Genomic DNA, 454,183 nt, shown 5'->3' with positions numbered 1-454,183 from the left:
AGATTGCCGTGATCTGTGGCTCGACGGCTCGTTCGTTGGGGAGAAGCAGTCGCGTCTGACAGCTTTCTATGATGGCGGGTGCGATTGCACTGCCGTCGATGTCGGAGAGCGACTGCGTGGCGAAGATGACGCTCGCGTTCTTCTTCCTGAGCGTCTTCAGCCATTCGCGAAGCTGGTCGGCGAACCCTTCGTCGTCGAGCGCCAGCCAGCCTTCGTCGATGATGATGAGCGTCGGCGAGCCATCAAGGCGATGACCGATGCGATGGAAGAGGTAAGCGAGCACGGCCGCGGCGGCGCCCGTCCCTATCAAGCCCTCGGTCTCGAACGCTTGGACGGTGGCCGAGCCGAGATGCTCGCTCTCCGCGTCGAGCAAGCGGCCATAGGGACCGCCGACGCAATAGGGCTGGAGCGCCTGCTTGAGGTCGTTCGACTGGAGCAGGACGGTCAGGCCGGTGATGGTCCGTTCCTCGATGGGAGCGGACGCCAGCGAGGTCAGGGCCGACCAGAGATGTTCCTTAACCTCGGGGGTGATGGCGACGCCTTCGCGACCGAGGATCGCGACGATCCAGTCGGCCGCCCAGGCCCGTTCGGGCACGTCGTCGACGCGGGCGAGCGGCTGAAGCGAGACGGTCTCGCTCGATCCCTCGGTCAAGCCGCCGCCGAGATCGTGCCAGTCGCCGCGCATGGCGAGCGCCGCGGCCCGGATCGAGCCGCCGAAATCGAAGGCGAAGACCTGAGAGCGCGGATAACGTCGGAACTGGAGCGCCATGAGCGCGAGCAGCACTGACTTGCCGGCGCCCGTCGGGCCGACGACAAGGGTGTGACCGACATCGCCGACATGAAGGGAAAACCGGAACGGGGTGCTTCCCTCGGTCTTGCCATAAAGCAAGGGGGGCAACCCGAAGTGTTCATCCCGTTCCGGCCCCGCCCACACGGCGCTTAGGGGGATCATGTGGGCGAGATTCAACGTGCTGATCGGCGGCTGGCGGACGTTGGCATAGACATGCCCCGGTAGGCCGCCAAGCCAAGCGTCCACGGCGTTGAGGGTCTCGGCCATCGCGGTGAAATCGCGGCCCTGGACGATCTTCTCGACCAGCCGCAGCTTTTCGTCGGCGATGCGGGGATCGGCGTCCCACACCGTGACGGTGGCCGTGACATAGGCCATCCCGGCATAGTCGGCGCCCAGCTCCTGCAGAGCCAGATCCGCGTCGGCCGCTTTGTTGGCGGCGTCGGTGTCGACTAGCACCGACGCCTCGTTGGTCATCACCTCCTTCAGGATGGCGGCGATCGACTTGCGCTTAGCGAACCACTGGCGCCGGATCTTGGTCAGCAGCTTGGTGGCGTCGGTTTTGTCGAGCAGGATCGCGCGTGTCGACCAGCGATAGGGAAAGGCCAGCCGGTTCAGCTCGTCGAGCAGGCCCGGCGTGGTGGCGGTCGGAAATCCGACAATGGTGAGGACGCGCAGATGCGCCGACCCGAGGCGCGGCTCCAAGCCGCCAGTGAGCGGCCGATCGGCGAGCAGCGCATCGAGGTGCATTGGCGTCTCGGGCACGCGGACGCGATGGCGCTTGGTCGAGATGCAGCTATGGAGATAGGTGAGCGTCTCCGCGTCATCGAGCCAAGCGGACTCCGGCATGAAGGCTTCGACAAGACGCAGCAGGCGGTCGGTGCGGTCGACGAAGGCGTGTGTGATCTCGTGCGGATCGAGACCGCTCTTTTCGCGGCCTTCGTAGAGCCAGCTTTCCGCGCGGGCCGCGTCCTCGACCGGCGGCAGATAGGTGAAGGTGAGGAAGTAGCTGGACTCGAAATGCGCCCCTGCCTCCTCGAAATCCGCCTTGCGCTCGGCATCGACGAGGGCCGAGGCGGCGTCGGGAAAGCGGCTGTCGGGATAGCGATTGGACGGGTGGCGCTGCGCTTCCACGAAGATCGCCCAGCCGGAGCCAAGACGGCGGAAGGCGTTGTTCAACCGACCGGCGACCGCAATCAGCTCCGCCGGCACCGCCGAATCCAGGTCGGGACCGCGAAAGCGCGCGGTGCGTTGGAAGCTGCCGTCCTTGTTGAGGACGACGCCCTCGCTGAGCAGGGCTGCCCAGGGCAGGAAGTCAGCAAGCCGTGTGTTGCGGTTGCGGTATTCGGCCAGGTTCATCATCGCGCTCGCTCCCGCTCAGACCGTGAGATGCGCGGGGATGCGTAGATGCCGGCGCACCACGTCGGCGAACATCGGGTCGCGCTTGGCGGCCCAGACCGCCGTGAAATGACCGATCGCCCAGAGCGCGAGACCGACTAGCCATAGGCGCAGGCCCAGGCCGAGCGCGGCGGCGAGCGTCCCGTTGAGGATGGCGATCGAGCGCGGGGCGCCGCCGAGCAGAATCGGTTCGGTGAGTGCCCGATGGACCGGGACCATGTAGCCCGGCACGCCGACGGCGGTTTCAGTCATGTCCGTCATCAGACGAGCGCCCCGCCGCCGAACGAGAAGAAGGTCAGGAAGAAACTGGAGGCCGCGAACGCGATCGACAGGCCGAAGACGATCTGGATGAGCCGACGAAATCCGCCGCTCGTGTCGCCGAATGCCAGCGTGAGGCCGGTGACGATGATGATGATGACGGCGATGATCTTGGCGACGGGGCCTTCGATCGACTCGAGGATGGATTGCAGCGGTGCTTCCCACGGCATCGACGAACCGGCCGCGTAGGCGGGAGACGCGAGGAGTGGTGAGAGGATGATCAGGCCGGCGACCGTGATCCCGGCCGGCACCATCTTGTCGAGCATGGAGCCGGTCAGCAGTCTGCGCTTCAGAGTCATGGTTCATCTCCGGGTTCTGCGGGGGAAAGGCGGGTAAGCCGGTAGTCGCCGTCGGCTCCGAGCCCTTCGACGCCGGCGAGTTCGGCCAGGCGCCGCGATGAACCGCGGCCGGAGAGTACGGCTACGAGATCGATCGTCTCGGCGATCAGCGCGCGCGGGACGGTGACGACGGCTTCCTGGATGAGCTGTTCGAGCCGGCGCAGCGCGCCGATGGCGCTTCCGGCATGGATGGTGCCGATCCCGCCGGGGTGTCCCGTCCCCCACGCCTTCAGGAGGTCGAGCGCCTCAGCACCGCGGACCTCGCCAATGGGGATACGATCGGGGCGTAGCCGGAGCGAAGAGCGAACAAGATCGGAAAGCGACGCCACGCCGTCCTTGGTCCGCATGGCGACGAGATTTTCCGCGTTACATTGAAGTTCGCGGGTGTCCTCGATGATGACGACGCGATCCGTAGTCTTCGCGATTTCCGCCAACAGCGCGTTGGTCAGCGTGGTCTTGCCGGTGCTGGTGCCGCCCGCCACGAGGATGTTGGCGCGCGAGGCGACGCCCTTCTGGAGCGCCTCGGCCTGCTGCGCCGTCATGATCCCGGCGGCGACGTAATCGGCCAGGGTGAACACCGCGACGGCGGGCTTGCGGATCGCGAAGGCCGGCGCGGAGACGACCGGCGGGAGCAGGCCCTCGAAACGCTCCCCTGTTTCCGGCAGCTCGGCCGACACGCGCGGAGAGCCGGCGTGAACCTCGACGCCGACATGGTGTGCGACCAGGCGGACGATCCGTTCGCCGTCGGCGGGCGGGAGCAGCTCGCCCGTGTCGCACAGACCTTCGGATAGCCGGTCGATCCATAATCGGCCGTCCGGGTTCAGCATCACTTCCACGACGGCCGGGTCTTCGAGGAAACGAGTGATGGCGGGGCCGAGCGCGGTGCGCAGCATCCGCGCGCCTCGCGCCAAACCTTCAGAATTGTGGTGAGAAGCCACCATCTGTTCCCCGTTTTCGCGGGGCTTGAACAGACAGTCCCCGGATGGGGATGATTAAAAGAGCCCGATTTTTGGTCGCTTCAACAAGTATATCGCGTCGTAGTAGCGTAGCGTGCAAATACAGGAGAACGGCGGAGCTGTTGTTCTATCAGGTTTGAGCGAGTGGTGACTAACCCTCTCCCGCGTCTGACTGAGAGGCGGACGGCGCACTCGAATCGCCGATGTCTTCGGAGATTTCCTGCCGGAGCTTCGGTCCCTTGGCGAGACGCCGTCCCAGCGTGGTGACGAAGGCGTCGTAGCGTTCTCCCGCCTTGGCGCGAGCAGCCTGGGCGGCCGGCTCGGGGAGTGCCGGCGTCGTGACCAGCCAAAAGCGGATGAACACCGCCAGAGTCTCGACTGCGATCCCGACATCGCGCTCCAGCCGCGTCATGCGACGATCGAGCTGGTCGAGACGTTTGGCGAGCACGGCCTCGCGCCGCTCGGCCGTATCCGGCGAGAGGAACGAGGAGAGGGCCGCTTCCGTGATCAGCGAGAGAGACTGATCGCGGCGGGCAGCGTAGTCGGTGAGCGACGCCATCACCTCGGGGTCGAGGTAGGCGGAGAGCTGCACCTTCTTCTTGCGAGCGGACATGGGGGCTACAGCTCCATGCCGTCGCCGGGGTCGAGCGACACCTGCCGCGCCACGCCCTGCATCATACGGCTTATGCGACTGTTGCGGGCGGCGTCTTCCTCCGCGTCGTCCGCCGGCTCGATCTCAAACTCGTTCGGGATCGGCGTTTTCTTCTCGACCGGCTTCACGCGACTGAGTTCAGGCTGCCGGCGGCGCTCGGACTCGGTGGCGTCTTCTTCGGCTGCATCGGCCGATGGGTCGCCGGCGCTCACCTCCGGGCGCGGCGGCAACGGAAGGGTCGTCCAGTCGTCGGGCCGCTTGCGCCTCGGTGCGGACAACGCCGGCGGCGCGAGGATGCGCTCCTTGAAGCAGGCATCCTCGTAGTAGCGCGCCTTCTTCGCCCGGATCGGGGGTGTGGCGGCGACCATGACGATTTCATCGGTCGGCGGTAGCTGCATCACCTCCCCCGGCGTCAGCAAGGGGCGAGCCGTCTCGGAACGCGAGACCATCAGGTGTCCGAGCCAGGGGCTCAATCTGTGGCCGGCGTAGTTCCGCATCGCGCGCATCTCGGTCGCTGTGCCGAGGGCATCGCTGACCCTTTTCGCTGTCCTTTCGTCGTTTGTGGCGAAGCTGACGCGAACATGGCAATTGTCCAAGATCGAGTTGTTCGGCCCATACGCTTTTTCGATCTGGTTGAGGCTCTGGGCGATCAGAAAGGATTTCAGGCCATATCCCGCCATGAAGGCCAAGGCGGACTCGAAAAAGTCGAGCCTACCGAGGGCGGGGAATTCATCGAGCATGAGCAGCAGCCGGTGCCGGTGGCTTTTCGCCTGCAGATCCTCGGTGAGCCGCCGCCCCACCTGATTGAGGATCAGGCGAATGAGCGGCTTCGTCCGATTGATGTCCGAGGGTGGCACGACGAGATAGAGCGTCGTCGGGCTCTTGCCGCCTACGATGTCGGTGATCCGCCAATCGCACCGGCGCGTCACCTCGGCGACGACGGGATCGCGATACAAGCCAAGGAAGGACATGGCGGTGCTGAGCACGCCGCTTCGCTCGTTGTCCGATTTGTTGAGCAACTCGCGGGCGGCGCTGGCTACGACCGGGTGCGGGCCGGCGTCGCCGAGATGTGCCGTCTTCATCATGGCGGCGAGCGTCGTCTCGATCGGCCGTTTGGGATCGGAAAGGAAGGCGGCGACGCCGGCGAGGGTCTTATCCTCCTCGGCGTAGAGGACATGAAGGATCGCGCCAACGAGCAGCGCGTGGCTGGTTTTTTCCCAATGATTCCGCTTCTCCAGGCTGCCTTCAGGGTCGACTAGGATGTCCGCCACGTTCTGGACATCCCTGACCTCCCATTCGCCGCGGCGCACCTCGAGAAGCGGATTGTAGGCAGCCGACTTCGGGTTGGTCGGATCGAACAGCAGCACGGACCCATGTTTCGAGCGGAAGCCCGCTGTCAGGGTCCAATTCTCCCCTTTGATGTCGTGGACGATCGCCGAGCCCGGCCAAGTCAGGAGGGAGGGCACGACCAGGCCCACGCCTTTGCCGCTCCGGGTCGGCGCAAAGCACAGGACATGCTCGGGTCCGTCGTGGCGCAGATAGTCACGCTGAAATCGGCCGAGCACCACCCCGTCGGCACGAAGCAGACCCGCCGCCCGCACCTCTCCCTTCTCAGCCCACCGCGCCGAGCCATAGGTCACGACCTTCTTCGCCTCGCGCGCGCGCCAGACTGACATGGCGATGGCGACGGCGATGGAGATGAAACCGCCTGAGGCGGCGACGAAGGCGCCGCGCACGAAGACATGGGGTGCGTAGGCGTCGTAGAAATACCACCACCAGTAAAAGGCAGGCGGGTGATAGATCGGCCAGCCCGCGACCCGGAACCAGGGGGCGCCCAACTGCGCCTGAAAGCCAAGCTGCCACGCGACATATTCGGTCGCGCCCCAGGTGGTCAGGAGGACGATGAGGGAGACGACGAAGATCTGGCCCCAGAGGATTTTTGTCGCGGACATGGCGGCGTCCTTTCTTGGATGGAGTTAGAGACCAAGCCCCCGCTTGCGGCCGAAGCTCCAGTCGATGCCGCCGTCATTGCGGGCGATGCCGGAGACGTGGCGGCCGAGCTGCTTTTCGAGGGAGGGCGTCCAGGGCACGAGCTGGAAGCCGAGGCCGTCGTCGATCATGGCGAAGCGGCCGGTGGCCAGCTCGAAGCGTTGGCGGTAAGTGCCGGCGACATATTCGCCGCTGCCGGCGTGGTTGTAGGGGCGTCCGCTTTCGGCAGCGAGCTTCTCGCCCAGCGCGTCGAGTTCGCGGCGGCGCAGCGAGTCGATGAGATTGCGGTTGAAGACGATCCGCCGTCCTTGGCGCTCGGCGAAACCCTCTTCGATCAGATGCTCGGCGCGGCGCTCCATCATATTGCGCACCTCGGCGCCAAAGCCGCCGTCGGAGAGCGCTGTTGGATCGCGGGCGATGGCCTGCCGGTCGAGCCAGGTCGCGCCCGAAGCCGTTACCTGTCGCTCGATGTCGAGATCGGAGCGAACGGCGAGCGCGACGCGGCGCTGTCCCCGTGCGTCGTCGAATTTGCGTAGCTCGACGATCGAGCCTGGCGCGCTGTCCCCGGCCGCATCGAGGTCGGACAGCTTGAAGTGGTGGGTGCGGCCATCCACGCCATCGACCACGGCATAGGCCGTGCCCTTCAGCTCATCGACGAGACCGCGATCGACGAGCCGCCCGATGATAGGGGTGTCCAAGCTCTCGGCCGCCAGCACATAGCTCGCCGATCCGCGTTCGATGCCGCGTTCCGTCAGGGCGCGGTGCATCCGCTTGATGATGTCGCCGCGCTCGCCCAGCTCGCGCAAGGTCGCTTCGGCCTTGCCGTCTATCACCCATTGTCCGGGGCCGATCTGATCGGCGAGGCCCAGGGTCTCCAGCTTGCGGAGACGTCCGACCTTTATCGCATGGAACTCGTCGGGCTGCCGATCTGCATGGGGCGCGAGGTCGATGACGCCGCCGTCGCGCCCGTCGTGGACAAGCTGCCGGTCGAGCTGGGTCCAACGCTCGGCTTCGACCTGGCGCTCAATATGGCGGCGGATGTCGAGATCGGTGCGGGGTCCCAGCTCCTCGGTGACGAGGTTCCGGGCGGTGTCCCGCATCCCTTCCTTGATGTAGTCGCGCGAAATGACGAGATCCTGCCCGTCGTCCTGGCGGCCGCGCAGGATGATGTGGACGTGGGGATTGTCGGTGTTCCAGTGATCGACGCCGACCCAATCGAGTTTCGTGCCGAGGTCCTTCTCCATCTGCCCCATCAGGTCGCGGGCGAAGGATTTGAGGTCCGCCATGTCCACGGCGTCTTCCGGCGAGACGATGAAGCGGAAGTGGTGGCGGTCGTCCTCGCACCGCTCGGCAAAGGCCCGGCCGTCCGCGTCTTCGGTTTCCGGGCCGAACAGGCAAGCCTTCTCCCCATCGCGGGTCACGCCTTCGCGCCGCAGGTAGGTGAGATGGGCGGAGAGCGGAGCTGCCCGCGCGGTGTGACGGACCACTCGGGTCTTGATGACGACGAAGCGCGAGCGGTTGGTCAGCAGACGGTTGGCCCGGATGCTGGCCGTCCGGCCGCGCCCGAAGTGCGAGCGGTTGCCGGCGCTGATCCGGCCCGAGCGCGAGACCCGGCCGCCGGCCTTCTGGGCGGCGGCGAGCGCCTGCGCGATGAAAGGCCGCGCCCGCTGCGTGCCGATCGAGCGGATGCGGCCCGGCCGGATACGAAATTCGCGCTCATCGGCCATCGCCGACTCCGGCAATGTGCGAAAGTGAGAAGAAAATCAGGCTGTTGCGTGTCGAGCGCACATTGCGGTCAAGGCCGGCACATTGCGCGATAGACTGAAAAACCCAACGAAAACAAACAACCGACCGAGGCGCACCTTGCGCCTTTTTATCTCGCCATCGGTCGGTTGTGTGTCTGCACTCCCGCCTGCCCACTCGCTTTGATGCGCGGGAGCCCGAAAGGATGCGACAGAGCCCTCTCGCTGTCATTGCGGCCCTCCCGAGCTAGATCGGGCGACGAACAACCCGGCCGATTCCGGTTCGAGGGCGGACACGTCGCGCACGGGAGTTGCGGCTGGAGCCTTGGCCAATTGCGGCTGATCCGGCACGGGATCAGCGGCGGTCGTGCGGTTCGGCTGCACGACGAATAGCGGCGCGCGAGTCCAGGCGAGCGGATCGGCGGTCGCCACGACAATCGGCTCGGGCGAAGCGCCGCCGTCGATCAGAGGAGCAAGGACGGCGACATAGGCGCGCGTTGCCGAAGGCAGGGGACGGCCCTCAAGATAGTCCTCGTAGCGACCAGGGCCGGCGTTATAGGCCGCAAGGAAACCGGGGGAGCCGTAGCGGTCATGCAGCTCCCGCAGATAGGCCGCGCCCGCCAGAATGTTGTCGCGCGGATCGTAGGGATCGCGCCCGAGGTCAAGCCGGACGCGCAGATAGGCCCATGTCTCGGGCATAATCTGCATAAGGCCCATCGCGCCTTTGGGCGAAATGGCATGCGGATCGTTCGCGCTTTCCACGCGCATGACGGCCCTGATCCAAGCCGCTGGGATGCCGAAGCGCTGCGAAGCCTCGGCGACAGGCGCGGCATAGGGATCGGCCGGCATCGGACGCGAGACCGGCACGGTCTGCGCGACGGCAGGCCGCGCCAGCATCGCTGCGAGCGGCAGGCCGGAAAGGAGAAGGAAGACGAAACGGCGACATGCCGATCGCATGGCGTCAGTCCTTTCCGCTGCGCTTGGTGGGACGGTTCCAGTGCAGCGACCAGGACGCTCCATCGTCGTCGTCGCGGAACATATTGGCGCGGATCGGCTGCGAGAGCGCTGGATCGTCGATGACAAGCGAAATGTAGTCGCCCGCTCGTTCGCCGGTGCGCTTCCAGCCGGCGCCGATCTCGGGGCCTTCGGCGTTGCTCTGGTGGACGCGGTAGTCGGGCGCGTTTTCAGCGTCGGACGGCTCGGCCGGAACGAGGGCGACGTCGCGGTAAACCGTGAGCGTATGGATGCGTCCGATGAAGCCTGTGGCCTCGCGCGTGAATTGACCGATTTGCGGCATGGAAGTCTCCTGTTGCTGGGGGTGGAAGGAAGGGTGTCGCGCTGCGCATCTGCTGTTTTCCGAACAGTCAGCGTGTCGGTGCGCGCCACACGAAGCGGCCCTCGCCGTCCTCGTCGGTGTAGAGCGGCGTCGCGCGGCCAATGACGTTGCGCGCCGCGATCGGGCCGAAGTAACGGCCGTCAAGGCTGTCAGGGACGTCTGGGTTCATGAGGAACAGGTCGCCGTCGGCGAGGCGCTGACAGCCCTGCCAGACCGGCAGTTCGCGGCCCTTGCGGTCGCGGCCGAGCGCGTCGCCCAAGAGCACGCCATCGACCGTGATGCTGCGGCCGGTGCGGCAGACTTCCTGCCCCGGCAACGCCATGACGCGCTTCAGAAGCGGTACGCCTCGGCCGATATAACCGCGGCCGACGATGAAGTCGGCCAGGCGCTTCGGCGGCGTCACCGCCACAAGGTCGGTGACGGCGAGATGGCGGACGTGTTCGATCTCGTAGAGGCCGATGGGCGCGCTGGCCGAGAGGTTCCAGATCAGACGGATCGGGAAGGAAAAGAAGGACGCGACGACGATGGCTGCCGTCATGAGATACGTCAGCATGACGTAGCCGAAGCGGGTCATCCTTCGATCTCCCGCCGCTTGAGCCACGCCTGATGGCGCTCCGCCGTGTAGGGGCGCGGCTCGTAGCCGACGCTCATCCGGTTGTGGACGTGCCGCCAGTGATCGGGTGCGACGTCGCAGGCGTCGACGCCGGCAGCTTCCACGGCGTCGATGTGCCGGAGCACGCGCTCGACCTTCGGCCAGCCTTCGATCTTCAGCAGGATGTCGCCGCCGGGGCGCACGAAAGGCAGCGTCTGATAGGCTTCGCCCGGCTCTACGACGCGCACGATGTCGATGCGCGAGATGATGGTGCCGAAGTCGTTGGCCGCCCAACGGACGAAGGCGAAGATGCTGCCAGGACGAAAGGACAGCACGCGCCGCCGGCGATCGAGAATCTCGTCATGCGCCTCGCGGCCGAACCTGATCCAGTTCTCGATGCGCTTCTCGATCCAGGTCAGTTCGACATCGGCATAGTGCGCGACGGGCACGGAGCCGTCGCGCGCACGGAAGGTCGCTGCACCGCTCATGAAGACTCTCCATCGGTTGAAGGAAATTCGCGCGCGAGCAGCTCGCGCAGCATGTCGGCGACCGTGATCCCGCGCCGGAAGGCGGCGACTTTGATCCGGCCACGCAGCTCGGACGTCACGTCGATGGTCAGCCGAGCGGTGAAGCTCGACGCCGCATCGGCGCGCGGCGGCGTATCGGCAGCCTTGATCCAGTGCTCGGGATCAGTAGGCCGCGCCGCGAAGCCGCGTCGTGTCGGGCGCTCGCTCATGGCGCCGCCCTCTCGTCGAACGGGCCGAACGCCGGCATCAATTCGCGGCAATCGCCAGTCAGGATCGTCATAGGGCGATCCTCCCGACGCCGAGGCGCTCGATCGCGCTCGCCAGCGCGGCGATCTCGCGCGTGGCGAGATCCGCGTCATCAAGTTCGGAGACCAGGCGGCCCGATTGGGCTGTGGCGGCGAAGGCGACGCGCTGGCCGATGGCGCTGGTGAGCACCGGCGGGTCGTGGTCGGCCAGCGTCTCGGCTGTCTCCCGCGCGATGACGGTGCGCGCGCCGCAGCGGTTCAGCACGAAGCGAGCGATCAGCGCCGGCCGGTAGATGCGCGCCTCGGCAACGAGCGCCAGCATCTCGGCTGACGCCCACCCGTCGAACGGGGACGGCTGCACGGGGATCAACACCAGGTCGGCCGCGAGCAGCGCCGAGCGCATGAGCCCGGCGACACGCGGCGGCCCGTCGATGACGACATGATCGGCGTCGCGCGCCAGCTCGGGCGCTTCCCGGTGCAGCGTGTCGCGGGCCAGGCCGACGACACCGAAACGCCGAGGGACGCCCTCCCGCGCGCGCTGCTGCGACCAGTCGAGCGCCGAGCCTTGCGGATCGGCATCGACCAGCGTGACGCGCTTCCCCTTTGCGGCCCATTCTCCGGCGAGATTGAGCGCGAGCGTCGTCTTGCCGACACCGCCCTTCTGATTGAGGAAGGCCACGATCATCGCACACCTCTCGAAGTGTCGAGAGGAGGCTGCGGGGTGACGGTCGCATCCCGATCCGTAAAATCGCCTTTACGGAACGATGTGCTTTCGCTGCCGTCTTTCGGGGTTATTCGGGATGTGCTTGAAGTCCCCGAAGCGATGTTATCCACATCGCGCGCGCGCTCTTCAAAGTTAGATTCTTCGTTAGACTCTAAGTTAAGGGCGCGATTTTCGCTTTTGCTGCCGGGAGTTAGGAGCTGTTTGGGTTCCCGATAGCACGACAGTCGGGTTCCTGATGGCACGATATTGCCGGTTCCCGATAGCACGGGGCCGTCCCCAACTTTTCCACAGGGGGCCGCCGGCTCGAAGGCGAGCAGCGTCCGGCCGCCGATCTCGACCTCGATGAACAGCGTGTAGCCGGGCAGCGGCTGGCGACGGATGATGTCGCGCAGCTCGAAGGCGAAGCGTTTGAAGGGCGAGAGGCCGCCAGATTTCTGATGGAGGTGGCGGAAATCGAAACGCCAGCCGTCGCGTTGACGGCCGCCATGCTTGCGAACGAGCCGGTAGAGCCAGCGGTCGAGCCCGCCCGTCAGGTCGAAATAGGCGCGGTCGATGGTGAGGACGAGCGCGTCGTCGAGCACGGCCTGGTAGAACCAGTCGGGCACGATCAGCTCGATGCCGGCGGGCTTTCCGGCGCGGTCGGTGCGCTCTTGCCATTCGTTGATCCAGGAGAAGCGATGGCGGCGACCCTCGGTCGGCTGGCGGATCGAGGTGGACACCGTGGTCGACTGCAGCCGGTCCAGCGCCGCCTTGAGGCGCTGGTAGTCGCGAAGCGACGTGCCGCGGCCGATATAGTTCAGGATTTCATAGGGCGTGGCAGCCATCAGCCGTGAAGTGCGCAAGCCTGCGTCGCGCGCCTCGACGATCTGGCTCGCCGCCCAGATCAGAATGTCCGCGTCCCAAATCGTGGCCATGCCGTGGTCGGGCACGGCCTCGACCCGGATCGCGACGTTGCCGGCGGCGAAGTCGATCGGCGCGATGCGATGCGTTTTGGAGAGGGAGAAGAAGGGATAGGCCATGAGATCCTGTGCGTCTCGTGGCGCGAAGTCGCCGGGGAGCGCCCGAAACAGGTCGAGCTGTCCGCGCTCCGATAGGGGACGAGGCCGCGCCGCCATTCGGGAGTTGTCCGCGATCAGCGTGCGGCGCGGCGGGGCAGAGTGTCGGCCGTCGATTGCCGCTTCGCTGGCAGCACCTGTCCGCGCGGATCGGAGGTCGAGGTAACGGCGCCTCGGGCTGCCCAGGTTTCGAGATCGTCGACGGAATAGACGACGCGGCCGCCGAGCTTCCGATAGGCTGGCCCGGTCCCATAGGTCCGGTGCTTTTCGAGCGTGCGCGAGGAAAGGCTGAGAAACTCGGCGGCTTCTTTGGTGCGCAGGAAGCGCGGCGGCAAAACGGCGGTATCGGGTCGCATAGATCGGGCCTCCGTAGGGGTGCGGGCGGCCGCTGAAGATCAGCGGCGGACGGCGACCACGATGGCGGAGCGAAACCGGCGAGTTGTCGTGGGGAGTTGGGGGGACCCAAAATCCCACACCGCTGGGGCGCGGCGGGAATTAGCGGCGATGGCGGTGCCGGAGAAGTTTGCGGTAGCCGCCCGCGATCATGGCGCGGGCGTCGCGCAAGAGAGACATGACGGCGTGACGGGTGGAAGATGCCTGCCACTCGTCGCGGCTGATGGAGCCGATGCGGAAGATGACCTCTGCGATCTCTAGCTGGGTGGCGCCATCACGGGCGCCGTCGAAGGCCTGCAACATGCGGCGTGCTCTCGCTCGCTGCTGGCGAGTGAGGCGCGTGTCGGGCGGAATGACGCGGCCATGCAGCGCCGAAAGAAGGCGCATGACGGCCTCCAGGCGGTCGAAGCCCGTGATGCTGAGCGGCACGACGGCTGCGAGCGTCGTACTGCTCGGATCGAGGCGCAGAAGCTGGAGGGACTGCGCATTGCCGAGGTCGTAGAGGGCGTGTGCGCCGTCCTCGTCGGCCAGCGTGACCTGGCCGGCCGGAAAAGGGCGGGCGTCAGCAGCCGTAGCTAGAAGGGCTGGTGCCGACGAGAGAACGACGACGCTCGTATCCTCCTGCGGCGACCAAAGAACGGGTGCGTCCGGTGGGGCGTGGAGCGGGTCTATCGGGAAATCGTAGCCCCCAGCGTTGCCGGATGGTTTCTATGAGCAGCGGAGGATCAGCGTCAGCACGGGACAGCGCCTGGAAGTCCTGGTCGTAGGCGTCGTTACGACGGAGCCACTCCCAGGCCAGATTGGATGCGGTCAAATCCTCGACATGATCGTAGTTTGCCGAAGAGCGCCATCGGGATGCGTCTGGCGTCACGGACATCCTCCCCTTCGTCTCGTTCTATGGACTTGTGGGAGGGTTAGATTTCCCGGACAGGTTGTTGTTGGGAAGACCAGCTATCTGCAACAGGTGATGTCCTGGCGACATCATGCCGACTAAGGACGTTGGCTCTCCCGAACCAACTCCCGATAGCCGTGCGCGGTCATCCAATGAGCGCGCGCCAGATGGGTCTGATGGATATGTCGGCACCGCTCGGGATCGCACTCGGGATCGAGGCCGAACAGAATCTGGACAGCCTCCCGCCAGTCCGCGCCATCGCGCGCCGAATCGAGCAGGCGCAAGTAAAGCACCATATGCTCCCGGTCATAGGACGTTAGCGTTTGGCTCGATGGCGGTTCGTCCAGAAATTGTGGGGGCGCTTGTCCCATCACGGCACCGTATCCCTTTTGTTAACGGCTTGATGCTCGCCATTGCGCCGCAGCATGACGGAAACGAAAATAGTCGGGCGGGGTATATTGCGCCAGATGGACTTTACCGGCTCTTTCGCTCGGTTCGCTCATGCAGAAGAAGCACACCTTCGCCTTTGTCCGTGGACAAAAGGACGATGCCGGCTGCCTCGAACGCCCTGCGCACTTGATCGCGCGTCGACTCATAGACCTCGAAGCCGTTTTCCGATTCGAGGCGCTTGAGCGCGGTCAGTGATACTCGGGCCTCGTCAGCAAGCGTTTCCTGTGTCCAACCCAGCAAGGCTCGCGCGGCCCGCGACTGTCGGGCGGTGATCATCCATGATCACCTCCCACACGGACCTGCGCGCACGCCAAAACTACGACTATAATAGTCGCTCTTGGCTTCACTCACCAGCCTTGATGGCCTGCATTACCGGACAAGCTGGTCAAGCGGCGCGGGTGATTCGGCCCAGCGCAACGGCCCATGGGCGGCGTCATGGCGTTCGTGCGGGTTGCGGGCAAGCAGAAGGCCCCGGCCATTCGGCCGGGGCCTTGCTCGTCGCTTAGTCGCCCCGCCGACCGTTGGGGCGGGACCAGATCAGCGAGTAGCCCTCGCCCTCCTCGTCGTCGAAGAGGTTGGCGTAGATGGGAGCGTTGAAGCTCGGATCGTCGAGCTTGAGGCCCAGGTAGTCGCGGCCCTCGTTGGACCGCTTGGACCAGGCGGCGCCGATCTCGGCGCGGCCGACCAGCACGCGATGGCTAGGGGCGTTTTCGCCGGTGGCGCGGGTGTCGGGGACGATGCGCACGCCCTTGGCCTGGACGCTGAGGGTGACGATTTCGCCGGTGAACTCGTTCGAGCCGGTCTTCTTGAAGGTGCCGATGGTCGCCATTGTAAGTCTCCAGTTCCGTTTTCGAGCCCGCACCATTGCGGCCTCGATGGCGATCGACAGGCAGGAGGCGACCGACGGCGCACCCCGCAGGGGCTTGACAGCTAAGGAGGACTTTCTTGTTCCGCGAGGAATGGCGGCGCAGCCGGCAGGGGAAGAAAGTTGGACGCGGCTGTTGCGCCATAGGCGGTCGAGGCGCAGCCGACCTTCGGCCAGATCAAGCCATTTGAAGAGGCCGTTTGGAGCGGTCTGGAGACGGAAGAAATGGTGACGATGGCGACTTCCGAAACCGGCAGATGGACCCGGTCGATCCCAACCGGCGCAGTCTCCCCCGTCTTTTTCAGGCCTGCCTGCGCCTTTGTTCACGCCGATGCTATTGGTGAAAACGCCCTTTTCCCCGTGCTGATCGCCCGTCCACTCGACGGGTGACGTGGTTCAAGCGGTCCAGCGGATGCAGCGCGCGACGGGCCTTTGCATGATCCGGGTTCCACCGCCTCATACCAACAGGAAGACGATGTGGCGGCGTCAATATCGCAAGCTTGGTCCTTCCGGCGGACGTGGGAAAATCAGGCTCGTGCGAGGTTCTGGCCGGAGGAGCCAGCGGCCGCCATTCCCGCAACCCGCAGGAACGCCGTGACGCCAACTGCAACAGCGCCGATGACGGAGAACACGACCTGCCAGGTCTCCGACGGCATGGTGTGCTTCACGATGCCATGCGTGGCGTGATAGCCGGCGATGACGGCGGGCGCGACAAAGACCAGCGCTATCAGAAGCCTCGCCCAAAGCGGGCGCACGACCATGAGCAGGATCTGCCCGATACCGAGGGTCAGTCCTGCGCCGACAACGCCGATCACGATCGCCCCGAGCCAGCCCGCGCCGGTGTGATAGGCCCAGGTGCCTACCGTGACGCCGGCAAAAAAGGGCAGCGCGAAAACGGCGAGCGTGAACAGCAACCAGCAGAAAAAGCCTATGACGACGATGCTGAGGAGAATGCCGAGAAAGATCATGGTGGTGCTCCGCGAGAAAATTCCGACGGTTACGCCTTCCACCACCACCACGGCGCGGCTCGAAGTATAGCAAAAGATCAACGTCGACGGGAGTGGAAACCGTCAAGGTTCCCGCGTCCCGCGCGACGGTGTTTACGCCGTCAAGGGGCGAAGGGATCGACCTCGTGGACGATCTCCGAGACGTCACCGTCGTATTCTGCGGCGGGCATGACCGAGAGGCTGCCGTCACCGGCGCGGAAGATAACGATGGCGACCATCAGCGTGGTGGCGAGGCTGAAAGCGAAAGCGTGAGCGTCGTTGAGAGACATCTTGCCGGCTCCTGTTCGAGCGGAGGACCGCCCCCCGCTGACAGGCGCCCGATGTGTCCGGCCGAGGGCCGCAATCACCGCGCAGGCGAAGCCGGAGCGGCGGCACGCTTGCGTAGTCCGACCCTTTACGGGTTGATGGCGTCAGGCCCCCGGCCGGACCAAGGATCAGCGCGAAGAAGCGGGGAGGATCCCCGGTCGATGGGAGTTGGGTTGATGCCGAGTCGTTCGGGCCAAAGTCCTGAAAGCCGCGTCACCTGATCTCGGTCGCGGTGAAGTGCTTCAAGGCCAGTGCAGATGAATCACGAACGGCTTGGGATAAAGGCGGCGCTCACGCGCCGCCATGCTTCCAGACCTGGATGCCAAGCTTGCGGGCCTTGTCGGCGAGGTTGTCATTGATGCCGTTGCCGGGAAAGTGCATCACGCCCTTCGGCACGATTTCGAGCATATCGTCATTGCGTTTGAACGGTGCGGCCCGTCCATGTTTGGCCCAATCGGGCGCGAAGCCGATCTGCGGGACATTGCGGTTCTTCGCCCATAGCGACGCAATCTTCTCGGCGCCTTTCGGCGACTTGCCGTGGACCAGCACCATGTCGGGATACTTCTCGTGGACCTGATCGAGCTTGGTCCAGATCAAGCGGTGGTCGTTGAAGTCGAGGCCGCCCGTGACGACGATTTTCGGACCTGGAGGGAGCAGAACGCTCTGTTCGGCGTGCTTCTTCGCCATGAGGAAGTCGCGGCTGTCGATCATGGTCGCGGTGAGATTGCGATGATTGACCCGTGAGCCCGTGCGGGGGAGCCAGACTTTGCCGACGTGGCGCTCATAGTGTTCGGCGGCCTGGTCGCGCATCAGCTCGAACGTGGTCTGGCGTTCCACCAGGGTCTTGCCCTCCGCGATCAAGCGTTCCAGTTCGACCGACTTGACCTCGCTGCCGTCCTGCTCCCGCTGCGCGCGCTTCTGCGCCTGCTCGTTGTCGTCGAGTTCACGGTCGATCCGGCCGGTGGCGCGGTGAAAGACGTTGACAGTCGACCAGAGGAGATCGTCGAGATCGGGCTCGAGGCGGGTGTCCTGCAGTGCCACGATCAGCGCGTCGAAGATGTCGGCGATTGCGCCGGCGACCTGGTTGCCGTCGGGCAGCAGCCGTTGGTCGGGTTCGTCCTGGAAGGGACGCCAGCCGTAAAGCTGAAGCTCCTGGATGAGGTAGTCGGTTTGGGATGAGGCGTGATCGGGTTCGTGCTCGTCATGCTCGCTCATAGGATGCTCCGTCGGTTGGACCGCGACCGTCGCGGCCTTCATGGCGACGAAGCCCACGGGCGGGACGGGCCGGCAGCCCGAGCGGAGCGAGGGCCTCGATGGCTAAGGCCGACTATTTTGCCTCGCGATGGAAAGGCGGGCCTTGGCCCGCCGCCGGAAAATAGTCGGTCGCCGCCATTGCCGGGCTGGCCCGTTTGTGGGCCGATCGCCCTCTCGAAGGCCGAGGCGCGGTTCTCTCCGATGGTCACATGCATCCGGGCGGGTATGGCGGTCGCGGGCCGCCGCCAGCCTTTCCCTTCCGGGCTATGCCGCCAGGGCCAGGAAGCGGGCGACGTCCTGCGGGGCGAGCTGGACACGGACGCCTGCCCGAAGTGCGCCGGCACCGAACGTGCGGAGATCTTCGTTGAAGTCGCCGCGCGCCGGGGACAACGGAATGGCCTCGATCCCCTCGGCGTTCGCCCGTTCGATCAGGCTGTCCCGCGCACCGTCACCGGCCGGGTCGTTGTCGCGGACGATATAGAGTCGGCGCAGCGTCGGCGGGAACAGGACAGCGGCGAGATGTGCGGCCGAGAGTGCCGGGGCCATCGCCATGTCGGGTAGAACCTGTCGGAGCGACAGCATGGTCTCGATGCCTTCGCCAGCCGCCATCACGTCGCCAGGGATGCCGAAGCGAACTGCATGGCCGAGCAGGTCGCCCATCGCCTTGCGCTGCGTGTCGATCGGCGCCTTGCCGAGCGTAGCCTCGGTGAAGCCGTGCGGATCGAGCCAGGTGCGATGTGCGCCGGTGATCCGTCCGCTAAGATCGGTGACGGCGGCGATCATCGCCGGCCAGATTTCGGTCGGACTGTGCTCGTCGGGCCGATAATAGCAGCGGGGATGGAAGCGAAGGCTTGCTGTTCCGTGCAGAAGCGTAATGCCGCGATTGCGCAGATACGTCTCTACGAGCGTGCCTGCGATCGGATGCGACATGGCGAACAACCGTCGCGCTGCCTCGGCGGAGCCCGATGGCGCTGGAGCCATATGCCGCTTCTGCGGGCACGGTTCAGGATCGGGACGCGGCAGGCTGAGGAAGCTTCGCGCCTCTTCGGCGACATCGGCGAAGTCGCTGAGGCCGAGCGTTTCGCGGATCACGTCGAGCAGATCGCCATGCTCGCCGGTGGCGGCGTCGGTCCATTTGCCGGCCGGGCCTTTCGGGGAATCCCGCAGCCGGACGAACATGGACCGCCCCACTGAATTGCGAACATCGCCGACCTGCCAGTAATTACCCTGGCGTCGGCCGTTCGAGAGATAGCGACGGCACGCCGCCTCGGCCTGCCGGCCGAGACGATGTGCAAGATCGGAAGCATCGTGACGAGCCATCACGCGGCCTCCCGTTCGGAGATGCACGCCACCGGATAGGTGTCGAGCAGCTTGCCGAGGATGGCGGGACCGGAAGCCTCCACGGGGACGAAGAAGCGGAGCTTCCAACTGATGATCTCGCTGAACAGGCCATAAGCGCGCAGGCGTTCCCGCATCGCCTCGGTGAAGCCGGTCAGCTCGATGCGGTTGGCGCCCATGGCACGCACGCGGCGAAGCTGAAGCCCCTCGGCCAAGTCGAGGATCGTCTGGCCTTCCAACAATGCGGCATAGGCGCTTTCGGCTGTGAGCGTGGTCGCGCCGGCCTTCGTGGCGTTCGCGGCCCAGGCCGGGGAGACACGACGACCGATGATGCGCTCGCCGTTATCCGCCTGAAGGCGATAAACCCGCGTCGACTCGTCCGGCAGCCGCTTCCATACCGGCAGCAACAGGCCGGCGACGATATGAAGCGTGCTTTCGGCGAACGCCGGAACTTCGGAGACCTCGCGAGTCCAAACCGCAGCAAAGGAGTCAGGATCGGCCCGCTGCCAGTGGCTGTCCGCCATCATCTTGTGCGAGGCGTAGTGGTGCTCCATCGGCCGAACCAGCCGAACGCGGCGCTCGATCTCGCCGTCGTCGAGCATGATGCTCGGCGCGGGGATCTGCACGGCGGCGCGACCCGAGCGTTCGTTCACCAGCAAGACCGCGCCCAGATCGGAAAGATAGTCAAGCGCTTCGGCGAGCGTGACCGGCCGATTGCGTCGGCGCTCGGTGATGGTCAGCAGCCGGGTTTCCGTGCCGGTCGTCGGGTGGGTGTAGATGGTGCGCCGGTCGGTGACGACGAAGCTCTCCGCCGTCAGCGTCTCCAGTCCCATGTCATAGATGCCGCTGGCGATGGCGCCCGCGATCTTCGCCTCGAGAAGCTGCTCGAAGGCGGCGAACAGGATGCCCTGTAATTCGATGGTCAACGCCAGCAGCCGGTTAAGGAAGGTCGTGATCGGCGGCAGCTCGTCCCTGATGCCGTTTGAGTCCGTGAGCGAAAGCCCGGTGGCGGACTCGAAGCGGTCGAGCGAGCAGCCTTCGACCTTGCCCCGCACGAGCAGGAGATAGAGCTGGCGGAGCGCGTCGCGGGCATGGGGTGATTCCAGATTGTCCTCGGGCCGGAACAGGCCCTGGCCGCCGGTCTGGCGTTGCCCGCGCGTGATCGCGCCCAGCGTGTCGAGACGCCGGGCGATCGTGCTGAGGAAGCGCTTCTCGGCCTTCACGTCCGTTGCGATCGGACGGAAGAGCGGCGGCTGCGCCTGGTTGGTGCGGTTGGTGCGGCCGAGGCCCTGAATGGCGGCGTCGGCCTTCCACCCTGGCTCAAGCAGGTAGTGGACGCGCAGGCGCTGGTTCCGGGCCGAGAGTTCGGCATGGTAGCTCCGGCCCGTGCCGCCAGCGTCCGAAAACACCAGCACGCGCTTCACATCGTCCATGAAGGCGGCCGTCTCGGCGAGATTGGCAGAGGGCGCGCGGTTCTCGACGACGAAGCGTTCGCCCTTGCGGACGATACGACGCGAGCGCCCCGTTACCTCCGCCACCATGTCCGTGCCGAAGCGCTGGACGATCTGGTCGAGCGCACCAGGCACCGGGGGCAGCGAGGCGAGCCGTTCGATCAGCTCCTCACGCCGGGCGATGGCCTCCCGGCTCTCGACGGGTTGGCCGTCCCGATAGACCGGCCGCGAGGACAGATGCCCCTCGCCGTCGGTGAAAGGCTCGTAGAGCTGCACCGGGAAGGAATGGGCGAGATAGTCGAGCACGTATTCCCGGGGCGTGATGTCGACGCGCACGTCGTTCCATTCCTCGGTCGGAATCTCGGCCAGGCGGCGCTCCATCAGCGCCTCGCCAGTGGACACGATCTGCACCACGGCGGCGTGGCCGTCATCGAGATCGCGCTCGATCGAGCGGATCAGGGTCGGCGTCTTCATCGACGTCAACAGGTGCCCGAAGAAGCGCTGCTTGGCGGACTCGAAGGCCGAGCGCGCGGCGGACTTGGCCTGGCGGTTCAGCGTGCCGTCGGAGCCAGTGATGTTGGCAACCTCCATCGCGGCGTCGAGATGGTTGTGGATGACGCTGAACGCTTCGGCATAGGCGTCGTAGATGCGCCGCTGCTCGTCGGTGAGCGGGTGCTCGACCAGCTCGTATTCCACGCCGTCATAGGAGAGCGAGCGTGCGGTATAGAGACCGAGCGAGCGGAGATCGCGCGCCAGAACCTCCATCGCCGCGACGCCGCCGTCCTCGATGGCGGTGACGAACTCCGCGCGGTTGGCGAACGGGAAGTCCTCGCCGCCCCAGAGACCGAGCCGCTGCGCGTAGGCCAGGTTGTGAACGGTCGTGGCGCCCGTGGCGGAGACATAGACGACGCGGGCTTTCGCGAGCGCGTGCTGAAGGCGCAGGCCCGCGCGTCCCTGCTGCGAGGGGGCGACATCGCCCCGCTCTCCCTTGCCGCCGCCGGCGTTCTGCATCGCGTGGCTCTCGTCGAAAATGAGCACTCCGTCCCAATCGGAGCCCAACCATTCAACGATCTGTCGGACGCGCGAAACCTTCTCGCCACGGTCGTCGGAGCGTAGCGTGGCATAGGTCGTAAATAGGATGCCTTCCGCCAGCGTGATGGACTTGCCCTGCGGGTAGCGGGACAGCGGCGTGATGAGCAGACGCTCCATGCCGAGGGCCGACCAATCACGCTGGGCGTCCTCGATGAGCTTGTCGGACTTGCTGATCCAGACCGCCTTGCGGCGACCGCGCAGCCAGTTGTCGAGGATGATGCCGGCGGCCTGGCGACCCTTGCCCGCGCCGGTGCCATCGCCGAGCATGAAGCCGCGCCGGAAGCGGACGGCTCCCTCGGCGCCTTCGGCGGCGGCGGAAACGAGGTCGAAGGTCTCGTCCACCGTCCACGATCCGGCGAGGTAATCGTCATGGGCCTCGCCGGCATAGATCACCGTCTCGAGCTGGGCGTCGGAGAGCAGGCCATCGGAGACGATTTTCGCCGACAGCATGGGCCGGTAGCTGGGCTTGGGCGGCGCGACGCTCGCCATCGCTGCCGACTGCACCAGCTTGGTCGGGTGCGGCTGCGCGCCAGGGATGCGGATCGACTGAAGTGCATATTCCTCGTAGATCGCGTCGGTCAGCCGTGCGCCTTCCGGCGGCGTCCAGTCCACGGTCTCATAGGCGAGTTCGACGCCTTCGGGCTCGATCGAAGCCAGCGCCGCCGGTCGGCCGGTTGCGCTGCGCGCAAGATATCCGCGCACTGTGCGGGGGGGCGAAGACCCTGCCGGGACGACAGTCGACCGCTGCTGTGCGACCAAGCGGGCCGGCGCCTGCGCCTCGATCCAGCCGAGCAGCGTGGCGACGTCCGGCGCGGTGCCCGCCGATATCGGAAACACTGCCGGATCGACGGCGGGGCGCTTGTCGATGACGGTCAGCCGCGTGTCGATGGTCGTGCCGTGCTTGGCATAGACCGAGCCGTCGATCGTCGCGGTGAAGACGATCGTGCCGCGTTGCTGAAGCCGGACGAAGGCGTCACGCCAAGCCGGCAGGTCCGGGCCGAAACTGGCGCCGGTGATCGCCACCAGCCGCCCGCCGTCGGCAAGCCGGGCCAGCGCCGAGGCGATATGCCGATAGGCGGCGTCGGCGACCCGGCCGGAGACGTTCGCCATCGCCGAGAAGGGCGGGTTCATCAGCACGACGCTGGGGATCGCCGCAGGATCGAGCTGATCGTCGATCTGGGCCGCGTCGAAGCGCGTGACGGTGACGGCTGGAAAGAGGGTGGCGAGCAGATCGGCGCGGGTGTCAGCCAGCTCGTTGAGGAGGAGCGTGCCGCCGGTGATCTCGGCCAGGATGGCGAGCAGGCCTGTGCCGGCGGAGGGCTCCAGAACGATGTCGGCCGGCATGATTGCGGCCGCCGTCACGGCGGCGAGGCCGAGCGGAACGGGCGTCGAGAATTGCTGGAGCGCCTGGCTCTCTTCCGAGCGACGGGTATGCGTCGGCAGGAGGCCAGTGAGCTTCGACAAGGCGGAAAGCCGCGCAGCCGGAGACGCGGCTTTGCGGAAAAGCGCACGTCCGTATTTGCGGAGAAACAGGACGGTCGCGGCCTCGCAGGCGTCATAGGCCGCTTTCCAGGCCCAGGCGCCGGAGGCGTCGGAAGCTCCGAACGCGGCCTCCATCACGGCGCGCAGGATCGGGGCGTCAATGCGCTCGCCGCGTTCGAGATGGCCGAGAAGGTGATGGGCGGCCGCGAGGATAGCGGGCGCAGGGGCAGCGGGCGCGACCGGAGCGGTCACGGGCGACATGATGTTCATGAGCGGGACTTTCAGGAGAGCGGGAACGGGAAAGCCCGGACGGCGCTCTCTCTCGACCGGCCCGGACTCATTCCGTCCCGGCGGGCCTCTCACTCTCGGGGCACGGCGGTAGCCGGCACGAAAAAGCGCCCGGTCGCGAGGCCGGGCGCTATCCATCACGCCGGTTGATGTTCGTCGCCTTTGGGCAGGAAGCCGCCAGGATCGTCAGGGTCCGGCGGCAGATAGGCGTCATAGGGGTTGCCGTCGGCGAGATGGCCGAACGGGGTGAAGACGTAATCGCCGCTGTCGCGGCCGACCGCGCAGAGGACGTAACGCGGCTTGCCTGTTTCGGCGTCCGCGCACTCCATGAGCGCGAGGTTGCCGTCTGCCGCCGCGCGCAATAGCGTCTGGAAATTCGTCCGCGCATAGTCTGGGATGCTCATGTCGGGTCTCCCGCGCTGGAGAGCGCCTCGGCGAGCCAGCCATCCGTGTGGGTCCAGGCGACCGTTTCGCCGGTGGCGAGGTCGAGAACGTGCGCGCCGCCCCTGAAGGCGTTGACGCGAGGGCGTGAGCAGGTGTCGGCGTATTGGAAGCCCCAGCGACCCGTCAGGCCGAACTCTGCGGCGCAGAGCTTCACGAACTGTATCAGCCGTTCGGGATCGCCGGTCTCCTCGTCGCGCATCCAGAGTTGGGTTCCGCGATGCTCGGGCTGGATCGAGAGAAGGAAGCCCTCGGACGGCGGTTCCTCCGATGCGCCCTCCTCGGAGAGCTTGTTGTAGAGATCGAGCGCGCGGGCGGCGTTCTCGGGTGTGCCGACTTCGAGAAGGCACGAAAAGTGGGTAAAGTAGTTGGCCATGGCAGGCTCCTGAAACGAAAAAGCCCGGCGCGAAGCTGGGCTTGTGGTGGGGGTGAAGGGGGAAATGCGGTCAGTAGCCGAACTGCCAGGACGGCCACGGCTGACCGTCATCGGCGGCGGCGATGGCCTCCGTCAGGTAAGCCGCCTCGCCTTCGACGACGATCGGATCGCGCACCGGCGTTTCGTCGATGACGACGACGCGGCTGACCAAGCCGTCCTCGACCTCGACGTGAACGGGCACGAGGTATTGGAAGACGACGCGGCGAGAGGTGGGCGCGCGCTCTTCGATCATGGGATGTCTCCTTGAAAAATGGGGGAGCGACTTGCGCCGCTCCCCGCCCGTGCTCGTTATTCAGCCGCGACCGCCGCCAGCTCGTCGTCCTCGTCTTCGAGCGAGGTTTCCTCCCCGCCATCCTCGGTGAGGAAATCCGGCAGCGCCGCGTCGGCGCCAGTGTCGGCGTCGGCGGGCGTCTCCACGGCCTGGCCGCCGTCGAGATCGATGAGGCGCAGCGGCTCGGGCAGCCAGCCGGTGTCGGCGAGCAGCCGCTCGGCTTCCTTAGCCATGTCGCCCTTCTTGAGGTGGTCGATGAGCTGGGCGGCCCGTTCGCCGGCGCCTTCGCGGACGGCTTCGAGAATGCGCGCCTTGCTGACACGGTTGAGGTAGTTGCCGAACGTCGGCCGCCAGCCCACCTCGACCATATCGAGTCCGGTCGCGCGCGCGAGCCGGTCGGCCTGGGCGAGACGGACATTGAGCCCATGCTCGCTGACGCCGTTGCCGCTGTAAGGGTTCGGCCGCTCGTAGAGGGCGTTCACCCCGTAGCTCACGCAATGCGCGAGCAGCGCCATGCGGCTGGCGTCGTCGAGCGTCGTCAGCCAGTTCCAGAGCGCGTCGTCGTCGGCCGGGATGTCCTGCTTCCAGGCTTCCTGGCGCTCGGTGACGTTCTTCGCCGAGAGGCTGTCCTTCAGATCGTCAGCCTGCGCGGGGAAGAAGACGTGCCGCACATTGGCGTGCAGGCACCCCGGCGTGGAGTTGTGCAGGAAGGTCTCGGAGACGAGCTTGTGGAGCAGCATCGTCATGGCGACGTGCGGATTCTGCGCCACGGCGTCGCGCAACGCGAGGGTGCGGTGCGCGGTCAGCTCGATGACGAGGCGTTCGGGCAGCGGCTTGACGCCATCGTCCTCATCCTCCTCCGTCTCCGTGGGCTGGCCTCCGATGGTGATGACGGCGCGCTGGGCGGTCGGAACCACCGGATCGCCAGCGCTGTCGTCCGCGGCAGGGGCCTCGCCGCTTTTGGGCTCGACCGGAAGCTCGTCCTCGGGGCGGACATAGCCGCGATCGACTACGAGCGAGCCTTCGCCGTCGATGCTGACGAAGGCGCCGCCGATGGCGATGTCGGCTGGATCATAGAGCACGGGGCGCTGCTCGAAGGCGTCGAGCGCCTGCTCGAATTCCCCGAGCCGCTGGTCGATCTCGTCGGGCAATTCGTCGGCTTCGGCATATTTGGATTCGAGACGATCGTATTCGTCGCGAAGCGCCTCGCGGGTCGCCCGCTCCTCGTCGGTCATATCGACCGTGACGCCGGCCAACTCGCGCAAGCCGTGATCGTGACCATAGGGGAAGTTGACCGCCACCTCGATCCATTTCCAGCCCTCTCCGGCGACCTCCTCGGCCGCGGCCTTCAGCTTCTCGGAGACCAGACGATCAAGCAGCGCGGGATCTTGCAGCCAGCCGCCGTCGTCATCCTGAAAGAGGTCGCGCAGAACGCAGCCGCCGGCCGCCTCATAGACGTCGAGGCCGACGAACACCGCCCGCTTGTCGGACGCGCGCACGGTGGTCTCCGTCAGCATACGCTTGATCTGATAAGGCTCCTTCGACCACGAATTGCGGACGTTCTCCCAGACCTGTTCCTGGCGCGCGTGATCGTCCGTTACGGTGAACGCCATGAGCTGTTCCAGCGTCATACCATCGTCGGCATAGACATCGAGCAGCGTCGGCGAGACCGAGGCAAGCCGCAGGCGCTGCTTGACCACCTGCACCGGCACGAAAAAGGCTGCCGCGATGGCTTCCTCGGTCATGCCCTTTTCGCGCATGGCTTGGAAGGCGCGGAACTGATCGAGGGGATGAAGCGGTGCGCGCTCGATGTTTTCGGCCAGCGAAAGCTCGTCGATGAGGATGTCGCTGTCCGCACGCGACACGACGCACGGCACCGGCGCGGTCTTGGCCAAGCGCTTCTGCTTGACCAGCAGCTCGAGCGCACGATAGCGCCGCCCGCCGGCCGGCACCTCGAACATGGCGGTCTCCTGACCATCGACGTCAAGCACCGGCCGAACATGGAGGCTTTGGATGAGGCCGCGACGCGCGATCGAGGCCGCCAGGTCTTCGATCGAGACGCCGGCCTTCACACGCCGGACGTTCGCCTGGCTCAGCACCAGCTTGTTGAAGGGGATGTCGCGCGAGGACGACAGGGTGATCTTCTGAACGGCAGTAGCCATCGGGATTTACTCCGCGACGGGCGGCCGAGAGCCTCTCTCTCGACCTCCAACCCGTCACGGAGCGCAGCGCCGCCCTCTTCCTCTGAGGGCAGCGCCGCGAAACCATTGATCTGGAAGGTAGAGGAAACCGGTCACTACCAATCGGCGGGCCTTCGACTGCCAATCAGCCGAAGGGCGTGACCCGGGTTGAAAGCCGGAGATACGCAAAGCCGCATCTCCGGCTTTGCGGAAGTCAGGCGGCCCGGTCCATGAGCTTCTTTGCCTTGGCCTCCATGTCGAGGCGAACGTCCTGGTGAGGCTTGTCCCGCGCGACGGCGGTAATGCCCTGCACGAAATCGAAGATGCTTTCGGGCGGACGGCCTTCTTCGGCGAGCACCGCGTCGATGATCTTGCCGGTCTCGACCTTGGAGAAGCCTCGGCGGCGCAGGAAGTCGGTGCGGTCCTCGTCGTTCCTCGCCACGATCCGCTCGCGGGCAGCCTTGATGCCATTAACGAAGGGCATGGGCGAGGAGTTGGCGAAGTTGAGCAACGCTGGCGCCGCCTCATGGGCGAAGCGGTTGGCGGCGTATTTCGAGTGGCGGATGGTGATCTCCTCGAAATCCTCCACGCCCCAGAGGTTTCGATTCTGGCAGACCGCGCGGAGATAGAAGCTCGCCATGCCGAGCGTCTTCGCGCCGACCTCGGAATTCCAGCAATAGAAGCCGCGGAAATAGAGGTCGGGGGAGCCGTCGGGGAGCCGACCGGCCTCGATGGGGTTCAGGTCGTCCACGAGGAAGAGGAACACGTCGCGATCGGAGGCATAGAGCGTCGTCGTGTCCTTCGTGATGTCGACGCGGGGATTGTAGACGCCCGTCGACCAATCGAGCACGCCGGGTACTTTCCACCTCGTATCGCCGGCGCCGTTGCCGGCGATGCGCTGCACCGCCTCGACCAGCTCGTGGTCATAGATTCGGCCGTAGTCGGGGCCGGTGACGGCGCGCAGTTCGATGCGAGCGTTGTCGGTTTCGAGCGCCTTGATCTGCTCGGCCCGATGCGAGGTCAGACCGTATTGCAGATTGATGCCGGCCAGTGCGGCGGGGAGCTGACGGAGATAGGCGGCGGGCGCGCCGACCTGGCTGGCGAGCTGACCGAAGCTCCAGTGCGTCGGTGCGACGGGCGTGTCCGAACCCGGCAGTATGAGAGACAACCGCTCGGGATCGGTGCGGCTCGCCTCGACATGAATGAGCGCGGTTTCTACCACGCGGGTCCGGCTGCGCTCCGATCGGCTGCGCACAGAATCCGCCAGCTCCGACAGGGATAGATAACGCTCGTCATCAGGGCGAGAGAACCACTCCGACGAAACGCGGCCGATCCGCTCGCCGCGGCTGAAATCCACCTTGTAGCCACCGCTCATGTCGCGACGGGCGTCGAGAACCTGCATGTTCATGGGATCAAACTCCATGACGGGCGCCGAGAGCCTCTCTCTCGACACTCAACCCGTCATGGGTCTCCGATCCCCACTCTCACTCTTCGCGGGGCGTTGCGGGGGTGTCCCCGCAGAAGGGGTCGGCCGAGACCTTGGCTCGGCCGTAGGGGAAGGCATTCCCCTCCTGCCCCTCCAATTGCGGCATCCTCATTCCCAATTAGCGAGGCATTGATTCCCAAGTAGCCGGGTTCGGAGCCGGCGGCCCACTCGGCCGCGCGGTCTTTGAGGCCTTTCCCCTTCAGGAGGCACCCTGGTCCGGGCCATGTCGCAGCCTGGTTGAAAATTGTCAGAAAACTGCGTATATTTCTGACAGGAGATTGGCCGTGCAACGACTGACAGAACAGATTCTGGCGCATACAGAGGGCTTGCCCGAAGGCGCTCCGATCGCGGCGAAAAGCTTGCTCCATCTCGGCAATCGCGCCGCGGTGGACCAGGCATTATCGCGACTGGCTGAGCGCGGCCGGCTGATGCGTGCCGGGCGCGGCGTCTATCTGCGCCCGATTTCGAGCCGGTTCGGCATTCGCGCACCGTCCGTCGAAAAGGCCGTCGAAGCTCTCGCGGTCCAACGCGGTGAAGTGATCGTGCCGAACGGCGCCGCCGCCGCCAACGCGCTCGGCCTCACGACCCAGGTGCCAGTGCGGTCGGTCTACCTGACATCCGGTCGTAGCCGGACCATGAATCTGGGCCAGCAAATCGTCGAGCTACGGCATGCGCCGCGCTGGCAGTTGGCGCTGGCCGATCGGCCAGCCGGTCGGGCCGTGCGCGCGCTCGCCTGGCTGGGGCCGGAAAAGGCGGAAGCGGCCGTGAAGCAACTGAAGCACAAGCTGCCGTCGTCCGCGTTCGGCGAACTTGTCGCCGCCGCGCCCCAGCTCCCGAGCTGGCTCGCCAGAACGGTCGGCAAGGTCGCGCATGGCTGAAGCGTTTCTCACATTGTCGGCCGACGATCGGCGCGAGGCCTTGGCAGTCGCTGCCGATCGATCCGGCCGCCCACTCCATCTGCTGGAAAAGGACGTGTGGGTCGTCTGGACCCTGGCGACGCTGTTCGGATCCGACCTCGGCGAGCATCTCGTATTCAAGGGCGGTACATCGCTGTCGAAGGCGTATCACGTCATCCAGCGCTTCTCCGAGGATGTGGACCTCACCTATGACATTCGCGCCATCGCCCCCGACTTGGTGGGTGAGAATGGCGAGGCCCTGCCGAAAAATCGGAGCGAGGAGAAGCGCTGGTCGAAAGCCGTCCGGCATCGCCTGCCTGAATGGGTCGATGGAATGGTCCGACCTCTACTTGCCAGCGTGATCGACGCGCAATCGCTGCCCGCGACGCTCAGGGTCGAAGGCGACAAGCTGTTCGTCGACTATGAGGCGACCTCGGCGGGATCGGGTTATGTGGCGCCGAGCGTGATGCTGGAGTTCGGCGCCCGCTCGACGGGGGAGCCGGCGAGCCCGCGCGATGTCGTGTGCGACGCGGCCGGACTGATCGAAGGCGTCGAATTTCCAACAGCGCGCCCGCGGGTCATGCATGCCGAGCGGACCTTCTGGGAGAAGGCGACGGCGATGCACGTTTTCTGCCTGCAGGAACGGCTGCGTGGCGAGCGCTTCGCCCGCCACTGGCATGACGTTGTTCGACTCGATGATGCGGGGATCGCCACCGCCGCACTGGCCGACCGTGATCTCGCCGGCGCGGTCGCCCGCCATAAGAGCATGTTCTTCGCGGAGAAGGCTGCCGATGGCGAGGCCATCGACTACGACGACGCCATCGGCGGGAAGCTGCAGCTCGCACCGGCGGGTGAAGCGCGCGCGGCGCTGGCCACGGATTATGCGCGCATGGTCGACGACGGGCTACTGCTCGAAGACGCCGAGCCGTTCGAGGCGCTAATCGAGCGATGCGCAGAGCTCGCCGAACGGGCAAACCGCGCGGCAGAATAATGGGAGCTGGGGGAACTAGTGGGGCTGTATAAAGAGTGGTGCGACGCCACCAAGGAAAAGAATAAGCGCAAGCGCTACTGGACTTATGTCGAGAAGGACGGCGGTCGCGACGAGATTCGCGATGATCTCGCCGAGACAATCCGCTCGCATTACGACCGGCTCGAACGCATCGCCGAGGACGTGGATCGCCTCGGATACAAAGTCGCCGCGAAGATCCTCAGCGAGGCGATGCCGCAGACGTCCAAAGGTCGTTCCGGTGATCTCGGCGAGATTCTCGCGACCGAGCTGGTTGAGGAAGAGATCGGGCTCCGCGTCCCCGTGCGCCGCCTCCGCTACAAGGATGGGCGCAACATGGCTATGCGCGGCGACGACTTCATCGGCGCCGGATACGATGCGGCCGGCGAGAAGCTCTGGCTCCTAAAAGGCGAAGCGAAGAGCAACAAGGTGCTCGGCAAGGCCACGGTCACGAGCGCCCGCAAGGTGCTCAACCGCGACAATGGACGCTGCACGCCCGATTCCCTGCTGTTCGTCGCCAATCGCCTGTTGGAGAGCAACGACCCGGATGACAACGCGCTGGGCCGCAGCCTTCGTGACGAGGTAGGCCTGAAGTCTCTTCGCGCAGATCGCATCGACCACATGCTGTTCACCGTGTCCGGCAATGGCCCGCACGCTTCGTTGAAGGAGGACCTCGACGCCGCTGGGACCAACCGGGACCACTACGTGGTGAACATTCACATCGAAGATCACCAGGACTTCATCGCGGCCATGTACCAGGAGGCGGAAGACCTTGGAGACGATTGACGAGCTGACCGCGTTCCTTGCGACCGCGACCGTCGATGGCATCCTCGGGCGCTTGCTCTACCGGGGCGCCGCCTGGTCGCTGATGCGCGAAGAAGGCGTGCTGCCGGCGAATGCGCCGCCGCTCGGCGCGACGATCGAAACCGACCTCGCCGAGCATGGCTTTGCCCTGCTTCGGGGCGCGATGGCCCTGCGCGCTCAGGCCGGTTCGTCGGATTTGACCAGCAAGGCATTTGAGCGGGCCGCCAACGCCTTCGAAGCCCTGGTGCGCAACGGCGATCCGGAGTCCCCCGATCGTGGTTTCCGTCGCACGATCGCCGCAGCGGCCTATCACCTGGCCGGCTTCTCGGCCGTTGCCTATTCGCTCTTCAACGAGACGGCGGACGACCTCAATGCCTCGCCGGGCGAAACGGCGATCCGGCATCTGATCCTGCGCGATCTCGGCCAGTTGCGCGGCTTCGTTCGCGGGTGGCTCGACGACGAGGCGCACGACGACGAGCAAATCGCCGAAGCGTTGGCGGGCGAAGATCCCGACATCGACGAGGCGCTGTCGACCATCCTCAACACGACGATCTGCCGGGCTCTGGCGCATTTTGACTTCGCGCTCGAGACGGGCGAGCCCGAGCCGATCGAGACCGCGCGGGCATTGCTCGCCACCGCGGTCAGTCTGGCGGACAACGCCGAGAATGTTCCGCTGTGGTGGATATCGAACCTGTGCCGTCACCTGATCGATGACCTCTGGCAGCATTCGCTGCATGAGAACCTGCCGACCGAGCCGCCGGAGGGAACGGAGGAAAAATACCCGGACCTGCGCCGGCTGTTCATCTCGTCGCTCTACGCCCGCAAAACGTCCGAGGTGGAGCTGTGGCCGTCGCAGCGCGAAGCGGCCCGGCGCTCCACCGACGTCACCGACGATCTGGTCGTCGCCCTGCCGACCAGTGCCGGCAAGACCCGCGTGGCCGAGATCGCGGCGCTGATGACCCTGTCGTCGGCGCGCCGGGTGCTGATCGTCACGCCGCTGCGTGCTCTGTCGGCGCAGACCGAGCGATCCTTCAGAAAGACCTTCGCGCCGCTCGGCTTTAGCGTCTCCTCCCTTTACGGCGCCAGCGGCCTTTCGGCTGGCGATGAAGACGCGCTGCGCTCCCGCGAAATCATCATCGCGACGCCCGAGAAGCTCGATTTCGCGCTGAGAAGCGACCCCTCGCTGATCGACGATGTCGGCCTGATCGTCCTCGACGAAGGCCACATGATTGGCCCGAGCGAACGCGAGATCCGCTATGAAACCCTCGTGCAGCGCCTGCTTCGGCGCGCGGACGCAGGCGAACGCCGTATCGTTTGTCTGTCGGCGATCCTGCCCAGCGGCGACGAACTCGACGATCTCACCGCCTGGATACGCTCCGACGAACCCGGCGAGCCGGTGCGTTCGGATTGGCGCCCCACGCGCCAGCGGTTCGGCGCACTCACCTGGCGGGGCAAGGATGCGCTGCTCCGACTCGACCTCGACGACGATGGTCCGTTCCTCGACAAGTTCGTCGTGGAGAAGGCGGCTCTCGGGAAAGAGAAGAAGCCCTATCCGCGTAAGAACTCGCATCTCGCCCTGTTCGCGGCGTGGGAATTTGCCGGCCAGGGCAAGCGGACCCTGATCTTTTCCACCCAGGCGAATTGGGTCGAGAGCTATGGCAGACAGGTCGTGGACCTGTGCAAGCGGGGCTATCTGGACTCGCTCTTGGAGGACGAGGCGTCGATCGCCCGTGCTCTGGAAGTCGGCAAGGAATGGCTGGGCGAAGACCATCCAGCCGTGGCCTGCCTGAAGGCGGGCGTTGCCATTCACCACGGTCGGCTGCCGAGCCCGTTCCTGCGCGAGCTGGAGGCCCTGCTGTCCGAGGGCGTCCTGAAGGTCATTGTCGCGTCGCCGACGCTGTCGCAGGGTCTCAATCTCAACGCCGCCGTCTTGTTGGTACCAGCGCTGTATCGGGCGTCCGAGAAGATCAAGGGCGAGGAGTTCGCGAACGTCGCCGGCCGCGCCGGGCGCGCCTTCGTGGACGTCGAAGGCCTCATCGTCCACGTCATGTTCGACAAGATCGACTGGCGAAAGAAGGAGTGGCGAAAGCTCGTCGCTTCGGCCAAGGCGCGCACGTTGAAGAGCGGTCTCATCCAGATCGTTGCGGAGATCCTTGAGCGCCTTTCCCGCGAAGGTGTCCTGGATCGCGATGACGCTTGGGAATATCTCGCCAACGCCCGGGAGGCTTGGCGATCGCCCGAAGAGGAAGCCGCGGTCGCCGAGCGCCTGGCGGCCGGTGCGGAATATGACGCCGATGGCGATGACGACGAAGGCGGTGGCGATGACGAGGAAGAGACCATCGACGAGGAGCCGCTTTCGCAAATCGTTGAGCGCCTTGATGCGACCGTGTTCGGCCTGATCGAAGCACTTGATGCCGACCGCGCCGACCTGCCGAAGCTCTTGGACGAGGCGCTCACGGGATCGCTCTGGGCCCGGCAGATCGCCCGCGAGGATGAGGACGTCGCCCCGCTGCACAAGAAGGTCTTCGAGGCACGCGCTGATCTCATCTGGAAGACCACCACGGCGCAGGCGCGGCGCGGACATTTCGCCATGGGTGTTGGGCTCGAGGCTGGCCTATCGATCGACGCGATGGCCGACGAGCTGGCCGAACTCCTCGACCGAGCGGACGAGGCGGCACTGAGCGGCGACATCGACAAACTTGTCGATGCGCTGGGCGGTCTCGGCGAACGCCTGTTGTTCATACGGCCCTTTATTCCCGATAAGGCGAACGCGCTGCCGGCGAACTGGAAAGCGATCCTGCGAAGCTGGGTATCTGGTGAGGATGTCGCCAAGATTGGCCCGCAGAACATGCGGGCGGTTGAGGAGGCCTTCACCTATCGCCTGGTCTGGGCGCTGGAAGCCGTCCGCACCCGTCGCATGTCCCGCGGTTGGGTGCCTGAAACGGTGGCGGGCGGCGCCGCGGCGGCGGTGGAAACCGGCGTGCCCCAATTCATGATGTCCATGCTGATCCGCGCGGGCCTGCCGTCGAGGCGCGCAGCCATGGCCGCGATCGAAGATGCCAAGCCGGTCTTTGTCACGCCCCCCGAAATGCGGGCCTGGCTCGAATCCGACGAGATCACGGCCTACACTGACGCCGGCGACTGGCCGACGCCTGACACCGCCGCGCTGTGGGCGCGGTTCCGGACGGAAGCCCTCAGCGGTGGCATCCAGAAATGGTCGGTCGAAAACTACAAACGCCTGCTCGACACCGCCGCCGCTCCGCCTGCCGGCCTCTATCGCATCGTCACCGACGAGGGTGATGGGCGGACCTGGCTGACGACGCCTGACTACCAGCGGGTCGCCGCCTTCAAGAAGCCGGCGGTCGATCCCAAGCCCAGCCTCTTCTCGGGCCGATTGCCCGGCGGCACCAGGCTGGTTGAGGCCTTGCGCGTCGGCCGCGGGAAACTGCGCTGGCCGACAGCCGATGCGTAAAGGGGAACGGTAGTCATGCTTTATGCTTGGGTCGGCGACCAGAAACGTGCGCCCGCCGCGAAGGGAGAGCGCACGACCTGCCGCGACTGTGGCGGGCTGCTCACCGCCGTCATGCCGGTCGAGAACACGCCCCACTGGCGGCACAAGGCGGGCGACTGCGATCCCTGGAGCGAGCCCGAGGGGCCTTGGCACCTCGGCTGGAAAGAGCTTTTCGACATGTCGTGCCGGGAGATCGCTTTGCGCGATCCGGCGACCGGAGAATTGCATCGCGCGGATGTTCTAGTCGGCAGCGGCACGCCTATGGCCACCGTGCTGGAGCTACAGCATTCCTCAATCAGCGAGGAGGAGCGCAATGCGCGGGAGGCCTTCTATCGGCGCGGGCATCGGATGTTCTGGCTGGTCCACATCCATAGCGAAAGCTCGTTCCTAGGGACCTATTTCGGCATGTCGCTCGATTTCAAATCCCGCGTCGTCGATCTCGATGGCAAGGAGTTCGCGATCATGCGGTGGATGGGACCGAACAAGCAGTTCATTGAGAAATGGAAGCGCGCTGCCGCCCACGTCTTCTTCCATGCGGGCCCATACATCTTCTACCTCGCTGGTCCTGGCGTGGCCGCCCGCCTCGGCAGTCCATTGAAGCGTGGCGAGTTCGCCCTTTGCGCGCTGACACGCGATGAGTTTTTGCGGGCCGTCCGCTGGGAGGATGGTGCTGTTTGACGAGCTATTCATCTCGCTCCGCGCCGTCCCCACGAAGTCGAACCAAGGCCGACCGAAGCCAGCGATGTCCGTGCCAGTCAGGCCGGAACTACAAGCAGTGTCACGGCCGATGACCAACGACGGCAAACACCCATCATTGAGCATTCTGGTAGACCGCTATTTCCTCGACGAAAGCGGCCATGGCGGCGATCTCGCCTCGGCTAAGGCGCTCGATTTCGCAGGCCAACCGTTCTTCGCACTGGCCTGCGTCGGAACGGGTGATGCTGCGCTGTTGGCCGCGGAGTTGGATCGGCTACGTGTGCATTACGCCTGCGGTGAAGGCGAGTTGAAATCGACCAGGTTGGGAAAGAAGCTGACGCCGATCGCGGGTGAGCTGATCACCTTCCTTGGCCAACACCGATGGCCGCTCTTCGTGGAACTGGTGGACAAGCGGTTCTTCGTCGCGATCCACATCGTCAATCACCTGCTTTGCGGCCCCTACGGTCTCGGTAATGTCGATATGGCGAGCCGCAATATGATCGCAGAATTCCTCTCGGACGAGGATTCCGACGCAGTGCTGATGGCCTACATCAACGCCAGCGAGACACTCTCGGTGCCATCCGTAGCCGCCGTCATCGATCTGCTTTGGGACTGGCTGGATCGCTCTGACGCCGAGATCGCCCGAACAGCACAGGTGCTGACGATGTTCGCGCGGGACCGCGTGCGGAAATCGTCGGCGAAGGCCGAGGAATTTCTGCCGATCGCTGATGAGTCAGCCACCGGGAAAAAGGTCTGGATGCTGCCCAACCTCCAGTGCCTCACGAACATCTACGCTCGTCTCAACCAGTCCCGTCCTGCGAGCCTTGACGGGGCCCAGCTCGTTCACGACGGGCAGATGCAGTACGCAAAGGTACTCGATGACTCCAAGAGGCTCATGGAGCGACTCGCGACCGAGGCTGCTCTGCCGATCGTTCCGTTCGCCGACTATCGCCTGCGAGGGCGTGGCGATCTCATCTTCGCGACCGGGAAGATCGAACCATGCCTCCAGGCAGCCGACATCCTTGCGGGCTGCGCGATGCGTTTCGCGCGGGACGGCAAGGCGCGGAAGGGCCGCATCGAAAAGCCGCTCCGCGAGGTGTTCCACCGGATGAACGATGCCGGCGACCCGATGCAAGCGACTGGCATCAACCTGGTGATGACCACCCGCCTGCTCGAAACGCTGAGTGTTCCGCATATCCCGGGGGACTTCGCAGATCGTATATTCTCCTGCGCCTGACGACGCCCCGAGATACAGTTCTCAGGCAGCCAGACGACGCTCCTCGTCTTCGGCTTCGTTCGCCGACTCTCCCACCGCTTTGGTCAGGAAGAGGTCAAGTGCCGCTCGACGGGAATCTCGATCCAATGCGTAGGCCGTCTGCTTGAATTCGATTCCCTGGAGCAGCCCATTTATGTAGCCCGAGATTGTATCGGCGGCCATGATGAGCGCGGTATCGAGCGTGTGAATGTATTTGCTCGTCACCGAGCCTTTCGAGTGGCCGACGAGCGCCGCGATCGTCACCTCGGTGAAACCGAGATCGTTGGCTATGCTGGCGAAGCTATGGCGCAGAACGTGCGGCGTGATGTCGGCAAGCGGCGAGTCCTTGAAAATCTGCTTCCAATGATTGGGGAAACCGCCAAACGCGGCGTCCTCCGCTCGCGGGCCGGGGAACACATAGGTTCCCGCCTGATTCTTGCGCCGCTCCTCCAGATACTCGACGACGGGAAGCCCGATGGGACGGATGGATGCCCCCTCCTTGCTGTCGGCCAGACGGAGGCAACTGGTGCCCGTGTCCGCCTCGGCCCACATGAGACCGATCATCTCGCTTCGCCGGCACCCGGTGAGCGCGATCTGGCGGATGATGTCGACGGTCATGGCGTACTTCTCAGTCTCGGCGGCTTTGCGCAGGATTTCGCCCAGGGTGCGATATTCGGCCTCCGTGAGGCGACGGCCGCGCACATTGTCCTTGGGCTTGCGGACGCCGTGCGCCGGGTTCGCCGTGATGATGCCGGCTTCCATGGCGTAGGTTAGTATCCCGCCGAGCAGTCCGACGGTTCGCGTCGCGGTTCCGACGCCGCCGCGAACTATCGCCTTGCCGCGCAGCTTCTTCGTCTTGACCGACACTGCAGTCTTCCCGGCCATGATGTCCTTCAACACTTTGGCGATGTCGGCCCTGACGAGATCCTTGACCCGCCGGTTGCCGATGAGCGGGATGATGTGCCGGCGAATCCGTCCGATGTCGCTCACGATCGTGCCGGCCTTCTTCGGTCGGCCACCCTTTCCAAGGATGAGCCCGGCATCCAAATCCTTGAGATAGAGTTCGCAAAGCTCCTTGACCGTGATCGCCTGGTGGTCGAGCTGACGTTCCTCTGCGGGATTGTCGCCCTTGGCGATGCGGCCGAGCTGCACCTTCGCTTCTTGCCGGGCCGTCTCCGGCGTCCAAACCCCATGCAGACCGATGGTGTAGCGCCGTGTCCGTCCGGCGGCGCGATACTGGATGAGATAGCTGCGCTTGCCGGAAGCGAACACACGGAGGCCGAAGCCAGGTAGCTCGTCATCCCAAAGGAAGTAGTCCTTTTCTCGGACACTGGCCGCATCCACAATGCGCTTGGTCAGCTTTGCCATGTGGCATCTCCCCCGCTAACGAGGGGCTGTTTCCACGGAAGCACCACGGAAGCAGCCGAATGAATATCGGAGCGAATTTTCGGATAGACAATTCGGCGCGCAAAACCAAATAGTCCAGAGGTTTCAAGTGGTTGTCGAAGCATGGCGTGTCCTAGCGTGCATAAAGGATGGCTAGGTCAAATTGCTCCGAAGGCAAAGGTCACACGTTCGAATCGTGTCGGGTGCGCCATTCTGTTTACGTGCAGGATGTGCTCGCGACCTTCCAATTGCATGCCCGACGAACAAGTCGCCGCACGATAGGCACCGCCTTCGCGCGCATGAGCTGACGCGGGTAATAACCCCTAAGCCGCCCTGCTCTGCGCCTGATCGCCGATCAGGCTCACGCGATTCCGCCCTGCAGCTTTGGCTTGATACAGCGCGAGGTCGGCTTCGGCGAACAGGTCGGCGATCCGCCGCTGGTGAGGGCGGCCGATCAGGGCAGCGCCGATCGAGGCGCTGACTTTGATGCGATGGCCGTTCCAGAACAGCGGACGGCTCAACATTACGATGGTCCGCCGCAGCACGTCGGCAATCCGCTCGGCGCTAGTCGGCGTCCGCAGGATGATGGCGAACTCGTCGCCGCCGAGACGGCTGATCAGGCCGGCGCTATGGAAGGCGCGGCGCAGGCGCTGGGCTACTTCGCACAGGCACGCGTCGCCGGCGAGATGGCCGAGCGTGTCGTTGAGCTCCTTGAAGCCGTCGAGATCGATCAGCACCAGCGCCGAGGCGAAGCCATGATGCAGGCTGTCGCCCACCACCTCGCGATAGCGCGTCTGAAAGCAGGCGCGATTGGCGAGACCGGTGAGCGGATCGGTTTCGGCCTGCCGCCGGAGGCGCTCGATCGCGAGCCGGTCGGATGTGACGTCCTGTTTGCAGCCGAAGATCCGCACCGGGCGGCCGCCCTCGCGCAGCGCGTTGATCGACAGCCGCATCCAGCGCATCTCGCCGCGCCAGGTGCGGATCTCGGTCTCCAGCGTGACCGGACGTCCGCTCTGGATCACTTCGGCGCGCGCGAGCTCCATGTGGCGCCGGGATTCGTCGACATAGAGATCGACGATGCTGGCGCGCCGCAGCGGGTTGCCGATCGGATAGCCGAACAGATCATAGACCGCGGAGGTCCAGTTCAGGCGCTCGGTTGCGAGGTCGCATTCCCAGGCGCCGATCCCAGCGGCGGTCAGGGCCTGATCATAGAGACGTGCGCGAGCCTCGTCCGACAAAACCGAGGCGACAGAGTCTTCCCTCATCGTCGATCCGGCAGCGATCCATACGTCTAATTAAGACCTAAGGACTAGGGCTGCCGCGTTAATGATTCCTATATTCATTTGCCGCACGTGCGCGGGCCGTTCGTCTCAACCAACTCCACACCGCGGCTCGGCGATCTCGGAAATTCGGCTGAGGTCCAGGATCGTCAGGCGGTGGCGACCGCTTTTGACGAGACCTTGTTTCTGCCAGGCGCTCAGGGTGCGGCTGACGGTGAAGTAGGTCAGGCCTGCCATCGAGGCGAGGTCGATCCGGGTCACCGGGGATTCGATATGAATGCCGGCGGACGTCTGGACGCCTGCCTGGGCAGACAGCCGCAGCAGCGAGGCGGCGATCCGCTGCGCGATGCATTTGCCGGTCATCTCAGTGGCGCGCTGCAGCATCTCGCGTGTCCGGTCGCCGGCAATGCAGACGACGTTGTCGGCGAGCGCCGGGCTCTGCTGGGTCAACGCGATGAACGAACTCGTCCGCCACGCCAGCACCGAGGTGGCCTTGATCGCAGTGGCGGTAGCTGGATATGAGCGCTGGCGAAACGCCGCCACGCAGCACAGATCGCCCGGCCGCATGATCCGCAGCGTGATCTGCTCGCCCTCGCTGTTGAGTTGGGTGACGCGGACCAAGCCGCTGAGGATCTGAAACAGATACTCCGGCACGTCCCCCTGGTGAAACAGCGCCTGCCCGGCCGGGAATTGCCGCAGGCTCGACGCGTCCAACAGGCGCGACGTCTCCGCAGGCGGCAATTGCGAGAATAGCGCGCTGCGTGTGGCAGCGGCGCGTAGGACACCCTTTTCCATCATCAACCTTGCGACCCTGCGGGGTTTATCAGCGGGCGTTTCCTACGCATCCTTCCTATCAGCGGCGCTGGCCGCTGTGGTTTTGAAGGCCTCTAATCGGCACGTGAACAATTGTCACAGTCGCGAGCTTTTCAGGGGGCCGCCGCGCCCACGGCCGGCGTTGTTTGCTCGAAAGCAAAAAGCCGCGGCGATGCGCTCGCTATGGTCGGCGCTGATCGAGAAAGCCCGATTGCCATCGAGATCAGAACCGAAAGGTCGTGATCGCGGTCGCTGACGCGGGCCTGTGTGCCGGCTGTCGCGTCCCGCAAGGGCGCGATCTTTCATTCGCAAGGAGGGCGAGCCATCGCCGCGCCGCACGCCGAGAAGGCGGGCGATGATCGAATGGACGGGATCGAAGAATGAGAGCGGATGCGCATCCGGACACACGCAGCCTGATCGGCAAGACGCTTGCGGCGGCACCACGCCGGCCGCTGCGAACCATCACGCTGGCGGCCCTGCTGACCTCGAGCAGCCAGCTCTGCTTTGCGCAATCGGCAACGCCCGGCGCCACCATCACGCTCGACACCATCGTGGTCGAGCAGCCGCGCGAAGCGGTCCGCGCGCCGGCGCGGCCGCGCTCCGTGGTGCGCCGCGCCGCTCCTGCCGCGCCACCGAGCGCGGCGCCGGCAGCTTCCGCCGCTCAGACGGTGGACCTGGTGCGCGAGCGCTTCAACGTGCTGGCCGGCGGCGTCGCGCTGGTGTCGCAGAAGGACATGCCGAACGCGGGCAACCCGACGCTCGCCAACACGTTGTCCGGTGTTCCCGGACTGATCATCCAGAACTTTCTCGGCGCCAACGACCAGCCGCGGATTCAAATGCGCGGCTCGGCGCAGCAGAACCCGGCCGAGCGCGGCGTGCTGGTGCTGTATAACGGCCTGCCGATCAACCGCGCCGACGGCTCCTACATCGTCGGCTTCGCCAATCCGCGGCAGGCCGAAGCGATCGAAGTTTATCGCGGCTACATGGCCAACCGGCTCGGCGCCACGGTGCTGAGCGGCGCGATCAATTTCATCTCGCCGACCGGATCGAGCCAGCCCGGCGTACAGATGTCGGTGAGCGGCGGCAGCTTCGGCCAGATCAACAGCAGCGCCCAGATCGGCACCAAGAAGGACAACGTCGACGCCTTCCTGCAATTCGACACCACGCGCCGCGACGGCTTCCGCGACTACAATTCGTCGGACCGCAACAGCCTCAATGCTAACGTCGGCATCGCGCTGTCGGAGAACGTCAAGACCCGGTTCTTCCTCGGCTACACCGACCTCGGCTTCGACGTCGCAGGCCCGATCAACAAGGACGCGCTGTTCGCCAATCCGCGGCAGACCGCGACCGGACCGACCGTGGTCAACGGCGTCGCGATCAATCCGGGACCGAACGCGGTGCGCGACAAGCCGCGGCGCGACGCCAGCCAGTTCATGATCGGCAACCGCACCACCGCGACGTTCGATGCCCATCTGATCGATATCGCGCTCGGCTACACCTACACCGACGACACCTTCCGGTTTCCGATCTCTTCGGGGGTACGCAGTACCAAGGGCGGCGACTTCACCGGCCTCGTCCGTTACGCCTATAACCCGGCGGACGCGCTGCTGCCGTTGTTCGAAACCACCGCGCAGTACAGCGTCGGCTCGGCGGATCGCGACTACTATCTCAACCAGAGCGGCATGACCGGCGCTCAGTTCGGCAGCAACCGGCTCGACGCACAGACGCTGTCACTGTTTGCCGGCGCCAACGTGCCGGTCTGGCAGCAATGGACGGTGTCGCCGGCGATCTCCTATGCCTATGCGACGCGCGACAATGACGACCGCTACACCGCCGCGGCGCGGCCGACCATCGCGTACAATCCCGCGAAGCCCACGGTGCTGCTGCCGAACGGCTCGGTGCCGACCCAGGACAACGGCTACGCGCGATCCTACTCGGGCTGGAATCCGAGCCTGGCGCTGTCGTATCGACCCGACGCGACGCAGACCTTCTTCATCGCCGGCAGCCACAGCTTCGAGCCGCCGACCCATGACGACCTGATCGCGACCATCAACGGCACGCCGAATACCAGCCCCGGACGGCCGACACCGGCCAATCCTAAATTGGTCGCAGCGGCGTTCGCGACGCCGAACCTGTCGGCGCAGACCGCCGTGACGGTGGAAGGCGGCTGGCGCGGCCGCGCCGATCGGTTCTCCTGGGACGTCGTCACCTACTACTCGTGGATCGACAACGAGCTGCTCAACCTGCGGGATGTCACCGGCGCCTCGATCGGCGCGATCAATGCCGACCGCACCACGCATTTCGGCATCGAACTCGGCGCCGGCGTCAAGTTCACCGACAAGCTCTCCGGCCGGCTCGCCTACACCTATCAGGACTTCCGCTTCGTCAACGATCCGCTGCGCGGCAACAACAAGCTCGGCGGCGCGGTGCCGCATCTGATCTACGCGCAATTGCAGCTGCAGGCGACCGACGCCTGGATGGTGCAGGGCGCGGTGCGCTGGAGCCCGGCGTCGGTGCCGGTCGACAATATGAATACGCTGTACGCCGATCCCTACGCGGTGGTGGATCTGCGCAGCGAGTATCGGATCAACAAGACGTTCCGGGTGTTCGGCGAGATCACCAACCTGTTCAACAAGACCTACGCGGCGACTTCGCTGGTGGTGGATCAGGCGCGCCCCGATCAGGCGGCATTCCTGCCTGGCGACGGCCGCGGCTTCTACGCCGGCATCAAGGCGTCGTTCTGATCAACCAGCAAGGATACGATATGACCAAACGCCTTCTTCTGGCGGCCATCGCGGCTGCCAGCCTTGTCGCGCCGGCGATCGCCGCGGACTCAGTCAGCCTTTCCCACTTCCTGGAGCAGTGGGACGGCAACAATGACGGCATCGTCACGCTGGCCGAGATCAAGCAGGGACGCGAGCATCGTTTCTACGCCTTCGATGCCAATGCCGACGGCTATCTCGATCGCGACGAATATGCGCGCTTCGACAAGGTGCGCGACGCCGGCATCGCGCGGTTCTCGCCTGAGGAGCAGGTCAAGATCCGGCAGATCGCCGACGGCCTGACGCTGCCGCGTAATGACACTGACGGCGACGGCCGGGTGTCGCGCGCCGAATTCATCGACGGCAGCGCGGCGTGGATGAAGGCGATCGACAAGGACGGCGACGGCCAGCTGACGTCCCGCGACTTCCCGGACTAACACCAGCGCGATCGTCCCGGCATGCGAGTCTCGCCGGGACGATCACCGCAACGGCTCAGGCCGGCCTCCGCGCCACCACATAATGGGCGTGGCGATTGCTGCCGAAAGTGCGTGAGGCCTCGATCTCGAATCCGGCCTCCGCGATCGCGGCCCGCAACTGCTGCGACGTCAGCGATTTGATCGGCGGCACCCAGCCGATCCGCTGTAGCACCGGGATCACGCCCCAGCGCAGCGCCGGATTCATGTCGCCGATGCAATAGGTCTTGCTCAGCAGCAGGCCGCCGGGCTTGAGCCGGTCGCGAATGGCCGACAGCGTGGCGCGGATGTCGTCGACCAGGTGCAGGATCAGAAACGCGCAAACCGCATCGTATGGCGGCTCGCCGGTGGAGAGATCGGCATCGGCGACCACGAAGCTTAGATTTGGCGGCGCCGGCTTCGCGCTGGCGATCCGCACCATCTCGGGCGACAGGTCGGTCGCGGTCCACTGCGCCACCCCGGGCGCGAGGCGGATCGCGGTGCCGCCGGTGCCGCAACCGATCTCGAGCACTCGATCCGACGGCGACAGCCGCCCGGCCGCGTCCGCCAGCATCGCCTCATAGGCGGCGACGTCCTTGATCGGCCGCGCGGCGTAGCGCTCGGCCATCCGATCCCAGAATCCGCGTTGGCTGGTCATGCTCGCTCGTCCCCCGCGTCGCGATTGATGACGGGGGCAGGATAGAACCCGACGCGCCCGATGGGCACTCGCCGAACGGATGGTGGTGACGAGTGGTCGCACTGCGCTGGCGTGACGGCCAAATACCTCTTGCCGGCGCTGCTGCGTTGTCGCGCAGGACGCCCGCACCGCGCCACGAATAGGCACAGCTTGCATTGTTCTTAGGCGACACCATCGACGAGCGATAAGCTGGGCTTTGGCCAAGCGATAAGTTTGTGCAGCGGGCGACAAAAAAGGGCTGCGCACTTTCGTACGCAGCCCGTTTTGTGATCGCTTTTGTTGCGCTTGGTTACTGCAGCCCGATCGTGGTCAGGTCCTGAAACCAGTGCTGCGCCTGCACGAAGCTCTTCACCTTCGGCGACAGCGCGTGCGGATTGGTATCGTGCACCACCCACACCAGCGCTGCGTCGTCGACGATCAGCGAGTGCGCCTGCGCCAGCAGTTCGTCCTGCTTCTTTGGCTCGAACGTGGTCTTGGCCTCGTCGATCAGCGCATCGACCTTGGGATTTTTGTAGCCGCCCCAGTTGACGCCGACCGGCGCCACCTGCCCGGAATGGAAGAACCGCACGATCGCATACAGCGGATCGGAGGTAACGTAGGCGATGTTGTTGGCGGTGATGCCGGCGTTGGATTCATCGGCCGCGCCCTTGCGCCACGCGGTGTACAGCACTTCGAGTTCGACCACCTTGAACTCGACGTCGATGCCGATCTCCTTGAAGCTCTGCTGCAGGAACTCGTTCATCGGCAGCGACAGCATCTGGCCGGTGCCGCCATTGGCGATGATGAATGTGGTCTTCAGCGGCTTCTCCGGCGAATAGCCGGCTTCCTTCACCAGCTTCTTGGCTTCCGCCAGATCGTATTTGATCTTGAACGACGGGTTGCCGAACCACGGGCTCGACGGATCGACCTGACCGACAGCCGGCTTGGCGAGGCCGTTCATCAGCCCGACCACCGCCTCGCGATCGATCGCGAGATTGAGCGCCTTGCGCAGGCGGATGTCGGTCCAGGGCGAACCGGGCAGCACGCTGAGGTGATAGTTCCAGACGTGCGGCGTGACGTTGTCGACGATTTTCATGCCGGCGGCCTTGAGCTGCGGCACCGCGTCGGGCGCAGGCGTTTCGATCAGGTCGACCTGCCCGGCCAGCAGCGCATTGGTGCGGGTCAATGCTTCCGGCATCGGGATCAGCACCAGCTTGTCGGTCTTCGGCAGCCGCGACTTGTCCCAATACTCATCGTTCTTGGTGAGCTCGGCGAGCTCGCGCGGCACCAGCTTGGTGAGCTTGAAGGGACCGGTGCCGGATGGATTGGCGGCGAACTTGTCCCAGTCCTTGCCGACCTTCTCGTACTGCGCCGGACTGGATACCAGGAACCACAGCATCTGATAGGGAAAGAACGAGTCGACCGTCTTGGTGGTGATCTCGACGGTTGAATCGTCGATCTTGGCATAACTCTTCACCGACGGCAGCCGGGTCTTCACCTGCGCGCTCTGCCGCTTGTCGAATTGCGGCGCCTTGTCGTTAAGAACCTTGTCGAGATTCCAGATCACCGCATCGGCGTTGAAGTCGCTGCCGTCATGAAACTTCACGCCCTTGCGCAAAGTGAAGCGCCACTTGGTCTTGTCGGCGTCGTCGACCTTCCACTCGGTGGCGAGTCCCGGCACCAGCTTGCCGGGCCGGTCGCCAACGTTCATCTCCCACGCCACCAGCGGGTCGTAGATCGTGTAGCCGGTGAACTGATACGCGCCGGCGCCGCGATCCGGCTGCCCCGTGGTCAGCGGAATGTCGGCCATCGAGATCCCGTAACGCACCACTGTTTCCGCACGCGCCGCACCGATTGCGCTCGCCGCAGCAAACAACGCGCCCAGCACCCATGAACTCTTAAGTCGCATTGCAACTGATCTCCTGATGACGATGGGCGAACCACTTGCAACGGGCGCGCCACGACGGACCTGCAGTTTTGCATTGCGGGTCTGCGCGTCTCCGTCGAAGCCGGCGGCGTCGGACTGCCGCTTTGGCTGGCACATGCATTGCATTGACCAGCCTGCCAATTAGTCACTGCAAAGGGACTCTCGTCGAATGCGTAATTTTCGTCGTAACAACCGTCGCGCTGCGCTGCTCGCTCTGTCGATGGCAAGCGTCTTCATGGTGCCGTCGCTGGCGTCCGCCGAATCCGTGCTGCGCATCGGCATGACGGCCGCGGACATTCCGCGCACGCTCGGTCAGCCCGATCAGGGCTTCGAAGGTAACCGCTTCACCGGGCTGACGATGTACGACGCCCTGACGATGTGGGATCTGTCGTCGGCAACCAAAGCGAGCGTCGTCATTCCCGGTCTCGCCACCGAGTGGAAGGTCGAAGACGCTGATCATACAAAGTGGATTTTCAAACTTCGCCCCGGCGTGAAGTTTCACGACGGCAGCGACTTCAACGCCGACGCCGTGGTGTGGAACGTCGATAAGGTGCTCAACAAAGAAGCACCGCAATACGACCCCAGCCAGATCGGCGTGACTGCATCGCGGATGCCGACGCTGGTGTCGGCTAAGAAGATTGATGACCTGACCGTCGAGCTGACCACCAAGGAGCCCGACAGCTTCCTCCCGATCAACCTCACCAACCTGTTCATGGCGAGCCCGACCAAATGGCAGGCGCTGTACGACAAGGCCGAGGGCGCCGACGCCAAGGCCAAGTCGACCGCCGCCTGGGCCGCCTTCGCCAAGGACGCGTCGGGCACAGGACCGTGGAAGATGGCGAAGTTCACCCCGCGCGAACGGCTGGAGCTCACCAAGAATGACGGTTACTGGGACAAGAACCGCATCCCGCATGTCGACCGCATGGTGCTGCTGCCGATGCCGGAAGCCAATGCACGGACTGCAGCGCTGCTCTCCGGTCAGGTCGATTGGATCGAAGCGCCGGCGCCGGATGCAGTGAAGGAGATCGAAGGCCGCGGCTTCAAGATCGAGAAGAACGAACAGCCGCACGTCTGGCCGTGGCAGTTCTCGCGGATCGAAGGCTCGCCGTGGAACGACATCCGTGTCCGCCGCGCCGCCAATCTGTGTATCGACCGTGAAGGCATGCGCGACGGGCTGCTGTCGGGCCTGATGGTGCCGGCGACTGGCACGTTCGAGCCGGGTCACCCCTGGCGCGGCAAGCCGCAGTTCCAGATCAAGTACGATCTGCCCGCGGCGCAGAAGCTGATGAAGGAAGCCGGCTACGGCCCGACCAAGAAGCTGACCGTCAAGGTGCAGACCTCGGCGTCTGGCTCGGGCCAGATGCTGCCGCTGCCGATGAACGAGTATCTGCAGCAGGCCCTGGCGGAGTGTTACTTCGACGTCAAGCTCGACGTGATCGAATGGAACACGCTGTTCACCAACTGGCGCCGCGGCGTCAAGGATCCGTCGGCGAACGGCTCGGATGCGATCAACGTCACCTACGCGGCGATGGATCCGTTCTTCGCGCTGGTGCGCTTCCTGCAGTCGTCGATGGCGCCGCCGGTGTCGAACAACTGGGGCTACATCAACAACCCGAAGTTCGACGAGCTGGTGAAGAAGGCGCGCACCACCTTCACCGACAAAGAGCGTGACGAAGTGCTCGCCGAGCTCAACGCCGCCTCGATCGACGACGCCGCGTTCCTCTACGTCGCCCACGACGTCGGTCCGCGTGCACTGAGCCCGAAGATCAAGGGCTTCGTGCAGCCGAAGAGCTGGTTCGTCGACTTCTCCCCGGTGTCGATCGCGCCGTAGATCGACACTGCTGAACTCCACCCCGTCATTGCGAGGAGCGAAGCGACGAAGCAATCCAGCCCAGTGCACTGATCACTGGATTGCTTCGCTGCGCTCGCAATGACGGGGAAGACGCCTCGACCCGACTGACTGCATCCTCGTTCGAGTGAGAGTCCCGTGCTCGCCTATATCGCCCGCCGCATCGTCTATGTTGTTCCGATCGTCCTCAGCGTCGCGCTGGTGTGTTTCCTGCTGGTGCATATCACGCCCGGTGATCCGCTGGTCGCGGTGCTGCCGGCGGACGCGTCGCAGGAACTCGCGGCGCAGCTCCGCGCCGCCTACGGCTTCGACCGGCCGCTGCCGGCGCAGTTCGGGCTTTGGCTGTGGAAGGCAGTGCACGGCGACCTCGGCACCTCGATCGCCACCGGCCGGCCGGTGCTGGCCGAGGTGATGCGCGCCGTCAGCAACACAGTGATGCTGGCGATCGCGGCGGCGATCATCGGGTTCTCGTTCGGCCTACTGTTCGGCCTGATCGCAGGTTACTTCCGCGATACCTGGATCGACAAGCTGGCCACCGGCATCGCCATCGCCGGCGTCTCGGTGCCGCATTACTGGCTCGGCATGGTGCTGGTGATCGTGTTCTCGGTGCAGCTCAACTGGCTGCCCGCGGTGGGCGCCGGTCCCGGCGGCTCCGGACAATGGGCGTGGGACTGGGCGCACTTGCGCTATCTGATCCTGCCGGCGATCACCACCTCCGTCATTCCGATGGGCATCGTTACCCGCACGGTGCGGGCGCTGACCGGCGATATCCTGTCGCAGGACTTTGTCGAGGCGCTGCGGGCCAAGGGCCTGCGCGAAACCGGCGTGTTCGGCCACGTCATCAAGAACGCGGCGCCGACCGCGCTCGCGGTGATGGGCCTTCAGCTCGGCTACATGCTCGGCGGCTCGATCCTGGTCGAGACGGTGTTCTCCTGGCCGGGCTCCGGCCTGCTGCTCAACTCCGCGATCTTCCAGCGCGACCTGCCGCTGCTGCAGGGCACGATCCTGGTGCTGGCGCTGTTCTTCGTGCTGCTCAATCTCTCGGTCGACATCGCCCAGGCGCTGATCGATCCGCGGATCAAGCGGGCCTGATGTCATGGGAGCACCGACGATGAGTTTGACCGCTTCCGACGCCGCACCGCAGACCGCCCCCGCTGGCAAAGCCCGAGGTTATTGGGCCAATGTCGGCCGCCGCCTGATCCGCGACAAGATCGCGCTCGCCTGCGGCATCATCCTGTTGCTGATCGTCCTCGCCGCGGTGCTGGCGCCGTGGCTGCATCTCGCCGACCCGTATCAGGGCTCGATGATCCGGCGGCTGAAGCCGATCGGCACCGCCAACTATCCGCTCGGCACCGACGAGCTCGGCCGCGATATGCTGGCCCGGCTGGTCTATGGGGGCCGGCTGTCGTTGTTCATCGGCGTGCTGCCGGTGATCTTCGCGTTCCTGATCGGCACCTCGCTGGGCCTCGTTGCCGGCTACGTCGGCGGCAAGGTCAACACCGCGATCATGCGCACCGTCGACGTGTTCTACGCCTTCCCGTCGGTGCTGCTGGCGATCGCGATTTCCGGCGCGCTCGGCGCCGGCATCACCAATTCGATCGTGTCGCTCACCGTGGTGTTCGTGCCTCAGATCACCCGCGTCGCCGAGAGCGTCACCACCAGCGTCCGCAATATGGACTTCGTCGAAGCCGCACGCGCCTCCGGGGCCGGCGCCTTCACCATCATGCGGGTGCACATGCTCGGCAACGTGCTCGGACCGATCTTCGTCTACGCCACCGGCCTGATCTCGGTGTCGATGATCCTGGCCGCCGGCCTGTCGTTTCTCGGCCTCGGCACCAAGCCGCCGGAGCCGGAATGGGGCCTGATGCTGAACACGCTGCGCACCGCGATCTACGTCAACCCCTGGGTGGCGGCGCTGCCCGGCGTGATGATCTTCGCGGTGTCGATCTGCTTCAACCTGCTGAGCGACTCGATGCGCAGCGCCATGGACATCAGGAACTGACGCGATGAGCAAAGCTGTCTCCGCAATCGCAGAAGTCGAAAAGTTCGAGCCGATCGAAGACATCGGCGGCGCCGCCCAGCCGCTGTTGCAGGTCAACGGGCTCACCAAGCACTTCCCGGTGCGCGGCACCGGACTGTTCGGCGGCGCCAAAACGGTGCGGGCGGTCGACGACGTCACCTTCTCGATCGCCAAGGGCGAGACGCTGGGCATCGTCGGCGAGTCCGGCTGCGGCAAGTCGACCACCGCGCGGCTGCTGATGCACCTGATGCCAGTGACGGCCGGCGAAATCATCTTCGACGCGCGGCAAGTCGGGCGCGAGCTCAGCCTACGCGAGCTGCGCCGCGGCATGCAGATGGTGTTTCAGGACAGCTATGCGTCACTCAATCCGCGGCTGACGATCGAGGAATCGATTGCGTTCGGCCCGAAGGTCCACGGCATGAGCGATGCCAGCGCCCGTGCGCTGGCGCGCGAACTGCTCGGCAAGGTCGGGCTGCGGCCGGAAAATTTCGCCCACCGCTATCCGCACGAAGTGTCCGGCGGCCAGCGGCAGCGCGTCAACATCGCGCGTGCACTCGCACTGTCGCCGCGGCTGGTGATCCTCGACGAGTCGGTGTCCGCGCTCGACAAGTCGGTCGAGGCGCAGGTCCTGAACCTCCTGGCCGACTTGAAGCGCGAATTCGGCCTGACCTATCTGTTCATAAGCCACGATCTCAACGTGGTGCGCTATATCTCCGACCGCGTGCTGGTGATGTATCTCGGCGAAGTCGTCGAGCTCGGCCCGGTGGACGAAGTGTGGGACGCGCCCGCGCATCCGTACACGCGGGCGCTGCTGGCGGCGATGCCGTCGTCCGATCCGGATCGCCGCACCGAAGTTCCGCCGATCACCGGCGATCCGCCGAACCCGATTGATCCGCCGGCCGGCTGTCGTTTTCATCCGCGCTGTCCGTTCGCCGAGGCGCTATGCTCGCAGGCCAAGCCGAAGCTGTCGTCGATCGGCGACAGCGGTCATCAGGCCGCGTGCTTCATGTCGATCCCCGGCTCGGGACACAGCCGCGCCCCATAAGGAGAAATCAGCAATGATCAAACCCGACCCCGCCACGATCAAAACGATGGCGGCGATCGCAGGGCTTCCGGTCGATGACGAGGTGGCGGCGCGGATCGCCAATTCGATCGGCCCGGCATTCGACGGCTTCACCCCGGTCGCCGGTACGCTGCCGTTCGATCTCGAACCGTCCACCTACGTCGTGGCGCAAAACGAGGGCGCACGATGAGCCTGAGCGATCCGGCGCTGCTGACGCTGACCGAAGTTGCCCAGGCGATCGCCGCCAAGAAACTGTCGTCGCGTGACGTCACCCAGGCCTGTCTCGACCGCATCGCGCGGGCGCAGCCGAAGCTCAACGCCTTCATGGCGATCGAGCCTGAGAGCGCGCTCGCCGCAGCGGATGCGGCGGACGCCGCGCTGGCCAAGGGCGAGCGCAAGGGCCCGCTGCACGGCGTGCCGCTGGCGCACAAGGACATGTACTACGAGACCGGCTTCGTCGTGACCTGCGGCTCCAAGATCCGCCGCGACTTCGTCGCCACCACCACCTCGACCGCGCTGCAGCGGCTGAAGGATGCCGGCCAGGTTCGGCTCGGCAGCCTGCAGATGTCCGAGTTCGCCTATGGCCCGACCGGCCACAACGCGCATTATGGCGCGGTGCGTAATCCGTGGGGGCTCGACCACATCACCGGCGGTTCATCGTCCGGTTCCGGGTCGGCGGTCGCCGCGCGGCTGACGTTTGCGGCGCTCGGCTCCGACACCGGCGGTTCGATCCGGATGCCGGCGCATTTCTGCGGCGTCACCGGGCTGAAGACCACCGTCGGGCTGGTCAGCCGTGCCGGCGCGATGCCGCTGTCGCACTCGCTCGACACCGTCGGGCCGCTGGCCCGCACCGCCGAAGACTGCGCGCTGCTCACCGGGCTGATGGCCGGCGCTGATCCCGCCGATCCGACCGCGTCGCATCGTCCGGTGCCGGACTATCTGGCCGCCATCAGACAACCGCTGCAAGGTCTCAGCGTCGGCATTCCGAAATCGTTTTATGTCGACGATCTCGACCCCGAGGTCGCGCGCGTGCTCGACGACACCAAGGCGGCGCTGGTGCGCGAGGGCGTGCGTGTCATCGAAGTCGAACTGCCAGATCAGCGCCAGCTCAGCGCCGCCGCACAGCTCGTGCTCGCGGTCGAAGCCGCCGGCTTCCATGGCCAGTGGATGCGGGAGCGGCCGCAGGACTACGGCCCGCAGGTACTGATGCGGCTGCAGAACGCGCTGGCGATTCCGGCCGTCACCTACCTTGAAGCAATGCGCTGGCGCGGCGTCGCGCTCGCCGAGTTCGTCGCTGCCGTGGCCGGCGTCGACGCGGTGCTGGCGCCGGTGTCGCCGGTGCCGGCGCCGACGATCGCAGAGAGCGACGTCGGCAACAGCCTGAACGCCGAAGCCGTGATCCAACGGCTGACCCGCTTCACCCGGCCGATCAACTATCTCGGCCTGCCGTCGCTGGCGCTACCCTGCGGCTTCTCCAAGTCCGGCCTGCCGATCGGCTTGCAACTGATCGGCCGCCCGTTCGACGAAGCGACGCTGCTGCGGATCGGCGCAGGCTGGCAGCGCGCCACCGACTTCCATCGGCAATGCCCGGAGCTGTAGATGAGCAACCTGGTCGAAATCCGCGATCTCAACGTCCGCTTCACCGGCGAGCGGACCGTGTACGCCATCAACGATCTCAACCTCTCGCTCGGCCAGGGTGAAGTGCTGGGCCTGCTCGGTGAGTCCGGCTCGGGCAAGAGCGTCACGCTGCGTGCCCTGATGCGGCTGCTGCCGAAGAAGCGCACGGCGATCACCGGCAGCATCCGGGTCGCCGGCCAGGACGTGCTGGCGCTCGATGACGAAGCGCTGTCGACGTTCCGCGGCCAGACCGTATCGATGATCTTCCAGGAGCCGGCGCTGGCGCTCGATCCGGTCTACACGGTCGGCCAGCAGATCGCCGAGTCGGTGATGCGCCACGAAGGCAAGAGCAAGCGCGAGGCGATGGCCCGCGCGCTCGAGATGCTGGAGGTGGTCCGCATCCCGTCGGCGAAGCGGCGGCTCGACGCCTATCCGCACGAGATGAGCGGCGGCATGCGGCAGCGCGCGATGATCGCGCTGGCGCTCGCCTGCAAGCCGAAGATCCTGCTCGCCGACGAGCCGACCACAGCGCTCGACGCCACGGTGCAGATCCAGATCCTGCTGCTGCTGCGCGAACTGCAGCGCGAGTTCGGCATGTCGGTGATCTTCGTCACTCACGATATCGGCGTGGCGATCGAGATCTGCGACCGCGTCGCCGTGATGTATGCCGGTCAGACCATCGAGCAGGGTTCGTTGCGCGATATCGTACGCGAGCCGCAGCATCCTTACGCGCAGGGCCTGCTCGCCTCGACGGTGCATGGCGCTAAACGCGGCGCACGGCTGGAAACCATTCCGGGGGCGCCGCCATCGCTTGATACCAAGCCGCAGGCCTGCTCGTTCGCGCCGCGCTGCGCGCATGCGCAGCCGCGCTGCTCAGCCGGCCTGCCGCCCGAGGTGGCCCTCGGACCGGGCCGGATGGCGCGATGCGTCCTGGCCGAGCCGGCCGCAATGGTCGGCTAGTTCGCGGAACAAGTCGACGCCAATTACAAATGAGGTAGCGGGCGACCGCTAACTGGTGTTCATTGCGCGCGGGGTCTGGCCGCCGAATCCGGCCGCCGACATCCCCGTCCAATGGAACTCCGCGCCAGAATGAACCGACAATCCCGGCCTCTTTCGATTGCGCATCGTGACCATCACTTCGCTGCGATCGTCCAGCATTCGTTCGATGCCATCGTCTCCAAGGACATCGATGGAACCGTGCAGAGCTGGAACCCGGCGGCCGAGCGCATCTTCGGCTGGACCGCCGCCGAGATGATCGGACGATCGATCCGTGTCCTGATCCCGGCGGATCGTCAGCACGAGGAAGACGATATCTTGCGGCGGATCCGCGCCGGCGAGATGGTGCCGAAGTTTGAAACCGAACGGCTACACAAGAGCGGCCAACGAATCCATGTCGCGGTGACGGTGTCGCCGTTGCGGGACACCGATGGCCGCATCGTCGGCGCCTCGAAGATCGCCCACGACATCACCGAGACCATGGAGATCCGCCATCGGCTGATCGCCAGCGAGCATCAGTTCCGCACCCTTGCCAATTCGATTCCGCAGCTCGCCTGGATCGCCGGCAGCGACGGCACCGTGTTCTGGTACAACGACCGCTGGTTTGACTACACCGGCACCACGCTCGAGCAGATGCAAGGCGAGGGCTGGACCACGGTGCATCATCCCGATCATCTCGAACGGGTCACCAGCCGGCTGCAGCATAGCTGGGACACCGGCGAAGAGTGGGAGGACACGTTCCCGCTGCGCGGCAAAGACGGTGAGTATCGCTGGTTCCTGTCGCGTGCGATGCCGCTGCGCGACCACACCGGCCAGGTGTGGCGCTGGTTCGGCACCAACACCGACATCACCGTGCAGCGCCAGCACGAACAGCAGATCCAGATGCTGATGGGCGAGATCAATCACCGTGCCAAGAACATGCTCGCAGTGGTGCAGGCGATGGTGATGCGCACTGCGGACCGGAGCTTCGCCGAAAGCCTCGGCGCGCGGCTGCAGGCACTGAGCCGCAACCAGGATCTCCTGATCAAGCGCAACTGGTCGGGAACGCCGATCGGTGAACTGATCGAATCGCAGCTCGCCGCGGTGAACGACCTGATCAACACCCGGGTGTCGATCGAGGGCGAGCGCGAGTTGCTGCTGTCGCCGGTCGCCTCCGAAACGATCGGGCTTGCGATCCACGAGCTGACCACCAATGCGACCAAGTATGGCGCGCTCTCGAATGCGGACGGCAGCGTGCGGATTGCTTGCGACATCCGTGATACAGCCGAAGGCCGCAAGCTGGACCTGGTTTGGCATGAGCAAGGCGGCCCGCCGGTCGGCGAGCCGAACCGTGCCGGCTTCGGCACCGTGATGATCGACCGCAATCCCCGCGCCGCGCTCGGCGCCGAGGTCGAGATCAGTTACCCCGAATCCGGCCTGCGGTGGCGTCTGACCGCTCCGCTCGACCGGCTCGTCGCGGTGCCTTAGCCCGCGTCAGATATGCGCTGCGAGATCGGCGAGATCTTCGATCAGCACGTCGGTCTGCGCCAGCATGGTCTCGACCTGCGCCACCGCTTCGCTGACCGACAGGCCCGCGGTGTCGAGCACCAGTTCGCTGGTCGTCGGCGGCTGATAGTCGTTGCCGATGCCGGTGAAGTTCGGCAACCCGCCGGCGCGCGCCTTGGCGTAATGCCCCTTCGGATCGCGCTGTTCGCAGACGTCGGCCGAGGTCGCGACGTAAATCTCGCGGAAGCGATCACCGGCGATGCGCCGTGCCGCGGCGCGGTCGGCGAGCGCCGGCGATACTGCTGCGACGATGGCCACGTGGCCATTGGCGGCCAGATGCGCGGCGAGCTCGGCGAGGCGACGGATGTTCTCCGCGCGGTCCGCCGGCGAAAAGCCGAGGTCGCTGTTCAGCCCGGCGCGTAGCGTGTCGCCGTCGAGCAAAATCGGCGAGCCGCCGCGATCGAACAGCCGACGCTCGAGCGCCCGCGCGATCGTGGTCTTGCCGGAGCCCGGCAGCCCGGTGAACCACAACACCGCGCCGTTGTGGCGATAGCGCGCGGCGCGTTCGCCCGGCAGCAGCGCGGACTCCACCGGAACGATATCGGCGGTCGCGGCGCGCTGGCCGCTATCGACGCTGAGCACCAGACCGCCGCCCGCGATCCGGCCGTTGATTTCGATCACCAGCCGCCCGGTGCGCGGATTGCTATCGGCCGGATCGGCCGCGACCGGCTGCGACAGCGACAGATCGATTTCGCCGACATGATTGCGTTTGATCTCGGATGCCGCCTCGCTGGCGAGATCGCCGGGATCGACCGCCTTCTCGATCGCCACGACGTTCGCGCGAGTCTCGCGGGTGCCGAGCCGCACCAGCACCGAGGCGCCGGCGGTGAGCGGCTGATCGTGCAGCCAGAAAATCCGCGCGCGCAGCCGGCGGGTGTCCCGCGGAGCATTGCCGGCATGACCGATCACATCGCCGCGCTCGACGAACAGCTCACGGTCGAGCGTAATGCCGACCGAACGGCCGGCACCAAACGCCCCGGCGAGCGGCGTCACCGGCCAACCTTCGACGGTCTTGATCTTGGCAATCTTGCCGGCCGGCATGATGACGATGTCGTCGCCCGCCCGCAGATGCCCGGATTCGATACGGCCGGCGACGATACGGCGATCGTCGAACTTGTAGATCGCCTGCACGGCGAGCCGCAGCGGCAGCGCGTCGAGCGGCTGCGCCGGCGTCAGCTTGTCGATTGCCTCGACCACAGTCGGGCCGTCGTACCAGGCGATGTTGTCGGTGCGCGCCGCCACGCCATCGCCCTCACGGGCCGAGATCGGAATCACGGCGGTCGGCGTCACGCCGAGCGAGGTCAGATGCGCGGTGATCTCGTTGCTGATGTCGCCGAACCGCGCGGCCGAGAATTCGACCCGGTCCATCTTGTTGACCACCACGGCGACCTGCTTGATGCCGAGCAGCTGCAGCAGATAGCCGTGACGCCGCGTCTGATCGCGCACGCCTTCGAGCGCGTCGATGATCAGCACCGCGCCATCGGCCTGCGAGGCGCCGGTGATCATGTTGCGCAGGAATTCGGCGTGGCCGGGCGCGTCGATCAGCACCACGTCGCGCGACGGCGTGCGGAAGCGGATCTGGGTGGTGTCGATGGTGATGCCCTGGTCGCGCTCAGTCTGCAGCGCATCAAGCAGGAACGACCACTCGAACGGCATGCCGCGGCGGGCACTGACCGCCTTAAGCATCTCGAGCTTGCCTTCGGGCAGCGAGCCGGTTTCGTGCAGCAGGCGGCCGACCAGCGTCGACTTACCGTGGTCGACGTGGCCGACGATGACGATGCGCACCAGCGGACGAACGGCGTCGGCGGCGAGCGAGGCGGGCGGAACGGCGATGGTCATGGCGTCACTCACGGGTGCTGATCACAGATAGCCGGCGACACGAAGCCGCTCGAACGCGTCCTCGGTTTCGTGGTCGAGCGCACGGCCAGCGCGCTCCGGCACCTTGGTGGTCTCGAGTTCGAGCAGGATCTCGTCGATCGAGGCGGCGTTCGAGTCCACCGGGAAGGTGATGTCCTGGTCGCCGAGCGAGCGGTAGCGCTTGCCGTTTTGCGACAGATACAGCGGGATGATCGGGATGCCTTCGCGCTTGGTGTAGGCCCAGATGTCGGCCTCGGTCCAATGCAGGATCGGGTGGATGCGCAGATGCGCGCCGGGCGGCGGCGAGGCGTTGAACTGATCCCAGAATTCCGGCGGCTGGTCACGGACATCCCACCCGCCCTCGGTGCCGCGCGGCGAGAACACCCGCTCCTTGGCGCGAGTGGCTTCTTCGTCGCGGCGAATGCCGGCGATCAGTCCGTCGAAGCCGTATTTGGCCAGCGCGAGCTTGAGGCCTTCGGTCTTGCGCGCAGCGGAGCGTGCAGCCGGCGGCAACGTCGGATCGACGCTGTCGATCGGCGGGCATGGATCGACACGCAGATCGAGATCCCATTCCTTCGCGTAGGTATCGCGGAACGCGTACATCTCGGGAAATTTCTTGCCGGTATCGACGTGAAGCGCGGGAAACGGAACGCGGCCGAAGAACGCTTTCCGTGCCAGCCAGATCATCACGTTGGAGTCTTTGCCGAGCGACCACAGCAGCGCCAGCTTCTTCAGCCGGGCGAACGCCTCGCGCAGGATGTAGATGCTCTGCGCCTCCAGCGCGTCGAGGTGATCCATCGCGCGAAGCTGATCAGCAAGCGGCGGCTCAGGCACCAAACTCCGCTCAGGGACCGAAACCAGGGCGGCGGTTTCTCGCGCAGCGAGCGTCATGACAAGCTCCCGAATTGGCGGTCCGGATCAGCGCCGGGCCGGTCGTGGCTACGGGTCCGAAACGCCGTCCGAAGCAGCAGGAGAACGGGCATCTCTGGAACGCGTAAAACGGAGATGGAATTTCTCTTTCGAATGCCATCAACAGAAAGAATAATTTTCTATCGATGGCGCTTGTAAGATACATAGATAGAAAATATTTCTAGTCAATCCTCCTTCGTGGTCGGGCGAGATGCTGAGCACAATGGCGGAGTGATCGACCGTGATGATCAGCACGTTGTGACCTCAGGACGTAGTGACCGATGACCGAGCTGGCGCCATCTCTCCCCCTCTCCACTCCCGCCTCCACGGGCGTGGAGGCGCGCGCGCAGGCACTCGATGCCGCGCTGCGGACCGCCTCGCCGGCCGAAGTCATCGCCGCAGCGCTCCGCGAAATCGGCCGCGATAGACTGGCGCTGGTGTCGTCATTTGGCACCGAGTCCGCCGCGCTGTTGAAAGTGATGGCGGACGTCGATCCGGCAATCCCGGTAGTGTTTCTCGATACCGGCTGGCTGTTCGAAGAAACCCTCGCCTATCGCGACACGCTCACCGACATACTCGGCCTGCGCGACGTACGCTCGATCAAGCCGCTCGAGGCCGATCTCGATCGCGACGATGCGGCGCGCGAACTGTGGTTTTCCGATCCGGACAAATGCTGCCTGATCCGCAAGGTCGAACCGCTGAAGCGGGCGCTGGCGCCGTTCGACGGCTGGATCAACGGCCGCAAGCGCTTTCAGGGCGGCGTGCGTGCCGACATTCCGGTCGTCGAAGCCGACGGCAAGCGGCTGAAGTTCAATCCGTTCGCCAACGTCACGCCGACCGACATCGCGGCGATCTACGCCTCCGCCAAGCTGCCGCAGCATCCGCTGCTCGCTTCGGGCTTTCTCTCCGTCGGCTGCATGCCATGTACCAGCCGCGCTGAAGCGGGTGAGGATACGCGCGCCGGCCGCTGGCGCGGACGCGGCAAGACGGAATGCGGCATTCACACGATCAAGACTTCATAGGACATTGCTGTTGCAACTAAGCGAACATTGAAATGCCGTTTCGTTGACTTGGCCCGCTTTGTTCGTGACTTTCGCCCCTCCGCGCCGACGACACCGATGTCGTCAAGCACAATGGAGATCATCGATGCTTCGTCGTTTCTTCCCCATCCTCGCCGGCCTGATGGTGGCGACCGCCGCGAACGCGGCGGACGTATCGCTGCTGAACGTGTCGTACGATCCGACGCGCGAGCTGTATGCCGATTTCAACAAGTCGTTCGCCGCCGCGTACCAGAAGAAATCCGGCAACACCGTCACGATCAAGCAGTCGCATGGCGGCTCGGGCGCGCAGGCGCGCTCGGTGATCGACGGCCTGCAGGCGGACGTCGTCACGCTTGCGCTCGCCTACGACATCGATGCGATCGCCAATAAGGGCTTGCTGGCGAAGGACTGGCAGAAGCGCCTGCCGCAAAACTCCTCGCCCTATACGTCGACCATCGTGTTCCTGGTCCGCAAGGGCAATCCGAAGGGGATCAAGGACTGGGACGATTTGCTCAAGTCCGGCGTCAGCGTGATCACGCCGAACCCGAAAACCTCGGGCGGTGCGCGCTGGAACTATCTGGCGGCCTGGGGCTATGCGCTCAAGAAGTCGGGCTCGGCCGAAGGCGCGCGTGACTTCGTCGCCAAGCTCTACAAGCAGGTTCCGGTGCTCGACACCGGCGCGCGCGGCTCCACCGTCACCTTCGTCGAGCGTGGCGTCGGCGACGTGCTGCTGGCCTGGGAGAACGAAGCCTATCTCGCCGTGAAGGAATTCGGCGCCGACAAGTTCGAGATCGTGGCGCCGTCAGTGTCGATCCTTGCCGAGCCGCCGGTCGCGGTGGTCGATACCGTCGTCGACAAGAAGGGCACCCGCGCGACCGCCGAAGCCTATCTCAAGTACCTGTATTCCAAGGACGGCCAGGAAATCGCCGCACGGAACTTCTACCGTCCGCGCGATCCGGAGGTTGCCAAAAAGCACGAAGGCGCGTTCGCCAAGGTCGATCTGTTCACGATCGACGATGTGTTCGGCGGCTGGACCAAGGCGCAGACCGAGCACTTCGCCGATGGCGGCGTGTTCGATAAGATCTACAAGAACTGAGCGACGCGGGCGTCGCAGCGCGACCGCTCATTGGGGGTGACATGCTTCACGGCAACGGCAGCGCGCTCCCTCTCCCCGGTCGCGGGGAGAGGGGCGGAGTGAGGAGGCACTTCAACGAGCCAGAGCTCGCGTGCGCGATCTCCAGTGCTTCCGCCCGTCATTGCGAGCCGAAGGCGAAACAATCCAGCTCCGTGCACGACGCTGGATTGCTTCGTCGCTTCGCTCCTCGCAATGACGCCGATGTTGGGTTGGTGCATGTCGATCGACATGGAAGCTTCGCACAGGTGACGCCATGACTGCTGTTGCGCAACGTCGCTCGTTGCCCGGCTTCGGCCTCACAATGGGGCTGACGATCACCTGGCTGTCGCTGATGATCCTGATCCCGCTGGCGGGGCTGTTCGTCAAAACCGCCGAGCTGAGCTTCGCCGACTTTTGGTCGACGGTGACGGCGCCGCGCACCCTGCATGCGCTGAAAATCTCGTTCGGCCTGGCGTTCGCCGCAGCCTGCGTCAATCTGGTCGCCGGGCTGCTGATCGTCTGGGCGCTGGTGCGCTACCGTTTCCCGGGCCGCCGGATCTTCGATGCGATCGTCGACATTCCGTTTGCGCTGCCGACCGCGGTGGCCGGCATCGCGCTGACCACGCTGTTCGCGCAGAAGGGCTGGCTCGGCGCGCCGCTGGCCGCTCTCGGCATCAAGGTGGCGTTCACGCCGCTCGGCATTTTCCTGGCGATGATCTTCATCGGCATTCCGTTCGTGGTGCGCACCGTGCAGCCGGTGCTGCTCGATCTCGACACCGAACTCGAAGAGGCGGCCGAATGTCTCGGCGCTTCGCGCTGGCAGACGATCTGGCGCGTCATTCTTCCCTCACTGACGCCGGCGCTACTCACCGGCTTCGCCCTCGCCTTCGCGCGCGCGGTCGGCGAATACGGCTCGGTGATCTTCATCGCCGGCAACCTGCCCAACGTTTCGGAGATCGCTCCCTTGCTGATCGTGATCCGGCTATCGGAATTCCGTTATGCCGACGCTACCGCTATCGCCGTGGTGATGCTGATCTTCTCGTTCCTGATCATCTTCATCCTCAATCGGATCCAGCACTGGGCACAGTCCCGGTCGCTGGCCACGGCGTGATGCCATGACGATGGTTGCCACCAGCCAAGTCAGGCGTGCAGCGATCGCATCTGCAGACGCCGCCGCGCCCGCTGCCTCCGGGCGCCGGTCAGCCCACACCGAGCCGGCTTGGGTGCGGCTGCTGATCATCGGCTTCGCCCTCACCTTCCTCACCGTGTTCGTGGTCCTGCCGCTGATCCTGGTGTTTTCCGAGGCCCTGGCGAAAGGCGTCGCATTTTATCTGTCGGCGCTGGCCGACGAGGAGGCGCTGGCGGCGATCAAGCTGACGCTGATTGCAGCCGGCATTTCGGTCGGCCTCAATCTGGTGTTTGGTGTCATCGCCGCCTGGGCGATCGCGAAGTTCGACTTTCCCGGCAAGACTTTCCTGATCACGCTGATCGATCTGCCGTTCTCGGTCTCGCCCGTCATCTCCGGCCTCGTCTTCGTGCTGCTGTTCGGCGCGCAGGGCTGGTTCGGACCATGGCTGATGGCGCATGGCGTCCAGATCCTGTTCGCGGTGCCAGCGATCGTGCTGGCGACGACCTTCGTCACCTTCCCGTTCGTGGCGCGCGAACTGATCCCGCTGATGCAGGAGCAGGGCCAGCAGGAAGAAGAAGCCGCGATCTCGCTCGGCGCCAGCGGCTGGACCACGTTCTGGCGCGTCACGCTGCCGAACATCAAATGGGGCCTGCTTTACGGCGTGCTGCTGTGTAACGCCCGCGCCATGGGCGAGTTCGGCGCTGTGTCGGTTGTCTCCGGCCATATCCGCGGCGAGACCAACACCATGCCGCTGCTGGTCGAAATTCTCTACAACGAGTACCAGATGGCCGCCGCGTTCGCGGTCGCTTCGCTGCTGGCGCTGCTGGCGCTGGTGACGCTGATCGTCAAGACCGTGCTGGAAGGCCGCATCGAAGAGGGACTGCATCCCGATGACCATTGAAGTCCGCAACATCGTCAAGGAATTCGGCAGCTTCCGCGCACTCGACAATGTCGATCTGCGGGTCGAGACCGGCGAGCTGATGGCACTGCTCGGCCCGTCTGGCTCCGGCAAGACCACGCTGCTGCGGATCATCGCCGGCCTCGACTGGCCGGACTCCGGCGCGATTGCGTTCGACGGCGAGGACGCGCTGTCGCGGGCCGCCGCGGAGCGGCATGTCGGCTTCGTGTTCCAGCACTACGCGCTGTTCCGGCACATGAGCGTGTTCGAGAACGTCGCGTTCGGCCTGCGGGTGCAGCCGCGCAAGATCCGCAAGACCGAGACGGAGATCAAGAAGCGGGTCGGCGACCTGCTCGACCTCGTGCAACTCGGCTGGCTTGCCGATCGCTTTCCAAATCAACTGTCCGGCGGTCAGCGTCAGCGCATCGCGCTGGCGCGCGCGTTGGCGATCGAGCCGCGCATCCTGCTGCTCGACGAGCCGTTCGGCGCGCTCGACGCCAAGGTGCGCAAAGAACTGCGCGCCTGGCTGCGCAATCTGCACGAGGAGATTCACGTCACCTCGATCTTCGTGACCCACGATCAGGAAGAGGCGCTCGAAGTCGCCAACCGCGTGGTGGTGATGGACAAGGGCCGGATCGAACAGATCGGCTCGCCCGGCGATGTTTATGAGCGCCCGGCATCAGCCTTCGTGCACGGCTTCATCGGGGAGTCGATCGTGCTGCCGGTCGAGGTGCGTGACGGGCGGGTCCGGCTCGGCGACCGCGACCTCGATCTCACCGCCCAGGACACCGCCGCCGGCCCCTCCAAGCTGTTCGTCCGCCGCCACGACGTGACGGTCGGCCCGAGCGGCAGCGGCGTGTTTGAAGGTGCGGTGAAAGCCGTACGCGCGTTCGGCCCGATGCAGCGCGCCGATATCGTGCTGAGCGGCCTCGGTGGCGATACGCTGATCGAGATCGACGCCCCGAGAGATCACTCCCTCAAGGTCGGCGACCGGATCGGCCTGCAGCCCCAGCGCTACCGCATCTTCGCTGACCGTTAGGCCTTGGCTCTTCCGGTGGTGCAACGTGGCTCGCAGACCTGCGGGCCGCTAGAGTTCGGCTCGCCCGATTAGGCCGAAACCGCGCGCGCACTTACCAATCTACCGATCCCAACGATCGCGCGACCGTTCGACGAGCTCGCGGCCAAGCTCCTCTCCTCCACGGCACCTGATTACAGAGAAGCACCCAGCGCCGCCACTGAGCACCTTACGGTAGGTCGAAATCATCATTTTCTCGCCAATGATAATCATTTGATTATCCCAACCGCACGACTAGGAACGACGACAAGTAATATGTTGCCGTAGCGACTTGCGGATGAAGAGCGCTTCATACCCGTGTAGCGCCCAACACCTGCGACAGAACGCCACAACCTAGACCACTACGGAACACCATGATCCGTACCAACGCTGCATTGCGCACAGTGCAATTTGATTAGTTATCATCACGAGTTAGTCGCGACAACGACGACTACTCAACAACCGCCACCTAGCTCACTCGCTGCATATGCTAACAGATGTGAGTAATTGATCTCGATCAAATACGCGCTTTAGTACGGCATGTGAATTTTGATGACAGATTGTGACTAATTACTTCCCGGACAACTCCGGCAAGCGTCGTGATGCGGGCTGAACCTGCACCAACGGACTTTTTCAAACTGAAATGATCTTCGCTCGACGTCGCCCGCGACACGTGGACGGCGATCGATGGTGGCTGACAAAAATCATCGTGCTTTGAGCACTTGCGGGGGACGCAATGGGGGGCTCTCGGGGGGCGGCGGCTGCGCGCGACCAAAATCGGCGCGGCCGCCGGAGCTGGATCTCGTCGCTGTTCGTATCGATTGCGCTGGCCTGGGGGACCTGGCCAGCTGGCGCCGAGCCGGCGATGGTCGAACACACCGCTTTGCCGCATGACGGCCAGGTCGGCGCGGTCGATCCGTCGGTCAATGCGCTGGTCGACTACGTGCGCGGCCTGCAGAGCGTCGGCAAGACCGAACCGAACTTCACGCCGGTGCCCGCCCATGGCCTCGCGCTTGGTGACGGACGTGGCGGCGGGCATGGCGCCGTGTCGGGCCACGGTGCCTCCGCGCATGGTTCACCCCACGGTTCACCACACGGCGGTTCTGCAGCCGGTCCGCGCTTCGACACACGGTTTGCCGGGCACGGTTCGACCGAGGCCTTGCTGGCGCTTCCCCAGATCGACGGAGGCTCGCAGCTCGACCAGATCCTGCGGTTTGCGGCTTCGCTGCGCCTCGCCACTCTCAGTGAGAAGCGCATCCTGCGCTCTCACGCGACCCGCCATACGCTCGCCGCGCGGCTTGCCCGCGAGCCTGACTACGTGGCGGAGATGCCGGAGCCGGTCCGCGATGCCGCCACGGTGACCACCTGGGTCGCGCTGGAAAACTTCGACGATACGATCGAACAGCCGAAGCAGTTCGGCTTCATCGAGATCCTCGCCGCCAAGGCGGATGATTCTCGGCCGGTGCTGATGGTGGCGACGCGCGAGCCGAAGGCTGCGGCCGCCGGGCGTGCCCCAATGGTGGCGCCCGCACCGGGCGATCCCGATGGCCGTTACTTCGTCGGCTCCAAGCCATGCGAGACCTGCCACGCCGGCCTGTTCGACGAGTTCCAGCAGACCGTGATGGGCCGCAACATCAAGTCCGGCAAGGTCACGCCGCAGGGCAAGATGGAATGCGAGACCTGCCACGGCCCCGGCTCGGCGCACGTCAATGGCGGCGGCGGCCGCGAGAAGGGCGGCATCCGCTCGTTCCGGCCGACCGACAGCCGCGGCTTCGACGTCGCCGAGGCCAACAGCGTCTGCCTGAGCTGCCACGAGAAGGGCGACCAGACCTATTGGCAGGGTTCGCAGCACGAGACCCGCGGCCTCGCCTGCGTCAACTGCCACACCGTGATGCGCAAGGTGTCGCCGCGCAATCAGCTCAAGACCGTGCAGGTGATGGATACCTGCTTCCAGTGCCACAAGGATCGCAAGGCGCAGGTGCAGCGCAGCTCGCACATGCCGATCCGCGAAACCAAAATCACCTGCGTCAATTGCCACAACCCGCACGGCAGCGCGACCGAGAAGCTGCTTCGCGAGGCCACCGTCAACGACACCTGCTACACCTGCCACGCCGACAAGCGCGGACCGTTCCTGTTCGAACATCCGCCGGTGCGCGAGAACTGCTTGAATTGCCACGAACCGCACGGCTCCAACCACGAGTCGCTGCTGATCGTCGCGCGGCAGCGGCTGTGCCAGCAGTGCCATACCAACCCGCACAACCAGCCAGGTCTGCCGACGTCGGCGCGCTGGGCGGTCGGGAACGCCTGCCAGAATTGTCACAACAATATCCACGGCTCCAACGCGCCGTCCGGATCGCGCTGGCACCGATAGCTCGGGGCCAGGGACAGCGACGGCTGCGGCCGCCGTCGCTCGCCACACCAACAAGCCGCCAAGGGTGATGGAACGACTCGCGCGAAGGGGGGCCTTTGAAATGGCGTTTAGGCAATTCCTGCTAACGTCCGCCGCAATCTCCGTGGTGACCGCAATGCCGTTGACCGCGACCGCCGAAACGGCGGCCAAGGAGGAGCCGGCGCGCTTGATCCCCGATTTCGATGCGGCCCATGGTGGCTGGTCATATTCGGGCGAATTCGAAGCCGGCTGGCGTTCATTCATCCAGCGCCCGCCGAAATCGGCGACGCCCTGGGTATCGCCGACCAATCCGGCCGGCGGCGGCGATCGCAACAACCGTTCGAAGTTCGAAGAGTACGGCCGGATCGCGCCGGGACTCTACGCCGAATATCTGCGGATGACGCTGCAGACCAAGGACGGCACTTACTGGAACGAGCTCCGCGCCGACAACATCGGCAACAACAACCAGCGCTACGTCTTCGACTTCTCGAAAGCCGGCGAACACTACCTTACCCTGGGTTGGGACGAGATCCCGCATCTCTACAACACGAGCGCGCTGAGCATTTGGAACGGCGTCGGCACCACCACGCTGACCACGCCGGTCACCATCCCCGGCAACAGCCTGTCAATCGTTGCACCCGCGACTACCACCACGGCCGCGCAGCGCGCCGCGGTAACCAATGCGCTGGCCGGCAAGACCAACCTGATCGACGTCGGCATCGATCGCCGCAAGGGCAGCGCAGCCTATCGCTGGACCCCCGATCCGAATTGGGACGTCAAAGCCAGCTACTCGCACGAGACGCGCGAAGGCACGCAGATCGCGGGCTTTCCGATCGGCGGCCTCGCCGGCACCGGGCTGCAGCAGATGCAGGCGCCGAGGCCGATCGACGACACCACGCAGATCGGCAAGCTCAGCGGCCAGTACTTCGGTCCGACGCCGTGGGGCGGCCACTACAACGTCCAGGTCGGCGGCGGCTTCTCGCTCTACGACAACAGCTTCAATTCGTTCACGGTACAGAATCCGTTCTTCGACCCCGCCAATCCGCGGGTGTTCTCGCCGGCGGCGCGGATCAGCCTGATGCCGAGCAATCAGGCCTACAACACCGGCGTCACCACCGGCATCGATCTGCCGTTCAAGACGCGCTGGAACAGCACGTTCCAATACACCACGATGCGGCAGAACGAAGCCTTCATGCCGTTCACCGTCAATCCCAACATCACAACCTTCCTGCTGCCGGCTTCGAGCCTCAACGGCGAGGTCAACACCGCGCTCTACAACACCACTGCCACTACCCAGTGGACGCCGGAATTCCGAACCACCACGCGCTATCGCTACTACGACAACGACAATCAGACGCCGGAACTGCTGATGCCGAATTACGTGGTCGAGGATTCGTCCGCCATCGGCATCGCCGCCGGCATCCCGCGGCGGTCGCTGTCGATGTCCTACACCAAGCAGAATGCCAGCGGCGAAATGCAGTGGCGCCCCGCCAAATGGGTCACATTCGGCAGCACGTTTGGCTGGGAGCAATGGGATCGCTCCCGCCGCGACGCCAACGTCACCAACGAGTTCATCGGCAAACTGACCGCGGACTTCAAGGTCCACGATATCGCGACGCTGCGCACCAGCGGCCAGTACTCCGAACGACGCTACGACAATTACGACGGCCTGGCGATGGCGCGCGACACCTATTACAGCGCCACTGCCAACAACGGCACCAACTTGCTGATGCGCAAGTTCGATATGGCGAACCGCAACCAGACCAAGGCCAACGCCTTCCTCGACATTTCCGGCCCGGCCGGCAGCGTGTTTCGGGACTTCGTGATTTCACCGACCGCCGGCCTGCGGTTTGAGGACTACCCGGACGATCCGCTGTTCTTCGGCCTGAAGAAGAGCAACACCTGGAACGCCGGCATCGACGTCACCTACAGCTTCACGCCAGGCTCCTCGATCCAGGCATCATATCTGTACGAAACCTATGATCGCTTCCAGGTCGGCAGCGGCACGCTGACCAACTCCGCCACCGGCCTGCCAAACGCCACGCCGATCAATGCGTTCGGCAGCAACACGCTCGAGAAGGTGCAGACCATCCTGATCGCCAGCACGCTGGAGCTGATTCCCGGCGTGCTCGATTTCAAGCTCGGCTATGCGATTTCGTTCGCGCACGAGGATTGGGATTACGGCCCTTATAACGGCTACGCGATGCTGGCGAATGCCGGCGGCACTGTGTACCGGCCGTTCCCGACGGTGTCGACCAACTATCAACGGCTCGATGCGTCGCTGAAGCATACCATCGATCCGTCGATCGTGGCGAAGCTTGGCTGGACCGGTGAGGTCTACGTCAAGGCGCGTTACATCTGGGAGCGCAACAGCGTCGACAATTGGCAGCAGGATCTGATGTCGCCCTATCTGTATCTGGTCGATACCACGCTGGCGCGGATGATCGACATGGGCGCCACCAATCCGAATTACGACGCGCAATACTTCCAGGTCTCGCTCAACGCCAAATGGTGAGCGGCAGCGCCGCGATGCGGCGCCGCCTCGCGACAGGATCGGCTCGCATGCGAACGCGGTGAGCTTGCAGCCGGCGGCAAAGACGTGACCGCCGGCCGATACCAACCAACGTCAACAACAATGGGAGGACGACAGACGATGAACGACAAACGCAATGACCAGCCGCCGCTGTCGCGGCGCAAGCTGCTGAAGGCCGGCGTCGGAGCGGCGGGCATCGCCGCGATGCTCGGCGCCGGCGTGGCTGCGGCGAATGCCCAGGTCACCAAGAAAGCCTCGCACAAGGATGCCGGCTATCAGGAGTCGCCGAACGGTGCCAAGCGCTGCGGCACCTGCCGCCAGTTCCGACCGCCGAGCTCGTGCATCACGGTCGAAAGCCCGATCAGCGAGAACGGCTGGTGCCGCCTCTACGCCGGCAAGGCGTAACGCGCCGCCGATCACGTCATCTGCTGCGCAACGACGAGCGGCGCAGCGGTCGCAAGCTCCGGGTCCGATACAGTCGGAGCTGGAGCTTGCGTCATTGCGGGCGCCTGCCCGATCAGCTACGCCCTCGCCCGCGCATGGTCGATGAACTGCGTCCGCTTCAGCGGAGCGCGATCACGCGTCGGCGGTCTCGCGGACCAGGATGCGCTCGCGCAGCGTCGGCTTATGCACCTTGCCGGTGGCGTTGCGCGGCAATGCTTCGACGAAGCTGACGCGCTGCGGACATTTGAACCGCGCCAGCCGCTCGCGGCAATGCGCCAGCAGCTTCGCCTCGCTCAACTCTTGGCCGGGTTTGAGCGCGACCACCGCGACGCCGGTTTCGCCCCATTGCGGATCGGGCGCGCCGATCACCGCGGCCTCGGCGATCTCCGGCAATTGATACAGCACATCCTCGACCTCGGCCGGATACACGTTCTCGCCGCCCGAGATGTACATGTCCTTGGTGCGATCGACGATGTAGTAGAAGCCTTCGTCGTCGACCCGCGCGGCATCGCCGGTGTGCAGCCAGCCGTCGGTGAACGAGGTGCGGTTGGCGTCCGGCCTGTTCCAGTAGCCGGGGGTGATGTTCGGGCCCTTCACCCAGAGTTCGCCCATCTCGCCCGGCTTCACTGGCTCGCCATCGGGACCGACGATCTTCAGGTCGGCGTGCAGCACCGGCTTGCCAGCCGAACCGGCCTTGCGCGCGGCATCGTCGGCATCGAGCATCAGCACCGCCGGGCTGGTCTCGGTCATGCCGTAGCCCTGGACCAGGGCACAGCCGCGCTCCTGCCAGATCTTCAATAGCGGCACCGGCATCGGCGCGCCGCCGACACCGGCGATCTGCAGCCGCGACAGATCGGTGGTGGCGAACGCCGGGTGCTGGCACATGAACTGATAGATCGACGGCACGCCGAAGAAATGCGTCAGCCCGACCGCCGGATCTCCGATGATCGACAGCGCCGCGCCCGGATCGAACGCGCGCATCAACAGCGTGGTGCCGCCGGCATGCAGAACCGGATTGGTGTAGCAGTTCAGCCCGCCGGTGTGGAACAGCGGCAGCACGCAGAGAAACACCGTGCGCGGCGAGATGAACGCCGGGATGCCGAGATTGACCGCGTTGATGAAGGTCATGCCATGGGTGATCATGGCGCCCTTCGGCTTTCCGGTAGTGCCGGAGGTGTACATGATGGTCGAGACGTCATCGAGCGTTACCGGCTCGGCGGCGCCGAGACGCGGCGAGCTCGCCAGCGCGGCCTCATAGGCCGGACCGAACGCCAAGAGATGCGGCACGCCGCACGCAGCCTTCAACTCCGCCGCCATCGGCGCCAATTCGTCGTCGTGCGCCAGCACTCGCGGCGCGGCATCGCCGACGATGTAGGACAGTTCGTGGACGGTGAGACGGACGTTGAGCGGCACGAAGATCGCGCCGAGCCGGAAGCAGGCGAACTGCACCTCAAGCGTCTCGACCGCATTCAGCGCCAACACCGCGACGCGGTCGCCGCGGCCGACGCCGAGCGTTGCGAAATGCGCCGCCAGCCGGTCGACCCGCTCGTCCATTGCCCGGTAGCTGATGTTGCGGCTGGTGGCGAGATCGACCACCGCGATCCGCTCCGGGCGGACCTCGGCGTGATGGGCGATCCAGTCGAAGTCAGCGAAGCTCATCGGTTTTCTCCCTCGGAAGGTCGGCGGCTCTTGATGGCCGTCTCGACGAGGGAAGTGAAAGCGCGGGCCGGCGGGAAGTCAATCGCCGCATCTTGTGCGCCGCAACTAACTGCCGCGAAATTGAACCACGCGTGCAGCCGGTTGGCGCAAGACAGGCCGGCACCGTCCAGCGGCTACTGATAAGCCGCCACGATGTCCGAGACCGCGCGTTCGAGCTGCTTGGCGGTGGCGCATTGCCGGACCACGTTGCAGAACGGCGCGTAGCGGAACATTTCCGAATCGCCCCAGCCCCAGCCCATCCGGCCTTCGGGATTGAGCCAGACCACGCGCTTGGCGCGCTCCGAGATGGTGCGCAGGATGTCGGTGCGCGGATCGAGATTGTTGCTGCGGGCGTCCCCGAGCACGATCACCGTGGTCTTCGGCGTCACTGCGCGCAGCCAGCGCTTTTCGAAATCCGCCAGCGAGGCGCCGTAATCGGACGAGCCGAACCCGACCTTGGACATGATCTCGCGCATCGCCGCTTCCGGCTCCTGCTTGTCGAGGATGTCGCTGACCTCGATCAGGTGGCCGGAGAACGCAAACGAGCGAACGTCGTCGACGACCTCGTGCAGGCTGTGGATCAGCAGCAGGAAGAAATCGGACACCTGCGCCACCGAGCCGGAGACGTCGCACAGCGCCACGATCTGCGGCCGGTCGCGATGCCGCCGCTTCCAGGCGGTGAGGAACGGGATGTTGCCCCAGGCGGCGTTGCGGCGGATGGTGCGGCGGACGTCGAGATGGCCGCGGCGCTGCCGCTTGCGCGGCTTGCTGTAGCGCTCGCGCAGCCGCCGCGCGATGGCGCGGATCAGCTCCTTCATCTGCTCGACCTGGCGCCGCTCCAGCCGCATCATCGGCGCGTTGCGCAGCACCTCGTGGCGCAGATTCTCGGCCTCCTCGCGGCCGTACAGCAGCAGCGCCTGCGCCACCATCTCGCGCACGCTGTCGCGCAGGCCGTCGAGCGCGGCGGCGAGCCGTTCCGCCTGCGCCGGATCATCGGCCTTGAGCCGGTCGAGATCGTCGCGCAACTGGCCGATGCCGAGCGCTTCCATCATCCGGCTCTGAAACAGGCCGCGCTGGGTGAAGAACCGGATGTTGGAGAGAGATGCTTCGTTGGCAGCACCGGCGAGCGCGGCGGCAACCGCGCTGCGGTCCTGCGCCAGCAGCATCTGGGCCAGCTCGCCAAGTTCCGGCGGCGCCGAGCCTTCGCCGCCGCCCTGTCCCGGCGCGCTGTTGCCGTTCGGCTGCGAGGGTGATGTCGCGTTGTCTGCCTGCTGATCGGCGTCGTCGGCCGCATCCGTGTTGGTCTTCGGCTCGGGCCGGCTGAAGAACAGGTCGAAGCACTGCGCCAGCGCCTGCTTTTCGTCCTGGGTCTTGGCCAGGGTCACCAGCAGCGTGTCGCGCAGCAGGCCGCGATCGGCGAAGCCGACCTCCGACACCGCCCGCATCGCGTCGATACTCTCGGCCGGCGACACGCGCACGCCGGCGCCGCGCGCCGCCCGGAAGAAGCGGTGCAGCTCCTCGCGCATCAGCCGAACACGCCCTCGCGCCCGGCCTTGGCGACGAAGCCGGAGACCTGCGGCAGCGCGGTTTCAATGTCGGCTTCGTACTTCAACAGGACGTTGAGCGTGTCCTTGACCACCTGGTGGTCGAGCTCGCTCGCCTGCAGCAGCACCAGCACCCGCGCCCAGTCGATCGTTTCGCTGACCGACGGCAGCTTCTTCAGATCGAGCGCACGGATCTGATTGATGAACCCGACCATCTGCTTGCGCAGCGTCTCGCCGGCGCCGGGCACGCGGCTTTCGACGATGCGCTCCTCCAGCTTCTGTTCGGGGAAGCCGATGTGCAGATGCAGGCAGCGCCGCTTCAGCGCATCCGACAGGTCGCGCTCGCCGTTCGAGGTCAGCAGCACCAGCGGCTTCACCGTGGCGCTGATGGTACCAAGCTCGGGGATCGTCACCTGGTAGTCGGACAGGATTTCGAGCAGCAGCGACTCGAACTCAGCGTCGGACTTGTCGATCTCGTCGACCAGCAGCACGCAGCCCTGCGGCTGCTCCAGCGCCTTGAGCAGAGGCCGCGGCTCGACGAATTCCTTGGAGAAGAACACGTCGCCGAAATCGTGCAGCCGGCCGAGCGCATCGGTCAGCGTCTGCGCGCCGCCGAGCACTTCGCCGAGCTTGTCCTTGAGGATCTGGGTGTAGAGCAGCTGCTTGGCGTATTTCCACTCATAAAGGGCCTTGGCCTCGTCCAGTCCCTCGTAGCACTGCATCCGGATCATCTGCAGGCCGCGCCAGCTCGCCAGCGCTTTGGCCAGTTCGGTCTTGCCGACGCCGGCAGGGCCTTCGACCAGGATCGGCTTCTCGATCTTCTCGGCCAGATACACGGCGGTAGCGATCTGGCGGCTGGCGATATAGCCGACCGATGCCAAACCTGCGGTGACGGCCTCGATGGATTGCATCGGCAGATTCGCAGTCATAGCTATTGATTGCTCCAGAGAGATTGGCCGAGGGCGATCTGCCGCTGCTTGCGCGGCTCGCGCGCCACATTGGCCAGCACGTCGAATGCGGCCAGCGATCGGGTGAGTTGATCGTCGATCCGATCCGGCGGCAACAGCGCGCGCAACTCTTCGACGAACATGCGCGCCAGGCTGCGGACGCCGATCACGCGCGCGCCATTGGGCGGCTCACCGCTGTCCAGCGCCTGCACCGCGGCGGCGCTTCCTGCCTGCGCCAGCGACAGCAATCCAGCGAGGCGGCCGAGCGTCAGGGCGTGCTCTTCACTCGGCGTGATCCGCGCCGCGACCGTGTGCAGCAGCCAATCGAGGAAACCGACGGTGGTCGCGGCCGCGACCGTATCTTCGAGATCGCGGAACGGCAGCGCCATCGCCGGATAGGCATCCGGCATCGTGCCGATCCGCGCTGACGCCGGCACGACACAGTTCTCGAAGCTCAGCTCGCAATGCGACGCCGGCTTCAGCACGTCGAGCGACGGCATCGGAGTCAACGTCAACCCCGCGGTGCCGCGCGGCAGCAGAAACAGGCCGTAGCGCTTGCGGCCCTGCTCGACGCCGGTGATCGCCAGCACGAGAAACAGATCGGCGACCGGACCGTTGGTGATCCACGCCTTGCGGCCGTTGATGACGTAGCCGTCGGCCCGACGTTCGGCGGTCGTCTGGAGATGCTTCGGATGCGCACCGGCGCCGGGCTCGGAGATCGCCACCGCGGCCCAGCCGCGCCCCAAAGCGATCCGCGACACCAGCTCGTCGCGCTGCGCCGCGTCGGCGAAGCCGGCGATAAAGAACCGCGCGATCAACTGCCGCCCGGCGAACGCCGTGGCGAGACCGAGTTCGCCGGTCGACGCCGCAATCGCCCGTTCGGCCTGTGCGATCGCCCCGTAGCTGTCGAGCGCCGCGTCGCTGCCGGGAAGGCCGATCTCGAACAGACCGGCCTCGGCCATCGGTGAGAACGGATCGGCGCCGGATCGATCTGCGACTAGCGCCCGCCAACGCGCGATACGTGCGGCGACCGCCGCTGTCGCCGCCTCTGTCGTCCCGAGGGTCGCGCCTGACGCGCCCGGTTTTCGAAGCTCAATCATGGCTCCGTGTGTAGAACAAGCCCGCGGCGGCGGCGAGTGTTTGTTGTATTCCGGCAAATGGAATGCGACGCGCGGCGAAGCTGACTCCGCCGCGCGCCATCAATGTCGCCGAATAGCAAGCTTAGTTACACCGCGTGAACCTTCGGCTCGCGCTCCCAGAACCGCAGTTGCGAGCAAAGCTCCAGGAAACGCTCGGCGTCCTTCGGTCCGCCGAGACTCATCACGCCGCCGTCGGGTTCGACACCGGCCTTCTCCAGAAGTGGCGCCGCATCCTTGGTGACTGCAATAAACTTGGCGTGGGCGAAGGCGTCGGCGACGAAGTCGCGCGCGGTCGCCTCCTGTTGCAGTTGAAGGGCGCCGTCTTGCGAGAGCAGTACCGCGACCGCATCGTACAGCACCGACGGACCACCATTGACCTTCTGCTTCGCCGGCCGCTGCTTACCATCGGACGCGGTGAAGCCGCCGACCTTCGGGGCGATCAGTTCGACCATCGCACCTTGCTGTGTGGCGGCAGCCTCCAGCGCCGCCAGCAGCTTGGCATCGGCGCCGTCGCTGACCAGAATGCCGAGCTTGCGACCCTTGAAGCTGCCTGGCGCATTCTTGACGATGCTGAGCGCCGGCGACGGCGGCAGATCCGTGATCGGCTTGCGGGCCGGCTCGGCAGCCGCCGGCAGCTTGATGCCGAGACCGTCGGAGACCATCTGGGCGAGGGTCTTATCGACATTGACGAGATGCGACACCACGCGGGCACGGATCGCCGGCGTCTCGACCTTGCTGAGTTCGAACACGAACGCGTCCTTGATGTGCGTCTGCTCGATCTCGCTCTGGCTGACGTAGAACTGCCGCGCCTGGCTGTAGTGATCGGCGAATAGTTCGCCGCGGGCGCGCCGCCTCTCGCCGGTTTCCTCGGCCGGGAAGCTGCGGAAACCCTTCGGCGTCTCGCGCGGGCCGGTCCCCCAGCTGTTCGGCTCGTAGTTGACGCGGCCGCGCGGGTTGTTGAACGCCATGTGGCCGTCCTGGGTGAAGCTGTGGAACGGGCACTTCGGCGCGTTGATCGGCAGGTCGGTGAAATTAGTGGTGCCGAGCCGCTTCAGCTGAGTATCGAGATAGGAGAAGTTGCGGCCCTGCAGCAGCGGATCGTTGGTGAAGTCGACGCCCGGTACGATGTTGGCGGTGTGGAACGCAACCTGCTCGGTCTCGGCAAAGAAATTATCGACGGTGCGATCGAGCACCAGCCGGCCGACGCGGCGGATCGGTACGCGCTCTTCCGGAATGATTTTGGTGGCGTCGAGAATGTCGAACTCGAATTCGTCCGCGAAGGCGTCGTCGAACAGCTGCAGGCCGAGCTCCCACTCCGGATAGTCGCCGGCTTGGATCGCATCCCACAGATCGCGGCGGTGGAAGTCGGGATCTGCGCCGTTGATCTTCACCGCCTCGTTCCACACCACCGACTGCATCCCGAGCTTCGGCTTCCAATGAAACTTGACATAGGTCGATTTGCCCTCGGCATTGATCAGCCGGAAGGTGTGGACCCCGAACCCTTCCATGAACCGGAACGAGCGCGGGATCGTCCGATCGGACATGATCCACAGCGCCATGTTGATCGATTCCGGCATCAGCGAAATGAAGTCCCAGAAATTGTCGTGCGCGGTCTGCGCCTGTGGGAAGCCGCGATCCGGCTCCTGCTTGGCGGCATGGATCAGGTCGGGAAACTTGATCGCGTCCTGGATGAAGAACACCGGGATGTTGTTGCCGACGATGTCCCAGTTGCCTTCGCGCGTGTAGAGCTTGACGGCGAAGCCGCGGACGTCACGCGCCAGATCCGACGAGCCTTTGTTGCCGGCGACGGTCGAGAACCGCACGAAAGCCGGGGTGCGCTCGCCGGCACGCTGGAAGATGTCGGCGGCGGTGATGTCCGACAGCGACTCGTAGGTCTCGAAGAAGCCGTGGGCGCCGAAACCACGCGCATGCACGACGCGTTCCGGGATACGCTCGTGGTCGAAGTGGAAGATCTTCTCGCGGAACAGAAAGTCTTCCATCAGCGTCGGCCCGCGCCGGCCGATCTTCAGGCTGTTCTGATTGTCGCTGATCGGAATGCCCTGACGGCTGTTGAGGGCCGGCATATCGCCGCTGGCAACCTGATGGGTCTCGCCGCCAGGCCCGCGATGGATCGATGCGTCGGCCAGCTTGGCGGATTTCAGTTCGGGATGCTTGTCGGCCATGGAACCTCGCGCAGAAGGACAGAGTGACGGCGGCGCGGCTCTCGCGGCGATCGAAGCTATCGCTGCCGTGTTGATCTAACTGTGCGAGAGAGTCGTCCGCCGCTGGACTACGGCGTGAATGCGGATTGGTTCCTGGGATGAAACGAGGGTGCGGCACTAAGGGGAAGAACCCGCACCGTCATTGCGGGGCGCTCACGCCAGTGAGCGAACCTCCAGAGGTTATCGGGTGCCTGCCCGGTCAGACCGAGATTCCGGGTTCGCGCGTTTTCACGCGCGCCCCGGAATGACTCGTTGAAACGTAAAGCCCATCTTCCGCGCAATCGAGGAAACACCCTAATTCAAATGCGCCAGATAATGCGCCAGCGCGTAGATCTCTTCTTCGCTGAGCTGATAGGCGACGTCGGCCATCGCCGCCATTGCGCCGCCGGAGCGCTGGCCGGATTTGAATTCGTTCAGCGCCTTGATCAGATATTCTTCGCGCTGACCGGCGAGCCGAGCGGTCGCCTTGATGCCGGCGAAACTGTCGGTATGGCAGGATGCGCAGCGCCGCCCCACAGCGGCCTCGGCGCCCTTGCGCGACAGCTCGGGCTTTTCATCCGGCTTCAGATTCTTCATCGGCGGCAATGAGGCAAAATACGCACCGAGATTGCGGATGTCCTCGTTGCTGAGATCCTCGACCACCGAGCGCATATTGGCGTTCTCGCGGGTGCCGGCGCGGAAGAACACCAGCTGCCACTGAATATAGAGATCGGGCTGTCCGGCCAGTGACGGGGTGTACTCCATCTTGGAGATGCCGTTCTCGCCGTGGCAGATCGTGCAGACCCCGGCCTTGGCCTTGCCGGCCTCGATGTCGCCGGCGACGAGAGGGGAAGCAAGCAAACCAAAACAGAACGACAGCGACAGCGCAGCAAGCAGGCGAGTCATGCAAAGGGCCTCTGTTGGCTCAGAGCTTGTGGTTGGAGTTCGTCATTCCGGGATTCGTCGCGGTCGGCGCAGCCGGCCGGGGCGAAGGCCCGGAATCCACGATCACTGTGCTCGCGGTGAATCACGAAGGCGGTGGTCGTGCCTAACAAACGGCAAGGGGAGTATGGACTCCGGGTACGCCGCTGCGCGGCGCCCCGAAATGACGAACGAGGTGTGTGTACTCAGCTCGAACTCATTTGCTGTAGCTGATGCGATAGATCGCGCCGGCCCAGTCATCGGCCACCAGGATCGAACCGTCCTTGGCCAGCACTATATCGGCCGGACGGCCGAGATAGCCCTGGTCGCCTTCGATCCAGCCGGTGGCGAAGTCTTCCTGCTTGGCGTTCTTGCCGTCGGGATCGGCGATCACCCGCTTGATCAGGCCGCCCTGATATTTGTGCCGGTTCCACGAGCCGTGTTCGGCAATGAAGATGTTGTTCTTGTATTCGGCCGGGAACTGATCGCCGGTGTAGAATTTCATGCCGAGCGGCGCGACGTGGGCGCCGAGATTCAGCACCGGCGGAGTGAACTCCGAGCACTGATGCCCCATGGCGAATTTCGGATCCGGCATGTCGCCCTGATGGCAATACGGATAGCCGAAGTGCTCGCCGAGCTTGGCGATCATGTTGAGCTTGTCGCTCGGCATGTCGTCGCTGATCCAGTCGCGCGCATTTTCGGTGAACCAGTATTTGCCGGTGCGGGGATCAACGTCGCCGCCGACCGAATTGCGCACGCCGAGCGCGACGATCTCGGCATTGCCGGTCTTCGGATCAACCCGGCGGATTTGCGACACCGAGGTCGGCGGGATGCCGATGTTGAAGGGCGGGCCGAACGGCACGTAGAACCAGCCGTCCTTGTCGGCGGCGAGATACTTCCAGCCGTGCGCCACGTAGGACGGCATGTCGTCATAAACAACCTTGCCGGAGCCGAGATTGTCCAGGTTGGCTTCGGCATTGTCGTAGCGGATCAGCTTGTCGATATCGATGACGTACAAAGCGCCATCGCGATAGGCGAGGCCGGTCGGCATCTTCAAGCCCTTGAGGATGGTCTTGACCTGCTTCTTGCCGTCCTTGTCGGTGATCGCATAGACGTTGCCGAGTCCGAACGAGCCGACGAACAGCGTGCCGTTGTCGCCCCACGCCATCTGCCGTGCGGCGAGCACGCCCGAGGCATAGACCTCGATTTTGAAGCCCGGCGGCAGTTTGATCTTCTTCATCATCGCCGCGAGTTCGGCGTCGGACGACCCGGTCGGCGGACCGGCCGGCGGCGCGAGGCCCTTCTGCGCTTCGGTCTCGTCACCGAGGAACCAATCGGGCGGCGGGTTGGTCCAGAATTCCTTGGTGCCGGATTCGTATTTCTTCAGTCCCTGCGCGCCAGCCTGCGATATCGCAGCGGCCGCCAATGCAATGGCGCAGGCAACAGCGGATCGTGTGAAGACCGATGTCATCGCGTTCACTCCCTCGGCGGCCATTCCGGCCGCTTTGATTCTTATTAGTTGGAACGGTTCGCGTCGGATCGTCGCCGGCGGAGGACGCCGGTGGCGAGACGCTATCACATCCGTTTCGGGAGAGAAGAACGATTGCGAGTGAATCGCGATGAACATTCGCTGCGCCGCAATCGATGCAGTGCAATGAAGCGCGTAGTTGAAACCAAACGATAAATCAAAAGCGGGACGGCGGCGAACCGCCGTCCCGCGGCTTTGGCCAGGATCAGAAGATCTTCATGGCGTTCTGCAGCGTGATCCAAACGCCCCAGGCGAGCGGAACGCCGACGAACAGCCAGAACGCCGCGGCACGGGCATCGAGTCCACCCTTGCCAATGCCGTAGGATCCGCCGCCGACATTGGCGGCTGCGCCCTTGGCCTGTAGCGCGGCAACTTCCTCCGGCTTCATGAACCACTTGTCGGCGAGCGGCTTGACCATCGCGTTGCAGATCAGGCCGAGCACCAGCATGCCGGCGAGGATATACATCGTGAAGTCATATACCTGCGCGCGCGGCACGCCGGCGGCGATCTGCGCTTCGCGAATGTAATTGACCACCACCGGGCCGATGATGCCGGCGGTCGCCCAGGCGGTCAGCAGCCGGCCGTGGATGGCGCCGACGAACTGAGTGCCGAAGATGTCGGCCAGATACGCCGGCACGGTGGCGAAGCCGCCGCCATACATCGACAGGATGATGCCGAAGGCGAGCACGAACAGCGCCTTGCTGCCCATCGCGGCGAGCGTCGGCGCCAGCGCGTAGAGCACGATGCCGAGGAGAAAGAACACGTAATAGGTGTTCTTGCGGCCGATGTGATCGGACAGCGACGCCCAGAAAAACCGGCCGGCGATATTGAAGAGCGACAGCAGGCCGGCGAAGCCCGCCGCAATGCCGGCGATCACCGTTTTCTGCTCGGCGGAGAGCTGATTGAACGACAGGTCCGGCAGACCGATCAGCTTGCCGCCGAAGATTTCCTGCAGCATCGGCGAGGCCATGCCGATGACGCCGATGCCGGCAGAGACGTTGAGGCACAGCACCGCCCAGATCAGCCAGAACTGCCTGGTCTTGTGCGCGTTCTTGAGGTGCACTTGATGTGCGGTGATGTAGGCGTTGTTCTTCTCCGGCGGGGTCCAGCCGTCCGGCCTCCAGTTCGGCGGCGCCAGGCGATAGGAGAACGCCCCGATGGTCATGAACACGAAGTAGATCAGGCCCATCGCCAGGAAGGTCTGCCAGACGCCGACGTCGGTCGGGGTCTTGAAAGTGTTCATCAGCATGTTGGCCAGCGGGGCGCCGATCATCGCGCCGCCGCCGAAGCCCATGATCGCCATGCCGGTGGCCATGCCGCGGCGATCCGGGAACCACTTCACCAGCGTCGACACCGGCGAAATGTAGCCGAGGCCAAGACCGATGCCGCCGATCACGCCGGAGCCGAGCCACAGCAGCCAGAGCTGATGCAGATAGATGCCGAGCGCGCCCAGCACCAAGCCGCCGGCCCAGCACACCGCCGCGACGAAGCCGGCCTTGCGCGGACCGACCCGCTCCAGCCAGCCGCCCCACACCGCGGCCGAAGCCCCGAGCAGCACGAAGAACAGCGTGTACATCCACCCCATCGAGGCGACGCGCCAGTCGCAGGTGGTGGTGAACAGCTCCTGCATGATGGTCATGTCGGCACAGACTTTCGGCGCCGACAGCCCGACCGCGCGCGACAGCGGCAGCCAGAACACGCTGAAGCCGTACGCCATGCCGATGCAGAGGTGGATGCAAAGTGCCGCCGGCGGCACCAGCCAACGATTAAAACCGGCGGTAGCGATAATCCGTTCGCGATCAAAAATACCCGGCCGTGCGCCGGACAGCCGTCCGGCCCCATCCAATATGGTCATGTCGTTTCCTTCCCCTGTTGCGGCCGTCCGTTTTCGGACTGACCGTCGTCGCATGCGCCCTTGCTAAGTTGCCCCTTTCAACGCCTCCACTGCGGCCCGCACCTCGGGCGCGAGCCCATCACCCCCGGCCTCGAGATGCGCGATGATCGCCCGCCGCATCCGCGGCTCCCAGAACTTCTTCAAATGCTCGGTGATACCCGGCACCGCCTTGTCCGCCCCCTGGCTGCGGAAGAACGCGCCGATCTGATTGGCCATATACACCAGCCGGTCAGGCGACATCGGCAGCTCCCTTGTGATCGATGTCGGTGATGCGCTTCGGATGGCTGAACAGCTCAAAGCCATCGGCACGCGCAATCGCAGCGAGCGTAATGCCGGCAGCCTCGGCCATTCGCACCGCAAGTGCGGTCGGCGCCGAAACGGCGACCAGCACGGCTGCGCCGATCGCGGCGGTCTTCTGCACCATCTCGACCGAGACCCGGCTGGTCAGCAGCACGATGCCGTTCGATGCATCAATTTTATCTCGGGCGAGCGCGCCGGCGAGCTTGTCGAGCGCATTGTGGCGGCCGACATCCTCACGCACATGAACAATGCCGTGCTCCGGCGTGAAGTAAGCGGCGGCGTGCACCGCACGGGTTTCGACGTTGAGCTTCTGCAGCGGCGGCAGGGCCTCGATCGCGGCGATGATCTGCTGCGGCGAGAAGCTGCGGCCGGCACAGACGGTCGCCACCGGACGGACCGCCTCGGCAATCGAGTCCACTCCGCACAGCCCGCAACCGGTCGGCCCTGCGATATGCCGCCGGCGCTGCTGCAGGCGCGCGGCGACATCATCCGCGAGCCACATCCGCAGTTCGACGCCGTCGTCGTGCGGCACGATCTCCAGGCTGTCGATCTCGGCGGCTTGCCCGATCACGCCTTCGCTCAGGCTGAAGCCGATCGCGAAGTCTTCCAGATCGGCCGGCGTCGCCATCATCACCGCCTGGGAGGAGCCGTTGTAGCTGATCGCGACCGGCGTCTCGTCGGGGATTGCGCGCGTGCCGGCCTGCATCCGGCCGTGACGCCAGACCTTGGTCTTGCCGGTGTGGACAGTCGGCCGCGCCATCACTCCGCCGCCTCCGCGGGCACCGCGATCCGCCGCGCGGCCGTCGCCTGCTGCTCATAGGAGCGCTGCCATTCCGAAGGGCCGTTCGACGGCGCGACCTGCACGGCCGTCACCTTGTATTCCGGACAATTGGTGGCCCAGTCCGAGTACTCGGTGGTGACGACGTTGGCCTGGGTGTCGGGGTGATGGAACGTCGTATAGACAACGCCCGGCGCAACACGGTCGGTGATCAGCGCGCGCAGCGTGGTCTCGCCGGCTCGGCTGGCGAGCCGCACCCAATCTCCATCACGGACTCCGCGCTGCTCGGCATCGTGCGGATGGATTTCAAGCCGGTCCTCGTCGTGCCACACGGTATTGGCGGTGCGCCGGGTCTGCGCGCCGACATTGTACTGCGACAGGATCCGGCCGGTGGTCAGCAGCAGCGGGAATCTTGGCCCGGTGCGCTCGTCGGTCGCGACATACTCGGTAATGACGAACTTGCCCTTGCCGCGCACGAAATGATCGACATGCATCACCGGCGTGCCTTCGGGCGCACGCTCGTTGCACGGCCACTGGATCGAGCCGAGTTCTTCCAGCCGGTCGTAAGACACTCCGGTGAAGGTCGGGGTCAGCGCCGCGATCTCGTCCATGATCTGCGACGGGTGGGTGTAGTTCATCTTGTAACCGACCGCCTCGGCCAGCTTCAGCGTGACTTCCCAATCCTCCAGTCCATTCTTCGGCGACATCACCTTGCGGACGCGCTGGATGCGGCGTTCGGCATTGGTGAAGGTGCCGTTCTTCTCCAGGAAGGTCGAGCCCGGCAGGAATATGTGGGCGTAGTTGGCGGTCTCGTTCAGGAACAGGTCGTGGACGATGACGCATTCCATCGCTTCGAGACCGGCCGCGACGTGCTTGGTGTTGGGGTCTGACTGCAGAATGTCCTCGCCCTGCACATACAGCGCCTTGAACGAGCCCTCGACCGCTGCGTCGAGCATATTGGGAATGCGCAAGCCCGGCTCGTTGTCGAGCTTGACGTTCCACAGCGCCTCGAAACTCTCGCGCACCGAGTCGGTCGAGATGTGGCGATAGCCCGGCAGTTCGTGCGGGAACGAGCCCATGTCGCAACTGCCCTGCACGTTGTTCTGGCCGCGCAGCGGATTCACGCCGACGCCCGGCCGTCCGAGATTGCCGGTGGCCATCGCCAGATTGGCGATCGCCATCACGGTGGTCGAGCCTTGGCTGTGCTCGGTGACGCCGAGGCCGTAATAGATCGCGCCGTTGCCGCCGGTGGCGTAAAGACGCGCGGCTTCGCGCAGGCTCTGCGGATCGACGCCGGTGAAGGCGGCGGTCGCCTCCGGGCTGTGCTTCTCGTCGGACACGAACGCCGCCCAATGCTCGTATTCGCTCCAGTCGCAGCGCTCGCGCACGAACGCCTCGTTGGCGAGTCCTTCGGTGACGATGACGTGGGCCAGCGCGGTCAGCACCGCGACGTTGGTGCCGGGCTTCAGCGGCAGATGCTGCGCCGCCTCGATATGGGCCGAGCGAACGAGATCGATCCGGCGCGGATCGACCACGATCAGCTTGGCGCCCTGGCGCAGCCGCTTCTTCAGGCGCGAGCCGAACACCGGGTGGCCGTCGGTCGGGTTGGCGCCGATGATCATCACCACGTCGGCATGCTCGACCGAGTCGAAATCCTGGGTGCCAGCGGAGGTGCCGAACGCGGTCGACAGGCCGTAGCCGGTTGGCGAGTGGCAGACGCGCGCGCAGGTGTCGACATTGTTGTTGCCGAAGCCGGCGCGGATCAGCTTCTGCACCAGGAAGGTTTCTTCATTGGTGCAGCGCGACGAGGTGATGCCGCCGACCGAGTCGCGGCCGTACTTCGCCTGGATCCGCTTCAGCTCGGACGCCGCGTAGCTGAAGGCTTCGTCCCAGCTCACCTCGCGCCACGGCTCGGTGATCTTGGCGCGGATCATCGGCTTGAGGATGCGCTCCTTGTGGTTGGCGTAGCCCCAGGCGAACCGGCCCTTGACGCAGGAATGGCCGCGATTGGCCTTGCCGTTCTTATAGGGCACCATGCGGACCAGCTCTTCGCCCCGCATCTCGGCCTTGAAGGTGCAGCCGACGCCGCAATACGCGCAGGTGGTGACCACCGAGCGCTCCGGCGTGCCGATCTCGATCACACTCTTCTCGTTCAGCGTCGCGGTCGGGCAGGCCTGTACGCAGGCCCCGCAGGACACGCACTCCGAGCCGAGGAAGCTTTCCTGCATGCCGGGCGAAACCACGGAGTCGAAACCGCGCCCCGCGATCGTCAGCGCAAAAGTGCCTTGCACCTCCTCGCAGGCGCGGACGCAGCGCGAGCAGACGATGCACTTCGACGCATCGTAGGTGAAATACGGATTGGACTCGTCGAGCCCGGGATTGGGATGCTTCTCGCCGGAATATCCATAGCGCACGTCACGCAGGCCGACCGCGCCGGCCATGTCCTGCAGCTCGCAGTCGCCATTGGCCGAGCAGGTCAGGCAGTCGAGCGGGTGGTCGGAGATGTACAGCTCCATCACGCCCTTGCGGATCTGCTTGAGCCGCTCGGTCTGGGTATGGACGACAAGACCGTCGGCGACCGGCGTGGTGCACGAGGCCGGCGTTCCGCTGCGGCCGTCGATCTCGACCAGGCACAGCCGGCACGAGCCGAACGCATCGACCATGTCGGTGGCGCAGAGTTTCGGGATCGCGGTGCCGATTTCCATCGCGGCGCGCATGATCGAGGTGCCTTCGGGCACGCAGACGCTGCGGCCGTCGATCGTCAGCGTCACCATCGTCTCGGAGGGCGAGCGCGGCGTGCCGTAGTCGGTTTCGTGGACCAGAGCCATATTCGGTCGTCCTTTATTCCGCAGCCTGCAGGCGGCGCGGCGCGAGGCCGAAATCTTCCGGGAAGTGAGTCAGCGCGCTCAGCACCGGGATCGGCGTCAGGCCGCCCAGCGCGCACAGCGAGCCGAACTTCATGGTGTTGCAGAGGTCTTCCAGCACGGCGATGTTCGCCGCGGGCCGGTCGCCGGCGATGATTTTGTCGACGGTCTCGGCGCCGCGGGTCGAACCGATCCGGCACGGCGTGCACTTGCCGCAGGATTCGTGGGCGCAGAATGCAAGCGCAAACCGCGCCTGCTTGGCCATGTCGACGGTGTCGTCGAACACCACCACGCCGCCATGCCCGACCATGCCGCTGCGCGCGGCGAACGCCTCGTAGTCGAATGGCGTGTCGAACAGCTCGCGCGGGAAGTAAGCGCCGAGCGGGCCGCCGACCTGGACGGCGCGCACCGGCCGGCCGCTCAGCGTGCCGCCGCCGATGTCGTCGATCAGTTCGCCGAGCGTGATACCGAACGCCACCTCGAACAGCCCGCCATGCTTGATGTTGCCTCCGAGCTGGATCGGCTTGGTGCCGCGCGAACGGCCCATGCCGCAATCCGCATAAGCCTGGGCACCACCATCGAGGATGTAGGGCACCGCCGAGAAGGTCAGCACGTTGTTGATCACCGTCGGCCGGCCGAACAGGCCTTTATGCGCCGGCAGCGGCGGCTTCGCCCGCACCGTACCGCGCTTGCCCTCGAGGCTTTCCAGCATCGAGGTTTCTTCGCCGCAGATATAGGCGCCGGCGCCGACTCTCACTTCAATGTCGAACGAATCCGTCGAGTGGCAGATGTGCTCGCCGAGATAGCCGGTGCGCCGCGCCGCCTCGATCGCGGCGTTCATCGCCTCGACAGCATGCGGATACTCCGAGCGGATATAGATGTAGCCCTTGGTGGCCCCGACCGCGATGCCGGCGATCGTCATGCCCTCGATGATCATGAAGGGATCGCCCTCCATCAGCATCCGGTCGGCGAAGGTGCCGCTGTCGCCCTCGTCGGCATTGCAGCAGATGTATTTCTGGCCGCGCCCGGCCTGGGCCACGGTGCGCCACTTGGTGCCAGTCGGAAAGCCGGCGCCGCCGCGGCCGCGCAGGCCGGATTTGACGACGTCGTCGATGATCGCGTCCGAACTCATCTTCAGCGCGCGTTCGAGCCCGCGATAGCCGCCATGGGCGCGATAATCATCGATCGAGCGTGGATCGACGATGCCGCAGCGCGCGAAGGTCAGCCTGGTCTGCCGCTTCAGCCATGGAATCTGTTCAGTGAGCCCCTGCCGCAGCGGATGAGGCTCGCCCGCCACGATCGCATCGAGCAGCGCCGGCACGTCGGCCGGCGTCACCGGCCCATAGGCGACGCGGCCGTCCGGCGTATCGACTTCCAACATCGGTTCGAGCCAGTACAGCCCGCGCGAGCCGGGACGGACCAGATCGACCGGCAGCTCGCGCGCATGCGCCTGCGCCAGCAGCGCGGCCGCGACCTCGTCCGCGCCGACCGCGAGCGCGCCGGAATCGCGCGGAATGAAGATGCGCAAACTCATCGCTGCGCCTCCGCCAACAGAGCGTCGAGCTTGCCGGCATCAAGCCGGCCGACCACGCGCTCGTTGATCATCGCCGACGGCGCCGTGGCGCACAGACCGAGGCAATAGGCCGGCTCCAGCGTCACTGCGCCGTCCGCAGTGGTGGCCCCGAAGGTCACGCCGAGCCGGGTCTCCGCATGCGCCACTAGCGCGTCGCCGCCCGCGGCCTGGCAAGCCTCGGCGCGGCACAGCTTCAGCACGTGGCGGCCCGGCTGCTCACGGCGGAAGTCCGGATAAAAGGTGAGCACGCCATGAACTTCAGCGCGCGACAGGTTCAGCGCCTGCGCGATCATCGGCTCGGCGTCCTGCGGCACATAGCCGAACGCCTGCTGCAACGCGTGCAGCATCAGCAGCGTCGCGCCTTCCTTGTGCGTCAGCCCGGCGATGATTTCGCTCGCGCGGGCGGGTTCCCATGGTTCGTATTGCATCGGCGCTCTTCGTCGTCGTGGATCGCCGGATGAGAATAAGAATTGTTCAAAAGATCAATAAAGCAGTCCAATGCTGCGATAAGGAATCCGCAACGACAAGGGGCATTGACACCGTCATTCCGGGGCGCCGCGCAGCGGCGAGCCCGGAATCTCGCAGTTGTGAAGCCAGGAGATTCCGGGTTCGCGAGCTGTCGCTCGCGCCCCGGAATGACTCGTGGTGGCCTTTGCACGCCAAGCTGGCCCGGGGAGCGAGCCCCTGGATTGCTTCGTCGCTTCGCTCCTCGCAATGACGGACAGGCCCGCCCGCGATCAGCTCTGCAGCGTCGGGGCGACTTCGCGGGCCACCTGCATCAGGGCGGCGACCAGCGGCGTGTAGGGCTCGCGCGGCGGCACCACGAGGCCGATGCTGTAGGCGACCTTGGGCTCGACAATCGGAATGGTGCGGACTTCGTCGCCGAGCCCGAGCGTCTCGGCAAGCTTGGCCGGCATCACGCTCGCCCAGCGCCCGGTCTTGACGTGGGTGTAGAGCACGATGATCGAATTCGAGGTCAGGGTCGGCTGAGCAGTGGTACCGGCGGCGCGCAGCGCGCGGTCGATGATGCGGCGGTTCTGCATGTTTGGCGTCAGCAGGCACAGCGGAACCTGACCGACCTCACGCCAGGTCACCTGATCGCGATCCCCGAACATCCCGTCCGGCGAGGTGATCAGGCGGTAGCTTTCCTGATACAGCGGCACGCTGCGGACTTTGCCGACCGGCTCGTTCTCGGTGTAGGTCAGCCCAGCGTCGACTTCGAGGTTTTCGAGCAAGCCCAGCACTTCCGACGAGGTGCAGGACAGGATGCTGAAGCGGACATTGGGATGCCGCGCGCGGAACGGCGTGGTGAGCTGCGCCACCATGCCGAGCACGGTCGGAATCGCGGCGATCCGCAGTTCGCCGGACAGCTCGGCCTTCAGCGCACCGATATCCTGGCGCATGGCGCGGCTGTCGGCGACGATCCGGCGCGCCCATTCCAGCGCCCGCTCGCCCTCCGGGGTGAAGCCGAGAAACCGCGAGCCGCGCTGCACCAGCATCACGCCCAAGATCTCTTCGAGCTGCTTGATGCCGGTCGACATCGTCGGCTGAGTCACGCCGCAGGCCTCGGCGGCGCGGCCGAAATGCCGCTCCTTGGCGAGCGCGAGTAGCAGCTCGAGCTTGTCGATCAAACCGGCCTCTTGGAAATTCTGGTGATTTTCAAGAGTCTTGCCCGATCAGGACGCATTCGGCAAGGCGGCACAGGCGAGGCAGGCCTTGCGCCGCCGGACAACAATAACCCCGCCTCCCGGTTGCGCATCGGGAGCGCGGGGCCAGTCTGGGGAGAGACGCTGCCGGCGCGGGAAGCACGAACCATCCGCACCACGCTTCGTCATTGGCAAACTAACTGACAGCCGGAATCGCGGATTGAGATGGATCAAGCTGACACGATCGAGCTGCAATTCGCATAGGGCGTTCGGCTAAGCACTCAGTGATCGCCATTTCGCCCGACTACTTCGTCTCCTTGTGTGCAACTGCAGCAAAGTCGCGGCGGGCTAACACTCACGAAGACGGTCGTTAAGAAACCACCACTCCACAGCCGTCATCCGCGAGCTTGACCCGCGGATCCATCGCTCGCGCAGCGCGCAGCCAAAACGTTCTCACGGAGAACGACCTGCAATACCACCGCCCGACGCGGAACCTAGCTAACAATTCTTATACTGCAAATGCTGGAGACACGTGCACGTCGTCGTCGAAGTGGAGTACTTGACGTCATAATAGGCGGGTCCGCTCGAATTGGCCGGACTGTCGGTCGAGCAGCGCGGAAACATCCACACGGTATCGGTCAGATTGACGGTGCCGCTGATCGTGAACCCGAGATTGGGCGTATAGGCGTACGTGACCTCTCCCACGATGAACGACACCTGATCGTTCTGGTTGTTCGGATTGGCCGCGTTGCCGACGGTCCCGTTCAGCGACGTCGGAACCGTCAGGCCGGACAGACTGGTCCTTCCCGACCCGAAGGTGGCGCCGTTATACGACTGGCTCCATTGCAGGGTCAGATTGCCGTTTGCGTCACTGGAGACCTCCGACACGGTGACGGTCAGAAGCGACTTGCCGCCGCTGTCACTGATGGAATACGGGGCGATTGTTGCGCTCGCTCCGGTGAGGATATTCTGCATCGATGAGGTGCTGAGCGAGGTGTTCTGCGTCACCATGTCAGCCACGGAGTGAGCCGTCGCGCTGACTTTGACGCTGATCGCCATTCCGTTCGCGAGCTCGACTCCGCCGATGAACAGCGCCAGCAGAAATGGCACCACGATCGCGAACTCGGTTGCGGCGACGGCGTCAACGTCGGCCTGCAAACTCCTGACGGAAACTGATCGGCGGATCATGGACGGGACCTCTAGGGGTTGGCAGGCTCGTTCTGGAACGCTGCGGACGCCATGATCAGGCGGGATCCGTTCGGCTGATTTGCCAGATTGAAGGCGATCGGCCCGAAGAACATCGGCCAGAGATACATCACTCGGACGACGACGATGTCGCCGGCGTGGCCCGGGTTGAATTGCCAGCTGTTATTTACGTTGCCGTTGCTGTCGTAGGTCAGCGCCGGCATGGCTATATTCGCCGCCGACCAATCGTTGGCGACGTTGACGTCGACCATCAGCCCCGAGCAACTGAAGAGCACGTTGGCATTGGTGCAGACGGTCTGCTTGAAGGCAGCGGCCGAAGCCGCCGGCGTCAGGCTGACATTCTGCGCCTGAACCTGCCCGGTCAGGATCTGGCGGGCCGACTTCCGAACCGTGTTTTCGAGAACCGACTGCGCAAAGAACAACAGAAAAGTCTGGATCAACGCGACAATGATCGCGAAGAACGGCGTGGCGATCAGCGCGAATTCCACCGCGGTGGCGCCTGCGCGATCCTTGGCAAAGGCACCGATACGAACCCGGCCCTGTTTGATTGCTCTTAGTCCAAATCGGGCCATGACGGCTTTCTCATTGCGTGAGGCTGGCAGTGCTCGACGCGACCTTGAGGAACAAATCCGTCAAGGCTTGCGTGATATTGCCTCCGGTTTGGACGTTCGAGAAGAAGCCCGGGGAGGCGCAGGCTTGCAGATTCTGCGCGATGGCGCCGGTCGAAGACGTCGGTTCGTCGTAAGCATCGATCCAACTCATGTACCAACTGTCCGTCACCGGGACATTGGGGGTCTTGAGTTGCAGATACTCCGTATAGAGGATCGCGATCTTGATGCCCCGGTTCTTGATGGTCGTACAGATTGCGGTGTCGAGCGGCTGCTGGCAGCGGCTGTTCGAGGCATAGCTGCCGTTGGGGCAGGACGAGGTGATCTTGTCTTCCACACCATCGGTGACGAGAAAAACAACCTCTTGCGGCGTATCGCCCGAAGCATTGCTGCCAAGGCCCGGGCTCGGCATGATCCCGTTGAGGCTGGTGAGAGCCCCCGCGATATCCGTGCCGTTGTCGGTCTTGCAGTTGCTCGGTGAGACCACGCAGTTCTGATAGGCGACGGGCATCAGCGCAATGTTGGAAACCTGAGCGCCAGCCTTCGTCGGGGTGGTGAGCGACGCCAACGTGTTTAGGCCCAGGTCGAACGTGTAGAGAGCCGCTCGGTACGTGGTATTGTTTAGGGCCGACATGCACTGCATGACTCCCCCCGAGATTCCGGACTGCGGGCAGTTTGACCAGGTGTTGAGCAGCTGATTGACAGCGCTGGTCACGAGATCGATCCGCAACGTGATATTGTTGGCTCGCGCGATGGCGAGGTTATCCTTGGTCCCGCCGTCATGGGCGATATTGGTTTCATGACAGGCGAAGCCGCAGTTCTGCGAGGATGACGCCTTCTGGTACTTCGGAGCAGTGGCAGCAATCAGATTGCTGATGTCGGTCGCAGTCGCACCGATACCCATCGACGGCGAATCATCCATCAAAAGATAGAAGTTCATGTTTGGCGCGCTGGACGCCTGCGCCGTCGATGCCCCACTGATCGCCCATGACACATTGTTCATCAGCAGCTGGGGGAAGTTGTTCAGGGATGCGGCGTTGTAAGACACCTTGACGGTGCGCTGAAGCCCCACGTCAGTGATCGTAATGATCGGCGTCGGCACCGTCGCCAACCCGGAGGCCAGCCGGTTGGCGGTCGACATGAAGATCGCATAGGCAGTGTTTTGTGCCACCGCGTCGGTTTGCATCAGCATGGCCGGACGAACGGCCGCGATTGCGGCCGCGTCGGCGGCGGCGTCGAGTTGCTGCTTCTTGCGCAACGCCTGGGTGAAGTCGAGCGTCATACCGAGCAGAAAGATGATGGGAATCATCACGAGCGCCGTAATGACCGCGATGTTCGCTTTGCGATCTCGAACGAAGCGAGACAACAGGGCGTCAGACATGACTTCCATCCCAGTCGCTTTGGTCCAGCGGGCGTCTTTTCGATGGAGTGAAGGCCGAGAAGAGAAGAGCAACGAACGCTCTCTCTGCTACGTTTTGTAGCAGTGGATGTTGAAGAGGCACCGCTAAGCAATGCTTAAGCCGACCGCGTGAACGTCCGCACTTGAAAGTCGGTCGAAGCTGGTCCGAGCGGTTTGTTTAAGAAGCAGTAAACGCCGAATCCCGGAACGCCCCTTTCGGTTAGCGTCCCTCGACCTAGGACCTTGTCAGTCAAGTATTATTTGATCTGGACGGCGGCAGTCGCGCCCGCATTCGATCCGCCCCGAATGCCCCGTGTTCGGCTGCACAGCCTTCGATGAGTTCAGCAGCACCGGGGCTGATGTGCTCGCGTCTGCTGCGCCGTCCTCAGTCCGCAACCGGCGATGTACCTGTGCGGTGGGCTCAATGCAGCGTGATCGGCATGGAGTCGGCAGCCGCAAAAAGCGAAGCTTGCCATCAATGAGCCTGGACTCGTTCGGGCCGCCTCACCTCGGACGAACCCCATCAGTAGTCCTGCCTAGCTCCCCGCCCCCGACCGACGCGCATAGCAGTGGAAGCCGCCATAGATGCCGGAGCGGTCGCGGTCGAAGCCGATGGCGCTGCGTTCGGCGTCGCGTTGCCAGGTCTGCTGCAGGGGAGCCAGGGGCTCGGTCTCAAGCGGGGATTCGGCGCCGGCGGTGCGGAAGATCACCCGCACCTGCTCCTTGCCGGCGCGGTCGATCGCGTCCCACAGCGCGCGGATTTCGTCCGGCGCCATCCAGTCCTGCGAGTCCAGCAGCACCACGGCGTCGATCTGGCGGGCCGGCAGGCTCTCCAGAAACACCCGCAGATTTTCGTGCACAGGGATCACCAGCCCGGCGCCGGCGCGCATCTGCTGATAACGGCTCTCCTGCAGGTATAGCGGCAGGCAGCGGTCGCCAGGCCCCGGATAGCTCCGGCTCAGCGCCTGCCAGGCGAAGTAATTAGTCTCGTTGGGATAGACGTCGATCAGCCGGAGCAGGCGCTGATGCAGCACCTCGTTGAGCGGCTGGTCGCCGCCGAGCAGTTCGCGCTGCTGCGGCGGAATGCCGAGGCTGAACAGCAGCGCCGGGGTCTGGGTGAGCATGCGGGCGAACCGCGAGTGGAACAGCCGGTCGACGCGCTGCAGCGCCGCCTGCCGCTCCGGCGAGTCCGGCGCGCCCTTCAGCAGCACGTTGAGGTCGATCTTGGCGATCTTCGCCAGCAGATGCGCAAAGCCGATGAAGCGGCCGAGCGCACCGTGGCGATAGAACCCGTCGGTGAAGTAACGGTAGCGCGCCCGGCCGCGGAAGTCGCGCTCATCCCAAAAGCCGCGGGCATCGAGATCGAGCGCGGGGCGCAGCCGCCGGCGATACAGGTCGGCGTTACCGGCCGCGGTGCCCTCTCCGAAGAACTGCCAGAACGACGCGTAGTCCGGCAGCGCCCGCAGGCCGGCGAGCTTCAGCTTGAGCAGCGCCAGGTGTGCCTCGTTGAGATCGACCGCGAACACCTGCGCCGGCTTGGCGGTGAGGTAGGACAGCGCGTTGCAACCGCCCGACGAGATCGTCACGATGGTGGAGCCGATCGGCAATTGCAGAGCCGCGAGGTCAGCCTCGGGATCTTCCCAGATCTGGGTATAGACCAGGCGACGAAACCAGATCGAAAACAAAGCGTCCCACAGCGTCGACTCGCTGCGATCCTTGCTGTTGCGGACGGCGTCCGCGATCAGTTGCTGCGTGTTCATCAAATCCTCGACTCGGCAATCGATCCAAATTAGCTGCGCAACACTGCAGTTTTGCGACAGCAGGGAACTGATCAGTGCCGTCTCCCTTGTCATCACCCTGTCGCCTGAAATCGCGATGGAAGGCGGATGATGCCGAACCAGGGTGGCAGGCCATGACGACGCTCACTCGCACCGATCTTCCGCGCACCGAGCTGACGCACCACGAACTCACCGCCGATCCGGCGTGGCCGGTCGACGCGACCTCGCGGATGAATCGGATGTACCGCTATCAACGGCACATCTACGACCTGACCCGCCGGTACTATCTTCTCGGCCGCGATCAACTGATTACCGAGCTGCAGCCGAAGGCCGGCGAAACCGTGCTGGAAGTTGGCTGCGGCACCGGCCGCAACCTGATCCAGGCGGCGACGCGCTACCGCGAGGCGAAATTCTTCGGCCTCGACGTGTCGACCGAGATGCTGACCTCGGCGATCAGTTCGATCGAAGGCGCCGGGCTGATGTCGCGGGTCAAGGTTGCGCATGGCGACGCCACCGCCTTCACCGCCCAGGCGGTGTTCGGCCAGGCGGTCAGCTTCGACCACGTCATGATCTCCTACAGCCTGTCGATGATCCCGGACTGGACCGCGGTGATCGATCGCGCCGTCGCCAATCTGAAGCCCGGCGGCAAGCTGCACATCGTCGATTTCGGCGACCAGCGCGGCCTGCCTTCCGTGGCGCGCAACCTGCTGCGGCGCTGGCTGACGCTGTTCGACGTCACCCCGCGCGACAGCCTGGAGGCCGTGCTGATGCAGGTCGCGGCCCGCACCGGCGCCGGCCTGCGGTTCGAGCGGCCGTATCGCGGCTATGCGCAGCGCGCCGTGCTGACGCTGCCGCCGCGCAACAAGCCATGACCGGTTGGCTCGCGCTGTTTGCCGCGGGCCTGATGGAGATCGTCTGGGCGCTGGGGCTGAAGCATTCGGAAGGCTTCACCCGGTTCTGGCCCGCGGTCGTGACCTTGGCCGCGATCTTGGCCAGCTTCGGCCTGATGAGCATCGCGCTGAAATCGCTGCCGTTCGGCACCGTCTATGCGGTGTGGACCGGAATCGGCGCCGCCGGCAGCATCGTGGTCGGCATGGCGCTGTACGGTGAGCCGGCCAGCGGCGTGCGGGTGCTGTGCCTGTCGATGATCGTGGCCGGCATGATCGGGCTCAAGCTCAGCACGCCCGCCTGAACTGTCGGCCGCCCGACCAAGGCGGCGATTGACAAAGCAGGCCCGCTTCCATTTGATCGCGCCCGTTCAGGTGTGCCGGGAATCGTCCGGCACAGGGAAGCCGGTGCGGGCCCAAGCTTATGGCCGCAAACCCAAATCCGGCGCTGCGCCCGCAACTGTGAGCGGCGAGCGATCCTTCAATCAGCCACTGGGCGGCACTTGCCCGGGAAGGCGAAGGATCGCGACGACCCGTGAGCCAGGAGACCGGCCTGAGCACGTCATCTTCCACCGTGCGGCGCGCGCGGCTGGAGCGGTCCGCCGCACAGGTGACAGGATGCTGCTCACCGGCCGGAGACCGCCATGACCGATCTCGTTCTGCCCGCTTCTTCCGATGGATTCCGCTTCCGCCTGATCGCCGTGCTCGGCGGACTGGTGCTGGCCAATATCGCCGCCTGGGCCTGGGCGCTGACCGCCTTCGCGGGCGAGCCGGTGCTGATCGGCACCGCGGTGCTTGCCTATAGCCTCGGCCTCCGCCACGCCCTCGATGCCGACCATATCGCGGCGATCGACAACGTCACCCGTAAGCTGATGCAGGAGGGCAAGCGGCCGGTCGCGGTCGGGCTGTTCTTCGCACTCGGCCATTCCACCGTGGTGCTGGTGGCGTCGCTGGCAATCGCGATCGCGGCCAATTCGCTGACCGAGCGATTCTCGGGCTATCGGGAAATCGGCGGGGTGATCGGCACCTCGGCGTCGGCGCTGTTTCTGTTCGCGATCGCCATCGCCAATCTGTCGGTGCTGAGCGGCGTGTATCGCGCGTTCAAGAAGGCCAAGGCCGGCGAGATCGTGCACGACGACGATATCAACGAACTGCTGCAGCAGCGCGGCTGGCTGGCGCGGCTGTTCCGGCCGCTGTTCCGCTTCGTCTCCAAGAGCTGGCAGCTGTTTCCGATCGGGCTTTTGTTCGCGCTCGGCTTCGAGACCGCCAGCGAGATCAGCCTGTTCGGATTGGCCGCCAACGCCTCCGGCAACATTTCGCACTGGTCGATCCTGGTGTTCCCGGCGCTGTTCGCCGCCGGCATGACCCTGGTCGACACCCTCGACGGCGTGCTGATGCTCGGCGCCTATGGCTGGGCGTATCGCAACCCGATCCGCAAGCTGTACTACAACATGACCATCACCACCGTGTCGGTGCTGGTGGCGCTGCTGATCGGCGGCATCGAGACGCTCGGGCTGCTCGCCGGGCGCTTCCATCTCGAAGGCGCGTTCTGGGAGTGGATCGAAGAGCTCAACTCCAATTTCGGCGCGCTCGGCTACGGCATCGTGGCGCTGTTCGTGGCGAGCTGGATCGTCTCCACCATCATCTATCGCCTCAACGGCTATCACCGGCTCGACCAGGCCGCCGCGACCGTGCAGAAATGAGCGCGGTATGACCCGACGTTCCGGACCGAATTCGCGCGCAGCGGCCGTTACCGCTGCGCTCGCGGTGCTCGTGGCCCTGCTGGCGATCGGATCGCTCGCGGTGGGACCGGTCAAGCTGTCGCCGCTCACCGTGGTGCAGGCGCTGGTCGGGCTCGGCGGCGAGGTGCAGCAGATCATCGTGCAAGAGATCCGGCTGCCGCGCACCATCCTGGCGCTGGCGATCGGCGGCATTCTGGGCCTGTCCGGCGCGGCGCTGCAGGGCCTGCTGCGTAACCCGCTGGCGTCGCCGTCGCTGTTCGGCGCGCCGCAATCGGCCGCGTTCGGCGCGGTGCTGATCATCTCGCTCGGGCTCGCCGACGTCCGCTCGTTCGCGCTGCCGGTGGCGGCGATCACGATGGCGTTCGTCTCGGTGTTCGTGCTGCTGGCAATCGCCGGGCGCAACGCCAGCCTGTTGCTGCTGATCCTCGCTGGGCTGGCGATCTCCGCCCTCGCCGGCGCCGCCACCGCGCTGGTGATGAACCTGTCGGCCAATCCGTTCGCCAGCCTGGAAATCGCATTCTGGCTGCTCGGTTCGCTGGAAGATCGCAGCTTCCGCCACGTCGTCTTGGCGCTGCCGTTCATTGTCGCCGGCGGCGTACTGCTGTTCAGCCAGCGCGCCGCGTTCCGCGCCCTCAGTCTCGGCGAAGAGACCGCGCAGAGCCTCGGCATCAATGTCGGCCGGCTGCGACTGATCGTGATCGCCGGCACCGCGCTCGGCGTCGGTGGCGCCGTCTCGGTGTCGGGCACGATCGGATTCATCGGCCTTGTCGCGCCGCATCTGGTGCGCCCCTTGATCGGCCACGATCCCGCCCGCGTGCTGCTGCCGAGCGCGCTTGCCGGCGCGGCGCTGCTGCTCGCCGCCGACATCGCGGTGCGGCTGATCCCGGCCAGCACCGACATCAAGGTCGGGGTACTGACCTCGATCATCGGCGTGCCGTTCTTCCTGTATCTGATCGTGCGCGAACGCCGCGCGCTGGGTGGAGGCGTCGCATGAGTGCCGCCTTTCTCACCGCGCGCGACCTCGCCGTCTCGCTCTCCGGCCGCGAAGTGCTGCGTGGAGTGTCGCTGTCACTGACGCGCGGGCATCTGGTCGCACTGGTCGGCCCGAACGGCGCCGGCAAGACCACGCTGCTGCGCGCCCTCGCCGGCCTGGTCGAGGCGCAAGGCGAAATCACCATCGGCGGCGAGGCGCTGGCGACGATGCCGCTACGCGAGCGCGCCAAGCGTTTCGGCTATCTGCCGCAGGGCCATCTGGTGCATTGGCCGCTACCGGTGCGCGACGTCGTCGCGCTCGGCCGGTTTCCGCACGGCGCCACCGATCCGGCCTGGCTGTCGCCGCATGACGCCGAGGCGGTGGCGTGGGCGATGGCGGAGACCGACGTCATGCAGTTCGCGGACCGCATTGTCACCGAACTGTCCGGCGGCGAACGCAGCCGCGTCGCGCTCGCCCGGGTGCTGGCGGTCGAGGCGCCGGTGGTGCTCGCCGACGAGCCGACCGCCTCGCTCGACCCGCGCTATCAGCTCGACGTGATGCAGACCTTGCGAACCACCGCCGACGCCGGCACGCTGGTGATCGTCGTCACCCACGATCTCGGCCTCGCTGCGCGCTTTGCCGATACCGTGCTGGTGATGGCGAGCGGCCGGCTCGCCGCCCATGGCGCGCCGAGCGAAGCCTTGTCGGACGAGATCATGCAACAGGTGTTTCGCGTCAGCGCCTACCGGGCACAGTATCAGGACACTGGCGTGATCCTGCCGTGGTCCGGAACCTGACGGTGCCGCCGCTACAGCGGTGCGGCGAGCGCGGCAGCGAGCCGATCGAGCCCGGCGGTATCGGCGGGCAGGCCGAACCTGAGCAGATCGTCCGCCCAGTCGAACCTTCGACACCAGATCCGCTGCTTCGCCAAAACCTCATGCAACCGATGCGCCTCGGGGTGACGCGCCAGCCGGAACAGCGGCGTGCCGCCGACGGTGTCGAGGCCGGCGCCGCGCAGCACCTCGTCGAGCCGCGCCGCCTGTTCGCGCAACTCGTCGCGCGTCTCGATCGCCCAGGCCTGATCGCGCAGCGCCGCAGCGCCGATCCGCAGCGCCGGCCCGGAGCAATTCCACGGCCCGAGCGCGAGCGCAATCCGCCTCGCAATTACCTCACCCGCGATCGCAAACCCGAGACGCACGCCGGCAAGGCCGTAGAACTTGCCGAACGAGCGCAGCACAACGATCGGCAGCTCGGGCGTCAGCACGGCCGCAGTGAAAGACGGATCGACATCGGCAAAGGCTTCGTCGATCACCAGCCAACCGCCACGCCGGCGCAGCTGTGCGGCGGCACGGCGCAAGGTCTCGGGTTCGACGATGCGGCCGTCGGGATTGTTCGGACTCACCACCACCGCGTGGCGGGCCTGTTCGGGAATCTCATCGAGCGACGCGATGCCGACAAGCTCCCGTCCGGCATTCCGCCAAGCCAGCGCATGCTCCGCGTAAGTCGGTCCGACGATGGCGACACCGCCCGGCGCTGCGAGATACGGCAGCCATTGAATCAGTCCCTGCGTGCCGGCGGCAGCGACGATGCCGGACTCCTCCGGCACCTCGTAGGCTTGGCGCGCGGCATCGTACAGCGCAGTCTCGTCGGCCTGCGACGGCAGACGCTCCCAAGCATCCGCGGCAACGTCTGGGATAGGCCAGGGACGCGGATTGATGCCAGTGGAGAGATCGAGCCAGTCGGCAGCATCGCCGCCGTGCCGCGCTATCGCCGCCGTAAGATCGCCGCCGTGCTTCATCACCGTGTCTTGCCACCATCGCGACCAAAGCGCGAGAGGCTCGGAGGCTTTTTAGCCGGATTGATGATGCTGTTAGTTGCGAGTCTCGCAACTGACGCGAGCGCAACCGCTGCGCCCAAGGTGGTATCGATCAATGCCTGCACCGATCAGTTGCTGCTGACGCTCGCCGACCCCGATCAGATCCTCGGGCTGAGCCCCTATGCACGCGATGCCGATCGCTCCTTCCTTGCCGCACAAGCAGCGCGATTTCCGCAATTGTCCGGCGAAGCCGAAGACGTGCTGATGCTGAAGCCGGACTTCGTGGTCGGCGGCCGATACACCAAACGCGCGACGCGCGAACTCCTGAAGCAGATGGGCCAACGCATCGTCGAGTTCGATTCGGTGAAGACGATCGACGAGTCCAAAGCGCAGATCCGGCAGATGGCCGATCTTCTGGGCCATCCCGAGCGGGCCGACGCATCGATCGCTCGTATTGACGCTGCGGTGGCGCGCGCCAAACAGGCCGCGTCGCGAACGAAGCTCACTGTGCTGCCGCTGGCGCGGCGCGGTTGGGTATCGGGGCGCGACAGCCTGATCAGTACGCTGCTCGACACTGTCGGGCTGCGCAATGCTGCGAGCGGCCTCGGCCTGCAGCGCGGCGGCTTCGCGTCGCTGGAAGCGGTGGTGGCGTTACGGCCGGACTTTCTGCTGATCTCGGAAGACAGCGATTTCGCCGAGGACGAAGGCCGTGCCTTCGTGCTGCATCCGGCGCTGCAGCGCTTCTATCCGCAGTCGAAGCGCATTACGGTGCCGGAACGGCTGACGGTGTGCGGCGGGCCGATGCTCGCCGACGCGCTCGACCGGCTGACCGAGGAACTGATCCGCGTGGAGCGTTGACATGTTGGTGGATTTCCACGCGCTGCTGATCGTCGTGGTGGCGCTGGTGCTTGATGCGCTGATCGGCGATCCCGATTGGCTGTGGAAGCGGCTGGCGCATCCGGTGGTGCTGATCGGCACGATGATCGGCTGGCTCGACCGCACGCTCAACCGCGACGATTGGTCCGAAACGACCAAGAAAGTCGCCGGCATCGTCGCAGTCCTGTTCCTGATCGCGGTCGCCGGCCTGGTCGGGCTGCTGCTCGAAGCGCCGCTGCGCCAGTTGCCTGGCGGCTGGGTGATCGCGGCCGTGCTGGCCGCAACGCTGATCGCGCAGCGCAGCCTCTACGACCACGTCGCACGGGTGCGCGACGCCTTCGCGTCCGGCGGCCTGAAGGAAGCCCGCGAAAAAGTGTCGCTGATCGTCGGCCGCGATCCGCAGACGCTGGACAAAGCCGGTGTCTGCCGCGCCGCGATCGAATCCAGCGCCGAGAATTTCTCCGATGGCGTGGTCGCGCCGGTGTTCTGGCTGGCGCTGCTCGGGCTGCCGGGTCTGCTGATCTACAAGACCATCAACACCGCCGATTCGATGATCGGACATCTGACGCCGCTGCATCGTTCGTTCGGTTGGGCCGCGGCGCGACTTGATGACGTGCTGAATCTGATTCCGGCACGGCTGTCGGGTCTACTGATCGCGCTGGTGGCACCGATCGTCCGCGGTTCGGTCAAGCAAGCAATCGCCGTGATGCGGCGCGACGCCGGCAAGCATCGCTCGCCGAATGCCGGCTGGCCGGAATCGGCGATGGCCGCGGCGATCGGCGTCGCGCTGGCGGGCCCTCGCAGCTACGGTGGCAAGATCACCGACGATCCTTATCTCAACGCCGGAGCACGCAGCGAGGCGACGCCGGCCGACATCGGCCGCGCACTGCGGGTGATGATCGCAGCTTGCGCGCTGCAGGCCGTGATCTACGCGGCGCTGGCGTTCGTGCTCTGACGGCTCCGCGCCATCCTGATCATCCGGTCGACATCGAGATGCGCTTCGAGATGATCGGCTAGGGCCTCCAACGCGGCTTCGATTTGCGCCTCATAGGCGAGCTGCGAGGCGATGCCGAGATCAGCAAGCCAAGCACGGCGGAACTCGTCGTTCGTAAACAGGCCGTGCAGATAGGTGCCCTGCACCCGGCCGTCGCTTGAAATCGCACCGTCGGGCCGGCCGTCGATCGTCACCACCGGCCGCGCGCAATCCGGTCCCTCGGTGCGGCCAAGATGAATCTCGTAGCCGTCGACCGGTGCGCCGGTCGCAACATGGGCACCGTGGACCAATGTGGTCGACTTGTCGCCCTGCATGATCGTGACGGTGTCGAGCAGACCGAGCCCTTCGACCGTGCCGGGCGCGCCGTCGACACCATCCGGATCGGCGATGCTGCGCCCGAGCATCTGATAGCCACCGCACAGCCCGAGCAGATGACCGCCGCGGCGGACATGCGCGGCGATATCGATATCCCAGCCCTGTGCACGCAGAAACGCGAGATCACCGAGCGTCGACTTGCTGCCGGGAATGATCACCACGTCGGCTTCGGCCGGGATCGGCGTGCCCGGCGGCACGAACAACAGCTTGACGCCCGGCTCCATGCCAAGCGGATCGAGATCGTCGAAATTAGCAATCCGCGCCAGCATCGGCACGGCGATGATGCGCTTTGCCGCCGAGGCCTGCGCCCGGTCGAGATCGACCGCGTCCTCGGCCGGAAGTAACGCCGCGCTCGGCAGCCACGGCACCACGCCGAGCGACGGCCAGCCGGTCAGCTCGGTAATCGCCGTCAGCCCATGATCGAACAGCCGCGCGTCGCCTCGGAATTTGTTGATCAGATAGCCAGCTACCAGCGCCCGCTCGGCCTCGTCGAGCACCAGATGCGTGCCAGCGAGGCTTGCGATCACACCGCCACGCTCGATGTCGCCGGCAATCACCACCGGCACGTTTGCGGCCTGCGCGAAGCCCATATTGGCGATGTCGCCGGCGCGGAGATTGATCTCCGCCGGCGAGCCGGCGCCTTCGACCAGCACGATGTCGGCCTCGCGTGCGAGCCTCGCGAAGCTGTCGAGCACATGCGGCAGCAGCGCCGCTTTCTTGTCGAGGAAGTGCTGCGCGCCGAGCCGGCCGAACCGTTTGCCTTGTACGATCACTTGCGCGCCGGTGTCGGTCTCCGGCTTCAGCAGCACTGGATTCATATGCACCGTCGGCGGCAGTTTGGCCGCGCGCGCCTGCACCGCCTGCGCCCGGCCGATTTCACCGCCATCGACCGTCACCGCAGCATTGTTCGACATGTTCTGCGGCTTGAACGGCGCCACCTTGAGCCCCCGCCGCACCAACGACCGGCACAGCCCAGCCACCAGCGTCGACTTGCCGGCATTGGAGCAGGTACCCTGGATCATGAGGGCGGGGGTGATAGTCATCGCAGCTTTCTCATCACGTGGCCGTCATTCCGGGGCGCGCCGACAGGCGCGAACCCGGAATCTCGAGGAGTTCTGCACTTCTGGATTCCGGGTTCGCCGCTGCGCGGCGCCCCGGAATGACATATTTGGGGCTCTGCCGCGCGCTCAAAACTCCACGCCCTTCTGCGCCTTCACGCCGGTCCGGAACGGGTGCTTCACCAACGTCATATCAGTCACGAGGTCTGCGATCTGGATCAGCGCCGGGTGGGCGTTGCGGCCGGTGATCACCACGTGCTTGTCGGCCGGCTTCTCATCGAGCAGCACCGCGACGATTTCTTCGATCGGCAGATAATCATAGCGCAGCACGATGTTCAGTTCGTCGAGCAGCACCATGCGATGACGGTCGTCGCGGATCAATTCCTTGGCGCGCTCCCAGCCGGCGCGCGCCGCGGCGATGTCGCGTTCGCGGTCCTGTGTCTCCCAGGTGAAGCCCTCACCCATGATGTGCAACGTCGCAAGCTCCGGAAACTTCGCCAGCAGCTTGGCCTCGCCGGTGTTCCACTTCTCCGACTTGGTGAAGTGCACCACGCCGACCGGCATGCCGTGGCCGATATGGCGGAACACCATGCCGAGCGCGGCCGAGGTCTTGCCTTTGCCGGTGCCGGTGTGGACGATGATCAGCCCCTTGCTGTCGGTCATTCCCTCCAGCTTCTTGTCGTGCGCGGCTTTCCGCTTCTTCGCCTTTTCGGCGTGGCGGACGTTTTCGTCGCGGGCGGGCAGAGGATCGGTCATGCAGCTTCCTTGGGAGTGAGAATTTCGGCGAGCAGGTCGGCCGCTCGGTTGGAACGAGGCGTCCACAGCCCGCGGCGGATCGCCTCGTCGAACCGCGCCACGATATCGCGCAGCGCCGCCGGATTGGCGTCGCGGAGAAACTCGCGCACCGCGTCGTCTTCGAGATAAGCGGCGAACAGCAGGTCGAAATGACGGTTGCCGACGGCGTCGGTCGAAGCCGCAAAGCCAAACAGATAGTCCACGGTGGCGGCGATCTCGGAGGCGCCCTTGTAGCCGTGGCGCATCACGCCCTGAATCCACTTCGGGTTGGCGGCGCGGCCCCGCACCACGCGAGAGACCTCATGCGCAAGCGTCCGCGGCAGCGGCGCTTCGGGCCGCGACGTGTCGACATGGGCGATCCGGGGTGCCTGCCCGCGCAGACTTTCGACCGTTGCGGCGAGACCGCCGATGAACTGGTAGTAATCGTCGGAATCGAGAATGTCGTGCTCGCGATTGTCCTGCGCCTGCGCCACCAGATCGACCGCCTTCAGCCGTGCCGCGAACGCATCGGCGGCCTCGGCACCGTCCTGCCCCGCCCCATAGGCATAGCCGCCCCAGGCAAGATAAGCGCCCGCAAGATCATCGCGATTATTCCAGCCGCCGTCATCGATCATCGCCTGCAGCCCGGCTCCGTACGTGCCCGGCCGCGCGCCGAACACCCGCGCGCCGGCTTGCTTCTTCGCCAGCTCGGGATCGACACCCGTTCGAACTAATTGGTCGATGCGGAGGCGGACCTGCGCAGCGATCGGATTGGCGTCATCAGGTTCGTCGAGCGCCGCGACCGCTGCAATTGCGCTGGCAATCAGGTCCATCTGCACCGGGAAGGCGTCGCGGAACAGTCCGGAGACGCGGAAGGTGACATCGACGCGCGGCCGCCGCAGCTCCGACAGCGGTACGATCGCAAAACCGGTCACGCGGCCGGTGGCATCTTCCCAGGTCGGCCGCGCACCGATCAGCGCCAGCGCCTGCGCGACATCGTCGCCGCCGGTGCGCATATTGGCGGTGCCCCACGCCGACAGCGCGATCGAGCGCGGCCATTCGCCGGCCTCCTGCCAATAGGATTCGATGAGCCGCTCGGCGGCGAGCTGGCCGATCCGCCACGCCGACGGCGTCGGCACCGCGCGGACATCGACCGCGAAGAAATTACGCCCCGTCGGCAGCACATCGGGCCGGCCGCGGGTCGGCGCGCCGGAGGGCCCCGGCCGAATGAACCGCCCGTCGAGCCCGCGCAGCAGCGCGTCGCGCTCGGCATCGCCGGACGCCTCGATCGCTGGACGCAGCGATGTGGCGATCCAGTCGAGCACGGGCTGAGTGTGAGGCAGTCTCTCCTCATCGCCCGCAGGAGAGGGTGAAGCTTGATGAAGAGCCGACACCAACCGCAAGGCCAACGCTTCGACGCGCTCGACGGTGTCACCATGGGTCCGCCATGGCCGATCGCTCAGCTCGGCGAGGACTGTTGGGCGCGGTCCGGCATAGGGCACAGCCAGATCGCGGGTCAGCGGATCGAATTCGGTCCCGTCGGGGTTGGTGAGTCCGAGGTCCCGCGCCAGCACGCGATGCAGCGAGGCATCCTGCGGCTTCAGTTCGGAGCGCGGCAGACGCGCGATCGACACCAGAAGTTCGTCGCGCGGGGCGGCGAGCGGCGTGCGGCCGAACACGTGCAGGCCGTCGCGAATTTGCATCTCTTTCAGATCGCACAGATGCGCATCGATCGCGCGCAACGCATCGAGCGTCGCGGTGTCGCGATCGATCGCCACGTCTTCGTCGAGCCGCGTCGCCCGTGCCAGCGAAATGATGTCCTCGGCGATCGCGTCCGCGCGTGTCGGATCGAGATCGGCCGCCATCGCATATTCGTCGACCAGCGCTTCCAGCCGCGCCATCTCGTCATGCAGCTCGGCGCGTGTCATCGGCGGCGTCAGATGATCGACGATCACCGCAGCGCTGCGCCGCTTGGCCTGGATGCCCTCGCCGGGATCGTTGACGATGAACGGGTAGAGATGCGGCAGCGGCCCGAGCAGCGCAGTCGGGAAACAGTCGCGCGACAGCCCGGCGCTCTTGCCCGGCAGCCATTCGAGATTGCCGTGCTTGCCGAGGTGGATCGCCGCTTCGGCGCCGAACACCTGCCGCAGCCACAGATAGAACGCCACATAATGATGCGGCGGCGGCAGCTCGGGATCGTGGAAGCTGGACTTCGGATCGATTGCATAGCCACGGGCCGGCTGCACCCCGACCAGGATGTTGCCGAAGCGATGCAGGCCGAGACGGAAGGCCCCATCGGCCACATGCGGATCCTGCTCGGGCGCGCCCCACCGCGCGGTCACCGCATCGCGCACCGCCTGCGGCAACTCCGCGAACGCCGCCGCGTAGTTCGCCACCGGCCAGTTCACGCCGCCGTCCCGATCAGCGCGGCCCTTCAGTTCGTTGGTCGGGCCGCGCTGCAGCCGCTCCATCAGCGCCGCCGTGTCGGCCGGCAGCTCGCGGGTGAGATAGCCTTCCGTCCGCAGCGTGAACAGCAGGTCGTGCAGCGATTGCGGCGTGTCGAGGCCGACGCCGTTGCCGAGCCGGCCGTCGCGATTCGGATAGTTGGCGAGCACGATGGCGACGCGGCGTTGGTCGCGCGGCTGATGCCGCAGCCGCACCCAGGCCTGCGCCAGATCCGCGACCGCATCGATCCGGTCCTGCAGCGGCTGATACACGGTCGGGGCGAATTCGGCGTCGCCGCCGCGCTGCTTGAAGGCCACGGCGCCGGCGAAGACACGGCCGTCGACCTCCGGCAGCACGACATGCATGGCGAGGTCCCGCGGATTGAGACCGCGGCCGGATTGCTCCCAATGCTCGCGCGTCACCCCGGCCTGCGCCACCTGCAGGATCGGGCAATCCGCCGACGCCAGTACCCCGGAATCGTCCGTGGCGGTGGCGGTCGCAAACGCGGTGGCATTGATGATGACGTCCGGCGGCGTCGCGGCGAGCACGCTGCGCAGGAACGCGATCGAGCGCGCATCCTTCAAGCTGGTCACGAAGATGCAGGTTGGATCGAAATCGCGCGCAGCCAGGGCGTCACGCAGCGCCGCGATCGCCGCGGTGTCGCCGCTCGCCGCCAGCGCCCGATAAAAGATCACTAACGCGCGGCGGCGCTGCGATGGCAGGGGCTCGGCCGGCCAGACCCCTGCGGCCGGCATCGGCCGCGGCGGCGGCGGGCAGTCGTCGCGCAGGATCATCCAGGCGGCGTAGCGCAGCGCTAAGCGGATGTTCTCGGCGCCGCCCTCGCTGCAATAGCGCCACAGCGCGTGAGCATCGTCGAGATCGGCGGTGCTACGCGCAGCCAGCTCCGCATTCCACTCCATCTCGCCCGGAATACAGACGAACTGCGCGCCCCGCGCCAGCGCATCGCGCCGCAGGCTGTCGACGCCATGCGGCCAGTAGGCCTCGCCACCGAGCATCCGCAGGATGACGAGCTTGGCTTTCGCCAGCGTGCGCTCGACATAAAGATCGACCGAGGCCGGATGGCCGAGCGCCAGAAAATTGGTGAGCTGGAGCGTCGGATAGTCGTCCGGCATTCCGGCCCGCGCAGCACCGAACGCCGCAAGATCGCTGTCGGCCGCCGACAACACCACGATATCGGCCGTCGCCTGACCAAGATCGCGCGCGACATCGCCGTCGTCGATGCTGACGCTGGTGTCGAGCTTCAGGTGCATCTGGAGCACCGTTGCTGTGCGACCACCCTCTCTACGTCATTGCGAGCGAAGCGAAGCAATCCAGACTCGGGGCCGATGCCCCTGGATTGCTTCGTCGCTTCGCTCCTCGCAATGACGGGGAGAGGCATATGAACTACCCCGCCAGCGCGCGGCGGGCGGCGTCGGCGTCGAAGCCTTTGAGGCCGATTACCACCAGATGGTCGGGACGCTCGGCATCGGGACGGGCGAAGGCGAGATCGATGCGCGAGCCGACCGCCTGCACCACGACCGGGGCCGGCTTGCCGGCGACCCGAGCATGGCCCTTGACGCGCAGCACGCCCTCGAGCCCCAGCGCATCGCCGACGCGCGCCTTCATGGCGTCCAGCGTCTCCGCCGGCTGCGGCGTGATCACCAGCGAGTCGAAATCGTCGTGATCGTGCTCCTCGCCTTCGGCATGATGGCCGGCGCGGGATGCAAGATCATTCTCGGCTTCGGCATCGAGCCCGATCAGCACCGACGGCGCCAGCGTGCCATGCGAGCGGACGATGCGGACGTTCGGCCGCACCCGGCTCGCCAGCTTGGCTTCGAGCGCGGCAAGCTGGTCGGGCGCGACCAGATCGCTCTTCGACAACACCACCAGATCGGCGCAGGCGAGTTGGTCCTCGAACACTTCCTCGATCGGATCGTCATGCGTGGCGTCGCGCTGCGCCTTCACCGCATCGTCGTCGAGCGGCACCCGGCCTTCGCTCAGCGCCAGCGCGTCGACCACCGTGACGACGCCGTCGGCGGTGGCGCGCGTCTTCACCGCGGGCCAGGCGAACGCCTTCAGCAGCGGCTGCGGCAGCGCCAGCCCGGAGGTTTCGATCACGATCGCGTCGAGCGGCGTGTCGCGGTTCAGCAGCTTTTCCATCGTCGGGATGAAATCGTCGGCGACCGTGCAGCAGATGCAGCCGTTGGTGAGTTCGACGATGTCGCCCGGCGCGCACACCGACGCGCCGCAATCCTCGACCAGCGAGCCGTCGAAACCGGCATCGCCGAATTCATTGACGATCACCGCGATGCGGCGGCCGCTCGACTGATTGAGCAGCGCGCGCAGCAGCGTGGTCTTGCCGGCGCCGAGAAAGCCGGTGAGCACCGTGACGGGAACGCGGGCGGTCATGAACTACTCTCCTGATTGGCGTTTCAGCCACAGCGGCAGGCCGGCGGCGATGAAGGCGACGTGGGGCACGGCGGCAGCGATAGTCTGATTGAGGCGGCCTTGCGCGTCGCGGAAGGCGCGGCCGAGCGGTGTTTCCGGCACCAGGCCGAGGCCGACTTCGTTGGAGACGAGCACGATCGGACCGGCGGCGACGCCGAGATAGCGCGCCAGCCGCCTCGCCTCGACCTCGGGATCGCGGCCGGCTTCCATCAGGTTGAACAGCCACAGCGTCAGGCAATCGACCAGCACGGCGCGGCCGCGGCCGGCGTGCTGGGTCAGCGCATCGACCAGCCCGAGCGGCTCCTCTATCGTGGTCCAGCCGTCACCACGGCGGGCGCGGTGATGCGCGATGCGATCGGACATTTCGTCGTCGCTGGCGGTGGCAGTCGCGAGATAGATCCTGGCGAGACCGCTGCCTGTGACCAGCCGTTCGCCGAACACCGATTTGCCGGAGCGCGCGCCGCCGAGCACCAGGGTGGAGATCAGCGCGCTCATGCCGGCGCCCGCCCATCGTCGGGAGACCATTGCGGCGGCGGCAGGCGGACGACGGTGCCCTTGCGCAGGACTTCAGGTCGCTGCCGCCACGGCACCAAACCGTAGTGACTGTCCTGATAGGAGGCCACGAACGTCGCCACCGCGTCAGCGCCGCCGGCGCCATCGAGATCACCGAACACGAAGGTGTAGCCGCCTTCGCTCGACACCGCGACGGTGGCGGCACGCTTGCATGCGGACAGGCACTGCACGGCGCGCACCTGCACCGCGCCGGCGCCGGCCAGCGCGGCGCGGACGGCTTCCAGCATCGGTGCACCGACGGCGACGCCGTCGATCGTCTTGCAGGTGGTGCAGACGCTGACCATCACCGGCGCGCCAGGCAGCATGCGCGGCGGGTCGGCGCTCACATCGGCAGGGGGCTCGGAATCCATCGGGCTCGAATCATCGCGTCAGCTATCGAGCTTTGTCGGAACGCGCGGGAGAGGCCTTTGCCGTCCGCACTGCTTCCGTCCGGTGCACCCCGCCCCGACGACCCTTCAAAGCACAATACGCGATGGCAGGTCTCCTGGCTCGCGAGTCGCCGCCATTCGCCGCCTTCCCAGGAATTCCCAGTGGCCTCGGCGATGGCTCGTCGCTTACAGTTGCGGGGGCAGCTCCGGGATCGAGACGCACCGCGTCTCCCACCGGCTTCCCTTTTCACCTTCCTTGCGGAAGGACCATCGTCCGGCACGCTAGCTGCGACGCTGTTGCGGGTCAACAACGCGAAGGTGGTGTTGACCGGGCTTGCGCGTTTGCCTCAGTTGCGCGCCTTGCCGAACCAAAGGACCATCTGATGCCGACCGAAACCCTCGTCACCTGGCAGCCGCCGTCGATCACCCCGGTCGACCCGTCGCTGAAAGCAACCTTGCGGGCGCGGGTGGACGGCAAGGCCAAGCCGCTCGGCTCGCTCGGGCGGATCGAAGACCTCGCGATCGAACTCGCCATGATGCGGCACCCGCAACCGCCGCAACTCGACAACGCGGTGCTGATGGTGTTCGCCGGCGACCATGGCCTGACCGAAGAAGGCGTGTCGCAATATCCGTCCGCCGTGACGGTAGCGATGGTGATGACCTATCTGGCCGGTAAGGCCACCGCCAACGCATTCGCAGCCGCCAACCATGTCGACGTCCGGGTGATCGACGCCGGTGTCGCCGCCGAGTTGCCGAAGCATCCCGATCTGATCGACGCCAAGGTGCGGATGGGAACCGCCAACGCGGCGCGTCAGCCGGCGATGAGCGTCGCGGAGGCGTGCCAGGCACTCGATCGCGGCGCCGAACTGGCACGCGCCGAGATCGCCGCGGGCGCGGACGTGATCGCGCTGGGTGAGATGGGGATCGGCAACACGGCTTCGTCGTCGCTGCTGCTGCACCGCCTCGGCCCGGCGCCGCTCGATCAGAGCATCGGGATCGGCGCCGGCCAGGATGCTGACGGCATGGCCAAGAAGAAGGCGGCGATCGAAAAGGCGGCGATGCGCAGCCCCGCCACCGCACCGCTGGAGGTGCTGGCCGAGTTCGGCGGGCTGGAGATTGCCATGATGGCGGGCGCGGTGCTGGGCGCCGCCTCGCAGCGCCGGCCGGTGATCGTCGATGGCTTCATCGCCACGGCCGCGGCGCTGGTGGCGGTGCGGCTGGCGCCGGAAGCCCGCGATTATTGCGTATTCGCCCATCGCTCGGCCGAACGCGGCCATGATCTCGCGCTGCAGGCGATGGATGCCGCGCCGCTGCTCGATCTGCGGCTGCGGCTCGGCGAAGGCACCGGCGCGATCCTCGCCGTGCCGCTGGTGCGCGCCGCTTCGCGGCTGCTCACGGACGTCGCCGATCTCGCCGACGTGCTGGCGGGCAAGCTGTGAGTACGGTGCTGAACAAGATGGCGGCGATGACCGATCCGGCCGAGATCGCAGCCGCCAACGCCAACCCGCCGGTGTTCGACGAAGCGTTTCGGGAGAAGTTCGCCGAGCTGATCGCGTGGCGCCGCGACGTCCGCCGCTTCACGACCGATCCGGTCGCGCCGGAGCTGATCGATCAGCTGCTCGACCTCGCCCAGCTCGCCCCATCGGTTGGTAACAGCCAGCCGTGGCGCTGGATCAGCGTCGACTCGGCCGAGATGCGGGCGCGGATCCGCACCAACTTCCTGCGCTGCAACGAGGTGGCGGCGAGCGCGTATCAGGGCGAGCGTGCGGCGCTGTACGCCAAACTCAAGCTCGAAGGCATCGACGTGGCGCCGCGGCAGTTCGCGCTGTTCTGCGACCGCGAGACGGCGCAGGGCCTCGGCGTCGGGCGCCAGACCATGCCCGAAGCGCTCGATTACTCCGTCGTGGCGATGATCGAGACGTTCTGGCTCGCCGCGCGGACGCTCGGCCTCGGAGTCGGCTGGGTATCGATCCTTGATCCAGAGGCGATCACCACCGAGCTCGACGTGCCGGCGACCTGGAAGTTCATCGCCTATCTGTGCGTCGGCTGGCCGGTGGAACACCACGTCGACCCGGAACTGGTGCGCCATCACTGGCAGGACCGCACCACCGCAGGCCGCATTGTGCTGTCGCGCTGAGTTCCATCGGTGCGCGGGCGCACCGAGTGTCCGCGCTGTTTGTTGATCGTTAAGGCAAGATCGCGGCGAGAGCCGCAATTTGCAAGAAATCGTCACATTCGCGCGTCAGGACTCCGTCCGCGTTTCCGATAACGGAGGACCGGACATGCGAACTACCAACCTTTGGACGACCGCTTTGTTTGCCGGCGCGCTGGTCGCGTCGAGCCTCTCTGCCGCACCGGCGTTGGCGCGCGGCCAGCAAGATCAGCGCAACGCTGGCGAGGCCGCAGCGACGGCGTCGGGATGCAGCTCCTACGAACGCGCACCCGACGGATCATGGCGCCAGATTCCCTGCCTTTCGAGCGGACCGGCCGCCGCGATTACGCGCAGCTCGTCAAGCCGAAGCTCAGAAGCCAGCAATTGATCACAGCGCCTTCAAGACAACCGGCGCGGTCTCGGTCGTCCTGGCCTTTACGCTTCAGTCCCGTCGCTGCTGATGACCGGAGCAATCCGGCATCAGCAGCGAACGGGATGGCATCTGCTCGGACTTAACGCCCGAACAGTCCGGTGATCGTCGTCTTCGCCAGGGTGTGGAAGTTGAGATCGAAGCCGACCAGCGCTGGCATCGCGGTAGCGCCTGCGTTCGGCAGCTTTTCGACGTCGACCGCGAATACCGTGATCTGATAGCGGTGCGGCTTGTCGCCCGGCGGCGGGCACGGGCCGCCGTAACCGGGCACGCCGAAATCCGTCAGGCCCTGGATCGTGCCTTCGGGCATCAACCCCTTCGCGATATCGCCCGCGCCCTTCGGCAGCGACGTCGTCGTGGCCGGAATGTTGAACACCACCCAATGCCACCAGCCGCTGCCGGTCGGCGCATCGGGATCGTACATCGTCACCGCGAAGCTCTTGGTGCCGGCGGGCGCGTCGCTCCAGCTCAGCGCCGGCGAGACGTTGGCGCCGGTGCAGCCGAAGCTGTTGAACAATTGCTCGTGGGCGATCGTTGCGCCTTCGGCGATGTCGGGACTGGTGAGCTTCATGGCCTGCACTCCTGCCGCATGCGGGCGCGCACGCCGGCTGGCGCGCAGCGCACGTCATCGGGTCGCTGATGTCGTGGTCCCCGCCGGGCGGCGAGGCGGCGCGATGCTAGCAAGCCGAAACGGGGGACGGAAGCTCATGCGCGGCTCGAGGCCGGCGACAAATCCGCCGATTATTCCGGCTTGGCAGCCGGCGCCTTGCGGGACGGCCTCAGCAGCAGCGGAAAACCGGAAAAGAAGGTGTTGGAATTGATCAGCAGCGGAATGCCGAGCCATTCTGACACGGTCCGCGGACCGCTGCGCAGCTCCTCACGCCGGGCCTGAGGCGGGGCCGGCCGCGCCGGTGATGCCGCTGGCGCCGACTTGACCGCCTGCGCCGCAGGATCGGGGGCCGGCTGGACTTCAGTCTTCGCCGGCTGCGCGGGAGCCGGCGCCGCAGAGCCAGCGGTGCTCGTCGCGCCCGCCTCTTTGCCGCCGTGCCGTTCGAGAATGCCGCTGGCCACGAGTGCCGACCCGAACGGCGGCTCGACCCGAACCACGGCCCCGCCGCCGCTCGGACCGCGGCGATCGGGCACCTCGACCAGTTCGACCCGGTTGAAGCCGCGCTGCTTGAGTTCGGCGACTGCGGCCTTGGCCTGTGTGGCGCTGTCGAAGGTGCGGGTGATCTGCGTCATGTCTGGCATGCCTCGGAGGGTTGCTCGTCGGCGTGCAAACGACCTGAAGCGCAGGATCGTTCCTTTTCGGGCAGACACGGCGTCCCGAGTGGGGAGCCCCCGGCCGGCTAAGCGCAGACGTCCGGCATGCAACAGCCGCCGCAGCCACCCTTGCCGTCGCACATCGGAGCCTCCGGCCCGCCCTTGGCGGGCTTGGCGATCAGCGACAATTGCTGCTCGAGGCTGGTGCTCTCGCAGGACGGGCAGACTGCGGATTCACCGGAGAACAGCAGCGTCTCGAACTGGTGACCGCATTTGTTGCAGACGAAGCCGTAAATCGGCATGACGGACCTTCCGAAGCTGACTGGGAACCACTTGCGCCTAGCAAACAACCGGCGCGGCCTGCAACGCGTCGGATCAAATCGAAGCCAAGGAGCGACGCGATGGATCAGGGCGAGGCCTGCGTGGTGATGGTGACGGCGCCGAACAAGGAGGAAGCGGAACGCTTGGCAGTCGCAACACTCGAAGCCAGGCTCGCCGCCTGCGTCCAAATCCAGGCCATCACCAGCCATTATTGGTGGGACGGCAAGATCACCAGCGACGCCGAGCAACTGCTGCTGTTCAAGACGCTGCCGACGAAGTTCGCCGCCCTGCGCGACCTGATCACCTCGCTGCACTCCTACGATACCCCGGAGATCATCCAGCTCCCCGTGACCGCCGGCGCAGAGAAGTATCTCGGCTGGATCAGGCGCGAGACCGGGGCGTAGGGCTCACCCGCAGCCACACCGGCGGTTCGCCGCCCGCGGCCAGCGCAGCGCGAATGGTGCGGGCAGATACACGAGAGGGCCAGCGCAGCAGATGACTACGGCAGTGCGTGCAGTCGGTCGCGCCGAATCCGTCGATCGGTACCGGAAGAAATCCCAGCCGTTCCACCAGGTCGCATTCATTGCCGAGAGCGACGGCCCAGGCGCCTTTGACCTGGCCGGCCGTGGTCAATTGATCGACATGCCAGCGGATCGATTTGTCCTTGCGAAAATGCCGCGCCAGCCGGGCCTGCAGTCCGCCCGGACCATAGGCCGAACCGCAATACAGATAACGCCCAGGCCGAAGCCGCGCCGACAGGCCGCCGCCGAGCCGGACCGTGAGCGGCGCGGCGATCGCGATCGCCACCACATAGGCGCCGGGGCCTGCCGGACAGGCGGAGAGCGACACACTGGTCATCGGGTCGTTGTGAGCGCACCGGCGCCGGCCGGTCAACCGTGGGCTTACGCGGCCTGCGACTGCCCCTTGTCCCGCGCCCGGCGACGTTCGGGGCCGGTATAGCCGGCGTCGCGATTCTTGCGACGATCGAGCACGCCGGTGCGCAGGCTGTGAAAGAACTCGGTGACCTGATGAGACAGCCGACCAGCCTGCTCGGCGAGATCGCCGGTCGAATGCAGCACGCTGGCGGCGGACTGGCTGGCCTGCCCCACTGCGTCGCTGACGGTCGAAATGTTGTCGGCCAGCATCGAGTTGTCGCGCGCCGCACTTTGAGCGTTTTCAGAGATTTCGCGCGTCGCACTGCCCTGCTGCTCGATCGCCACCGCGATCGTCGCGGTCACCGCGCTGATCTCACGCATGGCGTTGCCGACGTCGCGGACCGCCTCGACCGCGCTCCGGGTCGAGGTCTGGATCGCAGTGACCTCGCTGGAGATATCGGCGGTCGCCTTGGAGGTCTGCTCCGCCAGCGCCTTCACTTCGGCGGCGACCACCGCAAATCCGCGACCAGCCTCGCCGGCTCGCGCCGCCTCGATCGTGGCATTGAGCGCCAGCAGATTGGTCTGCGCCGCGATCGCCTGGATCAGCCCAACCACCGCCCCGATCCGCTCGCTCATCGCCGCCAGCCCCTCAATCTCGTTGACTGAGCGCTCGGTCCGGCTGTCGGCGGTCCGCACCACATCGGTCGCCTTGGCGATCTGGCGTGCTATCTCGCCGATCGACGCCGATAGCTCCTCCGCCGCGGCCGCGACGGTCTGCACGCTTTCGGAAGCCTGCTGCGATGCACCGGCGGCAGCCGCCGCCTGCCCGGAGGCTTCGGCGGCGACGTCGTCGATCGACTGCGCGTTGTTGCGCATCGTCGCAGCGTTGTCGGTCACGGCGCGCAGCATGTCCTCGATCGATGACCGGAATGCCTCGACGGCTTCGTTGACCTTCGCCTTCTGAGCATCCTCGATCCGGGCGCGCTCGGCTTCCTGCGCCTCGGCGTCATGCTTGGCCTTTTCGACCGCCTTCTCTTTGAAGATCTCGACGGCGTGGGCAACTTCGCCGACCTCATCGCTGCGGCCGAGCCCCGGCGGCACCACCGTGAAATCGCCGTTGGCGAGCCGGTTCATTCCCTCGGTGAGCGAACGCAGCGGCCGCGAGATGCTGCGGCTGAGCAATGCGCCGGCACCGAGGGTCAGGACCAGGACCCCAAGACCGATGGCCAGCGCCCATTCGCGCGCCTCCTGCATCGCCTTGACAGAGGCGCTGCGGTCGACGCCGAGCACCGAGACGCCGATGGCTTCGCCGGCATAATCACGCACCGGGGCCAGCATAATCGTCTGATCCATCGAGCCGATATGCATCGCTTGCTGCGCCGACTTATCGCGCAACGCGGCCGCCATCTGCTCGGCGCCGATCACCGGGTCGGTCTCGAAGGTTGAGGCGTATCGCTGGAAGCCGTTGGGAGTCTTCAGATACAAGGCGACGTCAGCGCCGGTGCCGCTCTTGAAAGCATCGAAGAAGCGGCTGCCGAGCGTCATCCCGACCTCCACCGAACCGATCGGCTTGCCGTCCTTGAACACTGGCGAGACACCGCGGATACCGAGTCCCTCGACACCATTTTCCAGTCCGCTCACCGGCTTGCCGCTGGCGTTGACGGCCACGACAGTCTTGCGGATCGCCGACAGATCATCGCCGAACTTTTCCAGCTTGTGCAGCCGCACGAACGACGTCGCAGGCGCGGTATGAAATTGCATCTGGACGACGCCGTGTGTCGCCTGCAACTGCTGGAAGGTCGGCTGCAGCATGCGGATCAACCCATCGCGGTCGCGGCTTGCGAAGACGTCCTGGATCGCGGTGTTGCTCGCCAGCGAAGCCGCCAGCGCAGCGGCGCGCTGTTGTGAGGCCGCCATCTGCTGACCGAGCGAATCCTGCAGCCCATTTAGTTCGCGTGCAGCTGCTTGCTCGGTCATCCGCGCTGACAACACAATGTTACTGATCGTGGTTGCGGCGACAGCCGTCACCACACTGGCCGCCAGCGCGATCGAAAATCGCAAACCGATGGTGAAACGAAAGGGGCGGCGCTGGGCGTTACTCATTCTATGTACCTCGGCACTCACGACCCGCATCGCTGGATCGTCATTCCACAGCGGCGCTGTGAAGGCCGCTGATGACGCCCGTGGTAGGACCGCGATCTTTACACAACGATTAAAATAGTTCCGGTGCTTGGTGCTCAGGTCAGGCCGAACGAAGACTGGACGGCGACCTGATCACAGGCGCGATTTTGGGAGCTGTCTTGCGCTGAACGGCAAGCGCCTCGCCAACGAATTTGGCTTATGCGACCGTCCTTTTCTCGATTGCTAATCGATTCACCGGAATGACGACGCAACGATTCAATCGAAAACAATCTTTGGCACCGATCCCCGCGTCACAACTCACGTCATGAACGGGACGCTCGAATGACGAATGCAAATTCGAGGGGCGCGGCGCGCTAACGTCGACGAAAGTTCTAGATATTTGTCGCGCGCATAGCGGACGACATTACCTCACACAACGTCCGCCCCGATCAAACTGATCGAGCACACGATCCTAATGCTTGGTCGGGACCTGGCTGAGCAGGATGCGCTTCAGTTTGGCGCGCGCGTGCATCTCGGTGGCGGACTGCATCACCAGCCCCTTGGGCGCATCGCTGAGAGCTTCGGCCTGCGCCCATTCGGCGGCGGCGAGCCATTCCAACTCGTCGGGCGACAGGTTGCGGAAGGGAGCTGGGTCGGCGACCTTCATGGCGATTTCCTCATAGGGGCGATCCCGGCTGCTTCGGCTCCGATCGCTTGTCGTTATGGAGATCAGCTTAGGGCGATGCTGGCCCAACAACAACTGCGACATATCCGGCCGTCGCAAACGTTAGTTGCAAATGCAAAGCTAATGCGATGTTGACGCGCTCGGTTGCAGTGGCCACCATCGCGGTGGATAGCTGAGTCTCAGGTTCGTCCGACCTGTGTGTGTTTATCCCTCCTTCGATTCTGCTCGACATGACTGATCTGCGATCCTATCGCGCACCGTGGTGGTTGCCCGGCGGCCATCTGCAAACCATCTGGCCGACGCTGTTCGCGCAGCCACGGGCCTCGCAAGCCATCAAGCTCGTCCGCGAACGCTGGCGAGCGCCCGACGGCGACTTCATCGATATCGATCATCTGCCCGGGCCCGACCATGCGCCGTGGCTGGTGCTGTTTCACGGCCTCGAAGGATCGTCGGCGAGCCGCTACGCGATCGCATTTGCGCAGGGCGCGCTCGCGCGCGGCTGGCGGCTGTCGATTCCGCACTTTCGCGGCTGCTCGGGCGAACTCAATCTGGCGCCGCGCTCGTATCACTCCGGCGACTTCCAGGAAGTCGGCTGGCTGCTGGCGCGAATTCGCGACCGCGCCGATGCGCCGGTGCTCGCCGCCGGCGTCTCGCTCGGCGGCAACGCGCTGTTGCGCTGGGCGGAGGAAGCCGGAAGTGGTGCCGCAGAGATCGCGCGCGCAGTGGCGGCGGTCTCAGCCCCGCTGGATCTCGTGGCCGCCGGCGCCGCGATCGATAGCGGCGTCAACCGCCTGATCTATACCCGGCATTTCCTGCGCACGATGATTCCGAACGCGCTCGCGAAATGGCAGCAGCATCCGGGGCTGTTCGATCGCGACCGCGTGCAACGGGCAACGACTTTGCGTGAATTCGACGATGCCTTCACGGCGCCGCTGCACGGCTTTGCCGGTTTCGATGATTACTGGACCCGTGCCTCTTCCAAGCCGCATCTGCACAAGATCAAGATCCCGGCTTTGGTCGTGAACGCGCGCAACGATCCGTTCGTGCCGGCCGCCTCGCTTCCGACACCGGACGACGTCGGCACGATGGTGACGCTCTGGCAACCCGATGAAGGCGGACATGTCGGCTTCGCCACCGGTCCCTGGCCCGGCCGGGTCACCGCTATGCCCGAGGCAGTCAGCGACTGGCTCGGCTCTATCCTCAGTGGCTAGAAAGCTTCATTCATTGATTGAAGCGGACTGACCCTCGCTAAGGGGCCTGGAGTCCTCATCCTGAGGAGCCCGGCAAAGCCGGGCGTCTCGAAGGATGAGGGGCCCTTGGCTCGCGGCGCATGGTTCGAGACGGCGCTTCGCGCCTCCTCACCATGAGGTTCTGCTTGTCGTAATTAATCCGAAGCGATGTCCAGATTTTATCTAACGCGGAACTACTCTAATAGTCGGCGCTGCGCAGTTCGAATTGCGCGATGCTCTTGAACCGCGCACCTCGCGCATCCTGGCGCAGCACAGCGATCCGATCGATTGCAATCCGATCGATGCCGGTGGCCGCGAATTGTCTCCGCAGCAGCGCCAACAATTCATCGTGGCGAGCCGGATCGAGCGAACCGGTCAGCGTCATGTGAAACCGGAACTCGTCCATCACATAGGGGTAGCCCCAGCGATCGAGATAGCCGACCTGCTCGGGCGTCAGCCGTTCCGGCTTGCGCCGGGCGCGATCCTCCGCTGACAGCGGCGCCCGAAATTCATCGAAATCGCGAACGCAATCGGCCGCGAGCTGCTGCAGCGACTCGGAGGGCGTTTCCGGCACCAGCGCGATGAACCCACCGATCGGCCTGATCACCGGGCCGATCTGCGGAATCGCCCGCGGCGTTTCGGCGAAGGTCGCACAGGCCCACAACAGCTCGCTCTCGCTGCGACCGCCGATCAATCCGAACGGCGCCTTCAGGGTAGCGTGAAAGCCGTAGCCGCGCGGGTCGGCGGTGATGTCTCGCCAGTCCGCGATGGCCGCGGTCGGCGCAGCGAACGGCACGTCTTCGCCGCAGACGACATCGTAACCGAGCATCGTCGCCCCGAACTGCGCCAGAGCGCTGCCTGCGGCGGGCAGATAGTAAATCGCGTAGCGTGGAAAATTCGACATCGTCGGTGATGATAGCGTCAGATCAGGCGGCAACGCCAGCCGGGTGCGGCAGTTTGCGCGTGATCACGAAGCGCTCCGGATCGTCGACATGCACCAGCCGGCCGCCGGCGATCACCGCGACGATCCGCGGCCGCAACGCGACCCGATCATCGACCAGCAGAACGTCAGCGCGCTGCCCGCTCGCGATCGTGCCGCGCTCAGCGAGCCCGGCGGCGCGCGCAGGATTTTCCGAGATCAGCTTCCAGGCCTGCTCCAGCGGCAGGATGCCGTCATGCACCAGGCGGAACGCCGCGAGCAACGGCGCCGGATAGTAGTAGTCGGAGGCCAGTACCGAGCACAGTCCCTTGGCGATCATATCGGCCGCTTTGGTCCAGCCGGTGTGGCTACCGCCGCGCACTACGTTCGGCGAACCGAACACGATGAAATCGCCGTGCAGCGCCGCGTCGCGCGCGGTCTCCTCGGTGGTAGGGAACTCGGCGATGCCGACGCCGAGATCGCGATAACCCTGCCGCATCGCCGGGGTATCGTCGTCGTGCGACAGCATCGGCATCGACACCTCGCGGGCGATGGCGGCGAGGCGCCGGTTCGCCTGTGGCACTTCGTCGCCGCGCGCCGCGACGCGCTCGACCAGCCGATCGAATTCATCGTCGGATAGGCCAGTACGCTCGACCATCCGGTTGCGCTTCTGTGGCTTGGCGAGGTTCGCCAGCGTCGTGTCCATGTGATCGTTGAAGGCGAACAGATCGACGCGGCGATCACCGATCCACTGCGCGATCTCGTCGACCGCCTCGAGATTGAAGGTCTCGTGGCGCAGATGAATGCGGGTGTCGGCGGAAAGCCGCGGCTTGGTCAGATCGATCGCATCCAGCATCCGGCGGGCGTTGTCGGCGCTGCGCAGGCCGGGCTCCCACGACCAGGTGACGGCGTGAAAGACCGTGGTCAGGCCGTTGGCGATCGCCTGGCGGTCGCTGTCGATCAGCGCCACGTCGATCGGAAAGTCGACGCCGGGCCGCGGCATCATCTGCCGCTCGAAGGCGTCGCCGTGCAGATCGACGATGCCGGGCAGCACCAGCAGCCCGCGGGCATCGATCCGGATCGCCGCATTGCCGCTCGTGGAGCCGACCGCCGCGATGGCGCCGCCGGCAAGCTGCAACGATGCCTCGGCAATCTCGTCGCCGACCAGGGTCCGGCCGCCTTCGATCGCGATCTCGCTCATCCCATCACCTGCTGTTCTGCTGCCGGCTCTCGGTCCGATGGCTGCACTTCGGCCGCACCTTCATATCGGTCGAGGAATTCGTCCACTGACAATTTCCGGAAGTCGGGCAGCGCGGTGCGTAACGCTTCGTGGTCCCAATTCCACCACGCCAGCGCGACCAGACGCTCCGCCTGTTGCTCGGAGAAACGGCGGCGGATCGGCCGCGCCGGATTGCCGGCCACGATCGTGTAGGCCGGCACGTCCCGGGTGACGATCGCGCCTGCCGCAACCACCGCGCCGGTACCGATGTTACGGCCCGGCAGCACGATGGCGCCGTGACCGATCCAGACATCGTGGCCGATCTCGACATGATGCGAGCGGCGCCAGGCGAAGAACTCGGCGTCGTCGCTCTCGCCCTCGAAATAAGTACTGGCGCGGTAGGTGAAGTGCGCCTGGGTGGCGCGCTGCATCGGGTGATTGCCGGGGTTGATCCGGGTCATCGCCGCGATCGAGCAGAACTTGCCGATGCTGGTGTAGGTGATCTGCGAGTCGTTGACGACGTAAGAGTAATCGCCCATCGCCACTTCGTTCAGGATGGTGCGGGCGCCGACTTCGCAATAGGCGCCGAGGGTGACGTCGTGCAGCTTGGCGGTCGGATCGACGGTCGGCGCGACCGTCAGCAGTTTCGCAGCCATGGGAGTCTCGTGCGCGATGATTGGGGGTGAGCCTGTCATCGACGCCGCCTGTGACGCCGTCGTGACGCATCGATGACGCAGCGAAGACCCTGATATGTCGGCCGAACTATATCGACTGTCACACGGCTGCAAAACAACAGCGTTAGCGATTCCTCCCGAACCTGTTTCGGGAGCAGCGCATGCTGGTAGTTGAGGGTCTGACCTGCCGTTTCGGCAGCAAAGCCGCCGTAGATGGCGCATCGTTTTCGGTGGAGCGCGGCAGCTTCGTCGGGGTGATCGGCCGATCCGGCGCGGGCAAGTCGACCCTGCTACGCATGCTGAACCGGCTGGCGGAGCCGTCCGAGGGACGCATTCTGTTCGAAGGCGTCGATGTGACCGCGCTGCAGGGCCGCGAGCTGCGACAATGGCGCGCACGCTCGGCGATGATCTTTCAGCAATTCAACCTGATCGGCCGTCTCGACGTGCTGACCAATGTGCTGATGGGCCGGCTGTCCGAAGTGCCGTCGTGGCGCTCGCTGGTGCAAATGTGGCCGGAGCAGGATCGCGCCCTTGCGATCTCGGCGCTCGATCAGTTCGATATGGCGTCCTACGCGGCGCAGCGTGCCGACCAGCTCTCCGGCGGTCAGCAGCAGCGCGTCGCGATCGCCCGCGCGCTGGTGCAGCAGCCGGACATCGTGCTCGCCGACGAGCCGATCGCCTCGCTCGACCCGCGCAACACCAAGATCGTGATGGATGCGCTGCTGCGCATCAACAAGCACTTCGGCATCACCGTGCTGTGCAATCTGCACTCGCTCGATCTCGCCCGCAGTTACTGCGACCGGCTGATCGGCATGGCCTCGGGCCGCGTGGTGTTCGACGGCGCACCGGCCGCGCTCACCGACCAGATCGCGCGCGAACTTTACGATCTCGAAGCCGACGAAGTGCTCGGCGCTGCGCCGCACGTTCCGCACGGCCTTCCCGCCCCCGCATTGGCCGGCGTCGCCGTGGCCTGATCCCGGCGGCGAACGTTCGCCGTCTTCCCTATCCGGCACCGCCCGCGGCGCGTCCGCGTGCGGTCGCCGTGTTTCGACCATTCACCGACTGAAGAGACAGGAAACCTCATGATCAAGCTCCGTACTCTCGTCGCCGCCGCTGCCGCGCTGGCGTTCACCGCGCACGCCGCGCCGGCGCAGGACTGGAAGGCGAAATATCCCGAGCTGGTGTTCGGCAAGATCCCGGACGAGAACGCCTCGGGCACCACCACCCGTTGGACCCCGCTGACCGACTACCTCACCAAGCAGCTCGGCGTGCCGGTGAAGCTGCGCATCGCCAACGACTATGCGGCGGTGATCGAAGGCCAGCGCGCCGGCAACATTCACATCGGCATGTATGGCCCGGCGTCCTACGCCCGCGCCTATCTGGTCGGTGCCAAGGTCGAGCCGTTCGCCATCGAGGTCAACGGTGACGGCTCCAAGGGCTATCACTCGGTGCTGTACGTGAAGAAGGACTCGCCCTACCAGAAGATCGAGGATCTGAAGGGCAAGAACCTGTGCCTGGTCGATCCGAATTCGACCTCGGGCAACAACGTGCCGCGCTTCATGATGAACAAGATGTCGATCGATCCCGACAAGTTCTTCGCCAAGGTGATCTACGCCGGCAGCCATGAGAACGCGGTGATCGGCGTCGCTCAGGGCACTTGCGATGCGGCGTTCAATTGGTGGAACACCGAGGACGAATCCAACCTGCTGCGGATGGACCGCAAGGGCATGGTCAAGGCTGCGGACTTCCGCATCATCCTGAAGTCGGACCTGATCGTGAACTCGCCGATGGCCTATCTGTCGGACCTGCCGGAAGACCTCAAGGCGGCGATCCGCAAGGCGGTGCTCGACCTCGCCACCAACGATCCGGAAACCTTCAACAAGATCTATGAAGGCAAGGCCAAGCCCTACGCGGCGACCAGCCACAAGGACTACGAGCCGGTGGTCGAGCTGATCAAGTTCGTTGACAGCCTACGCAAGTCGAAGTCCTGACACATCCCAGCACATCATCGGACGTGGGCGGCCCACCGGTCGCCCGCGTCGTCATATCGGACAACCGAATGCAGGCAGCCGTCACAGAACTCCCCGAGCCGCAGCTCCGCGCCCTCGCCGATCACTACGACGCGGCGGTGGCGGCGAAGCGGCGACGGCTGGCTCTCGGCGGCGCGATCCTGATCGCCGCGATCGCCGCGGCCGCCTGGATGGGCGAAGTCAATCTGGTCAAGCTGGCCGATAATTTCTGGCGGTTTCCGTCCTACTTCATTTCGATCGCGCCGAAGCTCGCTCTCGCAACCTTGTGGACCGACCTCGCCGACTGGTTCTGGGGCATCAAGCGCTGGACCGGGTTGCTGCTCGATACGATTCTGATTGCCTATGTGGGCACGCTGCTCGGGGCGCTCGCCGGCTTCGCGCTGTGCTTTCTCGCCTCGGCCAATCTGGTGCGTTCGCGCGCGCTGGTCTTCGTCACCCGCCGCTTTCTTGAATTCTGCCGCACCGTGCCGGAGATCGTGTTCGCGCTGCTGTTCGTGCTGGCGTTCGGGCTCGGCCCGCTGCCGGGCGTGCTGGCGATCGCGATTCACACCGCCGGCGCGCTCGGCAAGCTGTTCGCCGAAGTCGTCGAGAACATCGACGACAAGCCGCTGGAGGGCGTGGTGTCGTCCGGCGGTGACTGGTTCGAGATGGTCCGGTTTGCGGTGGTGCCGCAGGTGCTGTCGAACTTCGTCAGCTACGCGCTGCTGCGGTTCGAGATCAATGTCCGCGGCGCGGCCGTGATGGGCTTCGTCGGTGCCGGCGGCATCGGGCAGGACCTGATCGAGGCGGTGCGCAAGTTCTATTACAGCGATGTCAGCGCCATCCTGTTGCTGATCATCGTCACCGTGATGGCGATCGACTACTTCACCGAAGGCGTGCGCCGTCGCCTGATCGGTCAGGAGCGACGATGAGCACCGCACGCCGCACCCTGAGCTTCGGCGACGAAGCCGGCATCGCCGCCCGCTTTCCCGAACACTTCCGTCCCAACTGGATCAACCGCGCCAAGCTGATCGGCGGCCTCACCTTGGCTGCAGCGATCTTCGTGTTCGGCCTGATCCGGCTCGAAATCCCGTTCGACAGGTTATTCAGCGGCATCGGCCGCCTGATCGAGTTTCTCGGCCTGATGCTGCCGCCCGATCCGGGATCATGGCAGCTCGCGCAAGTCTATCTGCACGCGATGGGCGAAACGCTGGCGATCGCATTTCTCGGCACGCTCGGCGGCGCATTGCTGGCGTTTCCGGTGTCGTTCCTGGCGGCGCGCAACGTGCTACGCATCCGCCCGCTGCAATTGCTGACACGGCGCCTGCTCGATGCGGTGCGCGGCGTCGACACGCTGATCTGGGCGCTGATCTGGGTCGGCGTCGTCGGGCTCGGCCCGTTCGCCGGCATTCTGGCGGTGATGTGCTCGGACTTCGGCAATTTCGGCAAGCTGTTCTCGGAGGCCTTCGAGGCCGCCGACGAAAAGGCGAGCGAAGGCGTCAAGGCGACCGGCGGCTCGCACGTTCACGGCGTCCGCTTCGGTCTGTTGCCGCAGGTCGTCCCGATCCTGGCCAGCCAGGTGCTGTACTTCTTTGAATCCAACACGCGCTCCGCCACCATCATCGGCATCGTCGGCGCTGGCGGCATCGGATTGCAGCTCGCCGAGCAGATCCGCGTGCTGGAGTGGCAGAAGGTGTCGTTCCTGATCCTGATGATCCTGGTCACCGTGGCAGCGATCGACTGGATCTCCAGCAAGCTGCGCTTCGCGATCATCGGGCGAAAGGCGGTTGGATAGCCACTGATGCGCGTGCGGATCGATCCCGACCCATTTCTTTATGTCGCCCTTATCAGAACGCAGTCGTCGGCCTCTCGATCCTTTATGCCGATCGGCCGATCTTTCCGTTGCGTTCGGCAAGTCCCGAACGACACGGAGGATCGAGCATGTACAGCCAGGGTGCGATTTATAGCGGGCGGAATCGCAGGGCCACCGTCCGGGCGCAGAAGGCGTGGCGCTCGAGCTTGCTGCTCGGCGCGCTGATGATCGTCAGCATCGCCATCAATGCCGCCATCGTGCTGGCCACCGGCAATGGCGGATAGTCATCGCGGCCTCAACGCCGGCTAATCCGGCTCGATCACGAACTCGACCCGCTCGGCGGCGAAACGGGCACGCGAGGTCAGCAGCGGTGTGCCGTCGGCAGCCACGTCGATGCTCTCCACCACCAGCACCGGCCGCCCGGCCGCGAGATCGAGCCGCGCCGCATCTGCGGCATCGACGACCGAGGCGGTGATCCGAGTCGACAGCCGGCGATAGTCGCTGATGCCGTAATGCGCCAGCACCTTGGTCATCGAGCGCTTCGCGGCGAACACCTTGGGCGCATCGGGAAATCGCGCCGCCGATAACCAGGTCGTGCCGCGGCTGATCGGCACGCCATCCGCCGATCGCAGCGCCTCGATCCGGAACAGTGGCGCGCCGATGTCGAGATCGAGCTGGCCGGCCAGCGCGCCGGTCGCCGGCTCGCGCTCCGCGGCGATCAATTGACCGCGCGGCTCGCGGCCGCCCGCATTGATGATTTCGGAAAATCGCGTCCGGGTGCGCAGCGGATAGGCGATCCGCCGGCTGCGGACGAAAGTGCCGCTGCCACGCTCGGCGCGCACCAATCCACGATCCGCCAGCGCCGCCAGCGCCCGCCGGACGGTGTGGCGGTTGACCCCGTAATTCTCGGCGATCTCGGTCTCCCCCGGCAGTTTGCCGCCGGGCAGATAGCGGCCGTCGGCGATCGCCAGCTCGATGCCGTCGGCGACCTGACGCCACAACGCGACGCCTGAAGTGAGTGCTTCGGCGGTCATGACAGGAACGCTTTCGTGATCATCGCCCCGGAATTCGTCGTCATCGAGTTTTCACATTGTGCTTCTATCAAGTTGTCTATTAACATAGACAACTTGAATTGGGCAATGGCGATGCACGCGGAGACACAAAACTCCCCCGAACAAGCCGCAATCGCGCGCCGGCGCGCCGCGATGGCGGTGCTGGCCGCATCCGAGACTGCCGCGATCGGCGCGCGCATCGACGCACTGGCTCCGCCGGCGTTCACGCTGCTGCGCGAGCCGGAACAGGGCTTGGTGATGCTGCGCGGCCGGATCGGCGGCGACGGCTCCGCCTTCAATGTCGGCGAGGCGACAGTGTCGCGCGCTGCGGTGCGGCTCGTCAGCGGCGAGGTCGGGTTCGGCTACACGCTGGGGCGAGATCGCACCAAGGCGAAGCTGATCGCGCTGTGCGACGCGCTGCTGCAATCGGCGAACTATTCGGCTGCGGTCGAGACCGAGGTGATCGCGCCGCTGCGGACTGAAGTCGAAGCCGCACGCGCCGAAAAGGCCGCCCGGACGGCTGCCACCAAGGTCGATTTCTACACGCTGGTGCGAGGCGAGGGCTGACCATGACCACCACCGAACTTGCCGCCGGCTTTGCCGACAAGGTGCTCGGCGCGCAATCGACCTTCCGCGCCGTGATGGAAGCGATGGCGCGGCCCGGTCGCATCCAACGCATCAGCGTCGAGGCCGGCACGCCGGCACCGCTGATGCACGCCAGCGCCGCGTTGGCGCTGACACTGTTCGACCACGACACGCCGATCTGGCTCGACGCCGCGATCGCGGCGGACGGCATGGCCGCGCGCTGGCTGAAGTTTCACACCGGGGCGCCGCTGACCGACAATCCTTCTACCGCGGCGTTCGCGCTGATCGGTGACGGCTCGGCCCTTCTGCCGCTCGAGCGGTTCGCGCTCGGCACGCCCGAATATCCGGACCGTTCGACCACACTCATTATTCAAGTGCAGGCGCTCGACTCCGGCGCCAGCTACCGGCTGCACGGTCCAGGCATCGACGGCGAGGCGCTGCTGCAGGCATCGCTGCAGCCGGCCGACCTGTTCGATCGCCTGAATATCAACGCAGCGCTGTTTCCGCGCGGCCTCGACGTGGTGCTGGTGAGCGGCGACCAGGTGGTGGCGATCCCGCGTACCACGCGCCTCAGCCAAGGGAGCTGACCGATGTATGTCGCAGTCAAAGGCGGCGAACGCGCCATCGACAATGCCCACCGGCTGCTCGCCGATGCCCGTCGCGGGAAACGTAACGTGCCGGAGCTGACGCTCGACCAGATCTCAGAACAGCTCGCGCTCGGCGTCGATCGGGTGATGAGCGAAGGCTCGCTCTACGACCGCGAGCTGGCGGCGCTGGCGATCAAGCAGGCGCGCGGCGATCTGATCGAAGCGATCTTCCTGGTGCGGGCATTCCGCGCCACGCTGCCGCGGTTCGGTTCGTCCGAGCCGGTCGACACCGGCGCAATGGCGGTGCGGCGGCGGATTTCCTCGACCTTCAAGGACATTCCGGGCGGCCAGATCCTCGGCCCGACCTTCGACTACACCCACCGGCTGCTCGATCCGCAGCTCGCCGAAGGCGGCGACCCAGCCGAGCCGGCGACGGCGGAAGCCAATGACGCACCGACGCCACGGGTGACCGACATCCTACGCCAGGACGGGCTAATTGAAGAATCGCCGATTGCGGATGACGACAGCGCGGTCGGAGACCTCACCCGCGAGCCGCTGAACTTTCCGGCCGGGCGCGACCTGCGGCTGCAGAACCTCGCCCGCGCCGACGAGGGCTTTCTGCTGGCACTCGGCTATTCCACCCAGCGCGGCTACGGCCGCAACCATCCGTTCGCCGGCGAGATCCGTTTCGGCGAAGTCGAGGTGTTCTTCGAGGCCGAAGACGCCGGCTTCGCGGTGCCGCTCGGCAGCGTGGCTCTGACCGAGTGCCAGATGGTCAATCAGTTCAAAGGCTCGGCAACCGAAGCACCGCGCTTCACCCGAGGCTATGGCCTCGCCTTCGGCCAGAGCGAGCGCAAGGCGATGTCGATGGCCCTGGTCGATCGCGCGCTGCGCGCGCAAGAACTCGGCGAGGACGTCAAGGCGCCGGCGCAGGACGAGGAGTTCGTACTGTCGCATTCGGACAACGTCCAGGCGACCGGCTTCGTCGAGCACCTGAAGCTGCCGCACTATGTCGATTTCCAGTCCGAGCTCGGCCTGCTGCGCAAGCTGCGCGCCGAATTTAACCAGGACCAACCCGAGCTGCGCGAGGCCGCGGAATGACCGAAGCGACTTACAACTTCGCTTATCTCGACGAGCAGACCAAGCGGATGATCCGCCGGGCGATCCTGAAAGCAATCGCGATCCCCGGCTATCAGGTGCCGTTCGCCAGTCGCGAGATGCCGATGCCGTATGGCTGGGGCACCGGCGGCGTGCAGGTGACGGCGTCGATCCTCGGTCCGGACGATACGCTCAAGGTGATCGACCAGGGCAGCGACGACACCACCAACGCGATCTCGATCCGCAAGTTCTTCGCCAAGACCGCCGGCGTCGCCACCACCACGTCGACGCCGGATGCGAGCGTGATCCAGACCCGGCACCGCATTCCCGAGACGCCGCTGCACGAGGGCCAGGTGCTGGTGTATCAGGTGCCGATCCCCGAGCCGCTGCGCTATCTCGAACCGCGCGAGACCGAGACCCGGCGCATGCATGCGCTCGCCGAATACGGGCTGATGCACGTCAAGCTGTATGAGGACATCGCCAAGTTCGGCCACATCGCCACCGCCTACGCCTACCCGGTGAAGGTCGCCGGCCGCTACGTGATGGATCCGTCACCGACGCCGAAGTTCGACAATCCGAAGATGGACAACTGCCCGGCGCTGCAGCTGTTCGGCGCCGGCCGCGAGAAGCGGATCTACGCGATCCCGCCCTACACCCAGGTGGTGTCGCTGGATTTCGAGGACCATCCGTTCACGCGCTATCGCCAGGATGGCTGCTGCGCGCTGTGCGGCGCCGACGATTCCTATCTCGACGAAATCGTCACCGATAACGCCGGCACCCGGATGTTCGTGTGCTCCGACACCGATTACTGCGAAGGTCGCCGCGCCGAGGGTCACACCGGTAGCGAAACCGCCCCGATGGAGAGCGCCCATGCTTGATCGCGTCTCATCCGCCGCACCGGACGCCTTCACCGCCGCCGATCAGCCGCTGCTGATCGCCGATGGCCTGTCGAAACGCTACGGCCGGATCGATGCGTGCCGCGGCGTGTCGTTCGAGCTCTTCCCCGGTGAAGTGCTGGCGATCGTCGGCGAATCCGGCTCCGGCAAATCGACCCTGCTGCAGATGCTGTCGGGACAGATGACGCCGAGCGCTGGCCGCGTGTCGTATCGGATGCGCGACGGCATCTTGCGCGATCTCGCCGAACTCGGCGAAGCCGAACGCCGGCTGCTACTGCGCACCGATTGGGGCTTCGTGCATCAGGATCCCGCACAGGGCCTGCGCATGGCGGTCTCGGCCGGCGCCAATGTCGGTGAACGGCTGATGGCGGTCGGCTGGGATCACTACGGCAAGATCCGCAGCGTCGCCAGCGACTGGCTGGAGCGCGTCGAAATCGACACCGGCCGCATCGACGACGCGCCGCGCACCTATTCGGGCGGCATGCGGCAGCGGCTGCAGATCGCCCGCAACCTCGTCACCGATCCGCGCCTCGTCTTCATGGACGAGCCGACCGGGGGACTGGACGTTTCGGTGCAGGCGCGGCTGCTTGATCTGGTCCGCAGCCTGGTGGCCGAACTTGGGCTCGCCGCGATCGTCGTCACCCACGATCTCGCGGTCGCGCGGCTGCTGTCGCATCGAATCCTGGTGATGAAATCCGGCCGCGTCATCGAGACCGGGCTGACCGACCAGGTGCTCGACGATCCACGCGAACCCTATACGCAACTGCTCGTCTCCTCGATCCTCCCGGCGTGATGACCATGACCCAAACTCCCGCTCTCGTCGTCGACAACGCCCAGAAGAGTTTCGTCATGCATCTGCAGGGCGGCGTGACGCTGCCGGTGGTGCGGGGCGTCAGCTTCCAGGTTCAGCCCGGCGAATGCGTCGTGCTGTCCGGCCCCTCCGGCGCGGGCAAATCGTCGATCCTGAAAATGATCTTCGGCAATTATCGTTGCGACTCCGGCGCGATCCGGATTGCCCATGAGGGTGATACGCTCGACATCGCCACCGCGCAGCCGCGGCAGATCCTCGCCGCGCGCCGCGGCAGCATCGGTTACGTCAGCCAGTTTTTGCGCGCCGTCCCCCGCGTCGCGGCGCTCGACGTCGTGGCCGAGCCGCTGATCGTGCAGGGCACGGCCCGGGAGGCGGCGCGCGAACAGGCCGGCGTGCTGCTGCGCCGGCTCAACATTCCGGAGCGGCTGTGGACGCTGCCGCCGGCGACGTTCTCGGGCGGCGAACAACAGCGCGTCAACATCGCCCGCGGCTTCATCTCGCACACGCCGATCCTGCTGCTCGACGAGCCGACCGCGTCGCTCGACGCCAAGAATCGCGCCGTGGTGGTCGAGCTGATCGCCGAGACAAAGGCGCAGGGCGCCGCGATCATCGCCATCGTGCACGACGACGAGATCCGTGAGATCATCGCGGACCGCATCGTCGACGTCACCTCGTTTGCCGCCGCCGCATGACCAATGGAATGAACGAGACCATGAACAATTCGCAGGAGATGGTGCTGGGCAATGCCCGGCTGGTGCTGGCCGACCGGGTGATCGAACACGGCTGGGTCGCGATCGCCGACGGGGTGATTGCGGAAATCGGCGAAGGCGACGCGCCGAACGGCGCCAAGGACATGCAAGGCGATCTGGTGATGCCCGGCCTCGTCGAGCTGCACACCGATCATCTCGAGGCGCACTACACGCCGCGGCCGAAAGTGCAGTGGAATCCGGTCGCCGCCGTGGTGTCCTACGACGGTCAGCTCGCAACCTGCGGCATCACCACGGTGCTCGACTCGCTCCGGGTGTGGCGCGAGGAAGGTGCCGAGGAGGTGGATGGCCAGGCGATCGTGCTGGCTGGCGCGATCTCGACGGCGCGCGACGCGCAGCTGCTGCGCGCCGATCACTTCCTGCATCTACGCTGTGAAATTCCGATGCCGAACGTGGTGGCGGAAGCCAAGGAGCTGATTGACCGCCCCGACATCCGGCTGATGTCGCTGATGGATCATACGCCGGGCCAACGCCAGTTCCGCGACGAGGAAAAGCTGCGCGATTACTACCGCGGCAAGGGTGCCGGCATGACCGATGCCGAGCTCGACGTGATGTTCGCACGCCGGGTGTACTGCAAGGAGAATTACGCCGACGCCAATATGCGGGCGATCGTCGAGCTGGCGCATCGCTACGAGATTCCGCTGGCGAGCCACGACGACACCACGCCGGAGAATGTCGCCGACGCGATCCGCGACCGGGTCGCGGTCGCCGAATTCCCGACCACGCTGGAAGCGGCACGCGAACTACACCAGGCCGGCATCGACATCCTGATGGGCGCGCCCAACGTGGTGCGCGGCGGCTCGCACTCCGGCAATATCGCGGCGATTGATCTGGCACACGAGGGACTGCTCGACATCTTGTCATCGGACTACATCCCGTCGAGCCTGTTGATCGCGGCGCTGCAATTGCCGATGCGCGCGCCGGCGATTGATCTTGCCGCCGCGATCCGCACTGTGACCAAGGCACCGGCCGAAGCGGTGGGCCTCAACGATCGCGGCGAGATCTCCACGGGCAAGCGCGCCGACCTGATCCGCGTTCACGTCGCGCATGACGTGCCGGCGGTGCGCAGCGTCTGGCGCGAAGGACAGCGCGTGGCATGACCGACATCGCGGTGGCAGAGCAGACGACGAAACTGATCGGCCCGGGCCGGCTGGTGCTGGTGGTCGGCCCCTCCGGCGCCGGCAAGGATACGCTGATCAATGCCGCCCGCTCGCTTTGCTCCGACGATCCGGCGATCGTGTTTGCGCGCCGCGTCGTCACCCGCGAAGCCTCTGCGGCCGAAGACAATCTGCAGGTCACGCCGGAGGACTTCAGCCGCCTCGAAGCCGCCGGCGATTTCGCGCTGTCTTGGCGCGCCCATGGCCATTCTTACGGTCTGCCGCGTAGCCTCGACGACGACATCCGCACCAGACGGACCGTGGTGGCAAACGTATCACGGATGGTGATTGACCCAGCACGCAGCGCTTATGCCAATGTCGTCGTCGTGCTGATTACGGCGCCGGCCGAGATGCTGGCCGCCCGGATCGCGGCGCGGGCCCGTGCCAGCGACGGCAGCATCACCGAGCGCGTCGGGCGCAGCGTTGCGGCGCATCCCGACGTCACCATCAGCAATGTCGGCGATCCGATCGCCCACGCCCAAGACTTGTTGGAGATCATCCGCCATGGACGCCCGCAGCCCTGACGACCGCCGCACCGCCTTCCCTGCGCTCGACACGGTCGAGGCGCTGGAGGCGATCTATGGCGTGCCGAACGACGCCTCCACCGAAAAGGTGGCGCACTGGATCACGCCGCCCTATCGCATGCTGATCGAGAAATCGCCGTTCGCAGCGCTCGCCACCGTCGGACCCGAAGGACTCGATTGCTCCCCGCGCGGCGACGTCCCTGGCTTCATTCGTGTCCACGACGACACCACGCTGCTGATCCCCGACCGCCGCGGCAACAATCGGATCGATTCGCTGCGCAACGTCGTGCGCGATCCGCGCATCGCGCTGATGCTGCTGATCCCCGGCTCGATCAACGCCCTGCGCATCAACGGCCGCGGCTATGTCACCGCCGACGAGGCCTTGCGGATGTCGTTCGACGTGGAAGGCAAGGCGCCGCGCACCGTGATCGTGATGACGGTCGAGGAAATCTACTTCCAATGCGGCCGCGCGCTGATCCGCTCCGGCCTGTGGGACCCGAGCAAGCAGGTCGCACAGGAATCGCTGCCGACGCCCGGCGAAATCCTCGCTTCAATGACCAAAAGCCGCGTCGGCGGCGAAGACTACGACCGCGCCTGGCCCGAACGCGCCAAGGCGTCGATGTGGTAGCTGCCGTCTGATTGGCACGAGCATCGGCCTTCCCACCGTCATTGCGAGGAGCGAAGCGACGAAGCAATCCAGCTCGGTGGGCAGCCTCTGGATTGCTTCGCTTCGCTCGCAATGACGGAGCAGACGTTTGTTCTACCGAACGAAGGTCAGGTTGCCCGATCGACCCCGCTGCCTACTCGCTGCCCTGATCGGCGATGATGTCGCCGAACCGCTCCCATTTCTCGCCATCGAACTTGGCCATTTGGAACTGCTTGTTGACGCGATAGTCGGTCGGCGTGGTGGTGACGGTGATGCCGGGCAGCAGCATGTCGAGTGGCACGTTGGTCAGGTGTGTCGCCTGATGCATCACGTTGTCGTGGGTGAGATTGTCGCCGCAGGCCTTCAGCACGTGAACCAAAAGCTGCGCGGTGATGTAGCCGTAGACGTTGAAGCTCGAATTGCGATCACCGTCCGGGTAATACTTCGCCATGAAATCGAGGTAGCGCTTGTTGCCGGGATCGTTCGCCCACTGCGGATCGTCCGGCTCCTTGACGTAGCCGACGCTGATCACGCCTTTGGACGCCTCCAACCCGGCCGGCTTCAGCACCGCGCCGATCGATCCGGCGTTGATGTCGATGATGTGCACCGGGTGCCAGCCGATTTCGTACAGCTTCTTGATCGCCTGAGCGGCCTGCTTCGGCGTCGCGGCGCTGAACAGCAGGTCGGCGCCTGAATCCCTGATCTTAAGCAGCTGCGAATCGATCGTCGGCTCGGACAATTCGTACGAGGCTTCGGCAACGATCATCTTGGCCGCTTTGTCGCCGAGCCCCGCTTTGATGCCGGCAAGATAGTCCTTGCCGAGGTCGTCGTTCTGATACAGCACGCCGACCTTGGCGTTCGGATGGTCCTTCAGGATATACTGACCGTAGATCCGCCCTTCGACGAAGTAGCTCGGGTTGAACCCCATCGTCCACGGGTAGTTCTTCGGATCGGTGAAGCGCGCGGCGCCGGTCGCCGCGAACAGCTGCGGCACCTTCTTGACGTTGAGATATTTCTGCACCGCCGCGTTCGGCGCGGTGCCGATGATCTGGAACGTCGCCAGCACCTCGTCGCCTTCGACCAGTTTGCGGACCTGCTCGACGGTCTTCGGCGGCGAATAGGCGTCGTCATATTGGATCAGGTTGATTTTACGGCCGCCGATGCCGCCCTGATCGTTCACCATCCGCATGTAAGCGGCCTGGGTCTTGCCGATCGACGAGTAAGCCGACGCGGGCCCGGAGAGCGGCACGGTCTGGCCGATCTTGATCTCGCTGTCACTGGCGCCGGGGTCGTAAGCCTTCTGTGCGGCGGCGAGCGATGCCGACACCGCCAACGCCACAATCGATGCGGCGAAGCTTGCTGCGACTTTCCTCATGTCGTTTCCTCGTGCTTGATTTTGTTGGAGCGGCCGGCGTTATCGCGCCGGTCCGGTCAGTTCTCTCGTAGTCCGGCCTCCTCGATCACGCGGCTCCACTTCGCGGTCTCGGCATCGATGAAGGCCGCGAACTCTGCGCCCTTCAGTCCGTGCGCTTCGAGGCCCTGAGCGATCAGCTTCTTCTTCACCTCGTCATCGCCGAGCGCCCGCAACACCGCGTCCTGCATCCGGTCGATAACGGCCCCGGGAGTCGCAGCCGGCGCCATGAAGCCGTACCAGCCGGCGGCGACGATCTGCGGAAAGCCCAGCTCGACCAGCGTGGGTGCGTCTGGATAGATCGCGCTGCGCTGGACCGAGCCGGCGCCAAGCACACGAAAGTTCCCGGCTTGAATGTGCGGCAGCGCCGAGCTGATCGCCGTGAAGGTGGCGTCAACGCGTCCCGCGAGGAGTTCGGTATAAGCCGCAGCATCGCCGCGTAGCGGCACGTTGAGGCCTTTGACGCCGGCGATCTTGAACAGCAATTCGGCCGCAAGATGCGGCTGCGAGCCGGGCCCTGGAGAGCCGAACGTCAACCCCTCGGGCTTCGACTTGCCGTAGGCGATCAGGTCCGGCAGCGTCTTGAAATCGGACTTGGCGTTGACGATCAGGAAGATCGGCGCGAATGCCGCCATCGCCACCGGCCGCAATTCGCTGCGCTGATAGTTCAGCTTGCCGAACAGCGCCTCCGCCGTGGCATACGGCGCCGCGGCGTACAGGAAGGTGTAGCCATCAGGTTGGCTGTGCGCGACCATCTCGTTGGCCAGGCGGGTGCCGGCGCCGGGCTTGTTCTCGACGATGAACTGCTGGTGCAGCTCGCGCTCGAGGAAATCGTTGATGATCCGCAGCGAGATGTCATTGGCGCCGCCGGCGCCATAAGGCGAAATCGTCTTGACGATGCGGGCGGGCCATTCGGGCGCAGCAAACGCGGGCCACGAAGGAGCCGCGAAGGCCGCGGCGGTGCCGGCAAGTAGCAGGCGGCGGGTGATCGGCATGGCGTCCCTCCCTGTGGTTCGACGTCGCTGGCGCGACGTCAGTCCAAGCATGAACGCGGCCGCAACTCCTGCACAGCGCGACGTTCGGGTGTCTCTCCCTGCAGGGCGATGTCCGACCACGCGCCTGCAGCTGCCCATGCAGCGGCGGGCGATCGTCGTCTCACCTCGTATTGGTCTTGGCCGACCGCTCGCGCGACGCAGCAGGCTCCGGATGCACGACGAGCGCGCGGATGCTCTCCGCCAGCGCACGCACGCGCGGTCCGATTTCGTGTTCGAGCTGGCCCGGCTGCAGTCGAAACGCCGGGACGCCGCAATTGATCGCAAACGCGCGGCCGCGCAGCCGGAACAGCGGCGCCGCGATGGCATGGATCGCCGGCAGGTATTCGCCGAAGCAGGTACAGAATTGCCGCTCGGCGCATTGCCGCAGCCCGTCGCGGTACAGATCGCGATAACTCGCCCACATCGCGCCATCAGCGGCTTCGAGCTGCCGTTCGAGCCCTGCGGCCTCCGTCTCCGGTAGGGTCGAAGCAGCCGCCCGGCCCATTGCCGTGCGGACCACCGGAATCGGCATCCCGATATCGGGCGTGTGCGGCCCGACATCGCCCGATCGTGCGGTTTCGACATAAACCATCGACGGCCCGTCGAGCAGGCCTATCGAGACGGTGCCGCGCACGCTGTAGGCGAGATCCTGCATCAGCGGCCGGGCCAGCTGGCGGAACGGCATACCAGCGAGTAGCGGATGCAGCATCCGCAGGGCGCGCGCGCCCACCGCGTATTTGGCAATACGCGCGTCGTAGTTCAGGTAACCGAGCTCGGCGAGCGTATGCGTCAGCCGGGCCACCGTCGGCCGCGGAATCCCGGTGCGGACCGAGATCTCCATATTGCCGAGCAGCCCACCGCCCTCGAACGCCTCAAGCACCACAAGTCCCTTCGCCAGCGTCGTAGCAAACGCCCCATCGCTCGCGCTTTCGGCGAGGATGGGTTGGGCGGAGGGGCTGGGCATGAATGTTGGGCGGATGCGCGTGGTGTCGGTCATATTCCAAGTATCGGGAAGAATTTTGGACTTGTCCAATTTATTGCGAATTGAATGCGATCGCGTCCATTATGTGGACAGAGCTGCTCACCTTCACACGCAACCGATTTCGGGCGTGGTGCGTTGAAGGACGGGAGGAACCCGCCATGAGCGAACGCAAGGAACTTGAGCCGCAGGATTTCCCGATCGAGACCGATCAGACCGCGCTGAAGACCAGCGACGGTCAGCCGATCGCCGAAGCCAAGAGCAAGAAGCTCGCCGACGATATCGCCGACCGCCTCAACGAGCAGGCGTATCGCGAAGAGCAGGACTGCTGGTCCGCCTGAGGCGACGTTAGTCCTGCGACGAGATGGTCTTGGCGAAGCGGATGCGGCAGATCGCGAGCGTGACAACGCCGATGACGAGCAACGCCAGAAGCTGTCGCCAGACCAGATCTAGGCCGGCACCACGGTACAGCACCGCCTGCGAGAACGAGACGAACTGCGTGTTCGGCGTGAACTGCATGACGAACTGCAGCCAAGGCGGCATCGTCTCGATCGGCGTACTGGCGCCGGACAGAAGATAAAGAATGACGATCACCGGGATCGCCAGCAGGCCGAACTGCGGCATCGTGCGAGCGTAAGTCGCCAGCAGCAGACCGAGCGCCGTCACCGAAAACATAAACAGCACCATACCGAAGGTGAACAGCGGCACCGAGCCGATGATCGGCACACTCAACACGCCTTTCACCATGAACTGCAGCGACAGCAGCGCGGCGATGATGATCACCGCGCCGTTGGCGATGATCTTCGACAGCATGATGTCGAGCGGCCTGACCGGCATCACCAGGAGATGCTCAATGGTGCCGCGCTCGCGTTCGCGGATCAGCGCGGCGCCTGTCAGAATGATCGACAGCGTCGCGATGTTGTTGATCACCTGCATCACCGAGGTGAACCAGGCTGAGTTCAGGTTCGGATTGAACTTGGCGTGCATCACGAGATTCACCGGCGCGTGGGATGAGCCGGAATCTTTGCGCAGGTAAGCTGCGGTTTCATTCAGCACGATGTTCTGGATATCGACCGCGCCATTGCCGGCGATCGCCATTGCGGTGGCGTCGACATCGATCTGCACGGTCGGGTTTTTGCCGGACAGCGCGTCGGATTCGAATTTCGGCGGGATCTCGACGACGAACACGTAGCGACCAGTGTCCATCGCCGAATCGATTTCGGATGGAGCAATGTGTTCAGCGGCGCGGAACAGCGGCGGAAGCATCGCCGCGGCGATCCGGCGCGAGAGTTCGGAGTGATCCTCGTCGACCACCGCAACTCGTGCGGCCTCGACTTCCAGCTTGGCGCCAGTGGCGATCGTGTAGATGGCGACGCTGAACACATAGACGATAAAGCCGAGCAGGATCGGGTCGGCCCACAGGCTGCGCAATTCCTTGCCGGTGAGGCGATAGATATGCCGTAGCATCGAGCCCATCGTCACGCCTCCTGCTTGAGCAGCGCAAGGATCGCACCAATCAGATAAACCAGGCCAAACCCGAACAGGATCAGCAGGTTCGGCGCCAGCATCCAGAAGGTCATGCCTTTGGTGAAGGCGCCGATACTGACCTCCTGAAACCAAGCGGCAGGGAACGCCTCACCGAACCACCGCCCGGTCTGCGACAGCGACGATACCGGGACCAGCAGGCCGGAGAAGTTGACGGCCGGGATGATCGAGATGATCGCGACGATGAAGATTGCGGCAATCTGCGTGCTCAGGAACGACGAGAACAGGACGCCGAGCGCCGTGGTGGCAAACACGTAGAGCAGCGCGCCGCCGACCAGTGCGACGACCGATCCTCGCACGGGAACGCCGAAGATCACAATCGCTCCGAGCAGCAACAGCACAAAACTGAAGAACGACAGCAGCGCGTAGGGGATCTGCTTGCCGAGCAGGAATTCCGTCGCGGTCACGGGCGTCGACCGGAAGTTTGTGATCGAGCCGACTTCCTTCTCGCGGACCACGCCGACGGCGGTCAGCATCGCCGGGATCAGCATCAGGATCAGCGTAATCACGCCGGGAATGATCGAGTACACGCTCTTGAACGCCTGATTGTAGCGGAACCGAGTCTCGATGTTGATCGGCGCTGTGGGTGACGCCATCGCATGCCGCCGATACTGCTCGGCCAGATAGGCCTGCGACAGTCCGGTGACGTAGGACCGAATGGTCTCGGCGCGGAACGGCATCGCGCCGTCGATCCACACTGCGACTTCCGGCGACTTGTTGGTCAACAGATCGCGTCCGAATCCGTGAGGCACTTCGATCACCAGCTTCAATTCACCGCTGGCGAGCCGCCGATCGATGTCTGCCGCGGATTTGATATCCGGCGCCTGCTGGAAGTATCGCGACCCGGAGAAACTCTCGAGAAGTTCGCGACTCTCCAGCGTATTGTCCTGGTCGTACACCGCGTAGGTGAGGTTCTCGACGTCGAACGAGATACCGAACCCGAAGGTCAGCATCAGCACCAAGGGGCCGAGGATCGCAAAAGCGAGCCGCAGCCGGTCGCGCAGAATCTCCATCGTCTCGCGGCGGGCGTAGGCCCAGAGCCGCGCCGGGTTGAACCAGTGCTGCTTGGTGGCCGCCTCGCGCGGGGCGGCGAAGCTGTCCTCTTCACCGTCATGTTGAACCCCAGTCGCCTCTTCCAGATAGGCGATGAAGGTCTGCTCGAGATCGGCCGCGCCGCGCCGCTCGACCAGTTCGTGCGGCGCGCCGACCGCCAGCACCTTGCCGGCGTGCATCAGCGAAATCCGATCGCAGCGCTCGGCCTCGTTCATGAAGTGGGTCGAGATGAAGATGGTGACGCCGTCCTGGCGCGACAGCCCGATCAGCATCCGCCAGAACGAATCCCGCGCCACCGGATCGACGCCGGAGGTCGGTTCGTCGAGAATCAGCACCTCGGGGCGATGGATCACCGCGACCGCAAGCTGCAGCCGCTGGCGCAGACCGAGCGGCAGGCTGTCGGGCCGGGAGTCGGCGACATCGGCAAGATCGAACCGCGCCAGCATCTCGGCGACGCGATCGGGAATTTGTGCGCTCGGCAGTTCGAACAATTGCGCGTGCAGCAGCAGGTTCTGCCGCACCGTCAATTCGGAATACAGCGAGAAGCTTTGCGACATGTAGCCGACGCGCTTGCGGGTCGCCATGTCGGAGGCGTCGAGCACTTCACCGAACAGGCGCGCCTCACCTTCGGTCGGCGTCAGCAGGCCGGTCAGCATCTTCATCGTGGTCGACTTGCCGCAGCCGTTGGAGCCGAGGAAGCCGAAGATCTCGCCGCGCTTGATCTGGAAGTTGACGTGGTCGACCGCGGTGAAGTCGCCGAACCGGCAGGTCAGGTTCTCGGCTTCAATCGCGTAGCCGTCTCCGCTGTTCGGCAACGGCGGCAGCACCACATCGGCATAGTTGGCGCGCATCTCGGCCGGCAGCAGCGCGATGAAGGCGGCATCCAGTGTCGGCTGCTTGGTTTGCGCCCGCAGTTCGGCCGGCGCACCGGCACCGATCACCTTGCCATCGTTGAGGGCCGCGAGCCAATCGAACCGCTCCGCCTCCTCCATATAGGCGGTGGCGACCAGCACGCTCATCTGCGGCCGCCGCTTGCGGATGCGATCGATCAGCTCCCAGAACTGCCGCCGCGACAGCGGATCGACGCCGGTCGTCGGCTCGTCGAGGATCAGCAGATCCGGATCGTGAATCAGCGCGCAGCACAGCGACAGTTTCTGCTTCATGCCGCCGGATAATTTGCCGGCAGGCCGATCGCCGAACGGCGACAGGCCGGTGGCGCGCAGCAATTCGGCGATACGTGCCTTGCGCTCGGCCGTGCCCTGGCCGAACAGCCGGCCGAAGAAATCCAGGTTTTCGAACACCGACAGCGTCGGATAGAGATTGCGGCCGAGGCCCTGCGGCATATAGGCGATCCGCGCCGCACTGGCGGCGCGATGACGCGCGTCGCGCATGTCGCCGTCCAGCGCCAGCACGTCGCCGCTCTGGATCCGGCGTACGCCGGCGATCAGCGCCAGCATCGTCGATTTGCCGACGCCATCGGGCCCGATCAGGCCGACCATCTTGCCTGCGGGTAATTCCAGCGTGACGTCGTCCAGAGCATGTATCGCGCCGTAGGCGTGAGTGACATGCGTGAGACGCGCGGCGAAGCCGGTCATTGCGGCAGCTTGACCTGCAGATTATCCGGCCATGGCTTGTCGCTGTCCGTGCGCAAGTACGCCATCCCGCGCACGCCGGTCTTCACCTCGCGCTCGTATTTGCGCAGCAGGTCCGGAGGCAGCGTCAGCTTGACGCGGAACATCAGCTTTTCGCGCTCGTCCTTGGTTTCGACCGCCTTCGGGGTGAACTGCGCTTCGCTGGCCACGAAGGTGACCTTCGCCGGCACCACATATTGCGGGATCGCGTCGAGGATCAGCCGGGCGTCGGAGCCGTAGGCCAACGCTGCGGCGACGCTCGCCGGCACGAACACTGTCATATAGACGTCGGTGAGGTCGACCAGCGTCAGCACGCGAGAGCCGGCACCGAGCACTTCACCGGCCTGCGCCAGCTTGTACTGAATGCGGCCGCGGCGCGGGGCCTTCAGCTGCATATCGTCCAGCACGGTCTTGATCCGCGCCACTTCGGCGCGGGCGGCATCGATCGCAGCCGTGGCGTCGCTGAGGCTCGCCTTCGCGGCGATCAGCGCCGCGTCCGCGACGTTCTGCGCGGCTTGGCGCTGGTCGCGGATTTCGGCGGTGGAGAAGCCTTTTTCGAACAGCGCTTCGGCGCGGCCGAGCTGCTGAGCGGCAAGCTTCTGTTCGCTTTCCCGCTGCAGCACCATCGCTTCAGCGACCGCCTTGCTCTGCACCGCGCGGCGCTCCTGCGCTTCGGCAGCAAGGAGCTGGGCCTGAATGTCGGAGACGTCCATCTTCACCAGAAGCTGGCCCTTCTCGACCTCGTCGCCCTCCTTCACCAGGACTTCGGCGATCCGGCCCGCCAGCTTGGTGGCGATCTCGACCTGTTCGGATTCGAGCCGGCCGTTGGCCGAGGCAAAGCCCGCGGGCAGCCGCTTCGGCATCAGCTTTTGGATCAGCTTGTCGAATTTATCGTCGGCGTGAGCGGGAAGCGGGCCGGCCAAAATGCCGGCTCCGAGACACAGGGCGCTGAACAGCCGGACACCACGGCGGGTCGGGTGGAAGATCGTCATCATACGGCTCCGGAATCACGGACTGAACAGTGAGCGCCCCCGCCTCAGCTATCCCTCCGCTTGTTAAAGGCCAATTCCGCTTTGAAACGGATTGCCCGCGAAGCTCGTTCGCGGTATTGAACACAATTGTTCAAATCAGATCAAGTGTGTCCAAGATCGTGTCCAGCCCGGCGCAGCGACAGATCTACCTGGCGGCGATGCAGTTATTCGCCGAGCGCGGCCTGACGCAGATCAGCGTAACCGATTTAGCCCAGGCGGCCGGTGTCGCGCGGGGCACAGTTTACAATAACCTTGGCGACCTCACCGGCCTGTTCGACCTGGTGGTTACCAATCTCGCCACCGAATTGAATCCCCGGCTGACCGTGGCGCTGGCGGAGTGTCATGAGCCGGTGCGGCGGCTCGCAACCTGGATGCGACTGCTGATCCGCCAGGCCCACGAAGAGCCCCGGCTCGGCCGCTTCGTCTGCCGGTTCGGCATGAGTTCGACGACGCTGCGGGTGGTCTGGGACGGACGTCCGCTCGACGACCTCGCCACCGGACTGTCGCAACGCGGCCACACCCTCGGTCCCGCGCAGATCGCCTCGGCTGCTAATTTCATCTCGGGCGCGATCCTTGGCGCCATCTTCACGATCCTCGATGGCCACCGCACGTGGGTCGACGCGGCTGCCGAGACCGTGGAATGGGTACTGGTCGGCCTCGGGGTGTCGCGCGAGGAAGCCCGGAACCTGGCCGTCGGCGATCTTCCGCCATTGCCGGAGTGATCACAGCGGCGAGACGGCACGCCCCTTGCCGTTGAACTTACCGTCCCCCGGTCTTATGCCTGGGCGATGCAGACATCCATTGATACGGCCCCGCCGCTGATGACCCGGTTCCGCCCCAGCGCGGCACCGCACAAGCCCGCGCCTTTCCTGCCGATGAGCCGGGCCGAGATGAATAAGCTCGGCTGGGATGCCTGCGACGTCGTGCTGGTGACTGGTGATGCCTATGTCGACCATCCGAGCTTCGGCATGGCGATCATCGGCCGGCTCCTCGAATCCCAGGGTTTCCGCGTCGGCATTATCTCGCAGCCGGATTGGCAGTCCGCCGAACCGTTCCGTGCGCTGGGCAAGCCGCGGGTGTTCTTCGGCGTCACCGGCGGCAACATGGACTCGATGGTCAACCGCTACACCGCGGACCGCCGGCTACGTCACGATGACGCCTACACGCCGAACGGAGAAGGCGGCAAACGGCCGGACCGCTGCACGCTGGTCTATGCGCAGCGCTGCCGCGAAGCCTTCAAGGACGTCCCGATCATTCTCGGCGGCATCGAGGCCTCACTGCGCCGGATCGCGCATTACGATTACTGGTCCGACAAGGTTCGGCGCTCGGTGCTGGCAGATGCCAAGGCCGATCTGCTGCTCTACGGCAACGCCGAGCGCGCGGTGGTCGAAGTCGCGCATCGATTAGCTGCCGGCGAAGCACCGCGCGAGCTTGACGAAATCCGGGGCGTCGCGCTGTTCCGCCGCGTGCCGGACAACTACACGGAACTGCACGCCGACGACCTCGACGCCGCCGACGAAGGCGCGCGGCAGGTGGGCGGCGACGTCGTCATCCGGCTGCCGAGCTGCGAGCAGGTCGAGCAGGACAAGGAAGCCTATGCCCGCGCCTCGCGCGTGCTGCATCGGGAAAGCAATCCCGGCAATGCGCGGCCGCTGGTCCAGCGTCATGGTGATCGCGACCTGTGGCTCAATCCGCCCCCGATCCCTCTGACCACCGAAGAGATGGACTCGGTCTACGACCTGCCCTACGCCCGCGCGCCGCATCCGTCCTACGGCAACGCCAAGATTCCGGCGTGGGACATGATCAAGAATTCGGTGACGATCATGCGCGGCTGCTTCGGCGGCTGCACCTTCTGCTCGATCACCGAGCACGAAGGCCGCATCATCCAGAGCCGGTCGGAAGCCTCGATCCTGCAGGAGATCGAGAAAATCCGCGACAAGACGCCCGGCTTCACCGGCGTGATCTCCGACATCGGCGGTCCTACCGCCAACATGTACCGAATGGCATGCAAGGACCCGACGATCGAGTCCTCGTGCCGTAAGCCGTCCTGCGTGTTCCCGGATATCTGCCCGAACCTCAACACCTCGCACGACGACCTGATCCGGCTGTACCGCAAGGTGCGCGAGGTGAAGGGCATCAAGAAGGTGATGGTGGCGTCGGGCGTACGCTACGATCTGGCGGTGAAGAGCCCAGCCTACATCAAGGAGCTGGTGAGCCATCACGTCGGCGGTTATTTGAAGATCGCGCCGGAGCACACCGAGCGCGGGCCGCTCGACAAAATGATGAAGCCGGGCATCGGCGCCTATCACCGTTTCAAGCAGATGTTCGAGGCCGCCGCCAAGCAGGCCGGCAAGCAGTACTATCTGATCCCGTATTTCATCGCGGCGCATCCCGGCACGCGAGATGAGGACATGATGAACCTCGCGCTGTGGCTGAAGCGCAATCGCTACCGCGCCGACCAGGTGCAGACCTTCCTGCCGTCGCCGATGGCGACTGCGACCGCGATGTATCACAGCGGCGTCAACCCGCTGCGCGGCGTCCGCCACGGCGCCAGCGAGCCGGTCGAGGCGATCAAGGGCCTGCGGCAGCGCAGGCTGCACAAGGCGTTCCTGCGCTATCACGATCCGGACAATTGGCCCGTGCTGCGCGAAGCGCTGAAAACGATGGGGCGCGCCGACCTGATCGGGTCACGGCCGGATCAGCTGGTGCCGGCGCACCAGCCTCCCGGCACCGGCAAGGCCGCCGGCACCCGTCGCCCGGTGCGCGGCGACGGACCAAAGCCACAGCGCTTCACCACCAAGGGCGTGCGGCTGGTGAAGTAACAGCCGTGACTCACTCAAGGCTAGAGTCCTCGAGAGCTCTCACAACAGCTACCGCCTCATGGTGAGGAGGCGCGAAGCGCCGTCTCGAACCATGCGCCGCAAGCCCTGCGGCTCCTCATCCTTCGAGACGCCCGGCTTTGCCGGGCTCCTCAGGATGAGGACTCAGTGCTTAGATGCAGCCTCTCTCTTCAAATCAAGGACGCTGTTTACGTCAGCAGCCCGCGCTTGCCTTCTTTCCAGCGCGCGAACTCGGTCTGCAGCACCGAGACGTGCTCGTCCTCTTCGGCGGCAAGTTCGCGATAGAGCTGGCGCTCGACCGAACCGTCCGGCGTCTCACCGACCCGTGTCTTGAAGAACGAAGCGGCGCGCCGCTCGAACTCGATTGCGGCTTCGAACAGCGTGGTCGGATCGCCGATCCGGCCTTTGACACCGGCCATGATCGCCGCGGTGCCGAGATGGAAGCCTTCTGTCGCCTGCGGAATCGCCACGTGATAGCGATTGGCCAGCGTGGTCATGTGCTCCTCTTCCATCGCGGCGAAGCTGAGGAACAGCTCCTGCAATGTCGGGTCGGAGGTTTCCTTGGCGGCGCGGGCATAGAATGCGCGGCCGCCGAGTTCGATCTCGAACGCGGTGCGGATCGCCGCAAGCCCGGCCTCGTCGTTGACACCGGCGCGGTCGAGCGGCTGCAGCTTGCCACCGCAATGCGGGCACATCCCGTAAGGGAACGCGAAGCCTTCGCTGACCTTGGCGCAGTCGTCGCAGCGCCATTGCAGCTCGGAACCGGCACAGCAGATGTACTCCTCGGAGCCTTCCAGCGGCTGGTGACACTTCGGGCAATGCGCCACGCCATCCTCCTCGATCGGCGATGCCAGCTTGCCGGCGACGAAATCGTCGGCATCCTGCGCGGTGATAGGCCACTTGGTTTTGTTCAGACGCAGCCAGGCGGCGATCGACTTGGCGGCGCGGCGGCCCGCGCTCATCGCCAGAATCACAGTGGCGCCACCCGTGACGATGTCGCCGCCGGCGAACACGCCCGGCATGTTGGTCGACTGGGTGTCGTCGTCGGCTGCGATGTTGCCCCATTTGTTGAGCGCGAGGCCGGGCGTCGCCTGGCCGATGATCGGATTCGGCTTGGTGCCGAGCGCATAGATCACCGTGTCGCATTCGAGTTCGATGAACTCGTCGAGCGGCACCGGCTTGCGGCGACCGCGCTCGTCGGCCTCGCCGAGCTCCATCTTCTGCAGCCGCACCGCACGGACGTCACCGCTCTCGGTGACGAGAATCTCCACCGGCGAATGCAGGAAGAAGAAGTCGACGCCTTCCTCCTTGGCGTGGCGGATCTCTTCGATGCGGGCCGGCGCCTCGGCTTCCGACCGGCGATAGACGCAGCGCACCGTCTCGGCGCCGACACGGCGGGCAACGCGCAAGCAATCCATCGCGGTGTTGCCGGCGCCGATTACGATCACGCTGTTACCGACGCTGACAGGCGTATCGAGATAGGGGAAGCGGTCGCCGCCCATCAGATTGATGCGAGTGAGGAATTCGTTGGCCGAATAGACCCGGCCGGCGAACTCGCCGGGAATGCCCAGGAAGGTCGGCGCACCGGCGCCGGCCGCGACGAACACCGCGTCGAAGCCGCGGTCGCGCATCAACTGTTCGATGGTGAAGGTCTTGCCGACGACCTTGTTGGTCTCGAACTTGACGCCGATATCCTTCAGCCGCTGAATTTCGCGATCGATGATGTCGCGCGGCAGCCGGAATGACGGAATGCCATATTGCAGCACGCCGCCGAGCACGTGCAGCGCCTCGTACACGGTGGTCTCGACGTTGTAGCGGGTGAGATCGGCCGCGGCGGCAAGGCCCGCCGGGCCGGAGCCGACGATCGCGACTTTGCCGATTGTCTTGGACAGATCGATCGGCTTGCTCTTCGGCGCCCGTGCGTTGTCACCGATGAAGCGCTCGAGGCGGCCGATCGCGACCGGCTCATGCTTCTTGTACTTGCGGATGATGCACTGCGCTTCGCACTGCGTTTCCTGCGGGCAGACGCGGCCGCAGATCGAGGGGAAGATGCTCGACTGATAGATAGTCTCCAGCGCCGCATCGAAGTCGCGGAACAGGATGTTGCGGATGAACACCGGAATGTCGATGCCGACCGGGCAGCCGGCCACACAAGTCGGCGTGATGCACTGAATGCAGCGCTCGGCTTCCTGCAGCGCTTCCTCGACCGAGTAGCCGAGATTGACTTCCTTGAAATTCGTGGCGCGCTCGTGGGCGTTGCGCTCGGGCATCGGGGTTTGATGCGGCGGCAGCGTCGCCAGCTTCTTGTAGTTGCGCTTGCCCTCGACGATCAGCTGCTTTTCGAGATTGCAGACGTGGGCGAAATGTTCGTTCGCCTTGTCTTCCTCGGTCTTGAACCGCTTCTGGCGGGCGTGCAGCTCGTGGAAGTCGACCTTGTGGCCGTCGAAATCCGGGCCGTCGACGCAGGCGAACTTCACTTCATTGCCGACCGTGACGCGGCACGAACCGCACATGCCGGTGCCGTCGACCATGATGGTGTTGAGCGACACCATGGTCTTGACGCCGTGCGGACGGGTGGTCTCGACGCAGGCGTGCATCATCGGCATCGGGCCGATCGCCACCACCTTGTCGGGCTTCTGCTGGGTGATGACGCGCTCCAGCGCCGCGGTGACGAGGCCGGGCTCGCCGTAGCTGCCGTCATCGGTGCAGATGATCAGTTCGTCGGCGAATTCGCGGAACTTGTCTTCCCAGAACACCAGATCTTTGGTGCGGAAGCCCATGATCGCGGTGGTGCGCGCGCCGGACTGTTTGAAGGCCCGGAGCTGCGGGAAGATCGGCGCGACGCCGAGGCCGCCGCCGACGAACACCACGTGGTCGACCTTGTCGATGTGTTGCGGCAGACCGAGCGGACCGACGAAGTCTTCGAACGCCTCGCCTTCCTTGAACTTGTCGCGCATCTCGCGCGTGGTCTTGCCGAGCGCCTGGACGACGACCGTCACCAGCCCCTTGTCGCGATCGAAATCGGCGACGGTGAGCGGAATGCGCTCGGCACCGTCGTAGAGACGAAGCATGACGAAATGGCCGGGCTCGGCAGAAGCCGCGATATCCGGTGCTTCGACGTCCCACAGGAAGGTCGCGTCCGAGAACTGCTCGCGTCGAACAATACGATACATGGTGACAGCACAGATTGGTCCGAGGCCGGCGAACGGCATCGAGAGGTGAGGGGAAAGCGGTTCAAAATAGCCAACGAGCGCCAAATTGATTTGACTTCGGTCATGTCCGGTCCGGCGCCGCACGGTTGCCAGCGGACGCAGTCCACTCGGTGACGATCGACAGATTGGGCTGATTTGTGCGCTATTGACCGGCGCTGACGGGCAGCGCGCGAGATCTGGCTCGACCTTCCGCATGCATGACCGGCATGCAAAAGGCCGCCCGACTTTCGGCGGGCGGCCTTAGACATAGGTCTAATGATTGGAGCGCTGCGGCTTCCGCGCGGCTCAGGTCTCGATCTTGACGTACTCGAAATCGCCGGGGCGATTGTCGATGCCGACCTTCGGCGGCGAGATCCACGGCGCGTACTGCCCGGCCTCCGACACCGGCACCATCAGCGAGGCGATGAACTCGCCATCATCATTCGACGGCAGCCATTCGTTGCGCCGCTTGGCCCAGGTCGCCGGATCGATCAGCACGCCGTCGGGCGTTGCTTCGACATCCTTGAACTCGCCGATCTGGCGGTGGAACGCGACGTGCGGTAGCTTGAGCTGGAAGTCGTAGCCGGCGGTGGTGATCACCTTGTTCCAGCGCAGCAGGCCCTTGACGCAGTCCTGCGAGTAATCGTCGCGTAGTCGCATGTTCAGCGCGGTCAGCGCCGGCTCGTCGACGCGCTTGATCTCGCCGTCCACCAGCTTCAGCACCGGATAGGTGTCGTGCTCGAGCTTGTGATCGTCCTGGATCTGAGTCTCGTGGAAGCGCCCCTTGATGCCGGCATTGAACGCATTGGCGGCGTTGGTCGAGACTTCCGATCCGAACAGATCAAGCGACAGCGAGTAGTGCAGATTGAGCTTCTTCTGTACCGTCGGCAGGTCGATCACGCCGAGCGCGCGGACCTTGTCGATGTCGGTCGGATCAGTGATCCCGGCGGCGCGCATCGCTTCGCAGGTCCGCTGCACCACCCGGCTGATGCCGGTCTCGCCGACGAACATATGGTGCGCTTCTTCGGTCAGCATGAAGCGGCAGGTGCGCGACAGCGGATCGAAGCCCGACTGCGCCAGGCTGTGAAGCTGCATCTTGCCGTCGCGGTCGGTGAAGTAGGTGAACATGAAGAACGACAGCCAGTCCGGCGTCGCCTCGTTGAACGCACCCAGCATCCGCGGCGCATCGTCCGAGCCAGAGCGGCGGCGCAGCAGGCCGTCGGCCTCCTCGCGGCCGTCGCGGCCGAAATATTTCTGCAGCAGATACACCATCGCCCACAGATGGCGGCCTTCTTCGACATTGACCTGGAACAGGTTGCGCATGTCGTAGAGCGACGGCGCGGTCTTGCCGAGGTGGCGCTGCTGTTCGACCGAGGCCGGCTCGGTGTCGCCCTGGATCACGATCAGCCGCCGCAGCATCGCGCGGTGTTCGCCCGGCACTTCTTGCCAGGCCGGCTCGCCGTAATGCTGGCCGAACGGCACGACGCGGCCTTCTTCCTTCGGCGCCAGCAGAATGCCCCAGCGATAGTCAGGCATCTTGACGTAGTCGAACTTCGCCCAGCCCCGCGGGTCGACCGAATACGCCGTGCGCAAATACACCAGCGACTCCTGGAAGCCCTCCGGCCCCATGTCGTTCCACCAGTCGATGTAGCCGGGATGCCATACCTCGAGCGCCTTCAGCACCTGGCGATCGGAGCCGAGATCGACGTTGTTGGGGATCTTGGTCGAGTAGTCGACGTGCATGATGTTCATATTCATGGGCGGCTCCCGGTTCGTTCGTGCATCCAAACTTTGTCGTCGTCATTGCGAGGAGCGAAGCGACGAAGCAATCCAGCGGCCTCGCGCGCGGTCCTGGATCGCTTCGCTTCGCTCGCAATGACGAAGCAGGGCTCTCGTTTCAGCGAGAGCGCACTACATCGAGCTGATCGCTCGCGTCAGACTCTCGTCATATCGAATTGCGGCTTCTGGCCGCTGCCGTAACGGCGCAGCGCGCCGACCTCTCCGACTGCGTTGGGGCGCTGGAAGATCCAGTTCTGCCAGGCCGTGAGGCGCGCGAAGATCTTCGACTCCATCGTCTCGGGGCCGACGAAGCGCAGGTTCGCTTCCATGCCGGTGAGACTGTCGGGCGAGAAAGATGCGCGCTCTTCCAGAAAGACGCGGACCTCATCATCCCAATCGATATCGTCGAGCGCGAACGTGACCAGACCGAGCATTTCTGCGGCCTCGGCATCGAGCGCTTCGCCGGCTTTGCCCTGCACCGCCGCGTGGTCGGCCGGATCGGCTTGGAAGCGCGACTGCAGCCGGGTGAGGCCGTGGCTCATCGGATAGGCACCGAAGTTGAGTTCTGACAGTGTCAGCATCGGCGGCGGACGATTATCGCCCTCACGGGAGCCGATCAGCATGTAGCTGCGGTCGGCGGCGAATACGAGCTCCGCCAGAGTGCCGGCGAAGCATGAGCCGGGCTCCACCAACGTCACCAGCGAGCGCGACGTGACATCGACGCGTTTCAGCACGCGCTTCCAGAAATGGCGGATCTCGTTGACCAGCCAGTGATCCTTGTGCGCTTCGAGCAGTGTGTCGTAAGCCAGCACTTGGGTTGCATCGCCGTGCGACTTGAACACCCAAAGTCCCAGCTCCGGCTCGTTCAGCCGCAGATGCAGAATGGCGTCGTCGAGTTCGCGGGCGAGCTGCAACAGCCAGAACGACGCGCCTTGCGCCTGCAGCGCCTCGACCGACGTCGGCGGCGCCGCGTCCGGTCCCGTCAGCGTGATGGTCGCGATCCGGGCGGCGCGATCGATCTCGACGCCGACCAAGCCGTAGCGCACGCTGGTGTCGTCGAACTGGCGCTGCAGCGGCGTCAGTTGCACGCCTGCGCCGCTTCCGTTGCGCGGCGAGGCAGCAGCAAGTTCGCGGGCGCGCTCGGCCACCTTGGCGTCGAGCTTGGTGGTCGCGACGATGTCGTCGACCAGTCGCCACTGCACCGCGCGCTTGCCCTTGATACCTTCCTCGATGGTGCAGAACACATCGGCATGATCGCGGCGAACCTTGCGCTTATCGATCACGCGCGTCAGACCGCCGGTGCCGGGCAGCACCGCGAGTAGAGGTACTTCCGGCAGCGCCACCGCGGCGGAGCCGTCGTCGGCCATAATGATGTGATCGGCGGCGAGCGCGAGTTCGTAGCCACCGCCGGCCGCGGTGCCGTTGATCACGGCGATGCTGCGCTGGCCGGAATGCTGCGACGAATCCTCGATGCCGTTGCGTGTCTCGTTGGTGAACTTGCAGAAGTTGACCTTGTGGACGTGGCTGGCGCCGGCCAGCATCCGGATATTGGCGCCGGCGCAGAACACCCGGTTCTTGGCGGAGCGTAGCAGGATCACCTTCACGGCGGGATATTCGAACCGCAGCCGCTGCATCGCGTCGGCGAGTTCGATGTCGACGCCGAGATCGTAGGAATTCAGCTTGAGCTGGTAGCCTTCGAACAGACCGCCATTCTCGTCGACGTCGAGGGTGAGCGTCGCGATCTCGCCATCAACCGTCAGCTTCCAATGCCGATAGCGGGACGGCTCGGTCTGAAAATCGACCCGCACAGCTCCGTTCGCGAGCGGGCGCGTGTCTGCGGCCTCGGCCATGGCGGCTCCCTGCGTTTCCTCTTGCTTCTAATATGCATTATAATTCATGTTTCGGCGGGGAGTCCAGCCGTAAATGCGACTTTGATGCATTTTAATGCGAGACAGCTTGGTTCGTTGTCGAGGGCTGATCAGGCTGCGCGACCGCCGGTCGCCTCGGCATGGCCGCTCAGAATGCGGTCCGCGAAGCCGGCGATCAGCCGCAGCGTCGCGTCGGCGGCTTCGCGATGCGGCGAATGCCCCGCTCCCGCGAGCAATTCGACTTCAAGCGGGCAATAGCATTCCGAACGCGCAATCTCGATCTGCCGCACCGTTCCGTATTGGTCGTTCTCGCCCTGCACGATCTGCAGCGGCACCCGGATGTAGGCAAGCGAGTCGGCGATGTCCCAGGCGCGAAACGCCGGATCGAGCCAGGCATCGTTCCAGCCGTAAAAAGCATTGTCGACGTCGCCGTGCCAGCGCGCCAGCTTGGCACGCAGCTCGGTCGCCTCGTACGTCGTCCGAATCGCCGCGATCGACGCCACCGAAATGTCTTCGACGATGAAGTGCGGCGCGATCAGCGAGACCCCGCGAACGCGGTGATCGGCGACACCACCCGCATACAGCGCCGCAATCGAAGCCCCGTCAGAGTGGCCAACCAGCAGCCCGCGGCGAAAGCCGATCTGGTCAAGCACCCGCGGCAGCACCTGCAAAGCCTCGCGATGCATGTAGTCGAGCGGGCGCGGCAACGCGGCACGCGTCGAGCGGCCATAGCCGGCGCGGGAATATGCGAACACGCCGGCACCGGTCGCGGCCGCGAGCTTGTCCGGAAGCTCGCCCCACAGCGCCGCCGAGCCCAAACCTTCGTGCAGCAACACAAGGGTCGGTGCGACGTCCGGCTGCGGACCGGTGAAGCGATATTCCAACTGGGCGCCGTCGATCGCCAGCGTGCCGGTCGGGCTCAAGCCTGCCATTGTTCTTCCTTTTGTCATCGGCCTTGCGCACTGACTTTAATCGATCAGCACTACGCCGCGCAGGTTTCGCCCGGCGTCGAGGTCGGCATAGCCTTGGTTGATCTCGTCGAGCCGATAGGTTCGGCTGATCAGCTCACCAAGCTTGAGATCGCCGCGGCGATACAGGCCCAGCAGTTCGGGGATCTGCACGCGCGGGCTGGCAAAGCCGTACACCGCGCCCATGATCGCCTTCTGAGTGGCGAACAGTTCCAGCGGCGGCACGTCGATCTGCTTGACGGTGTCGGGCGTGATCGCAGTGACCACGACGTTGCCGGCCTTGGCGGTGGCACGAAACGCCGGCAGCAACGTTTCGGCTGGGTTGATGCAGACGAAGGCGTGATCGACACCGACGCCTTCAGTCAACGCCTGCACGGTGCTGATCAGCTCGTCGCCTTGCGCCGTGGTGCCGTGGGTGGCGCCGAAGCTCCGCGCCCATTCCAGCTTCGGTGCGACGATGTCGGCAGCGATGATCATCGACGCGCCGCAGAGTTTTGCGCCCTGCACCACGTTCATGCCGTCGCCGCCGCAGCCGACCACCAACACCGTATCTCCCGGCTTGACGCGCGCGCGATGGCGCGCCGCGCCGACACCGGCCGGCACGCCGCAAGCGATCAGGCTGGCATGGTCGAGCGGAATATCCTTCTCGATCACCAGCACCGAGGCCTGATCGACGACGGTGGCTTCGGCAAACGCTCCGATCATGCAGAACGCGCCAACGCCGTGGCCGTCGGCGTCGCGCCGGCGAAAGCTGCCGTCGAGCTGCGGCCCATGCGTGATGCGCGGCCCCTCGGCGCATAGATGATGCAATCCGCGCTGGCACCAGCGACAACGGCCGCAGCCGGGAATGAAGGTGAGCACCACGTGATCGCCCGGCGCAACGCCCTGCACCTGATCGCCGATCGCCTCGACGACACCCGCGGCTTCATGCCCCAGCACCATCGGCTGCATCGCAACACGGCGCTCGCCACGCATCACGTGATAATCGGTGCGGCACAGGCCGATCGCGGCGAGCCGCACCAAGACCTCGGTCGGCTGCGGCGGATCCAGCACAATCCGCTCGACGCGGAGCGCCGCGCCGACCTCCCGAAACACCGCCGCCCGAATGTCCATGCCCGCACGTTAGCAGCGGCTCGCAGGTTTTCAACGCGCCTCCGCGGCACAGTACGGGTGATTGCTTTGCAACATGGCGCTGCAATGCAACATAATTTCGTACCGGAATGCACAAAATAGTTGATGGCGATCAAGGAACCGCGAAACCCGCATGGGGTGTAGTTCGCCTAATCAAACTTGGAAACGCTCTCGATGGCTTCGAAGCTGACCGGTGGTGATCTACAGGTCATCACCCGGATCGCCGTGTTTCGCGGACTGAAGGCGGAGACCGTCGCGCACATGATCGCGCCGGCCACCGCGATCAGCCTGCGGCCGCGCGAGTCGATCGTGCGCCAGGACGAGCCGGCGACCGCGTTCTTCATCGTCGTCGGCGGCTGGGTCAAGCTGTTTCGCAGCAATCTGGCCGGCGACGAGGCCGTGATCGAAATCATGAGCCGCGGCGGCAGTTTCGCCGAAGCCGCAGCGCTGACCGGCCACCGCTATCTGGCCAACGCCGAAGCCGTCACCGACGCGCGGGTCGCGCGAATCCCTGCTGATCATCTGGTCCGCTGCATCCGGGCCAACCCTGATATCTCGGTGCCGATGATCGCTTCGATCTGCCAGCACATGCACCATCTGGTGCAGCGGGTCGAACAGCTCAAGGCGCAGAGCGGGGTGCAGCGGCTCGCCGAATTCCTCGCCTCGCTGGCGATCGCCGAGCACGGCTCCTGCGCGCTGGTGCTGCCCTACGACAAGGCGCTGATCGCCGGTGAGTTGGGGTTGACGCCGGAATCACTGTCGCGGGCCTTCGCCAAGCTGCGCAGCATCGGTGTCACCGTCGAGGCGTCGCAGGTCGCCGTGCGCGACGTCGCAAGGTTGCGCAAGCTGGCGACGGACGGCCGCAGTGCGGTGCGCGGCAAGCTGCAGGCCGTGCGCTAAGCGCTCATTCGCGAATGGCCGCCTCAGCCCTGCGCCAGCGAGGCAAACAGCTCGGCCGTCACGCGGCTCGCCAGAGCCGCCGCGACGACGCGCCGGTAGTTGGCCGGCATCAGCGTCGTCCGCATCGGCTGCACTTGTTTCTGCACCAGCCGATCGATCTCGCGCAGTATCGCATCGTCGAGCGGTCGCTGCGAAAAGACGGCGGTCTCGGCGAGCAGGAACGGCCTTGAATTGGTCCCCGTCAGCGCGATGCGAAGCTGCGCGATCTTGGAGCCGGAACGCGTCAGCGCAACCGCTATGCCGGCCAGCGGGTAGTCGATTGCGCCGCGCTGCCGCACCTTGACGTAGCGCGACGCGGGCGAGTCGGGCGGCAACCGCACCGCAACAACAACCTCGCCCGGCCGCAGCGCGAGATGCGCCCGTCCGTCTTCAACATACAATTCACCGAGCGCGATGCGGCGCCGGCCGCCCGGCCCGGCGATCTCAACCTCGGCGCCGAGCACCAGCAGGGCCGGCGCGAGATCGCCGCTGAAGGCGGCGTGGCAGCGGTTGCCCTTCGGGGCGACGTGACAAGTGTCGCCGCGATTCTTCAGGCAGTACGCATTAGCCTCGCGCCACCATTCGGTCTGATTGTAGTAGATGCAGCGGGTGTCGAGGCAGAGATTGCCACCGACGGTGCCGAGCTTGCGATGACCGGGCCCCGCCACACTGCGAGCAGCTTGGCTCAGCGCCGGATAGCGGGCCGCGACCAAGCCGTCGGCGGCGAGGGTCGCCACGGTGACCCCGGCGCCGATGGTCACGCCGCTGCCATCTGCGACGAGCCGCTTGATCTCGGCAATGCCGGTGGTGTCGATCAGCGTCTCAGGCTGAGCGATGCCGCGCCGCATGTTGACGAGCAGATCCGTGCCGCCGCCGAGCAGCCGTCCTCCCGGATGCGCCAGCAGTGCGGCGATCGCCTCATCGACCGAGCCCGGACGAAGCAAATTCAACGCGTTCAGGCCCGTCATGAGGCGGCCCTCACCGCCACTGCGCGCTTCGCTTCGCGCCGCCGCCGCGCCAGAGCCTCGACGACGCGATCGGGCGTCGCCGGCAGATCATCGAGATCGATGCCGATCGCATTGGCGACGGCATTGACCATCGCCGGCGGAAAACCAGCGAGCGCACCTTCGCTGGCCTCCTTGGCGCCGAACGGCCCGAACGGATCGACGCTTTCGACGATCGCGACCTCGATCGGAGGCGATTCGATCATCGTCGGCATCCGGTATTCGAGAAAGCTGGCATGGGCAGGCAGCCCGTCGAGATAGCGCGTCTCCTCGCACATCGCCTGCCCCATCCCCATCCACACCGCGCCCTGCACCTGCCCGACCACCGCGAGCGGATTGATGGCGCGGCCGCAATCCAGCGCCGCCCAGACCTTGTCGACGGTGATCAGGCCGGTCGCGTCATCGACGCTGACCTCGACCACCTGCGCCGCGTAGCTGAATCCCATAGTCGAACCGACCGCGCCGCCGCGATGTTTGCCGCCCTGCGATTCCGGCGGGCAGGTGAAAGTGCCCTTGACCGTGATGGCGCCCTCGTCGACCAGCGCGGCTTTGGCCACTTCGGCGAAACCGAGCGCGGCCTGGGCACCGCTGCCGATGAAGAAGCTCTCGCCGGCACACTCGATCTGCTCCGGCGCGGCTTCGAGCTTGCGGGCTGCCGCCGCGATCAGGATCTGTTTCAACTTCGTCGCCGCATCGATGGCGGCGTTGCCGACCATGAAAGTGATGCGCGACGAATACGCGCCATTGTCCTTCGGAGTGATCGCGGAGTCTCCGGAGATCACCCGGACCCGGTTCAGCGCGATGCCCAGCGTTTCGGCGACCGTGATCGCCACCACGGTCGACGATCCCTGGCCGATGTCAGCGGCACCGGTCAGCGCGGTGACGCCGCCGTCGAAATCGAGCCGCAGCGCCACCACCGCGTGGGGCTCGCCGGTGAAATGGATCGGCTTGGCCGAGCCGCTGACATAGTGCGAGCAGGCCATGCCGAGGCCTTTGCCCGGCGGCAGCCGGCCGATCCGCTCGCGCCAGCCGCTGGCACGCTCGACCTTGTCGAGACACTCGGCGAGGCCGTAGCTGTTGACCATCAGATCGTTGAGCGTGCGCGTCGGCGCCGCCAGCAGATTGGCACGGCGCACCGCAAAAGCATCGAGGCCGAGTTCACGCGCCATCCGGTCGACCAAATTCTCGAAAGCGTGACGGACGTCGACCGAGCCGTGCCCGCGCATCGCGCCGCACGGCGGCAAGTTGGTATAGACGCGGTAGCCGTCGTATTTGACCGCCGGAATGTCGTACAAACCCTGCAGCAGCGCGCCGGCATACAGGATGGTGACGATGCCGTAACCCGCATAAGCACCGCCGCGCTGCACCACTTCGCATGAGCAGGCGGTGAGCCGGCCGTCGCGGCGCATGCCGATCGTCAAGGTGATGTCGGTCTGCGGCCGAGCGCGGTGGGTGATGAAGGTCTCTTCACGGCTCAGCCGCATCGACACTTTGCCGCCGGCCTTACGGGCGAGGAGCGCGGCGATCACCTCGAAGTTCAGCACTTCCACCCGCGCGCCGAAGCCGCCGCCGACGAACGGCTTGATCACCCGCACAAGCGACGGATCGATCTCGAGGCAGCGCGCCAGCATCAGGTGCAGATAATAGCCGACCTGTGACACGCTCTGGGCGGTCAGCCTCCCGGTGGCCGGATCGTAATCCATCAGGCAGGCATGCGGCTCGATCTGGGCGTGGTTGACCTCCGCACAATGGTGCGTGTGGGTACGGACCAGGTCGGCGGCTTCGAAGCCCGCGGCGAGATCGCCGAACTCGTTGTGAACTTCGCGTTCGATATTGCCCGGCTTGTTGTCGTGCAGCAGCCAGGCATCCGGGGCGCGCGCAGCCTCGGACTCATAGTAGGCCGGGCGCTTTCGGAATTCGCATTCGATCAGGTCGAGCGCGCGCTGTGCCGTCTCTTCGTCGACGGCTGCCACCGCGGCGATCGGTTCGCCTCGATACCGGACGCGATCACGGGCCATCGGATATTCGTTCATCGCGATCGGCAGCACACCGTAGGTGATGGCGCAGTCCTCCCCGGTGACGATCGCCGCGACGCCCTTCAGCGCGAGCGCCTTGCTGATATCCAGCCGGGCGATTTCGCCATGACTGATCGGACTGCGCAGAATGCGCGCGACCAGTGCGCCGGCATGATCGAGATCCGCGGTATAACGCGCTCGCCCGGTGACTTTATCGATGCCGTCGACCAGCGGAACGCCGGCACGGTCGAGGCCTCCCTGAAACGCGGAACCGCTCATGGCGCGATCTCCGCGGCGGCCTGCACCGATTCGACGATCTTGGCGTAGCCGGTGCAACGGCAGAGATTACCTGACAGAGCCGTCCTGATCTCGTCGTCGGTCGGGGACGGATGGCGGCGCAACAGACCTTCGGCCGCCATGATCATGCCGGGCGTGCAGAAGCCGCATTGGGCCCCGAGCCGCTCGTGAAATGTCTGCTGCAGCCGGTGCAGCCGCCCATTCGCCGCCAGGCCCTCGACCGTCTCGACGTGACGTCCCTCGCAGCGCACCGCCAGTACAAGGCACGACGGAGTTGCTTCGCCGTCGATTAGCACGGTGCAAGCACCGCACTCGCCGCCGTCGCATCCTATCTTGACGCCGGTGAGCCCGGCGATATCGCGCAAGTAATCGACTAGCAACATGTCGTCGGTAACCGCGTCCTCGCGCCATCGGCCATTGACGTTCAGGCCGAGCAGCCGCTTGCGGCGTCGCAGCATCGTTTCATCCATGGGTCGCTCCCTTGCCCCAAGACTGTCGGCGCGGGAGGACGGCATCCATGACCAAAGTCAAGCGATCGTCACGCCACAACAGTCGACTAAGCGCTTAGCAAAAATCAAGGAGATCACTCCGGGCGAACGCTTAGATCACTCCAATTCATAGACGTTGGAGGGAACCATGCCGCTACGCGACTACAACGCGGCGGTCGATTTCGTCGACCGCAACGTTGCGGAAGGCCGGGGCAGCAAAATCGCCTTCATCGATCCGCAGCGCAGCTTGAGATACGGTGAGCTGCGCGACGCCGTCGCACGCGTCGGCCCGATGCTGGCACGCCTCGGCGTCGAGCAGGAAAACCGCATTGCGCTGGTGCTCAAGGACACCGTCGACTTCCCGATCCTGTTCTGGGGCGCGATCCGCGCCGGGATCGTTCCGGTGCTGCTCAACACCCGGCTGAATGCGGATCAGTATCGCTATCTGCTGGAAGATTCGCGATCCAAGGTGGTGTTCGCGTCGTCGGAATTCCTGCCGGCAATTGAGGAGGCCGCGGCCGATCTGCCGCATCTGCGCACGGTGGTCACCGTCGATGACGCTTCCCCGTCAACCCTGCAACTGGCTGAGCTGCTCGCCGCCGAGGACGAAGGCGGCGCCCCCGCTGCGACTTGCGCGGACGACATCGCCTATTGGCAATATTCCTCGGGCACCACGGGGATGCCGAAAGGCGTGATGCACGTGCATTCGAGTCCGCGCGTCATGGCCGAAAATGCCGGCCGGCGGATCGGCTATCGCGAAGATGACGTGGTGTTCTCGGCAGCCAAGCTGTTTTTCGCCTATGGGCTCGGCAACGCGATGTTCTGCACCATGGGGATCGGCGCCACCTCGGTGCTGTACCCCGAGCGGCCGACTGCCGACTCGGTGTTCGATACTTTGCAGGCACATCAGCCGACGATGCTGTTCGCGGTGCCGACACTGTACGCGGCAATGCTGGCCGATCCGCGCTCCCGCACCGAGGCACTCCCGGACCGGCTGCGGCTGTGCGTCTCTGCCGGCGAACCGCTGCCGGCGCAGGTCGGGCTCAGCTGGCGCAATCGTTTCGGCCGCGACATCGTCAACGGTGTTGGCTCGACCGAGATGGGCCACCTGTTCCTGACCAACCTCCCACACGCCGTGGAATACGGAACGTCAGGTGTGCCGGTCGACGGCTACCGGCTACGGCTGGTCGACGAGAGCGGAGACGACGTGGCCGACGGCGAGATCGGCGAATTGCTGGTCAACGGCCGCTCGGCCGCCGCGGGCTATTGGAATCAGCGCGACAAGACACGCACTACATTCGTCGGTGAGTGGACCCGGACAGGCGACAAATATCACCGGCGCGCCGATGGCGTTTACACCTATTGCGGACGAACCGACGACATCTTCAAGGTCAGCGGCATCTGGGTGTCACCCTTCGAAATCGAACAGGCGCTGATGAGCCACCCCAAGGTGCTGGAAGCTGCGGTGATCCCCGCCGAGGACGTCGACGGGCTTGTCAAGCCAAAGGCGTTCGTCGTGCTGTCATGCTGCGCCGAGGTCGACCCCAACGCACTGTTCGAAGAGCTGAAAGACCACGTCAAGTCCGCGATCGGGCCGTGGAAATATCCGCGCTGGATTCAGATCATGGACGATCTGCCGAAGACATCGAGCGGCAAGCTGCAGCGCTATCTGCTGCGCGAGATGACACTCGGCGGAGTGGACGCGACGGAAAACACGCGCGCTGACCGCGTGGTGTATGGACGCGCCGCCGCCGGCAGCGGACGATGACAACCAAGTCGGCGCTTGCGGGTGCAGCGCAACATCAGCAAGACTGACGATGCGACCATCGGCCTCATTGGCGTCTCGCAAAATGATCTGGCCCGATGTAATAGTCGCAATAAAGTACCGAAAAAGCAAAATGACGAGCTGATCGCTCGCGAAGGGAAGACCGAGGGGAGGACTACCATGATCGATCGACGTCGTCTGTTGTCGCTCGGAGCGTCGGCTGGTGCCGCGCTGGCCTGCGGCCCGTTTATTCGCCCGTCCTACGCGCAAGCCGGCGCCCTGAAGGTCGGCCTGCTGCTGCCCTATAGCGGGACTTATGCACCGCTCGGCGAAGCCATCACCCGCGGCCTCGAGCTGTATGTGCAATCGCAGGGCGGCACGCTCGGCGGCAGGAGCATCAGCTTCGTCAAAGTCGACGATGAATCCGCACCGCCGAAGGCCACCGAACTCACCACCAAGTTGATCCAGAGCGAGAAGGCCGACGTGCTGATCGGCACGGTGCATTCCGGCGTGGCGATGGCGATGGTGAAGATCGCCCGCGAGGACGGCATTCCGACCATCGTGCCGAACGCCGGAGCTGACATCATCACCCGCGCGATGTGCGCCCCGAACGTATTCCGCACCTCGTTCGCCAACGGCCAAATCGGCCGCGCCACCGGCGATGCCATGATCAAGGCCGGCCTGAAAAAGGCTGTGACTGTCACCTGGAAGTATGCGGCAGGCGAAGAGATGGTGTCCGGCTTCAAGAAGTCGTTCACCGCCGGCAAGGGCGAAGTGGTCAAGGACATCACCATCGCGTTTCCCGACGTCGAATTCCAGTCGGCGCTGGCCGAGATCGCATCGCTGAAGCCGGATTGCGTCTATGCGTTCTTCTCCGGCGGCGGCGCGCTGAAGTTCATCAAGGACTATGCGGCAGCCAATCTCGGCATTCCGCTGTGGGGACCGGGCTTCCTCACGGATGGCGTCGAAGCCGCGGCCGGCCCGGCCGGCGACGGCATCAAGACCGTGCTGCACTACGTCAGCGACCTCGACAACGCCGAGAACCAGGCGTTCGTCAAATCGTTCGAGGCGGCCTACAAGATCCCGCCGGACGTCTTCGCGGTGCAGGGCTGGGACGCCGGGCAACTGCTCGACGCCGGCCTCAAGGCTGTCGGCGGCGACGTCGCTAAGCGCAAGGAGCTCAATGCCGCGATGGCGGCGGCGAGCTTCGCCAGCCCGCGTGGACCGTTCAAATTGTCGGCCGCGCATAACCCGGTGCAGAACTTCTATCTGCGCGAGCTGAAGGGCGGCAAGAGCGTCAATCTCGGCCTCGCCTCACCGGCGGTGGCCGACGAAGCGATCGGCTGCAAGCTGAGCTGACAACTGCCCGACTGAGGGTTCGGCAGCGGCCGGCGCATCGTCGCCGTCCGCGGCCCTGCCCGACCGATATCGGTGACAGGTTCCCATGAGTCTCATTCTGATCCAGGCGCTGAACGGCCTTCAGACCGGACTGGTGATCTTTCTGGCCGCCAGCGGCCTAACACTGGTGTTCGGCATTCTCGGCGTCATCAATCTCTCGCACGGCTCGTTCTACATGCTCGGCGCCTATCTGGCGCTGTCGCTGACCGGCATGTTCGGCGACGTCTTTCTGGCACTGGTTGTCGGCATCCCGCTCGCCTTCCTGCTCGGTCTGGCGATCGAGTGGCTGTTCATCCGCCACCTCTACGATCGCGATCACCTGCAGCAGGTGCTGCTGACTTTCGCGCTGATCCTGATCTTCAACGAATTCCAGCAGGTGGTGTGGGGTTCGTATCCGCACTCGATCCCGGCGCCTGGCTATCTGGCCCACAGCGTCCGGCTCACCGAAGGCCTCAGCTATCCGGTATATCGGCTGGCCTTGATGGCGATCTGCGTCGCGCTGGCCATCGCGATGGCGCTGGTGATTCAGAAGACCCGGATCGGCCGCCTGATCCGCGCCGCCGAATCCAACCGCGAGATGGTCGAGGCGCTCGGCTTCGACTCGCGGCTGATCTTCCGCATGGTGTTCGCCACCGGCGTCGCACTGGCCGCTACCGCCGGCATGCTGGCGGCCCCGATCGAAAGCGCCTATCCAGGCATCGGCGACCGCGTGCTGATCATCTCCTTCGTGGTCGTGGTGATTGGCGGCATTGGCTCGGTCCGCGGCGCATTCATCGGATCGCTGCTGATCGGCATGGCCGACGCGTTCGGCAAGGTGTTCCTGCCGCAATTCTCCAGCATCATCATCTACGCGCTGATGGCGCTGGTGCTGGTGATCCGCCCGGCCGGGCTATTCGGGCGGGCCTGACGATGCTGACCCGTCCCAACCTCGTTGTCATCCTATTCTTCACGGTGCTGCTCGGCTGCCTGCTGGCGCTGCCGTTCGTCGCCGGACCGTATCCCGTGAAGTTGATGACCCGGATCGTGATCATCGCGACCTTCGTGCTCAGCCTTGACCTGCTGATCGGGGTCACCGGCCTGGTCAGTTTCGGGCACGCCGCGTTCTTCGGCTGCGGCGCCTATGCGGTGTATTTCGTCTCGCCGGAAGCGGAAGCCGCCAACGTTATCGTCGCGCTCGGCGCCGGCTTAGTTGCCGGCGGGGTTGCCGCGCTGGTGGTGGGCGCGTTCGCGACGCTGACGCGCGGCTTCTATTTCATCATGGTAACGCTGGCCGCCGGCCAGATGCTGTTCGCGCTGTTCCACGACACCGACATCGCCAAGGGCTCGGACGGCGCCTACATCAACGTCAAACCCGAACTGACGCTGGGCGGCCTGACGCTGCTGGATTTCTCCGACCGCCGGCAATTCTATTACGTCTGCGTCATCGTGCTGATCGCCGCCTATGGCCTGCTGCTGGCGCTGGTGCGTTCGCCGTTCGGCCGGGTGCTGCAGGGCATCCGCGCCAACGAGGTGCGGATGAGCTCGCTCGGCTACGACACCTACCGCTACAAGCTCGCCGCCTTCACCATCGCCGGCATGGTGGCGGGGCTTGCCGGAGCGCTGTTCGCCTCGATCGACGGTTTCGTCACGCCCGACCTGCTGAACTGGCATCAGTCCGGTCTCGCCATCATGATGGTAGTGCTGGGCGGCGCCGGCACGCTGTTCGGCCCGATCCTCGGCGCGCTCGCCTACTCGTCGTTGGAAGAACTACTGAAGACCGCCAGCATCGTCGGCTCGCTGGTCGCCGACCATTGGCGGCTCGGCACCGGCGCGACGCTGATCGCCGCGGTGCTGATGTCGCCGGACGGCCTCGCCGGCCTGTTGAACTGGCGGCGCAAGCAGCCGCAGGCCACACCCGCGCGGCCTCCGGTGGACGAACCGCAGCGTCCGGCGAAGACCGCGAAGGCCCTGGCGACCAGCCATCTCAGCAAGAACTTCAACGGCATCGCGGCGGTCAGCGACGTCACCGTGACGTTCGAGCCCAACAAGGTCCACGCCATCATCGGCCCCAACGGCGCCGGCAAGACCACCTTCACCAACCTGTTGTCCGGCGCGCTGCCGGCAAGCGCCGGCAGTGTGCAGATCGACGAGCTCGACGTCACCGGCTGGCCGGCCTACCGGATCGCCCGCGCCGGCCTCGGCCGCTCCTATCAGCGCACCAACATCTTTCCGCGCTTCACCGTGCGCGAGAACTGCGTGCTCGCCGCACAACTCGACAAGGGCGCGTTGTGGCGGCTGCGCGATGCGCCATATCGGGCGCGCGAACACGCCGCGGTCGACCGCGCCCTGCGGGTCGCAGGACTCGCCGATCGCGGCGACAGCATTGCCGGACGGATGTCGAATGGCGAGCAGCGGCAGCTCGAAATCGCAATGCTGATCGCCAGCGGCGCCGATCTCTTGATCCTCGACGAGCCGCTGGCCGGGATGGGGCCGGAGGAAACCCAGCGGGTGGTGGCGCTGCTGCGCGACCTGGTGCGCGACCACACCGTGATCGTGATCGAACACGACATGGATGCGGTGTTCGCCGCTGCCGATACGCTGACGGTGCTGGTGCAGGGCAAGCTGTTCGCCCGCGGCCGGCCCGACGAGATCCGGCGCAACGAAGCCGTGCTCGAAGCCTATCTCGGCCATCATGCCAAGATGAAGGAGTCGGCATGACCGCATCGGCACAGGCGATGCTCGACGCGCGCGGCATCGACACCTTCTATGGGCCCAGCCACATCCTGCGCGGCGTGAACTTTCACGTCGGCCGCGGCGAGACGGTCAGCCTGCTCGGCCGCAACGGCATGGGCAAGACGACGCTGCTGCGGACTCTGATGGGCCTCTTGAAGCCGAAGCGCGGCGCGATCCTGCTCGACGGCCGCGACGTCACGGATGCGAGGGCCAATATCAAGGCACGCGCCGGCATGGGGTTCGTGCCGGAAGGCCGCGGCATCTTCCCCAACCTGTCGGTCGAGGAAAACCTGCTGTTTGCGGCGCGCCCAGGTCCCGACGGCCGGGTCGACTGGACCCAGGAAGCGATCTACCAGATGTTTCCGCGGCTATTCGAGCGGCGGCGGATCTGGGGCAATCAGCTGTCCGGCGGCGAGCAGCAGATGCTGACGATCGGCCGGGTGCTGCTCAGCAATCCCAGCATCCTGCTGATCGACGAAGCGACCGAGGGTCTTGCGCCCAAGATGCGCGACGCGATCTGGGAAACGCTCGGCATCATCGCCCGCAAGGGCATCTCGATCGTGATCGTCGACAAGAACCTCGACGATCTGGTCGACCTGGTCGACCGCCACGTCGTGCTGACCAAGGGACAGGTGGTGTTCGAAGGCACCTCGGCCGAGCTGCTCGCCGATCAGAAGATGGTCAGAACCATGCTGGGCGTCTGAACCGCCTCGTCTCAAAGATCAATCGACGCCCGGCGCCGTGGCTGCATAATCCGCATCAGGAGCCGGGATCACGCGGCACCACGAGGGAGGACAACGCGATGAGTGGCGCAAGCAGCATCACCGCGGCGGAGCCGTGCCGCGATGTGCAGATCCGGCCCGCTGCTGCGACTGACGTGGCGCGCGTGGTGGCGATCGACGAGGCTGCGACCGGCGAAGCCAAGCCGCGGTATTGGCAGAGCCTGTTTGAGAGCTTCTCGCAGAGCCGCACCGGCTGCCGCGCCTTCCTGGTCGCCGAGCTGAAGGGCGAGGTGGTCGGCTTCATCTGCGGCGAAGTGCGGGATTTCGAGTTCGGTGCGGAAAGCTGCGGCTGGGTGTTTGCGTTGACCGTCGATCCTGCGATAAGGGTGAACAGTATCGGCACGCAACTCTTTGAAGAGATTTGTCTAATTTTCACTCAGGCGGGGGTGAGGAAGGTTCGGACGATGATCGAGCACGACAATCAGCTCGTCATGGCGTTCTTCCGCAGCCAGGGCCTGATGGTCGGCCGGTTCATCGGAATGGAAAAGAATCTCGACTGATCACACCACCCCGACACGCTCGCGCGGTTTGTGGTCGAGACCAACACGAAGATTGACGCCGATGCGGCTGCAGAAATCGACGATGTGTGGACTGTACGCCGTGCTCGAACTCGCGGCGAATCCGGATCGTCAGGTTTCGGCCGGCGACATCGCCGACAAATACGACATCTCGCTCAATCATCTGGCCAAGGTTCTGCGCACCTTGGTGCGGGCGCGGCTGATCGAATCGGTGCGCGGCCCTGGCGGCGGCTATCGGTTCGCCGGCAATCCCAAGCGCGTCACCCTGCTCGATATCATCGCGCTGTTCGAAGACACCGGGCTCGATCTGCAGGAGGCCGCCTCGGACGAGCATGAAGAGAGCCGGGCGCTGCACAAGGTTCTGCGCGACATCGACGAAATCGCGATGACGACGCTGCGGTCGGTATCCATCACCTCGCTGCTCAAGGTGATCGACACCGAACGCCGCAAGGTTGAGCGCGGTCCGAACGGTGCCTCGACCCGGCATTCGTCGGCCGGACGGGCGTAGCCCTCAACCGGGCTTTCAGGCAGCGCCGTTTTGCGGCGCAGCCGATCTCACGAATGCAGCTGCTGGTACTTGTCCTGCAACTGCTCGGGCGTCTCGCGCCAATCCGGATTGGGCACGATGCAGTCGGCGGGGCAGACAAGCTGGCACTGCGGCTCGTCTTCGGCGCCGACACACTCGGTGCAGCGGAGCGCATCGACCGCGTAGATCGTGTCGCTGGCCGAGATCGCCTGGTTCGGACACACCGGCCGGCACGCGTCGCAGGCCGTGCAGTCCTCGTTGATCATCAGCGCCATGTCGTCCTCCCGGTTCAGCCCAACACGCCCTCGCGCAGCTTGAAGCGCTGGATCTTGCCGGTCGCCGTCTTCGGCAATTCGGCGACGAACACCGTGCTGCGCGGATATTTGTACGGCGCCAAGCGATCCTTGATGAAAGTCTTCAGTTCGGTCTCCGACAGAGTCTGACCTGGCCGGGCCACCACATAGGCCTTCGGCTTGGTCAGGCCGTGCTCGTCGGCGACACCGACCACGGCGGCTTCAAGCACGCCGGGATGCTGCACCAGCGTCGCTTCGATCTCGAACGGGCTCACATAGATGCCGCTGACCTTCAGCATGTCGTCAGTGCGGCCCGCATAGGTGTAGGAGCCGTCGTCGTTGCGGACGTATTTGTCGCCGCTCTTGGTCCAGCCGCCCTGAAAGGTGTCCCGGCTCTTGGCCCGGTTTCCCCAATACATCGTCGCCGACGACGGACCGTGAATGTAGAGATCACCCGGCTCACCGTCGGCGACAGGGCCACCGCCGTCGCCGCGCAGCTCGATCTGATAGCCCGGCACCGGCCATCCCGTAGTGCCGTAGCGCACCCGGTCCGGCAGGTTCGAGAGGAAGATGTGCAACATCTCGGTCGAGCCGATGCCGTCGACGATGTCGATGCCGAAATGACGCTGGAACCGCTGCCCGATCTCCGCCGGCAGCGCTTCGCCCGCCGAGGATGCGAGCCGCAACGCCACCTGGTCGCGCGACGGCAGGTTTGGCGCGGCCAGCATCCCGGCGTAACCGGTGGGCGCGCCGTAGAACACGGTCGGCTTCACTCCGCCAACACCGCCCAGCCAGCGCTTGAACACCGCGTCCGGGGTCGGCCGCTCGCCCATCAGCAGCGTGGTCGCGCCGACCGTCATCGGAAACGTCAGCGCGTTGCCGAGGCCGTAGGCGAAAAACAGTTTTGCCGCCGAGAAACAAACGTCGTCTTCGCGCAGATGCAGCGTGTGGCGGCCGTACAGCTCCGACGTCCAGTACGGATTGGCGTGGGTGTGCACCACACCTTTCGGCCGCCCGGTCGACCCCGACGAATACAGCCAGAACGCCGGATCGTCCGCCTGGGTGGCGGCGGGCTTCTCCAGCGGAGCCTGGGCGCCGACGAACGCGGCGAAATCGACCTCGCCCGGCTCCAGCGGCGCCGCGGGGTGCGAGACGATGACCCGCTGCACCTCGTGATCGCTCTTGTTCAGCGCCGCCTTGAGCACCGGGTGCAGCGCGCCGCTGACCAGCACCGCCTGGGCGCGCGAATGCTCCAGCATGTAGGCGTAGTCATCGGCAGTGAGCAGCGTGTTGACCGCGACCGGGACGATGCCTGCGTAAATTGCGCCGAGAAACGACACCGGCCAATCGGTGCCGTCGAGCATCAGCAGCAGCACGCGCTCTTCGCGTTTGACGCCGATCGCGCGCAAGGCAGCTGCGAGCTGACGCGCCTTTACTTCGAGCTGCGCAAAGCTCAGCGACGAGACGTCGTCGACGAACGCCGTCTTGTCCGGCCGCACGCGGTTGGTCTGCAGCAGATGTTCGGCGAAATTGAATTTCTCGGGTGGCGGCGGGACCGCTGCGGCATTCATGGTTTCCTCCTGATCGCCTTTATGGTTGTCCGGAAGCGATCTTGACGCCGCTTTCCGCTCGCCGGTTGTGAATGTCGATATCGGCATCCACCCGGCTTCAGGCTGATCGCAATTATCAGGCGGCGTGGGCCATGTCGGCAAGCCTCTTGTGACGGAAGGCTCCCCACAGCGCTGCGCCGATCGCCCCGGCATAAATCGCGTCCGGATGGCTCTCGATCGCGACGTCGACCTTGGCCTTGACCACGGCGTCTTTCATCGCCTCGACCAGCCCGGCGTCGAGTGCCAGACCGCCGGTCATCTGCACCGTGCCATCGAGGCTACCGAGGGTCTTAAGCAGCTTGGCCAGCCGGTCGGCCATCGATTCATGGATGCCGCGCAGAATGTTCGGCGACGAAATCCCACGCGACACCATGTTGATGACGTCGGTCTCGGCCAGCACGGCGCAGATGCCGGAGACTTTCTCCGGATTGTCGGCACGCTGCGACAGCGAACCGATCTCGTCCTGCGCGATGCCGAGATAGCGGGCGATGTTCTCCAGGAACTGCCCGGAGCCCGAGGCACATTGACTGGTCATCTTATAGGCCAGCACCTTGCCGCGATCGTCCATGCGGATCGCCCGGCCGTGCAGCGCGCCAGTGTCCAGCACCGCGCGGCTGCCCGGATTGAGATAGATCGCGCCGCGGGCATGCGTCGTCATCGAGTAGAAGTGGCCGGTGTGGAAGGTGAGCGCCTCGCCCTCGCCGGTGGTGGCACAATAGGCGACGTCGGCACGCGCCAGCCCCGTCTCTTTCAGCAGATCATCGTAGATGTCGCCGGCGAGCTTTAAGGGATCGCGCTGCCGCACCCGCTCGACCCGCTTACCGAGGCAACGCTCCTGGTCGCCCTCGACCGCGAACGCCACCACCTTGATGGCCCCGGTCCCGACATCGATTCCCGACGTGATGGTCATCGTTTCCTCCTCAATAGTCCGGCCGGACGTTCGATCAACCAAGCGCCCACCACTCACGCCGCGACGGCGCGGCGGGCGAATTCGGAGGCGCCGAGTGCGCCGGTGTAGATCGAATCCGGATTGATGTTGATCGTCACCTCGCCGTAGTTCTCCTGGATCAGCTTGCGCAGCTCGCGCACCGCCGCCTCGTTCTTGGCGACGCCGCCGGTGAAGGTGAACTGATCGGTGACGCCGCCCGAGCGCGAGATGATCGAGATCGCCCGCAGGATGATGGCGCGGTGCAGGCCGGCGAGAATGTCCTCGCGCTTCTCGCCGAGCGACAGCCGATCGCGCAGTTCGGCGCCGGCGAACACCGTGCAGGTCGAGTTGATCCGCGCCGGGCGATTAGACTGCATCGCCAGCGGGCCGAGCTCATGCAGCCCCATGTTCATCTCATCGGCGATGTAGCCGAGATAGCGGCCGCAGCCGGCAGCGCAGCGATCGTTCATCTGAAAATTCTCGACGATGCCGTGGCCGTCGATCTGAATGCCCTTGGTATCCTGCCCGCCGATGTCGAGCACGGTGCGCGTGCCGGGATACATCATGTGGGCGCCGAGGCCGTGGCACAGGATCTCGGAGCGAATATGCTCCTTGGAGAACGGCAGCGTCACCCGGCCGTAGCCGGTGCCGACCAGATAGGTCTCCTCCAGCTCGATCCCGAGCGCCGATTCGATCATCGCGGCGAAATCGCCTTCGCCATCAGCCGCGTGCGAATCCGCAGCCAGCATCCGCGCCACGGCACGGCGAAACTTGTCGCTGAGGTCGCCGCCCGGCGGCCGGTTCTCGACCTCGATGATCGACTTGTCGTAGGCGTTCAGCACCATGTCGAGGGCGATGCCCATCTCGCGGGCCACCGCTTCGGCGTGGACATGAAACCGCGAGCCGGCGATGTCGCGGAAGAAGTCCGACTTGCGCTTGGCGCCGGGGGCATAGAGCGAGGCCGCCTCCTCCCGCAGCCGGGCGAAGATGACGTGCAGCGCCTCCTGCAGCGGGCCGGCAATCGACTTGAAGCGATCCGCCTCGAGCTGGCGATGACACGTCTCCTCCAGATCGTCGAGCTGCTCGAGAAACTGAATTAGCCGGAAGTTGCGCTCCAGCGCCGCCAGAAACTCGGCGCTGTGGTCGTGGCCGGCCTCGCCGACATGCAGAGCCCGGCGGAACAATGTGAAGCGGGCGTCGATCCGCGCCTCTTCGGAGGCGACGCGCGCCGCGGTGGCGTAGTTCGAGCGAGAATTGGTGATGCCGCGCCCGATCACCTCCTTGTTGTCGTCCATCAGCACCGCCTTGGTGGTGGTGGAGCCGAGATCGATTCCAACGAAAGTCCGCATCGTTGTGCTCCTCAGGCGGCGCCGCGGAAGCCCGCGCGCTTCTGTTCGATCATCTGGAAATAGCTCTCCAGCCGGTTCTTGACGTTGGCGGCCGAGAAATAGCGCGGGTCGACCAGATCGGTCTCGATAAACGCCGCCGGCTTGCCGGTGCGCTTCTCGACCTCGCGCATCATCAGGAGCTGGCCGGCGGAGAACGAATTGCAGCTCTTGATCGAATTGATCAGAAGGCCGTCCGCTTGGTATTCGTTGATGTAGTTCTCCAGCATGTCCGCCCGCATCGGCAGATTGCGATTGGTGTAGACGTTGAGGCAGTATTCGGCGAGCGACTCCAGCGGCCGATCCGGATCGTGGCGGAAGCCGTAATCATAGGTGCCGCCGACCTTGGTGTAGCTCGAGGCGACGACGACCGCGCCTTCGTCGTAGAACATCTTCCAGAACTGGCGAAAGTTGGTGTAGTTCGGCGGCCCTTCCACCACCAGGCGGTAGCGCTCCTGCCCCATGTCGCCGTCGGGCGTCACCGGCCCCTTACCCTGCGCGATCCGCTGTTCGACCTCGGCGCGCAGGAACTTGTAGTACTCGATCGCGTCGTCGGTGCCGCGGAAGGCGCCGAAGATCGGCCCGATGTAATAGATCCCGCCGAAATAGGCGTCGATCGGCGACGGCCTATGCTTGGCCGATTGCAGCACCCAGACGTGATCGTCCTCGGCCTTGGCGGACTTGCGCAAATATTCGCGCAGCCGGTCGATGTCGAATTTGACACCTGAGATCCGCTCCAGCTTCGGGATCACGTCTTGCCGGAGCTGCTTGACCATATAGCTGATCATGTCCTTGGTGATCCGGCCGTCGGCCAGATACGGCGTCTGGAACATGATGGTCTCGCATTTGTACTGCCGGCGCAGCAGCTCAAACCATTTCATGAAGGTGAAGCAGCCGGTGTAGGACAGCAGCAGCACGTCCGGATCCGGCAGCGGCTTGCCGTTCGGGCCGATATTGCCCTTGGCCATCATGCCGATATCGGATTTGACGTAGGTGCAGACGTCCTCGGAATGACCGAGCTTTTCCGCCTCCATCACGTAGCCGCCGCTTTGCCGCCTCAGCCCGTTCTGGATCGCGTTGACCTCCGGCAGGTTGTTGACCATGTCGAAGCACATCAACAGCTCGTTGAGATTGCCCGGCACGAAGGTCGCGGCCACCTTCTCGCCGCGCTCCCTGGCGCTCGCGAGGCGATCGTAGTGGGCGTTGACCATCTGCTTCTGCCGCGCCATCGACGCGTCCTTGATGGCTTCCGGCGGCTTGGTCTTCGGTCCGACGATGACGGTCATGCTCCGCTCCACAATTTGATCGAATCGGCGAAGGTGCCGGCCTGCTCGCGGATCGGCTGCATCTGGCCGGAGTTCTCGGCGTATTTGAATGCGATCTGTGGGATGCCGTGGCTCTTCAGCACCGCTTGCAGCATCGGCCGCTCCAGCAGGCCGGGATCGCAGAACGACGTCATGGCGAAGATCACGCCTTCGGCGCGGTTCTTCCGCACGCTGTCGACCAGATACAGCCCCTTCTTGGCCTCGTCCGGCTCGTATTTCGGCGGCGTCGATTTGGAATCGTGCAGATAGGCGCGGGCGAGATTTCGCAACGGATCGCCGTCGAGCGCGACGTCGGAATTCTCCCAGCGCGTCACCAGAATGAAGTCGTCGTCGACAATGTAGCAGCCGGACAGCTCGATCGACTTGATCAGGTTCAGCGGCGGCTGCTCGCAGAACATGCCGCAGATCACAACGCGCGAATTATCCTTGATCGGCCGCTGCTGCAGCCGCACTGCCGCCAGGTAATCGGTGAGCATCTGGTTGTGCTCCTCGACCGGGATCACCATGCCGGCTCGCAGCAGCAAATAGAGTTCCGCCGACGGCACGTTCCACGGCTCGTCGGCGCGCAGTTGATACAGCGCACGGACCAGCCGGCGGTTGTCGTTGAACACCGCGATCGAGGCGCGGATCGCATCGGAGGTGATCGGCTTGCCGGTAAGGCTCGACAACCATTCGCAGGTTTCGCGCAACTCGCTGACATAGAAATCGCCGCCGAGATCGTCGTCGAAATTGTGCGGCAGGTCGATGTAGCGCGCGCCCTTGGACGGGAACATCAGCTTCCACATCCCCGACAGATTGCGGATCACGTCGCAGATCGAGGGGAACATCATGCCGTCGACGAAATCGAGCCGGCCGGAGACGCCGAGCTCGATGGTCGAACGCGGAATTCGGCAGATGTAGCTCTGATAGTAGGCGTCGCCGTGGATGACTTCGAGCTGGTCGCCGCCACCGAAGATCCCGAGCGGCAATCCGCCGGCGGCGTGCACCAGTTCGCGGGGAGCGTAGTAGGGCAGAAAGCCGACCACGATGCGGCCGGGCTCTGCGGCCTTCCATTCGCGGGCGGCAGTGAAGCTGAGGTCGGAGAACAGCGCCTCGCAACGGGCGATGATGTCCGCCGTGGTGTGATGCGGCCTGTCGAGCATGCCGGTCGTCCTCCCTGCCCGGCGGCTCTGCCGGGGTCGCGCTGCCGGCCAATTTTCGGTCCGGCGATTTAAACGTAATCTAGTATTGGAATGCGGAAATTAATTTGATGCGGATCAAATTTGGCGATGGAGAGCCGACATGCGACGGACGGCGCTCCGCCGCCGCGAGGCTCAGATGTCGATCGCGATCTTGCCGAATTGGCTACCGGATTCGAGATGATCGAATGCGGCGCGGATATCGCCGAGTGGATAGTGCAGATCGATCGGCGGCGTCAGCTTTCCGGCATCGCACCAGGCGATCAGCTCGGAAAGCTCACTCGGGTTGCCCAGGGTCGAGCCGAAGATCTGAAGCTGGCGGATGAATACCCGGCGCAAATCGGCCGGAGGCTGATCGCCGATCGTGGCACCGCAGGTCGCGACCCGCCCGCCGCGCACCAGCGATTTCAGCGCCGCGCTCCACATCGCGCCGCCGATATTCTCGATCACCACGTCGGCGCCGCGGCCGCCGGTCAAGTCCATCACCGCGGCGGGGATCTTGTCGGCCGGCGCATCGATCACCGCATCGGCGCCGAGCGCCCGGGCCCGCGCCAGCTTGTCGGCGCTGCGTGAGGTCGCCAACACACGGGCGCCGGCGGCCGCAGCAATCTGCATCGCCGCGAGCGACACGCCGCCACCAACCCCGAACACCAGCACGGTTTCGCCCGGCTGCAGCTTCGCCTTGGTGAACAGCATCCGCCACGCCGTGAGATAGTTCACGCCGAGCGCCGCGGCCTGGGCGAAATCGAGCCGGTCAGGGATCGGCAGTGCATTTCCGGCCGGCACGCAGACATACTCGGCCATGGTGCCGTCGCGATGCTCGCCGAGCAGGCTCATCTTGGCGCACAGCACCGGCTCGCCGCGGCGGCAGAATTCGCAAGAACCGCAGACAATGCCCGGATACAGCGTCACCCGCCGCCCGATCACCTCCGGCGTGTCCGCCTCCTCGATCACGCCGGCCCCATCCACCCCCATGATCTGCGGCAGGCTGTGGGTGATGCCGGCGCCGCTGTCGCGCATGTAGAGGTCGACGCGGTTGACGGTCGCGGCGCGCATCCGCACCAGCACTTCACCCGGGCGGCGCTGCGGCGTCGGGCGATCGTCGACCTCGATCACCTCGTTGCCGCCGTGACCGGTCATGAATGCCGCCTTCATCGCCTCCGCCCCCTGGTCTTGTTATCGCTTCCACCCGATAGACGTTGGATGACGCCCGCGCGCCTTGACCAAAGTCATTCCAGTTCCGTCGCCACAGCTTCGCCCGCAGCGCCATCGTCGAGACGCTTCATGTTGTCGAGGATCTTGAGCAGGTAGTGCAGCGTGTGGGTGACATCATTGATCGAAAAATCGCCGAGCACTTCGCCGTAATACGCCCGGATCTTCGGCTGCGCGAGCACCTCCCAGACGTGACGCCCGGACTTGGTCATCGTCACCAGCCGTGAGCGTCGGTCGCGCTCGTCTGGAACGACCGCGACATGACCGTCGCGCTCCATTCGTCCGATCAGACCAGTGAGGTTCTGCCGGCTGACCATCAGATAGCGAGCCAGATCGCCGATGCTCATGCCGTTCGCCACAGCGGGTCGCGACAGCGCTCCGAGCACCGCCCATTGCTGCGTCGTCAGCCCCTCGGCTTCGACCGCCCGCGTGCCGGTTTTATGCAACATATTTGCGCATTGATAGAGACGAAAGAACAGCCGGTTGGCCAACTCCATCTTCGCATCCGCAGCATTATCGGCACTCGTGCGCTTATTTGCCATCATCGACCATCTTGACGCATCCGCAAGGCTGACTAAATATAGCAATATATTGTCCTAGTTGCCAGCTTCGACCGCGGGCTTCCTGGGGAAAAAGAGATCAGAATCAAAGAGGAGCGAGCGAGGATGGCGCGGCTGCAGAACAAAACGGCGGTGATCACGGGTGGTGGCGGCGGCATCGGCGGGGCGACGTGTCGCCGGTTTGCGCAGGAGGGTGCCAAGGTCGCGGTGCTCGACCTCAATCTCGACGCCGCCGAGAAGATCGCCGGCGAGATCCGCGCCGCGGGTGGCGCGGCCGAAGCGATCCGCTGCGACATCGCCGACCGCAAAAGTGTCGACGCCGCGATCGCGACGACGGCGGACAAACTTGGGCCGGTGGACATTCTGGTCAACAACGCCGGTTGGGACATCTTCAAGCCGTTCACCAAGAGCGAGCCGGGCGAATGGGAGCGACTGATCGCCATCAACCTCACCGGCGCGCTGCACATGCATCACGCGGTGCTGCCCGGCATGGTCGAGCGGCGCTACGGCCGCATCGTCAACATCGCCTCTGACGCAGCGCGCGTCGGCTCGTCGGGCGAAGCGGTGTACGCCGCCTGCAAAGGCGGCCTCGTCGCATTCTCCAAGACCCTGGCACGCGAACACGCCCGCCACGGCATCACCGTCAACGTCGTCTGCCCGGGGCCGACCGACACCGCGCTGCTCGCCGGCGTGACCTCCGGCGCCGCCAATCCGGAGAAGCTGATCGAAGCCTTCACCAAGGCGATCCCGCTCGGTCGGCTCGGCAAGCCCGACGATCTGGCCGGCGCGATCGCGTTCTTCGGCAGCGATGACGCCGGCTTCATCACCGGCCAGGTGCTGAGCGTCTCCGGCGGCCTGACGATGAACGGCTGAGCCCAATCAACAATAACGGGAGGATTCCGATGCAGTTCGAAGACCTGATCTATGAAATCCGCAACGGCGTGGCGTGGATCATCATCAACCGTCCGGACAAGATGAATGCGTTCCGCGGCACCACCTGCGACGAGCTGATCAAAGCGCTGTACAAAGCCGGCTACGACAAGGACGTCGGGGCGATCGTACTGGCCGGCGCCGGCGACCGCGCCTTCTGCACCGGCGGCGATCAGTCCACCCACGACGGCAATTACGACGGTCGCGGCACCGTCGGGCTGCCGATGGAGGAACTGCACACAGCGATCCGCGACGTGCCCAAGCCGGTGATCGCCCGCGTCCAGGGCTATGCGATCGGCGGCGGCAATGTGCTGGCGACGATCTGCGACCTGACGATCTGCTCGGAGAAGGCGATCTTCGGCCAGGTCGGCCCGAAGATGGGCTCGGTCGATCCCGGCTACGGCACCGCGTTCCTGGCCCGCATCGTCGGAGAAAAGAAGGCCCGCGAGATCTGGTACATGTGCCGGCGCTACTCCGGCAAGGAAGCCGAGGCGATGGGGCTGGCCAATCTCTGCGTGCCGCACGAGGAGCTCGACGCAGAGGTGCAGAAGTGGGGCGAGGAACTGTGCGAGCGGTCACCGACCGCGCTCGCCATCGCCAAACGCAGCTTCAACATGGACACCGCGCATCAAGCCGGCATCGCCGGCATGGGGATGTACGCGCTGAAACTCTATTACGACACAGAGGAATCGCGCGAAGGCGTCAAGGCGCTGCAGGAGAAGCGTAAGCCCGAATTCCGCAAGTACATCAAATAACCGCTCTCCCGCCGACGACGGCGCCGGCAACACCGGCGCTCGAATTCTCAAGGAGGGCGAGGCATGAATCCATATTTGAATGAAGACTTCGTGGCGCTGGCCGCGCAGGCCCGGCGGTTCGCCGCCGACCGGATCGCGCCTGGATTTCAGGAGCGCGACCGGACGCGGGTGCTCGACCGCGGTTTGATGAAGGCGATGGGCGAAATGGGCTTCATCGCGCCCGAACTGCCGGAAGCTTGCGGCGGGCTCGGCATGGGCAGCCTCGCGGCCGGCGTGATCCACGAGGAGATCGCGCGCGCCGACCTCAGCATGTCCTACGTCAATCTGCTCGCCTCGCTGAACGGGCAGATCCTGTCGCAGCACGGCCAGCGCGAGATCGTGCAGCCGTGGCTGACGAGGCTGATCGCCGGCGACGCGCTGTTCGCAATCGCGCTGACCGAACCGCGCGGCGGCTCGGATGCGGCGAACCTGCGGCTGCGGATCGAGCGCGACGGCGACGACTACATCGTCAATGGCGAGAAGACCTCGATCTCCGCGGCCGATCAGGCCGACGCCGCGGTGGTGTTCGGCCGCACCGGCTCGATCGAGTCCGGCGCTCACGGCGTCACCGCGCTGCTGATCCCGATGGACCTGCCCGGCATCACCCGCAACAGGTTCGACTGCCACGGCCAGCGCGCGATCGGCCGCGGCTCGCTGTTCTTCGAGAACGTGCGCGTCCCGGCCGCGCATCGGCTTGGCGACGAGAACAAAGGCTTCGTCCAGGTGATGCAGGGCTTCGACTTCTCCCGCGCACTGATCGGCCTGCAAGTGCTCGCCGTCGCCCGCGCCGCGCTCGAGGAAACCTGGCCGCATGTCGCCGAGCGGCAGGCGTTCGGCAAACCGCTGTCGGCGTTTCAGGGCGTGTCGCATCCACTCGCCGATCTCGACACCCAGGTCGAGGCCGCGCGACTGCTCTGCCTGCAGGCGCTGTGGCTGAAGGACCACGGCGCCCCGCACAGCGCCGAGGCCGCAATGTGCAAATGGTGGGCGCCGAAACTCGCTTACGACGTGATCCATCAATGTCTGCTGATGCACGGCCACGGCGGCTATGACCGCGGCCCGATGGAGCAGCGGCTGCGCGACGTGCTCGGCTTTCAGATCGGCGACGGCACCGCGCAGATCATGAAGACGATCATCGCGCGCCACCGCGCCGGCCGCGCCGCAGTGCCGGCCTGAGCGGGGGGGCACCGCCAAGACATTCTGCGTCCATAACTAATAACTAGTCCGGGGGGAAACATGGAGTTCGACGCCGTTCTGCTGCCGCCACGCCGCGCCGCGAGCATTGCCGCCGGCCTGTGGCACGACCGCACCATCAACGACGACCTCGACGCCTGTGTGGCGCATTGCCCCGACAAGGTCGCACTGACAGCGGTCCGGCTCGACGGCGGCGCGGTGCGCCGCTTCAGCTACCGCGAGCTCGCGACGCTGGCCGATCGCGTCGCGGTTGGCCTCAGCCGGCTCGGCGTCGGCCGCGGCGACGTCGTCGCGATGCAACTGCCGAACTGGTGGCAGTTCACCGTGCTGTATCTCGCCTGCTCGCGGATCGGCGCGGTTCTCAACCCGCTGATGCCGATCTTCCGTGAGCGCGAGCTGTCGTTCATGCTGAAGCACGGCGAAGCCAAGGTGCTGGTGGTGCCGAAGAGCTTCCGTGGCTTCGATCATGAAGCCATGGCGCGCGGCCTGCAGCCTGATCTGCCGGCGCTTCGAACCATCGTAGTGGTCGATGGCGGCGGCGCGGACGATTTCGACACGCTGCTGACCACGCCGGAATGGGAGAAGCAGCCGGACGCCGCGGCAATCTTGCAAGGTAGCCGTCCTTCTCCTGACGACATCACACAACTGATCTACACCTCCGGCACCACCGGCGAGCCGAAAGGCGTGATGCACAGCGCCAACACGCTGATGGCCAATATCCTGCCCTACGCGCAGCGGCTCGCGCTTCGCGAGTCCGACGTGATCCTGATGGCATCGCCGATGGCACACCAGACCGGTTTCATGTACGGGCTGATGATGCCGATTATGCTGCGCGCCAGCGCGGTGCTGCAGGACATCTGGGATCCGGCGAAAGCCGCCGAACTGATCCGCGCCGAGCGCGTCACCTTCACCATGGCGTCGACGCCGTTCCTCACCGATCTGACGCGCGTGGTGAAGGAGAGCGGCGAGCCGGTGCCCAGTCTGAAGACTTTCCTGTGCGCAGGCGCGCCCATTCCCGGGCCGCTGGTCGAACAGGCTCAGGCAGGTCTCGGCGCCAAGATCGTCTCGGCCTGGGGCATGACCGAGAATGGCGCGGTGACGCTGATCAAGCTCGACGACGATGACAAGCTCGCCTCGACCACCGATGGCTGTCCGCTGCCCGGCGTCGAGGTCAAAGTCATCGACGGCGACGGCAAGACGCTGCCGCCGAACCAGATCGGCCGGCTGGTGGTGCGGTCGTGCTCGAATTTCGGCGGCTATCTGAAGCGGCCGCACTGGAACGGCACCGATGCCGATGGCTGGTTCGACACCGGTGACCTCGCCTACATGACGGCCGACGGCTACATCCGGATCAGCGGCCGCAGCAAGGACGTCATCATCCGCGGCGGCGAGAACATCCCGGTCGTCGAGATCGAGGCGCTGCTCTACAAGCACCCCGCCGTCGCCCAGGTCGCGATCGTGGCCTATCCGGACGAACGGCTCGGCGAACGCGCCTGCGCCGTGGTGGTGCCGAAGACCGGGGCGAGCATCGACTTCGCCGCCATGGTCGAGTTTCTCAAGGCGCAAAAGCTGGCGCTGCAATACATCCCCGAGCGCCTCGTGGTTCGCGACGCGATGCCGGCAACACCGGCCGGCAAGATCCAGAAATTCCGGCTGCGCGAGATGCTGCAGCAGGACGATCTTTAAAGCGCACACCGACCACGGAGCACGACCTTGTCGTCCAATCCCATTATCACCGAAACCCAAGGCCGGGTCGGCATCATCACGCTCAATCGGCCGGAAGTCCTCAACGCGCTGAACGACGCGCTGATGGATGCGCTCGGCGCTGCCCTTCTGACGTTCGACGCCGACGACGGCATCGGCGCGATCGTGATCGCCGGAAATGCCCGCGCGTTCGCGGCAGGCGCCGACATCGCCTCGATGGCGGCGTGGAGCTATAGCGACGTCTATGGCTCGAACTTCATCACTCGGAATTGGGAGACGATCCGCCAGGTGCGAAAGCCGGTGCTGGCCGCGGTGGCCGGCCTCGCCTATGGCGGCGGCTGCGAACTGGCGCTCGCCTGCGACATCGTGATCGCCGGCCGCAGTGCGAAATTCGCGCTGCCGGAAATCAAGCTCGGCCTGCTGCCCGGCGCGGGCGGCACGCAACGCTTGCCGCGCGCGATCGGCAAGGCAAAGGCGATGGACATGTGCCTGTCGGCACGGCCGCTCAACGCCGAAGAGGCCGATCGCTACGGCCTGGTGTCGCGCGTGGTCGATGACGACAGGCTGCGCGACGAGACCGTGGCACTGGCCACCACGATCGCGGCGTTCTCCGCCCCCGCCCTGATGGCGCTGAAGGAAAGCCTCAACCGCGCATTCGAAAGCACGCTCGCCGAAGGCATCCTGTTCGAGCGCCGCGAGCTGCATGCCCGCTTCGCCAGCGCCGACGCCCGCGAGGGCATTCAAGCCTTCCTCGAAAAACGCGCACCACAGTTCACCCACCGCTAGGCGGTGCGGCGCCGCCTCGTCATTTCAGATAGCTGGCAAGATTGAGGCTAAAGATCTTGCCGATCGCCGAATACGACGCGGTGAGTTGCGACTGGTAGGTCGATAGTTCGGCGGTGACCGCAGCGACGTCAACGCTGGTCAGGTCACTCGCCAGCGTCGAGGCGAAGCTCTTGTAGTCGCTCTGCCGAGCGCTGGCGTTCTCGATCGCGGACGCCGCGTTTCCAAGTCTCTCCTGCACCGAGGCTGTCGCATCAAGCGCGGAACTGGCCAGATCGAGCGCCGTCGCAATCTGGCTGGAGGACAACGACGAACTGTTGGCCACATAGCGCAGCACGCGCATCACCTGCTCGAACGCGGAGTTGTCGGCATTGACGCCGTAGGCCACCGACTGGTCGGCGCTGACCCGGACGGACGTGGTCGCGTCGTCGCCGACGTAATAGCTGGTGTCGGCAGTGGTGGTGCTGCCGGCACTCGAGGCAAAGCTGCTGAGATCGACCGGCGGCGTCGATGTCTTACTGCCGGCAAACACGTATTGGCCGTCGTACTGCGTATTCAGCAGCGACCCCACCTGCTGCAGCATCTGCTGCGCCGAGCTGATCGCCGAGGTCGCTTCAGTGGTGCTTCCAGTCGACGCCGCACTGAGCTGCGAGCGGAGCTGGGTCACGATGTCGGCGATCGAGCCGGCCGCCGAGTACATCACCTGGACTTTGCCACCGGCCAGCGTCGCCGCATCGATGTAAGACTGCGCGCGAGTGACCCCGACCTGCAGATTGACGACGTGCTGGGCGTCAGCGCCGTAGCCGGCGAAACTCTCCGACTTCACGCCCGAGGCTTCCTGGATCTGCAGCTCCGCCATCCGCGACTGCACCCGCAGCGCGTCTGCGATCATCTGCCCGGACTGCGCGAAGGTCGCGACCCGCATCACCGTCATGCGCCGGCTCCAGCGTCAGGTCGAGCTCACGGCGCTGACCAGCGCGGTGAACATCGCATTGATCGCCTGGATCAGTTGCGAGGCGGCGGTGTACTTATTCTGCAATTCGCTGAGCCGCGCCGACTCTTCATCGAGATTGACGCCGGACTGCGACGACAGCGAACTGGCGTAGGTCGATTGCGCAGCCTCCTTGGCGCTGTAGGTCGAGGACGCCTGCGACGCTTTCCCCGCGACGCTGGAAACGATGGTCGAGGCGAAGTCGGCAAACGAGCCGGTGACGGCCGCCAGCCCCCCCACCGCTTTGAAGCTGGTCGATCCGGTCAGCACATCGTACAGCGCATTGGCAGCGCTGGCGCCATCGGACGACAGCACCGAGCTGCCGATGGTGAGCGTTGCCGACGACGACAGTGTCGCCAGCGACAACGACGTCTTGCCGGACAGGATATCGCTGCGGACCGCGATGTCCGAGGCCCCGGTGGCGGTGACGAGATCGTTGAGGCCGAAATAGTCGGAGAAGCTTTCACCGGCGCTGCCGACCGAACTGGTGAGCCCTGCAATCGAAACGCCTGTGTTGGACGCGGTCGTGGCGATCTTCAGGTGCCCGCTGGAATCGATCGTGGCCGACAGCCCGGACACGCCGTTGATGGCGCTCACCAGATCACCCACACTCGAATAGGACGACAAATCGAGATCGCTATAGGAGATCAACTTGCCGCTGGAGTCGGTGATCGCGAGACGCACCGAGCCCGTCGCGGACAACGCGTCCGAACTGCCGGCCGTGGCGGGACCGGTCAGGCTCGCCGGCGGCGGCAGCGTGGTCTGGCTGTTGGACACGGCATTGAGGCTGGTCGCAAGCTGCTGAGCCAGTTCGTCGAGTTGCGATTGGGCGGCCGGTAGCGTCTGGTCGCGCAGCGTCACCAGTGCACCGATTTTGCCCGACGTGATCTGCGATGTGACATCGACGCCATTGAGCATGATGCCGCTGAAGCCGCCGCTGCTGTAGCTGGTCGCGGCGCTGACGCTCGCCGTCGTGGTGTAGCTCAAGGGATGCGCCGTGCTGTCGACCAACGCCTGACCGGTCGCGGTATAGACCTGCAGATCGCCGTTGGACGCGGTGTAGTAGCTGATGTTCATCTGAGACGACAGATCCTGCAGCGCGGTGTTGCGCTTGTCTTCGAGATCCGCCGTCGACTGACCCGCGGCCGCCGCCTGTTTGATCGCCGCATTCAGATCGGCGATCTTCTGCACATCGTCGTTCACCGAGCTGACCGCCGAAGCGATATCCTGGTCGGCGTTGGACCGCAATTTCTGGATGCCGCTGGAGGTCTCGCGCAATTGCGACGTCACGCTGTCGAGCGCATCGACCACATTGGACTGCAGCGCCGAGCTGGTCGGCGTGCTGGCGAGCGACGACAACGCCGATTCCAGCGATGCCAACGTATTGGCGAGCGAGGTTCCGGTCGAGGTACTCGTCGCACTGGTCGAAGATCCGTAGAGCTGCTGCAACGAGGTCAGGTAGCTGTTGGTGGTGTCGGCCGCGCCCAGGCCCGAATTCGCCGCGATCAGCGATTTCAGCAGCAGCTTGTCGACCGAACTGGTGATGCCCGTGACGGTGACGCCGGTGCCGACCCCGCCGGTGACGCTGCTGGCCTGACCGGCCGTCTTCTTGGTGTAGCCCGTCGTGTCGGCATTCGAGATGTTCGCCGAGGTCACTGAGATCTGGACCTGCGTCGCCGCGAGGCCGCTGAACGCGATGCTGCGGGCGATGTTAAGCGACACGCGAGCCTCCCTGGGCTTGGATCAGGCGCGAAGGCTGGTCCCGCACGACACCGCCCGGGCGGTGCGCGTCCCGGCGGCGCCATACGGCGCATTGCCGGCCAGTTGCTCGCGGATCGCCTGCATCACCGCCTCGATCCGGCGATTACTGGCTTCGATCGCCGCGCGCAGCCGCATCAAGTTTTCATCCATCGCGCCACGGAGCTGAAGAATCCGGTCGAGCAATCTGTCGCGCAGCTGGCGGTTCTGCACCTGGATCGCCCCATTGCCGCCAGTGCATTCAGCCACCCAGCGCTCGAACAGCTCGGCGAGCCGCGCCTTCTCGTCGACCTGCTTCAGCCGCGACGCGGGCAATCCTTTGGCGAGTTCGACATTCTCGTCGTCGATCACCAGGATCAGGTCATCGATCAGCGCGATCATCGCCAGCGCGCGCTCATCGCTCACCGGGGAAACCGTGGGGGTGCCAATCTGTGCCATCTTCATCATTCCCGTTGTTCGAATTCAGTGACGCCGCACGGGTGCGCCTGCCCTGCGCGCATAGGCCGTGATCGCCGTGGTCCGCGTCGTCGCGCGGGCCATCTCGCTGCCGACCCGCTCCCGGCCTCGGACGAGTTCACGCTTGATCTTCTCGACCTCGTCCAGCAGCGCGACCAGTTGGCCGCGATCGCCGCGGTCCACTGCCTGCGACAGCAGCTTGAGCCGTGCTAGCCGGCTGAGCAGCAATTCGAGATGCGTCTCATCGCTGACGGCAGTGACCATGGCGGCTACCTCATCGCGGAGATCAGGGTGTCGAACATCTTGTTCACCGTCGTGATCACCTGCGAGGCTGCCGAATAGGCTTGCTGCGCCGAGATCATGCTGGCGAACTGGCTCGAGGTGTCGGTGGTGCTGGATTCCAGTTCGCTGCCGTAGATTTTGCCTGCCCCGTTGCTGCCGGAGGTCTGAACCGATGCATCGCCAGACGCCGCAGTCGCCGAGTAGATACCGTAGCTGTTCACCGAGAGGCCGTCGGGATCCTTGAAGGTCGCGACTGCGATCTTGTAAATCGCGATGGTCTGTCCGTTCGAATAGGTCGCATTGACCGTGCCGTCATCGCCGACCGCGATGCTGCTCAATTTGCCGTAAGGCAGACCGTCGGATGAAATGCTGGTGACGTTGATGGTCGGCGTCGCTTCACCCGATGCATATTGGGTAAGGCCGTTGGTCTTACCGACCGTTCCCAGGTCGAGCGAGATCGTGCTGTCTGCGGCACCGTTGGTCCAGCCGGACACCGAGATCGTCGGCGGACTGGGGCTGGTGGACGCGAGCGAGCCATCGCTGTTGAACGTCAGCGACACCGAGCCGGAGGTGGTACCGGTGGTGGTGCTGGTGCTCGACGACAGCGTCGGATTGGCGAAGCTTGCCGTCCAGGCATTCGACGCCGTCTTGGTCCAAGTCACCTGGATCGAGTTGGCGGTGCCGAGCGAGTCGTACACCGTCATCGAGCTCGAATAAGTCGCGCCCGTCTCCGCATCCGCCGGCAGATTGGCCGCGAAGGTGGTCTTGGTGGTGGCGCTGCCGCTGGTCGCGGCCACGTTGGTGTTGATCGGCGACAGCGTCGCCGACGATGCGTCGCCGACGATCTTGCCGTCGGCATCGGTGCGCCAACCTTCCAGGTAATAGCCGCTATTGACCAGATAGCCGGCGTTGTCGATCGAGAACGCGCCGTTTCGGGTGTAAGACGTTGTGCCGCCCGAAGTCTGGTCCGACACGACGAAAAAGCCGGAGCCCTGGATGGCAACATCGGTCGCATTGCTGGTCGCAGCCAGAAGTCCCTGCTGGCTGATGTTGGCGCGCCCCGCCACGGTGACGCCGCCGGATGCGTAGGACGTCGCGCTGCTCGACGCCGTCACCAGCTGACTGAACATCGCCGAGGTGGTTTTGTAACCGGTGGTGTCGGAGTTGGCGATGTTGTCGGAGATCATCGACAACGATTGGCTTTGCGCGTTGAGCGCAGATATCGCCGAGGAAAGCGCGCCGGTGAGACTCATGATACTACTCCGGCGGCACTCAGGACGAAACGCCGATGATGTTGCTGGCGCTGACCGACACGCCGTTGACGAGCAGGGCCGGCGTGCTCGACGAGGTGTCGATGCCGGTCACGGTGCCGCTCACGGTGGAATATTTGTAGACGGAGTTGCCGGCTGAATCGGTCGCGGTGACCGAGATGGTGTATTGGCCGCCATCGGCGAGCTGGGTACCGCTCGAATTCTTGCCGTCCCAGGTGAAGCTGTTGGAGCCGGCGTTGCCGGAGCCGGTGCCGCTCCATACCGTGTTGCCGGATGAGTCCTTGATGCTGATCGACACATCGGAGGCCGCTGACGACAGCGTGTAGCCGAAAGTCGCCGAGCCGCCCGTCAGCGTCGCCGTGTCGGTCTTCGCCTCGACTGTGTGGCCGATGTAGTTGACGGAATTCAGCGTCACCAGGCTGGAGAACGAATTCGCCAGCGACGTCATGCTGGAGTTGATCTCCTGCTGCTGGCTGAAATTGGCATAGGAGGTGAGCTGATTGATGAAATCGGTCGTGCTGGTCGCGTTCAGCGGATCTTGGTTTTGCAGTTCGCTGACCAGCAGGCTGAGAAAATCGCTCGAGCTCAGCGACGAAGACGCCGAACTGGTCGAACTCGTCGTGCTGGTCGTGGTGGCGGCCGTCGATACGGCGCTGGAGATCGTGGTCATGGCGCAGCCATCCTGTCTTCGCCGGATGCGGCGGAGGACTCGGGTCGTGTGGTGATCGTCGTTGTGGTGATCGCGAGGTGGTCTGCTGATCAAACGGGCGAGGCGGCCAAATCAGGCGCGCGTTCGCGGCGGCAGAACGATTTGATTGCTCGGCAGAATTTGCCTGTAGCAGGACGTGACGGAGCTGCGCCGGCACGATCAGCATGCGTACGAGGCGGCAAATGACGATACGCGCCGCTGACGAAGCGGCGCAGCATCTGGATCAGTTCAAAGACGTTGGATGAATTGGAGCGCCGACTTCATCGCCGCGCTGGCTGATTCGGAGGCAGCTCATTGGAATGGTCGCGCCAGAATCAGGCGGAGCAACAGAGCGTGCTTAGCCGTGGGGAGTCGCGGGCTCGGAGGGAGCGCGATCGTCGGCAGGCTCGGTCTTGGCGGTTGTCTTGGCCGTTTCGGCGCGCATCGCAGCCGCAACGATCCGGTCGGCGAGGCCCGCCGGGGCCCGAACCGGCGGCGCGGACAGCGCCTCTCGGACGGCACGCGCCTGGGCCAGCAGAGCGCGCGCGGCGGCGGACTCCTGCAGCAATCTCTCCGCGGCGAGACGCCGATCATCGGGCCAGCGGGAAGGATCTTCCCCCAGCCGATCGATCAGGTCTTCGAGTTCCGCAACGTCCATGCTGTGCTCGCCGAGGGCTACCACCTCCCTCTTAAAGCAATTGCGTGCCGCCGGAAATCCGTTTTCGGTGGAGACGATTACGGGGATCATTGTCATCAACGCCGCGTCGTCACCGCGACATACTCCCATGCCTCACGCAACTCGGCGATGCTCGCGATGATCCGCCGCAGGTTGGCGGCGGCATGCGGCCTGCCATAGGACCGCAGCGCCGCCAGCACCAGCGCATTGTAGGTCTCATACAGCCGCTCGGCGACGGCGCCTCCACGGTTGCAATCGAGATGATGGCTCAGGCCGCGGAGAATTGCGGTCGCCCGCACCAGGCAATCGTGGCCATGCTCAAATCGGCGTGCCTCCTGCGCCTCGATCGCCTGATGCAGCAGCGTGATGGCGCCGCCGTGCAACATCACCACGGCCTTCAGCGGAGGAACGGTTACGGCGGTGCCGCGATAAGCCTGATTGGCGCGGTGCGCCATTGCATTCTGGGTCATCAATTACTCGAACTGGCGTTAAGCAGGGCCTTGAGATAGGTCATCGTGTTGTCGGCGCTCGCGATCGCCGCCTGGTATTTGGCGTATTGGGTCTGCAGCTGCGCCTTGAACGTGGCAGCCGCGGCCGTGATGTCGTCCACCCGCTGCTGCAGCTCGCTGTCGCGGCTCTGCAGATTGGTGATCAGCGTCTGCAGCGAGCCGGTGCTGGCCGAGGCCGTCTTGGCGATCTGGTACATTTGCGTGGCAATGCCCGATGTCGACGTGACGGTGATCGACTGCGAGGTGGTGCCGGTATAGGTGAATGCCATGCCGGCGTAGATGCTGCCGGACGCGCCGATGATCGTGTTGCCGCTGATCGTGAACAGCGAACTGTCGCCACCGACCGAAGCGCTGCTCAGCGTTCCGCTGGAATCAACGGTCAGATCCAGCGTGAACGACTGGGGGGACGTTCCGGTGTTGACGACGCTGAGCTGGCTGGACGACGTGGTGGTCTGCGCCGACAGCAGCTTGGTGACGCCGCTGAGATTGGTCGAGAGGATCGTCGACAGCGTGCTCGTATCGAGTTCGAGCTCGTTCTGATCGTTGAACGAAAGGCCGAGGTCGCTCATCGACAGCCCGCCTACCGTCGTGTTCAGTGCGGCTTCCAGCCGGGTCGTGATATCGCGCATGGTCCCGTCGCCGAACAGCACCGCGCTGTCCGATGCCGTGCCATCGGAGTTGGTCGCCTGCTGCGCGATCACCTCGTCCCGATACGTATTGTAATTGGTGACGAAGGTGGTCAGCGCCGACTGGATCTGGCTGGTGTCGGTTCCGATGCTGATGTTGATGGCCGAGCCGGTCGGCGTCGCCTGCAGCAAATTGAAGGTGACGCCTGCGAGCACGTCGGTAATGTCGTTGGTGTCCCGCGTCATCGAGATGCCGTCGAGCGAGAACTTCGCCGCTTGGGCGGTTTGCAGCACGTTCGCGAACGCACCGGAGCTGTCGGTGAAGCCGAGCGAATTCAGAATGTCTGTCCCGGAACTGCTCGAATAGGTGATATCGGCCGCGTCCTTGGTGCCGGTCAGCACCATTTCGTAGGCACCGGAGGACACCTGGACGATCGACGCCTCGACGTTCGTTGTCGAGGTCTGCGCGTTGACCGCATCGACGATATCCTGCAGCGACATCGTGCTGGTGACGGTGATGTCTGCGGTGGATCCGCCCGCGAGCCCGAGCGAAAACACGCCCGAATAGCCGAGATCGTCGGTCTGACTGGACTGCGTCGTGCCCATCACCTTGTGGGCGGTAGCGATCTGGCTGATCGTCAGCGTATGGTCGCCGGTCGCGGCACCGTTACTGACGCTCATCGACAGCGCCGAGGAGGCGCTGACATCGCCGGTCGACGACAGCGTTGCGGCACGCGTGGCGAACACGTTGGTGGCCAGCGAATTGACCACCGCGGTCGCCAGCGAGGACAATCCCGACGACAGCTTGGAGAGATCGGTCTGCAGCGTCTGATAGGCCGAGATCTTCGCCTCGTTGGCGGTGATCTTGGTCGAGATCGAAGTGGCCGCGGCGAGCTTGGCGTTCACCGCCGAGGCGATCAGCGAATCCCAGTCGACGCTGGTGGTGGTCGAGCTGCCCGAGGTCGTCACCGAGGCGCCAGATGACGACGTCAACGAACTCGTGCTGCTGGTCGTGGCGGTGCTCGACGTCGTGCTGCTGACCGAGGTCATGACCAAAGTCCGATCACAGGAGGAGGCCGGGCCGGCAGGTGCCGGCCCGGATAGACGTCATCAGCCGAGCAGCTTCAGCAGATATTGCGGCATCTGGTTCGCCGCGGCTTCGGCCGACACCGCCGCCTGGGTCTTCACTTCGGCGGACGACAGTTTCGCCTGCTCGGCCGCGATGTCGACGTCCTTGATGGCGGAATTCGCCGACTGCAAATTCTGCGTCTGGGTCGAGATCGAGTCGGCGCTGAAATTGAACCGCGACTCCTGCGCGCCGATGCTGGCGCGGGCCGACGATACGGTGTTGATCGCGGTATCGAGCGCGCTCAGCGCCGTGGTGGCGCCGGACAGGCTGCTGACGTCCAGCGTCGACACACCCAGCGTCGAAGCCTTCAGGTTCGACAGCGTAATTGTGATCGAGTCGCTGCTCTGCGTGCCGACCAGCACGGCGACGCCGGAGGCGAATACGCTGGTGCCGTCGAGCAGGCTCTGGCTCGAATAGCGGGTGCCGCTCGCGATCGAATCGATCTGGCTCGAGAGCTGAGAGAATTCCGAATTGATATAGGCGCGGCTGGAGTCGGTGGTGGTGCCGGAGGCCGATTCCGAAGCCAGCGACTTCATCCGGGCGAGAATGTCGCTGATGTTCGACGCACCGCCGTCGGCGGTCTGCAGGATCGCCACCGCCTGCGAGGCGTTGGTGGCGGCCTGCTGCAGCGTGGTAACGTCGGACGAGATCCGCGTCGAGATCGCAAGGCCGGCAGCGTCGTCGGACGCCGAGGTGATGCGCGAGCCGCTCGCCAGTTTCGACAGCGAGCTGGTCTCCTGGGCGGAGTTGATGTTGAGGTAGCGGACCGCAGAGTTGGCCGCCGTGTTGGTCGAGATCGCGGGCATATCAAGGCTCCTGTGCTGAACGGCATAACCCGCCGCATCGCGGCGATGACACCTGACGACGCGGGATCGTCCCCGTCTGAGTGCTCAAACGGAGGGACCGGCCGCGATCAGGCGACCAGCGCGGACGCAGCGAAAGTTATGGTCAAAAATCGGTAAACGCCGCCCGCAGCTCGGACTCGTCGCCGCTGAGCCGCGCGCGCAACTGCTGACGCCCGCGCTTAAGCAGCGACTCCACAGCGGCGATGGTGGTGTCCATCACCTCGGCGATCTCAGCGTTGCTCATGTTCTCGTGGTACGACAGAATCACCGCGATCCGCTGCTGTTCGGGCAGCCGCTGCATCGCGGCTTCGAGCAGATTGCTGAGCTCGTTGCGCTCGATCACGCGAACCGCATCCGGCTGAGTATCCGCCACTTCGGGGACAGCTTCGACGTTTTCGGTCCGCGGCTTGCGGCGCAGGTCGATGCAGCGATTGCTGACGACGCGATACAGCCAGGTTGAGAACTTGGCGCGGCCGTGCTGCCAGCGCCCGCGATGCGTCCACACCTTCAACATGGTGTCCTGCACCACGTCTTCGGCATCGGCTGCATTGCCGAGAATGCGGAGCGCGATCGAATAAGCGCGGTCGATGTGCCGCTCGACCAGCATCCTGAAGGCCGCTTCGTCGTCGGTCGCAAGCCGGTCGAGCAGATCGGCATCCTCGTCGAACACCATCTCGGCACTAACCGGCGGACTATCGAGCACGATCTCGACCGGCTGCATGTCCGACGCTTCGTTATCAGCCGGGGCAGTCGCGGCGACTATGACTTCGGCGGGGGCCAAAACATCGAGCGCGCCATTCATCTCGCATCCTCCAACTCGCAGCCCCGGCAAAACTCCGCCAACGCGGGCTCATCGAGTTGAACGCGCCACCGCTCCCGATCAGGCGCTAGATTTTGCAATTTTTTCAGATACTTAGATGGAATAATTTGCCCACCGCCGGGCAAAATTTGCCGCCCTGGTCGCGGCCACGAGCCGCAAACAGCCGCTCCGCGCGCCGCGCGCGGCCACGACGGCGTCAGGACAGCAGGACTGGTGGTAGGACGGAGAAGCGCAGAAAGTCGAAGCCGCCGCTGAGCGACCTTGGGGCGATCAATTCGCCGAAGAACTGTCGACAAAGGCGGCATCTCCGCCCGCAGAAATTTCCAACTCATCGATCCGACGATCACACATGTTCGAATCTGTCAGTTCTCGGTGAAAGCAATCAACTGATCGCACGACGACTTTCTGTATCGACGCGCCTGATTTGTACCATGCGTCCGTTGAACAAAGGCAAACAATTGAGTTTCGCCTTATGTCTTTTGTTTCTATCGCTCACACACCACGCGCCGAGAATCGTTTCGCCTGGTCGTTCGATGTTTTCGATACATTTCTGATCCGCGCCTGTACCACGCCGACCGGCGTGTTCGAGCGGACTTATCAGCTGTCGCGTGTTTCGACTCTGTGTCCGAACATGTCTGAACATTTCGTCCAGCATCGCATCCTGGCCGAGTCGCGTGTCCGCGAGGCCGCGCGTTCGCGGGGACAGGCGACAGAAATCAGCATCGACCAGATCTACGCGCGCTTTCCCTTCCGGCTGTTCGGGCTGAAGCGCGAAGATCTCGACCACCTGATCGAGGCCGAATTCAGCGCCGAACTCGAACTGTGCCGAATCAATCCGGACATGCTCGAGCAATATCGCGCGCGCCGCCGCACCGGGAATCGTGTCGGCTTTATCTCCGATACCTATTGGAATACGGAGCAGCTGGGCCGGCTGCTGCGCGCCTGCAGCCCGGGTCTGACGTGGGATTTTCTGTACGCGTCTTGCGACCATGGCAGCGGCAAGGCAGAAAATCTATTCGCGACCTATCTGCGCCAACAAGGTATCGACGCAAGCTCCGCGTGCCACATCGGCGACAATGAGCATGCCGACGTTCGCGGCGCGAAGCGGCACGGCATCCGCCCACGGCACTATCCGCAAGCTGGCCCGCGGCTCGCAACGCGGTTGCTGCGCGAAGATTCGTTGCAGCAGCTGATGTTCAAAGGACAGCCGACGCGGCTCGACCACGGTGCACGCACGCTGCGGCGGATGGTGGCGGCGCGCAGTGCCGAAAAATCTGCGGCACATCATCTCGGCGCCACGGTGGTCGGACCGGTGTTGACGGCATTCGACGAATTCGTGGCGACGCGCAGCGCCAAACTTGCAGCCGATGGCCGCCGTGTCGCGATCGGGTTTCTCGGCCGCGACGGCTTCTTGTCGCACCGCCTGTGGCAACAGACCCGCGGCGAGCCCGCCGCCTATCTGGAGATCAATCGCCGCGTCAGCCTGATTGCCTCGGCCGATACAATCGGGCCGATCTGCGAACTGATCCGCAAGATCCCAAGGATCGACGCGGCGAAGCTGCAGGACATGCTCAAAATCTTGCCGCTGGCGCTGGCGGACTATTTTGGACGCTGCGACGGCGGAATCGCCACCGGCATCGAGCTGGCCGACGCTCTGCCAAGCCTGATCGAGCCACACGAGATCGAAACGCTCGCAGCCGGCCTACGCGGCCGCCTGCTCGATTACATCCGGCAGCAAATTCCCGACCTCGACGATTGCACCGATCTGCTGCTGGTCGATCTCGGCTATTCGGCCAGCGTGCAGAAGGCGCTGAGCCGCGTATTCAAACTCGCTGGCCTCGAGCTGCGCGTTCACGGCTGCTATCTGCTCGCCCTCGGCGACGCGTGGGACGACCTCGCCGAGCAGGACACCGTTTCCGGGCTGATCGACGACCTCGTTCTGACGCCGCATCTCAATCGGACGCTGATCCGCAACGCGCCGATGTTCGAGCAGATCTGCTGCTCGGCGGACGGTTCGGTGCGCGACTATGCGGACGGTCACGTGCTGCGCGAACCCGATCCGCGGCCGCCCGCGCAGATCGAGGTGACATCCGAGATTCAAGCGGGGGTGCTGACCTACGCGTCGGCCGCACGCGGTGTCGCCCGCGATGTTGGGCTCGATCCCTATCAGGATCCCGGCGTCGCCGCGCGCGCCGCGGCGGCGACGCTCGGCCGCCTGCTGCTGCTGCCGGACGAAGAAGAACTGGCGCTGTTCGGCTCATTTCAGCACGACGTTAATCTCGGCACCGAGACGCTCGCGCCCATGATTCACAGCGCCGCGATCGGCGACCAGATCGTGCTGCGGGGCCTGCCGACAACCTGTGCGCTGTCGCCGCCGCCGATGTGGATGGCGGGCAGCTTCGCCGCACGCTCGCCGTCGCATGCCTATCTGTATGCGTTGTTCGGCGCTGGCCAGCTTCCTGGCGAGATGGTCGGCGACCGGCCTCACGGCTCGGTCCGGATCGGTCTGTTCGGTGCGGACGGCGCAGGATCGCTGCAGGAAGTGTCGGTGCTGCGCACCGGTTTCGGCGACCTGCGCCTGCGCATTCCGCTGTCTGGCGCGATGCGGATCGCCATGATCGCGGTGCCGTTGGGGCGGCTGGCGCGGGAGGGCGTGATCGACGGCGTGATGATCCAGCGCGGCGGCACCGCCGCCGAGGCGATGCGCACCGAAGCGTTCGCGCCGGTCGCAGCCGACCGTCTTGGCGCCGCCGGGCTGACCCGCAGCGGACGGCACTACCTCGCCCCAGACGACGACGGCTGCCTGCTGATACCGGTCGAGCCGGCGGACGGCATCACCATCTATACCGTCGCAATCACCCCGCTCGGCGGTTAGCGGATCCGGGGGCCGGCCGCGCCTGATCCGGCGACCTGGTGCGTTGAAGTCCAGACCATGCCTTCAACGAGCGCGCCATGATGCCGACCTCCCCCTCCGCCGAACTCACCAACCTGCTGCAAACAACCGGACTGCGGCTCGGGACGTCGCAGCGGCGACGGCTGGACTGGCTGGCGAATCGCGCGGGCCCCGCACAGCTGCAACGCCCCGGCGAAACGCCGGACCCCGACGCCGCGTTGGTGATCGTGATCGAGCCGATGAGCGGCGCCGGCGCCGAGCTGTTCTGCAGCGCGCTGCCGCGCGATTGCGTGGTGGTGCTGCCGTTCGGGGAAAATCCCGACTTCGATTTCCTCAAGTCCAAACTCACCGAGTTCGGCACCGTCGGACCATGCGGCGCCGAGGGCCCGCACGAAATGTGGTGGGGCGGAGTGGGCGACGCCGAGACGCTCGCGGCCGATGCGTCCGAGACAGCCCGGCCTCGGATCGTGTCCTGCTATCAGCACGGCTGCGACGATCTGGTCTGGCCGCTGCAGCACGCCGCTCAGTCGCTCGGCCTCGCCGCGCACATCAGCCCGCTGATGAGCGAATGCGACGACCGTCTGCTCGCTTACGAGAAGGCCGAGTTCATCCTGCAGGCCTGGGAGCAGTTTCCCGAACCGCTGCTCTATATCGAGGCCGGCGCGTTGTTGCAGGCGCCGCCGTTCCTGCCGGCGCAGCTCGATTGCGACGTCGCCCTGCACCGATGGAATCGCTGGGAACTGTCGGCGCGGACCTTGTATTTCGGACGTTCAGAGGCAGCGAAAGCGCTGCTACTCGGCTGGCGGCGGCTGGCAAAGGCCCACCCCACCGTCTGGGACGGCTATCTGCTCGATCAAGCCTGGAGCCTTGCGCTGTCGCGCAGCGCGCTCGACACGGTGTGGCTGCCGCGCAGCTATCACACGCTGCACGGCGATCCGGCGCAGCCCTCGGCGACGATCGTTCACGACCTGCCCGGCACCGCGGCCGATCTCGGCCCCGATCCCGGCTTCGCATCGCTGGTGCGTACCGCACGCCGTGCCGGCCGCACCGGCGGACGTGACGCGCTGGTGGTGATGACCTCACATCAAGCCTCCGGCGACGGGGTTGCGGTCATCCTGCGGGACATCGCGGCCGCGGACAGCCGGGTGGTGGCCACGACGGTCGAGACCACGACAAGCGCCTTCGCAGCCGACAATGGCGGATTCGGCCGGCTCGAACTGATGCTGTGCGCCTGGCGAGATGAGGTCGACTTCGCTCGCGAAGCGGCAACGTCGGCGCGGTTGCGCGTGGCGGAGATCGTGCCCGGCCAGCCGATCCCGCACGACTTCTTCGCCAAGCTCGATCGGCAAGACGCCGGTACCCCTTCCCTGATCGCTCGCGGTCGCTAGGTCGCCTTCACCTCCAGGAGCTCGTCATGCTGAAAAACCTGATCCTGTTCGCCGCCAATGCCGAACACCGGCCGGCGCTCGCCGCGCTGCTGCGCGAGCACAATCCCGGACTGACCGTTAGTGATGATCTCGAACTCCGCGATCTGGAGCAGCTTGAGCCCGAGGAATTGCAGGAGTCGCGACTGATCTGTTTCGGCGGCCCGCTGACTCTGCAGAGCGATGTGGTGAAGCAGATCGGCCACGGCGCCTATCAGTTTTACTACGCGCCGCTGCAGTACCCGGGGCTGGCGCCCACCACCGCCCAGGAGGCCGAAGATGATGGGCCGTGCGTTTCGGTGATCGCGCAATCGATCGGCGACGCCGCGCCGTTCGATCAGATCCTCGACATCGAGACCGTCACGCTGCCGCCGAACATCGAGGCCCCACAGCGCGATCTGATCGCCTTCACCCGTCTCGCCCGGATGTTCTGGCGCCTATCGCACGCCATCGCTTGCGAAAGCATGCCCGCGGAGCCGCGCAGCACCCGTCTCAACTGACAGACCTACCCGGACGTTCGGACGCAGGTCGGCGCGCTGGGCCGGCCCCGCGCTGCGCTGGACCGCGCGAGTGCACGGCGTGTCGCCGCCTAGTCAAATTTTGAGTTCGGGAAAATTCGAAATGGCGCGCCCGAAAGGATTCGAACCTCTGACCCCCAGATTCGTAGTCTAGCATGCACGTTTGTTTCAACGCGGCAAAACTGCAAACTTGGTAGGAAGCTGCGGACGGCTTTTCAATGGGTTAGATGGTTGATTGCAAACTGTTTGGTGCTGTCGTGAGCAAGCACCAATGCCCGCCAAATCGGTTTTCGATATCCAACGATCTGGAAGCAATTCGGGGTCTTCGACGCGCGTGGACGGCCGCAAGCCCCTGGGCTCGTAGGCGCTTTATCAGCGAGCTGATTGATCCTGTTTGCCTCAGCGAAGCTGAGCCGCCGACGATCGATGTTGAGACTCCCAAGTGAGCTGGCAAGCAAGAATGGAGCTTGAGGACGCCTGGCGCAGTGCCACGCCCGATTTCCGGCGCGTCGTGATCGTTCACCAGCGAGGCGAACCATGACGTCGCCTCCGCTCGACTTGGAGTGGTTCTTCTCAGTTTGGGAGAAACCCATGCATCCGGTGATCGCGGACGAGCGGCGGCCCATTCAGACGCGGCTGGAGGTTTGCTGCAAAGTGATGCAAACCTATCGGGGGTTTTCGCCACCGTGGCGAAAACCTCTGCGATTGGTGGCCCTCGATCTGCGCGGAAAGATCTTTTCCACGGTGGAAAAGATCGGTCGCATCGTGGTTCGCGCCACGGTGGCGCAAACCCCCATCAGGATTGGAGCTGGCCCGCATTTGATTTGCCCCGCCATGGGGCAAATCTCTCGGCGCAGCCTCACGGGCGCGTCCCCCGCTCCCCCGCGCATCGGCGTGGCGGCGGTCCGAACCCTCTCACGGTGGCGAAGACCACCACCAATTACCGATCTCCCGCCACCTGTTGCAGATCGGCAACCGATAGTCGCGGGGGTTTGCGGGAGTACGCAACTAACTGTCTCTCGCCGGATGTCATTGCGACACAATGCGTTTTCTTGTCGTTGCGAGAGTGGAGAGAGTTTCGCGCGCGCGTATACGCGTGAGAGAGGGGCATGGGAGAGTGCCAGCGTCGTTCATAGCTTGGCGAACAATTTCTCATGCGCGTTACGGAAAAACTATCTCTACCCGCTCTACTGTCTCTCAATTACAAGTAACTATCTCATATATCTCTCAAACTACCTTTCTACCACGACAACTAACTATCTCATAACTATCGCAAACTATCGCAAGAGGCAGGCGAGGCCTCCCTGAGCTAAGCGAATCTGCTTTGTTGAGGAGATGATGATTTGGCTGCTTGGGTAGGTGCGAAATGACGCTGACGACGGACGATCTGAAAATCATCGAAGGAAGCGTGAGGGTGGCGGATCTGCGGCTGGCGCGCGCGCTCGGCATTGGAAAGCCGATCGAGATCCGGAAACTGATCAATCGGCACCGGGTCGAGCTCGCTGCTTACGGTCAGCTCGTTGGTGCGCCAGCACCCGGCAAACGGACCGCCGACGCGGAATTCTGGTTGAACGAACAACAAGCGTTGGTGGTGTGCGTGCTCGCGAACTGCACTCACTCAGCAGCAGTCCACCGCGAGCTGATCGATCTGTTCGCGCAACATCGGCTCACGCTCTTGCGTGAATGCCGTCTAATCTTCGGCCGGAGAGCCGCGGCGAAATTCTGGCGCCAAATTGGCTTGCCTGCGGTGGCGGGAGACGAGCCGGCCGCGCGAGCTTCGCGCGCCGGCGAAGCCAATGTCGATCAGGTGAAGCGCTTCCTCGCTGCGGCGACGGCGCGGCGGCCCGGGGCGCAGGTGCAATCGAGCGTACTCTACTCAGCCTATCGCACATGGTGCGATTCGACCGGGGCGGATGTCATGCTCACTCAGACCATGTTCTCGCTAATCATCGGCCGCCTCGGGTTCGCGAAGCGCTGCTCCAGCGTAATGTTCTGGACCGGCCTGACCCTGGTCAACCACCTCGCTGCGGTGCCGACCGGCGAGGCCACGGGCCGGCTGCTTTGACGGGTCCTTTCCCGCCAAGGCCGATCGCGGGTCGAGGCGACCCCGAAATTTCGCTCGCTGAGATCAAATTTAGAGCTAAGATCAAAGTGCTAGAAGTGGTTGTTTCTGCAGCTTTTGCATAGCTCGCTCGGTTGGACCGAATTGGTTCCTGCTCGGAACTAATTCTCTGCCGAGCCGACAGTCGCCGGCATGATCAGCCTTTTCCCCTGCGAGGGTTCACACCTCGGCAGCCCTGCGGGAAGGGGGCGCGGGGGCGCCTCAGCAGTGTAGTAGCGGCGCTGTGGATCATCCTCTGATTTCGATCGCCCAGCGTCACCCATAATCACCCTCCGTCACCCAAAGGGTCCGACTAAAACGCTCGGCAGTTCGAAAAGCCGTTGCGACGCAGCCGTTTCTCGCAAACGCTGCGGGAATGCTAAAAGCCGCTCTGCGAAAATTCACTGATCTCATCACCCGCGCGTACGATGGCGCGGCCGGCGGGCGCCGTTGGCGCGGTCAATCCGAGATGCCGGTTATGTTGTCCGCGATGCACGCCGCACGTGGGCCGCTGGCGCGACGTGCGCGCTATCTCGCCGGCAGCAATCCGCTGGCGGCGTCCGGTGTGGAGGCGTGGGTGTCCGGCCTGATCGGCACCGGCATCAAACCGCAATCATCACATGCCGATCAGTCCATCCGATCAGCGCTCAACCTCGCATTCGAAAACTGGACCGATGACGCCGACGCGGACGGGCTGACCGATTTCTATGGCTTGCAGGCGATAATGGTTCGCCGGATGGTCATCGACGGTGAAGCCTTCGCGGTGCTCGGCACGATCGACGGTCGCTTGCGTGTTCGGTTGGTCGATCCGGAGCAAGTCGATCCGTCCCTCAACCGTGAACTGGAAGGTGGCCGGCGCATCGTTCAAGGCGTCGAGTTCGACGCCATCGGCCGCCGGGTCGCTTACCACATTCTGCCCGAACGGCCCGGTATGCCGTTCGCGCATCTGCCGCTCAACGCCACGCGCGTCCCGGCGGAAGACGTCGTGCACATGTTCCGCCCCGAGGTGCCCGGTCAGGTCCGCGGGATCTCTTGGTTCGCTCCCGTGTTGCTGCGGATCGCCGATCTCGATAGCTGGCGCGACTCGCAGCTCGTGCGCCAGAGGGTGGCCGCGGCTCTCGCCGGCTTCGTCACCAACAGCGGCGGCACGGGCGCACCGTTCGAAGGTGAACAAACAGGTGCAGCGCTGATCGGAGGCCTGGAGCCCGGCACGATCAAGTTTCTCGACCCTGGACAGGACATCAAGTTTTCGACGCCCGCCGACATCGGCGCGGAAGTGATCGACTTCGCCAAGATCACCGAACGCGAAATCTCGGTCGGCCTCGGCGTGCCGGCGGCGGTGATGACCGGCGACCTATCGGACGTGAACTATTCGAGCATCCGCGCCGGCCTGGTGGAATGGCGGCGGCGGATCGAAGCGACGCAACACGGCGTGGTGTCATTCCAGCTCATCCGGCCGGTGTGGCGGCGCTGGGCGACCCTTGAGGTGTTGTCCGGCCGTATCACCGGTACGGTTGCCGCGGCGCTGCCGATGAAGGCGATCACGCCAAAGCAGCAGTGGGTCGACCCCGCCAAGGACGTCAAGGCTGAGCTCGACGCCATTTCGGGCGGGCTGATGTCCCGCCGCGAGTCCGTGGCAAGCCGCGGCCTCGACATCGAAGCGCTCGACGCTGAGATCGCCGCCGACAAGGCGCGCGCTGACGCCCTCGGGCTTGTGTTCACCGCCAAACCCAAGCCGACGGCAGCCGAGCTGATCGCGTCGGCGAGCGAGGATCAACCATGACGATGACGCTAACCCGCAACGCGCCGTCGCCGGACCTTCTGACGCGCGAGGCGCCCATCCGCGCATCGAGCTGGAACGCGGAGCGGCGCACGTTCGAACTGGTGCTGTCGGCCGGAAGCTCCGTCGAGCGGTACGACAACGCCGGCGCCTTCGACGAAGTGCTCGATCTTCGGGGCGCGATGGCGCCGCCGCTGTTGCCGCTGCTCGATAATCACAATCGGTTCGCACTCGACGGCCGTCTCGGCGAAGTCAGCAACGTCAAACTGATACGTGGCGAGCTGATCGGCCTGGCGCGACTGTCGCGCCACTCGCCGATGGCGCAGCGCGTTGCGGCCGAACTGGGCGACGGCGTCAAGTTCGGCGTGTCGATCGGATATCGCGTGACCGCCTGGGCGGAGCGCATGAACACGAGAAATAAGCGGCGCGAGAAGGTGGCGACGGCCTTCGAAGTGCTCGAAGCCTCCCTCGTCGCCATTCCGGCCGATCAGGTCGCAACTACCAGGAGCCTTCCGATCATGGAACCCGAGACCACCATCACCAATCCGCCGCCGGCGGTGACCATCCCGCCGCCGGCCCCGACCACTACGCCGGCACAGACCATGACCCGCGCGGCGATCAACGTCGAGATCCGGAGCATCGCCAACACCGCCGGCCTCGGCGATGCCTGGGCGAACCAGCACATCGACAACGAGGCCCAGCTCGACACCGTCCGCGCTGCGGCGCTCGCCGCGATGGCGCAGCGATCGGTGGCGGCGAACTCGATCCGCAGCACCGGCGCCACGATCATCACCGACCACACCGATCCGGTCGCGATCCGCTCGGCGATGGCCGATGCGCTGGCGCATCGGCTGGCGCCCGCCCTGTGCAAGATCGAAGGCCGCGCGATCGAATATCGCGGCAGCCGGATTCTCGACATGGTCGGCGAACTGGCGACCGCGAACGGCGATCGGCTCAACCTCCGCGATCAGGACGCGCTGCTGCAGCGTGCAGTCGGCGCGCACAGCACCAGCGACTTCCCACTGCTGCTGGCGGCAGCGGCGAACAAGGCGCTGCTGGCGCAGTATCAAATCGCTGCGCCGACGTACCGCAAATGGGCGGCGCGCAAGCCGTTTGTCGATTTCAAGGACCATCAATTCCTTCGCGTCGGCGATTTCCCCGCGTTTAAGGAGATCGCCGAGAACGGCGAGGTGAAGTACGGCAGTATCTCGGAGAACGCCGAGAAGGTTGCCGCCAAAGAATACGGCACCGGCATCGCGATCGGGCGCCGCGCGCTGATCAACGATGATCTGTCTGCGCTGTCGGACTTCTCCAGCATGATCGCGATGCGTGCGGCGGTCGATGAAAACCGGATCGCGTACGGGGTGCTGAAGGCTAACGGCAACCTGTCCGACGGCAAGGAGCTGTTCCACACCGATCACGGCAACAAAGCGGCGGCGGGCACGGTGCTCGACGGCACCAACGTCAGCGCCGCGGTGGTGGCACTTCGCAGACAGAAGTCGCTCGATGGTCTCGCGCTCAACCTCCAGCCGGCTTACCTGGTGGTGGGCCCAGCCCGCGAAGTCGCTGCCCGCCAGCTGCTCACCGCGATCATGGCCACCAAGTCCGCCGATGTGAACGTCTGGGCCGGCTTCGCCGAACTGATCGTCGACGCGGAGATCACCGACAATCGCTGGTACATCTTCGCCTCGCCCGGCAGCGCACCTGTGGTGGTCTTTGGCTATGTCGGCGGTGCCGAAGGTCCGCAGGTTCGCACCGAGCGCGACTTTGACACGCAGGCCGTGAAGGTCGCGGCCGGGCTCGACTTCGCCGCCGGCGCGGTCGACTTCCGCGGCGCTTACTCCAACGCCGGGGCCTGATCATGACCGACATGGTGACCATCGGCGGCGTCTTGATCGACACCAGCAACCCTTGCGAAGTCGCCAAAGCGCTTCGCAAGGTCGAGCTGCGGGTCGCCGCCGGTGAAAACGCCGTGTCGGTGAAGTTCGAGGACCACGAAGTTCAGTTCGGTGCCTCGAACGTGAAGCGGCTGCGCGAGCTGATCGCTGAGTATGATCGGCAATGCAATCCCCGCCGCGTCCACACCTTCCTTCCATCGTTCAGCAAGGGATTTGACTGATGAAGAACTTCGTTCAACCCGGTGACAGCATCACCGTTCCTGCCCCGTCGGACGTCCTATCAGGTGATGGCGTGCTCGTTGGATCGCTGTTCGGCGTCGCGAATGCGGACGCTGACAGCGGCTCTGACGTGGTGCTTTCGACCGAGGGCGTATTCAGCCTTCCGAAGAAGAGCGCGCAGGCCTGGACCGTCGGGGCGGCGATCTATTGGGACGCTGCCAACGGCGAAGCGACCACCGCGAAGGACGACGGCGGAACGCCCGCCACGGCACACACCCTGATCGGCAACGCTGTCGCGGCTGCTGCGAATCCGTCGGCAAGCGGCGTCGTGCGCCTCAGTGTCTGATCGCTGCCGGCGATCAAACGTCGAAGAGTTGCGTCGGTGCGTCGATAGCACCGGCTGAACGTCCAAGCGGCGGGTGACGGTGCAAGGCTAGGCCAGTCTTTCAGTCCAACGCGCTCCCGCCACCTGAAGATATCAGGCGCGTTGCGACACGGTCAGGGGTGGGTTGGCCCCCACACGGCGCAGATCCCGCACGGTCCTCCTCCGTGCCTCCAAGCGCGTTCGCCGGCCGCGGCTCAGCAACCCGCGGCCGGCATCCTCTTCCTTAAGCAACCGGAAAGCGTCGGAAAGGGAGGCTGCGGTGAGAGTTCTCGAAATCAAGTACGACACCTCGTCCGTCAGCCGAATGGCGCGCACGTTCGCATCTGTAGGCCGCCAGACGCGCACCGTGGTGCTGGTGCGCGCGGTCAACCATACGGGTGCAAAGGCGCTCACGCAGATGCGCCGCGTCCTCGTTCCACAGACCGGGTTGAAGGGCAAGACCATACGTCGCGCGGTGGCGTCCAAGAAGGCGTTCAACGGCGGCGACTTCGTCATCCGTTCCAAAGGCGGAAACATTCGCCTTAAGCATTTCGGCGCCCGTGAGACGAAAGGCGGCGTCAGCGCCGCGCCGTGGGGCGTGCGCAGGATCTTTCCTCATACGTTCATCAAGGGAGGAGCGTTCCCGAAGCGGGTGCCCCTCAATATGGGCGGCCACGTGTACAAGCGCATCGGCAAGAACCGCTTGCCGATCGAGGGCGGGCGCTCCGGCCTATTCATTCCGGAGGAGATGATCTCCGGCAGATCTGCGGACGCCTTTCGATCGACGATCGAGCGGGAGCTGCCGAACCGAATTGCTCACGAGCTCTATCGAGTTCTTGCGAAGTAAAGACCGAAGGATAGCAGCGCGATGAAAGTAATCGAGGCTAAGGCAATCATCAGCGCCGCGGACAAGTCTGGCGGTGTGTTCGATGCGATTGCCCGGAAGCTGGAACGCCTTTCCAGTGTTGCCACGCGGGCGAGTAGTCGGGTCGCGGCGGCGGGAAGCGTCGCGGCGGCCTCCGAGCGGGCCGCCTCGGCAAGCGCGCGCGTCGGTGGTGCGGCTGGGCTTGCGGCAGGGCGCTTAGCTGTCGGCGCTGCCTCGCGCGTGCTGGCGCCGGCGGCCGTCGCTTATGGTGGCGTCAAGTCGGTCAAGCGCTTCGCTGAAACCGACATGGCGCTAACCCGGATCGGCATCACCGCCGATGCGACGGATGAACAGATCGGCAAGCTCAATAAGTCGGTGCGTGATCTCGCCTTCGCCTCGGGCAAATCGTTCAATGAGGTTACCAGTGGCCTCGAAAGCCTGGTTGCCGGCGGCATGGATCTGCCGCAGGCAATGCCGGCGCTGCCGGCGATCGTGCAGACTGCGCAGGCTGCAGGCGCCGAAGTCAGCGACATGGCCACGACTACGCTGGCGCTCAACCAGGCACTCGGAATTTCAACCGACAAGATGCAAACCGCGTTCGACGTTCTGGTGACTGGTGGCAAGGCCGGAAAGTTCGAACTCAAGGATATGGCCCGCTACATGGCGTCGATGGCCCCGCAAGCTGCTGCGATCGGGCTCAAGGGCGAGGCAGGCTTGAAGCGTATCGTCGCCGTGCTGCAGACGATTCGTGCAGGATCTGGAACGACTGAGGAGGCGGCGTCATCTTTCTCCGACTTGCTGGGCAAGATGGAGACCGATGAGACGCAAAACAAGTTTAAGAAATTCGGTATCGACATCCGCGCGCAGATGGATAAGGCGCGGAAGTCGGGGCGGGACCTGATCGACGTTCTTCTCGAAATGACTGAGAAGGCCACCAAAGGTGATCTGTCGAAGATCCCTCAGTTGTTCGGCGACAAAGAGGCCCGGCGCGCAGTTCTGTCGCTGCTTCAATATCGCGACCTGATGAAGGAGGTCACCGAAAAGCTTGGCAAGTCGGCCGGCTCGGCGATGAAGGATTTCGAACGTGCGATGGATCGTCCTCAAACGGCGATCAACAGGTTGTCCGAAAGCTTTGACCGCCTTTGGGAGGCCGCCGGCCGGGGCCTGGATGCGGCTGGTGCGTCGAAGGGGATGGATAAGGTCGCAAAAGTAATCGATGAGGCGGTCGATTATAAGAACAAGCCGGAGGAGGAACGCAATCGAATCCGTGCGGACGTTGAACGACGCACCGCCCTGAAGTGGCAGGCGTTGGCGCTTGAGGGGAAAATCAAGTTCTACGAGTCTCTCGATGGGTCGAAAGATCCAACGATTTGGGAACGCCTGAATGGGCACCCTGGTGCCGATCGCGAGAAGCTACTCGAAGCTTTGAGGTTGGAATTATTCGGCATTCGTGGAGCGATGTCGGCGGCGTCTCCGCAAGATCTCCCGCCGATCATGTCCGAGAAGGAGATCGAAGCGTTCAAGGCGGCGCAGGAGGAGCTGCGAAAACGGGCTGAGGCAGAGGCGGCGAAGCAGCAGTCGAAGGACGTTCGCCCGGGTGTGCCGCTGCCCCGGTCAGACCCGCGCAAGGAGCGGCCTTGGGAAAACAACATCCTTGACCTTCCCGCTCGCACAGCGCCTCGCGACGTGAACGTGACCGGAGAAGCGACAGTAACTAACAAGGTCAACGTCGATCTCAAGCTCAATACGGAGCTGTTCCGCGCTGAGGTGCGGGACATTGTCAAATCTGAGGTCGCGAAGGTCCCTCTTCGCGGAAACAGTCCTAACGGCCCTGGCTCAAAGGGCCGTTCGTCCCCCGACGTAGCGCCTGGTGGATCGGGTGCGACGGGCGGGTGGTGATGGAGTCTCCCTATGTCGATCGATGAACTATCATCACGCGTGGATGCTCTGACAAAGCGGTTGGCTTTGCTTGAAGATAGAGCTGCTGCGGCCTCCGTCGTCTCATGTGTAGCGGTCGGATTTCTGATCGCTGGAATGAACGTGTCCCCCCGCGACGTGATTCGAGCGCTGCGCAGCACAAAAGCAATCGTGTCGGCGGTCGATGAGTCCGAGACTGCTGATCCGGACGTGGCGCTGCGGCAACTGCGCATTGAGCAATTTATCCAAGACGAGATCGACCTGATCGAACAACAGATTAACGCGTACGGATCGTAGGCGAGCAGCTGCGGTCAATTTGCGCCGACGGCGGATGAAACCGCGGCGCGATAGGACGGCCGGGGTGCTGCAACGCCCCGGCCGTCGGTTGCGAGGTGGCGGTGATGATGGTGGGGGCTGCGCTCGATACTGATCGGCCGATCGGGCCGCCGCGGGAGCTGAGCAAGAGCGGGTTCGCAAGCCTGATCGGCGTCTCGCCCGGTCGCGTGTCGCAGATGATCAAGGACGGCTTGCCTGTCGAGGTGAACGGTAAGATCGACGTCGCCCGCGGAAAGCTTTGGGTTCAGGAGAATATAGACCAGCGTCGCAGCGTGGCGCAGCGCCAGGCCGAACTGCCGCTGGGCAGCCGGAATAAGGAAAGCCATCGCGACCGGCTGCTGCGCGAGCAAGCGGATAACGCGGCGCTGAAGAACCAGATCCTGCGCCGCGAATACGTGAAGGCGAGCGAGGTCGAGGCGCGGTGGGCGGACGTGCTGCGGCGGTTGCGCTCGAAGATCCTCGCGGTGCCGTCGCGGGTGCGGCAGGCCTGCCCGAACCTCTCGGCTCAGGATGTCGCGGCGATCGATAGCGAGCTGCGCGCCGCGCTCGAGGAAATGGCGGGGCCGGCCGATGCTTGACGCCTGCGACACGCTCGAGGAAGTGGAGCGCCGCGCGCTCGAATCGCTGCGGCCGCCGCCGCGGCTGACGCTGTCCGACTGGGTTGAGCATAACATTTACCTGCCGCACGGCGTATCGTCGTTGCCGGGCCTGGTGCAGCTCTGGCCCTTCCAACGCGAGATTGCCGACGCGATCGGAGATCCCGCGATCGAGCGGGTGACGCTGGTCAAGCCGGTGCGCGTGGGGTTTACAACGCTTCTCACCGGCGCGCTCGGCGCCTTCGTCGCGAACGACCCGGCGCCCATCCTGGCGCTGCTGCCGACCGAGGCTGATTGCCGGGACTACATGGTTTCGGAGATCGAACCGATTTTCTCGGCCTCGCCGGTGCTCGCCGATGCGCTCGGCGAAGCAAAGGACGAGTCTGGCCGCAACACCATCCTGTCCCGTCGCTTCCCTGGCGGCTCGCTTAAGATTGTCGCCGCCAAAGCGCCGCGCAATCTTCGCCGGCACACCGCGCGGGTGCTGCTGGTCGATGAAGCTGACGGAATGGAAGTGACCGCCGAAGGTCCGCCGATCGCGCTGGCAGAAAAGCGCACCCTGTCGTTCGCCGACCGTAAGATTGTGATCGGCTCGACGCCGACCTTCGAAGGCACCAGCTATATTCTGCGGAGCTACTCGCTCAGCGATCGGCGGATATTCGAGACGCCGTGTTTCGATTGCCGCGCGCCGCACGAAATCGTTTGGAGCGACATCCAATGGCCCGAGGGCCGGCCGGCTGAGGCTTACTACGTCTGCCCATCGTGCGGCTGTGTCGTATCCGAACGACACAAGCTAGAGATGGTGAACGGCGGCGCCTGGCGCGCGACCGCGCCGGAGGTGATCGGCCACGCCGGCTTTCGGCTCAACGCGCTGGTGTCGCTGCTGCCGAACGCGAGCTGGGGGAAGCTGGCTACAGAATTTGTCGCGGCGAAGAGCGATCGCACCACGCTGCAGGTGTTTGTGAACACCATCTTGGCGGAAGGCTTCCGCGTCGATGGCGGCGAGGAGATCGACGACGAAGCCCTGGCGAAGCGGGCAGAGCCCTTCGGTTGCGAGGCGATGCCCGAAGAGGTGCTGGCGATCACTGCCGGTGTCGACGTGCAGCGCGATCGGCTCGAAGTCACGTTACTCGGTTGGACTGAAGCTGGCCCAATGCTGGCGCTCGGTGCGTTCGTGATCTGGGGGCGTCCAGAGGACGACTCGACCTGGGCAGAACTCGACGACCTTCTGAAGAGGCGTTTTCCGCACCCGCTCGGCGGCACGATCGGGATCGACGCGACGGCGATCGATTCTGGCGACGGCGAAACAATGGAGCAGGTTTACAAGTTCTGCTTTCCTCGCGCCGCGCGGAAGATCTTCGCGATCAAGGGTGACGGCGGCTTCCGGCGGCCATTCATCGAACGTTCTTCGTCGAGCAAGGCCCGCGGCGGGATGCTCTTCATCGTCGGCGTCGATCCGATCAAGGACCACATCACCGCCAAGCTGACCGGCGGCAATGGCGCGATACGGTTCTCGGACACGCTGCCGGCGAGCTGGTACGAGCAGCTCTGCAGCGAGCGCGCGATCATCCGCTACTCACGCGGGCAGCCGACGCGGCGATTCGAACGCATCCCCGGCCGGCGCGCCGAGGCGCTGGATTGCGTCGTCTATGGGGTGGCGGCGCGGTATCTGCTCAACATCAATTGGGCCGCGCGCGCCGAGGCGCTGCGCAGCCCCGAACTCGCATTGGCTCCGGCAATGCGACCGCGGGTGATCAGGTCGAGTTGGATTGATGGGTGAGGCCAAATTGGCACGTCGGTGTTCGCACCAACGCAGCTACGATTAGTCAACGAGAAGGCCAGTCGATCCAATCGCAATTTGACCTCGCCGCCTTGGACAGCTGTACTGATACTCACCCGTGAGGTGATGCTCGACCAGCGAGTGCCCAGAGAAGAAAATGCAGGTCCGGGAGATCATCAATGGCTTATCACCATAGCCGGACAGCACCTTGACTTCGAAGCGCTCGTACACCAATGGCTCGTACCACCATCCGGCCAGAGCAAGGAGAGCAAGCAAAACTCCAAGCGCTCGCATCTGGAGTATCGCCTAACTGAATTCAATCGAGAGCAGCTTCTCACCGCGCTTCTTGAACCTGCCGAACTGCTGAGGTTGACCGTGGCTGCACGGTCCAAAGACCACCTCGGCGTCGTCTGGAAGGTGCGCGATCGCGTCTCGGATGTCGCCAACGGTCAAGTAACCATCGGGGCTTCCTGAAATCATCGTCCCGCTCGGCACGTGCGTGCGGTTGTAGTTTGGGTGGCTCATGACCATGCTCCACATTGCGGCTCGAATCGAGCACCGTGGCGAAGTCTAGCGATTTGGTTGAGAGATTCACCGCGTGCCGAGGCGCCCCCAAGGTGGGGATGGATTTTTAAGCAAATCAGTGGCAGCGTGTCCGTGGGCGTGACAACCCGGACCAGAGCTATAGCCGCACATCCTTGGTCAGGATGCTCCCGATTGGCGTCGGGGGTGACGGCTGAATGAGGTTCGCCAACTTGGCGTGGCCTCGACGGACGCACTTGGCGGTGCGGCTCCGAACCCTGCCATTTTGGCCGGGGTCGGGCGTGCTGTCCAGAGGGGCAACCCTTAAAAGCGCTCGGCGTGTCGCTCTGGCACGTTGTCACCCCCCGGCTGCAGCGGCTGATCCGCTGCGCAAGGGCCGTGACAAGCCCTCAGACCAGAGCACCACCAATGACCCTTCATCACCCAATGTGCCCGCCGCTGCGCGGCGTTAACAGTTACTTAGCTACCGAAGCCCGGATTGTCGCCGAGGACGATTCGCACATCGCGATCGTGCTGCGCATCCCGAAAGCAGCCGTAGCCCGCAACCTCGCTTTTCTCGCTGCGCTCGCCGATGTGACGCCGCTGGCCGATCCACATCCGACGCCGCGCGCGGCAGCGGTCTAGAGGGATGCGTCATGGATCAGCCCCGCGCCGTCCCTTCCGTGGTTAACCACGGGTTAATTCCATCCGCGACGGACGCTCGGCCGTCGGACACGATGAGCGTGCCCAGCGCGTCCGCTGCGGCTTGTGAAAGCGTTTCGAGGAGAACCCTGATGACCACCGCCATTGCCGCCGTTGCCGCCACCGCCGTCCCCGTTGCCGCCATCGCCGCCACGCCGTCGATCGCCGCCGACGGCAGCCGGCCGTTGACCGAATCCGAGATCGTTCTCGACGATCTGTGGATCCGGCGGCGGGCGTTGGCTGGAAAGGTTCAGGAATTGCTCTCCGCCGCCCGCGCCACCGCTAGAGCAGAAGGCGCCACGCCGGCGGTGATCGACGCCGCCTGGGCTGCATATGAGGCCGCGGTGCGCCCGATCATCCGCGCGGTCTTGGACTTCGAACACGAAATCGATGCACTGCCTGCCTCGATCAATCAGACCGGTGCGCTGCTGTTACTTTCGCTGCATGAATTTTCCGGACGCGCCGGGGAGTCGATGGAAGAGGCGGCCGCCCTCAATCCGGAAGTTGGGGCGGTGATTCGTGTCATCGAAGCCTTGACGCCGTCGCTGGCCGGCGCGGTCGGCGTCGACGCTGTGGATCTGTTGTCACACCCCGACCGCGCGATCAGCGCGGCTCCGTTCTTCACCTGAGCCGGGCGGTGGCGCGGCTTCAAATCGGGGCCGCGCTGCCATTTTACGATAATTTACCTAGCGTGCCGCCGGTCGCTCATGCGAGTAGCCCGGCCCCGATGGTCAAATCTCTGTTGACAGTTCGTCAGAGCTATCGGAAGGTTACTCCGACACAATGTCGGAGATTCGAGATCATGGACACCGTTCGCCTTCGCCCTCTCTGTTACGCGCTCGGCTTCAACGCTACCCGCCCGGAACAGTGGATCAGTCGTGGCTACTTCAAGCCCTCCGAAGCTGGCGTCCCCGGCCGGGCCCGAGAGCTTACCAAAGACGACGCGCTGAAACTCCTGGTGCTCGTCGAACTGGTGGACGCCGGGATCGACGCCGCTGCCATCCATCGGGATATTCGGTTCCTCCACAGGTTCAGAGGAGAGCGCGCTTTCCTTGTGATCTCGCGAGGAGAGATCGGTCTGATTATCCCGGCGACTGAAAGAGGCTCGCCAGCTCCGACGGATGATGAATGCACCCGCGTTGCGTTGCCGCCTGGGCACTATCGCTCCGACGTCGTTCGCGAGAGCGACCTACTTCGCGTGATCACTGACCCGCACAAAACTGTCTCTTTCGTCGTGAGCCTCGATCGACTTTCCGAAAGGGTGGACGCTGCGTTCGAAGAGATTGCGGCCAAGGAAGAGGCGGACGCTTAGCTCGCGCTTCCTCCTTACCAGAGGTTTGACCTGTGGATAGTACCAAGCACTCCGACAAACAGAACCTCCGCCGCGCCAGCGCGGCGGCTTACCTGCGGGAACGCTATGGCCTGCGCTGCGCGGCGACGACACTGAAGAAATACGCCAGCCGCGGCGGCGGCCCCCGATTCCATCGCGTCAACCGCACCGCGCTGTACCCGCTCGCCGAGCTTGACCGATGGGCCGCGCAGAAACTTGGTCCGCTTCATGGACACGCCGCCGATCGCGCGCCCGGAGATTTCGACACCACCAGCGCCGCCGTGGCGGCGTTGAACTAAGGCCGAAACGAACGCCAGGGACCGCTGCAATGGCACGGCTGCAACAGACCTTCAAGCAAGGCGACGTGTCGCGAGCCGTCAAGGGCGCGATGGCAGCAGGCATCAAGGTCGAGAGCGTCGAGATCACGCCCGGCGGCAAGATCATCATCAAGGCCGAAACCGATCGGCCTATCGTCGCGGCCGGCTCACCGCTGGACGAATGGAGAAGCGGCCGTGGTGCGCGCTAATCTCAAGGGCGTCTTCTGTACCTACAAGCACCGCGGGACGCCGCGCGAGCGACGCTACTGGTATCACCGCAAGACCAAGCGCCCGCTGCGTGGCGAGCCGGGCTCGCCCGAATTCATGATCGACTTCGCCGAAGCAGAAAAGCTGATCGTCGACTACCACGCCGGCCGGCTGAATAGCCTGATCCGCAAGTACACCGGCTCGGATGAGTTCGCCGCGCTGGCGGCCAGCACGCAAGCCGACTATCGCCGGATGTTGACGACGGTCGAAGTCGAGTTCGGCGACATGCCGATGGCGGCGCTGGAAGATCCTCGCGTCCGCCGCGATTTCCTCGATTGGCGAGAGAAGGTCTCGCGCGCGTCGGGCGCGCGCGAGGCCGACAACCGGCTGTCGATCGTCTCGGCAATGCTGACCTGGGCAGTTGAGCGCGGCCACCTGCTCAGCAACCACGTCAAAGGATTCCGCCGGCTGTATCACTCCAATCGAGCCGAAATCATCTGGCTGCCCGAACACGTTGACGCCTTCATGAAGGTGGCACCGGTGGAGCTGCAGCGCGCGCTGATCATCGCTCTGCACACCGGGCAGCGGCAGGGCGACATCCTGCGCATGCCGTGGTCGGCCTACGACGGCAAGGCGGTGACAGTGCGTCCGGCGAAGAACAACCGCGCCGGCCGGCGCGCGGCGGCGGTGCGGGTGCCCTGCACCAGGGCGCTGCGCGCGATGCTGTCGAAATTGAAGCGGGTGTCGCCGCTGATCCTAGCGACCAAGACCGGCAAGGCATTCCAGAAACGCTATTTCGCCCGGCAGTGGGAGATCGCCACCAAGGCGGCCGGGCTCGACGCTGTGGTGATCGACGGCAGCGACCCGACGGGCCTGCACTTCCACGACCTGCGCGGAACGGCTGTGACGATGCTGTCGGAAGCCGGCTGTACGCCTCAGGAGATCGCCACCATCACCGGGCATTCGCTGAAGCGGATCCACGAAATCCTCGAGCGATACCTCGCCCGCACCAGGGCGCTGGCCGAAGGCGCTATCGCCAAGTTCGAGAACTCACCGAGAACGAAATTTGCAAACCGGCTGCAAACTCGCGTCGCCGCAAAACCCGCGAAGAAGGGAAAAGCCAATGGAAAATAATGGCTTGAATGGCGCGCCCGAAAGGATTCGAACCTCTGACCCCCAGATTCGTAGTCTGGTGCTCTATCCAGCTGAGCTACGGGCGCGTCTGCCGCGGGCTCGCTGGGCGTTAAGGCCTGGAGCCGCTGGCGTTCCGCAGCGGCGAAGCGCTGCGAAGGCCGCCATAGCTAGCGGCTCCGGTTCGGATTGGCAAGCGCCCCGGCTGCTCTTTTCTTACGGATTGACGACGCTGCGGCCGTCTTGGGGATTGTCAGCGGCAAAGGCAGCCTGCGACCATGCCAACGCGTGCCCGCGTGGACGGCCACTGGGCTCGAAAAATCTTCAATTGTAGAGAGTTAGGCGCGCGCGCGTTCGCTGCGCAGGCTGTGCAGATCGACCGGGCGGTCGGGGATCGAGATCCGGAAGGTGGCGCCGATCGTGCCCTCCACCAGCTTGATCTCGCCGCCATGGGCCCGCACCAGCTCGGCCGCAATGGCGAGGCCGAGGCCCGAACCGCCAGCGCGAACCGAGCCGTGGAACGCCTCAAACAGGTGATCGCGCGCCTTCTGCGGCACGCCGGGGCCGGTATCCGACACCTCGAGCACCGTCACCGAGCCTTCCCGGCGGCCGGTGATGCGGATCTGCTGCAGGTTGGCGTCGTTGCGCGGCTGGCCTTCCAGCGCCTGGGCGGCGTTGCGCACCAGATTGAGCAGCACGCGGAACAGCTGATCCGGGTCGGCATCGATGGTCAAACCGCGCTCGATCGCGCTGACCCAGGTGACCGACGCATCGTCGGCGAGCCCTGCGGTTTCGCGGACGTCGTTGACCAGCGGCTCGATCAGGATGCTGCGGCGGTCCGGCGCCGCTTCCTGGGCGCGGCCATACGACAGCGTCGATTGGCAGAACGCGATCGCGCGCTCCAGCGAGCGCACCAGTTTTGGCGCGAACCGCTGCACCCGCGGATCCGGCACGCTTGAGAGCTGATCCGACAGAAGTTGCGACGACGCCAGCAGGTTGCGCAGGTCGTGGTTGATCTTCGACACCGCCAAGCCGAGCGCAGCCAGACGGCTCTTCTGATGCAGCATCGACACCAGGTCGCGCTGCATGTCCGACAATTCGCGCTCGGCAAGGCCGATTTCGTCGCCGCGCGGGCCGGGCACCACGATCGAGGCCGGGCTTTCCGGATCGCGGCGGAAATTGACCATGTTGGCGGTCAGGCGCCGCATCGGCCGCACGAACAGGAAATGCAGCGCCAGATAGATCAGCGCCGTGGTCAGGCTGGTGATGGTCAGCGACACCAGCAGCAGATTGCTGGAGAACCGATACATCGCATTGCGCAGCGGCGCGGCGTCGATCACCACTTCGATGAATTCGGCATTGCCCTCGGCCGGGCCGACCACGCGGATCGTCGGGTTGCCGCTTTCGAGCATCACCACGAAAGAATCCAGGATCGCGCCCCACGGCGTGACGTTCCGCATGTCGACGACGTGGTCGATCTTGGTCGGCAGGTTCGAGCTGGCGAGCAAGCGCCGCTGCTGGCCCATCTTGATCGCCACCGCCCGCGCTTCGATCGAGTCGAGAATTTGCTGCGCGAGGGAATCGGGCACCCGCCCGGACGGCGACGCATCGAGCACCAGCGCCGCGGTGTTGGCGGCGGCGAGGCGGTCGTTCAGCCGGTTCAGCCGATAGTTGGCGATCGACGGCACGTAGATCAGGATTTCGGCGATCAGAATCAGCGGAATCGTCAACAGCAGCAGCTTGCCGGACAGCCCAATTTTAGGCTCCAGGCCGCGCCGCCACGCGTGCGTCTCCGGCTGTTTGTCCGCTGCCTGCACCGATTGTCGCCCTCGGCCCGCTCCTCACCGCCCTGTCGGGCCGGAATCGTGACAATATTTAATGTCAAGATGCTCCTTTGCCAGAAGCAGGTCAAATTACCGTTTCCTCATTCGTGAAGATGAGCGCGCGGTTTCGACACGTCCAAAGCAGTGCGGGGTGCAATTGACGAGAACAGGACGCTCCCGTATAAGCCGCGCCAACTGTCCGCGATGGCCCGGCTCTGCCCGGGGCGGTTCATTATTGGGCTGCATCCGGCTCATTCGTGAGCCGACATCTTCGGGCTTACCCACCACTTATGAATAACTGACCCGGCGACGGAGAACGACCCGTGAAGCGGACTTATCAACCCAGCAAACTGGTGCGCAAGCGCCGTCACGGCTTTCGTGCCCGTCTCGCCACCACCGGTGGCCGCAAGGTGCTGGCGGCGCGCCGCGCCCGCGGACGCAAGCGTCTGAGCGCCTGATCGGGCTTGCCCGGGACCTGTTGATGGAGCGGTTACGGCAGCGGGCGGATTTCATCGCCGTTGCCGGCGGGCTGCGGATCAACGGACCTGCCTTCGTGCTGCAGAGCCTGCGCCGCGAAGACCAGGGCCCGATCCGGGTCGGCTTTACCGTCACCAAGAAAATCGGCACCGCGACCGAACGCAATCGAATTCGACGCAGACTGCGCGAATTGGTGAAGCGGACGGATCGCGGTTTTCTGCTGCCGCACAGCGACTATGTGCTGGTCGGACGCCGTGCGGCGCTGAGCCGCGACTTTGCCGTCATGCTCGGCGATCTGCGCACCGCGCTCGAGCGGGTGGCGCGGCGCTCTCCCAAACCCGCGTGAGTGACGAGACCCGACGATGTCCGACAATCGCAACACCATCCTCGCCGTCGTTCTGTCGGGCCTCGTGCTGCTCGGCTGGCAGTACTTCTTCAACATCCCACAGATGGAAAAGCAGCGCGCCGCCCAGCAGGCGCAGCAGCAGGCCGCCAAGCAGCAGGCCGAAACTCAGACGCCGGGTGCGGCGCAGCCAAGCACGACGCCGGCTTCGCCCGGCGCGCCGGGCGCCGCTCCGGCCAGCCCGCAGCCGGCCGCCGCCCCGACCGTCAGCCGCGAAGCCGCACTCGCTGCTGGGCCGCGCATCAAGGTCGAAACGCCCCGTCTGTCCGGTTCGATCGCGCTGAAGGGCGCCCGGATCGATGATCTGTCGCTGACGCAATATCGCGAGACGGTCGATCCGAAGTCGCCGCCGATCGAGCTGTTCTCGCCGTCGGGCAGCGCCCGTCCGTATTATGCCGAATTCGGGTGGGTCGGCGCCGCCGGCGCCAGCGTCAAGCTGCCGGACCACAACACGGTGTGGGAGCAGGAAGGCACCGGCGCCCTGACCCCGGCCACTCCGATCACGCTGAAATGGGACAACGGTGAGGGCCTCACCTTCCGCCGCCAGATCGCCGTCGACGACCGTTTTCTGTTCACCGTCAAGGACGACGTCACCAACACCGGTGGCGCTCCGGTGACGCTGTATCCGTTCGCGCTGATCTCGCGCCACGGCACCCCGCATGTCGAAGGCTATTACATCCTGCACGAAGGCCTGATCGGCTATCTCGGCGACCAGGGCCTGCAGGAATACAGCTACAGCAAGATCGACGAAGCCAAGTCGGTCGGCTTCAAGGCGACCAACGGCTGGCTCGGTATCACCGACAAGTACTGGGCCTCGGCGCTGCTGCCCGACACCAGCGCTCAGCTCCAGGCGCGGTTCTCGGCCAACAAGGTCGGCAACGTCACCACCTACCAGACCGACTATCTCGAAGACGCCCGCACCGTTCCGATCGGCGGCACCGTCACCGCCAACGCCCGGCTGTTCGCCGGCGCCAAGGAAGCGCGGGTGGTCGGCATCAACTTCCCGTTCGCCGGTCTTGGCGGCTACGATCGCCAGCTCGGCCTGAACCACTTCGATCTGCTGATCGACTGGGGCTGGTTCTACTTCATCACTAAGCCGATGTTCCTGGCGCTGGACTTCTTCTTCCACCTGGTCGGGAATTTCGGCGTCGCCATTCTGCTGGTGACGGTGCTGGTCAAGCTGCTGTTCCTGCCGCTCGCCAACAAGTCCTACGCCTCGATGGCGAAGATGAAGGCGATCCAGCCGCAGCTTGCCGCGCTCAAGGAGCGCCACCCCGACGACAAGGTGAAGCAGCAGCAGGAAATGATGGAGATCTACCGCAAGGAGAAGATCAATCCGGTCGCCGGATGTCTTCCGATCCTGCTGCAGATCCCGGTGTTCTTCTCGCTGTACAAGGTTCTGTTCGTCACCATCGAAATGCGGCACGCGCCGTTCTTTGGCTGGATTCACGACCTGTCGGCGCCGGATCCGACCAACATCTTCAACCTGTTCGGCCTGATCCCCTACGATCCGACCGCGATCCCGGTGCTCGGCCACTATCTGGTGCTTGGCGCCTGGCCGCTGGTGATGGGCTTCACAATGTGGTTCCAGATGAAGCTGAACCCGCAGCCGCCGGATCCGACCCAGCAGATGATCTTCGCCTGGATGCCGGTGATATTCACCTTCATGCTGGCGCACTTCCCGGCCGGTCTGGTGATCTACTGGGCCTGGAACAACACTCTGTCGGTGGCGCAGCAGGCCTTCATCATGCAGCGCAACGGCGTGAAGGTAGAGCTCTTGGACAATCTGAGATCGACCTTCAGCAAGAAAAAGAAGACGACCTGACCTTCACGTCATTCCGGGGCACCCGCCCCGGAATGACGACCCTGCCGGGCGCACATTTGCGCCACTCCTGGACTCTCGCCGCATGACCGACGCCATCGATCCCGACTTGATCGAACGCGGCCGCAAGATGTTTGCCGGCGACTGGCATTTCATCTGGGCGTCGCCGTCGATCGAAACGCTGCCCCCGATGGGCAGTGTCGAGGTCGCCTTCGCGGGCCGCTCCAATGTCGGCAAGTCGAGCCTGATCAACGCGCTCACCGGCCGCAACGCCCTGGCCCGAACCTCCCACACCCCGGGCCGGACTCAGGAACTGATCTTCTTCGAAGGCCCGCCGAATGCCGGACTGCGGCTGGTCGACATGCCGGGCTACGGCTACGCCGCCGCCTCGAAGGCCAAGGTCGCGTCCTGGACCTCGCTGATCCACCACTTCCTGCAGGGCCGCGCCACGCTGGCGCGGGTCTATGTGCTGATCGACGGCCGCCACGGGCTGAAGGACGTCGACCTCGACATCCTGAAGACGCTCGATAAGGCCGCGGTGAGCTACCAGATCGTGCTGACCAAGGCCGATCAGGTCAAAGCCGCCGAGCTCGCCGAGCGGGTGACCGCAACCCTCGCGGCGCTGGCGAAGCACCCTGCCGCCTTCCCGGAAGTGCTCACCACCTCCTCGCGCACCGGCGCCGGAATGCCGGAGCTGCGGGCGGCGATGATCCGCCTGCTCGACGAGCGGCGGTGATGAACGCCCTGCTCCGCCTGCCGATCGTGATCGCCGGGCTGTACGGCGCTGCAGGCGTCGCCCTGGCGGCGGCGAGCGCACATCTGCCGGATGCCAGCCGGCTCGGTCCGGCCTCTTCGATGCTGCTGTTTCATGCCTGCGCGATTTCGGCGGCCGTGCTGCTGGTCGAGCGCGGCATCGCCCACCGGATTGCCGGGCTGGCGGCGACCTTCGGCTTTGTGCTCGGCACCGCGCTGTTCGCCGGAGCGCTGACGCTGCTGCAGTTCACCGGCCACGGCCTGTTTCCGATGGCGGCGCCGACCGGTGGCTCGGTGCTGATCGGAAGCTGGCTCCTGCTCGCGGTCGCCGCGCTGTGGCCACGTCGCTAGCGCGAGCCCGGGCGGCGGATTCCGCCCCTAGGATCGGCCGCGCCGAAGTGCTAGCGATCTGTCCCGCCGCAACGGCCCCGGAATTGCTCGTTCAGATCGTCCCTTCAGCTCGAAAGACCGCTTCATGACCGACGTGCCCGTCATCAGCCCGCTCGATCAGGCCCGGATTCTGTCCGAAGCGCTGCCGCATATGCAGCGCTACGACGAAGAAACCATCGTCATCAAATACGGCGGTCATGCCATGGGTGCCGAGGACACCGCCAAGGCATTCGCGCGCGACATCGTGCTGCTCGAGCAGACCGCCGTGAACCCGGTGGTGGTGCATGGCGGCGGCCCGCAGATCGCGCAGATGCTCAAGCGCCTCGGCATCAAGTCGGAATTCGCTGCGGGGCTGCGCATCACCGATGCCGCCACCATCGAGATCGTCGAGATGGTGCTGGCCGGCTCGATCAACAAGCAGCTCGTCGGCTACATCAACGAGGCCGGCGGCAAGGCCGTCGGACTTTGCGGCAAGGACGGCAACATGGTGTCCGCCACCAAGGCGACGCGGACCATGGTCGATCCGGATTCGCGGATCGAAGAGGTGATCGACCTCGGTTTCGTCGGCGAGCCGGAGAAGGTCGACCTGACCTTGCTCAACCAGCTGATCGGCCACGAGCTGATCCCGGTGCTGGCGCCGCTCGCGACCTCCGCGTCGGGCCAGACCTTCAACGTCAACGCCGACACCTTCGCCGGTGCGGTTGCCGGTGCGCTGCGGGCCAAGCGCCTGCTGCTGCTGACCGACGTGCCGGGCGTGCTCGACCAGAACAAGAAGCTGATCCCCGAACTGTCGATCAAGGATGCCCGGAAGCTGATCGCGGACGGCACCATCTCGGGCGGCATGATCCCCAAGGTCGAGACCTGCATCTACGCGCTCGAACAGGGCGTCGAGGGCGTCGTCATCCTCGACGGCAAAGTCCCGCACGCGGTGCTGCTCGAACTGTTCACCAACCAGGGCACCGGCACGCTGATCCACAAGTGATGCGGAGCTGCGGCGACAACATCCGTCATGGCCGGGCTCGTCCCGGCCATCCACGTCTTTCTGGCGGTTTTCTCAGCAAGACGTGGATGCCCGGCACAAGGCCGGGCATGACGGGGTGGAGATCGCGCGCCCTCGGCGCCATTGTCACCACCCTCGCCCTCACCTCCGCCGCCCACGCCGACCTCAAGCTCTGCAACCGCATGAGCTATGTGGTCGAGACGGCGATCGGGGTCGATTCCAACGGCACCACCGCCTCGCGCGGCTGGTTGCGGATCGATCCGGCGCAGTGCCGGGTCGTGGTGCAAGGCGCGCTCAATGCCGACCGCATCATGCTGAATGCCCGCGCGCTGCCGGTGTACGGCGTCTCGCCGCTGCCGCAGAACGGCACCGACCGGCTGTGCATCGCCGAGGACAATTTCGTCATCGCCGCCGCGCGGCAATGCCGCGGCGGCCAGACGCTCGCCGCCTTCACCGAGATCAAGCCGACCGACACCGAGGACGGCAACAAGATCGCATATCTGGCCGAAGACTCCGGCTACGACGACGAACAGGCGAAGCTCGCTGCGATCCAGCGGCTGCTGGTGATCGCCGGTTACGACGCCTCGCCGATCGACGGCGTCGACGGCCCGAAGACGCAGGCCGCGCTGTCCGCCTTCCTCAAGAGCCGAGGCCTGAAGCCCGAGATCGTCGATGCGCCGGATTTCTTCGACGTGATGATCAAGGCCGTGCAGCAGCCGTCCGGCAGCGGACTGACCTGGTGCAACGACACCAAGTACAAGATCATGGCGGCCGTCGGCGAAGACGACGGCAAGACCATCACCAGCCGCGGCTGGTACGGCGTCGCGCCCGGCCAATGCCTGCGTCCCGACCTCAGCGCACAGCCGAAGCGGGTGTTCAGTTTCGCCGAAGCGGTCGACGGCAGCGGCCGGCCGGTCACCATCAAGGGCCGAGCGCTGAACTGGGGCGGCGGCGTGACGCTGTGCACGCGTGACAGCAAGTTCGAGATCGGCGAGCAAGGCGATTGCGCGGCGCGCGGCCTCGCCGCCACCGGCTTCGCGGCCGTCGATCTCAGTAGCGGCAAGACATTGAGGTTGTCCGCCCCATGATGCAACTCGGCAAACGCGGCTTCGATCACGTCGAGACCTGGGTGTTCGATCTCGACAACACGCTGTACCCGCATCACCTCAACCTATGGCAGCAGGTCGATGCGCGGATTCGCGACTTCGTCGCCAACTGGCTGAAAGTGTCGCCGGAAGAAGCCTTTCGCATCCAGAAAGACTACTACAAGCGCTACGGCACCACGATGCGCGGGATGATGACCGAGCATGGCGTCCATGCCGACGACTACTTGGCTTACGTCCACGCCATCGACCACTCACCGCTGCTGCCGAATCCGGCAATGGGCGATGCGATCGAGCGACTGCCGGGCCGCAAGCTGATCCTAACCAACGGCTCGACCGCCCATGCCGGCAAGGTGCTGGAACGGCTCGGCATCGGCCATCATTTCGAGGCGGTGTTCGACATCATTGCGGCCGACCTCGAGCCGAAGCCGGCGCCGCAGACCTACCGACGCTTTCTCGACCGCCACGGCGTCGACCCGGCCCGCGCAGCGATGTTCGAAGACCTCGCCCGCAACCTCACCGTACCGCACCAGCTCGGCATGACCACCGTGCTGGTGGTGCCTGACGACAGCCAGGATGTGGTCCGCGAAGACTGGGAGCTCGAAGGCCGCGACGCCGCCCACGTCGATCACGTGACCGATGATTTGACAGGGTTCTTGGGAAAGCTGAGCCCCTCGAAGTAAGGCGCCACAGCGCCTCCCCGAAAATTGCTGAGCGTCTGCGGTCGGCCGTCCCCGATCCAGCGATCCTCGCCCAGCCTTGACTCTCTCTGGGCGAATCCGGACAACACTCCGCAAAACTCTCCCTGAAATCAGCCTCCCAAGGACCCGTCGATGCCGCTCACCGCCCTGGAATCTACCATCAACGCCGCTTTCGACGCGCGCGACACCGTCACCGCGGCGACGCAGGGCGAGATTCGTCAGGCCGTCGAGGACGCGCTCGATCTGCTCGACCAGGGCAAGGTGCGGGTGGCGCAGCGCGACGAGTCCGGCGCCTGGACGGTCAATCAGTGGCTGAAGAAAGCAGTGCTGCTGTCGTTCCGGCTCAACGACATGGGCGTGATCGCCGGCGGCCCCGGCGGTGCCAACTGGTGGGACAAGGTGCCGTCGAAGTTCGCGGGCTGGGGTGAGAACCGCTTCCGCGAAGCCGGCTTCCGCGCAGTGCCGGGCGCAATCGTGCGCCGCTCCGCCTTTATCGCCAAGAACGCGGTGCTGATGCCGTCCTTCGTCAATCTCGGCGCTTACGTCGATGAAAGCACGATGGTCGACACCTGGGCGACGGTCGGCTCCTGCGCCCAAATCGGCAAGCGCGTCCACATCTCCGGCGGCGCCGGCATCGGCGGCGTGCTCGAGCCGCTACAGGCCGGCCCGGTGATCATCGAGGACGACTGCTTCATCGGCGCCCGCTCAGAAGTTGCCGAAGGCGTGATCGTCCGCAAGGGTGCGGTGCTGGCGATGGGCGTTTTCCTCGGCGCCTCGACCAAGATCGTCGACCGCGAGACCGGCGAAGTCTTCGTCGGCGAAGTGCCGGAATATGCCGTGCTGGTGCCCGGCACCCTGCCCGGCAAGCCGATGAAGAACGGCGCCCCCGGCCCGGCCACCGCCTGCGCGGTGATCGTCAAGCGCGTCGACGAGCGCACCCGCTCCAAGACCTCGATCAACGAATTGCTGCGGGACTGACACCTGTAGGAGGCGCGAATGGACTGGACCACGCTGTTCTTCAGCCCTCGAGGTCGGATCAATCGCGCCAAGTACTGGCTGGTCGGACTGATCTACGTCGCAGCCTGGATGGTGTTCACCGTGTTGGCCATCGCCTGGCTCGGCGGCGTCGATCCCGAGCAGCTGTTTCGCTTCGCCGGCGATGCGCTGCTGATCTGGTTGATCGCGATCGCACTCGGCCTTGCCGGCACCTGGTCGGGCCTGGCCACCGGCATCAAACGGCTGCACGACCGCGACAAGAGCGGCTGGTGGATCCTGCTGTTCTGGTTCGGCCCAAGTCTGCTAGGCGGCTCCAACCAGACCATGGAGGACAGCCCCGTCAGCCTGGTGCTGGCATTGATCGGGCTCGGCATCGCGATCTGGGGCTTCGTCGAACTCGGCTGCCTGCGCGGCACCCGCGGTCCTAATCAATACGGCCCGGATCCTCTGGAGCCGCAAGGCACGCTGACCTGATGACCTTGACTCCGACTGCGCTTTCGATCGCCCAAGACCTGCTGCGCTGCCCCTCGGTAACTCCGGCGGACGCCGGCGCACTCGATGTGTTGGAGACGCTGCTCAAGGGCGCAGGGTTCACCGTGCATCGCGTCACCTTCTCGGAGCCGGGCACCGCCGACATCGACAATCTGTATGCGCGGATCGGCGACGGCGCGCCGCATCTTTGCTTCGCCGGGCACACCGATGTGGTGCCGCCAGGTGAAGCCAGCGCCTGGACTCACGGCGCATTCGCCGGCGACGTGGCGGACGGCCTGCTGTACGGCCGCGGTGCGGTCGACATGAAGGGCGGCATCGCCTGCGCGGTGGCGGCGACGCTGGACTATCTGGCGGCGATCGGCGGCAAGCCAAAGGGCTCGATCTCGTTCCTGATCACCGGCGACGAGGAAGACGTCGCGGTCAACGGCACCGTCAAGCTGCTGCGATGGGCCGCCGAGCGCGGCGAACAATTCGATCACTGCATCGTCGGCGAACCGAGCAATGTCGAGGCGATCGGCGACACCATCAAGATCGGCCGCCGCGGCTCGCAATCCGGCGTACTGATCGTCGATGGCACACAGGGCCACGTCGCCTATCCGCACCGCGCCGCCAATCCGGTGCCGGATATCGCCAGGCTGATTACCGCGCTGAACGACGAGCCGCTCGACCATGGCTCGGCACAGTTTCAGCCGTCGAACCTGGAATTCACCTCGGTCGATGTCGGCAACACCGCCACTAACGTGATCCCGGCACAGGCGCGCGCCAAGTTCAACATTCGCTTCAACGATCACCACACCCAGGAGACGCTGAAGACGCTGGTCGAACAGCGGCTGGCGGCTGCGTGCGGCAATCGCATCCGCGCCCGGATCGAGTGGCTGCCGTCCAATGCCGACGTGTTCGTCACCAAGCCCGGCGCCTTCACCGATCTGGTCGGTGCCGCGATCGCCGAGTTGACCGGCAGCAACCCCGATCTCAACACCGGCGGCGGCACCTCGGACGCACGATTCATCGCCAAGTACTGCCCGGTTGTGGAATTCGGCCTGGTCGGCCAGACCATGCACCAGATCGACGAACGCACGCCGGTCAGCGATCTCGACAAGCTGACCGCGATCTACCGCGGCGTGCTGGAGAGATATTTCTCCTGACTCTCCCCGTCGTTCCGGGGTGCGAGCACAGCTCGCGAAACCGGAATCCCGAGATTCAGGGCACCGTTACGTTCGCTACAACATCGGGATTCCGGCTTCGCGCTACGCGCGCCCCGGAATGACGGCCATGTGGCTTAGTAATCCACCTGCATCAGATACAACCCCTCCGGCGGCGCGACCGGGCCGCAGGCGGAGCGCTTACGCGCGGCGAGCGCGGCGGCGAGATCATCGACGGTCCAGCGGCCTTCGCCGACCCACACCAGCGAGCCGACCATCGAGCGGACCTGGCTGTGCAGGTAGGAGCGGGCATTGGTGACGATATCGACCGCATCGCCATCGCGGATCACGTCGAGCACGTCGAGCGTCTTCTCAGGCGAAGCCGCCTGGCACTCGGTATCGCGGAAGGTGGTGAAGTCGTGCTTGCCGATCAGCACCTGCGCAGCACGGTGCATCGCGTCGGTATCGAGCGGCTTCGGCACCCGCCACACCTTGCCGATGTCGAGCGCCAGGTTGGAGCGGCGGTTGGCGATGCGATAGCGATAGTGCCGCCGCACGGCCGAGAACCGCGCTTCGAATGTGTCCGGCACAATTTCGGCCGCCAGCACAGCAACCGGGTTGGGACGCAGATGGGCGTTCAGCGCGTCGCGGAGCTTGTCGGCTCGGAACGGCTTCGGAATATCGACATGCGCGACTTGCCCCAGCGCATGGACCCCGGCATCGGTACGACCAGCGCCATGCACCCGCACGACCTCACCGCAGGTCGCCAGTGCCGCAGCCTCCAGCGCGCCCTGCACTGATGGCAGCGCCGGCTGCAACTGCCAGCCACAAAACGGCGCGCCGTCATATTCGATGGTGAGTTTGTAGCGGGGCATGACCCTATTTGGTGTCATTGCCGGGCTTGACCCGGCAATCCATCGTTCAAGATGAGATTTGTTTCGAGGATGGATGTGCGGGTCAAGCCCGCGCATGACGTTGCGCAATAGGCTCAGCCAACCACCCGCACGCCCTTCGCGATCGGCGTGCCGCGCAGGAAGTCCTCGGCGGTCATCGGCTGCTTGCCGGCGCGCTGCAATTGCGCGATTCGGATCGCGCCGTCGCCACAAGCAATCGTGAGATCGTCGCCGATCACTTCGCCCGGCGTTCCACGCCCCTCGGCGAGCGCGCAGCGCAGCACCTTGATCCGGACCGGCTGACCTTCGATCGGCAGTTCGCACCACGCGCCCGGAAACGGCGACAGGCCGTGGATGTGGCGCAGCACCGCGCGCGCTGGCTTGGCGAAATCGATCTTGGCTTCGGCCTTGTCGATCTTGGCCGCGTAGGTGACCCCGTCTTCGCTTTGTTTGGTGAGCTGCAGCCCGCCGCGCTCTAGCGCCGCCATCGCCCGCACCATCAGATCGGCGCCGAGCCGGGCGAGCTGATCGTGCACGTCGGTGACCGTCATGGCGTCGGTAATGGCGATACGCTCGGCCATCGCGACATCGCCGGTGTCCAGCCCGGCGTCCATCTTCATCACCATTACGCCGGTCTCGGCGTCGCCGGCCATGATGGCGCGATTGAGCGGTGCGGCGCCGCGCCAGCGCGGCAGCAGCGAGCCATGCAAATTGTAGCAGCCGAGCTCGGGCGCATCGAGAATCGCCTGCGGCAGGATCATGCCATAAGCGACGACGACGGCCGCATCCGCCTCGTGGGCGCGGAAGTTCGCCAGCGCCTCATCGGTGCGCAGCGTCTTGGGGGTCAGCACGGGCGCCTGCAGCCGGTGCGCGGCGAGCGCCACCGGCGTCTCCTGCAGCTTCATGCCCCGACCGGCCGGCTTGGGCTCGCGCGTATAAACCGCGGCGATGTCGTGGCCATGAGCCGCCAGCGCCAGCAGCGTCGGTACCGCGAACTCGGGCGTTCCCATGAAGACGAGGCGAAGCGGCATGGCGTCAGAGTCCCGGATAGGTCTGGGCGACGGAGGGCCGAGCGTCGCAACGCGTCGGCCGATCACCTGCGCGAGCGCTCAGACGTATTTGATGCCGCGCTTGGCAGCCTTCTCGAACTTGCGGATCACCATCGCGCGCTTCAGCTTCGACAGGTGATCGACGAACAGCACGCCGTTGAGATGATCGATCTCGTGCTGGATGCAGGTCGCGAACAGACCGTCCGCGTCCTCTTCCTTCACGTTGCCGTCGAGGTCGGTGTAGCGGATCCGGACCGTCTTGGGCCGTTCGACCTCGGCGTAGTATTCCGGGATCGACAGGCAGCCCTCCTCATACACGTTCATGTCCGACGAGGCGCCGATGATCTCCGGATTGATGAAGGCACGCGGATCGCTTTTGCCGTCGCCTTCCTTGCGGACGATATCCATTGTGATCAGCCGCACCGGCTCGGCGATCTGGATCGCCGCCAGCCCGATTCCGGGAGCGTCGTACATGCTCTCGAACATGTCGTCGGCGAGCTTGCGGATCTCGGTCGTCACCTCGGTGACGGGCTTGGAGATCTCGCGCAGCCGTTTGTCGGGCAGAATGATGATTTCGCGTAGGGCCATGGCGGCGATTTAAGCGGCGCCGACGTTGCGGTCAATCCGGGACCGACCGGAGCTTCTGCCACTTTCGGCGCGGCCTGCCTTAAAGGTCTGTTCAGCGTCGTGTTCTATCTTCGTTCTTGATGGCTGTGCAATCTGCTACACCGGCGGCGATGGACCAGATTCTGTTCAGGCTCGGCGAAGTGCCGGTCAGCCTCGGCATGGCCGGCGCAGCTTTTGCCGCACTCGCGCTGGCCCTGCTCGCGATCATCGCCGTCCTGGTGGCCCGCGGCAGCGCCGCGCGGCGGACCGCGGAGATCGATCAGCGGCTGGCGGTGTTGATGCGGGCCCAGCACGAGGCCAACGGCCGGGTCGATGCGATGGGCCGGGCGCTTGCCGGCCGTCAGGCCGAGATGGCCCGGGCGATGAGCGAACGGCTCGACAGCGTCACCCACCGGTTCGGCCAGTCGCTGACCCAGTCGACCCGCTACACCATGCAGAGCCTGCAGGCGCTGCACGAGCGGCTCGGCATCATTGACCGTGCCCATGACAACCTCACCGAATTGACCGACCAGGTGACGACCCTGCGCGACGTGCTCGCCAACAAGCAGGCACGCGGCGCGTTCGGCCAAGCGCGGATGGAAACGATCGTGCAGGACGGGCTGCCAAAGGGCTCGTTCGCGTTCCAATACACGCTGTCGACCGGCAAGCGGCCGGACTGCGTGGTGCTGCTGCCGGATCAGCGGCCACTGTGCATCGACGCCAAGTTTCCGCTGGAAGCGGTGACGGCGCTGCGCGAAGCGACCACCGAAGAAGCCAAGAAAGCCGCCGCGCAGCGGCTGCGCACCGACGTGATGCGCCATGTCGACGACATCGCGTCCAAATACCTGATCCCGGGCGAGACCCAGGACACCGCGCTGATGTTCGTGCCGTCGGAGTCGGTCTATGCGGAGATCCACGACGGCTTCGACGACGTGATCCAGAAGGCCTACCGAGCCCGCGTCGTGCTGGTGTCGCCGTCGCTGCTGATGCTGGCGATCCAGGTGATGCAGCAGATCCTCAAAGACGCGCGGATGCGCGACGCCGCCGATCAGATCCGCACCGAGGTGCTCAGTCTCGGTGACGATCTGGCGCGCTTGCGCGAGCGCGTTACCAAACTGCAGACCCATTTCGGCCAGGTCACCGACGACGTCCGCCAGATCCTGATCTCCGCCGACAAAATCGAGCGCCGCGCTGCTCGGATCGAGGAACTGGACTTCAGCGACCAAGCCGCCACCCCTTCAGCGGCTCCTACACCCGAAGCGCCGCTCGCCCCGGACCGCGCCGATCTGTTCGCCTCGCGCGCCTTCAAGATTGACGAAGTCGCGCCGAGCTGAGGCCGCGCCACGCAACCCGCCGTCATCGCCCGCAAATGCGGGCGGCCCAGTATCCCAGAGCCTTCGTGGCTCAGCGGCGACATGGTCCAGCATGGCCTCGTGCTTCACACAAATCACGGTGAGTACTGGTTCGCCCGGACAAGCCGGGCGATGATGGACTTTGATGCCCGGCTTCCGTCGAATCTGCTACCAACCACGCATGAATGCTCCCGATCCCGCGTCGAATCCCCAGGCGCCGTCGCAAGTAGCCGTCACCAAGCCGAGCTGGAGCGAGGCGATGGCGGTGTATTTGCAGCCGCGGGTGCTGGTGGTGCTGTTTCTCGGCTTCTCCTCCGGCCTGCCACTGGCGCTGTCCGGTTCGACGTTGCTGGTGTGGATGCGGGAATCCGGCGTCGATCTCGGCACCATCGGGCTGTTCGCGCTGGTCGGCACGCCCTACACGCTGAAATTCATCTGGGCTCCGCTGGTCGACGCGCTGCACGTGCCGCTGTTCACCCGGACGTTCGGCCGGCGCCGCGGCTGGCTGGTGTTCGCCCAGCTGCTGCTGATCGCCGCCATCCTGGTGCTGGCATTCGCGGACCCGGCGAAGTCGCCGCTCTACGTCGCGATCGGCGCGCTGCTGGTCGCCACCACGTCGGCCACCCAGGACATCGTGGTCGATGCCTTCAGGGTCGAAAGCCTGCCGGAACAAGAACAGGCCGCCGGCATGGCCGCCTATGTGGCGGCGTATCGCATCGGCATGCTGGTCTCGACTGCCGGCGCGCTGTTCCTGGTCAGCGCCTACGAATCCACCGGGCAGACCCGGCTGGAATCCTGGATGTGGGGCTACGTGACGATGGCCGCGATGGTGCTGATCGGCACCGTCACGGCGCTGCTCGCCACCGAACCGGAACAGTCGGCGCGGGCCGAAGCTGCAACCAGCGGCGAGAGCGCGTTCCGCCGCGTCACCCAGGCGGCGATCGGTGCGTTCTCCGAATTCCTTGGCCGCAAGGACGCGTTCGCGGCGCTGGCTTTCGTGGTGCTGTTCAAATTCACCGACGCGTTCTCCGGCACCATGACGGCGCCGTTCGTGATCGACCTCGGCTTCACGCGCAACGACTATGCGGCAATCGTCAAAGGCGTCGGACTGGCCGCAACGCTGGTCGGCGGCTTTGCGGGCGGCTTCGTGGCGCGGCGTTATTCGCTGGCCGCCAGCCTGTGGATCGGCGGCCTGCTGCAGGCGGTCGCCAACCTGTCGTTCTCGTGGCTCGCCGTTGTCGGTGTCGATCAATGGGCGCTGGCGCTGGCGATCAGCGCCGAGAACTTCACCAGCGCGATCGGCACGGTGATCTTCGTCGCGTATCTGTCGGCGCTGTGTAAGAACCCGCTGCACACCGCCACCCAATACGCCTTGCTGACCGCGCTCGCTGCGGTCGGGCGGACTTATCTGTCGTCGGGGGCAGGCTATGTGGCCAAGGCGACCGGATGGCCGGCGTTCTTCGCGATCTGTGTCGCGGTCGCGATCCCGAGCCTGTTGCTGCTGGCGTGGCTGCAGCGCCGCGGCCATTTCGCGGCGCTCGGTCCGGTGAAGGTCTGACGGATCGTCCCGCCGATTACTTCAGCAGGCTCCACTTGGTCACCACGGCTTCACTCATCTGGCCGGGCTCGTTGGCGCAACTGACCGACTCGATCTTCAGCGCAACCTGCTTGCCGCGGTGCGTCTTCAGCTGCGACGCCTGGGTATCGTCGGCCGGCACGATCTGGAAGGTCTCCGGCCCATTCTCGAGATTGCACAAGCCTGCCGGCGCCGGCAGCCGGCGCGGCTCGCTGACGAGCTGATACACCGGCCCGTTCTTGCCCTTGGCCCGGGTCTTCAGCGCATTGAGTTCACCGCTGAGCACATCGCCGACGCGAAGCGCGGTCGGCTTCGGCAACGCCGCCTGCGTCCCGCCCTGCTGCGCATCTTGCGCGGACACCCCGGAGGCAACGAGCGTCAGGGCGAGCGCGGCAATCGTCGGAAGCGTGAAGCGTGGCTGAGTCATCAGGTCCAATCCGGTTGAGTCAGAACAAAGTGCGCTGTCGCATCGCCGCCGACAGCGTCCCTTCGTCGAGATAGTCGAGTTCGCCACCGACCGGCACGCCATGGGCGAGCCGGGTCACTTTGACGTTGGCGTCCTGCAAGAGGTCGGTGACGTAATGTGCGGTGGTCTGGCCATCGACGGTGGCGTTGAGCGCCAGAATGATCTCGGCGACGCCGGCATCATGCGCACGCTTCACCAACGCATCGATCGTCAGATCCTCGGGGCCGACGCCGTCGAGCGGCGAGAGCGTGGCCCCCAGAACGTGGTACCGGCCGTTTGTGGCGGAGGCGCGTTCGAGCGCCCACAAATCCGCAACGTCGGCCACCACCACGATGATCGAGGAATCGCGCCGGGGATCGGTGCAAACCGTGCACGGGTTCTGCGAGTCGATGTTGCCGCAGGTGCTGCAGACTTCGATCTTGTCGATCGCGACCTGCAAGGCCGAGGCAAGCGGCGCCATCAGCGCGTCGCGCTTCTTGATCAGATGCAACGCGGCGCGCCGCGCCGAGCGCGGTCCCAATCCGGGCAGCCGCGCCAGCAACTGGATCAGACGTTCGATCTCGGGGCCTGCGGCACCGGCCATCGGGACTCCGTCTCCGTGGGTTGATCAGACGCGACGACGCAACGCTTCGCCACTCTCATTGCCGAGACGGGCGTCTAAGGCGCGAATCGAAAGGCGAGAAAGACTAGCCCAGGCCGAGCCCGGGCGGCAGGCCGAGGCCGCCGGTCAGCGCCTGCATCTTCTCCTGCATCGCGGCTTCCGCCTTGCGATGGGCGTCGCCATGCGCCGCCACCAGCAGATCTTCGAGCACTTCGCGCTCGTCGGGCTTGATCAGCGACGGATCGATCGAGATACCGCGCACCTCCATCTTAGCACTCATCCGCACCTTGACGAGGCCGCCGCCCGACAGGCCCTCAACCTCGATCTGGTCGAGCTCGGCCTGCATCGCCTTCATCTTCGACTGCAGCTGGGCAGCCTGTTTCATCATGCCGAGAAAGTCAGCCATGATCGGTTTCCTTTCAGATCGCTAATCGTCGTCGTCAATTCGCTCGGAGGGATCGTCCATATCAGACTCGATCTCCACCGGCTCGGGGGCGAGGCGCCGCACGGTCAGCTTGGCGCCGGGAAATCGCGCCAGCACTTCTTGGACGCGCGGATCGTTCTCCGCCGCACGCTCGCGTTCGTTCTGCTGCGCCTCGTTCTGCTTGCGCAGCGTCGGCTGACCGGGCTCGTTGGACACGATCACGGTCCAGCGCCGACCGGTCCATTGCTCGAGCTTGCGGCCGAGATCGTTGATCAGGCTGCGCGATGCGCTGGGCTCCAGCGCCAGTTCGAGCCGTCCATCCTCGATCCGCACCAGCCGCACGTCGGCTTCGAGCGCCAGACGAGTCATCACGTCGCGCTTCTCGGAAGCCAGTGCGACGAGCTGCGGAAACGTCGTGATCTTCAGCGCCGATGATTCGGGCTCTGGCGCCGGCGCGCTGACCGGCGAGCGCGCCGTGCTGTCGAAGCCGCTGCGCACCATCGTCGGTGCGGGTGCGGCGCTCATGGTCGGTGCGCTGCGCGGCATCGCCGCGCTGGGAGCGGACAGAGCCGGGGCTGACGCCAATGAAGCGGACACACCGCCGCGACCGCTGCCACCACCGCCGGAGATCGCCGGGGCATCACCGCCGCCGCTCTGCTCCAACATCCGCAATGCTTCATCGGGCGTCGGCAGATCGGCCGCATAGGCGATCCGCACCAGCACCATCTCGGCCGCCGCGGCCGGACGAGTCGCTCCCTGCACCTCGGCAATGCCCTTCAGCAGCATCTGCCACATCCGCGACAGCACCCGCATCGACAGCTTGGTGGCGAACTCCCGCCCGCGCACTCGCTCGGTCTCACCGAACGCGACATTGTCGGCGATCGCCGGCACGATCTTCACGCGGGTGACGAAATTGACGAACTCGGCGAGATCGGAAAGCACCACCACCGGGTCAGCGCCCGTGTCGTACTGGTCGCGGAATTCGGCGAACGCGGCAGCGATGTCGCCGCGCGCCAGCGCATCGAACAGTTCGATCACCCGGGTGCGGTCGGCGAGGCCGAGCATCTGCCGCACCGCGTCGGCGCGCACCAGGCCGGCCGCGTGCGCGATCGCCTGGTCGAACAGCGACAGCGAATCGCGCACCGAGCCTTCGGCCGCACGGGCGATGATGCCGAGCGCTTCCGGCTCGACCTCGACGCCTTCCTTCTGGGCGATATTCGACAGGTGATTCATCAGCACGTCGGCTTCGACCCGGCGCAGGTCGAAGCGCTGGCAGCGCGACAACACCGTCACCGGCACCTTGCGGATCTCGGTGGTGGCGAACACGAATTTGGCGTGCTCCGGCGGCTCCTCCAGTGTCTTCAGGAAGGCGTTGAACGCCGCCGTCGACAGCATGTGCACTTCGTCGATGATGTAGACTTTGTAGCGCGCGCTCGCCGGCGCATAGCGCACGCTGTCGTTGATCTGGCGGACATCGTCGACACCGGTGTGCGAGGCGGCGTCCATCTCCAGCACATCCATGTGCCGGCTTTCCATGATCGCCTTACAGTGTACGCCGTGCACCGGCATGTGGATGGTCGGTCCCTTCACCGAACCGTCCGGCAATTCGTAGTTCAGCGCCCGGGCGAGGATACGCGCGGTGGTGGTCTTGCCGACACCGCGGACGCCGGTGAGAATCCAGGCCTGCGGAATCCGGCCCGTATCGAACGCGTTGGAGACGGTACGGACGACCGCTTCCTGGCCGATCAGATCATCGAAGCTGTTGGGACGATATTTCCGCGCCAGCACCCGATAGGCGCCGGCCGGCGCGCTCGCGCTGCCGGGCTGCTCGGGAGCAGCGGACGGCGTCGCGGAAAGGCCAGAGTCACTCATCGGTCGGTCCGCAATGCTGCGTTGGTGGGGCCGGATTGCGGAAGGGAGCGGGGCGGTCGCGACGGGGCAGGATCATGCGGCTGGCCCGGAACACCCCTTACACCGGACCGGCATCCGCCGGTCCTGATCCACCTTCGTCCGGCCGTGGCGCCCCGAATGCCAGGGCAGCACGGCCGAAAAATGAGGTAGGAGACTGACGAGCGACCCGATCCAGACCTCGTTAGGGCTGCTTCCTTCCGGACCTGACCCGGTTGGCGAGAGGCTCGTCCACCGCCAATCTCCCGGTCCCTATTTGGCGCCAAACCGACCCGAATGCAAGTCGCTGGTCCAGCCCTTGGACCTTCGACTAGGTGGCGCTTCCGCCGGTCCGGACGGCTTGGTATGACTGCGAGGCGGCCTCGCGGCCGTCCCCGCCACAGACAAGAGCCCACGCTCCGCTAACGGGCCGATGGAACCGCAATGTCACCCTCCGACTGGTCGCTGAGCTCCCGGCTCGAACAAGACACCATCAATATCGGCGATCTGCCGCTCAGCCGCGTGCTGGTGATCAAGGACGCGCATTACCCCTGGCTGCTGCTGGTGCCGCGTCGGCCCGACGTCAGCGAGATCATCGACCTCGACGAGGTGGCCCAGGCGCAGTTGATGACCGAGATCGCCCGCGTGAGCCGGGCGCTCAAGGAGGTCACCAAATGCGACAAGCTCAATGTCGCTGCGCTCGGCAATCTGGTGCCACAGCTTCACATCCACATCATCGCGCGGCGCTCCAGCGACGTGGCCTGGCCACGGCCGGTGTGGGGCGTGATGCCGCCGCTGGCGCACGATCCCGAAGAGGTGCAGCAGTTCATCAATCTGCTCCGCCGCAAGATCTGGCTGAGCTGATCCGATGAGCACACCGTTCCCGCTCGGCCAGCCCGCTTTCGTCAGCCACGTCCTCGACCGCGCCGCGCATCTGCGCGGCAACGACGCCAAACTGATGGCGATGGAGGAACGTGGCGACACCCGCGCCTTCGTGGTGCATCGCGATTCGCTGTTGGTGAAGCACGAGCCCGATGGCCCACGGGCCGAGCTGACGATCAAAGAGGCGCTGGCACTCGGGGCCAACCCCGGCACGATCTTCCTCGGCCTGCGCAACGGCGCTGCCGTGTTCGGCATGGGGATCGGCGCCCCGGCCGCGGACAAGCTCGCCGGCCGGCCCGACGCCGGCCTCGTCGAGCTGCGCGGCCTTGCGATGCAGGGCGTGTTGCCGGTCGAGCAGCTCTCGGCGATCGCGATGGCGAAGTCGCTGGTGAACTGGCATCAGCGCCACGGCTATTGCGCCAATTGCGGCACTCGTACCGCGATGGCCCAGGGCGGCTGGAAGCGCGACTGCCCGTCCTGCAAGGCCGAGCACTTTCCGCGCACCGATCCGGTGGTGATCATGCTGGTGACGCATGGCGATCGCTGCCTGCTTGGCCGGCAGAAGCAATTCCCGGCCGGGATGTATTCGTGCCTCGCCGGCTTCGTCGAGGCGGCCGAGACCATCGAAGACGCGGTGCGCCGCGAGATCATCGAGGAGTCCGGCATCCTGTGCACCGACGTGCGTTACTACATGACGCAGCCGTGGCCGTATCCGTCGTCGCTGATGATCGCCTGCACGGCGACCGCCACCACCGAGGACATCACCGTCGATCGGACGGAACTTGAAGACGCGCGGTGGTTTTCCCGTGACGAGGCGGCGCAGATGCTGAAGCGCGAACATCCGGACGGATTGTTCGGGCCGCACCCGTTCGCGATCGCGCACCATCTGCTCGGCCGCTGGCTGGAGGGACAATCATGAGCGAAACTGCCAAACGCGCGCCGCGCGTGCTGTGCATCGGCATTCCGGTGCGTGACCTCACGTTCCGAATCGAGGCGGTGCCCGGCCGTGGCAACAAGGTGCCGGCCAGTTCATTCGGCGAGATCTGCGGCGGCAATGCGCTCAATGCCGCGATCGGGATCGGGCGACTCGGCGGCCGGGCGGAAATGTGCGGCCCGATGGGCCACGCGGACGAAGCCGCGGCCCGCTTCATCTTCGACAAGCTGGCCGAGGAAGGCATCGGCTCCAGAGGTCTCATTCACATGCCGGGGCTGGTAACGCCGATCTCGGCGGTGCTGGTCGATCCGACCGGCGAACGCACCATCGTGACGTTCCGTGACCCCGGCCTGTGGAAGGTCGCGCTGCCCGACGCCGACACGCTGCTGAAGGATTGCGACGCCATCCTCACCGAAAGCCGCTGCTCCAGCTTCGTGACGCCGCTGTGCGCCGAAGCGACGCGGCGCGGAATTCCGGTGGTCGTCGATGTCGACAACGCGATGTCGATGAACGACGGACTGCTGACCGCCGCCTCGCATCTGATCTGCTCGGCGGAAGCGCTGCACGGCACCGCGGGCATCGACGACGATGCCGAGGCACTGAGGAAGCTGGCGACGCTGACTCATGCCTTCGTGGCAGTGACCCGCGGGCCGAAGGGCACACTGTGGCTCGACGACAAGCACGAGTTTCGCGAGACGCCGGCATTCCCGGTGCATTCGGTCGATACGCTCGGCGCCGGCGACATTTTCCACGGCGGCTTCACCGTGGCGTTCGGCGAAGGCCAGGACATCGCTCACGCGCTACGCTTTGCCTCCGCGGCCGCGGCGTTGAAATGCACGCGTCCGGGGGGCGCGTTCGCGTGCCCGAGCCGCGCTGAAGTCGAAGAGCTGCTGGCAAAATCGCCGGTCGGCGCGCTGTAAGTCATTCATGCTCAAATGATGGGTTGGGCGGCCTGCGCCTTAACCCATCATTCTGTTCGGCCGTTATTGCGGTGGGTTGCGCGTGGCGCGCGAGCCTGTCGTTCAGCCAACCCTCGCGATGGACTTCATCGCACCGGCTCCCAACCGGGCGGCGCCAGTTCGAAGCCGGCGAAGTCGAAAGCCGGCGCCACGGTGCAGCCGACCAGCGTCCATTCACCGGTCGACGTTGCTGCCTGCCAGGCGCGCGGCGGCACGATGACTTGCGGCAGATGCCCGGCGCCGAGATCGGGGCCGAGCGTGGTGGCGCGGCGGCCGTCGTCATCGGCAACCTCCAGCATCAGGGCTGCGCCCGCGTAGTGGTGCCAGACTTCGACCGCATCGATCCGGTGCCAGTGCGAGCGTTCCCCTGCACGGAGCAGGAAGTGGATCGCGGTCGAGTAGCTGCGGCCGCTCGGGTCGCAGCGAGGATCGCGGAACGTTTCGCGATAATGGCCGCCTTCCGGATGCGGCTGCAGACCGAGCCGCGCGATCACCTCGGCGGCGCTGAGAGTCACCGCGCTCACCCGTTGTTCTTGCGCTCGCGGATCTCGCCGAACACGTCGGCGGCGGGCGCGCCGGACAGGCCCACGGCGGCGGCGACCGACGGCACATCGGCCCGCAGGAACACGTTGGCTTGCTTCTCCTCGCCGAGCGTCACCGGAATCGTCGGCTTGCCTTCGGCACGCAGTGCTTCGACCTGCTTGGCACGGGCCTGCAGCGCCGCGTTGTCGGGCTCGATACCGAGCGCGAATTTGACGTTGGAGGCGGTGTATTCGTGGCCGCAATACAGCTTGAAGTCGTCCGGCAGCGCCCGCAGCTTCAGCAGCGACTCCCACATCATCGGATAGGTGCCTTCGAACACCCGGCCGCAACCGATCGAGAACAGCGTGTCGGCTGCGAACAGCGCGCGGTCATCGTCGAACACGTAAGAAATGTGATCGAGGGTGTGGCCGGGAGTTTCCAGCACGCGCGCAGTGAGGTCGCCGATGCGAACGAAATCGCCTTCCTGCAGACGGACGTCGACGTCAGCGATCTTGGCGTTGGCGTCGTGCGGCGCATAGACGCGGCACTGATACTTCTTCTTCAGCTCGGCAATGCCGCCGACGTGATCGCCGTGGTGATGGGTGACCAGAATGTCGGTCAGCTTCCAACCTTCTTTGTCGAGCGCAGCCATCAGGGGGGCAGCTTCCGGCGCGTCGATCGATGCGGTCGCTCCGGTGGCCGGATCGTGGACCAGATAGCCGAAATTGTCGGTGAGACACGGAACGATACGGATGTCGGCGGGCATGAGATCTCCGGAACTTGAAGGCGGCAGGAGCGTGCCCGGCGCCGTTTCTGTCGCCGGCGTCACGCAGTGTCGAATCCTAACATGGGGGCAGACCGGGACGAAATGAAGCGGTCACAGCCTCGTAAACCAAGCAGGGTGCGGCTTTGCCGGACGGTACGACGCCGTGGTAAATGGTGGGCATGACCATGGACGTCGTGGATCTGCGGGAGTTCTACAGCAGCCGTCTCGGCATCGTCGCACGGCGGCTGATCAACCGCGGCATCCAGTCGCGCTGGCCGGATGCGCGCGGTGATCGCGTGCTCGGCCTCGGCTATCCGACGCCCTATCTTGGCCTGTTCCGAGACAGATGCGAGCGCTGCATCGCCTTCATGCCTGCGGCTCAGGGCGTGCTGAAATGGCCGACCGCGCGATCGACTCTGTCGTCGCTGGTCGACGAGCACGCGCTGCCGCTGCCGGATGCGGCGGTCGACCGCATCCTGCTGGTGCATGCGCTGGAGATGTCGGATGACCCCGAACGGCTGCTGCGCGAGGTGTGGCGGGTGATGGCACCGGCCGGACGGCTGCTGGCGATCGTCCCGAATCGCCGCGGCGTCTGGGCACGCCTCGACAACACGCCGTTCGGCCACGGCCGTCCTTATTCGCGCTCGCAGATCGCCGATCTCTTACGACGAACCTGGTTCACCCCCACCGCCTGGAGCGAAGCGCTGTTCGTGCCGCCGCTGGGGCACGGCTGGCTGTTGCGATCGGCACCGGCCTGGGAGCGGATCGGCGCATCGACCTCGTTGCCGTTCGCCGGCGTGCATGTGGTCGAAGCCACCAAACAGGTGGTGCGGGCGCAGCCGGTCAAGCGCGAGCGTATCCGGCTGATTCCATCGCTGGAGCCTTCTCTGGTGCCCTCACCGACCCCGCTGCAAGGCGACGAGCCGGGCGCGCCGCCGCTGCTGCGCTGAAACGACATGCGCTGAAACGAAAAAGGCCGCACCAACCGGCGCGGCCTTATCTGATCCTGGGATCAATCGAATCAAACGCAGCGATTAATCGCCGGCGCCGGCATCCTCACCCGACGGAGCCGGGGCGACGGCCTGTGCGGCGGCCGGCTCGCCGCGCGGACGACGGCGGCGACGCGGCGGGAAGCGCTCACCGCCCCCGTTGCTCTCGAACGCGTTGGGGCCGAGCTGCGGCTGCGGACCGGTGATGAAGGACGGCAGGCGATCGACGCCCTCCGCCGCCGGCTGCGGCTGCTCGCGCGGCACGAACTGCGGCTGCGGACGATGCTCGCGCGGCTGGGGCTGTTCACGCGGCTGATAAGGCTGCGGCTGCTCGCGCTGCTGGTACGGCTGGGGCTGCTGTATAGGGACGAGGCCCGGCTCGGCGCCGAAATTGGAGAAATCGCCCTCGCTGTCGTCGTCGTTGTCCAGCGTGTCGTTGTCGATTCGCGGCTGCGGCTGATTCTGCCGGAATTGCTCCTGGGCAGCCGCGATCAGACGAAAGTAGTGCTCGGCGTGCTGGTAATAGTTCTCGGCCGCCACCGGGTCACCCGAAGAGCGGGCATCGCGGGCGAGCTGAACGTATTTCTCGGCGATGTGCGAAGCGGTACCACGGATCTTGATATCGGGGCCGTTCGATTCAAACACCCGGGTCATCGGGTTTTGGCCGCGCCGATTGTTATTATTGCCGCCGTTATTCCGGTTACGCAGCCGCTTATTGTTCTGCCCGTTTCTCATGTCCTACCTTCTTACCGAACCTCTTTTTGCAAGGCATGGCTGCGCCTGACGCAGGTCGCACTACGCCTCTCCGAACAGCCCTTCAGTCTCTGGTCGCTTAGTGCCGTATGTCGCGTTCAACAAAGACGCGTTCCCCAACTCCGGCGGGCGGTCGTGCTGCGCCAGCCGGACCAAATCAACGAGCCTGTGCAACGAGGCTCAGCTTCTCGCGCGTGAGTTCTTCAAGCGTGAATCGTTTAGGCTTTCGTTCGCTTCGCGGTCGAAAGCTGCGCGGCTGCCCCAGCCTATCGCGCTTGATCGAAACCGCAGTATGGAACCCATTCGGTCAGGGGCTCTCGTAGAGAAGAACATGCCCCACACCGCACCGCGGGGCCAGCCGCTCTGACCGATATCTGGAGCGGAACGTAGTCGCTCTCGGTCGATATTCCAAGCGGTTTTTTGCAATTTGTTCCGATATCAGGGGCCCGCCAGCCGCCCGGTCACCGCCCGGAAAATCCCTGACAAATCAGGCCGGAAGGGGTCAGAGACGGTTAACCCCGAGGCCTGCATCAGGGCGCTTACATCGAGTTCCTGACCTTGTCCGATTTCAACCACCAACGCGCCTCGTGGTTGCAACAGGCGGACCGATTCGGGGATAATTTTCCGGTAGGCATCGAGCCCGTCGGCTCCGCCGTCGAGCGCGCGGCGCGGATCATGCTCCCGCACCTCGCGATCGAGCCCCGCAATCTCGTTAGCTGGAATATAGGGCGGGTTGGAAACGATCAGGTCGAACCGCCCTTGCAGCGCCGAGGCGTAGTCGCAGGCGACGAAGCCGGCGCGATCAGCAAGTCCAAGACGCTGCGCATTCCGTCGTGCCGTGCGGAGGGCGCCGAGGCTGATATCGGTGGCAACGCCGATGGCGTCCGGCCGCTCGTGTAGTAGTGCGAGCAGGATCGCACCGCTCCCAGTCCCGATGTCGAGTATCCGCGGCGCAGGTAAGGCTCGCTCCTGCAGGATCGCGAGCGCGGCCTCCACAATCGTCTCAGTATCGGGGCGCGGCACCAACGTATCGGCAGAGAGTTCGAACGGCAGCCCCCAGAACTCACGCATGCCGAGGATGCGAGCCACCGGCTCGCCGCCGAGCCGCCGCGCCGCAAGCGACTGCAGCCGCTCGTTCTCCTCAGCGGTCAGGATACGCTCGGCCTGAACTAGCAGTCCGGTGAGATCGAGCCCGGTGACCTCGCCGACCAGCAGCCGGGCGTCGAGTGCGGCCGACTCGATCGCCGCATCCTGGAATTGCCTGGCGAGACGACGACGCGCGAATGCGATCGTCGGAGCGTCGCTCACGCCGCGTTGCCCTGCTCGGCGAGCTGCGCCGCCTGATACTCGGTGGTCAGCGCGTCGATCAGCTCGCCCAAGCCTTCGCCGGCCATTACTTGCGGCAGCTTGTACAGCGTCAGATTGATGCGGTGGTCGGTGACGCGCCCTTGCGGGAAGTTGTAGGTACGGATCCGTTCGGAGCGATCGCCGGAGCCGACCTTGGCCTTGCGCTCGGCGGAGCGTTCGGCATCGACCCGCTGCCGCTCGGCATCGTAGATCCGCGAGCGCAGGATGTTCATTGCCGAAGCGCGATTCTTATGCTGCGAGCGGCTGTCCTGCATCATCACCACAATGCCGGTCGGCAGATGGGTGATACGGATCGCCGACTCGGTCTTATTGACGTGCTGACCGCCGGCGCCCTGCGCCCGCATCGTCTCGATCCGCAGGTCTTCCTGCTTGATATCGACGTCGACCTCCTCGACCTCGGGCAGCACCGCGACGGTCGCGGCCGAGGTGTGGATGCGCCCTTGAGTTTCGGTGTCGGGCACACGCTGGACACGGTGCACGCCGGATTCGAATTTCAGCTTGGCGAACGCGCCGCGGCCCTTCACTTCGGCGATGATTTCCTTGAATCCGCCGACGGTGCCTTCGCTCGCCGAAATCACCTCGACGCTCCAGCCTTGCAGTGCTGCGAACTTCTCGTACATCCGGAACAGGTCGCCGGCGAACAATGAGGCCTCGTCGCCGCCAGTGCCGGCGCGGATTTCCAGCATCACGTTGCGCTCGTCCATCGCGTCCTTCGGCAACAGCGCGATGCGGATCTGCTGGATCAGTTCGTCGCGGTGAGCGTCGAGCGCGTCGCGCTCGGCCTCGGCCATCGCCCGCATCTCCGGCTCGGTGGCCGGGTCTTCGAGCAGCTCGTCCATCTCACCGAGTTCGTCGCGGACCTGGCGATAACTCTTCACCGCCTCGACCAGCGGATTGAGCTCCGACAATTCGCGGGTGATGCGGACGTAGTCCTCGGCGCCGACCTGGGCCATCAGCTGCGCTTCGAGCGCGGCGTGATGCGCGAGGAGAACGTCGAGCTTGGCTTCGGGCAGTGTGGACATGAATGATCTCGGGTGAACGCGAAAAAACGACAGGCGGCGGCGGGCAGCCCGCGTCGCTACAAGGCGAGCTGATTCGCTTCGGCGAATTCGATCAGCTTGTCGCGAATCGAGACGCTGCCGGCCGGCGCGTCGAGCAGCGGTCCGATCATCGCCTCGGCCTTGGCGAGGTCGAGGCCGAGGATCATCGCCTTCACCGGGCCGTGCGCCAGTGCGGAGACCGAGAGCGAGCGGTAGCCGATCGCGATCAGCGCCAGCGCCGCCAGCGGCTGCGACGCCATCTCGCCGCACAGCGACAGCGACCGCTTCGCCGCCCGGGCCTTGCGGACGATGTCGCGCAGCGCCCGCAGGATCGGCGCCGACAGCGTGTCGAACCGCTCCGACACTTTCGAGTTGCCGCGATCGACCGCGAACAGGAACTGGAACAGATCGTTGGAGCCGACCGAGACGAAGTCGGCGCGCTTGAACAGCTCGTCGAGCTGATACAACAGCGCCGGCACTTCCAGCATGGTGCCGACATCGACGCGCTCCGGCAAAGTGTGGCCGTGCTGGCGGAGATAAGTCAGTTCGCGCTCGATGATGCTCTTGGCGGCATCGAACTCGGCCACCTCCGAGATCATCGGGAACATCACCCGCAGGTAACGGCCGGCGGCGGCGCGCAGCATCGCCCGGATCTGGCTGCGCAGCAGGCCGGGCCGGTCGAGCCCAAGCCGGATCGCACGCCAGCCCAGCGCCGGATTTTCCTCGACCACCGTCTCCATGTAGGGCAGCGCCTTGTCGCCGCCGATGTCGAGGGTACGGAAGGTCACCGGCTTGCTGCCGGCGGCGTCGAGCACGGCGCGATACAGCGCGAGCTGATCGGACGAGCGCGGCAGGCTCTGGCCGACCATGAACTGCAGCTCGGTGCGGAACAGGCCGATGCCCGACGAGCCGGTATCTTCGATGTGCGGCAGGTCGATGGTCAGGCCGGCGTTGATCATCAGGTCGATCGGCTGGCCGTCCTTGGTGGCGCAGGGCAGATCGCGCAGCGCTGAGTATTGCGCCTGCCGACGGGCGCGGAAGCGCACCCGCTCCGCATAGGCGGCTTCGATTTCGGCCGACGGGCGGACATAGATCGAGCCCGAGGTGGCATCGACGATGATCGCGTCGCCCGGATCGGCGATGCCCGGCGCGTTCGGCACCTCGCCGATCGCCGCGATGCCGAGGGCGCGCGCCACGATCGAGACATGCGAATTGGCGGTGCCTTCTTCCAGCACCAGGCCGCGCAGCCGCTTGCGGTCGTAATCGAGCAGCGCCGCCGGCCCCATCGACCGCGCGATCAGGATGGCGTTGTCGGGCAATTGCTCGCGCGACGGCGCATGGTCCTGCCCGACGAGCTGGCGCATCAGGCGGTGGCCGAGGTCTTCAAGATCATGCAGCCGGTCGCGCAAGTAAGGATCGGTCGAGCGCAGCATCCGCGCCCGGGTGTCCGACTGTACGCGTTCGACGGCTGCTTCGGCGGTGAGGCCGGTGGCGACCGCCTCATGCAGCTTGTGCGACCAGCCATGGTCGTTGGCGAACATCCGGTAGGCTTCGAGCACGTCGCGGTGCTCACCGCCCTCGGCGAAATCGCCCCGCTCCAGCATCCGGTCGAGGTCGGAGCGCAGCTTGGCGAGCGCCGCGTCGAGCCGCTTGATTTCCTTCGGCAGGTCTTCGGCGATGTAATTGGTGATGACGACGCGCGGTTCGTGCAGCACCACATGGCCGAGCGCGATGCCGTCCGACAGCACCGCACCGGTCTTGTGGATCGAGTGCCGCGCCGCCGGCTCCGCACCGGGCTGGGCCAGCGCCGACAATTCGCCGGAGGCGATCATCTCGGCCAGCACCATCGCGGTGGTCTGCAGCGCCTCGACCTCCTCCTCGACATAGGTGCGCTTGGCGCGGTTCTGCACCACCAGCACGCCGAGGGTGTTGCCCGCGCGCAGGATCGGCACGCCGAGGAACGAGTGGTAGATTTCTTCGCCGGTTTCCGGGCGGAACGAGAACGCCGGATGGCTCTGCGCATCCGACAGGTTCAGCGGGGTCGCTTCGGAAGCGACGAGACCAACCAGACCTTCGTGGGCGTTCAGCACGGTCTGGTGCACCGCCTCGCGGTTCAGACCTTCGGTGGCGTACAGCTCGAGGGTGTTGTCGATCCGCAGCACATAGACCGAGCACACTTCGGCGACCATGTTGGCCGCGATCAGCACCACGATCTTGTCGAGGCGTTCCTGCGCGGAGACTTGCTCCGCCATGGTTTCGCGGAGCCGTCTCAGCAAGACGCGGGGGCCACCCGACGTGCTCCGCATGTGCCGCAATCTCCTCTGCGAGCCTTGCCTGCCAGCGCGACGCCGCGCCAGCAGAAAAGCTCCAAAAACAATCCTCGTCCGGCGTTCGCCCGGCCCGCGCGTGTGTCCACAGCGCGTGTCCGAACTCGAACACGAACCCGCAGCTGGTCCGGTTGCGGACACCGCCGCCGAACCTTCGCAACGCAACAGAACCGGCTTTGCCAGCCGACCTGTCAGCGCGCCGCGCTGCTCAGGCCGTATAGCGAATTGACGCTTGATTTGCCAAGCAAAACGCCTGCCAGCGGACGCAACATCGGGCCCGCCGGCTCTCTCAAATCACCGAAAAATTGTTCTAAACTTGATCCAGACCATAGAGCGTATGCAGCGTCCGCACCGCCAGCTCGGTGTAGGCGGCGTCGATCAGCACCGAGAACTTGATCTCGGAGGTGGTGATGGCGCGGATGTTGATGTTGCGGGCCGCGAGCGCAGCGAACGCCTGGGCCGCGACGCCGGCATGGCTGCGCATGCCCGAGCCGATCACCGACACCTTGGCGACGTCGGTCTCGCTGTCGAAGCGGGCGTAACCGATCTTGTCCTGCGCCGAGGTGATGGTCTGCTTGGCACGGACGAAGTCGGCGGCCGGCACCGTGAAGGTTAGATCGGTGGTCTTGCCGTCCTCGGAGACGTTCTGGACGATCATGTCGACGTTGATATTGGCGTCGGCCAGGGGACCGAAGATCGACGCCGCCACGCCCGGCTTGTCCTCGATCCGGCGCACAGAGATCTGCGCCTCGTCCTTGGAAAAGGCGATGCCGGTGACGACGTGGTTCTCCATGGAATTCTCCTCGCTGCTGATCAGCGTGCCCGGCGGCGTGCCGTGCGGATCGATATCTTCGGGCTTGTCGAAACTGGAGCGGACGAAGATCGGCATGTTGTGGACCATGCCGAGCTCGACCGAGCGGACCTGCAGCACCTTCGCGCCGAGCGAGGCCAATTCCAGCATCTCTTCGAACGACACCTTGTCGAGCCGGCGCGCCTTCGGCACCACCCGCGGGTCGGTGGTGTAGACGCCGTCGACATCGGTGTAGATGTCGCAGCGGTCCGCCTTCAGCGCCGCCGCGATCGCCACCGCCGAGGTGTCGGAGCCGCCACGGCCCAGCGTGGTGATCCGGCCGGTTTCGGCATGGATGCCCTGGAAACCGGCGATCACCGCCACTTCCTTGCGCTCGGAAAAGCGCTTGATGATTTCGCTGCCGTCGATCCCGACGATCCGCGCCGAGGCGTGCGCGTCGCTGGTCAAGATCGGGATCTGCCAGCCCTGCCAGGACCGCGCCTGAATGCCGAGCGACTGCAGGGCAATCGCAAGAAGACCCGACGTCACCTGCTCGCCGGACGCCACCACCGCGTCGTATTCGCGCGCGTCGTGCAACGGCGAGGCTTCGGTGCACCAAGCCACCAGCTCGTTGGTCTTGCCGGACATCGCCGACACCACCACGGCGACCTCATGGCCAGCGTCGACCTCGCGTTTGACATGGCGCGCGACGTTCTGGATGCGCTCGATATTGGCGACGGACGTGCCGCCGAATTTCATCACCAGCCGGCCCATGACGAATAGTGCAATCCTTGGAGACAACGAGTATTGATGGCGCGGAATCCGCCAGGCGGGAGCCGCGTGGCGCGTATACACAGCGTCGCGGTTTCGGGCAAGCAAGGGCATTGCGGCCGCGGAACAGGCGCAACCCGCTCCGGCCGCGTGCCGGGCGACAGGTACGGACATTGAGGAGCATCGCGCACCCCATGGCACTGCAACCCGAGTCCCCCGGCCAGCCGGCCTCGACCGTCGATCCGGCCGAGATCGCGAAATTCTCCAAATTGTCGGCCGAGTGGTGGGACCCCACGGGGCGGATGGCGCCGCTGCACCGGATCAACCCGCTGCGGATCAGCTTCATCCGCGATGCGGCCTGCCGGAAATTCGAGCGCAACGCCAAGAGCCTGAGCTGCCTCGAGGGCTTGCGGATGCTGGACATCGGCTGCGGCGCCGGCCTGTTGTGCGAGCCGTTCACCCGGCTGGGCGCCCAGGTGATCGGAATCGACCCCTCCGCCACCAATATCGCGGCCGCCAAGCTGCACGCCGACAAGTCGCACCTGGCGATCGACTACCGCAACGTCATGGTCGAGGAAATCGACCCGCGTGAGCGGTTCGACATCGTGCTGGCGATGGAGGTGATCGAGCACGTCACCGACGTCGGCGCGTTCCTGTCGCGCTGCGCCGCGCTGATGAAGCCGACCGGCATTATGGTGGTGGCGACGCTCAACCGGAACTGGAAGAGCTTCGCGCTCGCCATCGTCGGCGCCGAATATGTGATGCGCTGGCTGCCGCGCGGCACCCATCAGTGGGACAAGTTCGTCACGCCCGCCGAACTCGAGCAGCACCTCAACCGGCTGAAGCTCACCGTCACCGAGCAGTCCGGCCTGGTGTTCAATCCGCTCGCCGACCGCTGGAAGCTGTCGCCCGACATGGACGTGAACTACATGATGGTGGCCGAAGCGGCGCCGTAGTTCTGGACGATCGCGCGCTTCCCCCTCCGGCGCGCGAAGGTCCTCGCAATGCAGGCATGATCCGGGTCCGGTTGACCGCTGCGGACCGGATCGCCGAGGCTGCAGCGTCCCTCCTGCCGCCAACGCCATGTTCACCGTCGCTACGCTCTGGATCCCCTTCACGCTCGTCGCCGCGCTCGGCCAGGTCGCGCGCAACGCGATGCAGCGCTCGCTGACCGGGCCGCTCGGCACCTGGGGCGCCACCAATATCCGCTTTCTGTTCGGCTTCCCGTTTTCGCTGCTGTTCTTTGCCGGCGTGATCTGGGCAACTGGCGATGCGATACCGTGGCCCGGCCTCGATTTCTGGCCATGGCTGCTGCTCGGCGCGCTGTCGCAGATCGCCGCCACCGGCATGATGCTGGCGGCGATGAACGAACGCTCGTTCGTGGTCACCACCGCCTATCTGAAGACGGAAGCGATCCAGACCGCGATCTTCGGTTTCGTGTTTCTCGGCGATCACCTGAACCTGTGGAAGGTGGTGGCGATCCTGATCGCGACGGTCGGCGTCGTGGTTACGGCGCTGCGACCGGGCGCGGCCCGCGGCCTCGTCAGCCTGCGGCCGACCCTGCTCGGGCTGAGCGCCGCCGCCGCCTTTGCGCTGTCGGCGGTCGGGTTTCGCGGCGCGATCATCGTGGTGCCGGACGTGACCTTCGTCACGGCCGCGACCTTCACCCTGGTGTTCGGCCTCGGGGTGCAGACGCTGGTGCTGACCATCTACCTGCTGGCGCGGACGCCGCAGGTGCTGCGCGACATCCTGCGGCTGTGGCGGCCGTCGATGCTGGCCGGCTTCGTCGGCGCCGCGGCCTCGCAGTTCTGGTTCCTGGCATTTGCCCTCACTGCCGCCGCCAACGTTCGCACCCTGGCGCTGATCGAGGTGCTGTTCGCGCAAGCCGTGGCGTACTACTCGTTCAAGCAGCCGGTGGCGCTGCGCGAGATTCTCGGCATCATCCTGATCGTACTAGGCGTCGCCCTGCTGGTCGCGGTGTGATTACTTCAGCGCGATGATTACGGCACCGGCGGCGATCAGCGCGATCCCGATCCACTCGGTGCCGGACGGCCGTTCGCCGAGGAACAGCACGCCGAACAGCACCACCAGCACCACGCTGAGCTTATCGATCGGCGCCACCAGGCTGGCCGGGCCGAGCTTGAGCGCCCGGAAGTAGCACAGCCATGACGCTCCGGTGCAAAGCCCCGACAGGATCAGGAACGTCCAGGTCTTGGCGCTGATCGGCCCGTCCGTGACCAGCTTGCCGGTCGCTGCCAGCAGCCCGCCGAGCGCCACCAGCACCACCACGGTGCGGATGAAAGTGGCGAGATCCGAGTTGACGTCCGCCACGCCGACCTTGGCAAAGATCGCCGTCAGGGCGGCAAACACCGCCGACAGCACCGCCCAGAATTGCCAGGAGAGCAGGGTCTCGGGATTCATGAGCAAAGTCGTTCGTAGCGCATGCCCCATCGGCAGCGAACTCCCTCGCCCCGCCGTTGCGGGGAGAGGGTTGGGGTGAGGGGCGACACGCATAGTTGTCTCTCGACTGTGAGGAGACGCCCCCTCACCCGGTCCGCATCTAACGATGCGAACCGACCTCTCCCCGCTCGCGGGGAGAGGTTAAGTCGCGCGCCTTCCTGGCGAGAGGCGCACCTCATTGCGGTTAGTTCCGGTCGTCCGGCAGCACTGGCAGCGGCGCCACCTCGATGCCTTCCTCGATCAGCGCTTTGGCCTCGGCCGGCGAAGCCTCGCCATAGATCGGGCGGTGTTCGATATCGCCGTAATGCATCGCGCGCGCCTGCTCGGGGAAGCGCTCGCCGACATTGTCGGCGGTCTTGACGATGTGGTCGCGCAACTCCTTCAGCTTGGCGCGCAGCTCGCGCTCCTGCGCCATCAACAGCGGCGTCGGCGCATCTGCAGACGTCGTCTCGGCCGGAAGATTGCTCGCGGCGGGTTCGGCGGCGGCCGGCTCGGGCGCGCGGCCACGGCCTTTCTTGCCGACGATCTGCGGCGCCATGATCGCCTTTTCGACCTTCACCGAATCGCACTGCGGGCAGCTCACCAGCTTGCGCCGAACCTGAGACTCATAGGCCGACGAGCTGTGAAACCAGCTCTCGAACACGTGGCCTTTGTCGCAGCGCAGGCTGTAGCGGATCATGACTGCCGGACCAGATGGAGGTGGCCCGGGCCGGCGTTCGCATCGGCCACGGTGAAACGCCGGCCGTGCTGCAGCGACGGAATCTTGCCGCGCGCTTTGGTCACTTCGGCCGGATCAATCCGCGCCATGATGAAGCCGGGCTCGATGCCGCCTTCGGCCAGCACCTTGCCCCACGGATCGATGATCAGCGAGTGGCCGAACGTCTCGCGCTTGTTCTCGTGCAAACCGCCTTGCGCCGCGGCGAAGACGAAGCAGCCGTTTTCGATGGCGCGGGCGCGCAGCAGCACGTGCCAATGCGCCTCGCCGGTCGGCTTGGTGAACGCCGCCGGCACCGCCAGGAACGATGCGCCGGATTCGGCCAGCGCGCGGTACAGCGCCGGGAAACGCACGTCGTAGCAGATCGTCAGGCCGATCCGGCCCCACGGCAGGTCCGAGATCACCGCGGTCTCGCCGGGCTGGTAGTTCGCCGACTCCCGGTAGCTCTCGCCATTGCCGAGATCGATGTCGAACATATGGATCTTGTCGTAGCTCGCCAGGATCGCACCGTCCGGGCCGATCAGGAACGAGCGGTTGACCGCGCGCTCCGGCGACGCGCGCAGCGCCAGCGAGCCGATATGCAGATGGATGTTCAGTTCGCGCGCCAGCTCGCGATACGCCTTCAGCGACAGGTCGTCGTCCTGCTCGGCGAACTGGGCGAACAGCGCTTCGCGGTTCAGCTGCATCATGTTGCTCACCTCGGGGGTGAGCACGTAGTCGGCACCGGCCTTCACCGCCTCGCGGATCAGCCGGATGCCCTGCTCCAGATTGGGCTCGGGGGTGAGGCCGCTGCGCATCTGCACCAGGGCGGCATTGAACGGCACCGCTTCGGTCATGACGCCGCCTTCTCGCCGGCGAGCAGCGCGTCGAGCTTGCCCTCGCGGTCGAGCGCATAGAGGTCATCGCAACCGCCGACGTGGAGGTCGCCGATGAAGATCTGCGGATAGGTGGCGCCGGGACCGGCGCGCTCGTCCATCTTCACCCGGAAGCCCGGATCGACCGCGACGTCGTACTCGGTGAAGGCCGCCTTCTTGCGGTTGAGGAGCGACTTGGCGGCGCTGCAATAGCCGCAGCCGGGGCGGGTGAAGATCTCGATCGCTGCGGGCATTCAGGCTCCGTTTGGTTGCCGAGGATGGGCGCAAGGAGCGGATTATATGGGGGATTTCAGCGTATCGACAACCCGCGCGAAGACCAGCACGTCGACCGAGGCCGCCCTCGCCCGGAGCAGCGCGCGGGCGCAGGCGTCAACGGTGGCCCCCGAGGTGAGCACGTCGTCGACCAGCACGATCCGCCGCCCCTGGATCTCGGGCTTGCGATGCTTCGGAACCTTGAAGGCGCCCTGCACATTGGCGGCGCGCTCGCTGCGCGACAGCCCGATCTGGTGCGCGGTCGGCCGGACCCGCTGCAGCGCCTCGACCGCGACCGGCAGCTTGGCCTGCCGGCCGATCACCTGCGCCAGCGCGCCGGACTGATTGTAGCGACGCGAGAAGCCGCGGCGCCAATGCAGCGGCACCGGCACCAGCAGATCGGCGTCGGCCAGCAGAGGCTGCCCGGCGCGGGCCATCCACCGCCCCATGGTCGGCGCCAGATCGGTACGGTCATGGAACTTGAGGCCGTGCACCAGCGCCTTGGCAACTTCGTCGTAACGGACGGCGGCGCGGGCACGGCTATAGGCCGGCGGAGCGGCGATCGCCTGCATCGACAGCATGCCGGGGCCGGGATCATAGACGAACGGAATGCCCAGCTTTTCGCAGTAAGGCGGAGCGATGAAGGACAGCTGCGACCAGCACTGCGCACAGACGCCCTCGCCTGCGACCGGCTCGCGGCAAGCGACGCACAGCGTCGGCAGCGCCAGATCCAGCGCCGCCTGAGCCGCGCGGGTCCAGATCCGGCGCAAACTGCTGGCAGCGGCAGAGAAGCCGCCCAGCCCCCGCACGCCAGCCCGGTTGATCGCGCCCACACGCATGACGCGAGGCTAACGCCGCCCACGCAACCGTCAAGCGGCAGAACCTTGTAGTGCCGGGCCGGAAAAAGGCGCACAACACCGCCAGTCCTTCTCCGGGAGATCGCCGTGTCCGAGCCCACCGACAAGCCTGCCGACGTCACCTATCTGGATATTCCGACCGCGCCGCATGTGTATTTCGACATCGCTCCGGCGCACGGTGTGATCGCCAACGGCGTCGAGGTCGAGCTCGCGGCACGGACGCTGAACCCGCTCGCCGACGGGACGGTCGAGGTGAAGTTCGTCACCACCGCTCGGCTGCGCTGCAGCCAGGCCGGCGCGCAGCATTTGCGCAACGCACTGGATGCGGTGCTGAAAATGTTCGAGGCCTCGCAGCAGAGCCCGGCCGCGGCCTCCAAGCTGAACTGATCGTGGCGCGAACAATTTGACCTGCGATGTCTGATTCCACGCCGATCCTGTTCGATCGCCGGCTGCTCGCGGCGCGGCTGCAGCGTGCCGCCACGCTCGGCCCGGTGCCCTTCCTGCTCGACCGCGTCGCCGACGAGATGGACGAGCGGCTGCACGCCGTGCTGCGCGACTTCACTAACGTCGCCGATCTCTGGACGCCCGGCGGGCTGAAGCTGCTGCGATTTCCCAAACTCGCGCATCTGGCGGTCGACCCGTCCGGCACCGAAGCCCTGCCGTTCGCGCCGGGATCGCTCGACCTGGTGGTCTCGGCGCTGGCGCTGCAATTCGCCAACGACCTGCCCGGGGTGCTGGCGCAGCTCCGCCGCGCGCTCAAGCCGGACGGCCTGCTGCTCGCGGCGCTGACCGGCGGCGATACGCTGACCGAACTGCGCCAGGCCTTCGCGGCCGCCGAGGCCGAGATCGAAGGCGGCGTGTCGCCGCGCGTCGCGCCGGCCGCCGACCTGCGCGATCTCGGCGCACTCTTACAACGCGCCGGCTTCGCGCTGCCGGTGACCGACGTCGACCGCGTCGTGGTACGCTACGACCACGCGTTCGCGTTGATGCAGGATCTACGGCGGATGGGTGCCACCAACGTGCTGATCGAGCGCCGCCGGACGCCGCTACGCCGCGCCACGCTGGGACGGATGGCCCAGATCTACGCCGACCGCTTCAGCGACCCCGACGGCCGCATCCGCGCCACCTTCGAGATCGTCTGGCTCTCCGGCTGGTCCCCCCACGAAAGCCAGCAGCAGCCGCTGAGGCCAGGCTCGGCAAAGGCGAGTTTGGAAGAGGCGGTGAAGGGAAAGCGCTGAACAGCCTGCCCCCGTTGCAGGCTCTTGCTTTTGTCTATCTCGGTCATCGCCGGGCTCGACCCGGCGATCCATCCCTCTTCGCAAGAATGATGGATGCGCGGGTCAGGCCCGCGCATGACACATCGAATTTGGCCGGCGCCTCACATCAGCAATTCGATCAGCGGCGGGATCAGCGGCAGGTCCGCGGGCGGCATCGGGTAGTCGCGGAGTTTATTGGCGCGGACCCAGGCGAGCTCCTGACCTTCGCGCGGCATCGCCAGGCCTTCCCAGCGCCGGCAGACATACAGCGGCATCAGCAGGTGAAAGTCCTCGTAGGCGTGGCTGGCGAAAGTCAGCGGCGCGAGGCACGCTTCCTTCACGGTGATGCCGAGCTCCTCGTCGAGCTCGCGGATCAGCGCCGCCTCCGGCCGCTCGCCGGGATCGAGCTTGCCGCCGGGAAACTCCCACAGACCGCCGAGCTGCTTATGCTTCGGCCGCTGCGCGATCAGCACGCGATTATCGACATCGATCAGCGCAACGGCGACGACGAGGAGGAGGTTCATGCGGCGCCCCCGATGCAGGGCACATCGCCCGCAACACCACCGCCGTCATGCCCCGCGAAGGCGGGGCACCCAGTATCCCAGAGCGCTTGTGAAAAACCACGAGCGGCACGGCGTACTGGATCGCCCGCCTGCGCGGGCGATGACGGCCTGCAAAGAAATAGGGCCGCGCTACTCATAACCAAACTCACGACCGATAGTCGCCGTTGATCGCGACGTATTCCTTGGTGAGGTCGCAGGTCAGCACGCGGTCGCGGCCTTTGCCGAGGCCGAGGGCGACCTTGATCTGAATGACCGGCTTCTTCATCTCAGCCGAGACTTCCTTCTCGTTGTAGGACGGATCGCGCGCGCCGGCCTTGGCGACGCGGATGCCGTTAAACGAGATCGACAGCTTGTCGCGATCGGCCGGCTCGCCGGCCTTGCCGACTGCCATCACCACCCGACCCCAATTGGCGTCTTCGCCGGCGATCGCGGTCTTCACCAGCGGCGAATTGGCGATCGACAGCGCGATCTTGCGGGCCGAGACCTTGGTCTTGGCGCCTTCGACGATGATCTCGACCAGCTTGCGGGCGCCTTCACCGTCGCGCGCCACCTGTTCGGCGAGATCGGCCAGCACAGCGTTGAACGCCTTGACGAAAGCCTTCAGCCGCGGGTCCGAGGCGCGCGAAATCTTCGGCGCGCCGTTCTCGGCGGCCGCACCGGTCGCGAACGCGAGCAGCGTATCGGAGGTCGAGGTGTCACCGTCGATCGTCACCGCGTTGAAGGTGTCGGTGACGCCGGCCTTGAGCAGCGCCTGCAGGCAGGACGCCGACAGCGGCGCATCGGTGAAGATGAACGACAGCATCGTCGCCATGTCGGGCGCGATCATGCCGGCGCCCTTGGCCATGCCGTTGATCGTCACCTTGGCCTTGCCGAGCTTGACGGTGGCGGTCGCCACCTTCGGGAAGGTGTCGGTGGTCATGATCGCCTTGGCGGCGTCCATCCAGCCGTCGGGGCCGGCGTCGAGCGCCATCGCGTCGAGCACACCGTCGAACTTGGTGGCGTCGAGCGGCTCACCGATCACGCCGGTCGAGGCCAGGAACACCTCCGCCGGCTTGCAGCCGATCGCCTTGGCGGCGAGCTGCGCGGTCAGCGCGGTCGCCTTTTTACCGGTCTTGCCGGTGAAGGCATTGGCATTGCCGGAATTGACCACCAGCGCCCGGGCGCCGCCGCCCTTCAGCTTATCGCGGCACCATTCGACCGGCGCGGAGGCGCATTTTGAGGTGGTGAACACGCCGGCGACGGTGGTGCCCTTCTCCATCTCGACCAGCAGCACGTCGGTGCGGCCCTTGTAGCGGATGCCGGCCGCGGCGGTCGCGAGGCGCACGCCGGCGATCATCGGCATGGCGGGGACATCGGTGGGGGCGAGCGGGGAGACTTTGCTGGACATCGTGCGCTTTCGGCAGGTTGTACCCCCGCCGGCGCGGGAGCGGCGTTCCCCTCTCTCACAAGCTCGCGACGATGAGAAGGAGAATTCGCGAAAACTGACGAAAATCCCATCGTCACAATCCGTTGCGGGCGCCTATGCTGGCTGGGCCGAGCTCGCCTCCGCAGTTACCCTCGGGCGGAATTCCGTGACAGCAGCGTTGCCGTCCGATATCCGGAAATAGCCATGGACAAAGTCGTTTCACCTGCCCGCCCCGCCGCCGACGAGCGCTTCGACAGCGCCCGGGTCGCCGCCGAGATCGCCACGCTCGCCGAAAAGCACGCCGGCAACGACGGCATGTTCCGCACCGCGCTGGCGATGCTGATGAAGGCCGAGCTGGCGAAAGCCCGCACCGAAGCCGAGGCGCAATTGCTGCGCGACCGCCACGGCCGGCGCTGCGCCGAGCGGCTGTGCTACGTCCAGGACGCGATTATCCGGCTGCTGTTCAACGCCGCAACTGAATACCTCTACAATACCCCGACGCCGTCGAGCTCTGAGCGGATGACGGTGGTGGCGACCGGCGGCTACGGCCGCGGCCTGATGGCGCCGGAGAGCGACATCGATCTGCTGTTCATCCTGCCCTACAAGCAGACCGCCTGGGGCGAGCAGGTCGCCGAAGTCATCCTGTACTGCTTGTGGGACATCGGCCTGAAGGTCGGCCACGCCACCCGCTCGGTCGACGAGTGCATCCGCCAGGCGCGCGCCGACATGACGATCCGCACCGCCATCCTGGAGACGCGGTTTCTGGCCGGCGACGAAGCGCTGTACGCCGAGCTGGTCGAGCGTTTCGACAAGGATGTGGTCGAGGGCACCGCGGCCGAATTCGTCGCCGCCAAGCTCGCCGAACGCGAGGAGCGTCACCGCCGCTCCGGCCAGTCGCGCTATTTGGTCGAGCCCAATGTCAAGGACGGCAAGGGCGGCCTGCGCGACCTGCACACGCTGTTCTGGATCGCCAAATACGTCTACCGGGTGCGCGAGCCCAGCGAACTCTCCGAACGCGGCGTGTTCGATCCGGCCGAGCTGCGGACCTTCCGCCGCTGCGAGGACTTCCTGTGGTCGGTCCGCTGCAACATTCACTTCGTGACCAAACGCGCCGAAGACCGGCTGTCGTTCGATCTGCAGCGCGAGATCGGCGTGCGGCTCGGCTACACCTCGCATCCGGGGATGCAGGACGTCGAGCGCTTCATGAAGCACTACTTCCTGATCGCCAAGGAAGTCGGCAACCTCACCGCGATCCTGTGCGCCAAGCTGGAAGACCAGCAGGCCAAGGCGGCGCCGGCGCTGACCCGGATGATGGCGCGGCTGCGGCCGGCCGCCAAGCGCCGCCGGGTGCCGGAGAGCGACGACTTCGTCATCGACAACAACCGCATCAATCTGGCGGTGCCGGACGTGTTCAAGCACGATCCGGTCAATCTGATCCGGATCTTCCGGCTGGCGCAGAAGAACAATCTCGCCTTCCACCCGGACGCGATGCGCACGGTGACGCGGTCGCTGTCGCTGATCACCCCGCAGCTCCGCGACAATCCCGAAGCCAACCAGCTGTTCGTCGAGATCCTGACCTCCGACAACGCCGAGCCGGTGCTGCGGCGGATGAACGAGACCGGCGTGCTCGGGCGTTTCATCCGCGCGTTCGGCCGCATCGTGTCGATGATGCAGTTCAACATGTATCACAGCTACACGGTGGACGAGCATCTGATCCGCTGCGTCGGCAATCTGCAGGAGATCGAGCGCGGCGGGAATGATGAGTTCGCGCTGTCGTCCGAACTGATGCGCAAGATCCGCCCGGATCATCGCGCGGTGCTTTACGTCGCCGTGCTGCTGCACGACATCGCCAAGGGCCAGCCCGAGGATCACTCGACCGCAGGCGCCAAGGTGGCGCGGCGGCTGTGCCCGCGGTTCGGCTTCAGCGCCGCCGACACCGAACTGGTGGCGTGGCTGATCGAGCAGCATCTGGTGATGTCCACGGTGGCGCAGTCGCGCGACCTGTCGGACCGCAAGACCATCGAGAACTTCGCCGCGGTGGTCGAGACCGTTGAGCAGATGAAGATGCTCACCATCCTGACCACCGCCGACATCCGCGGCGTCGGTCCTGGGGTGTGGAACGGCTGGAAGGCGCAGCTGATCCGGACCTTGTACTACGAGACCGAGCCGGTGCTGACCGGCGGCTTCTCGGAAGTGAACCGCGCCGAGCGCATCCGCGCCGCACAGGCCGAATTCCGCGCCGCCTTCACCGAATGGCCGGAGGCCGACCTCAACGCCTATGTGGCGCGGCACTATCCGGCTTACTGGCTGAAGGTCGATCTGCAGCGCAAGATCCGCCACGCCCGCTTCCTGCGGGCCTCCGAACAGGCCGGCCACAAGCTGGCGATCAATGTCGGCTTCGACGAAGCCCGCGCCGTCACCGAGCTGACGATCCTGGCGGTCGACCATCCCTGGCTGCTGTCGGTGATCGCTGGCGCCTGCGCCTCGGCGGGCGCCAACATCGTCGACGCCCAGATCTACACCACCACCGACGGCCGCGCGCTCGATACCATCTCGATCAGCCGCGAATACGACCGCGACGAGGACGAGGGCCGCCGCGCCACCCGCATTGGCGAGACCATCGAAGAGGTGCTGGAAGGCAAGCTGCGGCTGCCCGAAGCAGTGGCCCGCCGCGCGACCAGCGGCAGCAAGGCCAAGCTGCGCGCGTTCGTGGTCGAGCCCGAGGTCGAGATCAACAACAACTGGTCGGACCGCTACACCGTGATCGAGGTTAGCGGCCTCGACCGCCCCGGCCTGCTGTACCAGCTCACCACGGCGATCTCGAAACTCAACCTCAACATCGCCTCGGCACATGTCGCCACTTTCGGCGAGCGCGCCCGCGACGTGTTCTACGTGACCGATCTGTTAGGTGCCCAGATCACCGCCCCGACCCGCCAGGCGGCGATCAAGCGGGCGCTGGTGCATCTGCTCGCCAACGGCGATGCCGCCGAAAAGCCGGCGGCCTAACCGCGTCGGGCGCCTTGATCACGCCCGCTTCGCACGTATCTGATCAGGCGTCCTATCCGGGCGCCGGTGCCCCTTTCACGGGAACCGATGGCGACCGCGGTCGGTTCTGGTTCCGCAACGCCCCCACGGCGGCCGTTTTCCGCCCCTTCACATGAGTTCGCCCATGCGCAAAATCGTCGTCCGCTCGCTTGCCGTCCTCGGCGTCGTCGCGGTTCCTGTTGTGTCCGCGCTCGCCTTGCAGCGCGAGCAGACCGCCCCGGCCGATCTCGACCTGATCGGCGGCGTCATCCAGCTGGTGCAGCGCGCCTACGTCCATCCGATTCCCTCGGACGAACTGACCAAGGATGCCCTGAAGGGCATGCTGAACCGGCTCGATCCGCACTCGGACTACATGGACGAGAAGGAATTCAAGGACATGCAGACCGACATGTCGGGCCAGTTCGGCGGCCTCGGCATGCAGATCACCGCTCAGGGCGGGATTCCGCGGATTGTCTCGCCGATCGACGGCACCCCGGCCGCGCGCGCCAAGCTTGAGCCGGGCGACCTGATCATCAAGGTCGGCGCCGCCACCACCCAGGGCATGAGCCTGCGCAACGTCGTCGACATGCTGCGCGGCGTGCCGGGCACCAAGGTCACCATCACCATCATGCGCGGCAAGGACGAGCCGTTCGACGTCACCCTGACCCGCGAGATCATCAAGGTCGCGTCGGTGAAGTCGGAGATGAAGCCGGACGGCGTCGGCTATATCCGCATCAGCCAGTTCGGCGGCGACACCGCCGACGGCTTCACCGCCGCACTCGCCAAGCTGAAGAGCGACGCCAAGAACGATGGTCTCAAGGGCCTGGTGATCGACCTGCGCAACGATCCGGGCGGGCTGCTCAACGCCGCGGTCTCGGTTGCCGGCGATCTGCTCGACGGCGGCACCGTGGTATCGATCCGCGGCCGCCAGGCCGACGATCAGCGGGTGTTCTCGGCGCCGTCGAAGGGCGACAAGCTGCCGGGCGTGCCGATCGTGGTGCTGATCAACGGCGCCTCGGCCTCGGCATCGGAGATCGTCGCCGGCGCCTTGCAGGACCGCAAGCGCGCCACCGTGATGGGCACCACCAGCTTCGGCAAGGGTTCGGTGCAGACCGTGATCCCGATCAAGGGCCACGGCGCGGTGCGGCTGACCACGGCGCTGTACTACACGCCGGCCGGCCGCTCGATTCAGGACGAGGGCATCGTGCCGGACGTGATCGAAGAGGCGCCGAAGGATCAGCAGATCAGCGGCGGACCGCTGATCCGCGAGAGCGCGCTGCACGGCGCGATCGCCAATCCGGGCAAGCTCAGTAAGTCGGACGCCACGCCGGCGCCGACCACGCCGAAGATCGGCGAGCCGACCGACGACAAGACCAAGTCCGCGACCTCGGCGCCGATCAAGGCTGACCTGATCGGCAAGCCCGAAGACGCCCAGCTCAACGCAGCGCTGGCGCTGGTCCTGAAGAAGGACGCGGCGCCGAAGTAACCACCAGCGCGCAACCGCAGCGGTCCGCCTGATACGCACGTGATGCCCGGCCTTGTGCCGGGCATCGACGTTTTGATCTGACCTTGCTCTTCAAGACGTGGATGTCCGCGACAAGCGCGCGGTATGGCGACTTAGATTCAAGGCCGCTCTCACGACCGCAATGGTCACCGCGGCCGGGCGCGGTCGATGATCGCGGCGAAGTTCACGCTCTTCGGCAAAGCGCCGTAGTGATGCGCGCCGCGCTGCGCCAGCCGCGACGCACAGAACGCCTCGGCGACCTCTTCCGGCGCGTGCCGGATCAGCACGCTGGCCTGCAGCCCGACCGCGAGGCGATCGACCAGATCACGGGCGCGCTCCTCGAAGTCCGAAGCATCGCGCATATCATCCTTCAGCGCGGCGATGTGACGATCGAACGCCACATCGGCGCCCTTGGCCTGCTCGACCTCGGCGAAATACACCTGCAGCGTCTCGGGCGTACGCGTCATCGCCCGCAGCACGTCGAGACATTGCACGTTGCCGGAGCCTTCCCAGATCGCGTTGACCGGGCTTTCGCGGAAGTGACGCGGCATCGGCCCGTCTTCCATCACGCCGGAGCCGCCGATGCACTCCATCGCTTCGGCGGTAAGACCGGGCGTGCGCTTGCAGATCCAGTATTTGCCGATCGCTGAACCGATCCGGATCAGATGCGCCTGCTGCTCGTCGCCACGGTGGTCGAGCGCACGGGCGATCCGCATCGCCAACGCCAGCGCCGCTTCGGTTTCGAGCGCCAGATCCGCCAGAACGTTCTGCATGATCGGCTGATCGATCAGCAGCCGGCCGAATGCCTTGCGCTGCCGGCAATGATCGATCGCCTGCGACAGTGCCGCCCGCATGATCGCCGACGAGCCGATCATGCAATCGAACCGGGTCATCGCCACCATCTCGATGATGGTGGCAACGCCGCGGCCTTCCGGCCCGATCATCCAGCCGAGCGCGCCGCGCAATTCGGTCTCGCTCGAGGCGTTCGAGGCATTGCCCATCTTCTTCTTCAGCCGCAGCACCTGCAGCGGGTTCTTGGCTCCGTCCGGCTTCCAGCGCGGCACCAGGAAACACGACAGCCCGCCCGGCGCCTGGGCCAGCACCAGGAAGGCGTCGCACATCGGTGCCGAGACGAAGAACTTGTGGCCGACCAGCTCGTATTCGCCGCCCGGCCCGCCGGCGCCGACCGGGATCGCCCGGGTGGTGTTGGCGCGGACGTCCGAGCCGCCCTGCTTCTCGGTCATCGCCATGCCGATGGTGATGCCCTGTTTCTGATCGACCGGCACATTCCGTGCGTCGTAGCTGCGCGCCAGGATCTTCGGCAGCCACTGCTTGGCAACGTCGGGCTGCAGGCTGATGCACGGCACCGCCGCGAACGTCATGCTGATCGGGCAGCCGTGGCCGGCCTCGATCTGGCTGTGCAGATAGAACCGCGCCGCGCGGGCGACATGCGCGCCCTTGCGCGGGTCGGTCCACGGCGAGGCGTGCAGCCCGTTCTCGATCGAAGTCTGCATCAGCTGGTGATAGGCGGGGTGGAAGCGCACCAGATCGGTGCGGCGGCCATAGCGATCATGGGTGTCGAATTCCGGCAGATGCCGGTTGGCAAGCGCGCCGAGTTCGAGATATTCGGCGGTGCCGATCCGGGCGCCGAAATCGGCAATATCGTTGGCGGCCCATTCGGCGCCCTCACGCGTCACCGCCTCGACCAATGGCCGGTCGGCGGTGAACAGATTGTAGTCGGCGAGTTCGACCGGCTGGTTGATCACCTCGTGGGTGACGGCGCCGTAGCTGTCGGCGATGGCGGCGTTGAGCATTCAGGTCCTCCCGGAGCGGCGCCTCTGGCGCTTGCGATGGTTCGGCAGGCATCATAGGCAAGCCGCATCGGGCAGGTGTTCGGATTGGGCCTGGATGGCGAAGCGCGCGGAAACCTCAGCAAAAACACGGCGAAGGCCGGTGCAGCCGCGCTCGCACGAAACCTCGCGGGCGATCCGCGACGCATTTGTTCGGCTTCTCGACGAAAAGCCGTTCTCCGAAGTCACGATCCGCGAGATCGTGCTGGTGGCCGGCGTCGGGCTCGGCACCTTCTACGAGTATTTCTCCAGCAAGGATGAGCTGGCGCGCGCCTGTGTGCATCTGCGGACCAAGGATCTGCTGCTGGCGCTGCGCCGGCGGCGCACCGCGCTCGGCAGCTATGACCTCGCCACCGGCGTCACGGCGGCGATCACGGCGCAGGCCGAAATCTATGCGCAGGCGCCGCGCGAATGGATGCAGCACTTCATGCTGGAGCGGCACAAGAGCGAGCGCAGCCACTATCTCGAAGCCTACGACCTGTTCCTGAAGGAATGGGAGGCGCTGCTCGAAGGCGCCTCCGACTGGCCACCCGGCCGCTCCGCCGCCGAAGCGGCGTTGCCGGTCTTCAGCCTGATGTACGGAATGTTCGCCCACGCTTTGATCCGGGGCATGCCGCCCGCCGATTTTGCGGTGTACCGCCACCAGCTGGTGCGGGCGGCGCTCGGCTGTCTGGCGGGAATGGTGCCGCCAGAGGCAAGCGCCGGAGCAATGGAACCCGGCGGCCGTCGCCGCGCTTGAGATCGAGCGGGTTCCGCCGCAGGGAACGGGGATTCGAGAGTGGCCGACATCTGGACGCGTAAATCGCTGAGCAGCCTGCAAATCGAGGCTGCGGCCGGGGACAGCGGCGACGGCGAAGTCCGCCACCTGAAGCGGTCGCTGTCGGCGGTCAACCTGGTTGCGCTTGGGGTCGGCGGCATTATCGGCGCCGGCATCTTCGTGCTCACCGGCCACGCCGCCGCCGCCAATGCCGGACCGGCCGTCTCGCTGTCGTTCGTGCTCGGCGCGGTGGCCTGCGCCTTCGCCGGGCTGTGCTACGCCGAGATGGCTTCGACCGTGCCGGTGTCGGGCAGCGCCTACACCTATGCGTATGCGACGATCGGCGAGCTCGTGGCATGGATCATCGGCTGGGACCTGATCCTGGAATACGCCGTCGGCGCCACCACGGTGGCGATCGGCTGGTCCGGTTACTTCGTCAGCCTGCTCGGCAATTTCGGCATCCACCTGCCGGCGCAGTTCACGACGGCGCCGCTCGCCTATGACGCAGCCACCCACGCCTGGTCGACCACCGGGGCGATTCTCAACCTGCCGGCGATGGCGATCATCCTGGCGATTTCGACGCTGCTGGTGATCGGTATCCAGGAATCGGCCCGGTTCAACAACGTCATCGTCTGCATCAAGCTCACGGTGATCGCGCTGTTTCTGATCTTCGCCGCGCCGATGGTGACGCCAGCCAACTGGGTGACGGCCGCCAATCCGGACGGCGCGTTCATTCCGCCGGCGCAGGAAAACGGCGTCTTCGGCTGGTCGGGCGTGCTGCGCGGCGCCGCGGTGGTGTTCTTCGCCTTCATCGGTTTTGACGCGGTCTCGACTGCGGCGCAGGAGGCCAAGAACCCGCAGCGCGACATGCCGCTCGGCATCCTCGGCTCGCTGGCGATCTGCACCGTGCTTTACGTCTCGGTGGCGTTCGTACTGACCGGGATCGTGCCCTATGACCGGCTCAACGTGCCCGACCCGATCGCAGTCGGGATCGACGCCGCCGGGATCGGCTGGCTGTCCTCGATCGTCAAGATCGGCGTTGTCACCGGGCTGACCTCGGTGATCCTGTTGCTGCTGCTCGGCCAGACCCGCGTGCTGCGCGCAATGGCGCATGACGGCCTGATGCCGAAGGCGGCCGCCGCCACCCATCCACGCTTCCGCACCCCGCATGTCGCCACCATCGGCACCGGCCTGATCATCGCCGGCCTTGCCGGAGTGTTGCCGATCGGACTGGTCGGTGAGCTGGTCAGCATCGGCACACTGTTCGCGTTCGCGGTGGTCTGCGTCGGCGTGCTGGTACTGCGGATCAAGCACCCGGAGCAGCACCGCCCGTTCAGGGCGCCGGCGATCTGGCTGGTGGCACCGGCCGGCGCGATCGTGTCGTTCATCCTGATGCTCGGCCTGCCGCTCGATACCTGGATACGGCTCGGGGTGTGGCTGGCGATCGGTCTTGCAATCTACTTCCTGTACGGGCGTCATCACAGCAAGCCCGCGGGGCGCTAGACTAGGCTCGGCGGACAACGGCCAGGAGGGCATCCGATGAGCACGAGCGCCGAGCATCAACGCACCGCGCTGGTCACCGGCGCCAATTCCGGCCTCGGCAAGGCCATCGTCACCGCGCTGGCGGCGAATGGCCTGCGTGTCGGCCTGGTGTCGCGCGACCGCGCTCGCGGCGAAGCAGCGCTCGCGGATATTCGCGCCGCCACAGGCAATCAAGACCTGCATTTGTTCGTTGCCGACCTAGCCGATCAGGTCTCTGTCCGCGCTCTGGCGCATGCGGTGCGCGATCGCTTCGACCGGCTGCATCTACTCATCAACAATGCCGGCACTGCTTTTGCGGAGCGGCGGCTGAGCCCGCAAGGCATCGAATGCGCGCTGGCGACTAATCACCTCGGCCCGTTCCTGCTCACCAACCTGCTGCTCGACCTGATCAAAGCCAGCGCACCGGCGCGGATCGTCAATGTCGGCACCCGCATCGACGCAGCAATGGATTTTGACGACCTCAACTGGGACAAGCGCCCCTACGGCATGATGAAGGGCTACGCGCAGTCCAAGCTCGGCAACCTGCATTTCACCTTCGAACTGGCGCGCCGGCTGCAAGGCAGCGGCGTGACCGTCAATTGCGTGTTCCCCGGCGTGTTCAAATCCAACCTCGGCGGCACCGACGGCGCCCAGGGCTTGTTCTGGAAGCTGCTGATCAAGTTCGGCGGCTGGGCAATCCCGACAGCCGAAACCGCCGCCCGGCGCGTGCTGTATCTCGCCGATGCGCCGGAGCTTACGGGCGTCAGCGGCCAGTACTTCGCGGATCGCAAGACGATTCCTGCGCCGGCGCAGGCGCTCGACACAGAAGCCAATCGGCGGGTGTGGGAGATCAGCGAACGGCTGACCGGGCTGTCACCGCCGCAACCCGGCATCGGCCAGGAGACGCCGTGACGCCTCCTCCCGCTCCAACAGCGCAGCAGCCGCAGAGCGGCACGCCGCGCGAAGTGCTGCTTGTGTTCCTCAAGCTCGGCCTCACCTGTTTCGGCGGGCCGATCGCGCATCTGGGATATTTCCGCGACGAGTTCGTCGTCCGGCGGCGCTGGCTTGACGAGCAGAGCTACGGCGATCTGGTCGGGCTGTGCCAGTTTCTCCCTGGCCCGGCCAGCAGTCAGGTCGGACTCGCGATCGGCCTCAAGCGCGCCGGCGCTCTCGGCGCGCTCGCCGCCTGGACCGGATTCACGCTGCCATCGGCGCTCGCGCTGGTGCTGTTCGCTTATGGCGCCGCCGCGCTCGACGGACCGCTCGGCACCGGCCTGCTGCACGGGCTGAAGCTGACGGCGGTGGCGATCGTCGCCCAGGCGGTGTGGGGGATGTCGCGTCAGCTTTGTCCTGATCGCGAGCGTGCAACCATTGCGGTCGCGGCGGCGCTGATCGTGCTCCTCAGCGCGATGCCCATCGCTCAGCTCGGCGCGATCGCGCTTGGCGCGGTGGCCGGGATGTGGTGGTGCCGCAGCGACACGCTGCAGAATTTCGGCGACGTCGGGGCGCGGGTATCACGGCCGATCGGCGTCGCGGCGCTGCTCGGCTTCGTGGTGCTGTTGCTCGGCTTGCCGCTCCTCGCTCAGCTGAGCGGATCGTCGATCGTTGCGGCGTTCGATGCGTTCTATCGCTCGGGTGCTCTGGTGTTCGGCGGCGGTCATGTGGTGCTGCCGCTGCTCCGCGATGGGTTCGTCGGGCCGGGCTGGGTGAGCGACGACGCGTTCCTCGCCGGCTATGGCGCGGCGCAGGCCGTGCCGGGACCGCTGTTCAGCTTCGCCGCTTACTTGGGCGCGATCGCAGCACCGGTCCGAGGACTGGTCGGCGCGGCGATCGGTCTGGCCGGCATCTTCCTGCCGGGATTCCTGATCCTGCTCGGCGTGCTGCCGTTCTGGCATGGACTGCGGCGCTATTCGGCCGCGCAGGCGATGATGCGCGGCGTCAATGCCGCCGTAGTCGGTCTGCTCGGCGCCGCACTGTATAGCCCGGTCTGGACCAGCACGATCCGCAGCACGGCCGACGTCGCGGTCGCGCTCACCGGCTTTGCGTTACTCACGATCTGGCGCGTGCCGCCGCTCGTCGTCGTCGCCTTCAGCGCGGCGGCGGGCATCGCCGGGGCACTGATCAACTAAGTGCGGGGCGAGCGGAGCGCGCTTACCGCCCCTTGCTGCGGCCCTTCTCGGCCGCCTTGGCCAGCGCTGCCGCGAATGCGCCGCCCCCGCTCGGGGCTTCCTGGCGCGGCTTGTAGCGGTCGACCAGCTTGGCGCTGGCGCCGCCGCCACCACCGCCGGTGCGGCGTTCGCCGGGAGCGGGGATCGGGTCGGACATCCGCAGCGTCAAGCCGATGCGGTTACGCGGCACGTCGACCTCGAGTACCTTCACCTTCACCACCTGGCCCGGCTTCACCACTTCGCGCGGATCGTTGATGCGCCGCTCCGACATCGCCGAGATGTGAATCAGGCCGTCCTGGTGCACGCCGATATCGGCGAAGGCGCCGAACGCCGCCACGTTGGTGATCGTGGCTTCCAGGATCATACCGGGCTTGAGGTCGGTGATCTTCTCGACGCCTTCCTGGAAGGTCGCGGTCTTGAACTCGGGTCGCGGGTCGCGGCCGGGCTTTTCCAGCTCCTTCAGGATGTCGCTGACGGTCGGAATACCGAACTTCTCGTCCGCGAAGGCCCGCGGTTTGAGGCCCTGCAGCACCTTGGTCTGGCCGATCAGCGCCTTGATGTCGCTCTTGGTGGCAGCCAGGATCTTTTTGACGAGCGGATAGGATTCCGGATGCACGCCGGAGGCGTCGAGCGGGTTTTCACCATCGCGAATCCGCAAGAACCCGGCGCACTGCTCGAACGCCTTCGGCCCCAGCCGCGGCACTTCCTTCAGCTTGTCACGGCTCGGGAACGGCCCGTTGGCGTCGCGATGCGCCACGATGTTCACCGCCAGGGTCTCGCCGATGCCCGACACCCGCGCCAGCAGCGGCGCCGAAGCGGTGTTGAGATCGACGCCGACCGCGTTCACGCAGTCTTCCACTGTGGCATCGAGCGCGCGCGCCAGCGCGTGCTGATTGAGGTCGTGCTGATACTGGCCGACGCCGATCGACTGCGGCGGCACCTTTACCAGTTCGCCGAGTGGGTCCTGCAGACGGCGCGCGATCGACACCGCGCCGCGGATCGACACGTCGAGATCGGGGAATTCCTTGGAGGCGAATTCCGAGGCCGAATACACCGACGCGCCGGCTTCCGACACGATCGCCTTGGTCAGCTTCAGATCCGGCTTGGCCTTCATCAGATCGGCGACCAGCTTCTCGGTCTCGCGCGACGCGGTGCCGTTGCCGATCGCCACCAGCTCGATGCGGTGCTTCACGCAGAGCTGCGCCAGCGTCAGCATGCTCTCGTTCCACTGCCGCTGCGGCTCGTGCGGATAGATCGTGGCGTGATCGACCAGCTTGCCGGTGCGGTCGATCACCGCGACCTTGACGCCGGTGCGGAAGCCCGGATCGAGGCCCAGCGTCGCACGGCCGCCGGCCGGCGCGGCGAGCAACAGGTCGCGCAGATTCGCCGCGAACACCCGGACCGCCTCGGTCTCGGCCTGCTGCCACAGCCGCATCCGCATATCGAGCGCCAGCGCGGTCTTGATTCGCGTCCGCCACGCCCAACGCACGCAGTCCGACAGGAAGCCGTCGGCGGGACGGCCCTTGCGGGCGATGCCGAAGGTCGCGGCGATGCGGTTTTCGTACTGGGTCGGCTCCTTCGACTCCGGATCTTCGCCGTCGCCGAAATCGAGCGACAGCACCTCTTCCTTCTCGCCGCGCAGCAGCGCCAGGATGCGGTGCGACGGCAGCTTCTCGTACGGCTCGGAGAAGTCGAAGTAATCGGCGAATTTGGCGCCGACGGTTTTCTTGCCGTCGCGCACGGAAGCCTTCAGCGCACCGCGGCTCCACATCGCTTCGCGCAGCGAGCCGGTGAGGTCGGCATGTTCGGAGAAGCGTTCGACCAGGATGGCGCGGGCGCCTTCGAGGGCGGCCTTGACATCGGCGACCGGGTGCTCGCCCTCGGCCTTCACATAGGCGGCAGCCTCGGCCTGCGGATCCTTGTCGGGGTTCTGCAACAGCAGGTCGGCGAGCGGCTCCAGGCCCGCCTCGCGCGCGATCTGCGCCTTGGTCCGGCGCTTCTCCTTGAACGGCAGATAGATGTCTTCGAGACGCGCCTTGCTGTCGGCCTTCAGCAGCGCCGCCTCCAGCTCGGGCGTCATCTTGCCCTGCTGCTTGATGCTGTCGATGATCGCGGTGCGACGCGCCTCCATCTCGCGGAGGTAACGCAGCCGCTCCTCAAGGGTGCGGAGCTGCGCGTCGTCGAGCATCCCGGTCGCCTCTTTGCGGTAGCGGGCGATGAACGGCACGGTCGATCCGCCGTCGAGCAGATCGATGGCGGCCTGGACCTGCTGCTCACGGACGGCGAGTTCGGATGCGATGACGGACGCGATGTTCGGCACTGGGAGTCTCTTTGGCAGATTCGAAGGAGGGGGACTCGGCCACGGCGGCGCGGCGAATCGAAGGCAACCTACGCGATCTTGCGGGCAAGATGCAGGGCGCGTGACCGCCCGGTGCACGACGTGTGCATAACCCCTCGGGCACCGCTCCGGACCAAATCGATTCGCCGTGTTCCCTGTTGAAAACGCCGATTTATTTCGCCGGCACGTCGGCTTCGACGTCAAGCACCCGGCGCAGCATCCGTGCCAGATCGGCACGGCGATACGGCTTCGGCAGCAGCTGCACGGCAGGACCGAGCCGGCCATGATGCAGCATCGCGTTCTCGGTATAGCCGGAGGTGAACAGCACCTTCAGACCCGGCTTGTACTTGCGCAGCTCCTCGGCGAGCTGCGGCCCGTTCATGCCGCCGGCCAGCATCACGTCGGTGAACAGCAGATCGAATTCGACGTCGTCATACACCATCGACATCGCTTCCGCCGCGGAGGCCGCCGAATGCGCGGTGTAGCCGAGCGCCTTCAGATGCGTCATCACGTAGCTACGCACCAGCGCATCGTCTTCCACCACCAGCACCGACTCGCGGCCGCCCTGCGCCAGCGGCGGCGCGGCGCTGTCGAGCCCGGTATCGAGCGACGCGGCCGCATACGGCAGATACAGCCGAATGGTCGTGCCATGGCCCTCCTCGCTGTACAACTCGATATGGCCGCCTGACTGCTTGACGAAGCCGTACACCATGCTGAGACCGAGGCCGGTGCCTTCGCCGACCGGCTTGGTGGTGAAAAACGGCTCGAACACCCGGTCGCGGATCGCAGCCGGAATGCCGCAGCCGGTATCGCTCACCGCCAGCATCACGTAGCGGCCGGCACTGACTTCATCGTGCTGCGCCGCATAGGCCTGGTCGAGATCGACGTTGCCGGTCTCCAGCAGCAGCTTGCCGTTGCCCTTCATCGCATCGCGGGCGTTGATCGCAAGGTTGATCAGCGCGCTGCCGAGCTGCGACGGATCGGCCAGCGCCGGACGCAGATCCGGCGAGGGCTCGACATCGATCTCGATGCCGGCCCCGAGCGTCGGCCGCAACAGCTTGACGGTGTCGAGCATCAGCGCGTTGACGTCGATGCTGCGCGGCTGCAGCGGCTGCTTGCGCGAGAACGACAACAGGCCGTTGGTGAGATCGGAGGCGCGCGTCACCGCCTGGTCGACCATCGTGGCAACGTCCTTCAGCGCCGGCCGGTCGGACACGCCGTCGGCGAGCATTTCGATGCCGCCGGTGATCACCGTGAGAATGTTGTTGAGGTCGTGTGCGACACCACCGGTGAGCTGGCCGATCGCCTGCATCTTCTGCGCCTGGCGCAGCTGGCGCTCGGATTCCTTGAACGCGGTGAGGTTGCGATACACGATCACCGCGCCGGCGAACGAGCCATCCGGGTTTTCCATGCGCCGCGCGCTTGCGGCGAGCTGCACCACCGGGTCGTCGCCGTGGCGGATGCCGAGTTCGACGTTGTCGAAGCTCTCACCGCGCCGCGCCCGCGCTGCCGGACTGTCGTAGTCAGGCATCGGCGTCACGCCGTCGGCCAGAAAGCGTTTGTATTTCCGCTTCCAGCGCTCGGAGCCAATGTCCTCGGCGACTCCGAACAGCGTCACGCAAGTCGGATTGGCAAACACCCGCTTGCCCTCGGCGTCGAGCACCGCCACAGCGTCCGCCATGCTGGCGATGGTCTTGTCGAGCAGCTCCGACTTGCTCCTCAGCGCCGCGTTGGCGGCGTCGATCTTGGCAACGGTTTCGTCGAAGGCGTCGGCAAGGATGCGGCTCTCGCCGCGCAACCCGGCCGGCATCACCAGTCGTCCAGTGCGGGAAAACGCCGCGACCGCCCGGGTGAGCTGCATGATCGGACTGGCGATCGAACGCGACAGCAGCGCCGACAGCAGCACCGCACCGAGGATGGCGGCAAGGCCAACGATCAATCCCGGCGTCCGCAGCGCGGTGGCGGGCGCCATGATCCGTTCCAGCGGTTCGGTCTCGATCACGGCGGTGCGGATGCCGTTCGACAGCGGCGCCATCACGATCGCCGCGGCGACGCGTTCACCGTCGGGCCGGGAGAACACCGCCGCAGCGCCGGGCTTTTCGCTAAGCGCGGCGGCGAGTTGCGGGAAGTCGTCCTGCCAGCGCCGCTCCGGCTCCGCCGGCACGATTCGACCGTCCATGTAGTTCATCATGTAGCCGCCGTCGGCTTCGACGAAATACACGTCAGTGTCGTTGTCGAGCACGTCCCGGATGCGCTCGAACACCGGCCGCAGATCGTAAGTAATCATCAGCACCGCAAACACCGCGCCGCTAGAATCGCGCACCGGCGCCGCGGCTGTGAACCGCGGCGACGACGAAGCTGCGACGCCCGGGTCATGCGACGGCTGGAAGATCCGGATCGGCGAGAAGTGCACCTCGTCGCCCGTCAGCCCCGCGGCATGCCTGAACGTCTCGTCGTCACCGAGCTGCGGCAGATCGGCGTCAGGTACAGTGCGGATGCTGCCGTTCGGCCCCTGGCGATCGACGGCGATCAAGGCGCGACCGCCATTGGCGACGCCGACCAGCCGATAGGCCAGAAGGCCGGGCTTGACCTGCATGTTGCCCGCATACGCCGCCGCCAGATGCACGCGCCACTGCGCTTCGGTGAGCCCGACGTCCGGATCTGTGCCGCCATTGAGCCGCGCCCGGACGATGCCGAGATGCGCCGGCAACAGCCGGGCTGACAACACTTCGTTGCGGATGATGCGGAGCACCGATTCATAGGCGCCAAGCCGCGCCTTGGCCTGATACGCGAGCCGCGTCAATCCGGACGGCACGACCGCCCGGCCGATATTGTAGTACGCGAGCACTCCGATCGCCGCCACCGTACACGCCACCAGCACGGTCATCGCCAGGGTCAGGCGCACCGACAGGCGCATCGATCGAATCTCCGGGAAGGACCTCAAGATAAAAAGCAAACTATAGGAAGCGCCGAAGCGGCGCTACCTATAGTCCTATCCTGACGTCCGGCGCATCAGTTCGGGATTTCGCCGAATCCTTTGCCAGGCTTCAGCGGCTTCAGGCGGATCAACCGGGAATCCTCGACGGCCGCCTGACGGTGGTTCACCGCCTCGCGATACACCGGATCGCGAATCATCTCCACGAATGCCGCAACGCTTGGGTACTCGGCGATGAACACGTGATCCCAGTGTTCGTCCTGCGGGCCGATCAGCATCAGTTCGAACTGGCCCTGCCACACCACCTTGCCGCCGAGCCGCTCGAACACCGGGCCCGAGTCGCGGCCGTACGCCGCATAGGCTTCGGCGCCGGTTGCGTCGCGACCGTCTGGATAGGCAGCACGCGGCTTCAGCCGCACCAGGTTGAGCATATGGATCGGCCCCGGACGATCCATCTCGCGAAACTGCGCGAACACTTCCTTGGTCGGATCGATATGGCTGATCATGCGCCCTCCTGTTGCTTTGAATTTGTTTGGCCGTGCTAGTATCACGATTGAGCCGCCGATGTCTGCCACTGGAGCCTGTGCGTGAACGCCGCTGCCACCCTTCTTGTCGCGCTGGTCGCGGCCCTGCACGTCTTCTTTCTCGTGCTCGAGATGTTTCTCTGGACCAAGCCGCTCGGGCTCAAGGTGTTTCGCAATAGTCCCGACAAAGCCGCGGCGTCTGCGGTGCTGGCTGGCAATCAGGGGCTGTACAACGGCTTCCTGGCGGCCGGACTGATCTGGTCGCTGCTGCATCCGAACGCCGCAGTGGCGCTGCAACTTGCCACCTTCTTCCTCGGCTGCGTCATCGTCGCCGGATTGTACGGCGCCTGGACGGTGAGCCGGCGCATTCTCTACGTCCAGGCAGCTCCCGCTGTGGTGGCGCTGATCGCAGCGTGGGTCGCGTAGTCGGCAAGCAGGATGCTGCATCGCACAGCGCGGCAAATTGCAACGGCGCGCCATCGCGGCATTGCCAGGCCTCGAGTGCTGATCCACACTCCCCGCTAACGGCGGCAGGCAAAACGCCGCCGGTCATAAGCCATGAGGGAGTAGACCAGCGATGAAGAGCCTGTATCAGGCCGCCGTGGCGGCTCTTGCGACCGTTGCGCTGACCGCCGTGCCCGCCGCGGCGCAAAAGAAATACGATCCGGGAGCGTCCGACACCGAGATCAAGATCGGCCAGACCGTGCCGTTCTCCGGCCCCGCCTCCGCTTACGCCGGCATCGGCAAGACCCAGGCCGCCTATATGCGGATGATCAATGATCAAGGCGGCATCAACGGCCGCAAGATCAACCTGATCCAGTACGACGACGCCTATTCGCCGCCCAAGGCCGTCGAGCAGGTCCGCAAGCTGGTCGAGAGCGACGAGGTGCTGCTGACCTTCCAGATCATCGGCACGCCATCCAACGCCGCGGTGCAGAAATATCTCAATGCCAAGAAGGTGCCGCAACTGCTCGCCGCCACCGGCGCGACGCGGTTCACCGATCCGAAGAACTTCCCGTGGACGATGGGCTTCAACCCCAACTACCAGACCGAAGGCCGCATCTACGGCCGCTATATCCTGCAGAATCACCCCGACGCCAAGATCGGCATCCTGTTCCAGAACGATGATCTCGGCCGCGACTACGTCACCGGCCTGCGCGCCGCCCTCGGCGACAAGGCCGACAAGATGATCGTCGCCGAAGCCTCCTACGAACTCACCGATCCGACCGTCGACTCGCAGATCGTCAAGCTGAAGTCCGCGGGCGCCACGCTGCTGTACGACGCTTCGACGCCGCGCTTCGCCGCGCAGGCGATCAAGAAGGTCGCGGACCTCGGCTGGAATCCGATCCATATCCTCGATATCAACGCAAGCCCGGTATCGGCCACGCTGAAGCCGGCCGGCCTCGACATCTCTAAGGGCATCATCAGCGTCAATTACGGCAAGGACCCTGCCGATCCGCAATGGGCCAACGACGAGGGCGTGAAGAAGTATTTCGCCTTCATGGATAAGTACTATCCGGATGGCGACAAGCTCAACACCGTCAACAGCTACGGCTACAGCACCGCGGAGCTGCTGGTCACCATCCTCAAGCAGTGCGGCGACAACCTGACCCGCGAGAACGTCATGAAACAGGCCGCCAACCTGAAGAATGTCGTCGGCGACCTGTCGCTGCCGGGCATGTCGGTCAACACCTCGCCGACCGACTTCCGCGTCAACAAGCAGCTCCGGATGATGAAGTTCAACGGCGAGCGCTGGGAGCTGTTCGGCCCGATCATCGAGGACGACGCGGCGATGTGATCGCAGCAATCAGTTCGGCAGCAGCACTTCATTCCGGGTCGCGGGTGGAACTCGCGCCCCGGATTTCCCCATCACGATAGTAGCAAAGCCGATCTCCGAGGGCGGTTTCCCGATCCTCACAGAGGACGGCTTATTCAGCCGGATACCAGAAGACGGCCTTTCTACCCCGGTACATCGCCGGGTATCGACCAATTCTGCACAGACAGCCTGCCCGAATCGCGTTCGAATGCCGCCAACAGACGGGAGTGGAAGCCGTTGAGTGGAGGCGCTGCCGGCGGCGGCGGATCAGCATGAGAGCAGACAGCACCAGCAACCGCTATTTCACCGTCGAACAGCTCGAGGAGCTGGCGGTCGCCAAGTACATCGAGGCGGCGCTGACGCCGGCCGGCGAGGAGCGCGACGAGCTGCTCGAAGAGGCCAAGCGGTTCGCCAGCCGGGCCAAGATGAAGAGCTGGCTGATGGGCGAGATCGGCGCTGCACCGCGCCGTCGCAACTATCACTAACCGCCGATACCCGATTGCCGACACAGCGGCCTGACACTCACCAAAGGAACGGCTCTGCCCAAATCAGAACCGGCCGGTGGTGTTGACCCTCACGATTACTCCCACGGGATCGCGCTGACTTCGCGCTGCAGCCGATCCATCGCGGTCATCACCGCGGCGCCGGCAAATTCCCGGCTGGCCTGGCCGGGATCGACCGTGGCGACCTTCCAATTCGCACCATTGGTGTCGTCACAGGGCTGGCACGGCCGAATCCGGATCGCCTCGACCTTGTCGCAGTGACGCTGGCCGCGGACGTCCTGCAGCAGCAGCGCCTCGATCTCCTCCGCGGTCCTCAACACCCTGGTCATCACTGGTTCCTTCTGTACGGTCGGCAGGCGCCGCATCGATCGCAGAGCTGTAGCGCAAGGTCTTGAGATGCCTCAAGTCTGTGCGGTTCCATCAAATCGGGAACCCGGCTTTAACCTTCGCTTTACCGGGCCTTAAACCGGGTTCGCTAGCGTCGCCGCAACGGTCGGCGTGGACGATGCGATGGCGTGGGGTAGGAAAAAAGCCGGCGAGAGGCGAGAGCCGAAATTCGGGTCCGGTGAATCGCTCGCCGACATGCGCCTGACGCCGCAGGATCGGGTGAACGTGGCCGACGACAAGCCAAAGAAGAAGCCCACGGGCAAAGCCGGCGGCGGCGCGCGCAAGCGCAAGGCGCGCAAGGGCGTGATCGCGTCGGTGCGCCAGGCGATCGGCCGCGTGGTGTATTGGAGCGCGGTCGCCGGCATCTGGGCGGTGCTCGCCGTGGTCGGCGTCATGGTCTGGGTGGGCGCGCATCTGCCGCCGATCCAATCGCTGGAGATTCCAAAGCGGCCGCCGACGATCACCATCGTGGCCGACAACGGCTCGACCATGGCGGTGCGCGGCGAACAGGCCGGCACCAATGTGGCCCTCAAGGAGCTGCCGCCGTATTTGCCGAAGGCCTTCATCGCGATCGAAGACCGCAGGTTCTATCAGCACTTCGGCGTCGATCCGCTCGGCATCGCCCGCGCCGCGGTCACCAACGTGCTGCACCGGGGCGTGTCGCAGGGCGGCTCGACGCTGACCCAGCAGCTCGCCAAGAACCTGTTCCTGACCCAGGACCGCACGCTGACCCGCAAGCTGCAGGAGGTCGAGCTAGCGCTGTGGCTGGAGCGCAAGCACTCCAAGGCCGAGATCCTCGAACTGTATCTCAACCGGGTGTATTTCGGCTCCGGCGCCTACGGGGTCGAGGCTGCGGCGCAGAAGTACTTCGGCAAATCGGCCAAGGACGTCACGCTGGTCGAGGCGGCGATGCTGGCGGGCCTGGTCAAATCACCGTCGCGCCTCGCGCCGAACCGCAATCCAGAAGGCGCCGAAAAGCGCGCTCAGATCGTACTGGCCGCGATGGCGGAGGCCGGCTTCGTCACCGACAAGCAGGCCCAGGCCGCGATCGCCAACCCGGTTTACACAGTCAAGCCGACCGGCGCCGGCACCATCAACTACGTCGCCGACTGGATCACCGAGGTGCTCGACGATCTAGTCGGGCAGATCGACCAGTCGATCATCGTCGAGACCTCGATCGATCCCAGGCTGCAATCGGTGGCAGAGGCGGCGATCATCGACGAGCTGGCGGCCAAGAGCGTCAAATACAAGGTCACACAGGGCGCGCTGGTGGCGATGGCACCGGATGGCACCGTGCGGGCGATGATCGGCGGGCGCAACTATGCCGACAGCCAGTTCAACCGCGCCGTCACGGCCAAGCGGCAACCCGGCTCGGCGTTCAAGCCGTTCGTGTATCTGACGGCTGTCGAAGCCGGTCTGACGCCTGACACCATCCGCCAGGACGCCCCGCTCGACCTCAAGGGCTGGAAGCCGGAGAACTACACCCACGAATATTTCGGCTCGGTCACCCTGACCCAGGCGCTGGCGATGTCACTGAACACGGTGGCGGTGCGGCTCGGGCTCGAAGTCGGGCCGAAGAACGTGGTGCGCACCGCGCACCGGCTCGGCATCGCCTCCAAGCTCGACGCCAACCCGTCGATCGCGCTCGGCACTTCGGAAGTGACGCTGACCGAGCTGGTCGGCGCCTACTCCACCTTCGCCAATGGCGGACTGTTGGTGTCGCCGCATGTGGTGAAGCGGATCCGTACCGCGCAAGGCAACAAGGTGCTGTACGTCCGCAGCGACGAGCCGACGAGCCGGGTTGTCGATCCCCGCGCGGTGGCGATGATGAACACCATGATGCAGGAAACGCTGCGCTCCGGCACCGCCCACAAGGCCGACCTGCCGGGCTGGGTTGCGGCCGGCAAGACCGGCACCAGCCAGGATTTCCGCGACGCCTGGTTCCTTGGTTACACCTCGACGCTGGTCACCGGCGTCTGGCTCGGCAACGACGACAACTCGCCGACCAAGAAGGCCACCGGCGGCGGACTGCCGGTCGAGGTGTGGACGCGTTTCATGCGCGAAGCGCTCAAGGGCGAGACTCCGCAGCCCTTGCCCGGCGACTGGAGCGGCGGCCCGATCGCGAGCAGCCCGCCGGCCGGCCTCGGCGGCCTGAACGCCCCGCCCACGGGCGGCGGCACCATCGCGCAGGCGGGCCCGCGCGGCGAAACCCAGGTGATCAACGCGCCCCCGCCCCCCGGGGCAGGCCGCATGCCTCCGCCGACCCGCGCCAACGTGCGGCCAGAGGCGGACGCCGGCCTCGATGGCTGGCTGATGGATCGGCTGTTCGGGCGGTGATGCGGCGTGCAAGTCTGAGCGGCGCGCGGCAGGCCGCAGTCACCGCGCCCGCGTCCAACGCACCTCAGTCGCTGATGCCGTAGCGGTGCAGGTCGTTGCCGTAGGAGTCGAGCCAGGTCTTGGCGCGCTCCATCTGCGGACAGACCTTGCCGACCACGCGCCAGAACCGCGCCGAGTGGTTCATCTCGACCAGATGCGCGACTTCGTGGGCCGCCAGATAGTCCAGCACATAAGGCGGCGCCAGGATCAGCCGCCACGAGAACGACAGCGAGCCGGCCGAGGTGCATGAGCCCCAACGGCTCGACTGGTCGCGGATCGACAGCCGCGTCACCTTCACGCCGAGCTCCGGCGCATAGCGATCGCAGGCCTTCTGCAGATCGCGGCGGGCCTCGCGCTTGAGGAAATCAAGCACCCGGCGCTCGATGTGCTCGGTCTCGCCAGCGACGCACAGGATCTTTTCACCGGACTCGCGCACTTCGGTCCACACCGTGCCGCGCCCGGCGCGGTGCACGATCTTATGGTCCTGGCCACGGAGGGGCACCAGCGTGCCGGGCAGGAACGGCGCCGCCTTCGGCAGCCGGCCGAGACGCGCGGCGATCCACGCGCCGTGACGCTGGGCGAATTCCTTGGCGTCGGCCAGCGTGCCGCGCGGCGGCATCGTCAGAATCGCTTCGCGATCGCTCGGATGAATCCGCAATGTGTAACGTCGCGCGCGGCGGTGGCGGCGAATGCGAACGGCGAAGAACTGCGAGCCGTGTCGGACGGGGATTGTCGACGGCTCCGTGGGGCGCCGATAGAGAAGTGCGCGGGCCATGTCTGCAGGTCCAGGGAAAAGAAGGTCCCCTGGAATCTGCCATAACCGCCGCCATGGGAAGCGCTCGGCGCAAAAACAAATCATTTGCCCAATATACAGGGCAAAGCCGATGTCGCACCCCTAAGTGATGGGGCTCGGAACTCGAAATTTTCGCGAATTTCGATTCAAAACGATACCCTGAGAGGTGACTCACTCCTCACTACTTGCGGAACCCATGAATCCGGATTCCCCCAGGCTGTGTACACAACTGATCAGACCGCTTGCGCTTTGATTTATCAGCGCAAACTGATCAGCAGCAACGCGTCATCCACAGCGCCTGCTAACGACGACGCGTAGTAGTCACTCCGCCGCGCGCGCCGGCGTATCGCTGGCCGACGACGCATGGAAATCACAGATACGCGGCACGATTTCCGAACGGAAACGCGAGCCGTTGAACACACCGTAGTGGCCGACGCCCTTCTGCACGTAGTGCACGCGCCGATTATCCGGGATCGACGAACACAGCCCGTGCGTCGCCTCGGTCTGACCGAGACCGGAGATGTCGTCGTTCTCGCCTTCCACCGTCATCAGCGCGACGCGCTTGACCTTCGACGGCTCGACCAGCTTGCCGCGATGCGTCATCTCGCCTTTCGGCAGCGCGTGCTTGACGAACACCAGATCGACCGTCTGCAGATAGAACTCCGCGGTCAGATCCATCACCGCCAGATACTCGTCGTAGAACTCGCGGTGCTTGTCGGCGAGGTCGCCGTCGCCCTGAACCAGATGGTTGAACAGGTTGCGATGCGCGTCCATGTGCCGGTCGAGGTTCATGCTGATGAACCCGTTGAGCTGCAGGAACCCCGGATAGACGTCGCGCATGAAGCCCGGATGCGGGAACGGCACCTTGGTGATGACGTGGTTGCGGAACCAGTCGATACCCTTCTCGGCCGCGAGATTGTTCACCGCGGTCGGATTGCGGCGGGTGTCGATCGGGCCGCCCATCAGCGTCATCGACAGCGGCACGAACGGATCTTCGTTGGCCTCCATCACCGACACCGCGGTCAGAACCGGCACCGATGGCTGGCACACCGCCATGACGTGAACGTTGCCGCCCAGCGTCTGCAGCATCTCGATGACGTAATCGACATAGTCGTCGAGGTCGAACCGCCCGGCCGCGGCCGGCACCATCCGGGCGTCGGCCCAGTCGGTGATGTAGACCTCATGGGTCGGCAGGAAGGCCTCGACCGTGCCGCGCAGCAGCGTGGCGTAGTGGCCGGACATCGGCGCTACGATCAGCAGCCGCGGCTGCGGATGGCGCAGCGGTCGCTCCAGCTTGCGCTCGAAATACAACAGCCGGCAGAACGGCTTTTCCCAGACGTTGTGGATCTCGATCGGGACCCGCATGCCGTTGACTTCGGTGTCGTCGAGCCCCCACTCCGGCTTGCCGTAGCGGCGGGTGGTGCGCTCGAACACTTCGCAGGCCGCGGCAATCGACTTGCCGAATTCGGTGTGGCTCCACGGATTGAGCGGGTTCTTGAACGCCAGCTTGGTCGCGTCCGACATCGCCCGCGCCGGATTCAGCGAGGCGTGCGCCATCTCGTAGAACCAGTACATCGGCGTGGTCAGCGCCGGACTGACTTCCGCAGGCATCTCCGGCGGGCGACCAAATTCACCAATGACAACCGGCATCGTGTCGTGTCCCTCGTAACCCCGTGCAGCGCAACATAGTGGCGGCTGGGTACAGGCGCGTCAATCACAAGATCGAAATATGCGCTTCACCGCGTAAAAAGTAAGCACGGACAGTCCACAGGCCTGTCCGGATTCATCCTACTCGCCGCTCTGGATCAGTGAGCCGTGGCGTCGGGCGCTGTTCAGCATCGCCAGGAAGCTGATGAACGCGGCCACGAACAGCACCACATTGATGCCGAGCGCCCATAGCATCAGATCGCCGCGAAACTGATGATCGATCAACAGCGCCCGCATGCCTTCGAACACGTAGGTCGGCGGCAGCATCCAGGCGACGACTTGCAGCCAATGCGGCAGCACCGCGACCGGATAGTAGACGCAGGCGAGCGGCATCACGCCGAACATCAAGCTCCAGACGATGCTTTCGGCACCCAGGCCATGGCGCAGCACCAGCCCGGACACGAAGATGCCGAGCGCCCACGAGGTAAAGATCAGGTTACAGAAGAACGCGCCAAGCGGCAGGCCGAAGCCGAACAGGTTGAAGTCGAACAGCGTCATCGCCAGCACCACCATCGGCACGACACCGATGGCAAGACGGATCAGGCTCATGATCATCAAGGCGATCAGAAACTCGAGCGGCTTCAGCGGGCTCATCATCAGGTTGCCGAGATTGCGCGCCCACATCTCCTCGAGAAACGAGATCGAAAACCCGAGCTGACCGCGAAACAGAATGTCCCACAGGATCACCGCGCCGATCAGCGTGCCGCCGGCGCGGGCGAAGAACCCGGCGTTCTGCGCCACGTAGCTCTGCAGAAAGCCCCAAGTGATCACTTGCAGCGCCGGCCAGTACACCAGCTCGAACAGCCGCGGCCATGACGACAGCAGCAGGTACCAATAGCGCAGCACCATGGCGCTGATGCGATGCCAGGCGAGGCCGTGACCGAGTTCGAGGCCGGCGATCAGACTTCTCATGATTCAGCGTCCCGGGCTCGGCCGCGGGCGACGTCGAGGAACACCTCCTCCAGCGTCGACCGGTGATAGCGCGCCATGATGGCCGACGGGGTGTCGTCGTCCTCGATCCGGCCGCGCTTCATGATCACGACGCGATCACACAGCCGCTCGACTTCGAGCATGTTGTGCGAAGCCAGCAGGATGCTGGCGCCGCGCCGCTTGCGATAACTCTCCAGATGCGACCTGATCCAGTCGGCGGTGTCGGGATCGAGCGAAGCGGTCGGCTCGTCGAGCAACAGCAGTTCGGGCTGGTTGATCAGCGCCTTTGCCAGCGCCACCCGGGTTTTCTGCCCGGCCGACAGCTTGCCGGAGGCGCGGTCGAGAAAGTCGGTCAGGTCGAAATCGGAGGCGAGGTCGGCGATCCGGCCGCGCAGGTCGGGGACCGCGTAGAGCTGGCCGAACACGGTCAGGTTCTGCCGCACCGTCAGCCGCGACGGCATGTCGACATAGGGACTTTCGAAATTGATCCGGCCGAGCACGTCGGCCCGCTGCTCCGGCATCGCGCAGCCGAGCACGCGGATCCGCCCCGCGGTCGGCAGCACCAGCCCCATGATCATAGCGATCGTCGTGGTCTTGCCGGCGCCGTTGCCGCCGAGCAGCCCGGTGATGCTGCCGCGCGGCACCCGGAACGAGATGTCGTCCACCGCCCGCGTGGTCTTGTAGGTCTTGACCAGATGCGAGACTTCAATCGCCGCAGACACGGAGGAAGACCCCGCCGGGTAGTCGACCCGGCCAACGCTATCGATCGCCATCATGGAGCCTGTTTGGCGATTGCCGGCGGTGAGCGCAAGCGTGCCGCCGGGCGATCCGCCGCGGGCGGCGTCAATTGGCATCCCGAGCCGCCGACGCTACTGTCCGGCGCATGTCCGATGATCTGATTTCCGCCGACTTCCGGCATCCGCGGCGCCACGTTCGCCTCGATACCATCCTGCGGCTGCGCTGGCTGGCGGCGCTCGGCCAGCTCGCCGCGATCTTCGTGGTTTCGGAAGGGCTGGAATTCGACTTCGCGGTGATGCCGTGCATCGTCATCATCGCCGTGTCGGGCCTGGTCAACCTCGCGCTGCAGATCGCCTTCAACCCGATGCAGCGGATGGAGCCGATCTACGCCGCGCTGCTGCTCGCGCTCAACATCTCCGAACTGGCGGGCCTGCTATACTTTACCGGCGGCCTGCAGAACCCGTTCGCATTCCTGTTCCTCGGGCCGGTGCTGATCAGCGCCACGGCACTGCCGACCCGGATGACGATCTCGCTCGGGATCTTCGCGGCCGGCTGCGCGGCCTTTCTCGGCTACAGCCATCTGCCGCTGCCCTGGGCCGGCGAGGAGCCGGTGGCGCTGCCGCGGATCTATCTGGTCGGCGTCTGGCTCTCGATCCTGCTCGCGATCGGCGTCACCAGCCTCTACACCTTCCAGGTCACCGAAGAGGCCCGCAAGCTCGCCGACGCGCTGTCGGCGGCCGAACTGGTGCTGGAACGTGAGCAGCATCTGACCCAGCTCGATGGCCTCGCCGCCGCGGCCGCGCACGAACTCGGCACGCCGCTGTCGACCATCTTCCTGATCTCGCGCGAACTGGAAAAAACCGCCCCGCCGGAGATGGCCTCCGACCTGCGGACCCTGCGCGAACAGGCGCAGCGCTGCCGCGAGATCCTCGGCAAGATCGCCCAGCTGTCGTCGGCCGGCGCGCCGTTCGACCGGATGCCGCTGTCGACGCTGATCGAGGAAGCGGTGGCGCCGCATCGCGACTTCGGCATCGCCATCAAGATCCGGCTGGCGCAACACGGCGAACCCGAGCCGGTGGTGATGCGCAACCCCGCGATCCTTTACGGCATCGGCAATATCCTGGAGAACGCCGTCGACTTCGCCCGCAATGCCGTCGAGGTGAATGCCTGGTGGAACGCCGAGACCGTGCAGATCGTGGTGTCGGACGACGGTCCGGGCATCAAGCCGGACGTGCTGCGCCGGATCGGCGAGCCTTATCTGTCGCGCCGCCGCAGCGCCGACGATCCCAATCGCGAGCGGTCGGGCCTCGGCCTCGGCGTGTTCATCGCCCGGACCCTGCTGGAGCGCACCGGCGCCAAGGTCGAGTTCCGCAACAAGACCTTCCCGGATCACGGTGCCATCGTCCAGCTCAGCTGGCCCAGGAACCGCTTCGAGACCATCGAAAAGACCGAAGAAACAATGGCTTGATCTGCCCCGCGCGCTCCGGTCGCAGGCGCACGCTCTTGGCAGCGCGGTGTCGCACCCCCATATCTTGTGACACTCGACGAGGAGCCCCGCCGTGAACGCCATTCCCGAACTGAATGACCACACCGATCGCTCGCTGCTGATCGTGGAGGACGACAAGCCGTTCCTCGACCGGCTGGCACGGGCTATGGAAACGCGCGGCTTCGCGGTCACGGCCTGCGACAGCGTGTCCAGCGGTCTCGCCCAGATCGGCAAGGCGGCGCCGGCATTCGCCGTGGTCGATCTCCGTCTCGGCGACGGCAACGGCCTCGATGTGGTCTCGGCGCTGAAGCGCGAGCGCCCCGATTGCCGCGCCATCGTGCTGACCGGCTACGGCAACATCGCCACCGCCGTGACCGCGGTGAAGATGGGCGCGGTGGACTATCTGTCGAAGCCGGCGGACGCCGACGACGTCGTCGCGGCGCTGCTCTCGACCGGCAACGAGAAATCCGAACCGCCGCCGAACCCGATGTCGGCCGACCGCGTCCGCTGGGAGCACATTCAGCGGATCTACGAGATGTGCAACCGCAACGTCTCCGAGACCGCGCGCCGCCTCAACATGCACCGCCGCACCCTGCAGCGCATCCTCGCCAAGCGCGCCCCGCGCTAAGCCCAGCCCTCTGTCGATTATCAGCCTGGTCATTCCGGGGCGCGAACGAAGTTTGCGAACCCGGAATCTGACACGCGAACAACCTATCGGGATTCCGGGTTCGCCGCTACGCGGCGCCCCGGAATGACGGAGCTACGCCCCTTCGGCAAATCCCTGCGGGTCGGCGAGGCGTCCGAGACGTTGGGCGGCGGCCAGCGCGAAGCGCAGCATCATCACCTTGCGGGTCGCCGCCGGCAGCTTGTGTTCCGGCGCTTCGCAATGCAGATGAGCGCCGTAGCCGTCGGCCACGATCAGCCCGGTGTTGGCCGGAAAAATCTCGCACGGCAGATCCTGAGTGAAGGCGAAGAACAGCCGGTCGCAATGCGCCCGGTAGTCGGGCCATTTGTGATCGGCCCGCAGATCCTCCACCGACGATTTGATCTCCACGATCCAGATCTCGCCGCGCTCGTTCAGCGCCACCAGATCGGCGCGCCGCCCGGACGGCAGCGGTAGTTCACTGACGCAGGCGAAGCCGAGCGAACGCAGCAACCGCTGCGTGCCGCGCGCAATGCTGAGCGCGGTCTCCGACTGCCGCAGATCGCGCGGCAGAATCATTTGAACGGCATTCGATTCCATCGCGTCCAAGTCTAGCCGAAGTCGGAGCGGGTGCCCAACCGGTCACGTCAGTTCCGCTCTCGGCCGCAGGACCGTTGCGGCGGCACCTTTTCGAGGTGCCGCACGGCGGAGCATTGAGTTGCGGGCTTGGCGGGGGGCGCCGGAGACCATCACGATGAAACGCATCACTCTCAAAACCGCGCTGGCTGCCGCCGCGCTGGCGCTTCCACTCTCCTTCGCGACGGCGGCGCAAGCGCGGCCCTCGGTCGAAGTCGCATTCGTCCTCGATACCACCGGATCGATGAGCGGCCTGATCGAAGGCGCCAAGCGCAAGATCTGGTCGATCGCCACCACCATCCTCAACGACAATCCCGACGCCGACATCCGGATGGGGCTGGTCGCTTATCGGGACATCGGCGACGACTACGTCGTCCGCAGCGTCGACCTCACCACCGACATCCAGGACCTTTACGGCCAGCTCCTGCAACTGCAGGCGCGCGGCGGCGGCGACTGGCCCGAAAGCGTCAACGAGGCGCTGGATACGGCGATCAACAAGCTGCATTGGCGGCAGGGCGGCGAGACCCGCCGCATCGTGTTCCTGGTCGGCGATGCTCCGCCGCACATGGACTACGCGCAGGACACCAAATACCCCGAGACCCTGGCGGTCGCCCGGCAGAAAGACATCATCGTCAACGCGGTGCAGGCCGGCACCGCGCAGGACACCGCACGGGTGTGGCACGAGATCGCCGACGGCGGACGCGGCCGCTACATCGCCATCCCGCAGGACGGAGGGCAGATCGTGGTGATCCAGACGCCCTATGACGACGACATCATCATCCTGCAGCAGCAGATCAACGGCACCGTAATCCCCTATGGCCCCGCGCCGATGCAGCGGCGGACCGAAGAGAAGACCGGACAGCTCGCCAAGGTCGCGGCCGCAGCACCGGCCTCGGCGTCCGACATGGCCAGCTACATCAACAAGCGCGCCCGCAGTTCGTCCGAGGCCGTGACCGGCGGCGGCGATCTGGTCAGCGACGTGCTGGCCGGGCGGCAGAAGCTCGATCAGGTCAAGGACGCGGACCTGCCGCCGGAGCTGCGCGCGCTGCCGGCCGAGCAACGGACCGCAAAGCTCGACGCCCAGATGACGGCCCGCAAGGCGCTCAACGACAAACTCGCGGCCCTGGTGAAGCAGCGCGATGCCTATCTGCTGGCGCAGCGCGACAAGCAGCCGAAGCAGGCTTCGTCGTTCGACCGCGAGGTCGAGGCGACCCTGAAAGCGCAGCTCAAGCGATAGCGAGCGCTGCCGGCGGTTCGGGCGCGAGCGGCGATACCGGAGGGTGAGCCGAGCTTTGACTCACCCTCTTCGACGCGGCATTGTCCGGCCATGACCGAGACCCAGACCAAGGCCAAAGCCGGCGCCGCAATCATTCCCGTGACGCCGTTCCAGCAGAACTGCACGCTGTTGTGGTGCGAAGCGTCCCGCAAAGCCGTGGTTGTCGATCCCGGCGGCGACGTGCCGGAGATCCTGGCTGCGATCGAAAAGACCAACGTCGAGGTCGGCGCGATCTGGCTCACTCATGGCCACATCGACCATGTCGGCGGCGCCGCCGATCTGCGCGATGCCTTGAAGGTCGAGGTGATAGGCCCGCATCGCGACGACCAGTTCCTGCTCGACAATGTCGTCAACTCCGGCCGCAGCTTCGGCATCGACGGCGTCCGCGACGTCACCCCGGACCGCTGGCTCGCCGACGGCGACAGCGTCAGCATCGGCGAGCTGAGCTTCCAAATCCTGCACTGCCCGGGCCATTCGCCGGGCAGCGTCGTGTTCTTCAACGATGCGATGCGGTTCGCCTTCGTCGGCGACGTGCTGTTTGCCGGCTCGGTCGGCCGCACCGACCTGCCCGGCGGCAGTCACGCCACCCTGATCCAATCGATCACTCAGAAGCTGCTGCCGCTCGGCGACGACGTCGGCTTCATCTGTGGTCATGGGCCCGGCTCCAGCTTCGGTCAGGAGCGCCTGACCAACCCATTCCTGACCGGCGAAGCCTGACCGCCACCTCCGGTTCATCCGTTTTTCTGAGCTGACCCGGCCGGCGCGACTCGTTCGCGCTGGCTGAAATGCATCGCGCGCGGGCCGTCGAACGGTGCCCTGGTCAGCCGTTTGAACCTATTGCCGGCTGCTACGTCCAATTTTCCGCAAATACCTGGGAATCTTACGAGGACCTACGGTTCCCTCGTTCTGTTACCAGGATCGGCCGGAATGTTGCGTGCGGACTGGAGACGTAATCGGAGATGACCGTCGAGCTTCTCAACGAACCTCTCTCCCGGTACCCCGCGTTTGACACCGCCGATCCGGAAGAACTGCGCCAAGCCTTGAGCTCCGTTTACGGCGCCAAGTTGGTGGAAGGCCCGATCTGCGCCGATTTCCACGCGCGCAGCAATTTCGTCCAGCTCGATGACATCGCGCTCGCCTTCGGTGTCGGCACCGGATCAATCGTGGTCGAATTCCCTGAGGGGGAATGTGCGCGGCTGCAGATCGCTCTGTCGGGGCAATTCATCACCCGGAGCGGCGGCACCAGCACAGCGATCAACGCGCGGCAGGCCGGCATCATCTCGCCGGGCCGCAATGCCCGTACCGAATATGGTCCCTCCTACAGCTTCAGCCTGCTGCGCGTCAGTACCACGGCGCTGGAGCGGAAGCTGACCACCCTGCTCGGCTGTAAGCCGAAGGCGTCGATCGAATTCGAGCCGGCGGCCAACAACGAAGCGCCGCAGGTGGTCAACTTGCGCCGGATGCTGTGCTTCCTGGCCAATCAGCTGAATTGCAGCCCGCTGCCGCCGGTGGTGCTGGGCGAGCTGCAGGAGGCCATCACCCTGCTATTCCTCAGCGCCTTCCGGCACAATTACAGCCGGCAGCTCGAGCGCGAGTCGCACGGGATCGCGCCGAAGCACGTTCGGCAGGTCGAGGAATACATCGAAGCCAACTGGATGCGGCCGATCACCATCGAAAAGCTGACCGCCCTCACCGGCATCAGCTCGCGCGGCATCTTCAAGGCGTTCCAGCGCAGCCGCGGTTATTCGCCGATGGCGTTCGCCAAGCGGGTGCGGCTACAGCACGCCCATAATTTGCTGTCGGACGGATCGACGCCGACCACCGTGACCGCAGCCGCGCTGTCCTGCGGCTTCTCCAACCTCGGCCACTTCGCCCGCGACTATCGCGACATGTTCGGCGAAAAGCCCTCCGAGACGCTGCAGCGCGCGCGGCCCTGAACATAAGAGAACGGGCCGCGTCCCCTCCGACACGGCCCGCCCCTCGTTCATCAGGTCGTTCGATTATTCGATGATCTCGACGACCTTGTGGGTGCGCGGATCGACCAGCACGGTGCGATCGTTCACCACGGTGTAGCGATATTCGCTGGCGCGGCCGAAGCGGTCCGGCACCTCGTAATAGGTCACGCCGTCCGAGGGCAGCACGACGCCGACGCGAACTTCGTCACGATAGCGGAACGACGGATGACGCTGCTCGACCACGTAGTGACGGAACTGCGGACGATCATCCACGCCCAGGATGCCGGCTACGCCGCCGACGACGCCACCGATCGTTCCACCAACCACCGCGCCAACCGGACCTGCGGCGCGCTCACCATCGCGCGCACCACGCTCGATGCCGCCCGGAACGCCCTGGGCGTTGGCGACAGCAGGCGCCGCAAGGGCAAGGACGACGATAGCGGTTCCGGCAAAACGATTAATCATGGTCAGACTCCCGTTCGGTGAAAGGTGGTCTGACAAGTCTCGCTTCGGCGATCCGTTCCGTACTCCGCTGCACCGTTGCGTGCGCATAATTGGTGCACCCAGTCAGGGAACCCAGCGCTTACTTCATCAATCCTGCGGCGGTGAGGGCGCGGGTAATCACAGCGCCGACATCGAGCCCGCGCTTGGTATCAGGCGCCTCATCCGACGCGCCGGCCTTGTTGGATCGCTGCTGCGACTTGCGGTGAGGAGTGTCGGTCGCACCGGAGCGATGTCCATCCGTGGCGGCTCGTGCCACCGCCGTCTTTTCCGGCGATCGCGTCTGATAGACCCGCCCGGTCAGGCCGAAGAACTGCGCGATGTGATAGGACGATGAAATCCCGACATCGAGCAAATAGGCCCCGGCCACGCCATAGCGTTCATCCCCGGCGCCTGCACCGAGCGGCGTGCCATGCGCCATGCCGGTGATGGTGTAAGATTCCACCACGGTCTCGCCGCTCGAATTCCACCACACGCGGTGCGGATAGCCGTCGATCTTGTTCTGAGACATCGGCGCCTCGGGCAGCCCGTGCAGGTCGAGCCATTGCCGGACCAGCGCGTCGGCATTGGCCGGATCGACCGTCCGGTCGGCATCGCCGTGCCACACCGCCAGCTTCGGCCATGGCCCTTTGTGCGCAGCGGCACCGCGCACCAGATCGCCGAGCTGATGGCCCGTGCGCGCCGAGGCGTGACGCATTTCCTTCAGCGCCTGCCGCACATTGAGCGCGACACCGAAAGGCAAGCCCGCGATCACCGCGCCGCCGGCGAACACGTCCGGATAAGTCGCGAGCATCGCCGCCGCCATCGCGCCGCCCGCCGACAGACCGGTGACGAAGATCCGTGCACGGTCGATGTGATGGCTGCGCGCCATGTGCTCGACCATCTGCCGGATCGAGCCGACCTCGCCGCTGTCGCGGCGGATGTCGTCGGGCGCGAACCAGTTGAAGCAGGTGTTGGGATTGTTGGCGCGGGTCTGCTCCGGCAGCAGCAGCGCGAAGCCGTAACGCTGCGCCAGCGTGCACCAGCCGGCGCCGATCTCATAGCCGGCGGCATTCTGGGTGCAGCCGTGCAGAACAACGACCAGGGGCAGTTTCTGGGTGACCCCCTCAGGGACGAACGAGAACATCCGCAAGTCGCCGGGATTGGCGCCGAACGCGGTGGTCTCGGTGAGACGGCTGTCGTGAGCCGCCTCGCCCCAAGCCAAGCCATTGAGACTGTGCATTTTTCGGAGCTGGCCGAGGAAATCGATATGGTCTTTCAGTGACACGGTCGCTCCTGGTCTGGGCCCCTGCCCTGGCACGGATATAATTGCTGCGGTGCAATATGGTAGGCCCGCGCGGGCGACCAGCCGGTCTGCGCCAGCCGATGATCCGCGGTCACAAAAAGACCCGCAGCTTGCTGCTGCGGGCCATAGTCGGGGAGGAATCCCGAAAACGCGAGCTACTTGGCGGGCCCCTTCGACATGCTGCTGGGCTGCACGTCGTTCTTCTTCGAGGAGTGCTTTTTCGATTTGCTGGTCGCCATGCCCTGGGTCGAGCCTTTGGACATGCCGTTATCGGACATCCCGGGCGAGCCGCCGCCGGACATGCCGTTGTTCATCTTGGTCGAATCCTGCGGCGCCGGTCCGGTGGTCTGGGCCGAGGCGGTACCGGCAAACGTGCCGATTGCTGCGCAGCAGAGCGCAGCAAGCAATGCCTGTTTCATAGGTGAGCTCCTGTCGCTGTCACGCCGGCCCAACCCCAAAGCAGCCTAAGCGTTCCTGCCGTACGCCCGGAACCGAGGCGACGAGCAGGCTGGATTGAAGCTACGCGCGGCGTGTTGAAGCAGTCCGGCCGATGTGGGGGCGAAGATGTGGGACCGAAAACGCATGCGCTCAGCGATGCGCGCGTTATTCCTTTGCGCTGCAGCTTTCCCGGCGACGAAGGTCGATTTGACAAATCATCCCAAAACCATGAGCACAAAACGAAAATTCGAGCAGTGGCGCGGCGGAGTGCTGGTCACGACGGCACAGGCGCGGAACAGACCCGATGTATGATGTGTTCAAGTTTCTCCACGTCGTCGGCGTGGTCGTGCTGGTCGGCAACGTCACCATCACAGCCTTCTGGAAGGCGTTCTCCGACATGACCCGCGATCCGAAGATCGTGGCACATGCGCAGCGCGGCGTGACGGTCTCGGATTTCATCTTCACCCTGGCCGGCATCGCCCTGATCATCATCGGCGGCTACGGCGCCGCGCTGGTGAAGGACATGCCGCTGTTTTCCTCGTTCTGGCTGGTGGCCGGGCAGATCCTGTTCGTGGTCTCGGGCGTGATGTGGCTCGGCATCCTGATCCCGCTGCAGATCCGGCAGGCGCGCCTTGCGCGCAGTTTCGCCCAGGGCGGCGAAATCCCGGCGCAGTACTGGCGCGACGCCAAGACCTGGCTGGTCTGGGGCATCATCGCCACGGTGCCGCTGGTCGCGGCCGTGTTCGTGATGGTCTACAAAATCTGAGCTACGCGACCCGCGCGGTCGGCTTGCTGGGCTGGCCCCATTCGGTGACCCGCATTTCCAGGTCGCGGAAGTTCTGGTGGAGCTGCTCCATGGCGAAACCGAGCGCGAAGAACCGCTCGGCCTGATCGCCCGGCAGCGCCCGGATCAGCCCGTCGCGTCGCACCGCGGCGACCTCGGCCGCATAGGCGGCCAGCGCCTGTTCCATTGGGCCCAGCGGCGGCGGCTCATGGCGCTGGCGCAGCGCCTCGGCGCAGGCGGCCAGATGCGAGGTCGCAGCAAGGCGCAGATTGTCGATCGCGCCACCGAGCCGCTCCTGCAGAGACGGCGGCAGCGGCGCGGTGACGGAGCGACCGACCATCACCAGATCGTGGCGCAGCCGCAGCAGCGTGCGGACCAGCGGCGCGACATCCGGCCCGCGCGACAGCCCGGCGTTGCGCTCGCGCTGCGCCTCGGCGCCGATTTCGGCCAGCGTCACCAGCGACGCGCCGATGCCGTCCTGCAGCCGGTGCAGCGCGTCGTTGTCGAGGCCCTTGGTCAGGCCGGCCAGCAGCGCACCGAGCGCATCGGCCATCAACTCCAGCGAGCGCGCCGCGGCGGCGAGCGCCAGCCCCTGCGCCCGCGACGGCAGCACCACGAACGACACCGCCAGCCCCACGATCGCCCCGACCCCGACTTCGAGCACGCGGTCGATCGCCGAGGCCAGCGGCTCCACCTTGGTGATGGTCGGCACCAGCAGCACGATGATCGCCGTCACCGTGGCGACGTTGAGGTTAGGCTTGATGGCCGCCAGCAGCGCCAACGGCGCGACCGCCAGCGCCAGAGCCCCGAGCAGCCCGAGCTCGCTGTGATGCGGCACGAAGATCGTGATGGCGCCGCCGTAGATCGCGCCGCCGATGGTGCCGACGAGATAATCGCCCGCCGTTTTCAACGACCGTCCGACGCTGGTCTGCGTCACGATGATCGCGGTGAGCACCGCCCACAGCGGCAGATGCAAATGCAGACTCTGCGCGACCCCAAGCGCAAGCAGCGCCGCGAGGGTGATACGCAGCGCCAGTCCCCATTGTGGCTGGCGTGGTTTCCATTGCGAAAGCAGGCGTGTCCTGGAGGATGTCATCGGCGGCAGCAATCGTTCCGGTTGCACCGTCTGGCGCGGAATCACCCGCGCCAGAGAGCACGGCCCTGCGCACCGCGCAAATCCGCACCACTGCGGATGGGCCCTGCACCGGCGCGGCTTGAACCGCGTCCGCGGCCCGCCTAACGTGCCGCGCAAAAGAGGGAGCCCAGATGGCCAACGAAACCGCCACGCTCGCAGGCTACGTCGCCGCGCTGCAATTCACCGACATTCCGCAAGACGTTCTGGCGCGCGCCAAGCTGCTGACGCTGGACTTCCTCGGCAGCGCGATTCGCGCCCGGCGCGAAGCCGAATCGACGCCGTCGATCCTGCAGATGCTGCAGGCGCTGTCGCTCGACGGAGCCGGCGACTCCACGGTGTTCGGCGATGACAAGCGCTGGACCCCGGCGGTGGCGGCGCTGCTGAACGGTGCGCTCGGGCACTCGCTCGATTTCGACGACACCCACGCCGACTCCTCGCTGCATCCCTCGGCACCGGTGGTGCCGGCCGCGTTCGCGGTCGGCGAACTGGTCGGCGCCTCGGGCCGCGATGTGCTGACCGCGATCGTCGCCGGCTATGAAGTGTGCTGCCGGCTCGGCAACGCGCTCGATCCGACCTCGCACTACGCGCGCGGCTTCCATCCCACCGCAACCGCCGGCACCTACGGCGCCGCGGCCGCCGCCGCCAAGCTGTTCGGCCTGTCGCAGGATCAGATCGTCGCGGCGTTCGGCGTGTCGGGCAGCCAGGCCGCAGGCTCGCTGCAATTCCTGGTCAATGGTGCATGGAATAAGCGCTATCAGGTCGGCGCCGCCGCGATGAACGGCGTGATCGCCGCGACACTGGCGAAGAACGGCTTCATCGGCTCGACCGAGTCGGTCGAAGGCATCCATGGTCTGCTGGTCGGCTACACCGACACGCCGCATCACGACAAAGCGGTCGCCGATCTCGGCAGCGTCTATGAGACCATGAAGATCGGCGTAAAGCCGTATCCGAGCTGCCGCTACACTCACGCGGCGATCGACGCGCTGATCGCGATGCGACGCGAGCACAATCTGACGCCGGCGCAAATCACGCGCGTCGAAGTCGGGCTGCACAAGAACGGCATCACGCTCACCGGCGACGCCCCGACCAAGCGGCATCCGCGCTCGATCGTCGGCGGTCAGTTCTCGATGTTCTTCACCGGCGCATTGGCGCTGGAGCAGGGCAGCTTCGGCTGGGACGATTACACGCGGCTTGGCGATCCGGCGATCGATGCGCTCGCGGACAAGTTCGACGTGGTGCGCGACGAACGGCTCGAAGGCAAAACCCATCCGTTCGGCGCCCGCGTGTCGATCACCACCGAGGACGGCGTGCATGAACGGATCTACGCCGATCCGTCCGGCGAGCCGAACTCGTTCCCGAGCGACCAGGCGATGACGCAGAAATTCCTGCAGCTCGCCCGTCCGGTGCTGGACGGTCGCGCGCAGAGTTTTGCCGATGCGGTGCTGACGCTGGAGCGCTTCGCCAAGGTAAGCGAAGCAACCGCCTTGGGACGCTAGGGAACCATCGACGGTATTGACATACTCACAATCTGGCGTAGCAAAAGAGCCGACACTCCCGGACCACGGAGAGCGGTCGATGCAACGCTTCGTCTGTGAACAGAATATCGCGCACTTCCAAAAGCTGCTCGAAACGGCAGAGGATGAGAAGCTGCGGCGGACGCTGCTCGGCCTGCTATCGTCGGCCAAGCGCGAACTGGCGCTGCTGCACTCGCAGCTCTCCGGCGCCGACCTGTCGCCGCTGGCGCATCGCAACCGCGGCGGCGATCTCAATTCGGTGCTGGCGCAAATCCGCGCCGGCTTCGATGCCTCCGACCATCCCTACATGCTGATCGATGCCGGCCCCGGCCTAAAGATCATCGACATCAACGACGCCTATGCGCGCGCCACGTTCACATCGCGCGATAGCATCGTCGGCCAGCCTCTGTTCGAAATCTTCCCGGACAATCCGGCGATCGAGACCGCCGACGGCGTGAGCAACGTCTACAACTCACTGCGCACCGTCGTGGAGACCGGTCAGCCGCACGCGCTCGCCGTGCAGCGCTACGATGTCCGCAACGCCGAGGGCGTGTTCGTCGAGCGCTATTGGCAGTCGATCAACACCCCGGTGCGCGACGCCGACGGCAAGCTGATGTGCCTGCTGCACAATGTCGAGGACGTTACCGCCGAAGTGCTGGCGAATTAGCCGGCGGCGGTCCTCGGCGCACACAGCGACATCCCCTTTCCGGCCGGTCACGAAGCCGTGGCGAAACCATCGTCCTGCTCATGCGTCTGGAAGGCGTTGTCCGGAACGTCTATGGTTGTGACGTACCGCGCTTCGTACGTGAAGCGACGATGTCGCAAGCCTGGGGATGAAGCTGATGCCGATAGCCACCACCGCAGACCGCGCTTCGGAGTTTCTCGGCGGCCTGTTCAACAGCCTCACCGAGCGCGGCCGCAGCCTGTTCGGGCTGACCAGCTCACAGCCGATGTCCGGTGACGAACTGATCGCGCTCGGCGAGACGCTGCTGTCGCGGCGCGGTGAAGCGTCCGGCGTCGCGCTCGCTGCGTCACTGCTGGCCGGCTACGAGGCTGCTGACGACGAGGACAAGCTGGCGTTTCTCGACGCGCTCGCCGAACAGTTCGGGCCGGACCTCGCCGAACTCAACGCTGCGATCGAGGCGTTTCGTGCCGACGCCTCAGCCGAGGCGACCGGCGAATTGCTACGCGCCGCCGAGCCGCGTCGGCAGGAACTGATCCGCCGCCTCAATCACGCGCCGGGCGGCACCGCCGCGCTGGTGAAGATGCGCGAGGCGGTGCTGGCCCGCATCGCCGCGCATCCGCAGCTGCGTCACGTCGACGACGACTTCGTGCATCTGTTCACGTCGTGGTTCAATCGGGGGTTTCTGGTGCTGCAGCGGATCGACTGGACGACGCCTGCCAACATCCTGGAAAAGATCATCCGCTATGAGCAGGTGCATACCATCCACGACTGGGACGATCTGCGCGCGCGGCTGGCTCCGCCGGACCGGCGTTGTTACGGCTTCTTCCATCCGCGGCTGGTCGACGAACCGCTGATCTTCGTCGAGGTCGCGCTGACCAAGGACAGCCCGGCCGCGATCGCGCCGCTGCTCGATCTCGAGCGCGAGCCGATCTCCGCCAGCGATGCTACCACCGCGGTGTTCTATTCGATCTCCAACACCCAGCAGGGCCTTGCCGGCATTTCGTTCGGCAATTTCCTGATCAAGCAGGTGGTGGAGGAAATCAAGCGCGAGCTGCCGAACGTGCAGACCTTCGTGACGCTGTCGCCAGTGCCAGGCTTTGCGAAGTGGCTGAAGCGCGAACGCGACAATCCGGACTCCACGCTGCTCGATGCTTCTGCGCGTACCGCACTGGAAGCGCTGGATACGCCGAACTGGTTCGACGATGCCGACACCGCCGATCGGCTGAAGCCGCTCGTACTGCAACTCGCCGCCGCTTACTTCCTGCAGGCCAAGGGGCCGAACGGCCGGCCGCTCGATCCGGTGGCGCGCTTCCACCTCGGCAACGGCGCGCGGCTCGACCGGCTCAACTTCCTCGGCGATCGGTCACCGAACGGGATGCGGCAATCGCACGGGTTGATGGTCAACTACCTGTATGCGCTCGGCGACATCGAGGCCAACCACGAGGCGCTGTTCGAGCGCGGCCAAATCGCCGCCGCCTCCGCGGTGCGCAAGCTGGTGCCGACCAAGCCGGTGACCAGCGAGCCGCGCAAGGGCAACGCGAAGTCCGCCAGCGCCCCGCAGCCCGCGCCGACGGCATGATAAACGACGGGATGCATGCAGCATCTTACACGGGCCTCACGCCGTCATTGCAAGGAGCGAAGCGACGAAGCAATCCAACTGGCTCCGCTCGGCTCCGGGATTGCTTCGCTTCGCTCGCAATGACGAAGACAACTTGGGAGTGATCCGATGAGCTGGATGCCCACCAACGATCCGGTGCTCGGCGATCCGACCACCTGCGATGCGCTGGAATTGATCATCGTGCCGCGCACCCGCGATCTCGGCGACGGCTTCGCGGTGCGCCGGGCGCTGCCGCACGGCAAGCGGCAGATGGTCGGCCCGTTCATCTTCTTCGATCATTTCGGGCCGGTGCAGTTCATCGCCGGCAAGGGCATGGACGTGCGGCCGCATCCGCATATCGGGCTCGCCACCGTCACCTATCTGTTCGACGGCAAGATCATGCACCGCGACAGCGAGGGCAACATTCAGGAGATCGCGCCGGGCGCGATGAACCTGATGACCGCCGGCCGCGGCATCGCGCATTCCGAACGGACGCCCGATGTGGAACGGCGCGACGGCCAGTCGATGCTCGGCCTGCAGAGCTGGATCGCGCTGCCGCAGGCGTCCGAAGAGATCGCGCCGAGCTTCCAGCATTTCGCTGCGGCGACGCTGCCGATGGTGCAGGACACCGGCTTCACCGCCCGGGTGATCGCCGGCTCGGCGTTCGGCAAGGCCTCGCCGGTGACGATGGTGTCGCCGTGGTTCTATGTCGAGGTCAACGCCAAGGCCGGCACCGCGGTGCCGCTCGACCCCGACCACGAGGAGCGCGCGATCTATGTGGTCGACGGCGAAGTCGAGATCGCCGGCGAGCGCCACGTCGGCCCGACCCTGCTGATTTTCCGCCCCGGCGACCGCATCACTGTCCGGGCAAAGACGGACACGCGGATGATGTTCCTCGGCGGCGATGCGCTGGAGGGGCCGCGCCACATCTGGTGGAATTTCGTCTCGTCCAGCAAAGAGCGCATCGAACAGGCCAAACAGGACTGGAAAACCGGTCGTTTCGCCGCCGTCCCGAACGAGAGCGAGTTCATTCCTCTGCCGGAATGATAGACTGCGGGCCCGAAACGATCCCCGCCGCCGGCTGCACCGGCGGCCGTCTCTGCCTGGAACACCGCCCATGACCACGATGCTCTCGAGCGACCTGCCGCTGACCAAGATAGGCCGCGGCAAGGTGCGCGACATCTATGCCGTCGACGACGACCGGCTGCTGCTCGTCACCACCGACCGGATCAGCGCCTTCGACGTCGTCATGGGCGAGACCATTCCGATGAAGGGCGCGGTGCTGACCCAGGTGAGCGCGTTCTGGTTCGGCCAGCTCGGCGGCGTGGTGCCGCATCACATGATCAGCGGCGATATCGACGAGATCATCGGCGCGGTCCCGGCGCTGCAGGGCCATCGCGCCGCGCTGGCCGGCCGCACCATGCTGTGCCGGCGCACCACCGTGTTTCCGATCGAATGCGTGATCCGCGGCTACATCACCGGCTCGGCCTGGAAGGAATACGCCGCCTCCGGCACGCTGGCGGGCGAGAAACTGGCCGAGGGGCTGAAGGAAAGCGAGCGGCTGGAGCCGCCGATCTTCTCGCCGGCCACCAAGGCCGAGACCGGTCACGACGAGAACATCACCATCGCGCGTATGCGCGAGATCATCGGCGACGAGGCCGCCTACACGCTCGAGAGCATGACGCGCGCGATCTACACCCAGGGCGAACAGGTCGCCCGCGAGCAGGGCATCATCATCGCCGATACCAAGTTCGAATTCGGCCGCGACAAGGACGGCCGCATCATCCTGATCGATGAGGTGATGACGCCGGATAGTTCGCGGTTCTGGGCGGCCGATACCTACGCGCCGGGCCGGTCGCAGCCGTCGTTCGACAAGCAGCCGCTGCGCGATTATCTCGATGCCGAACGCCGCGCCGGGCGTTGGAACGGCGAAGCGCCGCCGCCGAAGCTGCCCGCCGAGATCGTCGAGGCCACCTCGAAGCGCTATCTCGACGCCTACCGCCGGCTCACCGGCGCCGATCTGGTGGTGACTTAAGTTACTCCGTGCTGCGCCGGATCGCGGGGCACCCGCCATCCGGCATCAGCATCAGCACGCGTTCGATCACACGCCTTCGAACAGCACCGTCGACAGGTAGCGTTCCGAGAACGACGGCACGATCGCCACGATGGTCTTGCCGGCGTTTTCCGGCCGCTTGCCGAGTTCGATCGCAGCGGCGATCGCCGCGCCCGACGAGATGCCGCCCGGGATACCCTCGTGCCGCGCCAGCGCGCGCGAGGTTTCGATCGCGGTGGCGCTCGGGATCTTGACCACCTCGTCGATCACCGAGCGGTCGAGGATGTCCGGCACGAAGCCGGCGCCGATGCCCTGGATCTTGTGCGGGCCGGGCGCGCCGCCCGACAGCACCGGGCTTTCTTCCGGCTCGACCGCCACCACCTTCAGCGACGCCTTGCGCGGCTTCAGCACCTGGCCGACGCCCGAGACGGTGCCGCCGGTGCCGACGCCGGCCACGAAGATATCGACCGCGCCGTCGGTGTCGTTCCAGATCTCTTCCGCGGTGGTGCGGCGATGCACCGCCGGGTTGGCGAGGTTCTTGAATTGCTGCGGCATCACCGCATTCGGGGTCGCCGCCACCAGCTCCTCGGCCTTGGCGACCGCGCCCTTCATGCCCTTGGCGGCTTCGGTCAGCACCAGTTCGGCGCCGAGGAACGCCAGCATCTTGCGGCGCTCGATCGACATCGATTCCGGCATCACCAGCTTCAGCCGGTAGCCCTTGGCGGCCGCCACGAAGGCCAGCGCGATACCGGTGTTACCGGAGGTCGGCTCGATCAGCACGGTGTCGGGCTTGATGATACCTTCCTGCTCCAGCGCCGCGATCATCGCCGCACCGATACGATCCTTCACGCTGCTCGCCGGATTGAAGTACTCGAGCTTGGCATAGATCGTCGCGTTGACGCCGTGCTGCTGCGGCAGCCGGTTCAGACGTACCAGTGGCGTATCGCCGTAAGCATCAGCGATCGACTCGTACACCCGGCCACGGCCGGGACGGTGGGCGGGTGCTTCTGCGACGGCTTTGATCGATGCGGTTGCTGCGCTGGACATGACGCCTCCTCACTTAGGTTGGCGGATTTACGGGAACTGTCACTGGGCAATCTGCTAGCCCGCCGCGGCCCCGTCAACGCGGCGGGTAAAAATGGAACAAACACCTCTAAAGCGACGGGTTTCTGGAATACGTCTGCTGCTTATGCGCTCCAGCTTGGGCTGAAATCCCGCCCTGCGGGAGAGACATTTCTGCATCGCCCTTCACAAGCCCGTCACGCTGACTGTAGTATGCCTTCGCATGCTGCTTCGCAGCGTCGATCGACGGGGGTCAGGAGCGTTTCTTGAACGCGCATGTCTCACATGGCGGTTGGCCGGTGCTGGTGCTCAACGCGGACTTCCGGCCGCTCAGCTACTATCCGTTGTCGCTTTGGTCGTGGCAGGACGCGGTCAAAGCGGTGTTCCTTGATCGCGTCAATATTGTCGCCCATTACGACCGCGCGGTGCATAGTCCGAACCACGAGTTTCGGCTTCCCAGCGTCGTCTCTCTGAAATCCTTCGTCAAACCGACCACGCATCCGGCCTTCACCCGGTTCAACGTGTTCCTGCGCGATCGGTTCGTCTGCCAGTATTGCGGCGCGCCCGAAGATCTCACCTTCGATCACATCATCCCGCGCTCCAAGGGCGGCCAGACCACCTGGGAAAACGTCGTCGCCGCCTGCTCGCCGTGCAACTTGCGCAAGGGCAATCTGACGCCCGAACAGGCCAAGATGTTTCCGCGCCAGACCGCATTCGCCCCGACGGTGCATCAGCTCCATCGCAACGGCCGACTGTTCCCGCCGAACTATCTGCACGAGAGCTGGCTCGATTACTTGTACTGGGACACCGAGCTGGATCCGTAGCCCTCGGCCGGACGTCACCTCGTCTCGCCGCAGTCATCACAGCTCCCCTGCCCGCTTTACACCGCCTCCCGCAGGCTGCACTGCTGGGTTCCAATGCACGTGCGAACGGATCGGTGATGTCGGGTTTTCTTGTTCTGCTGTTGGTGCCGGCCCTCTGGGTGGGCTGGCGGATGGCGTCCAGGCGGACGGTGCTGCCCTGCCCGTCGGAGATCGCCTGGCTGGTGGAGATGGAAAACCCGCTGGCGCGCGCCACGCGCTCCGAACAGGTCGTGGCGCAATTGCAGCTGCGGCCGGGCGACCATGCGATCGACATCGGCTGCGGCCCCGGACGGGTGACGCTTCCGCTGGCGCGGGCTGTCGGGCCAGACGGCAAGGTGACCGCGCTCGACATTCAGGACGGCATGCTGGCGAAGGTGGCTGCCAAGGCTGAGGCGGAAGGGCTGACCAACATCCGCCCGCTCCGAGCCGACGTACGGAACGCAGAAGTCGCGGCGGGCTCGGTCGATGCGGCCGTGATGGTGATGGCACTCGGCGAATTTCCGCGCGGCACCGAGATCTTTCCGTCGGTGCATCGCATGCTGCGCCCCGACGGCCGTCTGTTGATCGCCGAGAGCGTGTTCGATCCGCACTACGTCTCCCGCCGCCGCGCGCGCGAGCGGGTCTTGGCCGCGGGATTTCGGGAGCTGCGCTGCACCGGCAACGCCTTCGGCTACAGCATCACGTTTGAGCGGCCGTAGCCGTTCGCCACGTCCTATCTGGCGTGCCCTAGTCCTATCGAGCGTCGAAGTCAGCTCGCGGGCAGGTGCACGATCCACGGTTCGTCGAACACGTGCTCTTCCAGATTCACGCCCGGCCCGCTGCGGTCGATCACCACGAAATCCTGCGCGGCGCCGAACGGCGTCAGCACGCTGTGCCAGATGTTGCGGGCGTAGCAGATGCCTTGATGCGGGGCGGTGACGAAAGCCTGCGGCGCCCCGGGCTTGCCGGCCTCGTCCGGACAGACCACCACCAGAAACGGCGCGGCGTTCAGCGGCACGAACGCCTGGGCGCCGAGCGGATGGCGCTCGACCAGGTTGAGCCACAGCGGCATCGCGTAAGGCTGCGCCTCGACCAGGCCGACCACCACGCGCGCGCCGTCGCCGATCACCTCGATCTCGGCAAGATCGTGGAAGCGCCTTGCCATGCCGGCATTCATCGGCCGCGAAGAGGCCTGCGCCGTATCGATCACCTGGCCGAACGGCGCGAACGCCGCCGCCGTCAGCGGCCGCGCCACGATCTTTCGCATGGTCGCGGTCATCGTCCGAGCCCGCGGCGGCCGAGCGCCGGGTGGCGGTTGACGTCCTTGTACAGCAGATAGCGGAAGCGGCCGGGACCGCCAGCGTAGCAGGCCTGCGGGCAGAACGCGCGCAGCCACATGAAGTCGCCGGCCTCGACTTCGACCCAGTCGCGGTTGAGCCGATACACCGCCTTACCTTCGAGCACGAACAGCCCGTGCTCCATCACATGGGTTTCCTCGAACGGAATCGAGGCGCCGGCCCGCAGCGTGACGATGTTGACGTGCATGTCGTGGCGCAGATCCTCCGGGGAAACGAACCGCGTCGTCGCCCAAGTGCCACCAGTGCCGGTCATGCCGGCGGGCTCGATCTCGGACTCATGGGTGACGAAGACGTCCGGCGCAGCAAGACCGGGGACGGGCTCGTAAGCCTTGCGAATCCAGTGGAAGCGTGCCGGCTCGGAGCCCGCGTTATGCAGCCGCCAGCCGCAGCCCGGCGGCAGATAGGCGTAGCTGCCGGGGCGCAGAGCATGGGTCTTGCCGCCGAGCTCGAGGCTCGGCGTACCACCGACCACGAAGACGACGCCTTCGCCCTGCGGATCCGGCTCCGGATGGTCGCTGCCGCCGCCGGGCGCGACCTCCACCAGATATTGCGCGAAGGTCTCGGCGAAACCGGACAGCGGCCGCGCGAGAATCCAGACGCGGGTATCGGTCCAGCCGGGCAGCAGGCTGGTGACGATGTCGCTCATCACGCCGTGGGGGATAACCGCATAGGCCTCGGTGAACACCGCGCGGCCGGTGTGGAGCGTGCTCTGCGGCGGCAGCCCGCCGCAAGCCGGGTTGTAGATCGGGGCGTTCATCGCGGTCTCCCTGCGTTTCTTGGTATCAGGCGGGGCGGTCAGGCAGAGGCTTCGGCGATCGGCGCATCGAGGATCGCTGCGGTGTCGGTGGTCACTTCACCGTTCAGCACGCGTTTTGCCTGGGCGCGGTCGATATCGCCCTCCCAGGCAGCGATCACCACGGTCGCCACGCAGTTGCCGACCAGATTGCCGAGCGCCCGGGCGATGCCGACGAACCAGTCGACCGACAGCACCAGCACCAGCCCGATCAGCGGAATGTCCGGCACCGCCGACAGCGTTGCGGCCAGCACCACGATCGCCGATCCGGGAACGCCGTGGGCGCCCTTGGAGGTGAGCAGCGCGATGCCGAGGATCACCAATAGATGGCCGAACGACAGCGGCGTATTGGTGGCCTGGGCGATGAACACCGTCGCCAGCGTCAAATACAGCGAGAACGCATCGAGGTTGAACGAGTAGCCGGTCGGAATCACCAGACCGACGGTCGAGTCCTTGATGCCGAGCCGCTCCAGCTTGCGCATCACCTGCGGCAGCACGCTGTCGGATGAGGCGGTGCCGGCCACCACCGTCAGTTCTTCGCGCAAGTAAGCCAGCAGCTTGAGCAGGCTGAAGCCCGCCAGCCGCATGATGCTGCCGAGAATCACGAACACGAACAGCGCGACACCGGCATAGAACAGGCCGACCAGCAGGCCGAGCTGCTTGAGCGAGCCGATGCCGTATTTGGCGACCGTGAACGACACCGCGCCGAGCACGCCAAGCGGCGCCAGCTTGACGATGATGCCGATGATCTTGAACAGCACCTCGGTGATCCGCTCGATGCTGTCGGCCAAGGGCTTGCCGCGCTCGCCGAGCAGCGACAGCCCGGCGCCGAACAGGATCGCGATGATCAGCACCTGCAGCACGTCGCCCTTGGCGAACGCGTCGATGAAAGTGGTGGGCACGAGGCGCATAACGAAGTCGGTGAAGCCGGTGACTTCCTTGACGTGGCTGCTGTAGCCGGCGAGTGCCGAGCCATCCAGCGTCGCGGTGTTGACGTTCATGCCGGCGCCGGGCTGGAACACGTAGGCCAGCACGATACCGAGCGCGAGCGCGACCGTTGTCACGGCTTCGAAGTAGATCAGCGATTTCAGCCCGACCCGCCCGACCTTCTTCAGGTCGCCGGCGCCGACGATGCCGTTGACCACCACGCCGAACACCAGCGGGGCGATCGCGAACTTGATCAGTTTGATGAACAGGTCGCCGAGCGGCTTCAGCGCGACCCCGACCTCAGGCCACAACGCACCGAGGGCCACACCAAGTACGAGGGCGGCGACCACCTGCCCAAACAGCGACCTGAAAAACCGCGTCATCGGAATGTTCCCGGGATTTGGAGCCTGCGAAACAATCACTGCTGAGTTTCTAGACGTCAAATATTTCATGTGTCTCGATTGATACGTCTGACATATGATTGAGGGATGGAAATCCGCCATCTCCGCTATTTCGCCGCCGTGGCGCGGCACCTGAATTTCACCGCGGCTGCCGACAGCCTCGGCGTGGCGCAGCCGCCGCTCAGCCAGCAGATCAGGGATTTGGAGGCCGAGATCGGCACCCCGCTGTTCGAGCGGACCACACGCCGCGTCGCGCTGACCCGGGCCGGCGAGGACTTCTTGAAGCAGGCGCTGGCGATTCTGGAGCGGGCCGAAACCGCCGTGCAGCGCGCCCGTTCGATCGGCGCCGGCACCGCCGGCATTCTCAATGTCGGGCTGACCGGATCAGTGCTCACCGGGCCGCTCGGGCGAGCGATCCAGCAATTTGCGCTCAACTACCCGAACGTCGATCTCCGCATCCATGAGATGTCGCCCGACCGTCAGGTGACGGCGCTGAAATCCGGCCAGACCGACGTCAGCTTCCTGCGCTGTCCGCCGCAGGATGCCGAGATCACCAGCGAACTGGCGTGGCGGGAATCGGTCCGGCTGGTGCTGCCGAAGGGGCACGCGCTATCGACCAGGAAGGTGACGCTGACGGATCTCCGCGACGAGAGCTTCGTGTTTCTACGGCTGGAGGATTCTCTGTTTGCCAAGTATCTGTGGCAGTGCTGCTTCGAGGCGGGCTACGCGCCGCGCGTCACCCATCAGGCGATCGAGTCGGCATCGCTGACGAGCCTGGTCGCTGCGGGTCTCGGCATCGCCATTATCCCCGAATTCGTCAGCAAGCTGGCGCATCAGGACGTGGTGTATCGGCCGATCGGCGGACCGCCGATTTCGGCCGATGTCTTCGCGCTAACGACCGGCGCCAACAATCCGCTGGCGAGTCAGTTCATCGCGCTGGTGCAGACGCTGTCCGGCAAGGCGGGCTGACGATTCGAATATGTTCGACGCAGCAGCCGAACCACCCGACAACCCAACTCAGAGTCGAGGGCCCGCCGGCATCGCCGGCAGGCCCCGCGACCATGGCTGGCTTCGCGTTCGATCGGTCACGTTGCTGTCGCCGAAGATCAGCCGAGCATCGCGTACGGCACCAGCGGAGCGAGCGTCATCAGGAGCGCGCCGCCGATCACAGCAGCTTCCATGCCGTTCAGTTTCCGAAGCATCGACATCATCAAACCTCCCGTTGGCTGTTAGCACGCTGTTTACGAAGCTGCGGCGCCGTCGGATCACCGCTTCGCCATCACAGCCGCGTGAGCCGCACACGGCCTGATGCACTCGGCTGCCGCATGCGGTTTTTTTGTCGGGATGCGGTGATCCAAACGATCGGCTGGTTCGTATCAGAACAAATGCAATCAATCCGATCGCGCGCTCGCTGCTCATGATTCTCCGCACACCAGATTCGGTCCTCACGCGCGACTACCTGATTACTACTCGCGAGCATGTGAGCGCGACACATGGCGCGCTCCGCATCGCCGCGTCCCGCGTTAGGCTGCAGGGTTCAGAGCGTGCGCTTCAAGGCGATCTTGCGGATCGGTGCACGCCCGGCAACGGAGCGGTCGTCATGGATCAATTGCGCGACGGTCCACGCCCGCCGTCGGCGGAGATGGCGGACTGCGTCGTCCGCATCGCGGCCGCGCAGGATCGTGCCGCGTTCGAGACGCTGTTTCGCCATTTCGCGCCGCGCCTGAAATCATACTTCGCCCGGCGCGGCGGCGATCCGGCCCTGGCCGAAGAGATCACCCAGGAGACGATGGTGTCGGTCTGGCGCAGCGCCGCGCAGTTCGACCCGGCCAGAGCCTCGGCTTCGACCTGGATCTTCACCATCGCACGCAATCTCAGCATCGACCGGCTGCGCCAGGCGAAGCGGCCGAACTTCGATCCCAACGATCCGGCATTCGTGCCCGACGAGGAGGAGCCGCCCGACCGCCGGCTGGAGCGCACCGAGACTGAGCAGCGCGTGCGCGACGTGATGGAGACGCTGTCGTTCAACGAGAAGAGTGTTTTGATGCTGTCGTTCTACGAAAACCAATCGCACAGCGAGATCGCCGAGCAGCTCGGCCTGCCGGTCGGCACCGTGAAGTCGCGAATCCGGCTCGCCTTCGGCAAGCTACGGGCGGCGCTCGATGCGCCCGCCGGAGAGCCGCGATGATGGTGCGGTACCACATCGGCGACGATCTGCTGCTGAGCTACGCCGCCGGCGCGCTGGACGAAGCTTCGAGCCTGCTGGTCGCCACCCATCTGGCGCTGTGTCCGCATTGCCGTGCGCGCGCGGCCGCTGCCGATGCACTCGGCGGCGAAATGCTCGATGCGCTGCCCGCCGCGGACGTGACGCCGGACTTGTGGCAGAGCGTGCTGGCGCGGACCCAGGCGGAGCCAGAAGCTCCCTCCGCCATCCCCGCAACGGCGCTGCGGCCGCGCTCCGACATCGTGATTCCCGAGCCGCTGCGCAGCTATCTCGGCACCGATCTGGCCGGCTTGCGTTGGACCCGGCTGGCGCCGCGGGTGCAACAGATCACCATCGACATCCCGGGCTGCCGCCCGCGCGCCCGAATGTTGCGGTTCGAGGCCGGCACGCGGGTATTCGAGCACGGCCACTCCGGGCGCGAGTTGACGCTGGTGCTGCACGGATCGCTGTGCGACGGCGACACCGTGATGCGGCGCGGCGACGTCGCCGAGACCGACGAACGCACCGAACACCAGCCGCAGGCCGGCGCGGGCGAGGACTGCATCTGCCTCGCCGTCACCGACGCGCCGCTGCGGTTCAAGAGCCGGTTCGCCCGCCTGCTGCAGCCCTGGTTCGGGATTTAAGCGACCGGCGTCGTGCCGCGATCGCTGCGGATCGGAGTGATCGCCGCCGGCTCGGCCTCGACCGGGCCGGCATTGGCACCGATCGGCGGCGTATCGCCGGCATCCTGACGCGCGGACGAATAGATGTCCCAGGTGGCGATGAACATCGCGGCGATCACCGGACCGATCACGAAGCCGTTCAGGCCGAACACTTCGAGACCGCCGAGGGTGGAGATCAGCACCACGTAGTCCGGCATCCGCGTATCCTTGCCGACCAGGATCGGGCGCAGGAAGTTGTCGACCATGCCGATCACCAGCGAGCCCCAGACGACCAACCCGACGCCATGCCAGACCGAGCCGGTGGCGATCAGATACAGCGCCATCGGCAGCCAGACGATGCCGGCTCCGACCGCCGGCAGCAGCGACAGGAACGCCATCACCACCGCCCACATCAGCGCGCCGCTGATGCCGAGCACGTAGAAGGCGAGCCCGCCAAGCGCGCCCTGAATCAGCGCGATCAGCATGTTGCCCTTCACGGTGGCGCGGATCACCACGGTGAACTTGTCGAGCAGCCGGCTCTGATGATCGACGCCAAGCGGCATCGCGCGTCGGATACGTCCAGCCAACAGATCGCCGTCACGCAGCAGGAAGAACAGCAGATACACCATCACGAACAGATTGACAGTGAAGTCGAACGTGCTCTGGCCGATATCGAGCGCCTGGCCCGCCAGATACTGGCTGCCGCGCAGCAGCGCAGCCGACAGCCGCTGCTGTATGTCCGCGAGATTGCCGACGCCGAACCGGCTGAGCAGATCGCCGAGCCAATCGGGCCGGGACGCCAATAGCTCCCGTATGGTTTTCAGCAGATCGAGATTGCCGGACTCGATCTTGGTGTAGGTCGCAGCCGCCTCGCGCGCCAGGGCGGCGCCGAGCAGCGACATCGGCAACAGCACCATCAGCACGATGATGGCCACCGAGGTGAACGCCGCGAGATTGCGCCGGAAGCCGAAGGCGCGGTTGAGCTGGCGGTTCAGCGGCGCGAACAGGATCGCGATCACCATGCCCCACAGCACGGCGCTGTACAGCGGCCACAGAATCCAGCCGAACAGTCCGGTGGCGACCACCAGCAGCAGAATGAAGAACTTGTTTTCGGATGCCGGCATCCAGGTCCCCTTGCCTCGCCGACGGCAACGTTCCGCTCGGGCTTTGGCTCCTCGCCACCCTAAAGGGTTTTGCGCCGAATGGGACCCCGCCCGATCACCGCAGCATTCTTGTTTGCGGTTTGCAGCGACCTCGATCCCTGACACTGTCAGGCCGTACAAGACAAGATCGGAAAGGGATGGGATGAGCGAGGCCGTGATCGACGACATCGTGGCGCTGCTGCCGCCGCTGCTGCAGAGCCTCGAATCGCTCGGCTTCGTCGCGCGCTATCTGCATCCGCCGGAATTCGGCGACCTGCTCCAGCTCGCCGGCACGCCCGAACAGGCGCTGCAGGCCGAGTTGCCACGACTGGCGAACTGGCCCGAGACCTTCGCGCATCTGCGTGGTCCGCTCCAGACCGCCGGCGAGCAGGCGCTCGCGGCATTTGCCGGCCTGCGCGCGGTCAATGCCGGCCAGGGCGATCTCGGCGACGTCTTCCGGGCGCTCCGGCATCTGCCGCAGGGACTGGAGGCGCTGTATCCGCTCGCGGCCACTCTGCCGCCGGTGTCGAGTTTCTTCCTCGATCCGGACAGCCAGCAAAACGAAGCTCTTCTGGCCCGGCTGACGCAGCCGAAGCATTCGGACAGCGGCGTGTTTCACCGGTTCAACGAGCCCGGCAGCCGTGGCGGCTATTCGCTTTACGTGCCGGAATATTACGACCCGGACCGGGAGTGGCCGCTGGTGATGGCGCTGCATGGCGGCAGCGGTCACGGCCGGCTGTTCCTGTGGAGCTGGCTGCGCGACGCGCGCGCCCGCGGCGCCATCGTGGTGGCGCCGACCGCGAGGGGGCGAACCTGGGCGCTGATGGGCGAGGATGTCGATTCGCCCAATCTGGTCCGTATCCTCGACGAGGTGCGGGGGCATTGGCGGGTCGATCCGTCCCGGCTGCTGCTGACCGGCCTCAGCGACGGCGGCACGTTCTGCTACGTCTCGGGCCTGACCAGCGACTCGCCGTTCACCCATCTGGCGCCGATCGCCGCGAGCTTTCATCCGCTGCTCGCCGGTGCGGCGGATTCCGCCCGGCTGCGCGGGCTGCCGATCCAGATCGTCCACGGCCGCCATGACTGGATGTTTCCGGTGGAGGTGGCTAGGCAGGCCCACGAGGCACTGGTCTCGGCCGGCGCCGAGGTCAGCTACCGCGAAATCGCCGACCTCAGTCACAGCTACCCGCGCGAGGCCAATGTCGCGCTGCTCGATTGGCTGAAGCTGCCGGCAGCGTAGCGCTCAGGCCGTACGCCGCACCAACAATGTGCGCCGGACCAGTTCCGAGGCCTGGCCGCGGTCGGCGAACAAAGCGAGCAGCAGCAGCGCCAAGCCGCCATGAAACAGCCCGGCGCCGAGCGCGGTCGGGGCGATCTGCCAGATCAGCAGCGGCGCCGCGACCATCAGGGCGGGCGCGAGCACGTAGGCTGCGCTCAACACCGGCGAAGCGGGGTAGCCGAGCCGCCACACCACCGCGCCAAGCGTGGCCAGCGCCATCAATGCCTTCACGCCGGCCATGAACCGTAGCAGCAGCACCAGTTCGGCATCGCTCTGGGCGCGCGCGGCGGTGGCCGCATCGGGCGAAGCCAGGATCGCGGCCGTCACCGCGATCAGCGCAGCCATAATCGCCACGACAGGACGCGGCATCGACCAGCGCAGCGGCGGGGCCGCGACGTACGAGGCAGGCCCCACTGAAACATCGGACATCGGCGACATCCTCTGACGGATGATTTCGCGCAAAGCGTAACGCGGTGGTTGCCGCGGCGGCAAATCACACTGCAGCGACAGCGTTCGCCGCACTCAGTGCACCAGCAGAGTGACCAGGACCGGCACCAGCAGCGCGGTGATCAGCGCGTTCAGGCTCATCGCGATTCCGGCGAACACGCCGGCGATCGCGTCGACCTGGAAGGCCCGGGCGGTGCCGATGCCGTGCGAGGCGAGCCCGACGGCGAAGCCGCGCGCGCGATAATCCCGAATCCCGAGCCGGTTCATCAGCGGCGAGACGACGATCGCGCCGAGGATGCCGGTGAGGATCACCGCCACCGCGGTGAGCGACGGATCGGCATGCAGCGACTCGCTGATACCCATCGCGACGCCCGCCGTGACCGACTTCGGAGCCAGCGACAGCACCACGGTTTCGGGCAGCCCAGCGAGCTGCGCCAGCCACACCACCGAGACGATCGCGGTGACGCAGCCGACGACCAGCGCCAGGGCCATCGGCAGGATCGCGGCCAGCACCAGCTTGCGGTTCTCATACAGCGGCACCGCCAGCGCCACGGTGGCGGGGCCGAGCAGAAAATGCACGAACTGCGCGCCGCCGAAATAGGTGGTGTAGGAGGTGCCGGTCGCCCACAGGAACACGCCGATAATCCACATCGCGTGCAGAACCGGATTGACCAGCGGATTGCGCCCGGTCGCCTGCGACACCGCATCGGTCGCTGCATAGACCAGCAGCGTCACGGTCAGCCACAGCAGCGGCGTCTGCGACAGGTACACCCACAGCGAGAACGGGTTGGCGTTCATCGGGGCACCCACATCGCCAGCAGCCGCGCCACCACCACGAATGTCACCACCGTGACCACCAGCGTGATCAGCACCGACCCGGCCAGGACCAGCATGATCGCAACACCGTGGGTGGTGATCATATCGAGCTGCTGGATTACCCCCACGCCGGCAGGCACGAACAGCAGCGACAAATGCGCCAGCATGCCCTTGGAAGCCTCCTCAACGCCGCCATTGCCGAGCGGTCCGAGCGCCAGCGGCTTGATGTAATCGCGCGCCACCAACAGGCAGAACAGCAACATCAAGCCGAGCACCGGGCTCGGCAACGGCAACCCCAGCCCGCGAGCGATCACTTCGCCGACGAGCTGGCACAGCAGGATCAGGCCGACACTGGCGATCATCAGGTTTCCCTCACGCGGAAAATCGCCCGCACCGATGCGGGCTCCGTCGGAACCTGTCAATCGCAGCAGCGGGACGGCTGCTATGCGCCCGATACCATCGGTACGACGAAGAAAGGCCGGGTCGCCGCGCAGCCGTCCATGAAAGCGAGTGACGTCAGCCCTTCAGGCGCTTGTTGCACTCGCTCCAGTAGCCACCGCCCTTTTGAATCCAGCGCAGGCCGCCCGTGGTGTTCGCGGCCTTGTTCGCCTTCCACTGCTGCGCGCAAGTATGCAGTCGCGCCAGCGTCGGCTTTTCCTGGGCAAACTTGGCGTCGATCGCGGTCGGATACACCGCCGGCCCTTGCGGCACAGCCGGCGCTGCGGCGCTCTTGGCTTTCGACTTGCTCTCGGGTTTGGATTCGGCCGGCTTGGCTTCGGATTTTGCCTCCGGCTTCGCGTCGGGCTTGGCATCTGCCGGTTTGGCTTCCGCGGCCTTGCTGTCGGCGCTCGCCGCTGCCCCGCAATGCTCCTTGCGGAAGTCGTTCCAGCCCTGCCCGTTCAGCGTGCCGTCAGTCTTGGCGGCCTGATACTTGGCACTGCACTCCTGCGCGGTCAGCGCCTGCGCGGGCGTTGCGGCCAACCATGTCAGCAGCGCCGCCGCAGTCACTAGCGCCGCACGGGTCTCGTACCTCAGAACTCTCATGTCCCATCTCCCTGGTGTGCCACCCATTGATATTCTATCTCGCGGGATGCAACTGACAATTGCGATCCGATTACCAGCGGCGAGAGACAGCGAGTACCCGCATCGCCGGCATGGCCGCGCGCGCGAGGCGCAATTGCCGAAGGTATAATGATTTGCAATAAGGTCGCGTGCCTCAAAATCCTGCGCTGACCGCCATGACGTTGCGGTCCAAGACTCTCCAGGTGGTCGAAACGATCGCCATCGGCTCAGCCGGCGGCGCATTGTTCTATTGGGCGCAGCTCCCCGGCGGACTGATCACGGGCGCAATGATCGCGGTCGGCGCCGCCGGCCTTGCCGGACGCAAGATGGGCCTGCCGCCGCCACTGTCGCACATCGTGCTGATGGCGCTCGGCGTCTCGCTGGGCTCGGTGGTGTCGCCCACCATGGTGCACAATCTGGCGTCCTATCCGGTGACGATCGGGCTGCTCGCGGTGGCGACGTTCTGCGCCACCTTCGGCAGCAGCATCTATCTGCAGCGCGTCCATGGCTGGGACCGGACGTCGGCATTGCTGGCCGGCAGTCCCGGCGCGCTGTCGCAAATCATCATGCTGGCTACCGAACGCAAAGCGGACGTGCCCGGCATCGCCGTCGTTCAAGTCATGCGCGTGATCATCCTGACCAGCGCAGTACCGATGCTGCTGGCGCTGATCGGCATGGCGGGTCATGGACCATTGCCGTCGCGCGGGCCGGAGGCGACACCGCTCGTCCTGGCCGTCCTGATCGCGGTCGCGGTCGGCGTCGCGCTGCTGCTGCGGCTGGTGAACTTCCCCGCAAGCTGGATGTTCGGCGCGATGCTCGGCTCATCGGTGCTGCACGGCGGCGGTTGGGTGGAAGGCACGCTGCCGCAATGGGCCTATCTGGCCGCACTGGTCGGGATCGGCACCCTGATCGGCGCTCGGTTCGGCGCCATCAAGCCGCGCACGATCCTGAGCTATATCGGGGCGGCGCTCGGCTCGTTCACGGTCGCGATCGCGATCTCGGCGGTGTTCGTCGTCGCCATCATGCTGACCACGCCGGTCAAGCTGAACGACCTGGTGGTGGCGTTTTCACCCGGTGCGATGGACGCCATGATGGCGCTGGCGCTGACCTTGCACATCGATCCGGTGTTCGTCGGCGCGCACCATCTGTCGCGCTTCATCTACGTCTCGATCGTGACGCCGGGGATCGTGCATTGGTTTGGGCACAGCCCGGACGACGTCGACGACTGACCTCAGCGCCGCTTGAGCCGGACCAAGCCCCATCCGCACAGCGCGGCGAGCGCCAGCGAGGCCAGCACGTTGTAGCCGGCAAACGACAGGCCGAGAAACCGCCACTGCACCTCGTCGCAACGCACGACTTTGACCGTGTCGAGCTGGGCGAGCAGTCCACCCGCCTTGCTGAGGTCCAGGATCGGTCCCGAGCAGTCCGAAGGGCCGGCCCAGAACCGCCACTCGACCCCGGCGTGGTAGGCGGCAAGGCCGGCGTTGCCGAGCGCCATCAGGCCGAGCACGACCAGGCCCGCCGCCAGCAGCCCCACCGGCGCCCGGCGCCAGGCCGCGAAGGCGATCAGCAGCCCGAGCGGGATGTCCAGATAATAGGCGTAACGCTGCTCCAGGCAGAGCTTGCACGGCGCCAGCTCCAGCACGAGCTGGGAAAACCAAGCCAGTCCCAGCGCCGCCACGGCGACCACTGCGACGGTCAGCGCCACGCCCCCTGCGATCCGCTCCGGGCGGCCGGTATCGGAAAGCGTGCCTCGATGGTCGATCAAGTCGGCGGTCAAAGTCGATCTCCGGGATGCGGCAGGGGTCGTATCCCGGGGCCGAGACGCTGTCGAGACGTCGTCCGATCAAACCAGAGTGTCCGCCGCCGCCTCGGCGCGTCGGGTTGACCCCGACTCCGGGACCGCTATAGTCCCGCGCGCTTCGCGGCCGGATGATTTTCGGTCGCGCGGGCCCCTGTGGCGGAACTGGTAGACGCGCTCGACTCAAAATCGAGTTCCGCAAGGAGTGCTGGTTCGATCCCGGCCAGGGGCACCATTTCGCCGAGCACATCTGCCCCCGTGTTTCAGCAGCCCCTTTGTACGACGGCCTCTGCCGGGGACGGCATGCTGCAGTGCGCAGCAGAGCGTGCAACGCAGCATCGATCTTGGCTCTCAGGACCCGCTTCGCGAGTGACAGCAGCTCGCAATTCAGTTATTCGATCAACTAAGTAATTTAACGAAGTCGGCCAAGGTAATCGGGAGGGGGTCGCAGTCTTGCGACTGGGCAACAGCATCCAGGATCATTGCGACGTTCGAGGACTGCTCGATCACGACGAGTACAGTGACGAATTCAGCAGATTGCTATGCGTGGCGCAGAACGAAGGCGTCAGCTTTTCCGAATGCGTGGCCGCCGCGAAACTGATCCGATCGAGCAACGGGCCCGGTTGGCGGCAGGCTTGGGAAGAGCTCGCCAGATCACATCTCCGTCGCGCTCAGGAAGCCTGCCGCACCGGCAATGAGTTGGCGGCGCAGAAGGGCTGGCTGCATGCTGCTAACTATTTCATGGCCGCAGCGATCGAGAGCTGCCCGGAGGGCAGAACCAACACTGGGAGCTTTGGCGCACACCTGCCTCCGGCACTTTCTGGCGAAGCTGACCCCCCAAGGCGAGACCGTCGTCATCCCGTGGCTGGAAGAGAGATCCCTTGAGGGTTTCTATCTGCCGGTCACGTCTCACGGCGCAAACGCACATCCGGTCGTCGTCTGTATCGCCGAGACCCGGCGCACCAAAGAAGAGATCTTGTCACTGGTCCTGCGCTCCGCTCGTCAGCGCGGCATGGCGCTGCTCTGTGTCGATCTTCCCGATGAGGCACCATCGCCACGTGTCGCCGCCGAGACCGGCATCACGGCGGCACTCGACTATCTGATCGAGGCCCGCGGGATCGACCCGGCGCGAATCGCCGTCATCGGCGACGGCAGCCCTTCTTCGCTCGTCACCCGTGGCATCGCTCTCGACGGCCGCGCCGCAGCCGCCGTGTGCGACGGCGGGCTCTGGGACTTATGGGCGGCACGTCAGACCGACGCCTGTGTCGCGGCGCTCGGCATGGTTCAGGCCGGGCCACGGCTGCCGGCGATGAACTGTCCGATGCTGGTTCCTCTGCGGGCGGGCGAAGCCATCGAGCCGGGCCACGCCCGCCATCTGCTGGCCCAACATCACCCCGGAAACCGCGACATCCTGCTGAAGGTATTTGGCGAGACGAGCAGCGGTCCGTGGACGCTCGACGGCTACGACCCAATTCTGGTGGCCGACTTCGTATTCGACTGGCTCGGCCAGCAATTGAATGCCGGAGCCGGAGAGGCCGACTGCATTCGCCGGCTCGAGTCGCGCTTATAGGCCGCTGGCGAGTTTGACGGTCGCCTTTTCCAGGCGGTTCTGCAGATCGCCAAGCTGGGACGTGAGCTGCTCCAGTTCCTCGCCACTGATCTCTTCAAAGATGAAGCTGTTGAGGGCGCGCTCGTCGGTCGCCAGACCGGCAATCTGCTTGTAGGCCTTGTCAGACAGAGACAGCTTCACCACCCGCGCGTCGTGGCTGTCGACCTGGCGCCGGAGCAGGCCCTTCTTTTCCAGAAGCTTGGATTGCGTGGTGATGAACGACGGATCGACGTGGACCGCCTTGGCAACATGGCGGATCGAAACTCCGTCACCCTGCTCAAGGTCCATCACGGCCATCAGCAGCGCGAACTGCGGCCCGCTGATGCCGAGCGACTTGGCGCGGAACTGACGGATCTCGTCGAGAAAGACGGCGACGCTCGCGACCGTCGTGGCGAAACGCCTGGCGAGGTCGGGATCAATCGTCGAGCCGCGTGGCGCACGAGCCTCTGCTTTACTCTTGGTCTGCATTGTCCGGTCAATGTCCCGCACAAGCGCCAATGCTCGTGCATAGCTCGTCGCACAACTAGGTTGGCAGTGTACACAACTTCCTCAACCGCTCATATCAATTCCGGTCGAACAAGGGCGTCTGTGCACGCTGCGCGCAGCTATACAGGTTTTGCGGGAAGATTGCTGCCCGGACGAGTGCGGTCGAGACGGCCGCGCCTCGCATAATTTGTGAATGTTCAAGGGCCGAGCGGGAGCGGCACGCCGCTGCGGTCGACAGAAGCCGCTGAACCGACATCGATCTTCTTGCAACACCTCGGCCTTCCACCAGTCGTGGAAATTGTGCGTCGCCGCAGTCTTGTTGCACAAATGCAACGTGCCGATCCAAATCATATTGCTGAGTAGATAAATGAATTTGCTAACGTGATGAAATCAACCATGATCCGCCGCAGACGGGGTGGGGCAAACACTAGTCGTCCCGTTGAGAGGTCTGTCGCGCCGAGGCGCTGGCGAACTTCGCGTCACAGGGCCACCTCGGGGCGCTCCCGAAGGAACCGGCTCCATCCACTTTGTTGACCTTGGAGGGTTGCAATGAACATCATTAAGCAACTGGCGCTGGGAACAGCTGCAGCGGTAATCGCTGTTGGCAGTACTCAGGCCGCTGATCTTCCGTTGAAGGCGAAAGCCGTCGAATACGTGAAGGTCTGCTCGATCTACGGCGCCGGCTTCTACTACATCCCGGGCACCGACACCTGCATCAAGCTCGGCGGCTATCTGCGCGCCGACGTCACGATGTTCGGCAGCGGCGGCTATAACGCTCCGGCCTGGAACGGCAACGCCGGTCAGAAGAACCGTCTTTCCAACGACTACATCTTCCGGTCTCGCCAGGATATCAACATCGACACCCGCACCGCGACCGAATACGGCGTGGTTCGCACCTACTTCGATGCGACCTTCAACTGGACCACGGGCACCGACACCATCGCCAACGGTTCGCTCGGCGTTTACTACGCGTTCATCCAGTTCGCCGGCTTCACCTTCGGTAAGGCGGTGTCGCAGTTCGACACTCCCTGGACCGGCTATCCGGGCAACAACACGTCGTTCCTGATCGGTGGCTATGACGACGTCACCGGCATCAACCAGGTGTCGTACACCGCGGAATTCGGCAACGGCGTGTCGGCCTCGATCTCGCTCGAAGATCAGTCGTCGTACCTGCAGTCGGCGCTGTACAACGTGTCGTCCGCTCCGAACTTCCTGGCCTACGGCGCCAACTCCTACGCCGGCACCTCGATCCCCGACATCGTCGGCAAGATCCGTGTCGACCAGGCTTGGGGTCTGTTCCAGGTTTCGGCCGCGGCGCACCAGGTCCGCGCCAGCTACTACAACGCCGCGCTTGAGACCTCCGGTCATCCGAGCGACACCTGGGGCTATGCGGTCCAGGGCGCTCTGTCGCTCAAGAACCTGCCGACCGGCCCCGGCGACAGCATCAACATCACGGCGACCTATTCGAACGGCGCGACCCGTTACGTGCTGGGCGGCGTGAGCCCGAACTCGTTCGCGATCTACGGCAACAACTCGGTCCCGGGTACCTACCAGAGCGTCGCGTTCGGCGTTGCGGCTGACGGCGTGTTCGCCGGCCTCAACAACCTGACCGGCACCGGCATCGAGAAGACCAGCGCCTGGGGCGTCCGTGGTGCATTCAACCACAACTGGAACCCCTACTGGTCGAGCTCGCTGTTCGGTTCGTACACCAAGATCGACTACAACGGCACCGCGACCGCTCTGATCTGCACCGGTCTCGGCGCCAATGTGGCCGGCTTCAACTGCAACCCGGACTTCGCGATTGCCCAGATCGGCACCGTCACCCGCTGGACCCCGGTCAAGAACCTGACCCTCTCGGGCGAAGTGATGTACACCTATCTCGACCAGGCTTCCTCGGGCGTGCTGCCGCTGACCGCTTCGGCGACCAAGCCGGCTGCGAACTACGAGTTCAAAGACCAGGGCGTCTGGAGCGGCAACCTCCGCGTTCAGCGCAACTTCTGATCCGCGCTTCTTGAAGCGAGAATCTAATGAACCCCGGCGGGCAACCGCCGGGGTTTTTCTTTGCGCATCGAACACCGGTTCTCTGAATGATTTCGATCGGAAGCCAGCACACAACGCGAAGCGTGGAGGCACGTATCAGGGCCCCTATCCGGCAGAGGAGGAGATCGCCATTTACTACGAGTGTTCGCGAAGCCGCTTCCTGGAGACAGGTCGATCGGCCACACTCATTGAGTAAATTACCTGTTGTAGTCAGGCAAAATACTCATATACTTATGAACAAGGTCAGCGGGTGATCGGTGACCGTCGAAGGAGAGGAAAGAGATTTCGGTTCCTTCATGAGACCTCCAGGAAACCTCCGGCAATGCCCTGCCGGAGGTTTTCGCTTTTGGAGGCACGACCTTGACTGCCGACGTCCAACTGGAAGAGGGGCGCTGGCGCCGAACAGCGGTTGGCGCGGGCCTGCCCTGCAAACGCCACATGCCGGCTCGTCACCCTCCCACGTGCCCGTTTGACGATTTCCGTTCGGCGGAGTTTGATTGAGGAATCAAATAGCTGATGCGAAGGTGCGGCGCCGAGCGTGACGTTCAGATTCGGCGCGCGGCATCGTTTGGGAGCGGGACGCATGCCTCCTTCGCCATAGGTTGCATGGCTCTTTTTGTCACAGCGACTAGACGAATCGCATCAATCCCCTGGCCGCTCCTAGCAAGAAAGAGTCGTTGATGGTCAACGCCGAGCGTATCCTCGCTCCCCACCTCCGCTCCAAGGTCATGACCGCAGCCGACGCTGCCGCGCTGATTCCGTCCGGCGCGCATGTCGGCATGAGCGGCTTCACCGGCGCCGGTTATCCGAAGCTGCTGCCGCTGGCGCTCGCCGAGCGCATCAACGCGCATCACGCCCGCGGCCAGAAGTTCAAGGTCAGCGTCTGGACCGGCGCCTCGACGGCGCCCGAGCTCGACGGCGCACTCGCCAAGGTCGATGGCATCGAGATGCGGCTGCCTTATCAGTCCGACCCGACCTGCCGTAAGCGCATCAACGCGGGGCGGATGGAATACATCGACATCCATCTGTCCCACGTCGCCCAGCACGCCTGGTTCGGCTTCCTCGGCAAGCTCGACATTGCTGTGGTCGAAGTCGCCGGCATCCGAGAGGACGGCAGCCTGATCCCGTCGTCGTCGATCGGCAACAACAAGACCTGGCTCGATCTCGCCGACAAGGTCATCCTGGAGGTCAATGCCTGGCAGGACATCCGCCTCGAAGGCATGCACGACGTCTATTACGGAACGCAGCTGCCGCCGAACCGCAAGCCGATTCCGATCATCGCCTCCGGGGACCGGATCGGTGAGCAGTATCTGCGCTGCGATTCCGCCAAGATCGTCGCGATCGTCGAGACCAACCTGCCCGATCGCAACTCGGCGTTCTCGCCGCCCGACGACACCTCGCAGGCGATCGCCGGCCACATCCTGGATTTCCTCGGCCACGAGGTGAAGAAGGGCCGGCTGCCGCACAATCTGCTGCCGCTGCAATCGGGCGTCGGCAACGTCGCCAATGCGGTGATGGCCGGCCTCGAAGATGGTCCGTTCGAAAATCTCACCGCCTACACCGAGGTGCTGCAGGACGGCATGCTGCATCTATTGCGCAAGGGCAAGTTGACTCATGCCTCGGCGACCGCGTTGTCGCTGTCGCCGGAAGGCTATGACGAATTCCTGCGCAATCTCGATTTCTATCGCGAGCGCATCGTGCTGCGTCAGCAGGAGATCTCCAACCATCCGGAAGTGATCCGACGGCTCGGCGTGATCGCGATGAACGGCATGATCGAGGCCGACATCTACGGCAACGTCAACTCGACCCACGTGATGGGCACGAGCATCATGAACGGCATTGGCGGCTCCGGCGACTTCGCCCGCAACAGCTTCCTGTCGTTCTTCATGACGCCGTCGGCCGCCAAGGGCGGCAAGATCTCCTGCATCGTGCCGATGACCTCGCATGTCGATCACACCGAGCACGACGTTCAGGTGATCGTCACCGAGCAGGGCCTCGCCGATCTGCGCGGCCTGTCGCCGAAGCAGCGCGCCAAGGTGATCATCGAGAACTGTGCGCACCCGACCTTCCGGCCGGCGCTGAAGGAGTACTTCAAGCGCGCGCTGGAATATTCGCCGGGCCTGCACACTCCGCACATTCTCGACGAAGCGCTGACCTTCCTGCCGAACTGGATGGCCAACAAGGCCGCGCGGGAAGCCTGGCGCGACGACGCCGTGGTGCAGGCCGACGCCTGGCGGTAACGGCCGCGCCACACCCATTCGTCATTGCGAGCGACGCGAAGCAATCCAGAGCTCCGTGCACCAAAACTGGATTGCTTCGTGATGGAGCCTGTGCTCGGACGGCGTAAAGCGCCGGTCCGAGTGCTCCTCGCAATAACGAGACGTACGTCTTGATTACTCCGCCGCCTGCAGCCGCGTCGCCTGCTTGCGCGGGGCGATCCAGAAGGCATCGGGACGTTCGAACAGGAACGTGGCGCCGCTCTTCATCGCCAGTTTCCAGATGATCAGCGCGCCGACCACCCCGGCGATGTTGACGATGATCGCGATCACGCCGAGATCGAGAAACGGCGCGTACTTCAACAGCAGCGACCGGCTGATCGCCATCGGCAGGAAGAACGCGAGATAGATCACGATCGAATGCTCGCCGCAGAACCGCAGACCGTCGAGCCAACGCTTCTCCGCCAACAACGTGCCGACCGTGATAATGGCGCAGGCGCCCGCGAGCCCGAGCAGCAGCGAAATCACCGGCAGGTCGGCAGCCCCGATATGCACCAGCACCGCGTTGATCACCGCCCACCCCGCGAGGCCGAGCAGCGCCAGAACCGGGCGGGCGCGGGCCGCATCGGAGAACGCGAAGACGTGCCGGGCGAACAGATAGCCGGTGTAGAAATAGAAGAACCGCGCGCAGAACTCGTCCGGCACCATCCAGCCGGTGGCGACATGCAGGGATTCCAGGAACGCGGCGACAGCCCAGATCAGCAGCGGCGGCAACCGCCGGGTCAGCTTGGTGACGACGAAGAAGATCGGCAGCAGATAGATGAACCATAGCGTGCCGAACGGATCGATGAACGACAGCGCATACAGCTTGGCGACGGCGATCCATCCCATCTCGGCGGCGAAGCTCGGCGCCTTGAAGGCGAACTGGATCGTCACCCACAGCACATAGAAGTAAGCGAAGTGCACGACCTTGCGATCGAGATAGGTCCGCCAGCCGCGATCGATCACCACCGCCAGGAATAGGCCGGAGATCAGGAAGAAGTCCGGCATCCGAAACGGGCGGGCGAACTCGACCACATAGTGCATGAAGCTGGTCTGGCCTGCCGCGGCCTCGACGCCGAGCACCGAGTGCATCATCACCACCATGATGATGCAGATGCCCTTGGCATAGTCGACCCAGTCGACCCGGCCGCCGTGCATGCGCGGAGCCAGTGTGCCGTTCGCAGTCATGGTTGTTCCCGTCTGATGCGGCTCGGATGCATCATCGGCGCGATCGGTTGAGTTAGTGTTGCCCCCACTATCGAATGTGCGGCATTTCCGGAATTGGAGGCCTGGGTGGGCTGTTTTGCCGCGACAGGTTGTTTCTGTTAACCATCCGCCCCTTGCATCCTTCGAGCTGACTTTTGCCCCGCACCTTCGATACCCCGCTGCCGATCGACGACGCGCTCGACGAGCTCACCGCCGCGCTCGAGGCGAGCAATACCGCGGTGTTGGTTGCGCCCCCCGGCGCCGGCAAGACCACCCGCGTGCCGCTCGCCTTGCTCGATGCGCCGTGGCTGAAGAACCAGAAGATCATCGTGCTGGAGCCACGGCGGATCGCCGCCCGCGCCAGCGCCGAGCGGATGGCGAAGACGCTGGGCGAGAAGGCTGGCGAGACGGTCGGTTATCGCGTCCGGTTCGGCTCCAAGGTGTCACGCGCCACCCGGATCGAGGTCGTCACCGAGGGTATTTTCACCCGCCAGATCCTCGACGACCCGGAACTCAACGGCGTCGCCGCGGTGCTGTTCGACGAGTTTCACGAACGCTCACTCGACGCCGATCTCGGCCTCGCCCTGGCTCGCGACGCCCAGCAAGGTCTGCGCGAGGATCTGCGCATCCTGGTGATGTCGGCGACGATCGACGGCGCCCGCGTCGCCCGGCTGCTGGGGGATGCGCCGGTGGTCGAAAGCCTCGGCCGGGCATTTCCGGTCGAGACCCGCTATCTCGGCCGGCGCGGCGACGCGCCGTTGGAGCGGCAGATGGCCGAGGCGATCGCGCAGGCGCTGCGGGCGGAAATGGGCTCGGTGCTGGCGTTTCTGCCCGGCGCCGCCGAAATCCGGCGGACCGAGACGATGCTGCGCGAGCGGGTGCAGGATCCGACGGTCGAGATCGTCCCGCTGTTCGGCGCGCTCGACGCCGCGGTGCAGGACCGCGCCATCCAGCCGGCACCGAAAGGCCAGCGCAAAGTGGTGCTGGCGACCTCGATCGCCGAGACCTCGCTGACCATCGAGGGCGTGCGGATCGTCGTCGATTGCGGCTTGTCCCGAGTCCCCCGTTACGAGCCGGACCTCGGCCTCACTCGGCTGGAGACGGTCCGCGCCTCGCGCGCCGCCGTGGACCAGCGCCGCGGCCGTGCCGGCCGGATCGAGCCCGGCGTCTGCTACCGGCTGTGGGACGAACCGCAGACCGCGTCGCTGCCGGCCTATACGCAGCCGGAAATCCTGTCCGCCGATCTGTCGTCGCTGCTGCTCGACCTCGCCCAGTGGGGCGTCGCCGATCCGTCGTCGCTGGCCTTCCTCGATCCGCCGCCGCAGCCGGCGCTGAAGGAAGCCCGCGAGCTGCTCGGCGAGCTCGGCGCGCTCGACCCGGACGGTCGCATCACCGACGAGGGGCGCAGCCTGCGGGCGATGGCGCTGCCGCCACGGCTGGCGCGGATGATCGTCGATGCCGCCCGCCACGGCTGCGCCGGGGATGCCGCCGAAATCGCCGCGATTCTGACCGAGCGCGGGCTGGGCGGCGACGGCGCCGATCTCGACCATCGCCGAGACCAATTCCGCCGCGACCGCTCGCAGCGCGCCAGCAGCGCCCGGCAGATGGCGCAGCGCTGGGCGGCGCAGGCCGCGTCGTCGTCTCGCTCCCCGCAAGACGCCGGCGAGCTCTCCTCCGGCGTCCTGCTCGCCTTCGCGTTCCCGGATCGTGTCGCCAAGAATCGCGGCAATGGCAGCTTCACGCTCGCCAATGGCCGCGGCGCCGCGGTCGAGCAGACTTCCGCGCTGGCGCGCGCACCGTATCTGGCGGTCGGCGAACTCACCGGCAACGCCGCGCAGGGCCGCATCCTGCTGGCGGCGCCGATCACGCTGTCCGAGATCGAGCTGCATTTCGGCGATCAGATCACCGACGCCGACGAGGTGAGCTTCGACCGCTCCGCGATGGCGCTCCGCGCCCGGCGCCGCCGCGCCCTGCATGCGATCACGCTGTCCGAAGCACCGCTGGCGTTGACGCCGTCCGAACAGACCGCGCAAGTGCTCGCCGACGGCCTTGTCGCGGCCGGGCTCGACCGGCTGCCGTGGTCGAAGCAGCTTCAGCAATGGCGCGGCCGGGTGATGTTCCTGCGCAAGGCCGAGGGCGACCCATGGCCTGATTTGTCGGATGCCGCCCTGGCCGACTCGCGCGAAAACTGGCTGGTGCCGGCGCTGTTCGACAAGACCGGCCTGAGAGACTTTTCGGCCTCCGACCTGTCTGACGCCCTGATGAATCTGCTGTCGTGGGAGCTGCGGGGCCGGCTCGATCGCGAGGCTCCGACGCATTTCGAGGCGCCGACCGGCTCGAAGCTGTCGATCGATTACGAGGCCGAACAGGGCCCGACCATCGCGGTGCGGCTGCAGGAATTGTTTGGCCTGACCAGCCATCCGTCGGTCGCCGGCGGCGCGGTGCCGCTGGTGCTGGAACTGCTGTCGCCGGCGCACCGCCCCGTGCAGGTCACGCGCGACCTGCCGGGATTCTGGCGCGGCTCGTATGCCGGGGTGCGGGCCGATCTACGTGGCCGCTATCCGCGCCACCCCTGGCCCGAAGACCCCGCCTCGGCGCCGCCGACCCGCCGCGCCAAGCCGAAAGGCACCTGAGCCGGCGCTCGCGTTAATCCTTCGCTCACCGTTTTCGCCAAAAACATCCGGATGCATCGGACGCCGCGGTCGCGTCCGGCATCCGCGCGTGATCCAATCCGCGCTGCGACGGACTGTGTGAGTAGGCGTTATGCGTAGCATCATGATTTTCGCCGCAGCCCTCGTGGTGCTCGGCACCGCGATGGCCCAAATCGCCGACCGGATTACCCCGGCTCCGGCGCAGGCCCATGCGGCGCCTCACGCCACTGTCGGCATGGCGGCGACGACTACCGAACCCTATGGCCGAAGCATCAGCATCGACCGCGACCCGCGCGGCCATTTCCGCACCGATGGCCGGATCGACGGCCAGCGGCTGTCGTTCATGGTCGACACCGGCGCCTCGGTGGTCGCTCTCAATGAAAGCTCGGCGGCGCGATTCGGTCTGCGGCCGTCGCGCGGCGACTACACCGCCAAGGTCTCGACCGCGAACGGCCAGGTGAAGGCGGCGCGCGCCCGCATTGCGATGCTGGACGTCGGCGGACTGATCGTACGCGACGTCGATGCGCTGGTACTTCCCGACGAAGCGCTGTCGGAAAACCTGCTCGGCCTGTCCTATCTGTCGAAGCTGAAGCGCTTCGCCTATGCGGACGGCCGCATGGTTCTCGAGCAATAATCTCGATTACTTCCTGAACATCCGTTCAAGAAAATCCCTGCGGTTTCGCAGGAACGCTCATCGCGACTGCATGTTTTCTCTCCGCAATTTGAACAGAGAGGAGACACACATGAAGATGGGCTACGTGCTCGCCGCGGTTGCCGCGGCCGCGATTTCGCTTCCCTCGGTTGCGTCCGCCGAGGCGACGATCATCAAGAAGACGGTGTATCGCGATGGCCCGCGCGCCGAGATGATGCATCGGGACCACGGCTGGCACCGCGGCTGGCGGCATCACCATCATCACGGCGACCGCGTGGTGGTGATCCACAAGCACCGCTACTGAGTTCTTCGGCAGACCAAGACGACAAAGCGACCGGACAGCCTCCGGTCGGTTTGCTGTACGGGCCTCGCTGGATCAACTCCGCTTCAGCATGTCCTTGGCAGCGAGCAGGCCGCCGCCGGCGATCAGCAACGCTGCAATTGCCAGCGCGGTGGTTGGACGTGCATAGCCGGCGAGGACGAGAAACGCTGTCGACAGCAGCGGCGTGGCATAAGACGCAGCACCGAGCACGCGGATGTCGCCGCGTTTCATCCCGATGTCCCAGGCGTAGAAGGCGGCCCCGACCGGTCCGATCCCGAGCGCAATGATCGCCGCCCATTGCATCGTGGTGTCCGGCCACACGGTCGGCTCGATCAGCAGATGCACGGCCGTGGCCAGCAGCGCGGTGACGAAGCAGAAGCCAGCGACCGCATCGGTCGGCACCGCACTGAACCGGCGCGACAGCACCGAATAGCTCGCCCAAACGAAAGCCGCGATGAACGCCGCGGCAAGCCCGGGCAGATAGGCCCGCTCGATCACCGCACCATTGCCGGTGAACAGCAGCACCGTGCCGGCAAGCCCGAGCAGCGCCCCGGCGACGTGATGCAGCTTCAGCCGCTCGCCGGGCAGCAGCGAGGAGAACAGCACGATCAGCAGCGGCCATAGATAATTCAACAGGCCTGCCTCGGCGGGCGGCGCCAGCCGCAGCGCCAGGAAATACAGCGCGTGATAGCCGAACAACCCGCCGACGCCGACCGCCCACACCAGCGGCGGCTGGCGCAGCGCGCGAACCGCCTGCGGCCGCACGATCCATCCGATCGCGGCAGCGAGCGCGCCGATCGCGAACGTCATCGCGGCAAGCTGAAACGCCGGGATGGTGCCGGTCGCGACCGTCATCACCGCAAGCAGCGACCACATCAGGATCGCCGACAGCCCGATCAGCGTCGCAACGCGCGACGTCATGAGCGCACCTGCAGGCTGATCCTCGCAGCAGCACGGCAGACGCGCCGTGCGAGGATCGAAGACCCGACCTTGTGCCTCAAACCATGTATTGACCGCCGTTGATGGTGAGCGTCGAGCCGGTGATGTAGCCGGCATCGTCGCCGGCGAGGAACACCACGGCGCGCGCGATCTCCTCGGCCTCGCCGAGCCGGTTGCATGGAATCAGCGGCAAGATCGCCTTGTCGAGCACATCCTTCGGCACCGCCTGCACCATCTCGGTGTTGATGTAGCCCGGGCAGATCGCGTTCACCGTGATGCCGCCGCGCGCATTCTCCAGCGCCAGCGCTTTGGTGAAGCCGATGTCGCCCGCCTTGGCAGCCGAATAGTTCACCTGACCGAACTGGCCCTTCTGCCCGTTGATCGACGAGATGTTGACGATGCGCCCGAACTTGCGATTGCGCATGCCCTCGATCACCTGCCGCGTCATGTTGAAGAGCGAGCCGAGGTTGGTGTTGATCACCGCATTCCATTGCTCGAGCGTCATCTTGTGGAAGGCGCCGTCGCGCGTGATGCCGGCATTGTTCACCAGAACATCGACGGGACCGAGTTCGGCCTCGACTTTCTTGACGCCCTCGGCACAGGCATCGAACGAACTCACGTCCCATTTATATACCGGAATACCCGTCTCGTTTTTGAATTTTTCCGCTGCCGAATCGTTGCCCGCATAGGACGCTGCGACTTTGTAGCCCGCCGCTTTCAACGCCTTGCTGATTGCTGCACCGATACCGCGCGTCCCCCCAGTCACCAACGCCACCCGCGTCATTGCAAAGCTCCTCCCGCAATTCCTTTTTTGTCTAGAACGCGATTGTGTCTTTTCGAATAAAAGGATGGTCGCTCGTGAACATCAAGCAAAAACGCCCGGCAATCTGCCGGGCGTTTGAACAATCGTTCTTGCACTGCAACTGATCAGTCCGTGTATCGCGACATCGTCGCGACACGCGCAATCAATCGCGCGCGAGGCACATCGCAATGCCCATGCCACCGCCGATGCAAAGCGTGGCAAGACCTTTCTTCGAATCGCGCTTCTGCATCTCGTGCAGCAGCGTCACAAGGACGCGCGCACCCGACGCACCGATCGGATGACCGATCGCGATCGCACCGCCATTGACGTTAACCTTAGAAGTATCCCAGCCGAGATCCTTGTTCACCGCACAGGCCTGCGCCGCGAAGGCTTCGTTGGCTTCGATCAGATCGAGATCGCCGACCGACCAGCCGGCCTTCTTCAACGCCGCGCGCGACGCCGGGATCGGACCAGAGCCCATGATCTTCGGATCGACGCCGGCCTGGCCCCACGACACGATGCGGGCCAGCGGCTTCTTGCCGAGCTTCTCCGCCTGCTTGGCGGTCATCAGCACCACTGCAGCGGCGCCGTCGTTGATGCCCGAGGCAGAACCGGCGGTCACGGTGCCGTCCTTCTCGAACGCCGGCTTCAGCTTGGCCATCGCTTCGATGGTGGCGCCGTGGCGCGGATACTCGTCGGTGTCGACCACGATGTCGCCCTTGCGGGTCTTGATCGTCACCGGCGCGATCTCGTCCTTGAACTTGCCAGCCTTCTGCGCGGCTTCGGCCTTTTGCTGTGAAGCCACCGCGAATTCGTCCTGCTGGTCGCGGGTGATCTGCCATTGCCGCGCGACGTTCTCGGCGGTGTTGCCCATGTGGTAACCGTTGAAGGCATCCCACAGACCATCCTTGAGCATGGTGTCGACGAGTTCGACCGCGCCCATTTTCACGCCGCCGCGCAAATATTGCGCATGAGGCGCCATGCTCATCGATTCCTGGCCGCCGGCAACGACGATATCGGAGTCGCCGTTCATCAGTGCCTGGTAACCGAGCGCGACCGAGCGAAGACCCGAGCCGCAAAGCTGGTTGATGCCCCATGCCGGGCTCTCGACCGGAATACCGGCCGCGATCGACGCCTGCCGCGCCGGGTTCTGCCCCTGACCGGCGGTGAGAATCTGGCCCATGATCACTTCAGAAACCTGCGCCGGATCGATGCCGCCGCGCTCCAGCGCAGCCTTGATCGCGACCGCGCCGAGATCGTGCGCCGGCGTATTGGCGAAGGCGCCGTTGAAACTTCCGACAGCGGTGCGTGCGGCGCTGACGATGACGACATCGTCCGACATGGACATCTCCTGGGCTTGAGTTTTTGACGGTCTCTTGGACGGCGGGGCCTGGTTGGCGTGCCGGTGTCGGCGCACATCCTGTGAAGCCGGCGGCGGCGTGTCAATCCGGCACACGCATGTTGGTGCTGCGATGCCGATAAATTCACTCTGCCTGGCGGCGGCGCACAAAACGGTAGCCGAGGTGCATTGAAAGTGCTTACTTTATTGCATTGCGTCTCAGCCTGCTGTCGGGAGGCGGCGGGTTCCTTATCCTCCGTGTGTGTGGGTGACATGGCGAAATCAGACCAACCGACCACGATCAAAAAATACGCGAACCGGCGACTCTACAACACCGGCACCAGTACTTACGTGACGCTCGAAGACCTTGCCACGATGGTCAAGGATGGTGAGGACTTCCTCGTTTACGACGCCAAGACCGGCGACGACATCACCCGAAGCGTGCTCGCGCAGATCATCTTCGAGCAAGAGAACAAGGCCGGGCAGAACCTTCTGCCGACCACCTTCCTTCGACAACTCATCCGCTTCTACGGCGACAGCATGCAGATGGTGGTGCCGAAGTATCTGGAGCAGTCGATCGATTCGCTGACGCGCGAGCAGGAAAAATTCCGCAAGCAGATGGCGTCGACCTTCAGCCTGACACCGTTCGCGCCGTTGGAAGAGACCGTCCGCCGCAACATGGAGCTGTTCCAGCAGACCTTCTCGATGTTCGTGCCGCGCCCGCCGAGCCACGAATCGACCGACGAGGTACCTGCCGAGACCAGCGGCGGCGCCGACAGCATCGAAGATCTGCGACGGCAGATGAAAGAGATGCAGGACCGGCTAGAGCGGATGTCGCTCGAACAGCCAAAGAAAGACGAATAGCAGCGAGGCATGCTGCTCAGGCATCTTTCCGGTTCTGATCCTAATCAGAACCGGAAATCTTCGATGATCCCTCGATAGAGTTTAAGCCAGGCCGGCCCAGTGCTCGCGGTGCCCGGTCGCTGGCTTAGCCTTGCTAATCGACGTCTTTCTAATAGACGACTTTCTAATAGACCGCCTTGCCGGCGAGGCCCGCAGCCGCTTCGGCGACGATCGGCCACGGTCGCTGCTGCGACGCCAATCCGATCAGCCGGCCCTGGATGTAGTCGCAGCCCCAGTCGCGCAACAACTGCGCGGACTCTTCGTCCTGCACCCATTCGGCCACGGTTTTGATCCCGAGCCGGCGTGCCAGATCGATCAGCGTCTGCACGAAGGCACGGTCGTCGGCCGAGCGCGCGATGTTCTGCACGAAGGCACCGTCGATCTTGACGATGTCGACGCCGAGCGCACGCAGATTGCGAAACGAGGTGTAGCCGGCGCCGAAGTCGTCGATCGCGATCTTGGCGCCGAGCGTCTTCAGCCGGTTGACGAAGCCGCGCACCTCGTCGAGGTCGGGGATCGCCACCGTCTCGGTAATCTCGACGATCATCCGCTCGGCGATGCCGGGATGCGCCAGCATCAGCGATTCGATTCCGGCCCACCAATCGGCATCGATGGTGGTGTCAGGCGAGATGTTGAGGCTGAGGGCGACACCGGGCGCCAAGGCGAGTTCGGCCACCACCAGTTCGAGCACGCGATGATCGACCAGCCGGATCAGCCCGAGCCGCTCGGCCACCGGCACGATATCGGGCGCGAGCAGCACCTGGCCGTCGTCGGTCCGCATCCGCACCAGGCATTCGTGGAAGGCCGGTACCCGCGAGGCCGCGTCGACCACCGGCTCGTAGGCCAGCACGATGCGGCGTTCGTTCAGCGCGGTGACGATCTCGTCGGTGACGCGGATGTTGACCCGGCGCTGCGTGTCGCGCTCGACATTCGGCCGCCACATCGCGAACGAGCCGGCGCGCCGATGCTTGGCGGCGGCCAGCGCCTCCTGGGCGCGGTTGATGGCTTCATCGGCGGTGCGGGCATGGCGCGGCGCACTGACCGCGCCGATCGATGCGGTGATCGACACCGGGCCGGATTTGGTCGGCACGATCTCGTCGCGCACGGCCGCGAGAAACCGTTCGGCCGCGATATGCGCGTCGTCGACCGTGCAGTTCTTCAGCACCAGGCCGAACTTGTTGCCGGAGAACCGGCCGAGCTGATCGCCGGCGCGCAGCCGGCTGCGGATCCGGCCGGCGATGGTCGAGATCACTTCGTCGGCGACATCGAAGCCGAACGAATCATTGACCCGCGCCAGATGATCGAGCCCGACCAGCATGAACGACAGGTTGGTACGGAAGCGCGACGCTTCCTCGATCGCTTCGGCGAGCGCGGCGATCAGATGGGTGCGGTTGAGTTCGCCGGTCAGCGGATCGTGCTGAGACAGCTTGAGGAGCTGCTCGTCGCGGGCGTGGCGCTCGTTGTTGATGCGGACGATGCCCTCGACCCGCGCCGGGCGGCCGTCGGGGCCGGCGAACCAAACCCCGGTCTCCTCGATCCAGCTCACCGGCGCCGAGGTGGAAGCCCGGATGCCGTACTCGATCCGGTACGGCACGCAGCCGGGGCCGACCGCGGCGGCGCCATTGAGCAAAGCTTCGGATCGGATCGCGCGGGACGGCTCCAGCATCGCCGCAAAGCTCGCGCCGGAGGCCAGTGCTTCGGCCGGAATGTCCTGAAACAGCTCGCCGACCCGGCCGGTCCAGCTCAAGGCATCGGAGCCAAGGTCCCACACGAAGGCGGCTTGGCCGAGCAGCGACAGCAGCAACGGATCAGACGCGGTCGCGGTCTGCGCGGTCGGTGAGCGGGGCGCAGGAGCGGCGGACGACACGACTGCCTCGTTTCGGGACGCTGTCAGGTGATTCTCCTGTGCAGGATAGGTCGGCCGAACATCCCAACGCTAGGTCGATAATATAAAGAAATTGGAAACCAATTCGGATTCCGGGGCAGGAACGGAAAGCCGAGCCTCGGCATACTACGAGGTGGAGGCTCCGGCACACGACTTGCGACGACGCCATCAGGACGGGGAGACCCGTCCCGAAACGAGACAAGTAAGCGTAGGTGCGACAATGGCGAAGGTCTGGATCGACGATGGAAGCGACGTCCACGCCGCCTCGGCGGAGCCGGATTGCGCCGAGGGCGAACTGATCGAGCCGTTGCCGATCCCGGTGACGCCGCCGCCGATGCGGACCCGCTACACCGACCGCCTGGTGCGGCCGTCGTCGAATTTCGTGGCCCAATTGATGGCGATCGATGGCGGCTATCCGCAGACCCGCGACTGCAATCGGGCCGAACCCGGCCACGCCAATGCGGCGTACCGCTCGACCACCGGTCACGCCTTCACGGCGCCGCCCACCGGCTTTCGAACCCAGCGGATGTCCTGATCTCCTACGCGGCGCGGCTCAGCGCGCCGGCGACTTTTCCTCGTCCTTCGCCGTCGCAGCCGGCTTCACCGGCTCGGGCCGATCGAGCAGCACCGCCTCGGCGATCGACGCCGCGGAGGCAGCGGATGCAGAGGCCGGCTCGACCGTCTGCGGCGCCAGCTCGGTCGCGGGCACCACCACCGGTGCCGGCTCGGCAACTGGCGCCGGCTGCTCCGACTCGTCTTCAATGATCTCGGCAGACGATTTGGCGGCGGCACGCGCCGCGCGGGCTTCGCGCTTGTGACGGCTGCGCAGCGCGATGCCGCTGAGAAAATCGACCAGCGCCAGCAGCGCGAGCAGAGCGACCGTGGCATTGGCGAACTGCGGCAGCATCACGAATTCAGCCGTGATGCCGGCGAGCACCAGCAGCGACAGCAGATGATCGGTGAGGTATTTGGCGCCGGGCCGGGCCGCCTTCATCACTTCGGGCAGCAGCAGCAGCACGCCGAGCGCCACCAGCATGTCGCCGAGCGCGATCGTCCAGGTGGCACCGGAGGGCAGCACGACACGGGTCATTGCCGCGTCGAACGCCAATCCCGGCATCAGGAAGACGATGATGTTGCAGATCGCGACCGGGATCAGCAGCAGCGGGAAACCGATAATCGACATCGGCGAAGCCTGTGGTTCAGAACGACCGGACGCGAGTGGGCGATCGTCCGGACGCGGACGTCAACTCCCTAACGCAACACTTGGTACGAATTCAGGCATCGGGCGGATCGCATTGCGCGATGTGCCGCCGCGCGTGCGCGGCCGACACTTGCGTCCTTCCCGCGAGTGCGACGCGGCGTCTTGTCTGAGCGTGGCCGAAACCACCCGACATGCCGCGCCGACTCAAGGATCCGAGCGAGAGCTCAGGAATCCTTCTTCTTCAGAACCTGGCGGCCCTTATACATCCCGGTCTTGAGATCGAGATGGTGCGGGCGGCGCAGTTCGCCGGAATCCTTGTCCTCGACATAGGTCGGGCGCTTGATCGCGTCCGCGGACCGGCGCATGCCACGCCGCGAGGGCGAAGTTTTTCTTCTCGGAACGGCCATATCGGTAATCCTTAACGGAGGTTCCCTGGCGAAATCGGTCTCGGCGTCCGCGTTTGGACGGCCCGCTTGCGCGCAGGCGAAATGCGTAAGGCCGGGCTTATAACGGAAGCCGGATCGAAATGCTAGGGCGGTCGGCGCGCAAAATGCGCCTCAAACCGTCGTCACGACTCGCGATTTTCCCGCCAGCACTGCCGCAGCTCCGCCGCACGGGCGCGGGCGACGTAGGTGGCGGCAAGCCGGCGGACGCCGGGGCCGGGCGCGCGAGCGCTGCGAATCTTCGGATTGGGCAGGATCGCGGCCAGGAGCGCCGCCTCCTTGGCGGACAATTGCGCGGCGGAGCGGCCGAAGGCGTAATCGGCGCCTGCCATCGCGCCGAACTGGCCGCTCGGGCCCCATTCGGCGATGTTGAGATAGATTTCGAGAATCCGCTGCTTGGGCAGCACGAAGTCGATCCACAGCGCTAGCGGCGCCTCCAGCGCCTTGCGGATGACGCTGCGCCCCGGCCACAGGAACAGGTTCTTGGCGACCTGCTGGGTGATGGTCGAGCCGCCGCGGCTGGCCTCGCCGTCCTGCATGTCGTCGATCACGTCGCGCACCGAATCCCAGTCGATGCCGTGATGACTGCAGAACTTGGCGTCCTCGGCCGCCACCACGCTGCGCGGCAACGCCGGCGAGATGGTTTCGATATCGATCCAGGTCCGGCTGACCGGCGCACCAGTGGCCCAGCGCCACAGCATCAGCGTCGAGACCGGTTGGCCGCCGCCATACAGGATGGTGAGGAGATAAGGCAGGGCCAGCAGCGCGAGCCCTGCAAGGATGACAATGCGAACCACACGCTTGGTGCGAGGCGCAAACGCAACGGGATCAGACACGATCGCTCCCGGTGATGGCCTGGCCCCTTGCCCTCCGCCGAATTGACGAAGCCGGTGCCATGATGAATGGTCCGGCCGAATTTTATCTGGAGCACTTCCGAATGGCCACCGGCACTTCCACGATCGACTTTGCCAAGCGGCTCGACACCACCGCCGAGGATACCGAAGCGCTGCTCGGCCGGCTGTTGTCCGACGAATTGATGTCCGACGAGATCGCCCGGCCGCGCCGGCTGATGGAGGCGATCCGCTACTCCACGCTCGGCGGCGGCAAGCGGCTGCGACCATTCCTGGCAGTCGAGAGCGCTGCGGTATTCGGCATCGATCGCGACGCCGCGCTGTTGGTCGGCGCCGCGCTGGAGTGCATCCATTGCTACTCGCTGATCCACGACGACTTGCCGGCGATGGACAACAGCGATCTGCGCCGCGGCCGGCCGACGCTGCACAAGGCCTATGACGACGCCACCGCGATCCTGGCCGGCGACGCGCTGCTGACCTTCGCGTTCGACATCGTAACCCGCGACGAGGTGCACAAGGATCCGACGGTGCGGCTGCTGCTGACGCGGGTGCTGGCGCGCTGTGCCGGACTCGGCGGCATGGTGGGCGGCCAGATGCTCGACCTTGCCGGCGAAGGCCGGTTCGGCGACCGCGAGCCGGTCGACGTCGCCCGGCTGCAGCAGATGAAGACCGGCGCCCTGCTCCGCTACGGCTGCGTCGCCGGCGCGATCCTCGGCCAGGCCAACGCCGACCAGTATCGCGCGCTCGACGATTACGGCCGCGCACTCGGCGAGGCGTTCCAGATCGCCGACGATCTGCTCGACGTCGAAGGTGACGCGGAAGCGCTCGGCAAGCCGGCCGGCGCCGATGCCGCGCTCGGCAAGACCACCTTCGTGACTCAGCTCGGCATCGACGGCGCCAAGCAGCGGCTGCGCGACCTGATCGCGCGCGCCGACCAGGCGCTGGCGCCGTTCGGCGACCGCGGCGACGTGCTGCGCGCCGCCGCCCGGTTCGTGGCGGAGCGGAAGAACTGATCGCCGCATGACCCATCACCCGGACGACGATGCGCGGCTGCTTCGGTTTCGAAAGCTGCCGCGCGTCGTCCGGCTGGTGTATTCGCGGCCGCGGCTGTTCGCTTCGATCGCGGTCGGCATCGCCGCGGTGCTGCTGCTGCCGGGGTGGCTGCGGCCGGTGACGCGGGCGCTGATCGGCTGGGACGTGTCGATCGTCGTCTATCTGGTGCTGGCCTATTCGATGATGGCGCGCTGCGGTGTCGCCTATATCCGCCGCAACGCGGTGTGGCAGGACGACGGCCGCTTCCTGATCCTGATGGTGACGGCGTTCGGCGCCTACGCCAGCATCGCGGCGATCGTCTCCGAACTCGGCAACGCGCATCGCGGCGCCGCCGAGCTGGCACTGGCCACCTTCACCATCGCGCTGTCATGGGCAGCGGTGCACACCACCTTCGCGCTGCATTACGCCCACGAATATTATCGCGGCGACCGCGAAGGCGGGCTGGCGTTTCCGGGCAGCGACGAACACACCGAGCCCGATTATTGGGACTTCGTGTACTTCTCATTCGTGATCGGCATGACCGCGCAGGTGTCGGACGTCGGCATCACCGACCGGACCATCCGCCGCACCGCGACCGCGCACGGCGTGGTGTCGTTCGTGTTCAACACCGCCTTGGTGGCGCTGATGGTCAACATCGCGGCGAGCGCGATCTGACGTGCTGTTCGCAGGCGCCGCTCAGGCGGCGCGGGCTTCTTCCTCGAAGGCGAGATGGCGCACGATCTCGAGCAGCCGGTCACCCTCGATCCGTTCGGTGTTGAACCCGGTCTGCCGGCCAAAATGACCGAATAGGTCCTGATCCTCACGCGAGCGACCGAGAAACGCCATCGACCAGTTGCTGAACAGCCGCTCGCGCGCGGCGCCGAAACCGAGCACCTGAATGTCGCCGTGGCGCTCGTCGCGTAGGATCTTCTCGAACAGCGATTCGACCGATGGGCACGGCCCTTCCAGCACCTGGGCGAACAGGCCGCGATTGAACACCAGCGCGCCGGTCACCGAGAGCGGCGGATTGTTGCGGCGCGCCGCCGCCAGGATCGACTCGATCTCCTCGGCGATTCGCAGCGAACCGCCGGCAATCAGATTCTTGCTGTAATACACGCAGCGATACAGCTCGCTCGGCATCGGCCGATGCTCCCCCTCAGAGGCTGACTTCCGTTGCCGCGTCGATCACATTGCGGCTGTCGGCGAGAAAATGCTCGATCTCTCCGGGCGGGATCGGCCGGCTGATCAGATAGCCCTGCACGTCTGTGCAGCCGTCGGCCGCGACGCGTGCCAGCTGATCCTCGGTCTCGACGCCCTCGGCCACCGTCGCCATGCCGAGGCTGGCGCCGAGCGAGGCGATCGCCCGCACGATCGCGCGGTTGCCGCGATCGTCCGAAGCTTCGCGCACGAATGACTGATCGATCTTGATCTTGTCGAACGGGAAGCTGCGCAGATAGCCGAGCGACGAATAGCCGGTGCCGAAATCATCGAGCGACACCCGGACGCCGAGTCCGCGCAGTTGCTGCAGCACCGCGAGCGCATTGCCGCGGGCATCGAGCATCACGCTTTCGGTGATCTCCAACTCCAGCCGCCGGGGATCCAGCCCGCTGTCGGCGAGCGCCGACACCACGGTCGCGACCAGCGACCGGTTGGTGAACTGGGTCGCCGAGATGTTGACCGCGACGGTGTAGTCACCGGGCCAGCTCGCAGCATCGCGGCAGGCGGTGCGCAGCACCCATTCGCCGATCGGGCCGATGATCCCGGTCTCTTCGGCGATCGGAATGAAATCGAGCGGCGACACCGGGCCGCGCGTCGGGCAGCGCCAGCGCAGCAGCGCCTCGAAGCCGGCCACCCGGCGGCTCTGCAGATTGACCTGCGGCTGATACACCAGCGAGAACTCGCGCAGCGCCAGCGCGCGGCGCAGATCGGTCTCCAGCGCGCGCCGCGCCCGCATGCTCTCGTCCATGGCGGATTCGAACACGCGATAGCCGGCGTAGCGCTCCTGCTTGGCGCGATGCAGCGCCAGTTCGGCGTTCTTCAGCACGCCGTCGACGTCGAGTTCGTCGTCGCTCACCAGCGCGATGCCGACGAACGCGCTGACATTGATCAGCTGGCCTTCGAGCAAATACGGCCGGCTCAGCAGATCGACCAGACGCTTGGCCAGGATCACCGCCGCTTCGGGCTGATCACGGCCGGTCTGGATCACTCCGAACTCATCGGCCTCGAGCCGGGCCAGCACATCGCTCGGCGTCAGCGCCGAACTGATGCGCTTGGCGACCAGGCACAGCAGCGCATCGCCGATGGTGCGACCGAGCGTGTCGTTGATCGCCTTGAAGCGATCGAGATCGATCGTCAGCACCGAGGCGTCGCGGCGGACCTCGGCGGGCTGCGTCAGCAGATCGGCGAGCCGCTCGTGAAACACCAGCCGGTTCGCCAGTTGGGTCAGCCGGTCGATCCGCGACAGCTCCACACCGGCGATGCCCTGGCGCAGGCGTTCGCTGATATCCGCGGCGCTGATCAGCCAGCCGCCGGTAAATGCCGTGATGTCGATCCAGTAGATCCGCTCGTCCGGGAAAATGATCGGGCGCGACGCCTTGCCGCCCTCGCAGCTCGGGTCGAAACCGAAACGAGACAGCAGCTGGTCGCGCGGTATCGCACCGAAGGCCAGATCGAACATCGGATTGGTCATCACGATCTCGCCCTCGGGCGAGATCAGCGCCAACCCAATGTCAATCGCCATGAACGCCGCCAGCGTCAGCTGAGCGGTGCGTTGCGACGGGTCGTGATCGGCCGCACCATCCGGAGCGCTTGCGCTCCCCTTTGGCTCCAGCAGATCAGCCGTTCTGATGACTGAGACTAACCCCATAACCTTGAACAAAACGCGGGGAGTGTTGCCAAATGCATAATTACCACCAGACCGCCACATCGACGGTAAATCCAAGGTTAGTTGAACAGCAGGCGTTTGAGACGAAAGTCGCACGTAGTGTTACGAAGGATTGCGCCTGATGCGTAATTGGCTACCGCTTGACCGACCGAAACTTCCGGGCGATGCAAGCATTCTCCGGCAGGCTCACTCGAAATCAGCGTGGTGACGTGGAAGCCAAATTCCAGATTTTTCTCACGCTGCTCGCGGTGCTGGCCGGAACGGCGCTGCTGGCCCGACGCGTCAACATCGCACCCGCGATCCTGCTGCTGATCGCAGGCATCACGCTGGCCTTCATTCCTGGGATGCCGGCGATCGAGCTGCCGCCGGACCTGATCCTGCTGCTGGTGCTGCCGCCGCTGATCTATTCGGCCAGCGTAGCGATGAGCTGGCGCGAATTCTGCGCCAATCTGCGGGCGATCGGCCTGCTCGCGATCGGCTGTGTGATCTTCACCGCCTTCGCCGTCGCGGCGGCGTCGCACTATCTGAGCGGCCTGCCGTGGTCGGTCGGCTTCCTGCTCGGTGCGATCGTCGCCCCGCCCGACGTGGTCGCGCCGCTGGCGATCGCCCGCAAGCTCGGCCTGCCGCGGCGCATCGTCGTGGTGCTGGAAGGCGAAGGGCTGGCCAACGATGCGACCGCACTGATCCTGTACCGCTTCGCGGTCGCGGCCATCATGACCGGCGCGTTCTCGCTGACCAAAGCATCGGGCACCTTCGTGGCAATCATGGCGGGCGAACTGGCCTTCGGCGTCGCAGTCGGCTGGCTCAGCCTGCGGGCGCGGCATTGGGTGCGCGACCCGCAAATCGAGATCACGCTGTCACTGCTGACGCCGTACATCGCCTATTGGATTCCCGAGCATCATGGCGGCTCAGGCGTGATCGCCACCGTCGCCTGCGGCCTGTACATCTCGTGGAACGGCCCGCTGCTGATCTCGGCTGCGACCCGGTTGCAGGGCATCTTCTTCTGGGATCTGGTGATCTACCTGATCGAGGGGATGCTGTTCCTGCTCACCGGCTTCCAGCTCCGGGCGCTGCTGGAGCGGTCGAAGGAATTTGCCTTCGGCGACATCCTGTCGGCCACGCTGCTGGTCGCCGCGATCGTGATCGCCGCGCGCTTCATCTGGGTCTATCCGGCGTTCTATCTGCCGCGGTTTCTCAGCCGCCGCTTGCGGGCGAGCGATCCCTATCCGTCATGGCGCACGGTGTTCGTGATCGGCTTCACCGGCGTGCGCGGCGCGGTGTCGCTCGCCGCGGCGCTGGCGCTGCCGTACGCGTTGCCGAGCGGCGAGACGTTTCCGTATCGCGATCTGATTTTGTTCGTCACCTTTGGGGTGATCCTGATCACGCTGGTCGGCCTCGGCCTGACGCTGCCCGCCGTGGTGAAGCTGCTCGGCGTCACCCGCGTCGGACACCGGGAGCAGATCGCCGAGCACGACGACGAGATCACCGCCCGCCGCGAAGCATTGGCTGCCGCGCAGGCATCGCTGAAGAAGATCACCGACAATCGCGAACTCACCGAAGAGGTGCTGAAGCTGCTGCACGCCCGGCACCAGACCAGGGCCAGTCTGCTGCCCGATCCGATCGGCTCCCCGGAGCACGAGGCCTCGGCGGTAGGCATCGCCCTGGTGCGCGAGCTGATCGCGGTCGAGCGCAAATTCATCCACGCCCAGCTTCGCGCCGGCAAGATCACCGACGAGGCGCGACGCCGAATCGAGCGCGATCTCGATCTCGAGGAGGCCAGTCTCGCCAACCGCGAAAGCGGACCGGCGCCGTTGTAAGGCCGTCATGCAGTGACCGAGCCGGCCAAATTCTGCCTGATCGTCGGAATCGTGCTAATCTGCACGCATGAAAAAACCTGAGCTGGAACTATTACTCGACCGGGTCTCGACGCGACCTACGACCGCCCAGCAGGACCTGCTGGATTCGATCGCCGAGATCGAGTCCCGCCACGATCTCATTTACCGGCTGAGCGATGGTGATCGGATTGCCGTCCAACGCGGACTAACGGACCTTCGAGAAAATCGGCTTGCCAGCGATGAAACGGTGGCCGCGCTGTTCAATCGCTTTCGGACATGAAGGTTCGCTGGTCCGACAACGCGGTCCACGAACTCGACGAGATCTTATCGTTCATTGCTGAGCGCAACCCATCCGCCGCCCATGCCGTTGCGGATTTGATTTGGGAGCGAACGCGCCTGCTGGGCGAGTTTCCTTTGGCCGGCCACAAGACGACCTGACGACCGTCCGAGCGCTATCCGTGGTCCGCTATCCGTTCGTGATCTTCCACAAGGTGGACGACGCAAAGGATGAAGTCGTCATCCTCAGCGTCCGCCACACCGCAAGACGCGATCCCACGCGCTCCGCATGAGAGCGCTAACCGCGGCCGGGACTTACTCCGCCGCCGGCACCATCTGGGCCGCGCCGGGCTTCGGCGTCGCGCCGTAGCGCTGCTCGATGTAGTCGATCACCAGCGCCTTGAAGTCGGACGCGATAGTGTCGCCGCGCAGGGTGCGGAATTTCTGGCCGTCGACGAACACCGGAGCCGCCGGGGATTCGCCGGTGCCGGGCAGCGAGATGCCGATATTGGCATGCTTGCTCTCGCCGGGACCATTGACGATGCAGCCCATCACCGCGACGTTGAGGTTCTCGACGCCGGGATAGCGGCTGCGCCACTCCGGCATCTCGTCGCGGATGAAGTCCTGGATCGAGCGCGCCAGCTCCTGGAAGGTCGTCGAGGTGGTGCGGCCGCAGCCGGGGCAGGCCGCGACCAGCGGCACGAAGGTGCGGAAGCCCATGGTCTGGAGCAGTTCCTGCGCGACCTGGACTTCGCGGGTGCGATCGCCGCCGGGCTCAGGGGTGAGCGAAATCCGGATGGTGTCGCCGATGCCCTGCTGCAGCAGGATGCCGAGTGCCGCGGACGACGCCACGATGCCCTTCGAGCCCATGCCGGCTTCGGTGAGACCGAGATGGATCGCGTAGTCGGAGCGCGAGGCCAGATCCTGGTACACAGCGATCAGGTCCTGCACCGCCGAGACCTTGGCGGACAGGATCATCTTGTTCTTCGGCAGGCCGATCTCTTCGGCGCGCGCGGCGGACAGCAGCGCCGACTGCACCATCGCCTCGCGGGTGACGGCGCGGACGTCGCGTGGATTGGCGGACGCGGCGTTCTCGTCCATCAGCTTGGTGAGCAGCTCCTGGTCGAGCGAGCCCCAATTGGCGCCGATGCGGACCGCCTTGTTGTTCTTGATTGCGATCTCGACGATATCGGCGAACTGCGTGTCACGCTTGTTCTTGAAGCCGACATTGCCGGGATTGATCCGGTACTTGTCGAGCGCCTCGGCGCAGGCCGGGTATTCGGCGAGCAGCTTGTGGCCGATGTAATGGAAGTCGCCGATGATAGGCGTGGTCAGGCCGAGCTCGCGGATGCCATCGCGGATGTGCGGGACAGCGGCGGCCGCCTCCTCGCGATCGACGGTGATCCGGACCATCTCCGAGCCGGCCCGGGCCAGCGCGGCGATCTGCTTGATGGTGCCCTCGATATCCGCGGTGTCGGTATTGGTCATCGACTGAACGACGATCGGGGCACCGCCGCCGACGGCCACATCGCCGACCATGACCTGGGTGGTTTGGTGCCGCGGCGCGGGGCCGGCGACGTCGTCTCGCAGCGGATTTTCGAGCTTGTTCATGGCGGTCCGAATATCAGGTTTTGGTGACATTCAGCAATGGATCGTTGGGTGCAGGAACCGGAGCCGGCCGGTTCACGAGATAGAGACCGGCGATCACCAGCACCGCCGCGGCGCCGAATGCCGGGGTCAGCGGGTCGTGCATGATCAGATAGCCGGCCGCCACCCCGAATAAAGGGGTAATGAAGGTGAAAGCCGACAATTTGCTGGCCGAATAGGTCTTCACCAGCCCGAACCAGAGCAAAAATGTCAGTCCGACCACCCAGATGGTCTGATAGGCCATCAGCCCGAGCGACAGCGTCGACGGCATTTTGGTGATGGTTTCGCCCGACAGCAGCGCCGCGCCGGTCAGAATCGGCACCGAGATCGCCACCTGGTAGGCCAGCCCCTTCTCGGCCGGGGCCCGCTGCAGCCGGGTTCCCTTGACGATCAGGGTGGTGGCCGCCCACAGCGCACCGCCCCCGACCAGCATCAGGTCTCCGATCAGCACACTGCTATCGACATCGGCCTGCGGCACGCCGATCGCCAGCGCCACCCCGGCAAAGCTCAGCGCCAGCCCGGCCCATTGCATCCGGCGCAGCCGCTCGCCGAGCAGCCGGTAGGAGCCGAGCGCGACGAAGAACGGCGCGGTGTAGAGGAACACGACCGCGCGCGACGCCGTGGTCAGCGTCAGGCCGTGATAGATCAGCACGAATTCCAGTCCGAACAGCACCCCGGCGAACAGCCCGGCGCGCAGCGTTCCGTCGCGCTGGAACAGCTTCACCCGGCGCGATTTGGCGATGATCAGGATCACGATCAGGGCGCCGGCCGACCGGATCGCCGCCTGCAGGAACGGCGGAATATCCGGCAGCACCAGCTTCACGGCGATTTGGTTGAAGCCCCACGACAGGCAGCACAGCAGCATCAGCGCAATCGCGCCGGCGCTCAGCGGACGCCCCATGGTGCCGCTCACCGCAGCGGTCGCGGGGACTTAATGATCAGGCGCGCGGGAATTGCCGGGGTCCGGCGTGACGTCTTGACCGACATGGTGCCTCCGGCTTTTCGCCGTGTTGTGGCGGGCGCTGGCGCGCCACGCTCCTCCCATGGATCAAGGCGTAAACTGCGTCAGGCGGCTTGGCAATGGCCGCACACGCCGGTGATCTCGACCACCGACATCTTCGGCGTAAACCCCGTCTGGCGGGCGGCTTCGTTGAGGCGCTGCGTCACTTCGGAGGCCGGGACCTCGGCAACCGAGCCACAGCATTCGCAGATCAGGAACGCGACGGTCGCAGCGTCGTCGTGATCGTGGCCGCAGGCCAGGAACGCATTGCGGCTCTCGATCCGGTGCACCAACCCGTTCTGCATCAGGAAATCGAGCGCCCGATACACCGTGATCGGCGCCGGACGCGGCATGTCCCGGGCCAGTTCCTCGATCACCTCATAGGCGCCGAGCGGCCGATGGCTGGACAGCAGCGCGCGCAGCACCTGGCGTCGGATCGGCGTGAGGTTTTGCGAGCGGCCGGCACAGACCCGCTCGGCGTGTTCCAGACCTTCGGCGGAGCAACGGTCGTGATCGTGCCCCGGCGCGGGGAAGGTCGGCTTCAATGCGGTCATCGGGGCCCATCACACTCACGCGCCGGCCAACCGGGCCGGCTCATGTTCGAGCAACACCCTACACCGGGGCAGCGTTCAAGTCTCGCGACCGACCCAGCTTTGAGAGGCATGCGCAACTCGGATTTGTCGTATGCGAATCGGCGCCTTGAGAAATAATAAGCTTGCTTATCTTATGCAAAGCTTAGGAGGCGGCGCCATGACCCGGGGTCCGGAGGACCAGAACTTCATCTTTGCGTTCGCCGAGGTGCAGCGCCTGATGCGCGCCTATGCGGACAGGCAGGCCTCCCGGCACGGCATTACCCGCGCCCAATGGGCGGTGCTGGCCAAGGTGGAGCGCGCCGAAGGGCTGAAGCAGTCCGAACTCGCCGAACAGATGGAACTACAGCCGATCACCCTGACCCGGCTGATCGACAAGCTGTGCGACCACGGCTGGCTGGAACGCCGCAGCGACGACAGCGATCGGCGCTGCAAGCGGCTGTACCTGCGCGAAGCGGCGCGGCCGCTGCTCGGCAAGCTCGCCGGCCTCCGCGCTGAACTCACCGACACCGCGCTCGCCGGCCTGACGCCGGAGGATGCCCAGCGCCTGGTGCGGCAGATGCAGATCATCAAGGAAAACTTGCGTGGCGCGATCCAACAGCACTGCCACCGCGAAGAAAAACGACGGGAGGAGCACTATGGCTGAACCGGCCCTGAAATTTCCGACCGAGCAAAAGGAGCCTTCGGCCGCCCCGTCCGTCGCCGCCAGCGGCGGTCCGCGCCGCGGCCTCGGCGGCACGCTGCGTCGCTATCGGCGGCCGCTGCTGCTGGTCGTGCTGCCGATGGTGGCGCTGATCGGCGGCGTCACTTTCTATCTGGAGGGCGGCCGCTACGTCACCACCGACGACGCCTATGTGGGCGCCCAGAAGGTGCTGATCACGCCGGACGTGGCCGGCAAGATCGTCGAAGTGACCGTCAAGGAAGGTCAGCGCGTCCAGCCCGGCGACGAGCTGTTCCAGATCGATCCGGTGCCGTTCCGCCTCGCGGTGGCGCAGGCCCAAGCCAAGCTCGCCGACGCCAAGACCAGCCACGCCAATCTGGTCGCCAACGTCAAGCTGTACGGCCAGACCATCGACCTGGTGAACGCCGGCATCGCGCTGAAGCAGCGCGACGTCGAGCGCAAGACCTCGCTGGTGCAGAGCCGCGCCGGCTCGCAGCTCGATCTCGACAACTCGACCGCCGCGCTGGTGACCGCGCAGGCGCAGCTGCAGCTCGTCAAGCAGCAGCAGTCGACCGCACTCAACCAGTTGCTCGGCGATCCCGAACTGCCGCTGGAGAAATTCCCCGCCTACGCCCAGGCCAAGGCGGCGCTCGACGACTCCGAACGTAACCTGCGGCTGTCGACCGTGCGGGCTCCGATGAGCGGCACCGCCACCCAGGTCGACAACATCCAGCTCGGCCGTTTCGTCGCCGCCGGCACGCCGGTGTTCAGCGTGATCGACACCGCGCAGCCATGGGTCGACGCCAATCCGAAGGAAAGCGACTTCACCTATGTGGCGGTCGGCCAGACCGTGACGCTCGATGTCGACGCCTTCCCGGATCATCAGTTCAAGGGCCGGGTGTCGTCGCTGTCGCCAGGCACCGGCGCGCAATTCGCGGTGCTGCCGCCGCAGAACGCCACCGGCAACTTCGTCAAGGTGGTGCAGCGGGTGCCGCTACGCATCACGCTCGACGAGACCGATCCGATGATCAAGCGGTTGAAGGCCGGCATGAGCGTCAACGTCGCGATCGACACTAACCACCGCCGGTCGCTGGCCGGCCTGCTCGGTTTCGGCCGCGCCGCCGCGGCCCAGCCGGAGCACAACTGACCGATGGCGGGCGCGGCACAATCTCACGCGGTCCCCGGCTTCCGCCGGAACATGGTGACGATCTGCGCCATGACCGCGACGATCATGCAGGCGCTCGACACCACGATCGCCAACGTCGCGCTGCCCTACATGCAAGGCTCACTGTCGGCCTCGCAGGACCAGATCAACTGGGTGCTGACTTCCTACATCGTCGCCGCCGCGATCATGACGGCGCCGGTCGGCTGGATCGCCAACCGGTTCGGCCGCAAGCGCATCTTCATCATCTGCTCGGCCGGCTTCACGATCGCGTCGGTGATGTGCGGCCTCGCCCAGGACATCACCCAGATGGTGCTGTTCCGGCTGCTGCAGGGCGTGTTCGGCGCCGCACTGGTGCCGCTGTCACAGGCGGTGATGCTGGACAGCTACGCGCTGCACGAGCGCGCCAAGGCGATGTCGATCTGGGGCATGGGCGTGATGATGGGGCCGATCATGGGCCCGTCGCTCGGCGCCTGGCTGACCGAGACGTATTCCTGGCACTGGGTGTTCTTCGTCAACCTGCCGTTCGGCGCCATCACGGTGCTGGGCCTGGCGATGTTCATGGACGAGACCGACAAGAACCACGAATTGCGGTTTGACTGGTTCGGTTTCGCGGCGCTCGCGGTCGGCATCGGCGCGATGCAGCTCGCGCTCGACCGCGGCGAGCAGCTCGACTGGTTCAACTCGCCCGAGATCATCATCGAGTCGATCATCTCGGTAGTCGGGTTCTACTACTTCTTCGCTCACTCCTTCACCACCGAACGCCCCTTCATCCAGTTCGCGATCTTCAAGGACCGCAACTTCGTCGGCGGCGTGGTGTTCATGACCGTGATGGGGCTGGTGCTGTTCTCCACCATGGCGCTGTCGTCGCCGTTCCTGCAGAACGTCGAAGGCTACCCGATCATGACCGCCGGCCTGCTGCTTGCCTCGCGCGGCTGCGGCACCTTCGTGGCGATGATGATCGTCGGGCGGATCATGCGCTACATCGAGGCCCGCACCCTGATCGCGACCGGCCTGTCGCTGACCTGCGCGTCGCTCTACGTGATGACCGGCTGGACCGACCAGACCAGCGTGTCGAGCGTAGTCGTCACCAGCATCATCCAGGGCTTCGGCTTCGGTCTGGTGTTCGTGCCGCTGTCGACGGTGGCGTTCATGACGCTGCCCGGGCAGCTCCGCACCGACGGCACCGCGATGCTGACGCTGGTGCGCAACGTCGCGAGCTCGGTCGGAATTTCGGTGGTGATCGCCAAGCTGTCGTCGGGCACCACCACGGCGCACGCGATCCTCACCGAGCACATCAACCCGTTCAACGACGCGCTGCAGATGCCCAACGTCACCGGCATGATCGACCTGTCGACCACCACCGGCAAGGCGATGATGGACGCGATCGTCACCATGCAGGCGCAGATCATCGCGTTCTCGCACGACTACGCGATGGTGATGTTCCTCACCGCAGCCGCCGTGCCGATGGCGATCATCATCGGCTCGACCAAGGCCGCGCTGCGCAAGCAAAGCGAAGCCGCTGCCGATCATGCCGCTGTGATGGAGTAGCTCTTCCCCTCTGCCCGCAAGAGCGGTGCGAGGGAGATCATGGGGATGCCGCCACACCCCAGCGTCATGCGCGGGCTTGACCCGCGCATCCATCGCGCGCCCGGAGCGCGCCTCATGAAAGCCTTGCGAAGAGGATGGATTGCCGGGTCAAGCCCGGCAATGACGCAACATCTTCGTTAGTTCACCTTCTCGATCGCCATCGCGACGCCCTGGCCGACGCCGACGCACATCGTGGCGAGGGCGAGTTTGCCGCCGCGCTTTTCCAGGCCGTGCACCGCGGTCAGCGCCAGGCGGGCGCCGCTCATGCCGAGCGGGTGGCCGAGCGCGATCGCGCCGCCGTGCGGATTGACGAAGTCGGCGTCGTCCTGGACGCCGAGCTGGCGCAGGCAGGCGATGCCCTGGCTGGCGAACGCCTCGTTCAGTTCGATCAGGTCGAAGTCGCTGATCTTCAGCCCAAGCCGCTCCATCAGCTTGCGGGTCGCCGGCACCGGGCCGATGCCCATGATCCGCGGCGGCACCGCGGCCGAGGCGAGGCCCAGAATCTTGGCGCGCGGCGTCAGGCCGTATTTCTGCACCGCCGCGGCGGATGCGATCAGCAACGCGGCGGCGCCGTCATTGACGCCCGAGGCGTTGCCGGCGGTCACGGTGCCCGGATTGCGCACGATCGGCTTCAGCTTGGCGAGGCCTTCCAGCGTGGTTTCGGGACGCGGATGCTCGTCCTTGTCGACGGTGATCGGGCCGGCCTTGCCGCCCGAATACGTCACCGGCGCGATCTCCTCGGCGAAGTAGCCGGCCGCGATCGCCGCACCGGCACGCTGCTGGGAGCGGATCGCGAACGCGTCCTGGTCGGCACGCGAGATCTGGAATTCTTCGGCGACGTTCTCGCCGGTCTCCGGCATCGAGTCGACGCCGTATTGCTGCTTCATCAGCGGATTGATGAAGCGCCAGCCGATCGTGGTGTCGAAGATGTCGGCGGTACGGGCGAATGCTTCGGTCGCCTTACCCTGCACGAACGGCGCGCGCGTCATCGACTCGACGCCGCCGGCGATCGCCAGATCGATCTCGCCGCCGCGGATCGCGCGACCCGCCGCGCCGACCGCATCGAGACCGGAGGCGCACAGCCGGTTGAGGGTCTGGCCGGGCACCGAGTCCGGCAGGCCCGCCAGCAGCGCGGCCATGCGGGCGACGTTGCGGTTGTCTTCACCGGCCTGATTGGCGCAGCCGAAGAACACCTCGTCGACCGCGCTCCAGTCCATGTCGGGATGCTTGGCCATCAGCGCCTTGATCGGCACCGCCGCGAGATCGTCGGTCCGGACCTTGGCGAGAGAGCCGCCGTAACGGCCGATCGGGGTGCGCACCGCGTCGCAGACAAACACGTCGGCCATCGAAACTCTCCCTATTTTGCCGATCCGGGCTGGGGCGCCGGACTTGAAGCCGGGTTGTAGGAAGCGCCGCCGAACAGGTCAATCCGCCGCAGGCTGGCGCGCACCTGGTTGAAACCCGTGCATGGCTCGCCGCCCGAGGTAGGAACGAAGGTGCGATTTTTGCTATGCATCGGGCCATGACCATCCGCCCCGACATCGCTCTGCCGCCCGAAGCCGCTCCGCCTCCGGAAGCGCCCGCCAAAATGTCGCCGATGATGGAGCAGTACCACGAGATCAAGGCCGCAAATCCGGGTCTGTTGCTGTTCTACCGGATGGGCGATTTCTACGAACTGTTCTTCGACGACGCCGAGATTGCCGCACGCGCGCTCGGCATCACGCTGACCAAGCGCGGCAAGCATCTCGGGCAGGATATCCCGATGTGCGGCGTGCCGGTGGAGCGTGCCGACGATTATCTGCACCGGCTGATCGCGCTCGGTCACCGCGTCGCGGTGTGCGAGCAGACCGAAGATCCGGCAGCGGCACGCGCCCGCAAAAGCGTGGTGCGGCGCGACGTGGTGCGGCTGATCACGCCGGGCACGCTGACCGAAGACACCCTGCTCGACGCCCGCGCCAACAACTACCTGCTGGCGATCGCGCGCGCCCGCGGCTCGGCCGGCGCCGATCGCATTGGCCTCGCCTGGATCGATATTTCGACCGGCGAATTCAACGTCACCGAGTGTTCGACCGCCGAGCTTGCCGCGACGCTGGCGCGGATTAATCCGAACGAAGCGATTGTGCCGGACGCGCTGTACAGCGACACCGAACTGGCACCGACGTTGCGCGAACTCGCTGCCGTCACGCCGCTGACGCGGGACGTGTTCGACTCCGCCACCGCCGAGCGGCGGCTGTGTGATTACTTCGCGGTCGCCACCATGGACGGCCTCGCCGCGCTGTCGCGGCTGGAAGCGACCGCCGCCGCGGCCTGTGTGACGTATGTCGATCGCACCCAGCTCGGCAAACGCCCGCCGCTGTCGCCGCCGTCGCGCGAAGCCGCTGGCACCACGATGGCGATCGATCCGGCGACCCGCGCCAATCTCGAACTCACCCGCACGCTCGCCGGCGAGCGCCGCGGCTCGCTGCTCGACGCGATCGACTGCACCGTCACGGCCGCCGGCTCGCGCCTGCTCGCGCAGCGGCTGGCCGCGCCGCTGACCGATGCGGCGGCCATCGCGCGCCGGCTCGATGCGGTCGAAGCCTTCACGGCGGATTCGGGAGTGCGCGAACAGATCCGCAGCTCGCTGCGCGCGGCGCCCGACATGGCGCGTGCGCTGGCGCGGCTGTCGCTCGGCCGCGGTGGTCCGCGCGACTTGGCGAACTTGCGCGATGGCATCCGTGCCGCCGACGAGGTGCTGGCACAGCTCGGCCAACTCGCCACGCCGCCGCAGGAGATCGCGAGCGCGATGGCGGCGCTGCAGCGCCCCTCGCGCGCCCTGTGCGCCGAGCTCGGCCGTGCGCTCGCCGACGATCTGCCGCTGCTCAAACGCGACGGCGGCTTCGTCCGCGAAGGCTACGAGCCGGCGCTCGACGAGACCCGCAAGCTGCGCGACGCCTCGCGGCTGGTGGTGGCCTCGATGCAGGCGCGTTACGCCGACGATACCGGCATCAAGGCGCTGAAGATCCGGCACAACAACGTGCTCGGTTACTTCGTCGAAGTCTCGGCGCAGCACGGCGACAAGCTGATGGCGGCGCCGCTGAACGCCACCTTCATCCATCGCCAGACGCTGGCCGGCCAAGTGCGATTCACCACCGCCGAACTCGGCGAGATCGAAGCCAAGATCGCCAATGCGGGCGATCGCGCCCTCGGGCTCGAGCTGGAAATCTTCGACCGCCTCGCGGCGATGATCGATGCCGCCGGCGAAGATCTGCGCACCGCCGCGCACGCGTTCGCACTGCTCGATGTCGCCACCGCGCTCGCCAAGCTCGCCAGTGACGACAACTACGTCCGACCGGAGGTCGACGAGTCGCTGAGCTTTGCGATCGAAGGCGGCCGGCATCCGGTGGTCGAGCAGGCGCTGAAGAAGGCCGGCGAGCCGTTCATCGCCAATGCGTGCGATCTGTCACCCGGCCCGGCGCAGACCAACGGCCAGATCTGGCTGCTGACCGGCCCGAACATGGCCGGTAAGTCGACCTTCCTGCGCCAGAACGCGCTGATCGCGCTGCTGGCCCAGGTCGGCAGCTTCGTGCCGGCGAGCCGGGCGCGGATCGGCATCGTCGACCGGCTGTTCTCGCGCGTCGGCGCCGCCGACGATCTCGCCCGCGGCCGCTCGACTTTCATGGTCGAAATGGTCGAGACCGCCGCGATCCTGAACCAGGCGTCCGAGCGGGCGCTGGTGATCCTCGACGAGATCGGCCGCGGCACCGCGACGTTCGACGGCCTGTCGATCGCCTGGGCGGCGATCGAGCATCTGCACGAACAAAACAGATGTCGTTCGCTGTTCGCCACGCACTACCACGAGCTGACGGCGCTCTCGGCCAAGCTGCCGCGGTTGTTCAACGCCACCGTGCGGGTCAAGGAATGGCGCGGCGAGGTGGTGTTCCTGCACGAGGTGCTGCCGGGCTCCGCCGACCGCTCCTACGGCATCCAGGTCGCCAAGCTGGCCGGCCTGCCGCCCTCGGTGGTGACGCGCGCCAAGGCGGTGCTGGCCAAGCTCGAAGCCAACGACCGCGGCCAGCCCAAGACGCTGATCGACGACCTGCCGCTGTTTGCGATGACGGCCCGCGCACCGGCCGAGGCCGCGCCGCCGAGCGAGGCGGAGCAGCTGATCGAAGCCGTCAAGGCGCTGCATCCTGACGAGATGTCCCCGCGCGAAGCGCTGGACGCACTGTACGCGCTGAAGGCCAAGCTGCCACAATCGTAGGATGGGTTGGCGCACGCGAACCCATCCTACGGACTGAACCGCACCCGATCACAAAAAATGGCCGGGACAAGCCCGGCCATTTCGACAATCAACTCTTTGAAAAGACTTACTTCTTGGCCGGCGCCGGGGTGGCGGGCTTGGCCGCATCCGCCGGCTTGGCGGCATCCGGCTTCGCAGCCGCGTCGGGCTTGGCCGGCTGGTCCAGCCGCTCGATCTTGGCGGCCTGGCGCAGCTTGCTGACGTAGTCCGACTGCGCCTTGCGGGTGACGTACTGCTCGATCTGCGCCTTGACCTGATCGAAGCTCGGCGGCTTGCGGTTGCGCTTCTCTTCGACCTTGATGATGTGCCAGCCGAATTGGGTCTTGATCGGATCTGAGATCTTGCCCGGCTCCAGCGCGAACGCCGCGGCGGAGAATTCCGGCACCATCTGGTCCTTGGTGAAGAAGCCGAGGTCGCCGCCGTCGGACGCACCCGGGTCCTTGGACTTCTTCTTCGCCAGCTCGGCGAAGTCGGCACCCTTCTTCAGCTCTTCGGCGACCGCCTTGGCCTCATCCTCGGTCTCGACCAGGATGTGGCGGGCGTGAACTTCCTGCTCGCCGGAGATCTGCTTGGCGGCTTCATCATAAACCTTCTTCATCGCCTCGTCGGTGGTCGCGGCCTTGCCTTCGGCGGCAAGCACATCGTCCATCAGTAGACGGTTACGGGCGAAATCCAGGCGCTTCTTGAAATCCGCGTTGTCCTGGATCTTCTTGTCCTCGGCTGCCTTGGCGACGATCTTCATGTCGATCAGGAAGGCGAGCACGTTTTCCTTCCGGGTCGCGGGATCGAGCTGGGCGAGGCTCGGACCGAGCTCCTGCTCGGCAAGGTCGACGTCGCTCTGGCGGATTTCGGCGCCGTTGACCTTGGCGAGCACGGGGTTCGCATCCTGGGCGCGCGCAGCCGGCGCGGCCAGCAGCGCAAATGCGAGACAACCTGTCACAGCCGCGCTGATGAGGCCGGCGCGCAGGCCGGATGAGACTGCGTTGGACGCAGGTGTCATGGAAAATCCTTGTCTTGAAAGCCGGGGTGTCGGGGCGGCGGAACAGTCACCCAATCGCGGTGCCTTGGCAACGCGAAAACTCTGTCAAAATGATGAAATCCTTGAAAGGCGGGCGCGTTGACAACCCTCAGGCCCAGCCATATCTGTGCCGCCACAGGCTCGGGTCGGGCGGTCGTCGCGCGACCGCACCCTGGGCAGCCGGCCCTCGGATTGCTGGATTACCAATCATTTCGCGCGCGCACCTGTATCCTGATAGGTGCCTGAGCGTCACGATGAGTTGATAGTGGCTCGAGCGAACGGCATCAAGGCTGCGAAGTCACACCGCAACAACAGGAAGCTGGCATGATCGGCGCGCTCGCCCGCAAACTCTTCGGCTCCGCTAACGACCGCAGGGTCAAGGGCTACCAGACGCGGGTTGCCGCGATCAATGCGCTCGAACCGGAACTGGCCGCGCTGTCCGACGAGGCGCTACGCGCCCGCACCGCTGAATTCCGCGCCGAGCTCGCCAACGGTAAGACACTCGACGACCTGCTGGTACCGGCGTTCGCCACCGTCCGCGAAGCCGCCAAGCGCACCCTCGGCCAGCGCCACTTCGACGTCCAGCTGATCGGCGGCATGGTGCTGCACGAGGGCGACATCGCCGAGATGAAGACCGGCGAAGGTAAGACCCTGGTCGCGACGCTGGCCGTGTACCTCAACGCACTCGCCGGCAAGGGCGTCCACGTCGTCACCGTCAACGATTACCTCGCCAAGCGCGACTCCGGCTGGATGGGCCAGATCTACGGCTTCCTCGGCATGACCACCGGCGTGATCGTGCACGGCCTCGACGACGCCCAGCGCCAGGCGGCCTATGCCTGCGACATTACCTACGGCACCAACAACGAATACGGCTTCGACTATCTGCGCGACAATATGAAGTACCGGCTGGAGGACATGGTCCAGCGCGGGCACAATTTCGCGATCGTCGACGAAGTCGACTCGATCCTGATCGACGAAGCCCGGACCCCGCTGATCATCTCCGGTCCGCTCGACGACCGTTCTGACTTCTACAACACCATCGACACCTTCATCCCGCGACTCGACAAGTCGGACTACGACGTCGACGAGAAGCAGCGCACCGTGACACTGACCGAAGCCGGCATGGAGAAGATCGAGACGCTGCTGCGCGACGCCGGCCAGCTTCGCGGCGAGTCGCTGTACGACGTCGAAAACGTCTCGGTGGTGCACCACGTCAACCAGGCGCTGCGCGCCCACGCGCTGTTCCAGCGCGACAAGGACTACATCGTCCGCAACGATGAGGTGGTGATCATCGACGAATTCACCGGCCGCATGATGCAGGGCCGGCGCTATTCGGAAGGCCTGCACCAGGCGCTGGAAGCCAAGGAGCACGTCACCGTCCAGCCGGAAAACCAGACGCTGGCGTCGATCACCTTCCAGAACTACTTCCGGATGTACGACAAGCTCGCCGGCATGACCGGTACGGCGGCCACCGAGGCCGACGAGTTCTTCGACATCTACAAGCTCGAGGTGGTCGAGATCCCGACCAACCTGCCGATCGCCCGTCTCGACGAAGACGACGAGGTGTATCGCACCCAGCAGGAGAAGTACGCCGCGATCCTCGCCGAGGTCGAGCGCGCCAACAAGCGGATGCAGCCGGTGCTGGTCGGCACCGCCTCGATCGAAAAGTCCGAGGTGCTGGCCGAGTATCTGAAGAAGAACGGCTACAAGCAGATCGACTTCACCGACCCGAAAGGGATGGACAAGCTGTACGCCGCCGCCCGCGCCGGCAAGCCGGCCAAGCTGTTCGCGGTGCTGAACGCGCGCTTCCACGAGCAGGAAGCCTATATCGTCGCCGAAGCCGGCGTGCCGGGCGCGATCACCATCGCCACCAACATGGCTGGCCGCGGTACCGACATTAAGCTCGGCGGTTCGCTGGAGATGCGGATTCAGCAGGAAGCCGCGCACATCACCGACGAAGCCGAGCGAGCGGCGAAGATCACCGAGATCAAGGCCGACATCGAACGCTTCCGCGACATCGTGCTGAAGGCCGAAGACGAAATCGAAATCGAGCCTGCCAAGGGCAACAAGCCGGCCAAGACCGCCAAGCGCCCCGGCGGCCTGTACATCATCGGCTCCGAACGTCACGAGAGCCGCCGTATCGACAACCAGCTGCGCGGCCGTTCCGGCCGTCAGGGCGACCCGGGCCGCTCGAAGTTCTTCCTGTCGCTGGAAGACGACCTGATGCGGATCTTCGGCTCCGACAAGCTGGACACCATGCTGACCCGCCTCGGCCTGAAGGAAGGCGAGGCGATCATCCATCCGTGGATCAACAAGGCGCTGGAAAAGGCGCAGCAGAAGGTCGAGGCGCGCAACTTCGACATCCGCAAGAACCTGCTGAAATTCGACGACGTTCAGAACGACCAGCGCAAGGTGATCTTCGATCAGCGCATCGAGCTGATGAAGGAAGACAGCGTGGCCGAAACGGTCGCCGACATGCGCCACACCTACATCGAGGACCTGGTCGCCAAATACGTGCCCGAGCACGCTTATGCGGAGCAGTGGGACGTCACCGGGCTGAAGGCCGAGGTCGAGCGCGTGGTCGGCCTCGACATTCCGGTCGACGAATGGGCCAAGGAAGAAGGCATCGCCGACGAAGAGCTGATCACGCGGCTGGAGCGGGTGTTCGACGAGCACATGGCCGCCAAGGTCGGTCAGTGGGGCGCGGACGTGATGCGCTACGCCGAGAAGAGCATCCTGCTGCAGACCCTCGACCATCTGTGGCGCGAGCATCTGGTGATGCTCGATCACCTGCGCCAAGTGATCGGCCTGCGCGGCTACGGCCAGCGCGATCCGCTGCAGGAATACAAGTCCGAAGCCTTCAATCTCTTCCAGGAGATGAGCTCGCACCTGCGCGAGGCGGTTACGGCGCAGCTGATGCGGGTCGAGATCATTCCGCCGGATCAGCCGCAGGAATTGCCGCCGATGGAGGTCCACAAGATGGACCCCGACACCGGCCAGGACGAGATGGCGCTGGCCAGCGTGACGCTGGCACCGGCGCAGATCACCGACAAGGCGGACCGCGATCCGAATAAGCCCGAGACCTGGGGCAAGGTCGGCCGCAACGAGGACTGCCCGTGCGGAAGCGGCAAGAAGTACAAGCACTGCCACGGCCGCTACGCCTAAGCGCCGCCAAGCAGATCAAAAGAACGAGCAATGCCCGGCCTCACCGCCGGGCATTTTGCTGTTTGCTGTCTGGAAAGTCGGCCACCGCAGCCGTCATTCCGGGGCGCGCAGCAAAGCTGCGCAAACCCGAAATCCAGATGTTCTTGAAATCCTGCCGGTGTCGACACGGCGAGATTCCGGATTCGCTCACTGATGCGAGCGCCCCGGAATGACTGGCCGATGGACTTTGCTAAAGAAGCGCGAGCCGCCTCAGCGGAACGCCGAGAACCGGCTGTCGAACGAGTTCGACGACACCACCGGCGCGCCGCCGGAGATCATGCCGGATGGCCTGGCGGGGGCCGACGAGGTGGTTTCGGCATCGACGCTCGGCTTCAGCGGCGGCCGCGACGCGGCGGCCTGCTTGGTCTCGGCAGCCTTCGGCGCGGCACCTTGCGGACGCGGCGCCGGCTCGTGGCGCGCCGCGGTGCTGGCCGGCGCAGACGGCGCCGGCCGGGCGGCCGCGGTGGATTCGCCAGGTTTGTGGCTGCCGGCGAGCAGTCCGCCGATGTCGTCCTTCGACGCCGAGGCGACCCGCGCCTTCGCGGCGGATGCATTCGATTCCGCCGGAGCGGCAACCAGCAGATTATCCGACGGACGCGGCGGATTGACGGTCGGCGGGATGGTGCCGGGGGCGCGGTCGAACGAGGCGACCGACAGCGACTTGTCCTCGGGCACGTCCGACAGGCCGGTCGAGGCATCCGGAATCTTCGAGGCGAACACGTGGTTCATGCCGCCGTCGATGCCGGTGTTCAGCCGGGCCACCGGGGTGCCCTTGGCGACCAGCTCGGCGATCTTGATGTTGTCCTGCTTGTCCTTCTCGCGCACCGCCTCGGCGATGTCGGGACGGATCTCATAGGTCGGACACTTGGCCGAGGCGTTGAACTGCAGCGGCCTGCTCGAGCCGGGCGGCGGCGCGGCATCGAACACGTATTTATGCTCGCAGAAGTCGACCTTCGGCTCCTGCCGGGTGACTTCGAAATGGTCGTAGCCTTCCTTCAGCATCTTCCAGAACGGCATGTTCGGGTTGTTGCGATGCTTGGCGAAGTTCACCGGCGTCATCTTGAACGGATAGGCTTGCAGCTGGAACGCGCGCTGGCCGCCGAAGAACGACTCGCGCCCCAGCGCGTAGATCTCGGCAATCTGCTCGTCGGTCATCGCGTAGCAGCCGCGCGACGAGCAATCGCCGTGCACCATCAGCTGCGAGCCAGTGCGGCCGAGAGACTTGTCGAACGCGTTGGGATAGCCGGTGTTGAACGATAGATAGTATGAGGACTGCGGGTTCATCTGGCCCGGAGAGATCGAATAGAATCCCTCGGGTGCCTGACGGTCGCCTTCGCGGATCTTCGGTCCCAGATCGCCGGACCAGCGGCAGATCGGATAGGACTTCAGCAGTTGGAAAACGCCGGTGCGGTCCTGCTTCCAGACCTCAAGCTCGGCTTCCTGCTTAAACAGTCGCACCAGGATCGGCGACTGCAGGTCCATATTCTTTTCCTGCATCGCCGCGACCAGCTTGGGCGGCACCGGCTGATTGGCCTTGGCATTGGTCGCCAGCGCCATCTGATCGCTGTTGCAGCCGGCGAGCAAAGGCATCGTCGCGAGCGCCGCTGTCAGCATCAGCGCGCGTACAAGCGGGCTTTTCGTCACCACGAAGCTCCCCCGACGACCGGCAAACCCGCACCCCACATTCGAGCTATCCAGTCGTCCAGCTTCCGCGCGGCCTTCTCCAGCACCGGATCTTGCAAGATCCGGCGGATTCGACCGCTCGCATTTACCAAACTCTGCACCGCGTTGGCCCCAAACCGCTGGGGCCGTGTGCAGTCTGCCAAGATTATCCTTAAGCCCTTGGGGTCGCAAGCCGATCAGGCCGGCGGCGGGGCGGTCCGGAGATCATGGTCAAGGAACATTGAATCGCCGGCGCGCGGCGAAACTGCGGCCGAGCGCCGAATTTCGAACCAGCGGTGCGGATTTGGTTAAGATTTGATCAATTCGGCGAACTGGAGGCGAGCCGGTCCCGATCAGGCCAGCTTGCGGCCGATATCGAGGAACTTTTGCCGGCGCTGGGCGCGGATCGCATCGCGGCCCTGGCCCTTCAGCTCGGCAAAGGCGGCCGCGATCGCATCGCCCGCGGTGGCGATCATCGCCTCCGGATCCCGATGGGCGCCGCCCTTCGGTTCGGCCAGGATCTGGTCGATCACCCCGAACCTCAGCAGGTCCTGGGCGGTGATCTTCATCGAATTCGCCGCTTCCTGCGCCTTGGTGCCGTCGCGCCATAGGATCGAGGATGCCGCTTCGGGCGAGATCACGCTGTAAACGGCGTGTTCGAGCATCAGCACCTTGTTGGCGGTGGCGATCGCGATCGCGCCGCCGGAGCCGCCCTCACCGATCACCAGCGCGACGTTCGGCACGCCGAGCTGCAGGCAGGCGTCGGTCGAGCGTGCGATCGCCTCGGCCTGGCCGCGCTCTTCGGCGCCGATGCCCGGATAGGCGCCGGCGGTATCGACCAGCGACAGCACCGGCAGGTCGAAGCGGTCAGCCATTTCCATCAGCCGCACGGCCTTGCGATAGCCTTCCGGCCGCGCCATGCCGAAATTATGCCGGAGCCGGGTTTCGGTGGTCGAACCCTTTTCCTGGCCGATGACGCAGACGGCTTCGCCGCGGAACCGGCCGAAGCCGCCCACCAGCGCCTCGTCGTCGCCGAACTTGCGGTCGCCGGCCAAAGGCGTGAACTCGGTGATCAGACCTTCGATGTAATCGACGCAGTGCGGCCGCTGCGGATGACGCGCGACCTGGGTCTTCTGCCACGGCGTCAGCGCCGCATAGAGATCCTGCAGCGCCTGCTGCGCTTTCTCTTCGATCTTCTCGATTTCCTCGTGGATGTCGCTGCCGGAGGCCGCGAGCGTGCGCAATTCGTCGATCTTGGAATCGAGTTCCGCCACCGGCTTTTCGAAGTCGAGATAGCTGCGCATGGGCCCGGACATGACTTTGGCGATATGGGGAGGAAAGCTGCGGCCGATAGGGCCGCCCGGCTTTTCAAGCCATCCGGGAGCCAAGTCAAGCGGCTGGGACAAATGCCGCAGCGCCGGATCGTCCACCAGCCGGCACGGCTCGCGCCGGTCGGGAGGCCGGCAGCCGGCGGTTGAACCGCACAAGCGCTGCCGGCTGCGGTCGAAATCGATGACGCTTCGGTAAGTTGATTTTCACTCGCCGATCTGATGGCTCGGCACCGCCCCTGCCCTAGCCAGAAAGTCCAACATGACCGCCTCAGACGACGCTCCCATCTCGACCGATCGCTTCATGTTCGGGCGCGCGCAGCGCTGGCTGCACTGGTCGATGGCGCTGCTGATCTTCGCGGCGATCGGACTCGGCATCGTTTCGGCCTACTATCCGTCAGGCCAGCAGCCACGGCAGGGTTTGCTCGAACTGCACAAATCGATCGGCTTCACCATCCTGGCGCTGCTCATCGTCCGCATTGTATGGCGGCTGATCAGCGGCGAGCCGCCATATCGGCAACCGCTCGGACATCTCACCGAAATGGCGGCGCGCGCCGGCCATCTCGCGCTCTATGGGCTGATGCTGTTCATGCCGCTCAGCGGCTATCTGTTCTCCGGCGCCGGCGGCTACTCGCTGCCGTGGTTCGGACTATTTCAATGGCCGCGTCTGGTGCCGCGCGATCACGCCCTCTCCGAATGGGGCCAGATGCTGCATGACCGCGGCGCCTGGGTACTGGGCGCGGTGCTGGCGGTGCATCTCGGCGCGGTGTGCTGGCATCAGTTCGTCAAGCGCGACGAAGTGCTGTCGCGGATGTCCGGCCGGGCTTCCGAAAGCTAGCGCGGCTCAGCGGCCTTCGCCGAGCGGGTGCAGATCACGCACCAGGCTCTTCAGCCGCTCCTCGACCACATGGGTGTAGATCTGCGTGGTCGAGATGTCGCTGTGACCGAGCAGCGTCTGCACGATCCGCAGGTCGGCGCCGTTGTGCAGCAGGTGACTGGCGAAGGCGTGGCGCAGCACGTGCGGGCTCACCAGACGCGGCGACAGCCCGGCGCGCGCCGCCAGATCCTTCAGATCGCGGGCAAAATGCTGGCGGGTGAGATGCCCGCTCTCGCCGAAGGACGGAAACAGCCATTTCGAGGCCGGCGCGCCCATGGTTTCTTTGGTGGCAGCCGCAACCTCTTCAAGATAGCGCGCCATCGCCTGCTTGGCGCCGGCGTTGAGCGGCACCAGCCGCTCCTTGTCGCCCTTGCCGCGGACCACGATCATCCGAGCGTCGCGCCGCGCCGCTGAGAGCGGCAGCGACACCAGCTCCGAAACGCGCAGCCCGGTGGCGTACAGCACTTCGAGCAGGCAGTTCAGCCGCGCCGCGCGCAGCCGGGCCGGTCCCTCGGCGGCATCGGTCTCCTGCCGGGCGCAGGCCAGCAGCCGGTCGACATCGGCGATCGAAAGCACCTTCGGCAGGCTGCGGCCCCGCTTCGGCCCAGCCAGGATCGCAGCCGGGTCGTCGGCACGAATCCGCTCGCTGAGCATGAACCGGAACAGATGGCGCAGCGCCGACAGCCGGCGGGCGACGCTGGAGGTGGCGAAGCCGCGGTTGTCGAGATCGGCCAGATAGGCCCGCAGTGCCGCGGTGTCGGCGGAGCCGATGCTGAGTCGGCGGCGGGACAGGAAGTGCGACAGATCCGCCAGATCGCGCCGATAGGCATCGAGCGTGTTGGCGGAAGCGCCCTGCTCTGCCGCGATCATGTCGAGAAACAGCTCGGTCAGCCCGGCGTCCGAATAGGAGGCGGGACGCAGCGGCGCGGCTTGAGGCTCCGGCGCCGGCAGCGCGGCGGCTTTGGATGTGGTTCGCGGTCGACGCATGCGACCAGCCTAGCGGCTATTTCTTGAGAAATTTGTCCGGGCCGATCGTCACGGTCATTTCGCGGCTGTTCGGCCCGACGAAATTGGCCAGCGCGAAAATCGTCCCGTAAATGATACCGCCTACCACACCAATCACCGTCAGGAACCGAAAGAGGGTAGGCATTCGCGAATCTCGGCAGCGGCAGGCGTTTGGCGGCGACGCGCGACTACGACCATGTTCGCCCTTCCCTTGCAAGAGACTCTGGCAAGCCCGGCGACCGGGGTAGTATAGCTTGCCCTTTCAGTCCCACGGATGCCGCGAATGTCTGAAACCGTACCGACGGCTGCTGCCGGCAGGTCGCCCCAGGAAGCCGAGATCGTCGCGGCGCTGGGCGATCGCCCGGTCGTGCTCATCGGCATGATGGGCGCCGGCAAATCCACCGTCGGGCGCCGGCTGGCGCTGCGGCTCGGGCTGCCGTTTCTCGACGCCGACACCGAAATCGAATCGGCCGCGGCAATGACCATCCCGGAGATCTTCGAAACCCACGGCGAGCCGCATTTCCGCGACGGCGAGGCCCGGGTGATCGCCCGGCTGCTCGACGGCGGCACCAAAGTGCTGGCGACCGGCGGCGGCGCTTTCATGCGCGAGGAGACCCGTGACCGGATCCGCGAGAAGGCGATCTCGATGTGGCTGGAGGCGGAGGCCGACGTGATCCTGCGCCGGGTCAAACGCCGCGCCGACCGGCCGCTGCTGAAGACGCCCGACCCGGCCGGCACCATCGCCCGGCTGATCGCCGAGCGCTACCCGCTGTACCGCGAAGCCGACATCACCATCGCGTCGCGCGACGTGCCGCACGAAAAGATCGTCGACGAATGCGTCGCCGCGCTCCACCACTATCTGTGCGGCGCGCCCGCCCCAACCTTGAGCGAGACTTCATGAACGCCCCGCAGAAACACTCCGCCCCGATCACCGTCGAGGTCGCCCTCGGCGACCGCGCCTATGAGATCGTGATCGGCCGCGACGTGATCGCCTCGCTGGGCGAGCGGATCGCCAAGCTGCGGCCCGGCGCCCGCACCGCGATCGTCACCGATCGCACCGTGGCGAAGACCTGGCTGAAGCGCGCCGAGGAGGTGCTGGATCAGGCTGGCATCGCGCATGCATCGGTGATCGTCGGCGAAGGCGAAAGCTCCAAGAGCTATGCGGGCCTCGAACAGGTGTGCGAGGCGCTGATCGCCGCCAAGATCGAGCGCAACGATCTGGTGATCGCGCTCGGCGGCGGCGTGATCGGGGATCTTGCCGGCTTCTCCGCTTCGCTCCTGCGCCGCGGCGTCGATTTCGTGCAGGTGCCGACCTCGCTGCTGGCGCAGGTCGATTCCTCGGTCGGTGGCAAGACCGGCATCAACTCGCCGCAGGGCAAGAACCTGATCGGCACGTTCCATCAGCCGGTGCTGGTGCTGGCCGACACCGCGATTCTCGATACGCTGTCGCCGCGCCAATTCCGCGCCGGCTATGCTGAAGTGGCGAAGTATGGCGCGCTCGGCGACGAGGCGTTCTTCGCCTGGCTCGAAGCCAATCATGCCGAGCTGTTCAGCGGCGGCGCCGCACGCGAGCACGCGGTGGCCACCTCGTGCCGGGCCAAGGCCGCCATCGTCGCCCGCGACGAGCGCGAGACCGGCGACCGCGCGCTACTCAATCTCGGCCACACCTTTGGCCACGCGCTGGAAGCGGCGACCGGGTTCTCGGACCGGCTGTTCCACGGTGAGGGCGTGGCGATCGGCATGGTGCTGGCGGCGGAATTCTCGGCCGAGCGCGGCATGATGCCGGCGGCCGACGCGCAGCGGCTCGCCAAGCATCTCGCCGAAGTCGGCCTGCCGACCCGGCTGCAGGACATCGCCGGCTTCACCCAGGAAGGCCTTGCCGACGCCGACCGGCTGATGGCGCTGATGGCGCAGGACAAGAAGGTCAAGCGCGGCGAACTCACCTTCATCCTGATGGAAGGCATCGGCCGCGCTGTGATCGCCAACAAGGTCGAGCCTGCGCCGGTGCGCGAATTCCTGCAGCGGAAACTGGCGCAAGCCTGACGGCCGCTGCGGCGCCCTGCGCTGACGCAGGCGAACCCAAGAGCATCATGAACTCGACTCTGAGCAACGTTCTGATCGCGGTCCTGCTGCTGATCGCCAACGCCTTCTACGTCGCGGCGGAGTTCGCGCTGGTGCGCAGCCGCGGCTTCCGCATCAAGGCAATGGTCGAGAAGCAGCGGTTCGGCGCCGAACTGGTGCAGCACATCCTCGGCAACGTCGAAGCGTATCTGGCTTGCTGTCAGCTCGGCATTACGATGGCGTCGCTCGGGCTCGGCTGGGTCGGCGAGCCGACCGTCTCGGCGCTGCTTGCACCGGTGCTGCAGCCGATGGGCCTGTCGGAATCGGCGCAGCACTTCATCGCGTTTCTCGGCGGCTTCCTGTTCTTCTCGTCGCTGCACATCGTGATCGGCGAGCAGGTGCCGAAAACGCTGGCGATCCGTCAGCCGGAGCCGGTGTCGCAGTGGATCGCCTATCCGCTGCACATCTCGTTCATCCTGCTGTATCCGCTGAACTGGCTGCTGAATCAGGCCTCGCGCGGCGTGTTGAAGCTGCTCGGCGTCGAAGAAAACTCCGAGCACGAGATCCTGACCGACGTCGAAATCGAGGGGCTGGTCGGCGAATCCGCCGAGCACGGCAAGATCGAAAGCGGTGAGGCTGAGTACATCCAGAACGTATTCCGGTTCGGCGAACTGGTGGTGTCGGACGTGATGGTGCACCGGACCGCGATGGTCACCGTCAATGCCGATCAGCCCAGCGAACAATTGGTGAAGGAAGTTCTGGCGACCGAATACACCCGCGTGCCGCTGTGGCGCGACAAGCCGGAGAACATCGTCGGCGTTCTGCACGCCAAGGATCTGCTGCGCGCACTACGCGCCGCTGACGGCGACGCGTCCAAGATCGATATCGGCAAGATCGCGCTGCAACCCTGGTTCGTGCCGGAGATGCGTCCGGTCTCAGAACAGCTCAAGGCTTTCCGCACCCGCAAGACTCACTTCGCGCTGGTCGTCGACGAATACGGCGAAGTCGAAGGCATGGTGACGCTCGAGGACATCCTCGAGGAAATCGTCGGCGATATTTCCGACGAACACGACGTCGTGGTCGCCGGCGTCCGCACCCAGCCGGACGGCTCGGTGGTGGTCGACGGCTCGGTGCCAATCCGCGATCTCAACCGCGCGATGGACTGGAACCTGCCGGACGAGGAAGCCACCACGGTGGCGGGCCTGGTGATTCACGAGGCACGGTCGATTCCGGACCGCGGTCAGAACTTCACCTTCCACGGCTTCCGCTTCCGCGTTCTGCGCCGCGAGCGTAACCGCATCACGGCGCTGCGAATCTCTCCCGTGCCGCGCGACGGCGAGGCCGATCTGATCGAAAAGAAGAGCCGGAAGACACGAGCCGGATCAGCCTAAGCGATTTGTTCGCTCAGGCTTCGCCGGGCGCTTTGGCCTTGATGGCGAGCGCGTGCACGCCGCCTTTCAGTTCCGGCGCCAGCAGGTCGTTGACCATGCGGTGACGATCGACCCGGCTCTTGCCCGCGAAGGCCGCCGATACGATATTCACCCGGAAGTGAGTCTCGCTGCGACCGGCGTGACCCGCATGACCTTCATGTAGGTTGGATTCGTCGATGACGTCGAGGCTTTCGGGCGTGAAAGCTTCGCGCAACTTCTGCGTGATAGTGTCCTGCGTGCCCATGCCGTGATGCCCCACCCGTTCGGCCGTTATTCCGTCAAATCCGTCTGCGACGCATCAACCCGGGGGCTGCTCGGAATGTCAAGACTTGAAGCCCGGAGCGTTGCGTAGTCAAAGTCCGCCCATGCCAATCGACTCGTCCAAATTCTTCGACAAGATCCGCGTCAAGCCGCGGGCCGCGGAAGTGGCGCGTGAAGCCGCGCGCGAACAGGTGCGGATGTGCGACGCGCCCGGCTGTACCAGCCGCGCGGCGCATCGTGCGCCGAAGGGCCGCGGCTACGAGAAGGATTACTGGCACTTCTGTCTCAACCACGTCCGCGAATTCAACCAGGGTTATAACTTCTTTGAAGGGATGAATCCGGATGACGTCGCCCGCTATCAGAAGGACGCGCTGACCGGTCATCGTCCGACCTGGAAGATGGGGCAGAACGGCGCCAAGAGCCGCGCCCGCAGTCCCGAGGATCTCGAAGGCGCCGCCGATCCGTTCAATGTTTTCAACGAATTCACTGGCAGCCGCCGCCGGCGTCGCGGGCCCGATCCGGCCGACGAGGCGCGCGCCGAGCCGCGCAAGGTGTTCAACGCCGAGCGCAAGGCGCTGCAGGTGATGGGTCTCGACAGCGACGCGACGCTCGAAGTGGTCAAGGCCAAGTACAAGGCGCTGGTGAAGCAGCATCATCCCGACGCCAATGGCGGCGACCGCTCGACCGAAGACCGCCTGATCGAGATCATCAAGGCCTACAACTATCTAAAGACGGTGGTGCGGAGCTGAACACTCTCGGCGGCACCTGCCCGTCCCTGGCGCATGACGCCTGCGTCGTTGAGCTTGATTGAAGCTAAGCCGGCGTGCCCTTCCAGCGCCGATACGCCCATAGCCCCAGCAACAGCGTTCCGGCAACGCCGGCGAGCACCGGCAGCCAGTGGTGCAGCGTCGTGTGGCTGCGCTCGAGCGCGGTGGCGGCGATCACGCCCGGCAGCACATGCGCCGGGGCCCACAGCAGGATCGCCGGGACATCGACGGCAAAGAACCGCTGCGGCGTCATCTGCAGTGCGCCGGCGGTGACCGGCACGAAGGCACGGATCGGCGGTACGAACCGGCCGAACAGCACCGCCCAGGTGCCGTAACGCACGAAGAACGCTTCGGCCTTCGCCACCACGTCCGGATAGGTCGACAGCGGCCACGTGCTCAAAATGCGGCGCTGCCCACGATGGCCGGTCCAATACGCCGCACCGTCGCCGATCAGCGCGCCGGCGATCGCCGAGGCGAGAACGCCAATGAGACTCAGTTCGCCACCGGGAATCAGCGCGCTCAGCGCCAGGATCACGGTCGAGCCGGGCATCAGCGATCCCACCACCGGCACGGCTTCGAGCAGCGCCGCCAGAAACAGCGTCAGATAGGCGAGGCCGGGATGCGACGCGGCAAAATGGACCAGCGAGTCGAGCAGTGAACTCAAGGCGGTGGGGCTCCAACGAGACGGACAGGCAGTTGCGACAGCTTACGACCCCTGCCCTGCCGAAAAGTTGCACGCCGATTCGGCATCGCCCACCGAATCCGCAACACAGCCTTCACAAAACCGCGTCACGCTCCTATCTCAATGAAACATCGACGGAACTTTGATCGCGCGGCGGGCTTCTGCGGATCGCGGCTCTCTGCTAGGTTCAATTCCGCACTCAACCGCATCCACCAACGAAGATCGGGTTTCGGGCGCGTCCGGGACCACGGAGGATTGATGACCGCCGCTACGACCACCGCTCCGGAGATCACTGGCTTACCCGACATGAAGGTGTCGGTCCGGCAGGTCTTCGGCATCGACAGCGACCTTGAAGTTCCGGCCTATTCCGAGGTCGACCCCCACGTACCGGATGTTGATCCGGATTACCGTTTCGATCGCGCCACCACCCTGGCGATTCTGGCAGGCTTCGCCAAGAACCGACGTGTGATGGTCACCGGCTTCCACGGCACCGGCAAGTCGACCCACATCGAGCAGGTCGCGGCGCGTCTCAATTGGCCGTGCGTGCGCGTCAACCTCGACAGCCACATCAGCCGTATCGATCTGGTGGGCAAGGACGCCATCGTGGTTCGCGACGGCAAGCAGGTCACCGAATTCCGTGACGGCATCCTGCCCTGGGCGCTGCAGCACAACGTTGCGCTGGTGTTCGACGAATACGACGCCGGCCGTCCCGACGTGATGTTCGTGATCCAGCGCGTGCTCGAGATTTCCGGCCGGCTGACGCTGCTCGACCAGAACAAGGTCATCAAGCCGCACCCTGCCTTCCGGCTGTTCGCCACCGCCAACACCATCGGCCTCGGCGACACCTCGGGCCTGTATCACGGCACGCAGCAGATCAACCAAGGCCAGATGGACCGCTGGTCGATCGTCACCACGCTGAACTATCTGCCGCACGACGAGGAAGTCGAGATCATCCTCGCCAAGGCCAAGCACTATCGCAACGCCGAAGGGCGCGACATCGTCAACAAGATGGTCCGGCTCGCCGACCTGACGCGTAACGCCTTCGCCAACGGCGATCTGTCGACGGTGATGAGCCCGCGCACGGTGATCACCTGGTCGGAGAACGCCGAGATCTTCGGCGACATCGGTTTCGCGTTCCGCGTCACCTTCCTCAACAAGTGTGACGAGCTGGAGCGGCCGCTGGTGGCGGAATTCTATCAGCGCTGCTTCAACGCCGAGCTGCCCGAGAGCTCGGTCAACATCGCGATGAGCTGATCCCATGCCTTCAGTTTCCGTCGACCGCACTTATGGCAAGACCAAGAAGGCGGTTCTCGACGGACTGAAGGCCTACAACAAAGAGCAGTGGGGACGGCAGAAGTACAAGCGCTTCGCCGTCTCACTGCGAAACGGAGAGCAAATCGTCGGAGGCGTCGTCGGCGAGATGTGGTCGACGGTACTGTTCATCCAGTACTTCTGGATCGAGCAGGCCTACCGGGGCAAACGACACGGCAGAAAGTTGCTCGCGGCAATCGAGGACGAAGCACGGAAGTTTGGAGCCACGAGGTCATATCTCGACACGATGAGCTTTCAGGCTCCAGGCTTCTATTCGACCTCCGGTTATAAAAAGTTCGGCGTCATCGACGGTTATCCTGACGATGTGACGCGGCACTGGTTCATGAAAGCGCTATGAGCACCACGACCAACACAAAGCTCCGCACCGGATCGAAGGAAGCGCCGACCGAGCCGTTCAAGCGCGCCGTCACCTCGTGCCTGCGTGCGATCGCCAAGGCTCCGGAGCTGGAGGTTACTTTCGCGGCCGAGCGCCCCGGACTCGCACCGGGCAAGGCGCGGCTTCCCGAGCCGGCGCGCAAGATGAGCAAGCGCGACGCCGCAATCGTGCGCGGCCACGCCGACTCGATCGCGCTGAAGCTCGCCTGTCACGACCCGAAGGTGCATCGCAAGCTGATGCCGGGCAATCCGCAGGCCCGCGGCGTGTTCGAGGCAGTCGAGCAGGCGCGCGTCGAAGCGCTCGGCGCACGGCGGATGGCGGGCGTCGCCAAGAACCTCACCGCGATGCTCGACGATCATTTTCATCGCGGCAAATTCGACGAGATCACCGACCGTGCCGACGCGCCGCTGTCGGACGCGCTGGCGATGCTGGTGCGCGAGCGGCTGACCGGGCTGGCGCCGCCTACCGCGGCCAAGAAGCTGGTCGACCTGTGGCGGCCGGTGCTGGAAGACAAGCTTGGGTCGCGGCTCGATCAGCTCGAACACTTCGCCGACAACCAGGCGAAGTTCGGTGACGTGATCCACGACATGCTCGACGCACTCGAGCTCGGCGACGATCGCGACACCGAGACCGACGAAGACGAGAACCAGGACGACAAGCAGGAAGGCGAGAACGATCAGTCCGGCGCCGAGGGCGAGCCGCAGGGCGAAGCCGCGCAGGAGATGAGCGCCGAGCAGGCCGAAGCGACCAGCGACGAGGTCAGCGACAGCCAGATGGAAAGCGCCCAGGCATCGACCTCCGACGCCTTTGACGATTCCGAACTCGGCGAGGACGAAACGCCGGGCGAAGCCACCCGCCCGCACAATCGCGGCGCCAACGAGCCGCGCGGGCCGGAGTATCACGCCTTTGCGCCGAAGTTCGACGAGATCGTCGCCGCCGAAGATCTCTGCGACCACGACGAGCTGGAGCGGCTGCGCAGCTATTTGGACAAGCAGCTGGCGCATCTGCAGGGCATCGTCGCGCGCCTCGCCAACCGGCTGCAGCGCCGGCTGATGGCGCAACAGAACCGCGCCTGGGACTTCGACCTCGAAGAAGGCATTCTCGATCCGGCGCGTCTGTCGCGCGTGGTGATCGATCCGTTCCATCCGCTGTCGTTCATGAGCGAGAAGGAAGCGACGTTCCGCGACACCGTGGTGACGCTGCTGCTCGACAACTCCGGTTCGATGCGCGGCCGCCCGATCACGGTGGCGGCGACCTGCGCCGACATTCTGGCGCGCACGCTGGAGCGTTGCGGCGTCAAGGTCGAGATCCTCGGCTTCACCACCCGCGCCTGGAAGGGCGGGCAGTCGCGCGAGGCCTGGCTTGCCGCCGGCAAGCCGGCCAATCCGGGCCGGCTCAACGACCTGCGGCACATCATCTACAAGTCGGCGGACGCGCCGTGGCGCCGGGCTCGCAAGAACCTCGGGCTGATGATGCGCGAGGGCCTGCTCAAGGAGAACATCGACGGCGAAGCGCTCGACTGGGCGCACAAGCGCCTGCTCGGCCGCCCCGAGCAGCGTAAGATCCTGATGATGATCTCGGACGGTGCGCCGGTCGACGACTCGACACTGTCGGTCAATCCCGGCAATTACCTCGAACGGCATCTGCGCCACATCATCGAGGAAATTGAGACCCGCTCGCCGGTGGAGCTGATCGCGATCGGCATCGGCCACGACGTGACGCGCTACTATCGCCGCGCCGTCACCATTGTCGACGCCGAAGAGCTCGGTGGCGCCATCACCGAGAAGCTCGCCGAACTGTTCAGCGAGACCGCCACCCCGGCCGCAACGCCGGGTCCGCGCCGGCGTCGTCTACACTCGTGAGCGCTCTTAGGCTGAGATGAGCCGATGAACGCTCCGCGGGGCGAGGCTGGGAAGCGGAGCGATCCCACGGCGACAGCCGTACCGGACTTCGCCACGACGACGCGCCGCAAGTTGCTTGCGGCCGGCTTGTCACTGGGCGGCGCCGCGGCGTTGGCCGGTTTCGCGCAGACCCTTGCGTTGGCGCAGGCCAAGCCTGTCGAAGCCGACGAGCTGACACCGCCGGCACCGCGTTCGATCGAGGTGCGGGCTCGCCCCATCGATCACTTCGATTTGCGCGATCGCGCCCATCGCCAATTCGGCGCGCTGCAGTTTCGCAGCGGCCTGATCCTGACGTCCGGCTTCCGCGGGTTCGGCGGGTTGTCCGCACTGCGCCTCGATCCCCGCGGCGAGCGGTTCGTTGCGATCAGCGACAAGGCAACTTGGTTCACTGGCCGCATCGTCTATGACGGAATTGCGCTGAGCGGTCTTGCCGACGTCGAAGCGGCGCCGCTGCTGGGCCCCGACGGCATGCCGCTGCGGTCGCGCAAGTGGTACGATAGCGAGTCGCTCGCGTTCGACGGCGGCACAGCCTATGTGGGCTTCGAGCGCGTCAACCAGATCGTCAAGTTCGACTTCGGCCGCGACGGCATCCGCGCGCGTGGCCAGCCGATCGCAGTGCCACCGGCGCTGCGCAAGCTGCCCAACAACAAGGGCATCGAATCGCTGGTGGTGGTGCCGAAGCCGCACGCGCTGGCCGGCACGCTGATCGCGCTGTCCGAACGCGGTCTTGATGCCGAGCGCAACACCATCGGCTTCCTGATCGGCGGCAAATCTCCCGGTCAGTTCTCGGTCCGCCGGACTGCCAACTACGACATCGCCGACGCCGCGCTGCTGCCGGGCGGCGAGCTGTTGATCCTGGAGCGCAAGTTTTCCTGGTTCGAAGGCGTGCATATCCGCATTCGCCGGATCGCACTGAGCACGATCGTCCCGGGCGCAACCGTGGATGGCCCAGCGATCTTCGAGGCCGACCTCGGCAACGAGATCGACAACATGGAAGGGCTCGACATCCATGTCGATGCCACCGGCGCGATCGTGCTGACGATGGTGTCGGACGACAATTTCTCGATGCTGCAGCGAACCCTGCTGCTGCAATTCACGCTGGAAGCCGACCAAAGCCGCTGATCGCGATTGCGCCGGTTCACGCCGGCCGTGCCGCCGCGGCCCTGCTCGGCTGGGCCGGCTCGGCGGCGGCGGTCGATCGCGCCGCTTCGGCCTCCTGGGCGGTCGCCAGGGCACGGCGGATCATCCGGGCGAGATCGCTACGCCGATACGGCTTCGACAGCAACAGCACGTCGGAATCGATCCGGTCATTATGGATCAGCGCGTTCTCCGAATAGCCGCTGGTGTACAGCACCCTGAGTCCCGGCCGACGCTTGATCATCTCGGCCGCAAGCTGCACGCCGTTCATCGGGCCGGGCATCACCACGTCGGTGAACAGCAGATCGAATGCGGTATCGCTCTCGCCGATCGACAGGGCTGCGGCGGCGTTACCGACCGACAACGTGGTGTAGCCGAGGCTCTTGAGCTGGGCGTTGACGTAGCTGCGCACCATGGCGTCGTCTTCGACCACCAGGATCGTCTCGGTACCACCGATCGCGTTCTGCTCGATGGCTGGCGCGGCCTCGGCGTCGACCTGGATCTGGGCTCGCGGCAAATACAGCCGGAACGTCGTGCCCTGCTCCTCCTCGCTGTCCAGCGTGATGTGGCCGCCGGACTGCTTGATGAAGCCGTACACCATGCTGAGGCCGAGCCCGGTGCCCTTGCCGACCTCCTTGGTAGTGAAGAACGGATCGAACACCTTGCTGCGGATCGACTCCGGAATGCCGCAGCCGGAATCCGTAATCGCGATCATCACGTAGTCGCCCGGCGCCAGATCACCGAACCGCTTGCCGAGATCCGGATCGACCACGACGTTGCTGGTCTCGATCGTGAGCTTGCCGCCCTTCGGCATCGCGTCGCGTGCATTCACCGCGAGATTGACCAGCGCCGATTCAAGTTGGCCGCGGTCGACATAGATCGACCACGTATCTGGCGCGAGCACGGTCTCGACTTCGATCGGCTCGCCGAGCGTCGGCCGCAGCAGGCTCTGCAGGCCCGACAGCAGCGCGTTGACCTCGGTTTCGTCGGGCCGCAGCGGCTGCTTACGCGCAAAGGCGAGCAGCAGCCGGGTCAGCTCAGCCCCCCGGTCGGCCGCCTCGCTGATCAGCTTGGCGATCGCCGCCAGATGCGGCTGGTCGGCGACACCGTCGCTGATGATATCGATTGTGCCGGTGATCACCGTCAGCATGTTGTTAAAGTCGTGGGCGATGCCGCCGGTCAGCTGTCCGATCGACTCCATCTTCTGCGATTGCCGCAGCTGCTCTTCGAACGCGATCTTCTCGGTCAGGTCGCGCATGAAGACGTTGACGACGAACCGCCCCTCGACCGGCAGCGCCGTCATCGAGACTTCGAGGGCGATCGGCGAGCCGTCACGCCGAACAGCTTCGATCTCGATGCGATGGCCCTGAATCACGCTCATGTCGTGTTCGATCGCTTCGATGAAGCGTCGATAACCGGTCTTGATTTCTCTGGTTTGATCCGGCGGGAGCGCTAGCTCGCCGAAATCCTGACCGATCGCTTCCTCGCGGCTCCAGCCCAGCATCGACTCGGCGTGCGGGCTCCAATCGGTGATCCGCCCCTGCGCGTCGAGCTGCACAAACGCGTCGAGCGCCGTATCGATGATCGCGCGCGACATCTGCTCGCTGCGGCGAAGCGCGTCCTCGGCCTTCTTGGTCTTGGTAATGTCGTGGTAAACCATCACGGCGCCCTGAATCTCGCCGGTTTCATTCCGCAACGGGCGGCCGTTCGCGATCAGATAGGAACGGCGCGTCGAGCCGATCGGCTGCACCGCGAACTCGAAATTGATGATGGTCTCGCCGCGATAGGCGCGGAGCAGCGGCGACTGATCCTGTGCCATCGGATTGCCGTCCGCATCGAACCGGTCGAACGATCGGGTGGTGTTGAACATGCCGACGCCAGACAGCTGGCCGAAGGTTTCCCGAGCGGCCGGATTGGTGAGAATCACCATGCCATTGGCATCGGCGACCAGCACCGGATCGACCATGTTGTCGATGGTGTTCTGCAGTACTTCAGCGATCCGCGAGCGCTGCTCGACTTCGGACGCCAATGCCTCCGCCTTGCGCTGAGACTCGGAAGCCATCCGCGTAAAAGCGTCGGCCAGCATGTTGATCTCGTGGCCACCGCCGGTTTTCACCTTGACCGGCACACCGCTCGATGAGAACGCGACGATGGAATTGGTGATCCGCACCAATGGCCGCGTCAGCGAGCGCGCCAGCGGAAACGCCATCAGCATCGCCACCAGGATCGCCACGGTGCCGCCCAGGATGGTGGAATTCCGCACCGCCGTTTGCACCGACGTCAACGACACGTAGGGCCGCATTTCCACCACCGCGAGCCTCGGCCCGTTCGGCAGCTCAGCCCAGTCCCACCCAGCGCCGAAGCGTTCGCCGGCGCTATCCGCGACCAGGGTCGGTGTATCGCCACCCTTGCGCAGAAACAGCAGTTCGGACATCCGCGGGAAGTCGTCTTGAATGAGACTTGGTTTGCCGAGGTCAAAGCCGAATTCACGCGACCGATCGGGATGCAGCAGGTAATCGCCATCGGCGTTGACGACGTAGATGATGCTGCTGCCGTCGGAGCTCTCGCGGATCCGCTCGAGCAGGCCGCGCAGATCGGTATTGATGACGAGGAGACCGAGCCGCGTGCCATCGGCCCCGTCGATCGGCGCCATGGTCCGCACCGTCGGCACGTAGGGTGTCTCGAGTCCGGTCGCAGTCTTGTTCAGCTCGACCTTCGACATCGCCACTCGGTTGGGCGGCAACGCCATGCCTTCCTTGAAGTACGTGCGATCGCCGCGGCGGGTCAGCTCGGACTGCGGCACGGCGCGGATGCTGTTGTTCGGACCGAGCCGATCGACCCGCACCAGCTCGCGGCCGCCGTCCTCCGGGCCGATCACGCGCAGAATTGCACAGCTCGGCTTGGCCACCAGCTCGGCGATGAAACGGGCTTCAATCCGCCTGCGCCAGTTCGCCGGCTCCTCACCGGTCGTCTGCAGGCTTTCGCGGCGGGCGGTGAGTAGGTCGCGCAATGCCGCCGAGGACTGTGCTCCGACCGCATCGGCGTGCGTATTCTGCAGCGAGGTCTCGATCAGCAGCGCGTTGAGCTGAGCGTGGGTGTGAAGCCGCATCAGCGCCCGCGGCATCACCAGATCGACGACGTTCTGGTAGTTGAGAAATCCGAGGACCGCGGTGGTCACCAAAACCAGCGCTACCATGGCGAGGGTCAGCCGGGTCGACAGTTTCATGAAGGCCCCTGCGATGGCGACCGCACCGGCGCGCATGGAAGGGCGCCGGCGGCGGCTTTTGCTGCGGTATGCGCTCGAATGGGCGATCAGACCGACGTGAAGAAGTTGTGCGATCGGCCGATCGCTCCGTCACCTCGGGAAAGTACGTGATTCGAACGAAGGTATATTCCTGGTAGTGATACCGGGACGTCGCACCCTCGAATGCCGGTGGCCACGCAGGGGCCTGCGGCCGCCCATCCGGACCAGCACGCACGACAAAACGGCCGGGTCGAACGACCCGGCCGCCGAAATCTCAATCAGGCCTGAACTGGCGAAGCGGCGATCAGCTCGCCGCGGCAACCGGCGCGCCCGCCGTCTTCTTGGCGATCGCGCGCTTCAGCTCCACCGCCTTCGGCGACAGCTCGGCGTCGCGAGCCTTGAGCAGGTAGGCGTCGAGGCCACCGCGGTGGTCGACGCTCTTCAGCGCGTTGGTCGAAACCCGCAGCCGCACCGCGCGGCCGAGCGCGTCCGACAGGAAAGTGACGTTGACCAGGTTGGGCAGGAAACGCCGCTTGGTCTTGATGTTCGAATGGCTGACCTTGTGGCCGACCTGGGCACCCTTGGCGGTCAGTTCGCAGCGCCGAGACATGGCGAAAATCCTCTGTCATCCCCCGCCGGCCCACCAGCAGGCGCGGGGCTTCATCATTCGTCCGTTTTCAGGAACCGCGGACCTATAAAAGGGCTGGCGCGCAGCGTCAAGCGACGGCTGCGCCGGAACCCGAAAATGCCAAATCGGGAACTGCCGTGAGGTGCCCGGCGATACGCGGATTTGCGGGCACCATCAAGCATCTGGCACCATATAAAGGACGTAATCGGTTCCGACACCAACAAATCGGCCCGGTGCGAGTTGACCCATCGACGGCGCCTCCGCGCCAGGCAGGACATCGTTCGTGAACATCAGCAGCCGCCACATTGCCACTGTCATTCCCGCGGCGACCCGGTACGCGGGTCTGGGCGGGCTGCTGGCTGCCGCCGCGGTGCTGACGGCTGTTCCTGCGGCTGCTCAGGGCAAGCTCGACGCCCGCTATGAAGCGTCACTCGCCGGAATCGAGGTCGGCAAGGGCGCCTGGGTGATCCAGGTCGACGATGATTTCTATTCGGCGTCCGCGACCGGGACGACCTCCGGCGTGATGCAGGCGTTTTCCAGCGGTCACGGCCGCGGCGAAGCGCAGGGCCGGGTGATCAACGGCCAGCTGGTGCCCGGCAACTACATGGCCAGCATCACGGGCGGTAAGAAAACCGAAACCATCCGCATCACGCTCGCGAACGGCAACGTCAAAGAGTCGAGCATCGAGCCGGAGCCGCCACCGGACGACGACCGCATCCCGGTGACGGACGCGCATCGCCGCGGTGTGATCGATCCGATGACGGCGTCGTTCCTGCGGGTGCCGGGCACCGGCGACGTGCTCAGCCCAGACTCCTGCCGGGTGTCGACGCCGATCTTCGACGGCCGCATGCGATACGATCTGCGGATGGAGTACAAGCGCACCGAGACAGTGAAGGCCGAAAAAGGCTATCGCGGACCGGCGCTGGTCTGCGCGGTGTATTTCAACCCGGTGTCAGGCTACATTCCGGATCGTGCCGCGATCAAATATCTGATCAAGCAGCGTGACATGGAAGTCTGGCTGGCGCCGATCGCCGGCACCCGCGTTCTCGCGCCCTTTCGGCTGAAGATCCCGACGCCGGTCGGCAACGCGATGCTCGAAGCAACGCAATTCATCACCCAGGCCACACCGCCGAAGTCGGCGTCACGCGCGCAATAGAGCGCGGCCCCGCCTGCCTGCGATCGGCGGCGTTGAATCATGTTGACTCCCGTCGGAATCGCGGAACGCATGAACCGCGGCGAACTCACCCGGGCGAAGAGGATAATGGCCTGTCTTTTCACCTGATCTTGAGCGCGCGGCTGAGCCCTGTACGACATATTGCGTCAGCCACTCCCGACTCAGAACGAGTCAGCGATTCGGCCGCGTTTCGTTCCGGACTCGTTCCAGCCCTTAATCGGCGATTGCTGCGGCGTCGCGATGTGACACAGATCTGACCGCGACCACGCAGAAATCCACTCGAAATGCCCAACCTGTACTCTGAAGCGTTTACCAATGACCGCGTCCCCGGCGCCGGCGTGACCGCGGTGCTAGGCCCGACCAACACCGGCAAGACGCATCTGGCGATCGAGCGGATGGTCGCGCACCCGTCGGGCCTGATCGGTCTGCCACTGCGGCTGCTCGCGCGCGAGGTCTATAACAAGATCGTCGACAAAGTCGGCGCCAACGCCGTCGCGCTGGTGACAGGCGAAGAGAAGATCAAGCCTTCCAAGCCGCGCTACTGGGTCTCGACCGTCGAGGCGATGCCGCGCGATCTCGACGTCTCGTTTCTGGCGGTCGACGAAATCCAGATCGCGGCCGACCTCGAGCGCGGCCACGTTTTCACCGACCGGATTCTGCGTCGGCGCGGCCGCGACGAGACGCTGCTGCTCGGCGCCGCGACGATGCGGCCGATGATCGAGCGGCTGTTGCCCGGTGCCAGTATCGTCACCCGGCCGCGGCTGTCGCAGCTCGAATATGCCGGCGACCGCAAGCTGACTCGGCAGCCACGACGGACCGCGATCGTCGCGTTCTCGGCCGACGAGGTCTATGCGATCGCCGAATTGATCAAGCGCCAGCACGGCGGTGCCGCGGTGGTGCTGGGCTCGCTGAGCCCGCGCACCCGCAACGCCCAAGTGGCGATGTTTCAGTCCGGCGACGTCGATTACCTGATCGCCACCGATGCAATCGGCATGGGGCTCAATCTCGATGTCGATCACGTCGCGTTCGCATCCGACCGCAAATTCGACGGCTATCAGTTTCGCCGCCTGACCCCGCCTGAATTTGCTCAGATCGCCGGGCGCGCCGGCCGCGCCACCCGGGACGGCACCTTCGGCACCACCGGGCGCTGCGCGCCGTTCGAGCCCGAGCTGGTCAACGCGTTGCAAAATCACAGCTTTGAACCGGTGAAGATGCTGCAATGGCGCAACGCCGAGCTGGATTTCGCCTCGCTCGGCGCGCTGCAGGTGTCGCTGGCGGAGTCGCCCCGGCACGAGGCGCTAACGCGCGCCCCGGTCGCCGAGGATCTCCGCGTGCTCGACCACGTTGCCCGCGACCCCGAGGTGCGCGAAATCGCGCAGGGCAAAGCCGCGGTGGAGCGGCTATGGGATGTCTGTCAGGTCCCGGACTACCGTAAGATCGCACCAGCGGCTCATGCCGAGCTAGTGATCACGCTGTACCGGTTCTTGATGCAAAAGGGGCGGATACCGGATAGCTGGTTCGCTGCCCAGGTCGATCAGGCGGATCGCACCGACGGCGGTATCGACACGCTTTCCGCGAGAATTGCGCAAATCCGCACCTGGACCTTCGTCGCCAACCGGCCGGATTGGCTCGCCGACCCCGAATACTGGCAGGGCATCTCGCGCGACGTTGAAAATAAATTGTCAGATGCGTTGCATGAACGGCTCACGGAACGTTTCGTCGATCGCCGGACCAGTGTATTGATGCGCCGCCTGCGGGAAAACACGATGTTGAATACGGAAATTGGCAAGACTGGTGAGGTGATCGTCGAGGGCCACGTGATTGGCCGGCTCGATGGCTTCACCTTTGCGCCCGACGCGGCCGAGGCCGGCTCGGATGCGAAGGCGTTGCAGGCGACGGCGCAAAAGGCGCTAGCCGGCGAAATCGACGCGCGCGCCGAGAAATTGTCGAACGCACCGGACGATCAGTTCATCCTGACCTCAGACGGGACCATTCGCTGGACCGGCGATGCGGTCGCGCGGCTGGTGGGCTCGGACGACGTGCTGCGGCCACGGCTGCGGATCATCGCCGACGACCGTCTGGCCGGCGCGCCGCGCGAAGCGGTGCAGACCCGTCTCGACCTGTGGCTCAAGACACATGTCGAAAAGATCCTCGGACCGCTGTTCGAACTCGGCAAAGCCGAGGATGTCAGCGGCATTGCCCGCGGCATCGCCTTCCAGCTGATCGAGGCGCTCGGCGTGCTGGAGCGCGCCAAGATCGCGACCGAGATGAAGGATCTGGACCAACCGTCGCGCGCGACTTTGCGCAAATACGGTGTGCGGTTTGGCGCCTATCACATCTACTTCCCCTCGCTGCTGAAGCCGGCGGCGCGAGCGCTTGCCTCGCTGCTGTGGGCGCAGAAGCAGGACAATGTCGACCTTGCCGCGCTGTCCAGCGCGCAGCATCTCGCCGGCAGCGGCCGCACCTCGTTCCCGGCCGACAAGGCGCTGGATCGCGATGCCTACCGCACGCTGGGCTACCGGTTGTGCGGCGAACGCGCCGTCCGCGTCGACATTCTCGAACGTCTCGCCGACCTGATCCGCCCTGCGCTGGCGTGGCGTGAAGGCGCGCCCGGCGAGAAGCCGGCGGGTGCGTTCGACGGCCGCAGCTTCGTCGTCACCCAGGCGATGACGTCGCTGACCGGTTCGGCCGGCGAAGACTTCGCGTCGATCTTGAAGGCGCTCGGCTACCGCATGGAGCGGCGCCCGGCGCTGCCCCAGGCGCCCAAACCTGCCGAAGCTGCGGCTCCGGCCTCGACCGAGGCGGCGAGCACGACCGAAATGTCGGCTGAAGATCAGGCCATCCTGGCCGGCGCGATCGCGTTCGAGCCGTCGCCGGCCGACGGCGAGGCTGCCGAGCCTGCGCCGAGTGCCGACGAACAGCCCGTCGCCGAGCAGCCCGTAGCCGAGCAGTCTGTAGCTGTTGCAGCGGAGTTGGTTGCGGAAGCCACCAACACCGAGACTACGGAGCAGCCCGCTGCTGAAGCCGGCGAAGCCGCCGCGACCGAAGCGACCACAGCTGAAGCTTCGCCCGCAGCTGCCAGCGACGAAGCAGCGCCGGCCGCCAAGGCGGAGCCGGAGCTGGTTGAAGTCTGGCGTCCAGGTGGACGCTCCGACGAGCATCGGCCGCGTCACGATCGTAACCGCCATCGCAATCGTCCACAGCACGGCGCTCCTGCCGGCGCGACTGAAGGCGAAGCGGCCGAAGCCAAGGGTGACCGTGGTGGAGGGCGCGGCAAGGGTGATTTCCGTCGCAATCGGCGCGATCAGGAAGGTGAAGGCGGACGCCGCGAGGCTTCCGGCGAAGGACGCCCACCGCGCGAGCGCTTCAAGGGCCGCGACAAATTCCAGGACAAGTATCAGGGCGGGCCGAAGGGTGGCCGCGACAACCAGGGCGGCTCGCACCGGCAGGTGCATTCCAGCGCCCCGCGTGAGCGCGACCGGCCGATGGATCCGAATTCGCCGTTCGCCAAGCTCGCCGCGCTGAAGGAGCAACTCACCGCCGGCCGCAAGGACTAAGGCGCGCCGGCATAGCCAGTGGTTCGGGCTTGGAGCGTCAGCGTCTCGATAAATGGCTGTGGCATGCGCGCATCGTGCGCGCCCGCACCAGCGCTGCGGCTCTGGTCGAACGCGGCCACGTTCGCATCAATGGCGTGCGCGAGACCTCACCGGGGCATGGCATCAAGACCGGCGACGTGCTGACGATTGCGCTGGATCGTGGCGTGCGGGTGCTGAAGGTGGTTGGGTTCAGTGAGCGCCGCGGCGACGCCGAGTCGGTTACTGGACTTTATGCCGATCTCGGAATGCCACGGGAATAGGCATCGACACTTGCGGCTGCGGAGCTCCTGCGGTACGCAAACACTCAAAATTAGAACCGTTCCGGAGCGTTGGGATGACTTACGTCGTCACTGAAAACTGCATCAAGTGCAAATACACCGACTGCGTTGAAGTCTGCCCCGTGGATTGTTTCTACGAGGGCGAGAACATGCTGGTCATCCATCCGGACGAATGCATCGACTGCGGCGTGTGCGAGCCGGAATGCCCGGCGGAAGCGATCAAGCCGGATACCGAGCCGGGCCTCGAGAAGTGGCTTGAGCTGAATTCGGAATACGCCAAGACGTGGCCGAACCTGACCCAGAAGAAGGACGCTCCGGCGGACGCCAAGGAGTTCGACGGTCAGGCCGGCAAGTTCGAGAAGTACTTCTCTTCGGAGCCGGGTTCGGGCGACTAAGCCGAAGGTCTTGAGAAGGCCGGCTCAGCCGGCCGACCAGCTTAACCCTGTTGACGAGATGAGCCCCGGGGCACCGCCCCGAATGGGCTGGAATCGTCATAAATCATTGATTTTTGCGGGGAATGTGCTATATTTAGCACATTCGTCAACTCCGGCATGCCGTTTGCGGCCGGGAAGGGTTCCCCGTCAAAAGCAACGAACAGGGGCGTGGCGGTTCCACGCGCAGGCTGTGTCACAGAAAACGCGTAAAACGAGTGTTTCTTCAAAGGGTGCCAAGTCGGCATCTGCGGCCAGCCGCGGAGCCACAAAGAGCCGTTCGAAGGCTTCTGTCAAGGACACCCGGACAGCCGCCAAAGCGACCGCCGCAAAGGCTTCTGTTTCCAAGACCCAGACCAAGGCGGGCGCCAGCAAGGCGAGCGCCACCAAACACGCTACCGCAAAGGGGTCTGCTGCAAAGGCTTCGGCCTCTAAAGCTCCGGCCTTCAAGTCCTCGAAAATCAAAAGAAGTGAAATGCCAACCAAGTCTGCGAAAACTCCCGCCAAGCCGGCGGCCTCCAAGCCCGTCGCCGCACCCAAGCCGGCGGCGAAGCCTGCCAAGGCTGCCGTTGCCCCCAAGGCGGAGGTGAAGGCCGAGGTCAAGACCGAGGTGAAGGCGCCCGTTGCCAAGGCGGCGGTGAAGCCGGAAGTGAAGCAGCCGGTGGCGGCGTCCAAGCCGGCGGCCCCGGCGCAGGCGCGCGTCGAGGAGCCGAAGAAGGCCGTGACCCAGCGCCAGGGCTTCAAGGCCAACGAATTCGTGGTCTATCCGGCCCACGGCGTCGGCCAGATTCTGGCGATCGAGGAGCAGGAAATCGCCGGCGCCAAGCTCGAGCTGTTCGTCATCAACTTCATCAAGGACAAGATGACGCTGCGCGTGCCCACCGCAAAGGTCGGCAATGTCGGTATGCGCAAGCTGTCCGATCCGGCACTGGTTAAGAAGGCGCTGGAGACGCTGAAGGGCCGTGCCCGCGTCAAGCGGACGATGTGGTCGCGCCGGGCGCAGGAATACGAAGCCAAGATCAATTCGGGCGACATCGTTGCGATCGCCGAGGTCGTCCGCGACCTGTATCGCTCGGAATCGCAGCCGGAGCAGTCGTACAGCGAACGCCAGCTCTATGAAGCCGCGCTCGATCGTCTGTCGCGCGAGATCGCGGTGGTGCAGCACATCACCGAGACCGAAGCCGTCAAGGAAGTCGAGAGCCAGCTCGCCAAGAGCCCGCGCCGCGGCGCCAAGGCCGAGGCGGAAGCCGAAGCCGAGTCCGATGCGGATCTCGACGGCGATTCCGACGACGAGGCGGTGACCGACGAGGCCGCGTAAGCAGCCGCATTCGGTTTGAAAGCAAATCAGGCCCGGCCATCCAGCCGGGCCTTTTTCGTGGGCCAAGACCTGTTCATCGGTCAGTCGACGACGATCTTCACCAGCTCGCGCGGCTTGACCTGGGCGTGGGCGTCGAGGCCGTTGAGCACACGGAAGCGCTCCAGCGGCCGGTCGACGCCCGACATCCGGTGCGACAGCGACTCCACGGTGTCGCCGGGCTGCACGCTGATCACCTTGATGCGTAGCGGTCGCGCGGCCTGGATCTCCTCCAGCGACAGTCGCCGGAACGAATTCACCGTCTCACGCGCGTTGCGGTCGCTCTCGGCGGTGCGCTGCCGGGTCGCGAAGATGAAGCGATAGACGTCGCTGCCGAACCGCAACGCGTAGACCCTGAACTGCCACTGCTCGCCGCGCGCCGTCACCGACGCGGTCGGGAAGCCGTTGACGGTCAGTTCCTCGGTCGAGCTCTTGTCGACGTTCTCCATCCAGCCGGAGTTCAGATAGTCGGCGAGCGACTGCTCGGCCGGCACCCGGACGACGTCGAACCGCATCGCCTGATTGCCGCCTTCGCGTAGGCCGATCACCGCCTGTGCGGTGTTGTCGAGCGTGAACGAGTCCGGCACCTGGAAGGTGAAGCCGAGCTTGGGATGCAGGAAGCGCCGCCCGCGCACGAAGCCTTCGCTCGGGTCTTCGCCATAGACGATGTTGTCGATCGCGTTGAGATAGGCCTCGCGGTCGCGCTCGCCGCGTTCGCCACGCCAGCCACCTTGCGGCGCGGTGTATTGCCGGGCGTTGTTCTGGGCGTTGCTGACGCGCTCCGGCGTCGCCGGATGCGACGACAGAAAGTCGGTGCGGCTGTCGCCGGTGGCGCGATTGGCCTTGAGCGCCGCGTTGCGCTCCATCGCGGTGAGGAAGCGCGCCGCGCCATAGGGATCGAACTGCGCCCGCGCCGAGATGCCGATGCCGATGCCGTCGGCTTCGAGCTCCTGCTGCCGCGAGAAGCTCGCCATCGACAGCTTGGTCTTGGCCAGCGCCAGCGCCGTCATACCCGGGTCGTTGCCCATGTCGGTGACGACGCGCGCGACCAGCGCCGCCTGCCGTGCCTGGTCCTCGCGGATGGCGGCGTGCTTGGCCAGCACATGCGCCATCTCGTGCGACAGCACGGACGACAATTCCGATGTGTCAGTGGCGAGCGCGATCAGCCCGCGGGTGACGTAGAGCTGGCCGGTCGGCAGCGCGAAGGCATTGACGGCGCCGGAATTGAGGATCGTCACCTTGTAGGTCAGGTCGGGCCGATCCGACGCCGCCACCAACCGGTCGACGATGCCGGAGATTAGCGCTTCGAGCTTGGGGTCGTCATAGGCGCCCCCATAGGTCGCGAGGATGCGCTCGTGTTCGCGCTCGGCGGCGGGAGATTGGGCTGGTGGGCGGTTGGGTTTTGTGGGCGGGGCGGCGACGACCGGGCCGGTCTCGAACCTGGAAGGATCGCCGCAGCCGGCCAGCGTCAGGGCAGCACCCAGCAGCAGCCACGCCGCCACCTGGCGGCGGCCCTTGCGGAAGTTGCGCCGTGCTGCACCCCAATTCACGCGACTGCTCACTTTCGGGCCCTTCAGTCCCCGCCCGCTCGTTCGATCTGTCCCACGTCGCGCACCGCCATACTCGCCCCGGCCCGCTTTTCGACCCAGCCGCGCACCCGAATTCGTTGTCCTGTCAGAGACTTGGGTGCGAGCCCGGCGGCCTCGAACGACCCGATGATGCGCCTTGAAATAGTCACCGCAAAGCCACGAGTCCAGCGACCGCCAAAGTTGAGATAGACCGTCGAACCGACTTCCCGCACCGAGCTGATTCGGCCTTCGACCACGGTAAAGCGCCCTATCCAGGTCACCATATCGCCGGAATTTGCGGCGTTTTTTATGACATCCCTCGCCATCCAGATACCGACCGCCGCAGCGCGGGCGCCAGCTTCGGCCGCCAGCAGGTCCTTCCGGCAGTCCGCCGGGAGGACGTCGATCCCGACCAATGCACCACCCTCGGCCAGCAGCCGGCGCTGCACCAGCTCCCTGCCCGGCTCCGTCATGACGAAGGCCGATTGCCGGCCATAGCGGTCCGGCCCGTCGTCGGGCCCATGCAGCAATACCTTTCGGCCGAGCGTCAGGGCCGACAGGGCCGCGACCTCCGCGTCATATCGTTCGCGGCCCGGCTCGATTCCGGCGAGCCGGATTTCGCGGCCGTCGGCCAGGCGCAGCGTGCGCGGATCGATCACCGACGCCACCACGCCCTCGCCCAGCTCCGGCAGATCCAAACAGCCGGCCGCCCCGGCGCCGCCCGCCTGCGACAGCAGCACAGCACCGCCGCAGATCGCGGTCAGCCACCAAGCGCTGTTTCGCCGAAATGCCATCGAGACCGCCGTGCTGATTCGGGTTCGCCGCAACCATCACGAAGACTAGCGATCCGCGCGACCCCGGCGAAGTGGAATGGCTATCGGTCTCGGTCGAGACGCTGATCGTTATGCGACGGGCCGATGAGCGATATCGCAGGCCCGTGCAGCGCGTATCGCGCGGGCCCCGCAGTCGTAATCGCGCGGCTACTAATCGCCTCAGATGCATCACGTGTAGTAACAAGCCTCTGCACGCGCAGACTCATTCCACTCGCCGGAAAACGGCGTCGCTTGCCGCGCAGCAGGCGATGCGGCATGATCGCGCCCAATCATCAGAAGCGCCGCGATCATGATCGGCGCTCGCCAGGGAGGATGTCTTGAAGCCGTTCCGCAGCACTCTACTCGCATGTCTGTCGATCGCAGCGATCACCGCCGCGCAGGCGCAATCGCAGCCGCCGCTGAAGCTCGGCGCAATCCTCGACATGTCGGGCCTTTATGCCGACATCACCGGAACGGGCAGCGAGACTGCGGCCAAGATGGCGGTGGAAGATTTCGGCGGCACGGTGCTGGGGCGCAAGGTCGAGATCATCGCCGCCGACCATCTCAACAAGGCCGATCTGTCCGCCAACATCGCCCGCGACATGCTCGACAATCAGGGCGTTGAAGCGATCATCGACGTCGCCGCCTCGGCGACCGCGCTGGCCGCCGCTGAGATCGCCAAGGCCCGCAACAAGATCATCATGTTCTCCGGCCCGGGCTCGATCCGGCTCAGCAACGAAGCCTGCGGCCCCTACACCGTGCACTACGTGTTCGACACCTTCGCGCAGGCCAACACCACCGGCCTTGCGGCGGTGAAGCAGGGGCTCGACACCTGGTTCTTCCTGTCGGCCGACTACGCGTTCGGCCAGGACCTCGAGCGCGACACCACCAACGTCATCAAGGCGTCGGGCGGCAAGGTGCTGGGCAGCGTCAAGCATCCGCTCAACACCTCCGACTTTTCCTCATTCCTGCTGCAGGCGCAAAGCTCGAAAGCCAAGGTGATCGGCCTCGCCAATGCGGGCGGCGACACCATCAACGCGATCAAGCAGGGCGCCGAATTCGGCATCACCAAGGGCGGCCAGAAGATCTCGCCGCTGCTCGCCTTCATCTCCGATATCGACAGCGTCGGGCTGGAAACCGCGCAGGGCCTGATCCTGGCCGAAGCATTCTATTGGGATCTCAACGACGAGACCCGTGCGTTCTCCAAGCGCTTCATGGAGCGCACCAAGCGGATGCCGACCTCGGCCCAGGCCGGCCTGTACTCCGAAACGATGCACTACCTGCAGGCGGTCAAGGCGGCCGGCACCACCGATGCAGCTGCGGTGACCAAGAAGATGAAAGAAATGCCGATCAACGACTTCTTCGCCAAGAACGGCAAGATCCGTGAGGACGGCCGGATGGTGCACGACATGTACCTGTTCGAGGTCAAGAAGCCGTCGGAATCGAAGGGCCGCTGGGACTACTACAAGCTGCTCGCGACCGTCCCGGGGGATCAGGCGTTCCAGTCGCTCGCCGATTCCCGCTGCCCGCTGGTGAAGAAGTAGCTCGATCAACACCGTCATCGCGAGGAGCGCAGCGACGAAGCAATCCAGCTCAGTGCACGGCGCTGGATTGCTTCGCCTTCGGCTCGCAATGACGGACTACCCATAGTCCGAGACCGCGCCGAGGCGCGCGTCATCCAGACAGGCGCTGGGGCACAACGAACAACAACAAGGATCCGCCATGACCGACATCGTCCTGCAAGATCTCGACCGCGGCCTGCTCACCATCACGATGAACCGTCCCGAGCGGCGCAATGCGCTCAATCAGGACATGATCCGGGGCCTGGTCGAGGCGGCGCATCGCGCCAAGGACGATCCGGACGTCCGCGCGGTGCTGCTGAAGGGCGCCGGCGGCACGTTCTGCGTCGGCGGCGACGTCAAGTCGATGGCGGCTGCGGGTGCTCCGCCGCCGCTCGAACAGAAGGTGGCGAACCTCCGCCGTGGCATGGAGGTGTCTCGTATCCTACATCAGATGCCGAAGCCGGTGGTGGCGCAGATCGACGGCGCGGCCGCCGGAGCAGGCCTGTCGATGGCGCTCGCCTGCGATCTGCGGGTGGCGGGCGCGTCGGCCAAGATCACCACCGCCTTCGCCAAGGTCGGGCTCTCCGGCGACTTCGGAGGCACGTACTTCCTGACGCATCTGATCGGCGCCGCGAAGGCCCGCGAGCTGTATCTCACCTCGCCGGTGCTGACCGCCGAGCAGGCGCAGGCACTCGGCATCGTCAGCCGCGTAGTCCCCGACGCCGAGGTCGAATCCGCTACGCGCGAGCTTGCGCTGTCGTTGGCACAGGGCCCGACCGTGACGCTCGGCTACATCAAGACCAACATCAACAACGCCGAAACCCTGTCGCTCGAAGCCTGTTTCGACGGCGAGGCGCTGCATCACTCGCGCTGTGCCGAGACTGCCGACCACAAGGAAGCCGCCGCCGCCTTCGTCGAGAAGCGCGCGCCGGTGTTTCAGGGCCGCTGACGATGGCGCCGTTCCTCCGCCTGCGCCAGATCTGCCTCGTCACTGAGCCGATCGAACCCGCTGCCTCGCGTCTCGCCACGATCCTCGGGCTGAACATCTGCTACCGCGATCCTCACGTCGGCAAATACGGCCTCGAGAACTTGCTGCTGCCGGTCGACGCGACGCTCTTGGAAATTGTCTCACCGACCCAGCCGGGCACCGCGGCGGGCCGCTTCCTGGAGAAGACCCAAGGCCGCGGCGGCTACATGGCGATCTTCTGTTGCGACGATCCCGACGCCCGCGGCCGTCACGCCGCCAGCCTCGGGGTTCGCACCGCCAATGTGATCGATCACGCGCCGTATCGCGGCGTCCAGCTCCACCCGCGCGACTGTCGCGCCGCCTTCATCGAGCTGAACCACACTGCAGGCAGCGACAACATTCGCGGGCCCTACCCGCCGGCGGGTCCGGATTGGGCCAAGGCGATCCGCACCGACACCACGCAGGCGCTGACCGCAGTCGAGATGCAAAGCCCCGATCCGGCCGATCTCGCCGCGCATTGGGGCCGCATTCTCGAACTGCCAGTGGAAACGGATGCAGATGGCGTCGCCGAACTGCGCCTGCCGAACGCCACGTTCCGGTTCGTGCAGGGCGCCAGCGAGGCGATGACGGCGCTGACGTTTAAAGTGACGGATGCGGAGAAGGTTCGCGCAACCGCACAGGCGCAGGGCGTGCCGCTCACCGCCAACGGCTTCCGCCTGGCAGGCGTCGAGTTCAGGCTGACCGCCTAACTACGAGTCATTCCGGGGCGCTCGCAAAGCGAGCGAACCCGGAATCTCTGGCGTCCATCAAGGTGCGAAATAACTTCGGGATTCCGGGTTCGCGCTGCGCGCGCCCCGGAATGACGACGTGGGGCCGACGAGAGTTTTGCCCTACCGTCCCTTGAAATGCGCGACGCGGCGTTCTTCGGTGGCTTTGACGCCTTCCTTGAAGTCTTCGGTGGCGCGCAGGCGGGTCTGTTCGGCGAGTTCGTGCTTGGTGGCTTCCATCACCCGGTCGGCCAGGCCGGCGCGCATGGTGGCGCGGGTCGACAGCAGGCCGAGCGGCGAGCATTCGGCGATCTCGCGGGCGAGCTTCAGTGCGCCGCTGCGCACCTCGTTGATCGGCACCAGCACGTTGGCCAAGCCCATCTGCACCGCTTCTTCGCCGGTGACGCGGCGCGAGGTATAGAACATCAGCTCGGCGTTGTTCTTGCCGATCAGTTCCGGCAGCGTCACGGTGAGGCCGAAGCCGGGATGAAACCCGAGCTTGGTGAAGTTGGCCGAGAACCGCGCCTCGGCGCAGGTGACGCGGAAGTCGGCCGACACCGCGAGGCCCAGTCCGCCGCCGATCGCGGCGCCGTGCACCGCTGCGATGATCGGCTTCTTGGCGCGGAAGATCCGCACCGCCTCGTAGTACAGATGACCGATCTCGCCGAGGCTGTCGGCCGGATCGCCCTTCGCCGCCGCCGGGTCGGCTTCCTGCCTGGCCGGATCGCCGAAATTGGCGCCGGCGCAGAACGCCTTGCCTTGCGCCGCCAGCACGGTGGCGCGCACTTGCGGATCGGCGTCGATCTCATCCAGCGCGTTGGCGATCTGCCGGATCAGCGAGATGTCGAAAAAGTTCAGCGGCGGCCGCTGGATCTCGATGGTGGCGACATGGCCGTTCTTTTCGACCGCGATATCGGTGTAGCTGCTCATGATTGATCCTCGATCGTTCGATGCGCGCCGGCGTCAGCGCAGGCCGAGCCCGCGGGCGATGATGCCGCGCAGCACCTCGGTGGTGCCACCCTGGATGGTGAGCTTCGGCGCCAGCTTGGTGGCGAACGCCGTCAGCTCGTCGAGCGTGGCATGGTTCGATGCCTCGCCGTCGACGAAGGCGGCGAGTTCACGCACCCGGTGCGGCAACTGCTGCTCCCAGATCGTGCCGATGTCCTTGACGATCGAAGCTTCCACCACCGGCTCCTTGCCGGCCTGCAGCATGCCGGCGACCGACACCGACATCCGCCGCATGGTGTGCAGTTGCGCCACCAGCCGGCCGATACCCTCGGCGCCGCGGGTGTCCGGATCGGGACCGAGCGCGCGCACCAGTTCGGTGAGCACGTAGTAGGTCTCGAGAAAGCGTTCCGGCCCCGAACGCTCGTAGGCGAGTTCGGAAGTCGCCTGCTTCCAGGCGCCGTCGACCTCGCCGAGCAGATGATCGTCCGGCACGAACACGTCGGTGAACACCACCTCGTTGAATTCGTACTGCCCGGTGATCTGCGCGATCGGGTTCACCTTGATGCCCGGCGACTTCATGTTGACCAGGAATTGGGTCAGCCCGTGGCGGCGGTTTTCCTTGGTCGGCGGCGAGGTGCGGAAGATCGCGATCATGTAGTCGGCGATGTGCGCCGAGGTGGTCCAGATCTTCGAGCCGTTGATCAGGTAGCCGCCGTCGGTCTTGGTCGCCTTGGTCTTGGCAGCGAACAGATCGGAGCCGGAATTCGGCTCGCTCATGCCGATCGCGAAGCACAATTCGCCGCGGCAGATCCGCGGCAGAATGTCCATCTTGATGTGCTCGGGCGCGTATTTCAGCAGCACCGGTCCGCTCTGGCGATCGGCGACGAAGAACCGCCGGGTCGGCGCATTGGCGACACGCATCTCTTCGGTGACGACGTAGCGCTCCAGGAAGGTGCGCTCGTGGCCGCCGTATTTCTTGGGCCAGGTCATGCCGAGCCAGCCACGCTCGCCGACGCGGCGGGAGAACTCAGGCGCGTCGGAATCTTCGCGCTGCGGCTTATTCGGATCGAAGGTGCCGGCGGCGATCTCTTCGGCAAGGAAGGCGCGGACTTCCTTGCGCAGTTCTTCGCAGACGGGCGGCAGGCGGATCGGATCGAAACGGAGGGCGGCGGTCATCGCATTATCTCGCTACGTTGATGCGGTCAGCGCGAAGCGACCAGCGGCCACAAATCATCGGCGCCGCGCGCCGCGACCATGCGGCCGAGCTCGACCGCCCAATGGCTCTCGTTGCCGAAATCGTCACGCCAGGCGAGCGCGCGCAGGCTGAAGCGATGCAGGATGTGCTCGCGGGTGAAGCCGATCGCGCCGTGCACCTGATGGGCGATCGCCGCGCCTTTCTCAGCCGCTTCAGCGCAGCGGATTTTGGCCGCACTGGCTTCGAGGAACACGGCGTCGTCGAAGCCTTCGGCGCTGCTGATCGCATCGGCCGCGGAAGTTGCGGCGGCCAAGGCAGCCGACGTCTCGCCGGCGAGCTTCGCCAGATTGTGCTGCACCGCCTGGAATTTGCCGATCTTCTTTTCGAACGCGACGCGCTCATTGGCGTAAGTCACGCTGCGGTCGAGCAGCGTTTCCAGCGCGCCGGCGATCTGCAGGCTGCGCGCGACGGCGCCCATCAGCATCAGCGAAGTCTGATCGAGCCCTTCGGGGGCGGGCGCCGTGGTAATCGGCGCGACCTTGTCGAAGGTGACGACATCCGACGCATCGCCCCCAAGGCCGAGGCCTTTGTCGATCCGACACGCGGACGCCGGCACCAGCGCGATCTTCGCGCCGGCGGGGCTCTGCGCCAGCACGGCGATATGCTGCGCGTCTTGCGCGAACGGCACGCTGCGCGCGCGACCCGACAGCTTGCCGTCGGCATCGAGCGTGAGGCGATCTTTCGGATGGGCAGGCGCGATCGTCATGGCGCCTTCCGGCGCGGCGATCTTGCCCTGCGCCAACAGCCAGCCGGCCAGCATGGTCTCGGCGAGCGGCACTGCGAGGCCGGCGCGGCCTGCTGCGTTGAGGACACCGAAGCCTTCGGCAAGGCTCGCGCCCGAGCCGCCGAATTCCTCCAGCACCCATGACAGCGGCAGCCCGGATTCACTCAGCGCCTGCCACAGCGGCGCCTTCCAGGTTTCGGCTTTGTCGGCGTTGATGGTTTGCGCATCGGCGAGGTCGGCGAAGATCTTCTCCGCGGTCTCGACCACGATATTGTCGGTCTCCGTCACGGCGTTTCCCGGTTGCGCACTCAGCTCCCGGCGGATCGCCAAGCATGTGTGCTGGTCTTGTTGTTGCGCGGCATGATGCGGAAAAGCTGAAACGAACACAAGCGCAGCCGGCACGGGGCGGATTGCGCGCCGGACATGGTCGAAACCCCTCACGCCGTAGGCTTATTCCGCATCATGGGCTTTGCCGGCTTGCTCTCGATATCGCAACCGATATGGTTGCGGCGACGCGGCGAAGCCGGTTCGATGCAAAGGGAGTGAAGATGTCAGACGGACTGAACGTAATCGTCACCGGGTCGGCCTCGGGCCTCGGCGCCGCGACCGCCAAGATCCTCGCCAAGGACGGCGCGCGGCTGGTGATCAACTACGCATCGAGCAAGGACGACGCAGAAAAGACCGCCGAAGAGTGCCGCAAGCTCGGCGCCGCCGAAGTGATCGTGGTGCAGGGCGACGTCGCCAAGGACGAGGATTGCAAACGCATCGTCGAAGCCGCTGCCCCCTGGGGCAAACTCGACGCGCTGGTGAACAACGCCGGCACCACCAAGCACGTGGCGCATCATCTGCTCGATCAATTGTCGGCCGACGACTTCCAGCGGATCTACGCGATCAACACCATCGGCCCGTACCAGATGGTCCGCGCGGCGCGCGAGCTGCTCATCGCCGGCGCCAAGGCGGCCGGCCGTGCTGCGGCGGTGGTCAACGTCTCGTCGGTCGCAGGCATCAGCGGCATCGGCTCGTCGATCGCCTATGCGGCCAGCAAGGGCGCGCTCAACACCATGACGTTGTCGCTGTCGCGCGCGCTGGCGCCGAATATCCGCGTCAACGCGATCTGCCCCGGCTACATCGACACGCCGTGGTTCACCAAGGGCCGCGGCGCCGAGGAAGCCAAGCAGGTGCGCGACATGGTGGTGTCGCGCGTGCCGCTGAAGATCGCCTCGACCGCCGAAGACATCGCCGAATTGGTCTGCTTCCTGGCAACGCCGAAATCGAGCAGCATGACCGGCGAACTGGTGCGGATGGACGCCGGCATGCACCTGGCCGGCTGACGTCACATCCGCAGGCAGCAGTGAGCGGCCCGGCAAACCGGCCGCGACAGTCTCAGCGCGGATCGTAGGGATAGCGATTGCCGGGATCGGAGATCACCCGCCGCGCCACCAGCCTGTTCCAGATGAACAGCACAGCCACCGCGCCGATCGTCGCGGTGATGAAGCCGGCGCCCTGATTAGGGCCGTAGTGCCCGATCATCTGCCCGACTGCGGTCGCAAGGAACGCGCCAGCGATGCCGAGGACCGTGGTGAGCACGAAGCCCTGCGGATTGTTCGGCCCCGGCGACAGCACCCGCGCGACGATGCCGGCAATAAAGCCGACCAGCAGAATCCAGAGTAACCCGCCCATCTTCCGTATCCTTTCTCACGGTCCGCTCCGGACCGCTCGCAACCAAAGCAACTACAACCCGGCCGCTGCCGATCAGATCCAGCGCGACGCTTCGTCGTCGGTCGGCAGCCGCCCGTCCGGGGTGAGCTGGTCGACTACGTCGGGCAGATAGCGACTGAGGCCGTCGAGCAGTTCGTCGCGCGACATTCCGGTCTGCCGGGTCATCGCGTCGATCTGCTCAGAGCCGAGCGCGTTGGCGAGATCGCTCGGGCCGATCTGCTGGTTGGGGCCGTGACCGACCCAGGAGTTGGCGGCATCGCCGAGACCATTGTGCTGGAGCTGCCGCAGCAGATCGCCGAGTCCGCCCGACAGCACGCTGCCGGCCGCACCGCCGAGCACCAGGCCTCCAAGACCGCCCTTCAGGAAGTCACCCCAACCACCGCCGGTATTCGCGGGCGGAGGCGCCGGCACCGGGCGCGGCTGATTGGCCGGCGCAGCCTGCGGCTGGCCGCTGGTCATATGTCTGTAGGCCTTCCACGCCAGCAACGCGAGAATCGCCATGGTGAACTTGGACATGCCGCCGCTTTTGTCCTGCGGGTCGGCCGGGCCGCGCGGGCCGTTCTGCATGCCGTTGAGGATGTCGAGCAAACCCATCGAGACCTCCTATGTGGTGCCGGCACGGCGCCGCTCCGGCGCGGCGCTCCCGGCCGGCATCACAACGTAGGAAGGGGTGATGGAGTTTCCAAGGCGGACCCGGCGGTCGCGCCGAATCCGAAAACCGTACCTGTCGCTCAGCTGGTGATGCGCGCGTCGGCGACTGCCTTCTTGAACAACGCGTTCATCGCTTCGGCGATACCCTGGGTGGGACTGACCTCGAAGTAGAAGCCCGGCGACGCGCAGGCTTCCATGTTCTGCGCGATCTCGCTGTTCGGCGACGGGCCGTAGGGGCCGGCGTTGAACGGCGCGATCCACTGCTTGTACCAGTCGTTGCTCGGCAGGTTGAGATAGGTGGTGTACAGCACCGCGATCTTGACGCCGCGATCCTTCAAGGTCTTGCACAACGCCGGATTGATCGGCGACTGGCAGCGGTTGCCGGTCTTCGGCTTCAGGCAGCTCGGATTGTATTCGTCGGCGACGCCGTCCGAGACAAAGAACAGATATTTCTGCGGCGAGCCGGACACGCCCGAGCCGGGCGCGCTGATCTCTTTGTTGATGGCGGGAAAGATCGTCGTGTAGCTGGTGTCCTGATCGTTGTTGTCGTTCTGACCCTTCACCGTCATCAGGTCGATCGCGCTCGCCGCGGTCTTGGCACTCGACAGGCTCGCCGATAGCGAGAACAGGTTGCGCAGTCCGGCAGACTGGGCCGACGCGCCGAAATCGTAGATCGCCATGCGGAACTGATTGGAGTAGGTCGCGGTCGCGTTCGCGGTGTCCATCAGTTGCTGCGTGGCGCTGCGCAGCACGTCGATCCGGGTGGTGATACCGAGCGACTTGGCCAGATTGTAGTAGTTATTCTTGTTGTTGACGTCGTGACAGGCGAACGCGCAGTGATCGTCCGACGACTTGTTGGCGGTGGCCGCGATCATCGCCGACACATCGTTGGGGGTGGCGCCTACACCCATCGACGGTGAATTGTCGAGCAGCAGATAGAAATCGATGTATTTCGGCATGCTGGCGGTAGCGGTGGACGTGCCGCCCACCGTCATGGCCGACATCCCGACCACCTTCACGAACATCGTCGAGATCTGGGCTGAAAACGTGACCTGCGAGGTGACGACGTCCGACGCCTTGGTCACCGTCGCCGATGAGCTGGCGAGGGTGTAGCCGGTCAGGCCGTTCAGATTGCCGTTGAAGATCCGCAGTGCGTCATCCGCACCGGACGAAATCACACCATCGCCCGACATCGCTCCGGCGGCCACATAGGCCGGCGAGGTCCGCGACACCGCACCGACCGAGGCCGCATCCGCGGCGGCCTGCAGCTTGCTTCGCAGCGCATTGGCGCGGCTATAATCGACCGCGCAGCCGATTGCGGAGATCAGCGGAACCAATACCAGCGCAAAAATCACCGCGATATTGCCGCGCCGGTCACGAGAAAAGCGAGCTATCGACCTCGAAAACGTCATGGGTACGCCCGACTAACACAGCCGGGCGCAAACCTAACGGGGGCCGCCTAAGCAAGATTTAAAGTCTATGACGAAACAACGGCTGAAGCCGGCGCCGGGCGACAATCGGGTGGAGCCCGATCGCGGTCAGCAAGCCCGACTTCCGGGTGGCGATCGGACCGCCGCTCTGCTATGGGAGGCTCCTGCTCGCGGCCCTGGCCGCAGCCGGACGGTCCCGTAGCTCAGCCGGATAGAGCGGCGGTTTCCTAAACCGTAGGTCGGATGTTCGAGTCATCCCGGGATCGCCAGCTTTGCTCCCCGGCACGGCTGGCCGGCACGAGGCCGGCCAGGTCGACGGGCAAGCCCCCCTTCGCTCACACCTTCACCATCCGCTTGCCGCGGTTTTCGCCGGCCAGCAGGCCGATCAGCGCCTGCGGGGTGTTCTCCAGGCCGTCGATGACGTCCTCCTGCACCTTGAGCTTGCCGCTCGAGACCCACTCCTGCAGCTTGGCGACCGCTTCGTCGCGCTGATCCATGTAGTCCATCACGATGAAGCCCTGCATGATCAGCCGCTTCACCACGATCAGGCCGGGGATGCCGCGCGGCCCGGTGGCCGAGGGGGTGCGGTCGTATTGCGAGACCGCGCCGCAGCAGGCGATCCGGCCCTTCAGGTTCATCTGCGGCAGGCAGGCTTCGAGAATGTCGCCGCCGACATTGTCGAAATACACATCGATGCCGTTCGGCGCCGCGGCGCGCAGCGCCTTGAACAAAGCTCCGTCCTTGTAGTCGACCGCGGCATCGAAGCCGAGCTCGCTCACCAGCCAGTCGCACTTCTGCTTGCCGCCGGCGATACCGACGACGCGGCAGCCTTTGATCTTCGCAATTTGGCCGACGATCGAGCCGACCGAACCGGCCGCGGCCGACACCACCACCGTCTCACCGGCGCGCGGCTTGCCGATGTCGAGCAGCCCGAAGTAAGCGGTCAGGCCGGCGATGCCGTAGACGCTGAGCAGATGCGTCATCGGCTCGACCTTGGGCAGCTTGGCGAGATGCTTGGCGGGCAGCGCCGCATAGTCCTGCCAGCCGGTATCGGCAAACACGAGATCGCCCGGCGCCAGGCCCGGCGCTTTCGAACTCACCACCTCGGCGACGCTGCCGCCCGGCATCACGCTGTCGGTTTCGACCGCGGCCCGATAGGTCGCGCCCTGCATCCAGGCGCGGTTAGCGGCATCAAGCGAGATGTAGCGAACCTTGACCAGCGCCTCGCCGTCTTTCGGCTCGGGAATCGGCGATTCCGCCAAACGGAAATGCTCCGGGCCGAGTTTCTCCTTCGGCTTCTCGATCAGCAGGATCTGGCGGTTGACGGTCGCGGTCATGAGCTTCCTTGTTGCTTGATGGGAATGCGGACGCGACGCGATCTTAGTTGATCCGCGGCGAAAGGAAATCGGCGACGCCGAAGGCCGTGCTGTTAGATCGCCATCGCCTGCATCACGCGATCGAGCGCGCGGGTGTAGACCTGCCGGGCGACGTCCGGAAACCGGCGGCTGAGCGATTCGATCATCACGCCCGAATTGATCTCGAGCACGCGGGGGCCTTGCGCGGTCCACACCACATCGACGGCGCCGAAGCCAAGACCGATCGCACCGGCCGCTTCGGCCGCAAGCGCGACGCAGCTGTCGCGCAGCTCGCCATCGCCGAGTAGTTCGGGCTCCGCGCCGAATTCGAGATTGTGCCGCCAATCGAGCCGGAACTGCGCGCCGGCCGGCACCACGGCATCGAGCGCAGCGTGATCCGCCGGCAGGTTCGCCAGCACGGCGCCGAGCCGGTCCGCCGGGACCGCGTCGAGCAGAAGTTGCAACGCGCTGCGCACGCCGTCGCCGCTGATCGCCGGCCGCTTCTTTTCGTAAACCACCAGCGGCGCCCGATCGAGCAGGATGACGCGGACTTCGCGGGCGATGTCGAAATACGGCGCGATCGCCAGATTTTGGTTAGCGGCCAAGATGGCGGTCGCGGCGCGCTCGAGCTCGAGCTCGGTGGTCGCTTTGAAGACCAGATGTCCGCAGGTGCCTTCGTTCGGCTTCAGCACGAGTCCTGCGGGATTGGCACGCAGCATCTCCAGCATCGCCGACCAGTGGCCGCTGCTCGGAACGTACTTGAAGTGTTCGTGATTCATGAACAGCCGATGCGGCACGCAGGCAATGCCGGCCGCACCGAGGATGTCGGCGGTCGCCGCCTTGTCATTGGCGAGGCGGTGCGTCACCGAGCTGTTCAGACCGAAATCGTAACCATAGATGAAGTGCCGGGCGTCCCCCTTGCTCAGCACGATCAGCCAGCCGTCGAGCCCGAGCGTGACGTCGACGCCGCGCGCGCCGCAATAGTCTTTGACGATCCGGACGATCACGCGGTCGGCATATTGCATCGGGGGTCTCGTCAACAGGCGGTGACCGGCGCGGCGGACGGCTGCCGGCGGGGGCGCGGTGGGATCGCTTTGCAGCGGCGAAATGTCAAGCCGAACCGCATCGCCCGACACTCAGGGCGCCAGCCATCGTCACAGGATTGCGACCGCGGCGTGACCGGATGATCGCGGAAGCTCCGAGGTTATCGAGGCCGGCGCGCCGTGCTATACCGCGGCCCGGTCGCCGCACTCACACGCACGGGGCTCCCCGCTGCGGCGGCTGATCGAACGTCCGTCCTGCCGACCCCCGCGGGGATTCCATGGAAACGCTGCTGCTTCCGCTCTCGCCGCGCTACATCGTTCTCACTGTCTGCGCCGTCCTCACCGCTCTCCTCGCCGCACTCGCAGCGTTCGACGCCCACACGCCGCTGTTCGGCGTGGTGCTGGTGCCGCTGCTGGTGTTCGGGGCGCTGACGCTGCTCGGCATCCACGATCTGTTGCAGACCAATCACGCGGTGCTGCGCAACTATCCGATCTCGGCGCATCTGCGCTTCCTGCTCGAAGAAATGCGCCCGGAGATGCGGCAGTACTTTTTCGAGAGCGAGAAGGATGGCAAGCCGTTCAGCCGCGACACCCGCGCGCTGATCTATCAGCGCGCCAAGATGGAACTCGATAAGCGTCCGTTCGGGACTCAGAAGGACGTCTATGGCGACGGCTATGAGTGGATGCACCACTCGGTGGCGCCGCGGCCGCATGCCGACGAGCCGTTCCGGATCACGATCGGCGGACCGGATTGCGCCAAACCTTATTCCGCCTCGGTGTTCAACATCTCGGCGATGAGCTACGGCGCGTTGAGCCCGAACGCGATCCGCGCGCTCAATGCCGGCGCCAAGAAGGGCGGCTTCGCGCACGACACCGGCGAAGGCGGCGTCAGCCCGTATCACCGCGAGCACGGCGGCGACCTGATCTGGGAAATCGGCTCCGGTTACTTCGGCTGCCGCACCCGCGACGGCCGGTTCGATCCCGAGGCGTTCGCCCGGGTCGCGGCCGACGACCAGATCAAGATGGTCGAGCTGAAGGTCAGCCAGGGCGCCAAGCCGGGCCATGGCGGCGTGCTGCCGATGGCCAAGATCTCCGAAGAGATCGCGCAGATCCGCGGCGTCGGCATGGACGAAGACTGCGTCTCGCCGCCCTATCACAAGGCGTTCTCGACGCCGATCGAGATGATGCGGTTCATCGCCGAGATGCGCCGCCTCGCCGGCGGCAAGCCGGCCGGCTTTAAGCTCTGCATCGGCCACCCGTGGGAATTCCTGGCGATCTGCAAGGCGATGCTCGCCACCGGGATCTATCCGGACTTCATCGTGGTCGACGGCAAGGAGGGCGGCACCGGCGCAGCCCCGCTGGAATTCATGGACCACCTCGGCATGCCGATGCGCGACGGCGTCAGCTTCGTGCACAACGCGCTGATCGGAATCGGCGCCCGCGACCGCATCAAGCTCGGCACCTCGGGCAAGATCGCCACCGGCTTCGACGTCGCGCGCGCCATGGCGCTCGGTGGGGACTGGTGCAACTCGGCGCGCGGCTTCATGTTCGCGCTCGGCTGCATCCAATCGCTGAGCTGCCACACCGACCGCTGCCCGACCGGTGTGACCACCCAGGAGCCGTCGCGCTACCGTGCGCTGGTGGTGCCGCACAAGCTGGAGCGGGTTTACAACTATCACCGCGCGACGTTGCACGCGCTGGCCGAACTGGTGGCGGCCGCCGGCCTCGACCATCCGCGCGATATCCGCCCGTATCACTTCTCGCAGCGGACCTCGCCGTCGGATGTCATCTCGCTGGCGCAGCTCTACCCGGCGCTGCGTCCGGGTGAGCTGCTGGAGGGCACCGCCGATCCCCGTTTCAAGCAGGCCTGGGCAATGGCCCGAGCGGAGAGCTTTGCGCCGGTGGTTTAACGCTCATCATCGCAGCGCAGGTGGGTGCGTTAGAACTCCCCGTGTACCCGGCCTGAGAACACCGAGACCGGGCCGCGGTCGGCGTTGTAGGCGGGGTTGGCGATCAGCTGATAGTCGGCGGTCGCGGTCCACGACGAGTTGAGCGCCAGCGCGTAGTAGCTTTCGAACACCCGCTCGCGGCGATAGTTCAGCGCGCCGTCTCCGATCAGCGGGCCGAGCCCGCCTGCGGCGAGAAAATCGCGGTGATCACGCGACAAGCCGTTGAGCGCGCCGGCGATGCCGATCACGTCGTCCGGGCGGCCCCAGCGCTGGCCGCGGATCGACACGCCGCCCGACAGGCTGCTGTCGATATCGGTGAACGCCATGATCTCGTTCTTGCCGTCGTTCCAGCTCCAGCGGCCGAACACGCCGATGTCGTCGGTGACCGCCTGTTCAAGATTCAGCGCGTAGCCGTATTTGATCCGGCCGCGGCGGGTCTGGGTGATGTCGAGGTTCAGCGACGGATCGTTCAGCGTCTCGCGATAGCTGCCCGAATAGGTGCTGTTGATGAAGCCCAGCGTGCGCAGCTTGCCGGGAAGGCCGAACAGCGAATAGCGGGTCTCGAGCTCGGCGACGTATTCGCCGCGCTTGAGCAGCTTCATGTCGTAATTGTTCGAGTTGGATTCGGCGTCGACCAGGAAGTAACCGGCGCGGATCGCCCATTGTTTCTGGTTGAGTTCGGCGGTGGCGCCGTAGCCGAGGCCGAGCTTGTCGGCGGCGTAGTCGAACGCGCCCGAGGCCCAGATCGACCAGTTCATGAAATCGCGGCGGGGATCATGCGCGTAGGAGTTGCCGTCGAACACGTCGATGACGCTGAAGCGGCCGACCTGCAGCGTCAGCCGCGAGATGTCGGCCTTGCCGGAGAGCTGCGAACCGCTCGATGCCAGTTGTTCCTGCTCGCCGCCGAGCCCAAAGGTCTGGCGCAGATAGAACCGCGACGGGCTGAAATGCGGATAAGCGAAGCCGGACTTTTGCGCTTCGCCGTTCGGGAAGCCGCCGGCGCCGACGGTGTCGCTGAGCCCGTAACCCTGCAGGAATTCCGGGTTGAAATAGAACTCGCCGCCGTCCCACAGCCGGACATTGGCGAACAGGCTGGTGCTCCAGGTGTTCTTGAACTGCGCGCCGGGAAACAGGCTGTTGGTGCCGCTATAGGGTGCCCGGAACGACGGATAGCCCTGCCCGATGAAGGTGGTCTGGCCGTGGAGCTCCCAGCGATCGGTCTCCGGATCGGCCACCGCGGCGAGCGACGGGAAGGTGTCGGCGCTGCCGGTGCCGAACCAGTCGATCTTGCGGTTCACGCCGACACGCACGGCCTGCAGGTTCAGCGACGTCGCGTAGCTCGCGCCGGTCGGCAGCGCGACGGTGGCGTTCTGATACTGGCTGTAGAGATATTCGATCCGCGCGCTCCAGTTCGGCGTGAAGCCGTATTCGACGCCGGCACCCGCCGCCCAGCCGATCCGTGCGTTCATCACGCGGCCGACGTCGGGGTCGGTGAGATAGCGCTCGTGCTCGAAGGCGAGGCCGCCGGTGACGTAACCGAGCCATCGGCCGGCGATGACGCCGAGCCGGGCGCGGACCGTGCCGTAATAGTCGAGGTGCTGCAGCGTGTTGGCGGTGCCGTTGTCGAACTCCGACAGCACCGCGTTCTGCGGCAGATAGCTCGGAAACGAGATGTCGGCTTCGACACCGAGCAGCAGGTTCGATCCGGTGACGAAATTGTAGCCCGCATGGGCGCCCGCGGTGGCGCCGCCTGCGCCGTTGCTGTTCTGCGCAATCGAATTGGCGTCCTGCAGCGTCGCGCCGGCATGGCCGCGGACGTAGCCCGCATGGGCGCCGACGTAGAACCCGCTCCAGTCATATGTCGGGTCCGGCCGCGGCTTGCCAATGCCGCCCGCGGCTGCGCCCTGCGGCAGCAGCAACGCGGCGGCGGTCGCCGCGCCGGCGATCAGCGTTGAGGCGGACGGGCGCCGAAAGGTCCGATTATGCGGCGAGCACAGCTCACGCGAGGCGAGGTCGCGGCGGTCCGAAATCGGGCTGGCGGGGCATCGTCGAACAGTCATCAAGCTCACCTGAAACGCAAAAGAGCGCGCGGCGATTGGTCGCGCCTCGTCACCCCGACGGCATCTGAATGTCGTTCGCAACCTGACGAAAGTCGGAAGCAGTGTCAGCTTATGAGGGCCAGCGACACGCAAAAGCGCCATCTACCGCACACAACTCGAAGCGTCGGGAGCAGGACAGCGCCAGTCTGGAATTCCTCAAAGTCCAGATGGCACGGTAACTTACTGCCGTTGATGAGGCGCGCGTGAGGCCGGCGGCCTCTCGGCCTCAAAAGATCGAGTGGTATCAGAGGAAGAGCCGGTCGGCCGGGCACGGCGCAGGTGAGCAGCGACGCAACCCAGCGTGGCGACCCCGCCTATGTGCTCGGCGGATCCCCTCAGGCGGAGGGTTTGGTCGACAGCGCGGCGAGATCGAAGCGGTGCATGTCGGCCAGCAGCTCGCAGAACGCGCCGGCCCCATGGTCGAGCAGCCGCCGTCCCTTCTCGGCAGTGGCCGCGGAGGCGTCGCCGATGGCGCCGCTCGGGTGCAGGTCTTCGGCCGCCCAGGCAAACGGCGCCGGCCGCTGCGCCGACAACCAACGATAGGTTTGCTCCATCGCCACGCTCGCCGGGCGGAAGTCGGCGACTTGGTCGACCCGCACCAGCTCCGGCGCATGCGCCAGCATGATCGAGGTCTCGGTCGCGCCGCCATGGATGCCGTGGCGCAGCTCGTCGGCGGTGAACAGCCCGTCGGGCACGCCGAACCGCGCCCAGCCGGTGGTCACCACCAGCATCCGGTGCCGGACGCGCAGCTCCTGCGCCACCAGGCCCATCGCGGCGCTGTTGCCGCCATGGCTGGTCACCATCAGCAGCTTGCGCACACCCGCCCGGGCGATGCTGTCGCCGATCTCGGTCCACAGCTTCAGCGCGGTCTCGGTCGACAGCGTCAGCGTGCCCGGAAACGACAGATGCTCGGTCGACAGACCGATCGCCTGCACCGGGAGGAACGTCGCGGGAATGTCGTCCGGCAGGCGATCTCTCACCCGCGCCAGATAGGCTTCCGCAATGGTGACGTCGGTCGACAGCGGCAGATGCGGCCCGTGCTGCTCGATCGCGGCGAGCGGCAGCACCGCAATCCAGCGCGACGGATCAGCGCCGGTGATCTCCGGCCAGTAAATCGCGCTCCAGTCGCGGGGCGGCAGCTTGGTCATCGGCGAAATGCGGGGTGACGGAGAAGTGGTTCAAATGCCGGCATTGTTTCGCTATCAATCCTGAAACGCTCGAATCCGCGCCGCCCTGATGCCGCCATCATGGGCCAAAATGAACGACGGAGTCCAACCATGAGCCCCGCTTTCCTGCTGCGAGCGTTAACCGGGGTGCTGTTGGCGGTGGGAGTGGCGCTGGCTTCTCCCGTTCATGCCTCCGGCCACGGCCATGGCGCCGAAAAACCCGTCGAAAAGCCGCCGGAACCGCCGCCCCCGCCCCGGCCGAAGAAGCCGCAGCCGCCGAAGGTGCAGCCGGTCCGCAAAGTGCCCGAAAGCGGCTTCGACAAGGTGTCGTTCGGCACCAATTGGGTGGCCGAAGGCGAGCATGGCGGGTTCTTCCAGGCGGTCGCGGACGGCACCTACAAGACCTACGGCCTCGACGTCAGCATCGTGCCGGGCGGCCCCAACGTGAACAATCGGGCGCTGCTGATCGCCGGCAAGCTCGACTTCTTCATGACCGCCAACACGCTGCAGTCGTTCGACGCGGTGGCCAACAACGTGCCGGTGGTGGCGATCGCGGCGATCTTCCAGAAAGACCCGCAGGTGTTCGTCTCCCACCCGGAGTCGAAGATCGAAACGCTGGACGATCTGAAGCCGCTGACGCTGTTCGTCTCCAAGGAGGGCATCACCAGCTACTTCCAGTGGCTGAAATCCGAATACGGTTTCAGCGAAGCCAAGGTGAAGCCCTACACCTTCAACCCGCAGCCGTTCATCATCGACCGGCGCAGCGCGATGCAGGGCTACGTCACCTCCGAGCCGTTCACGGTGGAGCAGGCGGCAAAATTCAAGCCGAGCGTCCTGCTGCTCGCCGACTACGGGCTGAATGGCTACTCGACCCTGATCGAGACCCGGCGCGATCTGATCGATAAGAATCCCGACATGATCCAGCGCTTCGTCGACGCCTCGATCATCGGCTGGTACAATTATCTGTACGGCGACAATTCCGCCGGCAATGCGATGATCAAGCAGCTCAATCCGGAAATGACCGACGAGATGCTGGCCTATTCGGTCGACAAGATGAAGCAATACGGCATCGTCGATTCCGGAGACGCCATCAAGAATGGCATCGGCGCGATGAACGACGAACGCTACGCTTCGTTCTTCGACAAGATGGCGCGGGCCGGGGTGGTGACGCGCGGCCTCGATTTCCGCAAAGCCTATACGTTGCAGTTCATCAACAAGGGCGTCGGCGTCGACCTGCGCCCGAAGCAGAAATAGCCGGCCGCATGGCCTCATCGCCGCGACCGTCCGCTGCGGATGCCGGCGCCACCGGGCCGGCGATCGAGCTGCGCGGCGTCACCAAGACCTACCGCACCGGCACGCTGGCGCTCGGCCCGATCGATCTCAATATCGGCCGCGGCGAGTTCGTGTCGCTGCTCGGGCCCTCCGGATGCGGCAAGTCGACCGCGCTGCGGATGATCGCCGGATTGGCGGCGCCGTCCTCGGGGCGGATCGAGGTCGGCACCGCGTCGCCGCGCAGCCGCGGCGAACATCCGATCGGCTTCGTGTTCCAGGAGCCGACGCTGATGCCGTGGGCAAGCATCCGCCACAACGTCGCGTTGCCGCTGAAGCTGGCGCATGTCGCCAGCACCGAGATCGCCCGGCGCGTCGACGAGGTGCTGGCCCGGGTCGACCTGTCCGAGTTCGCCGATGCGTTTCCGCGCGAACTATCCGGCGGCATGAAGATGCGGGCGTCGCTGGCGCGCGCGCTGGTGACAAGGCCGGACATCCTGCTGATGGACGAGCCGTTCGCCGCACTCGACGAAATCACCCGGTTCCGACTCAATGACGATCTGCTGGCGCTGTGGCGCGAGCTGCAGATGACGGTGGTGTTCGTCACCCATTCGGTGTTCGAGTCGGTGTATCTGTCGCAGCGCGTGGTGGTGATGACGCCGCGCCCGGGCCGGATCGCAGCCTCCTTCGATATCGATGCACCGACATCCCGCGGCGAGGAGTTCCGGCTCTCGGCCGACTATGCGGCGCAGTGCCGCGAGGTTTCACGCGCCCTCGCGTCGACAGGCGAAAGCCCCACCACCACCCGCGAGGCGCGGGCATGAGCGCCCTGCCCACCTCGCGTGACGACGTCTCGCCGCTTGGCGCCCGTGCCGGGCTCCGGGTCGCGCTGCCGATCGTGGTGCTGATCGCTGCGATCGTCGCGTGGGACCTGATCGTCCGGCTCAATCAGATCCCGCCTTATGTGCTGCCGGGCCCGGTGCTGGTGGCTTCGACGCTGATGCAGGACTGGCCGGTGCTGTTCGGCTCGCTGCTGACCACGCTATGGACCACGCTGGAAGGCTTCGTCGCCGCCGCGGTCGGCGGCATCGCGCTGGCGCTGCTGTTCAACCAGTCACGACTGCTCGAATATTCGCTGTTCCCCTATGCGGTGGTGCTGCAGGTCACGCCGGTGATCGCGATCGCGCCGCTGCTGCTGATCTACCTGCCGCAGGAAACCGCGGTGATCGTCTGCGCCTGGATCGTGGCGTTCTTTCCGGTGCTGTCCAACACCACGCTCGGCCTCAACTCGGTCGACCGCAATCTCGCCGGGCTGTTCCGGCTGTATGGCGCCTCGCGCTGGCAGACGCTGCTGCGGCTGAAGCTGCCGGCGGCGCTGCCCTACATCCTCGGCGGCCTGCGCATCGCCGGCGGACTGTCGCTGATCGGCGCCGTGGTCGCCGAGATCGCGGCCGGTTCGGCCGGCGCCGGCTCGGGTCTCGCCTACCGGATTGCCGAATCCGGATACCGGCTCAACATTCCGCGCATGTTCGCAGCATTGCTGTTGCTGTCGACGGCGGGCATTGTGATCTATCTGCTGCTGGCGCTGGTGTCGCATCTGCTGCTGCGGCGCTGGCACGAGAGCGCGTTGGGAAAGGATAATTGATGCCGGGGGAAACGGGCGCGTCGGAGCCGATTGATCTGTTGATCTATGGCCCCCGCAAGGAGGTCATCGATCAGGGCTTCCCGGCCGGCTATGTGCTGCACAAATGTGAGCGCGCCGACGACCTCGAGAAGCTGAGCGACGAGGCTCGCAGCCGCATCCGCGGGATCGCGGTCACCGGCTTGGTGCCGACCGGCGCGGCGATGCTGGCGCGGTTTCCGAAGCTCGAAATCGTGGCGAGCTTCGGCGTCGGCTACGACCATGTCGACTCCGCCTGGGCGGCGCAGCATGGCGTGATCGTCACCAACACCCCCGACGTGCTCACCGAGGAAGTCGCCGATACCGCGCTCGGGCTGTTGATCGCGACGTTGCGCGAGTTCATTCGTGCCGACAAATACGTCCGCGCCGGAAAGTGGCAGACTCAGGACTATCCGCTCAGCACCGGGTCGCTGCGCGACCGCAAGGTCGGTATGGTCGGCATGGGCCGGATCGGCCAGGCGATTGCCCGCCGGCTCGACGCCTCGCTGGTGCCGGTGGTGTATCACTCGCGCAATCCGGCGCCCGGCGTCGCCTACAAGCACTATCCGAACCTGATCGAGATGGCCAAGGAGGTCGATACCCTGGTGGTGATCACGCCGGGCGGCCCCACCACCGCCAAACTGATCAACGCCGAGGTACTCGATGCGCTGGGGCCGCGCGGCGTGGTGATCAACGTCGCGCGCGGCTCGGTGATCGACGAAGCGGCGCTGATTGACGCCCTGAAGTCCGGCAAGATTCTCGCTGCCGGCCTCGACGTATTCGCGGCCGAACCGAACGTTCCCGAACAGCTGCGCGCGATGGACAACGTGGTGCTGCTGCCGCATATCGGCTCGGCCTCGGTGGTGACGCGCAATGCGATGAACCAGCTGGTGGTCGACAATCTGAAAGCCTGGTTCGCAGGCCAGCGGCCGCTGACGCCGGTGGCCGAAACCCCGGTGAAAGGCCGCTGACGATGTGGCGCGCGTTCGGCACGGTGATCCTCTCGGCGCTGCTCGCGTCCGCCGCCGCGGCGCAGGACGCAGCCTCGATGAAGAAGGAGATGGTCGGCCAGTGGGAGCTGGCGACCACCGAACGCAGCAAGACCTGCGTCGTCACGCTGACGTCCGAACCCGCCGCCAAGGGGCTGAAACTGACTCTCGAGCCGGACTGCGCCAAAACGCTGCCGTTCACCAAGGCGATCACCGCCTGGGACGTCAAAGGCCTCGACATCGTCCGGCTGGAGACCGCCGACGGCGACTTGGTGATCGATTTTACCGAGGTCGAAAGCGGTATCTTCGAAGGCCATCGCGATGGTGAAGGGATCTACATCCTGCAGAACCTGGTCGCGGCTCGCTCGCTGGCCAAATCGATGGAGCAGATGATCGGCGACTGGACGATGGTGCGCGGCAACGGCCGCCAGGTCTGCGGCCTGACGCTCACCAATACCGAAGCCGGCAACGATAATTTCCAGGCGTTCCTGAAGCCGCGCTGCGATGCGCAGATTGCCGGCTTCGGCCCGACGATGTGGCGGCTCGAGCATGGCGCAATGCTGCTGGTGGCGCCGAACGGCGATAGTTGGCGGTTCGAGGCCGACGACAATGCGCAGTGGCGCAAGGTGCCTGATACCGCCGACCCGCTGATCATGCTGCGGCAGTGACTTCGTAGAGTTACCAGTCAGCTTCCAGTCTCGACGATCGAGCTTCTGGTCGTTTGACCTGCGTCATAGCTCAGCCGGCACTCAACTCAGCATCCTGCCCGGAATGCCATCTGCGATGCGTCGAGGGAGGACGGCAACATGATTGGCTGGTTGAAGGCGATGTCGGCGGCCGCAACGGCCGCGCTACTGCTGATGACGGCGCCCGCGCGAAGCGAGCCGGCGCCGGCCTCCGACGAAGAGGCGCTGAGCCTCGGGATCGATGCTTATTTGTACTTCTATCCGCTGGTGACGATGGACCTCACCCGCAAGCAGTCGACCAATGTCGAGGCGGGCAAGGAATTCGGCAAAGGGCCGATGAACAGCTTCGTCAGCGTGCCGGCCTATCCGCCGGCGGATTTCAAGACGATCGTGCGGCCGAATTTCGATACGCTGTATTCGATCGCCTGGCTCGATCTGTCGCGAGAGCCGATGGTGGTAACGGCACCCGACACCAACGGCCGCTACTACCTGCTGCCGATGCTCGATATGTGGACCGACGTGTTCGCCTCGCCCGGCTGGCGCACCACCGGCACCCAGGCGCAGAAATTCCTGGTCACCCCGCCCGGCTGGAGCGGCGCAGTGCCGGCTGGATTGCAGCGGATCGAGGCGCCGACGCCGATCATCTGGATCATCGGCCGCACCAAGACCGACGGGCCGGCGGACTACGCCGCGGTGCACCAGATCCAGGCCGGCTACACCGCGACGCCGCTATCGCAATGGGGCAAGCCGCCGGGACCGGCCCCAGCCTTCGTGCCCGATCCGGCGATCGACATGAAGACACCGCCGAAGCAGCAGGTCGACAGCATGCCGGCCGGTCAGTTTTTCGCCTACGCGGCCGAGCTGCTGAAACAGAACCCGCCGCATATCACCGACCAGCCGATCATCGCGCGGCTGCGCCGGATCGGGCTGGAGCCGGGCAAGAGCTTCGATCTCGACAAAGCCGCCCCCAATGTGCGCAAAGCACTCGGCGCAGCACCGGCCGAGGCGCTGAAGCTGATGAGCTGGAAGATGCCGACCATGGCCCGCGTGACCAATGGCTGGAGCATGAACATCGACACCATGGGGGTGTACGGCAATTACTACCTGAAACGCGCGATCGTCGCCCAGTTCGGGCTCGGCGCCAACGTGCCTGAGGACGCGATCTACCCGGTCAACATCGCCGACGAAACCAGCAAGCCGCTCGACGGCACCAGCAACTACGTGCTGCGTTTCCAGAAAGGCGCCACGCCGCCGGTCGACGCGTTCTGGTCGCTGACGCTGTACGATTCCGACGGCTTCCCGGTGCCGAACGCGCTGCAGCGCCAGGCGCTGAGCAGCTGGATGCCGCTGAAGTCCAACGCCGACGGCTCGCTCGACCTCGTGATCCAGAACGCCAACCCCGGCACCGAGCGCGAATCGAACTGGCTGCCGGCCCCGAAAGGACCGTTCACGCTGACGATGCGGATGTACGCACCCAAACAGGAAGCCCTGACCGGCCGCTGGGCCCCGCCGCCGGTAACACGCGTGCAGCCGCCGACCCCGCTCGGCCAGCAATAGTCCCAACGACGAACGGCGCGTCATCCGGCGCGCCGTTCATCGACAAGGCTGCTCTCAGATTCCCGCCATCATCACATATTTGATCTCGACATACTCTTCGATGCCGTGATGTGAGCCTTCGCGGCCGAGGCCGGATTCCTTGACGCCGCCGAACGGGGCGACTTCGGTGGTGATCAGGCCGGTGTTGACGCCGACCATGCCGCTCTCCAGCGCTTCTGCAACGCGCCAGACGCGGCCCAAATCGCGGGCGTAGAAATAGCTGGCGAGGCCGAACGGCGAGGCGTTGGCGAGCCGGATCACTTCGGCTTCGTCCTTGAAGCGGAACACCGGCGCCAGCGGACCGAAAGTTTCTTCATGCGCCACCAGCGCGTCGGGCCGGACATCGGCCAGCACGGTCGGCTCGAAGAAGGTGCCGCCGAGCGCATGACGCTTGCCGCCGGTGATCACTTTGGCGCCGTTCGACAGTGCATCCGCAATGTGCCGCTCGGTCTTCTCGACCGCGGCCTCATTGATCAGCGGGCCTTGCGTCACGCCCTGCTCGGTGCCGTCACCGACCTTCATCGCCTTGACCTTGGCGGCGAGCTTCTCGACGAACGCGTCGTAGACGCCGTCCTGCACATAGAGCCGGTTGGCGCAGACGCAGGTCTGACCCATGTTGCGATACTTCGACACCATCGCGCCTTCGACCGCGGCGTCGACGTCGGCATCGTCGAACACGATGAACGGCGCGTTACCACCGAGTTCGAGACCGAGCTTCTTCACCCCGACCGACGCCTGCTTGTAGAGGATCTTGCCGACTTCGGTGGAGCCGGTGAAGCCGACGAACCGCACGGCCGGATGTTCGCACAGCACCTTGCCGATCGCCGGTGCATCGCCGGTGAGAACGTTGAACACGCCCTTCGGCACGCCGGCCTTTTCGGCCAGCGCCGCCAGAGCAAAGGCGCTCAGCGGCGTTTCCTCAGCCGGCTTCAGCACCACGGTGCATCCAGCCGCCAGCGCGGGCGAAACCTTGCGGGTAATCATCGAGCTCGGGAAATTCCACGGCGTAATCGCGCCACAGACGCCGATCGGCTGCTTGATGGCGATCAGCCGGGCGTCGGCACGCTGGGTCGGGATGGTTTCGCCATACACCCGACGCGCCTCTTCGGCGAAGAATTCGACATAGGCGGCACCGATATCGACTTCGCCGAGCGCCTCGGCGAGCGGCTTGCCCTGTTCGGTGGTGAGGATCAGCGCCAGATCCTCGCGGTTGGCGATGATCAGCTCGAACCATTTGCGCAAGATGTTGGAGCGCTGCTTGGCGGTGAGCTTGGCCCAGGCCGGGAACGCCTGCGCGGCCGCCTCGACCGCCTGGGTGGCCTCGGCGGCGCCGAGATGCGGCACCTTGGCAATTGTCTGGCCATTGGCCGGATTGGTCACCGCGATCGTCGACGTGCCCGACCAGGCGCCGCCGATGTAGCACTGCTCGCGCAGCAGCGACGGGTCCTTCAGACGATCGCGCAGCGAGGCGGCTTGATCGGCGGTGCGGGCGGCGGCGGTGGGTGACATGGAATGCTCCGGCGTTGCTGGTGAATCGCAGCGGGACCGCGATGGCCCCTGTCGCCGGTCAATATAGGCAGAGATCGCGCGGCGCACAGCGCAGGCCCGGCATCGTCCTTCGCATCACCGCACGCTTTCGCGGCCGCGAATGGAGGCCGCGTCGCACCACGTTCAGGCGGCGCCGGCGATCCAGGTGCTGCGCAGATTGATCATGCGTTCGGCGGCGGTGCGGGCATGAGCGCGCGAAGCCGTGGCGCAGACCCGATATTCGAGCTCCGGGAACGGCTGTGCGGTGCGGCGGCCGAACCACGATCCAGCACGTGCCGATTTGACAGGCAGTTGCGCCAGCGCGACCGCAAGATTGTCGACCGCCTCGAAGCCGTAGAGCGCCCCGGTCTGCGCGTAACGCACTTCGTAGATCCCGGGACTGACCGGCGCCTCGATATTGCCGCCGCGGCCGGGCTGCGGATAGCGCTTCCAGTCACTCCAGGTCGGGATCATCTCGGTGCTCCGGGCGGGGGGCGTCGCAACTTTGGGTTGGACAGCGGCTGCGGCCACAAGGTTCAACACTGCGGCGACTTTGTGAACGCGACGCCCACCCGTTCGTTCCCGGCACGAATGCGTCGCCGCTCGCAGATGCGAGACTTTGTCGCCCGACCTCGTTAACGCTTGCCCAGCGGAACCGCTCGGTGAACAATCCGGCCGCTTTAGAAAACTGCCAAGCAAACAAGGGAGGACAACATGCAAAGCAGCAACCCGATCGACCAGAGCTTGCGCCAGATGAGCGAGCGCGGCGACATCCCCGGCGTCGTGGCCATCGCAGGTAATTCGCAGGAGGTGTTGTACCAGGGCGCGTACGGCAAGCGCGATTTGTCGAAGCCGGAGCAGATGACCACCGACAGCGTGTTCTGGATCGCGTCGATGACCAAGGCGATCACCGCCGCTGCCGCGATGCAGCTCGTCGAACAGGGCAAGCTGTCGCTCGACGAGCCGATCGGCAAGCTGTTGCCCGATCTCGCTCAGCCGCTGGTGCTCGACGGATTCGATGCCGACGGTACGCCGAAGACCCGGCCGGCCAAATCGCCGATCACGCTGCGGCAATTGCTCACCCACACCGCCGGCTTCTGCTACGACATGTGGAACGCCGACATGGTGAAGTACATGGAGCGGCACGGCATCCCCGGCATCATCGGCTGCCAGGAAGCCGCACTGAAGACGCCGCTGGCGTCCGATCCGGGCACGCGCTGGGAGTACGGCATCAACATCGACTTCGCCGGCAAGGCGGTCGAGGCCGCCAGCGGCATGAAGCTCGACGCGTATTTGCGCGATCATTTGTTTGCGCCGCTCGGCATGACCGACATCGGCTTCAAGATCACCGACGACCAGCGGAAGCGGCTGGTCGCGGTGCATGCGCGCGGCGAGGATGGCTCGCTGTCGCCGATTCCGTTCGAGGTCGCGCAGGAGCCGGAATTCCACATGGGTGGCGGCGGCCTGTACGGCACCGCGGCGGACTATCTGAAGTTCACCCAGATGATCCTCAACAAGGGCCGCGGCAACGGCAACCAGGTGCTGAAGCCCGAGACCGTGGCGATGATGGGCCAGAACCACATCGGCGATCTCAACGTCACCAAGCTGAACTCGGCAATCGCCTTCGCCACCAACGACGTCGACCTCTATCCCGGCATGACCAAGAAGTGGGGCCTCAGCTTCCTGATCAACACCGAGAAGACGCCGGAAGGCCGCAGCCCCGGCAGCCTCGCTTGGGCCGGGCTCGCCAATACCTATTACTGGATCGATCCTACCCGCGACGTCTGCGGCGTGATCCTGATGCAGGTCTTGCCGTTCGCCGACGCCAAGTGCCTGGAGGCGTTCGCGGCTTTCGAACGCGGAGTCTATGCCGGCCTCGGCGCCGGACAGCAGGCGGCCTAACAATCGCTCGGGCCGCTGGCGGGGTCGCAATGCCCTGCCGGCGGCGCTATGCTTCGTGAAAGAGGCGACAAGCCCACACGATGACGACCCGGCACTCCAAACCGTCCGGGCGCTAAGGCGAGGACCAAGGACGTGACCAGCTCGACCCCCAGCTATGTCTGCGGCGTCTCCGACGCGCCGCTGCTCGGAATCACCATCGGCCAGGCACTCGACCGCGCGGTGGCGCTGTGGCCAGATCGCGAAGCGCTGGTTTCACCCAGCCATGACACCCGTTGGACTTGGCGCGACTTCGCTGAACGCGTCGATGCGCTGGCCGCCGGCTTTGTTGCGCTCGGCTTAGAGCGCGGCGCCCGCATCGGCATCTGGTCGATGAACCGGCCGGAATGGACGCTGACGCAGTTCGCCGCCGCCAAAGCCGGACTGATCCTGGTCACCATCAATCCGGCCTACCGGCTGAGCGAGCTGGAATTCGCGCTCGCCAAGGTCGGCTGCGCCGCGCTGGTGACCGCCACCGCGTTCAAGACCTCGCACTACATGGAGATGCTGAATACGCTGATCCCGGAGCTGGCGACCTCGCCGCCCGGCGCATTGCAATCAGCCAAGCTGCCGAAGCTGCGCACCGTGATCCAGATCGGCGGACCGAAGGCGCCGGGCACGATTGCGTTCGACGAGGTCGCGGCCATGGGCGGCGCCCGGCACCGCGATCAGATCGCCGCCTTCGCAAGCGAGCTGCAGTTCGACGATGCGGTCAACATCCAGTTCACCAGCGGCACCACCGGTTCGCCCAAGGGCGTGACGCTGACGCATCACAACATCCTCAATAACGGTTACTTCGTCGGCCGCGCGATGAAGCTGACTGAGCAGGACCGGATCTGCATTCCGGTGCCGCTGTATCACTGCTTCGGCATGGTGATGGGCAACCTCGCTTCCGTCACCTCCGGCGCCGCCATGGTGTATCCCGGCGAAGGCTTCGATCCGCTGGTGACGCTGCAGACCGCATCGCGCGAGAAATGCACCGCGCTGTATGGCGTGCCGACGATGTTCATCGCCGAGCTCGATCATCCGGACTTCGCCAGCTTCGATCTGTCGTCACTGCGCACCGGCATCATGGCGGGGGCGCCGTGCCCGGTCGAAGTGATGCGCCGCGTCAACGATGCGATGAACATGCGCGAAGTCACGATCGCCTACGGCATGACCGAGACCAGCCCGGTCAGCTTCCAGAGCGCTGTCGACGATCCGGAAGACCGCCGGGTCTCGACGGTCGGCCGCATTCATCCGCATGTCGAAGTGAAAGTCGTCGATCTCAACGGCAAGGTCGTGCCGCGCGGCCAGCGCGGCGAACTCTGCACCCGCGGCTACAGCGTGATGCTGGGCTATTGGGACGAGCCGGAGAAAACCGCCGACGTGCTCGATGCCGCCGGCTGGATGCATACCGGCGACCTCGCCACCATCGACGAGGAGGGCTTCTGCAACATCGTCGGCCGCATCAAGGACATGGTGATCCGCGGCGGCGAAAACCTGTATCCGCGCGAGATCGAGGAATTCCTGTATCGCCACCCGAAGATTCAGGACGTCCAGATCTTCGGCGTCGCCGACGACCGCTACGGCGAAGAACTCTGCGCCTGGGTCCGCCCGCGTCCCGGCGAAACGCTGAGCGCCGACGACGTCCGCGCGTTCTGCCAGGGCCAGATCGCCCACAACAAGATCCCGCGCTACATCGAATTCGTCGACGAATTCCCGATGACGGTGACCGGCAAGATCCAGAAATTCATCATGCGCGAGAAGGTCGAGGCCAAGCTCGGCCTGAAGGCGGCGAAGACGGCGTAAGCTGTCGTTGCAAGTAACAACAAGGCGGCGTCATTCCGGGATGCGCGCGACAGCGCGCAGACCCGGAATCCCGACATGTTCTACAAGACGCCGATGCGACAAGCAGGAGATTCCGGGTTCGCGAACTTCGTTCGCGCCCCGGAATGACTCGGGGAGAGACTTAGACCGCCAGCCCGTGCTGCTGCGCCAGTTCCTTCAGCGACACCTGCGGGCGCGCGCCGATGTGCTGGATCACTTCGGCAGCGGCCAACGCGCCGAGGCGGCCGGCATTTTCGTAGCCGAGATTGCGGACCAGGCCGAACAGGAAGCCGGCCGCGAACAGGTCGCCGGCGCCGGTGGTGTCGACCAGCTGATCGATCGCAGCCGCCGGCACCAAAGTGACGCCATCCTTATCGACCACCGCACAGCCCTTTTCGCTGCGGGTGACGACGCCGAGCGCGACGTCCTGAGCCAGCAGCGTCAGCGCCGCATCGAAATCCGAGGTCTGGTACAGCGAGTGCAGCTCGGCCTCGTTGGCGAAGATCAGGTCGACGGTCTTGGAGCGCATCAGCTCGAGGAATTCGCCGCGATAGCGGTCGACGCAGAACGCATCCGACAGCGTCAGCGCCACCTTGCGGCCGGCACCGTGGGCGATCTTCGAGGCCTTCAGGAACGCTTCCTTGGCCTGCGGCGGATCCCACAGATAGCCTTCGAGATAGGTGATGGCCGAGGCGGCGATCTTGGCCTCGTCGATATCGGCAGGCGACAGGTCCTGCGCCGCGCCGAGATACGTGTTCATGGTGCGTTGGCCGTCCGGCGTCACCAGGATGTAGGAGCAGCCGGTCGCCGGGCCGTCGGTCGCCGGCTTGGTGTCGAAGGTGACGCCTGCGGCGCGGATGTCGTGGGTGTAGAGCTTGCCGATCTGGTCGTCCTTGACCTTGCCCAGATAGACCGTGCGGGCGCCGAACGAAGCCAGCCCGACGATGGTGTTGGCGGCCGAGCCGCCGGACATCTCGGTGGCCTGGCCCATGTCGGCATAGATCGCCGCGGCGCGGGCTTCATCGATCAGCGCCATGCCGCCCTTGGCCATGCCGTGCTTGACCAGGAAGTCCTCTTCGGTGCGGACCAGCACGTCGAAGATCGCGTTGCCGATGGCGAGGACATCGTATTGGGCTGAGCTCATCGAATTCGATCCATAACGGGGAGAAATAAGGAAAACCCCGCGGCTTGTGCGGGTCGGGCCGGTGCGTCGCCGGCCGCGCGAAAGGCGGGCCGACCTATCATGTTCGGGTCGGCAGCCGCAAGCGAGGGTGGTTCCCAAGGTCGTCATGCGCGGCTCGACCCGCCTGCGGGGCCGAAGCCCTTCGGCGCGGCGAAGGCCCGCGCATCCCTCGTCTTCGCAAGATACTCTTTTGAGCAAGGTTGGATGGCCGGGTCGAGCCCGGCCATGACGGCGGGAGTGAGGAAGCCTACCGGCCAACAGGGCCACCCCCTTTACCAATCGGCCACTAAACCGAGCTGCGCCGGGCCGTTGCGCCGGCAATCCGGCTATAAGGCCGGGATGCTTCGCCCGCTGCTCACCGTCTCCGCAGGGACTCTGTCGTCACGTTTGTTGGGATTCGTTCGCGACGCACTGGTCGCGGCGCTGCTCGGCGCCGGCGTGGCGGCGGATGCGTTCCTGCTGGCGTTTCAGCTCGTCAACGTGACGCGGCGGCTACTCACCGAAGGCGCGCTCAACGCCGCGCTGGTGCCGGCGTGGCTGAAAGTGCGCGAACACAACGGTCCCGTGGCAGCGGCCGCGTTCGCCGGGCGGCTGCTCGGCAGCATTGCGCTGGCGACGTTGCTGCTGGCAATCCTGCTCGGCGTGTTCATGCCGCTGCTGATCGCGGTGCTGGCCCCCGGTTTCGTCGGCCAGCCCGCACTACTGATGGCGACCCGCGACGCCCGGCTGATGCTGCCGTATCTGGCCTTCGCCGGCCCGGTCGCGGTGATGATGGGACTATTCAACGCGCAAGGCAAAGTCGGCCTTACCGCGTTCTCGCCGCTGTTATTCAACATATCGCTGATCGTCGTCACGGTAGTGCTGCTGCTCGGCCACAACGACCCGAGCCTTGCGGCGCTGATCCTGTCCGGCACCATCGGGGTTGCCGGGCTGCTGCAGCTTTCGATCCTGGCGGTCAACGGCCGCGGCGAACGGTTGGCGACACCGCTGCGCGCCGGTTTCGACGCGGCGATGCGGACATTCTTCGCCAAGGCGATCCCCGGGATGATCGCCAATTCCGGACCGCAGCTCCTGATCGTCGCCGGCGCCATCATCGCCTCGGCGCAGCCGGCGGCAGTGTCATGGCTGTACTTCGCTAACCGGCTGATCGAGCTGCCGCTCGGCATCGTCGGCGTTGCGATGGGCGCGGTGCTGGTGCCGGAACTGGCGCGGGCGGTTCGCGGCGGCGATCGGACCGCATTGTCGGAAGCCGCCTCGCGCGGTCTGGAACTGGCGGTCGGGGTGGCGTTGCCTGCGACTTTCGGCCTGATCGTCCTGGCCGAACCGATCGTGCGGCTGTTGTTCGAACACGGCGCGTTCAGCGCCGCGGACTCGGCCGCCACCGCCCAGGCGCTGGCGGTGCTCGCGGTCGGCCTGCCGGCCCAGGTGCTGGCCAAGAATTGGTCGGCCGCGTTCTTCGCCCGCGAAGACACCCGCACGCCGCTCGTGGCGACCCTCATCTCGGTCGCGGTCGCGCTGGTTGCCGCCGTGCTGCTCGGCCGGCTGTTCGGCGCCGCCGGGGTCGCGGCCGCGATCAGCCTCGGCGCCTGGAGCAACGCAGCCCTGCTGCTGGGGCGCGGCGTGCAGCGCTTCGGGGTCACCATCGATGCGCCGGCGCGGCGCCGGGTGGTGCTGATCGTGCTTGCATCTCTGGTGATGGGCGCGCTGCTGTGGTTCGCCGCCGGCGTGGTGCTGCCGCTGATGGCGACGGGCTCCACTTTGGTCCAAGCCGCGGCGCTCGCGGTGCTGATCGGCGGCGGTCTAATCGTCTATGCCGCAGCTTTGATGCTGTCCGGCGTCATTCGTCCTGATGGGGTGCTCCGCGCGCTGCGGCGGCCACGCGGCTTGCGCGACTAGCGCAGCTGTGCCACTTCACGGCGCCTTTTCCAGACCAAGCGCGGGAATCACGATCATGGCCATCACGCAGCGGGTATTCTCCGGCATCCAGCCGACCGGCAATCTGCATCTCGGCAATTACCTCGGCGCGATCGTGAACTTCGTGAAGATGCAGGAGACGCACAATTGCGTTTACTGCGTTGTCGACCTGCACGCGATCACCGTTCCGGTGACGGTCTGGGGCGGTCCCGACGAGCTGCGCAAGAACATCCGCGAAGTGACCGCGGCGTTCATCGCGTCCGGCATCGATCCGAAGAAGCAGATCATCTTCAACCAGAGCCAGGTGGCGGAACACTCCGAACTGGCCTGGGTGCTGAACTGCATCGCGCGGCTCGGCTGGCTGAACCGGATGACCCAGTTCAAGGAGAAGGCCGGCAAGGATCGCGAGAACGTCTCGGTCGGCCTGTACGACTATCCGGTGCTGATGGCCGCCGACATTCTGGTGTATCGCGCCACCCACGTTCCGGTCGGTGAGGACCAGAAGCAGCATGTCGAACTGACCCGCGACATCGCCCAGAAGTTCAACAACGACTTCTCGGCCTCGATTGCGGCGCAGGGCTTCGGCGACGCTTACTTCCCGCTGCCCGAGCCGGTGATCACCGGCCCGGCGACCCGGGTGATGAGCCTGCGCGACGGCACCAAGAAGATGTCGAAGTCGGATCCGTCCGATTACTCGCGCATCAACCTGACCGACGATGCCGACGCGATCGCGCAGAAGATCAAGAAGGCCAAGACCGACCCGGAGCCTTTGCCGAGCGAAGAAAAAGGCCTGGAGACCCGCCCTGAAGCCGACAATCTGGTCGGCATCTACGCCGCGCTGTCCGGCAAGCCGAAGACCGATGTGCTGACCGAGTTCGGCGGCGCGCAGTTCTCCGCGTTCAAGTCGAACCTGGTCGACCTCGCCGTCACCAAGCTGTCGCCGATCGCCGGCGAAATGAAGCGGCTTTCGGCCGACCATGCTTATGTCGACTCGGTGCTTGCCGACGGCAGCGACCGCGCCCGTGCGATCGCGGCCGAAACCATGGTGGCCGTGAAGGACATCATGGGCATGGTGCGCAAGAAGGGCTGAGGCTTCGCACGCTCCCGTCATGGCCGGGCTCGACCCGGCCATCCATCTTATTCAAAGGACTCTTGCAAGATTGGATGGATGCGCGGGTCAAGCCCGCGCATGACGGCTTTTGCCTGTGGCGGCACCTTGTCCTTCCCGCTGTCGCCATGGCAGCATCGCGGCGTTGCGCGGGCGCGCGCTTGGGAACTCCGGGGGCACCAATGAGCAGCCAGCGACGGAGCTATGAATCCGGCCACAAGCCGAAATGTCTGGTGATCGTCGACGACACCGCCGAGTGGGATCGCGCGGTGTATTACGGCAGCCGCTGGGCGGTGCGGGTCGGCGGCGGCGTGGTGATGCTGCGCGTCATTGAGATCCTCGACAAGAACCAGCAATGGCTCGGCGTCGCCGACGTGATGCGCGCCGAAGCGATCGAGACCGCAGAGCTTGCGCTCGACCGCGCCTCCGGCCGCGCCAACGGCGTCGCCGGGATCACGCCGGAGCGGGTGATCCGCGAGGGCGACACCATCGCCCAGGTGCGCAAAGTGATCGACCAGGACGTCGACATCGTCATGCTGGTGCTGGCGGCCGATGATGGCCCGGAAGGACCGGGCCCGATCGTCACCGCGATGGTGCGCCATCTCGGCACCTTCCCTGTACCGGTAATGATGGTCGCCTCCAGCCTCACCGACGACGACATCGACGCCCTCGCCTGAGCCTGTGCGGCCCTCGAAAACGTGAGCGTTGTCAGCGACTTTCAGCAACCTCCGGGAGAGCCCGCGGGTTGACCGTGCGTTTCCGAGCGCTATTTGCTAGGAGAAGCCTACGCACCGGCCTTGAACCGGCGACGACGGAGACAATCGATGTTCATTCAGACCGAACCGACCCCCAATCCGGCCACGTTGAAATTCATTCCCGGCCGGACCGTGCTCGACAGCGGCACGCTGGAATTCACCGATGCGGCCCAGGCGGCCCGCTCGCCGCTCGCGGCGCGGCTGTTCGACATCGATGGCGTCAGCGGCGTGTTCTATGCCACCGACTTCGTCACCGTCACCAAGGACAAGGGCGAGTGGCAGCACCTCAAACCCGCGATCCTCGGCGCCATCATGGAGCACTACATGTCGGGCGCGCCGATCCTGGCCGACGGCAAGTCGGACGGCGAGGATGGCGATGACGACGAGTTCTACGCCGAGGGCGACGCCGAGACGGTCGAGATCATCAAGGACCTGATCGAAACGCGGGTGCGCCCGGCGGTCGCCAATGACGGCGGCGACATCACGTTCCGCGGCTTCAAGGACGGCATCGTCTATCTCAACATGCGCGGCGCCTGCGCCGGCTGCCCGTCGTCGACCGCGACCTTGCAGCACGGCATCCAGAACCTGCTGAAGCACTTCGTACCGGAAGTGGTGGAAGTCCGCCCGGTCACCTGACCGACAGCTGCCGCAACGCTAGGCAAGCACGACAAACAGGCATGGCGCACCGCGCCATGCCCCCCATCCGAATAGTTGTCGATCGACCCGCCCGGGACATGACGCAACCGTCGCATTGCTGATATGTTAGCCGGATGCTGATCCTCGCCATTGATACGGCGCTCGACGCCTGCGCTGCAGCGGTGCTGGACACCGAGGCTAATCGGCTGCTCGCGGGCGAATCGCAGGCGATGCAGCGTGGCCACGCCGAAGCCCTGATGCCGCTGCTCGGCCGGGTGATGGACGCATCCGGGATCGGCTTTCTCGATATCGACCGCATCGCGGTGACCACCGGGCCTGGTAGTTTCACCGGCCTCCGGGTCGGCCTCTCGGCTGCACGCGGTATCGCACTCGCGGCCGCCAAGCCGGTCGTCGGGCTGACGACGCTGTCGGCGTTCGCGGCGCCGTTGGTGAGCGAGACCGACGACACCCCGATCCTGTCGGTGATCGATGCCCGTCACGACCACGTCTACTATCAGCTCGTCGCCGGCAACGGCACGATGATCATACGCCCGCGGGTGGCGCCGATCGCCGAAGCGCTGGAAGCCGCGCGTTACGGCGCGCCGCGGCTGGTCGGCAATGCCGCGCAGCTGCTCGCCGATCGCTGGCCGGCCCTGACCCCGCCGCCGCTCGCAGTGGATCAGCGCCCCGCGCCGGATATCGGCTGGCTCGCCTGGCTTGGTGCAGCAGCAACGCCGGACGCCGCACCCGCCAAACCGTTCTATTTGCGGCCGCCGGACGCCAAGCCGAAGATTGATCCCATCGCTCAATCGGCGCAGCCCGCCGCATGACGCGCTGCCGTATGTGCCATCAATGATGACTTGGCTGGCCGAATTCTGGGGCTACGCCGACGCTGTGGTCGAAACGGCGACGCTGCGCGACGCGCCGAAGCTCGCCGAACTGCATGCCGCTTCGTTTCATCGCGGCTGGGACGAACAGGAATTCGCCGACCTTTTGAGCGAGCGCAATACGCTGGTGCACCGGCTGCGCGTCGGCCGGCGAATCATCGGATTTGTTGCATCGCGGATCGGTGCGGACGAAGCCGAAATCCTATCAATTGCGATCGCCGCCTCGTATCGCGGCCGCGGTCTGTCGCGTGAAATGCTGCTGACACACCTCGGTCATCTCGCAGGACGTGGCGTCGCCACGGTGTTTCTCGAGGTGGAAGAGAACAATCAGCCGGCACGACGACTCTACAATCGTACCGGTTTTCAGGTGGTTGGCCGACGCGAGCGCTATTACCGACAGCCCAACGGGGAACAATTGAACGCATTGATAATGCGTCGCGACTTGTCCTGATCGCCTTACAGTGGCAGAACAATGCCCAATAACCATTCACCCGCAACCACGTTGACGCCGATGTCCGAACCCAAGGCAACCGAAATCGAAGCCCGCTGCGCCGCCACCGGCATGCGCATGACGGAGCAGCGCCGCGTGATCGCGCGAGTTCTGGCGGAGTCGGAAGATCATCCCGACGTCGAAGAACTTTACACCCGCTGCGTTGCGATTGACGACAAGATCTCGATCTCGACGGTGTACCGGACCGTCAAGCTGTTCGAAGATGCCGGCATCATCGAGCGTCACGACTTCCGTGAAGGCCGCGCCCGCTACGAGCAGATGCGCGACAGCCATCATGACCACCTGATCAACCTGCGCGACGGCAAGGTGATCGAATTCACCAACGAAGAGATCGAGAAGCTGCAGGCCGAGATCGCCCGCCGCCTCGGCTACAAGCTGGTCGACCATCGGCTCGAACTGTATTGCGTGCCGCTCGAAGACGATAAGTCCTGAGCCGGTAGCACGCCGACGCAGCTGCCGATCGCCGCGAGCTTACCGGCTCGCGGCGTTATTAGTTTCAATCGCAGCCGGCCACAGATGTGATTCCCGAACTTGTTATCTTCGATTGTGACGGTGTCCTGGTCGACAGTGAGCTGATCTCCTGTCGGGTTCATGCCGAAACGCTGACCCGCTACGGCTATCCGATCACGCCGGACCAGGTCGCGGCGCGTTTCCTCGGCCGGTCGGGTCGCGAAGCCCGGCGCGAGATCGAAGCCGAGACTGGCCGGCGCTTCGCCGACGACATCGAAGCAAACCTGCTCGACGCACTGCTCCGCGCCTTCGCCGAAACGCTGCAGCCGATCCCGTTCGTCACCGAGGCGCTCGACACGCTGGAGCAGCCGTTCTGCGTCGCCTCGAGCGGCACGCTGGATCGGATCCAAGTCGCGCTGACCCATGCGGGTCTGCTCGGCCGGTTCGCTCCGCATCTGTTTTCGGCCGAGCAGGTGGCGCACGGCAAGCCGGCGCCGGATCTGTTCCTGTTTGCGGCGGCCCAGATGGGCGTCACCCCCGAGCGCTGCGTGGTGATCGAAGACAGCGTGCCGGGGGTGCTGGGGGCGAAAGCAGCCGGCATGACCGTGCTGGGCTTTCACGGCGGCGGCCATTGCACCGAGGCCAGCGCGGCCGCGCTGACCGCCGCCGGGGCCGATCGGTGTTTTGCCGACATGCGGCAACTGACGACAATCATTGAAGAAATTTAGGCGCTCGAGATACCTCGCGCGGCAAATCGACGGTCGCGGCTGGATTTCGCCGGGTTTCGCCTATAAGTGACGGGCAACGCGCTGGAAAACGCGCGTTTTTTGTTTGGGCCCCCGCACGCAATGTCTCCGCCGCGCAAGCTGCACATCAAGTCATACGGCTGTCAGATGAATGTCTACGATGCCCAGCGCATGGTGGACGCGCTGGCGCCGGAAGGCTTTGTCGAGACCGCGAACGTGGATGACGCCGATCTGGTGATCCTGAACACCTGCCACATCCGCGAGAAAGCGTCCGAGAAGGTCTATTCCGAGCTCGGCCGGCTGCGGGTCGCGCGTGACGAGGCCGCAGGCCAAGGCCGGCGGATGCAGATCGCGGTCGCAGGATGCGTGGCGCAGGCTGAAGGCGAAGAGATCATCCGCCGCGCGCCGGTAGTCGATGTCGTGGTCGGGCCGCAGAGCTATCACAACCTGCCGCACCTGCTGGCCAAAGCCGAACAGCACGGCCGGGCGTTGGAAACCGAGTTCCCGATCGAGGACAAGTTCGGCGTGCTGCCGCAACCGGCGCCGGACGCGATCCGTGCTCGCGGCATCTCGGCGTTCGTGACGGTCCAGGAAGGCTGCGACAAGTTCTGCACCTTCTGCGTCGTGCCCTATACCCGCGGCGCCGAGATGTCGCGCCCAGTGGCGGCGATCGTCGAGGACGTCAAACGGCTCGCCGAAAACGGCGTCCGCGAAATCACGCTGATCGGCCAGAACGTCAATGCCTATCACGGCGACGGGCCGGACGGCCGCGCCTGGTCGCTCGGACGCCTGGTGCGGCGCCTGGCCGAGATTCCCGGCATCGTCCGGCTGCGCTACTCCACCAGCCATCCGAACGACGTCGACGAGGATCTGCTGGCCGCGCATCGCGATCTGCCGGCGCTGATGCCGTTCGTGCATCTGCCGGTGCAGTCCGGCTCGGACCGGATCCTGGCGGCAATGAACCGCAAGCACACCGCCGACGATTATCGCCGCGTGATCGACCGGTTCCGGTCTGCTTCCGCAGCGATCGCTTTCTCGTCGGACTTCATCGTCGGTTTCCCGGGTGAAACCGAGCGCGATTTTTCCGCGACTCTCGCGCTTGTCGCACAAATCGGCTACGCTGGGGCGTATTCGTTCAAATACTCCCCGCGGCCCGGCACACCCGCGGCGGACATGCCGGAGATGGTGCCTGCAGCGGTCATGGACGAGCGGTTGGAGCGGCTCCAGCAATTGATCGACCAGCAGCAATCGGCCTTCAACAAGGCCGCGATCGGCCGGACCGTGGAGGTCCTGTTCGAGCGCGCCGGCCGCAAGCCCGGCCAGATCGTCGGCCGCACCGCTTATCTGCAGCCCGCCCATGTGATGGCGCCCGACAGCATCATCGGACAGGTGCTGCCGGTCCGCGTCGACAGCCTCGAACGCTACAGCCTGCTCGGCGAACTCGCATCCGCAACCTCCCGGCCGGCCGATGCGATGGCCGCCACAGGAGCCTGAGCCCCCTTGGTCAAAAGCGCACCGGAATCGTCTTCGTTCGTTTCCCGCCGCAAACCCGATCGCGACAGCTTGAACCCGCCTGAAACCCAGGTCGTCATCGATTTCGACGACAACCGTGCCGCCTCCGCTCTGGTCGGTCCCTACGGCCAGAACCTCGCTCAGATCGAGCGCAGGCTCAGCGTGGTGGTGGATTCGCGCGGCAACCACATCACCATCGGCGGCTCGCGCGAGGGCTGCGATGCAGCGCGGCGCGTGCTGGAAACGCTGTATGCCCAGGCGGTGTCGGGCCACGATCTGGTGCAGGGCGACGTCGAAGGCGCTATCCGCGCCGTGATCGCCCAGGGGTCGCTGTTCGAATTCGACACCAAGCAGCCGTCCGCCACCGCGTTCGAGGCGATCAACCTGCGCAAGCGCCCGGTCCGGGCCCGCACCGCCGCGCAGGACTCCTACATCCGCGCGCTGAAGCGGCACGAGCTGGTATTCGGCGTCGGCCCGGCCGGCACCGGCAAAACCTGGCTGGCGGTGGCGCATGCCGCGCAGCTGTTCGAGCGCAAGGAAGTTGACCGCATCATCCTGTCGCGGCCCGCGGTCGAAGCCGGCGAACGGCTCGGCTTTCTGCCCGGCGATCTGCGCGAGAAGGTCGATCCTTACTTACGGCCGATCTACGACGCGCTGTACGATCTGATGGATGCCCGGATCGTCGAACGCGCGCTGCAGTCCGGCGAGATCGAGATTGCGCCGCTGGCATTCATGCGCGGCCGCACCCTGACCAACGCGGCGATCATCCTCGACGAAGCGCAGAACACCACGTCGATGCAGATGAAAATGTTTCTCACTCGCCTCGGCGAGAACAGCCGGATGATCATCACCGGCGACCCCAGCCAGGTCGACCTGCCGAACGGCCAGACGTCGGGCTTGGCCGAAGCGGCCCGCTTGCTATCCGGCGTCGAGGGCATCGCCCAGGTCCAGTTCAGGGCCGAGGACGTGATCCGCCACGAATTGGTGGCGCGGATCGTCGCCGCCTACGAAGGAGCGCCGTCACCGGCGAATGGTAAGTCGTGATGTCGCAGCCACGCCCTGGGCGCCACCCCGATTGCAACGGGGCGGACCCGGATAGTAATTTTGCCTCGATGACCCATCGTGCTCGTCCATTCACCGAAGTCGTGATCGAAGCCGATTGCTGGCAGGCCGAAGCATCGGCCGAAGCAACCGTGCTGCGCGCGATCGAAGCCGCCGCCGATGCGATCGACGCCGACACCGGCGGTGCCGAGCTCGCCGTGATGCTGACCGACGATGATCACATCCGCCAGCTCAACGCCTCGTTCCGCGGCAAGGACAAGCCGACCAACGTATTGTCGTTTCCCGCCACCCAACCCGAGGTGCAGCCGGACGGCGCGCCGCGGATGCTGGGCGACATCGCGATCGCGTATCAGACCGTCCGCCGCGAGGCCGAGGACGAAGCCAAACCGTTCGATCACCACCTCAGTCACCTCGCCGTGCACGGCTTCCTGCATCTGGTCGGTTACGACCACGAGACCGATGAGGAAGCCGAGGAGATGGAAGACGCCGAGCGCGCAATCCTGGCGCGGCTCGGGATTCCGGATCCGTATGCGGGCCAGGATCGGGTGAGCTGACATGCCCGACGGCGACAGAGCTCAGACCGGTTCGCAGGCTTCGCTGCAGGATTCCACGCGCGGTCAGTTACCCGCGGTGGTGCACCAGGGCGAAGTGCTGCATCCCTATGGCGGCAATTGGCTGATCCGTGCGATCCGTTCGCTGTTCGGCTGGAAGCCCGGCTCGGTGCGCGACGATCTGCAGGTCGTACTCGACACCAGCCCGCCCGACGACTCCGGCTTCTCAACGCTCGAGCGCACGATGCTGCGCAACATCCTCGGGCTGCACGATCGCCGGATCGCCGACGTCATGGTGCACCGCGCCGACATCGTCGCGATCAAGCAGGACATCCAGCTCGGCGAACTGCTCAGCCTGTTTCAGGACGCGGCGCATTCGCGACTCGTGGTTTACAACGAGACGCTCGACGATCCGGTCGGCATCGTTCACATCCGCGACCTCGTGGCGTTCATGACCGCCAAGGCGAAGGTGACGCCGGCCACGGTTGCCAAGCGCAAGAAAGCGCTGCCGGCCGGGCTCGACCTCCGCGCTATCGATCTGAAGATGCCGCTGACCGAAACCGGCATCATCCGCAAGTTGCTGTACGTGCCGCCATCGATGCGGGCGATCGACCTGCTGGCGCAGATGCAGGCGGCGCGGATTCATCTGGCGCTGGTGGTCGACGAATACGGCGGCACCGACGGCTTGGTATCGATCGAAGACATCGTCGAACAGATCGTCGGCGAGATCGACGACGAGCACGACTCGACCGAGCCGCCGTCGATCGTGCGCCAGGCCGACGGCTCGTTCATCGCTGATGCGCGAGCCAGCCTGGAAGACGTCCGCGCCATGATTGGCGATCAGTTCGTCACCGGCGAAGCGGGCGAAGACGTCGAAACGCTCGGCGGCTACCTCGTCAATCACGTCGGCCGGCTGCCGGTGCGCGGCGAAGTGATCGCCGGCCCCGGCACCTTCGAATTCGAAGTGCTCGATGCCGATCCGCGGCGGGTGAAGCGGCTACGGATCGGGCCGCGCAAGGAACGCCCCGCCCCACGCACACGCGACAGTCGGCGGCGCGAGACCGCGACCGATTCCGCCGCGCCGACGACGACGGACGGCAGCGGCTCCAGCTCATCACCAACGACCGGCGACGGGACCGGTTCGCCGTGACGCGTCGGGGTGTGCTGAGCCGGATCGCCTCGGGCATCATCCTGGCGTGGGGCTGGAAGCGCGCTGTGATCGCGCTGCTGGCCGGCGCACTCTCCTCACTGGCGATGGAGCCGTTCAACGCCTGGCCGGTTCTGTTCATTACCTTCCCGATCGCGGTGTGGCTGATCGACGGCTCTGCAGCCGGCAAGCGGCGCGGCGTCCCCGCTGCGGCGATGGCCGGCTGGTGGTTCGGCTTCGGTTATTTCGTCCCCGGCCTGTACTGGATCGGCTACGCGTTTCTGGTCGATGCCGACACCTTCGCCTGGCTGCTGCCGGCCGCGATATGTGGCTTGCCGGCCTATCTGGCGCTGTTCACCGCGCTCGGCTTCGCGCTGGCACGGCTGTTGTGGCGCCCCGATACTCTGCGCATCCTGTCGCTCGCCGTCAGCCTGACGATCAGCGAATGGCTACGCGGCCACCTGCTCACCGGCTTTCCCTGGAATGCGTTCGGCTACGCCCTGACCGAGCCGCTCGCGCTGGCGCAAAGCATCTCGGTGATCGGCATCTGGGGGCTGACGCTGCTGGCGGTGGCGATCTTCGCCTCGCCCGCGGTGCTGATCGATGGCGGCACCACCGGCAAGCGGCGCTGGGCGGCGCCGGCGATCGCACTGGGCGTGCTGGCCGCGATGGCGGTGTTTGGCGGCATTCGACTCAAATTGTCGCCGACCCAGCTCGTCGACAACGTCCGGCTGCGGATCATGCAGCCCAACCTGCCGCAGGACGCGCGCTTCAATTATTCCGCCAAAGCCGACGTGATGCAGAAATATCTGTCACTGTCGGACCGCTCGACAGGGCCGAAATCGACGGGGGTTCGCGACGTCTCGCTGCTGATCTGGCCGGAATCGGCGTTTCCGTTCTTCCTGTCGCGGGAAGCGGATGCGATGGCGCAGATCGCAGAGCTGCTGCCGAAAGGCACCGTGCTGCTGACCGGGGCGGTCCGCCCGCCTGAATTACCGCCGGGGCGCCGGATTACCCGCGCGTACAATTCGATCTACGCGATCGATCATGATGGCAGCATTTTGTCGGTCTACGACAAACTCCATCTGGTCCCATTCGGCGAATTTCTGCCGTACCAGAATCTGATGGAGAAGATCGGCTTCGTCCAACTTACCAAGGTGCAGGGCGGATTTTTATCCGGTGTGGCGCGTCATAACCTCGAACTGCCCAACGCCCCGCCGCTGCTGCCGCTGATTTGTTACGAGGCAATTTTCCCGGACGAAATTGCGATCGGCAACAACCGTCCCGGCTGGATGCTGAATCTCACAAACGACGGCTGGTTCGGCATTTCCAGCGGCCCCTATCAGCACCTGCAGCAGGCGCGGATGCGTGCCATCGAGCAGGGCCTGCCGCTTGTTCGCGCAGCGAACACCGGCGTTTCCGCAGTGATCGATCCGGTCGGACGGATCGTCGCAGAGCTCGGCCTCGGCGTCGAAGGGGTGCTGGATTCGGGGCTGCCGGCACCGGTGGCACCGACGATCTATGCGCGGGTGGGCGAACTTCCTGCAGCCGTGCTGGTTGCGTTAGTGATGATGCTTGTACTATTACGAAAGCGCTCACCGGGCTCGTGCTAATACGCGGATCGGCGACGCAACCAGAGATTAAGTTCGAGAAAATTCGCACTCGCGTAGCCCGCGAATTTTCCTCGGCGTAAATTAACGCCGAATCCCCGTTGGATTCCAAAGACATTTGACGACTCCAATATTTGAGGCGTATTCCAACCCGCATGCGCTAACTGTTGGCGTATGCACGTGCCTGAGGAGTGAGTGAGATGTCGACTAAAGCGCCCAATCCTGTTGACAAATACGTCGGCAGCCGTGTGCGCATGCGACGCATCATGCTGGGCATGAGTCAGGAGAAACTCGGCGAAGCGCTGGGTCTGACTTTTCAGCAAGTGCAGAAATACGAGAAGGGGACCAACCGCGTCGGCGCCAGCCGCATTCAGCAGATCGCTGAAGTCCTGCAGGTCCCGGTGTCCTTCTTGTTCGAAGGCGGCCCGAGCGGCGGCCTAGCTAACGGCAACGGCTTCAGTGAGGCGCCGTCGCCTTCATACGTGTCCGACTTCCTCGCGACTTCCGAAGGTCTGGCGCTGACCCGCGCCTTTACCAAGATCACCGATGCCAAGCTTCGTCGCAGCATCGTCGATCTCGTCGAACGGATCGCCGCGCGCGAAGCGGACGAGACGAACTGATCGATCGACCTCCGTCGCGCCGGCCTCCGCAAATGATATAAGCGGGGCCGGTTTTTCGTTCACGGTCGAAACAAGATGGCGGTCCTGTAAGCAGGGCAGCCTGTCGAAGAAGTGCGAGCGCGGTCGCTTGATGTTCAATATTGATCACCCAGACTCGGCGCCGGACACTGAAGATCACAACGGTGAAAATCACGATGGCGACGTCGTGATGCACGGCCAGGGATCGTTCTTCGGCCGCCGCAAGGGTCACAAGCTGCGGGCTCATCAGGCCGACCTGATCGAGAACCTGCTGCCGCATTTGTCGCTGCAGATCGACGCGCCGGCGCCCGAACCGCTTACGACATTGTTCGATCCTCCGGTCGAGCATATGCGGCTCGAAATCGGTTTCGGCGGCGGCGAACACCTGATCGCCGAAGCGCTGGCGCATCCAAACACGGGCTTCATCGGCGCCGAGCCTTACGTCAACGGCATGGCGAAGATTCTGGCTCGGATCGAGGCCGAGAACATCCGCAACATCCGGCTGTTTGCCGGCGACGCCTCGGAGCTGCTGGCCTGGGTGCCGGCCGGCTCGCTGGCGCGGATCGACCTGATCCATCCCGATCCGTGGCCAAAGCGCCGACACTGGAAGCGTCGCTTCGTGCAGGACGCCACCGTCACGGCGATGGCGCGCGCGCTGACGCCGCACGGCGAATTCCGCTTCGTCAGCGACATCGACGGCTACAACGCCTGGACGCTGGCGCATCTGCTGCGTGCGCCGAGCTTCGACTGGCTCGCCCAGCGCGCCGACGATTGGCGCAAGCCCTGGCCCAACTACACGATGACGCGCTATGGCCGCAAAGCCGAACGCGAGGGCCGGCGCGCCAACTATCTGCGTTTCGAACGTCTCTAATCTCTGCGGCGATTAGTTCGTCTGCGCGGCGAGCCTCGCGTTCCGCACGTCGGTCGCCTCCCACACCATTCGCTTGCCGCGTTCGCGTCCGAGCAGTTCGATCGGATCGTGATTGTCGATGTGGCCGAACTGACCTTTGTACACGCTGTAGCCGCATAGTTCCTGCAGCCGCCGAGGAAAGCGCTGCGCGATCTCCTGCGGAATCCCGAGCTGCAGGTTCTCCTGCTGCCGCATCCACCCCCAGCAATAGGCGCAAGAGAATGCGAAGCGGCGAGCCTCCGAGGTGTTGGGGCCGCCGCCGTGCCACAGCGCGCTATCGAACAGCATCACGCTGCCGGCCGGCATCGTCGCGGTGAGCGCGTCGTAGTCCCGGCCGTACACCGGCGAGGTCTCGTACTTATGACTTCCAGGAATGATCCGGGTCGCGCCGTTGGCTGCGGTGAAATCCGACAGCGCCCAGATCGCGTTCAGCGTGATCGGAATGTGCGGCCGCGGCAGCGGAATGAGTTGCGTATCTTCGTGGATCGGCTGCGCCTCCTGGCCGGGCCCGAGCACCAGTGAACAGAACGACGAGAGCAGGCATTCCTTATCAAGCACGGCCTCGACGATCGGCAGCACGCTGCTATGCAGCGGCACGTCCCAGAACACCTCGTCGTAAGTGAGCAGGTTGTTGACCCGGAGCGTCTTGAAGCCTTCGAACGACGTCTTGGCGCAACCAAGCTGATGGTCACGCTCGATCCGTTCGACAGCGCTGATCAGCGCCGCGACCAATGCCGGGTCCGCGGCCCGTTCGATCACGGTGTAGCCGTCGTCGCGGATACGCTGGGCATGCGTGGTGATGTCAGCTTCGCTGAGCATAATCATCCTCCCTTGTCGGCGCTGTGGGCGCGCCGTTGAGGCAAGCATAGAGCGATTTTGACCGAAGTGGACACTGCTTTGCGCAGAAAGAAGACGCGCGAGCTGGCAGCCGCGCGGGCGGCTCAGGCGTCGGCCTGCCGCATCTTCCAGAAGCCAAGCACGCGCTGCGCCGTCGACAGCGCCAGGCGCTCGAAATTGTGCTGCGCTTCTTCAACGTCCGGGCAGGCCACCGAGCGGTCCGGCCCGAGCCGCAGCCCGATCAGGGCGCGCACCGTCGCCCAGCCGAAGCCGAGCGCCTTGCCGAGGATCAGCACCGGGTCGTGCCGCTCGCCGGACATCATTTGATCAAGGGTGGAGATCCGCGTGCCGGTCATCGCCGACAGCGCCGCCACCGTCTCCTCGTATTGATGCGCCCGCGCGAAGCCGAGCACGGTCGCTTCGTTGAGTTCGCCCTTGTTGTGCAGCTCCACCACCGAGCGCTGCGCGGCGTCGAAGTCGCGCTGCACCGACGGCTGCCGCGACTCGCCGGCGAGCTCGCGCATCGCCCGGTTGATCGCGATCCGCGAACTCGGCCTTGCGCTTTCGAACAGGCGCCGGCGCACCAGATCGGTCGAGCACGCCAACAGATCCTTCAGCCGCGGCGGCGACAGATCATCCCGCGTGCCGACCGCGATCGCCAACACCCCGTCCTGCGCAGCGCGGCGGATCAGGCCGTTGAAGCCGGTCGCGGAGAATTCGGCACCCGCATTGCTGGCGACCTTGCGCACCACGTCGCGGTCGCCGCGACGCACGATCACGTCGGTGACCGGCGGCGAAATGCTCGGCCGCTCTGAGATGGCGAGCAGATGCGTCTGGCCGCGCAGCCTGGCGAGCTCGACCAGCGTCGGATCATCGAGCATCATCGAGCGCCGCAGTAGCGGTCCGGCGATGCCGATGTCTTCATCGTGCACCAGCTGCCGGACCAATTCGGGCGGCGCATTGCTGATTTCCGAAAACCGCCGCGCCAGTTCGCTGCGAACTTCGACGTCGATCTCCGGCACCAGCGTCAGCAGGATGCCGTCGAACAGCGCGACATGATCGGGCTGGAAGCTCTCGGCGCCCCGAATATACAGGTCGGATATCCGGCGCACGGCTTCGGCACGCCGGACGGGATCGCCCTGCCTGACAATGTCATCGAGTTCGGGAAGCAGAGATGTAGCGGCAGGCATCCATCGTTCTCGCGGGCGGGCCGCATTGGTACGACTGGAACCTAAAGCGGCTGCATGAACGAAGCGTTGAGCCGCGGCGTCGCATTTGCTGCGGCTGCCCCGAGGATCGGCCCAGGGCGGGGGCTCCGGACGGCTCTTGTCGCTGAGCCAAAAAAGCGCTATATCGGCGCTACTTCGAAATTCTCATACGATCCGTATCGAGAGTGGGCCCTGCGGGACCCGCTCTTTTTTATTACCTGGATCGTGGGACGCGGACCGTCGCACCTTCGGGCGCGAGACCTCCTTCACCACCTTGATACCGTTTATCGGCGAGACGTTATAACGCTTTGACCCAGGACATGACCGAGCCGACCACAGCCGTTCCGGAAACCGATGCCTTGGCCGAACCGCGCCTGGTGATCGAGCCCGGTGTCGCGGCGCGGTTCAGCGCCGTCGCGGAGCCGGTCTTGCTGGCAATGGGTTACCGCCTTGTTCGGATCAAGGTGTCAGGCGACGCCGGCTGCACCGTGCAGATCATGGCCGAGCGGCCCGACGGCACCATGCTGATCGACGATTGTGAGGCGGTGTCGCGCGCGCTGTCGCCGGTGCTCGACGTCGCCGATCCGATCGACCGCGCCTACCGGCTGGAAATCTCCTCGCCCGGCATCGACCGTCCGCTGGTGCGCCGCTCCGATTTCGCCCGTTACGCCGGGCACTTGGTCAAGATCGAGATGGCGGTGCCGCACCAAGGACGCAAGCGGTTCCGCGGCCTGCTCGACGGCGTCGAGGGCGACGCCGTGCGGGTGCAGCGCGAGGGCGGCGCCAAGGACGAAGATCCGCTGGTGCTGCTGCCGATGCACGACATCGGCGATGCCCGGCTGGTGCTGACCGACGAGCTGATCGCCGAATCGATGCGCCGCGGCAAGCAGGCCGAGCGCGACCTGAAGCAGAGCCTCGGGCTCGCACCGGAACCGCCGCCGCATGCCAAGCGCAGCGATCCGACCAAGAGCCAGGCGCCGAAGCGCGGCGCCAAGGCCGCCAAAGCGGCGGCCAAGCCGACACCGCAGAACACCAAGAAACACCGCCTTGCCGCCGAACGGGCGCGGCGTGGCGAGATCGACACCTCTGAGGGAGACTGACCATGGCCGTCAGCGCCAATAGGCTGGAACTGCTGCAGATCGCCGATGCGGTGGCTCGCGAGAAAACCATCGACCGCGGCATCGTGATCGCCGCGATGGAAGACGCGATCGCCAAGGCGGCGCGTGCCCGCTACGGCTCGGAGACCGACGTCCACGCCGAAATCGACCCGAAGAAGGGCGAGCTGCGGCTGTCGCGCCATATGCTGGTGGTCGAGCAGGTCGAAAATCCCGCCAACCAGATTTCGCTGAAGGATGCGCAGCGCGCCAATCCGGGCGCGCAGATCGGCGACACCATCGCCGACACGCTGCCGCCGCTGGAATACGGCCGTATCGCCGCGCAGTCGGCCAAGCAGGTGATCGTGCAGAAGGTCCGCGAGGCCGAGCGCGACCGCCAGTACATGGAATTCAAGGATCGCATCGGCGACATCGTCAACGGCGTCGTCAAGCGCGTCGAATATGGCAGCGTGATCGTCGACCTCGGCCGCGGCGAAGCGATCATCCGCCGCGACGAAATGCTGCCGCGTGAATCGTTCCGCAACGGCGACCGCGTCCGCGCCTATGTGTTCGACGTCCGCCGCGAGACCCGCGGCCCGCAGATCTTCCTGTCGCGCACCCATCCGCAATTCATGGCCAAGCTGTTCGCGCAGGAAGTGCCGGAAATCTACGACGGCATCGTCGAGATCAAGGCGGTGGCCCGCGATCCGGGCTCGCGCGCCAAGATCGGCGTCGTCTCTCGCGACTCGTCGGTCGACCCGGTCGGCGCCTGCGTCGGTATGCGCGGCTCGCGCGTGCAGGCCGTGGTGAACGAGCTGCAGGGCGAGAAGATCGACATCATTCCGTGGTCGCCGGACATCGCCACCTTCGTGGTCAATGCGCTGGCGCCGGCCGAAGTCTCGAAGGTCGTGATCGACGAAGATCGCGAACGCATCGAGGTTGTGGTTCCGGATACCAATAACCAACTATCCCTGGCGATTGGTCGCCGCGGTCAGAACGTGCGGCTCGCTTCGCAGCTCACCGGCTGGGATATCGACATCCTGACCGAGAGCGAAGAATCCGAGCGCCGCCAGGCCGATTTCGAGAAGACCACCCGGGCCTTCATGGACGCGCTGAACGTCGACGAGGTGGTCGGCCAGCTGCTCGCCTCCGAAGGCTTCACCTCGGTCGAAGAACTGGCTCTGGTCGACCCGCGTGAACTCGCCTCGATCGAAGGTTTCGACGAGGAAACCGCCGCCGAACTGCAGATGCGCGCCCGCGAATATCTCGACCGGATCGAATCCGAGCTCGAGGCGCGCCGCGTGGAACTCGGCGTCGAGGACGCCCTGAAGGACGTCCCCGGCGTCACCTCGAAGATGCTGGTGAAGTTCGGCGAGAACGACGTGAAGACCGTCGAGGATCTGGCCGGCTGCGCCACCGACGATCTGGTTGGTTGGACCGAGCGCAAGGACGGCGCCGAGCCGGTGAAGTATCCTGGCATTCTCGACGGCCTGGAGATGTCGCGCGAGGACGCCGAGCACCTGATCATGCAGGCCCGCGTCAAGGCCGGCTGGATCGACGAGTCGGAGCTCGCCTCCGAAGAAGAACCCGCGGACGAAGCGTCCGACGAGTCGGCGGACTGAACCGCCGATGCGTTGCGACCCGAACCCGCGCAGCACGTGAGATGAAAGGCCCGCTGCACCCATGCTCGCTGCCGAACCCGGCGCAGATCTCGACGACGGACCGCGGGCCAAAACGCCCGCGACCGAGCGGATGTGCGCGGTCACGCGGCAGGTGCGGCCGACCGGAGAACTGATCCGGTTCGTGGTCGGCCCCAACGGCGAAGTGGTGGCCGATCTCAAGCGCAAGCTGCCGGGCCGCGGCCTCTGGGTCACGGCGTCTCGGGAGATGGTGACGCAGGCGGTTCGCCGCCGCGTCTTCGCCAAAGGTTTCAAGCGCGACGTCAAGGCGCCGGCGGATCTCGCCGACGCGATCGAACGCCTGTTGGTGCGGTCGGCCCAGGATGCGCTGGCGATCGCCGCCAAGGCCGGCCAGGTGGTCAGCGGTTTCGGCAAGGTCGAAACTGCGCTGAAGAACCGCGAAGCCGTCGCGGTGATCCATGCCACCGATGGCGCGGCCGATGGAATCCGCAAGCTGGACGGGCTTTGTCGGCAAATCGACGGAGATGCGACCGCGGGCCGCAATTTTCCTCGCCTCGCCGCACTCAGCTCTGCAGAATTGGATTTGGCATTAGGGCGGTCAAATGTGATACATGCTGCCCTGCTTGCGGGCCCGGCCGGACAAACATTCCTGTCGCGCTGCCAGATCCTGGTCCGATACCGGCTGGCGGGCGACGGCGATGCCGATGCGGCCACGGCGGAAACGCCGATCGACACGCCGAAAGACGCTGCTGACCAAGACGCCGCTGACGAAGTCCGTGCGAACGCGCACAACGTTGAGAGATTGGGACTACTGAATGGTTGATACGAAAACTCCTGGCGACAAGACTCTGACGATGCCGACCAAGACTTTGACGCTGAAGCCGCGCGTCGAGCAGGGCGTCGTGCGCCAGAGCTTCAGCCACGGCCGTAGCAAGCAGGTGGTGGTCGAGAAGCGCGGCAAGCGGCGCATCGGCGGCGACGAGCCGGCCGCGCCCGCAGCGCCCGAAGTTGCAAAGAAGCCCGCCCCGGCGCCGGCCGCGCCGAGCCGGCAGCAGTCGCGCCCAGCGCCGCAGCAGTCGCGCAGCGGTATGGTGCTGCGGACCCTGACCGAGGACGAGCGCACCGCCCGCGCCACCGCGCTGGCCGACGCCCGCGTGCGCGAGATCGAGGAGCGCAAGCAGGCCGAGATCGAAGCCCAGCGCCGCGCCGAGCAGGAAAAGATCGAGAAGGCCGAGCGCGAAGCCGCCGAGGCCCGCCGCAAGGCCGAAGAAGAGCGTCACCGCCAGGAAGACGAAGCCAAGCGCAAGGCCGAGACCGAGGCCAAGAAGCGCTTCGGCGACGCCGAGCCGGCCAAGAAGCCCGCCGAGACGTCGACGACGACCACCACTACGAGTGCGGCGCCGGCCCGTCCGGCGACCACGACGACGCGCGCCCCGACTCCGGCCGGCCGTCCGCCGGCCGTTGCGGCCGAAGCTGGCGACGACGACGAAGCCCCGCGGATGATCCGTCGTCCGGGCGGCCCCGCCCGTCCGGCGCCGGCGCCGAAGCAGCCGGCCGCCAAGCCGGGCGCCTCGAAGCAGCGCGGCCGTCTCACCGTCGTCACCGCGCTCAATGCCGATGACGTGCGCGAACGTTCGATCGCCTCGTTCCGTCGCCGCACCCAGCGGCTGAAGGGCCACGCCTCGAACGAGCCGAAAGAAAAGTTGGTGCGTGAAGTCGTTATTCCCGAAGTGATCGCCATCCAGGAACTCGCCAACCGCATGTCCGAACGTGCGGTCGACGTGATCCGCCTGCTGATGAAGCAGGGCGCGATGCACAAGATCACCGACGTGATCGACGCCGACACCGCGCAGCTGATCGCCGAAGAGCTCGGCCACACCGTCAAGCGCGTCGCCGCGTCGGACGTGGAAGAAGGCCTGTTCGACGTCGTCGACGATTCCACCGATACCGAGCCGCGTTCGCCGGTCGTGACCGTGATGGGCCACGTCGACCACGGTAAGACCTCGCTGCTCGACGCGCTGCGCCACGCCAACGTGGTGTCGGGCGAAGCCGGCGGCATCACCCAGCACATCGGTGCCTATCAGGTGACCTCGCCGGAAAGCGGCAAGAAGATCACCTTCATCGACACCCCCGGCCACGCCGCGTTCACCGCGATGCGTGCCCGCGGCGCCAAGGTCACCGACATCGTGGTTCTGGTGGTCGCCGCCGACGACGGCGTGATGCCGCAGACCATCGAGGCGATCAATCACGCCAAGGCGGCCGGCGTTCCGATCATCGTGGCGATCAACAAGATCGACAAGCCGGACGCCAAGCCCGACCGTGTCCGCACCGACCTGCTGCAGCACAACGTGCAGGTGGAATCGATGGGTGGCGACGTCGTCGACGTCGAAGTGTCGGCCAAGAACAAGATCAATCTCGACAAGCTGCTCGAGATGATCGCGCTGCAGGCCGAAATCCTGGAGCTCAAGACCAACACCCAGCGTCCGGCCGAAGGCACTGTGATCGAAGCCAAGCTCGATCGCGGCCGTGGTCCGGTCGCCACCGTGCTGGTTCAGCGCGGCACCCTGCGGGTCGGCGACATCATCGTGGCCGGCGCCGAAATGGGCCGCGTCCGCGCGCTGATCTCCGACCAGGGCGAGACCGTGCAGGAAGCCGGCCCGTCGGTCCCGGTCGAAGTGCTCGGCTTCAATGGTCCGCCGGAAGCGGGCGACCGCCTCGCGGTGGTCGAAAACGAAGCCCGCGCCCGCCAGATCACCGATTACCGTGCGCACCAGAAGCGCGAGAAGTCCGCAGCCTCGGTTTCCGGCATGCGCGGCTCGCTCGAGCAGATGATGACGCAGCTGAAGACGTCCGGCCGGAAGGAATTCCCGCTGATCGTCAAGGCGGACGTGCAGGGCTCGCTGGAAGCGATCCTCGGCTCGCTGGAGAAGCTCGGCACCGACGAAGTCGCCGCGCGCATCCTGCACGCCGGCGTCGGCGGCATCAGCGAGAGCGACGTCACGCTGGCCGAAGGCTTCAACGCCGTCATCCTCGGCTTCTCGGTCCGCGCCAACAAGGAGGCCGCTGCGGCCGCCAAGCGCAACGGCATCGAGATCCGCTACTACAACATCATCTACGATCTGGTGGATGACATTAAGAAGGCGATGAGCGGCCTGCTCGCGCCGACCCTGCGCGAAACCATGCTCGGCAACGCGCAGATCCTGGAGATCTTCAACATCTCCAAGGTCGGCAAGGTCGCCGGCTGCCGCGTCACCGACGGCACCGTCGAGCGCGGCGCCAATGTTCGCCTGATCCGCGACAACGTCGTGGTGCACGAAGGCAAGCTTTCGACCTTGAAGCGCTTCAAGGACGAAGTGAAGGAAGTCGTCGCCGGCCAGGAATGCGGCATGGCGTTCGAGAACTACACCGACATGCGGGCAGGCGACATCATCGAGTGCTACCGCGTCGAGACCATCCAGCGCTCGCTGTAAGTCCGATTCTTACAGTCGAGACGCTCGGATTGAACTGAGGCGTCATGGCCGGGCCGAAGCGCGAAGCACGTCTTCGCGACGAAGTCCCGGCCGTCCACGTCTTGCTTTGCCCCATCGAAGACGTGCATGCCCGCGGCCAGGCGCGGGCATGGCGGCAATATTTGAGAGAACATCATGTCTCGCCAAAATCAGAAGAGTTCTCCGCCCGGCGGCTCGACCCGCTCGCTGCGCGTCGGCGAGCTGATCCGCCACGCCGTGGCCGAGATCCTCGCCCAGGGCGGCGTGCACGACCCGGTGCTCGAAAGCCACCTCGTCACCGTGCCCGAGGTACGGATGTCACCCGATCTCAAGCTCGCGACCATCTACGTGATGCCGCTCGGCGGCCGCGACGAGAAGCTCGTGCTCGACGCGCTCGAGCATCACAAGCGCTTCCTGCGCGGCGAGATCGCCCACCGCGTCAATTTGAAGTTCGCCCCCGAACTCCGCTTCCGCATCGACGAACGTTTCGCCGAGGCCGAGCGGATCGACAAACTGCTGCGCTCGCCGGCAGTCCAGAAAGACCTCGAACCGAATTCGGACCAGGATTAATGACCGTGACCACCCCCGACGCCCTGCTCGCCCCGCACGACGTGCAGCACGCCGGCGTCGACGAATCCGCCGCGCAGATCCGTAAGCCGCGCGACAACAACGACCCGCGCAACGCCAATCGCGGCGGCGGCAATGGCAAGCCGCGCCGCGACAAGCGCGACGTCCATGGCTGGGTGGTGCTGGATAAGCCGATCGGCATGACCTCGACCCAGGCGGTCGCGGTGCTGAAGCGACTGTTCTCGGCCAAGCGCGCCGGCCATGCCGGCACCCTCGATCCGCTCGCCTCCGGCGGCCTGCCGATCGCGATGGGCGAAGCCACCAAGACGGTGCCGTTCGTGATGGACGGCCGCAAGCGCTACCGGTTCACCGTGGCGTGGGGCGAGGAGCGGGATACCGACGACACCGAGGGCCGCGCGGTTGCCACCAGCCCGGAGCGGCCGACCGCCGAGGCGATCATAGCGCTTCTGCCGCGGTTTACCGGCGTGATCGAGCAGGTTCCGCCACAATATTCCGCCGTGAAGATCCAGGGTGAGCGCGCCTACGATCTGGCGCGCGATGGCGAGGTCGTGCCGCTGGTCCCGCGTCCGGTTGAGATCCACGAATTAACCCTTGTGGAACATGGAGATGACGGCCGCTCGGTGTTCGAGGCCGAGTGCGGCAAGGGTACCTATGTGCGGGCGCTCGCGCGCGACATGGGCCGGCTGCTCGGCTGCTACGGCCATATCTGCGCGCTGCGCCGCACCGTGGTCGGGCCGTTCGACGAGTCGGACATGATTCCGCTGGAAGAACTACAGGCTTTGTGCGATAGAGCGGCGTCCGGCGAGGGTAGCCTCGCCGACGCGCTACTGCCCGTTGAGACCGCGCTGGACGACATCCCGGCGCTGGCCGTCACTCGGGCTGATGCGGCACGGCTCCATCGGGGCCAGGCCGTTTTGTTGCGCGGACGGGATGCGCCTCATTGTAGCGGCACAGTCTATGTCACGGTGGCAGGCCGGCTTCTGGCCCTCGCCGAAGTCGGCAATGGCGAGCTCATCCCCAAGCGCGTTTTCAACCTCACCGGGCTGACTGCCAGCTCGGCCGTTCGCAAGGAAAGTATCTGACGATGTCGATTACCGCAGAACGCAAAGCGGAAGTCATCAAGACCAGCGCCACCAAGGCCGGTGATACCGGCTCGCCCGAGGTTCAGGTCGCGATCCTGTCGGAACGCATCAACAACCTGACCACGCACTTCAAGACCCACACCAAGGACAATCACTCCCGCCGTGGGCTGTTGAAGCTGGTGTCGACGCGCCGTTCGCTTCTCGACTACATCAAGAAGAAGGACGAAGCGCGCTACAAGGCGCTGCTCGAAAAGCACAACATCCGTCGCTGAGGCGTCGGAAACCCGGCCAAAGCGGATGTGCCACGACACGTCCGCGACGGCCGAAGCAAGATGTTCGCACGGGCGAGTCTTCCATCCGCCCGTGTCAGTCGGCTCAGTCGCATTCCGGCGGTTGAGCTCGTCAACGGGCCTCCAGCCCGCCGTGCGGGACCGAAGACCGATGCGTCTTCCCCGCAGCCGGGAGGAATGAACGCCATTTCCCAACTGAAGACCATGGCAGGATCGCCGGACGCTGTTTGTGCACCCGCGCAGTCAGCGTCTCGCCATCTTGCGCATGGTCTTTTGGTATTTGGCGTCCGGTCTTCCCGACAACCGATGAAAGAAAGACCCGATGTTCAATATCCATTCCGTGGAAATCGATTGGGGTGGCCGTCCCCTCAAGCTTGAAACCGGCAAGGTCGCCCGCCAGGCCGACGGCGCCGTCGTCGCGACCTATGGCGAGACCGTCGTGCTCGCCACCGTGGTGGCCGCCAAGGCGCCGCGTGAAGGCGTCGACTTCCTCCCCCTCACCGTCGACTACCAAGAGAAGGCCTACGCGGCCGGCCGTATTCCCGGCGGCTACTTCAAGCGTGAAGGCCGTCCGACCGAGAAGGAGACGCTGGTCTCCCGTCTGATCGACCGCCCGATCCGTCCGCTGTTCGCCGACGGCTGGCGCAATGAGACCCAGGTCATCGTCACCGTGCTGTCGCACGACATGGAGAACGATCCGGACGTGCTGGCGATGGTCGCCGCCTCCGCGGCGCTGACGCTGTCCGGCGTGCCGTTCAAGGGCCCGATCGGCGCCGCCCGCGTCGGCTTCATCAACGACGAATACGTGCTCAACCCCGTGCTCGACGAGATGGCCGAAACCCAGCTCGAGCTGGTGGTGGCCGGCACCGCCGACGCGGTGCTGATGGTCGAATCCGAGGCCAAGGAGCTGTCGGAAGAGATCATGCTCGGCGCCGTGATGTTCGGTCACCGCCACTTCCAGCCGGTGATCGACGCGATCATCGACCTCGCCGAGAAGGCCGCCAAGGAGCCGCGCGAACTCACCGTCGTCGACGACAGCGAGATCGAAAAGGAAATGCTCGGCCTGGTCGAGCAGGAGCTGCGTGCCGCCTACGCCATCCCGGTCAAGCAGGACCGCTACGCCGCGGTCGGCAAGGTCAAGGAGAAGGCGATCGCGCACTTCTTCCCGGAAGGCCAGGAGCCGAAATACGACAAGCTGCGCATCGCCGGCGTGTTCAAGGAGCTCGAGGCCAAGATCGTTCGCTGGAACATCCTCGACACCGGCAAGCGCATCGACGGCCGTGACAGCAAGACCGTCCGCAACATCCTGGCCCAGGTCGGCGTGCTGCCGCGTACCCACGGTTCGGCGCTGTTCACCCGCGGCGAAACCCAAGCGATGGTCGTGACCACGCTCGGCACCGGCGAAGACGAGCAGTATGTCGACTCGCTGTCCGGAACGTACAAAGAGACGTTCCTGCTGCACTACAACTTCCCGCCCTACTCGGTCGGCGAGACCGGCCGCCTCGGCGGCACCAAGCGCCGCGAGATCGGCCACGGCAAGCTGGCGTGGCGCGCGATCCATCCGGTGCTGCCGCCGCATCACGAGTTCCCCTACACCATCCGCGTCGTCTCCGAGATCACCGAGTCGAACGGTTCGTCCTCGATGGCGTCGGTGTGCGGCGCCTCGCTGGCGCTGATGGACGCGGGCGTGCCGTTGAAGCGGCCGACCGCGGGCATCGCGATGGGTCTGATCCTGGAAGGCGAGCGCTTCGCCGTGCTGTCCGACATCCTCGGCGACGAGGATCACCTCGGCGACATGGACTTCAAGGTGGCGGGCACCGAGGCGGGCATCACCTCGCTGCAGATGGACATCAAGATCGCCGGCATCACCGAAGAGATCATGAAGGTGGCGCTCGGTCAGGCCAAGGACGGCCGCATCCACATCCTGGGTGAGATGTCCAAGGCACTCGACCGCGCCCGCGCCGAGCTCGGCGAACACGCGCCGCGGATCGAGACCTTCAAGATCCCGACCGACAAGATCCGCGAAGTGATCGGCACCGGCGGCAAGGTGATCCGCGAGATCGTCGAAAAGACCGGCGCCAAGGTCAACATCGAGGACGACGGCACCGTCAAGGTGGCCTCATCCGACGGCGAGTCGATCAAGGCCGCCATCAAGTGGATCAAGTCGATCGCGTCCGATCCGGAAGTCGGCGAGATCTACGAAGGCACCGTCGTCAAGGTGATGGAGTTCGGCGCCTTCGTGAACTTCTTCGGCGCCAAGGACGGCCTGGTGCACATCAGCCAGCTCGCCGCCGGCCGCGTGCAGAAGACCTCCGACGTCGTCAAGGAAGGCGACAAGGTCAAGGTCAAGCTGCTCGGCTTCGACGACCGCGGCAAGACCCGGCTGTCGATGAAGGTGGTCGATCAGGCCACCGGCGAAGACCTCGAAGCCAAGCAGAAGGCGGAAGCCAAGGCCGAAGGCGAAGCGCCCGCGCAGGCTGCCGGCGAGTAAATCGCCCTTCAAGTAATTGAATGACCGGACTACCAGAGGCGGCCGCAAGGCCGCCTCTGTCGTTTATAGCCCCCAGCATCGACGGCAAATCTTGATCAGCGGTCACCCGGACCTAAACACCATCAAGTCTAGCAATCACGACTCGCGCAAGGCCCCTTACGCGTAATCGACCGAGGCATCGCGCTAGCCAATTGTTAAAGGCCGCATCGCACCCTGCGCGACGTATTTCCCGCTGTCACTTCGGTTCGTGTCCTCACGATTGCCCCTGGAGCCAACGGCAATATGTTCTCGTTCTTTCGAAGCGCGGATCAGGATCGCGCTGCCGCACTGCTCGCCGCCATCGACCGCTCGCAAGCAGTCATCGAGTTCGACACCGGTGGCACCATCCGCCGCGCGAACGACAGTTTTCTCAGAACCTTCGGCTATTCGCGGGACGAACTGATCGGCCAGAACCACAGCATTCTGGTGGATCCCGCCGAGCGCGATACGCCCCGCTATCGGCAATTCTGGGAAGCGCTGCGAGCGGGCGAGTATCAGAGCGGAGAGTATCAGCGCATCGCTAAAGACGGCCACCACGTCTGGATTCAGGCCTCCTACAGTCCAATCTGCAATCGCCTGGGCACACCGGTCGGGGTGGTGAAGGTCGCCAGCGACATCACCGCGGCGAAGATGAAGAGCCTCGATGATGCGGGCAACCGCGCGGCGATCAGCCGAGCACAGGCGGTCATCGAATTCGCGATGGACGGCACCATCCTCACCGCGAATGAGAACTTCCTGACGGTCATGGGCTACTCGCTCGACGAGATCAGGGGCAAGCATCACAGCATATTCGTTCCCGCGGCTGAGCGCGACAGTGCAGGCTATCGCGAGTTCTGGGCGCGGTTAAACCGAGGCAACTACTTTCCCGGCGAGTTCAAACGGATCGGAAAGGGAGGTAGAGAAGTCTGGATTCTCGCCAGCTACAATCCGATCCTCGACGATTGCGGCAAGCCGATCAAAGTCGTCAAGTACGCGACTGACGTCACCGCTCAAAAGCTGGCTAATGCCGACTCGTCGGGCCAGATAGCCGCGATTCGAAAGTCACAGGCTGTGATCGAATTCAAGCCTGACGGCACCATCCTCGACGCCAACGAGAACTTCCTCAAGACGATGGGCTACAGCTTGGCCGAAATCAAAGGCCAACATCACAGCATGTTCGTGGACCAGTCGGAACGCCATAGCGAGACCTATCGGGAATTCTGGGCGGCGCTTGCACGGGGCGAGTACCAGGCCGGCGAATTCCACCGCTTCGCCAAAGGCGGCCGCGAGGTTTGGATCCAAGCGTCGTACAATCCAATCCAGGATCTCGACGGACGAACCTACAAGGTCGTCAAGTACGCGGCCGACACAACTGCGCAGGTGCAGCGAAGGCTCGCCAACGAAGAGGTGCGGGGCATGCTGGTGCACGTCTCGGACTCCACCGAAGAACTAACCAGCACCGTTAGTATGATCGCGGAAGCCACCAACCGGACGCGTGAAACGACGCAGCAGGCCGTCGGTGAGGTGGTCACCGCAGACGGTCAGGCCAAGCGTCTCGATGACGCGGCCAAGTCGATGAGCGGAATTGCCGAGATCATCGGGCACATCACTGGCCAGATCAACCTCTTGGCGTTGAACGCTACAATCGAGTCCGCCCGTGCTGGCGAAGCCGGACGGGGCTTCGCCGTCGTCGCACAGGAGGTGAAGATTCTGGCCACCCAGGCGCGCAATGCAACCGATCAGATCGTGGATCAGATCGACAATCTCAACGGCATCGCCAGTGAGGTCGTCGGCGCGCTTTCGAACATCAGATCGGCAATCGATCGAGTCAATGAATTCGTGACCTCTACTGCGTCTACAGCAGAACAGCAGAACGCGGCCACGATCGAGATTTCTGCCAGCATGCACCGTGCCACCGCGATGCTGAGATAGCCGCAACCGAATCACTCAGCATCGGGGTGAGCGCGCTTGGCGGGCGCCCGGGCTTGCACCCACGAAAGCTCTGGAGGCTTGGTACGGCACGGGACGTTCACGAGTTCGTATCAATCGGTGCATCGAGAAGTACGCAGCGGTAAGGCTCCCCTCGATTCGCGACGAGCGCATATCGGAAGATGGCAATCACCACCATACCGTGCATCGTTAGTTCATCGTATGAATCCTGGGTTGAATTAAATTCGGTAATTGAGTGCTGATTGCTCCCCCCGGGCTAGGGCAAACTTAACGGCGCCTTCACCAAAATGGCGATCAGCTTCGGCCCCATATCCTCCGATCAGCGCAACCGAATCCCGAGGAAGGCATCGAATGTTCTCCTTCACCCGCTCCGCCGGCCATGACCATGCGGCAGCGATGCTCGCGGCGCTCAATCGCTCCCAAGCGGTGATCGAATTCGACCTCGACGGCAATGTGATCGACGCCAACGACAACTTCCTCGCCGCGCTCGGCTACTCGCTGCCCGAGATCAAGGGCAAGCATCACAGCATGTTCGTCGATCCGACCGAGCACGACAGCCCGGCCTATCGCGAATTCTGGACCGCGCTGCGCACCGGTCAGTATCAATCCGGCGAATTCCTCCGCATCGGCAAAGGCGGCCGGGAGGTCTGGATTCAGGCATCCTACAATCCCATCCTCGACAAGAGCGGCAAGCCGACCGGTGTGGTGAAGTTTGCAGCCGACATCACCGCAGCGAAGACCCACTCGCTGGAAGACGCCGGCAAGCTCGCGGCGATCGGCCGCGCCCAGGCGGTGATCGAGTTTGCGATGGACGGCACCGTCCTCACAGCCAACGATAACTTTCTCGCCGCGATGGGGTACTCGCTGGGCGAGATCAAGGGCAAGCATCACAGCATGTTCGTCGAGCCGTCGGTGCGCGACAGCAGCGACTACCGTGAATTCTGGTCCCGGCTCAACCGCGGCGAATACTTCCCCGGCGAGTTCAAGCGGATCGGCAAGGGCGGCAAAGAAATCTGGATCCTGGCGTCCTACAACCCGATCCTCGATGCTCGCGGCAAGCCGTTCAAGGTGGTGAAATACGCAACCGACGTCACTGCGCAGAAGCTGAAGAACGCCGACTTCTCCGGCCAGATCGACGCGATCCGCAAGTCGCAGGCGGTGATCGAGTTCAGCATCGACGGCACGGTGCTTGACGCCAACGACAACTTCCTGCACGCGCTCGGTTACTCGCTGGGCGAAATCAAGGGCCGGCACCACAGCATGTTCGTCGACCCCGCTGAGCGCGAAGGCGCGGCCTATCGGGCATTTTGGGCGGCGCTGGGCCGCGGCGACTACCAGGCCGGCGAATACAAGCGCATTGGCAAGGGCGGCAGAGAGGTCTGGATCCAGGCGTCCTACAATCCGATCCTCGATCTCAATGGACGTCCGTTCAAGGTGGTGAAGTACGCCACCGACACGACGCGCCAGGTGCTGACCCGCATGGGCAATGAACGCGTCCGCGCCATGATGGAGTCGGTCGCGGCCGGCGCGGAAGAACTCAACGCCTCGGTGCGCGAGATTTCCGAAGCGATGACCAAGTCGCGGCAGACGGCGATGAACGCGGTCGGCGAAGTCGATGCCGCCGACTCGCAGGCCAACCAGCTCAATGATGCGGCGCAGGCGATGAGCGGCATCGTCGAGCTGATCAATCATATCACCGGGCAGATCAACCTGCTGGCGCTGAACGCCACGATCGAATCCGCGCGCGCCGGCGAAGCAGGCCGAGGCTTCGCCGTGGTGGCGGCGGAGGTGAAGAACCTCGCCAATCAGGCCAAGCAGGCGACCGACAAGATCGGCACCGAGATCGGCAATCTCACCAGCATTTCCGGCGATGTCGTCGGCGCACTCGGCAAGATCAAGACGGCGATCCAGAACGTCAGCGAATACGTCAGCTCGACGGCTGCGGCGGTCGAGGAGCAGAGCACGGTGACCAGCGAGATGTCGTCGAGCATGCAGCGCGCCGCCGCCGAAGCGGCTGCGATCGCGGCAGGCTGAACGGGCCCACCTCAGGCGACCGCGGTCTCGGGCCGCGCGCCGCCGTTGATGCCCTGCTTCACCATCTCGCCGAAGGCCTCGAAGTCAGCGCGGCGCGGTGAAGTCTTGCGGAAGACGAGGCCGACGCTGCGGCCGGGCTGCGGCCGGCGCAGCCGCAGAAACTTCACCCGCGAATCACGGCGCTCCACCTCGGCGGCGATCTGCGGGATCAGCGTAATGCCGTAGCCGCCCGCGACCATCTGAATCACCGTCGTCAGGCTGGACGCACCGAAACTGGCGGTGCCGGCGCTCCCGATCTGAATGCCGCGATTGCGCGCAGTGGCGCAAAACGCCAATGCCTGATCGCGCAGGCAGTGCCCATCCTCCAGCAGGATCAGCCGCGACTGGTCGATCTCCTCGACCCCGATCGGCGTCTGTTCCGAGCGCGGATCCTCGGCCGGCACGGCGAGCAGGAACGGGTCGTCGAACAGCGGAATCGCGTCCAGATCGGAATGCCCGGCAGGCAGCGCCAGCAGCGCGGCATCGAGCACGCCGCTCACAACATCGGCCACCAGCGGGCGGGTCTGGCTTTCCCGCAGCTCCAGCCGCAGCTCCGGGAAGCGCTGTTGCAGCAGCGGCAGCACCTTCGGCAGCAGATACGGCGCCAACGAGGGAATCACCCCGAGGCTGAGCCGGCCGGTGAGCGGCTTGGCGCGGTGGCGGGCGAAATCCACCAGGTCGCGGGTCGCAGCCAGCACCTCTTCGGCACGGCGGGCGATCTCGCGGCCGATGTCGGTGAGAAACACCTCACCCGGCCGGCGTTCCACGACTTTCACCCCGAGCGTGCGCTCCAGCTCGGCGATCTGCATCGACAACGCCGGCTGGGTCACCGAACAGGCATCGGCGGCGCGGCCGAAATGGCCGTGCCGGGCCAACGCCGACAGATAGCGAAGCTGCCTCAAGGAGATCATGTGATCAGAATATCTGATCGCGGAGCAAAATCAATTCGACTGGACCTGATGATAGAACTGATCCAAGGTCTGCATGCCGGACCTGGAACACAACTTCCGGGGGGTGAACGGCCAACACAACACCCTTCACTCCAGGAAGCAACGCCGCGGGCGATCCCCCACGCTCGCGGCGTTCAATTCGATCCCGGCCCTGGCCGGCGTCATGAAACTTTCCAAAGACGCCAGCACATTGCGCCGGGAAAACACTGCAACGCGAAATCGGAGAGACACCATGGACGCAAAGACGGATGACAAGGGCGCAGGCAAGTGCCCGTTCTCAGGCGGCAGCCACGGCCACCGCAACCGTGATTGGTGGCCGGATCAGCTCGACATTTCGGTGCTGCACAACAACTCGAAAAAGTCCGACCCGATGGGCGAGGCGTTCGACTACGCCGAAGAATTCAAGAAGCTCGATCTGGAAGCGGTGAAGAAGGACCTTCACGCGCTGATGACCGATTCGCAGGAATGGTGGCCGGCCGACTTCGGTCACTATGGCGGCCTGTTCATCCGCATGGCCTGGCACTCGGCCGGCACCTACCGCATCACCGACGGCCGTGGCGGAGCCGGCGCCGGCCAGCAGCGCTTCGCGCCGCTGAACTCGTGGCCGGACAACGCCAACCTCGACAAGGCCCGCCGGCTGCTGTGGCCGATCAAGCAGAAGTACGGCCGCAAGATCTCGTGGGCCGACCTGATGGTCCTCACCGGCAACGTCGCGCTGGAATCGATGGGCTTCAAGACCTTCGGCTTCGCCGGCGGCCGCGCCGACGTCTGGGAGCCGGAAGAGCTGTATTGGGGCCCGGAAGGCACCTGGCTGGGCGACGAGCGCTATTCCGGCGAGCGCCAGCTCTCCGAGCCGCTCGGCGCCGTGCAGATGGGCCTGATCTACGTGAACCCGGAGGGCCCGAACGGCAACCCCGATCCGGTCGCCGCCGCCAAGGATATCCGTGAAACGTTCTATCGCATGGCGATGAACGACGAAGAGACCGTGGCGCTGATCGCCGGCGGCCACACCTTCGGCAAGACCCACGGCGCCGGCGATCCGTCGCTGATCGGGCCGGCTCCGGAAGGCGGGCTGCTCGAGGAGCAGGGTCTCGGCTGGACCAGCAAATTCGGCACCGGCTTCGGCGCCGACACCATCACGGGCGGCCCGGAAGTGATCTGGACCACCACGCCGACCAAGTGGAGCAACAACTTCTTCTGGAATCTGTTCGGCTACGAGTGGGAGCTGGAGCAGAGCCCGGCCGGCGCCAAGCAGTGGCGCGCCAAGGGCGCGGGCGCGACCATTCCGGATCCGTTCGATCCGGAGAAGAAGCACGTGCCGAAGATGCTCACCACCGACCTGTCGCTGCGCTTCGATCCAATCTACGAGAAGATCTCGCGTCGCTTCATGGAAAATCCCGATCAGTTCGCCGACGCGTTCGCCCGCGCCTGGTTCAAGCTGACGCATCGGGACATGGGACCGCGCGCGCGCTACCTCGGCCCGGAAGTGCCGAAGGAAGAGCTGATCTGGCAGGATCCGATCCCGGCGGTCGACCACGAACTGGTCAGCGATGCCGACATCGAAGCGCTGAAGGCGAAGATCCTCGGCTCCGGCCTGTCGGTGTCGCAGCTGGTCTCCACCGCGTGGGCGTCGGCCTCGACCTTCCGCGGCTCGGACAAGCGCGGCGGCGCCAATGGTGCGCGCATTCGCCTGGCCCCGCAGAAGGACTGGGAGGTCAACCACCCGGCCGAGCTGGCGCAGGTGCTGAGCAAGCTCGAGGCGATCCAGAGCGAGTTCAACGGCGCGCAGAAGGGCGGCAAGAAGGTCTCGCTTGCCGACCTGATCGTGCTCGGCGGCGTCGCTGCGATCGAGAAGGCCGCCAAGGATGCCGGCACCACCGTCAAGGTGCCGTTCACCCCCGGCCGGATGGACGCGTCGGCCGAGCAGACCGACGTCGAGTCGTTCGAGGTGCTGGAGCCGCGGGCCGATGGCTTCCGCAACTACATCAACACCAAGCGGCATCAGTTCATGCACCCCGAGGAGGCGCTGGTCGACAAGGCTCAGCTCCTCAGGCTCACCGGTCCTGAACTGACCGTGCTGGTCGGCGGCCTGCGTGTGCTCGGAGCCAACTACGAACACGCCACCCACGGCGTGCTCACCGAGCGGCCCGAGAAGCTGACCAACGACTTCTTCGTCAACCTGCTCGACATGGGCACCAAGTGGACCAAGGCGAACGGCGAGGTCGAGATCTACGAAGGCCGCGACCGCAAGACCAACGAGCTGCGTTGGACCGGCACGCGCGTCGATCTGATCTTCGGCTCGCACTCCCAGCTCCGCGCCTTTGCCGAAGTGTATGCGTGCTCGGATGCCCAGGAGAAGTTCGTGAAGGACTTCGCCGCGGCTTGGGCCAAGGTGATGAACGCCGACCGGTTCGACATCGTCGGGCAGAAGGCCGCGGCCTGATCGCTGGCGACGATGAGTTGATGACGACGAAAGGGCGGCCTTCGGGTCGCCCTTTCGCGTTTCCGCAAGCGGGCCTGATAGCAACGCTTGATGGACGTGAACCTCAATCAGCGTTTGCCCATCTCACGAAATGTCTGCGCGCCGCTGCGGTTCCATTTCTCTGCGTTGCGTTGACGATACTTGATCGGTTTGCTTTCCTTTGCGTCCCTTCAACAACGCAAGGATGTCTTGATGCTGCTTCGCCTGCCTGTGATCACCGCTGCGATGCTGGCCGCTGTCGGCCTCGCTCATGCCGACGACGATGAGCTGACGGTTCAAGGCATCGGAATCAGCCGCGACATCGACTGTCAGGGCAAGAATGTCGGCGTGTACGGCGCGGAGAACGCGATCGCTCTGACCGGCCAATGCCGCACCATCACGGTGCATGGCAGCAAGCACAAGGTCAGTTTCGAGCAGGGGCAGACGCTGTCGGTGTCGGGCTCGGACAACGTCGTCAACGGCGGCCGCGCCAGAGACGTCGTGGTCAGCGTGGCGAAGAACACCGTGACGACGACGCTGGAAGCCGGCGAGGAGCCGGCCAAGCTGAAAGCCACCGGCGCCAATAACAAGATCACGCTGGTGCTGTCCGGCCCGTCGCGGCTGGACGTCGGCGGCGTCGAGCAGGTCGTCGAGTGGTCGAAGGCAGACGGCACGCCCAATCCCGAAGTCCGCTCGTCCGGCGCGCTGAATTCGATCAAGCGGAAGAAGTAAGCGCGGTGGGTGCCGGCTTCATCTCCGGTTTCGCCAGGATGACGGATGCTGCGACGCGCGGCGCCCTCACCCCACCCCTCTCCCGCAAGCGGGAGAGGGAGTCCCGCTGCGGTTGGGGAGAGGCCTCGCGTGGACTCGTTAGCTCATGAGGTCGGTGATGGCGTGAGATCGGTGATGCCCTCTCCACCAGCACGGCGCGCCCCCTCTCCCGCTTGCGGGAGAGGGTTGGGGTGAGGGCGCCCCAGGCACGGCAGTAGCGTTCGCCGCAACTCACGCTGGACTAAGCGCAAAGCGCCTTTCGCCCAGACTGCCTACTGATAGGAGACGACGCGCGAGAACCCGCCTTGTCAGCTACGCCTTGTCGGCATCCGCCTTCAACGCGTCCGGCTTCGGCATCAGCACGATGTTGTAGCCGGAATCGACGTAGTGGGTTTCGCCGGTGACGCCGCCGGAGAGGTCCGACAGAAGATACAGCGCCGAGCCGCCGAGTTCTTCCAGCGTCACGCCGCGGCCGAGCGGCGAGTGTTTTTCCATAAAACCGAACATCGCGCGGGAGTCGCCGATGCCGGCGCCGGCCAGCGTCCGCACCGGACCGGCCGAGACCGCGTTGACGCGGATGCCCTTCGGGCCGAGGTCGCAGGCGAGATAGCGCACGCTGGCTTCCAACGCCGCCTTGGCAAGACCCATCACGTTGTAGTTCGGCATCGCGCGCTCGGAGGCGCCGAAGGTCAGCGTAATCATCGCGCCGCCATCCGGCATCAGCGCGGCGGCGCGCTTGGCGACCTCGGTGAAGGAGAAGCAGGAGATCACCATGGTGCGCGAAAAGTTGGCGCGGCTGGTGTCGATGTACTGACCGCGCAGCTCGTTCTTGTCGGAGAAGCCGATGGCGTGGATGACGAAGTCGAGCTTGCCCCACTTGTCCTTCAGCGTGTCGAACACCGCATCGACGCTGGCGATGTCTTCGACGTCGCAGGGCAGCACCAGATCGGAATTCAGCGACTGCGCCAGCGGCTTGACCCGGCGGGCCAGCGCTTCGCCCTGATAGGTGAAGGCGAGTTCGGCGCCGTGCGCGTGCAGCGTCTTGGCCATGCCCCAAGCGATCGAATGGTCGTTGGCGACGCCCATGATCAGCCCGCGCTTGCCCTGCATCAGTCCCTGCATTGTGGTCGCTCTCTGGTTCGGACCTCATCCTGAGGAGCACGCGACAGCGCGCGTCTCGAAGGATGAAGCGGTCAACAACTCATGGTTCGAGACGGCGCCAAAGGGCGCCTCCTCACCATGAGGATCCTAGCACGTGGATGTGGCAACTCACCGGGACCGGAGAGAGCCTTCCGCGATCACGCATCCAGCCGCTTGAACACCAGCGTGGCGTTGGTGCCGCCGAAGCCAAAGGAGTTCGACAGCACGGCGCCGAGCTTGGCGTTGTCGACGCGCTTGCGCACGATCGGCATGTCGGCGAAGGCCGGATCGAGTTCGGTGATGTGGGCGCTCTCGCAGATAAAGCCGTTCTGCATCATCAGCAGCGAGTAGATCGCCTCCTGCACACCGGTGGCGCCGAGCGAGTGGCCGGTCAGCGCCTTGGTGGCCGAGATCGGCGGGCACTTGTCCTCGTTGCCGAACACCTTGCGGATCGCCGCGATTTCCGGCGGGTCGCCGGCAGGCGTCGAGGTCGCGTGCGGATTGATGTAGTCGATCTTGATGCCGCCGGTGGTCGCCAGCGCCATCTTCATGCAGCGCTCGGCGCCTTCACCCGACGGCGCCACCATGTCGTAACCGTCGCTGGTCGCGCCATAGCCGATGATTTCGCCGTAGATCTTGGCGCCGCGCGCCTTGGCGTGTTCGAGCTCTTCCAGCACCAGGACGCCGGCGCCGCCGGCGATCACGAAGCCGTCGCGCGACACGTCATAGGGGCGCGAGGCAGTGGCCGGAGTGTCGTTGTACTTCGACGACATCGCGCCCATCGCGTCGAACAGTACCGACAGCGACCAGTCGAGTTCCTCGCAGCCGCCGGCGAACATGACGTCCTGCTTGCCCCACTGGATCAGCTCGTAGGCGTTGCCGATGCAGTGGTTGGAGGTCGCGCAGGCCGACGAGATCGAGTAGTTGACGCCCTTGATCTTGAACCAGGTCGCGAGCGTAGCCGACGCCGTCGAGCTCATCGCCTTCGGCACCGCGAACGGACCGACGCGCTTCGGACCCTTGGTGCGGGTGATGTCGGCGGCTTCGACGATGGTGCGGGCCGACGGGCCGCCGGAGCCCATCACGATGCCGGTGCGCTCGTTCGAGATATCGGACTCTTCCAGCCCGGAATCGGCGAGCGCCTGCTCCATCGCGACGTGGTTCCACGCCGCGCCTTCACCGAGAAACCGCATCGCGCGACGATCGACCACATCGGCCGGATTCAGCGTCGGTGCGCCCTGGACCTGCGAGCGGAAGCCGAGCTCGGCATGCTTTTCGGCACGCGAAATACCGGACTTGGCGTCGTGCAGGCTCGCCAGAACTTCTTGGGTGTTGTTACCAATCGACGAGACGATCCCCATCCCCGTCACAACAACTCGTCTCATGTGATCGCCTCGTTCACTCCAGGGTCGTTCGCGGCTGAAGACACGGCTCGGCTAGCACTCGCTAGCCGCCGACCGGCTGCGCCGTCTGCTTGAACAGACCGACTTTCAGATCCTTTGCGCGGTAGATGACCTCGTCGTCGGCCGAAAGCCAGCCATCGGCAATGCCGAGCCAAAGCTTCGAGCGCATCACCCGCTTGATGTCGACATTGTAAACGATCTTGCTGATGTGCGGCAGCACTTGGCCGGTGAACTTTAGTTCCCCGAGGCCGAGCGCGCGGCCCGGGCCTTCGCCGCCGACCCAGCCGAGAAAGAAGCCGACCATCTGCCACATCGCGTCGAGGCCGAGGCAGCCCGGCATCACCGGATCGTTCTTGAAATGGCAGGCGAAGAACCAGAGGTCCGGCTTGACGTCGAGCTCGGCGCGAACCTGGCCCTTGCCGAACTCGCCGCCGTCCTCGGTGATGATGGTGATGCGGTCGAACATCAGCATGGGCGGCAACGGCAGCTGGGCGTTGCCCGCGCCAAACAGTTCGCCCCGGCCGCAGGCCAGCAGATCTTCATATTCGTAGCTGGAGCGACGGTCCCGCATGCGACGATGCCTTCTTCTTGATTCGATCGTGAGGTTTTTGGCTGCCCACGCGGCCGATTCGGTGCGTGCGCGAAGCGCGCCCGGTGAATGCGCGGGTCTGTAACATAGGCATATTGCCCCGCCTAGCGGCACCTCCGTGATCTTACTTAAGCAAATCGACCGAGCTTCGCTAGTTGCGAAGCGCTTGCACCAACAAGGAATGCTTCCTATAATCAGACGGTCGAATTTCCAACAGGCGCGCATTAGGGGTTGCGGAAGTGGACATCGGTGAACGAGTGGCATTTTTGCAAGAGGAACCGGCGCACGAGGCGCACTCGCACGCAGAACCTCGGCTGAACGGCTGCCCGTGGCATGATGTCAACGAGATGCTGCAGTCGGTCGGCCTGCGTCCGACCCGTCAGCGCATGGCGCTGGGCTGGCTGCTGTTCGGCAAGGGCGACCGCCATTTGACCGCTGAAATGCTGTACGAAGAGGCCAGCCAGGCCAAGGTCCCGGTGTCGCTCGCGACCGTCTACAACACCTTGAACCAGCTGACCGAAGTCGGTCTGCTGCGTCAGGTCAGCGTCGACGGCACCAAGACCTATTTCGACACCAACGTGTCGGCGCACCAGCACTTCTACCTCGAGAACAACCACGAGCTGATCGACATTCCCCATGCCGAGCTCGAGCTCAAGGCGACGCCGGATGTTCCCGATGGCTACGAGATCGCCCGGGTCGACGTCGTTGTGCGGCTGCGAAAGAAGGGCTGAACGCCGTCTTTCGAGTTATTCTTGGTGATGGTTATGGCCCGAGCGCAGCATGCCCTCGGGCTTTTTTACGCGCCCTCGCCGCGGCCGTCAGGCATTGGCTACGGCGCGGTCAGTTGACCTGCTCGTCGGCGTAAACGCCCCACAGCTGCAGCTTCTCGATCCAGCCGTCGAAACCACTGCCGACGATCCGGCACCATTTCATGTCGCAGCGCTTGACCTGCGCCACAACGCCGGCCTGCAACCGGGCCACCACGGCACTGCCGGAGCTGGCGCTCTCATACAGCGGCGCCAGGCCGTCCTTGTCCTTCATGGTGACGACCGCGGTGCGCCGGCCGGACAGCAGCGAGTGGTACACCCACCCCTCGGCGCCCTCGGAATCCCGGACCCGCCGCCAATTCTCGAACTCGGCGGTGACTTCGACCGGCAGGCCCGCGCGGGTGTAAACCCAGGCGACGTCGTTGTCCTTGGTCGGTCCGACCCGGACATTGACGTGATCAGACTTAAGACTGACGTATCGCGGCACCGGCAATCCGCTCGCCGACAACGGTGACTCCTTGCCGGCGTGCGCGAAGGTCGCAGCGCAAATCATCGCACCTGCGAACGCCGTTACCGCCATCAGGTATTTCATCGACATCGACACGCCTCTTCGTCGCGGGATTTGCGGCGCGGCCGTCTCCGGCGAAACCCAGGGGTCCTTGTCTTGGCGCGGTCTTCTGCTAGAGAAGGCCGGAAGGCATCCGGTAACCCAAGGAACGGAAGGGACCTTATGGTCGGGACCGGCCCCTGTGGTCACGCTGCTGCGGGAGTGTCGAACAGCTGAGTTAACGGGGACTAAACGATCTCGTTAAGCTCGTCAGAGAGCGTTGGAATGTCGGTTAAGAAAAAGCCTCTGGTCGTCGTCACCCGCAAGCTTCCGGACTCGATCGAAACCCGGATGCGTGAGCTGTTCGACGCCCGGCTGAATCTCGACGATGTCCCGATGACCGCCGAGCAACTCGCCGAAGCGGCCCGCACTGCCGACGTCCTGGTACCAACGGTGACCGACGAGATCACCGCCGCGATGGTCAACCAGCCCGACTGCAAGCTGCGGCTGATCGCGCATTTCGGCAACGGCATCGACAATCTCGACGTGGCCGCAGCGCATGCGCGCGGCATCACCGTCACCAACACCCCCAAAGTTCTGACCGAAGACACCGCCGACATGACCATGGCGCTCATCCTGGCGGTGCCGCGCCGGATGATCGAAGGGGCCGCGCTCCTGACGGACGGCGGCGAGTGGCCCGGCTGGTCGCCGACCTGGATGCTCGGCCGCCGGCTCGGCGGCAAGCGGCTCGGCATCATCGGCATGGGACGGATCGGCCAAGCGGTGGCGCGCCGCGCCCGCGCGTTCGGGCTGCAGATCCACTATCACAACCGCAAGCCGGTGGCCCCGCGGATCGCCGACGAGCTCGGCGCGACCTACTGGGATTCGCTCGACCAGATGCTGGCGCGGATGGACATCATTTCGGTGAACTGTCCGCACACCCCGGCGACGTTCCATCTGCTGTCGGCGCGGCGGCTGAAGCTGATCCGCAAGGACGCCTTCATCGTCAACACCGCCCGCGGCGAAGTGATCGACGAAGAAACCCTGACCAAGCTGATCGAAGCCGGCGACATCGCCGGCGCCGGCCTCGACGTTTACGAGCACGAGCCGGCGGTCAATCCGAAGCTGGTGCGGCTCGCCAAGCACGGCAAAGTCGTGCTGCTGCCGCACATGGGCTCGGCCACCATCGAGGGCCGCGTCGAGATGGGCGAGAAGGTGATCATCAACATCCGCACCTTCCTGGATAATCACAAGCCGCCGGATCGCGTCCTGCCCGGCATGCTCTGAGCCCGGTTTGGGCCGCCACGCTGCGGCCGAACGCCTCGCTTGCGGGTTCCACCGGCGCCTTCTCCCTGCCTGTTTCCCACACTACCTTCGTTGGACAACGACGAGGGAGTGGTTCGAGGTGAGCATCGCCGCAATCGACGACCGCCCGGCATCCCGTGCGCCGCTGATCCCCCCGACGCCGACGCGCGCGCCGGAGAATCTCTCGGCGCTCGGCCGGCTCGCCGCGATCCGCCACAACGCGATCGCGAGCTGGAGCGACCGCGCCTACCAGGACGATGTCGTCCGGGGCCGGTTCTTCGCCCACTCAAGCTACATCCTCAACACGCCGGACGCGATCCGCCACGTGCTGGTCGACAATGTCGACAACTATCACCGCACGGCGACGGGAATCCGCGTGCTGCGGCCGATGCTCGGCGAGGGCTTGCTGCTGGCCGAAGGCCGCGCCTGGAAGCATCAGCGCCGGACGCTGGCGCCGGCCTTCACCCCGCGCGCCGTCGCGACGCTGCTGCCGCATATGGCCTCGGCCACCGACGAGGTGGTCGAGGGGCTGCGTGGCAAGACCGGCGCTCCCATGGACTTGCGCGAAACCATGCAGCATTTGGCGCTGGAGATCGCCGGGCGGACGATGTTCTCGTTCGAGATGGGAACGCACGGGCAGACGTTGCGCAGCTTCGTGATCGACTACGGCACCCGGCTGGCGAGCCCGCGGTTTCTCGATCTGTTGCTGCCGCTCGGCTGGCCGACGCCGCAGGATGTTTCGCGCGCGCTGTTTCGCCGGCGTTGGACGCGCTTCATCGGCGAACTGATCGCCGCGCGACGTGCAGCCGGCAAGGCAGAAGGCGCACCGCCGCGCGACCTGTTCGAACTGATGCTGGCGGCGCGCGACCCGGAAACCGGCGAAGCGTTCTCCGACGCGCAGCTCGGCGATCAGGTCGCCACCATGATCCTGGCGGGGCACGAGACCACCGCCACCGCGCTGTTCTGGGCGCTGTACCTGTTGGCGCTCGATCCCGACGCCCAGGAGCGATTGGCCGGTGAGGTTCGCCGGATCGGTCTCGGTGGCACCGAGATCGAGCGGCTGCCATTCACCCGGGCGGTGCTGGACGAGACGTTGCGGCTGTATCCGCCCGCATTCCTGATCGTGCGGGAAGCCGCAGGCCCCGACCAGGTCGCGGGCTTTGCGGTTCGTCGGCACGACGTGATGCTGATCGCGCCGTGGCTGCTGCACCGGCACGAGAAGCTCTGGCGCGATCCGAACGCGTTCGTGCCCGAGCGCTTTCTGCCGGGCGCACCGCCGCCCGACAGGTTCGCCTATCTGCCGTTCGGCGTCGGCCCGCGGGTTTGTATCGGGGCGCATTTCGCCCTGGTCGAAGCCACGCTGGCGCTGGCCAAGGTCGTCGGCAACTTCCGGATCGAGCTGATCGATTCCGAGCCGGTGGTCCCGATTGGGGTCGTCACCACCCAGCCTGGTCGGTCGCCGCGGTTCCGGCTCACCGCCCGGTGAGCCTTGCGGCACCAACGAAGCCCGTTCGCATTGCCAAACCGTCATGGAACTCCCCGGAACCGGGGCAGGATTGCGAGCGTTCCCTTTCCACGTCATAGAGCGACGAGCCGTCGCCCCCATCGAAAGACGAGAGACGATGCTGGATAAACTGCGCCAATTCATCACCGACGTCGTCGCCCCGAGCGCCCCGGATGAGCTGACGCTCGACGAGGGCGGCTACCGCCTCGCCGCGACGGCCCTGCTGATTCATGTGATTTCGATCGATGGCGACCCGTCGGAGGTCGAAAAGCAAAAGCTGCACGCTTTGCTCGAACAGCGCTTCGGTCTCGACGCCGCGACCGCGTCCCGGCTGATTGCCTCGGCGACGCTGATCGAGGGCGAGGCCGTTGACCTTTACCATTTCACCAGCGTGATCATGCGTTCGGTCAATGAGCAAGGCCGGCTGCGGATCGTCGAAATGATGTGGGAGCTGGTGTACGCCGACGGCACCGTCACCGAATTCGAAGAGAACGTGGTGTGGCGCGCAGCCGACCTGTTGGCAGTCTCGACCCGCGACCGCGTCACCCTGCGCCAGAAAGTAGCTGCCGAGGCTCCGGTCGCGCCCAGTGCCGCCGCCCAGGGCGGTACGATGGGGAGTATGCCTGAGGTGGATCCCGCTAACTAACCAGAAATCCGGCGAAACCTCGGGTAACGGGAACCCGTATTTGTCCCGCCACGCCTCGCAGCATCAGCGTGCGTTTCGGCCCTGCGAGCCGCATCGGCCCTTGCACGCTGCTTGCTTCCCGCATAAGGCCATAGCTGTTCCCTGGAGGCCGTTCGGCCCATTTGAAACATGAGTTTCCTGTCGTGACTGAACGTGTGACGTTGATTACAGGCGCATCGGCCGGGATCGGTGTCGAACTGGCGCGAATTTTTGCAGACAATGCTCATCGCGTGGCACTGGTGGCGCGGCGCGGCGACCGCCTCGAATCCCTTGCGGCGGACATTCGCGCCAAGGGCGGACCGGAGCCGATCGTGATCGCGTGCGATCTCGGCCAGCCGGGCGCCGCCGAACAGATCATCTCGGCTCTGAACGCGGCGGGCGTCGAGGTCGAGTACCTCATCAACAACGCCGGCTACGGTCTGTTTGGCCGTGCGGTCGAGCTCGATCGCGAAAGCCAGCTTGGTATCATCGACCTCAATATCAGGGCGCTGACCGATCTGACGCTGCGGTTTGCCGACAGCATCGCCCGCCTGCGCGGCGGCATCCTCAATGTCGCGTCGATCGCCGGCTTCCTGCCCGGCCCCGGCATGGCGGTGTACTACGCGTCGAAAGCCTATGTGCTGTCGTTCAGCGAAGCGCTGCATCAGGAGCTCGGTCCGAAAGGCGTGCGCGTGACAGCGCTCTGTCCGGGCCCGGTGCAGACCGAGTTCCAGGACCGTGCCGGATTCGAGCCGGGCTTCGACAGCGCCGTGCTCAACGTGTCGCCCGCAGAGGTCGCGCGTCAGGCCTATCAGGGCCTGATGGACAACAAGCGGATCGTGCTGCCGGGTCTGGGCGTGAAGATCGTGCCGTTCCTGCTGCGTTTCTTCCCGCGCGGCTTCATCGCCGCCGCAGTCAGCGGCTTCCAGTTGCGCCGTCGCTGATATTCCGCACGGCCATGATCTGGCCCGAGCCTTGCTTTAAGAATTTGTCATCTTCCGCCGGACATCCTGATCGGCGGTGCGGCAATTCTGTTCGGCGCGGCTCTGGACTGACCCTCCCATGCTTGTTCGACTGACCGATTGCGGCCGGGCATCTTCGCCTGCGCTGCAACCTGCAAAGACCAATGATCCGAGACCGGTGCTGATCGTTCTGCACCAGGAGACCTCGACGCCCGGCCGCGTCGGCAATGCGCTGCGCGCGCTCGGCCATCCGCTGGACATTCGCCGGCCGCGGTTCGGCGATTCCCTTCCGCCGTCGCTCGACGAACACGTCGGCGCGGTGATCTTCGGCGGTCCGATGAGCGCCAACGATCCGGACGATTACATCCGCCGTGAGATCGATTGGATCGCCGTGCCGCTGAAGGAACGGCGGCCGTTCCTCGGCATCTGCCTCGGCGCGCAGATGCTGGCCAAACAGCTCGGCGCCCGCGTGGCACCGCATCCTCACGGCCGCGCCGAAGTCGGCTACTACGACATTCGCCCCACCGCCGCGGGCCGCGCGATGTGCGCGCACTGGCCGCGGCAGGTGTATCACTGGCACGTCGAAGGCTTCGAGCTGCCAGCCGGTGCCGATCTGCTGGCGGAAGGCGGCGACTTTCCGGTGCAGGCGATCCGCAGCGATACGGCCTTCGGCTTTCAATTCCACCCCGACGTGACCTGGGCGATGATGCATCGCTGGACCACCAAGGGAGAGGAACGGCTGTCGCTTCCCGGCGCGCGGCCGCGGCGCGAGCATTTTGCCGAACGCGCCGTGCACGATCTCGCCGAGCGGATCTGGCTCGAACACTTTCTCGATCACTGGCTGTCGCGCGCGCCCCTCGGCGCGCCGGTGACGGCGCTGCGTGAAGCCGCGGAATAGCGCCGGACTCCTCGACGCAAATCCGCTTCCCTCGCGGCCGCGGCGATTGCTAAGCTCCCTGCCAAGCTTCGGCGGCCATGACCGGGGCAGCAAGGGAGTGCGCATGACGAGCGAGGAATTCGCGCAGCTGCTGGAGAGTTTGACTCGCGCGGCGGAATCCGGCGACGGCGCAAGGTTCGCCAACCATTTCACCGAAGACGCGACGTACCACGACTACATCTACGGCCCGCACACCGGACGCGCCGAGATCTCCGCGATGATGCAGGACCTGTTTCATCGCGACGCCGCCGATTATCGCTGGGAGATGTTCGACCCCGTCTGCAATGGCGACCTTGGCTATGCATGGTCGCTGTCGAGCTTCACCTCGACCGTACCCGACTTTGCAGGCCAGCGCGTGGTGATCGACGGCATCAGCCGCTTCGTGCTGCGCGGCGCGCTGATCGCGGAGTATCACGAATCGGTCAATGGCGGCGTGGCGATGGCGCAGCTCGGCGTCGCACCTGAGCGGATGGCCAAGGTCTTCCGCAAATGGAGCGGCTGGCTGCAGCAGCGTCCCGAAACCCAGGACTATCTGGCCCGGCCCAAGGGCTCGCGCCGCGCCTGAGGATCTATCGCCCGCGGCGGGCGACGCGCACGGCGCTGGTCGTGCGCCCAACAACAATCAACAAAGGGAGAAACGCCGTTGAGCTACCAGGACATCCTCTATGAGGTCGCGGATCGGATCGCGACCATCACGCTGAACCGGCCGGACCGCATGAATGCGTGGACGCCGGTGATGGAGCGCGAGGTGCGGGCTGCGATGCAGCAGGCCGCTTCGGACAGCGACGTGCGCGTCATCGTGCTGACCGGCGCCGGCCGCGGCTTCTGCGCCGGGGCCGACATGGAGGTGCTGCAGAACATCGATCCATCCGACGTTCGCCGCGCCGCCGATCTGCCGCCGTTCGACATGAATCGCAGGGCGGACTGGCAGACCCGCTACGCGTTCTATCCCTCGATTCCCAAGCCGATCATCGGCATGCTCAACGGCGCCACGGCCGGGATCGGCATGGTCCACGCGCTGTATTGCGACGTTCGCTTCGCCGCCGACTCTGCCGTGTTCACCACCGCTTTCGCGCGGCGCGGACTGATTGCCGAGCATGGCATCTCCTGGATGCTGCCGCAGATCGTCGGGCACGCCAACGCGCTCGATCTGTTGCTGTCTGCCCGCCGTGTGTCGGCCGACGAGGCGCTGCGGATGGGACTGGTGAACCGGCTCTATCCGGCCGATCAGCTCCGGGAGCAGACCTACGCCTATGCCCGCGACCTCGCCGATAACGTCGCGCCGGCATCGATGCGGGTGATCAAGCGCCAGCTCTACGACGTGCCGTTCCAGACCCTGGCGGAAGCGACCATCGAGGCCAATCGCGAGATGGCGATTTCGCTCGCCAGCGCCGACTTCAAGGAAGGTGTCGCCAGCTTCGTCGAAAAGCGTCCGCCGCGCTTCAGCAGCGTGTGATCGAGAGTCGATCGCCGGGCGTCTCGACAGGGACGCTCGGCGGCCGTCAGCCGGCTGTCGGGCGATCAAAGGTTCAGACGCGAGAAATCAGCGGTCGAAGACCGAGGGTTCGTCCTATCTTTCAGAAAAAACCGTGCTGGGATCGTGTCGCGAAGGTCGCCAACTTTCCGTCTTGGTCTCGGAAAGTTGGTGGAGCCAGGCGGGATCGAACCGCCGACCTCATCATTGCGAACGATGCGCTCTCCCAGCTGAGCTATGGCCCCTTGCGCGGTCAGGACATGTCGTCCCGGCCAGCGAACGCCGCCATTTACAGTGCAGGTCGCGGCCAAGTCAAGGACGACAGGACGGATCGAAATCGGCCGGCCGCGGCTTTATTGCCGCCGAGTTCCCTTGTTTGGACGGGGGTGAACCGATATCTACGGCTCGAGCTTTCCGCGACCGAAACCGCGAGTTTTCCCCCGCCATGCGCGCCATTCTCGACATCGTTCTCATCATCCTCGATCTCTACATCTGGCTGCTGATCGCCTCGGCGATCCTGTCCTGGCTGATCGCCTTCAACGTGGTGAACACGCGCAACCAGTTCGTCGGCGCGGTGTCCGAGTTCCTGTACCGAATCACCGAGCCGCTGCTGGCGCCGATTCGTAATCTGCTGCCCTCACTCGGCGGCCTCGATATCTCGCCGATCATCCTGATCCTTCTGATCATGTTCCTGCAGCGCGTGATCACCTATTACATCTACCCGGCAGTGTTCTAACCGCCGGGCAGGCGGAGGCCGGCATGGCAGAAGCTTGGCGGTATTCGGCTCAGGGCGTCGCGGTAGCGGTGCGGGTGACCCCGCGCGGCGGCCGCGACGACATCGACGGGCTGGAAACGCTGTCCGACGGGCGGCCGGTGGTCAAAGTGCGGGTTCGGGCGATCGCCGATGGCGGCGAGGCAAACCGGGCAGTGACGGAGCTGCTGGCCAAGGCGGTCGGCGTGCCGAAGCGCAATGTAAGGCTGCTGTCGGGCGCGACCTCGCGGCAGAAACAGATCGCGATCGACGGCGATCCAAAACAGCTCGGCGAGGCGTTGCGCCGCCTGGTGGCGGCCAAGCCCGCCGAATAATCACCCGGGAGGCCCGCGAGGGCGATCCACCGTTCGCCTCTCCGCTCCGGGGAGGCGTTGTCATTTCGATGCGGACGCATCGGCTGGGACAGGCAAAGAGGACGACATGACAGCCCGGATCATCGATGGAAAAATCATCTCGGCCGAGCTACGCGCCCGCGTCGCCGCGGAAGTCGCGCGGCTGAAAACCGAACACGGCATCACGCCGGGCCTGGCGGTGGTGCTGGTCGGCAACGACCCCGCCTCCGAGGTCTACGTCCGCAGTAAGCACAAGCAGACGCAGGAGGCCGGGATGGCCTCGTTCGAACACCGGCTGCCGGCCGATGTGCCGCAGGCCGAGCTGATGGCGTTGATCGCAAAGCTCAATGCCGATCCGGCCGTGCAGGGCATCCTGGTACAATTGCCGCTGCCCAAGGGGCTCGACAGCAATGCGGTGATCGACGCGATCGATCCCGCCAAGGACGTCGACGGCCTCAACCCGACCAATGCGGGCCGGCTCGCCTCCGGCCTGTTCGCGCTGACGCCGTGCACGCCGCTCGGCAGCATCATCATGGCCAAGACGGTGCACGCCTCGCTCGAAGGCATGAACGCGCTGGTGATCGGCCGCTCCAATCTGGTCGGCAAGCCGCTGGTGCAATTGCTGCTGAACGAGAACGCCACGGTGACGATCGCGCATTCGCGCACCCGCGATCTGCCGGCGCTGTGCCGCCAGGCCGATCTGGTGTTCGCCGCGGTCGGCAAGGCCGAGATGGTGAAGGGCGACTGGATCAAGCCGGGCGCAACCGTGATCGATGTCGGCATCAACCGCACGCCGGGCAAGGACGGCGGCAAGGACAAGCTGCTCGGCGACGTCGCGTTCAACGAGGCCAAGGAGGTCGCCGGCGCGATTACGCCGGTCCCGGGCGGCGTCGGCCTGATGACGGTGGCGTGCCTGCTGGTCAACACCGTCCGCGCCGCCTGCGCCATCCACGGCCTGCCGAAGCCGGCGGTGTAGTCCGGCAAGACATCTCCCCGTCATTGCGAGGAGCGGAGCGACGAAGCAATCCAGAGGCCACAAGCGTGGCCCCTGGATTGCTTCGCTTCGCTCGCAATTGTGCAAGTTCACTAATTCGTTGATCGCATAGTTTTGTCAGCGGCGAAGTCCTTCGGGGTTTTGCCGCCGAGGGCCTGGTGAGGCCGGAAGTTGTTGTAATAGACCATATATTCGAACAACTCGTTG

General features: G+C 65.5%; 418 protein-coding genes, 4 tRNA genes, 1 other RNA gene and 2 riboswitches (1 of these 425 cut by a window edge). Of the genes, 221 read left to right on the top strand and 202 right to left on the bottom strand.

The features are described 5' to 3' along the window. The 16 genes from trbE to VRZ08_RS04965 form a co-directional block, all read right to left on the bottom strand. Positions 1 to 2,149, bottom strand: the 5' portion of a protein-coding gene (gene trbE / locus VRZ08_RS05040) for a conjugal transfer protein TrbE (RefSeq protein WP_414531784.1). Its footprint begins 290 nt before the window's first position; the window shows 2,149 of its 2,439 coding nt (coding positions 1-2,149); the start codon lies at positions 2,147 to 2,149; the stop codon falls past the left edge of the window. Between the two features lie 15 nt (positions 2,150 to 2,164). After that, complete coding sequence (locus VRZ08_RS05035; RefSeq protein WP_414531783.1) at positions 2,165 to 2,446, bottom strand: VirB3 family type IV secretion system protein; 282 nt, start codon at positions 2,444 to 2,446, stop codon at positions 2,165 to 2,167. Beyond that, positions 2,446 to 2,757 (bottom strand): TrbC/VirB2 family protein, encoded by a 312-nt coding sequence (locus VRZ08_RS05030; RefSeq protein WP_414531833.1) that lies wholly within the window; start codon positions 2,755 to 2,757, stop codon positions 2,446 to 2,448. Before VRZ08_RS05030 ends, VRZ08_RS05035 begins: the two co-directional genes overlap by 1 nt. A gap of 41 nt (positions 2,758 to 2,798) precedes the next feature. Then, positions 2,799 to 3,782: a P-type conjugative transfer ATPase TrbB gene (gene trbB, locus VRZ08_RS05025; protein WP_414531782.1), complete on the bottom strand. Its 984-nt coding sequence runs from the start codon at positions 3,780 to 3,782 to the stop codon at positions 2,799 to 2,801. Positions 3,783 to 3,948: 166 nt separating this feature from the next. Next, the gene (locus VRZ08_RS05020) at positions 3,949 to 4,410 is read right to left on the bottom strand and encodes a CopG family transcriptional regulator (RefSeq protein ID WP_414531781.1); all 462 of its coding nucleotides are present in this window, start codon (positions 4,408 to 4,410) and stop codon (positions 3,949 to 3,951) included. 5 nt (positions 4,411 to 4,415) lie between these two features. After that, entirely contained in the window at positions 4,416 to 6,401 is a 1,986-nt protein-coding gene (locus tag VRZ08_RS05015) for a conjugal transfer protein TraG (RefSeq protein ID WP_414531780.1), read from the bottom strand. A gap of 24 nt (positions 6,402 to 6,425) precedes the next feature. Further along, positions 6,426 to 8,165, bottom strand: a complete 1,740-nt coding sequence (locus tag VRZ08_RS05010; RefSeq protein WP_414531779.1) for a relaxase/mobilization nuclease domain-containing protein — start codon at positions 8,163 to 8,165, stop codon at positions 6,426 to 6,428. A 243-nt stretch (positions 8,166 to 8,408) separates the two neighbouring features. Continuing rightward, positions 8,409 to 9,137, bottom strand: a complete 729-nt coding sequence (locus VRZ08_RS05005) for a transglycosylase SLT domain-containing protein (protein WP_414531778.1) — start codon at positions 9,135 to 9,137, stop codon at positions 8,409 to 8,411. Between the two features lie 4 nt (positions 9,138 to 9,141). Then, the gene (locus tag VRZ08_RS05000) at positions 9,142 to 9,477 is read right to left on the bottom strand and encodes a DUF736 domain-containing protein (RefSeq protein ID WP_414531777.1); all 336 of its coding nucleotides are present in this window, start codon (positions 9,475 to 9,477) and stop codon (positions 9,142 to 9,144) included. A 67-nt stretch (positions 9,478 to 9,544) separates the two neighbouring features. Continuing rightward, positions 9,545 to 10,090 carry a S26 family signal peptidase gene (locus VRZ08_RS04995; protein WP_414531776.1) on the bottom strand — a complete coding sequence of 182 codons (546 nt, stop codon included), beginning with the start codon at positions 10,088 to 10,090 and terminating at the stop codon, positions 9,545 to 9,547. Continuing rightward, the gene (locus tag VRZ08_RS04990; RefSeq protein WP_414531775.1) at positions 10,087 to 10,596 is read right to left on the bottom strand and encodes a DUF2840 domain-containing protein; all 510 of its coding nucleotides are present in this window, start codon (positions 10,594 to 10,596) and stop codon (positions 10,087 to 10,089) included. The genes VRZ08_RS04995 and VRZ08_RS04990 overlap by 4 nt, the downstream gene beginning before the upstream one ends. Then, positions 10,593 to 10,844, bottom strand: a complete 252-nt coding sequence (locus tag VRZ08_RS04985; protein ID WP_414531774.1) for a hypothetical protein — start codon at positions 10,842 to 10,844, stop codon at positions 10,593 to 10,595. Before VRZ08_RS04985 ends, VRZ08_RS04990 begins: the two co-directional genes overlap by 4 nt. 67 nt (positions 10,845 to 10,911) lie before the next feature. Beyond that, positions 10,912 to 11,565: a ParA family partition ATPase gene (parA, locus tag VRZ08_RS04980; RefSeq protein ID WP_414531773.1), complete on the bottom strand. Its 654-nt coding sequence runs from the start codon at positions 11,563 to 11,565 to the stop codon at positions 10,912 to 10,914. Continuing rightward, positions 11,562 to 12,719, bottom strand: a complete 1,158-nt coding sequence (locus tag VRZ08_RS04975; RefSeq protein WP_414531772.1) for a replication initiator protein A — start codon at positions 12,717 to 12,719, stop codon at positions 11,562 to 11,564. The genes parA and VRZ08_RS04975 overlap by 4 nt, the downstream gene beginning before the upstream one ends. A 17-nt stretch (positions 12,720 to 12,736) precedes the next feature. Continuing rightward, positions 12,737 to 13,015, bottom strand: a complete 279-nt coding sequence (locus VRZ08_RS04970; protein WP_414531771.1) for a helix-turn-helix transcriptional regulator — start codon at positions 13,013 to 13,015, stop codon at positions 12,737 to 12,739. A 139-nt stretch (positions 13,016 to 13,154) separates the two neighbouring features. Continuing rightward, entirely contained in the window at positions 13,155 to 13,439 is a 285-nt protein-coding gene (locus tag VRZ08_RS04965; RefSeq protein ID WP_414531832.1) for a DUF2285 domain-containing protein, read from the bottom strand. Between VRZ08_RS04965 and VRZ08_RS04960 the strand changes: the two genes are divergently transcribed. Beyond that, positions 13,416 to 13,631 (top strand): hypothetical protein, encoded by a 216-nt coding sequence (locus VRZ08_RS04960; protein ID WP_414531840.1) that lies wholly within the window; start codon positions 13,416 to 13,418, stop codon positions 13,629 to 13,631. The two genes, VRZ08_RS04965 and VRZ08_RS04960, sit on opposite strands and share 24 nt — an antisense overlap. Here VRZ08_RS04960 and VRZ08_RS04955 read toward each other — a convergent pair. From VRZ08_RS04955 to VRZ08_RS04890, 14 genes are all read right to left on the bottom strand, one after another. Then, positions 13,615 to 13,929, bottom strand: coding sequence for a transcriptional regulator domain-containing protein (locus VRZ08_RS04955; protein ID WP_414531770.1), 315 nt, complete (start codon positions 13,927 to 13,929; stop codon positions 13,615 to 13,617). The two genes, VRZ08_RS04960 and VRZ08_RS04955, sit on opposite strands and share 17 nt — an antisense overlap. 113 nt (positions 13,930 to 14,042) lie before the next feature. After that, complete coding sequence (locus VRZ08_RS04950; protein ID WP_414531769.1) at positions 14,043 to 14,315, bottom strand: DNA -binding domain-containing protein; 273 nt, start codon at positions 14,313 to 14,315, stop codon at positions 14,043 to 14,045. Positions 14,316 to 14,418: 103 nt separating this feature from the next. Then, positions 14,419 to 14,670, bottom strand: a complete 252-nt coding sequence (locus tag VRZ08_RS04945; protein WP_414531768.1) for a helix-turn-helix domain-containing protein — start codon at positions 14,668 to 14,670, stop codon at positions 14,419 to 14,421. A gap of 226 nt (positions 14,671 to 14,896) precedes the next feature. Continuing rightward, the gene (locus tag VRZ08_RS04940; RefSeq protein ID WP_414531767.1) at positions 14,897 to 15,223 is read right to left on the bottom strand and encodes a DUF736 domain-containing protein; all 327 of its coding nucleotides are present in this window, start codon (positions 15,221 to 15,223) and stop codon (positions 14,897 to 14,899) included. Between the two features lie 563 nt (positions 15,224 to 15,786). Beyond that, positions 15,787 to 16,227, bottom strand: a complete 441-nt coding sequence (locus VRZ08_RS04935; protein ID WP_414531831.1) for a hypothetical protein — start codon at positions 16,225 to 16,227, stop codon at positions 15,787 to 15,789. A 140-nt stretch (positions 16,228 to 16,367) separates the two neighbouring features. Continuing rightward, positions 16,368 to 16,535 (bottom strand): hypothetical protein, encoded by a 168-nt coding sequence (locus VRZ08_RS04930; protein ID WP_414531766.1) that lies wholly within the window; start codon positions 16,533 to 16,535, stop codon positions 16,368 to 16,370. Positions 16,536 to 16,863: 328 nt separating this feature from the next. Continuing rightward, positions 16,864 to 17,787, bottom strand: a complete 924-nt coding sequence (locus VRZ08_RS04925) for a DUF2493 domain-containing protein (RefSeq protein WP_414531765.1) — start codon at positions 17,785 to 17,787, stop codon at positions 16,864 to 16,866. 303 nt (positions 17,788 to 18,090) lie between these two features. Further along, a complete protein-coding gene (locus VRZ08_RS04920) occupies positions 18,091 to 19,146 on the bottom strand; it encodes a toprim domain-containing protein (protein WP_414531764.1) in 1,056 nt (351 codons plus the stop codon). After that, the gene (locus VRZ08_RS04915; protein WP_414531763.1) at positions 19,146 to 23,459 is read right to left on the bottom strand and encodes a strawberry notch-like NTP hydrolase domain-containing protein; all 4,314 of its coding nucleotides are present in this window, start codon (positions 23,457 to 23,459) and stop codon (positions 19,146 to 19,148) included. Before VRZ08_RS04915 ends, VRZ08_RS04920 begins: the two co-directional genes overlap by 1 nt. Positions 23,460 to 23,614: 155 nt before the next feature. Next, on the bottom strand, positions 23,615 to 23,881 hold the full coding sequence (locus tag VRZ08_RS04910) for a DUF6117 family protein (RefSeq protein WP_414531762.1): 267 nt from the start codon (positions 23,879 to 23,881) through the stop codon (positions 23,615 to 23,617). Then, positions 23,878 to 24,294: a hypothetical protein gene (locus VRZ08_RS04905; RefSeq protein WP_414531761.1), complete on the bottom strand. Its 417-nt coding sequence runs from the start codon at positions 24,292 to 24,294 to the stop codon at positions 23,878 to 23,880. Before VRZ08_RS04905 ends, VRZ08_RS04910 begins: the two co-directional genes overlap by 4 nt. 70 nt (positions 24,295 to 24,364) lie before the next feature. Next, entirely contained in the window at positions 24,365 to 24,586 is a 222-nt protein-coding gene (locus VRZ08_RS04900) for a hypothetical protein (RefSeq protein WP_414531760.1), read from the bottom strand. A gap of 56 nt (positions 24,587 to 24,642) precedes the next feature. Beyond that, positions 24,643 to 26,787, bottom strand: a complete 2,145-nt coding sequence (locus tag VRZ08_RS04895; RefSeq protein WP_414531759.1) for a ParB/RepB/Spo0J family partition protein — start codon at positions 26,785 to 26,787, stop codon at positions 24,643 to 24,645. Between the two features lie 232 nt (positions 26,788 to 27,019). Continuing rightward, positions 27,020 to 28,213: a DUF932 domain-containing protein gene (locus VRZ08_RS04890; protein ID WP_414531758.1), complete on the bottom strand. Its 1,194-nt coding sequence runs from the start codon at positions 28,211 to 28,213 to the stop codon at positions 27,020 to 27,022. Between the two features lie 362 nt (positions 28,214 to 28,575). Between VRZ08_RS04890 and VRZ08_RS04885 the strand changes: the two genes are divergently transcribed. Genes VRZ08_RS04885 through VRZ08_RS04855 form a run of 7 tightly spaced genes read left to right on the top strand, consistent with a single transcriptional unit; the run spans position 28,576 to position 36,441 of the window. Next, positions 28,576 to 29,169, top strand: coding sequence for a DUF6088 family protein (locus VRZ08_RS04885; RefSeq protein WP_414531757.1), 594 nt, complete (start codon positions 28,576 to 28,578; stop codon positions 29,167 to 29,169). After that, positions 29,162 to 30,178: a nucleotidyl transferase AbiEii/AbiGii toxin family protein gene (locus VRZ08_RS04880; RefSeq protein WP_414531756.1), complete on the top strand. Its 1,017-nt coding sequence runs from the start codon at positions 29,162 to 29,164 to the stop codon at positions 30,176 to 30,178. Before VRZ08_RS04885 ends, VRZ08_RS04880 begins: the two co-directional genes overlap by 8 nt. Before the next feature lie 18 nt (positions 30,179 to 30,196). Beyond that, entirely contained in the window at positions 30,197 to 30,979 is a 783-nt protein-coding gene (locus VRZ08_RS04875) for a DUF1837 domain-containing protein (RefSeq protein WP_414531755.1), read from the top strand. Continuing rightward, positions 30,966 to 34,469: a DEAD/DEAH box helicase gene (locus VRZ08_RS04870; protein WP_414531754.1), complete on the top strand. Its 3,504-nt coding sequence runs from the start codon at positions 30,966 to 30,968 to the stop codon at positions 34,467 to 34,469. Before VRZ08_RS04875 ends, VRZ08_RS04870 begins: the two co-directional genes overlap by 14 nt. Before the next feature lie 15 nt (positions 34,470 to 34,484). Then, a complete protein-coding gene (locus VRZ08_RS04865) occupies positions 34,485 to 35,186 on the top strand; it encodes a competence protein CoiA (protein ID WP_414531753.1) in 702 nt (233 codons plus the stop codon). Further along, a complete protein-coding gene (locus VRZ08_RS04860) occupies positions 35,183 to 35,299 on the top strand; it encodes an SEC-C metal-binding domain-containing protein (RefSeq protein WP_414531752.1) in 117 nt (38 codons plus the stop codon). The genes VRZ08_RS04865 and VRZ08_RS04860 overlap by 4 nt, the downstream gene beginning before the upstream one ends. Then, positions 35,296 to 36,441 carry a DUF3800 domain-containing protein gene (locus VRZ08_RS04855; protein WP_414531751.1) on the top strand — a complete coding sequence of 382 codons (1,146 nt, stop codon included), beginning with the start codon at positions 35,296 to 35,298 and terminating at the stop codon, positions 36,439 to 36,441. The genes VRZ08_RS04860 and VRZ08_RS04855 overlap by 4 nt, the downstream gene beginning before the upstream one ends. Positions 36,442 to 36,462: 21 nt before the next feature. On the opposite strand, the gene VRZ08_RS04850 is transcribed toward VRZ08_RS04855, so the two are convergent. The 3 genes from VRZ08_RS04850 to VRZ08_RS04840 form a co-directional block, all read right to left on the bottom strand. Further along, positions 36,463 to 37,827: a tyrosine-type recombinase/integrase gene (locus VRZ08_RS04850; protein WP_414531750.1), complete on the bottom strand. Its 1,365-nt coding sequence runs from the start codon at positions 37,825 to 37,827 to the stop codon at positions 36,463 to 36,465. A 341-nt stretch (positions 37,828 to 38,168) separates the two neighbouring features. Continuing rightward, positions 38,169 to 39,110: a diguanylate cyclase domain-containing protein gene (locus VRZ08_RS04845; protein WP_414531749.1), complete on the bottom strand. Its 942-nt coding sequence runs from the start codon at positions 39,108 to 39,110 to the stop codon at positions 38,169 to 38,171. Between the two features lie 105 nt (positions 39,111 to 39,215). Then, the gene (locus VRZ08_RS04840; protein ID WP_107357386.1) at positions 39,216 to 39,920 is read right to left on the bottom strand and encodes a Crp/Fnr family transcriptional regulator; all 705 of its coding nucleotides are present in this window, start codon (positions 39,918 to 39,920) and stop codon (positions 39,216 to 39,218) included. 398 nt (positions 39,921 to 40,318) lie between these two features. On the opposite strand from VRZ08_RS04840, the gene VRZ08_RS04835 reads away from it, so the two are divergent. Further along, positions 40,319 to 42,682, top strand: coding sequence for a TonB-dependent receptor family protein (locus tag VRZ08_RS04835; RefSeq protein WP_414531748.1), 2,364 nt, complete (start codon positions 40,319 to 40,321; stop codon positions 42,680 to 42,682). Positions 42,683 to 42,702: 20 nt separating this feature from the next. After that, a complete protein-coding gene (locus VRZ08_RS04830) occupies positions 42,703 to 43,137 on the top strand; it encodes a hypothetical protein (protein ID WP_414531747.1) in 435 nt (144 codons plus the stop codon). Between the two features lie 55 nt (positions 43,138 to 43,192). On the opposite strand, the gene VRZ08_RS04825 is transcribed toward VRZ08_RS04830, so the two are convergent. Further along, the gene (locus VRZ08_RS04825; protein WP_414531746.1) at positions 43,193 to 43,810 is read right to left on the bottom strand and encodes a class I SAM-dependent methyltransferase; all 618 of its coding nucleotides are present in this window, start codon (positions 43,808 to 43,810) and stop codon (positions 43,193 to 43,195) included. A gap of 328 nt (positions 43,811 to 44,138) precedes the next feature. Continuing rightward, positions 44,139 to 45,737: an ABC transporter substrate-binding protein gene (locus tag VRZ08_RS04820; protein ID WP_414531745.1), complete on the bottom strand. Its 1,599-nt coding sequence runs from the start codon at positions 45,735 to 45,737 to the stop codon at positions 44,139 to 44,141. Between the two features lie 187 nt (positions 45,738 to 45,924). On the opposite strand from VRZ08_RS04820, the gene VRZ08_RS04815 reads away from it, so the two are divergent. The 8 genes from VRZ08_RS04815 (at position 45,925) to VRZ08_RS04780 (ending at position 54,767) form a co-directional block, all read left to right on the top strand. Further along, positions 45,925 to 47,586, top strand: coding sequence for an ABC transporter substrate-binding protein (locus VRZ08_RS04815; RefSeq protein WP_414531744.1), 1,662 nt, complete (start codon positions 45,925 to 45,927; stop codon positions 47,584 to 47,586). 156 nt (positions 47,587 to 47,742) lie between these two features. Beyond that, the gene (locus VRZ08_RS04810) at positions 47,743 to 48,696 is read left to right on the top strand and encodes an ABC transporter permease (RefSeq protein ID WP_414531743.1); all 954 of its coding nucleotides are present in this window, start codon (positions 47,743 to 47,745) and stop codon (positions 48,694 to 48,696) included. 19 nt (positions 48,697 to 48,715) lie between these two features. Continuing rightward, on the top strand, positions 48,716 to 49,606 hold the full coding sequence (locus VRZ08_RS04805; protein WP_107342946.1) for an ABC transporter permease: 891 nt from the start codon (positions 48,716 to 48,718) through the stop codon (positions 49,604 to 49,606). A gap of 4 nt (positions 49,607 to 49,610) precedes the next feature. Continuing rightward, on the top strand, positions 49,611 to 50,669 hold the full coding sequence (locus VRZ08_RS04800; RefSeq protein ID WP_107342945.1) for an ABC transporter ATP-binding protein: 1,059 nt from the start codon (positions 49,611 to 49,613) through the stop codon (positions 50,667 to 50,669). 13 nt (positions 50,670 to 50,682) lie between these two features. After that, positions 50,683 to 50,877 (top strand): hypothetical protein, encoded by a 195-nt coding sequence (locus VRZ08_RS04795; RefSeq protein WP_107342944.1) that lies wholly within the window; start codon positions 50,683 to 50,685, stop codon positions 50,875 to 50,877. Next, entirely contained in the window at positions 50,874 to 52,286 is a 1,413-nt protein-coding gene (locus VRZ08_RS04790; protein ID WP_414531742.1) for an amidase, read from the top strand. The genes VRZ08_RS04795 and VRZ08_RS04790 overlap by 4 nt, the downstream gene beginning before the upstream one ends. Next, positions 52,287 to 53,264: an ABC transporter ATP-binding protein gene (locus VRZ08_RS04785; protein WP_107354229.1), complete on the top strand. Its 978-nt coding sequence runs from the start codon at positions 52,287 to 52,289 to the stop codon at positions 53,262 to 53,264. Between the two features lie 129 nt (positions 53,265 to 53,393). Next, the gene (locus tag VRZ08_RS04780; RefSeq protein ID WP_414531741.1) at positions 53,394 to 54,767 is read left to right on the top strand and encodes a PAS domain S-box protein; all 1,374 of its coding nucleotides are present in this window, start codon (positions 53,394 to 53,396) and stop codon (positions 54,765 to 54,767) included. A 6-nt stretch (positions 54,768 to 54,773) separates the two neighbouring features. Here VRZ08_RS04780 and cysC read toward each other — a convergent pair whose 3' ends face one another. Together cysC and cysD are read right to left on the bottom strand one after the other, a co-directional pair. Continuing rightward, positions 54,774 to 56,684: an adenylyl-sulfate kinase gene (cysC, locus tag VRZ08_RS04775; RefSeq protein ID WP_414531740.1), complete on the bottom strand. Its 1,911-nt coding sequence runs from the start codon at positions 56,682 to 56,684 to the stop codon at positions 54,774 to 54,776. A gap of 21 nt (positions 56,685 to 56,705) precedes the next feature. Further along, on the bottom strand, positions 56,706 to 57,500 hold the full coding sequence (gene cysD / locus VRZ08_RS04770) for a sulfate adenylyltransferase subunit CysD (protein WP_107342939.1): 795 nt from the start codon (positions 57,498 to 57,500) through the stop codon (positions 56,706 to 56,708). A gap of 392 nt (positions 57,501 to 57,892) precedes the next feature. On the opposite strand from cysD, the gene VRZ08_RS04765 reads away from it, so the two are divergent. The 8 genes from VRZ08_RS04765 (at position 57,893) to VRZ08_RS04730 (ending at position 68,173) form a co-directional block, all read left to right on the top strand. Further along, positions 57,893 to 58,633: a phosphoadenylyl-sulfate reductase gene (locus VRZ08_RS04765; RefSeq protein ID WP_414531739.1), complete on the top strand. Its 741-nt coding sequence runs from the start codon at positions 57,893 to 57,895 to the stop codon at positions 58,631 to 58,633. A 124-nt stretch (positions 58,634 to 58,757) separates the two neighbouring features. Next, a complete protein-coding gene (locus tag VRZ08_RS04760; RefSeq protein ID WP_414531738.1) occupies positions 58,758 to 59,747 on the top strand; it encodes a sulfate ABC transporter substrate-binding protein in 990 nt (329 codons plus the stop codon). Between the two features lie 292 nt (positions 59,748 to 60,039). Then, positions 60,040 to 60,876, top strand: a complete 837-nt coding sequence (cysT, locus tag VRZ08_RS04755) for a sulfate ABC transporter permease subunit CysT (protein WP_107354224.1) — start codon at positions 60,040 to 60,042, stop codon at positions 60,874 to 60,876. 4 nt (positions 60,877 to 60,880) lie between these two features. Continuing rightward, positions 60,881 to 61,795 carry a sulfate ABC transporter permease subunit CysW gene (gene cysW / locus VRZ08_RS04750; RefSeq protein ID WP_264075482.1) on the top strand — a complete coding sequence of 305 codons (915 nt, stop codon included), beginning with the start codon at positions 60,881 to 60,883 and terminating at the stop codon, positions 61,793 to 61,795. Beyond that, positions 61,785 to 62,831: a sulfate/molybdate ABC transporter ATP-binding protein gene (locus tag VRZ08_RS04745; RefSeq protein ID WP_414531737.1), complete on the top strand. Its 1,047-nt coding sequence runs from the start codon at positions 61,785 to 61,787 to the stop codon at positions 62,829 to 62,831. The genes cysW and VRZ08_RS04745 overlap by 11 nt, the downstream gene beginning before the upstream one ends. 880 nt (positions 62,832 to 63,711) lie before the next feature. Then, positions 63,712 to 65,217, top strand: a complete 1,506-nt coding sequence (locus VRZ08_RS04740; RefSeq protein ID WP_414531736.1) for a DmsE family decaheme c-type cytochrome — start codon at positions 63,712 to 63,714, stop codon at positions 65,215 to 65,217. 154 nt (positions 65,218 to 65,371) lie between these two features. Further along, on the top strand, positions 65,372 to 67,750 hold the full coding sequence (locus tag VRZ08_RS04735) for an MtrB/PioB family decaheme-associated outer membrane protein (protein WP_414531735.1): 2,379 nt from the start codon (positions 65,372 to 65,374) through the stop codon (positions 67,748 to 67,750). Positions 67,751 to 67,888: 138 nt separating this feature from the next. After that, positions 67,889 to 68,173 carry a hypothetical protein gene (locus VRZ08_RS04730; RefSeq protein WP_011156311.1) on the top strand — a complete coding sequence of 95 codons (285 nt, stop codon included), beginning with the start codon at positions 67,889 to 67,891 and terminating at the stop codon, positions 68,171 to 68,173. A gap of 171 nt (positions 68,174 to 68,344) precedes the next feature. Here VRZ08_RS04730 and VRZ08_RS04725 read toward each other — a convergent pair whose 3' ends face one another. The 18 genes from VRZ08_RS04725 to VRZ08_RS04640 all read right to left on the bottom strand — a co-directional run bounded on the left by VRZ08_RS04725 (position 68,345) and on the right by VRZ08_RS04640 (position 92,218). Continuing rightward, on the bottom strand, positions 68,345 to 69,871 hold the full coding sequence (locus VRZ08_RS04725) for an acyl-CoA synthetase (RefSeq protein WP_414531734.1): 1,527 nt from the start codon (positions 69,869 to 69,871) through the stop codon (positions 68,345 to 68,347). 173 nt (positions 69,872 to 70,044) lie between these two features. Continuing rightward, on the bottom strand, positions 70,045 to 71,436 hold the full coding sequence (locus VRZ08_RS04720) for a vWA domain-containing protein (RefSeq protein ID WP_414531733.1): 1,392 nt from the start codon (positions 71,434 to 71,436) through the stop codon (positions 70,045 to 70,047). Beyond that, positions 71,436 to 72,383, bottom strand: coding sequence for an AAA family ATPase (locus VRZ08_RS04715; protein ID WP_107354218.1), 948 nt, complete (start codon positions 72,381 to 72,383; stop codon positions 71,436 to 71,438). The genes VRZ08_RS04720 and VRZ08_RS04715 overlap by 1 nt, the downstream gene beginning before the upstream one ends. Before the next feature lie 2 nt (positions 72,384 to 72,385). Continuing rightward, positions 72,386 to 73,363 carry an acyl-CoA dehydrogenase family protein gene (locus VRZ08_RS04710; protein ID WP_414531732.1) on the bottom strand — a complete coding sequence of 326 codons (978 nt, stop codon included), beginning with the start codon at positions 73,361 to 73,363 and terminating at the stop codon, positions 72,386 to 72,388. 263 nt (positions 73,364 to 73,626) lie between these two features. Beyond that, the gene (locus VRZ08_RS04705) at positions 73,627 to 75,723 is read right to left on the bottom strand and encodes a catalase (protein WP_414531731.1); all 2,097 of its coding nucleotides are present in this window, start codon (positions 75,721 to 75,723) and stop codon (positions 73,627 to 73,629) included. A 333-nt stretch (positions 75,724 to 76,056) separates the two neighbouring features. Continuing rightward, positions 76,057 to 76,647, bottom strand: coding sequence for a c-type cytochrome (locus tag VRZ08_RS04700; protein WP_164571364.1), 591 nt, complete (start codon positions 76,645 to 76,647; stop codon positions 76,057 to 76,059). 232 nt (positions 76,648 to 76,879) lie between these two features. Next, entirely contained in the window at positions 76,880 to 78,133 is a 1,254-nt protein-coding gene (locus tag VRZ08_RS04695; protein WP_414531730.1) for a PQQ-dependent sugar dehydrogenase, read from the bottom strand. 262 nt (positions 78,134 to 78,395) lie between these two features. Next, positions 78,396 to 80,045: an OFA family MFS transporter gene (locus VRZ08_RS04690; protein ID WP_414531729.1), complete on the bottom strand. Its 1,650-nt coding sequence runs from the start codon at positions 80,043 to 80,045 to the stop codon at positions 78,396 to 78,398. A 63-nt stretch (positions 80,046 to 80,108) separates the two neighbouring features. Continuing rightward, positions 80,109 to 80,324 (bottom strand): formate dehydrogenase subunit delta, encoded by a 216-nt coding sequence (locus VRZ08_RS04685; RefSeq protein WP_263990551.1) that lies wholly within the window; start codon positions 80,322 to 80,324, stop codon positions 80,109 to 80,111. Beyond that, positions 80,314 to 81,144: a formate dehydrogenase accessory sulfurtransferase FdhD gene (gene fdhD / locus VRZ08_RS04680; RefSeq protein WP_414531728.1), complete on the bottom strand. Its 831-nt coding sequence runs from the start codon at positions 81,142 to 81,144 to the stop codon at positions 80,314 to 80,316. Before fdhD ends, VRZ08_RS04685 begins: the two co-directional genes overlap by 11 nt. Then, the gene (gene fdhF / locus VRZ08_RS04675; protein WP_414531727.1) at positions 81,144 to 83,990 is read right to left on the bottom strand and encodes a formate dehydrogenase subunit alpha; all 2,847 of its coding nucleotides are present in this window, start codon (positions 83,988 to 83,990) and stop codon (positions 81,144 to 81,146) included. Before fdhF ends, fdhD begins: the two co-directional genes overlap by 1 nt. A 13-nt stretch (positions 83,991 to 84,003) precedes the next feature. Further along, positions 84,004 to 85,560 carry a formate dehydrogenase beta subunit gene (locus VRZ08_RS04670; RefSeq protein WP_414531726.1) on the bottom strand — a complete coding sequence of 519 codons (1,557 nt, stop codon included), beginning with the start codon at positions 85,558 to 85,560 and terminating at the stop codon, positions 84,004 to 84,006. Then, positions 85,557 to 86,027, bottom strand: a complete 471-nt coding sequence (locus tag VRZ08_RS04665; protein WP_414531725.1) for a formate dehydrogenase subunit gamma — start codon at positions 86,025 to 86,027, stop codon at positions 85,557 to 85,559. Before VRZ08_RS04665 ends, VRZ08_RS04670 begins: the two co-directional genes overlap by 4 nt. A gap of 309 nt (positions 86,028 to 86,336) precedes the next feature. Next, positions 86,337 to 87,230, bottom strand: a complete 894-nt coding sequence (locus VRZ08_RS04660) for a LysR family transcriptional regulator (protein ID WP_107342917.1) — start codon at positions 87,228 to 87,230, stop codon at positions 86,337 to 86,339. A 513-nt stretch (positions 87,231 to 87,743) separates the two neighbouring features. Then, positions 87,744 to 88,433: a TadE/TadG family type IV pilus assembly protein gene (locus VRZ08_RS04655; protein WP_414531724.1), complete on the bottom strand. Its 690-nt coding sequence runs from the start codon at positions 88,431 to 88,433 to the stop codon at positions 87,744 to 87,746. Between the two features lie 11 nt (positions 88,434 to 88,444). Continuing rightward, positions 88,445 to 89,023, bottom strand: coding sequence for a TadE/TadG family type IV pilus assembly protein (locus VRZ08_RS04650; protein WP_414531723.1), 579 nt, complete (start codon positions 89,021 to 89,023; stop codon positions 88,445 to 88,447). Between the two features lie 10 nt (positions 89,024 to 89,033). Beyond that, complete coding sequence (locus tag VRZ08_RS04645; protein WP_414531722.1) at positions 89,034 to 90,440, bottom strand: TadE/TadG family type IV pilus assembly protein; 1,407 nt, start codon at positions 90,438 to 90,440, stop codon at positions 89,034 to 89,036. Positions 90,441 to 90,994: 554 nt separating this feature from the next. Then, positions 90,995 to 92,218 carry a DUF3419 family protein gene (locus VRZ08_RS04640; protein ID WP_107354206.1) on the bottom strand — a complete coding sequence of 408 codons (1,224 nt, stop codon included), beginning with the start codon at positions 92,216 to 92,218 and terminating at the stop codon, positions 90,995 to 90,997. Between the two features lie 152 nt (positions 92,219 to 92,370). Here VRZ08_RS04640 and VRZ08_RS04635 point away from each other — a divergent pair, with 152 nt between their 5' ends. The 5 genes from VRZ08_RS04635 to VRZ08_RS04615 all read left to right on the top strand — a co-directional run bounded on the left by VRZ08_RS04635 (position 92,371) and on the right by VRZ08_RS04615 (position 96,635). Further along, positions 92,371 to 93,108, top strand: a complete 738-nt coding sequence (locus VRZ08_RS04635) for a class I SAM-dependent methyltransferase (protein ID WP_414531721.1) — start codon at positions 92,371 to 92,373, stop codon at positions 93,106 to 93,108. Then, entirely contained in the window at positions 93,105 to 93,428 is a 324-nt protein-coding gene (locus VRZ08_RS04630; RefSeq protein WP_414531720.1) for a DMT family transporter, read from the top strand. The genes VRZ08_RS04635 and VRZ08_RS04630 overlap by 4 nt, the downstream gene beginning before the upstream one ends. A gap of 51 nt (positions 93,429 to 93,479) precedes the next feature. Continuing rightward, positions 93,480 to 93,695, top strand: a riboswitch (cobalamin riboswitch). A 72-nt stretch (positions 93,696 to 93,767) separates the two neighbouring features. Further along, positions 93,768 to 94,826, top strand: coding sequence for a HoxN/HupN/NixA family nickel/cobalt transporter (locus VRZ08_RS04625; RefSeq protein ID WP_107342909.1), 1,059 nt, complete (start codon positions 93,768 to 93,770; stop codon positions 94,824 to 94,826). A 7-nt stretch (positions 94,827 to 94,833) separates the two neighbouring features. After that, on the top strand, positions 94,834 to 95,859 hold the full coding sequence (locus VRZ08_RS04620) for a FecCD family ABC transporter permease (RefSeq protein ID WP_264054215.1): 1,026 nt from the start codon (positions 94,834 to 94,836) through the stop codon (positions 95,857 to 95,859). Continuing rightward, the gene (locus VRZ08_RS04615) at positions 95,856 to 96,635 is read left to right on the top strand and encodes an ABC transporter ATP-binding protein (protein ID WP_414531719.1); all 780 of its coding nucleotides are present in this window, start codon (positions 95,856 to 95,858) and stop codon (positions 96,633 to 96,635) included. Before VRZ08_RS04620 ends, VRZ08_RS04615 begins: the two co-directional genes overlap by 4 nt. Before the next feature lie 11 nt (positions 96,636 to 96,646). Here the strand turns inward: VRZ08_RS04615 and cobD are convergent, their stop codons facing one another. Continuing rightward, positions 96,647 to 97,636: a threonine-phosphate decarboxylase CobD gene (cobD, locus tag VRZ08_RS04610; RefSeq protein WP_414531718.1), complete on the bottom strand. Its 990-nt coding sequence runs from the start codon at positions 97,634 to 97,636 to the stop codon at positions 96,647 to 96,649. 63 nt (positions 97,637 to 97,699) lie between these two features. On the opposite strand from cobD, the gene VRZ08_RS04605 reads away from it, so the two are divergent. Further along, a complete protein-coding gene (locus VRZ08_RS04605; protein WP_414531717.1) occupies positions 97,700 to 98,512 on the top strand; it encodes an ABC transporter substrate-binding protein in 813 nt (270 codons plus the stop codon). 1 nt (position 98,513) lies between these two features. Beyond that, the gene (gene cbiB / locus VRZ08_RS04600; RefSeq protein WP_414531716.1) at positions 98,514 to 99,485 is read left to right on the top strand and encodes an adenosylcobinamide-phosphate synthase CbiB; all 972 of its coding nucleotides are present in this window, start codon (positions 98,514 to 98,516) and stop codon (positions 99,483 to 99,485) included. Here cbiB and VRZ08_RS04595 read toward each other — a convergent pair. The 6 genes from VRZ08_RS04595 to VRZ08_RS04570 form a co-directional block, all read right to left on the bottom strand. Continuing rightward, positions 99,458 to 100,942 (bottom strand): cobyric acid synthase, encoded by a 1,485-nt coding sequence (locus VRZ08_RS04595; protein ID WP_414531715.1) that lies wholly within the window; start codon positions 100,940 to 100,942, stop codon positions 99,458 to 99,460. The two genes, cbiB and VRZ08_RS04595, sit on opposite strands and share 28 nt — an antisense overlap. Positions 100,943 to 101,086: 144 nt before the next feature. After that, entirely contained in the window at positions 101,087 to 101,713 is a 627-nt protein-coding gene (gene cobO / locus VRZ08_RS04590; protein ID WP_414531714.1) for a cob(I)yrinic acid a,c-diamide adenosyltransferase, read from the bottom strand. Then, positions 101,710 to 105,447 (bottom strand): cobaltochelatase subunit CobN, encoded by a 3,738-nt coding sequence (cobN, locus tag VRZ08_RS04585; protein WP_414531713.1) that lies wholly within the window; start codon positions 105,445 to 105,447, stop codon positions 101,710 to 101,712. The genes cobO and cobN overlap by 4 nt, the downstream gene beginning before the upstream one ends. A 133-nt stretch (positions 105,448 to 105,580) precedes the next feature. After that, a complete protein-coding gene (gene cobW, locus VRZ08_RS04580; protein ID WP_346296367.1) occupies positions 105,581 to 106,585 on the bottom strand; it encodes a cobalamin biosynthesis protein CobW in 1,005 nt (334 codons plus the stop codon). A gap of 3 nt (positions 106,586 to 106,588) precedes the next feature. Then, positions 106,589 to 107,119: a bifunctional adenosylcobinamide kinase/adenosylcobinamide-phosphate guanylyltransferase gene (gene cobU / locus VRZ08_RS04575; protein ID WP_414531712.1), complete on the bottom strand. Its 531-nt coding sequence runs from the start codon at positions 107,117 to 107,119 to the stop codon at positions 106,589 to 106,591. Then, a complete protein-coding gene (locus tag VRZ08_RS04570; RefSeq protein WP_414531711.1) occupies positions 107,116 to 107,547 on the bottom strand; it encodes a DUF1636 domain-containing protein in 432 nt (143 codons plus the stop codon). Before VRZ08_RS04570 ends, cobU begins: the two co-directional genes overlap by 4 nt. A 106-nt stretch (positions 107,548 to 107,653) precedes the next feature. Beyond that, a riboswitch (cobalamin riboswitch) is annotated at positions 107,654 to 107,852 on the bottom strand. A gap of 96 nt (positions 107,853 to 107,948) precedes the next feature. On the opposite strand from VRZ08_RS04570, the gene cobT (VRZ08_RS04565) reads away from it, so the two are divergent. Together cobT (VRZ08_RS04565) and bluB are read left to right on the top strand one after the other, a co-directional pair. Beyond that, positions 107,949 to 109,004 carry a nicotinate-nucleotide--dimethylbenzimidazole phosphoribosyltransferase gene (cobT, locus tag VRZ08_RS04565; protein WP_414531710.1) on the top strand — a complete coding sequence of 352 codons (1,056 nt, stop codon included), beginning with the start codon at positions 107,949 to 107,951 and terminating at the stop codon, positions 109,002 to 109,004. Positions 109,005 to 109,030: 26 nt separating this feature from the next. Further along, positions 109,031 to 109,702, top strand: a complete 672-nt coding sequence (gene bluB, locus VRZ08_RS04560) for a 5,6-dimethylbenzimidazole synthase (protein ID WP_414531830.1) — start codon at positions 109,031 to 109,033, stop codon at positions 109,700 to 109,702. 527 nt (positions 109,703 to 110,229) lie between these two features. Here the strand turns inward: bluB and VRZ08_RS04555 are convergent. The 3 genes from VRZ08_RS04555 to VRZ08_RS04545 form a co-directional block, all read right to left on the bottom strand. After that, entirely contained in the window at positions 110,230 to 110,718 is a 489-nt protein-coding gene (locus VRZ08_RS04555) for a YbhB/YbcL family Raf kinase inhibitor-like protein (RefSeq protein WP_107342895.1), read from the bottom strand. 170 nt (positions 110,719 to 110,888) lie between these two features. Beyond that, complete coding sequence (locus tag VRZ08_RS04550; RefSeq protein ID WP_414531709.1) at positions 110,889 to 111,389, bottom strand: hypothetical protein; 501 nt, start codon at positions 111,387 to 111,389, stop codon at positions 110,889 to 110,891. A gap of 107 nt (positions 111,390 to 111,496) precedes the next feature. Further along, positions 111,497 to 111,712 carry an FmdB family zinc ribbon protein gene (locus VRZ08_RS04545; protein ID WP_107342894.1) on the bottom strand — a complete coding sequence of 72 codons (216 nt, stop codon included), beginning with the start codon at positions 111,710 to 111,712 and terminating at the stop codon, positions 111,497 to 111,499. 99 nt (positions 111,713 to 111,811) lie between these two features. Here VRZ08_RS04545 and cutA point away from each other — a divergent pair, with 99 nt between their 5' ends. Next, entirely contained in the window at positions 111,812 to 112,135 is a 324-nt protein-coding gene (gene cutA / locus VRZ08_RS04540) for a divalent-cation tolerance protein CutA (protein WP_011156274.1), read from the top strand. On the opposite strand, the gene VRZ08_RS04535 is transcribed toward cutA, so the two are convergent. The 3 genes from VRZ08_RS04535 to VRZ08_RS04525 all read right to left on the bottom strand — a co-directional run bounded on the left by VRZ08_RS04535 (position 112,113) and on the right by VRZ08_RS04525 (position 115,394). After that, positions 112,113 to 112,589 (bottom strand): GIY-YIG nuclease family protein, encoded by a 477-nt coding sequence (locus VRZ08_RS04535; protein ID WP_414531708.1) that lies wholly within the window; start codon positions 112,587 to 112,589, stop codon positions 112,113 to 112,115. The genes cutA and VRZ08_RS04535 overlap by 23 nt on opposite strands. 44 nt (positions 112,590 to 112,633) lie before the next feature. Next, positions 112,634 to 114,583, bottom strand: a complete 1,950-nt coding sequence (locus tag VRZ08_RS04530) for a cache domain-containing protein (RefSeq protein ID WP_414531707.1) — start codon at positions 114,581 to 114,583, stop codon at positions 112,634 to 112,636. Between the two features lie 616 nt (positions 114,584 to 115,199). Continuing rightward, positions 115,200 to 115,394 carry a hypothetical protein gene (locus VRZ08_RS04525; protein ID WP_264054199.1) on the bottom strand — a complete coding sequence of 65 codons (195 nt, stop codon included), beginning with the start codon at positions 115,392 to 115,394 and terminating at the stop codon, positions 115,200 to 115,202. Positions 115,395 to 115,642: 248 nt separating this feature from the next. On the opposite strand from VRZ08_RS04525, the gene VRZ08_RS04520 reads away from it, so the two are divergent. Further along, positions 115,643 to 116,623, top strand: coding sequence for a YheT family hydrolase (locus tag VRZ08_RS04520; RefSeq protein ID WP_414531706.1), 981 nt, complete (start codon positions 115,643 to 115,645; stop codon positions 116,621 to 116,623). A 217-nt stretch (positions 116,624 to 116,840) separates the two neighbouring features. Here VRZ08_RS04520 and VRZ08_RS04515 read toward each other — a convergent pair whose 3' ends face one another. Genes VRZ08_RS04515 through VRZ08_RS04505 form a run of 3 tightly spaced genes read right to left on the bottom strand, consistent with a single transcriptional unit; the run spans position 116,841 to position 119,435 of the window. Beyond that, positions 116,841 to 117,545 carry a DUF1045 domain-containing protein gene (locus tag VRZ08_RS04515; protein ID WP_414531705.1) on the bottom strand — a complete coding sequence of 235 codons (705 nt, stop codon included), beginning with the start codon at positions 117,543 to 117,545 and terminating at the stop codon, positions 116,841 to 116,843. 22 nt (positions 117,546 to 117,567) lie between these two features. Beyond that, entirely contained in the window at positions 117,568 to 118,761 is a 1,194-nt protein-coding gene (locus tag VRZ08_RS04510; protein ID WP_263990525.1) for an alpha-D-ribose 1-methylphosphonate 5-triphosphate diphosphatase, read from the bottom strand. Next, entirely contained in the window at positions 118,758 to 119,435 is a 678-nt protein-coding gene (locus VRZ08_RS04505) for a chloramphenicol acetyltransferase (protein WP_264054195.1), read from the bottom strand. The genes VRZ08_RS04510 and VRZ08_RS04505 overlap by 4 nt, the downstream gene beginning before the upstream one ends. Positions 119,436 to 119,614: 179 nt before the next feature. On the opposite strand from VRZ08_RS04505, the gene phnC reads away from it, so the two are divergent. The 5 genes from phnC (at position 119,615) to VRZ08_RS04480 (ending at position 123,559) form a co-directional block, all read left to right on the top strand. Continuing rightward, entirely contained in the window at positions 119,615 to 120,427 is an 813-nt protein-coding gene (gene phnC / locus VRZ08_RS04500; protein WP_107342885.1) for a phosphonate ABC transporter ATP-binding protein, read from the top strand. Between the two features lie 108 nt (positions 120,428 to 120,535). After that, on the top strand, positions 120,536 to 121,444 hold the full coding sequence (gene phnD, locus VRZ08_RS04495) for a phosphonate ABC transporter substrate-binding protein (protein ID WP_107342884.1): 909 nt from the start codon (positions 120,536 to 120,538) through the stop codon (positions 121,442 to 121,444). A 68-nt stretch (positions 121,445 to 121,512) separates the two neighbouring features. Beyond that, complete coding sequence (gene phnE, locus VRZ08_RS04490) at positions 121,513 to 122,394, top strand: phosphonate ABC transporter, permease protein PhnE (RefSeq protein ID WP_414531704.1); 882 nt, start codon at positions 121,513 to 121,515, stop codon at positions 122,392 to 122,394. Next, positions 122,391 to 123,257, top strand: coding sequence for a phosphonate ABC transporter, permease protein PhnE (phnE, locus tag VRZ08_RS04485; RefSeq protein WP_263990521.1), 867 nt, complete (start codon positions 122,391 to 122,393; stop codon positions 123,255 to 123,257). Before phnE (VRZ08_RS04490) ends, phnE (VRZ08_RS04485) begins: the two co-directional genes overlap by 4 nt. 146 nt (positions 123,258 to 123,403) lie before the next feature. Then, a complete protein-coding gene (locus VRZ08_RS04480) occupies positions 123,404 to 123,559 on the top strand; it encodes a hypothetical protein (protein WP_263990520.1) in 156 nt (51 codons plus the stop codon). 21 nt (positions 123,560 to 123,580) lie between these two features. Here VRZ08_RS04480 and phnF read toward each other — a convergent pair whose 3' ends face one another. Beyond that, positions 123,581 to 124,309: a phosphonate metabolism transcriptional regulator PhnF gene (gene phnF, locus VRZ08_RS04475; protein ID WP_414531703.1), complete on the bottom strand. Its 729-nt coding sequence runs from the start codon at positions 124,307 to 124,309 to the stop codon at positions 123,581 to 123,583. Between the two features lie 111 nt (positions 124,310 to 124,420). Here phnF and phnG point away from each other — a divergent pair, with 111 nt between their 5' ends. Genes phnG through VRZ08_RS04430 form a run of 9 tightly spaced genes read left to right on the top strand, consistent with a single transcriptional unit; the run spans position 124,421 to position 131,380 of the window. Continuing rightward, positions 124,421 to 124,894: a phosphonate C-P lyase system protein PhnG gene (gene phnG, locus VRZ08_RS04470; protein WP_414531829.1), complete on the top strand. Its 474-nt coding sequence runs from the start codon at positions 124,421 to 124,423 to the stop codon at positions 124,892 to 124,894. Between the two features lie 2 nt (positions 124,895 to 124,896). Next, a complete protein-coding gene (phnH, locus tag VRZ08_RS04465; RefSeq protein ID WP_414531702.1) occupies positions 124,897 to 125,499 on the top strand; it encodes a phosphonate C-P lyase system protein PhnH in 603 nt (200 codons plus the stop codon). A gap of 3 nt (positions 125,500 to 125,502) precedes the next feature. Beyond that, positions 125,503 to 126,600, top strand: coding sequence for a carbon-phosphorus lyase complex subunit PhnI (locus VRZ08_RS04460; RefSeq protein ID WP_414531701.1), 1,098 nt, complete (start codon positions 125,503 to 125,505; stop codon positions 126,598 to 126,600). Further along, positions 126,597 to 127,475, top strand: a complete 879-nt coding sequence (locus VRZ08_RS04455; RefSeq protein ID WP_264075440.1) for an alpha-D-ribose 1-methylphosphonate 5-phosphate C-P-lyase PhnJ — start codon at positions 126,597 to 126,599, stop codon at positions 127,473 to 127,475. Before VRZ08_RS04460 ends, VRZ08_RS04455 begins: the two co-directional genes overlap by 4 nt. Next, entirely contained in the window at positions 127,468 to 128,286 is an 819-nt protein-coding gene (gene phnK, locus VRZ08_RS04450; protein WP_414531700.1) for a phosphonate C-P lyase system protein PhnK, read from the top strand. The genes VRZ08_RS04455 and phnK overlap by 8 nt, the downstream gene beginning before the upstream one ends. Beyond that, positions 128,286 to 128,996 (top strand): phosphonate C-P lyase system protein PhnL, encoded by a 711-nt coding sequence (gene phnL / locus VRZ08_RS04445; RefSeq protein WP_164605178.1) that lies wholly within the window; start codon positions 128,286 to 128,288, stop codon positions 128,994 to 128,996. The genes phnK and phnL overlap by 1 nt, the downstream gene beginning before the upstream one ends. Before the next feature lie 8 nt (positions 128,997 to 129,004). Continuing rightward, positions 129,005 to 130,171 (top strand): alpha-D-ribose 1-methylphosphonate 5-triphosphate diphosphatase, encoded by a 1,167-nt coding sequence (locus VRZ08_RS04440; RefSeq protein ID WP_414531699.1) that lies wholly within the window; start codon positions 129,005 to 129,007, stop codon positions 130,169 to 130,171. After that, a complete protein-coding gene (phnN, locus tag VRZ08_RS04435) occupies positions 130,168 to 130,752 on the top strand; it encodes a phosphonate metabolism protein/1,5-bisphosphokinase (PRPP-forming) PhnN (protein ID WP_414531698.1) in 585 nt (194 codons plus the stop codon). Before VRZ08_RS04440 ends, phnN begins: the two co-directional genes overlap by 4 nt. Next, the gene (locus tag VRZ08_RS04430; RefSeq protein WP_414531697.1) at positions 130,733 to 131,380 is read left to right on the top strand and encodes a pyridoxamine 5'-phosphate oxidase family protein; all 648 of its coding nucleotides are present in this window, start codon (positions 130,733 to 130,735) and stop codon (positions 131,378 to 131,380) included. The genes phnN and VRZ08_RS04430 overlap by 20 nt, the downstream gene beginning before the upstream one ends. A 172-nt stretch (positions 131,381 to 131,552) precedes the next feature. On the opposite strand, the gene VRZ08_RS04425 is transcribed toward VRZ08_RS04430, so the two are convergent. From VRZ08_RS04425 to VRZ08_RS04415, 3 genes are all read right to left on the bottom strand, one after another. Next, positions 131,553 to 132,773, bottom strand: a complete 1,221-nt coding sequence (locus tag VRZ08_RS04425; protein ID WP_414531696.1) for an ABC transporter substrate-binding protein — start codon at positions 132,771 to 132,773, stop codon at positions 131,553 to 131,555. A 56-nt stretch (positions 132,774 to 132,829) separates the two neighbouring features. Then, positions 132,830 to 133,804, bottom strand: a complete 975-nt coding sequence (locus VRZ08_RS04420) for a Bug family tripartite tricarboxylate transporter substrate binding protein (protein WP_414531695.1) — start codon at positions 133,802 to 133,804, stop codon at positions 132,830 to 132,832. A 160-nt stretch (positions 133,805 to 133,964) separates the two neighbouring features. Further along, a complete protein-coding gene (locus VRZ08_RS04415) occupies positions 133,965 to 134,840 on the bottom strand; it encodes an IclR family transcriptional regulator (protein ID WP_414531694.1) in 876 nt (291 codons plus the stop codon). Positions 134,841 to 134,983: 143 nt separating this feature from the next. Between VRZ08_RS04415 and VRZ08_RS04410 the strand changes: the two genes are divergently transcribed. Further along, complete coding sequence (locus VRZ08_RS04410; RefSeq protein WP_107342872.1) at positions 134,984 to 135,163, top strand: hypothetical protein; 180 nt, start codon at positions 134,984 to 134,986, stop codon at positions 135,161 to 135,163. Between the two features lie 7 nt (positions 135,164 to 135,170). Here VRZ08_RS04410 and VRZ08_RS04405 read toward each other — a convergent pair whose 3' ends face one another. Genes VRZ08_RS04405 through VRZ08_RS04395 form a run of 3 tightly spaced genes read right to left on the bottom strand, consistent with a single transcriptional unit; the run spans position 135,171 to position 140,043 of the window. Further along, positions 135,171 to 136,298, bottom strand: a complete 1,128-nt coding sequence (locus VRZ08_RS04405; protein WP_107354169.1) for an ABC transporter permease — start codon at positions 136,296 to 136,298, stop codon at positions 135,171 to 135,173. 2 nt (positions 136,299 to 136,300) lie between these two features. Continuing rightward, complete coding sequence (gene rbbA, locus VRZ08_RS04400; protein WP_414531693.1) at positions 136,301 to 139,015, bottom strand: ribosome-associated ATPase/putative transporter RbbA; 2,715 nt, start codon at positions 139,013 to 139,015, stop codon at positions 136,301 to 136,303. Beyond that, entirely contained in the window at positions 139,012 to 140,043 is a 1,032-nt protein-coding gene (locus VRZ08_RS04395; RefSeq protein WP_107357381.1) for an HlyD family secretion protein, read from the bottom strand. Before VRZ08_RS04395 ends, rbbA begins: the two co-directional genes overlap by 4 nt. 146 nt (positions 140,044 to 140,189) lie before the next feature. Between VRZ08_RS04395 and VRZ08_RS04390 the strand changes: the two genes are divergently transcribed. Both VRZ08_RS04390 and VRZ08_RS04385 read left to right on the top strand, forming a co-directional pair. Beyond that, positions 140,190 to 140,804, top strand: coding sequence for a TetR/AcrR family transcriptional regulator (locus VRZ08_RS04390; RefSeq protein WP_414531692.1), 615 nt, complete (start codon positions 140,190 to 140,192; stop codon positions 140,802 to 140,804). Positions 140,805 to 140,870: 66 nt separating this feature from the next. After that, positions 140,871 to 142,904: a YgiQ family radical SAM protein gene (locus VRZ08_RS04385; RefSeq protein ID WP_414531691.1), complete on the top strand. Its 2,034-nt coding sequence runs from the start codon at positions 140,871 to 140,873 to the stop codon at positions 142,902 to 142,904. A gap of 206 nt (positions 142,905 to 143,110) precedes the next feature. On the opposite strand, the gene gltA is transcribed toward VRZ08_RS04385, so the two are convergent. The 5 genes from gltA to VRZ08_RS04360 all read right to left on the bottom strand — a co-directional run bounded on the left by gltA (position 143,111) and on the right by VRZ08_RS04360 (position 151,841). Beyond that, positions 143,111 to 146,095, bottom strand: a complete 2,985-nt coding sequence (gene gltA / locus VRZ08_RS04380) for an NADPH-dependent glutamate synthase (protein WP_164572446.1) — start codon at positions 146,093 to 146,095, stop codon at positions 143,111 to 143,113. Between the two features lie 324 nt (positions 146,096 to 146,419). Beyond that, positions 146,420 to 147,871, bottom strand: coding sequence for a benzoyl-CoA 2,3-epoxidase subunit BoxB (gene boxB, locus VRZ08_RS04375; protein WP_414531690.1), 1,452 nt, complete (start codon positions 147,869 to 147,871; stop codon positions 146,420 to 146,422). Between the two features lie 176 nt (positions 147,872 to 148,047). Beyond that, complete coding sequence (boxC, locus tag VRZ08_RS04370; RefSeq protein WP_107354164.1) at positions 148,048 to 149,742, bottom strand: 2,3-epoxybenzoyl-CoA dihydrolase; 1,695 nt, start codon at positions 149,740 to 149,742, stop codon at positions 148,048 to 148,050. A gap of 128 nt (positions 149,743 to 149,870) precedes the next feature. Beyond that, positions 149,871 to 150,692: an alpha/beta fold hydrolase gene (locus VRZ08_RS04365; RefSeq protein WP_107354163.1), complete on the bottom strand. Its 822-nt coding sequence runs from the start codon at positions 150,690 to 150,692 to the stop codon at positions 149,871 to 149,873. A 36-nt stretch (positions 150,693 to 150,728) separates the two neighbouring features. Continuing rightward, positions 150,729 to 151,841, bottom strand: a complete 1,113-nt coding sequence (locus VRZ08_RS04360; protein WP_414531689.1) for a Zn-dependent alcohol dehydrogenase — start codon at positions 151,839 to 151,841, stop codon at positions 150,729 to 150,731. A gap of 192 nt (positions 151,842 to 152,033) precedes the next feature. Here VRZ08_RS04360 and VRZ08_RS04355 point away from each other — a divergent pair, with 192 nt between their 5' ends. Then, a complete protein-coding gene (locus VRZ08_RS04355) occupies positions 152,034 to 152,759 on the top strand; it encodes a Crp/Fnr family transcriptional regulator (RefSeq protein ID WP_164572451.1) in 726 nt (241 codons plus the stop codon). Positions 152,760 to 152,782: 23 nt separating this feature from the next. Here the strand turns inward: VRZ08_RS04355 and hcrB are convergent, their stop codons facing one another. Genes hcrB through hcrC form a run of 3 tightly spaced genes read right to left on the bottom strand, consistent with a single transcriptional unit; the run spans position 152,783 to position 156,584 of the window. Continuing rightward, positions 152,783 to 153,766, bottom strand: coding sequence for a 4-hydroxybenzoyl-CoA reductase subunit beta (gene hcrB, locus VRZ08_RS04350; RefSeq protein ID WP_414531688.1), 984 nt, complete (start codon positions 153,764 to 153,766; stop codon positions 152,783 to 152,785). Then, positions 153,763 to 156,096, bottom strand: a complete 2,334-nt coding sequence (gene hcrA / locus VRZ08_RS04345; RefSeq protein ID WP_414531687.1) for a 4-hydroxybenzoyl-CoA reductase subunit alpha — start codon at positions 156,094 to 156,096, stop codon at positions 153,763 to 153,765. The genes hcrB and hcrA overlap by 4 nt, the downstream gene beginning before the upstream one ends. Beyond that, positions 156,093 to 156,584, bottom strand: coding sequence for a 4-hydroxybenzoyl-CoA reductase subunit gamma (hcrC, locus tag VRZ08_RS04340; protein ID WP_414531686.1), 492 nt, complete (start codon positions 156,582 to 156,584; stop codon positions 156,093 to 156,095). Before hcrC ends, hcrA begins: the two co-directional genes overlap by 4 nt. A 166-nt stretch (positions 156,585 to 156,750) precedes the next feature. On the opposite strand from hcrC, the gene VRZ08_RS04335 reads away from it, so the two are divergent. The 7 genes from VRZ08_RS04335 (at position 156,751) to VRZ08_RS04305 (ending at position 164,285) form a co-directional block, all read left to right on the top strand. Next, positions 156,751 to 158,370, top strand: a complete 1,620-nt coding sequence (locus tag VRZ08_RS04335) for a benzoate-CoA ligase family protein (protein ID WP_414531685.1) — start codon at positions 156,751 to 156,753, stop codon at positions 158,368 to 158,370. A gap of 177 nt (positions 158,371 to 158,547) precedes the next feature. Then, a complete protein-coding gene (locus tag VRZ08_RS04330; protein WP_414531684.1) occupies positions 158,548 to 159,726 on the top strand; it encodes an ABC transporter substrate-binding protein in 1,179 nt (392 codons plus the stop codon). Positions 159,727 to 159,811: 85 nt separating this feature from the next. Further along, a complete protein-coding gene (locus VRZ08_RS04325; RefSeq protein ID WP_414531683.1) occupies positions 159,812 to 160,672 on the top strand; it encodes a branched-chain amino acid ABC transporter permease in 861 nt (286 codons plus the stop codon). 2 nt (positions 160,673 to 160,674) lie between these two features. Further along, a complete protein-coding gene (locus VRZ08_RS04320) occupies positions 160,675 to 162,462 on the top strand; it encodes an ABC transporter permease subunit (protein WP_414531682.1) in 1,788 nt (595 codons plus the stop codon). Then, entirely contained in the window at positions 162,459 to 163,181 is a 723-nt protein-coding gene (locus VRZ08_RS04315) for an ABC transporter ATP-binding protein (RefSeq protein ID WP_414531681.1), read from the top strand. Before VRZ08_RS04320 ends, VRZ08_RS04315 begins: the two co-directional genes overlap by 4 nt. 98 nt (positions 163,182 to 163,279) lie before the next feature. Further along, complete coding sequence (locus VRZ08_RS04310; RefSeq protein WP_414531680.1) at positions 163,280 to 163,759, top strand: N-acetyltransferase family protein; 480 nt, start codon at positions 163,280 to 163,282, stop codon at positions 163,757 to 163,759. A gap of 61 nt (positions 163,760 to 163,820) precedes the next feature. Then, entirely contained in the window at positions 163,821 to 164,285 is a 465-nt protein-coding gene (locus tag VRZ08_RS04305; protein WP_414531679.1) for an Rrf2 family transcriptional regulator, read from the top strand. Between the two features lie 47 nt (positions 164,286 to 164,332). Here the strand turns inward: VRZ08_RS04305 and VRZ08_RS04300 are convergent, their stop codons facing one another. The 8 genes from VRZ08_RS04300 to VRZ08_RS04265 all read right to left on the bottom strand — a co-directional run bounded on the left by VRZ08_RS04300 (position 164,333) and on the right by VRZ08_RS04265 (position 172,779). Then, a complete protein-coding gene (locus VRZ08_RS04300; RefSeq protein ID WP_011156229.1) occupies positions 164,333 to 164,578 on the bottom strand; it encodes a YfhL family 4Fe-4S dicluster ferredoxin in 246 nt (81 codons plus the stop codon). A 14-nt stretch (positions 164,579 to 164,592) separates the two neighbouring features. After that, complete coding sequence (locus VRZ08_RS04295) at positions 164,593 to 166,167, bottom strand: benzoate-CoA ligase family protein (RefSeq protein ID WP_414531678.1); 1,575 nt, start codon at positions 166,165 to 166,167, stop codon at positions 164,593 to 164,595. A 115-nt stretch (positions 166,168 to 166,282) separates the two neighbouring features. Then, a complete protein-coding gene (bcrD, locus tag VRZ08_RS04290; RefSeq protein WP_414531677.1) occupies positions 166,283 to 167,116 on the bottom strand; it encodes a benzoyl-CoA reductase subunit D in 834 nt (277 codons plus the stop codon). 53 nt (positions 167,117 to 167,169) lie between these two features. After that, a complete protein-coding gene (bcrA, locus tag VRZ08_RS04285) occupies positions 167,170 to 168,483 on the bottom strand; it encodes a benzoyl-CoA reductase subunit A (RefSeq protein ID WP_414531676.1) in 1,314 nt (437 codons plus the stop codon). 11 nt (positions 168,484 to 168,494) lie between these two features. Then, positions 168,495 to 169,805, bottom strand: a complete 1,311-nt coding sequence (bcrB, locus tag VRZ08_RS04280) for a benzoyl-CoA reductase subunit B (RefSeq protein WP_414531675.1) — start codon at positions 169,803 to 169,805, stop codon at positions 168,495 to 168,497. Then, positions 169,802 to 170,986 carry a benzoyl-CoA reductase subunit C gene (gene bcrC / locus VRZ08_RS04275; RefSeq protein ID WP_414531674.1) on the bottom strand — a complete coding sequence of 395 codons (1,185 nt, stop codon included), beginning with the start codon at positions 170,984 to 170,986 and terminating at the stop codon, positions 169,802 to 169,804. Before bcrC ends, bcrB begins: the two co-directional genes overlap by 4 nt. Positions 170,987 to 171,157: 171 nt before the next feature. Then, a complete protein-coding gene (locus VRZ08_RS04270) occupies positions 171,158 to 172,177 on the bottom strand; it encodes a zinc-binding dehydrogenase (RefSeq protein WP_414531673.1) in 1,020 nt (339 codons plus the stop codon). 74 nt (positions 172,178 to 172,251) lie between these two features. Next, the gene (locus VRZ08_RS04265; RefSeq protein ID WP_414531672.1) at positions 172,252 to 172,779 is read right to left on the bottom strand and encodes a MarR family transcriptional regulator; all 528 of its coding nucleotides are present in this window, start codon (positions 172,777 to 172,779) and stop codon (positions 172,252 to 172,254) included. A gap of 120 nt (positions 172,780 to 172,899) precedes the next feature. On the opposite strand from VRZ08_RS04265, the gene badH reads away from it, so the two are divergent. The 5 genes from badH to VRZ08_RS04240 all read left to right on the top strand — a co-directional run bounded on the left by badH (position 172,900) and on the right by VRZ08_RS04240 (position 178,202). Further along, entirely contained in the window at positions 172,900 to 173,667 is a 768-nt protein-coding gene (gene badH, locus VRZ08_RS04260; protein WP_414531671.1) for a 2-hydroxycyclohexanecarboxyl-CoA dehydrogenase, read from the top strand. A 29-nt stretch (positions 173,668 to 173,696) separates the two neighbouring features. Further along, positions 173,697 to 174,479 carry a 2-ketocyclohexanecarboxyl-CoA hydrolase gene (gene badI / locus VRZ08_RS04255; protein ID WP_414531670.1) on the top strand — a complete coding sequence of 261 codons (783 nt, stop codon included), beginning with the start codon at positions 173,697 to 173,699 and terminating at the stop codon, positions 174,477 to 174,479. 63 nt (positions 174,480 to 174,542) lie between these two features. Then, positions 174,543 to 175,694, top strand: a complete 1,152-nt coding sequence (aliB, locus tag VRZ08_RS04250) for a cyclohexanecarboxyl-CoA dehydrogenase (protein ID WP_414531669.1) — start codon at positions 174,543 to 174,545, stop codon at positions 175,692 to 175,694. Positions 175,695 to 175,754: 60 nt separating this feature from the next. Further along, positions 175,755 to 177,398, top strand: coding sequence for a cyclohexanecarboxylate-CoA ligase (gene aliA, locus VRZ08_RS04245; RefSeq protein WP_414531668.1), 1,644 nt, complete (start codon positions 175,755 to 175,757; stop codon positions 177,396 to 177,398). Between the two features lie 27 nt (positions 177,399 to 177,425). Further along, on the top strand, positions 177,426 to 178,202 hold the full coding sequence (locus VRZ08_RS04240) for an enoyl-CoA hydratase-related protein (protein ID WP_414531667.1): 777 nt from the start codon (positions 177,426 to 177,428) through the stop codon (positions 178,200 to 178,202). A 19-nt stretch (positions 178,203 to 178,221) separates the two neighbouring features. On the opposite strand, the gene VRZ08_RS04235 is transcribed toward VRZ08_RS04240, so the two are convergent. From VRZ08_RS04235 to VRZ08_RS04185, 11 genes are all read right to left on the bottom strand, one after another. Further along, on the bottom strand, positions 178,222 to 179,133 hold the full coding sequence (locus tag VRZ08_RS04235) for a flagellin (protein WP_164571027.1): 912 nt from the start codon (positions 179,131 to 179,133) through the stop codon (positions 178,222 to 178,224). A 15-nt stretch (positions 179,134 to 179,148) separates the two neighbouring features. Continuing rightward, positions 179,149 to 180,912 (bottom strand): flagellar hook-associated protein FlgK, encoded by a 1,764-nt coding sequence (gene flgK, locus VRZ08_RS04230; RefSeq protein WP_414531666.1) that lies wholly within the window; start codon positions 180,910 to 180,912, stop codon positions 179,149 to 179,151. A 21-nt stretch (positions 180,913 to 180,933) separates the two neighbouring features. Beyond that, positions 180,934 to 181,386: a flagellar protein FlgN gene (locus VRZ08_RS04225; protein ID WP_119017501.1), complete on the bottom strand. Its 453-nt coding sequence runs from the start codon at positions 181,384 to 181,386 to the stop codon at positions 180,934 to 180,936. A gap of 24 nt (positions 181,387 to 181,410) precedes the next feature. Further along, positions 181,411 to 181,668 carry a hypothetical protein gene (locus VRZ08_RS04220; protein ID WP_414531665.1) on the bottom strand — a complete coding sequence of 86 codons (258 nt, stop codon included), beginning with the start codon at positions 181,666 to 181,668 and terminating at the stop codon, positions 181,411 to 181,413. Between the two features lie 5 nt (positions 181,669 to 181,673). After that, entirely contained in the window at positions 181,674 to 182,939 is a 1,266-nt protein-coding gene (flgE, locus tag VRZ08_RS04215) for a flagellar hook protein FlgE (RefSeq protein WP_107354134.1), read from the bottom strand. 19 nt (positions 182,940 to 182,958) lie between these two features. Beyond that, a complete protein-coding gene (locus tag VRZ08_RS04210; RefSeq protein WP_107354133.1) occupies positions 182,959 to 183,627 on the bottom strand; it encodes a flagellar hook assembly protein FlgD in 669 nt (222 codons plus the stop codon). Positions 183,628 to 184,003: 376 nt separating this feature from the next. Continuing rightward, entirely contained in the window at positions 184,004 to 184,303 is a 300-nt protein-coding gene (locus VRZ08_RS04205) for a hypothetical protein (RefSeq protein ID WP_107346408.1), read from the bottom strand. A 95-nt stretch (positions 184,304 to 184,398) separates the two neighbouring features. Then, a complete protein-coding gene (fliS, locus tag VRZ08_RS04200; protein WP_414531664.1) occupies positions 184,399 to 184,791 on the bottom strand; it encodes a flagellar export chaperone FliS in 393 nt (130 codons plus the stop codon). After that, positions 184,791 to 186,506, bottom strand: a complete 1,716-nt coding sequence (gene fliD, locus VRZ08_RS04195) for a flagellar filament capping protein FliD (protein ID WP_414531663.1) — start codon at positions 186,504 to 186,506, stop codon at positions 184,791 to 184,793. The genes fliS and fliD overlap by 1 nt, the downstream gene beginning before the upstream one ends. A 60-nt stretch (positions 186,507 to 186,566) precedes the next feature. Continuing rightward, a complete protein-coding gene (locus VRZ08_RS04190; RefSeq protein ID WP_011156207.1) occupies positions 186,567 to 187,391 on the bottom strand; it encodes a flagellin in 825 nt (274 codons plus the stop codon). A 142-nt stretch (positions 187,392 to 187,533) separates the two neighbouring features. Next, positions 187,534 to 188,232 (bottom strand): RNA polymerase sigma factor, encoded by a 699-nt coding sequence (locus VRZ08_RS04185; protein ID WP_263990478.1) that lies wholly within the window; start codon positions 188,230 to 188,232, stop codon positions 187,534 to 187,536. A 490-nt stretch (positions 188,233 to 188,722) separates the two neighbouring features. Between VRZ08_RS04185 and VRZ08_RS04180 the strand changes: the two genes are divergently transcribed. The 20 genes from VRZ08_RS04180 to xerC all read left to right on the top strand — a co-directional run bounded on the left by VRZ08_RS04180 (position 188,723) and on the right by xerC (position 209,153). After that, positions 188,723 to 191,125, top strand: coding sequence for a hypothetical protein (locus VRZ08_RS04180; RefSeq protein WP_414531662.1), 2,403 nt, complete (start codon positions 188,723 to 188,725; stop codon positions 191,123 to 191,125). Positions 191,126 to 191,202: 77 nt separating this feature from the next. Beyond that, complete coding sequence (locus tag VRZ08_RS04175) at positions 191,203 to 192,531, top strand: hypothetical protein (RefSeq protein WP_414531661.1); 1,329 nt, start codon at positions 191,203 to 191,205, stop codon at positions 192,529 to 192,531. Positions 192,532 to 192,557: 26 nt separating this feature from the next. After that, a complete protein-coding gene (locus VRZ08_RS04170) occupies positions 192,558 to 193,067 on the top strand; it encodes a hypothetical protein (RefSeq protein WP_414531660.1) in 510 nt (169 codons plus the stop codon). Positions 193,068 to 194,451: 1,384 nt separating this feature from the next. Continuing rightward, positions 194,452 to 195,150 carry a hypothetical protein gene (locus VRZ08_RS04165; protein WP_414531659.1) on the top strand — a complete coding sequence of 233 codons (699 nt, stop codon included), beginning with the start codon at positions 194,452 to 194,454 and terminating at the stop codon, positions 195,148 to 195,150. 412 nt (positions 195,151 to 195,562) lie between these two features. After that, positions 195,563 to 196,969: a phage portal protein gene (locus VRZ08_RS04160; RefSeq protein ID WP_414531658.1), complete on the top strand. Its 1,407-nt coding sequence runs from the start codon at positions 195,563 to 195,565 to the stop codon at positions 196,967 to 196,969. Next, positions 196,966 to 198,825: a prohead protease/major capsid protein fusion protein gene (locus VRZ08_RS04155; RefSeq protein ID WP_414531657.1), complete on the top strand. Its 1,860-nt coding sequence runs from the start codon at positions 196,966 to 196,968 to the stop codon at positions 198,823 to 198,825. The genes VRZ08_RS04160 and VRZ08_RS04155 overlap by 4 nt, the downstream gene beginning before the upstream one ends. A 2-nt stretch (positions 198,826 to 198,827) precedes the next feature. Next, on the top strand, positions 198,828 to 199,085 hold the full coding sequence (locus tag VRZ08_RS04150; RefSeq protein ID WP_414531656.1) for a hypothetical protein: 258 nt from the start codon (positions 198,828 to 198,830) through the stop codon (positions 199,083 to 199,085). Next, positions 199,085 to 199,429 carry a DUF2190 family protein gene (locus tag VRZ08_RS04145; RefSeq protein ID WP_414531655.1) on the top strand — a complete coding sequence of 115 codons (345 nt, stop codon included), beginning with the start codon at positions 199,085 to 199,087 and terminating at the stop codon, positions 199,427 to 199,429. The genes VRZ08_RS04150 and VRZ08_RS04145 overlap by 1 nt, the downstream gene beginning before the upstream one ends. Positions 199,430 to 199,727: 298 nt before the next feature. Beyond that, positions 199,728 to 200,294 (top strand): hypothetical protein, encoded by a 567-nt coding sequence (locus VRZ08_RS04140; protein WP_414531654.1) that lies wholly within the window; start codon positions 199,728 to 199,730, stop codon positions 200,292 to 200,294. Positions 200,295 to 200,315: 21 nt separating this feature from the next. Further along, positions 200,316 to 202,211, top strand: coding sequence for a phage tail tape measure protein (locus tag VRZ08_RS04135; RefSeq protein ID WP_414531653.1), 1,896 nt, complete (start codon positions 200,316 to 200,318; stop codon positions 202,209 to 202,211). A 12-nt stretch (positions 202,212 to 202,223) separates the two neighbouring features. Then, entirely contained in the window at positions 202,224 to 202,526 is a 303-nt protein-coding gene (locus VRZ08_RS04130; protein WP_414531652.1) for a hypothetical protein, read from the top strand. A 215-nt stretch (positions 202,527 to 202,741) separates the two neighbouring features. Next, positions 202,742 to 203,143 carry a DNA packaging protein gene (locus VRZ08_RS04125; protein WP_414531651.1) on the top strand — a complete coding sequence of 134 codons (402 nt, stop codon included), beginning with the start codon at positions 202,742 to 202,744 and terminating at the stop codon, positions 203,141 to 203,143. Further along, the gene (locus VRZ08_RS04120) at positions 203,136 to 204,941 is read left to right on the top strand and encodes a phage terminase large subunit family protein (RefSeq protein WP_414531650.1); all 1,806 of its coding nucleotides are present in this window, start codon (positions 203,136 to 203,138) and stop codon (positions 204,939 to 204,941) included. The genes VRZ08_RS04125 and VRZ08_RS04120 overlap by 8 nt, the downstream gene beginning before the upstream one ends. 126 nt (positions 204,942 to 205,067) lie before the next feature. After that, complete coding sequence (locus VRZ08_RS04115) at positions 205,068 to 205,415, top strand: hypothetical protein (protein WP_414531649.1); 348 nt, start codon at positions 205,068 to 205,070, stop codon at positions 205,413 to 205,415. A 477-nt stretch (positions 205,416 to 205,892) separates the two neighbouring features. Next, the gene (locus tag VRZ08_RS04110) at positions 205,893 to 206,108 is read left to right on the top strand and encodes a hypothetical protein (RefSeq protein WP_414531648.1); all 216 of its coding nucleotides are present in this window, start codon (positions 205,893 to 205,895) and stop codon (positions 206,106 to 206,108) included. Between the two features lie 149 nt (positions 206,109 to 206,257). Then, positions 206,258 to 206,794 carry a hypothetical protein gene (locus VRZ08_RS04105; protein ID WP_414531647.1) on the top strand — a complete coding sequence of 179 codons (537 nt, stop codon included), beginning with the start codon at positions 206,258 to 206,260 and terminating at the stop codon, positions 206,792 to 206,794. 173 nt (positions 206,795 to 206,967) lie between these two features. Beyond that, entirely contained in the window at positions 206,968 to 207,477 is a 510-nt protein-coding gene (locus tag VRZ08_RS04100; RefSeq protein ID WP_264055050.1) for a hypothetical protein, read from the top strand. Positions 207,478 to 207,509: 32 nt separating this feature from the next. Further along, entirely contained in the window at positions 207,510 to 207,794 is a 285-nt protein-coding gene (locus VRZ08_RS04095; protein WP_414531646.1) for a hypothetical protein, read from the top strand. A gap of 29 nt (positions 207,795 to 207,823) precedes the next feature. Continuing rightward, positions 207,824 to 208,021 (top strand): hypothetical protein, encoded by a 198-nt coding sequence (locus tag VRZ08_RS04090; protein WP_414531645.1) that lies wholly within the window; start codon positions 207,824 to 207,826, stop codon positions 208,019 to 208,021. Next, positions 208,008 to 209,153, top strand: coding sequence for a site-specific integrase (xerC, locus tag VRZ08_RS04085; RefSeq protein WP_414531644.1), 1,146 nt, complete (start codon positions 208,008 to 208,010; stop codon positions 209,151 to 209,153). The genes VRZ08_RS04090 and xerC overlap by 14 nt, the downstream gene beginning before the upstream one ends. Positions 209,154 to 209,162: 9 nt before the next feature. Here xerC and VRZ08_RS04080 read toward each other — a convergent pair. Both VRZ08_RS04080 and VRZ08_RS04075 read right to left on the bottom strand, forming a co-directional pair. Then, a tRNA-Arg gene (locus VRZ08_RS04080) sits at positions 209,163 to 209,239 on the bottom strand. A gap of 249 nt (positions 209,240 to 209,488) precedes the next feature. Beyond that, complete coding sequence (locus VRZ08_RS04075) at positions 209,489 to 210,967, bottom strand: sensor histidine kinase (protein WP_107354127.1); 1,479 nt, start codon at positions 210,965 to 210,967, stop codon at positions 209,489 to 209,491. A gap of 329 nt (positions 210,968 to 211,296) precedes the next feature. Between VRZ08_RS04075 and rpmH the strand changes: the two genes are divergently transcribed. The 11 genes from rpmH to dapE all read left to right on the top strand — a co-directional run bounded on the left by rpmH (position 211,297) and on the right by dapE (position 220,255). Then, positions 211,297 to 211,431, top strand: a complete 135-nt coding sequence (gene rpmH, locus VRZ08_RS04070; RefSeq protein ID WP_006609582.1) for a 50S ribosomal protein L34 — start codon at positions 211,297 to 211,299, stop codon at positions 211,429 to 211,431. Between the two features lie 23 nt (positions 211,432 to 211,454). Then, positions 211,455 to 211,796, top strand: a complete 342-nt coding sequence (rnpA, locus tag VRZ08_RS04065; RefSeq protein ID WP_011156201.1) for a ribonuclease P protein component — start codon at positions 211,455 to 211,457, stop codon at positions 211,794 to 211,796. Between the two features lie 16 nt (positions 211,797 to 211,812). Further along, complete coding sequence (gene yidC / locus VRZ08_RS04060; RefSeq protein WP_414531643.1) at positions 211,813 to 213,678, top strand: membrane protein insertase YidC; 1,866 nt, start codon at positions 211,813 to 211,815, stop codon at positions 213,676 to 213,678. 82 nt (positions 213,679 to 213,760) lie between these two features. Beyond that, positions 213,761 to 214,411 carry a ribosome biogenesis GTP-binding protein YihA/YsxC gene (yihA, locus tag VRZ08_RS04055; RefSeq protein ID WP_107342828.1) on the top strand — a complete coding sequence of 217 codons (651 nt, stop codon included), beginning with the start codon at positions 213,761 to 213,763 and terminating at the stop codon, positions 214,409 to 214,411. Continuing rightward, positions 214,411 to 214,779 carry a DUF423 domain-containing protein gene (locus VRZ08_RS04050; protein ID WP_107354125.1) on the top strand — a complete coding sequence of 123 codons (369 nt, stop codon included), beginning with the start codon at positions 214,411 to 214,413 and terminating at the stop codon, positions 214,777 to 214,779. Before yihA ends, VRZ08_RS04050 begins: the two co-directional genes overlap by 1 nt. 124 nt (positions 214,780 to 214,903) lie before the next feature. Next, positions 214,904 to 215,800, top strand: coding sequence for an acetylglutamate kinase (gene argB, locus VRZ08_RS04045; RefSeq protein WP_107342826.1), 897 nt, complete (start codon positions 214,904 to 214,906; stop codon positions 215,798 to 215,800). Positions 215,801 to 215,907: 107 nt separating this feature from the next. Continuing rightward, a complete protein-coding gene (locus VRZ08_RS04040; protein ID WP_414531642.1) occupies positions 215,908 to 216,906 on the top strand; it encodes a DUF1036 domain-containing protein in 999 nt (332 codons plus the stop codon). Then, on the top strand, positions 216,903 to 217,604 hold the full coding sequence (locus VRZ08_RS04035) for a pyrimidine 5'-nucleotidase (RefSeq protein WP_414531641.1): 702 nt from the start codon (positions 216,903 to 216,905) through the stop codon (positions 217,602 to 217,604). The genes VRZ08_RS04040 and VRZ08_RS04035 overlap by 4 nt, the downstream gene beginning before the upstream one ends. A 150-nt stretch (positions 217,605 to 217,754) precedes the next feature. After that, positions 217,755 to 218,600 (top strand): 2,3,4,5-tetrahydropyridine-2,6-dicarboxylate N-succinyltransferase, encoded by an 846-nt coding sequence (gene dapD, locus VRZ08_RS04030; RefSeq protein ID WP_414531640.1) that lies wholly within the window; start codon positions 217,755 to 217,757, stop codon positions 218,598 to 218,600. 18 nt (positions 218,601 to 218,618) lie between these two features. Then, on the top strand, positions 218,619 to 219,092 hold the full coding sequence (locus tag VRZ08_RS04025; RefSeq protein WP_414531639.1) for a DUF805 domain-containing protein: 474 nt from the start codon (positions 218,619 to 218,621) through the stop codon (positions 219,090 to 219,092). Beyond that, positions 219,092 to 220,255 (top strand): succinyl-diaminopimelate desuccinylase, encoded by a 1,164-nt coding sequence (dapE, locus tag VRZ08_RS04020; protein ID WP_414531638.1) that lies wholly within the window; start codon positions 219,092 to 219,094, stop codon positions 220,253 to 220,255. Before VRZ08_RS04025 ends, dapE begins: the two co-directional genes overlap by 1 nt. Before the next feature lie 134 nt (positions 220,256 to 220,389). Here the strand turns inward: dapE and truA are convergent, their stop codons facing one another. The 3 genes from truA to def all read right to left on the bottom strand — a co-directional run bounded on the left by truA (position 220,390) and on the right by def (position 222,782). After that, on the bottom strand, positions 220,390 to 221,127 hold the full coding sequence (truA, locus tag VRZ08_RS04015) for a tRNA pseudouridine(38-40) synthase TruA (RefSeq protein WP_414531637.1): 738 nt from the start codon (positions 221,125 to 221,127) through the stop codon (positions 220,390 to 220,392). Positions 221,128 to 221,240: 113 nt separating this feature from the next. Then, complete coding sequence (fmt, locus tag VRZ08_RS04010) at positions 221,241 to 222,176, bottom strand: methionyl-tRNA formyltransferase (RefSeq protein WP_264054138.1); 936 nt, start codon at positions 222,174 to 222,176, stop codon at positions 221,241 to 221,243. 78 nt (positions 222,177 to 222,254) lie between these two features. Beyond that, the gene (gene def, locus VRZ08_RS04005; protein ID WP_263990463.1) at positions 222,255 to 222,782 is read right to left on the bottom strand and encodes a peptide deformylase; all 528 of its coding nucleotides are present in this window, start codon (positions 222,780 to 222,782) and stop codon (positions 222,255 to 222,257) included. Between the two features lie 149 nt (positions 222,783 to 222,931). Here def and VRZ08_RS04000 point away from each other — a divergent pair, with 149 nt between their 5' ends. Beyond that, positions 222,932 to 224,134 (top strand): DNA recombination protein RmuC, encoded by a 1,203-nt coding sequence (locus VRZ08_RS04000; protein WP_414531828.1) that lies wholly within the window; start codon positions 222,932 to 222,934, stop codon positions 224,132 to 224,134. 199 nt (positions 224,135 to 224,333) lie between these two features. After that, positions 224,334 to 225,710: an AmpG family muropeptide MFS transporter gene (locus VRZ08_RS03995; protein ID WP_414531636.1), complete on the top strand. Its 1,377-nt coding sequence runs from the start codon at positions 224,334 to 224,336 to the stop codon at positions 225,708 to 225,710. Between the two features lie 16 nt (positions 225,711 to 225,726). Here VRZ08_RS03995 and VRZ08_RS03990 read toward each other — a convergent pair whose 3' ends face one another. The 5 genes from VRZ08_RS03990 to ffs all read right to left on the bottom strand — a co-directional run bounded on the left by VRZ08_RS03990 (position 225,727) and on the right by ffs (position 229,373). After that, a complete protein-coding gene (locus VRZ08_RS03990) occupies positions 225,727 to 226,155 on the bottom strand; it encodes a hypothetical protein (protein ID WP_414531635.1) in 429 nt (142 codons plus the stop codon). Between the two features lie 19 nt (positions 226,156 to 226,174). Continuing rightward, the gene (recR, locus tag VRZ08_RS03985) at positions 226,175 to 226,777 is read right to left on the bottom strand and encodes a recombination mediator RecR (protein ID WP_414531634.1); all 603 of its coding nucleotides are present in this window, start codon (positions 226,775 to 226,777) and stop codon (positions 226,175 to 226,177) included. A gap of 103 nt (positions 226,778 to 226,880) precedes the next feature. After that, the gene (locus VRZ08_RS03980; RefSeq protein ID WP_164634054.1) at positions 226,881 to 227,201 is read right to left on the bottom strand and encodes a YbaB/EbfC family nucleoid-associated protein; all 321 of its coding nucleotides are present in this window, start codon (positions 227,199 to 227,201) and stop codon (positions 226,881 to 226,883) included. Between the two features lie 21 nt (positions 227,202 to 227,222). Then, positions 227,223 to 229,091, bottom strand: a complete 1,869-nt coding sequence (locus VRZ08_RS03975) for a DNA polymerase III subunit gamma/tau (protein WP_414531633.1) — start codon at positions 229,089 to 229,091, stop codon at positions 227,223 to 227,225. A gap of 185 nt (positions 229,092 to 229,276) precedes the next feature. Then, positions 229,277 to 229,373: signal recognition particle sRNA small type (gene ffs, locus VRZ08_RS03970), an RNA gene on the bottom strand. 177 nt (positions 229,374 to 229,550) lie between these two features. Here ffs and VRZ08_RS03965 point away from each other — a divergent pair. The 3 genes from VRZ08_RS03965 to VRZ08_RS03955 are packed head-to-tail and all read left to right on the top strand — an operon-like array spanning position 229,551 to position 231,842. Further along, a complete protein-coding gene (locus tag VRZ08_RS03965) occupies positions 229,551 to 229,970 on the top strand; it encodes an HIT domain-containing protein (RefSeq protein WP_107342812.1) in 420 nt (139 codons plus the stop codon). Positions 229,971 to 229,974: 4 nt separating this feature from the next. Then, on the top strand, positions 229,975 to 230,907 hold the full coding sequence (gene nudC / locus VRZ08_RS03960; protein ID WP_414531632.1) for an NAD(+) diphosphatase: 933 nt from the start codon (positions 229,975 to 229,977) through the stop codon (positions 230,905 to 230,907). After that, positions 230,904 to 231,842 carry a sugar kinase gene (locus VRZ08_RS03955; RefSeq protein WP_414531631.1) on the top strand — a complete coding sequence of 313 codons (939 nt, stop codon included), beginning with the start codon at positions 230,904 to 230,906 and terminating at the stop codon, positions 231,840 to 231,842. The genes nudC and VRZ08_RS03955 overlap by 4 nt, the downstream gene beginning before the upstream one ends. Before the next feature lie 125 nt (positions 231,843 to 231,967). On the opposite strand, the gene VRZ08_RS03950 is transcribed toward VRZ08_RS03955, so the two are convergent. Both VRZ08_RS03950 and gloB read right to left on the bottom strand, forming a co-directional pair. Beyond that, entirely contained in the window at positions 231,968 to 232,405 is a 438-nt protein-coding gene (locus tag VRZ08_RS03950) for a cupin domain-containing protein (protein WP_414531630.1), read from the bottom strand. Then, a complete protein-coding gene (gene gloB / locus VRZ08_RS03945) occupies positions 232,402 to 233,169 on the bottom strand; it encodes a hydroxyacylglutathione hydrolase (protein WP_414531629.1) in 768 nt (255 codons plus the stop codon). Before gloB ends, VRZ08_RS03950 begins: the two co-directional genes overlap by 4 nt. A 179-nt stretch (positions 233,170 to 233,348) precedes the next feature. On the opposite strand from gloB, the gene VRZ08_RS03940 reads away from it, so the two are divergent. Continuing rightward, a complete protein-coding gene (locus tag VRZ08_RS03940) occupies positions 233,349 to 234,119 on the top strand; it encodes a class I SAM-dependent methyltransferase (protein WP_414531628.1) in 771 nt (256 codons plus the stop codon). 84 nt (positions 234,120 to 234,203) lie between these two features. On the opposite strand, the gene VRZ08_RS03935 is transcribed toward VRZ08_RS03940, so the two are convergent. From VRZ08_RS03935 to VRZ08_RS03915, 5 genes are all read right to left on the bottom strand, one after another. After that, positions 234,204 to 234,893, bottom strand: coding sequence for a DUF4167 domain-containing protein (locus tag VRZ08_RS03935; RefSeq protein ID WP_414531627.1), 690 nt, complete (start codon positions 234,891 to 234,893; stop codon positions 234,204 to 234,206). Between the two features lie 456 nt (positions 234,894 to 235,349). After that, on the bottom strand, positions 235,350 to 236,219 hold the full coding sequence (prmC, locus tag VRZ08_RS03930; protein WP_414531626.1) for a peptide chain release factor N(5)-glutamine methyltransferase: 870 nt from the start codon (positions 236,217 to 236,219) through the stop codon (positions 235,350 to 235,352). Then, positions 236,216 to 237,301, bottom strand: a complete 1,086-nt coding sequence (prfA, locus tag VRZ08_RS03925; protein ID WP_264075381.1) for a peptide chain release factor 1 — start codon at positions 237,299 to 237,301, stop codon at positions 236,216 to 236,218. The genes prmC and prfA overlap by 4 nt, the downstream gene beginning before the upstream one ends. Before the next feature lie 56 nt (positions 237,302 to 237,357). Then, on the bottom strand, positions 237,358 to 239,625 hold the full coding sequence (ptsP, locus tag VRZ08_RS03920) for a phosphoenolpyruvate--protein phosphotransferase (RefSeq protein ID WP_414531625.1): 2,268 nt from the start codon (positions 239,623 to 239,625) through the stop codon (positions 237,358 to 237,360). A 331-nt stretch (positions 239,626 to 239,956) separates the two neighbouring features. After that, positions 239,957 to 241,210, bottom strand: a complete 1,254-nt coding sequence (locus VRZ08_RS03915; protein WP_414531624.1) for an aspartate kinase — start codon at positions 241,208 to 241,210, stop codon at positions 239,957 to 239,959. Positions 241,211 to 241,401: 191 nt separating this feature from the next. Here VRZ08_RS03915 and ubiG point away from each other — a divergent pair, with 191 nt between their 5' ends. Next, entirely contained in the window at positions 241,402 to 242,163 is a 762-nt protein-coding gene (gene ubiG, locus VRZ08_RS03910) for a bifunctional 2-polyprenyl-6-hydroxyphenol methylase/3-demethylubiquinol 3-O-methyltransferase UbiG (protein WP_104511875.1), read from the top strand. A gap of 127 nt (positions 242,164 to 242,290) precedes the next feature. Then, positions 242,291 to 243,190 (top strand): EamA family transporter, encoded by a 900-nt coding sequence (locus VRZ08_RS03905; RefSeq protein ID WP_414531623.1) that lies wholly within the window; start codon positions 242,291 to 242,293, stop codon positions 243,188 to 243,190. On the opposite strand, the gene VRZ08_RS03900 is transcribed toward VRZ08_RS03905, so the two are convergent. The 5 genes from VRZ08_RS03900 to VRZ08_RS03880 all read right to left on the bottom strand — a co-directional run bounded on the left by VRZ08_RS03900 (position 243,191) and on the right by VRZ08_RS03880 (position 246,348). Next, positions 243,191 to 243,628 (bottom strand): EamA family transporter, encoded by a 438-nt coding sequence (locus VRZ08_RS03900; protein ID WP_414531622.1) that lies wholly within the window; start codon positions 243,626 to 243,628, stop codon positions 243,191 to 243,193. It lies immediately after the preceding gene. A gap of 223 nt (positions 243,629 to 243,851) precedes the next feature. After that, a complete protein-coding gene (locus VRZ08_RS03895; protein ID WP_414531621.1) occupies positions 243,852 to 244,346 on the bottom strand; it encodes a DUF1178 family protein in 495 nt (164 codons plus the stop codon). After that, positions 244,343 to 245,218 carry a carbon-nitrogen hydrolase family protein gene (locus tag VRZ08_RS03890; RefSeq protein WP_414531620.1) on the bottom strand — a complete coding sequence of 292 codons (876 nt, stop codon included), beginning with the start codon at positions 245,216 to 245,218 and terminating at the stop codon, positions 244,343 to 244,345. The genes VRZ08_RS03895 and VRZ08_RS03890 overlap by 4 nt, the downstream gene beginning before the upstream one ends. Then, positions 245,215 to 245,490: a glutaredoxin 3 gene (gene grxC / locus VRZ08_RS03885; protein ID WP_107342798.1), complete on the bottom strand. Its 276-nt coding sequence runs from the start codon at positions 245,488 to 245,490 to the stop codon at positions 245,215 to 245,217. The genes VRZ08_RS03890 and grxC overlap by 4 nt, the downstream gene beginning before the upstream one ends. A gap of 42 nt (positions 245,491 to 245,532) precedes the next feature. Then, on the bottom strand, positions 245,533 to 246,348 hold the full coding sequence (locus VRZ08_RS03880; RefSeq protein WP_414531619.1) for a double zinc ribbon domain-containing protein: 816 nt from the start codon (positions 246,346 to 246,348) through the stop codon (positions 245,533 to 245,535). Between the two features lie 105 nt (positions 246,349 to 246,453). Here VRZ08_RS03880 and VRZ08_RS03875 point away from each other — a divergent pair, with 105 nt between their 5' ends. Both VRZ08_RS03875 and VRZ08_RS03870 read left to right on the top strand, forming a co-directional pair. Further along, complete coding sequence (locus VRZ08_RS03875) at positions 246,454 to 246,753, top strand: hypothetical protein (RefSeq protein ID WP_107342796.1); 300 nt, start codon at positions 246,454 to 246,456, stop codon at positions 246,751 to 246,753. A gap of 26 nt (positions 246,754 to 246,779) precedes the next feature. Beyond that, on the top strand, positions 246,780 to 247,604 hold the full coding sequence (locus tag VRZ08_RS03870) for a methyltransferase domain-containing protein (RefSeq protein WP_414531618.1): 825 nt from the start codon (positions 246,780 to 246,782) through the stop codon (positions 247,602 to 247,604). 140 nt (positions 247,605 to 247,744) lie between these two features. On the opposite strand, the gene VRZ08_RS03865 is transcribed toward VRZ08_RS03870, so the two are convergent. Together VRZ08_RS03865 and argJ are read right to left on the bottom strand one after the other, a co-directional pair. After that, positions 247,745 to 248,146 (bottom strand): (deoxy)nucleoside triphosphate pyrophosphohydrolase, encoded by a 402-nt coding sequence (locus tag VRZ08_RS03865; protein ID WP_414531617.1) that lies wholly within the window; start codon positions 248,144 to 248,146, stop codon positions 247,745 to 247,747. A 184-nt stretch (positions 248,147 to 248,330) separates the two neighbouring features. Then, the gene (gene argJ / locus VRZ08_RS03860) at positions 248,331 to 249,572 is read right to left on the bottom strand and encodes a bifunctional glutamate N-acetyltransferase/amino-acid acetyltransferase ArgJ (protein WP_107342793.1); all 1,242 of its coding nucleotides are present in this window, start codon (positions 249,570 to 249,572) and stop codon (positions 248,331 to 248,333) included. A gap of 222 nt (positions 249,573 to 249,794) precedes the next feature. Between argJ and VRZ08_RS03855 the strand changes: the two genes are divergently transcribed. Together VRZ08_RS03855 and VRZ08_RS03850 are read left to right on the top strand one after the other, a co-directional pair. Beyond that, positions 249,795 to 252,596, top strand: coding sequence for a [protein-PII] uridylyltransferase (locus tag VRZ08_RS03855; protein ID WP_263990442.1), 2,802 nt, complete (start codon positions 249,795 to 249,797; stop codon positions 252,594 to 252,596). Between the two features lie 163 nt (positions 252,597 to 252,759). After that, a complete protein-coding gene (locus tag VRZ08_RS03850) occupies positions 252,760 to 254,100 on the top strand; it encodes a S41 family peptidase (protein WP_107354094.1) in 1,341 nt (446 codons plus the stop codon). Between the two features lie 164 nt (positions 254,101 to 254,264). Here VRZ08_RS03850 and VRZ08_RS03845 read toward each other — a convergent pair whose 3' ends face one another. Beyond that, positions 254,265 to 255,932 (bottom strand): isovaleryl-CoA dehydrogenase, encoded by a 1,668-nt coding sequence (locus VRZ08_RS03845; protein WP_414531616.1) that lies wholly within the window; start codon positions 255,930 to 255,932, stop codon positions 254,265 to 254,267. Positions 255,933 to 256,071: 139 nt separating this feature from the next. Between VRZ08_RS03845 and VRZ08_RS03840 the strand changes: the two genes are divergently transcribed. Genes VRZ08_RS03840 through chrA form a run of 4 tightly spaced genes read left to right on the top strand, consistent with a single transcriptional unit; the run spans position 256,072 to position 260,375 of the window. Next, positions 256,072 to 256,707: a TetR/AcrR family transcriptional regulator gene (locus VRZ08_RS03840; RefSeq protein ID WP_414531615.1), complete on the top strand. Its 636-nt coding sequence runs from the start codon at positions 256,072 to 256,074 to the stop codon at positions 256,705 to 256,707. Between the two features lie 39 nt (positions 256,708 to 256,746). Then, a complete protein-coding gene (locus VRZ08_RS03835) occupies positions 256,747 to 258,228 on the top strand; it encodes an amino acid permease (RefSeq protein WP_414531614.1) in 1,482 nt (493 codons plus the stop codon). Between the two features lie 36 nt (positions 258,229 to 258,264). Then, entirely contained in the window at positions 258,265 to 259,158 is an 894-nt protein-coding gene (locus VRZ08_RS03830; protein ID WP_414531613.1) for an SDR family NAD(P)-dependent oxidoreductase, read from the top strand. Continuing rightward, positions 259,155 to 260,375, top strand: a complete 1,221-nt coding sequence (gene chrA, locus VRZ08_RS03825; RefSeq protein ID WP_414531612.1) for a chromate efflux transporter — start codon at positions 259,155 to 259,157, stop codon at positions 260,373 to 260,375. The genes VRZ08_RS03830 and chrA overlap by 4 nt, the downstream gene beginning before the upstream one ends. Positions 260,376 to 260,397: 22 nt before the next feature. On the opposite strand, the gene VRZ08_RS03820 is transcribed toward chrA, so the two are convergent. The 3 genes from VRZ08_RS03820 to VRZ08_RS03810 form a co-directional block, all read right to left on the bottom strand. Beyond that, a complete protein-coding gene (locus VRZ08_RS03820) occupies positions 260,398 to 262,734 on the bottom strand; it encodes a Tex family protein (RefSeq protein WP_414531611.1) in 2,337 nt (778 codons plus the stop codon). Between the two features lie 190 nt (positions 262,735 to 262,924). Then, on the bottom strand, positions 262,925 to 265,669 hold the full coding sequence (locus VRZ08_RS03815) for an ATP-binding protein (protein ID WP_414531610.1): 2,745 nt from the start codon (positions 265,667 to 265,669) through the stop codon (positions 262,925 to 262,927). 95 nt (positions 265,670 to 265,764) lie between these two features. After that, complete coding sequence (locus VRZ08_RS03810; RefSeq protein ID WP_414531609.1) at positions 265,765 to 266,193, bottom strand: DUF1330 domain-containing protein; 429 nt, start codon at positions 266,191 to 266,193, stop codon at positions 265,765 to 265,767. Positions 266,194 to 266,274: 81 nt separating this feature from the next. On the opposite strand from VRZ08_RS03810, the gene VRZ08_RS03805 reads away from it, so the two are divergent. From VRZ08_RS03805 to VRZ08_RS03795, 3 genes are all read left to right on the top strand, one after another. Next, positions 266,275 to 266,637: a DUF1304 domain-containing protein gene (locus VRZ08_RS03805; protein ID WP_414531608.1), complete on the top strand. Its 363-nt coding sequence runs from the start codon at positions 266,275 to 266,277 to the stop codon at positions 266,635 to 266,637. A gap of 151 nt (positions 266,638 to 266,788) precedes the next feature. Then, complete coding sequence (locus tag VRZ08_RS03800) at positions 266,789 to 268,009, top strand: ABC transporter substrate-binding protein (RefSeq protein WP_107342782.1); 1,221 nt, start codon at positions 266,789 to 266,791, stop codon at positions 268,007 to 268,009. Between the two features lie 290 nt (positions 268,010 to 268,299). After that, positions 268,300 to 268,512, top strand: a complete 213-nt coding sequence (locus VRZ08_RS03795; RefSeq protein ID WP_107342781.1) for a hypothetical protein — start codon at positions 268,300 to 268,302, stop codon at positions 268,510 to 268,512. Positions 268,513 to 268,607: 95 nt separating this feature from the next. On the opposite strand, the gene VRZ08_RS03790 is transcribed toward VRZ08_RS03795, so the two are convergent. After that, entirely contained in the window at positions 268,608 to 268,859 is a 252-nt protein-coding gene (locus tag VRZ08_RS03790) for a hypothetical protein (protein ID WP_107357377.1), read from the bottom strand. 181 nt (positions 268,860 to 269,040) lie between these two features. Here VRZ08_RS03790 and VRZ08_RS03785 point away from each other — a divergent pair, with 181 nt between their 5' ends. Continuing rightward, positions 269,041 to 271,254 carry a PBP1A family penicillin-binding protein gene (locus VRZ08_RS03785; protein ID WP_414531607.1) on the top strand — a complete coding sequence of 738 codons (2,214 nt, stop codon included), beginning with the start codon at positions 269,041 to 269,043 and terminating at the stop codon, positions 271,252 to 271,254. A 64-nt stretch (positions 271,255 to 271,318) separates the two neighbouring features. Here VRZ08_RS03785 and VRZ08_RS03780 read toward each other — a convergent pair whose 3' ends face one another. From VRZ08_RS03780 to VRZ08_RS03765, 4 genes are all read right to left on the bottom strand, one after another. Beyond that, a complete protein-coding gene (locus VRZ08_RS03780; protein WP_107342780.1) occupies positions 271,319 to 272,152 on the bottom strand; it encodes a M48 family metallopeptidase in 834 nt (277 codons plus the stop codon). Between the two features lie 255 nt (positions 272,153 to 272,407). Then, the gene (locus VRZ08_RS03775) at positions 272,408 to 273,736 is read right to left on the bottom strand and encodes a polyhydroxyalkanoate depolymerase (RefSeq protein ID WP_107342779.1); all 1,329 of its coding nucleotides are present in this window, start codon (positions 273,734 to 273,736) and stop codon (positions 272,408 to 272,410) included. Positions 273,737 to 273,874: 138 nt separating this feature from the next. Further along, positions 273,875 to 274,705, bottom strand: coding sequence for an ABC transporter permease (locus VRZ08_RS03770; RefSeq protein WP_107342778.1), 831 nt, complete (start codon positions 274,703 to 274,705; stop codon positions 273,875 to 273,877). Continuing rightward, positions 274,702 to 275,499, bottom strand: coding sequence for an ABC transporter ATP-binding protein (locus VRZ08_RS03765; RefSeq protein WP_414531827.1), 798 nt, complete (start codon positions 275,497 to 275,499; stop codon positions 274,702 to 274,704). Before VRZ08_RS03765 ends, VRZ08_RS03770 begins: the two co-directional genes overlap by 4 nt. 107 nt (positions 275,500 to 275,606) lie before the next feature. Here VRZ08_RS03765 and VRZ08_RS03760 point away from each other — a divergent pair, with 107 nt between their 5' ends. Beyond that, a complete protein-coding gene (locus VRZ08_RS03760; protein WP_107354084.1) occupies positions 275,607 to 276,929 on the top strand; it encodes an ActS/PrrB/RegB family redox-sensitive histidine kinase in 1,323 nt (440 codons plus the stop codon). A 91-nt stretch (positions 276,930 to 277,020) separates the two neighbouring features. After that, complete coding sequence (locus tag VRZ08_RS03755; protein WP_107342775.1) at positions 277,021 to 277,575, top strand: ActR/PrrA/RegA family redox response regulator transcription factor; 555 nt, start codon at positions 277,021 to 277,023, stop codon at positions 277,573 to 277,575. Positions 277,576 to 277,707: 132 nt separating this feature from the next. Here VRZ08_RS03755 and VRZ08_RS03750 read toward each other — a convergent pair whose 3' ends face one another. Then, positions 277,708 to 278,190 carry an MmcB family DNA repair protein gene (locus VRZ08_RS03750; RefSeq protein ID WP_414531606.1) on the bottom strand — a complete coding sequence of 161 codons (483 nt, stop codon included), beginning with the start codon at positions 278,188 to 278,190 and terminating at the stop codon, positions 277,708 to 277,710. A gap of 154 nt (positions 278,191 to 278,344) precedes the next feature. On the opposite strand from VRZ08_RS03750, the gene VRZ08_RS03745 reads away from it, so the two are divergent. The 3 genes from VRZ08_RS03745 (at position 278,345) to VRZ08_RS03735 (ending at position 281,439) form a co-directional block, all read left to right on the top strand. Beyond that, a complete protein-coding gene (locus VRZ08_RS03745) occupies positions 278,345 to 279,463 on the top strand; it encodes a vWA domain-containing protein (RefSeq protein ID WP_414531605.1) in 1,119 nt (372 codons plus the stop codon). Positions 279,464 to 279,553: 90 nt separating this feature from the next. Then, positions 279,554 to 280,219, top strand: coding sequence for an MBL fold metallo-hydrolase (locus VRZ08_RS03740; protein ID WP_414531604.1), 666 nt, complete (start codon positions 279,554 to 279,556; stop codon positions 280,217 to 280,219). Positions 280,220 to 280,542: 323 nt separating this feature from the next. After that, complete coding sequence (locus VRZ08_RS03735) at positions 280,543 to 281,439, top strand: AraC family transcriptional regulator (protein ID WP_263990428.1); 897 nt, start codon at positions 280,543 to 280,545, stop codon at positions 281,437 to 281,439. 63 nt (positions 281,440 to 281,502) lie between these two features. Here VRZ08_RS03735 and VRZ08_RS03730 read toward each other — a convergent pair whose 3' ends face one another. The 3 genes from VRZ08_RS03730 to VRZ08_RS03720 all read right to left on the bottom strand — a co-directional run bounded on the left by VRZ08_RS03730 (position 281,503) and on the right by VRZ08_RS03720 (position 283,662). Further along, positions 281,503 to 281,922 carry a DUF1236 domain-containing protein gene (locus VRZ08_RS03730; protein WP_107342771.1) on the bottom strand — a complete coding sequence of 140 codons (420 nt, stop codon included), beginning with the start codon at positions 281,920 to 281,922 and terminating at the stop codon, positions 281,503 to 281,505. Between the two features lie 118 nt (positions 281,923 to 282,040). Continuing rightward, positions 282,041 to 283,225: a PHB depolymerase family esterase gene (locus VRZ08_RS03725; RefSeq protein WP_414531603.1), complete on the bottom strand. Its 1,185-nt coding sequence runs from the start codon at positions 283,223 to 283,225 to the stop codon at positions 282,041 to 282,043. 173 nt (positions 283,226 to 283,398) lie between these two features. Then, positions 283,399 to 283,662, bottom strand: a complete 264-nt coding sequence (locus VRZ08_RS03720; RefSeq protein ID WP_107354080.1) for a hypothetical protein — start codon at positions 283,660 to 283,662, stop codon at positions 283,399 to 283,401. 323 nt (positions 283,663 to 283,985) lie between these two features. Here VRZ08_RS03720 and VRZ08_RS03715 point away from each other — a divergent pair, with 323 nt between their 5' ends. After that, positions 283,986 to 284,447, top strand: coding sequence for a DUF2269 family protein (locus tag VRZ08_RS03715; protein WP_107342768.1), 462 nt, complete (start codon positions 283,986 to 283,988; stop codon positions 284,445 to 284,447). A gap of 1 nt (position 284,448) precedes the next feature. Here VRZ08_RS03715 and VRZ08_RS03710 read toward each other — a convergent pair whose 3' ends face one another. Further along, positions 284,449 to 285,561, bottom strand: a complete 1,113-nt coding sequence (locus VRZ08_RS03710) for an FUSC family protein (protein ID WP_414531602.1) — start codon at positions 285,559 to 285,561, stop codon at positions 284,449 to 284,451. 170 nt (positions 285,562 to 285,731) lie between these two features. Here VRZ08_RS03710 and VRZ08_RS03705 point away from each other — a divergent pair, with 170 nt between their 5' ends. The 5 genes from VRZ08_RS03705 (at position 285,732) to VRZ08_RS03685 (ending at position 291,431) form a co-directional block, all read left to right on the top strand. After that, positions 285,732 to 287,096 carry an MmgE/PrpD family protein gene (locus tag VRZ08_RS03705; protein ID WP_107354078.1) on the top strand — a complete coding sequence of 455 codons (1,365 nt, stop codon included), beginning with the start codon at positions 285,732 to 285,734 and terminating at the stop codon, positions 287,094 to 287,096. A 79-nt stretch (positions 287,097 to 287,175) separates the two neighbouring features. Continuing rightward, on the top strand, positions 287,176 to 287,781 hold the full coding sequence (locus VRZ08_RS03700; protein WP_264075354.1) for a PAS domain-containing protein: 606 nt from the start codon (positions 287,176 to 287,178) through the stop codon (positions 287,779 to 287,781). A gap of 175 nt (positions 287,782 to 287,956) precedes the next feature. Further along, complete coding sequence (locus tag VRZ08_RS03695; RefSeq protein ID WP_414531601.1) at positions 287,957 to 289,378, top strand: malonyl-CoA decarboxylase; 1,422 nt, start codon at positions 287,957 to 287,959, stop codon at positions 289,376 to 289,378. Between the two features lie 147 nt (positions 289,379 to 289,525). Next, the gene (locus VRZ08_RS03690) at positions 289,526 to 290,443 is read left to right on the top strand and encodes a pirin family protein (protein WP_164635728.1); all 918 of its coding nucleotides are present in this window, start codon (positions 289,526 to 289,528) and stop codon (positions 290,441 to 290,443) included. Positions 290,444 to 290,513: 70 nt separating this feature from the next. Continuing rightward, positions 290,514 to 291,431, top strand: coding sequence for a phosphoribosylaminoimidazolesuccinocarboxamide synthase (locus VRZ08_RS03685; protein ID WP_414531600.1), 918 nt, complete (start codon positions 290,514 to 290,516; stop codon positions 291,429 to 291,431). Positions 291,432 to 291,497: 66 nt separating this feature from the next. Here the strand turns inward: VRZ08_RS03685 and cysK are convergent, their stop codons facing one another. After that, entirely contained in the window at positions 291,498 to 292,496 is a 999-nt protein-coding gene (gene cysK, locus VRZ08_RS03680) for a cysteine synthase A (protein WP_107342763.1), read from the bottom strand. 281 nt (positions 292,497 to 292,777) lie between these two features. Between cysK and VRZ08_RS03675 the strand changes: the two genes are divergently transcribed. Together VRZ08_RS03675 and VRZ08_RS03670 are read left to right on the top strand one after the other, a co-directional pair. Continuing rightward, on the top strand, positions 292,778 to 293,335 hold the full coding sequence (locus VRZ08_RS03675; RefSeq protein WP_107342762.1) for an HNH endonuclease: 558 nt from the start codon (positions 292,778 to 292,780) through the stop codon (positions 293,333 to 293,335). Between the two features lie 116 nt (positions 293,336 to 293,451). Further along, positions 293,452 to 294,072: a class I SAM-dependent methyltransferase gene (locus VRZ08_RS03670; RefSeq protein ID WP_414531599.1), complete on the top strand. Its 621-nt coding sequence runs from the start codon at positions 293,452 to 293,454 to the stop codon at positions 294,070 to 294,072. 50 nt (positions 294,073 to 294,122) lie between these two features. On the opposite strand, the gene VRZ08_RS03665 is transcribed toward VRZ08_RS03670, so the two are convergent. The 3 genes from VRZ08_RS03665 to VRZ08_RS03655 are packed head-to-tail and all read right to left on the bottom strand — an operon-like array spanning position 294,123 to position 296,814. Further along, on the bottom strand, positions 294,123 to 294,632 hold the full coding sequence (locus VRZ08_RS03665; RefSeq protein ID WP_414531598.1) for an ureidoglycolate lyase: 510 nt from the start codon (positions 294,630 to 294,632) through the stop codon (positions 294,123 to 294,125). Continuing rightward, positions 294,629 to 295,468 (bottom strand): bifunctional allantoicase/(S)-ureidoglycine aminohydrolase, encoded by an 840-nt coding sequence (locus tag VRZ08_RS03660; RefSeq protein ID WP_414531597.1) that lies wholly within the window; start codon positions 295,466 to 295,468, stop codon positions 294,629 to 294,631. Before VRZ08_RS03660 ends, VRZ08_RS03665 begins: the two co-directional genes overlap by 4 nt. A 38-nt stretch (positions 295,469 to 295,506) precedes the next feature. Continuing rightward, entirely contained in the window at positions 295,507 to 296,814 is a 1,308-nt protein-coding gene (locus VRZ08_RS03655) for a dicarboxylate/amino acid:cation symporter (protein WP_414531596.1), read from the bottom strand. A 105-nt stretch (positions 296,815 to 296,919) separates the two neighbouring features. On the opposite strand from VRZ08_RS03655, the gene VRZ08_RS03650 reads away from it, so the two are divergent. The 3 genes from VRZ08_RS03650 to VRZ08_RS03640 all read left to right on the top strand — a co-directional run bounded on the left by VRZ08_RS03650 (position 296,920) and on the right by VRZ08_RS03640 (position 299,679). Then, the gene (locus VRZ08_RS03650; protein WP_414531595.1) at positions 296,920 to 297,801 is read left to right on the top strand and encodes a LysR family transcriptional regulator; all 882 of its coding nucleotides are present in this window, start codon (positions 296,920 to 296,922) and stop codon (positions 297,799 to 297,801) included. Positions 297,802 to 298,432: 631 nt separating this feature from the next. Beyond that, on the top strand, positions 298,433 to 299,020 hold the full coding sequence (locus VRZ08_RS03645) for a sigma-70 family RNA polymerase sigma factor (protein ID WP_414531826.1): 588 nt from the start codon (positions 298,433 to 298,435) through the stop codon (positions 299,018 to 299,020). After that, the gene (locus VRZ08_RS03640) at positions 299,017 to 299,679 is read left to right on the top strand and encodes a ChrR family anti-sigma-E factor (protein ID WP_414531594.1); all 663 of its coding nucleotides are present in this window, start codon (positions 299,017 to 299,019) and stop codon (positions 299,677 to 299,679) included. The genes VRZ08_RS03645 and VRZ08_RS03640 overlap by 4 nt, the downstream gene beginning before the upstream one ends. Here VRZ08_RS03640 and VRZ08_RS03635 read toward each other — a convergent pair. Further along, the gene (locus tag VRZ08_RS03635) at positions 299,676 to 300,821 is read right to left on the bottom strand and encodes an AI-2E family transporter (protein WP_414531593.1); all 1,146 of its coding nucleotides are present in this window, start codon (positions 300,819 to 300,821) and stop codon (positions 299,676 to 299,678) included. The genes VRZ08_RS03640 and VRZ08_RS03635 overlap by 4 nt on opposite strands. A 181-nt stretch (positions 300,822 to 301,002) precedes the next feature. On the opposite strand from VRZ08_RS03635, the gene VRZ08_RS03630 reads away from it, so the two are divergent. Next, positions 301,003 to 302,079: a phospholipase gene (locus tag VRZ08_RS03630; RefSeq protein WP_414531592.1), complete on the top strand. Its 1,077-nt coding sequence runs from the start codon at positions 301,003 to 301,005 to the stop codon at positions 302,077 to 302,079. 3 nt (positions 302,080 to 302,082) lie between these two features. Here VRZ08_RS03630 and VRZ08_RS03625 read toward each other — a convergent pair whose 3' ends face one another. The 4 genes from VRZ08_RS03625 to VRZ08_RS03610 all read right to left on the bottom strand — a co-directional run bounded on the left by VRZ08_RS03625 (position 302,083) and on the right by VRZ08_RS03610 (position 304,425). Then, entirely contained in the window at positions 302,083 to 302,547 is a 465-nt protein-coding gene (locus VRZ08_RS03625) for a hypothetical protein (protein ID WP_414531591.1), read from the bottom strand. Positions 302,548 to 302,640: 93 nt separating this feature from the next. Beyond that, on the bottom strand, positions 302,641 to 303,363 hold the full coding sequence (locus VRZ08_RS03620; RefSeq protein WP_264054089.1) for an LrgB family protein: 723 nt from the start codon (positions 303,361 to 303,363) through the stop codon (positions 302,641 to 302,643). Beyond that, on the bottom strand, positions 303,360 to 303,743 hold the full coding sequence (locus tag VRZ08_RS03615) for a CidA/LrgA family protein (RefSeq protein ID WP_164635841.1): 384 nt from the start codon (positions 303,741 to 303,743) through the stop codon (positions 303,360 to 303,362). The genes VRZ08_RS03620 and VRZ08_RS03615 overlap by 4 nt, the downstream gene beginning before the upstream one ends. A 154-nt stretch (positions 303,744 to 303,897) precedes the next feature. Continuing rightward, on the bottom strand, positions 303,898 to 304,425 hold the full coding sequence (locus VRZ08_RS03610) for a hypothetical protein (RefSeq protein WP_414531590.1): 528 nt from the start codon (positions 304,423 to 304,425) through the stop codon (positions 303,898 to 303,900). A 194-nt stretch (positions 304,426 to 304,619) separates the two neighbouring features. Here VRZ08_RS03610 and VRZ08_RS03605 point away from each other — a divergent pair, with 194 nt between their 5' ends. Next, positions 304,620 to 305,672, top strand: a complete 1,053-nt coding sequence (locus tag VRZ08_RS03605; protein WP_414531825.1) for an AbrB family transcriptional regulator — start codon at positions 304,620 to 304,622, stop codon at positions 305,670 to 305,672. 2 nt (positions 305,673 to 305,674) lie between these two features. Here the strand turns inward: VRZ08_RS03605 and VRZ08_RS03600 are convergent, their stop codons facing one another. After that, positions 305,675 to 306,223, bottom strand: coding sequence for a disulfide bond formation protein B (locus tag VRZ08_RS03600; RefSeq protein ID WP_414531589.1), 549 nt, complete (start codon positions 306,221 to 306,223; stop codon positions 305,675 to 305,677). Between the two features lie 171 nt (positions 306,224 to 306,394). On the opposite strand from VRZ08_RS03600, the gene VRZ08_RS03595 reads away from it, so the two are divergent. Both VRZ08_RS03595 and VRZ08_RS03590 read left to right on the top strand, forming a co-directional pair. Beyond that, positions 306,395 to 306,479: transfer RNA gene (locus VRZ08_RS03595), tRNA-Leu, on the top strand. 558 nt (positions 306,480 to 307,037) lie between these two features. Continuing rightward, complete coding sequence (locus VRZ08_RS03590) at positions 307,038 to 307,814, top strand: alpha/beta hydrolase family protein (RefSeq protein WP_414531588.1); 777 nt, start codon at positions 307,038 to 307,040, stop codon at positions 307,812 to 307,814. On the opposite strand, the gene VRZ08_RS03585 is transcribed toward VRZ08_RS03590, so the two are convergent. Further along, positions 307,809 to 308,321, bottom strand: a complete 513-nt coding sequence (locus VRZ08_RS03585) for a MarR family winged helix-turn-helix transcriptional regulator (protein WP_107354061.1) — start codon at positions 308,319 to 308,321, stop codon at positions 307,809 to 307,811. The two genes, VRZ08_RS03590 and VRZ08_RS03585, sit on opposite strands and share 6 nt — an antisense overlap. Before the next feature lie 567 nt (positions 308,322 to 308,888). Here VRZ08_RS03585 and VRZ08_RS03580 point away from each other — a divergent pair. After that, positions 308,889 to 310,340: a porin gene (locus tag VRZ08_RS03580; protein WP_414531587.1), complete on the top strand. Its 1,452-nt coding sequence runs from the start codon at positions 308,889 to 308,891 to the stop codon at positions 310,338 to 310,340. Positions 310,341 to 311,059: 719 nt separating this feature from the next. Next, complete coding sequence (locus tag VRZ08_RS03575; RefSeq protein ID WP_107342748.1) at positions 311,060 to 312,619, top strand: acetyl-CoA hydrolase/transferase family protein; 1,560 nt, start codon at positions 311,060 to 311,062, stop codon at positions 312,617 to 312,619. Positions 312,620 to 312,772: 153 nt separating this feature from the next. On the opposite strand, the gene VRZ08_RS03570 is transcribed toward VRZ08_RS03575, so the two are convergent. Continuing rightward, positions 312,773 to 313,825: an acyltransferase family protein gene (locus VRZ08_RS03570; protein ID WP_414531586.1), complete on the bottom strand. Its 1,053-nt coding sequence runs from the start codon at positions 313,823 to 313,825 to the stop codon at positions 312,773 to 312,775. A 173-nt stretch (positions 313,826 to 313,998) separates the two neighbouring features. Between VRZ08_RS03570 and hrpB the strand changes: the two genes are divergently transcribed. The 3 genes from hrpB (at position 313,999) to VRZ08_RS03555 (ending at position 317,450) form a co-directional block, all read left to right on the top strand. Further along, positions 313,999 to 316,476 (top strand): ATP-dependent helicase HrpB, encoded by a 2,478-nt coding sequence (gene hrpB, locus VRZ08_RS03565; protein ID WP_414531585.1) that lies wholly within the window; start codon positions 313,999 to 314,001, stop codon positions 316,474 to 316,476. Positions 316,477 to 316,606: 130 nt separating this feature from the next. Then, positions 316,607 to 317,128 carry a TIGR02281 family clan AA aspartic protease gene (locus tag VRZ08_RS03560; RefSeq protein WP_414531584.1) on the top strand — a complete coding sequence of 174 codons (522 nt, stop codon included), beginning with the start codon at positions 316,607 to 316,609 and terminating at the stop codon, positions 317,126 to 317,128. 109 nt (positions 317,129 to 317,237) lie between these two features. Beyond that, a complete protein-coding gene (locus VRZ08_RS03555) occupies positions 317,238 to 317,450 on the top strand; it encodes a hypothetical protein (protein ID WP_414531583.1) in 213 nt (70 codons plus the stop codon). Positions 317,451 to 317,522: 72 nt separating this feature from the next. Here the strand turns inward: VRZ08_RS03555 and VRZ08_RS03550 are convergent, their stop codons facing one another. The 3 genes from VRZ08_RS03550 to VRZ08_RS03540 all read right to left on the bottom strand — a co-directional run bounded on the left by VRZ08_RS03550 (position 317,523) and on the right by VRZ08_RS03540 (position 320,551). Beyond that, on the bottom strand, positions 317,523 to 318,389 hold the full coding sequence (locus tag VRZ08_RS03550; protein ID WP_414531582.1) for a DMT family transporter: 867 nt from the start codon (positions 318,387 to 318,389) through the stop codon (positions 317,523 to 317,525). 76 nt (positions 318,390 to 318,465) lie between these two features. Further along, a complete protein-coding gene (locus tag VRZ08_RS03545; protein ID WP_263990389.1) occupies positions 318,466 to 319,191 on the bottom strand; it encodes a beta-ketoacyl-ACP reductase in 726 nt (241 codons plus the stop codon). A gap of 181 nt (positions 319,192 to 319,372) precedes the next feature. Next, a complete protein-coding gene (locus tag VRZ08_RS03540; RefSeq protein WP_107357370.1) occupies positions 319,373 to 320,551 on the bottom strand; it encodes an acetyl-CoA C-acetyltransferase in 1,179 nt (392 codons plus the stop codon). Positions 320,552 to 320,821: 270 nt separating this feature from the next. Between VRZ08_RS03540 and phaR the strand changes: the two genes are divergently transcribed. Continuing rightward, a complete protein-coding gene (phaR, locus tag VRZ08_RS03535; RefSeq protein ID WP_042440735.1) occupies positions 320,822 to 321,412 on the top strand; it encodes a polyhydroxyalkanoate synthesis repressor PhaR in 591 nt (196 codons plus the stop codon). A gap of 163 nt (positions 321,413 to 321,575) precedes the next feature. Here phaR and VRZ08_RS03530 read toward each other — a convergent pair whose 3' ends face one another. Next, the gene (locus tag VRZ08_RS03530) at positions 321,576 to 323,318 is read right to left on the bottom strand and encodes an EAL domain-containing protein (RefSeq protein WP_414531581.1); all 1,743 of its coding nucleotides are present in this window, start codon (positions 323,316 to 323,318) and stop codon (positions 321,576 to 321,578) included. A gap of 238 nt (positions 323,319 to 323,556) precedes the next feature. Between VRZ08_RS03530 and VRZ08_RS03525 the strand changes: the two genes are divergently transcribed. Then, the gene (locus tag VRZ08_RS03525) at positions 323,557 to 323,871 is read left to right on the top strand and encodes a hypothetical protein (protein ID WP_107342740.1); all 315 of its coding nucleotides are present in this window, start codon (positions 323,557 to 323,559) and stop codon (positions 323,869 to 323,871) included. 18 nt (positions 323,872 to 323,889) lie between these two features. Here VRZ08_RS03525 and VRZ08_RS03520 read toward each other — a convergent pair whose 3' ends face one another. The 3 genes from VRZ08_RS03520 to mtgA all read right to left on the bottom strand — a co-directional run bounded on the left by VRZ08_RS03520 (position 323,890) and on the right by mtgA (position 325,816). Then, a complete protein-coding gene (locus VRZ08_RS03520) occupies positions 323,890 to 324,519 on the bottom strand; it encodes a hypothetical protein (RefSeq protein WP_414531580.1) in 630 nt (209 codons plus the stop codon). A gap of 242 nt (positions 324,520 to 324,761) precedes the next feature. After that, the gene (gene rpmF / locus VRZ08_RS03515) at positions 324,762 to 324,944 is read right to left on the bottom strand and encodes a 50S ribosomal protein L32 (RefSeq protein WP_011156094.1); all 183 of its coding nucleotides are present in this window, start codon (positions 324,942 to 324,944) and stop codon (positions 324,762 to 324,764) included. Positions 324,945 to 325,105: 161 nt separating this feature from the next. Continuing rightward, the gene (mtgA, locus tag VRZ08_RS03510) at positions 325,106 to 325,816 is read right to left on the bottom strand and encodes a monofunctional biosynthetic peptidoglycan transglycosylase (protein WP_263990385.1); all 711 of its coding nucleotides are present in this window, start codon (positions 325,814 to 325,816) and stop codon (positions 325,106 to 325,108) included. Positions 325,817 to 325,917: 101 nt separating this feature from the next. Here mtgA and VRZ08_RS03505 point away from each other — a divergent pair, with 101 nt between their 5' ends. Further along, positions 325,918 to 326,844 carry a polyprenyl synthetase family protein gene (locus VRZ08_RS03505; RefSeq protein ID WP_164635860.1) on the top strand — a complete coding sequence of 309 codons (927 nt, stop codon included), beginning with the start codon at positions 325,918 to 325,920 and terminating at the stop codon, positions 326,842 to 326,844. 7 nt (positions 326,845 to 326,851) lie between these two features. Further along, positions 326,852 to 327,538: a DUF1345 domain-containing protein gene (locus VRZ08_RS03500; RefSeq protein WP_408017611.1), complete on the top strand. Its 687-nt coding sequence runs from the start codon at positions 326,852 to 326,854 to the stop codon at positions 327,536 to 327,538. A 21-nt stretch (positions 327,539 to 327,559) separates the two neighbouring features. Here VRZ08_RS03500 and VRZ08_RS03495 read toward each other — a convergent pair whose 3' ends face one another. Continuing rightward, positions 327,560 to 328,003: a BLUF domain-containing protein gene (locus VRZ08_RS03495; protein ID WP_414531579.1), complete on the bottom strand. Its 444-nt coding sequence runs from the start codon at positions 328,001 to 328,003 to the stop codon at positions 327,560 to 327,562. Positions 328,004 to 328,019: 16 nt separating this feature from the next. Continuing rightward, positions 328,020 to 329,603, bottom strand: coding sequence for a putative bifunctional diguanylate cyclase/phosphodiesterase (locus VRZ08_RS03490; protein ID WP_414531578.1), 1,584 nt, complete (start codon positions 329,601 to 329,603; stop codon positions 328,020 to 328,022). Between the two features lie 308 nt (positions 329,604 to 329,911). Here VRZ08_RS03490 and VRZ08_RS03485 point away from each other — a divergent pair, with 308 nt between their 5' ends. From VRZ08_RS03485 to VRZ08_RS03475, 3 genes are all read left to right on the top strand, one after another. Further along, complete coding sequence (locus VRZ08_RS03485; protein WP_414531577.1) at positions 329,912 to 331,564, top strand: Na+/H+ antiporter; 1,653 nt, start codon at positions 329,912 to 329,914, stop codon at positions 331,562 to 331,564. A 67-nt stretch (positions 331,565 to 331,631) separates the two neighbouring features. After that, a complete protein-coding gene (locus VRZ08_RS03480) occupies positions 331,632 to 331,862 on the top strand; it encodes a hypothetical protein (RefSeq protein WP_414531576.1) in 231 nt (76 codons plus the stop codon). After that, positions 331,859 to 332,020, top strand: a complete 162-nt coding sequence (locus VRZ08_RS03475; protein ID WP_263990381.1) for a type II toxin-antitoxin system RelE/ParE family toxin — start codon at positions 331,859 to 331,861, stop codon at positions 332,018 to 332,020. The genes VRZ08_RS03480 and VRZ08_RS03475 overlap by 4 nt, the downstream gene beginning before the upstream one ends. A gap of 153 nt (positions 332,021 to 332,173) precedes the next feature. On the opposite strand, the gene ispG is transcribed toward VRZ08_RS03475, so the two are convergent. The 3 genes from ispG to VRZ08_RS03460 form a co-directional block, all read right to left on the bottom strand. Further along, entirely contained in the window at positions 332,174 to 333,469 is a 1,296-nt protein-coding gene (gene ispG / locus VRZ08_RS03470; RefSeq protein ID WP_414531575.1) for a flavodoxin-dependent (E)-4-hydroxy-3-methylbut-2-enyl-diphosphate synthase, read from the bottom strand. Between the two features lie 13 nt (positions 333,470 to 333,482). Further along, positions 333,483 to 334,406: a DMT family transporter gene (locus VRZ08_RS03465; protein WP_107354043.1), complete on the bottom strand. Its 924-nt coding sequence runs from the start codon at positions 334,404 to 334,406 to the stop codon at positions 333,483 to 333,485. A 164-nt stretch (positions 334,407 to 334,570) separates the two neighbouring features. Beyond that, entirely contained in the window at positions 334,571 to 335,059 is a 489-nt protein-coding gene (locus tag VRZ08_RS03460) for a Fur family transcriptional regulator (protein ID WP_107354042.1), read from the bottom strand. A 196-nt stretch (positions 335,060 to 335,255) separates the two neighbouring features. Between VRZ08_RS03460 and VRZ08_RS03455 the strand changes: the two genes are divergently transcribed. The 3 genes from VRZ08_RS03455 to VRZ08_RS03445 are packed head-to-tail and all read left to right on the top strand — an operon-like array spanning position 335,256 to position 338,469. Next, positions 335,256 to 335,741: a MarR family winged helix-turn-helix transcriptional regulator gene (locus VRZ08_RS03455; RefSeq protein ID WP_107342728.1), complete on the top strand. Its 486-nt coding sequence runs from the start codon at positions 335,256 to 335,258 to the stop codon at positions 335,739 to 335,741. Beyond that, entirely contained in the window at positions 335,734 to 336,903 is a 1,170-nt protein-coding gene (locus VRZ08_RS03450; RefSeq protein WP_414531574.1) for an HlyD family secretion protein, read from the top strand. The genes VRZ08_RS03455 and VRZ08_RS03450 overlap by 8 nt, the downstream gene beginning before the upstream one ends. A gap of 3 nt (positions 336,904 to 336,906) precedes the next feature. Further along, positions 336,907 to 338,469, top strand: a complete 1,563-nt coding sequence (locus VRZ08_RS03445) for an MDR family MFS transporter (RefSeq protein ID WP_107342726.1) — start codon at positions 336,907 to 336,909, stop codon at positions 338,467 to 338,469. A 176-nt stretch (positions 338,470 to 338,645) separates the two neighbouring features. On the opposite strand, the gene pcaF is transcribed toward VRZ08_RS03445, so the two are convergent. Beyond that, complete coding sequence (gene pcaF / locus VRZ08_RS03440) at positions 338,646 to 339,854, bottom strand: 3-oxoadipyl-CoA thiolase (protein ID WP_414531573.1); 1,209 nt, start codon at positions 339,852 to 339,854, stop codon at positions 338,646 to 338,648. Positions 339,855 to 340,030: 176 nt separating this feature from the next. On the opposite strand from pcaF, the gene mutS reads away from it, so the two are divergent. After that, positions 340,031 to 342,751, top strand: a complete 2,721-nt coding sequence (gene mutS / locus VRZ08_RS03435; RefSeq protein ID WP_414531572.1) for a DNA mismatch repair protein MutS — start codon at positions 340,031 to 340,033, stop codon at positions 342,749 to 342,751. Positions 342,752 to 342,857: 106 nt separating this feature from the next. Here mutS and VRZ08_RS03430 read toward each other — a convergent pair whose 3' ends face one another. Beyond that, entirely contained in the window at positions 342,858 to 343,790 is a 933-nt protein-coding gene (locus VRZ08_RS03430; protein WP_414531571.1) for a peptidylprolyl isomerase, read from the bottom strand. A 342-nt stretch (positions 343,791 to 344,132) separates the two neighbouring features. On the opposite strand from VRZ08_RS03430, the gene secA reads away from it, so the two are divergent. Beyond that, positions 344,133 to 346,973 carry a preprotein translocase subunit SecA gene (gene secA / locus VRZ08_RS03425; protein ID WP_414531570.1) on the top strand — a complete coding sequence of 947 codons (2,841 nt, stop codon included), beginning with the start codon at positions 344,133 to 344,135 and terminating at the stop codon, positions 346,971 to 346,973. Between the two features lie 249 nt (positions 346,974 to 347,222). Here secA and VRZ08_RS03420 read toward each other — a convergent pair whose 3' ends face one another. Beyond that, positions 347,223 to 348,656, bottom strand: coding sequence for a L,D-transpeptidase family protein (locus VRZ08_RS03420; RefSeq protein WP_414531569.1), 1,434 nt, complete (start codon positions 348,654 to 348,656; stop codon positions 347,223 to 347,225). Positions 348,657 to 349,027: 371 nt separating this feature from the next. Continuing rightward, positions 349,028 to 349,990 (bottom strand): acetyl-CoA carboxylase carboxyltransferase subunit alpha, encoded by a 963-nt coding sequence (locus VRZ08_RS03415; RefSeq protein WP_107342720.1) that lies wholly within the window; start codon positions 349,988 to 349,990, stop codon positions 349,028 to 349,030. A gap of 274 nt (positions 349,991 to 350,264) precedes the next feature. Here VRZ08_RS03415 and VRZ08_RS03410 point away from each other — a divergent pair, with 274 nt between their 5' ends. Beyond that, positions 350,265 to 350,840 carry a cytochrome b gene (locus tag VRZ08_RS03410; protein ID WP_414531568.1) on the top strand — a complete coding sequence of 192 codons (576 nt, stop codon included), beginning with the start codon at positions 350,265 to 350,267 and terminating at the stop codon, positions 350,838 to 350,840. Between the two features lie 6 nt (positions 350,841 to 350,846). On the opposite strand, the gene xerD is transcribed toward VRZ08_RS03410, so the two are convergent. Next, positions 350,847 to 351,866, bottom strand: a complete 1,020-nt coding sequence (gene xerD / locus VRZ08_RS03405) for a site-specific tyrosine recombinase XerD (RefSeq protein WP_414531567.1) — start codon at positions 351,864 to 351,866, stop codon at positions 350,847 to 350,849. A 16-nt stretch (positions 351,867 to 351,882) separates the two neighbouring features. Then, positions 351,883 to 352,029 (bottom strand): hypothetical protein, encoded by a 147-nt coding sequence (locus VRZ08_RS03400; protein WP_011156073.1) that lies wholly within the window; start codon positions 352,027 to 352,029, stop codon positions 351,883 to 351,885. A 138-nt stretch (positions 352,030 to 352,167) separates the two neighbouring features. On the opposite strand from VRZ08_RS03400, the gene VRZ08_RS03395 reads away from it, so the two are divergent. The 3 genes from VRZ08_RS03395 to VRZ08_RS03385 are packed head-to-tail and all read left to right on the top strand — an operon-like array spanning position 352,168 to position 355,336. Then, entirely contained in the window at positions 352,168 to 352,785 is a 618-nt protein-coding gene (locus VRZ08_RS03395; protein ID WP_107354033.1) for a shikimate kinase, read from the top strand. Then, complete coding sequence (gene aroB / locus VRZ08_RS03390) at positions 352,782 to 353,927, top strand: 3-dehydroquinate synthase (protein ID WP_414531566.1); 1,146 nt, start codon at positions 352,782 to 352,784, stop codon at positions 353,925 to 353,927. The genes VRZ08_RS03395 and aroB overlap by 4 nt, the downstream gene beginning before the upstream one ends. Before the next feature lie 47 nt (positions 353,928 to 353,974). Further along, a complete protein-coding gene (locus tag VRZ08_RS03385; RefSeq protein ID WP_107342715.1) occupies positions 353,975 to 355,336 on the top strand; it encodes an HlyC/CorC family transporter in 1,362 nt (453 codons plus the stop codon). Between the two features lie 13 nt (positions 355,337 to 355,349). On the opposite strand, the gene VRZ08_RS03380 is transcribed toward VRZ08_RS03385, so the two are convergent. Then, complete coding sequence (locus VRZ08_RS03380; protein ID WP_107342714.1) at positions 355,350 to 355,619, bottom strand: BolA family protein; 270 nt, start codon at positions 355,617 to 355,619, stop codon at positions 355,350 to 355,352. Positions 355,620 to 355,740: 121 nt separating this feature from the next. On the opposite strand from VRZ08_RS03380, the gene VRZ08_RS03375 reads away from it, so the two are divergent. Beyond that, positions 355,741 to 356,385 carry a J domain-containing protein gene (locus tag VRZ08_RS03375; protein WP_164635896.1) on the top strand — a complete coding sequence of 215 codons (645 nt, stop codon included), beginning with the start codon at positions 355,741 to 355,743 and terminating at the stop codon, positions 356,383 to 356,385. A 64-nt stretch (positions 356,386 to 356,449) separates the two neighbouring features. Here the strand turns inward: VRZ08_RS03375 and VRZ08_RS03370 are convergent, their stop codons facing one another. Beyond that, positions 356,450 to 357,067 (bottom strand): DedA family protein, encoded by a 618-nt coding sequence (locus tag VRZ08_RS03370; RefSeq protein WP_414531565.1) that lies wholly within the window; start codon positions 357,065 to 357,067, stop codon positions 356,450 to 356,452. A gap of 276 nt (positions 357,068 to 357,343) precedes the next feature. Between VRZ08_RS03370 and cobS the strand changes: the two genes are divergently transcribed. From cobS to VRZ08_RS03350, 4 genes are read left to right on the top strand one after another with little or no spacing between them, the layout of a single operon-like run. Then, positions 357,344 to 358,339: a cobaltochelatase subunit CobS gene (gene cobS / locus VRZ08_RS03365; protein WP_107342711.1), complete on the top strand. Its 996-nt coding sequence runs from the start codon at positions 357,344 to 357,346 to the stop codon at positions 358,337 to 358,339. 4 nt (positions 358,340 to 358,343) lie between these two features. Beyond that, entirely contained in the window at positions 358,344 to 358,754 is a 411-nt protein-coding gene (locus tag VRZ08_RS03360; protein WP_264054063.1) for a GNAT family N-acetyltransferase, read from the top strand. Next, entirely contained in the window at positions 358,751 to 360,655 is a 1,905-nt protein-coding gene (cobT, locus tag VRZ08_RS03355) for a cobaltochelatase subunit CobT (protein ID WP_264054062.1), read from the top strand. Before VRZ08_RS03360 ends, cobT (VRZ08_RS03355) begins: the two co-directional genes overlap by 4 nt. A 24-nt stretch (positions 360,656 to 360,679) precedes the next feature. Further along, positions 360,680 to 361,816 carry an esterase-like activity of phytase family protein gene (locus VRZ08_RS03350; RefSeq protein WP_414531564.1) on the top strand — a complete coding sequence of 379 codons (1,137 nt, stop codon included), beginning with the start codon at positions 360,680 to 360,682 and terminating at the stop codon, positions 361,814 to 361,816. Positions 361,817 to 361,832: 16 nt separating this feature from the next. On the opposite strand, the gene VRZ08_RS03345 is transcribed toward VRZ08_RS03350, so the two are convergent. Both VRZ08_RS03345 and rpmB read right to left on the bottom strand, forming a co-directional pair. After that, a complete protein-coding gene (locus VRZ08_RS03345; protein WP_414531563.1) occupies positions 361,833 to 365,057 on the bottom strand; it encodes a PAS domain S-box protein in 3,225 nt (1,074 codons plus the stop codon). A gap of 322 nt (positions 365,058 to 365,379) precedes the next feature. Continuing rightward, positions 365,380 to 365,685 carry a 50S ribosomal protein L28 gene (gene rpmB / locus VRZ08_RS03340; protein WP_107342708.1) on the bottom strand — a complete coding sequence of 102 codons (306 nt, stop codon included), beginning with the start codon at positions 365,683 to 365,685 and terminating at the stop codon, positions 365,380 to 365,382. A 301-nt stretch (positions 365,686 to 365,986) separates the two neighbouring features. Between rpmB and VRZ08_RS03335 the strand changes: the two genes are divergently transcribed. The 4 genes from VRZ08_RS03335 to fdxA all read left to right on the top strand — a co-directional run bounded on the left by VRZ08_RS03335 (position 365,987) and on the right by fdxA (position 371,146). Next, entirely contained in the window at positions 365,987 to 366,859 is an 873-nt protein-coding gene (locus VRZ08_RS03335; RefSeq protein ID WP_414531562.1) for a DUF3108 domain-containing protein, read from the top strand. A gap of 302 nt (positions 366,860 to 367,161) precedes the next feature. Then, entirely contained in the window at positions 367,162 to 370,434 is a 3,273-nt protein-coding gene (locus tag VRZ08_RS03330; RefSeq protein WP_414531561.1) for a helicase-related protein, read from the top strand. 29 nt (positions 370,435 to 370,463) lie between these two features. Beyond that, positions 370,464 to 370,733 (top strand): RNA-binding S4 domain-containing protein, encoded by a 270-nt coding sequence (locus VRZ08_RS03325; protein ID WP_414531560.1) that lies wholly within the window; start codon positions 370,464 to 370,466, stop codon positions 370,731 to 370,733. A gap of 74 nt (positions 370,734 to 370,807) precedes the next feature. Next, positions 370,808 to 371,146 (top strand): ferredoxin FdxA, encoded by a 339-nt coding sequence (gene fdxA / locus VRZ08_RS03320; RefSeq protein ID WP_164573739.1) that lies wholly within the window; start codon positions 370,808 to 370,810, stop codon positions 371,144 to 371,146. Positions 371,147 to 371,332: 186 nt separating this feature from the next. Here fdxA and VRZ08_RS03315 read toward each other — a convergent pair whose 3' ends face one another. After that, positions 371,333 to 371,668: a hypothetical protein gene (locus VRZ08_RS03315; protein ID WP_159060638.1), complete on the bottom strand. Its 336-nt coding sequence runs from the start codon at positions 371,666 to 371,668 to the stop codon at positions 371,333 to 371,335. Here VRZ08_RS03315 and VRZ08_RS03310 point away from each other — a divergent pair. Then, positions 371,658 to 372,500 carry a CarD family transcriptional regulator gene (locus VRZ08_RS03310; RefSeq protein ID WP_164573738.1) on the top strand — a complete coding sequence of 281 codons (843 nt, stop codon included), beginning with the start codon at positions 371,658 to 371,660 and terminating at the stop codon, positions 372,498 to 372,500. The genes VRZ08_RS03315 and VRZ08_RS03310 overlap by 11 nt on opposite strands. 80 nt (positions 372,501 to 372,580) lie before the next feature. On the opposite strand, the gene VRZ08_RS03305 is transcribed toward VRZ08_RS03310, so the two are convergent. Both VRZ08_RS03305 and VRZ08_RS03300 read right to left on the bottom strand, forming a co-directional pair. Further along, positions 372,581 to 374,098 (bottom strand): M48 family metalloprotease, encoded by a 1,518-nt coding sequence (locus tag VRZ08_RS03305; protein WP_408017629.1) that lies wholly within the window; start codon positions 374,096 to 374,098, stop codon positions 372,581 to 372,583. An 11-nt stretch (positions 374,099 to 374,109) separates the two neighbouring features. After that, positions 374,110 to 374,898, bottom strand: coding sequence for a thermonuclease family protein (locus VRZ08_RS03300; protein ID WP_414531559.1), 789 nt, complete (start codon positions 374,896 to 374,898; stop codon positions 374,110 to 374,112). Positions 374,899 to 375,254: 356 nt separating this feature from the next. Between VRZ08_RS03300 and VRZ08_RS03295 the strand changes: the two genes are divergently transcribed. The 3 genes from VRZ08_RS03295 to VRZ08_RS03285 all read left to right on the top strand — a co-directional run bounded on the left by VRZ08_RS03295 (position 375,255) and on the right by VRZ08_RS03285 (position 378,194). Continuing rightward, complete coding sequence (locus VRZ08_RS03295) at positions 375,255 to 376,460, top strand: ABC transporter substrate-binding protein (RefSeq protein WP_164573900.1); 1,206 nt, start codon at positions 375,255 to 375,257, stop codon at positions 376,458 to 376,460. 178 nt (positions 376,461 to 376,638) lie between these two features. Continuing rightward, positions 376,639 to 377,427 (top strand): enoyl-CoA hydratase, encoded by a 789-nt coding sequence (locus VRZ08_RS03290; RefSeq protein WP_414531558.1) that lies wholly within the window; start codon positions 376,639 to 376,641, stop codon positions 377,425 to 377,427. Between the two features lie 2 nt (positions 377,428 to 377,429). Beyond that, entirely contained in the window at positions 377,430 to 378,194 is a 765-nt protein-coding gene (locus VRZ08_RS03285) for a hypothetical protein (RefSeq protein ID WP_414531557.1), read from the top strand. A 141-nt stretch (positions 378,195 to 378,335) separates the two neighbouring features. Here the strand turns inward: VRZ08_RS03285 and VRZ08_RS03280 are convergent, their stop codons facing one another. The 3 genes from VRZ08_RS03280 to VRZ08_RS03270 are packed head-to-tail and all read right to left on the bottom strand — an operon-like array spanning position 378,336 to position 381,427. Continuing rightward, positions 378,336 to 379,142 (bottom strand): enoyl-CoA hydratase/isomerase family protein, encoded by an 807-nt coding sequence (locus VRZ08_RS03280; protein WP_414531556.1) that lies wholly within the window; start codon positions 379,140 to 379,142, stop codon positions 378,336 to 378,338. Between the two features lie 33 nt (positions 379,143 to 379,175). Continuing rightward, positions 379,176 to 380,336: an acyl-CoA dehydrogenase family protein gene (locus VRZ08_RS03275; protein WP_107342697.1), complete on the bottom strand. Its 1,161-nt coding sequence runs from the start codon at positions 380,334 to 380,336 to the stop codon at positions 379,176 to 379,178. A 26-nt stretch (positions 380,337 to 380,362) separates the two neighbouring features. Further along, positions 380,363 to 381,427 (bottom strand): acyl-CoA dehydrogenase family protein, encoded by a 1,065-nt coding sequence (locus tag VRZ08_RS03270; protein WP_414531555.1) that lies wholly within the window; start codon positions 381,425 to 381,427, stop codon positions 380,363 to 380,365. Positions 381,428 to 381,687: 260 nt separating this feature from the next. Here VRZ08_RS03270 and VRZ08_RS03265 point away from each other — a divergent pair, with 260 nt between their 5' ends. Further along, positions 381,688 to 382,470: an SDR family NAD(P)-dependent oxidoreductase gene (locus VRZ08_RS03265; protein ID WP_414531554.1), complete on the top strand. Its 783-nt coding sequence runs from the start codon at positions 381,688 to 381,690 to the stop codon at positions 382,468 to 382,470. A 52-nt stretch (positions 382,471 to 382,522) separates the two neighbouring features. Here VRZ08_RS03265 and VRZ08_RS03260 read toward each other — a convergent pair whose 3' ends face one another. The 3 genes from VRZ08_RS03260 to VRZ08_RS03250 form a co-directional block, all read right to left on the bottom strand. Continuing rightward, complete coding sequence (locus VRZ08_RS03260; RefSeq protein WP_414531553.1) at positions 382,523 to 382,819, bottom strand: GlsB/YeaQ/YmgE family stress response membrane protein; 297 nt, start codon at positions 382,817 to 382,819, stop codon at positions 382,523 to 382,525. A gap of 72 nt (positions 382,820 to 382,891) precedes the next feature. After that, on the bottom strand, positions 382,892 to 383,452 hold the full coding sequence (locus VRZ08_RS03255; protein WP_414531552.1) for a YidB family protein: 561 nt from the start codon (positions 383,450 to 383,452) through the stop codon (positions 382,892 to 382,894). 137 nt (positions 383,453 to 383,589) lie between these two features. Next, positions 383,590 to 384,921 (bottom strand): TadE/TadG family type IV pilus assembly protein, encoded by a 1,332-nt coding sequence (locus VRZ08_RS03250; protein ID WP_414531551.1) that lies wholly within the window; start codon positions 384,919 to 384,921, stop codon positions 383,590 to 383,592. Positions 384,922 to 385,131: 210 nt separating this feature from the next. Between VRZ08_RS03250 and VRZ08_RS03245 the strand changes: the two genes are divergently transcribed. Next, positions 385,132 to 385,208 (top strand) — tRNA-Arg (locus VRZ08_RS03245). A gap of 66 nt (positions 385,209 to 385,274) precedes the next feature. Here the strand turns inward: VRZ08_RS03245 and VRZ08_RS03240 are convergent. Next, the gene (locus VRZ08_RS03240) at positions 385,275 to 386,276 is read right to left on the bottom strand and encodes an NADP-dependent oxidoreductase (protein ID WP_119017545.1); all 1,002 of its coding nucleotides are present in this window, start codon (positions 386,274 to 386,276) and stop codon (positions 385,275 to 385,277) included. A 92-nt stretch (positions 386,277 to 386,368) separates the two neighbouring features. Beyond that, on the bottom strand, positions 386,369 to 387,319 hold the full coding sequence (locus VRZ08_RS03235) for a hypothetical protein (RefSeq protein WP_264075298.1): 951 nt from the start codon (positions 387,317 to 387,319) through the stop codon (positions 386,369 to 386,371). A 296-nt stretch (positions 387,320 to 387,615) separates the two neighbouring features. On the opposite strand from VRZ08_RS03235, the gene VRZ08_RS03230 reads away from it, so the two are divergent. Continuing rightward, the gene (locus VRZ08_RS03230) at positions 387,616 to 389,247 is read left to right on the top strand and encodes an FMN-binding glutamate synthase family protein (RefSeq protein WP_414531550.1); all 1,632 of its coding nucleotides are present in this window, start codon (positions 387,616 to 387,618) and stop codon (positions 389,245 to 389,247) included. 29 nt (positions 389,248 to 389,276) lie between these two features. Here the strand turns inward: VRZ08_RS03230 and VRZ08_RS03225 are convergent, their stop codons facing one another. Both VRZ08_RS03225 and VRZ08_RS03220 read right to left on the bottom strand, forming a co-directional pair. Further along, on the bottom strand, positions 389,277 to 391,346 hold the full coding sequence (locus tag VRZ08_RS03225; protein ID WP_414531549.1) for a carbohydrate porin: 2,070 nt from the start codon (positions 391,344 to 391,346) through the stop codon (positions 389,277 to 389,279). A 374-nt stretch (positions 391,347 to 391,720) separates the two neighbouring features. Beyond that, positions 391,721 to 392,533, bottom strand: a complete 813-nt coding sequence (locus VRZ08_RS03220) for a creatininase family protein (RefSeq protein WP_414531548.1) — start codon at positions 392,531 to 392,533, stop codon at positions 391,721 to 391,723. Positions 392,534 to 392,662: 129 nt separating this feature from the next. On the opposite strand from VRZ08_RS03220, the gene VRZ08_RS03215 reads away from it, so the two are divergent. From VRZ08_RS03215 to VRZ08_RS03190, 6 genes are all read left to right on the top strand, one after another. Further along, positions 392,663 to 393,805: an ABC transporter substrate-binding protein gene (locus VRZ08_RS03215; protein ID WP_414531547.1), complete on the top strand. Its 1,143-nt coding sequence runs from the start codon at positions 392,663 to 392,665 to the stop codon at positions 393,803 to 393,805. Between the two features lie 8 nt (positions 393,806 to 393,813). After that, positions 393,814 to 394,644, top strand: coding sequence for an ABC transporter ATP-binding protein (locus tag VRZ08_RS03210; protein WP_414531546.1), 831 nt, complete (start codon positions 393,814 to 393,816; stop codon positions 394,642 to 394,644). After that, positions 394,641 to 395,465, top strand: a complete 825-nt coding sequence (locus tag VRZ08_RS03205) for an ABC transporter permease (protein ID WP_414531545.1) — start codon at positions 394,641 to 394,643, stop codon at positions 395,463 to 395,465. Before VRZ08_RS03210 ends, VRZ08_RS03205 begins: the two co-directional genes overlap by 4 nt. Next, complete coding sequence (locus tag VRZ08_RS03200) at positions 395,465 to 396,451, top strand: 2-hydroxyacid dehydrogenase (protein ID WP_414531544.1); 987 nt, start codon at positions 395,465 to 395,467, stop codon at positions 396,449 to 396,451. Before VRZ08_RS03205 ends, VRZ08_RS03200 begins: the two co-directional genes overlap by 1 nt. A 2-nt stretch (positions 396,452 to 396,453) precedes the next feature. Further along, positions 396,454 to 397,137: an AprI/Inh family metalloprotease inhibitor gene (locus VRZ08_RS03195; RefSeq protein WP_414531543.1), complete on the top strand. Its 684-nt coding sequence runs from the start codon at positions 396,454 to 396,456 to the stop codon at positions 397,135 to 397,137. A 138-nt stretch (positions 397,138 to 397,275) separates the two neighbouring features. Then, positions 397,276 to 398,712, top strand: coding sequence for a DUF1254 domain-containing protein (locus VRZ08_RS03190; RefSeq protein ID WP_414531542.1), 1,437 nt, complete (start codon positions 397,276 to 397,278; stop codon positions 398,710 to 398,712). Between the two features lie 54 nt (positions 398,713 to 398,766). Here VRZ08_RS03190 and VRZ08_RS03185 read toward each other — a convergent pair whose 3' ends face one another. Continuing rightward, positions 398,767 to 400,260: an NAD-dependent succinate-semialdehyde dehydrogenase gene (locus VRZ08_RS03185; RefSeq protein WP_414531541.1), complete on the bottom strand. Its 1,494-nt coding sequence runs from the start codon at positions 400,258 to 400,260 to the stop codon at positions 398,767 to 398,769. A gap of 162 nt (positions 400,261 to 400,422) precedes the next feature. Next, positions 400,423 to 400,752 (bottom strand): hypothetical protein, encoded by a 330-nt coding sequence (locus VRZ08_RS03180; protein WP_230766487.1) that lies wholly within the window; start codon positions 400,750 to 400,752, stop codon positions 400,423 to 400,425. Positions 400,753 to 400,992: 240 nt separating this feature from the next. Between VRZ08_RS03180 and VRZ08_RS03175 the strand changes: the two genes are divergently transcribed. Both VRZ08_RS03175 and VRZ08_RS03170 read left to right on the top strand, forming a co-directional pair. Further along, on the top strand, positions 400,993 to 402,180 hold the full coding sequence (locus VRZ08_RS03175; protein WP_263990333.1) for a serine hydrolase domain-containing protein: 1,188 nt from the start codon (positions 400,993 to 400,995) through the stop codon (positions 402,178 to 402,180). Positions 402,181 to 402,312: 132 nt separating this feature from the next. After that, complete coding sequence (locus VRZ08_RS03170; protein ID WP_414531540.1) at positions 402,313 to 404,007, top strand: AMP-binding protein; 1,695 nt, start codon at positions 402,313 to 402,315, stop codon at positions 404,005 to 404,007. Positions 404,008 to 404,167: 160 nt separating this feature from the next. Here VRZ08_RS03170 and VRZ08_RS03165 read toward each other — a convergent pair whose 3' ends face one another. After that, positions 404,168 to 405,169, bottom strand: coding sequence for an adenosine kinase (locus tag VRZ08_RS03165; protein ID WP_414531539.1), 1,002 nt, complete (start codon positions 405,167 to 405,169; stop codon positions 404,168 to 404,170). Positions 405,170 to 405,547: 378 nt separating this feature from the next. Here VRZ08_RS03165 and murJ point away from each other — a divergent pair, with 378 nt between their 5' ends. The 15 genes from murJ to VRZ08_RS03090 all read left to right on the top strand — a co-directional run bounded on the left by murJ (position 405,548) and on the right by VRZ08_RS03090 (position 419,606). Further along, positions 405,548 to 407,104 carry a murein biosynthesis integral membrane protein MurJ gene (gene murJ / locus VRZ08_RS03160; RefSeq protein WP_414531538.1) on the top strand — a complete coding sequence of 519 codons (1,557 nt, stop codon included), beginning with the start codon at positions 405,548 to 405,550 and terminating at the stop codon, positions 407,102 to 407,104. Positions 407,105 to 407,159: 55 nt separating this feature from the next. Continuing rightward, a complete protein-coding gene (gene trpS, locus VRZ08_RS03155) occupies positions 407,160 to 408,212 on the top strand; it encodes a tryptophan--tRNA ligase (RefSeq protein ID WP_107353998.1) in 1,053 nt (350 codons plus the stop codon). A gap of 200 nt (positions 408,213 to 408,412) precedes the next feature. After that, positions 408,413 to 408,907: a universal stress protein gene (locus VRZ08_RS03150; RefSeq protein WP_107342673.1), complete on the top strand. Its 495-nt coding sequence runs from the start codon at positions 408,413 to 408,415 to the stop codon at positions 408,905 to 408,907. 147 nt (positions 408,908 to 409,054) lie between these two features. Further along, the gene (locus tag VRZ08_RS03145; RefSeq protein ID WP_164637212.1) at positions 409,055 to 409,621 is read left to right on the top strand and encodes a NifU family protein; all 567 of its coding nucleotides are present in this window, start codon (positions 409,055 to 409,057) and stop codon (positions 409,619 to 409,621) included. A 134-nt stretch (positions 409,622 to 409,755) separates the two neighbouring features. Further along, the gene (tsaB, locus tag VRZ08_RS03140) at positions 409,756 to 410,451 is read left to right on the top strand and encodes a tRNA (adenosine(37)-N6)-threonylcarbamoyltransferase complex dimerization subunit type 1 TsaB (protein WP_107353995.1); all 696 of its coding nucleotides are present in this window, start codon (positions 409,756 to 409,758) and stop codon (positions 410,449 to 410,451) included. A gap of 22 nt (positions 410,452 to 410,473) precedes the next feature. Then, entirely contained in the window at positions 410,474 to 410,959 is a 486-nt protein-coding gene (gene rimI, locus VRZ08_RS03135) for a ribosomal protein S18-alanine N-acetyltransferase (RefSeq protein WP_107353994.1), read from the top strand. A 60-nt stretch (positions 410,960 to 411,019) separates the two neighbouring features. After that, complete coding sequence (locus tag VRZ08_RS03130) at positions 411,020 to 411,451, top strand: Fur family transcriptional regulator (protein ID WP_107342669.1); 432 nt, start codon at positions 411,020 to 411,022, stop codon at positions 411,449 to 411,451. Positions 411,452 to 411,537: 86 nt separating this feature from the next. Continuing rightward, positions 411,538 to 412,197 carry an HAD family hydrolase gene (locus VRZ08_RS03125; RefSeq protein WP_414531537.1) on the top strand — a complete coding sequence of 220 codons (660 nt, stop codon included), beginning with the start codon at positions 411,538 to 411,540 and terminating at the stop codon, positions 412,195 to 412,197. A gap of 120 nt (positions 412,198 to 412,317) precedes the next feature. Then, positions 412,318 to 413,709: a tRNA (N6-isopentenyl adenosine(37)-C2)-methylthiotransferase MiaB gene (gene miaB, locus VRZ08_RS03120; protein WP_414531536.1), complete on the top strand. Its 1,392-nt coding sequence runs from the start codon at positions 412,318 to 412,320 to the stop codon at positions 413,707 to 413,709. A 6-nt stretch (positions 413,710 to 413,715) separates the two neighbouring features. Further along, positions 413,716 to 414,771: a PhoH family protein gene (locus tag VRZ08_RS03115; protein WP_012494162.1), complete on the top strand. Its 1,056-nt coding sequence runs from the start codon at positions 413,716 to 413,718 to the stop codon at positions 414,769 to 414,771. 68 nt (positions 414,772 to 414,839) lie between these two features. Next, positions 414,840 to 415,343 carry an rRNA maturation RNase YbeY gene (gene ybeY, locus VRZ08_RS03110; protein WP_414531535.1) on the top strand — a complete coding sequence of 168 codons (504 nt, stop codon included), beginning with the start codon at positions 414,840 to 414,842 and terminating at the stop codon, positions 415,341 to 415,343. Position 415,344: 1 nt separating this feature from the next. Beyond that, complete coding sequence (locus tag VRZ08_RS03105) at positions 415,345 to 416,490, top strand: hemolysin family protein (RefSeq protein WP_414531534.1); 1,146 nt, start codon at positions 415,345 to 415,347, stop codon at positions 416,488 to 416,490. After that, complete coding sequence (lnt, locus tag VRZ08_RS03100; RefSeq protein WP_414531533.1) at positions 416,487 to 418,100, top strand: apolipoprotein N-acyltransferase; 1,614 nt, start codon at positions 416,487 to 416,489, stop codon at positions 418,098 to 418,100. Before VRZ08_RS03105 ends, lnt begins: the two co-directional genes overlap by 4 nt. 197 nt (positions 418,101 to 418,297) lie before the next feature. Further along, positions 418,298 to 418,717 carry a helix-turn-helix domain-containing protein gene (locus VRZ08_RS03095; protein WP_011156011.1) on the top strand — a complete coding sequence of 140 codons (420 nt, stop codon included), beginning with the start codon at positions 418,298 to 418,300 and terminating at the stop codon, positions 418,715 to 418,717. 208 nt (positions 418,718 to 418,925) lie between these two features. Then, positions 418,926 to 419,606, top strand: coding sequence for a tRNA (guanine(46)-N(7))-methyltransferase TrmB (locus VRZ08_RS03090; protein ID WP_234822393.1), 681 nt, complete (start codon positions 418,926 to 418,928; stop codon positions 419,604 to 419,606). A gap of 12 nt (positions 419,607 to 419,618) precedes the next feature. Here VRZ08_RS03090 and VRZ08_RS03085 read toward each other — a convergent pair whose 3' ends face one another. Together VRZ08_RS03085 and VRZ08_RS03080 are read right to left on the bottom strand one after the other, a co-directional pair. Continuing rightward, complete coding sequence (locus VRZ08_RS03085; RefSeq protein ID WP_414531532.1) at positions 419,619 to 420,464, bottom strand: phytanoyl-CoA dioxygenase family protein; 846 nt, start codon at positions 420,462 to 420,464, stop codon at positions 419,619 to 419,621. 122 nt (positions 420,465 to 420,586) lie between these two features. After that, positions 420,587 to 421,672: a DUF2336 domain-containing protein gene (locus VRZ08_RS03080; RefSeq protein ID WP_414531531.1), complete on the bottom strand. Its 1,086-nt coding sequence runs from the start codon at positions 421,670 to 421,672 to the stop codon at positions 420,587 to 420,589. Positions 421,673 to 422,010: 338 nt separating this feature from the next. Between VRZ08_RS03080 and rimP the strand changes: the two genes are divergently transcribed. From rimP to VRZ08_RS03030, 10 genes are all read left to right on the top strand, one after another. Beyond that, complete coding sequence (gene rimP, locus VRZ08_RS03075; RefSeq protein WP_107342660.1) at positions 422,011 to 422,790, top strand: ribosome maturation factor RimP; 780 nt, start codon at positions 422,011 to 422,013, stop codon at positions 422,788 to 422,790. A gap of 2 nt (positions 422,791 to 422,792) precedes the next feature. After that, entirely contained in the window at positions 422,793 to 424,406 is a 1,614-nt protein-coding gene (nusA, locus tag VRZ08_RS03070) for a transcription termination factor NusA (protein WP_107342659.1), read from the top strand. Between the two features lie 61 nt (positions 424,407 to 424,467). Beyond that, positions 424,468 to 425,247: an RNA-binding protein gene (locus VRZ08_RS03065; protein WP_414531530.1), complete on the top strand. Its 780-nt coding sequence runs from the start codon at positions 424,468 to 424,470 to the stop codon at positions 425,245 to 425,247. Next, positions 425,240 to 427,894: a translation initiation factor IF-2 gene (gene infB, locus VRZ08_RS03060; protein ID WP_164637188.1), complete on the top strand. Its 2,655-nt coding sequence runs from the start codon at positions 425,240 to 425,242 to the stop codon at positions 427,892 to 427,894. The genes VRZ08_RS03065 and infB overlap by 8 nt, the downstream gene beginning before the upstream one ends. 174 nt (positions 427,895 to 428,068) lie before the next feature. Next, a complete protein-coding gene (gene rbfA, locus VRZ08_RS03055) occupies positions 428,069 to 428,482 on the top strand; it encodes a 30S ribosome-binding factor RbfA (RefSeq protein WP_107342656.1) in 414 nt (137 codons plus the stop codon). Beyond that, a complete protein-coding gene (truB, locus tag VRZ08_RS03050; protein ID WP_414531529.1) occupies positions 428,482 to 429,582 on the top strand; it encodes a tRNA pseudouridine(55) synthase TruB in 1,101 nt (366 codons plus the stop codon). The genes rbfA and truB overlap by 1 nt, the downstream gene beginning before the upstream one ends. Before the next feature lie 2 nt (positions 429,583 to 429,584). Next, entirely contained in the window at positions 429,585 to 429,854 is a 270-nt protein-coding gene (gene rpsO / locus VRZ08_RS03045; RefSeq protein ID WP_107342654.1) for a 30S ribosomal protein S15, read from the top strand. 340 nt (positions 429,855 to 430,194) lie between these two features. Beyond that, entirely contained in the window at positions 430,195 to 432,363 is a 2,169-nt protein-coding gene (gene pnp, locus VRZ08_RS03040; RefSeq protein WP_264054019.1) for a polyribonucleotide nucleotidyltransferase, read from the top strand. 282 nt (positions 432,364 to 432,645) lie between these two features. Then, positions 432,646 to 434,313, top strand: coding sequence for a PAS domain S-box protein (locus VRZ08_RS03035; RefSeq protein WP_414531528.1), 1,668 nt, complete (start codon positions 432,646 to 432,648; stop codon positions 434,311 to 434,313). A 369-nt stretch (positions 434,314 to 434,682) separates the two neighbouring features. Further along, complete coding sequence (locus VRZ08_RS03030) at positions 434,683 to 436,365, top strand: PAS domain-containing protein (RefSeq protein WP_414531527.1); 1,683 nt, start codon at positions 434,683 to 434,685, stop codon at positions 436,363 to 436,365. Positions 436,366 to 436,376: 11 nt separating this feature from the next. On the opposite strand, the gene VRZ08_RS03025 is transcribed toward VRZ08_RS03030, so the two are convergent. After that, positions 436,377 to 437,315 carry a LysR substrate-binding domain-containing protein gene (locus VRZ08_RS03025; protein WP_263990321.1) on the bottom strand — a complete coding sequence of 313 codons (939 nt, stop codon included), beginning with the start codon at positions 437,313 to 437,315 and terminating at the stop codon, positions 436,377 to 436,379. Between the two features lie 271 nt (positions 437,316 to 437,586). On the opposite strand from VRZ08_RS03025, the gene katG reads away from it, so the two are divergent. Both katG and VRZ08_RS03015 read left to right on the top strand, forming a co-directional pair. Next, on the top strand, positions 437,587 to 439,797 hold the full coding sequence (katG, locus tag VRZ08_RS03020) for a catalase/peroxidase HPI (RefSeq protein WP_414531526.1): 2,211 nt from the start codon (positions 437,587 to 437,589) through the stop codon (positions 439,795 to 439,797). Between the two features lie 231 nt (positions 439,798 to 440,028). Beyond that, positions 440,029 to 440,547, top strand: a complete 519-nt coding sequence (locus VRZ08_RS03015) for a DUF3060 domain-containing protein (RefSeq protein ID WP_414531525.1) — start codon at positions 440,029 to 440,031, stop codon at positions 440,545 to 440,547. 351 nt (positions 440,548 to 440,898) lie between these two features. On the opposite strand, the gene fabI is transcribed toward VRZ08_RS03015, so the two are convergent. From fabI to fabA, 3 genes are all read right to left on the bottom strand, one after another. Next, positions 440,899 to 441,708 (bottom strand): enoyl-ACP reductase FabI, encoded by an 810-nt coding sequence (gene fabI / locus VRZ08_RS03010; protein ID WP_263990290.1) that lies wholly within the window; start codon positions 441,706 to 441,708, stop codon positions 440,899 to 440,901. A gap of 176 nt (positions 441,709 to 441,884) precedes the next feature. After that, on the bottom strand, positions 441,885 to 443,111 hold the full coding sequence (fabB, locus tag VRZ08_RS03005) for a beta-ketoacyl-ACP synthase I (protein ID WP_346296193.1): 1,227 nt from the start codon (positions 443,109 to 443,111) through the stop codon (positions 441,885 to 441,887). 61 nt (positions 443,112 to 443,172) lie between these two features. Further along, positions 443,173 to 443,700: a bifunctional 3-hydroxydecanoyl-ACP dehydratase/trans-2-decenoyl-ACP isomerase gene (gene fabA, locus VRZ08_RS03000; protein ID WP_107353974.1), complete on the bottom strand. Its 528-nt coding sequence runs from the start codon at positions 443,698 to 443,700 to the stop codon at positions 443,173 to 443,175. 257 nt (positions 443,701 to 443,957) lie between these two features. On the opposite strand from fabA, the gene irrA reads away from it, so the two are divergent. Then, a complete protein-coding gene (gene irrA / locus VRZ08_RS02995) occupies positions 443,958 to 444,449 on the top strand; it encodes an iron response transcriptional regulator IrrA (protein WP_107342647.1) in 492 nt (163 codons plus the stop codon). Positions 444,450 to 444,558: 109 nt separating this feature from the next. On the opposite strand, the gene VRZ08_RS02990 is transcribed toward irrA, so the two are convergent. Beyond that, complete coding sequence (locus VRZ08_RS02990) at positions 444,559 to 445,083, bottom strand: SH3 domain-containing protein (protein ID WP_107342646.1); 525 nt, start codon at positions 445,081 to 445,083, stop codon at positions 444,559 to 444,561. A gap of 234 nt (positions 445,084 to 445,317) precedes the next feature. Between VRZ08_RS02990 and VRZ08_RS02985 the strand changes: the two genes are divergently transcribed. The 7 genes from VRZ08_RS02985 (at position 445,318) to VRZ08_RS02955 (ending at position 451,860) form a co-directional block, all read left to right on the top strand. Further along, a complete protein-coding gene (locus tag VRZ08_RS02985) occupies positions 445,318 to 446,319 on the top strand; it encodes a 2-hydroxyacid dehydrogenase (RefSeq protein WP_107342645.1) in 1,002 nt (333 codons plus the stop codon). A gap of 118 nt (positions 446,320 to 446,437) precedes the next feature. Beyond that, the gene (locus VRZ08_RS02980) at positions 446,438 to 447,823 is read left to right on the top strand and encodes a cytochrome P450 (RefSeq protein ID WP_414531524.1); all 1,386 of its coding nucleotides are present in this window, start codon (positions 446,438 to 446,440) and stop codon (positions 447,821 to 447,823) included. Positions 447,824 to 447,959: 136 nt separating this feature from the next. Next, positions 447,960 to 448,487: a TerB family tellurite resistance protein gene (locus tag VRZ08_RS02975; protein ID WP_107342643.1), complete on the top strand. Its 528-nt coding sequence runs from the start codon at positions 447,960 to 447,962 to the stop codon at positions 448,485 to 448,487. A gap of 182 nt (positions 448,488 to 448,669) precedes the next feature. Continuing rightward, a complete protein-coding gene (locus VRZ08_RS02970; RefSeq protein ID WP_107342642.1) occupies positions 448,670 to 449,449 on the top strand; it encodes an SDR family NAD(P)-dependent oxidoreductase in 780 nt (259 codons plus the stop codon). A gap of 118 nt (positions 449,450 to 449,567) precedes the next feature. Then, the gene (locus VRZ08_RS02965) at positions 449,568 to 450,365 is read left to right on the top strand and encodes a glutamine amidotransferase (RefSeq protein WP_414531523.1); all 798 of its coding nucleotides are present in this window, start codon (positions 449,568 to 449,570) and stop codon (positions 450,363 to 450,365) included. Between the two features lie 103 nt (positions 450,366 to 450,468). Beyond that, a complete protein-coding gene (locus VRZ08_RS02960; protein WP_414531522.1) occupies positions 450,469 to 450,969 on the top strand; it encodes a nuclear transport factor 2 family protein in 501 nt (166 codons plus the stop codon). A 78-nt stretch (positions 450,970 to 451,047) separates the two neighbouring features. After that, complete coding sequence (locus VRZ08_RS02955; RefSeq protein ID WP_264054008.1) at positions 451,048 to 451,860, top strand: enoyl-CoA hydratase; 813 nt, start codon at positions 451,048 to 451,050, stop codon at positions 451,858 to 451,860. A 187-nt stretch (positions 451,861 to 452,047) separates the two neighbouring features. Here VRZ08_RS02955 and VRZ08_RS02950 read toward each other — a convergent pair. Next, a tRNA-Ala gene (locus VRZ08_RS02950) sits at positions 452,048 to 452,123 on the bottom strand. A 200-nt stretch (positions 452,124 to 452,323) separates the two neighbouring features. On the opposite strand from VRZ08_RS02950, the gene VRZ08_RS02945 reads away from it, so the two are divergent. The 3 genes from VRZ08_RS02945 to folD all read left to right on the top strand — a co-directional run bounded on the left by VRZ08_RS02945 (position 452,324) and on the right by folD (position 453,958). Beyond that, positions 452,324 to 452,614 carry a YggT family protein gene (locus tag VRZ08_RS02945; RefSeq protein WP_012494137.1) on the top strand — a complete coding sequence of 97 codons (291 nt, stop codon included), beginning with the start codon at positions 452,324 to 452,326 and terminating at the stop codon, positions 452,612 to 452,614. A gap of 23 nt (positions 452,615 to 452,637) precedes the next feature. Beyond that, entirely contained in the window at positions 452,638 to 452,964 is a 327-nt protein-coding gene (locus tag VRZ08_RS02940; protein WP_012494136.1) for a DUF167 domain-containing protein, read from the top strand. 106 nt (positions 452,965 to 453,070) lie between these two features. Further along, positions 453,071 to 453,958, top strand: coding sequence for a bifunctional methylenetetrahydrofolate dehydrogenase/methenyltetrahydrofolate cyclohydrolase FolD (gene folD, locus VRZ08_RS02935; protein ID WP_414531521.1), 888 nt, complete (start codon positions 453,071 to 453,073; stop codon positions 453,956 to 453,958). Positions 453,959 to 454,068: 110 nt separating this feature from the next. Here the strand turns inward: folD and VRZ08_RS02930 are convergent, their stop codons facing one another. Continuing rightward, the gene (locus tag VRZ08_RS02930; RefSeq protein ID WP_414531824.1) at positions 454,069 to 454,176 is read right to left on the bottom strand and encodes a hypothetical protein; all 108 of its coding nucleotides are present in this window, start codon (positions 454,174 to 454,176) and stop codon (positions 454,069 to 454,071) included. Between the last annotated feature and the right edge of the window lie 7 nt (positions 454,177 to 454,183).

The organism is Rhodopseudomonas sp. G2_2311, from assembly GCF_047501505.1.
Classification (GTDB): Bacteria; Pseudomonadota; Alphaproteobacteria; order Rhizobiales; family Xanthobacteraceae; genus Rhodopseudomonas; species Rhodopseudomonas palustris_H.
Note: the sequence above shows the minus strand (reverse complement) of the source record. Positions and strands in the feature narration are given on the sequence as shown.

Bases quoted from the DNA above. Each gene is read 5' to 3' on its own strand.
- VRZ08_RS05035 (WP_414531783.1), bottom strand. From the start codon at position 2,446: ATGACGGACATGACTGAAACCGCCGTCGGCGTGCCGGGCTACATGGTC.
- VRZ08_RS05030 (WP_414531833.1), bottom strand. From the start codon at position 2,757: ATGGTGCCGGCCGGGATCACGGTCGCCGGCCTGATCATCCTCTCACCA.
- trbB (WP_414531782.1), bottom strand. From the start codon at position 3,782: ATGGTGGCTTCTCACCACAATTCTGAAGGTTTGGCGCGAGGCGCGCGG.
- VRZ08_RS05020 (WP_414531781.1), bottom strand. From the start codon at position 4,410: ATGTCCGCTCGCAAGAAGAAGGTGCAGCTCTCCGCCTACCTCGACCCC.
- VRZ08_RS05015 (WP_414531780.1), bottom strand. From the start codon at position 6,401: ATGTCCGCGACAAAAATCCTCTGGGGCCAGATCTTCGTCGTCTCCCTC.
- VRZ08_RS05010 (WP_414531779.1), bottom strand. From the start codon at position 8,165: ATGGCCGATGAGCGCGAATTTCGTATCCGGCCGGGCCGCATCCGCTCG.
- VRZ08_RS05005 (WP_414531778.1), bottom strand. From the start codon at position 9,137: ATGCGATCGGCATGTCGCCGTTTCGTCTTCCTTCTCCTTTCCGGCCTG.
- VRZ08_RS05000 (WP_414531777.1), bottom strand. From the start codon at position 9,477: ATGCCGCAAATCGGTCAATTCACGCGCGAGGCCACAGGCTTCATCGGA.
- VRZ08_RS04995 (WP_414531776.1), bottom strand. From the start codon at position 10,090: ATGACCCGCTTCGGCTACGTCATGCTGACGTATCTCATGACGGCAGCC.
- VRZ08_RS04990 (WP_414531775.1), bottom strand. From the start codon at position 10,596: ATGAGCGGTGCAGCGACCTTCCGTGCGCGCGACGGCTCCGTGCCCGTC.
- VRZ08_RS04985 (WP_414531774.1), bottom strand. From the start codon at position 10,844: ATGAGCGAGCGCCCGACACGACGCGGCTTCGCGGCGCGGCCTACTGAT.
- parA (WP_414531773.1), bottom strand. From the start codon at position 11,565: ATGATCGTGGCCTTCCTCAATCAGAAGGGCGGTGTCGGCAAGACGACG.
- VRZ08_RS04975 (WP_414531772.1), bottom strand. From the start codon at position 12,719: ATGGCGGCGCGGCCTCGTCCCCTATCGGAGCGCGGACAGCTCGACCTG.
- VRZ08_RS04970 (WP_414531771.1), bottom strand. From the start codon at position 13,015: ATGCGACCCGATACCGCCGTTTTGCCGCCGCGCTTCCTGCGCACCAAA.
- VRZ08_RS04960 (WP_414531840.1), top strand. From the start codon at position 13,416: ATGCAGCGCCGAAAGAAGGCGCATGACGGCCTCCAGGCGGTCGAAGCC.
- VRZ08_RS04965 (WP_414531832.1), bottom strand. From the start codon at position 13,439: ATGCGCCTTCTTTCGGCGCTGCATGGCCGCGTCATTCCGCCCGACACG.
- VRZ08_RS04955 (WP_414531770.1), bottom strand. From the start codon at position 13,929: ATGTCCGTGACGCCAGACGCATCCCGATGGCGCTCTTCGGCAAACTAC.
- VRZ08_RS04950 (WP_414531769.1), bottom strand. From the start codon at position 14,315: ATGGGACAAGCGCCCCCACAATTTCTGGACGAACCGCCATCGAGCCAA.
- VRZ08_RS04945 (WP_414531768.1), bottom strand. From the start codon at position 14,670: ATGATCACCGCCCGACAGTCGCGGGCCGCGCGAGCCTTGCTGGGTTGG.
- VRZ08_RS04940 (WP_414531767.1), bottom strand. From the start codon at position 15,223: ATGGCGACCATCGGCACCTTCAAGAAGACCGGCTCGAACGAGTTCACC.
- VRZ08_RS04935 (WP_414531831.1), bottom strand. From the start codon at position 16,227: ATGATCTTTCTCGGCATTCTCCTCAGCATCGTCGTCATAGGCTTTTTC.
- VRZ08_RS04930 (WP_414531766.1), bottom strand. From the start codon at position 16,535: ATGTCTCTCAACGACGCTCACGCTTTCGCTTTCAGCCTCGCCACCACG.
- VRZ08_RS04925 (WP_414531765.1), bottom strand. From the start codon at position 17,787: ATGAGCGAGCATGACGAGCACGAACCCGATCACGCCTCATCCCAAACC.
- VRZ08_RS04920 (WP_414531764.1), bottom strand. From the start codon at position 19,146: ATGGCTCGTCACGATGCTTCCGATCTTGCACATCGTCTCGGCCGGCAG.
- VRZ08_RS04915 (WP_414531763.1), bottom strand. From the start codon at position 23,459: ATGAACATCATGTCGCCCGTGACCGCTCCGGTCGCGCCCGCTGCCCCT.
- VRZ08_RS04910 (WP_414531762.1), bottom strand. From the start codon at position 23,881: ATGAGCATCCCAGACTATGCGCGGACGAATTTCCAGACGCTATTGCGC.
- VRZ08_RS04905 (WP_414531761.1), bottom strand. From the start codon at position 24,294: ATGGCCAACTACTTTACCCACTTTTCGTGCCTTCTCGAAGTCGGCACA.
- VRZ08_RS04900 (WP_414531760.1), bottom strand. From the start codon at position 24,586: ATGATCGAAGAGCGCGCGCCCACCTCTCGCCGCGTCGTCTTCCAATAC.
- VRZ08_RS04895 (WP_414531759.1), bottom strand. From the start codon at position 26,787: ATGGCTACTGCCGTTCAGAAGATCACCCTGTCGTCCTCGCGCGACATC.
- VRZ08_RS04890 (WP_414531758.1), bottom strand. From the start codon at position 28,213: ATGAACATGCAGGTTCTCGACGCCCGTCGCGACATGAGCGGTGGCTAC.
- VRZ08_RS04880 (WP_414531756.1), top strand. From the start codon at position 29,162: ATGGCTGAAGCGTTTCTCACATTGTCGGCCGACGATCGGCGCGAGGCC.
- VRZ08_RS04865 (WP_414531753.1), top strand. From the start codon at position 34,485: ATGCTTTATGCTTGGGTCGGCGACCAGAAACGTGCGCCCGCCGCGAAG.
- VRZ08_RS04855 (WP_414531751.1), top strand. From the start codon at position 35,296: ATGACCAACGACGGCAAACACCCATCATTGAGCATTCTGGTAGACCGC.
- VRZ08_RS04850 (WP_414531750.1), bottom strand. From the start codon at position 37,827: ATGGCAAAGCTGACCAAGCGCATTGTGGATGCGGCCAGTGTCCGAGAA.
- VRZ08_RS04845 (WP_414531749.1), bottom strand. From the start codon at position 39,110: ATGAGGGAAGACTCTGTCGCCTCGGTTTTGTCGGACGAGGCTCGCGCA.
- VRZ08_RS04840 (WP_107357386.1), bottom strand. From the start codon at position 39,920: ATGGAAAAGGGTGTCCTACGCGCCGCTGCCACACGCAGCGCGCTATTC.
- VRZ08_RS04835 (WP_414531748.1), top strand. From the start codon at position 40,319: ATGAGAGCGGATGCGCATCCGGACACACGCAGCCTGATCGGCAAGACG.
- VRZ08_RS04830 (WP_414531747.1), top strand. From the start codon at position 42,703: ATGACCAAACGCCTTCTTCTGGCGGCCATCGCGGCTGCCAGCCTTGTC.
- VRZ08_RS04825 (WP_414531746.1), bottom strand. From the start codon at position 43,810: ATGACCAGCCAACGCGGATTCTGGGATCGGATGGCCGAGCGCTACGCC.
- VRZ08_RS04820 (WP_414531745.1), bottom strand. From the start codon at position 45,737: ATGCGACTTAAGAGTTCATGGGTGCTGGGCGCGTTGTTTGCTGCGGCG.
- VRZ08_RS04815 (WP_414531744.1), top strand. From the start codon at position 45,925: ATGCGTAATTTTCGTCGTAACAACCGTCGCGCTGCGCTGCTCGCTCTG.
- VRZ08_RS04805 (WP_107342946.1), top strand. From the start codon at position 48,716: ATGAGTTTGACCGCTTCCGACGCCGCACCGCAGACCGCCCCCGCTGGC.
- VRZ08_RS04800 (WP_107342945.1), top strand. From the start codon at position 49,611: ATGAGCAAAGCTGTCTCCGCAATCGCAGAAGTCGAAAAGTTCGAGCCG.
- VRZ08_RS04795 (WP_107342944.1), top strand. From the start codon at position 50,683: ATGATCAAACCCGACCCCGCCACGATCAAAACGATGGCGGCGATCGCA.
- VRZ08_RS04790 (WP_414531742.1), top strand. From the start codon at position 50,874: ATGAGCCTGAGCGATCCGGCGCTGCTGACGCTGACCGAAGTTGCCCAG.
- VRZ08_RS04785 (WP_107354229.1), top strand. From the start codon at position 52,287: ATGAGCAACCTGGTCGAAATCCGCGATCTCAACGTCCGCTTCACCGGC.
- VRZ08_RS04780 (WP_414531741.1), top strand. From the start codon at position 53,394: ATGAACCGACAATCCCGGCCTCTTTCGATTGCGCATCGTGACCATCAC.
- cysC (WP_414531740.1), bottom strand. From the start codon at position 56,684: ATGACCATCGCCGTTCCGCCCGCCTCGCTCGCCGCCGACGCCGTTCGT.
- cysD (WP_107342939.1), bottom strand. From the start codon at position 57,500: ATGGATCACCTCGACGCGCTGGAGGCGCAGAGCATCTACATCCTGCGC.
- VRZ08_RS04765 (WP_414531739.1), top strand. From the start codon at position 57,893: ATGACCGAGCTGGCGCCATCTCTCCCCCTCTCCACTCCCGCCTCCACG.
- VRZ08_RS04760 (WP_414531738.1), top strand. From the start codon at position 58,758: ATGCTTCGTCGTTTCTTCCCCATCCTCGCCGGCCTGATGGTGGCGACC.
- cysT (WP_107354224.1), top strand. From the start codon at position 60,040: ATGACTGCTGTTGCGCAACGTCGCTCGTTGCCCGGCTTCGGCCTCACA.
- cysW (WP_264075482.1), top strand. From the start codon at position 60,881: ATGACGATGGTTGCCACCAGCCAAGTCAGGCGTGCAGCGATCGCATCT.
- VRZ08_RS04745 (WP_414531737.1), top strand. From the start codon at position 61,785: ATGACCATTGAAGTCCGCAACATCGTCAAGGAATTCGGCAGCTTCCGC.
- VRZ08_RS04740 (WP_414531736.1), top strand. From the start codon at position 63,712: ATGGTCGAACACACCGCTTTGCCGCATGACGGCCAGGTCGGCGCGGTC.
- VRZ08_RS04735 (WP_414531735.1), top strand. From the start codon at position 65,372: ATGCCGTTGACCGCGACCGCCGAAACGGCGGCCAAGGAGGAGCCGGCG.
- VRZ08_RS04730 (WP_011156311.1), top strand. From the start codon at position 67,889: ATGAACGACAAACGCAATGACCAGCCGCCGCTGTCGCGGCGCAAGCTG.
- VRZ08_RS04725 (WP_414531734.1), bottom strand. From the start codon at position 69,871: ATGAGCTTCGCTGACTTCGACTGGATCGCCCATCACGCCGAGGTCCGC.
- VRZ08_RS04720 (WP_414531733.1), bottom strand. From the start codon at position 71,436: ATGCGCGAGGAGCTGCACCGCTTCTTCCGGGCGGCGCGCGGCGCCGGC.
- VRZ08_RS04715 (WP_107354218.1), bottom strand. From the start codon at position 72,383: ATGACTGCGAATCTGCCGATGCAATCCATCGAGGCCGTCACCGCAGGT.
- VRZ08_RS04710 (WP_414531732.1), bottom strand. From the start codon at position 73,363: ATGGCCGAGGCCGGTCTGTTCGAGATCGGCCTTCCCGGCAGCGACGCG.
- VRZ08_RS04705 (WP_414531731.1), bottom strand. From the start codon at position 75,723: ATGGCCGACAAGCATCCCGAACTGAAATCCGCCAAGCTGGCCGACGCA.
- VRZ08_RS04700 (WP_164571364.1), bottom strand. From the start codon at position 76,647: ATGACTCGCCTGCTTGCTGCGCTGTCGCTGTCGTTCTGTTTTGGTTTG.
- VRZ08_RS04695 (WP_414531730.1), bottom strand. From the start codon at position 78,133: ATGACATCGGTCTTCACACGATCCGCTGTTGCCTGCGCCATTGCATTG.
- VRZ08_RS04690 (WP_414531729.1), bottom strand. From the start codon at position 80,045: ATGACCATATTGGATGGGGCCGGACGGCTGTCCGGCGCACGGCCGGGT.
- VRZ08_RS04685 (WP_263990551.1), bottom strand. From the start codon at position 80,324: ATGTCGCCTGACCGGCTGGTGTATATGGCCAATCAGATCGGCGCGTTC.
- fdhD (WP_414531728.1), bottom strand. From the start codon at position 81,144: ATGGCGCGGCCGACTGTCCACACCGGCAAGACCAAGGTCTGGCGTCAC.
- fdhF (WP_414531727.1), bottom strand. From the start codon at position 83,990: ATGGCTCTGGTCCACGAAACCGACTACGGCACGCCGCGCTCGCCCTCC.
- VRZ08_RS04670 (WP_414531726.1), bottom strand. From the start codon at position 85,560: ATGAGTTTGCGCATCTTCATTCCGCGCGATTCCGGCGCGCTCGCGGTC.
- VRZ08_RS04665 (WP_414531725.1), bottom strand. From the start codon at position 86,027: ATGCAATACGAACCATGGGAACCCGCCCGCGCGAGCGAAATCATCGCC.
- VRZ08_RS04655 (WP_414531724.1), bottom strand. From the start codon at position 88,433: ATGATCCGCCGATCAGTTTCCGTCAGGAGTTTGCAGGCCGACGTTGAC.
- VRZ08_RS04650 (WP_414531723.1), bottom strand. From the start codon at position 89,023: ATGGCCCGATTTGGACTAAGAGCAATCAAACAGGGCCGGGTTCGTATC.
- VRZ08_RS04645 (WP_414531722.1), bottom strand. From the start codon at position 90,440: ATGTCTGACGCCCTGTTGTCTCGCTTCGTTCGAGATCGCAAAGCGAAC.
- VRZ08_RS04640 (WP_107354206.1), bottom strand. From the start codon at position 92,218: ATGAACACGCAGCAACTGATCGCGGACGCCGTCCGCAACAGCAAGGAT.
- VRZ08_RS04635 (WP_414531721.1), top strand. From the start codon at position 92,371: ATGACGACGCTCACTCGCACCGATCTTCCGCGCACCGAGCTGACGCAC.
- VRZ08_RS04630 (WP_414531720.1), top strand. From the start codon at position 93,105: ATGACCGGTTGGCTCGCGCTGTTTGCCGCGGGCCTGATGGAGATCGTC.
- VRZ08_RS04625 (WP_107342909.1), top strand. From the start codon at position 93,768: ATGACCGATCTCGTTCTGCCCGCTTCTTCCGATGGATTCCGCTTCCGC.
- VRZ08_RS04620 (WP_264054215.1), top strand. From the start codon at position 94,834: ATGACCCGACGTTCCGGACCGAATTCGCGCGCAGCGGCCGTTACCGCT.
- VRZ08_RS04615 (WP_414531719.1), top strand. From the start codon at position 95,856: ATGAGTGCCGCCTTTCTCACCGCGCGCGACCTCGCCGTCTCGCTCTCC.
- cobD (WP_414531718.1), bottom strand. From the start codon at position 97,636: ATGAAGCACGGCGGCGATCTTACGGCGGCGATAGCGCGGCACGGCGGC.
- VRZ08_RS04605 (WP_414531717.1), top strand. From the start codon at position 97,700: ATGATGCTGTTAGTTGCGAGTCTCGCAACTGACGCGAGCGCAACCGCT.
- cbiB (WP_414531716.1), top strand. From the start codon at position 98,514: ATGTTGGTGGATTTCCACGCGCTGCTGATCGTCGTGGTGGCGCTGGTG.
- VRZ08_RS04595 (WP_414531715.1), bottom strand. From the start codon at position 100,942: ATGACTATCACCCCCGCCCTCATGATCCAGGGTACCTGCTCCAATGCC.
- cobO (WP_414531714.1), bottom strand. From the start codon at position 101,713: ATGACCGATCCTCTGCCCGCCCGCGACGAAAACGTCCGCCACGCCGAA.
- cobN (WP_414531713.1), bottom strand. From the start codon at position 105,447: ATGCACCTGAAGCTCGACACCAGCGTCAGCATCGACGACGGCGATGTC.
- cobW (WP_346296367.1), bottom strand. From the start codon at position 106,585: ATGACCGCCCGCGTTCCCGTCACGGTGCTCACCGGCTTTCTCGGCGCC.
- cobU (WP_414531712.1), bottom strand. From the start codon at position 107,119: ATGAGCGCGCTGATCTCCACCCTGGTGCTCGGCGGCGCGCGCTCCGGC.
- VRZ08_RS04570 (WP_414531711.1), bottom strand. From the start codon at position 107,547: ATGGATTCCGAGCCCCCTGCCGATGTGAGCGCCGACCCGCCGCGCATG.
- cobT (WP_414531710.1), top strand. From the start codon at position 107,949: ATGCCGACCGAAACCCTCGTCACCTGGCAGCCGCCGTCGATCACCCCG.
- bluB (WP_414531830.1), top strand. From the start codon at position 109,031: ATGACCGATCCGGCCGAGATCGCAGCCGCCAACGCCAACCCGCCGGTG.
- VRZ08_RS04555 (WP_107342895.1), bottom strand. From the start codon at position 110,718: ATGAAGCTCACCAGTCCCGACATCGCCGAAGGCGCAACGATCGCCCAC.
- VRZ08_RS04550 (WP_414531709.1), bottom strand. From the start codon at position 111,389: ATGACGCAGATCACCCGCACCTTCGACAGCGCCACACAGGCCAAGGCC.
- VRZ08_RS04545 (WP_107342894.1), bottom strand. From the start codon at position 111,712: ATGCCGATTTACGGCTTCGTCTGCAACAAATGCGGTCACCAGTTCGAG.
- cutA (WP_011156274.1), top strand. From the start codon at position 111,812: ATGGATCAGGGCGAGGCCTGCGTGGTGATGGTGACGGCGCCGAACAAG.
- VRZ08_RS04535 (WP_414531708.1), bottom strand. From the start codon at position 112,589: ATGACCAGTGTGTCGCTCTCCGCCTGTCCGGCAGGCCCCGGCGCCTAT.
- VRZ08_RS04530 (WP_414531707.1), bottom strand. From the start codon at position 114,583: ATGACCGAGCAAGCAGCTGCACGCGAACTAAATGGGCTGCAGGATTCG.
- VRZ08_RS04525 (WP_264054199.1), bottom strand. From the start codon at position 115,394: ATGAAGGTCGCCGACCCAGCTCCCTTCCGCAACCTGTCGCCCGACGAG.
- VRZ08_RS04520 (WP_414531706.1), top strand. From the start codon at position 115,643: ATGACTGATCTGCGATCCTATCGCGCACCGTGGTGGTTGCCCGGCGGC.
- VRZ08_RS04515 (WP_414531705.1), bottom strand. From the start codon at position 117,545: ATGTCGAATTTTCCACGCTACGCGATTTACTATCTGCCCGCCGCAGGC.
- VRZ08_RS04510 (WP_263990525.1), bottom strand. From the start codon at position 118,761: ATGAGCGAGATCGCGATCGAAGGCGGCCGGACCCTGGTCGGCGACGAG.
- VRZ08_RS04505 (WP_264054195.1), bottom strand. From the start codon at position 119,435: ATGGCTGCGAAACTGCTGACGGTCGCGCCGACCGTCGATCCGACCGCC.
- phnC (WP_107342885.1), top strand. From the start codon at position 119,615: ATGCTGGTAGTTGAGGGTCTGACCTGCCGTTTCGGCAGCAAAGCCGCC.
- phnD (WP_107342884.1), top strand. From the start codon at position 120,536: ATGATCAAGCTCCGTACTCTCGTCGCCGCCGCTGCCGCGCTGGCGTTC.
- phnE (WP_414531704.1), top strand. From the start codon at position 121,513: ATGCAGGCAGCCGTCACAGAACTCCCCGAGCCGCAGCTCCGCGCCCTC.
- phnE (WP_263990521.1), top strand. From the start codon at position 122,391: ATGAGCACCGCACGCCGCACCCTGAGCTTCGGCGACGAAGCCGGCATC.
- VRZ08_RS04480 (WP_263990520.1), top strand. From the start codon at position 123,404: ATGTACAGCCAGGGTGCGATTTATAGCGGGCGGAATCGCAGGGCCACC.
- phnF (WP_414531703.1), bottom strand. From the start codon at position 124,309: ATGACCGCCGAAGCACTCACTTCAGGCGTCGCGTTGTGGCGTCAGGTC.
- phnG (WP_414531829.1), top strand. From the start codon at position 124,421: ATGCACGCGGAGACACAAAACTCCCCCGAACAAGCCGCAATCGCGCGC.
- phnH (WP_414531702.1), top strand. From the start codon at position 124,897: ATGACCACCACCGAACTTGCCGCCGGCTTTGCCGACAAGGTGCTCGGC.
- VRZ08_RS04460 (WP_414531701.1), top strand. From the start codon at position 125,503: ATGTATGTCGCAGTCAAAGGCGGCGAACGCGCCATCGACAATGCCCAC.
- VRZ08_RS04455 (WP_264075440.1), top strand. From the start codon at position 126,597: ATGACCGAAGCGACTTACAACTTCGCTTATCTCGACGAGCAGACCAAG.
- phnK (WP_414531700.1), top strand. From the start codon at position 127,468: ATGCTTGATCGCGTCTCATCCGCCGCACCGGACGCCTTCACCGCCGCC.
- phnL (WP_164605178.1), top strand. From the start codon at position 128,286: ATGACCATGACCCAAACTCCCGCTCTCGTCGTCGACAACGCCCAGAAG.
- VRZ08_RS04440 (WP_414531699.1), top strand. From the start codon at position 129,005: ATGAACGAGACCATGAACAATTCGCAGGAGATGGTGCTGGGCAATGCC.
- phnN (WP_414531698.1), top strand. From the start codon at position 130,168: ATGACCGACATCGCGGTGGCAGAGCAGACGACGAAACTGATCGGCCCG.
- VRZ08_RS04430 (WP_414531697.1), top strand. From the start codon at position 130,733: ATGGACGCCCGCAGCCCTGACGACCGCCGCACCGCCTTCCCTGCGCTC.
- VRZ08_RS04425 (WP_414531696.1), bottom strand. From the start codon at position 132,773: ATGAGGAAAGTCGCAGCAAGCTTCGCCGCATCGATTGTGGCGTTGGCG.
- VRZ08_RS04420 (WP_414531695.1), bottom strand. From the start codon at position 133,804: ATGCCGATCACCCGCCGCCTGCTACTTGCCGGCACCGCCGCGGCCTTC.
- VRZ08_RS04415 (WP_414531694.1), bottom strand. From the start codon at position 134,840: ATGACCGACACCACGCGCATCCGCCCAACATTCATGCCCAGCCCCTCC.
- VRZ08_RS04410 (WP_107342872.1), top strand. From the start codon at position 134,984: ATGAGCGAACGCAAGGAACTTGAGCCGCAGGATTTCCCGATCGAGACC.
- VRZ08_RS04405 (WP_107354169.1), bottom strand. From the start codon at position 136,298: ATGGGCTCGATGCTACGGCATATCTATCGCCTCACCGGCAAGGAATTG.
- rbbA (WP_414531693.1), bottom strand. From the start codon at position 139,015: ATGACCGGCTTCGCCGCGCGTCTCACGCATGTCACTCACGCCTACGGC.
- VRZ08_RS04395 (WP_107357381.1), bottom strand. From the start codon at position 140,043: ATGACGATCTTCCACCCGACCCGCCGTGGTGTCCGGCTGTTCAGCGCC.
- VRZ08_RS04385 (WP_414531691.1), top strand. From the start codon at position 140,871: ATGCAGACATCCATTGATACGGCCCCGCCGCTGATGACCCGGTTCCGC.
- gltA (WP_164572446.1), bottom strand. From the start codon at position 146,095: ATGTATCGTATTGTTCGACGCGAGCAGTTCTCGGACGCGACCTTCCTG.
- boxB (WP_414531690.1), bottom strand. From the start codon at position 147,871: ATGAATATGAACATCATGCACGTCGACTACTCGACCAAGATCCCCAAC.
- boxC (WP_107354164.1), bottom strand. From the start codon at position 149,742: ATGGCCGAGGCCGCAGACACGCGCCCGCTCGCGAACGGAGCTGTGCGG.
- VRZ08_RS04365 (WP_107354163.1), bottom strand. From the start codon at position 150,692: ATGGCAGGCTTGAGCCCGACCGGCACGCTGGCGATCGACGGCGCCCAG.
- VRZ08_RS04360 (WP_414531689.1), bottom strand. From the start codon at position 151,841: ATGGACATTCGGGCGGCGGTGTTTCGGGAGGTCGGCGCGGCGCTCCGC.
- VRZ08_RS04355 (WP_164572451.1), top strand. From the start codon at position 152,034: ATGGCTTCGAAGCTGACCGGTGGTGATCTACAGGTCATCACCCGGATC.
- hcrB (WP_414531688.1), bottom strand. From the start codon at position 153,766: ATGACGGGCCTGAACGCGTTGAATTTGCTTCGTCCGGGCTCGGTCGAT.
- hcrA (WP_414531687.1), bottom strand. From the start codon at position 156,096: ATGAGCGGTTCCGCGTTTCAGGGAGGCCTCGACCGTGCCGGCGTTCCG.
- hcrC (WP_414531686.1), bottom strand. From the start codon at position 156,584: ATGGATGAAACGATGCTGCGACGCCGCAAGCGGCTGCTCGGCCTGAAC.
- VRZ08_RS04335 (WP_414531685.1), top strand. From the start codon at position 156,751: ATGCCGCTACGCGACTACAACGCGGCGGTCGATTTCGTCGACCGCAAC.
- VRZ08_RS04330 (WP_414531684.1), top strand. From the start codon at position 158,548: ATGATCGATCGACGTCGTCTGTTGTCGCTCGGAGCGTCGGCTGGTGCC.
- VRZ08_RS04325 (WP_414531683.1), top strand. From the start codon at position 159,812: ATGAGTCTCATTCTGATCCAGGCGCTGAACGGCCTTCAGACCGGACTG.
- VRZ08_RS04320 (WP_414531682.1), top strand. From the start codon at position 160,675: ATGCTGACCCGTCCCAACCTCGTTGTCATCCTATTCTTCACGGTGCTG.
- VRZ08_RS04315 (WP_414531681.1), top strand. From the start codon at position 162,459: ATGACCGCATCGGCACAGGCGATGCTCGACGCGCGCGGCATCGACACC.
- VRZ08_RS04310 (WP_414531680.1), top strand. From the start codon at position 163,280: ATGAGTGGCGCAAGCAGCATCACCGCGGCGGAGCCGTGCCGCGATGTG.
- VRZ08_RS04305 (WP_414531679.1), top strand. From the start codon at position 163,821: ATGCGGCTGCAGAAATCGACGATGTGTGGACTGTACGCCGTGCTCGAA.
- VRZ08_RS04300 (WP_011156229.1), bottom strand. From the start codon at position 164,578: ATGGCGCTGATGATCAACGAGGACTGCACGGCCTGCGACGCGTGCCGG.
- VRZ08_RS04295 (WP_414531678.1), bottom strand. From the start codon at position 166,167: ATGAATGCCGCAGCGGTCCCGCCGCCACCCGAGAAATTCAATTTCGCC.
- bcrD (WP_414531677.1), bottom strand. From the start codon at position 167,116: ATGACCATCACGTCGGGAATCGATGTCGGGACCGGGGCCATCAAGGTG.
- bcrA (WP_414531676.1), bottom strand. From the start codon at position 168,483: ATGCGGACTTTCGTTGGAATCGATCTCGGCTCCACCACCACCAAGGCG.
- bcrB (WP_414531675.1), bottom strand. From the start codon at position 169,805: ATGACCGTCATCGTCGGACCGAAGACCAAGCCGCCGGAAGCCATCAAG.
- bcrC (WP_414531674.1), bottom strand. From the start codon at position 170,986: ATGCTCGACAGGCCGCATCACACCACGGCGGACATCATCGCCCGTTGC.
- VRZ08_RS04270 (WP_414531673.1), bottom strand. From the start codon at position 172,177: ATGAAGGCGGCATTCATGACCGGTCACGGCGGCAACGAGGTGATCGAG.
- VRZ08_RS04265 (WP_414531672.1), bottom strand. From the start codon at position 172,779: ATGATGGCAAATAAGCGCACGAGTGCCGATAATGCTGCGGATGCGAAG.
- badH (WP_414531671.1), top strand. From the start codon at position 172,900: ATGGCGCGGCTGCAGAACAAAACGGCGGTGATCACGGGTGGTGGCGGC.
- badI (WP_414531670.1), top strand. From the start codon at position 173,697: ATGCAGTTCGAAGACCTGATCTATGAAATCCGCAACGGCGTGGCGTGG.
- aliB (WP_414531669.1), top strand. From the start codon at position 174,543: ATGAATCCATATTTGAATGAAGACTTCGTGGCGCTGGCCGCGCAGGCC.
- aliA (WP_414531668.1), top strand. From the start codon at position 175,755: ATGGAGTTCGACGCCGTTCTGCTGCCGCCACGCCGCGCCGCGAGCATT.
- VRZ08_RS04235 (WP_164571027.1), bottom strand. From the start codon at position 179,133: ATGACGGTGATGCGGGTCGCGACCTTCGCGCAGTCCGGGCAGATGATC.
- VRZ08_RS04225 (WP_119017501.1), bottom strand. From the start codon at position 181,386: ATGGCACAGATTGGCACCCCCACGGTTTCCCCGGTGAGCGATGAGCGC.
- VRZ08_RS04220 (WP_414531665.1), bottom strand. From the start codon at position 181,668: ATGGTCACTGCCGTCAGCGATGAGACGCATCTCGAATTGCTGCTCAGC.
- flgE (WP_107354134.1), bottom strand. From the start codon at position 182,939: ATGAGTCTCACCGGCGCGCTTTCCTCGGCGATATCTGCGCTCAACGCG.
- VRZ08_RS04210 (WP_107354133.1), bottom strand. From the start codon at position 183,627: ATGACCACGATCTCCAGCGCCGTATCGACGGCCGCCACCACGACCAGC.
- VRZ08_RS04205 (WP_107346408.1), bottom strand. From the start codon at position 184,303: ATGGACGTTGCGGAACTCGAAGACCTGATCGATCGGCTGGGGGAAGAT.
- fliS (WP_414531664.1), bottom strand. From the start codon at position 184,791: ATGACCCAGAATGCAATGGCGCACCGCGCCAATCAGGCTTATCGCGGC.
- fliD (WP_414531663.1), bottom strand. From the start codon at position 186,506: ATGACCTCGGTCAGCAGCACGACGTCGAGCACCGCCACGACCAGCAGC.
- VRZ08_RS04190 (WP_011156207.1), bottom strand. From the start codon at position 187,391: ATGCCCGCGATCTCGACCAACACGGCGGCCAACTCTGCGGTCCGCTAC.
- VRZ08_RS04185 (WP_263990478.1), bottom strand. From the start codon at position 188,232: ATGAATGGCGCGCTCGATGTTTTGGCCCCCGCCGAAGTCATAGTCGCC.
- VRZ08_RS04180 (WP_414531662.1), top strand. From the start codon at position 188,723: ATGTCTTTTGTTTCTATCGCTCACACACCACGCGCCGAGAATCGTTTC.
- VRZ08_RS04175 (WP_414531661.1), top strand. From the start codon at position 191,203: ATGATGCCGACCTCCCCCTCCGCCGAACTCACCAACCTGCTGCAAACA.
- VRZ08_RS04170 (WP_414531660.1), top strand. From the start codon at position 192,558: ATGCTGAAAAACCTGATCCTGTTCGCCGCCAATGCCGAACACCGGCCG.
- VRZ08_RS04165 (WP_414531659.1), top strand. From the start codon at position 194,452: ATGACGCTGACGACGGACGATCTGAAAATCATCGAAGGAAGCGTGAGG.
- VRZ08_RS04160 (WP_414531658.1), top strand. From the start codon at position 195,563: ATGCTAAAAGCCGCTCTGCGAAAATTCACTGATCTCATCACCCGCGCG.
- VRZ08_RS04155 (WP_414531657.1), top strand. From the start codon at position 196,966: ATGACGATGACGCTAACCCGCAACGCGCCGTCGCCGGACCTTCTGACG.
- VRZ08_RS04150 (WP_414531656.1), top strand. From the start codon at position 198,828: ATGACCGACATGGTGACCATCGGCGGCGTCTTGATCGACACCAGCAAC.
- VRZ08_RS04145 (WP_414531655.1), top strand. From the start codon at position 199,085: ATGAAGAACTTCGTTCAACCCGGTGACAGCATCACCGTTCCTGCCCCG.
- VRZ08_RS04135 (WP_414531653.1), top strand. From the start codon at position 200,316: ATGAAAGTAATCGAGGCTAAGGCAATCATCAGCGCCGCGGACAAGTCT.
- VRZ08_RS04130 (WP_414531652.1), top strand. From the start codon at position 202,224: ATGTCGATCGATGAACTATCATCACGCGTGGATGCTCTGACAAAGCGG.
- VRZ08_RS04125 (WP_414531651.1), top strand. From the start codon at position 202,742: ATGATCAAGGACGGCTTGCCTGTCGAGGTGAACGGTAAGATCGACGTC.
- VRZ08_RS04120 (WP_414531650.1), top strand. From the start codon at position 203,136: ATGCTTGACGCCTGCGACACGCTCGAGGAAGTGGAGCGCCGCGCGCTC.
- VRZ08_RS04115 (WP_414531649.1), top strand. From the start codon at position 205,068: ATGCTCGACCAGCGAGTGCCCAGAGAAGAAAATGCAGGTCCGGGAGAT.
- VRZ08_RS04110 (WP_414531648.1), top strand. From the start codon at position 205,893: ATGACCCTTCATCACCCAATGTGCCCGCCGCTGCGCGGCGTTAACAGT.
- VRZ08_RS04105 (WP_414531647.1), top strand. From the start codon at position 206,258: ATGACCACCGCCATTGCCGCCGTTGCCGCCACCGCCGTCCCCGTTGCC.
- VRZ08_RS04100 (WP_264055050.1), top strand. From the start codon at position 206,968: ATGGACACCGTTCGCCTTCGCCCTCTCTGTTACGCGCTCGGCTTCAAC.
- VRZ08_RS04090 (WP_414531645.1), top strand. From the start codon at position 207,824: ATGGCACGGCTGCAACAGACCTTCAAGCAAGGCGACGTGTCGCGAGCC.
- rnpA (WP_011156201.1), top strand. From the start codon at position 211,455: ATGGAGCGGTTACGGCAGCGGGCGGATTTCATCGCCGTTGCCGGCGGG.
- yidC (WP_414531643.1), top strand. From the start codon at position 211,813: ATGTCCGACAATCGCAACACCATCCTCGCCGTCGTTCTGTCGGGCCTC.
- yihA (WP_107342828.1), top strand. From the start codon at position 213,761: ATGACCGACGCCATCGATCCCGACTTGATCGAACGCGGCCGCAAGATG.
- VRZ08_RS04050 (WP_107354125.1), top strand. From the start codon at position 214,411: ATGAACGCCCTGCTCCGCCTGCCGATCGTGATCGCCGGGCTGTACGGC.
- argB (WP_107342826.1), top strand. From the start codon at position 214,904: ATGACCGACGTGCCCGTCATCAGCCCGCTCGATCAGGCCCGGATTCTG.
- VRZ08_RS04040 (WP_414531642.1), top strand. From the start codon at position 215,908: ATGACGGGGTGGAGATCGCGCGCCCTCGGCGCCATTGTCACCACCCTC.
- VRZ08_RS04035 (WP_414531641.1), top strand. From the start codon at position 216,903: ATGATGCAACTCGGCAAACGCGGCTTCGATCACGTCGAGACCTGGGTG.
- dapD (WP_414531640.1), top strand. From the start codon at position 217,755: ATGCCGCTCACCGCCCTGGAATCTACCATCAACGCCGCTTTCGACGCG.
- VRZ08_RS04025 (WP_414531639.1), top strand. From the start codon at position 218,619: ATGGACTGGACCACGCTGTTCTTCAGCCCTCGAGGTCGGATCAATCGC.
- dapE (WP_414531638.1), top strand. From the start codon at position 219,092: ATGACCTTGACTCCGACTGCGCTTTCGATCGCCCAAGACCTGCTGCGC.
- truA (WP_414531637.1), bottom strand. From the start codon at position 221,127: ATGCCCCGCTACAAACTCACCATCGAATATGACGGCGCGCCGTTTTGT.
- fmt (WP_264054138.1), bottom strand. From the start codon at position 222,176: ATGCCGCTTCGCCTCGTCTTCATGGGAACGCCCGAGTTCGCGGTACCG.
- def (WP_263990463.1), bottom strand. From the start codon at position 222,782: ATGGCCCTACGCGAAATCATCATTCTGCCCGACAAACGGCTGCGCGAG.
- VRZ08_RS04000 (WP_414531828.1), top strand. From the start codon at position 222,932: ATGGACCAGATTCTGTTCAGGCTCGGCGAAGTGCCGGTCAGCCTCGGC.
- VRZ08_RS03995 (WP_414531636.1), top strand. From the start codon at position 224,334: ATGAATGCTCCCGATCCCGCGTCGAATCCCCAGGCGCCGTCGCAAGTA.
- VRZ08_RS03990 (WP_414531635.1), bottom strand. From the start codon at position 226,155: ATGACTCAGCCACGCTTCACGCTTCCGACGATTGCCGCGCTCGCCCTG.
- recR (WP_414531634.1), bottom strand. From the start codon at position 226,777: ATGGCCGGTGCCGCAGGCCCCGAGATCGAACGTCTGATCCAGTTGCTG.
- VRZ08_RS03980 (WP_164634054.1), bottom strand. From the start codon at position 227,201: ATGGCTGACTTTCTCGGCATGATGAAACAGGCTGCCCAGCTGCAGTCG.
- VRZ08_RS03975 (WP_414531633.1), bottom strand. From the start codon at position 229,091: ATGAGTGACTCTGGCCTTTCCGCGACGCCGTCCGCTGCTCCCGAGCAG.
- VRZ08_RS03965 (WP_107342812.1), top strand. From the start codon at position 229,551: ATGTCACCCTCCGACTGGTCGCTGAGCTCCCGGCTCGAACAAGACACC.
- nudC (WP_414531632.1), top strand. From the start codon at position 229,975: ATGAGCACACCGTTCCCGCTCGGCCAGCCCGCTTTCGTCAGCCACGTC.
- VRZ08_RS03955 (WP_414531631.1), top strand. From the start codon at position 230,904: ATGAGCGAAACTGCCAAACGCGCGCCGCGCGTGCTGTGCATCGGCATT.
- gloB (WP_414531629.1), bottom strand. From the start codon at position 233,169: ATGCCCGCCGACATCCGTATCGTTCCGTGTCTCACCGACAATTTCGGC.
- VRZ08_RS03940 (WP_414531628.1), top strand. From the start codon at position 233,349: ATGACCATGGACGTCGTGGATCTGCGGGAGTTCTACAGCAGCCGTCTC.
- VRZ08_RS03935 (WP_414531627.1), bottom strand. From the start codon at position 234,893: ATGAGAAACGGGCAGAACAATAAGCGGCTGCGTAACCGGAATAACGGC.
- prfA (WP_264075381.1), bottom strand. From the start codon at position 237,301: ATGTCCACACTGCCCGAAGCCAAGCTCGACGTTCTCCTCGCGCATCAC.
- ptsP (WP_414531625.1), bottom strand. From the start codon at position 239,625: ATGCGGAGCACGTCGGGTGGCCCCCGCGTCTTGCTGAGACGGCTCCGC.
- VRZ08_RS03915 (WP_414531624.1), bottom strand. From the start codon at position 241,210: ATGGGCCGGCTGGTGATGAAATTCGGCGGCACGTCCGTCGCCAATATC.
- ubiG (WP_104511875.1), top strand. From the start codon at position 241,402: ATGGCACTGCAACCCGAGTCCCCCGGCCAGCCGGCCTCGACCGTCGAT.
- VRZ08_RS03905 (WP_414531623.1), top strand. From the start codon at position 242,291: ATGTTCACCGTCGCTACGCTCTGGATCCCCTTCACGCTCGTCGCCGCG.
- VRZ08_RS03900 (WP_414531622.1), bottom strand. From the start codon at position 243,628: ATGAATCCCGAGACCCTGCTCTCCTGGCAATTCTGGGCGGTGCTGTCG.
- VRZ08_RS03895 (WP_414531621.1), bottom strand. From the start codon at position 244,346: ATGATCCGCTACAGCCTGCGCTGCGACAAAGGCCACGTGTTCGAGAGC.
- VRZ08_RS03890 (WP_414531620.1), bottom strand. From the start codon at position 245,218: ATGACCGAAGCGGTGCCGTTCAATGCCGCCCTGGTGCAGATGCGCAGC.
- grxC (WP_107342798.1), bottom strand. From the start codon at position 245,490: ATGCCCGCAGCGATCGAGATCTTCACCCGCCCCGGCTGCGGCTATTGC.
- VRZ08_RS03880 (WP_414531619.1), bottom strand. From the start codon at position 246,348: ATGCGTGTGGGCGCGATCAACCGGGCTGGCGTGCGGGGGCTGGGCGGC.
- VRZ08_RS03870 (WP_414531618.1), top strand. From the start codon at position 246,780: ATGTCTGATTCCACGCCGATCCTGTTCGATCGCCGGCTGCTCGCGGCG.
- VRZ08_RS03865 (WP_414531617.1), bottom strand. From the start codon at position 248,146: ATGAACCTCCTCCTCGTCGTCGCCGTTGCGCTGATCGATGTCGATAAT.
- argJ (WP_107342793.1), bottom strand. From the start codon at position 249,572: ATGTCCAGCAAAGTCTCCCCGCTCGCCCCCACCGATGTCCCCGCCATG.
- VRZ08_RS03855 (WP_263990442.1), top strand. From the start codon at position 249,795: ATGGACAAAGTCGTTTCACCTGCCCGCCCCGCCGCCGACGAGCGCTTC.
- VRZ08_RS03850 (WP_107354094.1), top strand. From the start codon at position 252,760: ATGCGCAAAATCGTCGTCCGCTCGCTTGCCGTCCTCGGCGTCGTCGCG.
- VRZ08_RS03845 (WP_414531616.1), bottom strand. From the start codon at position 255,932: ATGCTCAACGCCGCCATCGCCGACAGCTACGGCGCCGTCACCCACGAG.
- VRZ08_RS03830 (WP_414531613.1), top strand. From the start codon at position 258,265: ATGAGCACGAGCGCCGAGCATCAACGCACCGCGCTGGTCACCGGCGCC.
- VRZ08_RS03815 (WP_414531610.1), bottom strand. From the start codon at position 265,669: ATGCGCCTGTCGGTGCGCCTGACCCTGGCGATGACCGTGCTGGTGGCG.
- VRZ08_RS03810 (WP_414531609.1), bottom strand. From the start codon at position 266,193: ATGATCAGCCATATCGATCCGACCAAGGAAGTGTTCGCGCAGTTTCGC.
- VRZ08_RS03800 (WP_107342782.1), top strand. From the start codon at position 266,789: ATGAAGAGCCTGTATCAGGCCGCCGTGGCGGCTCTTGCGACCGTTGCG.
- VRZ08_RS03795 (WP_107342781.1), top strand. From the start codon at position 268,300: ATGAGAGCAGACAGCACCAGCAACCGCTATTTCACCGTCGAACAGCTC.
- VRZ08_RS03790 (WP_107357377.1), bottom strand. From the start codon at position 268,859: ATGACCAGGGTGTTGAGGACCGCGGAGGAGATCGAGGCGCTGCTGCTG.
- VRZ08_RS03785 (WP_414531607.1), top strand. From the start codon at position 269,041: ATGGCGTGGGGTAGGAAAAAAGCCGGCGAGAGGCGAGAGCCGAAATTC.
- VRZ08_RS03780 (WP_107342780.1), bottom strand. From the start codon at position 272,152: ATGATTTGTTTTTGCGCCGAGCGCTTCCCATGGCGGCGGTTATGGCAG.
- VRZ08_RS03775 (WP_107342779.1), bottom strand. From the start codon at position 273,736: ATGCCGGTTGTCATTGGTGAATTTGGTCGCCCGCCGGAGATGCCTGCG.
- VRZ08_RS03770 (WP_107342778.1), bottom strand. From the start codon at position 274,705: ATGAGAAGTCTGATCGCCGGCCTCGAACTCGGTCACGGCCTCGCCTGG.
- VRZ08_RS03765 (WP_414531827.1), bottom strand. From the start codon at position 275,499: ATGATGGCGATCGATAGCGTTGGCCGGGTCGACTACCCGGCGGGGTCT.
- VRZ08_RS03760 (WP_107354084.1), top strand. From the start codon at position 275,607: ATGTCCGATGATCTGATTTCCGCCGACTTCCGGCATCCGCGGCGCCAC.
- VRZ08_RS03750 (WP_414531606.1), bottom strand. From the start codon at position 278,190: ATGGAATCGAATGCCGTTCAAATGATTCTGCCGCGCGATCTGCGGCAG.
- VRZ08_RS03745 (WP_414531605.1), top strand. From the start codon at position 278,345: ATGAAACGCATCACTCTCAAAACCGCGCTGGCTGCCGCCGCGCTGGCG.
- VRZ08_RS03740 (WP_414531604.1), top strand. From the start codon at position 279,554: ATGACCGAGACCCAGACCAAGGCCAAAGCCGGCGCCGCAATCATTCCC.
- VRZ08_RS03730 (WP_107342771.1), bottom strand. From the start codon at position 281,922: ATGATTAATCGTTTTGCCGGAACCGCTATCGTCGTCCTTGCCCTTGCG.
- VRZ08_RS03720 (WP_107354080.1), bottom strand. From the start codon at position 283,662: ATGAAACAGGCATTGCTTGCTGCGCTCTGCTGCGCAGCAATCGGCACG.
- VRZ08_RS03715 (WP_107342768.1), top strand. From the start codon at position 283,986: ATGTATGATGTGTTCAAGTTTCTCCACGTCGTCGGCGTGGTCGTGCTG.
- VRZ08_RS03710 (WP_414531602.1), bottom strand. From the start codon at position 285,561: ATGACATCCTCCAGGACACGCCTGCTTTCGCAATGGAAACCACGCCAG.
- VRZ08_RS03705 (WP_107354078.1), top strand. From the start codon at position 285,732: ATGGCCAACGAAACCGCCACGCTCGCAGGCTACGTCGCCGCGCTGCAA.
- VRZ08_RS03700 (WP_264075354.1), top strand. From the start codon at position 287,176: ATGCAACGCTTCGTCTGTGAACAGAATATCGCGCACTTCCAAAAGCTG.
- VRZ08_RS03695 (WP_414531601.1), top strand. From the start codon at position 287,957: ATGCCGATAGCCACCACCGCAGACCGCGCTTCGGAGTTTCTCGGCGGC.
- VRZ08_RS03690 (WP_164635728.1), top strand. From the start codon at position 289,526: ATGAGCTGGATGCCCACCAACGATCCGGTGCTCGGCGATCCGACCACC.
- VRZ08_RS03685 (WP_414531600.1), top strand. From the start codon at position 290,514: ATGACCACGATGCTCTCGAGCGACCTGCCGCTGACCAAGATAGGCCGC.
- cysK (WP_107342763.1), bottom strand. From the start codon at position 292,496: ATGTCCAGCGCAGCAACCGCATCGATCAAAGCCGTCGCAGAAGCACCC.
- VRZ08_RS03670 (WP_414531599.1), top strand. From the start codon at position 293,452: ATGTCGGGTTTTCTTGTTCTGCTGTTGGTGCCGGCCCTCTGGGTGGGC.
- VRZ08_RS03665 (WP_414531598.1), bottom strand. From the start codon at position 294,632: ATGACCGCGACCATGCGAAAGATCGTGGCGCGGCCGCTGACGGCGGCG.
- VRZ08_RS03660 (WP_414531597.1), bottom strand. From the start codon at position 295,468: ATGAACGCCCCGATCTACAACCCGGCTTGCGGCGGGCTGCCGCCGCAG.
- VRZ08_RS03655 (WP_414531596.1), bottom strand. From the start codon at position 296,814: ATGACGCGGTTTTTCAGGTCGCTGTTTGGGCAGGTGGTCGCCGCCCTC.
- VRZ08_RS03650 (WP_414531595.1), top strand. From the start codon at position 296,920: ATGGAAATCCGCCATCTCCGCTATTTCGCCGCCGTGGCGCGGCACCTG.
- VRZ08_RS03645 (WP_414531826.1), top strand. From the start codon at position 298,433: ATGGATCAATTGCGCGACGGTCCACGCCCGCCGTCGGCGGAGATGGCG.
- VRZ08_RS03640 (WP_414531594.1), top strand. From the start codon at position 299,017: ATGATGGTGCGGTACCACATCGGCGACGATCTGCTGCTGAGCTACGCC.
- VRZ08_RS03635 (WP_414531593.1), bottom strand. From the start codon at position 300,821: ATGCCGGCATCCGAAAACAAGTTCTTCATTCTGCTGCTGGTGGTCGCC.
- VRZ08_RS03630 (WP_414531592.1), top strand. From the start codon at position 301,003: ATGAGCGAGGCCGTGATCGACGACATCGTGGCGCTGCTGCCGCCGCTG.
- VRZ08_RS03625 (WP_414531591.1), bottom strand. From the start codon at position 302,547: ATGTCCGATGTTTCAGTGGGGCCTGCCTCGTACGTCGCGGCCCCGCCG.
- VRZ08_RS03620 (WP_264054089.1), bottom strand. From the start codon at position 303,363: ATGAACGCCAACCCGTTCTCGCTGTGGGTGTACCTGTCGCAGACGCCG.
- VRZ08_RS03615 (WP_164635841.1), bottom strand. From the start codon at position 303,743: ATGATCGCCAGTGTCGGCCTGATCCTGCTGTGCCAGCTCGTCGGCGAA.
- VRZ08_RS03610 (WP_414531590.1), bottom strand. From the start codon at position 304,425: ATGAGAGTTCTGAGGTACGAGACCCGTGCGGCGCTAGTGACTGCGGCG.
- VRZ08_RS03605 (WP_414531825.1), top strand. From the start codon at position 304,620: ATGACGTTGCGGTCCAAGACTCTCCAGGTGGTCGAAACGATCGCCATC.
- VRZ08_RS03585 (WP_107354061.1), bottom strand. From the start codon at position 308,321: ATGCAGACCAAGAGTAAAGCAGAGGCTCGTGCGCCACGCGGCTCGACG.
- VRZ08_RS03580 (WP_414531587.1), top strand. From the start codon at position 308,889: ATGAACATCATTAAGCAACTGGCGCTGGGAACAGCTGCAGCGGTAATC.
- VRZ08_RS03575 (WP_107342748.1), top strand. From the start codon at position 311,060: ATGGTCAACGCCGAGCGTATCCTCGCTCCCCACCTCCGCTCCAAGGTC.
- VRZ08_RS03570 (WP_414531586.1), bottom strand. From the start codon at position 313,825: ATGACTGCGAACGGCACACTGGCTCCGCGCATGCACGGCGGCCGGGTC.
- VRZ08_RS03560 (WP_414531584.1), top strand. From the start codon at position 316,607: ATGCGTAGCATCATGATTTTCGCCGCAGCCCTCGTGGTGCTCGGCACC.
- VRZ08_RS03555 (WP_414531583.1), top strand. From the start codon at position 317,238: ATGAAGATGGGCTACGTGCTCGCCGCGGTTGCCGCGGCCGCGATTTCG.
- VRZ08_RS03550 (WP_414531582.1), bottom strand. From the start codon at position 318,389: ATGACGTCGCGCGTTGCGACGCTGATCGGGCTGTCGGCGATCCTGATG.
- VRZ08_RS03545 (WP_263990389.1), bottom strand. From the start codon at position 319,191: ATGACGCGGGTGGCGTTGGTGACTGGGGGGACGCGCGGTATCGGTGCA.
- VRZ08_RS03540 (WP_107357370.1), bottom strand. From the start codon at position 320,551: ATGTCGGACGATGTCGTCATCGTCAGCGCCGCACGCACCGCTGTCGGA.
- phaR (WP_042440735.1), top strand. From the start codon at position 320,822: ATGGCGAAATCAGACCAACCGACCACGATCAAAAAATACGCGAACCGG.
- VRZ08_RS03525 (WP_107342740.1), top strand. From the start codon at position 323,557: ATGGCGAAGGTCTGGATCGACGATGGAAGCGACGTCCACGCCGCCTCG.
- VRZ08_RS03520 (WP_414531580.1), bottom strand. From the start codon at position 324,519: ATGTCGATTATCGGTTTCCCGCTGCTGCTGATCCCGGTCGCGATCTGC.
- rpmF (WP_011156094.1), bottom strand. From the start codon at position 324,944: ATGGCCGTTCCGAGAAGAAAAACTTCGCCCTCGCGGCGTGGCATGCGC.
- VRZ08_RS03505 (WP_164635860.1), top strand. From the start codon at position 325,918: ATGGCCACCGGCACTTCCACGATCGACTTTGCCAAGCGGCTCGACACC.
- VRZ08_RS03500 (WP_408017611.1), top strand. From the start codon at position 326,852: ATGACCCATCACCCGGACGACGATGCGCGGCTGCTTCGGTTTCGAAAG.
- VRZ08_RS03495 (WP_414531579.1), bottom strand. From the start codon at position 328,003: ATGCCGAGCGAGCTGTATCGCTGCGTGTATTACAGCAAGAATCTGATT.
- VRZ08_RS03490 (WP_414531578.1), bottom strand. From the start codon at position 329,603: ATGGCGATTGACATTGGGTTGGCGCTGATCTCGCCCGAGGGCGAGATC.
- VRZ08_RS03485 (WP_414531577.1), top strand. From the start codon at position 329,912: ATGCAAGCATTCTCCGGCAGGCTCACTCGAAATCAGCGTGGTGACGTG.
- VRZ08_RS03480 (WP_414531576.1), top strand. From the start codon at position 331,632: ATGAAAAAACCTGAGCTGGAACTATTACTCGACCGGGTCTCGACGCGA.
- VRZ08_RS03475 (WP_263990381.1), top strand. From the start codon at position 331,859: ATGAAGGTTCGCTGGTCCGACAACGCGGTCCACGAACTCGACGAGATC.
- ispG (WP_414531575.1), bottom strand. From the start codon at position 333,469: ATGAACAAGCTCGAAAATCCGCTGCGAGACGACGTCGCCGGCCCCGCG.
- VRZ08_RS03465 (WP_107354043.1), bottom strand. From the start codon at position 334,406: ATGGGGCGTCCGCTGAGCGCCGGCGCGATTGCGCTGATGCTGCTGTGC.
- VRZ08_RS03460 (WP_107354042.1), bottom strand. From the start codon at position 335,059: ATGACCGCATTGAAGCCGACCTTCCCCGCGCCGGGGCACGATCACGAC.
- VRZ08_RS03455 (WP_107342728.1), top strand. From the start codon at position 335,256: ATGACCCGGGGTCCGGAGGACCAGAACTTCATCTTTGCGTTCGCCGAG.
- VRZ08_RS03450 (WP_414531574.1), top strand. From the start codon at position 335,734: ATGGCTGAACCGGCCCTGAAATTTCCGACCGAGCAAAAGGAGCCTTCG.
- VRZ08_RS03445 (WP_107342726.1), top strand. From the start codon at position 336,907: ATGGCGGGCGCGGCACAATCTCACGCGGTCCCCGGCTTCCGCCGGAAC.
- pcaF (WP_414531573.1), bottom strand. From the start codon at position 339,854: ATGGCCGACGTGTTTGTCTGCGACGCGGTGCGCACCCCGATCGGCCGT.
- mutS (WP_414531572.1), top strand. From the start codon at position 340,031: ATGACCATCCGCCCCGACATCGCTCTGCCGCCCGAAGCCGCTCCGCCT.
- VRZ08_RS03430 (WP_414531571.1), bottom strand. From the start codon at position 343,790: ATGACACCTGCGTCCAACGCAGTCTCATCCGGCCTGCGCGCCGGCCTC.
- secA (WP_414531570.1), top strand. From the start codon at position 344,133: ATGATCGGCGCGCTCGCCCGCAAACTCTTCGGCTCCGCTAACGACCGC.
- VRZ08_RS03415 (WP_107342720.1), bottom strand. From the start codon at position 349,990: ATGTCCGGGCCCATGCGCAGCTATCTCGACTTCGAAAAGCCGGTGGCG.
- VRZ08_RS03410 (WP_414531568.1), top strand. From the start codon at position 350,265: ATGACCGCCTCAGACGACGCTCCCATCTCGACCGATCGCTTCATGTTC.
- xerD (WP_414531567.1), bottom strand. From the start codon at position 351,866: ATGCGTCGACCGCGAACCACATCCAAAGCCGCCGCGCTGCCGGCGCCG.
- VRZ08_RS03400 (WP_011156073.1), bottom strand. From the start codon at position 352,029: ATGCCTACCCTCTTTCGGTTCCTGACGGTGATTGGTGTGGTAGGCGGT.
- VRZ08_RS03395 (WP_107354033.1), top strand. From the start codon at position 352,168: ATGTCTGAAACCGTACCGACGGCTGCTGCCGGCAGGTCGCCCCAGGAA.
- aroB (WP_414531566.1), top strand. From the start codon at position 352,782: ATGAACGCCCCGCAGAAACACTCCGCCCCGATCACCGTCGAGGTCGCC.
- VRZ08_RS03385 (WP_107342715.1), top strand. From the start codon at position 353,975: ATGAACTCGACTCTGAGCAACGTTCTGATCGCGGTCCTGCTGCTGATC.
- VRZ08_RS03380 (WP_107342714.1), bottom strand. From the start codon at position 355,619: ATGGGCACGCAGGACACTATCACGCAGAAGTTGCGCGAAGCTTTCACG.
- VRZ08_RS03375 (WP_164635896.1), top strand. From the start codon at position 355,741: ATGCCAATCGACTCGTCCAAATTCTTCGACAAGATCCGCGTCAAGCCG.
- cobS (WP_107342711.1), top strand. From the start codon at position 357,344: ATGACCGCCGCTACGACCACCGCTCCGGAGATCACTGGCTTACCCGAC.
- VRZ08_RS03360 (WP_264054063.1), top strand. From the start codon at position 358,344: ATGCCTTCAGTTTCCGTCGACCGCACTTATGGCAAGACCAAGAAGGCG.
- cobT (WP_264054062.1), top strand. From the start codon at position 358,751: ATGAGCACCACGACCAACACAAAGCTCCGCACCGGATCGAAGGAAGCG.
- VRZ08_RS03350 (WP_414531564.1), top strand. From the start codon at position 360,680: ATGAACGCTCCGCGGGGCGAGGCTGGGAAGCGGAGCGATCCCACGGCG.
- VRZ08_RS03345 (WP_414531563.1), bottom strand. From the start codon at position 365,057: ATGAAACTGTCGACCCGGCTGACCCTCGCCATGGTAGCGCTGGTTTTG.
- rpmB (WP_107342708.1), bottom strand. From the start codon at position 365,685: ATGTCTCGGCGCTGCGAACTGACCGCCAAGGGTGCCCAGGTCGGCCAC.
- VRZ08_RS03330 (WP_414531561.1), top strand. From the start codon at position 367,162: ATGCCCAACCTGTACTCTGAAGCGTTTACCAATGACCGCGTCCCCGGC.
- fdxA (WP_164573739.1), top strand. From the start codon at position 370,808: ATGACTTACGTCGTCACTGAAAACTGCATCAAGTGCAAATACACCGAC.
- VRZ08_RS03310 (WP_164573738.1), top strand. From the start codon at position 371,658: ATGCCAACCAAGTCTGCGAAAACTCCCGCCAAGCCGGCGGCCTCCAAG.
- VRZ08_RS03300 (WP_414531559.1), bottom strand. From the start codon at position 374,898: ATGGCATTTCGGCGAAACAGCGCTTGGTGGCTGACCGCGATCTGCGGC.
- VRZ08_RS03290 (WP_414531558.1), top strand. From the start codon at position 376,639: ATGACCGACATCGTCCTGCAAGATCTCGACCGCGGCCTGCTCACCATC.
- VRZ08_RS03285 (WP_414531557.1), top strand. From the start codon at position 377,430: ATGGCGCCGTTCCTCCGCCTGCGCCAGATCTGCCTCGTCACTGAGCCG.
- VRZ08_RS03280 (WP_414531556.1), bottom strand. From the start codon at position 379,142: ATGAGCAGCTACACCGATATCGCGGTCGAAAAGAACGGCCATGTCGCC.
- VRZ08_RS03275 (WP_107342697.1), bottom strand. From the start codon at position 380,336: ATGACCGCCGCCCTCCGTTTCGATCCGATCCGCCTGCCGCCCGTCTGC.
- VRZ08_RS03265 (WP_414531554.1), top strand. From the start codon at position 381,688: ATGTCAGACGGACTGAACGTAATCGTCACCGGGTCGGCCTCGGGCCTC.
- VRZ08_RS03260 (WP_414531553.1), bottom strand. From the start codon at position 382,819: ATGGGCGGGTTACTCTGGATTCTGCTGGTCGGCTTTATTGCCGGCATC.
- VRZ08_RS03255 (WP_414531552.1), bottom strand. From the start codon at position 383,452: ATGGGTTTGCTCGACATCCTCAACGGCATGCAGAACGGCCCGCGCGGC.
- VRZ08_RS03250 (WP_414531551.1), bottom strand. From the start codon at position 384,921: ATGACGTTTTCGAGGTCGATAGCTCGCTTTTCTCGTGACCGGCGCGGC.
- VRZ08_RS03240 (WP_119017545.1), bottom strand. From the start codon at position 386,276: ATGACCGCGACCGTCAACCGCCAGATCCTGCTGATCGAGAAGCCGAAG.
- VRZ08_RS03235 (WP_264075298.1), bottom strand. From the start codon at position 387,319: ATGCAATATGCCGACCGCGTGATCGTCCGGATCGTCAAAGACTATTGC.
- VRZ08_RS03230 (WP_414531550.1), top strand. From the start codon at position 387,616: ATGGAAACGCTGCTGCTTCCGCTCTCGCCGCGCTACATCGTTCTCACT.
- VRZ08_RS03225 (WP_414531549.1), bottom strand. From the start codon at position 391,346: ATGACTGTTCGACGATGCCCCGCCAGCCCGATTTCGGACCGCCGCGAC.
- VRZ08_RS03220 (WP_414531548.1), bottom strand. From the start codon at position 392,533: ATGACCAAGCTGCCGCCCCGCGACTGGAGCGCGATTTACTGGCCGGAG.
- VRZ08_RS03215 (WP_414531547.1), top strand. From the start codon at position 392,663: ATGAGCCCCGCTTTCCTGCTGCGAGCGTTAACCGGGGTGCTGTTGGCG.
- VRZ08_RS03210 (WP_414531546.1), top strand. From the start codon at position 393,814: ATGGCCTCATCGCCGCGACCGTCCGCTGCGGATGCCGGCGCCACCGGG.
- VRZ08_RS03205 (WP_414531545.1), top strand. From the start codon at position 394,641: ATGAGCGCCCTGCCCACCTCGCGTGACGACGTCTCGCCGCTTGGCGCC.
- VRZ08_RS03200 (WP_414531544.1), top strand. From the start codon at position 395,465: ATGCCGGGGGAAACGGGCGCGTCGGAGCCGATTGATCTGTTGATCTAT.
- VRZ08_RS03195 (WP_414531543.1), top strand. From the start codon at position 396,454: ATGTGGCGCGCGTTCGGCACGGTGATCCTCTCGGCGCTGCTCGCGTCC.
- VRZ08_RS03190 (WP_414531542.1), top strand. From the start codon at position 397,276: ATGATTGGCTGGTTGAAGGCGATGTCGGCGGCCGCAACGGCCGCGCTA.
- VRZ08_RS03185 (WP_414531541.1), bottom strand. From the start codon at position 400,260: ATGTCACCCACCGCCGCCGCCCGCACCGCCGATCAAGCCGCCTCGCTG.
- VRZ08_RS03180 (WP_230766487.1), bottom strand. From the start codon at position 400,752: ATGATCCCGACCTGGAGTGACTGGAAGCGCTATCCGCAGCCCGGCCGC.
- VRZ08_RS03175 (WP_263990333.1), top strand. From the start codon at position 400,993: ATGCAAAGCAGCAACCCGATCGACCAGAGCTTGCGCCAGATGAGCGAG.
- VRZ08_RS03165 (WP_414531539.1), bottom strand. From the start codon at position 405,169: ATGAGCTCAGCCCAATACGATGTCCTCGCCATCGGCAACGCGATCTTC.
- murJ (WP_414531538.1), top strand. From the start codon at position 405,548: ATGCTTCGCCCGCTGCTCACCGTCTCCGCAGGGACTCTGTCGTCACGT.
- trpS (WP_107353998.1), top strand. From the start codon at position 407,160: ATGGCCATCACGCAGCGGGTATTCTCCGGCATCCAGCCGACCGGCAAT.
- VRZ08_RS03150 (WP_107342673.1), top strand. From the start codon at position 408,413: ATGAGCAGCCAGCGACGGAGCTATGAATCCGGCCACAAGCCGAAATGT.
- VRZ08_RS03145 (WP_164637212.1), top strand. From the start codon at position 409,055: ATGTTCATTCAGACCGAACCGACCCCCAATCCGGCCACGTTGAAATTC.
- tsaB (WP_107353995.1), top strand. From the start codon at position 409,756: ATGCTGATCCTCGCCATTGATACGGCGCTCGACGCCTGCGCTGCAGCG.
- rimI (WP_107353994.1), top strand. From the start codon at position 410,474: ATGATGACTTGGCTGGCCGAATTCTGGGGCTACGCCGACGCTGTGGTC.
- VRZ08_RS03130 (WP_107342669.1), top strand. From the start codon at position 411,020: ATGTCCGAACCCAAGGCAACCGAAATCGAAGCCCGCTGCGCCGCCACC.
- miaB (WP_414531536.1), top strand. From the start codon at position 412,318: ATGTCTCCGCCGCGCAAGCTGCACATCAAGTCATACGGCTGTCAGATG.
- ybeY (WP_414531535.1), top strand. From the start codon at position 414,840: ATGACCCATCGTGCTCGTCCATTCACCGAAGTCGTGATCGAAGCCGAT.
- VRZ08_RS03105 (WP_414531534.1), top strand. From the start codon at position 415,345: ATGCCCGACGGCGACAGAGCTCAGACCGGTTCGCAGGCTTCGCTGCAG.
- VRZ08_RS03095 (WP_011156011.1), top strand. From the start codon at position 418,298: ATGTCGACTAAAGCGCCCAATCCTGTTGACAAATACGTCGGCAGCCGT.
- VRZ08_RS03090 (WP_234822393.1), top strand. From the start codon at position 418,926: ATGCACGGCCAGGGATCGTTCTTCGGCCGCCGCAAGGGTCACAAGCTG.
- VRZ08_RS03085 (WP_414531532.1), bottom strand. From the start codon at position 420,464: ATGCTCAGCGAAGCTGACATCACCACGCATGCCCAGCGTATCCGCGAC.
- VRZ08_RS03080 (WP_414531531.1), bottom strand. From the start codon at position 421,672: ATGCCTGCCGCTACATCTCTGCTTCCCGAACTCGATGACATTGTCAGG.
- rimP (WP_107342660.1), top strand. From the start codon at position 422,011: ATGACCGAGCCGACCACAGCCGTTCCGGAAACCGATGCCTTGGCCGAA.
- nusA (WP_107342659.1), top strand. From the start codon at position 422,793: ATGGCCGTCAGCGCCAATAGGCTGGAACTGCTGCAGATCGCCGATGCG.
- VRZ08_RS03065 (WP_414531530.1), top strand. From the start codon at position 424,468: ATGCTCGCTGCCGAACCCGGCGCAGATCTCGACGACGGACCGCGGGCC.
- infB (WP_164637188.1), top strand. From the start codon at position 425,240: ATGGTTGATACGAAAACTCCTGGCGACAAGACTCTGACGATGCCGACC.
- rbfA (WP_107342656.1), top strand. From the start codon at position 428,069: ATGTCTCGCCAAAATCAGAAGAGTTCTCCGCCCGGCGGCTCGACCCGC.
- truB (WP_414531529.1), top strand. From the start codon at position 428,482: ATGACCGTGACCACCCCCGACGCCCTGCTCGCCCCGCACGACGTGCAG.
- rpsO (WP_107342654.1), top strand. From the start codon at position 429,585: ATGTCGATTACCGCAGAACGCAAAGCGGAAGTCATCAAGACCAGCGCC.
- pnp (WP_264054019.1), top strand. From the start codon at position 430,195: ATGTTCAATATCCATTCCGTGGAAATCGATTGGGGTGGCCGTCCCCTC.
- VRZ08_RS03035 (WP_414531528.1), top strand. From the start codon at position 432,646: ATGTTCTCGTTCTTTCGAAGCGCGGATCAGGATCGCGCTGCCGCACTG.
- VRZ08_RS03030 (WP_414531527.1), top strand. From the start codon at position 434,683: ATGTTCTCCTTCACCCGCTCCGCCGGCCATGACCATGCGGCAGCGATG.
- VRZ08_RS03025 (WP_263990321.1), bottom strand. From the start codon at position 437,315: ATGATCTCCTTGAGGCAGCTTCGCTATCTGTCGGCGTTGGCCCGGCAC.
- katG (WP_414531526.1), top strand. From the start codon at position 437,587: ATGGACGCAAAGACGGATGACAAGGGCGCAGGCAAGTGCCCGTTCTCA.
- VRZ08_RS03015 (WP_414531525.1), top strand. From the start codon at position 440,029: ATGCTGCTTCGCCTGCCTGTGATCACCGCTGCGATGCTGGCCGCTGTC.
- fabI (WP_263990290.1), bottom strand. From the start codon at position 441,708: ATGCAGGGACTGATGCAGGGCAAGCGCGGGCTGATCATGGGCGTCGCC.
- fabB (WP_346296193.1), bottom strand. From the start codon at position 443,111: ATGAGACGAGTTGTTGTGACGGGGATGGGGATCGTCTCGTCGATTGGT.
- fabA (WP_107353974.1), bottom strand. From the start codon at position 443,700: ATGCGGGACCGTCGCTCCAGCTACGAATATGAAGATCTGCTGGCCTGC.
- VRZ08_RS02990 (WP_107342646.1), bottom strand. From the start codon at position 445,083: ATGTCGATGAAATACCTGATGGCGGTAACGGCGTTCGCAGGTGCGATG.
- VRZ08_RS02985 (WP_107342645.1), top strand. From the start codon at position 445,318: ATGTCGGTTAAGAAAAAGCCTCTGGTCGTCGTCACCCGCAAGCTTCCG.
- VRZ08_RS02975 (WP_107342643.1), top strand. From the start codon at position 447,960: ATGCTGGATAAACTGCGCCAATTCATCACCGACGTCGTCGCCCCGAGC.
- VRZ08_RS02965 (WP_414531523.1), top strand. From the start codon at position 449,568: ATGCTTGTTCGACTGACCGATTGCGGCCGGGCATCTTCGCCTGCGCTG.
- VRZ08_RS02960 (WP_414531522.1), top strand. From the start codon at position 450,469: ATGACGAGCGAGGAATTCGCGCAGCTGCTGGAGAGTTTGACTCGCGCG.
- VRZ08_RS02945 (WP_012494137.1), top strand. From the start codon at position 452,324: ATGCGCGCCATTCTCGACATCGTTCTCATCATCCTCGATCTCTACATC.
- VRZ08_RS02940 (WP_012494136.1), top strand. From the start codon at position 452,638: ATGGCAGAAGCTTGGCGGTATTCGGCTCAGGGCGTCGCGGTAGCGGTG.
- folD (WP_414531521.1), top strand. From the start codon at position 453,071: ATGACAGCCCGGATCATCGATGGAAAAATCATCTCGGCCGAGCTACGC.